Origin of the sequence: Paraburkholderia sp. J8-2 (assembly GCF_905220195.1) — a bacterium.
GTDB lineage: Bacteria > Pseudomonadota > Gammaproteobacteria > Burkholderiales > Burkholderiaceae > Paraburkholderia.
Window position 1 is genome coordinate 1 of sequence record NZ_CAJMZA010000004.1, and the last position, 461,373, is coordinate 461,373.

394 protein-coding genes, 12 tRNA genes, 1 pseudogene and 1 riboswitch (1 of these 408 only partly in view) are annotated in these 461,373 nt (G+C 65.0%); of the genes and pseudogenes, 150 read left to right on the plus strand and 257 right to left on the minus strand.

Annotated elements, in window-relative coordinates:
- The 4 genes and pseudogenes from U5A52_RS11310 to U5A52_RS11325 form a co-directional block, all read left to right on the plus strand.
- Positions 1-278: pseudogene (locus U5A52_RS11310) on the plus strand (hypothetical protein); the annotation flags it as partial.
- A 329-nt stretch (positions 279-607) separates the two neighbouring features.
- Positions 608-2,032, plus strand: coding sequence for an MFS transporter (locus U5A52_RS11315; RefSeq protein WP_321934990.1), 1,425 nt, complete (start codon positions 608-610; stop codon positions 2,030-2,032).
- A 21-nt stretch (positions 2,033-2,053) separates the two neighbouring features.
- Entirely contained in the window at positions 2,054-3,253 is a 1,200-nt protein-coding gene (locus U5A52_RS11320; protein WP_321934991.1) for a CoA transferase, read from the plus strand.
- Positions 3,254-3,256: 3 nt separating this feature from the next.
- Positions 3,257-4,099, plus strand: a complete 843-nt coding sequence (locus U5A52_RS11325; RefSeq protein WP_321934810.1) for a citryl-CoA lyase — start codon at positions 3,257-3,259, stop codon at positions 4,097-4,099.
- A gap of 73 nt (positions 4,100-4,172) precedes the next feature.
- Here U5A52_RS11325 and U5A52_RS11330 read toward each other — a convergent pair whose 3' ends face one another.
- From U5A52_RS11330 to U5A52_RS11425, 20 genes are all read right to left on the minus strand, one after another.
- A complete protein-coding gene (locus U5A52_RS11330; protein ID WP_321908599.1) occupies positions 4,173-4,943 on the minus strand; it encodes an IclR family transcriptional regulator in 771 nt (256 codons plus the stop codon).
- Between the two features lie 122 nt (positions 4,944-5,065).
- Positions 5,066-6,073 carry a substrate-binding domain-containing protein gene (locus U5A52_RS11335; protein ID WP_199272081.1) on the minus strand — a complete coding sequence of 336 codons (1,008 nt, stop codon included), beginning with the start codon at positions 6,071-6,073 and terminating at the stop codon, positions 5,066-5,068.
- A gap of 35 nt (positions 6,074-6,108) precedes the next feature.
- Entirely contained in the window at positions 6,109-7,206 is a 1,098-nt protein-coding gene (locus U5A52_RS11340) for an ABC transporter ATP-binding protein (protein WP_321934811.1), read from the minus strand.
- 9 nt (positions 7,207-7,215) lie between these two features.
- The gene (locus U5A52_RS11345) at positions 7,216-8,145 is read right to left on the minus strand and encodes a carbohydrate ABC transporter permease (RefSeq protein WP_321908604.1); all 930 of its coding nucleotides are present in this window, start codon (positions 8,143-8,145) and stop codon (positions 7,216-7,218) included.
- Positions 8,142-9,086: a sugar ABC transporter permease gene (locus tag U5A52_RS11350; RefSeq protein WP_321908605.1), complete on the minus strand. Its 945-nt coding sequence runs from the start codon at positions 9,084-9,086 to the stop codon at positions 8,142-8,144. Before U5A52_RS11350 ends, U5A52_RS11345 begins: the two co-directional genes overlap by 4 nt.
- An 8-nt stretch (positions 9,087-9,094) precedes the next feature.
- Entirely contained in the window at positions 9,095-10,333 is a 1,239-nt protein-coding gene (locus U5A52_RS11355; RefSeq protein WP_321908606.1) for an ABC transporter substrate-binding protein, read from the minus strand.
- 214 nt (positions 10,334-10,547) lie between these two features.
- Positions 10,548-11,951, minus strand: a complete 1,404-nt coding sequence (locus U5A52_RS11360) for a GH1 family beta-glucosidase (RefSeq protein WP_321934812.1) — start codon at positions 11,949-11,951, stop codon at positions 10,548-10,550.
- A gap of 208 nt (positions 11,952-12,159) precedes the next feature.
- A complete protein-coding gene (locus tag U5A52_RS11365; protein WP_321934813.1) occupies positions 12,160-13,836 on the minus strand; it encodes a SulP family inorganic anion transporter in 1,677 nt (558 codons plus the stop codon).
- A 194-nt stretch (positions 13,837-14,030) separates the two neighbouring features.
- Complete coding sequence (locus U5A52_RS11370; protein ID WP_321934814.1) at positions 14,031-15,755, minus strand: SpoVR family protein; 1,725 nt, start codon at positions 15,753-15,755, stop codon at positions 14,031-14,033.
- Complete coding sequence (locus tag U5A52_RS11375) at positions 15,752-17,020, minus strand: YeaH/YhbH family protein (protein ID WP_321908613.1); 1,269 nt, start codon at positions 17,018-17,020, stop codon at positions 15,752-15,754. The genes U5A52_RS11370 and U5A52_RS11375 overlap by 4 nt, the downstream gene beginning before the upstream one ends.
- A 175-nt stretch (positions 17,021-17,195) precedes the next feature.
- The gene (locus U5A52_RS11380) at positions 17,196-19,118 is read right to left on the minus strand and encodes a PrkA family serine protein kinase (protein WP_069265701.1); all 1,923 of its coding nucleotides are present in this window, start codon (positions 19,116-19,118) and stop codon (positions 17,196-17,198) included.
- Positions 19,119-19,891: 773 nt separating this feature from the next.
- Complete coding sequence (locus U5A52_RS11385) at positions 19,892-20,653, minus strand: hydratase (protein WP_321908614.1); 762 nt, start codon at positions 20,651-20,653, stop codon at positions 19,892-19,894.
- Between the two features lie 359 nt (positions 20,654-21,012).
- On the minus strand, positions 21,013-22,791 hold the full coding sequence (locus U5A52_RS11390) for a methyl-accepting chemotaxis protein (RefSeq protein ID WP_321934815.1): 1,779 nt from the start codon (positions 22,789-22,791) through the stop codon (positions 21,013-21,015).
- Positions 22,792-22,984: 193 nt separating this feature from the next.
- Positions 22,985-23,926, minus strand: coding sequence for a ribokinase (gene rbsK, locus U5A52_RS11395; RefSeq protein WP_321934816.1), 942 nt, complete (start codon positions 23,924-23,926; stop codon positions 22,985-22,987).
- Between the two features lie 49 nt (positions 23,927-23,975).
- On the minus strand, positions 23,976-25,013 hold the full coding sequence (locus U5A52_RS11400; protein WP_321908617.1) for a LacI family DNA-binding transcriptional regulator: 1,038 nt from the start codon (positions 25,011-25,013) through the stop codon (positions 23,976-23,978).
- A 138-nt stretch (positions 25,014-25,151) separates the two neighbouring features.
- Positions 25,152-26,237 (minus strand): ABC transporter permease, encoded by a 1,086-nt coding sequence (locus tag U5A52_RS11405; protein WP_321934817.1) that lies wholly within the window; start codon positions 26,235-26,237, stop codon positions 25,152-25,154.
- Positions 26,234-27,955 (minus strand): sugar ABC transporter ATP-binding protein, encoded by a 1,722-nt coding sequence (locus U5A52_RS11410; protein ID WP_321934818.1) that lies wholly within the window; start codon positions 27,953-27,955, stop codon positions 26,234-26,236. Before U5A52_RS11410 ends, U5A52_RS11405 begins: the two co-directional genes overlap by 4 nt.
- A gap of 282 nt (positions 27,956-28,237) precedes the next feature.
- Positions 28,238-29,200: a sugar ABC transporter substrate-binding protein gene (locus U5A52_RS11415; RefSeq protein ID WP_321908620.1), complete on the minus strand. Its 963-nt coding sequence runs from the start codon at positions 29,198-29,200 to the stop codon at positions 28,238-28,240.
- Positions 29,201-29,392: 192 nt separating this feature from the next.
- Complete coding sequence (gene corA / locus U5A52_RS11420; RefSeq protein WP_321908622.1) at positions 29,393-30,370, minus strand: magnesium/cobalt transporter CorA; 978 nt, start codon at positions 30,368-30,370, stop codon at positions 29,393-29,395.
- A 215-nt stretch (positions 30,371-30,585) separates the two neighbouring features.
- Positions 30,586-31,068 carry a hypothetical protein gene (locus U5A52_RS11425; RefSeq protein WP_321934819.1) on the minus strand — a complete coding sequence of 161 codons (483 nt, stop codon included), beginning with the start codon at positions 31,066-31,068 and terminating at the stop codon, positions 30,586-30,588.
- Between the two features lie 144 nt (positions 31,069-31,212).
- Here U5A52_RS11425 and cydX point away from each other — a divergent pair, with 144 nt between their 5' ends.
- Complete coding sequence (gene cydX / locus U5A52_RS11430) at positions 31,213-31,392, plus strand: cytochrome bd-I oxidase subunit CydX (protein WP_321934820.1); 180 nt, start codon at positions 31,213-31,215, stop codon at positions 31,390-31,392.
- The gene (locus U5A52_RS11435) at positions 31,389-31,982 is read left to right on the plus strand and encodes an ATP-binding protein (protein WP_321934821.1); all 594 of its coding nucleotides are present in this window, start codon (positions 31,389-31,391) and stop codon (positions 31,980-31,982) included. The genes cydX and U5A52_RS11435 overlap by 4 nt, the downstream gene beginning before the upstream one ends.
- Before the next feature lie 4 nt (positions 31,983-31,986).
- Here the strand turns inward: U5A52_RS11435 and U5A52_RS11440 are convergent, their stop codons facing one another.
- Together U5A52_RS11440 and U5A52_RS11445 are read right to left on the minus strand one after the other, a co-directional pair.
- Entirely contained in the window at positions 31,987-33,090 is a 1,104-nt protein-coding gene (locus U5A52_RS11440) for a saccharopine dehydrogenase family protein (protein ID WP_321908627.1), read from the minus strand.
- 220 nt (positions 33,091-33,310) lie between these two features.
- On the minus strand, positions 33,311-33,775 hold the full coding sequence (locus U5A52_RS11445) for an Lrp/AsnC family transcriptional regulator (protein ID WP_042265707.1): 465 nt from the start codon (positions 33,773-33,775) through the stop codon (positions 33,311-33,313).
- A gap of 225 nt (positions 33,776-34,000) precedes the next feature.
- Between U5A52_RS11445 and U5A52_RS11450 the strand changes: the two genes are divergently transcribed.
- Entirely contained in the window at positions 34,001-34,546 is a 546-nt protein-coding gene (locus U5A52_RS11450) for a Spy/CpxP family protein refolding chaperone (protein ID WP_321908628.1), read from the plus strand.
- Between the two features lie 176 nt (positions 34,547-34,722).
- Entirely contained in the window at positions 34,723-35,157 is a 435-nt protein-coding gene (locus tag U5A52_RS11455) for a PGDYG domain-containing protein (RefSeq protein ID WP_321934822.1), read from the plus strand.
- A gap of 80 nt (positions 35,158-35,237) precedes the next feature.
- Here U5A52_RS11455 and U5A52_RS11460 read toward each other — a convergent pair whose 3' ends face one another.
- The 8 genes from U5A52_RS11460 to U5A52_RS11495 all read right to left on the minus strand — a co-directional run bounded on the left by U5A52_RS11460 (position 35,238) and on the right by U5A52_RS11495 (position 43,040).
- Positions 35,238-35,603, minus strand: a complete 366-nt coding sequence (locus tag U5A52_RS11460) for a DUF3022 domain-containing protein (RefSeq protein ID WP_321934823.1) — start codon at positions 35,601-35,603, stop codon at positions 35,238-35,240.
- A gap of 34 nt (positions 35,604-35,637) precedes the next feature.
- Positions 35,638-36,447, minus strand: coding sequence for a YhfC family intramembrane metalloprotease (locus U5A52_RS11465; protein ID WP_321934824.1), 810 nt, complete (start codon positions 36,445-36,447; stop codon positions 35,638-35,640).
- 161 nt (positions 36,448-36,608) lie between these two features.
- On the minus strand, positions 36,609-37,706 hold the full coding sequence (locus U5A52_RS11470; RefSeq protein WP_321934825.1) for a substrate-binding domain-containing protein: 1,098 nt from the start codon (positions 37,704-37,706) through the stop codon (positions 36,609-36,611).
- Positions 37,703-38,668, minus strand: coding sequence for a D-glycerate dehydrogenase (locus U5A52_RS11475; protein ID WP_321934826.1), 966 nt, complete (start codon positions 38,666-38,668; stop codon positions 37,703-37,705). The genes U5A52_RS11470 and U5A52_RS11475 overlap by 4 nt, the downstream gene beginning before the upstream one ends.
- A 21-nt stretch (positions 38,669-38,689) precedes the next feature.
- The gene (locus tag U5A52_RS11480; protein ID WP_321934827.1) at positions 38,690-39,973 is read right to left on the minus strand and encodes an MFS transporter; all 1,284 of its coding nucleotides are present in this window, start codon (positions 39,971-39,973) and stop codon (positions 38,690-38,692) included.
- A gap of 133 nt (positions 39,974-40,106) precedes the next feature.
- Positions 40,107-41,093 (minus strand): sugar kinase, encoded by a 987-nt coding sequence (locus tag U5A52_RS11485; RefSeq protein WP_321908636.1) that lies wholly within the window; start codon positions 41,091-41,093, stop codon positions 40,107-40,109.
- 53 nt (positions 41,094-41,146) lie between these two features.
- A complete protein-coding gene (locus U5A52_RS11490) occupies positions 41,147-41,953 on the minus strand; it encodes a TIM barrel protein (protein ID WP_321934828.1) in 807 nt (268 codons plus the stop codon).
- Between the two features lie 166 nt (positions 41,954-42,119).
- Positions 42,120-43,040: a LysR family transcriptional regulator gene (locus tag U5A52_RS11495; RefSeq protein WP_321908639.1), complete on the minus strand. Its 921-nt coding sequence runs from the start codon at positions 43,038-43,040 to the stop codon at positions 42,120-42,122.
- A gap of 145 nt (positions 43,041-43,185) precedes the next feature.
- On the opposite strand from U5A52_RS11495, the gene U5A52_RS11500 reads away from it, so the two are divergent.
- The 6 genes from U5A52_RS11500 (at position 43,186) to U5A52_RS11525 (ending at position 49,625) form a co-directional block, all read left to right on the plus strand.
- Complete coding sequence (locus U5A52_RS11500; protein WP_321934829.1) at positions 43,186-44,259, plus strand: YeiH family protein; 1,074 nt, start codon at positions 43,186-43,188, stop codon at positions 44,257-44,259.
- A gap of 246 nt (positions 44,260-44,505) precedes the next feature.
- Positions 44,506-45,240, plus strand: a complete 735-nt coding sequence (locus U5A52_RS11505) for a glutathione S-transferase (RefSeq protein ID WP_321934830.1) — start codon at positions 44,506-44,508, stop codon at positions 45,238-45,240.
- A 148-nt stretch (positions 45,241-45,388) separates the two neighbouring features.
- Positions 45,389-47,134 carry a ClcB-like voltage-gated chloride channel protein gene (locus U5A52_RS11510; RefSeq protein ID WP_321908642.1) on the plus strand — a complete coding sequence of 582 codons (1,746 nt, stop codon included), beginning with the start codon at positions 45,389-45,391 and terminating at the stop codon, positions 47,132-47,134.
- Between the two features lie 162 nt (positions 47,135-47,296).
- On the plus strand, positions 47,297-48,655 hold the full coding sequence (locus tag U5A52_RS11515; RefSeq protein WP_321934831.1) for a C45 family peptidase: 1,359 nt from the start codon (positions 47,297-47,299) through the stop codon (positions 48,653-48,655).
- A 247-nt stretch (positions 48,656-48,902) separates the two neighbouring features.
- Entirely contained in the window at positions 48,903-49,175 is a 273-nt protein-coding gene (locus tag U5A52_RS11520; RefSeq protein ID WP_321934832.1) for a hypothetical protein, read from the plus strand.
- A 219-nt stretch (positions 49,176-49,394) separates the two neighbouring features.
- Positions 49,395-49,625: a DUF2795 domain-containing protein gene (locus tag U5A52_RS11525; RefSeq protein WP_321908647.1), complete on the plus strand. Its 231-nt coding sequence runs from the start codon at positions 49,395-49,397 to the stop codon at positions 49,623-49,625.
- 34 nt (positions 49,626-49,659) lie between these two features.
- Here U5A52_RS11525 and U5A52_RS11530 read toward each other — a convergent pair whose 3' ends face one another.
- The gene (locus tag U5A52_RS11530) at positions 49,660-50,277 is read right to left on the minus strand and encodes a TetR/AcrR family transcriptional regulator (protein WP_321908648.1); all 618 of its coding nucleotides are present in this window, start codon (positions 50,275-50,277) and stop codon (positions 49,660-49,662) included.
- Positions 50,278-50,541: 264 nt separating this feature from the next.
- Between U5A52_RS11530 and U5A52_RS11535 the strand changes: the two genes are divergently transcribed.
- The 5 genes from U5A52_RS11535 to U5A52_RS11555 all read left to right on the plus strand — a co-directional run bounded on the left by U5A52_RS11535 (position 50,542) and on the right by U5A52_RS11555 (position 57,778).
- Positions 50,542-51,678 carry an efflux RND transporter periplasmic adaptor subunit gene (locus U5A52_RS11535; RefSeq protein WP_321934833.1) on the plus strand — a complete coding sequence of 379 codons (1,137 nt, stop codon included), beginning with the start codon at positions 50,542-50,544 and terminating at the stop codon, positions 51,676-51,678.
- On the plus strand, positions 51,675-54,830 hold the full coding sequence (locus U5A52_RS11540; RefSeq protein WP_321934834.1) for an efflux RND transporter permease subunit: 3,156 nt from the start codon (positions 51,675-51,677) through the stop codon (positions 54,828-54,830). Before U5A52_RS11535 ends, U5A52_RS11540 begins: the two co-directional genes overlap by 4 nt.
- The gene (locus tag U5A52_RS11545) at positions 54,827-56,410 is read left to right on the plus strand and encodes an efflux transporter outer membrane subunit (RefSeq protein ID WP_321934835.1); all 1,584 of its coding nucleotides are present in this window, start codon (positions 54,827-54,829) and stop codon (positions 56,408-56,410) included. The genes U5A52_RS11540 and U5A52_RS11545 overlap by 4 nt, the downstream gene beginning before the upstream one ends.
- An 86-nt stretch (positions 56,411-56,496) precedes the next feature.
- On the plus strand, positions 56,497-57,117 hold the full coding sequence (locus tag U5A52_RS11550; RefSeq protein WP_321908656.1) for a 2-hydroxychromene-2-carboxylate isomerase: 621 nt from the start codon (positions 56,497-56,499) through the stop codon (positions 57,115-57,117).
- A gap of 238 nt (positions 57,118-57,355) precedes the next feature.
- Positions 57,356-57,778, plus strand: a complete 423-nt coding sequence (locus U5A52_RS11555) for a hypothetical protein (protein WP_321908658.1) — start codon at positions 57,356-57,358, stop codon at positions 57,776-57,778.
- A gap of 272 nt (positions 57,779-58,050) precedes the next feature.
- On the opposite strand, the gene U5A52_RS11560 is transcribed toward U5A52_RS11555, so the two are convergent.
- Positions 58,051-60,591: a penicillin-binding protein 1A gene (locus U5A52_RS11560; RefSeq protein ID WP_321908660.1), complete on the minus strand. Its 2,541-nt coding sequence runs from the start codon at positions 60,589-60,591 to the stop codon at positions 58,051-58,053.
- A gap of 600 nt (positions 60,592-61,191) precedes the next feature.
- Here U5A52_RS11560 and U5A52_RS11565 point away from each other — a divergent pair.
- The 4 genes from U5A52_RS11565 to U5A52_RS11580 all read left to right on the plus strand — a co-directional run bounded on the left by U5A52_RS11565 (position 61,192) and on the right by U5A52_RS11580 (position 65,834).
- Positions 61,192-61,869: a hypothetical protein gene (locus tag U5A52_RS11565; protein ID WP_321934836.1), complete on the plus strand. Its 678-nt coding sequence runs from the start codon at positions 61,192-61,194 to the stop codon at positions 61,867-61,869.
- A 398-nt stretch (positions 61,870-62,267) separates the two neighbouring features.
- Entirely contained in the window at positions 62,268-62,948 is a 681-nt protein-coding gene (locus tag U5A52_RS11570; protein WP_042265728.1) for a PspA/IM30 family protein, read from the plus strand.
- 110 nt (positions 62,949-63,058) lie between these two features.
- Positions 63,059-64,228 (plus strand): tetratricopeptide repeat protein, encoded by a 1,170-nt coding sequence (locus U5A52_RS11575; RefSeq protein ID WP_321934837.1) that lies wholly within the window; start codon positions 63,059-63,061, stop codon positions 64,226-64,228.
- Positions 64,229-64,352: 124 nt separating this feature from the next.
- Entirely contained in the window at positions 64,353-65,834 is a 1,482-nt protein-coding gene (locus U5A52_RS11580) for an NAD(P)/FAD-dependent oxidoreductase (RefSeq protein WP_321934838.1), read from the plus strand.
- Here the strand turns inward: U5A52_RS11580 and U5A52_RS11585 are convergent.
- Entirely contained in the window at positions 65,831-66,601 is a 771-nt protein-coding gene (locus tag U5A52_RS11585; protein WP_321908666.1) for a class I SAM-dependent methyltransferase, read from the minus strand. The genes U5A52_RS11580 and U5A52_RS11585 overlap by 4 nt on opposite strands.
- A 19-nt stretch (positions 66,602-66,620) precedes the next feature.
- Positions 66,621-66,752 carry a hypothetical protein gene (locus tag U5A52_RS11590; RefSeq protein WP_267904745.1) on the minus strand — a complete coding sequence of 44 codons (132 nt, stop codon included), beginning with the start codon at positions 66,750-66,752 and terminating at the stop codon, positions 66,621-66,623.
- A gap of 216 nt (positions 66,753-66,968) precedes the next feature.
- Between U5A52_RS11590 and U5A52_RS11595 the strand changes: the two genes are divergently transcribed.
- On the plus strand, positions 66,969-68,390 hold the full coding sequence (locus U5A52_RS11595) for a methyl-accepting chemotaxis protein (protein ID WP_321934839.1): 1,422 nt from the start codon (positions 66,969-66,971) through the stop codon (positions 68,388-68,390).
- 83 nt (positions 68,391-68,473) lie between these two features.
- Here the strand turns inward: U5A52_RS11595 and U5A52_RS11600 are convergent, their stop codons facing one another.
- The 4 genes from U5A52_RS11600 to U5A52_RS11615 form a co-directional block, all read right to left on the minus strand.
- Positions 68,474-69,292, minus strand: a complete 819-nt coding sequence (locus U5A52_RS11600) for an ABC transporter permease subunit (RefSeq protein ID WP_158757721.1) — start codon at positions 69,290-69,292, stop codon at positions 68,474-68,476.
- Positions 69,289-70,224 carry an ABC transporter permease subunit gene (locus U5A52_RS11605; RefSeq protein ID WP_321908669.1) on the minus strand — a complete coding sequence of 312 codons (936 nt, stop codon included), beginning with the start codon at positions 70,222-70,224 and terminating at the stop codon, positions 69,289-69,291. Before U5A52_RS11605 ends, U5A52_RS11600 begins: the two co-directional genes overlap by 4 nt.
- Positions 70,221-71,381, minus strand: coding sequence for an ABC transporter ATP-binding protein (locus U5A52_RS11610; protein ID WP_415765183.1), 1,161 nt, complete (start codon positions 71,379-71,381; stop codon positions 70,221-70,223). Before U5A52_RS11610 ends, U5A52_RS11605 begins: the two co-directional genes overlap by 4 nt.
- 111 nt (positions 71,382-71,492) lie before the next feature.
- The gene (locus tag U5A52_RS11615; protein ID WP_321934840.1) at positions 71,493-72,593 is read right to left on the minus strand and encodes a polyamine ABC transporter substrate-binding protein; all 1,101 of its coding nucleotides are present in this window, start codon (positions 72,591-72,593) and stop codon (positions 71,493-71,495) included.
- Between the two features lie 466 nt (positions 72,594-73,059).
- Between U5A52_RS11615 and U5A52_RS11620 the strand changes: the two genes are divergently transcribed.
- Positions 73,060-73,263 carry a DUF1289 domain-containing protein gene (locus U5A52_RS11620; protein WP_321934841.1) on the plus strand — a complete coding sequence of 68 codons (204 nt, stop codon included), beginning with the start codon at positions 73,060-73,062 and terminating at the stop codon, positions 73,261-73,263.
- Between the two features lie 53 nt (positions 73,264-73,316).
- Here U5A52_RS11620 and U5A52_RS11625 read toward each other — a convergent pair whose 3' ends face one another.
- The 5 genes from U5A52_RS11625 to U5A52_RS11645 all read right to left on the minus strand — a co-directional run bounded on the left by U5A52_RS11625 (position 73,317) and on the right by U5A52_RS11645 (position 79,731).
- Complete coding sequence (locus tag U5A52_RS11625; protein ID WP_321908674.1) at positions 73,317-73,961, minus strand: OmpW/AlkL family protein; 645 nt, start codon at positions 73,959-73,961, stop codon at positions 73,317-73,319.
- Positions 73,962-74,043: 82 nt separating this feature from the next.
- Positions 74,044-75,234, minus strand: a complete 1,191-nt coding sequence (locus tag U5A52_RS11630; protein ID WP_321934842.1) for a nitronate monooxygenase family protein — start codon at positions 75,232-75,234, stop codon at positions 74,044-74,046.
- A gap of 165 nt (positions 75,235-75,399) precedes the next feature.
- Positions 75,400-76,833, minus strand: coding sequence for an aldehyde dehydrogenase family protein (locus tag U5A52_RS11635; protein ID WP_321934843.1), 1,434 nt, complete (start codon positions 76,831-76,833; stop codon positions 75,400-75,402).
- A gap of 192 nt (positions 76,834-77,025) precedes the next feature.
- Positions 77,026-78,618 carry an ABC-F family ATPase gene (locus U5A52_RS11640; protein WP_321908680.1) on the minus strand — a complete coding sequence of 531 codons (1,593 nt, stop codon included), beginning with the start codon at positions 78,616-78,618 and terminating at the stop codon, positions 77,026-77,028.
- Between the two features lie 213 nt (positions 78,619-78,831).
- Entirely contained in the window at positions 78,832-79,731 is a 900-nt protein-coding gene (locus U5A52_RS11645) for an NAD(P)-dependent oxidoreductase (RefSeq protein WP_321934844.1), read from the minus strand.
- Between the two features lie 188 nt (positions 79,732-79,919).
- Between U5A52_RS11645 and U5A52_RS11650 the strand changes: the two genes are divergently transcribed.
- Positions 79,920-80,129, plus strand: coding sequence for a dodecin (locus U5A52_RS11650; RefSeq protein ID WP_158757712.1), 210 nt, complete (start codon positions 79,920-79,922; stop codon positions 80,127-80,129).
- A 169-nt stretch (positions 80,130-80,298) separates the two neighbouring features.
- Here the strand turns inward: U5A52_RS11650 and U5A52_RS11655 are convergent, their stop codons facing one another.
- The 4 genes from U5A52_RS11655 to U5A52_RS11670 all read right to left on the minus strand — a co-directional run bounded on the left by U5A52_RS11655 (position 80,299) and on the right by U5A52_RS11670 (position 85,301).
- Positions 80,299-81,384 (minus strand): BMP family ABC transporter substrate-binding protein, encoded by a 1,086-nt coding sequence (locus U5A52_RS11655; protein WP_321908682.1) that lies wholly within the window; start codon positions 81,382-81,384, stop codon positions 80,299-80,301.
- Between the two features lie 149 nt (positions 81,385-81,533).
- Entirely contained in the window at positions 81,534-82,463 is a 930-nt protein-coding gene (locus U5A52_RS11660; protein WP_321908684.1) for an ABC transporter permease, read from the minus strand.
- Between the two features lie 39 nt (positions 82,464-82,502).
- Positions 82,503-83,609 carry an ABC transporter permease gene (locus U5A52_RS11665; RefSeq protein ID WP_321934845.1) on the minus strand — a complete coding sequence of 369 codons (1,107 nt, stop codon included), beginning with the start codon at positions 83,607-83,609 and terminating at the stop codon, positions 82,503-82,505.
- 66 nt (positions 83,610-83,675) lie between these two features.
- The gene (locus tag U5A52_RS11670) at positions 83,676-85,301 is read right to left on the minus strand and encodes an ABC transporter ATP-binding protein (RefSeq protein ID WP_321934846.1); all 1,626 of its coding nucleotides are present in this window, start codon (positions 85,299-85,301) and stop codon (positions 83,676-83,678) included.
- Positions 85,302-85,568: 267 nt separating this feature from the next.
- On the opposite strand from U5A52_RS11670, the gene U5A52_RS11675 reads away from it, so the two are divergent.
- On the plus strand, positions 85,569-86,501 hold the full coding sequence (locus U5A52_RS11675) for a LysR substrate-binding domain-containing protein (protein WP_158757707.1): 933 nt from the start codon (positions 85,569-85,571) through the stop codon (positions 86,499-86,501).
- A 71-nt stretch (positions 86,502-86,572) separates the two neighbouring features.
- Here U5A52_RS11675 and U5A52_RS11680 read toward each other — a convergent pair whose 3' ends face one another.
- The gene (locus U5A52_RS11680; protein WP_321908689.1) at positions 86,573-87,973 is read right to left on the minus strand and encodes an 8-oxoguanine deaminase; all 1,401 of its coding nucleotides are present in this window, start codon (positions 87,971-87,973) and stop codon (positions 86,573-86,575) included.
- 598 nt (positions 87,974-88,571) lie between these two features.
- Between U5A52_RS11680 and uraH the strand changes: the two genes are divergently transcribed.
- The 3 genes from uraH to U5A52_RS11695 all read left to right on the plus strand — a co-directional run bounded on the left by uraH (position 88,572) and on the right by U5A52_RS11695 (position 90,977).
- Positions 88,572-88,925, plus strand: a complete 354-nt coding sequence (gene uraH / locus U5A52_RS11685) for a hydroxyisourate hydrolase (RefSeq protein WP_321908690.1) — start codon at positions 88,572-88,574, stop codon at positions 88,923-88,925.
- Positions 88,926-89,139: 214 nt separating this feature from the next.
- Positions 89,140-90,333 (plus strand): urate hydroxylase PuuD, encoded by a 1,194-nt coding sequence (locus U5A52_RS11690; protein WP_321908692.1) that lies wholly within the window; start codon positions 89,140-89,142, stop codon positions 90,331-90,333.
- A 107-nt stretch (positions 90,334-90,440) separates the two neighbouring features.
- Complete coding sequence (locus U5A52_RS11695; RefSeq protein WP_321934847.1) at positions 90,441-90,977, plus strand: hypothetical protein; 537 nt, start codon at positions 90,441-90,443, stop codon at positions 90,975-90,977.
- Here U5A52_RS11695 and U5A52_RS11700 read toward each other — a convergent pair.
- From U5A52_RS11700 to U5A52_RS11755, 12 genes are all read right to left on the minus strand, one after another.
- On the minus strand, positions 90,910-91,434 hold the full coding sequence (locus U5A52_RS11700; RefSeq protein ID WP_321934848.1) for an ureidoglycolate lyase: 525 nt from the start codon (positions 91,432-91,434) through the stop codon (positions 90,910-90,912). The two genes, U5A52_RS11695 and U5A52_RS11700, sit on opposite strands and share 68 nt — an antisense overlap.
- Positions 91,435-91,452: 18 nt before the next feature.
- Positions 91,453-92,463 (minus strand): allantoicase, encoded by a 1,011-nt coding sequence (gene alc / locus U5A52_RS11705; RefSeq protein WP_321908696.1) that lies wholly within the window; start codon positions 92,461-92,463, stop codon positions 91,453-91,455.
- 81 nt (positions 92,464-92,544) lie between these two features.
- Positions 92,545-93,066 (minus strand): 2-oxo-4-hydroxy-4-carboxy-5-ureidoimidazoline decarboxylase, encoded by a 522-nt coding sequence (gene uraD, locus U5A52_RS11710; RefSeq protein WP_321908698.1) that lies wholly within the window; start codon positions 93,064-93,066, stop codon positions 92,545-92,547.
- The gene (gene puuE / locus U5A52_RS11715; RefSeq protein WP_321934849.1) at positions 93,063-94,022 is read right to left on the minus strand and encodes an allantoinase PuuE; all 960 of its coding nucleotides are present in this window, start codon (positions 94,020-94,022) and stop codon (positions 93,063-93,065) included. The genes uraD and puuE overlap by 4 nt, the downstream gene beginning before the upstream one ends.
- Before the next feature lie 259 nt (positions 94,023-94,281).
- A complete protein-coding gene (locus tag U5A52_RS11720) occupies positions 94,282-95,070 on the minus strand; it encodes an aspartate/glutamate racemase family protein (protein WP_321934850.1) in 789 nt (262 codons plus the stop codon).
- A gap of 37 nt (positions 95,071-95,107) precedes the next feature.
- Complete coding sequence (locus U5A52_RS11725; protein ID WP_321908702.1) at positions 95,108-96,622, minus strand: NCS1 family nucleobase:cation symporter-1; 1,515 nt, start codon at positions 96,620-96,622, stop codon at positions 95,108-95,110.
- A 311-nt stretch (positions 96,623-96,933) separates the two neighbouring features.
- Complete coding sequence (locus U5A52_RS11730) at positions 96,934-97,656, minus strand: GntR family transcriptional regulator (RefSeq protein ID WP_321908703.1); 723 nt, start codon at positions 97,654-97,656, stop codon at positions 96,934-96,936.
- A 309-nt stretch (positions 97,657-97,965) separates the two neighbouring features.
- Positions 97,966-98,892: a muramoyltetrapeptide carboxypeptidase gene (gene ldcA / locus U5A52_RS11735; RefSeq protein ID WP_321908705.1), complete on the minus strand. Its 927-nt coding sequence runs from the start codon at positions 98,890-98,892 to the stop codon at positions 97,966-97,968.
- Positions 98,893-98,917: 25 nt separating this feature from the next.
- Positions 98,918-99,523 carry a tRNA adenosine(34) deaminase TadA gene (tadA, locus tag U5A52_RS11740; RefSeq protein ID WP_321909193.1) on the minus strand — a complete coding sequence of 202 codons (606 nt, stop codon included), beginning with the start codon at positions 99,521-99,523 and terminating at the stop codon, positions 98,918-98,920.
- 98 nt (positions 99,524-99,621) lie between these two features.
- Positions 99,622-100,032, minus strand: a complete 411-nt coding sequence (locus U5A52_RS11745; RefSeq protein ID WP_321908707.1) for a DnaJ family domain-containing protein — start codon at positions 100,030-100,032, stop codon at positions 99,622-99,624.
- Positions 100,033-100,516: 484 nt separating this feature from the next.
- The gene (locus U5A52_RS11750) at positions 100,517-101,713 is read right to left on the minus strand and encodes an amino acid aminotransferase (protein ID WP_321934851.1); all 1,197 of its coding nucleotides are present in this window, start codon (positions 101,711-101,713) and stop codon (positions 100,517-100,519) included.
- Positions 101,714-101,756: 43 nt separating this feature from the next.
- Entirely contained in the window at positions 101,757-103,136 is a 1,380-nt protein-coding gene (locus tag U5A52_RS11755) for an amino acid permease (protein ID WP_415765211.1), read from the minus strand.
- A 269-nt stretch (positions 103,137-103,405) separates the two neighbouring features.
- On the opposite strand from U5A52_RS11755, the gene U5A52_RS11760 reads away from it, so the two are divergent.
- From U5A52_RS11760 to U5A52_RS11775, 4 genes are all read left to right on the plus strand, one after another.
- Positions 103,406-103,879, plus strand: coding sequence for an Lrp/AsnC family transcriptional regulator (locus U5A52_RS11760; RefSeq protein WP_158757692.1), 474 nt, complete (start codon positions 103,406-103,408; stop codon positions 103,877-103,879).
- A 211-nt stretch (positions 103,880-104,090) separates the two neighbouring features.
- Positions 104,091-104,831, plus strand: a complete 741-nt coding sequence (locus tag U5A52_RS11765) for an ATP-binding cassette domain-containing protein (protein ID WP_321934852.1) — start codon at positions 104,091-104,093, stop codon at positions 104,829-104,831.
- Positions 104,832-104,938: 107 nt separating this feature from the next.
- Complete coding sequence (locus U5A52_RS11770; RefSeq protein WP_321934853.1) at positions 104,939-105,934, plus strand: ABC transporter permease; 996 nt, start codon at positions 104,939-104,941, stop codon at positions 105,932-105,934.
- A 173-nt stretch (positions 105,935-106,107) separates the two neighbouring features.
- Positions 106,108-107,100, plus strand: coding sequence for a sugar-binding protein (locus tag U5A52_RS11775; protein WP_321934854.1), 993 nt, complete (start codon positions 106,108-106,110; stop codon positions 107,098-107,100).
- A gap of 236 nt (positions 107,101-107,336) precedes the next feature.
- On the opposite strand, the gene guaA is transcribed toward U5A52_RS11775, so the two are convergent.
- The 3 genes from guaA to guaB form a co-directional block, all read right to left on the minus strand.
- Positions 107,337-108,920 carry a glutamine-hydrolyzing GMP synthase gene (guaA, locus tag U5A52_RS11780; protein ID WP_321908764.1) on the minus strand — a complete coding sequence of 528 codons (1,584 nt, stop codon included), beginning with the start codon at positions 108,918-108,920 and terminating at the stop codon, positions 107,337-107,339.
- A gap of 192 nt (positions 108,921-109,112) precedes the next feature.
- Positions 109,113-109,844, minus strand: coding sequence for a hypothetical protein (locus tag U5A52_RS11785; protein ID WP_321934855.1), 732 nt, complete (start codon positions 109,842-109,844; stop codon positions 109,113-109,115).
- Between the two features lie 6 nt (positions 109,845-109,850).
- Positions 109,851-111,311 carry an IMP dehydrogenase gene (guaB, locus tag U5A52_RS11790; protein WP_321908767.1) on the minus strand — a complete coding sequence of 487 codons (1,461 nt, stop codon included), beginning with the start codon at positions 111,309-111,311 and terminating at the stop codon, positions 109,851-109,853.
- A 268-nt stretch (positions 111,312-111,579) separates the two neighbouring features.
- On the opposite strand from guaB, the gene U5A52_RS11795 reads away from it, so the two are divergent.
- A complete protein-coding gene (locus tag U5A52_RS11795) occupies positions 111,580-112,632 on the plus strand; it encodes a DMT family transporter (protein ID WP_321934856.1) in 1,053 nt (350 codons plus the stop codon).
- A 94-nt stretch (positions 112,633-112,726) separates the two neighbouring features.
- Here U5A52_RS11795 and U5A52_RS11800 read toward each other — a convergent pair whose 3' ends face one another.
- Entirely contained in the window at positions 112,727-113,059 is a 333-nt protein-coding gene (locus tag U5A52_RS11800; RefSeq protein ID WP_321908769.1) for an RnfH family protein, read from the minus strand.
- Complete coding sequence (locus U5A52_RS11805; protein WP_042265786.1) at positions 113,056-113,493, minus strand: type II toxin-antitoxin system RatA family toxin; 438 nt, start codon at positions 113,491-113,493, stop codon at positions 113,056-113,058. The genes U5A52_RS11800 and U5A52_RS11805 overlap by 4 nt, the downstream gene beginning before the upstream one ends.
- Positions 113,494-113,595: 102 nt before the next feature.
- Here U5A52_RS11805 and smpB point away from each other — a divergent pair, with 102 nt between their 5' ends.
- Positions 113,596-114,042, plus strand: a complete 447-nt coding sequence (gene smpB / locus U5A52_RS11810) for an SsrA-binding protein SmpB (protein ID WP_028204044.1) — start codon at positions 113,596-113,598, stop codon at positions 114,040-114,042.
- A 72-nt stretch (positions 114,043-114,114) separates the two neighbouring features.
- Here smpB and U5A52_RS11815 read toward each other — a convergent pair whose 3' ends face one another.
- The 3 genes from U5A52_RS11815 to ppsA form a co-directional block, all read right to left on the minus strand.
- A complete protein-coding gene (locus tag U5A52_RS11815) occupies positions 114,115-115,074 on the minus strand; it encodes a stomatin-like protein (protein ID WP_321934857.1) in 960 nt (319 codons plus the stop codon).
- A gap of 56 nt (positions 115,075-115,130) precedes the next feature.
- Positions 115,131-115,616, minus strand: coding sequence for an NfeD family protein (locus U5A52_RS11820; RefSeq protein ID WP_321934858.1), 486 nt, complete (start codon positions 115,614-115,616; stop codon positions 115,131-115,133).
- Positions 115,617-115,753: 137 nt separating this feature from the next.
- A complete protein-coding gene (gene ppsA / locus U5A52_RS11825) occupies positions 115,754-118,153 on the minus strand; it encodes a phosphoenolpyruvate synthase (protein WP_321908774.1) in 2,400 nt (799 codons plus the stop codon).
- Positions 118,154-118,552: 399 nt separating this feature from the next.
- Between ppsA and U5A52_RS11830 the strand changes: the two genes are divergently transcribed.
- Positions 118,553-119,368, plus strand: coding sequence for a pyruvate, water dikinase regulatory protein (locus U5A52_RS11830; RefSeq protein WP_321908775.1), 816 nt, complete (start codon positions 118,553-118,555; stop codon positions 119,366-119,368).
- 69 nt (positions 119,369-119,437) lie between these two features.
- On the opposite strand, the gene U5A52_RS11835 is transcribed toward U5A52_RS11830, so the two are convergent.
- The 16 genes from U5A52_RS11835 to rpsB all read right to left on the minus strand — a co-directional run bounded on the left by U5A52_RS11835 (position 119,438) and on the right by rpsB (position 135,791).
- Positions 119,438-120,223 (minus strand): RNA methyltransferase, encoded by a 786-nt coding sequence (locus U5A52_RS11835; RefSeq protein WP_321934859.1) that lies wholly within the window; start codon positions 120,221-120,223, stop codon positions 119,438-119,440.
- A gap of 100 nt (positions 120,224-120,323) precedes the next feature.
- Complete coding sequence (rnhB, locus tag U5A52_RS11840) at positions 120,324-121,094, minus strand: ribonuclease HII (RefSeq protein ID WP_321934860.1); 771 nt, start codon at positions 121,092-121,094, stop codon at positions 120,324-120,326.
- Positions 121,091-122,260, minus strand: a complete 1,170-nt coding sequence (lpxB, locus tag U5A52_RS11845) for a lipid-A-disaccharide synthase (protein ID WP_321934861.1) — start codon at positions 122,258-122,260, stop codon at positions 121,091-121,093. Before lpxB ends, rnhB begins: the two co-directional genes overlap by 4 nt.
- Positions 122,261-122,263: 3 nt before the next feature.
- Positions 122,264-123,052: an acyl-ACP--UDP-N-acetylglucosamine O-acyltransferase gene (gene lpxA / locus U5A52_RS11850; protein ID WP_321934862.1), complete on the minus strand. Its 789-nt coding sequence runs from the start codon at positions 123,050-123,052 to the stop codon at positions 122,264-122,266.
- 78 nt (positions 123,053-123,130) lie between these two features.
- Complete coding sequence (gene fabZ, locus U5A52_RS11855) at positions 123,131-123,595, minus strand: 3-hydroxyacyl-ACP dehydratase FabZ (protein ID WP_112172932.1); 465 nt, start codon at positions 123,593-123,595, stop codon at positions 123,131-123,133.
- A gap of 239 nt (positions 123,596-123,834) precedes the next feature.
- On the minus strand, positions 123,835-124,908 hold the full coding sequence (gene lpxD, locus U5A52_RS11860; RefSeq protein WP_321934863.1) for a UDP-3-O-(3-hydroxymyristoyl)glucosamine N-acyltransferase: 1,074 nt from the start codon (positions 124,906-124,908) through the stop codon (positions 123,835-123,837).
- Positions 124,909-124,955: 47 nt separating this feature from the next.
- Positions 124,956-125,507, minus strand: a complete 552-nt coding sequence (locus U5A52_RS11865) for an OmpH family outer membrane protein (protein ID WP_321909194.1) — start codon at positions 125,505-125,507, stop codon at positions 124,956-124,958.
- A gap of 68 nt (positions 125,508-125,575) precedes the next feature.
- The gene (gene bamA / locus U5A52_RS11870) at positions 125,576-127,882 is read right to left on the minus strand and encodes an outer membrane protein assembly factor BamA (RefSeq protein ID WP_321908786.1); all 2,307 of its coding nucleotides are present in this window, start codon (positions 127,880-127,882) and stop codon (positions 125,576-125,578) included.
- Positions 127,883-127,950: 68 nt separating this feature from the next.
- Positions 127,951-129,339, minus strand: coding sequence for an RIP metalloprotease RseP (gene rseP / locus U5A52_RS11875; RefSeq protein ID WP_321934864.1), 1,389 nt, complete (start codon positions 129,337-129,339; stop codon positions 127,951-127,953).
- Positions 129,340-129,448: 109 nt separating this feature from the next.
- Positions 129,449-130,630, minus strand: a complete 1,182-nt coding sequence (locus tag U5A52_RS11880) for a 1-deoxy-D-xylulose-5-phosphate reductoisomerase (protein WP_321934865.1) — start codon at positions 130,628-130,630, stop codon at positions 129,449-129,451.
- Between the two features lie 38 nt (positions 130,631-130,668).
- Entirely contained in the window at positions 130,669-131,478 is an 810-nt protein-coding gene (locus tag U5A52_RS11885) for a phosphatidate cytidylyltransferase (RefSeq protein WP_321908791.1), read from the minus strand.
- The gene (locus tag U5A52_RS11890; RefSeq protein ID WP_321908793.1) at positions 131,472-132,248 is read right to left on the minus strand and encodes an isoprenyl transferase; all 777 of its coding nucleotides are present in this window, start codon (positions 132,246-132,248) and stop codon (positions 131,472-131,474) included. The genes U5A52_RS11885 and U5A52_RS11890 overlap by 7 nt, the downstream gene beginning before the upstream one ends.
- A 72-nt stretch (positions 132,249-132,320) precedes the next feature.
- On the minus strand, positions 132,321-132,881 hold the full coding sequence (gene frr / locus U5A52_RS11895) for a ribosome recycling factor (RefSeq protein ID WP_028204060.1): 561 nt from the start codon (positions 132,879-132,881) through the stop codon (positions 132,321-132,323).
- A 92-nt stretch (positions 132,882-132,973) separates the two neighbouring features.
- Positions 132,974-133,690: a UMP kinase gene (gene pyrH / locus U5A52_RS11900; RefSeq protein ID WP_028204061.1), complete on the minus strand. Its 717-nt coding sequence runs from the start codon at positions 133,688-133,690 to the stop codon at positions 132,974-132,976.
- Between the two features lie 252 nt (positions 133,691-133,942).
- On the minus strand, positions 133,943-134,824 hold the full coding sequence (gene tsf, locus U5A52_RS11905; RefSeq protein WP_158757668.1) for a translation elongation factor Ts: 882 nt from the start codon (positions 134,822-134,824) through the stop codon (positions 133,943-133,945).
- A 211-nt stretch (positions 134,825-135,035) separates the two neighbouring features.
- Positions 135,036-135,791 (minus strand): 30S ribosomal protein S2, encoded by a 756-nt coding sequence (gene rpsB, locus U5A52_RS11910; protein ID WP_112172807.1) that lies wholly within the window; start codon positions 135,789-135,791, stop codon positions 135,036-135,038.
- A 421-nt stretch (positions 135,792-136,212) separates the two neighbouring features.
- Here rpsB and map point away from each other — a divergent pair, with 421 nt between their 5' ends.
- From map to U5A52_RS11930, 4 genes are all read left to right on the plus strand, one after another.
- Positions 136,213-137,034: a type I methionyl aminopeptidase gene (gene map / locus U5A52_RS11915; RefSeq protein ID WP_321908801.1), complete on the plus strand. Its 822-nt coding sequence runs from the start codon at positions 136,213-136,215 to the stop codon at positions 137,032-137,034.
- A 293-nt stretch (positions 137,035-137,327) separates the two neighbouring features.
- Positions 137,328-139,907, plus strand: coding sequence for a [protein-PII] uridylyltransferase (locus tag U5A52_RS11920; RefSeq protein ID WP_321908803.1), 2,580 nt, complete (start codon positions 137,328-137,330; stop codon positions 139,905-139,907).
- A gap of 258 nt (positions 139,908-140,165) precedes the next feature.
- Positions 140,166-141,113: a hypothetical protein gene (locus tag U5A52_RS11925; protein WP_321934866.1), complete on the plus strand. Its 948-nt coding sequence runs from the start codon at positions 140,166-140,168 to the stop codon at positions 141,111-141,113.
- Positions 141,110-142,048 carry a pseudouridine synthase gene (locus U5A52_RS11930; RefSeq protein ID WP_321934867.1) on the plus strand — a complete coding sequence of 313 codons (939 nt, stop codon included), beginning with the start codon at positions 141,110-141,112 and terminating at the stop codon, positions 142,046-142,048. Before U5A52_RS11925 ends, U5A52_RS11930 begins: the two co-directional genes overlap by 4 nt.
- Before the next feature lie 78 nt (positions 142,049-142,126).
- Here the strand turns inward: U5A52_RS11930 and def are convergent, their stop codons facing one another.
- From def to U5A52_RS11955, 5 genes are all read right to left on the minus strand, one after another.
- The gene (gene def, locus U5A52_RS11935; protein ID WP_321934868.1) at positions 142,127-142,660 is read right to left on the minus strand and encodes a peptide deformylase; all 534 of its coding nucleotides are present in this window, start codon (positions 142,658-142,660) and stop codon (positions 142,127-142,129) included.
- Positions 142,657-144,726, minus strand: coding sequence for an NAD-dependent DNA ligase LigA (ligA, locus tag U5A52_RS11940; RefSeq protein ID WP_321934869.1), 2,070 nt, complete (start codon positions 144,724-144,726; stop codon positions 142,657-142,659). The genes def and ligA overlap by 4 nt, the downstream gene beginning before the upstream one ends.
- A gap of 353 nt (positions 144,727-145,079) precedes the next feature.
- On the minus strand, positions 145,080-146,363 hold the full coding sequence (locus tag U5A52_RS11945) for a cell division protein ZipA C-terminal FtsZ-binding domain-containing protein (protein WP_321908810.1): 1,284 nt from the start codon (positions 146,361-146,363) through the stop codon (positions 145,080-145,082).
- Between the two features lie 144 nt (positions 146,364-146,507).
- Positions 146,508-150,026 carry a chromosome segregation protein SMC gene (gene smc, locus U5A52_RS11950; RefSeq protein WP_321934992.1) on the minus strand — a complete coding sequence of 1,173 codons (3,519 nt, stop codon included), beginning with the start codon at positions 150,024-150,026 and terminating at the stop codon, positions 146,508-146,510.
- Positions 150,027-150,195: 169 nt separating this feature from the next.
- A complete protein-coding gene (locus U5A52_RS11955; RefSeq protein ID WP_321934870.1) occupies positions 150,196-151,287 on the minus strand; it encodes a DMT family transporter in 1,092 nt (363 codons plus the stop codon).
- Positions 151,288-151,603: 316 nt separating this feature from the next.
- On the opposite strand from U5A52_RS11955, the gene dapC reads away from it, so the two are divergent.
- The 6 genes from dapC to cls all read left to right on the plus strand — a co-directional run bounded on the left by dapC (position 151,604) and on the right by cls (position 157,927).
- Complete coding sequence (gene dapC / locus U5A52_RS11960; protein WP_415773799.1) at positions 151,604-152,827, plus strand: succinyldiaminopimelate transaminase; 1,224 nt, start codon at positions 151,604-151,606, stop codon at positions 152,825-152,827.
- A 79-nt stretch (positions 152,828-152,906) separates the two neighbouring features.
- Positions 152,907-153,734, plus strand: a complete 828-nt coding sequence (gene dapD / locus U5A52_RS11965) for a 2,3,4,5-tetrahydropyridine-2,6-dicarboxylate N-succinyltransferase (protein ID WP_028204072.1) — start codon at positions 152,907-152,909, stop codon at positions 153,732-153,734.
- Positions 153,734-154,099, plus strand: coding sequence for an ArsC family reductase (locus U5A52_RS11970; RefSeq protein ID WP_028204073.1), 366 nt, complete (start codon positions 153,734-153,736; stop codon positions 154,097-154,099). Before dapD ends, U5A52_RS11970 begins: the two co-directional genes overlap by 1 nt.
- Positions 154,100-154,224: 125 nt before the next feature.
- Positions 154,225-155,364, plus strand: a complete 1,140-nt coding sequence (dapE, locus tag U5A52_RS11975) for a succinyl-diaminopimelate desuccinylase (RefSeq protein ID WP_321908815.1) — start codon at positions 154,225-154,227, stop codon at positions 155,362-155,364.
- Positions 155,365-155,396: 32 nt separating this feature from the next.
- A complete protein-coding gene (gene prmB / locus U5A52_RS11980) occupies positions 155,397-156,293 on the plus strand; it encodes a 50S ribosomal protein L3 N(5)-glutamine methyltransferase (protein ID WP_321934871.1) in 897 nt (298 codons plus the stop codon).
- A 191-nt stretch (positions 156,294-156,484) separates the two neighbouring features.
- A complete protein-coding gene (gene cls, locus U5A52_RS11985) occupies positions 156,485-157,927 on the plus strand; it encodes a cardiolipin synthase (RefSeq protein ID WP_321908820.1) in 1,443 nt (480 codons plus the stop codon).
- A 26-nt stretch (positions 157,928-157,953) separates the two neighbouring features.
- On the opposite strand, the gene U5A52_RS11990 is transcribed toward cls, so the two are convergent.
- Complete coding sequence (locus U5A52_RS11990; protein ID WP_321908822.1) at positions 157,954-158,436, minus strand: glutathione peroxidase; 483 nt, start codon at positions 158,434-158,436, stop codon at positions 157,954-157,956.
- Positions 158,437-158,586: 150 nt separating this feature from the next.
- Here U5A52_RS11990 and U5A52_RS11995 point away from each other — a divergent pair, with 150 nt between their 5' ends.
- Together U5A52_RS11995 and U5A52_RS12000 are read left to right on the plus strand one after the other, a co-directional pair.
- A complete protein-coding gene (locus U5A52_RS11995; protein ID WP_321934872.1) occupies positions 158,587-160,536 on the plus strand; it encodes an ATP-binding cassette domain-containing protein in 1,950 nt (649 codons plus the stop codon).
- A gap of 104 nt (positions 160,537-160,640) precedes the next feature.
- Positions 160,641-161,861 (plus strand): CaiB/BaiF CoA-transferase family protein, encoded by a 1,221-nt coding sequence (locus U5A52_RS12000; protein ID WP_321908826.1) that lies wholly within the window; start codon positions 160,641-160,643, stop codon positions 161,859-161,861.
- Between the two features lie 72 nt (positions 161,862-161,933).
- Here the strand turns inward: U5A52_RS12000 and U5A52_RS12005 are convergent, their stop codons facing one another.
- The 3 genes from U5A52_RS12005 to alr form a co-directional block, all read right to left on the minus strand.
- Positions 161,934-162,197: a DUF2866 domain-containing protein gene (locus U5A52_RS12005; protein ID WP_042265827.1), complete on the minus strand. Its 264-nt coding sequence runs from the start codon at positions 162,195-162,197 to the stop codon at positions 161,934-161,936.
- Between the two features lie 141 nt (positions 162,198-162,338).
- On the minus strand, positions 162,339-163,715 hold the full coding sequence (gene radA / locus U5A52_RS12010; protein ID WP_321909199.1) for a DNA repair protein RadA: 1,377 nt from the start codon (positions 163,713-163,715) through the stop codon (positions 162,339-162,341).
- Positions 163,716-163,731: 16 nt separating this feature from the next.
- Positions 163,732-164,802, minus strand: coding sequence for an alanine racemase (gene alr, locus U5A52_RS12015; RefSeq protein WP_321908828.1), 1,071 nt, complete (start codon positions 164,800-164,802; stop codon positions 163,732-163,734).
- Positions 164,803-165,022: 220 nt separating this feature from the next.
- Between alr and lplT (U5A52_RS12020) the strand changes: the two genes are divergently transcribed.
- Together lplT (U5A52_RS12020) and thiD are read left to right on the plus strand one after the other, a co-directional pair.
- Positions 165,023-166,333 carry a lysophospholipid transporter LplT gene (lplT, locus tag U5A52_RS12020; protein ID WP_321908830.1) on the plus strand — a complete coding sequence of 437 codons (1,311 nt, stop codon included), beginning with the start codon at positions 165,023-165,025 and terminating at the stop codon, positions 166,331-166,333.
- A 106-nt stretch (positions 166,334-166,439) separates the two neighbouring features.
- The gene (gene thiD, locus U5A52_RS12025) at positions 166,440-167,246 is read left to right on the plus strand and encodes a bifunctional hydroxymethylpyrimidine kinase/phosphomethylpyrimidine kinase (RefSeq protein ID WP_321934873.1); all 807 of its coding nucleotides are present in this window, start codon (positions 166,440-166,442) and stop codon (positions 167,244-167,246) included.
- A gap of 31 nt (positions 167,247-167,277) precedes the next feature.
- Here thiD and U5A52_RS12030 read toward each other — a convergent pair whose 3' ends face one another.
- The 4 genes from U5A52_RS12030 to tsaB form a co-directional block, all read right to left on the minus strand.
- Positions 167,278-168,270, minus strand: a complete 993-nt coding sequence (locus tag U5A52_RS12030) for a DUF1853 family protein (RefSeq protein ID WP_321934994.1) — start codon at positions 168,268-168,270, stop codon at positions 167,278-167,280.
- An 83-nt stretch (positions 168,271-168,353) separates the two neighbouring features.
- Positions 168,354-169,331 (minus strand): uracil-DNA glycosylase, encoded by a 978-nt coding sequence (locus tag U5A52_RS12035; RefSeq protein WP_321908832.1) that lies wholly within the window; start codon positions 169,329-169,331, stop codon positions 168,354-168,356.
- The gene (rimI, locus tag U5A52_RS12040) at positions 169,318-169,812 is read right to left on the minus strand and encodes a ribosomal protein S18-alanine N-acetyltransferase (RefSeq protein WP_321908834.1); all 495 of its coding nucleotides are present in this window, start codon (positions 169,810-169,812) and stop codon (positions 169,318-169,320) included. Before rimI ends, U5A52_RS12035 begins: the two co-directional genes overlap by 14 nt.
- The gene (tsaB, locus tag U5A52_RS12045; RefSeq protein ID WP_415773845.1) at positions 169,809-170,651 is read right to left on the minus strand and encodes a tRNA (adenosine(37)-N6)-threonylcarbamoyltransferase complex dimerization subunit type 1 TsaB; all 843 of its coding nucleotides are present in this window, start codon (positions 170,649-170,651) and stop codon (positions 169,809-169,811) included. The genes rimI and tsaB overlap by 4 nt, the downstream gene beginning before the upstream one ends.
- Positions 170,652-170,830: 179 nt before the next feature.
- Between tsaB and U5A52_RS12050 the strand changes: the two genes are divergently transcribed.
- The 3 genes from U5A52_RS12050 to aceA all read left to right on the plus strand — a co-directional run bounded on the left by U5A52_RS12050 (position 170,831) and on the right by aceA (position 174,978).
- Positions 170,831-171,100: an acyl-CoA-binding protein gene (locus tag U5A52_RS12050; RefSeq protein WP_321908836.1), complete on the plus strand. Its 270-nt coding sequence runs from the start codon at positions 170,831-170,833 to the stop codon at positions 171,098-171,100.
- A gap of 437 nt (positions 171,101-171,537) precedes the next feature.
- On the plus strand, positions 171,538-173,250 hold the full coding sequence (locus tag U5A52_RS12055) for a DEAD/DEAH box helicase (protein WP_321908838.1): 1,713 nt from the start codon (positions 171,538-171,540) through the stop codon (positions 173,248-173,250).
- 420 nt (positions 173,251-173,670) lie between these two features.
- A complete protein-coding gene (gene aceA, locus U5A52_RS12060; protein ID WP_321934875.1) occupies positions 173,671-174,978 on the plus strand; it encodes an isocitrate lyase in 1,308 nt (435 codons plus the stop codon).
- Between the two features lie 287 nt (positions 174,979-175,265).
- On the opposite strand, the gene U5A52_RS12065 is transcribed toward aceA, so the two are convergent.
- Both U5A52_RS12065 and U5A52_RS12070 read right to left on the minus strand, forming a co-directional pair.
- Positions 175,266-175,700 carry a universal stress protein gene (locus tag U5A52_RS12065; RefSeq protein ID WP_321908842.1) on the minus strand — a complete coding sequence of 145 codons (435 nt, stop codon included), beginning with the start codon at positions 175,698-175,700 and terminating at the stop codon, positions 175,266-175,268.
- 202 nt (positions 175,701-175,902) lie between these two features.
- Positions 175,903-176,805: a LysR family transcriptional regulator gene (locus U5A52_RS12070; RefSeq protein WP_321908844.1), complete on the minus strand. Its 903-nt coding sequence runs from the start codon at positions 176,803-176,805 to the stop codon at positions 175,903-175,905.
- A 165-nt stretch (positions 176,806-176,970) separates the two neighbouring features.
- Between U5A52_RS12070 and U5A52_RS12075 the strand changes: the two genes are divergently transcribed.
- Together U5A52_RS12075 and aceB are read left to right on the plus strand one after the other, a co-directional pair.
- The gene (locus U5A52_RS12075; RefSeq protein WP_321908845.1) at positions 176,971-177,753 is read left to right on the plus strand and encodes a haloacid dehalogenase type II; all 783 of its coding nucleotides are present in this window, start codon (positions 176,971-176,973) and stop codon (positions 177,751-177,753) included.
- A gap of 69 nt (positions 177,754-177,822) precedes the next feature.
- Positions 177,823-179,415 (plus strand): malate synthase A, encoded by a 1,593-nt coding sequence (gene aceB, locus U5A52_RS12080; RefSeq protein WP_321934876.1) that lies wholly within the window; start codon positions 177,823-177,825, stop codon positions 179,413-179,415.
- Between the two features lie 111 nt (positions 179,416-179,526).
- On the opposite strand, the gene U5A52_RS12085 is transcribed toward aceB, so the two are convergent.
- On the minus strand, positions 179,527-179,934 hold the full coding sequence (locus tag U5A52_RS12085; RefSeq protein ID WP_321934877.1) for a gamma-glutamylcyclotransferase family protein: 408 nt from the start codon (positions 179,932-179,934) through the stop codon (positions 179,527-179,529).
- Positions 179,935-180,104: 170 nt separating this feature from the next.
- On the opposite strand from U5A52_RS12085, the gene U5A52_RS12090 reads away from it, so the two are divergent.
- Positions 180,105-181,022: a helix-turn-helix transcriptional regulator gene (locus U5A52_RS12090; RefSeq protein ID WP_321934878.1), complete on the plus strand. Its 918-nt coding sequence runs from the start codon at positions 180,105-180,107 to the stop codon at positions 181,020-181,022.
- Between the two features lie 18 nt (positions 181,023-181,040).
- Here the strand turns inward: U5A52_RS12090 and U5A52_RS12095 are convergent, their stop codons facing one another.
- The 9 genes from U5A52_RS12095 to gltX form a co-directional block, all read right to left on the minus strand.
- A complete protein-coding gene (locus U5A52_RS12095) occupies positions 181,041-181,505 on the minus strand; it encodes a GNAT family N-acetyltransferase (protein WP_133181337.1) in 465 nt (154 codons plus the stop codon).
- Positions 181,506-181,681: 176 nt separating this feature from the next.
- Positions 181,682-181,758, minus strand: a tRNA-Asp gene (locus tag U5A52_RS12100).
- 81 nt (positions 181,759-181,839) lie between these two features.
- Positions 181,840-181,915, minus strand: a tRNA-Glu gene (locus tag U5A52_RS12105).
- Positions 181,916-181,975: 60 nt separating this feature from the next.
- Positions 181,976-182,052 (minus strand) — tRNA-Asp (locus U5A52_RS12110).
- 94 nt (positions 182,053-182,146) lie between these two features.
- Positions 182,147-182,222: transfer RNA gene (locus U5A52_RS12115), tRNA-Glu, on the minus strand.
- A gap of 71 nt (positions 182,223-182,293) precedes the next feature.
- Positions 182,294-182,370, minus strand: a tRNA-Asp gene (locus tag U5A52_RS12120).
- Between the two features lie 75 nt (positions 182,371-182,445).
- Positions 182,446-182,521: transfer RNA gene (locus tag U5A52_RS12125), tRNA-Glu, on the minus strand.
- A gap of 55 nt (positions 182,522-182,576) precedes the next feature.
- A tRNA-Ala gene (locus tag U5A52_RS12130) sits at positions 182,577-182,652 on the minus strand.
- A 235-nt stretch (positions 182,653-182,887) separates the two neighbouring features.
- A complete protein-coding gene (gene gltX / locus U5A52_RS12135) occupies positions 182,888-184,309 on the minus strand; it encodes a glutamate--tRNA ligase (protein WP_321934879.1) in 1,422 nt (473 codons plus the stop codon).
- A 487-nt stretch (positions 184,310-184,796) separates the two neighbouring features.
- Here gltX and U5A52_RS12140 point away from each other — a divergent pair, with 487 nt between their 5' ends.
- Positions 184,797-185,741, plus strand: a complete 945-nt coding sequence (locus tag U5A52_RS12140; RefSeq protein ID WP_321934880.1) for a patatin-like phospholipase family protein — start codon at positions 184,797-184,799, stop codon at positions 185,739-185,741.
- Positions 185,742-185,842: 101 nt separating this feature from the next.
- On the opposite strand, the gene U5A52_RS12145 is transcribed toward U5A52_RS12140, so the two are convergent.
- From U5A52_RS12145 to U5A52_RS12165, 5 genes are all read right to left on the minus strand, one after another.
- Entirely contained in the window at positions 185,843-186,553 is a 711-nt protein-coding gene (locus U5A52_RS12145; protein WP_321908858.1) for a C40 family peptidase, read from the minus strand.
- Between the two features lie 160 nt (positions 186,554-186,713).
- A complete protein-coding gene (locus U5A52_RS12150) occupies positions 186,714-188,333 on the minus strand; it encodes a dipeptide ABC transporter ATP-binding protein (protein ID WP_321934881.1) in 1,620 nt (539 codons plus the stop codon).
- The gene (locus U5A52_RS12155) at positions 188,330-189,436 is read right to left on the minus strand and encodes an ABC transporter permease (protein WP_158757636.1); all 1,107 of its coding nucleotides are present in this window, start codon (positions 189,434-189,436) and stop codon (positions 188,330-188,332) included. Before U5A52_RS12155 ends, U5A52_RS12150 begins: the two co-directional genes overlap by 4 nt.
- Before the next feature lies 1 nt (position 189,437).
- Positions 189,438-190,475, minus strand: coding sequence for a microcin C ABC transporter permease YejB (locus tag U5A52_RS12160; protein ID WP_321908863.1), 1,038 nt, complete (start codon positions 190,473-190,475; stop codon positions 189,438-189,440).
- A gap of 27 nt (positions 190,476-190,502) precedes the next feature.
- Positions 190,503-192,437: an extracellular solute-binding protein gene (locus tag U5A52_RS12165; RefSeq protein ID WP_415765151.1), complete on the minus strand. Its 1,935-nt coding sequence runs from the start codon at positions 192,435-192,437 to the stop codon at positions 190,503-190,505.
- 109 nt (positions 192,438-192,546) lie between these two features.
- Between U5A52_RS12165 and fabI the strand changes: the two genes are divergently transcribed.
- Complete coding sequence (fabI, locus tag U5A52_RS12170) at positions 192,547-193,335, plus strand: enoyl-ACP reductase FabI (protein WP_321908866.1); 789 nt, start codon at positions 192,547-192,549, stop codon at positions 193,333-193,335.
- 143 nt (positions 193,336-193,478) lie between these two features.
- On the opposite strand, the gene U5A52_RS12175 is transcribed toward fabI, so the two are convergent.
- The 7 genes from U5A52_RS12175 to cysS form a co-directional block, all read right to left on the minus strand.
- Complete coding sequence (locus U5A52_RS12175; RefSeq protein WP_321908868.1) at positions 193,479-193,829, minus strand: hypothetical protein; 351 nt, start codon at positions 193,827-193,829, stop codon at positions 193,479-193,481.
- Between the two features lie 596 nt (positions 193,830-194,425).
- A tRNA-Ser gene (locus U5A52_RS12180) sits at positions 194,426-194,519 on the minus strand.
- Positions 194,520-194,742: 223 nt separating this feature from the next.
- On the minus strand, positions 194,743-195,993 hold the full coding sequence (locus U5A52_RS12185) for an aspartate kinase (protein WP_321908870.1): 1,251 nt from the start codon (positions 195,991-195,993) through the stop codon (positions 194,743-194,745).
- Between the two features lie 495 nt (positions 195,994-196,488).
- A complete protein-coding gene (gene tilS / locus U5A52_RS12190) occupies positions 196,489-197,919 on the minus strand; it encodes a tRNA lysidine(34) synthetase TilS (RefSeq protein WP_321934882.1) in 1,431 nt (476 codons plus the stop codon).
- A gap of 41 nt (positions 197,920-197,960) precedes the next feature.
- Positions 197,961-198,932 (minus strand): acetyl-CoA carboxylase carboxyltransferase subunit alpha, encoded by a 972-nt coding sequence (locus tag U5A52_RS12195; protein ID WP_158757629.1) that lies wholly within the window; start codon positions 198,930-198,932, stop codon positions 197,961-197,963.
- A gap of 128 nt (positions 198,933-199,060) precedes the next feature.
- Positions 199,061-199,945 carry a DNA-3-methyladenine glycosylase gene (locus tag U5A52_RS12200; protein ID WP_321908874.1) on the minus strand — a complete coding sequence of 295 codons (885 nt, stop codon included), beginning with the start codon at positions 199,943-199,945 and terminating at the stop codon, positions 199,061-199,063.
- A 47-nt stretch (positions 199,946-199,992) separates the two neighbouring features.
- Complete coding sequence (cysS, locus tag U5A52_RS12205; protein ID WP_321934883.1) at positions 199,993-201,390, minus strand: cysteine--tRNA ligase; 1,398 nt, start codon at positions 201,388-201,390, stop codon at positions 199,993-199,995.
- Positions 201,391-201,675: 285 nt separating this feature from the next.
- Between cysS and U5A52_RS12210 the strand changes: the two genes are divergently transcribed.
- The 4 genes from U5A52_RS12210 (at position 201,676) to U5A52_RS12225 (ending at position 204,523) form a co-directional block, all read left to right on the plus strand.
- Positions 201,676-202,392, plus strand: a complete 717-nt coding sequence (locus U5A52_RS12210) for a tetratricopeptide repeat protein (RefSeq protein ID WP_321934884.1) — start codon at positions 201,676-201,678, stop codon at positions 202,390-202,392.
- A 61-nt stretch (positions 202,393-202,453) separates the two neighbouring features.
- On the plus strand, positions 202,454-203,038 hold the full coding sequence (locus U5A52_RS12215) for a peptidylprolyl isomerase (RefSeq protein WP_321934885.1): 585 nt from the start codon (positions 202,454-202,456) through the stop codon (positions 203,036-203,038).
- Positions 203,039-203,197: 159 nt separating this feature from the next.
- Entirely contained in the window at positions 203,198-203,692 is a 495-nt protein-coding gene (locus U5A52_RS12220; protein WP_321934886.1) for a peptidylprolyl isomerase, read from the plus strand.
- 33 nt (positions 203,693-203,725) lie between these two features.
- Positions 203,726-204,523 (plus strand): UDP-2,3-diacylglucosamine diphosphatase, encoded by a 798-nt coding sequence (locus tag U5A52_RS12225; protein ID WP_321908880.1) that lies wholly within the window; start codon positions 203,726-203,728, stop codon positions 204,521-204,523.
- A gap of 42 nt (positions 204,524-204,565) precedes the next feature.
- On the opposite strand, the gene cysE is transcribed toward U5A52_RS12225, so the two are convergent.
- Both cysE and U5A52_RS12235 read right to left on the minus strand, forming a co-directional pair.
- Positions 204,566-205,390, minus strand: a complete 825-nt coding sequence (gene cysE / locus U5A52_RS12230) for a serine O-acetyltransferase (RefSeq protein WP_321908881.1) — start codon at positions 205,388-205,390, stop codon at positions 204,566-204,568.
- Positions 205,391-205,612: 222 nt separating this feature from the next.
- Positions 205,613-206,407, minus strand: coding sequence for an RNA methyltransferase (locus U5A52_RS12235; protein WP_321909203.1), 795 nt, complete (start codon positions 206,405-206,407; stop codon positions 205,613-205,615).
- A gap of 525 nt (positions 206,408-206,932) precedes the next feature.
- Here U5A52_RS12235 and U5A52_RS12240 point away from each other — a divergent pair.
- The 4 genes from U5A52_RS12240 (at position 206,933) to U5A52_RS12255 (ending at position 213,369) form a co-directional block, all read left to right on the plus strand.
- Positions 206,933-207,733, plus strand: coding sequence for an inositol monophosphatase family protein (locus U5A52_RS12240; RefSeq protein WP_321934887.1), 801 nt, complete (start codon positions 206,933-206,935; stop codon positions 207,731-207,733).
- 155 nt (positions 207,734-207,888) lie between these two features.
- Complete coding sequence (gene lplT / locus U5A52_RS12245; RefSeq protein WP_321908883.1) at positions 207,889-209,187, plus strand: lysophospholipid transporter LplT; 1,299 nt, start codon at positions 207,889-207,891, stop codon at positions 209,185-209,187.
- 86 nt (positions 209,188-209,273) lie between these two features.
- On the plus strand, positions 209,274-211,961 hold the full coding sequence (gene mutS / locus U5A52_RS12250; RefSeq protein ID WP_321934888.1) for a DNA mismatch repair protein MutS: 2,688 nt from the start codon (positions 209,274-209,276) through the stop codon (positions 211,959-211,961).
- A 100-nt stretch (positions 211,962-212,061) separates the two neighbouring features.
- A complete protein-coding gene (locus tag U5A52_RS12255) occupies positions 212,062-213,369 on the plus strand; it encodes a hypothetical protein (RefSeq protein ID WP_321934889.1) in 1,308 nt (435 codons plus the stop codon).
- 7 nt (positions 213,370-213,376) lie between these two features.
- Here the strand turns inward: U5A52_RS12255 and U5A52_RS12260 are convergent, their stop codons facing one another.
- Positions 213,377-213,922 carry a peptidylprolyl isomerase gene (locus U5A52_RS12260; protein ID WP_321908888.1) on the minus strand — a complete coding sequence of 182 codons (546 nt, stop codon included), beginning with the start codon at positions 213,920-213,922 and terminating at the stop codon, positions 213,377-213,379.
- Between the two features lie 32 nt (positions 213,923-213,954).
- On the opposite strand from U5A52_RS12260, the gene U5A52_RS12265 reads away from it, so the two are divergent.
- Together U5A52_RS12265 and U5A52_RS12270 are read left to right on the plus strand one after the other, a co-directional pair.
- Positions 213,955-215,187, plus strand: a complete 1,233-nt coding sequence (locus tag U5A52_RS12265) for a cupin domain-containing protein (RefSeq protein WP_321934890.1) — start codon at positions 213,955-213,957, stop codon at positions 215,185-215,187.
- A gap of 232 nt (positions 215,188-215,419) precedes the next feature.
- Positions 215,420-215,695 carry a hypothetical protein gene (locus U5A52_RS12270; protein WP_112172866.1) on the plus strand — a complete coding sequence of 92 codons (276 nt, stop codon included), beginning with the start codon at positions 215,420-215,422 and terminating at the stop codon, positions 215,693-215,695.
- Between the two features lie 167 nt (positions 215,696-215,862).
- On the opposite strand, the gene U5A52_RS12275 is transcribed toward U5A52_RS12270, so the two are convergent.
- The 3 genes from U5A52_RS12275 to U5A52_RS12285 all read right to left on the minus strand — a co-directional run bounded on the left by U5A52_RS12275 (position 215,863) and on the right by U5A52_RS12285 (position 219,538).
- The gene (locus U5A52_RS12275) at positions 215,863-218,133 is read right to left on the minus strand and encodes an ATP-dependent DNA helicase (protein ID WP_321934891.1); all 2,271 of its coding nucleotides are present in this window, start codon (positions 218,131-218,133) and stop codon (positions 215,863-215,865) included.
- Positions 218,134-218,209: 76 nt separating this feature from the next.
- A complete protein-coding gene (locus U5A52_RS12280; RefSeq protein ID WP_028204122.1) occupies positions 218,210-218,443 on the minus strand; it encodes a DUF465 domain-containing protein in 234 nt (77 codons plus the stop codon).
- An 87-nt stretch (positions 218,444-218,530) separates the two neighbouring features.
- Positions 218,531-219,538 carry a colicin transporter gene (locus U5A52_RS12285; protein ID WP_415773847.1) on the minus strand — a complete coding sequence of 336 codons (1,008 nt, stop codon included), beginning with the start codon at positions 219,536-219,538 and terminating at the stop codon, positions 218,531-218,533.
- A 191-nt stretch (positions 219,539-219,729) separates the two neighbouring features.
- Between U5A52_RS12285 and U5A52_RS12290 the strand changes: the two genes are divergently transcribed.
- Complete coding sequence (locus U5A52_RS12290; RefSeq protein WP_321934893.1) at positions 219,730-222,081, plus strand: Tex family protein; 2,352 nt, start codon at positions 219,730-219,732, stop codon at positions 222,079-222,081.
- Positions 222,082-222,178: 97 nt separating this feature from the next.
- Here U5A52_RS12290 and U5A52_RS12295 read toward each other — a convergent pair whose 3' ends face one another.
- The 17 genes from U5A52_RS12295 to ndk all read right to left on the minus strand — a co-directional run bounded on the left by U5A52_RS12295 (position 222,179) and on the right by ndk (position 241,872).
- The gene (locus tag U5A52_RS12295; RefSeq protein WP_321908896.1) at positions 222,179-224,065 is read right to left on the minus strand and encodes a potassium transporter Kup; all 1,887 of its coding nucleotides are present in this window, start codon (positions 224,063-224,065) and stop codon (positions 222,179-222,181) included.
- 258 nt (positions 224,066-224,323) lie between these two features.
- A complete protein-coding gene (locus U5A52_RS12300) occupies positions 224,324-224,893 on the minus strand; it encodes a phosphoribosyltransferase (protein ID WP_321908898.1) in 570 nt (189 codons plus the stop codon).
- Positions 224,894-224,916: 23 nt separating this feature from the next.
- Positions 224,917-226,263: an adenylosuccinate synthase gene (locus tag U5A52_RS12305; RefSeq protein ID WP_321908899.1), complete on the minus strand. Its 1,347-nt coding sequence runs from the start codon at positions 226,261-226,263 to the stop codon at positions 224,917-224,919.
- Between the two features lie 179 nt (positions 226,264-226,442).
- Positions 226,443-227,594: an ATP phosphoribosyltransferase regulatory subunit gene (locus tag U5A52_RS12310; RefSeq protein ID WP_321934894.1), complete on the minus strand. Its 1,152-nt coding sequence runs from the start codon at positions 227,592-227,594 to the stop codon at positions 226,443-226,445.
- A gap of 122 nt (positions 227,595-227,716) precedes the next feature.
- Complete coding sequence (locus tag U5A52_RS12315; RefSeq protein ID WP_028210024.1) at positions 227,717-227,908, minus strand: DUF2065 domain-containing protein; 192 nt, start codon at positions 227,906-227,908, stop codon at positions 227,717-227,719.
- Between the two features lie 47 nt (positions 227,909-227,955).
- Complete coding sequence (locus U5A52_RS12320) at positions 227,956-228,870, minus strand: protease modulator HflC (protein WP_321934895.1); 915 nt, start codon at positions 228,868-228,870, stop codon at positions 227,956-227,958.
- A 13-nt stretch (positions 228,871-228,883) separates the two neighbouring features.
- Positions 228,884-230,365 (minus strand): FtsH protease activity modulator HflK, encoded by a 1,482-nt coding sequence (hflK, locus tag U5A52_RS12325; protein ID WP_321934896.1) that lies wholly within the window; start codon positions 230,363-230,365, stop codon positions 228,884-228,886.
- Between the two features lie 98 nt (positions 230,366-230,463).
- Positions 230,464-231,633: a GTPase HflX gene (gene hflX / locus U5A52_RS12330; RefSeq protein ID WP_321908906.1), complete on the minus strand. Its 1,170-nt coding sequence runs from the start codon at positions 231,631-231,633 to the stop codon at positions 230,464-230,466.
- 74 nt (positions 231,634-231,707) lie between these two features.
- Positions 231,708-231,944 (minus strand): RNA chaperone Hfq, encoded by a 237-nt coding sequence (hfq, locus tag U5A52_RS12335; protein WP_027793540.1) that lies wholly within the window; start codon positions 231,942-231,944, stop codon positions 231,708-231,710.
- Positions 231,945-232,106: 162 nt separating this feature from the next.
- Positions 232,107-233,444, minus strand: coding sequence for a ribosome biogenesis GTPase Der (der, locus tag U5A52_RS12340; RefSeq protein WP_321908907.1), 1,338 nt, complete (start codon positions 233,442-233,444; stop codon positions 232,107-232,109).
- A 467-nt stretch (positions 233,445-233,911) separates the two neighbouring features.
- On the minus strand, positions 233,912-235,057 hold the full coding sequence (gene bamB, locus U5A52_RS12345; protein ID WP_321908909.1) for an outer membrane protein assembly factor BamB: 1,146 nt from the start codon (positions 235,055-235,057) through the stop codon (positions 233,912-233,914).
- An 87-nt stretch (positions 235,058-235,144) separates the two neighbouring features.
- Complete coding sequence (locus U5A52_RS12350) at positions 235,145-235,774, minus strand: tetratricopeptide repeat protein (RefSeq protein WP_321934897.1); 630 nt, start codon at positions 235,772-235,774, stop codon at positions 235,145-235,147.
- A 78-nt stretch (positions 235,775-235,852) separates the two neighbouring features.
- Positions 235,853-237,190 (minus strand): histidine--tRNA ligase, encoded by a 1,338-nt coding sequence (hisS, locus tag U5A52_RS12355; protein ID WP_321908911.1) that lies wholly within the window; start codon positions 237,188-237,190, stop codon positions 235,853-235,855.
- An 85-nt stretch (positions 237,191-237,275) separates the two neighbouring features.
- Positions 237,276-238,583, minus strand: coding sequence for a flavodoxin-dependent (E)-4-hydroxy-3-methylbut-2-enyl-diphosphate synthase (gene ispG, locus U5A52_RS12360; protein ID WP_321909204.1), 1,308 nt, complete (start codon positions 238,581-238,583; stop codon positions 237,276-237,278).
- A gap of 125 nt (positions 238,584-238,708) precedes the next feature.
- Positions 238,709-239,923 (minus strand): RodZ domain-containing protein, encoded by a 1,215-nt coding sequence (locus U5A52_RS12365; protein WP_321908912.1) that lies wholly within the window; start codon positions 239,921-239,923, stop codon positions 238,709-238,711.
- A 212-nt stretch (positions 239,924-240,135) separates the two neighbouring features.
- Positions 240,136-241,299 carry a 23S rRNA (adenine(2503)-C(2))-methyltransferase RlmN gene (rlmN, locus tag U5A52_RS12370; RefSeq protein ID WP_321934898.1) on the minus strand — a complete coding sequence of 388 codons (1,164 nt, stop codon included), beginning with the start codon at positions 241,297-241,299 and terminating at the stop codon, positions 240,136-240,138.
- Positions 241,300-241,446: 147 nt separating this feature from the next.
- The gene (gene ndk, locus U5A52_RS12375; RefSeq protein WP_321908916.1) at positions 241,447-241,872 is read right to left on the minus strand and encodes a nucleoside-diphosphate kinase; all 426 of its coding nucleotides are present in this window, start codon (positions 241,870-241,872) and stop codon (positions 241,447-241,449) included.
- A 316-nt stretch (positions 241,873-242,188) separates the two neighbouring features.
- On the opposite strand from ndk, the gene U5A52_RS12380 reads away from it, so the two are divergent.
- Entirely contained in the window at positions 242,189-242,887 is a 699-nt protein-coding gene (locus U5A52_RS12380) for a Bax inhibitor-1/YccA family protein (RefSeq protein WP_158757600.1), read from the plus strand.
- Positions 242,888-243,010: 123 nt separating this feature from the next.
- On the opposite strand, the gene U5A52_RS12385 is transcribed toward U5A52_RS12380, so the two are convergent.
- The 10 genes from U5A52_RS12385 to U5A52_RS12430 all read right to left on the minus strand — a co-directional run bounded on the left by U5A52_RS12385 (position 243,011) and on the right by U5A52_RS12430 (position 252,236).
- Complete coding sequence (locus U5A52_RS12385; protein WP_321934899.1) at positions 243,011-243,787, minus strand: MBL fold metallo-hydrolase; 777 nt, start codon at positions 243,785-243,787, stop codon at positions 243,011-243,013.
- Between the two features lie 11 nt (positions 243,788-243,798).
- Entirely contained in the window at positions 243,799-244,938 is a 1,140-nt protein-coding gene (bamC, locus tag U5A52_RS12390) for an outer membrane protein assembly factor BamC (protein WP_321908919.1), read from the minus strand.
- Between the two features lie 138 nt (positions 244,939-245,076).
- A complete protein-coding gene (gene dapA, locus U5A52_RS12395; protein ID WP_321908921.1) occupies positions 245,077-245,982 on the minus strand; it encodes a 4-hydroxy-tetrahydrodipicolinate synthase in 906 nt (301 codons plus the stop codon).
- A gap of 44 nt (positions 245,983-246,026) precedes the next feature.
- On the minus strand, positions 246,027-246,659 hold the full coding sequence (locus tag U5A52_RS12400; protein WP_321934900.1) for a class I SAM-dependent methyltransferase: 633 nt from the start codon (positions 246,657-246,659) through the stop codon (positions 246,027-246,029).
- Positions 246,660-246,667: 8 nt separating this feature from the next.
- Positions 246,668-247,870, minus strand: a complete 1,203-nt coding sequence (locus U5A52_RS12405; RefSeq protein WP_321908926.1) for a tryptophan--tRNA ligase — start codon at positions 247,868-247,870, stop codon at positions 246,668-246,670.
- Positions 247,871-247,874: 4 nt separating this feature from the next.
- Positions 247,875-248,540, minus strand: a complete 666-nt coding sequence (locus U5A52_RS12410; protein ID WP_321908927.1) for a site-2 protease family protein — start codon at positions 248,538-248,540, stop codon at positions 247,875-247,877.
- Between the two features lie 61 nt (positions 248,541-248,601).
- Positions 248,602-249,240, minus strand: coding sequence for an L-threonylcarbamoyladenylate synthase (locus U5A52_RS12415; RefSeq protein ID WP_321908928.1), 639 nt, complete (start codon positions 249,238-249,240; stop codon positions 248,602-248,604).
- 179 nt (positions 249,241-249,419) lie between these two features.
- Complete coding sequence (locus U5A52_RS12420; RefSeq protein ID WP_321908930.1) at positions 249,420-250,250, minus strand: 3',5'-nucleoside bisphosphate phosphatase; 831 nt, start codon at positions 250,248-250,250, stop codon at positions 249,420-249,422.
- A gap of 108 nt (positions 250,251-250,358) precedes the next feature.
- Positions 250,359-251,252 carry an alpha/beta hydrolase gene (locus U5A52_RS12425; protein WP_321934901.1) on the minus strand — a complete coding sequence of 298 codons (894 nt, stop codon included), beginning with the start codon at positions 251,250-251,252 and terminating at the stop codon, positions 250,359-250,361.
- 63 nt (positions 251,253-251,315) lie between these two features.
- Positions 251,316-252,236 (minus strand): ferritin-like domain-containing protein, encoded by a 921-nt coding sequence (locus U5A52_RS12430; RefSeq protein ID WP_321934902.1) that lies wholly within the window; start codon positions 252,234-252,236, stop codon positions 251,316-251,318.
- 188 nt (positions 252,237-252,424) lie between these two features.
- Between U5A52_RS12430 and U5A52_RS12435 the strand changes: the two genes are divergently transcribed.
- The 3 genes from U5A52_RS12435 to U5A52_RS12445 all read left to right on the plus strand — a co-directional run bounded on the left by U5A52_RS12435 (position 252,425) and on the right by U5A52_RS12445 (position 254,558).
- The gene (locus U5A52_RS12435; protein WP_321908935.1) at positions 252,425-252,949 is read left to right on the plus strand and encodes a gamma carbonic anhydrase family protein; all 525 of its coding nucleotides are present in this window, start codon (positions 252,425-252,427) and stop codon (positions 252,947-252,949) included.
- Positions 252,950-253,026: 77 nt separating this feature from the next.
- A complete protein-coding gene (gene hslO / locus U5A52_RS12440) occupies positions 253,027-253,992 on the plus strand; it encodes an Hsp33 family molecular chaperone HslO (protein ID WP_321908936.1) in 966 nt (321 codons plus the stop codon).
- Between the two features lie 164 nt (positions 253,993-254,156).
- The gene (locus tag U5A52_RS12445) at positions 254,157-254,558 is read left to right on the plus strand and encodes a hypothetical protein (RefSeq protein ID WP_321934903.1); all 402 of its coding nucleotides are present in this window, start codon (positions 254,157-254,159) and stop codon (positions 254,556-254,558) included.
- A gap of 96 nt (positions 254,559-254,654) precedes the next feature.
- On the opposite strand, the gene ftsB is transcribed toward U5A52_RS12445, so the two are convergent.
- From ftsB to U5A52_RS12490, 9 genes are all read right to left on the minus strand, one after another.
- Positions 254,655-255,077: a cell division protein FtsB gene (ftsB, locus tag U5A52_RS12450; RefSeq protein WP_321934904.1), complete on the minus strand. Its 423-nt coding sequence runs from the start codon at positions 255,075-255,077 to the stop codon at positions 254,655-254,657.
- Between the two features lie 101 nt (positions 255,078-255,178).
- Positions 255,179-256,462 (minus strand): phosphopyruvate hydratase, encoded by a 1,284-nt coding sequence (gene eno, locus U5A52_RS12455; RefSeq protein ID WP_103703989.1) that lies wholly within the window; start codon positions 256,460-256,462, stop codon positions 255,179-255,181.
- 335 nt (positions 256,463-256,797) lie between these two features.
- Entirely contained in the window at positions 256,798-257,652 is an 855-nt protein-coding gene (gene kdsA / locus U5A52_RS12460; protein ID WP_321934905.1) for a 3-deoxy-8-phosphooctulonate synthase, read from the minus strand.
- Complete coding sequence (locus U5A52_RS12465; RefSeq protein WP_321908940.1) at positions 257,649-259,310, minus strand: CTP synthase; 1,662 nt, start codon at positions 259,308-259,310, stop codon at positions 257,649-257,651. Before U5A52_RS12465 ends, kdsA begins: the two co-directional genes overlap by 4 nt.
- Positions 259,311-259,461: 151 nt before the next feature.
- Positions 259,462-260,265 carry an alpha/beta hydrolase gene (locus tag U5A52_RS12470; protein WP_321908941.1) on the minus strand — a complete coding sequence of 268 codons (804 nt, stop codon included), beginning with the start codon at positions 260,263-260,265 and terminating at the stop codon, positions 259,462-259,464.
- Positions 260,266-260,342: 77 nt separating this feature from the next.
- Positions 260,343-262,976: a ComEC/Rec2 family competence protein gene (locus U5A52_RS12475; protein WP_321934906.1), complete on the minus strand. Its 2,634-nt coding sequence runs from the start codon at positions 262,974-262,976 to the stop codon at positions 260,343-260,345.
- A 90-nt stretch (positions 262,977-263,066) separates the two neighbouring features.
- The gene (locus U5A52_RS12480; protein ID WP_321908944.1) at positions 263,067-263,855 is read right to left on the minus strand and encodes a TatD family hydrolase; all 789 of its coding nucleotides are present in this window, start codon (positions 263,853-263,855) and stop codon (positions 263,067-263,069) included.
- A 21-nt stretch (positions 263,856-263,876) separates the two neighbouring features.
- The gene (lolD, locus tag U5A52_RS12485; RefSeq protein WP_321908945.1) at positions 263,877-264,608 is read right to left on the minus strand and encodes a lipoprotein-releasing ABC transporter ATP-binding protein LolD; all 732 of its coding nucleotides are present in this window, start codon (positions 264,606-264,608) and stop codon (positions 263,877-263,879) included.
- A complete protein-coding gene (locus U5A52_RS12490) occupies positions 264,601-265,854 on the minus strand; it encodes a lipoprotein-releasing ABC transporter permease subunit (RefSeq protein WP_321908947.1) in 1,254 nt (417 codons plus the stop codon). Before U5A52_RS12490 ends, lolD begins: the two co-directional genes overlap by 8 nt.
- A gap of 341 nt (positions 265,855-266,195) precedes the next feature.
- Between U5A52_RS12490 and U5A52_RS12495 the strand changes: the two genes are divergently transcribed.
- The 5 genes from U5A52_RS12495 (at position 266,196) to U5A52_RS12515 (ending at position 273,074) form a co-directional block, all read left to right on the plus strand.
- Positions 266,196-267,323: a regulator gene (locus U5A52_RS12495; protein ID WP_321908949.1), complete on the plus strand. Its 1,128-nt coding sequence runs from the start codon at positions 266,196-266,198 to the stop codon at positions 267,321-267,323.
- A gap of 33 nt (positions 267,324-267,356) precedes the next feature.
- Positions 267,357-269,063: a single-stranded-DNA-specific exonuclease RecJ gene (gene recJ, locus U5A52_RS12500; protein ID WP_321934907.1), complete on the plus strand. Its 1,707-nt coding sequence runs from the start codon at positions 267,357-267,359 to the stop codon at positions 269,061-269,063.
- Positions 269,064-269,169: 106 nt separating this feature from the next.
- A protein-coding gene (gene prfB, locus U5A52_RS12505) for a peptide chain release factor 2 (protein WP_321908951.1) occupies positions 269,170-270,274 on the plus strand; the annotation gives its coding sequence in 2 pieces (ribosomal slippage) (positions 269,170-269,250 and positions 269,252-270,274; 1,104 coding nt in all).
- A 211-nt stretch (positions 270,275-270,485) separates the two neighbouring features.
- Complete coding sequence (lysS, locus tag U5A52_RS12510) at positions 270,486-272,021, plus strand: lysine--tRNA ligase (protein ID WP_321908954.1); 1,536 nt, start codon at positions 270,486-270,488, stop codon at positions 272,019-272,021.
- A 315-nt stretch (positions 272,022-272,336) separates the two neighbouring features.
- Positions 272,337-273,074 carry a glycine zipper 2TM domain-containing protein gene (locus tag U5A52_RS12515; RefSeq protein WP_321908955.1) on the plus strand — a complete coding sequence of 246 codons (738 nt, stop codon included), beginning with the start codon at positions 272,337-272,339 and terminating at the stop codon, positions 273,072-273,074.
- Positions 273,075-273,180: 106 nt separating this feature from the next.
- Here U5A52_RS12515 and iscX read toward each other — a convergent pair whose 3' ends face one another.
- The 12 genes from iscX to U5A52_RS12575 all read right to left on the minus strand — a co-directional run bounded on the left by iscX (position 273,181) and on the right by U5A52_RS12575 (position 282,710).
- Positions 273,181-273,378 carry a Fe-S cluster assembly protein IscX gene (gene iscX / locus U5A52_RS12520; RefSeq protein ID WP_028204168.1) on the minus strand — a complete coding sequence of 66 codons (198 nt, stop codon included), beginning with the start codon at positions 273,376-273,378 and terminating at the stop codon, positions 273,181-273,183.
- A 30-nt stretch (positions 273,379-273,408) separates the two neighbouring features.
- A complete protein-coding gene (gene fdx, locus U5A52_RS12525) occupies positions 273,409-273,750 on the minus strand; it encodes an ISC system 2Fe-2S type ferredoxin (protein WP_158757575.1) in 342 nt (113 codons plus the stop codon).
- A 184-nt stretch (positions 273,751-273,934) separates the two neighbouring features.
- Positions 273,935-275,806, minus strand: a complete 1,872-nt coding sequence (gene hscA / locus U5A52_RS12530; RefSeq protein WP_321908957.1) for a Fe-S protein assembly chaperone HscA — start codon at positions 275,804-275,806, stop codon at positions 273,935-273,937.
- A gap of 61 nt (positions 275,807-275,867) precedes the next feature.
- Complete coding sequence (gene hscB / locus U5A52_RS12535) at positions 275,868-276,416, minus strand: Fe-S protein assembly co-chaperone HscB (RefSeq protein ID WP_321908959.1); 549 nt, start codon at positions 276,414-276,416, stop codon at positions 275,868-275,870.
- 84 nt (positions 276,417-276,500) lie between these two features.
- The gene (gene iscA / locus U5A52_RS12540; RefSeq protein WP_028210067.1) at positions 276,501-276,824 is read right to left on the minus strand and encodes an iron-sulfur cluster assembly protein IscA; all 324 of its coding nucleotides are present in this window, start codon (positions 276,822-276,824) and stop codon (positions 276,501-276,503) included.
- A 143-nt stretch (positions 276,825-276,967) separates the two neighbouring features.
- Positions 276,968-277,372: a Fe-S cluster assembly scaffold IscU gene (gene iscU / locus U5A52_RS12545; RefSeq protein ID WP_028216879.1), complete on the minus strand. Its 405-nt coding sequence runs from the start codon at positions 277,370-277,372 to the stop codon at positions 276,968-276,970.
- Between the two features lie 111 nt (positions 277,373-277,483).
- Complete coding sequence (locus U5A52_RS12550; RefSeq protein WP_321934908.1) at positions 277,484-278,707, minus strand: IscS subfamily cysteine desulfurase; 1,224 nt, start codon at positions 278,705-278,707, stop codon at positions 277,484-277,486.
- Between the two features lie 90 nt (positions 278,708-278,797).
- On the minus strand, positions 278,798-279,331 hold the full coding sequence (iscR, locus tag U5A52_RS12555) for a Fe-S cluster assembly transcriptional regulator IscR (protein WP_321908964.1): 534 nt from the start codon (positions 279,329-279,331) through the stop codon (positions 278,798-278,800).
- Positions 279,332-279,485: 154 nt separating this feature from the next.
- A complete protein-coding gene (locus tag U5A52_RS12560) occupies positions 279,486-279,968 on the minus strand; it encodes a low molecular weight protein-tyrosine-phosphatase (protein ID WP_321908966.1) in 483 nt (160 codons plus the stop codon).
- 103 nt (positions 279,969-280,071) lie between these two features.
- Positions 280,072-280,302, minus strand: coding sequence for a hypothetical protein (locus U5A52_RS12565; RefSeq protein ID WP_321908968.1), 231 nt, complete (start codon positions 280,300-280,302; stop codon positions 280,072-280,074).
- Between the two features lie 159 nt (positions 280,303-280,461).
- The gene (locus U5A52_RS12570) at positions 280,462-281,898 is read right to left on the minus strand and encodes a lactate utilization protein B (protein ID WP_321908970.1); all 1,437 of its coding nucleotides are present in this window, start codon (positions 281,896-281,898) and stop codon (positions 280,462-280,464) included.
- An 89-nt stretch (positions 281,899-281,987) separates the two neighbouring features.
- A complete protein-coding gene (locus tag U5A52_RS12575) occupies positions 281,988-282,710 on the minus strand; it encodes a (Fe-S)-binding protein (RefSeq protein ID WP_321908971.1) in 723 nt (240 codons plus the stop codon).
- A 181-nt stretch (positions 282,711-282,891) separates the two neighbouring features.
- Between U5A52_RS12575 and U5A52_RS12580 the strand changes: the two genes are divergently transcribed.
- On the plus strand, positions 282,892-283,692 hold the full coding sequence (locus U5A52_RS12580; protein ID WP_321908974.1) for an IclR family transcriptional regulator: 801 nt from the start codon (positions 282,892-282,894) through the stop codon (positions 283,690-283,692).
- Between the two features lie 69 nt (positions 283,693-283,761).
- On the opposite strand, the gene U5A52_RS12585 is transcribed toward U5A52_RS12580, so the two are convergent.
- The 3 genes from U5A52_RS12585 to pbpG all read right to left on the minus strand — a co-directional run bounded on the left by U5A52_RS12585 (position 283,762) and on the right by pbpG (position 285,999).
- Positions 283,762-284,286 (minus strand): DNA-binding protein, encoded by a 525-nt coding sequence (locus tag U5A52_RS12585; RefSeq protein WP_321934909.1) that lies wholly within the window; start codon positions 284,284-284,286, stop codon positions 283,762-283,764.
- A 3-nt stretch (positions 284,287-284,289) separates the two neighbouring features.
- Complete coding sequence (locus U5A52_RS12590; RefSeq protein WP_321934910.1) at positions 284,290-284,577, minus strand: hypothetical protein; 288 nt, start codon at positions 284,575-284,577, stop codon at positions 284,290-284,292.
- A 237-nt stretch (positions 284,578-284,814) separates the two neighbouring features.
- Complete coding sequence (gene pbpG, locus U5A52_RS12595) at positions 284,815-285,999, minus strand: D-alanyl-D-alanine endopeptidase (protein ID WP_321934911.1); 1,185 nt, start codon at positions 285,997-285,999, stop codon at positions 284,815-284,817.
- A 716-nt stretch (positions 286,000-286,715) separates the two neighbouring features.
- Between pbpG and U5A52_RS12600 the strand changes: the two genes are divergently transcribed.
- Positions 286,716-287,288 (plus strand): phasin family protein, encoded by a 573-nt coding sequence (locus U5A52_RS12600; protein ID WP_042264853.1) that lies wholly within the window; start codon positions 286,716-286,718, stop codon positions 287,286-287,288.
- Between the two features lie 241 nt (positions 287,289-287,529).
- On the opposite strand, the gene lpdA is transcribed toward U5A52_RS12600, so the two are convergent.
- The 3 genes from lpdA to aceE form a co-directional block, all read right to left on the minus strand.
- Positions 287,530-289,299, minus strand: a complete 1,770-nt coding sequence (gene lpdA, locus U5A52_RS12605) for a dihydrolipoyl dehydrogenase (RefSeq protein WP_321934912.1) — start codon at positions 289,297-289,299, stop codon at positions 287,530-287,532.
- Positions 289,300-289,394: 95 nt separating this feature from the next.
- Positions 289,395-291,059: a dihydrolipoyllysine-residue acetyltransferase gene (gene aceF / locus U5A52_RS12610; protein ID WP_321934913.1), complete on the minus strand. Its 1,665-nt coding sequence runs from the start codon at positions 291,057-291,059 to the stop codon at positions 289,395-289,397.
- Positions 291,060-291,137: 78 nt separating this feature from the next.
- Positions 291,138-293,834 (minus strand): pyruvate dehydrogenase (acetyl-transferring), homodimeric type, encoded by a 2,697-nt coding sequence (gene aceE / locus U5A52_RS12615; RefSeq protein WP_321908985.1) that lies wholly within the window; start codon positions 293,832-293,834, stop codon positions 291,138-291,140.
- Between the two features lie 295 nt (positions 293,835-294,129).
- Between aceE and fixL the strand changes: the two genes are divergently transcribed.
- The 4 genes from fixL (at position 294,130) to U5A52_RS12635 (ending at position 300,728) form a co-directional block, all read left to right on the plus strand.
- Positions 294,130-296,643 (plus strand): oxygen sensor histidine kinase FixL, encoded by a 2,514-nt coding sequence (fixL, locus tag U5A52_RS12620; RefSeq protein ID WP_321908987.1) that lies wholly within the window; start codon positions 294,130-294,132, stop codon positions 296,641-296,643.
- On the plus strand, positions 296,640-297,287 hold the full coding sequence (gene fixJ / locus U5A52_RS12625) for an oxygen response regulator transcription factor FixJ (protein ID WP_158757559.1): 648 nt from the start codon (positions 296,640-296,642) through the stop codon (positions 297,285-297,287). Before fixL ends, fixJ begins: the two co-directional genes overlap by 4 nt.
- 236 nt (positions 297,288-297,523) lie before the next feature.
- Positions 297,524-298,378, plus strand: a complete 855-nt coding sequence (gene folD / locus U5A52_RS12630; protein ID WP_321934914.1) for a bifunctional methylenetetrahydrofolate dehydrogenase/methenyltetrahydrofolate cyclohydrolase FolD — start codon at positions 297,524-297,526, stop codon at positions 298,376-298,378.
- A gap of 250 nt (positions 298,379-298,628) precedes the next feature.
- Complete coding sequence (locus U5A52_RS12635) at positions 298,629-300,728, plus strand: M3 family metallopeptidase (RefSeq protein ID WP_321908991.1); 2,100 nt, start codon at positions 298,629-298,631, stop codon at positions 300,726-300,728.
- Positions 300,729-300,812: 84 nt separating this feature from the next.
- Here U5A52_RS12635 and U5A52_RS12640 read toward each other — a convergent pair whose 3' ends face one another.
- Complete coding sequence (locus tag U5A52_RS12640) at positions 300,813-302,099, minus strand: amidohydrolase family protein (protein WP_321934915.1); 1,287 nt, start codon at positions 302,097-302,099, stop codon at positions 300,813-300,815.
- Between the two features lie 271 nt (positions 302,100-302,370).
- On the opposite strand from U5A52_RS12640, the gene U5A52_RS12645 reads away from it, so the two are divergent.
- Positions 302,371-303,066 (plus strand): aspartate/glutamate racemase family protein, encoded by a 696-nt coding sequence (locus U5A52_RS12645; RefSeq protein WP_321908995.1) that lies wholly within the window; start codon positions 302,371-302,373, stop codon positions 303,064-303,066.
- On the opposite strand, the gene U5A52_RS12650 is transcribed toward U5A52_RS12645, so the two are convergent.
- From U5A52_RS12650 to U5A52_RS12660, 3 genes are all read right to left on the minus strand, one after another.
- Positions 303,063-305,141, minus strand: a complete 2,079-nt coding sequence (locus U5A52_RS12650; protein ID WP_321908997.1) for a site-specific recombinase — start codon at positions 305,139-305,141, stop codon at positions 303,063-303,065. The two genes, U5A52_RS12645 and U5A52_RS12650, sit on opposite strands and share 4 nt — an antisense overlap.
- A 489-nt stretch (positions 305,142-305,630) precedes the next feature.
- Positions 305,631-305,707: transfer RNA gene (locus tag U5A52_RS12655), tRNA-Met, on the minus strand.
- A gap of 54 nt (positions 305,708-305,761) precedes the next feature.
- On the minus strand, positions 305,762-306,388 hold the full coding sequence (locus tag U5A52_RS12660) for a PadR family transcriptional regulator (protein ID WP_321934916.1): 627 nt from the start codon (positions 306,386-306,388) through the stop codon (positions 305,762-305,764).
- Positions 306,389-306,588: 200 nt separating this feature from the next.
- On the opposite strand from U5A52_RS12660, the gene U5A52_RS12665 reads away from it, so the two are divergent.
- Complete coding sequence (locus U5A52_RS12665) at positions 306,589-307,578, plus strand: nitronate monooxygenase family protein (protein WP_321934917.1); 990 nt, start codon at positions 306,589-306,591, stop codon at positions 307,576-307,578.
- A 64-nt stretch (positions 307,579-307,642) separates the two neighbouring features.
- On the opposite strand, the gene U5A52_RS12670 is transcribed toward U5A52_RS12665, so the two are convergent.
- Positions 307,643-308,263: a 2-hydroxychromene-2-carboxylate isomerase gene (locus U5A52_RS12670; RefSeq protein WP_321909002.1), complete on the minus strand. Its 621-nt coding sequence runs from the start codon at positions 308,261-308,263 to the stop codon at positions 307,643-307,645.
- A 191-nt stretch (positions 308,264-308,454) separates the two neighbouring features.
- On the opposite strand from U5A52_RS12670, the gene xth reads away from it, so the two are divergent.
- Positions 308,455-309,240 carry an exodeoxyribonuclease III gene (gene xth / locus U5A52_RS12675; protein WP_321934918.1) on the plus strand — a complete coding sequence of 262 codons (786 nt, stop codon included), beginning with the start codon at positions 308,455-308,457 and terminating at the stop codon, positions 309,238-309,240.
- Between the two features lie 9 nt (positions 309,241-309,249).
- On the opposite strand, the gene U5A52_RS12680 is transcribed toward xth, so the two are convergent.
- From U5A52_RS12680 to glnA, 4 genes are all read right to left on the minus strand, one after another.
- Positions 309,250-311,343, minus strand: coding sequence for a prolyl oligopeptidase family serine peptidase (locus tag U5A52_RS12680; protein WP_321934919.1), 2,094 nt, complete (start codon positions 311,341-311,343; stop codon positions 309,250-309,252).
- A 117-nt stretch (positions 311,344-311,460) separates the two neighbouring features.
- Positions 311,461-313,038: a nitrogen regulation protein NR(I) gene (ntrC, locus tag U5A52_RS12685; RefSeq protein WP_321909008.1), complete on the minus strand. Its 1,578-nt coding sequence runs from the start codon at positions 313,036-313,038 to the stop codon at positions 311,461-311,463.
- A gap of 69 nt (positions 313,039-313,107) precedes the next feature.
- On the minus strand, positions 313,108-314,250 hold the full coding sequence (glnL, locus tag U5A52_RS12690) for a nitrogen regulation protein NR(II) (protein ID WP_321909009.1): 1,143 nt from the start codon (positions 314,248-314,250) through the stop codon (positions 313,108-313,110).
- A 203-nt stretch (positions 314,251-314,453) separates the two neighbouring features.
- Positions 314,454-315,869: a type I glutamate--ammonia ligase gene (gene glnA / locus U5A52_RS12695; RefSeq protein WP_042264808.1), complete on the minus strand. Its 1,416-nt coding sequence runs from the start codon at positions 315,867-315,869 to the stop codon at positions 314,454-314,456.
- A gap of 464 nt (positions 315,870-316,333) precedes the next feature.
- On the opposite strand from glnA, the gene U5A52_RS12700 reads away from it, so the two are divergent.
- Entirely contained in the window at positions 316,334-316,798 is a 465-nt protein-coding gene (locus U5A52_RS12700; protein WP_321909010.1) for a rhodanese-like domain-containing protein, read from the plus strand.
- A gap of 114 nt (positions 316,799-316,912) precedes the next feature.
- On the opposite strand, the gene U5A52_RS12705 is transcribed toward U5A52_RS12700, so the two are convergent.
- From U5A52_RS12705 to hrpA, 5 genes are all read right to left on the minus strand, one after another.
- Positions 316,913-317,770: a competence/damage-inducible protein A gene (locus tag U5A52_RS12705; protein WP_321934920.1), complete on the minus strand. Its 858-nt coding sequence runs from the start codon at positions 317,768-317,770 to the stop codon at positions 316,913-316,915.
- Positions 317,771-317,807: 37 nt separating this feature from the next.
- Positions 317,808-318,641: an EI24 domain-containing protein gene (locus tag U5A52_RS12710; RefSeq protein ID WP_321909013.1), complete on the minus strand. Its 834-nt coding sequence runs from the start codon at positions 318,639-318,641 to the stop codon at positions 317,808-317,810.
- Between the two features lie 138 nt (positions 318,642-318,779).
- Entirely contained in the window at positions 318,780-319,832 is a 1,053-nt protein-coding gene (locus U5A52_RS12715) for a sterol desaturase family protein (protein WP_321934921.1), read from the minus strand.
- A 21-nt stretch (positions 319,833-319,853) separates the two neighbouring features.
- A complete protein-coding gene (locus U5A52_RS12720) occupies positions 319,854-320,891 on the minus strand; it encodes a beta-propeller fold lactonase family protein (RefSeq protein WP_321934922.1) in 1,038 nt (345 codons plus the stop codon).
- A gap of 166 nt (positions 320,892-321,057) precedes the next feature.
- A complete protein-coding gene (gene hrpA / locus U5A52_RS12725) occupies positions 321,058-325,707 on the minus strand; it encodes an ATP-dependent RNA helicase HrpA (RefSeq protein WP_321934923.1) in 4,650 nt (1,549 codons plus the stop codon).
- A 23-nt stretch (positions 325,708-325,730) separates the two neighbouring features.
- Here hrpA and argA point away from each other — a divergent pair, with 23 nt between their 5' ends.
- From argA to proP, 3 genes are all read left to right on the plus strand, one after another.
- On the plus strand, positions 325,731-327,122 hold the full coding sequence (gene argA, locus U5A52_RS12730; protein ID WP_321909020.1) for an amino-acid N-acetyltransferase: 1,392 nt from the start codon (positions 325,731-325,733) through the stop codon (positions 327,120-327,122).
- A gap of 72 nt (positions 327,123-327,194) precedes the next feature.
- Positions 327,195-327,470, plus strand: coding sequence for an oxidative damage protection protein (locus U5A52_RS12735; RefSeq protein WP_069268157.1), 276 nt, complete (start codon positions 327,195-327,197; stop codon positions 327,468-327,470).
- A 648-nt stretch (positions 327,471-328,118) separates the two neighbouring features.
- The gene (gene proP, locus U5A52_RS12740) at positions 328,119-329,576 is read left to right on the plus strand and encodes a glycine betaine/L-proline transporter ProP (RefSeq protein ID WP_321909022.1); all 1,458 of its coding nucleotides are present in this window, start codon (positions 328,119-328,121) and stop codon (positions 329,574-329,576) included.
- A gap of 67 nt (positions 329,577-329,643) precedes the next feature.
- On the opposite strand, the gene U5A52_RS12745 is transcribed toward proP, so the two are convergent.
- From U5A52_RS12745 to U5A52_RS12765, 5 genes are all read right to left on the minus strand, one after another.
- The gene (locus U5A52_RS12745; RefSeq protein WP_321909023.1) at positions 329,644-330,123 is read right to left on the minus strand and encodes a metallophosphoesterase family protein; all 480 of its coding nucleotides are present in this window, start codon (positions 330,121-330,123) and stop codon (positions 329,644-329,646) included.
- 41 nt (positions 330,124-330,164) lie between these two features.
- Complete coding sequence (locus U5A52_RS12750) at positions 330,165-330,539, minus strand: cupin domain-containing protein (RefSeq protein WP_321934924.1); 375 nt, start codon at positions 330,537-330,539, stop codon at positions 330,165-330,167.
- A 10-nt stretch (positions 330,540-330,549) separates the two neighbouring features.
- Positions 330,550-331,953 carry an FAD-containing oxidoreductase gene (locus U5A52_RS12755; protein ID WP_321934925.1) on the minus strand — a complete coding sequence of 468 codons (1,404 nt, stop codon included), beginning with the start codon at positions 331,951-331,953 and terminating at the stop codon, positions 330,550-330,552.
- Positions 331,954-332,326: 373 nt separating this feature from the next.
- Entirely contained in the window at positions 332,327-332,536 is a 210-nt protein-coding gene (locus tag U5A52_RS12760; protein WP_321909207.1) for a hypothetical protein, read from the minus strand.
- Between the two features lie 216 nt (positions 332,537-332,752).
- A complete protein-coding gene (locus U5A52_RS12765; protein WP_321934926.1) occupies positions 332,753-333,367 on the minus strand; it encodes a glutathione S-transferase in 615 nt (204 codons plus the stop codon).
- A gap of 506 nt (positions 333,368-333,873) precedes the next feature.
- On the opposite strand from U5A52_RS12765, the gene U5A52_RS12770 reads away from it, so the two are divergent.
- The 3 genes from U5A52_RS12770 to U5A52_RS12780 all read left to right on the plus strand — a co-directional run bounded on the left by U5A52_RS12770 (position 333,874) and on the right by U5A52_RS12780 (position 335,377).
- Positions 333,874-334,122, plus strand: a complete 249-nt coding sequence (locus U5A52_RS12770) for a hypothetical protein (protein ID WP_321909028.1) — start codon at positions 333,874-333,876, stop codon at positions 334,120-334,122.
- A 109-nt stretch (positions 334,123-334,231) separates the two neighbouring features.
- Entirely contained in the window at positions 334,232-335,017 is a 786-nt protein-coding gene (locus U5A52_RS12775; RefSeq protein WP_321934927.1) for a class I SAM-dependent methyltransferase, read from the plus strand.
- A gap of 87 nt (positions 335,018-335,104) precedes the next feature.
- On the plus strand, positions 335,105-335,377 hold the full coding sequence (locus tag U5A52_RS12780) for a hypothetical protein (RefSeq protein WP_321909031.1): 273 nt from the start codon (positions 335,105-335,107) through the stop codon (positions 335,375-335,377).
- A 23-nt stretch (positions 335,378-335,400) separates the two neighbouring features.
- On the opposite strand, the gene U5A52_RS12785 is transcribed toward U5A52_RS12780, so the two are convergent.
- Positions 335,401-335,757, minus strand: a complete 357-nt coding sequence (locus tag U5A52_RS12785; protein WP_321909032.1) for a hypothetical protein — start codon at positions 335,755-335,757, stop codon at positions 335,401-335,403.
- Positions 335,758-336,388: 631 nt separating this feature from the next.
- Here U5A52_RS12785 and U5A52_RS12790 point away from each other — a divergent pair.
- The 7 genes from U5A52_RS12790 (at position 336,389) to U5A52_RS12820 (ending at position 343,738) form a co-directional block, all read left to right on the plus strand.
- Positions 336,389-337,456, plus strand: coding sequence for a LacI family DNA-binding transcriptional regulator (locus U5A52_RS12790; RefSeq protein WP_321909033.1), 1,068 nt, complete (start codon positions 336,389-336,391; stop codon positions 337,454-337,456).
- 201 nt (positions 337,457-337,657) lie between these two features.
- On the plus strand, positions 337,658-338,692 hold the full coding sequence (locus tag U5A52_RS12795; protein WP_415765204.1) for an ABC transporter substrate-binding protein: 1,035 nt from the start codon (positions 337,658-337,660) through the stop codon (positions 338,690-338,692).
- Positions 338,693-338,712: 20 nt separating this feature from the next.
- Positions 338,713-339,537 carry an ABC transporter permease gene (locus U5A52_RS12800; RefSeq protein ID WP_321909035.1) on the plus strand — a complete coding sequence of 275 codons (825 nt, stop codon included), beginning with the start codon at positions 338,713-338,715 and terminating at the stop codon, positions 339,535-339,537.
- 28 nt (positions 339,538-339,565) lie between these two features.
- Positions 339,566-340,510: an ABC transporter permease gene (locus U5A52_RS12805; protein WP_415773820.1), complete on the plus strand. Its 945-nt coding sequence runs from the start codon at positions 339,566-339,568 to the stop codon at positions 340,508-340,510.
- Positions 340,507-341,547, plus strand: coding sequence for an ABC transporter ATP-binding protein (locus U5A52_RS12810; protein WP_321934928.1), 1,041 nt, complete (start codon positions 340,507-340,509; stop codon positions 341,545-341,547). The genes U5A52_RS12805 and U5A52_RS12810 overlap by 4 nt, the downstream gene beginning before the upstream one ends.
- Before the next feature lie 22 nt (positions 341,548-341,569).
- Positions 341,570-342,397, plus strand: coding sequence for a phosphodiesterase (locus tag U5A52_RS12815; RefSeq protein ID WP_321934929.1), 828 nt, complete (start codon positions 341,570-341,572; stop codon positions 342,395-342,397).
- Positions 342,398-342,523: 126 nt separating this feature from the next.
- A complete protein-coding gene (locus U5A52_RS12820) occupies positions 342,524-343,738 on the plus strand; it encodes an MFS transporter (RefSeq protein ID WP_321934930.1) in 1,215 nt (404 codons plus the stop codon).
- 15 nt (positions 343,739-343,753) lie between these two features.
- Here the strand turns inward: U5A52_RS12820 and U5A52_RS12825 are convergent, their stop codons facing one another.
- Positions 343,754-344,296: a ferritin-like domain-containing protein gene (locus U5A52_RS12825; RefSeq protein ID WP_321934931.1), complete on the minus strand. Its 543-nt coding sequence runs from the start codon at positions 344,294-344,296 to the stop codon at positions 343,754-343,756.
- A gap of 73 nt (positions 344,297-344,369) precedes the next feature.
- A complete protein-coding gene (locus tag U5A52_RS12830; RefSeq protein WP_321934932.1) occupies positions 344,370-344,531 on the minus strand; it encodes a DUF1328 family protein in 162 nt (53 codons plus the stop codon).
- Between the two features lie 170 nt (positions 344,532-344,701).
- Here U5A52_RS12830 and U5A52_RS12835 point away from each other — a divergent pair, with 170 nt between their 5' ends.
- Positions 344,702-344,839, plus strand: a complete 138-nt coding sequence (locus U5A52_RS12835) for an entericidin A/B family lipoprotein (RefSeq protein ID WP_042264962.1) — start codon at positions 344,702-344,704, stop codon at positions 344,837-344,839.
- Positions 344,840-344,960: 121 nt separating this feature from the next.
- On the opposite strand, the gene U5A52_RS12840 is transcribed toward U5A52_RS12835, so the two are convergent.
- The gene (locus U5A52_RS12840) at positions 344,961-345,944 is read right to left on the minus strand and encodes an EamA family transporter (protein WP_321934933.1); all 984 of its coding nucleotides are present in this window, start codon (positions 345,942-345,944) and stop codon (positions 344,961-344,963) included.
- 691 nt (positions 345,945-346,635) lie between these two features.
- Between U5A52_RS12840 and U5A52_RS12845 the strand changes: the two genes are divergently transcribed.
- The 5 genes from U5A52_RS12845 (at position 346,636) to U5A52_RS12865 (ending at position 352,280) form a co-directional block, all read left to right on the plus strand.
- Entirely contained in the window at positions 346,636-347,043 is a 408-nt protein-coding gene (locus U5A52_RS12845) for a GreA/GreB family elongation factor (RefSeq protein ID WP_321934934.1), read from the plus strand.
- A 73-nt stretch (positions 347,044-347,116) separates the two neighbouring features.
- Positions 347,117-347,246, plus strand: a riboswitch (TPP riboswitch).
- 103 nt (positions 347,247-347,349) lie between these two features.
- The gene (thiC, locus tag U5A52_RS12850) at positions 347,350-349,281 is read left to right on the plus strand and encodes a phosphomethylpyrimidine synthase ThiC (protein ID WP_321934935.1); all 1,932 of its coding nucleotides are present in this window, start codon (positions 347,350-347,352) and stop codon (positions 349,279-349,281) included.
- 190 nt (positions 349,282-349,471) lie between these two features.
- Positions 349,472-349,693 (plus strand): glycine zipper 2TM domain-containing protein, encoded by a 222-nt coding sequence (locus tag U5A52_RS12855; protein ID WP_321934936.1) that lies wholly within the window; start codon positions 349,472-349,474, stop codon positions 349,691-349,693.
- Positions 349,694-350,050: 357 nt separating this feature from the next.
- Positions 350,051-350,440, plus strand: a complete 390-nt coding sequence (locus U5A52_RS12860; protein WP_321934937.1) for a hypothetical protein — start codon at positions 350,051-350,053, stop codon at positions 350,438-350,440.
- Positions 350,441-350,681: 241 nt separating this feature from the next.
- Positions 350,682-352,280, plus strand: coding sequence for an L-lactate permease (locus U5A52_RS12865; protein WP_321934938.1), 1,599 nt, complete (start codon positions 350,682-350,684; stop codon positions 352,278-352,280).
- Positions 352,281-352,381: 101 nt separating this feature from the next.
- Here the strand turns inward: U5A52_RS12865 and bamC (U5A52_RS12870) are convergent, their stop codons facing one another.
- Positions 352,382-353,623 (minus strand): outer membrane protein assembly factor BamC, encoded by a 1,242-nt coding sequence (bamC, locus tag U5A52_RS12870; protein ID WP_321934939.1) that lies wholly within the window; start codon positions 353,621-353,623, stop codon positions 352,382-352,384.
- Positions 353,624-354,012: 389 nt separating this feature from the next.
- On the opposite strand from bamC (U5A52_RS12870), the gene U5A52_RS12875 reads away from it, so the two are divergent.
- Complete coding sequence (locus U5A52_RS12875; protein ID WP_321934940.1) at positions 354,013-354,486, plus strand: DUF2844 domain-containing protein; 474 nt, start codon at positions 354,013-354,015, stop codon at positions 354,484-354,486.
- A complete protein-coding gene (locus tag U5A52_RS12880; protein WP_321934941.1) occupies positions 354,483-355,796 on the plus strand; it encodes a DUF3443 domain-containing protein in 1,314 nt (437 codons plus the stop codon). Before U5A52_RS12875 ends, U5A52_RS12880 begins: the two co-directional genes overlap by 4 nt.
- A gap of 112 nt (positions 355,797-355,908) precedes the next feature.
- On the opposite strand, the gene U5A52_RS12885 is transcribed toward U5A52_RS12880, so the two are convergent.
- Positions 355,909-356,481, minus strand: coding sequence for a hypothetical protein (locus U5A52_RS12885; protein ID WP_321934942.1), 573 nt, complete (start codon positions 356,479-356,481; stop codon positions 355,909-355,911).
- A gap of 120 nt (positions 356,482-356,601) precedes the next feature.
- Here U5A52_RS12885 and U5A52_RS12890 point away from each other — a divergent pair, with 120 nt between their 5' ends.
- Positions 356,602-358,335, plus strand: a complete 1,734-nt coding sequence (locus U5A52_RS12890; protein ID WP_321934943.1) for a VRR-NUC domain-containing protein — start codon at positions 356,602-356,604, stop codon at positions 358,333-358,335.
- Positions 358,332-360,623 (plus strand): ATP-dependent DNA helicase, encoded by a 2,292-nt coding sequence (locus U5A52_RS12895; RefSeq protein ID WP_321934944.1) that lies wholly within the window; start codon positions 358,332-358,334, stop codon positions 360,621-360,623. The genes U5A52_RS12890 and U5A52_RS12895 overlap by 4 nt, the downstream gene beginning before the upstream one ends.
- 75 nt (positions 360,624-360,698) lie before the next feature.
- Here U5A52_RS12895 and U5A52_RS12900 read toward each other — a convergent pair whose 3' ends face one another.
- From U5A52_RS12900 to xylA, 7 genes are all read right to left on the minus strand, one after another.
- Positions 360,699-363,548 carry an ATP-dependent Clp protease ATP-binding subunit gene (locus U5A52_RS12900; RefSeq protein ID WP_321934945.1) on the minus strand — a complete coding sequence of 950 codons (2,850 nt, stop codon included), beginning with the start codon at positions 363,546-363,548 and terminating at the stop codon, positions 360,699-360,701.
- Positions 363,523-363,834 (minus strand): hypothetical protein, encoded by a 312-nt coding sequence (locus tag U5A52_RS12905; protein ID WP_321934946.1) that lies wholly within the window; start codon positions 363,832-363,834, stop codon positions 363,523-363,525. Before U5A52_RS12905 ends, U5A52_RS12900 begins: the two co-directional genes overlap by 26 nt.
- Before the next feature lie 207 nt (positions 363,835-364,041).
- The gene (locus tag U5A52_RS12910; RefSeq protein ID WP_321934947.1) at positions 364,042-365,241 is read right to left on the minus strand and encodes a sugar ABC transporter permease; all 1,200 of its coding nucleotides are present in this window, start codon (positions 365,239-365,241) and stop codon (positions 364,042-364,044) included.
- On the minus strand, positions 365,238-366,791 hold the full coding sequence (xylG, locus tag U5A52_RS12915) for a D-xylose ABC transporter ATP-binding protein (protein ID WP_321934948.1): 1,554 nt from the start codon (positions 366,789-366,791) through the stop codon (positions 365,238-365,240). Before xylG ends, U5A52_RS12910 begins: the two co-directional genes overlap by 4 nt.
- Before the next feature lie 79 nt (positions 366,792-366,870).
- Positions 366,871-367,899 carry a D-xylose ABC transporter substrate-binding protein gene (gene xylF / locus U5A52_RS12920; RefSeq protein ID WP_321934949.1) on the minus strand — a complete coding sequence of 343 codons (1,029 nt, stop codon included), beginning with the start codon at positions 367,897-367,899 and terminating at the stop codon, positions 366,871-366,873.
- Between the two features lie 195 nt (positions 367,900-368,094).
- Positions 368,095-369,585, minus strand: coding sequence for a xylulokinase (gene xylB / locus U5A52_RS12925; protein ID WP_321934950.1), 1,491 nt, complete (start codon positions 369,583-369,585; stop codon positions 368,095-368,097).
- A 117-nt stretch (positions 369,586-369,702) separates the two neighbouring features.
- Entirely contained in the window at positions 369,703-371,025 is a 1,323-nt protein-coding gene (gene xylA / locus U5A52_RS12930; protein WP_321934951.1) for a xylose isomerase, read from the minus strand.
- A gap of 316 nt (positions 371,026-371,341) precedes the next feature.
- Here xylA and U5A52_RS12935 point away from each other — a divergent pair, with 316 nt between their 5' ends.
- Both U5A52_RS12935 and U5A52_RS12940 read left to right on the plus strand, forming a co-directional pair.
- Complete coding sequence (locus tag U5A52_RS12935) at positions 371,342-372,553, plus strand: DNA-binding transcriptional regulator (RefSeq protein ID WP_321909077.1); 1,212 nt, start codon at positions 371,342-371,344, stop codon at positions 372,551-372,553.
- Positions 372,554-372,611: 58 nt separating this feature from the next.
- Positions 372,612-373,712 carry an aldose epimerase family protein gene (locus U5A52_RS12940; protein ID WP_321909078.1) on the plus strand — a complete coding sequence of 367 codons (1,101 nt, stop codon included), beginning with the start codon at positions 372,612-372,614 and terminating at the stop codon, positions 373,710-373,712.
- A 20-nt stretch (positions 373,713-373,732) separates the two neighbouring features.
- Here the strand turns inward: U5A52_RS12940 and U5A52_RS12945 are convergent, their stop codons facing one another.
- The gene (locus U5A52_RS12945; protein WP_321909080.1) at positions 373,733-374,593 is read right to left on the minus strand and encodes a 3-hydroxybutyryl-CoA dehydrogenase; all 861 of its coding nucleotides are present in this window, start codon (positions 374,591-374,593) and stop codon (positions 373,733-373,735) included.
- Between the two features lie 186 nt (positions 374,594-374,779).
- The gene (locus tag U5A52_RS12950) at positions 374,780-375,100 is read right to left on the minus strand and encodes a DUF190 domain-containing protein (protein ID WP_321909081.1); all 321 of its coding nucleotides are present in this window, start codon (positions 375,098-375,100) and stop codon (positions 374,780-374,782) included.
- A 352-nt stretch (positions 375,101-375,452) separates the two neighbouring features.
- Between U5A52_RS12950 and U5A52_RS12955 the strand changes: the two genes are divergently transcribed.
- Positions 375,453-376,850 (plus strand): MFS transporter, encoded by a 1,398-nt coding sequence (locus tag U5A52_RS12955; protein WP_321934952.1) that lies wholly within the window; start codon positions 375,453-375,455, stop codon positions 376,848-376,850.
- A gap of 121 nt (positions 376,851-376,971) precedes the next feature.
- Here the strand turns inward: U5A52_RS12955 and U5A52_RS12960 are convergent, their stop codons facing one another.
- The 16 genes from U5A52_RS12960 to U5A52_RS13035 form a co-directional block, all read right to left on the minus strand.
- Complete coding sequence (locus U5A52_RS12960) at positions 376,972-377,910, minus strand: DMT family transporter (RefSeq protein ID WP_321909085.1); 939 nt, start codon at positions 377,908-377,910, stop codon at positions 376,972-376,974.
- A gap of 227 nt (positions 377,911-378,137) precedes the next feature.
- Positions 378,138-378,214: transfer RNA gene (locus U5A52_RS12965), tRNA-Pro, on the minus strand.
- 93 nt (positions 378,215-378,307) lie between these two features.
- Positions 378,308-378,706, minus strand: a complete 399-nt coding sequence (locus U5A52_RS12970) for a MerR family transcriptional regulator (RefSeq protein WP_321909087.1) — start codon at positions 378,704-378,706, stop codon at positions 378,308-378,310.
- 127 nt (positions 378,707-378,833) lie between these two features.
- Positions 378,834-379,244 (minus strand): integration host factor subunit alpha, encoded by a 411-nt coding sequence (locus U5A52_RS12975; RefSeq protein ID WP_028204248.1) that lies wholly within the window; start codon positions 379,242-379,244, stop codon positions 378,834-378,836.
- Positions 379,245-379,335: 91 nt separating this feature from the next.
- Positions 379,336-381,792, minus strand: a complete 2,457-nt coding sequence (gene pheT, locus U5A52_RS12980; RefSeq protein ID WP_321934953.1) for a phenylalanine--tRNA ligase subunit beta — start codon at positions 381,790-381,792, stop codon at positions 379,336-379,338.
- A gap of 108 nt (positions 381,793-381,900) precedes the next feature.
- Positions 381,901-382,914 carry a phenylalanine--tRNA ligase subunit alpha gene (gene pheS / locus U5A52_RS12985; protein WP_321934954.1) on the minus strand — a complete coding sequence of 338 codons (1,014 nt, stop codon included), beginning with the start codon at positions 382,912-382,914 and terminating at the stop codon, positions 381,901-381,903.
- Positions 382,915-383,137: 223 nt separating this feature from the next.
- The gene (gene rplT, locus U5A52_RS12990) at positions 383,138-383,497 is read right to left on the minus strand and encodes a 50S ribosomal protein L20 (protein ID WP_004192938.1); all 360 of its coding nucleotides are present in this window, start codon (positions 383,495-383,497) and stop codon (positions 383,138-383,140) included.
- 30 nt (positions 383,498-383,527) lie between these two features.
- Positions 383,528-383,725, minus strand: coding sequence for a 50S ribosomal protein L35 (rpmI, locus tag U5A52_RS12995; RefSeq protein ID WP_004191477.1), 198 nt, complete (start codon positions 383,723-383,725; stop codon positions 383,528-383,530).
- A gap of 293 nt (positions 383,726-384,018) precedes the next feature.
- On the minus strand, positions 384,019-384,540 hold the full coding sequence (gene infC / locus U5A52_RS13000) for a translation initiation factor IF-3 (RefSeq protein ID WP_158759059.1): 522 nt from the start codon (positions 384,538-384,540) through the stop codon (positions 384,019-384,021).
- Between the two features lie 50 nt (positions 384,541-384,590).
- Entirely contained in the window at positions 384,591-386,498 is a 1,908-nt protein-coding gene (gene thrS, locus U5A52_RS13005; RefSeq protein WP_321934955.1) for a threonine--tRNA ligase, read from the minus strand.
- Positions 386,499-386,773: 275 nt separating this feature from the next.
- A tRNA-Val gene (locus U5A52_RS13010) sits at positions 386,774-386,850 on the minus strand.
- A gap of 72 nt (positions 386,851-386,922) precedes the next feature.
- Positions 386,923-389,172 carry a bifunctional (p)ppGpp synthetase/guanosine-3',5'-bis(diphosphate) 3'-pyrophosphohydrolase gene (locus U5A52_RS13015; RefSeq protein WP_321934956.1) on the minus strand — a complete coding sequence of 750 codons (2,250 nt, stop codon included), beginning with the start codon at positions 389,170-389,172 and terminating at the stop codon, positions 386,923-386,925.
- Positions 389,173-389,260: 88 nt separating this feature from the next.
- The gene (locus tag U5A52_RS13020) at positions 389,261-389,614 is read right to left on the minus strand and encodes a RidA family protein (RefSeq protein WP_158757491.1); all 354 of its coding nucleotides are present in this window, start codon (positions 389,612-389,614) and stop codon (positions 389,261-389,263) included.
- A 96-nt stretch (positions 389,615-389,710) separates the two neighbouring features.
- The gene (locus U5A52_RS13025; protein ID WP_321909095.1) at positions 389,711-390,604 is read right to left on the minus strand and encodes an alpha/beta hydrolase; all 894 of its coding nucleotides are present in this window, start codon (positions 390,602-390,604) and stop codon (positions 389,711-389,713) included.
- A gap of 170 nt (positions 390,605-390,774) precedes the next feature.
- Positions 390,775-391,416 (minus strand): CoA transferase subunit B, encoded by a 642-nt coding sequence (locus tag U5A52_RS13030; RefSeq protein ID WP_321909097.1) that lies wholly within the window; start codon positions 391,414-391,416, stop codon positions 390,775-390,777.
- A gap of 15 nt (positions 391,417-391,431) precedes the next feature.
- Positions 391,432-392,151 carry a CoA transferase subunit A gene (locus U5A52_RS13035; RefSeq protein WP_321909099.1) on the minus strand — a complete coding sequence of 240 codons (720 nt, stop codon included), beginning with the start codon at positions 392,149-392,151 and terminating at the stop codon, positions 391,432-391,434.
- A 257-nt stretch (positions 392,152-392,408) separates the two neighbouring features.
- On the opposite strand from U5A52_RS13035, the gene U5A52_RS13040 reads away from it, so the two are divergent.
- Complete coding sequence (locus U5A52_RS13040; protein WP_321934957.1) at positions 392,409-392,981, plus strand: LuxR C-terminal-related transcriptional regulator; 573 nt, start codon at positions 392,409-392,411, stop codon at positions 392,979-392,981.
- A gap of 24 nt (positions 392,982-393,005) precedes the next feature.
- Here the strand turns inward: U5A52_RS13040 and U5A52_RS13045 are convergent, their stop codons facing one another.
- Positions 393,006-393,446, minus strand: a complete 441-nt coding sequence (locus tag U5A52_RS13045; protein WP_321909102.1) for an acyl-CoA thioesterase — start codon at positions 393,444-393,446, stop codon at positions 393,006-393,008.
- A gap of 65 nt (positions 393,447-393,511) precedes the next feature.
- Positions 393,512-394,288: an SDR family oxidoreductase gene (locus U5A52_RS13050; RefSeq protein ID WP_321909103.1), complete on the minus strand. Its 777-nt coding sequence runs from the start codon at positions 394,286-394,288 to the stop codon at positions 393,512-393,514.
- Positions 394,289-394,464: 176 nt separating this feature from the next.
- On the opposite strand from U5A52_RS13050, the gene U5A52_RS13055 reads away from it, so the two are divergent.
- Entirely contained in the window at positions 394,465-396,138 is a 1,674-nt protein-coding gene (locus U5A52_RS13055; RefSeq protein ID WP_321934958.1) for an electron transfer flavoprotein-ubiquinone oxidoreductase, read from the plus strand.
- Between the two features lie 96 nt (positions 396,139-396,234).
- Here U5A52_RS13055 and aroC read toward each other — a convergent pair whose 3' ends face one another.
- The 3 genes from aroC to U5A52_RS13070 all read right to left on the minus strand — a co-directional run bounded on the left by aroC (position 396,235) and on the right by U5A52_RS13070 (position 400,036).
- Positions 396,235-397,335: a chorismate synthase gene (gene aroC, locus U5A52_RS13060; protein ID WP_321909107.1), complete on the minus strand. Its 1,101-nt coding sequence runs from the start codon at positions 397,333-397,335 to the stop codon at positions 396,235-396,237.
- Positions 397,336-397,482: 147 nt separating this feature from the next.
- Entirely contained in the window at positions 397,483-399,468 is a 1,986-nt protein-coding gene (locus U5A52_RS13065) for an MFS transporter (protein ID WP_321909109.1), read from the minus strand.
- A gap of 112 nt (positions 399,469-399,580) precedes the next feature.
- The gene (locus tag U5A52_RS13070; protein WP_028214657.1) at positions 399,581-400,036 is read right to left on the minus strand and encodes a CBS domain-containing protein; all 456 of its coding nucleotides are present in this window, start codon (positions 400,034-400,036) and stop codon (positions 399,581-399,583) included.
- Between the two features lie 319 nt (positions 400,037-400,355).
- Here U5A52_RS13070 and U5A52_RS13075 point away from each other — a divergent pair, with 319 nt between their 5' ends.
- From U5A52_RS13075 to U5A52_RS13085, 3 genes are all read left to right on the plus strand, one after another.
- A complete protein-coding gene (locus U5A52_RS13075; RefSeq protein ID WP_321934997.1) occupies positions 400,356-401,690 on the plus strand; it encodes an O-acetylhomoserine aminocarboxypropyltransferase in 1,335 nt (444 codons plus the stop codon).
- A complete protein-coding gene (locus U5A52_RS13080) occupies positions 401,687-402,526 on the plus strand; it encodes an alpha/beta hydrolase (protein WP_321934959.1) in 840 nt (279 codons plus the stop codon). Before U5A52_RS13075 ends, U5A52_RS13080 begins: the two co-directional genes overlap by 4 nt.
- A 95-nt stretch (positions 402,527-402,621) precedes the next feature.
- Positions 402,622-402,942 (plus strand): Mpo1-like protein, encoded by a 321-nt coding sequence (locus tag U5A52_RS13085; protein WP_158757479.1) that lies wholly within the window; start codon positions 402,622-402,624, stop codon positions 402,940-402,942.
- Between the two features lie 46 nt (positions 402,943-402,988).
- Here the strand turns inward: U5A52_RS13085 and U5A52_RS13090 are convergent, their stop codons facing one another.
- A complete protein-coding gene (locus U5A52_RS13090; protein WP_321934960.1) occupies positions 402,989-404,290 on the minus strand; it encodes a YihY family inner membrane protein in 1,302 nt (433 codons plus the stop codon).
- 93 nt (positions 404,291-404,383) lie between these two features.
- Here U5A52_RS13090 and wrbA point away from each other — a divergent pair, with 93 nt between their 5' ends.
- The 4 genes from wrbA to U5A52_RS13110 all read left to right on the plus strand — a co-directional run bounded on the left by wrbA (position 404,384) and on the right by U5A52_RS13110 (position 407,854).
- On the plus strand, positions 404,384-405,001 hold the full coding sequence (gene wrbA / locus U5A52_RS13095) for an NAD(P)H:quinone oxidoreductase (RefSeq protein ID WP_321909115.1): 618 nt from the start codon (positions 404,384-404,386) through the stop codon (positions 404,999-405,001).
- 68 nt (positions 405,002-405,069) lie between these two features.
- Positions 405,070-405,426: a DUF2069 domain-containing protein gene (locus U5A52_RS13100; protein ID WP_321909214.1), complete on the plus strand. Its 357-nt coding sequence runs from the start codon at positions 405,070-405,072 to the stop codon at positions 405,424-405,426.
- A 119-nt stretch (positions 405,427-405,545) separates the two neighbouring features.
- Positions 405,546-406,982: an FAD-binding oxidoreductase gene (locus tag U5A52_RS13105; RefSeq protein ID WP_321909117.1), complete on the plus strand. Its 1,437-nt coding sequence runs from the start codon at positions 405,546-405,548 to the stop codon at positions 406,980-406,982.
- A gap of 65 nt (positions 406,983-407,047) precedes the next feature.
- On the plus strand, positions 407,048-407,854 hold the full coding sequence (locus tag U5A52_RS13110; protein WP_321934998.1) for a metallophosphoesterase: 807 nt from the start codon (positions 407,048-407,050) through the stop codon (positions 407,852-407,854).
- 22 nt (positions 407,855-407,876) lie between these two features.
- On the opposite strand, the gene U5A52_RS13115 is transcribed toward U5A52_RS13110, so the two are convergent.
- Complete coding sequence (locus tag U5A52_RS13115) at positions 407,877-408,020, minus strand: hypothetical protein (protein ID WP_199272076.1); 144 nt, start codon at positions 408,018-408,020, stop codon at positions 407,877-407,879.
- Between the two features lie 162 nt (positions 408,021-408,182).
- Complete coding sequence (locus U5A52_RS13120; RefSeq protein ID WP_321909118.1) at positions 408,183-409,121, minus strand: LysR family transcriptional regulator; 939 nt, start codon at positions 409,119-409,121, stop codon at positions 408,183-408,185.
- Between the two features lie 156 nt (positions 409,122-409,277).
- Between U5A52_RS13120 and U5A52_RS13125 the strand changes: the two genes are divergently transcribed.
- The 6 genes from U5A52_RS13125 (at position 409,278) to U5A52_RS13150 (ending at position 417,264) form a co-directional block, all read left to right on the plus strand.
- Entirely contained in the window at positions 409,278-410,888 is a 1,611-nt protein-coding gene (locus U5A52_RS13125) for an efflux transporter outer membrane subunit (RefSeq protein WP_321909119.1), read from the plus strand.
- An 11-nt stretch (positions 410,889-410,899) separates the two neighbouring features.
- Positions 410,900-413,158, plus strand: a complete 2,259-nt coding sequence (locus tag U5A52_RS13130) for an FUSC family protein (RefSeq protein WP_321934961.1) — start codon at positions 410,900-410,902, stop codon at positions 413,156-413,158.
- Positions 413,145-413,348, plus strand: a complete 204-nt coding sequence (locus U5A52_RS13135; RefSeq protein ID WP_321909219.1) for a DUF1656 domain-containing protein — start codon at positions 413,145-413,147, stop codon at positions 413,346-413,348. Before U5A52_RS13130 ends, U5A52_RS13135 begins: the two co-directional genes overlap by 14 nt.
- A 40-nt stretch (positions 413,349-413,388) precedes the next feature.
- On the plus strand, positions 413,389-414,252 hold the full coding sequence (locus tag U5A52_RS13140) for an HlyD family secretion protein (RefSeq protein WP_069268663.1): 864 nt from the start codon (positions 413,389-413,391) through the stop codon (positions 414,250-414,252).
- A gap of 281 nt (positions 414,253-414,533) precedes the next feature.
- Positions 414,534-415,169, plus strand: a complete 636-nt coding sequence (locus U5A52_RS13145) for a hydrogenase maturation protease (RefSeq protein WP_321934962.1) — start codon at positions 414,534-414,536, stop codon at positions 415,167-415,169.
- A gap of 193 nt (positions 415,170-415,362) precedes the next feature.
- Positions 415,363-417,264 carry a propionate--CoA ligase gene (locus U5A52_RS13150; RefSeq protein ID WP_321934963.1) on the plus strand — a complete coding sequence of 634 codons (1,902 nt, stop codon included), beginning with the start codon at positions 415,363-415,365 and terminating at the stop codon, positions 417,262-417,264.
- A gap of 4 nt (positions 417,265-417,268) precedes the next feature.
- On the opposite strand, the gene U5A52_RS13155 is transcribed toward U5A52_RS13150, so the two are convergent.
- Positions 417,269-418,087 (minus strand): 5'-methylthioadenosine/adenosylhomocysteine nucleosidase, encoded by an 819-nt coding sequence (locus tag U5A52_RS13155; RefSeq protein WP_321934964.1) that lies wholly within the window; start codon positions 418,085-418,087, stop codon positions 417,269-417,271.
- 42 nt (positions 418,088-418,129) lie between these two features.
- Positions 418,130-420,511 carry a UvrD-helicase domain-containing protein gene (locus U5A52_RS13160; protein WP_321934965.1) on the minus strand — a complete coding sequence of 794 codons (2,382 nt, stop codon included), beginning with the start codon at positions 420,509-420,511 and terminating at the stop codon, positions 418,130-418,132.
- A gap of 260 nt (positions 420,512-420,771) precedes the next feature.
- Between U5A52_RS13160 and U5A52_RS13165 the strand changes: the two genes are divergently transcribed.
- Both U5A52_RS13165 and galU read left to right on the plus strand, forming a co-directional pair.
- Positions 420,772-423,639: a valine--tRNA ligase gene (locus tag U5A52_RS13165; RefSeq protein ID WP_321934966.1), complete on the plus strand. Its 2,868-nt coding sequence runs from the start codon at positions 420,772-420,774 to the stop codon at positions 423,637-423,639.
- A gap of 79 nt (positions 423,640-423,718) precedes the next feature.
- On the plus strand, positions 423,719-424,600 hold the full coding sequence (galU, locus tag U5A52_RS13170) for a UTP--glucose-1-phosphate uridylyltransferase GalU (RefSeq protein ID WP_028208043.1): 882 nt from the start codon (positions 423,719-423,721) through the stop codon (positions 424,598-424,600).
- Between the two features lie 109 nt (positions 424,601-424,709).
- Here galU and U5A52_RS13175 read toward each other — a convergent pair whose 3' ends face one another.
- The 4 genes from U5A52_RS13175 to U5A52_RS13190 all read right to left on the minus strand — a co-directional run bounded on the left by U5A52_RS13175 (position 424,710) and on the right by U5A52_RS13190 (position 428,051).
- On the minus strand, positions 424,710-424,937 hold the full coding sequence (locus U5A52_RS13175; protein ID WP_321934999.1) for a sulfurtransferase TusA family protein: 228 nt from the start codon (positions 424,935-424,937) through the stop codon (positions 424,710-424,712).
- A gap of 116 nt (positions 424,938-425,053) precedes the next feature.
- The gene (locus U5A52_RS13180; protein ID WP_321934967.1) at positions 425,054-426,109 is read right to left on the minus strand and encodes a Gfo/Idh/MocA family oxidoreductase; all 1,056 of its coding nucleotides are present in this window, start codon (positions 426,107-426,109) and stop codon (positions 425,054-425,056) included.
- A 36-nt stretch (positions 426,110-426,145) separates the two neighbouring features.
- A complete protein-coding gene (gene iolG, locus U5A52_RS13185; protein WP_321934968.1) occupies positions 426,146-427,168 on the minus strand; it encodes an inositol 2-dehydrogenase in 1,023 nt (340 codons plus the stop codon).
- The gene (locus U5A52_RS13190; protein WP_158757465.1) at positions 427,161-428,051 is read right to left on the minus strand and encodes a MurR/RpiR family transcriptional regulator; all 891 of its coding nucleotides are present in this window, start codon (positions 428,049-428,051) and stop codon (positions 427,161-427,163) included. The genes iolG and U5A52_RS13190 overlap by 8 nt, the downstream gene beginning before the upstream one ends.
- A 284-nt stretch (positions 428,052-428,335) precedes the next feature.
- Here U5A52_RS13190 and U5A52_RS13195 point away from each other — a divergent pair, with 284 nt between their 5' ends.
- From U5A52_RS13195 to iolB, 7 genes are all read left to right on the plus strand, one after another.
- A complete protein-coding gene (locus U5A52_RS13195) occupies positions 428,336-429,397 on the plus strand; it encodes a sugar ABC transporter substrate-binding protein (RefSeq protein WP_321909138.1) in 1,062 nt (353 codons plus the stop codon).
- 237 nt (positions 429,398-429,634) lie between these two features.
- Positions 429,635-430,798 carry an ABC transporter permease gene (locus U5A52_RS13200; RefSeq protein ID WP_321934969.1) on the plus strand — a complete coding sequence of 388 codons (1,164 nt, stop codon included), beginning with the start codon at positions 429,635-429,637 and terminating at the stop codon, positions 430,796-430,798.
- 13 nt (positions 430,799-430,811) lie between these two features.
- Positions 430,812-431,621, plus strand: coding sequence for an ATP-binding cassette domain-containing protein (locus U5A52_RS13205; protein WP_321934970.1), 810 nt, complete (start codon positions 430,812-430,814; stop codon positions 431,619-431,621).
- A gap of 37 nt (positions 431,622-431,658) precedes the next feature.
- On the plus strand, positions 431,659-433,674 hold the full coding sequence (locus U5A52_RS13210) for a bifunctional 5-dehydro-2-deoxygluconokinase/5-dehydro-2-deoxyphosphogluconate aldolase (RefSeq protein WP_321934971.1): 2,016 nt from the start codon (positions 431,659-431,661) through the stop codon (positions 433,672-433,674).
- Entirely contained in the window at positions 433,671-435,671 is a 2,001-nt protein-coding gene (iolD, locus tag U5A52_RS13215) for a 3D-(3,5/4)-trihydroxycyclohexane-1,2-dione acylhydrolase (decyclizing) (protein WP_321934972.1), read from the plus strand. Before U5A52_RS13210 ends, iolD begins: the two co-directional genes overlap by 4 nt.
- 33 nt (positions 435,672-435,704) lie before the next feature.
- Positions 435,705-436,619, plus strand: a complete 915-nt coding sequence (iolE, locus tag U5A52_RS13220; RefSeq protein ID WP_321934973.1) for a myo-inosose-2 dehydratase — start codon at positions 435,705-435,707, stop codon at positions 436,617-436,619.
- A complete protein-coding gene (gene iolB / locus U5A52_RS13225) occupies positions 436,616-437,419 on the plus strand; it encodes a 5-deoxy-glucuronate isomerase (protein ID WP_321909147.1) in 804 nt (267 codons plus the stop codon). Before iolE ends, iolB begins: the two co-directional genes overlap by 4 nt.
- A 72-nt stretch (positions 437,420-437,491) precedes the next feature.
- Here the strand turns inward: iolB and U5A52_RS13230 are convergent, their stop codons facing one another.
- Positions 437,492-439,174 carry a methyl-accepting chemotaxis protein gene (locus U5A52_RS13230; RefSeq protein WP_321934974.1) on the minus strand — a complete coding sequence of 561 codons (1,683 nt, stop codon included), beginning with the start codon at positions 439,172-439,174 and terminating at the stop codon, positions 437,492-437,494.
- Positions 439,175-439,603: 429 nt separating this feature from the next.
- Here U5A52_RS13230 and U5A52_RS13235 point away from each other — a divergent pair, with 429 nt between their 5' ends.
- From U5A52_RS13235 to U5A52_RS13245, 3 genes are all read left to right on the plus strand, one after another.
- The gene (locus U5A52_RS13235; protein WP_321934975.1) at positions 439,604-440,860 is read left to right on the plus strand and encodes an MFS transporter; all 1,257 of its coding nucleotides are present in this window, start codon (positions 439,604-439,606) and stop codon (positions 440,858-440,860) included.
- Positions 440,861-441,043: 183 nt separating this feature from the next.
- Positions 441,044-441,529 (plus strand): adenosine-specific kinase, encoded by a 486-nt coding sequence (locus U5A52_RS13240; RefSeq protein ID WP_321934976.1) that lies wholly within the window; start codon positions 441,044-441,046, stop codon positions 441,527-441,529.
- 6 nt (positions 441,530-441,535) lie between these two features.
- Positions 441,536-442,453 carry an ATP adenylyltransferase family protein gene (locus U5A52_RS13245; protein WP_321934977.1) on the plus strand — a complete coding sequence of 306 codons (918 nt, stop codon included), beginning with the start codon at positions 441,536-441,538 and terminating at the stop codon, positions 442,451-442,453.
- A 67-nt stretch (positions 442,454-442,520) separates the two neighbouring features.
- Here the strand turns inward: U5A52_RS13245 and U5A52_RS13250 are convergent, their stop codons facing one another.
- The 3 genes from U5A52_RS13250 to U5A52_RS13260 all read right to left on the minus strand — a co-directional run bounded on the left by U5A52_RS13250 (position 442,521) and on the right by U5A52_RS13260 (position 444,949).
- Complete coding sequence (locus U5A52_RS13250) at positions 442,521-442,964, minus strand: thioesterase family protein (protein ID WP_321909155.1); 444 nt, start codon at positions 442,962-442,964, stop codon at positions 442,521-442,523.
- 52 nt (positions 442,965-443,016) lie between these two features.
- Entirely contained in the window at positions 443,017-443,547 is a 531-nt protein-coding gene (locus U5A52_RS13255; RefSeq protein WP_321934978.1) for an NUDIX domain-containing protein, read from the minus strand.
- Between the two features lie 181 nt (positions 443,548-443,728).
- Entirely contained in the window at positions 443,729-444,949 is a 1,221-nt protein-coding gene (locus U5A52_RS13260; RefSeq protein ID WP_321946885.1) for a YbfB/YjiJ family MFS transporter, read from the minus strand.
- Positions 444,950-445,046: 97 nt separating this feature from the next.
- Between U5A52_RS13260 and U5A52_RS13265 the strand changes: the two genes are divergently transcribed.
- Entirely contained in the window at positions 445,047-445,988 is a 942-nt protein-coding gene (locus U5A52_RS13265) for a LysR substrate-binding domain-containing protein (RefSeq protein ID WP_321934980.1), read from the plus strand.
- Positions 445,989-446,071: 83 nt separating this feature from the next.
- Here U5A52_RS13265 and alaS read toward each other — a convergent pair whose 3' ends face one another.
- Positions 446,072-448,699, minus strand: a complete 2,628-nt coding sequence (alaS, locus tag U5A52_RS13270; protein ID WP_321934981.1) for an alanine--tRNA ligase — start codon at positions 448,697-448,699, stop codon at positions 446,072-446,074.
- 319 nt (positions 448,700-449,018) lie between these two features.
- Here alaS and U5A52_RS13275 point away from each other — a divergent pair, with 319 nt between their 5' ends.
- Complete coding sequence (locus U5A52_RS13275; protein ID WP_321909164.1) at positions 449,019-450,239, plus strand: CaiB/BaiF CoA-transferase family protein; 1,221 nt, start codon at positions 449,019-449,021, stop codon at positions 450,237-450,239.
- An 18-nt stretch (positions 450,240-450,257) separates the two neighbouring features.
- Here U5A52_RS13275 and U5A52_RS13280 read toward each other — a convergent pair whose 3' ends face one another.
- A complete protein-coding gene (locus U5A52_RS13280) occupies positions 450,258-450,812 on the minus strand; it encodes an RBBP9/YdeN family alpha/beta hydrolase (RefSeq protein ID WP_321934982.1) in 555 nt (184 codons plus the stop codon).
- Between the two features lie 156 nt (positions 450,813-450,968).
- On the opposite strand from U5A52_RS13280, the gene U5A52_RS13285 reads away from it, so the two are divergent.
- A complete protein-coding gene (locus U5A52_RS13285; RefSeq protein ID WP_321934983.1) occupies positions 450,969-452,687 on the plus strand; it encodes a glutamine--tRNA ligase/YqeY domain fusion protein in 1,719 nt (572 codons plus the stop codon).
- 81 nt (positions 452,688-452,768) lie between these two features.
- Here the strand turns inward: U5A52_RS13285 and U5A52_RS13290 are convergent, their stop codons facing one another.
- Together U5A52_RS13290 and U5A52_RS13295 are read right to left on the minus strand one after the other, a co-directional pair.
- A complete protein-coding gene (locus tag U5A52_RS13290; protein WP_321934984.1) occupies positions 452,769-453,218 on the minus strand; it encodes an NUDIX hydrolase in 450 nt (149 codons plus the stop codon).
- 7 nt (positions 453,219-453,225) lie between these two features.
- Positions 453,226-453,624 (minus strand): RT0821/Lpp0805 family surface protein, encoded by a 399-nt coding sequence (locus U5A52_RS13295; RefSeq protein WP_321909169.1) that lies wholly within the window; start codon positions 453,622-453,624, stop codon positions 453,226-453,228.
- Positions 453,625-453,808: 184 nt separating this feature from the next.
- Between U5A52_RS13295 and U5A52_RS13300 the strand changes: the two genes are divergently transcribed.
- Positions 453,809-454,069, plus strand: coding sequence for a hypothetical protein (locus U5A52_RS13300; RefSeq protein ID WP_321934985.1), 261 nt, complete (start codon positions 453,809-453,811; stop codon positions 454,067-454,069).
- Positions 454,070-454,090: 21 nt separating this feature from the next.
- Here U5A52_RS13300 and U5A52_RS13305 read toward each other — a convergent pair whose 3' ends face one another.
- Positions 454,091-455,509, minus strand: coding sequence for a cytochrome-c peroxidase (locus U5A52_RS13305; protein ID WP_321934986.1), 1,419 nt, complete (start codon positions 455,507-455,509; stop codon positions 454,091-454,093).
- A gap of 289 nt (positions 455,510-455,798) precedes the next feature.
- Here U5A52_RS13305 and U5A52_RS13310 point away from each other — a divergent pair, with 289 nt between their 5' ends.
- Both U5A52_RS13310 and U5A52_RS13315 read left to right on the plus strand, forming a co-directional pair.
- Complete coding sequence (locus tag U5A52_RS13310; RefSeq protein WP_321934987.1) at positions 455,799-457,382, plus strand: acid phosphatase; 1,584 nt, start codon at positions 455,799-455,801, stop codon at positions 457,380-457,382.
- Between the two features lie 187 nt (positions 457,383-457,569).
- On the plus strand, positions 457,570-458,055 hold the full coding sequence (locus U5A52_RS13315) for a PH domain-containing protein (RefSeq protein WP_321934988.1): 486 nt from the start codon (positions 457,570-457,572) through the stop codon (positions 458,053-458,055).
- Between the two features lie 83 nt (positions 458,056-458,138).
- On the opposite strand, the gene U5A52_RS13320 is transcribed toward U5A52_RS13315, so the two are convergent.
- From U5A52_RS13320 to U5A52_RS13330, 3 genes are all read right to left on the minus strand, one after another.
- Positions 458,139-458,215 (minus strand) — tRNA-Arg (locus tag U5A52_RS13320).
- A 116-nt stretch (positions 458,216-458,331) separates the two neighbouring features.
- Positions 458,332-459,162 carry an undecaprenyl-diphosphate phosphatase gene (locus tag U5A52_RS13325; protein ID WP_321909176.1) on the minus strand — a complete coding sequence of 277 codons (831 nt, stop codon included), beginning with the start codon at positions 459,160-459,162 and terminating at the stop codon, positions 458,332-458,334.
- Between the two features lie 225 nt (positions 459,163-459,387).
- Positions 459,388-459,618, minus strand: a complete 231-nt coding sequence (locus tag U5A52_RS13330; protein ID WP_321909177.1) for a hypothetical protein — start codon at positions 459,616-459,618, stop codon at positions 459,388-459,390.
- 37 nt (positions 459,619-459,655) lie between these two features.
- Here U5A52_RS13330 and U5A52_RS13335 point away from each other — a divergent pair, with 37 nt between their 5' ends.
- Both U5A52_RS13335 and U5A52_RS13340 read left to right on the plus strand, forming a co-directional pair.
- Entirely contained in the window at positions 459,656-460,570 is a 915-nt protein-coding gene (locus U5A52_RS13335) for an aldose epimerase (protein ID WP_321909179.1), read from the plus strand.
- 165 nt (positions 460,571-460,735) lie between these two features.
- Positions 460,736-461,373: the 5' portion of a peptidoglycan DD-metalloendopeptidase family protein gene (locus U5A52_RS13340; protein WP_321909181.1), read on the plus strand. It continues 91 nt past the right edge of the window; only the first 638 of its 729 coding nucleotides appear in the window; it begins with the start codon at positions 460,736-460,738; its stop codon lies off the right edge, out of view.

Here is a 461,373-nt window from a genome sequence, read left to right on the forward strand (position 1 = left end):
CTTCGAGTGCGGCGTGCTCAACGGCCGAGTCGAACCCGGCAGCACGGTCGCCATCGTCGGGTCAGGACCGATCGGGCTGGCCGCGCTTTTGACCGCGCAGTTCTATACGCCCGCGCAGATCATCATGATCGACATGGACGCCAACGGTGTGCGCCGGACGGATCGATCCGAACCGGCTGATCACGCATCGCTTCGCGTTCGACGACATGCTCAAGGCCTATGAGACGTTTTCGCAGGCGGCCAGCACGCACGCGTTGAAGGTCATTGTCGAGATGTGATGTGGAGTTTTCGATGTTTGCGAACATCTTAAAAAAGTTGATAATTTATCTTATGTAAACTTATATAATCCACGTGTGGCACTGCTTGTCAGCAGTTCCCGCACCCCCTGTCACTGAGCCTCCTCAATGTGGCCCCATGTGACGCCTGCAGGCTAACCTCTCCCTGAGCGCTCGCGCCGCGGCCCCCTTAGTAAAAGCCCTGGTCGGTTGGCTCGACGCCGCGCAGTATTATCGAGTCACATTTTCAGAACGTAGTTCTATCAGATAGAACGAAGACGCGTAATACACGTAACCGAAGAGTTCAGGAGAGTTCAATGTCCAGCCTGCCAATCGGAGCGACGCGCGCGTCGCTCCGGGACGATGCCGCCGCGCCCGCCACCGCGGCCGAGATCAACGCGCGCATTGACCGCCTGCCGGCCACGCGCGCCATCTGGACGCTCGTGTTCCTGCTTTCGATGGGCGGCTGGTTCGAGTTCTACGACCTGTTCTTCACGGCCTACGTCGGCCCAGGCCTCGTGAAAAGCGGTCTCTACTCGACCACCACGGCTTCGTTCTTTGGGTTCTCGGGGCTCGGTGCCTTCGTGGCGGCCTCGTTCGCGGGGCTTTTCATCGGCACGTTCTGCCTGACGAGGCTTGCCGACCGCTATGGCCGCCGCACGCTGTTTACGGCGTCGCTGCTGTGGTACTCGGTGGCGACCTGCATCATGGCGCTGCAGACGAGCGCACCCGGCATCAACCTGTGGCGACTCATCGCCGGCATTGGCGTGGGGGTCGAGCTCGTCACCATCGACACCTATGTGAGCGAACTCGTGCCCAAGCACATGCGTGGCCGCGCGTTCGCGTTTGTGCATCTCGTGCAGTACACCGCGGTGCCAGCCGTCGCTTTGCTCGCGTGGTGGTTCGTGCCGCGCGCGCCGCTCGGTTTCGATGGCTGGCGCTGGGTCGTGATGTTCGGGGCGTTCGGTGCGCTCATCGCCTGGGCGATCCGCCGCCGCGTGCCCGAGAGTGCACGCTGGCTCGCGCAGCGCGGCCGAACCGAGGAAGCCGCGCGCATTCTCGCCAGGCTCGAAGCGAAGATCGAGGCGCAGTCCGGGCGCCCGCTGCCCGCGCCTGTCGTGGAACTGGCCGGCGCGCAAACCGTCAGTCAGGCGCGTTTCGCCGAAATCTGGCAACCGCCGTATCGCCGCCGCACCATCACGCTGCTCGTGTTCAATCTGTTTCAGGCGATCGGCTTCTATGGCTTTGCGTCGTGGGTGCCGACCCTGCTCGTTTCCAAAGGCATCACGGTCACACACAGCCTGCTCTACTCGTTCGTGATCGCCGCCTCGAATCCGTTCGGCCCGCTGCTCGGCATGGCGATTGCCGACCGCATCGAGCGCAAGACGCTTGTCGTGCTTTCGGCGCTCGCGATCGCCGTGTGCGGCACGCTATTCGCCATGCAGACTTCCGCCGGCATGCTCATGTTCCTCGGCGTCCTGATCACGCTCGGCGGCACGCTGCTTTCCGTCGGCTATCACGCGTACCAGGTCGAGCTGTTCCCCACTCGCATGCGCGCCACGGCCGTTGGCTTCGTGTATTCGATGTCGCGCCTTTCCGCGATGTTCTCCGGCTTCATGATCGCGTTCGCGCTACGTCACTTCGGTGTGCCAGGCGTATTCGCGCTCATCACCGGCGCAATGATCGTGGTGATGGCGGCTATCGGCATCTTCGGGCCGCGCACGAAGAATCGCGCGCTCGACGACATCTCCCGCTAATCTTTTGAATACGAGACTTCAATCATGCTTCCGTTAGCCGGCGTGCGCGTCCTGGATCTGTCGAATGTGCTCGCGGGTCCGTTCTGCGCCTATCAACTCGCGCTCTTCGGCGCCGAAGTCACCAAGGTGGAACATCCTGAAGGCGGCGACCTCGCCCGGCGTCTGGGTGCCGACAAGGACGCTGCGGCGCGCAATATGGGCGCGTCGTTCGTGGCCGTGAACGCGGGCAAACGCTCGATCACGCTGAACCTGAAAGACCCGCGCGGTAAAGCCATCTTGCTCGATCTGGTGCGCCACGCCGATGTGCTCGTCGAGAACTTCCGGCCCGGCGTAATGGACCGCCTCGAACTTGGATACGATCAGTTATCCAAAGTGAATCCGGCGCTGGTCTACTGTGCCATTTCTGGTTTCGGCGACGAAGGCGAGCTGTCGCGCCGCCCTGCTTACGACCAGATCATTCAGGGCATGTCTGGCGTGATGAGCGTAACCGGCGACGCGCAGAGCGCGCCGCTGCGCGTGGGCTATCCCGTGTCCGATACGGTGGGCGGCCTCACCGCTGCGTTCGGCATCTGCGCGGCACTCGTCGATGCGCGCGCGAGTGGCCGCGGGCGGCGCCTCGATGTTTCGATGCTCGAAGCCACGCTCGCGACCATGGGCTGGGTCGTGTCGAACTACCTGAACGCAGGCGTGGAGCCCGCGCCGATGGGTAACGAGAATTTTACGGCCGCGCCCTCGGGCACGTTCCGCACCGGCGCGGGTCTGCTCAATATCGCTGCGAATGAAACGCGCCAGTTCGAGAGCCTGTGCGAAGTCATTGGCCGCCCCGACCTGCCGCACGATGAGCGATTTTCCGCGCGCCATACGCGCAAGCAGTATCGCGAAGCGCTCAAGGCCGAGATCGAAGCCGCACTCGCGGCAGACAGCGCGGCCAACTGGGAAACGCGTCTGCTCGAGCGCGGCGTGCCGGTGGGGCGCGTGCTCTCGGTGCCCGAAATCCTCGCGCATCCGCATCTGGCCGAACGGCGCTTCATACGCGAGTTCGAGGCAGTTCAGGGCGAAGCGGCACAGCGCGTGACACGCGCGGGCCTGCGGCTCGCCGATGCCGACGCTGCACCCGCCACGCCCGCACCAACGCTTGGCGCTCACACGCGCGAAACGCTTGCACAACTCGGCTACGAGGCCGCCCAAATCGACGCCCTGCACCACGACGGAGTGATCTGAACCATGTCGACGACGAACACCACCCCACCCGATCTCGCCGCCCTCTGCGCCGACTACTGGAGCACCTCGATCACCGACATCCATCCGGGCTCGATCAAGGTGCGCGGCTATCCGATCCAGGAACTGATCGGCAACGTGAGCTTCCCGCAGATGATCTGGCTGATGCTGCGCGGCGAACTGCCCGGCGACGAGGAGGCCACGCTGCTCGAAGCCGCGCTCGTGGCCTCGGTCGATCACGGGCCGCACGCACCGTCGATCGCGATCTCGCGCATGGCCACGAGCTGTGGCCTGCCGATCAATGGCGCCATGGCATCGGCGCTCAACGCACTCGACGACGTGCACGGCGGCGCAGGCCAGCAGGCGGTCGAACTCTATGCCGACATCGCCGCGCGTATCGTGGCAGGCAGTCCGTTCGATGCAGCGGTCGAGGCAGGCGTGGACGAGTTCATCGCCGTTCACGGCAAATATCTGCCGGGCTTCGGCCATCGCTTTCATCCTGTCGATCCGCGCGCCGGGCGCTTGCTCGCGCTCGTCGATGCGCGCGCGGCGTCCGGCACGATCAAGGGCCGCTATGCGGCGATAGCACGCGGCATCGAGGCTTTGCTGAAAAGACGCAAGGACCGGCCCGTGCCGATGAATATCGATGGCGTCACGGCGGTGATCTACGCGGAGCTGGGGTTCGCGCCGGAACTGGCGCGCGGCGTATTCTGCCTCTCGCGCGCGGTGGGCATTCTCGCGCATGCGTGGGAGCAACGCGGACGCGGCGAGCGTAACAAAGGACCCATGCCGCGCCAGATTGCCTATGCCTACACCGGCGCGCCGGAGCGGCATCTGGAGCAGTCCTGATCAATACACAGTGAAGGAGACCGCATGCAAGCTGCGGCCAAGCCCGCGGTGCTCCCGCTAGCTCGGTGCGGACTCAGGCGTCCTGGCGCGCACGCGCCGCGTGCGCGCTTCGGGCGGCGCGCAGCACGCGCGAGTCGCCGCCGAGCGCGTCGGTAGCGCGTATCGCGCAATCGAACAACGCATCGAGATGGCGCTCGATGAATGCCCCGTCGATGCGCGAACTCGGTCCGGCGAGCGTGAGCACGCCACGCAACGTCTCGTGAATGCCGAACACGGGCATGGACACGCCCGCGGTCTCGCGGTCGCGCTCACCGATCGATATGCAGTAGAAGTCGCGCCGAATGCTTTCGAACGGCTCGCCCGGCTCGCCGCCGAACGCGAGCAGTGCGTGCCCGCCTGAGCCGCTCTCCAGCGGCAGGACGTCCCCTTCGCGCACGTGGTGGCGCACCACATGGTGTGAATCGACGCGATGCAGGCACACGCGCACCGCGTTGTCGCGCACGTAGAACGACACGCTCTCCCCGCTCGCCGCGGCCAGCTCGCGCATGAGCGGCAGCAGAATGTCGCCCATGTTGAGACTGCGCTGATAGAGGGCGCCCAGCGCGAACGTGGCGGGGCCGAGCTGATAGCGTCCGTCGTCGAGGCGCAGCAGCAGGCGATGTTGAATCAGCGCGCCGGCCAGCCGCAGCAGCGTGCTTTTATAGAGACCCGTGCGCGCCGCGAGTTCGGCGAGCGTGAGCGCGCTATCTCCGGGGCGAAACGCGAACAGGATGGCACACGCGCGGTCGATGACAGCGACGCCTTCTTCTTTCTTGACCGTACCAGCCGGATCTTGCGCGGGCATGAATGGCAAACGTGGGGATGGGGAACGCGTTCGATTTTACGCGACTTGCTACTACCCTGGGGAGGCTCCCCATCCTCATCTTCACCGCTGTCGCCCGACGCATGCGCCCCGGCCGGCTGGCGTCACTTCACCCGCGCCACCGAGTCGCGCAATGTCACGCTAACCGGGAAGGTGCGCTCGATCGGCCACTGCGTGCCGTAGCACTGGTTGATAAGCCAGCGCACCGCGTTGCGCGTGAGTTCGGCGGTGGGAATGTGCACCGAGGTCAGCGCCGGCGCCATATAGGCGGCTGAATAGTCGTCGTCGTAGCCGATCACAGAGACGTCGTGGGGCACGCGCAACCCGGCCTGCTGCAGGCGCGCGAGCGCACTCATGGCCATCGTGTCGTTCGCGCAGAAGAGCCCGGTGAAGCGGTGTTTGCGCTCGAGGAGCGTGCCGGCCGCCACGTAGCCGCCTTCGGGCGAGAAGTCCGACACGATATGCGGCACGGTTCTGCGCTCGATGCCGTGGCGCGCCAGTTCGGCGAAAAAACCGTGCAAACGCGCCGCATTGTCCGACGAGGTGGACGGGCCGCCGATGACCGCAAGCTCGCGATGGCCGTGTTCGATGAGCGTGCGCGCAGCCATCTCGCCGCCGTGAAAGTGATCGGCGCAGAACGATGCTTCGGGCAACTGATCGAATGCTCGATTCAGGAACGCCATGCGCGGGTGCATGGCGTGCAGCATCTGCAGGTCGTCGTCGTACAGATCGTGGCTGATGACCACCACGCCGTCGCAGTCGCGCCCGATCAGGAAGCGCACGGCCTCGATCGCCTGCTCGCGCGGCGAGGCTTCGCCGCAGCCCGTGGCCACCACCACGTGGCGCCGCACGGCGCGCAACTGCGTATCGGTTTCCTTCAGGATGGTGCCGTAGTACGAGCCGAAAAAAGTCGGCACGAAAATGCCGATGATGCCGAGCGACTTCGTGGCCATCGCCCGGCCGATGGACGAAGGCCGGAAATTGAGCTGCTCGATCGCGGCCTGCACGCGCGCGGCCGCCTCCGCCGACACCGGACCGTTGCCCGATATCGCCCGCGAAGCTGTTGAAAGGCCCACGCCGGCCAGCGCCGCCACGTCTTTCAGGGTCGCCACGTTCCTGGTCTCTCTCTTGTTGTCGGTAATGTCCATCAAATTCGTGCGCCGGTTTCTTCGTCAAACAGCGAAACGTGCGCCCCGTCGATGGAGAACGGCACTGCCGCCCCACTTGCGAGTGGCGTCTTGTCCTGATCGATCGATGCGATCTGCCCCCCTTGATGCTCGATCCACAGTACACGATGATTGCCCATTGGCTCCACGAGCGTCAAGCGCCCTTCCCACGCGGCCTCGTGCGGGCGCACCGCGCCCCCCGCGCGCACGTCCTCGGGGCGCACGCCGAGCACGCAGGCGCGCGTTGGATCGGGTGCGCCCTTGAACGCGTAAGCCGAAACGTCCACGTCGAGGCCCTGCCCGCGGAAGCACAGCCGGCCTTCGTCGGCTTCGAGCCTGCCTCGCAGCAGGTTCATCGGCGGCGCGCCGAGAAAGGTCGCGACGAACAGGTTCTCGGGGCGAGCGTAGACTTCCGCCGGTGTGCCGAACTGCTGGATCGCCCCGCCCTTCATCACCGCCATGCGTGTGGCGAGCGTCATCGCCTCGACCTGGTCGTGCGTCACGTAGATCATCGTCGCCCCGAGTTGCTGGTGCAACTGCTTGAGCTCGCGGCGCAACTCGGTGCGCAACTTGGCGTCGAGGTTCGAGAGCGGCTCGTCAAACAGGAACACGTCTGCCTCGCGCACGAGCGCGCGCCCGATTGCCACGCGCTGGCGCTGGCCGCCCGAGAGCTGCGCGGGCTTGCGCGAAAGCAGCGGTCCGAGCTGCAGCATGTCGGCGGCGCGCTTCACACGGCGGTCAATCTCCGCCTTGGGCGTGCCGTTGATACGGAGTGCGAACGAGAGATTGCGCTCCACGTTCATGGTCGGATAGAGCGCGTACGACTGGAACACGAGCGCCACGCCCCGATCCTTCGGGTCGGCCCATGTCATGTCCTCCCCGCCGATCTCGATGCTGCCGTCGGTCACGTCGACGAGGCCCGCGATGCTGTGCAGCAGCGTGGACTTGCCGCAGCCCGACGGCCCGAGCAGCACGACGAACTCACCTGCGCGCACGTCGAGATCGAGTTCGTCGATCACCGTGTTCGCGCCGAGGTCGATGCGCAGATTGCGTACGGAAACGTTCGTGAGATTGCCCATGCCCTGCTCCTAGCCTTTCACCGCGCCCGAGGCGATGCCGCGGACGAACCAGCGCCCGGAAATGAAATAGATTGCGAGCGGCACGGCCGACGTGAGAATCGTCGCGGCCATGTTGACGTTGTAGATACGCTCGCCGGTCGTCGTGTTGATGATGTTGTTCAGTTGAACCGTCATCGGCAGATTCTTCGTGCCCGCGAACACGAGGCCGAGAATGTAGTCGTTCCAGATGCCGGTGACCTGCATGATGATCGCCACGACGATAATGGGCACCGACATGGGCAGCATGAGCTGCAGGAAAATGCGCCAGAACCCGCCGCCGTCGATGCGCGCGGCCTTGAACAGTTCCTGCGGCAAGGACGCATAGTAGTTGCGGAACAGGAGGGTCATGACCGGCATGCCGAAGATCGTGTGAATCAGCACGATGCCCGGCAGCGAGCTGAAAAGATGCACGAAGGCCAGCACGCGCACGAGCGGGTACACCATCACCTGCACGGGAATGAAGGCGCCCGCGAGCAGAATGCCGAACAGCACGCCCGCGCCGCGGGGCCGCCAGAACGACAGCGCATAGCCGTTCACCGCTCCCACGGCGATCGAGAGCACAGTGCTCGGCACGACGATGCGCACCGAATTCCAGAAACCCACCTGAATGCCGTCGCAGTCGAGGCCCGTACAGGCGGAGGACCACGCATCACGCCACGGCGCGAGCGTAAATTGCGCCGGCAGTGCGAGCAGATGACCAAGACGGATCTCACTCATCGGCTTCACCGAGGTCACGACCATCACGTACAGCGGCAGCAGGAAAAAGAGCGCCGCCGTTAGCAGAAACACGTAGACGCCGAGCCGCGCGGGCGTGAAATGCTTGCGGGGCTTGCGCCTCGATTGCGCCGCACGCGCTTGGGTGGGCGCGGGACGCAGCGAGTCGGCCACAGGCGTGCTCATGCGCGGTCTCCTTTGAGCGCTGCGCGGCTGCGCGCGTAGAAGAACGGCGCAAGAATCGCGAGCACGGTGGCAAGCAGCACGATCGATGCTGCCGAAGCCAGCCCGATGTTCGCGCGGTTGAACAGGTAATCCATGATGAATTTCGCGGGCACTTCGCTCGCGGTGCCGGGGCCGCCCTGGGTCATCGCGACCACGGCGTCGTAGAGCTTCACCACCATCACGAAGAGCAGCACGAACGCGGTGGAGAGCGAGGTTTTGAGCATTGGCACGACAATGCTCGCGTACACGCGCCAGCGCGGAATGCCGTCGAGGCGCGCGGCCTTCCAGATCTCCTCGTCGATGCCGCGCAGCCCCGCGAGCAGGAGCGCCATCACGAGGCCCGACGCTTGCCACACCGTGGCGATCACGAGCGTGTAGATCGCAAAGCGCTGCGTGACGATCCAGTCGAAGCGCGCATGCTCGAAGCCCATCTGCCGCAATACGGCCTGCACGCCGAGTTCCGGATTGAGGATCCACTGCCATACCAGACCCGTTGCGACGAACGACATCGCGTAGGGGTAAAGAAACACCGTGCGTAGCGCACCTTCCGCGACGACGCGCTGGTCGATGAAGATCGCGAGCAGAAGCCCGATCACGAGGCACGCCACGATAAAGCACGCGCCATAGATCACGAGATTCTGCAGCGACAGGATCCAGCGGTCGTTCTGGAAGAGCCGCACATACTGCGTCACGCCCGCGAACGTGTTGGTCGGCAGCGAGCGCGAGAAGCTGAGCGAGACGCGCGCTGTGAACAACATGGTGCCCAGATACGCGAACAGGACCGTCGCCGCCATGGGCGCGAGCGCGATCCAGGCGGCGAGCGAGAGCCGCCGTCGCACGGGGCGCACGCTACGCGCTTGCCCCGCTTGACGTTTGGCCGGATGCAGCTTGGCGGCGTACATGATGGCGCTCAGCTCTTGATTGCGGACGCGAAAGCCTTCTGCGCGTCTTCGGCCGACTGGTTCTTGTTCCAGAAGTTCGTGATGACGTCCTGGAGCGCGCCCTGGACATCAGGCGGAATCAGCATTTCCGGATTCGGCAGTTGCCGCGACTTGTCCTTCATGATCGCCATGCCCTCCTTCGCGCAGATGTCGAAGCCCGAGGTGTCCACGTCCGGGCGGATCGGGATCGAGCCCTTGCGCTGGTTGAACGCTGCCTGCGGTCCCGGCGACGTCATGACCGTCGCCAGCAGTTGCTGTGCCTTGACCTGCTCGGCGTTGTCGGTCTTCGGGAACACGAACACGTCGCCCGCGATCATGTACGGCGAATTCTTGAAACCGGGAAAGCATCCGAAGTCCTTGCCCGCCACCTGGTTCGCCGCCGAGAACTCGCCCTTGGCCCAGTCGCCCATGATCTGCATGCCCGCCTTGCCGGAAATGACGAGCGCCGTGGCGTCGTTCCAGTTGCGGCCCGGCGAGCCGGGGTCGACATAATTATGCAACCGCTTGAAGGTCGTGAGCACGTTGCGGAACGCAGGCGAATTCACGGCGTTCGCGTCGCGGTCGCGGTAGACCTTCATGTAGAGATCGCGGTCCATGTCGGCGAAGATCGCGTCGAAGGTGATCTTCTCCTGCCACGCCTGGCCGCCCAGTGCGAGCGGAATCAGGCCTGCCGCCTTGAGCTTGTCGAGATCGGCGAAAAGCTCGTCGAAATTCTGCGGTTCACCCTTGATGCCGGCCTTCGCGAAAGCGGGCTTCGAATAGAAGAACCAGTCCTGCATGTGGATGTTCACGGGCGTTGCGTAGTAATGCCCGTTGATGCGGATCGCATTGACGATCGACTCGGGGAAAGTTCCGCCCCAGTTCTCCTTCGTCGCGACCGCATCGACATTGTTCAGGAGTCCCTGGTCGATGAGATCGTGAAACTGCTTGGACGTGTTGAACTGCGCGGCGGTGGGCGGATCGCCGCCCACGATGCGGTTGATTGCCGTTGCACGCGCCTGATCCGCACCGGCGATCGCATTGTCCACCCACTTGCCACCCGCCTGATCGTAGGCAAGCGCGAACTGCTTGATCGCGGCCGACTCGCCGCCCGAAGTCCACCAGTGAATCACGTTGGCTTTGAGCGGCTCCGCGGCGTTGGCCGCGAGCGCGCCGGCCAGCGCGAGAGCGGCCACGATGCCGCGCAGAACGGGTGCGTTATGCTTCATTGCGTCTCCTGTCGATCCGGAGCGGGCGCGCCGCGCTTGAACCGGTCCCGCGCAGGGCTCCGGTTGCTCCGGGTTGGTCTGCAAAAGCTTATGGTTGGAAGTTTCGCGGCCACGGCGCGTCTTGCGGCATGCCCGAGCGTCGCATGCCATGCCGTGGTTGTCACACTAGTTGTTGCCCTTGCCCGGGAACCCTGTCGAACACCCTGAAGCGTTTTCAAGCACCTTCGAGCGCGCGCCGCTGCGCGATGAAATGCGCGATGAGTTCCGCGCTGCGCTTGGGCGTGCGAACCTGCGTGTCGTAGTCGACATGCACGACGCCAAAGCGGCGCTCATAGCCGAACGCCCATTCGAAGTTGTCGAGCAGCGACCACACGAAATAGCCGCGCACGTCCACACCGGCCTTGATTGCGGCGTCCACGGCGGCCAGATGGCGCTTGAGGAACGAGATGCGTTGCGTGTCGTTCACTTCGCCGTCGCTCACGCGGTCGTCCGACGCCATGCCGTTCTCGGTGATATAGATGGGCGGCAGGTTCTCATAGTTGCGCCCGAAACCGATCAGCAGGTCGCGCAGACCGTCGGGGTGAACCTCCCACCCCATTTGCGTGCGCTCGACGTCCTTCAGCGGCACTTCGACAAAGCCGTGCGCGCCGTCGCTCTTCACGTTGGTGCGGAAGTAATAGTTGATGCCGAGGAAATCGAGCGGCGCCGAGATCGTCTTCATGTCGCCTTCGAGCACGAGCGGCTCGGTGCCCGGCCACAACTCGAACAACTCTTCCGGGTACGCGCCCTTGAGCAGCGGATCGAGAATCCACGCGTTGTGCTGCACTTCGAAGCGGCGCGCGGCGCGCACGTCTTCCGGCGACGAGGAGTCGGGCGTGCCGCGCCCCACGTTCGCGACGATCCCCTTGGTCGAGCCCGGGTCGTTCGCGCGCAGCACGTTGGTGGCAAGTCCATGGCCGAGCAGCAGGTGATGCATGGCCTGCGTGGCGTAGCGGCCGTTCGCGAGGCCCGGCGCGTGATGGCCGTTGCCGTAGCCGAGGTACGCCGAGCACCACGGCTCGTTGAGCGTCATCCAGGCGTCGACGAGGCCGGAGAGTTCGCGGCTCATGAGGTCCGCGTAGTCGGCGAAGCGGTACGCCGTGTCACGGTTGAGCCAGCCACCGCGATCTTCCAGGTGCTGCGGCAGGTCCCAGTGGTAGAGCGTGGCGAAGGTGCGCACGCCCTTCTCCTTCAGGCGCTCCAGCAAACGCTTGTAGAACGCGATGCCTTTGGCATTGGGCCGTCCCGCCTCGTCCATCACGCGCGGCCATGCGATCGAAAAGCGATACGCCTCGAAGTTCAGGCTTTCGAGCAGGTCGAGGTCGGCTTCCCAGCGGTGATAGTGGTCGCAGGCCACGGCGCCCGTGTCGCCCGCGAGCACTTTGCCGGGCGTTGCGCTGAACGTGTCCCAGATCGACGGCAGGCGGCCGTCCTCGTGGATCGCGCCTTCGATCTGATACGAAGCCGTGGCCGCGCCCAAAAGGAAGTCGCTGCGCCACAGTGCGGAGCTGGCGGGCGGAGTGAACGGATCGTCGGCGACTGCGGCGTCGGCATGCGGCAATGCGGTGTCCTGATTCACGAAATCTCCTGCGCGGGAATCACCGGCGTATGCATTCTGGGCAGCCGGATCGGGTTGGAGTGGAAGCGCTTCCACAGCGCTTGAGGCGCACAATAACAGTGGCCAAATCCAACGGACAATCGGGGTTTTTCTGTACCTTTTTATGTAGCTGCTTCACATGTTTTTCGCACTACAGCGCTTTTCGGCTTGTAGCATGGCTACACGAGCGCTACGCATTCGAGCGCGACTCCAGATCGGGCCGCACCGCTGCCAGTGCCTCGTGCAGCGTCGGGAAGATATTCGCACGCCCGACCACAGGCGTGATGCCGTGCCGGTCCATATCCGAAAGCAAATAGCGGTTCACGCGCCCGAAAATCACCTTCACGCCGCGCTCTCCGAGCTCCGCGCAAAGGTCGATTACGGCACGCCCCGCGGAATAGTCGAGATCGGTAATCGCACCCGCATCCACGACCACGCAATGCACCGGTGTCGGCGCCCGATCGATCAGCGCGCGCAGTTCGTCGACGAACAGGTGGTCGTTCGCATAGAACAGGTCCGCACCGAAGCGATAGACGATCAACCCAGGCGCCGTAAGCTGACCGGCTTGCGCGGGTTCGGGCAGCCAGTGCCCCTCTTCGTTTGGCACGAGCACCATGGTGTGCGGCCGGTAGCTATGGCGCACGTGGCGCAGCAATGAAAGGCCGATCGCGATGAGGATGCCGTTCTCCACGCCGATCACGACAACGCCAAGCGCCGTGATCACCGCAAGCCGGAATTCGCCGGGGCTTTCGCGGCGGATATCGATCAGCTGGCGAATGTTCACAAGCCCCACGGCAATCGTGAAGACGATCGCAGCCAGCACGCAGTGCGGCAGGTACTGCAGCAGGCGGCTGAAGAACAGCAGCACGACGAGCACGACGCCTGCAAACACGAGCTGCGCGAACTGGCTGCGCGCGCCCGCCTGATCGGCCATGGCGGTCTGCGTGAGGCTGCCGTTCACGACGAAAGCGCCGCTGAACGAAGCCGCCGCATTGGCCGCCGCGAGGCCGAGGAGATTGGCGTCCTCGTCGGTGCGCTCGCCGTAGCGTTCGGCAAACGCGCGGCTCGTGGCGGCGCTCTGCGCAACGATGATGACGAAGCACGACGCGGCCACCTGCAGCAGGTCGATCATCTGGAACCAGCCCACGGCGGGAAAGCTGATGTGCGGCAAGCCACCCTGCACCGGGCCGATCACGGAAATGCCATGGCCCGCGAAGTTCAGTACGGCGCTCGCCGCGATGCTTCCCACCACCGCGACGAGCGGCACGGGCCAGCGCGGGCGCAGCTTCTTGAAAACCAGGATCGCGGCCACGACGGCCACGGCGATGGCGAGCGTCGCCCAGTGAATCGTGCCCAATTGCGTCACGATCTGCTTGATCTGCAGGACCGTGCGGCGCGAATTGACAGTAATGCCAAGCATGTCGCCGAGCATGGCCACACCGACCTGCACGCCCACACCCGTGAGAAAGCCGGCGAGCACGGTGCGGGACAAAAAGTCCGCGAGAAAGCCGAGACGGAACACACGTGCGATCAACAACAGCACGGCCGTGAGCAAGGCGGTCATGCCCGCGAGTGCGACGTATTCATCGCTCGAAGGCGCCGCCATGGTCGTGAGACGGCTCGCGAAAATGGTGGCCGTGGCGGAGTCGGCGGCGACGACGAGGTGACGCGACGCGCCAAAGAGCGCGAATGCAACGAGCGGTAAAAAGCCCGTGTACAAACCGGTGACGGCAGGCATGCCCGCGATGCGCGCGTAGCCAAGCAGTTGCGGCACGTTCATCGAGGCGAGCTGCACACCGGCAAGCGCGTCGCGCAATGCCGACGCGCGAGAAAGCGGCCGTACGCCGCGAAACAGTTCAAACGCCATACGCCATCCTTTCGAAATCCGCCTCTACGTGCGGTGTTTTTTTGCTGCGGGTTCACTGGCGCAGTATGTTAGCGCGCGTGGACGTTCCGGGACGTGTTCGATTGCAACGTCGTTGCACGCGCATCAATGAAAGAGGCCAGCCCGCAGGCTGGCCTCATGACTTATACGCTCAATCGCGTAACGCAGCGAGATGGCTATACCCGAATCGGCGGCGGCATATAGCGGCATTCATAGCGTTTTCGGACCGTGCCGTTTTCGTCCACGCTTTCGAGGAACACGTCGAACTGCCAGAGGCGCGCCATGTGGCGCAGCACTTCGTCGGTGTCGCCCGAAAGATGGCGGTTATCGCTCATGAAGTGACGCAGCGTGAGGCTGCGATCGCCGCGCGTGTTGACCGACCACACCTGGATATTCGGCTCGCGGTGATGCATGTCGTACTGACGCGAAAGCGCCTGGCGCACGTACTGATAGCCACTGTCGTCGTGGATGGCCGAGACTTCGAGCGCGTCGCGCATGTCGTCGTCGAGCACCGAGAAGAGCCGCATTTCACGGATCAGATGCGGCGACAGATACTGCGCCACGAAACTCTCGTCCTTGAAGTTGCGCATGGCATAGTGCAGCGCCTTGAGCCACGGACTGCCGGCCAGTTCCGGAAACCACTTGCGGTCCTCCTCCGTGGGGTTCTCGCAGATGCGGCGAATGTCGCTCATCATCGAAAATCCGAGCGCATATGGGTTGATGCCGCTGTAATACGGCTTCGTCACGGGCGGCTGATAGATCACGTTGCTGTGCGAATGGAGGAACTCCATCATGAAGCCGTCTTCGAGCTTACCCTGCGTATAGAGCGTGTTGAGCAGCGTGTAATGCCAGAACGTGGCCCAGCCTTCGTTCATGACCTGGGTTTGCCGCTGCGGGTAGAAGTACTGCCCGATCTTGCGCACGATGCGGATGACTTCCCGCTCCCACGGCTCGAGCAGCGGCGCGTTCTTTTCGGCGAAGTACAGCAGGTTTTCCTGCGGCTCCGGCGGAAAGCGTTCGTCGAATTCCTCGGCAACGGGCATTTGCTGCTTGGGCAACGTGCGCCACAGCTCATTGACCTGGGACTGCAGATAAGCCTCGCGTTCCCGACGCAGTGCTGCCTCGCGTTCGAGAGAAAGCTTCTGCGGCCGTTTATAGCGATCTACGCCGTAGTTCATCAGCGCGTGGCACGAGTCGAGCAACTCTTCCACGCGGTCCAGACCAAAACGCTCCTCGCACTCGGCGATGTAATTCTTCGCGTAGACGAGGTAGTCGATGATGGCGTGCGCATCTGTCCATAACCGGAACAGATAGTTGCCCTTGAAGAACGAGTTGTGCCCATACGCGGCGTGCGCGATCACGAGCGCCTGCATCGTCATGGTGTTTTCTTCCATGAGATACGCAATGCAGGGATTGGAGTTGATGACGATCTCGTACGCGAGACCCATCTGGCCGCGGCGATAACTCTTTTCGGTGGAGAGAAAGTGCTTGCCGAACGACCAGTGGCGATAGTTCACCGGCATGCCGACGGACGCATAGGCGTCCATCATCTGCTCGGCGCTGATCAATTCGAGCTGGATGGGATAGACGTCCAGTTCATATTGCTCTGCAACATGAGAGATATGTGTGTCGTACTCCTCGATAAGTTCGAAGGTCCAGTCGGAGGGGCACGGCAACGGCCGTTTGTCGGCTACGTTCATTTGCACTTCCCTTTGCTGGGCGAGCCCATGCTCCTTGTGGCGAGCAGCCCCGGCGGCAGTTCCGGGCGCTTCGGCGTCTTCGCGGTAATCGGGCTTGTGCTCGTCACCTTGTTCGCCATGATGCCCTTTTTCGTGGCCGCTCGTCTTCCGGCGCTCCGGCTGGTAGCCGCGCGCCTCATTGTGCAGGTGGCGTGTCGTCATGAGTGCTCCACCTGCTTTTCGAAAAGCTCCCGGAACACCGGGTAGATGTCCGCCGCGGTGTCGACTTTCTTCATCGCCAGATGCGGTTCGGTGAGTGCGAGCTGCGCGTATTCAAGCCAGAGGTTCTGCTCCTCGGGCGTCACCTGAATATACGCAAAATAGCGCACCTGAGGCAGTATGTCATCCGCAAGAATCTTGCGGCATTTGGGTGAATCGTCAGTCCAATTGTCGCCGTCCGAAGCCTGTGCGCCATAGATATTCCAGTCGCTGGGCGAATAACGGTCCTCGATCACTTTTTTCATCAGCTCCAGCGCGCTCGACACAACCGTGCCGCCGCTTTCGGTGGAATGAAAGAAGGTGTCCTCGTCCACTTCCTCGGCGCGCGTGTGGTGACGAATGAAGACCACCTCGATCTTTTCGTAATTGCGCTTGAGGAACAGGTACAGGAGGATGAAGAAGCGCTTGGACAGGTCCTTGCGCTGCTCGTCCATCGAGCCTGACACGTCCATCAGGCAGAACATCACAGCCTGGCTCGACGGTTGCGGCTGCTTCACGCGATTCACGTAACGCAGATCGAACGGGTCGATGAACGGAATGCGCCAGATGCGCCCGCGCAGGTGATGAATCTGCTCTTCGAGCAACGCGATCTCTTCGCGCCGGTCGGCCGGGTCGGCCTTGAGCGCTTCGAGCTGTTCTTCGAGGTCGTGCAGTTCGTTCACGAGCGGCGCGCCGAGCGCAATGCGCCGGCCGAGCGCACTGCGCAGCGAACGGACGACGTCGATGTTGTTCGGCGTGCCCTCGGCGGCCCACCCCGCGCGGATGCTCTTCCACGTAGGCACGGCCATGAGATGGGTTTTGACGAGGCGCGGCAGTTCGAGGTCGTCGAAGAAGTACTGCATGAATTCTTCGCGCGAGAGTTCGAACACGAAGTCGTCCTGACCTTCGCCCTCGTTGCTCGCCTGGCTGCCGCCACCGCCTCCGCCGCCCTGTGGGCGCGGAATGCGGTCGCCGCGAATGTAGTCCTCGTTGCCTGGGTGAACCATTTCACGCTTGCCGCCCGGGCCGTGCCGGAACGACGGCTCCGCAATGTCCTTGCGCGGAATGGTGATGCTCTGGTTACTCTGTATGTCCTTGATGCTGCGGTCACGCACCGCTTCCGAAACGGCGTGACGAATATAGTTCTTCACACGGCGCAAAAAGCGCTCGCGATTGGCAATACTCTTGTTCTTTCCGGCCAGCCTGCGGTCGATGATTTGATGAAGCACATCTAGTCTCCCGCTCCAGTTTCGAATGGGCGAGGTGCGCAGTGTTCATTGCCGCGTCTGCCATCGTGCGTGCCGCGTTCACCCGCTCATGGCCACGCCGCCTGCGCCCCGCCGGTAGTCCTTTTGCGCCGCCGCAAAACCGCGGCGGCGCGCTCGGACGGTAAAGCCTCTTCGATCACGACGACTTGCGCACCCGCAGATACCAGTCGCAGAGCAACCGGACCTGCTTCGGCGTATAGCCCTTCGCCACCATGCGGTTGACGAAGTCCTCGTGCTTGCGCTGCTCTTCCGCCGATCCTTTCGCATTGAAGGAGATGACCGGCAAAAGTTCTTCCGTGTTCGAGAACATTTTCTTTTCGATCACCACGCGCAGCTTCTCGTAGCTGATCCACGCCGGGTTCTTGCCGGCATTGGCCGCACGCGCACGCAGCACGAAGTTCACGATCTCGTTGCGGAAATCCTTCGGATTGCTGATACCCGCGGGCTTCTCGATCTTCTCGAGCTCGGCGTTCAATGCCGCACGGTCGAAGCTCTCGCCCGTGTCGTGGTCGCGGAACTCCTGATCCTGAATCCAGAAGTCGGCGTACGTGACATAGCGGTCGAAGATGTTCTGCCCGTACTCGGAATACGACTCGAGGTAAGCGGTCTGAATCTCCTTGCCGATGAACTCCGCGTAACGCGAGGCCAGCACGTCCTTCACGAACGACAGGTACTTCTGCTCGGTTTCCGGCGGGAACTGCTCGCGCTCGATCTGCTGTTCGAGCACGTACATGAGATGCACCGGATTCGCAGCCACTTCGGTTGAGTCGAAGTTGAACACGCGCGAGAGGATCTTGAACGCGAAGCGCGTGGAGACCCCGTTCATGCCTTCGTCGACACCCGCAAAATCGCGGTACTCCTGATACGACTTCGCTTTTGGATCGGTGTCCTTGAGATTTTCGCCGTCGTACACCTGCATCTTCGAGAAGAGGCTGGAATTCTCCGGCTCCTGCAAGCGCGTGAGCACCGACATCTGCGCCATCATCTTCAGCGTGCCCGGCGCGCACACGGCCTCGGCCAGCGACGAATTGCGCAGCAGCTTCTCGTAGATCTTCATCTCTTCCGAGTAGCGCAGGCAGTACGGCACCTTCACCACGAAGATACGATCGAGCAGTGCCTCGTTGTTGCGGTTGTTGCGGAACGCCTTCCACTCCGACTCGTTCGAGTGCGCGAGGATGATGCCGTTGAACGGGATCGCGCCGAATCCTTCGGTGCCCTTGAAGTTGCCTTCCTGGGTGGCCGTGAGCAGCGGGTGCAGCACCTTGATCGGCGCCTTGAACATTTCGACGAATTCGAGCAAGCCCTGATTCGCAAGACACAGGCCGCCGGAGTAGCTGTACGCGTCTGCGTCATCCTGTGCATATTGCTCGAGCTTGCGAATGTCCACCTTGCCGACGAGTGACGAGATGTCCTGATTGTTCTCGTCGCCAGGCTCGGTCTTCGCGATGCCGATTTGCCGCAGGATGGAGGGGAAGCGGCGCACCACGCGGAACTTGCGGATGTCGCCGTTATATTCGTGCAGGCGCTTGACCGCCCATGGGCTCAGAATGCTCCTCAGGTAACGGCGTGGTATGCCGTATTGCTCTTCGAGTATTGGACCGTCTTCGTCGTAGTCGAAAAGCCCTAGCGGAGATTCGTTCACGGGCGAGCCCTTGATCGAATAGAACGGCACGCGCTCCATGAGCTGCTTCAGACGCTCGGCGATGGAGGACTTGCCCCCCCCAACCGGGCCGAGCAGATAGAGAATCTGCTTCTTCTCTTCGAGTCCTTGCGCCGCATGGCGGAAGTACGCGACGACCTGCTCGATCACGTCTTCCATGCCATAGAACTCGCGGAATGCGGGATACACCTTGATGACCTTGTTCGCAAAGATGCGCGACAGGCGCGGATCGTTGCGGGTGTCGATCTGTTCGGGTTCGCCGATTGCCGTCAGCATGCGTTCGCCAGCCGTGGCGTACGCATTGGGATCTTCCTTGCAGAGCGCGAGATACTCCTCGAGCGAGAACTCCTCCTCTCGCGTTTTTTCGAAGCGGGTCGCGAAGCTGCTGTAGATATCCATGCTACCTCCTCGCCGAGATCTGCGACCGATGTCGTGCGCGGCGCGCTATTCGGAAACGACATCGCTCAAATTCATCCTAAACCCTTTTGAAATTTTTCGCACCGTTAAATCGCGCCGGATGTGCCCTCGAAAGCTAAGCATTTTTGAGCGCTTGGAGGGCGCCAGACAACGACTTACAATGATCTTCCCCATTGGTGCAAATTTCAGACCGGGGTCACGCTCCATCTCACATGCTGTGCCCGCGTGTCGCCCAAATCTCTCGCGCTGAGCGGTCGCAGCAACCCGTCCTCTTACCTGACATTCGACCGGTTTTCGCCTTGTTTCCCGGCCGGTCCGGCGTTACGGCATACGCAGCGCCTCTTCATCAAACGCACCAGCGAAGCGCCGGTGCACAGCCACTCGTTACGATTTGTTCGCGTGCCCACATGGCGCGCTCGTATTGCGCGCTGCCGCGCCATTGTTGTGAGCACGCGTCAATGCGATTTTTTTCCCGTTTTACGCGTCGATTTCGCCAGCGTCGGTGACCTGCCGCGCATTCTTGCGCGTATGCGAGCCGGCGTTGACAAGCCCTGTTGACAGTAGTGGTTTTCCCCGCTGCGTTCGAACGACGCGCGCGCACAATGATGGTGACGCGCGTGACAGGTTGCCAGGTTTACACCCATGAGGCGCGCAATGCGCACAAAAAAATAAAGCCGCCGCGCAATGCGCGCGGCGGCTGTTCATTAGAGCCAATATGACAGGTACGATTGTTACAGCGTGCGCACCTGCGCGACCTAGACAAATTCGACTTCGACTTCCCCTAACCCGTCGATGTGGCCGTGCAGAAGGCCGGGCTTGTCGATGCGGTGCGCACCAACATAGGTACCGGTCGTAATCGTCCATTCGGGCTCGATCGTGATGCCCATCGCAGCGCAATGATTGACGAACCAGACGAGCAATTCGCGCGGATCGCCGGCAGGGTTGCCTGGCGCCTCCGGCACGAGCGAGGCGCCGTCGAATGTCAGTTCGAGCTCGGGAGCGACGAAATCGAGCGCGCGGGCAAGTGCGGCATACGGCAGCGCGTGCCCGGTCACGAGTGCGCCATTGTTCTGCGCATCGGCGAGCTGGGCGAGCGGCGCGACGTTGGGCCACTGCGCGAAGCGGCTATCGACGATCTCGATGGCCGGGAGAATCTGCCCCACACGCGCAAGCACTTCGTCGCGCGCATAGGCTTCGGCGCGCGGGACGATCGGTTCCGAAAAACGAAACGCGATCTCCAGTTCCACGAGCACGCGGAAGAAGTGGCGGCGCTCGAAGCGCGCCGGCGAGGCGTGCACGAGCGGCGCCGGGATCGGGGCGCCGGAAGCGGGGCCGCCCGGCGCGCGCGCGCCGACCTTCCAGCCGCCCGTGGTCGTTTCGAGCCCGGCGAGCACCGCCTGCTGGATCGCGTAGGCCGTGGCCGCGTCCGGCGGCACGCGCTCGGGTTCCAGGGTTTCGATCAGATGATGATGCCGGCGCGCATTCACGAGGCGTTGCGCGAGATCGTCATGCGTCATGTCGGGTTCCTTGTTTGTGCTGTCATGCGGCGCCGGCGCTCGATGCCGGCGCAATCCGTGCTGCGTGGCGCGATGCGCCCTCCCTTGCCCTGCGGCGCCACCCCGTGCGGTCCGCGCGTGAGCGTGTGCGCGGGCTGAGCCGTCCAGCGCGACGCCATGCCACTCGCGGGCACCGCTGGGCGCCGCAGTGTAGCGCGCCGACCGGGCCGCGCAGATGACACGGCTGACAATGTACCGTAACGGCGCGCGCATGGCGCATGGCGGAGCCGCACATCGGGGCCAAAGGCGAAAAAAAAGCCGCTGCGGCGCAGCGGCTGGCTCTCAGGCACAGGGACGGTCCGCCCCTGACAAAAATGGCTTCAGAAGGTCTCCCAATCGCCGTTCGCGCCCGCGCCCGCTGCCTGCGCGTTCACGGGTGCGCTCGCGGCGGCAGCCGGCCGCGCGGTCGGCTGGGCGGCGGCGGGGGCGCCACGCGGCGAGCGCTTTGGCGCGGCGGCAGACGCTGCGGCGGCCGGTGCCGGGCGCGCAACAGAACGGGCCGCAGAAGGTGACCGGGCAGCTGCCCGCGCCGTCTGCGCCGGGGCCGCGCCGAGCGCCGCTTCGTCGAGGCTGAACACCGCTACGGCTTCGCGCAGGCGTCCCGCCTGGTCCTCGAGCGACTGCGCCGCGGCCGCCGCCTCCTCGACGAGCGCCGCGTTCTGCTGGGTCACCTCGTCCATCTGCGTGACCGCGCGCGCGACCTGGTCGATGCCGCCCGACTGCTCCTGGGAAGCTGCCGCAATCTCGCCCATGATGTCGGTTACGCGCTGCACTGCGGCGATGATCTCGGTCATCGTGCGCCCTGCTTCGTCAACGAGCGCCGACCCCGCCTGCACGCGCTCGACCGAAGTGTCGATGAGCCCCTTGATCTCCTTGGCCGCCGCCGACGAGCGCTGTGCAAGGCTGCGCACTTCGCCCGCCACCACGGCGAAACCGCGGCCCTCCTCGCCCGCGCGCGCCGCTTCGACGGCCGCGTTGAGCGCCAGGATGTTGGTCTGGAACGCGATGCCTTCGATGATCGTGATGATGTCGGCGATCTTCGCGGAGCTGTCGTTGATGTCGCCCATCGTGCCGACCACCTGATTGACGACCGAACTGCCCTTGTTGGCGATTTCCGAGGCGTTGGCGGCGAGCGCGCTGGCCTGGCGGGCGTTGTCGGCGTTCTGTTTCACGGTGCCGGTGAGCTGTTCCATGCTCGAGGCCGTCTCCTGGAGCGCCGAGGCCTGCTCTTCGGTGCGCGACGACAGGTCGAGATTGCCCGCGGCAATCTCGCGCGTGGCCGTGGCGATCGATTCGGTGCCCGAGCGCACCGAGCGCACCGTTTCGGTGAGGCTGCGCTGCATCTGCGCGACGCCGCCGAGCAGTTCGCCCATTTCGTCGTTGCGGCGCACGACCACGGGCCGGCGCAGGTCGCCCGCGGCGATCGCATGGAAGGCGCCGAGCGCTTCGCCGAGCGGCTCGGCAATGGCGCGGCGCAGCGAGAAGAATGAATAAGCGGCAGCGCCGATGCCCACCAGCAGCGCGGCAATGCACGCAATGCGCAGTTGCGAGAACGCGGCCTGGGCGTCGTCGAAACCCAGTTGCGCCTGCGTCATCTGGAACTTGTCGAGCACGGCGTCGGCCTTCGAGAGCCCGTCGTAGGCTTCCTTGAGCGCTTTGGCGCCCGCCGTGACTTTCGCCTGGTCACCCGACTGGACCGTGGTCGAGAACTGGTCCGCAATCTGGTGCAGGGCTTCGCGCCGGGCGGCGACGTCCTGAGCGAGGCGCGCTTCCTCGCCGACGCGCGGCAAGGCCATGTACTTCTTCCAGTAGTCGTCCGACATGCCGCGCAGCATACGCGCCCGCTCGATCGTCGCGGCGGCGTCCGGCGTACCCAGTTCGAAGGCGGCCCGGTCGAGTGCGAGCCGCTCGCGCGCCGCATAGATCTCAGCCAGGTTGACCGCATGCGAACTGGGCATCTGGTCGGTGAAGGTCTCGCGATACGCGTCGTTCGAACGCGTGAGACCGAGCAATCCGACCGCGCTGATCACGACGATCAACGTCGCCAGAAAACCCATTGTGATGCCAATGCGCGCCTTGATACTGATGCCCTTGCCCATGACTCCCCCAATGCTTGTAGTGTGATCGGGCCCAGCGCCCGACATAGAGTTGCTCCTCTAACAAGCGTTTACGGCACGGGATTTCATGGTCTTGAAATCTGTATATCGTATGAAGTATTAGTGAAAACCATTCATGCGCAGCGCGAATAGCCGGCGCTAGGTCCGGCCAGGTCTGCCAGACGCGCAAACTCGCTCAGCCGGCGAGTTCGGCGAGCGTCGGAATGGAGGGTTGTGCGCCCGCGCGCGTGACGGAAACCGACGCCGCGCGCAATGCGAACGCAACGGCTTCGAGCGCAGCTTCGCCTGCGGCGAGGCGCGCGGCCAATGCACCGATGAAGGTGTCGCCGGCCGCCGTCGTATCGACGGCATCTACGCGCGGCGCGGGCAGATGAACTGGCGCCGCGCCTTCTAGCAGCGCGCATACGCCCTGCGCCCCGAGCGTCACCAGCACGTTGCGCGCGCCCGCCTCGTGCAGCGCCGACGCCGCGCGCGCGGCGGCTTCGGGGGTGCTCGCGGGCAAGCCGGTGAGCGCCGTGGCCTCCAGTTCGTTCGGCACGAGGTAGTCGATGAGCGCAAGCCACTGCGCGGGCAGCGGCCCCGTAGCGGGCGCTGGATTGAGGATGGTGATCTTGCCGAGCCGACGTGCGGCGGCGAGCGCGGCCGCCACGGCGTCCGGGGGCGTTTCGAGCTGGCAGACCACGACGTCGGCCTGCGCGAGCACGGCCTCGTGTCGCGCGATCGTCTCTGGCGTGACTTCGCCGTTGCTGCCCGCCACGATGACGATGGCGTTCTGGCTCGCGTCGTCGACCGTGATCAGCGCCACGCCGGTTGGCGCACCAGGCGACGTTTCGAGCGCGCCGCAGTCGATCCCCTCCGCCGCCAGGCCCGCGCGCAGGACTTCGCCGTTGCTGTCGGCGCCTACGCGCCCGACCATGGCCACCTGGGCGCCGAGGCGCGCCGCGGCCACCGCCTGATTGCCGCCCTTGCCGCCCGCGACCTGCGCAAACGCACTGCCCGCGAGCGTCTCGCCGGGAGCCGGCAGACGCGGCGCACGCGCGACGAGATCCATGTTCAGGCTGCCGACCACGGCCACGCGAGCGCGCGCGCCGGCCGGCTTTGCTGCGTCAGTCGTCACGATGCCTCCTTGATGGCGGCTTGCGCGCCTTGGGTGCGGCTGCCCTGCCTCAGGCCGCGAGCGGCGCGTATTCCTCTGCGCCGACCCAGGGCCCCGTCGATTCGCGGGCGAAGAGCGTGGGCGGCATCACGCGGCGGCGCGCCGTCGCGCCTTCCTCGCGCGTGCTCGCAATGCGCTCGATCAGCGTGAGCGCCGCCATGTCGCCGAGCGCGCGCGCCGGCTGTCCGACGGTCGAAAGCGCGGGCCACGTGAAGTTGCCAAGCTCGATATCGTCGAAGCCGATGATCGAACAGTCGCCCGGCACGCGCAACCCGCGCTCGGCGGCCGCGCGCAGGGCGCCGATGCCCATCATGTCGTTGCCGGCGAAGATCGCGGTCGGCCGCACGCTGTCGAACAGTTGTGCCGCCGCGCGGTAGCCGCCCGCACCGGAAAAGTCAGCTTCGACGATCGCACCGGGCGCGATCTCCACGCCGCGCTCCGACATGGCGCGCAAGAAGCCGTGCATGCGCATCGCGCTTACCGCAGTCGTGACCGGCCCGGTGATGCAGCCGATGCGCGAGTGCCCGAGTTCGAGCAGATGGCGCGTGGCGATCCAGGCGCCGCGCTCGTGGTCGATCTGCACGAGATCGGCGTCGAGCCCCTCGATGTTGCGGTCGATGACGACGATTGGCTCGCGGGTGTCGGCGAGCGTCGAAGCGAGCACGGCGTCGTCACCGGCCGAGGCGACGATGAGGCCGTCGATGCGCTTTTCCTGCAGCACGCGCAGATAGCTGCGCTGCTTGTCCGGGTCGTCGTCGGAGTTGCAGAAGAACACGCAGTAGCCCTTGCGCGCGCAGGCGTCCTCAACGCCGCGCGCTAGCTCGGCGAAGTATGGGTTCGTGCCGTTCGGCACGAGCAGCCCCACGGTCGCCGTGGCGCGCGCCTTGAGCGAGCGAGCCACCGCCGACGGCACGTAGTTCAGGTCGCGGATCGCGCGCTCGACCTTGGCCCGCACGTCCGCCGACACCGGACGCGAATTGTTCACCACATGCGACACCGTCGTGAAAGATACCCCCGCCACGGCGGCCACATCCTTGATCGTCGCCATCTTTATGTTGCTCCTGCTTTTTCGCTGCCTGTTGCTGCCGGCTCTCTGCGCGCCCGTTGTTGGTATGGTCTGGCGACGCTTGCCCGGTCATTCCCGACGGCCCGCGCTGCGTTGCGGACCGCGCCCTCGAAAAATTTGTTATGTCCTGCTTCTACGACTTCGCCTGCTGCGGTACGTGTCGAGCACGACCGCCACCACGATCACCGCGCCGGTGATGATGCGCTTGGTGGGCTCGTTCGCGCCGATCTGCGCGAGCCCCGCGGCCAGCACCGAGATGATCAGCACGCCGAAGAACGTGCTTATGACCGAGCCGCGCCCGCCCATCAGACTCGTCCCGCCGATCACCACCGCCGCGATCACCTGCAGCTCCAGCCCGACACCCGCGTTCGGATCGGCGGCTTCGAGGCGCGAGATCTGAAAGAGCGCCGCGAGGCCCGAAAGCGCGCCCATCAACGCGAACACGATCACCTTGTACGGCCGCGGATCGACACCCGCGAGGCGCACCGCTTCCTCGTTGGTACCGATACCAATCAGATAGCGTCCGAACACCGTGCGCGTCAGCGTCAGTTGCGCGATCACCATCACCGCCACCGCGATCAGGAACGCCGGCGAAATGCCGAATGCGATCGGGTTCGAGAGAAAGTCGAACGCGTCGCCGATATACGCCGTGCGCGAATTCGTCATCTGATACGCCAGCCCGCGCGCCGCCTCGAGCACGCCGAGCGAGACGATGAACGACGGGATGCGCCAGCCCACCGTCACCGCGCCGGTGAGCGTGCCCGTAGCCGCCGCGGCGACCAGCCCGAGCAGCGCCGCCGGCAGCGCGCCCCAACCCCACTTGAGCGACGCCACGCTCACCACCGAAGCGCCGAGCGCGAGCACCGAGCCCACCGAAAGATCGATGCCCGCGATGATCAGCACGAAGGTCATGCCCACGGCCATCACCACGAGATCGGGAATCTGGTTCGCGATCGTGCTGAACGTATCGTACGTGAGGAAGTGCGAACTCAACAGCGAGAACAATACGACCATCGCGATCAGCGCGAGCGCGAGGCCCAGGTAGTTCGAAAAGCCAAAGCGCGTACCCGCGGGCTTGCCGCTCGCCTGCACCGCATGCGGCGCCGACTCAGGCGCGGCGGCCGGCGCGATTTTGGCCGAACGGGTTCCCCCGACGTTTTCGTCGCGCTGAGGCGACGGTTGCCCGCGCAACGGGTCGTTCGTCATGAAGCGCTCCCTCGTGGGTCGTCGTTTCGTTCCTGCAGCTTGCGCGTTCCTGCGTGTGGCGGCACATCACCCATGTCGGGCAGATCCGCCGCGTCGGCAACGAGCGCATCCTCGGCGCGCAGTCCCGCGAAGGCGGCGGCCAGCAACTTGTCCTGACTCCATTCATCGCGGCCGTAGATCGCCGTCATCTTCCCCGCCGACATCACGCCGATGCGGTCGCAGATCAGCATCAGCTCGCGCAGGTCGCTCGACACCACCACGAGCGCGCGGCCTTCGCGCGCGAGCGCGCCCATCAGCGCGTAGATGTCGAACTTCGCACCGACGTCGATCCCGCGCGTAGGCTCGTCGAACAGCACGACGCGCATCGACTGCGTGATGTCGCGCGCGAGCCAGCGGCCGATCACGACCTTCTGCTGGTTGCCGCCCGAAAGCTCGCCCACCGGCTGTGCCGGCCCGGACGTGCGGATGCGTAGCGCGTCGATCTGTGTGCGCGCGAGCGTGTTCTCGCGCGCCGCGTCCACGACGCCGTAGCGCGACACGGCGCCCACGTTGCCAAGCGTCACGTTCGCGGCGAGCGGCTGCGGCAACAGCAGCCCTTCGCCCTTGCGGTCCTCGGTGATGAGCGCGATGCCAAGCCGTACCGCGTCGGCGGGCGAAGCGATCTGCACCGGAGCGGGCGTCGCGCCCGGCGTGGGCGCCAGCGCCACCGTGCCGCGCTCCATGCGGTCAGCGCCGTAGATGAGCCGCATCAGCTCCGTCCTGCCAGCGCCGATCAACCCCGAAACGCCGAAAATCTCGCCTGCGCGCACCTCGAACGATACGTCGCGCACAGCCTTCGCACGCGTGAGCCCTTCAACCTTCAAAAGCGGCGCACCGATGCGCCGCTGCCCCAGATCGATGCGCTCGCCAAGCTCGCGGCCCACCATCAGCGCGACGATGCGCTCCGGCGTGAGGTTCGCCATGGCGTCCACGCGCACGAGCTTGCCGTCGCGCAGTACCGCGACGCGCTGTGCAATGCGCTCGAGTTCTTCGAGCCGGTGCGAGATGTAGACCAGCGCCACGCCGCGCGCCTTCAGCCGTGCGATCTGCTCGAACAGCAGCTCGACTTCGCGAGCCGTGAGCATGGCCGTGGGCTCGTCGAGGATCAGCACGCGCATGTCGCTGCGATGAGCACCATCGGCACCACTGGCACCATCGGCGCTGCCGATCAGGTTGCGCGCGATCTCCACGAGCTGCTGATGCCCGATGCCAAGCTCCCCCACCGGCGTGTCGGGATCGATCGCCTCGAGCCCGACCTGCGCCATCGCGGCCCGCGCATCGTCACGCAGCCGCTTGCGGTCGATCCAGCCGAACCGCAGCGGCCCCGACTGCGGCAGGCGGTCCAGAAAAAGATTCTCCGCGACGGTGAGCGTGGGCAGCAGGTTCAGCTCCTGCATGACCATGCGCACGCCGAGCGCCTCGGCTTCGCGGCGGCTCGCCGGGGCGTAGGGCCGGCCCATCAGCGTCATGCTGCCCGCACTCGGCGCCGTCAGTCCGCTCACGATCTTCGAGAGCGTGCTCTTGCCCGCGCCGTTTTCCCCCGTGAGCGCAAGCACTTCGCCGGCGTGCAGCGCGAGGCTGACGTCGGCGAGCACCGGCTGCTCGTAGGTCTTCCCGACGCCCGTGACCGAAAGCACGGCGGGCGCAGGTGACGCTACGTCGGGGACATTTGCATCCATCACGATCCTGTAGTCGCGAGCCGCGCCGCCGGGTTCAACCGGTAGGGAGCGCCGCCCGGATACTGCGGGTCCGCGCCGCCGTGGCGCTCCGGTAGAGCGTCATCGGACGGCGCGCCGGGCAGCGATTCGCGACCCGGCGGAAGACGGCCGCCCATGCGGCCATCCCGGTACAAATAACGGCCGCCCGGCGAGATTCTTGAGCGTTTATTGAGTTCGGTGAACAAATACCGCCGTGGCGGCGCACATCGGCGCCCTCGCCGGCCACGGCAGGCGTCGCGCAGCCTACTTCGTGACGAGCACCACGGGCGTTTCGACGATGCCCGACAGATCCGACTGCTTCTTGTGCTCCTTGAGCGCCTTCAAGGCGGTGTCGATGCCGAACACGGCCTGCTTGGCCGCGTACTGGTCGGCGGTGGCGAGCACGCGGCCGTCCTTGAGCATCGGCTTGATGGCGTCGATGTTGTCGTAGCCGACCACGTACACCTTGCCCTGCTTGCCCGCCGCGCGCACGGCCGACACGGCGCCGATGGCCATGTTGTCGTTGCCGCACAGCAGCGCCTTGATGTCAGGGTATTCGTTGAGCATGGCGGAGGCCACGGCGTTGCCCTTGTCGATCTCCCACTCGCCCGACTGCGTCGAGACGATCTTCGCGCCCACGGCGTCCATCGCGTCCTTGAAGCCCGCGGTGCGCTGCTGCGCGTTGGTCGTCGTGGAAACGCCTTCGACGATGCCCACCTGGTCGCCCGACTTCAGGCGCTTGGCGAGGTAGTCGCCCACGAGGCGCGCGCCCTTGCGGTTGTCCGGCCCGACGAACGGCACGTTCAGGTCCTTGGACTTGAGCACGTCGGCGTCGAGCTTGTTGTCGATGTTCACGACGATGATGCCCGCGTCCACGGCCTTCTTCACGACGGGCACGAGCGCCTTGGAGTCGGCGGGCGCAAGCACGATGGCGTCGACCTTCGAGACGATCATCTGCTCGACGATCTGGATTTGCGCGGCGGTGTCGGTCTCGTTCTTGATGCCGTTGGTGATGAGATCGAACTCGGAGGCGTTGTGCTTCTGGTACTCCTTCGCGCCGGTCTCCATGGTGAGGAAGAACTCGTTGGCGAGCGACTTCATGACGAGCGCGACCTTCGGCTTGTGAGGCGCCTGCGCGCGCGCGGCGAGCGGCAAGGCGCCTGTCACGGCGGTGGTGGCGAGCGCGCTGGCGGCGAGGAGGATGCGGCGGCGAATGCGGGAGTTCATTTCAGGGAGTCTCCGGTTTGTCGGGCCCGGCTGGGCCCTGCTTTCTGGTTATGCGCAAACGTTTTCTGCCGGCCCATTCTCGGCGCAGGCGCTGAACGATGTCAACTCAGGCGCCACTCGGGTGCCAAACTGAGGCACCCGCCCCGGGTATCGATGCGGCAGCGCAGCAACCCGAAGCTCACCCGCCCGACCTTAGAGCCAGTTAATGCGGCGAAACAGGAAAAACAGGAAGATGTCGAGCACGAGCATGGCGCCGAGACAGATCTGGTAGCCGAACCTGAAATGTAGCTCGGGAATATGCTCGAAGTTCATCCCATAGATACCCGCAATCATTGTCGGCACCGCGAACAGCGCGGCGAACGAGCCGAGCCGCTTCGTGACTTCGTTTTCCGCGAGCGAGATCATGCCGAGGTTCACCTGGATGGCCGTGACGATCATTTCGCGGCGCGCGTCGATCATGTTCGACACGCGCACGAGGTGGTCGTACACGTCGCGGTAATACGCTTGCATGCCCGCGCAGATTTGCGGGATGCGGCCGCCCACGAGCTTGCCGACGGCATCGACGAGCGGCGTGACGTGATGCGCGAGGATCACGAGGCGGCGCTTGAGCGAATAGAGATCTTCGATGATCGCCCGCGAGCCCGCGAGATCGTGCTTCTCGAAGATACGGTCCTCCAGTTCCTCGATTTCGGCAGCGAGCCTTTCGAGCACCGGCGCGTAGCGGTCGACCACGCTGTCCATGAGCGCGTAGAGCACGAAGCCCGAGCCTTCGCGCAGCAGGTCGGGCTCGCGCTCGCAGCGCGCGCGCACATCGGTGAAGCCCTGCTGCGCGCGGTGGCGCACCGAGAGCACGAAATTGGGGCCGGCGAATACGTTCACCTGGCCGGTGATGACTTCGCCGTCGTCGTCGAGCTCGAGCGTGTGGAGCACGCAAAAGAGCGTGTCGCCGTATTCCTCGATCTTTGGCCGCTGGTTGCCGTTCATCACGTCTTCGATGGCGAGCGCATGGAGGCCGAACTCCTCCTTCATCGCCGCCATTTCGCCCGCGTCGGGGTCCTTGAGCGCGACCCACACGAAACACTCGGGCTTCGCCAGATAGTCGCTGATGGCCTCGACGGAGACGTCGGCCAGTTTTTTGCCGCCTTGATACGCGACGCAGTTGATTAGCATGTTTCTTTTCTTCCGCGCGGCGGGTCGCGCCCGCGCCGCTTCGAGTTGCACCGGTTGCCAAGTGTAAGGCGTTCCGTTGACCGGCGGCGTCTGGACGAGGTTCCCGAGCGGCTCGTCTGTGGCTAGCGCCCGTTTCGCGCGCCGAACTGCCGCGTGACAGCACTGCCCGTGCCCGCGGTGCGGCGGCGGTGGCGAACTGGCGGGAGGCGCCCGGCCTACTGCGCGACGCGGCGGATGCCGATGCGGTCATTCTTGTCGAATGTGACGCTCGCGCGGTTGGTGTACCGCGGGTCCACGAGGAAGCGCAGCTCGATCACGGGATCGAACTGCGTCGTCACGGCAATGCGGTGCACGCCCGGTTTCAGGTAGAGCGTGACGTGCTCGCCGTCCATCAGGTCGGTGACGCGCTCGCCGTCGATGTAGACGGGCGCATCGCGGAATTTGACGATGACGTTGCGGGTGCGCTCGCGGCGCACGTCCACGGCCACGAGGCCCTCGCCGGGCTCGGTGTAGCCCGGCTTCAGAATGCGCTCGGCCGGCACGGGCTTGAATGGCACAGGCGGCGCCGGCTCCTCGGCGCAGCCGCCGAGCGCGAACACGGTTACTAACGCGGTTACTAACGCGGTTACCAAAGCGGTTACCAAAGCGCCGGTGGCGGCGATGCTCGCAATCGACCTGCGCGGCGGTATCAGCGGCATAGGCGCTTTCCCCTTGTTTTACGAGGCGAGGCTTCTGGTTCGCGCTCATCATATACGTACGGGCGCCAGATCGATCATCGATGTTATATGCTTCGGGGAATGCGCGGCAGCGCTCGCAACCTGCACAAAGAGGAGGCAGCGACCATGTGGTACTTCTCGTGGATCCTCGGCATTGGCGTTGCGCTCGGCTTTGGCATCATCAACGTGATGTGGCTCGACGCCAACGGTAGATTCCTGAACGGGCACGGCTCCGAACAGGACGGCCCGGAAAAGACCCCGCCGGCAGACGCCGGCACTACACGCGGCGAGGCACGCCGCCCGTGACAAGACTGGTGTTCTTCTGTGGCCACGCCGGCGCCGGCAAAACATCGCTCGCCAAACGGCTGTTCGCCCCGCTCGCTCGCGAGACTGGTGAACCCTTCTGCCTGCTGGACAAAGACACGCTCTACGGCGGCTATAGCGCCGCCGCGATGGGTGCGCTCACGCACGACCCGAACGATCGCGACAGCCCGCTCTTCCTGCAGCGTTTTCGCGAACCCGAGTACCGGGGGCTCATCGACACCGCCCGCGAAAACCTCGAGCTTGGCGTGAATGCGCTCCTGGTCGGCCCGCTGTCGCGCGAAGTGCGCGAGCGCAAGCTGTTCGACCGCGCGTGGCTTGGCGTCGGTCCGGATGTGGGGCTCACCGTGGTGTGGGTGCATACGAGCGAGGAAACGGCGCACGCGCGCATCGTCGCGCGCGCCCATCCCATCGATGCCTACAAGCTTGCTCATTGGGACGAATACCGGCAGCGGCGTTTCATGCCGTCGGGCGCGCAACTCGACGGCCTTCTCCTTTTCGACAACACCGCGCCCGCCGCGGCCGACTACGACGCGCTGCTCCAGCGCATCGTGTCGGCAACGGCATCGACCTGAAACGTCAGGCCGCCACCTTTGCGCGGCTGTCGAGCGTCGCGCCTTCGTACACCTGACCAAAGCGGTTCGCAAGGAACTGCTGAAGCGACACCTGCTCCTGGCGCACGAACCCGGCTTGCGGCAGACGCTGCTCGCGGAACAGGTCGAGCACCGCACACATGGCGCCGGCCGTGGTGATCTGGATCGCGCTCATGGGCACGCCGCACACCGTCTTCGCGAAGATCTTGCGCGTGAACACTTCCTGAACGAGCTTGCCGTCGCGCATGCCGGTCACGGTCATGAAGATGAGCACGACATCCTGCTCCGTGGCGGGCACCGAGCGCCGCATGATGGACTTGAGCGTGTCGCGGTCGCTCGAAAGACGCAGGTCTTCGAGCAGGAACTGCATGAGTGCGCGATGCCCCGGATAGCGTACCGACTTGTAGTCGAGCGATTCAACCTTGCCCGAAAGCGTTTCGCAAAGCGTGCCCAAACCGCCGGAGGTATTGAAGGCTTCGTATTCCACGCCGTCGAGCGAGAAATGCTCGAGGCCTTCGAGCGGCTGCACCCACTGCGTGCGGCTATCGCGGATCGCTTCGCACGGCTGGCAATACTCGTTGATGAGGCCGTCCACGCTCCAGGTGAGGTTGTACTTGAGCGCGTTGGTGGGGAACTGCGGCAGCGCGCCCACGCGCATCTTGACGTCGCGGATCTCGGTGAAGCGGCTCGCGAGCGCATGCGCCGCAATGCCGATGAAGCCGGGCGCGAGACCGCATTGCGGCATGAAGACATGATCCGAGCCCTCGGCCAGCGCGCGGATCGCGTGGGTCGCGCGCACGTCCTCGGTCAGATCGAAGTAATGGACGCCCGCGCCCTTGGCCGCCGAGGCGACGTTCACCGCCAGGTAATACGGCAGCGCGTTGATGAGCACGTCGTAGCCTTCGAGCGCGCCGCGCAGCGCGGCAGCGTCACCGGAATCGACACGCGCGGTGGGAATGCCCTGCGCCGCGAGCGGTTCGAGCGCCTTCGCATCGCGGTCGAAGGCAGCCACTTCGTAGTCGCCGCTCTCGCGCAGCATGTGGGCAATGGTGTGGCCGATCAGGCCGGCGCCTGCAATCGCAACTTTCATGTGTCATCTCCTTTGGTTTTCTATGCTTGGGGATGGGCAGCGCCCGCTCAAACACAGTCTAGGGAGAGACAAAAACGGTTCATAGACACAAAACGATGCGTTTAGACCGTGGTTTTCGTCATTATGACGATACATTTCGTCGAAATGACGAAAACGGTCAATTTCGATGCGGCAAACCCCGTCGTCCAGCCTCCCGTTTGGTCCGCATTTCGCCCGTCACTCAGCCCGTCACGGAGCCGCGATCGACCTTGCGTGCGAGCACGATGGAGGTGGTCGTGCGCTCCACGCCCGGGATGCCGCCGATCTGATCGAGCAAGTCGTTGAGGCGGTCGGGCGAATCGGCGCGCAGCCACGCCACGTAGTCGTACTCGCCGCTCACGGCGCACAGCAACTGCACTTCGGGCATCTTGCCGAGGCGCTTTTGCACATCGGGCCCGTGGCGCGGCGCGATGATGAGCCCGACCCACGCCTGCAAGCTCGCGTCGAGCACGTCCTGGCCGAGACGCACGCCGTAGCCGGCGATCACCTGCGTGCGCTCGAGACGCTCGATGCGTGCAAGCACCGTGGTGCGCGCGACGCCCAGGCGCCGTGCGAGATTCGCGACGCTTTCGCGCGCGTTTTCCTGCAGCAGCGCAACGAGGCTGCGGTCTAGGTCGTCGAGTTGATCGAGGCGCGGAGGTCTCATCGGGCGGTGGTCTCTTCGAGAGGTCTGAACGGCGTCATTATCGCGCGCGGCTCGCCGGCCGAGCGGCGGTCGCGGCGTGCAAGCCATGCGCGACGGGTATTTCCACGCGTTTCGTTTGTAAGCAAGTGTCGCAGCCGGGCCGTCGTGTAGCGAGAACGTGGTACTAATAACGGCTGCAGCCGATCTGGCCGTGCTACCCGCTACGAAATGATTCAAGGAGTCACAATGAAGAAAGCTTTCGTCATCCTTGCCGCCACGCTCTCGATGAGCGGCGCATTTGCACAAAGCGCCGCTCCGGCCGCCGCAGCCTCGGCCGCATCGAGCGCCGACGTGCGCGCCGCGCAGCATCAGCAGCGTGTCGAGGAGCGCATCACGTGGCTGCATACGCAGCTCAAGATCACGCCCGAGCAAGAGCCGCAATGGAAGACGTTCGCCGATGTCATGCGCAGCAACGGCCAGACCATGGCCGGCCTCTACAAGCAGCGCATGGAGGGCGAGAGCACGCGCAACGCGCTAGATGACATGAAGCAGTACGCGCAAATCTCGCAGGCCCACGCCGACGACATGCAAAAGCTCGTCACGGCGTTCGAGCCGCTTTACACGAGCCTCTCGCCCGAGCAAAAGAAGCTCGCCGACCAGACCTTCCGCCACGGCAGCGAGCATGGCCCGTCGGGCAAGCCGATGAAGCCGAAGCACAAGGGTAAGGCGAAGCCGTCCGCGGAAGCAGCGCCAGGCGAGGGCGAAGCGGCCAGCACGCCGGCCGCGCAGTAACGCCGCGTCCCGCAAAAAGGCACAGTAAGGGCACCCGTCGAACGGGCCACGCTCCAAGGCGTGCGCGGCGGCGCGATCCAGGGTACCCTTGCGGACCGCGCGACGGCCGGGCAGTTTCGCCCGGCCGTCGTTTCTTTGGAACCCGATTCTTGTGAAGCAGGTCCGCTGCTGCCGCCATGATTGAACTGACCCAACTCGACCTGCGCGTCGACCCTGCCGCACAGCGCGTAGTCAAGGACGAAACCGTGAGCGTCGAGTTCGCAGCCGCTGCCGGCGAACTGATGAGCCTGGAAGGCCCGAACCGTTATGCCCCGGGCGACGCCATCATCACCGGTTCGACCGGCGATCGCTGGGTCGTATCTCGCGACCGGTTCGATGCGAAGTACCTGCCGGCGAGCGACACCCTCGCCCACGGCGAAGCCGGCGCGTATCGCAACCACCAGGTCGTGGTGCTCGCCAGGCGTATGGACGAGCCGTTTACGCTCGTGCGTTCGGCCGGCGGCGATCGCCTGAGCGGCGTGGCTGGCGACTGGGTCATGCAATACGCGCCCGGCGACTATGGCGTTGTGCAGGCCGCGCGTTTCGCCAAGGTCTACAAGCTCGCCAGCTGAGCTTCAGGACAACGCTGAACGGGGCGCAGTGCGCCCCGCGCTTCGCCGCCAAGTCGTCGCGTCTTCGTCCTCTTCATCCTTTACGCAAACTCTTCGTCCAGCGCGATCGTTACCTCGTGCGGCACCTCTTCGCCCTTCGCGTGCTGTTCCTCGAGCGATTCGATCGTCGCCTCCACATAGGCTCGCAATACCGCGAAGCTACGCCCGCGCAGCCGCGGCGGCAACGCGCGATAGCGCGCGAGCGCTGCAGGCGCGATCGCGACCGTAAGCGCCATGCGGCGCGCCTTCGAGCCAAAGCGCATCGCCACCCAGTGCACGACCAGTTGCGGCACGCCGTTCTCGTTCGGCTCTTCGGCAAATCGCGTCTGCTCGGGAAAGATGTCGGCGATCACGCGGGCGAGTTCGTCGAAATCGGGGCTCGCGCATTCAAACAAATAGGCTTCCATTGACGCCAGAAAAATGAGAGTGAAACGCGCGGCCTCAAGCCGCGCGCGCGACGCGCCGCTCAGCGCGGCACGTTCTGAAAAGCACGACGGCGACCACGAGAGCCGCCACCGCATACACAGCATCCACGACGACGAGCGGCGCGAGACGCGCCTGATACATCGCCGCAGGCACGTCGATGAGCGCGTGCGCCAAGATCGCGAGCGGCAGAATCCCCCGCCATCCCGCGCGCACGCCGCGCCACATCAGCACCGACAACCCAATCTGAAATACGAATGCGGCCGTACGCTCGAGCGCGAACACGCCCGCGAAAAGCGGAGAGAGGCTCGCGAGAATCAGATGCACGCGCAAGACCGAGTCCATCGTGAGGTTGGAGAGATGCTCGTCGAGATCGCCACGATTGGCGAGCACCGAAAACACGATCCACTGCAGTTGCACGAGCACGCCGACGAACCACGCCTCCGCGCCCGCATGGCCGATGCCGTAGCCGAACGCCGCGCCGTCCGCGGGGGTATTGGGCTTGCGCGCGCCGCGGCGCGCGATGATGCGCATGGCGATATAGCGGCCGACCTCCTCGCACACGCCCGCGATGAGCGCGCCGTACAGCACGAAGAACGCGGGATTGGCGAGCACCTGCGCGGCGGCGGCGTTCTCGTGCAGCATGTAGTCGTTAATGGCGCGCTCGATCACGGTCGCGAAGAACGCGAAGACGGCGACGCCCGCGATCGTATCGCGCCAGTCGAGCGCGAATGGCGCGCGCAGCCGGCGATAGAGCGATACGGGCAAGGCGGCGACGAACAGCGTCGCGAGCGAAAGGCAGACGAGCGTGATCGGGGCTACGGACATGGGCTTCCTTATGACGTTCGGCACGCACGTACGCGTGCCGCAGCCCGAATGATCGCAGATATTGGCGCCTGCGCGCAGGCCCGGCTGCGCGCAGGCCTGGGAATCGTGCCGTGGAAGCGCTCATTCAACCCGCAAAACGTGCTGGGGGGATAGCGCCGCAGTCACCCGAGCGTCGAAGCCCTCACCACCAGCTCGCCCTCGAACGCCGCCGCGCGGGCCTTGGGCGCCGCGCCTTCGATGCGCTCGTGCAGAAACTCCACGGCGCGATAGCCGATTTCGCGCGTGGGCTGGCGGATCGTGGTGATGCCGGCAAGCTCGGCCCACTCCGGATCGTCGATGGAGACTAGCGCCACGCGCTGCTGCCACTGCGCACCAAGCGCCGCCTTCAGATGCAAGGCCAGGCGCAGCGCGACCGGCGCGTTGGCTGCGAACAGCGCGCAGCGCGCCCCGCGCGCGAGCGCCTCGGCCACATGGGCGTCGAGCGCCGCGAGCGCGGCTTGCACGGCCGCTTCGTCGTGCAGATCGAGCACGTGCGTGAGGCCACGCGCCGCGCCCTTCGTCGCCTGCATCGACTCGCGAAACGCCGCTTCACGCTCGCGCCGCGAACTCACCTGCTCGAACGGCTGCACGACGAACACGATGTCGTCGTAGCCGCGCGCTAGCAGATGCTCCGTGCCAAGGCGCACGGCTGCCGCATTGTCGAGGCCGACCATATCCGCATCGAGACCGTCGACGGTACGGTCGATCAGCACGGCCGGAATGCCGCCGCTCGCCACGGGCTTCAGCATCGATTCACGCACGCCGAGTGCATTGACGATCACGCCTTCCACGCGATACGTGGTCAGCAGTTGCAGATAGCGCCGCTCCATGTCGATTTCGTTCGCCGCGTGGCAAATAAGCGGCATGTAGCCGAGCGCGTGACACGCCTCCTCCACGCCCTGCAGGATCTCCACCGAATACGGATTGGCGAGATCGGCGAGCAAGAGGCCCAGCAGACGGTTGCGGCCGCGCTTGAGGCCACGCGCCATCTGGTTGGGGCGATAGTCGAGCCGCTCGATCGCCGCTTCGATGCGCGCGCGCAGGTCGGGCGACAGCACGCTCAGCTCGCCGTTCAGATAGCGCGAAATGCTGGTCTTGCCCGTGCCCGCTTCACGCGCCACGTCGCTGATGGTCGCGCGGCGCGGCGCCGTGGCCGCGGCGTCCTTTTCCGCGTCATCGCCGTTGTGCGAACGCGTCGCGCCGCCCGCAGCCATATTCATCGCGCGAGCACTTCGCGGTTGACGACGTTCACGTCGAGCGTGCCGGCGAGCGCCGCGACGAGGTTCTGCGCCGCGCAGCGCGCCATTGCGTGACGCGTCTCGTGCGTGGCCGAGCCGATGTGCGGCAGCGCCACGACGTTCGGCATACGCAGCAGAGGCGACGCGGGATCGATCGGCTCGCGCTCGAACACGTCGAGGCCCGCGCCGTGAATCGTGCCCGCTTCGAGCGCCGCGATCAGCGCTGGCTCGTCCACCGTCGCACCGCGCGACGCGTTGATCAGAATCGCGCTCTTCTTCATCTTCTGCAGTTGCTCCGCGCCGATCAGGTGTCGCGTGGCGTCGGTGAGCGGCACCTGGAGACAGACGAAATCCGAGCTTGCGAGCAATTCGTCGAGTTCGACACGGCGGGCGCCATAGTTGCGCTCGGCCGCCTCGTTCGGACTGCGGTTCGTGTAGAGCACCTTCATGTTGAAGCCGAGCGCCGCGCGCCGCGCAACGGCGCCGCCAATGCGCCCGAGCCCCACGATACCGAGCGTTTTGCCCTGCACTTCCACGCCGAATTGCGGCGCGCCGATGCTGCCCTTCCAGTGGCCCGCCTTCACCCAGTCGGCCAGTTCGACCACGCGGCGCGCGCTCGCGAGGATGAGCGAGAACACGGTATCGGCCGTCGATTCAGTCAGCACGTCGGGCGTATGGGCCAGCACGATGCCGCGCTTCGTGAGATCGGGCACGTCGAACTGATCGTAGCCCACGGAGATCGTGGAGAGCGCCTTCACGCGCGAGCCTTCCAGCATCGCAGGCGTGATCTTCACACTCGCGCCGATCGCGCCGTCGGCGTCTTTTAGCGCGGCGGCGAGTGCACCGGGCTGGTCGGCGTCGACTTCGATCAGGTCGGCGTGCTCGCGCAGGTAGTTGGCGACATCGGCGGGCACGGCTTTGTAGACAACGATTTTCGGCTTCATAAGTGCGCTGGACAAGAAGGGTTATTTACCGTGAGCCGGCGATACATAAGCACGGGCGGCGACGCGCTGCGGCTTCACGGCGAGCGTGAGGCCCACCGAAACGAGGAGCGCCACGCTCATGAACGCATAGGATGCCGCAGGCGAGCCCGTCGCGCCATTCAGATAGCCGACCACGTACGAGCCGACGAACGAGCCGAGCGCGCCCATGCTGTTGATGAGCGCCATCGCGCCGCCGGCCACGTTCTTCGGCAGCAGTTCCGGCACGATCGCGAAGAACGGGCCATACGGCGCGTACATCGCCGCGCCGGCTACGACGAGCAGCGAGTAGGAAATCCAGAAGTGCGTCGAGCCGAGCGCGTAAGAGCCGGCAAAAGCGAGCGCGCCGACCAGCAGGAACGGCCACACGAAGGCGCGGCGATTGTCGAGCTTGTCCGAGGCCCACGAGGCGGCGAGCATCGCGATGGTCGCCGCAAGATACGGCACCGCGGAGAGCCAGCCCGTTTCGACCATGCCGAGCGCCGAGCCATTTTTCACGATCGAAGGCAGCCACAGCACGAAGCCATACACGCCGATGCTCCAGCAGAAGTACTGCGCGGATAGCAGCATCACGGCGGGCGTACGAAACGCCTCGGCGTAGTTGCGCACCGGTTTGATGGCGGCCTGCTCGGCGCGCATCGCGGCGTCGAGCGCGCGCTTTTCATCGTCGGAGAGCCAGGTCACCTGTGCGGGCTTGTCGCGCACGAGGAACCACCAGCAAACGGCCCACAAAACAGCCGGCGCGCCTTCGGCGATGAACATGTGACGCCAGCCGAACGCATGCACGAGATAGCCCGAGACGACCGACATCCACAGCACCGTGACCGGGTTGCCGAGAATCAGGAACGTGTTGGCGCGCGAGCGCTCGGACTTCGTAAACCAGTTGCTGATGAAGATGAGCATGGCGGGCATCACGGCCGCTTCGACCACGCCAAGCACGAAGCGGATCGCCATGAGCGACGGGATGTTCGTGACGACGCCCGTGAGCGCCGCGCAGCCGCCCCACAGCACGAGGCTCGCGAACACGAGCGTGCGCACGCTGCGCCGCTCGGCATACATGGCGCCCGGCAGCTGGAAGAAGAAATAGCCGAGGAAGAACAGCGCGCCGATCAGCGACGAGAGCCCCGGGCTGATACCGAGATCGCGGTTGATGCCCGCCGCCGAGGCGAAGCCGTAGTTGGCGCGGTCAAGGTAGGCCAGGCTGTACGTGATGAACACGATCGGCATGATTGCCCACCAGCGGCGCGGTGCGAGCGAGGTTGAGGTCATCGGTGTCTCCAGTTGAACGGGGGGGCTTGGTACCGGGTGGTGCCGCCCTCTGGTCTCATGTCATTTGGCGCGGCGCCTGCGAATTCGCTTTGCGTTGCGCTGCGGGGTTCGTACTTGTGCCGCGCTAATTCCGCTATACAGCCGTCGGGGCAGCGGCGCCCGCCTGCTCTCGTGCACCTTCTAGCGCGTCGAGCTGCGCGCGCGTCGGCAAGCCTTCCGAGTCGCCGATCACCTGCACGGCCAGCGCGCCGATGCGGTTGCCGCGAGCGACCGCGGCAGCAAGCGCACGCCCTTCGAGCAGCGCGCTTACCACCCCCACGGCGAAGCCGTCGCCGGCGCCCACGGTATCGACCACCCGCTCCACGCGCTGCGCCGCGACGCGGCCCTGCTCGCCTTCGGCCGTGGCGTAGTACGCGCCCTCTGCACCAAGCTTCACGATCACGCCGCGCGCGCCGCGCGAAAGATAGAACTGCGCGATGGCTTCAGGATCGTCCGAGCCCGTCAGCACGCGGCCTTCGCCCACGCCTGGCAGCACCCAGTCGGCAAAACTCGCGAGTTCGTTGAGCGTGCCGACCATCTCGGCTTGCGAGCCCCAGAGCGTCGGGCGCAGGTTCGGATCGAACGAGATCGTGCGGCCCGCGGCCCGCATTTCGTGTGCAAGCTTGAAAGCCAGTTCGCGCGACGACGAGGAGATCGCAGGCGCCACGCCGCTCAGGTGCAGATGACGCGCGCCGAGCACATAGTCGGACTGATAGTCACAAGCCGAGAGCTTGCTTGCAGCCGATCCGCGGCGGAAATACTCGACCGCCGGATCGCTGCCGTCGTCGTTCTTCGACTTGAGCTGGAAGCCGGTCGGAAAGCGCGTGTCGGTGCTCACGCAGCGCGCGTCGATGCCTTCGTGCGCGAGCACGTCGCGCACGAACTGGCCGAACGAATCGGCGCCCACGCGGCTGATCCAGCCCACCTTGAAGCCGAGGCGCGCGAGGCCGGTCGCGACATTGAGCTCCGCGCCCGCCGCGCGCTTCGTAAAATGCGCGACCTCGGCGAGCGGCCCCGGGTCGGTAGCGACGAACATCGCCATTGCTTCGCCGTAGGTGATGACATCGAGTGCTGCGGTCATGAGATGCGTTCCTGATGAATCGTATGGGGTGTCTGCGGCCCGGCTGCGTGTGCTCAAGCGGCTGCGAGCCATTCGACGTAATGCGCGGCGTCGTCTTCCACGCGAGCCGGGTCGAACGGAAACTCGATGCCGCGTGGCACGTGTGTCGGCAGCAATGCAAGCGCGGCGCGGCACACCGCGTCGTCGTCGCCCGGCGCCGCGGCGAAGCGGCGTGCGCCCTCGCCCACCACGGCCTTGCAATGGATGTATTCGACGTACGGCGCGAGCGCGGCGGCGGCAAGCAGAGGCGGCTCGCCCGGCCATTGCCAGTTGCCGATGTCGAAGGTCATGCCGATCACGCCCGGTGCACCGCCGTCGCGCAACGCATTGAAAAGGCTGATGAACTGGTCGAGCTTGCCGCCCTGCTCGAGCTGACCGTTCTCGACGACGACGCGAGGACCGTGGCCCGCTTGCGCCCGGTCGTCAGTTCCGCCAGTGCACGCCCCCAATTCTTCGAGCAGACTCGCGAGGCGCGCCGCGCAAGCCTCGCCCGCGAAACCGCCGAGCTGCAGCTTCACGAAGCGTGCGCCAAGCGCACGGCCCGCTGCGAGCGCGGAGGAAAGCGCGGCCTCGTCGAGCGCGCCATCGTCGCCATAGAGTGCGTCCGGCGTGGACCAGACGCGCCACAAACCTTCGTTCGCAAGTGCAGTTCCGAGCGCGCGCAGCGCATCGGGCTGCACGTCGGCATCGTGCATCAGTTCGCGCCGCACCTCGAACGCCTGAGCGCCTGCGCGCCGCGCCGGCCTGCTCCACGCCGCATGCCCGTCACGCCTGATTGCCTGCGCGCCGAACGCGCTCGCCACGATTGCTACTTCCGCCATTGCCTTCTTCCTGTTGCCTGCCACCGCGCACTTCGCTTTTCTTGGAACCGGTTCCAAATCCAGCCCGAAAAAAAGCGCCTGCGCGCCGGTTGATTAGGGCGGATAGTGCGCGCTAGCCGCTCAGGCCGCCATTCTGGATTGCCCTGGGTCGGGTGCGTCTGGTGAATTACGCGCCGGGAACGTCCGCGAGACACAGTTCCAGAAAGCGCTGTGCGACGCGCGAAGCCGCGCCCGCGTGCGGCACCAGAATCGAGAAGCGCCGCGCAAGCGGTTCGGGGCCGAGGCTGATCTGCCGCAGCGCGCCGTTCTCGTGGCGCATCGACATGGCCGAAACGAAGCCGATGCCCATGCCCGCCCGCACCGCTTCCTTCACGCCCTCCACGCCCGCGATCTCGAGCGCCACGCGCATGGGCACGCCCGCGCGCGCGAACGCCCGTTCGACCACCTGGCGCACGCCCGAGCCATCCTCGCGCAAAACGAGCGGCCACTGCGCGAGCGTTTCCACCGTAATGGCCGGCATCGGCGCGGCCGACTCCCCTTGCGTGTCGGACTGCGACGCCAGCGCGTGAGCGCGCGGCACGATGGCGACGATTTCGTCCTCGAGCCACGGATGCACGGCCGTATCCGGCGGCAACTGCTCGCCCACCGGCCCTTCGATCAGCGCGATGTCGACTGCCCCGAGCATGCCCACGACGTCTGTCGTATTCCCGCTCGACGTTTCGAGCTTGACCTGCGGATAGCGCCCATGAAATTGGGCCACCAGATACGGCAGCCGGTAGCTCGCGGGCGTGGTGGTCGCGCCGATGCGCAGCGTGCCGCGCTCGAGCCCGCGCAACGCGTCGCGGTAGGTCAGTGCGTCGCGCCAGGTGTCGCGCAAGCGGGCCGCGTAGCCCGCGAGTTGCTCGCCCGTAGGCGTGAGGCGCACGCCCCGGCCGTCGCGCTGATAAAGCGGCTCGCCAATCTCCTCCTGCAGCAGCCGCAGCTGGCCCGAAACGGCCGGCTGCGACAAATGCAGCGCCAGCGCAGCTCGGCTGATGTTGAGATGCTCGGCGACTGCCGCGAAAGTTATCAGTTGTTCCGGGGTCATCGTGGAAAACCATCGTGTTGTCCTATATATTACTTCACAAATCACGATTTTTCATATCGATATATCTAATTTAGGATTAGGCCATTCGATAGCGACCTGTTCGCTACCCCATTTTTCGACCGGTGCATCCGGTAGAGAGGCCGTCATGTCTACTCCCAGTCTTGCGCACGCGTTGCCGTCCACCCGCGGGCAGCTCAACGGCGTGCTGTTCGTCGCGCTGTTCGCGGCGGCCGTCACCAGCATCGCTTCGCTGCCCGCCATCGCCGGGCTCGGCATGAGCCCGCTGATCGTCGGCATCGTCGCGGGCGCAATCTACGGCAATGCGCTGCGCGACGGCATGCCCGAAAGCTGGGCCGCCGGCGTGAACTTCTCCGCGCGCAAACTGCTGCGCATTGCCGTTGCGTTCTTCGGGCTGCGCGTGAGCCTGCAGGAGATCGCCCAGGTCGGTGTGCCGGGGCTCGTCGAGTCGGTCGTGATCGTCGTGAGCACGCTGGTGATCGGCACCTGGGTCGGCATGAAGCTGCTCAAGCTCGACCGCGACACCGCCATTCTCACGGCGGCCGGCAGCGCGATCTGCGGCGCGGCCGCCGTGCTCGCGTTCGAATCCACGCTGCAGTCGAAGCCGCACAAGAGCGCCATGGCAGTGGGCAGCGTCGTGCTGTTCGGCACGCTTTCGATGTTCCTCTACCCGGTGATCTACAAGGCAGGCTGGCTGCATCTGGACACGCTCGGCGCCGGGCTTTTCTTCGGCGGCACGATTCACGAAGTCGCCCAGGTGGTGGGCGCGGCGAGCAACGTGAGCCCGGAGGCCACGCATATCGCCACCATCGTCAAGATGACGCGCGTGATGCTGCTCGTACCCGTGCTGCTCGTGCTCGGCGTGTGGTTGAACCGTGCGGCGCGCAGCAAGGCGCTGGCCGACGGCCATGCCAGCCACGGCGGCGCACGCAAGCTCGCGGTGCCCTGGTTCGCGCTCGGCTTCCTCGCGCTCGTGATCGTGAATTCGCTTCACGTACTGCCCGAAACGGCCACCCATGCGGTCAACACGCTCGACACCTTCGCGCTGACCATGGCGATGACGGCGCTCGGCATCGAGACACGTGTCTCGCAAATCCGCCAGGCCGGCCCGCGGGCGTTGACAGCCGGCTTCATCATCTACCTGTGGCTGGTTGGCGGCGGTCTTGCGATCACCTGGGGCGTGGAGCGCCTGTTCGGATGATCCGGCGCCCAGGGGCCGCGCGCCCCGCCCCGTTCCCCTGTGTGCCGGCGCGCCCGGCCACCGGCCCCGCTTACAGCGGGGCTTTTTGCGTTTCTGCGCGCGGCCGTTTTGCGCCATCTCGCGAGTGCGCGCCACGCGCGAACCAGGCGCGACGGTTGCGAGCGATACTGTGCGTTGCTGCCCGTTGCGTGGGCAGCCGCCGCGCGCGCCGAGGCGAGCACGGCAACGAACGCAAGGGGACGACCGATGGCATACGAGCTCTATTACTGGGACGGCTTGCAGGGCCGGGGCGAATTCGTGCGGCTCGCGCTGGAAGAAGCGCAAGCGCCCTACGTGGATGTCGCGCGCGGCGAGAAGAAAGAAGGCCTCGGCATCGGCGCGATGATGAGCGAGCTGGAAAGCGCGCAGCCGTATCCGCCATTCGCGCCGCCCTTCCTCAAGGACGGCGACCTCATCGTGTCGCAAACCGCCAACATCCTTTTCTATCTCGGCCCGAAGCTCAAGCTCGCGCCGCGCGACGAAGGCCTGCGCATCGTCGCGAACGGCCTGCAGCTCACGATCGCGGACCTCGTGACCGAGGCGCACGACACGCATCACCCCATCGCGAGCGCGCTTTACTACGAGGACCAGAAGGACGCCGCGAAGGCGCGCTCGGCGGATTTCATCGCGCATCGCATTCCGAAATTCATGCGCTATTTCGAGCGCGTGCTCGCGCAGAATCCGGACGGCCCGCGCCACATGGTGGGCACCGCGCTCACCTATGTCGATCTTTCGCTGTTTCAGATCGTCGAGGGCCTGCGCTACGCGTTTCCAAAAGCGACGAAGCATTTCGCGGATCACTATCCGCATGTCGTCGCGCTGCACGACGCCGTCGCGAAGCGACCGAATATCGCCGCCTATCTTGCCTCGGAGCGGCGGTTGCCGTTCAACGAAACGGGCATCTTCCGGCACTACCCCGAACTCGACCGGGCCGTGCGCTGATTGCGCGCGCGCCGAGGGACGTGACCGCAGCCGCCCTGTTTCGCGCACGCGGTGCGCAGTTGCCGCCGCGCACCCGTTATGCTTCCTGCCGCACGTCGCGCTCTGCGCACGCGCGGCTTTCTTTCACCCGTAACCCGACCCGCTCGCCGTGCTGTCATTCCTGCTGAAACTGCGCACTCGCGCCCGCGATCTCTTTCGCCTGTCCGACGCCCACACGATGCTGATCTGGTCGGTCATCGTGGGCGTTGCGGGCGCGTTTGCGACCGTGATCTTTCGCGAAGGCATCGCGCACGTGCAATTGTTTTTCACGGGCAGCGAAGGCAGCCTCGTCGAGATGGCGCGCCATCTGCCGTGGCACCGGCGCATCTGGATGCCAACCGTCGGCGGCTTTATCGCGGGCTGCCTGCTGCTGCTCGCGCGGCGCAAGGCACCGAGCAACGGCAGCAAGGCGATCCACGCCGACTACATCGAGGCGGTGGCGATCGGCGACGGCGTCATGCCCATCGGCACGAGCATCTGGCGCAGTCTCTCGTCGCTCTTTACGATCGCGAGCGGCGGCTCGATCGGCCGCGAGGGCCCGATGGTGCAACTCGCCGCCCTCGCCGCCTCGCTGATCGGCCGCTGGGTGCACTTCGATCCGTCGCGCCTGCGCCTGCTCGTCGCGTGCGGCGCGGCGGCCGGTATCACCTCGGCGTACAACGCGCCTATCGCGGGCGCGTTCTTCGTGACCGAGATCGTGCTCGGCTCCATCGTCATGGAGAGCTTTGGGCCGATCGTCGTCTCCTCCGTGGTCGCCAACATCACGATGCGTGAGTTCGCGGGCTACAAGCCGCCGTATGAAATGCCGGTGTTTCCGGCGGTAACGGGCGTCGAGGTGCTGCTGTTCGTGGCGCTCGGCCTCTTGTGCGGCGCGCTCGCGCCGCAGTTCCTCATGATGATGGATACCGCGAAAAAGGGCTTCGGCCGGCTCAACGCGCCGCTGCCCGTGAGGCTCGCGCTCGGCGGCCTCGTGGTCGGTATCCTTTCCGTCTGGACGCCCGAGGTGTGGGGCAACGGCTATAGCGTCGTGAACTCCATCCTGCATTCGCCGTGGACCTGGACCGCGCTCGCCACGGTGCTCGTTTTCAAGCTCATCGCGACGGCTGCGACGGTCGGCTCCGGCGCGGTGGGCGGCGTGTTCACGCCAACGCTGTTCATGGGTGCCGTGCTCGGCTGCCTGTTCGGCCAGGGCATGCACGCGCTCTGGCCCGACGGCACGTCCGCCTCGTACGCCTACGCGATGGTCGGCATGGGCGCGTTCCTCGCGGGCGCGACCCAGGCGCCGCTCATGGCGATCCTGATGATCTTCGAAATGACGCTGAGCTACCAGGTGGTGCTGCCGCTCATGCTTTCGTGCGTGGTCGCGTACTTCGTCGCGCGCGCGATCGGCAAGGCATCGATGTACGAAATCACGCTGCATCGCAACCGCGAGGAAGCCGAGCGCATGCGCCTGCGCATGACGCAGATGCGCGAGCTGGTGCGCCCCGCGCAGACCGTCGTGCTGGAGAGCGCGACGGTGCAGGAAATGACGCGCGTGTTCCTCGAATATCCGGTGAAGTACCTCTACGTGACGGACGAGACGGGGCGCTTTCTCGGCGCAGTCGCGCTGGCCGATATCACTTCGGATCTGCTGCAAAATCGCGACACCTCGAACAAGCACGCCCGCGACTACCTGAAGCCGACGTTCGACGTGCTCACGCCCGACATGCCGCTCGCCGTTGGCCTGCAGCACTTCATGTCGTTCCAGGGCGAGCGCCTGCCCGTGGTCGAAAGCACGCGTGAGCCGACGCTCGCGGGCGTGGTGTACAAGACCTCGCTTCTCGACGCCTATCAGCGCATGAACGCCGAGCGCTAAGTCTCGCGCGTGGCGTGTCGCGTGTGGCAAAGCGCGGCGGATTTTCTAGAATTCAGAGGGCAGTTTCAGAAAGCAGGCGCTACGCGGCCCGTGCTGTGCGCCCGCGCACCGACGCGCGTGCGCAAGGCCGCGAGAATCGACGCGGGGATCACCGGAGCGAAGATGAGCGAACCCTCACTCGAAGCCGTACGCCGCGACCACGCGGGCTGGATATTCGTGCACTTGCAGGGCGAGCCATACGACCGGGGCGAGCAGCACGGCAAGTTGCTCGCCAACGAAATCCGCAACGCGATCCACACCGCGCGCTACCTCGCGAAATGGGACACGGGCGAGGACTTCGACACCTTCATCAACGCCGCGATTGCGCAGTTCACGCCGCGCCTCGACACCGAGTTCGCCGACGAAATCCAGGGCATCGCCGACGGCGCGGGCCTCAAGTTCGCCGAAGTGCTCGCCTGGAATGGCTACATGGACCTGCTGCAGAGCTGGTGGCCGGTTCATGCGGCGGCGCAGCAAGCGCCCCAGGGGCAACCGGCGGTGCGCCCGTGGCGCGGGCGGCGCGGCCACCACTGCAGCGCCTTCATTGCCACGGGCAGCGCGACGCGCGACGGCCGTATCGTCATGGCGCACAACTCGTGGGACCGCTACGCGGCCGGCGACGCCTTCAATATCGTGTTCGACATCGTGCCCGACTCGGGGCACCGCATCCTCATGCAGGGCTTGCCCGGCTGCATCTCGAGCCTCACCGACTTCTGGATCAACGGCGCGGGCCTCATGGTGACGGAGACGACCATCTCGAACTTCGTCGGCTATCGCGCGAACGGCGCCCCCGAGTTCTATCGCTCGCGCCGGGCGACGCAGTATGCGTCGAGCATTGCGCAATGGTGCGAGATGTTCGCGCAGGCGAACAACGCAGGCTATGTGAACAGCTGGCTCCTCGGCGACACCAAGACCGGCGAAATCGCGCGCTACGAACTGGGCCTGCAGCACGCGGGTTTCGAGAGCACGAAAGACGGCTTCTACAGCGGCTTCAACGCGGCCACCGACCTCAGGATCCGCAACCAGGAATGCACCGGCGAGGCCGACGACTACACCGACGTGCGCCACAACGGCGCGCGCCGCCTGCGCTTCATGCAGCTCGCCCAGGAGCACCACGGCGCGATCGACGCCGAACTCGCCAAGGCGATGATCGCCGACCATCACGACGTCTATCTCGAGCGCAGCGACAACCCCTGCTCTCGCACGATCTGCGGGCACCTCGAACTCGACGATGCGCGCTTCGGCGGCTCGGACCACGGGCCGTTCAACCCATGGGGCGCGAACGACGGCAAGGTGGTCGACGGCGAAATGGCGCGCGATCTGTCGTTCTGGGCGCGTTGGGGTCACCCGTGCGGCCGCCCGTTCGACGCCCAGGCGTTCATGCAGCGCCACCCGCAGTGGAACTGGCTCAACGGCTATATGCGCGACCGTCCCTCATGGCCCTGGGCGCGCTTCGAGGCGCTGCGTCGGCCCACGCTTTAATCCCGCGTAACGCCATCGCCCACAAAAAAGCACACGCGTTCGAGACGCGCCGGTGCATTTCCTGCCATTATGGTATTTCCGTATGCGCCTCGCGCACATGAGCCGTTGATCGACTCGTTGTGCCCTTCGCGTAGCGGCGCGCCTGGCCGCCCCGGCTGGCGCGGCCGCCTGCCCCGCCACCACACCTGGCGGACGCGGTACGGCGCTTGCTGCGACCGATGGGCCGCATGAGAAAGGAGGTCGAGCGATGAAAACCTCGACACTGATGACCACCGTGCTGTTGTCGGCGTCTTGCTTCGCCGCTCCGGTACGCACTGCGCAGGAATCACCGGTCGCCCAGGCCAGCGCGCACATCCCGCTCGCAAGTGGACAGTCCCACGCCTACGACGCCCCCGTGGCGCCGCCCGCTCCCAACGTGCCCGTGACCGCGAACGGCCCGCAACACTGGGAATACCTCACGCTGCCCAAATCGCACCGCCTCGACAAAACGCTAAGCCCGGACCTGCACGAACAGACCTGAGCCCGACCGGCCCCCCGGTTGCGAACATGCGGCGAGTGAGCAGCGCCTGCGCACGCTGCGAAGGCGTGCGAGGCCGATTGTGTATGCTTGAGGCGCCGCGCTAGCGTTGCCCGCTGCAACGCAAACCCGAAGCGGACATCATCTGAACAAATTCCGCATAACGAACGAGACGACGACGCGGACCGCCCACGCTGGCCGCCCGCGCAAAGGACGCCACGCATGCCTGCCTCTCGCATTCCCGACGAACCCATCGATCTGCAATTCGCCGACGTACTGCGCGAAGTGCGCTGGCCCGCCAACAAGGACGAACTCGTGAACGCCGCGCGCGAGGCCGGCGCGAGCAACGAGGTGCTGGCCATCCTCGACGGCATGCCCGAGCAGGATTATCAGGACGTCGCGTCCGTTACGCGGCTGATCGGCAGCAACTACGGCCCTGGCCTCGGCGCCTGAATCGCGCGCGTCGCGGGCTTCGTGCGCGCCGGGCTCACGCGCTTCGGCCGAAGACGACTCGCGCGAAAAAGGTCCCCAACACGGTTTCGACGACCGGCGGCGTGACATGCTGCGGATCGGCCGTGGCGAGAAACTGCACCCCGTCGCACAGCCCGATCAGGCCAACCGCGAGCAGCTCGGGATCGAGCGGCACCGGCGTACCCACGCGCGCCGCGAATTCCTCGATATAGACGGCCAGACTCTCGCGCTTCTCCTTCATGAAAGCGTTAAAGCGCGTGCGAAAGCGTGCGTCGCGCGCGGCCAGCAACTTGGCTTCCACCCACAGCAGGAAAACTTTGTTGTCTTGGGGCATGCGGCTGTAATAGGCGAGCACGCGCGCCTCCATCTGCTCACGCGAGAGCTCGGTCTCGAAGATGGCGCGCAAGTCGGTCTGCATGGCTTCGTGATCGCGCCGCAGCAATTCCACAAGCAGGTCCGACTTGCCCGAAAAGTTCGAGTAAAACGCGCCGCGCGTGTATCCCGCCGCGTGCGCAATGTCCTCGACGCTCGCGCCTACGAACCCTTTTTTCATGAACGTGGCCTGCGCGGCGTCGAGCAAGCGCTCGCGCGTCTGATCGCGGCTCTGCTCGCGGGTGAGTCGAATGCGCTTCATGGCTGGGGGCATCGTGATGTGTCGTGGATTGACGCGAGTCTAGCACTGAAACATTCCTCGGATTCAGTTTCGCACTCGGATACAAGGTTGTATTAGAATCCGACTCATCATCCCAAGTCCGGGTCGGGGCGCGAGCCGCGCCGCGCCCGCGACTCAACGGCGGCGCAACCGGCCAGGTGGTTTTGGGGTTTGCGTGCGTACAAGGCATGTTGTGGTCCAAGCGAGGTCCAAGTGAATCGTCGCGGTCGTGGCGCATCGAGCAGGATGCGCAGTGGTACCGGTAAATTCAGTGCGCTGTGGCGGCATGGCGCACGCGTGCTTTTCGTGCTCGGCGTTGCCGCGCTGGCTGCGTGCGGCAAGCAAAACGAGGCGGCGCCGCAGCCGCGCCCGGTCGTCTCAATGGTCGTGCACCCCGACGGCGGCGGCGTGAGCCCCGTCTACCCCGGCGAGATCGAGGCGCGCAACGCCACGCCGCTCTCGTTTCGCGTGAACGGCAAGATCATCGAGCGTAGCGTGCGGCTTGGCGACAGCGTCAAACCCGGCCAGACGCTTGCGCAACTCGATCCCGCTGACTTCGAGAAAAACGCGGCAAGCGCGCAGGCACAGTTCGACGCTGCGCAGCATCGCCTCGTCTTCGCGAAGCAACAGCTCGATCGCGACACGGCCCAGTCGGCGGCCAATCTCATCGCCCGCGCGCAGCTCGAACAGACGCAGGATGCCTACGCATCGGCCGCGGCCCAGCGCGACCAGGCGCAGCAGCAGCTCGCACTGGCAAAGAACCAGTTGCGCTACACGCAGATCGTCGCGGACCACGCCGGCGTCATCACCGCCGAAAACGCCGATACCGGCCAGAACGTGCAGGCCGGCCAGGCCGTCTACCAGCTCGCGTGGACGGGCGACATCGACGTGGTGTGCGACCTGCCCGAGCGCGCCGTGGCCGCGCTGCATACCGGCGACACCGCGCAGGTCACGCTCGGCGCCCTGCCCGGCCGCCACTACACGGCCCGCCTGCGCGAACTCGCCGCCGCGGCGGACCCGCAAAGCCGCACGTGGCGCGCGAAGCTCACGCTCGAACACGCCGACGCCGACGTGCGTCTGGGCATGACCGCCAACGTGGCGTTCGCGGCCCCGAGCGAGGCCAGCGCGAGCGCGGTGTTCACGGTGCCGGCCACGGCACTCTTTCACGACGGCGAAGCGCCTGCGATCTGGGTCGTCCACGCGCCCGACAACGTGCTGCAGCTGCGGCGCGTGAGCGTCGCGCGCTACGACGCGCGCACCATCAGCGTGACGGGCGGGCTGCACGACGGCGAGCGCATCGTGCTGCAAGGCGTACACACGGTCCACGCAGGCGAACAGGTGCGCCCGGTCGCGCCGCTGCATCCCGAGGACTTCGCGTCATGAGCCAGGTGACAGGCTCGGGTCCAGGCGCCGATCACGAAGAGGGCCGCTTCAACCTTTCAGCGTGGGCGCTTCGGCATCGGGCGCTCGTGACTTTTCTCGTTGCACTGGCAACGATCTTCGGCGCGCTCGCCTATACGCGGCTTGCGCAGTCGGAAGATCCGCCCTTCACGTTCCGCGTGATGGTGATCCAGACCTTCTGGCCAGGCGCCACCGCGCGCCAGGTCGAGGACCAGGTGACGACGCGCATCGGCCGCAAGCTGCAGGAAACGCCTTATATCGACTTCCTGCGCAGCTACTCTCGCCCAGGCGAATCGCTCGTGTTCTTCACGATGAAGGACTCCGCGCCCGTGAGCGAAGTGCGCGAGACATGGTACCAGGTGCGCAAGAAAGTGGGCGACATCGCCTACACGCTGCCGCAGGGCGTGCAAGGGCCGTTCTTCAACGACGAGTTCGGCGACGTCTACACCAACATCTACGCGCTGGAAGGCGACGGCTTCTCGCCCGCGCAACTGCACGACTACGCAGACAAATTGCGCGAGCAACTGCTGCGCGTGCCCGATGTGGGCAAGGTCGATTATTTCGGCGATCCCCAGCAGCGCATCTACATCGAGATTCCGAACACGCAATTGACGCGCCTCGGCATCTCGCCCACGCAGCTCGGCCAGGTGATTGGCGCGCAGAACAGCGTTTCGGCCGCGGGCACGCTCACGACCGCCGACGACCGCGTGTTCGTGCGCCCGAGCGGCCAGTATGAGGATCTGGGCGCGATCGCCGATACGCTGATTCGCGTGAACGACCGCACCTTTCGCCTGGGCGACATCGCGACGATCCGGCGCGGCTACGACGAGCCGCTCGCCACGCAGATGCGCATTCAGAACCAGGCCGTGCTCGGCATCGGCCTCACGATGCAGCCAGGCGGCGACGTCATTCGCCTCGGCAAGGCGCTCGATGCGCGCGTCGAGCAGTTGCGCGCGCAACTTCCAGCGGGCCTGAAGCTCGTCGAAGTCTCGAGCATGCCCGATGCCGTCTCGCGCTCGGTGGACGACTTCGTCGAAGCCGTGGCCGAAGCCGTGGGCATCGTGCTGCTCGTGAGCCTCGTCTCGCTCGGCGTGCGCACGGGCATGGTGGTCGTGATCACCATTCCGATCGTGCTCGCCGTCACCTCGCTCGCGATGTACCTCTTCGGCATCGGCCTGCACAAAGTCTCGCTCGGCACGCTCGTGCTCGCGCTCGGCCTGCTCGTGGACGACGCCATCATTTCCGTCGAGATGATGGCCGTGAAACTCGCGCAGGGCTGGAACCGCACGCGCGCCGCCGCGTTCGCGTACACCAGCACGGCGTTCCCGATGCTCACCGGCACGCTCGTCACCGTTGCGGGCTTCTTGCCCATCGTGCTCGCGAGGTCGAGCACCGGCGAGTACACGCGCTCGATCTTCCAGGTGTCCGCCATCGCGCTGATCGCCTCATGGTTCGCGGCCGTGGTGCTGATTCCGCTGCTGGGCTACCGGCTGTTGCCCGAGCGCAAGCCCGATCCGAACGCGACGAATGCCGCCCATGGCGATGACCACGAGCACGAGATCTACGACACGCGTTTCTATCGGCGCCTGCGCGGCTGGATCGGCTGGTGCATCGAACGCCATGCGATCGTGCTCATCCTGACCATCGCGCTTTTCGTGGCCGCGCTCGCGTGCTTCAAGCTCGTGCCGCAACAGTTCTTTCCGAGTTCCGATCGCCCCGAGCTGCTCGTGGACGTGCGCCTGCCGGAAAGCGCCTCGATCGATGCGACGCTGCGGCAAACGAAGCGCCTCGAAGCGGCGCTCAAGGGCCGCCCCGAGATCGACCATTTCATCGACTTCGTCGGCACCGGCGCGCCGCGGTTTTATCTGCCGCTCGACCAGCAGTTGCAGCAGCCCAATTTTGCGCAGTTCGTGATCACGACGAAGTCGGTCGAAGACCGCGAGAAGCTCGCAAGCTGGCTCGAACCGATGCTGCGCGAGCAGTTCCCGGCTATCCGCACCCGCCTCTCGCGCCTCGAAAACGGGCCGCCCGTCGGCTACCCCGTGCAGTTCCGCGTGAGCGGTGACGATATCCCGACGGTGCGCGACATCGCCAACAAGGTGGCGGCGACGCTGCGCGCCGATCCGCGCACCGACAACGTGAATTTCGACTGGGACGAGCCCGCGGGCCGCTCGCTGCACTTCCAGATCGACCAGCAAAAGGCGCGCGCGCTCAATGTCTCGTCGCAGGACATCGCCAACTTCCTGCAGATGACCTACTCGGGCTACACCGTGACTCAGTATCGCGAGCGCGACAAGCTCATCAGCGTCGATCTGCGCTCGCCCGCAGCCGAACGCGTCGACCCCGCGCGCCTCCTCACGCTTGCCATGCCCACTCCCAACGGCCCGGTGCCGCTCGGCGCGCTCGGGCATCTCGCCAACGATCTGGAGTACGGCGTGATCTGGTCGCGCGACCGGCAGCCCACCATCACCGTGCAGTCGGATGTGCGCGCGGGCGCGCAAGGCATCGATGTCACGCATGCGCTCGACCGGCAGCTGGAGTCGGTCAAAACGGCGCTGCCACCCGGCTACCACATCGAGGTGGGCGGCTCCGTCGAGGAAAGCGCGAAGGGCCAGGCGTCGATCTTCGCGCAGTTGCCGGTGCTCGCCATTGCCGTGCTCACGCTGCTGATGATCCAGCTGCAAAGCCTCTCGCGCGTGCTGATGGTCGTGCTGACCGCACCGCTCGGTCTGATCGGCGTGGTGATCGCCCTGCTCGTGTTCCGGCAGCCGTTCGGCTTCGTGGCCATGCTCGGCGTGATCGCCATGTTCGGGATCATCATGCGCAACTCGGTGATTCTCGTCGATCAGATCGAGACGGACATTCGCGCCGGACACAAACGCTTCGACGCCGTGGTGGGCGCAACGGTGCGCCGCTTCCGGCCGATCATGCTGACCGCCGCGGCCGCCGTGCTCGCGCTCATTCCGCTGTTGCGCTCGAACTTCTTCGGGCCGATGGCCACGGCGCTGATGGGCGGCATCACGATTGCGACCGTGCTTACGCTGTTCTTCCTGCCCGCGGCTTACGCGGCCGCGTTCCGCGTGCGCAGCAGCGAGACTGACGAGACCGGCAGCGCGCCGGAACAGGCATCATGAAGAAGGCTTCTTTGACTTCGGCGTCGGGCGCGCACAACTCGGCGCGTTCGCACGCAACAGGTTCCGTGCTTGCGCTGCGATCGCTCGCCGCATGCGTCGCGCTCGCGCTCGCAGGCTGCGCGATGGGGCCGACCGGCGAGCCGCCGGCCATGCCTCAGCCCGAGCACTACGGCACCGAGGCGCAACGGGCGCAGACTGTCGCCGCCCAGGGCGTCGCCCAGCAGTTCGTCACGGGCGCGCAACCGGTACCGCAATGGTGGACGCTCTACGGCTCCGACGCGCTCGATGCGCTCGTGAACGAGGGTCTTGCCCACAGCCCGAATCTCGCCGCCGCCGACCACAACCTGCAAGCGGCGCGCGAGCAGTTGCGCGGCCAGATCGGCAGCTCGCTCCTGCCGACCGTCGACGCCATCGGCATCGCGCAACGCCAGCAGCAGCCCGCGATCCCGCAGTTCGGCATCGACCAGTTGCAGTACGGGATTTTCGCGGGCCTGATCGACGTTCGCTATACCTTCGACGTGTTCGGCGCGACCCGCCTGAACAACGCGGCGCTCGCCTCGCGCGTGAACGTGCAGGCGTTCCAGTTCGAGGCTGCGCAGCGCGCGCTTGCCGCGAACATCGTGGCGAGCGCGCTCGGCGCGGCGACGCTGCATGCGCAGATCGACACGACCGAACAACTGATTGCGCTCGCCAACGCGCAGGCCGACGACGTGCAAAAGCGTTACGCGCTCGGCTCCGCTTCGCACACCGATCTATTAAGCGCGCAGCAAAGCGCGGCGTCGCTCGCGGCGAGTCTGCCGGGGCTGCGCCAGCAATGGGTCGCGCAGCGCCATGCGCTGGCCGTGCTGGTCGGCCGCACGCCCGACCAGGCGCCACCAGACCTCGATCTCTCCAGCCTGACCTTGCCTGCGCAGGTGCCCGTGGTCATCCCTTCAGAACTCCTGAGAACCCGTCCTGACATCGAAGCCGCCGAAGCCACGCTCAAGGCTGCCGCAGCCGGTGTCGGCGCCGCGACCGCGCAGATGTACCCGAGCATCACCCTTTCGGCGGCGCTCGGCCAGGGCGGCTTCAGTTGGCCCGTCGTCACGTCTGGCGCGGGCGCGCTATGGGCAATCGGCGCTTCGCTTTCGCAGCCGATCTTTCATGGCGGTGCGCTCCTCGCACAACGGCGCGCGGCGTTGCAGTCGTACGAGGCGGCCAACGACACGTACAAGCAAACGGTACTGACGGCGTTCCAGGATGTCGCCGACCGTCTCGCCGCGCTCGAGCACGACGCCCAGGCCCTCGACGCGGCGAGCACGTCGGCGCGCACGGCCCAGGGCGTTTATGAGAACACCAACGCGCGCTACAAGCTGGGTGCCGTGCCGTGGTACGCGGTGCGCCAAAGCGAGCAGCAATGGCGTAACGCGCGGCTCGACGAAATCCGCTATCGCGGCACGCGGCTTTCCGATACGGCCGCGCTCTTCCAGGCAATGGGCAATCCGCCGGTGAATCCGGCGACGCTCGGCGGCGAGCACGCCGCGAGCACAGCGGCGACAGCGCCGGCTGCGAACGTTGGCGCTGCCGCGCAGGACAAGTAACACCCGCGTTTTTCCGTGCGTCTCGCGATACCATGATCGGCAGCGCGCCGTTTGCGACGGCGCAACTGCATCACGGAGACGACATCATGCCCAGCCCTTCGCTCGACTTCTGGTTCGACCTGGCCAGCAACTACAGCTATTTGAGCGTGATGCGCATCGAAGCGCTCGCCGGGCGGGCGGGCGTAGCGGTGCGCTGGCGCCCCTTCCTGCTCGGCCCCATTCTCGACGCGCTCGGCTGGGAAGGCCCGCCCTTCGTCGTGCAGAAGGAAAAAGGCGCGTATGTGTGGCAGGACATGCGTCGGCAGTGCCGCAAATACGCGCTGCCGTGGCAACAGCCCACCGAGTTTCCCCGCCGCACCGTGCTCGCCACGCGCGTCGCCGTGCTCGCCGCCGACGAACCGTGGCTGCCCGGCTGGTGCCGCGCCGTCATGACGCGCAACTATGGCGACGACCGTGAGGTCGATTCGCCCGAAGCGGTCGCACACATGCTCACCGCGTTGGGGCTCCCGGCGCAGCCGCTCATCGAGGAAGCCGGCAGCGATGCGAACCGGCAGCGGCTGCGTGAGCGGACCCAGGCGGCGCGCGACCTGGGCATCTTCGGCGCGCCGACGTTTTTCGTCGGCAAGGACATGTTCTGGGGTAACGACCGGCTGGAAGACGCTATCGAAGCGGCGCTCTGTGCGACGCAGAATCAGGACAGCGTGTAGCCCTCTTCCCTGCGTCCTCCGTCGTTGCTCTGTCAGGATTTTCTGACCCTTATTTTCGGGATAGAACTGTTACACTGCGCCGTAACGTGAGTCAGGTTTTCCTGACTTTATCTCCACATAACTATTCGCATTCCTACATATGTAGAGGCACCCTCATCGGAGAGGGAGTCGTTTCTTCTTTCGATCGGCATGAGCAGTGAGAAAGAAGCGACGCACGACAACCGGGGAGATCACGACCATGGGACATCAAGTGAAGCGTAGCATTTGCTTCGCAGTATTAATTATCTCCAGCGCCGCTGCCCATGCTGGCCTCGACTGCGAAGGCTCGCGCGGCGGCTTCCGCTTCCAGACCGACGATAGCTGGACCGGCACCGACAAGCTCGAGCACTTCGCGGTGTCCGCGCCGTTCGGCGCGCTCGGAGGCTGGCTCACGCGCGACACGGACCACCCGGTCGTGTATGGCACGCTGATCGGCACGGTCCCGGGACTCCTGAAGGAAACGCTCGACGGGACATGCCGTACCAACGGCTTCTCCTTTAAGGACCTGTTTGCCGATACGCTCGGCGCCCTCACGGGTGCGTGGCTCGCACACTGGGCCCTCACGTATTCGCGCGGTTCGCACAGCCAAACCTTCGGACTGCGTTACGACAATGTGTTTTGACGCTCGATGCCTCATGCGGCTCGCCTGCGCACAAAGCCTTTGGCGTCAGTCAGTTAGCTTCGATATCCCAGGGTTATGAACAGGGGCTTCAACAAAAACTGTGGAAAAGTCAGCGCGGAAGTTACCCACAGTTTTTGTTGGCAGCCCTGTGGAAAAGCCCTGGAAAGCTCAGCCAACTCCTTGGCCCACAAGGAAATTCCGTTCATCAAACAAAACACGGCGCGTCGTTGCCGACGCGCCGTGTTTATCCTGCATACCTCACTAAACCCGAATCAAGGTTTGTTCGTTTCGAACAGATCCATGATTTGCTTCTTTTCCGTCGTGGTGACGCTCGGAGGCGTCATCCCGCCAGGGCCCATGCTGCCGGTCGCCCCGCTCGCATCGCTCGCCGCCCCCGCCGGGTTCGCCGAGTCCAGACCGATGCTCGCGACGAAGCCGTTACCCGGCGTCATGTCCGAGAAGAACAGTTCATCATTGATCGTCGTGAGGCCCTCGGGCATCGCCGGCTCTTCCTGCGGCACGCCGCGCAGCGCGCGCTGCATGTACTCCACCCAAATCGGCAACGCGAGCTGCGCGCCGAATTCGCGGCTGCCGAGGCTCTTCGGCTGGTCGTAGCCCATCCACGCCACGGCAACGAGCGTGCGCTGATAGCCCGCGAACCAGCCGTCCTTGGCGTCGTTGGTCGTACCGGTCTTGCCTTGCAGGTCGTTGCGATGGAGCACGTTGGTGCCCGCACCCGTACCCGCCGTCGCCACCGAATGCAGCAGGCTGTTCATCACGAACGCGTTGCGCGGCGAGAGCGTTTGCGGCGCATTCTGACCCGCCACGAGCGGCTGCGCGCGCAGGATCGGCTGGCCGTGCGCATCGTCGACTTCGGCGATCAGATACGGGTTGATGCGATAGCCGCCGTTCGCGAACACGCTGTACGCGCCCGCCGACTGCAGCGGCGTGACGAGGCCCGCGCCGAGCGCCATCGGCAGGTACGGCGGGGTCTTGTCCGCGTCGAAGCCGAAGCGCTGCGTCACGTAGTCCTGCGCGTACTTCGTGCCGATGTACGAAAGGATGCGGATCGACACGAGGTTCTTCGACTTCTGCAGCGCGAGCCGCATCGTCATCGGGCCTTCGGGCTGGTCGTCGTCCTTCGGCTCCCATGCGTCGCCGCCCGGCGTGCTGGGCGGGAAATAGAGCGGCGCGTCATTGATGATCGTCGCCGGTCCAAGGCCCTTTTCAAGCGAAGCCGAGTAGATGAACGGCTTGAAGCTCGAGCCCGGCTGACGCCACGCCTGCGTGATGTGATTGAACTTGTTCTTGTTGAAGTCGAAGCCGCCGATCAGCGCACGGATCGCGCCGTCCTGCGGCGTGAGCGAGACGAGTGCGCCTTCCACCTGCGGCAATTGCGTGATCTGCCAGTTGCCCTTCGCATCTTGCATCAGGCGCACGATGGAGCCCGGGCGAATGTGCAGCGCCTGCGAGGCGCGCGGCGAGAGCGCGGCCGCCACGAAGCGCAGGCCCTCGCCCGTCACCGTCACCGAGGTGCCGTCGAGTTGTTGTGCCGTCACCGACTTCGGACCCGCGTCGATCACGACCGCCGAGACGAGGTCGCCGTTGTCCGGGTGGTCGGTCAGCGCGTCTTCGATAGCCTGCTCGCGGTCGTCGCCGTCGGCAGGCAATTGCACGAAACCTTCCGGCCCGCGATAGCCATGGCGGCGCTCGTAGTCCATCACACCCTTGCGCACGGCCGCGTAGGCGGCGTCCTGGTCGGCGGAATCGATCGTCGTCGTGACGGTGAGCCCGCGCGTATAGGTCTCGTCCTTGTACTGCGCGTACATCATCTGACGCACCATTTCCGCGACGTATTCGGCGTGCACGTTGTACTCGGTGCCGGCGGTCTTCGTCTGCAGCGGTTCCTTCATCGCTTCGTCGTATTGAGCCTGCGTGATGTAGCCGAGATCGAGCATGCGCTTGAGGATGTACTCCTGGCGAATCTTCGCGCGGTGCGGATTGACGATCGGGTTATACGCCGAAGGTGCTTTCGGCAGACCTGCGAGCATCGCGGCCTGGGCGACCGTAATGTCCTTCAGGTCCTTGCCGAAGTACACGCGCGCCGCCGCCGAAAAACCGTAGGCGCGCTGACCCAGATAGATCTGGTTCATGTACAACTCGAGAATCTGGTCCTTGGTGAGCGCGCGCTCGATCTTGTAGGCGAGCAGCATCTCGTAGACCTTACGCGTGTAGGTCTTCTCGCTCGAAAGGAAGAAGTTGCGCGCAACCTGCATCGTGATCGTGCTCGCGCCTTGCGAGGCGCCACCGTGCATGAGGTCCGCCACGCCCGCGCGCAGGATGCCGACGAAGTCCACACCGCCGTGCTCGTAGAACCGGTAGTCCTCGATCGCGAGCACAGCCTTCTTCTGGATATCAGGAATATCCTGGAAGCGGACGAGCTGACGACGCTCTTCGCCGAACTCGCCGATCAGCACGTGATCGGCGGTATAGATGCGCAGCGGCACCTTGGGCTGATAGTTGGTGAGCGCGTCGAGCGATGGCAGCTGCGGCTCCATCACGACGAGCCCGTAACCCACGAGCAGCGCACCCACCACGCAGAGCGTACCGATCAGGCCGACGAACCAGAGCGCGAGCGTCGTTCCAATGGAGCGCCGCTTCGGGCTGCCATCGCGCGGCCCGTTGCCGCCGGAACCGCCACCTGAGCCGCCACCCGATTCAGGACGGCGAGGCGGCTGGCGCCCGTTGTTGAAGGAGGGTTCCCGATCTTCGTTCGGGTACTGCGGTGAAGGCGGTCGTTTGATGATAGGCATGACTGGAATGATGGGCGCGTCTCGCGCGCGCCGGCTGCGCGCAACTCGCACGCATGGATCTCGACCACGGCGTCATGGCGCCAATGCGGCATACGACGTCGCCGGCTCAAACCCGGCGACGCGGCGCGACCGGCAACGCCCCCGTCCGGCCGCGCGGCGCGCACTACGGCACGCCACAGGCGAATACACGCCCGTTCAGGCGCCATTCGCGAAATGTAACAGCGCATTCTAAAGAAATCGCGGGCGGCGGGTCGCGCTTTTTTTGTAAGAGTTTCTTGGGAAATGATTCCCGCCCGATTTTTTGCGAGCGAGGCGATCGCTTGCACCGATCGCGCCTTTATGCGCGAAAAGTTTCGTTATTTGCCCTTATATCAGGCGACAAATTACACAAATCTGTACAAAGAGCGGCAAATTCTTGCAGGCAGGGTTGTTCCCATCCGAGCACCTTCCGATTGCGCATCGGCGCACTCGTCTTATGATGAAAGATCTGCTACACGCCCCTGTTCGCGCCCGGGCAAGCCCGCACTTATTCTTACAAATCGCTGTGGCGCAGGCAGGAAAACGGACGTCATACGAAGCCGACCCAACGGCCCGCCGATTATGAACAAGCCTAGCGAACGCATCGTCGTCTTCGTCACGCCCGCGCAAAAGCGCGCGATCTCCGCTACCGCCGGTGAGCTTGGCATCAGTATTAGCGAGCTCATGCGCCGCGCCGTGATTGCGTTCAGCGCCACGAGCGATCAGGTGAAAGCCGCGAGCATTGTCGACCGGCTCAACGCGCCGCGTCAGCCCGACGCGCTCGCCCAGGTGCTGCAAAAGGCAGCGAAGCCGCTGCGCGCTGGCCGCGCAGGCGCGATCCGGCCATCCGATGGCGCGGCGGCGGCCACCGGTGCAAACGGCGCGAACCCGGACGCGCAGCAAAATGCTGCGCACGCGGATCGCGAGACAACTGCGCCCCTTCACGGCGCCGCCGCCCACGAGCCAGCGCCTCATGCGTCAGACGCTCCCCTGCCCGCCGCGCACACCGACGAACCAGACGTGAGCCATGCCGCACGCGAAATCGCGCAGGCGGTGGCTCGACTCAGCGCCGAAGCGGCTGCCGCAGACGAAAGCGCCGCGCTCGATGCAGCCGCCGCGCATTCGCTCGACGTCGAGCCGCTGCAACCGCTAAGCTCGGCGCCCTTCGCACGTTCGCGGCGCAACGCAAGCGACGCGGGCAACACAGGCGACGAAGCCCACAGCGACGACGGCGCGCCCGAAGGCGGAAAATTCGCCTGACACGGGCCGCATTCGCGCAGCCATACGCCTGTGTCACAGTCGGCGCTTGACACCTGCTTACCCGTTCGTGCGAGGGCTGTGCGCGGCCTGTTCCTTTAAGTCCCTTTTAAGACAGGCCGTGGTGTAATATCCGCGATCGATGGCGGCGCCCGGCCTCCAGCGGTACTCCCAGCCGCGCAGCCAGGCCTCGCTCTGACGAACATACGCGTGCAAGAAAACGCCGTCACGCTATTGCAATTGCCGCATTTGCCCCGATTTGCGCGGTGCATGTGCGCCAGGCGCAAAGCGGCGTAAGCTGGCAGATGGATCAGCCGTCGCCAGCCGGCCGGCGTGTGAGCCCAACCCGCATGCACGCACCTCGGCTCATCATGGCCGATCTCATTTCACTGGAGGAATTCATGTCGCTTTTCGACTCCATCTCCCGCACCGTCAAGGGCCTGCTCAACGACGCGGCTGACTCGGTGCAGGATCCGTCGCGCGACGCGCGCCAGATCGTGCGTGAGCTCGACGACAGCATCGCCCGCGCGGAGAACTCGCTCGTCGAGATCCAGGCGCAGGTCGCGACGCAGCAAAGCAAGCGCGACGTGGCCGCCGACAAGGCGAAGAAGTACGAAGACGGCGCAAAGCGCGCGCTGCAATCGGGCGACGAAGCGCTCGCACGCGAAGCACTCGGCGCGCAGCAAACCGCCGAAGCCGAGCGCGACGCGCTCGCGGGCGAACTGGCCAAGCTCGAACCGTCGGTCGATCAACTCAAGCAGCAGATCGACGACATGCGCCAGCGCCGCAACGACCTGAACGCACGCTCGAACATCCTGCAAGCGAAGCAACAGATCGCTCAGGCGAAGGACGTCGCAGCCACGGCGCTGGGCGGCATCGGCGGCAAGAATCTCGATGGCGACTTCCAGAAGCTGGAAGAGAAGGTCGCGCTGTCGAACGCGCGCTCGGACGCGCGGCTGAATTCGTCCGACCAGTCGAGCGGCAAGGCGCTCGACGACAAGCTCGCGGCGCTCAACAAGGGGCCGTCGGTAGACGAGCGCCTCGAGGCACTCAAGAAGCAGATGAACACGCCGGCGCAGTAAAGCGCGCCAGCGTGCTGGATGCGGCGCGGCATGGGCCGCGCTGCCGGCATAGCGCCGCATCCCCGTATCGAATGCCATGGAGACGGGCGTCAAGCCGCCCGGCCAGCAACATGAAAAAGTTTCTTGCCGCTGCCAGCATCGCTGTCGCATCGCTCGCCTTCACGGGCGGCGTGGCGTTCGCCGTGCCGAGCGTGCAGCAGATCGAATCTGCGATGTCCCAGGGCGACTGGCAGCGCGCCGACTCGGGCCTCACCGAAGTCCTGCAGGCGCATCCGGACAACGCGCGTGCCCACTACCTCTACGCGCAGGTGCTCAACCGCGAAGGCCGTTACGCCGACGCGCTCACCCAAGTCCAGCAGGCGAAGACGCTCGATCCGCAAATCCGCTTTACCCAGCCGCAGCGTTTCGCGCAGGTCGAAGCGAAGATCCGCGCTGACGCCACGCGCGCCGGCGCGGCGACGACGAGCAGATCGAACAACCCGTTCACGCAGCAAGCAGCGGCCGCTCCCACGCCGCAAAGGCAGGGTCCTGGTATGGGCATGTGGATTGGTATCGCCATTCTGTTGGTCGGCATTGCGCTCGTGCTGCGCTGGACGCTGCGCCGCGCGAAGTCCACCGAAGACGCCAAGGCCGGCGACGACCGCCGCGACCAGCTCAAGCGCGCCACCGAACTGCTCAACGGCGTGCGCTCGCTCAAGCTCGACGTGAAGCTCTCGACCGCACCGGGCCACGAAGCGCTCGAAAAGGAAGTCGAAGGACTCGAAGCGCAGTTGCGCGGCCTCGTCGAAACGCTCTCGAACAGCGCGAATCCGCGGCCGCCGTACGAGATCGAGGACCTCGAACGCCAGTTCGCGAGCCTCAAGGCGCGCGCCGAAGGCCGCCCCGATCCGAACGCGCAGCCTGCCGCGCCGGACTACGGCAGCAACTCGAGCTACGCGCGTGAAGCCGATGCCGCGTTCGGGCGTCAGCCGCAGTATCCGCCGGCGCCGCCGCAGCAACAGCCGCAGGTGATCGTGCAGCAAGGCGGCGGTGGCATGGGCGGCATGGGCGGACTGCTCACGGGCGTCCTGCTCGGTGAAGCGCTGAACCATGGCCGCGACCGCGTGATCGAGCGCGACGTGTTCGTCGACGAGGATGGGCGCCGTGTTCAGCGCGACGGCAGCGGCAATGGCGGCGGCCTCGACTTCGGCCAGGGATCGAACGACTGGGACGACGGCTCGGGCGGCGGCGGTGTCGACATGGGCAGCAACGACAGCTCGGACGACTGGAACAACTCCTGAGGCTTCTCCAGCGCACACCGCTTACGCAAACGACGGGCTCCTTCACGGAGCCCGTTTTGCATCGGCGCGAATCACGCCATATCGCACACTACATCGCACATCACACGTAACGGCGGACGCACACATGGGCACCAGCAACGGGGCGGCACTGCGCATCGCCATCATCGGCAGCGGCTTTTCCGGCATCGGCATGGCGATCCGCCTGCGCCGTATGGGCGTAGACTCGTTCACCATCTATGAAGCCGCCGCAAGCCTCGGAGGCACCTGGCGCGACAATGCGTATCCAGGCGCCGCCTGCGATATTCCTTCGCACCTCTACTCGTTTTCGTTCGAGCTGAATCCGGCGTGGACGCGCACCTACGCGCCGCAGCACGAAATTCTCGACTACCTGCGCCATTGCGCGCACAAGTATGACGTCGAGCGCTTCATCGAATATCGTTCGCGCGTGCACGCGGCGCGCTTCGTGCAGGCCCGCGGCGTCTGGGAAGTGGAGATCGAACGCGACGGCGCGATCAGGACGATCGAAGCCGATATCGTGATCGCTGCGAACGGCCCGCTCTCGCGCCCAGCGATGCCGCAGATTCCGGGCATCGAGCACTTCGAGGGCAAGCTCTTCCACTCGGCGCGCTGGGACCATGACTATGCACTCGAAGGCAAGCGCATCGCCGTGATCGGCACTGGGGCAAGCGCGATTCAGTTCGTACCGCATATCCAGCCGCGCGCGGCCCAGCTCACGGTGTTTCAGCGCACGCCGCCGTGGATCATGCCGCGGCGCGATCGCGCCATCAGCGAACGTTGGCGCTGGATTTACCGGCACATGCCCTTCGCGCAACGCGTGGCGCGTGCCGCCATATACTGGCAGCACGAATCGCGTGCGCTTGGCTTCGCGGTGGACCCGCGCCTGCTCAAGGCGCCGACGAAGTTCGCGCTAAGCTATCTCGCGCATAAGGTCAAAGAGCCCGAACTGCGCGCGCGGCTCACGCCGGACTACGTGCTGGGCTGCAAGCGCGTGCTGCTCTCGAGCGACTACTACCCTGCCCTCGCGCAGCCGAACGCGGAGCTGGTCACCGACGCGATCCGCGAGGTCGTTGCCGATGGCATCGTCACCGCCGACGGCAAGCACCGGCGTTACGACGCGATCGTCTGCGGCACGGGTTTTCAGGTCAACGGCGTCGACGCGCCTTTCCACGTGACGGGCGTAGACGGTCAGGACCTCGGCGAAACGTGGCGGCGCGACGGCCCCGAGGCGTACCTGGGCGCGAGCGTCGCGGGCTTCCCGAATCTCTTCTTCATGGTCGGGCCGAACACGGCGCTCGGGCACAACTCGATGATCTACATGATCGAGTCGCATATCGCCTATATCGCCCACTGCATCCGCGCGCTGCAGCGCTCGGGCGCGCGCACGATGGAGGTTCGCGCCGAGGCGCAGCGAAGCTGGAACGCACACCTGCAGGCGCGTTTCGCGGGCACCGTGTGGCAGTCGGGGTGCCGCAGCTTCTACCTTACGCAGGCGGGCAAGAACACCGCGCTGTGGCCTGGCTTCACGTTCATGTTTCGCCGCAAAACGCGCCGCGTGCGCAGCGCCGACTACGCGTTCGAGCGTTAGACGCGCTGCGGATGCCCCGCGTACACGCGCGTCTCGTAGGCGAAGTTCACCGTACCGTTTTTTTGCGTCGCCTCGAACAACTCGCGTAGTGCCGCGAGCATCGGCTCGTGGCGCTCATCGCCGGCCCTTGGCGCATACGACGACGACATCAGCCGCCCGCGCAGGCTATCGAAGTCGAGCAACTGCGCATTCGGGAACACAGTCTGATGCTCGAAGCCGTCGCCGAACCAGTCGGCCATCGCGGCCGAGTCGGGATAGGTTTCGGCCACTTGCGCGTAGTCGGGGCAAAAACGCTGCAGCAGCGCCTCGTAGCCCGCCAGGAACGCCGAACCTTCGAGCAAGCGGCTGTTCCAGAACAGCACGATCTTGCCGCGCGGTTTCAGGATGCGCGCGAACTCGCGCTGCGAATCGGTCTTGTGGAACCAGTGGAACGCCTGCGCGGCGCTCACGAGGTCCACGCTTGCGGCGTCGAGCGTCGTCGCCTCCGCCGTGCCCGCGACACTGCGATAGCCTTTGTAGCCGCCTAGCATTTCGTCCGCCGCGGCGCGCATGGCCGCGTTCGGCTCGACGGCCGTGACGGGGTGGCCCGCGTCGAGGAAAAGCCTGGTTGAGAGGCCCGTACCCGCGCCGATGTCGGCCACGGGCGCACCCGGCGCAATGCCGCACTCCACGTGCACGAAGGTCGCCACTTCGCGCGGATAGGTCGGCCGGTATTTCACGTAGTCTGCGACCCGGTCGGTGAAACGCCGGGTGGAATCGTCGATCATCGTTCTGCCCTTTTGTCGTTCAACCGCCGCCGCCCAGGAGCTTCACCAGCTCCCAGAGGAAGCGCAATACCATCAGGATCAGCTCCCAGAGCTGGATCAGTTGCTGCCAGAGCGCGAGCGGCGCGCTCCCGCCGAAAATCGCTTCGATCATCTTGCTCCCATCGCGACGCCCCTGTGCTCCTCATTTCAGGCTTGCGGAGCGCCCGAGTTCCCGATCATAGCGCCAGGCGCCCCCCTGCGCTCAAGTCTGCGTATTACGCGCCGTAAACAAGTTCAGAAAGCCCGGCGATCGGACCTGCTGACGACTGGGCACGCCGCTTTTCACAGCGTTGCGCTTTTCATTGCGCACCGGGCAAGGAGACACCCGATGACACGTTTGCGTTTGCTGGGCCTGCGCGGTCGCCGCCGCGCGGGAAAATCCGCCGGCGTCGTTGGCGACATTGCTGCGCACGCCGGCAGGCTCGGAATCGAGATCTGCGACGTGGCGGGCCACGTCGACGAAGTCGCCGCGCGCGTGCAGCGTCAGACCGACGTGTGCCACGCCCTGCGCGAGTCGGCAGCGCACACGCTCGCCGGCAACCACCAGATCGCCGCGGCAGCGCGCGCCATGCGCGAGCTGAGCACGGGCACCGCCGCCACGGTGCAGCAATCGCAGCAGACCATCGAGGAATCACTCGCCGACATTCACGGGCTGGTCGAGAGCGTCACCGTCATCGAGACGCAGATCCGCTCGCTCAAGAGCGCGCTTGCGCATGTCTCGAAGGTCTCCGAGGAAATCTCGCTGATCGCGCGGCAAACCCAGCTTCTCGCGCTGAACGCGGCCATCGAAGCAGCGCGCGCGGGCGAGTCGGGCAAGAGCTTCGCCGTGGTCGCGAGCGAAGTGAAGAACCTCTCTGCGAAAACCGCGCAGGCTACCGGCCAGATCGAGCAAACGCTCGGGCAGCTCACGCAGCAGACCGAGCAGCTCATCGCCGAAGGCACCGCCAACACTGAACGCGCGCATCGCGTGCGCGAAGGCACGCACACCATCGGCGCGGCCGTGCTCAGCACCGGCCAGGCGATCATGCAGCTCGACGAGCACGCCGGACAGATCGCCCAGCTCACGGGCGAGATCGAGACGAAATGCGACGGGCTCGAAAGCCAGGTGGGCGAGATGGTCGCCGGCGTCGAAGATTCGGGGCGCAACTTCGTGCAGGCGAAGGATCAGCTCGGCAAGTTGCTCGAGGTCTCGGAAACGCTCATCGAACTTTCCGCCGCCACGGGCGTGGAAACCGACGACACGCGTTTCATCGAGACCGTACAGCGCGCCGCCGCCCAGGTCAGCAAGCAGTTCGAAGGCGCGCTCGCGCGTGGCGAGATCGGCGAAGCGGATCTGTTCGACAGCGTCTACGCGCCGGTGCTGAACACGAACCCGCAGCAGCATATGACGCGCTTCACCGCCTTCACCGACCGCGTGCTGCCTGCGATCCTCGAACCGCTGCTCGCGTTCGACGAGCGCGTCGCCTTCTGCGTGGCGATCGATCCGCGCGGCTACATTCCCACGCACAATCGCAAGTTCTCGCATCCGCAAGGCGCCGACCCGGTGTGGAATGCCGCGAACTGCCGCAATCACCGCATCTTCAACGACCGTGCGGGGCGCGCCGCCGGCTCGCACACCAAGCCCTTCCTGCTGCAAACGTACCGTCGTGACATGGGCGGCGGCACGTTCGTGATGATGAAGGACGCCTCCGCGCCGATCTTCGTGAACGGGCGGCACTGGGGCGGGTTTCGCATGGGATACCGTCTGTAACGATCGATCGCCCAAAAGCAAACGGCGCGCGGACATGGCTGTCCGCGCGCCGTTTTTGCATGCGCCTCGAAGCGCGTTGGCGATCAAACGGCCATCGCCATCCGCTTGCGCTCCGCGCGCTGCATGAAATAGTTGCCGGCGATCACCCCCACGGTCACGACCGCAATGAACAGCGTAGCGAGCGCGTTCATCTCCGGGTTCAGGCCGAGGCGCACACGCGAGAACACCACGAGCGGCAGCGTGGTCGAGCCCGGCCCCGAAAGGAACGCCGAGAGCACCAGGTCGTCGATCGAGAGCGTGAACGAGAGCAGCCAGCCGGCCGCAAGCGCCTGCGAAATGAGCGGCAGCGTGATCTGGAAGAACACCTTGAACGGCGTCGCGCCCAGGTCGAGCGCAGCCTCTTCGAGCGACGGATTCAACTCGCGCACGCGCGACTGCACGATGATGGCGACGTACGAAATACACAGCATGACGTGGCCGATCCAGATCGTGAACACGCCGCGCCCCGCGGGCCAGCCGATCAACTTGCCCATTTCCACGAAGAGCAGCAAGAGCGAAATGCCCTGGATCACTTCGGGAATCACGAGCGGTGCGTTGATCATGCCCGAGAAGAGCGTAAAGCCGCGAAAGCGCCCCATGCGCGCGAGCACGAAGCCCGCCCACGTGCCGATGAATACCGACGCGAACGCCGTCATCAGCGCGATGCGCAGCGAGAGCCAGGCGGCGGTGATCAGCTCGTCGTCGGTGATGAGCGCCTGATACCAGCGCGTGGAAAAGCGCGTCCACACCGTCACGAGCTGCGACTCGTTGAACGAATAGACAATCAGGCTCAGGATCGGGATATAGAGGAACGCGAAGCCGAGGCCGAGCGCGATAAACATCAGTACGCGATTCGGTTTCATTTGCCGCGGCCCTCCAGTTCCTTCGCCTGGTAGTGCTGGAACAGCGCCATAGGCACGAGCAGCAGGAGCACCATCGCGCAGGTCACGGCGGAGGCCATCGGCCAGTCGGCATTGTCGAAGAACTCGTTCCACATGACGCGGCCGATCATCAGCGTGTTCGCGCCGCCAAGCAACTCAGGAATGACGTACTCGCCCACCGCCGGAATGAACACCAGCAGGCAGCCCGCGATAATGCCGTTCTTCGAGAGCGGCAGCGTGATCTCCACGAACGCGCGCCACGGCTTCGCGCCGAGGTCGTACGCGGCTTCGAGCAGCGTGAGGTCCATCTTCACGAGGTGCGCGTAGAGCGGCATCACGAGAAACGGCAGATACGAATACACCATGCCGATATAAACGGCCGTGTTCGTGTGATAAAGCTCGAGGGGCGAATGAATGATGCCGATCGACATCAGGAAATTGTTCAGCAGTCCGTTGTTCTTCAGAATGCCGATCCACGCGTACACGCGGATCAGGAACGACGTCCAGAACGGCAGCATCACGGCCATCATGAGGATGTTGCGCGAGGCCGGATTCGAGCGCGCGATGTAATACGCCATCGGATAGCCGATGATGAGGCACAGCAGCGTCGAAATCGCCGCCACGACCACCGAATTCACGTAGGTCGCGAAGTACAGGCTGTCCTGGAACAGGAACGCGTAGTGCGAGAAGTCGAGCGCGATGTGCCATACACCGTCCGCGAACGACGCCAGCTCCGTGTACGGCGGAATGCCGAGCTGCTGGTCGGCGAAGCTGATCTTCACCACCAGGATGAACGGCACGAGGAAGAACAGCAGCAGCCAGATGAACGGACCCGCCACGACGGCCGTGCGGCCCGTCAGGTTGAAGCGTTTCGCGGGCCAGTTCAGGAAGTTGCGGAAAGTCGTCGTGCTCATGACGTCAGCACCACACCGGCCGAGGCGCTCCAGCGCACGTAGACTTCGTCTTCCCACGTGGGCGAGTCGATCTCGGAGAGCGCGAGGCTCGACATGTTCGCGATCACCGTCTTGCCCGAGTCGAGCTTGACGTGATAGAGCGAGTAGCCGCCCATATAGGCGATGTTCTTGACCACGCCCTTGCCCCAGTTGAACACGCCTTCGGGCGGTTTGCGCGTGAGCGAGATGCGCTCGGGGCGCACCGAGATCGTCACGGGCATGCCGAGCGGCCCGGTGATGCCGTGATTCACGTAAAGGCGCACCGGCAGTTCCGGGCACTCGACGAACACGTGATCGGGCTCGTCCTCGACCACGTTGCCGTCGAAGAGATTGGTCGAACCGATGAACTCCGCCGAGAAGCGGCTGTTCGGGAATTCATAGACCTGGTTCGGCGTGCCGAGCTGGACGATCTCGCCTTCGCTCATCACCGCGAGGCGCCCCGCCATCGTCATGGCCTCTTCCTGGTCGTGCGTGACCATGATGCAGGTGACGCCGACCTTGTCGAGAATGTTGACGAGTTCGATTTGCGTGCGCTGGCGAATCTGCTTGTCGAGGGCGGACATCGGCTCGTCGAGCAGAAGCAGCTTGGGGCGCTTCACGAGCGAGCGCGCGAGCGCCACGCGCTGCTGCTGGCCGCCCGAAAGCTGGTGCGGCTTGCGCTTGGCGAAGCGCGTCATCTGCACGAGTTCGAGCGCGTTCGCCACGCGGTCCTTGAGTTCGTCCTTTTTCACGCCTTCCTGGCGCAGTCCGAAGCCCACGTTCGACTCCACCGTCATGTGCGGAAAAAGCGCGTACGACTGGAACATCATGTTGACCGGCCGGCGGTACGGCGGCATGGAGGCCAGGTCCTCGCCGTCGATCAGGATCTTGCCTGACGTCACGGTTTCGAGACCCGCGAGCATGCGCAGCAAGGTGGACTTGCCGCAGCCCGAGCTGCCGAGCAGCGCGAACAGCTCGCCCTTCTTCACCGACAGGTTGACGCCCTTGACTGCCGCCGTTTCGCCGAACTTCTTGACGACATCGACGATCTGCACGAAGTTGTCCGCGGCCGAATCTGCCGCGGTGAAGCCCGAAGGCAGCGAACCGGCGGTTGCCGGCGCGCTCGACTGGTCACTCATGATTCTCTCTGCCCTGCCTGTTTCTGCGTGAATCTTGGACGGGGTTGACGAACAAAGCCCCCGGCATCGTGCCGAGGGCTCGGGGTAAAACGGGATTGGATTTCAACCGCGTCAGCGGCCCGACTTGAACTCGGTCCACAGACGCGTCTGCAGGCGCTGGATCTCAGGCGGCAGCGGCTTGAGCAGGAACAACGTCTTCAGGACTTCGGGCGACGGGTACACGGCCGGGTCGTTGGCGATGTCCTTGTCCACGTACTTGCGCGCTTCCGCGTTCGCGCTCGGGTAGTAGACCGCGTTCGTGATCGCTGCGTGAACCTGCGGCGTCTCGATGTAGTTGATCCACTCGAGCGCGGCCTCCTTGTGCTGCGCATCCTTCGGGATGGTCATCACGTCAAACCAGATCGGCGCGCCGCCCTTCGGAATGTAGTACTCGATCTTGTACGGCTTCTTCGCGTCGATGGCGCGGTGCTTGGCGATCACGACGTCGCCCGACCAGCCGTACGCGAAGCAGATGTCGCCGCCCACGAGGTCGTTGATATAGCCCGACGAGTTGAACTGCGTGATGTACGGGCGGATCTTTTTCATCATCGCGAGCGCGGCGCGATAATCGTCCGGGTTCGTCGAGAGCGGGTCACGGCCGATGTAGTGCAGCGCGGCCGCGAACATCTGGTCCGGCGCGTCGAGCACGGACACGCCGCAGGCCTTCAGCTTCGAGATGTTCTCGGGCTTGAAGAGGATGTCCCAGTTGTCGAGCGGCACGTTCTTGCCGAGGATCTGCTGTGCCTTCGTGACGTTATAGGCGAGACCAGTCGTACCGTACGCCCAGGGCACTGCGAACTTGTTGCCCGGATCCGCGCCGGCGACCAGCGCCATCAGCTGCGGATCGAGATACTTGAGGTTGGGGATCTTCGACTTGTCGAGCGGCGCGAAAATGCCGGCGGCGATCTGCTTGCCCGCGTAGTTGCTGGTCGGCACGACGATGTCGTAGCCCGAATTGCCCGCGAGCAGCTTGGCCTGGAGCGTGTCGTCGCTGTCGTAGTTGTCGTACTTGACCTGAATGCCGGTCTGCTTCGTGAAGTTCGGAATCGTGTCCTTGGCGATGTAATCGGACCAGTTGTACACGTTCAGCTGCGTGTCCTTCGCTACCGACGTCATCCACGGCGCCGCGCACAGTGCGAGCGCGACCAGTTGCGCCACAACCCCTTTCTTCATCCCGTTCTCCGATCCTGACCGGCTCCGGCCGGCCGCCTGCCTCGCTTCGTGCCGCGCCACGTGTCACCCGTGCACGGCTCCCCTGACTTTCCTAAAACCTACCATCAAACCCGCCCGGCAAGTAATAAAACGCGGGCGTGTCGCGCAAACGGAACATGGGCCATGGGAGTACGGCCAGCCGCGCGCGGACGGTAAATCGCGCGCAATTTTAGCCGTTTCACGGGCCATGTCCACAAAAAACCGCTCTAGTGGCGCATGCGCGCGACGGCCCGCTGCCCGCAGGGCGCGGCGCCTCGCTCCACCTTGCTATCGGCTTGCAGTCGCTTTGCCGATTCATCGCGCATCGCATGCCGCCGCGGCGCGAGCACGGGCGCGGGCGGCCGCCGCGCCCGGTATCGGTTAACATAGCGGCGTTTCGTTCCCAAGCCGGCGCGCGCGACGCCCGGCCACGCCCCAAGGCTCTTCAATGGCATCCAATCTCCACGACCTCCCCGACAGCCCATGCATTGGCGTGTGCTCGACCCTTTTCGACGACGTCTGCAAAGGTTGCGGGCGCACCGCCGTGGAAGTCTCCAACTGGGTCTTCCTGAGCGACGAGGAAAAGCGCGCCGTGTGGGAGCGCATCGAGCGCGAAGGCACGGCCATGCGCTTCCAGGAAGACCGCGCCTGAAGCAAAAAACGCCGGACAAGCCGGCGTTCGAAAGTCGGTGGAGGGGCGATCGCTCAGAACTTCATGCCGACGCCCAGCCCCACCACGAGCGGATCGATATGCAGCGTGCCGAGCGACGTGCCGCCCATTGACGCGTCGGTGTGCATCCAGATCTTCTTGATATCCGCGTTCACGAAAATCCGCTTCGTCACCTGGAAGTCGATGCCGAACTGCAGCGCCGGACCAAAGCTGTGGTTGTCGATCGAAACCGGCTGGCCGCCTGCGTGCAGACCGTTGTTGTAGAACAGCGTGTAGTTGATGCCCGCGCCCACGTACGGCCGCACCTTACCCGCGTTGTTGAAGTGATACTGCAGCAGCAGCGTAGGCGGCAGCACGCCCACGCCACCGAGTGCACCGATGTTCGACGTGACCTGGTTGCGCGACGTGCCGAGAATCAGCTCCACGCCGATGTTGTTGGTCGCCATGTAGGTGAAGTCGAGCTCGGGCACGATGGCGTTGTTCACGTCCGCGCCAATCGCACCGAGCGTACCGTTGCCGCGCGCGTCCGGCGCGATCTCGATCGCGCGCAGGCGCACCAGCCAGTCTCCCGCGTAGATGCCCGAGTCGGGCGAGCTGGCTGCGTTGGCGGGGGCCGCCAGGAGGGCCGCGCCCATGGTGAGCGCGGCGGTTGCCGCTATCTTTTTAATTGCTTGGTACATCGATAAACCCCGTGTCTGTTATGTAGCCGTAGGAAGGCCTACAAATTGTCAGAGACGGGGTCCGGTGCCGTTTTGATAAGTGTCAAGCCAGTGCGAACGCTGCGCGCTGTGCGACCGCGGGTCGCGCAGCGCCGGTCAGCAGCAGTTCCAGCAGGTCGCGAACGCTGCGGATGGCATTGCCAAACGGCAGCGCTTCGCGGCCGCGGAAGAACAAGCCGTTCGCGACGTCGCCACGCAACGCCGCCGCGAGGCGCGTGTCGATGCAAAAGTGGCCGAACTTCTCGATGCCATCGCGCAGCCCGCAGGCCGAAAGACATTCAAGCCCGGTTGGGCAAGCGAGCTTGAGCGAGCCGATCTTGGTGCGAATACGCGACTCGTTGCGCAGATAACGTTCGAGCCACGGCGTTTTCACCGCGCGTGCCGGCAAGCCCGTCACACTCACGAACTCGACGATGTCTTCAGGCTTTGCGTCGGCAAGCACGCGCTTGAAGTCGGGGTGCGCGTCGCCCTCCTCGGTCACCGCGAACGGCGTGCCGACCTGCACGCCGTTGGCGCCCGCTTCGAGCCATTTGCGCACAGCCTCATGGCTGTTGATGCCGCCGGCCACGACGAGCGGCACGTCGCGCCGCGAAATGCCGAGCGTGGCATAGACGCCTTCGAGTTCCTCGAAAATCTGGGTGAATGCGAAGCGCTCGTTGCCCATGTCGGCGATGTCGGTCACGCCCAGGTGACCGCCCGCGTATGCCGGATGCTCGATCACGATGGCGTCGGGCAGGCGGCCCTTCTTCATCCACTTCTTGAGCACGAGCGCGACGCCGCGTGCGTCGGACAGGATCGGTACGAGCGCGATATCCACGCCCGCCGTGAGGTCGGGCAGATCGAGCGGCAGGCCAGCGCCCATGACGATGGCGTCGGCGCCGTGCTCACAGGCGGCGCGCACATAGTCGGCGTGGGCGTTGACCGCCTTCATGACGTTCACGGCGATCATGCCGTTGCCGCCTGCCAGCTTGCGAGCCGCCGCAATTTCACGGCCAAGCGCGATGAGGTTCGCGCGCGCGAGCGTTTCGTGCTGCGGGTCGGCGCGGCACATGTCCATGAGATCGCTGTGGTGATGGCGCAGGTCGATGCTCGCGATCGTGCCGAGCGCGCCTTCACGCGCGACACTGCCAGCCAGCCGGTGTGCCGAAATGCCGACACCCATGCCGCCCTGCACGACGGGCAGGAGTTGACGACCGCGAATCTGGAGCGGAGCGAAGGAGTGGCCAAGAACCATGTTGTGCTCTGTCGATGACAAAGCGCCTATGGTCGCGCGTACCCCACATATGACATTGACATGCATCAAACAAAAACGCGGACATCTGTGAAGAAGTCCGCGATCATGATTTACATCAACACGTCGCACTAAAAGATTTGCGATAGCGCGCGACGAGATGCCTCATCAGCCCTTCGGGAGCTTGAACTGCATCGATTTGTATTCGAGGTACTCCTCGAGGCCGTACGCGCCGTTTTCGCGGCCGTGTCCGGACTGCTTGAAGCCGCCGAACGGCGCGGCCATGTTCCATGTGCCGCCGTTAATGTCGATCTGGCCAGTACGAATGCGGCGCGCAACGCGCATCGCGCGCTCGTCGCTGCCGGCCCAAACCGCGCCGCCAAGGCCATACAGCGAGTCGTTGGCGATCGCCACGGCGTCGTCCTCATCCTTCGCCGTGAGAATCGTGAGCACCGGCCCGAAGATCTCCTCCTGCGCGATGGCCGCGTCGCGCGGCACGCGGCCAAACACGGTCGGCTTCACGAAGAAACCCTGTGTCACGCCTTCCGGCATGCCGGGACCGCCGCTCACGAGCTCGGCGCCGTCGGCCATGCCTCGCTCGATGTAGTGCAGCACGCGCTCCTGCTGCACCTTCGAGGCGAGCGGACCGAGCTTCGCTTTCTCGTCGCGCGGGTCGCCCACGGTAAACGCCTCTGCGGCCTGCTTCGCCAGGTCTCGCGCTTCTTCGTAGCGCGATTCCGGCACGATCATGCGCGTGTGCGCCGAGCAGGTCTGCCCCGAATTCAGGAAGCATGCGCCCACCGTGCCCTTCACGGCGGCCGCAAAGTCGGCGTCGTCGAGCACCACGGAGGCCGACTTGCCGCCCAGTTCCAGCGCAACGCGCTTGACCGTGGCCGATGCGACTTCCGACACACGCTTGCCCGCGCGCGTCGAGCCGGTAAACGACACCATGTCGACGTCCGGATGGCGCGCGAGCACCTCGCCCACCACCGGGCCGTAGCCCGTCACGAGGTTGAACACACCCGCGGGCAGGCCTGCCTCATGGATGGCCTCGGCAAGCACGAATGCGTTGAGCGGCGCGACCTCGGAAGGCTTGAGCACGACAGTGCAGCCCGCGGCGAGCGCGGCGGCGACCTTGAGCGTGATCTGGTTGAGCGGATAGTTCCACGGCGTGATGGCCGCGACGACGCCCACCGGTTCGCGCACGACGAGCGAGTTGCCCACGCGCTCTTCGTACTGGAAGTCGCTTGCGAGCTTCGCGTAAGCGCCCCAGTTGTAGACCGGGCCGCCCACCTGGATGGCGCGCGCGAGCTTGAGCGGCATGCCCACTTCGCCAGCGATCAATTGCGCGAGTTCGTCAGTGCGGGCCTTGAGGTTGTCGGCGATTTTCTGCAGATATGCACCGCGCTCGGCGGCCGGCGTTGCGGCCCAGCCCTCGAAAGCGGCGCGCGCGGCGGCGACGGCAGCTTCGGCGTCCGCTTCGATACCTTCGGGAATGCGGCCCATCACCGCTTCGGTGCCCGAGTCGATCACGTCGATCGTGCCCTTGCCTTGCGGGGCGACCCACTGGCCGTTGATGTAGAACTGCGCGTAGTTGTTCATGGGCGGTGCTCCTGTCTCCGTGTTCGTTTGCGATTTCATCGCGGCGCTCGCCGCGGCGACAGTGCATTCTAGCCTGCTTGACGCATACGTAAAGCCGGTGTGCAGAAAGCGCATTACGACGCCGGAAAAACAAAACGGGCGACGCTCACGCGCCGCCCGTTTTCATTTCATGCCTCGATCAGCGACCGAGCCTCAATGCAGCCCCTGGCTCGCCAGGAAGTCTTCGTAGTTGCCGCTATAGTCCTTGACCGTGCCGTCGGTCTTCACCTCGATGATGCGGTTGGCGAGGCCATTCACGAACTCGCGGTCGTGCGACACGAAAACCAGCGTGCCTTCGAACTTTTCGAGCGCGATCTGCAGCGACTCGATCGACTCCATGTCCATGTGGTTCGTGGGCTCGTCCATGAGCAGCACGTTGTGGCGGCCGAGCATCAGCTTGCCCCAGATCATGCGGCCCTTCTCCCCGCCCGACAGCACCTTCACCGACTTCCTGATGTCGTCGGCGTTGAACAGCAGGCGGCCGAGCGTGCCGCGCACCGACTGCTCGTCGTCGCCTTCCTGGCGGTACTGGTCGATCCAGTCCATGAGCGTGACGTCGGCCGGGAACTCTTCGTACGTGTCCTGCGGCATGTAGCCCACGCTCGCGTTCTCCGCCCACTTCACCGAGCCGTTGTCGACAGCCAGGTTGCCCAGCAGCGAGCGCAGCAGCGTGGTCTTGCCCGCGCCGTTCTCGCCGATGATCGCGATGCGCTCGCCCGGCTGCACGCTGATGCTGAGCTTATTGAAGATGCGGCGCTCGTACGTCTTCGTGATCTCTTCCGCGACCACGACGATGTTGTGCAGCTTCTTCTCGAACTCGAAGCGGATGAACGGGTTCTGACGCGAAGAGGGCTTGAATTCCTCGATCTTGATCTTGTCGATCATCTTCAGACGGCTGGTGGCCTGGCGCGCCTTCGACTTGTTCGCCGAGAAGCGGCGCACGAAGTCCTGCAGGTCGGCCACGCGCTCCTTCGCCTTCTGGTTCGCGGCCTGCTGACGCTCGCGCGCCTGTGCGGAAGCGAGCATGTAGTCGTCGTAGTTGCCCGGCCAGACCTTCAGCGTGCCGTAGTCCATGTCCGCCATGTGCGTGCAGACCTGGTTCAGGAAGTGTCGATCGTGGGAGATGATGATCATCGTCGAGTTGTACTCGTTCAGAACGTCTTCCAGCCAGCGGATCGAGTTGATGTCGAGGTTGTTGGTCGGTTCGTCGAGCAGCAGAACATCGGGCTTCGAGAACAGCGCCTGCGCGAGCAGCACGCGCAGCTTCCAGCCCGGCGCCACGCCGCTCATCGGGCCGTTGTGGAAATCCGTGCCGATGCCGATGCCGAGCAGCAGTTCGCCCGCGCGCGCTTCGGCCGTGTAGCCGTCGTACTCGGCGAACTTCGCTTCGAGTTCGGCGGCGTGCATGTAGTCGTCGTCGGTAGCTTCGGGGTTTGCGTAGATCGCGTCGCGCTCGGTCATCGCGGCCCACATTTCCGTGTGGCCCATCATGACGACGTCGAGCACGCGCACGTCTTCATATGCGAACTGGTCCTGGCGCAGCTTGCCCAGACGCACGTTCGGCTCCAGGATGACGTTGCCCGAGCTCTGCTCGAGGTCGCCACCGAGGATCTTCATGAACGTGGATTTGCCGCAACCGTTCGCGCCGATCAGGCCATAGCGGTTGCCTTCGCCGAATTTGACCGAGATGTTCTCGAACAAGGGCTTCGGCCCGAATTGCATGGTGATGTTGGCGGTAGAGAGCACAGCGCGTCCCGGTAAGTAGATCGACGAAAAACCTGTAATTTTAGCAGGTTATGCCACTTCGCGCGCGAGTTCCAGCCGCACGGACAGCTCTGGGTTGGGCCTGCCCCGCGCAGCATGACACGGCTGGATGTGAGGAATGTGAAGCCCGCCCTGCGCGCCGGTTACAACGGGGCCACAACGCTTGCGGGCAGCACCTGCAGGCGCCCGCGCGACTCAGGATTCGCCGGTGCGCGGCGTCTGCAGCACGTCGATGAATCCCGAAAAATCGGCCTGCGCGAGGCCCATGGCCGCGGCCAGACGCAGCAATTGCTGGACCGTGCCCGAAACGGGCATGGGCGTGCCGGTCTGCGAGGCCGCAGCGGCGATCGTGTCCACGTCTTTCTGGAACGTCTTGAGCGCGCCGATAGGTTCGAGCCCGTCCTGCGTCATGCGCGGCACGAACGTGCGCAGCAACGTCGAATCGGCCCAGCCGCCGGCGAGCGCCTCGGGCAGCTTGGCCGCTTCGATGCCGCTGCGCCGCGCGAGGCTCACCGCTTCGGCAATCGCGGCGACGGTGGCTGTGACGATCGCCTGGTTGCACAGCTTGGTGGTCTGGCCCGCGCCCGCGCCGCCCATATGGGTCACGCGCGCCGAGTAGGCAGCGAGGATAGGCGCAACGGCGGCGACGTCGGCCGCCGCGCCGCCCGCCATGATCGCCAGCGTGCCGTTCTGCGCGCCCGCCACGCCGCCCGAAACCGGTGCGTCGACCCAACCCACGCCGAACGCCGCCGCGCGCTCTGCGAGCCTTTGCGTTGCGTCCGGAGGGATGCTCGAGTGATCGACGATGCAGCGTACGCGCACGCTTTCGCCCGACGCAACGGCCAAAAGGCCGTGCTCGCCGAACACCACCTGCTCGACCGCCGCCGCATCGGCGACGCACAGCAGCACCACATCGACCTCGCGCGCCAGTTCGCCGGGCGTCGCGGCCACTTGCGCACCGTCGGCGATCAACGCCTCGGCCTTCGCGGGCGTCCGGTTCCATACTCGCACCGCGTGCCCGGCACGCAGCAAATGACGGATCATCGGTGCGCCCATCAGCCCTGGTCCGCAAAAACCCAGTACCTGCTCGTCCATGTCTTTCGTCTCCTGCGTCCTCTGTTGCCACCGTGTTGCGCCCGTCCCTGCCGGGTACGCCCGATGCCCGGTTTCATGCGAGGCGCCATCATAACCGGCGCTGGACCCGTTCATGTTTGCGCTGGCGGTCCGTTGCCTATACTCGATTGACGCGCCCACGCCGCGCGCGCTCCCGAGGAGACACTGCCATGAGCGACCACGTCTACAAGCAGATCGAACTGACCGGCTCGTCGAAGGTATCCAGCGACGACGCCATTCGCTGCGCGATTGCACGAGCGTCGAAGACGCTTCGTTATCTACACTGGTTCGAGGTCGTGGAGACACGCGGACTGATCGAGAACGATCAGATCTCGCACTGGCAGGTCACGATCAAGGTGGGCATCCGCATCGACGACTGACACGGCGCGGTTTCGCGCCGCGTCGGCACATCGTCTTTTGGGCGGCCATCAAGGCAAAACGGCTGCGCGAGCCTCGCGGGCTACACGCAGCCGTTACGCGTACGCACGTTGAAATCGTACGAAGAAAGCGCTCGCGCCGTATAAGGCGGCGCGAGCGCCTGGCTCATCCTTATTTCGGCAGCGAGCCGTCCACGCCTTCGACGTACCAGTTCAGGCGTTGCAGTTCCGGATCGGTCAGCGATTTGCCGGCCGGAATCTTGACTGCGCCCGCCTGATCCTTGATCGGGCCCGTGAAGACGTCCCACTTGCCGCTCGCGATCTGATCGCGCTTCGTGGCAACGGCCTTTTGCGCGTCAGCCGACAGTTCGGACGTGTTGACGTCGCCGAGATCGACGGCCTTCTGCGGGATGCCCCACCACACGGGGTCGTTCTTCCACTTGCCGTCGAGCACCTGCTGGATCACGGCGACGTAGTACACACCCCAGTTTGCCTCGACCGAGCCGAGGTGCGCGTTCGGGCCGAACTTCTTCATGTTCGAATCCCAGCCGAATGCGTGGACGTGCTTCTCTTCGGCCGTCGCGAGCGTGGCGCTCGAGTCGGTGTTCTGGAGCAGCACGTCGGCGCCCTGGCCGATCAGCGTTTCAGCCGCTTGCTTCTCCTTGCCCGGATCGAACCAGCTGTTGATCCAGATGACCTTGGTGTGCACCTTCGGATTCACCGAACGCGCGCCGAGCGTGTACGCGTTGATATTGCGTACGACCTCGGGAATCGGCACGGAGGCGACGAAGCCGAGCGTGTTCGTCTTCGTCGCGTAGCCTGCCGCGACGCCCGCGAGATACGCGCCCTGATACATGCGCACGTCATAGGTGCCGAAGTTCGGCGCCTTCTTGTAGCCCGTTGCGTGGAGGAACACGGTGTCCGGGAAATCCTTCGCTACCTTGAGCTGGAAGTCCTGATAACCGAAGCTCGTACCGAAGATGATCTTGTTGCCCTTGTTGGCGAGATCGCGAAACACGCGCTCCGAGTCCGCCGATTCCGGCACGTTTTCCACGCGCGTGATCTTGATCTTGTTGCCGAACTTCTGCTCGGCGGCCTTCGAGCCCTGATCGTGCGCGAACGTCCAGCCGGCATCGCCCGGATTGCCGAGGTAGACGAACGCGACGCCCGGCGCATCGGCGGCGTGGGCCGCGGGCGCGAGCGCCGCCGTGCCGCACGTGGCGGCGACGGCGAAAGCGGTCAGGATGGTTTTTTTCATCGTGGATCTCCTGTCGTGGATTGGAAAACGGCGAGCATTTAATGCGTGTTGTTTAGTATTCCGTACTGCCACTACATGCTTTGCGGCTACCTGCCAGGCGACCGCACCAAGGCGGCCGCACCTAGGTGGCCCCACCTAGGCGGCCCCACCTAGGCGGCGCCAAAGAACGGTTTGCCAAGCGAAGCCGGCGCGTTCAGGCGGATCGTGTTCGGGTTGCGCGAAATGAGCACGAGCACGACGATCGTCGCGACGTACGGCAGCATGGCGAGGAACTGCGTGGGCACCGGCACGCCCACGGCCTGCGCGTAAAACTGCGCGCCCGTGACCGCGCCAAAGAGCAGCGCGCCGATCAGGAGACGCCCCGGGCGCCACGTCGCGAACACAACGAGCGCAAGCGCAATCCAGCCGCGCCCTGCCGTGATTTGCTCCTGCCACAAATGCAGCTGCACCACGGAGTAATAGCTGCCTGCGAGCCCGGCCATGGCGCCACCGAACGCCGTCGCGCCATAGCGCACGCCAATCACGGGAAAGCCCACCGAATGCGCGACCTGCGGCGACTCGCCCACCGAGCGCAGCACGAGTCCGGCGCGCGTGCGATAGAGGAACCAGCCGACCACGGCGAACATGATGAACGCGAGGTAATCGACGGGCGTGAGGCTGAAGAACGCCTGCCCGACCACCGGCAGTTGCGAGAGGCCCGGAATCGGCCAGGTTGCGATGGTCGCCGACGTGGCGGCCGACGTGTACGGTTTGCCGACATATGCCGAAAGCCCGACGCCGAAGATCGTGAGCGAGAGCCCTGTCGCGACCTGGTTGGCGAGCATGGTGAGCACGAGAAAGCCGAACAGTAACGACATCACAATGCCAGCGGCCATGCCCGCTACGAGGCCAAGCCATGGGCTGCCGGTAATGGTCGTGACCGCGTAGCCCGTCACGGCGCCCATCAGCATCATCCCTTCCACGCCTAGGTTTAGGACCCCCGACTTCTCGGTGACGAGTTCGCCCACGCCCGCAAACATGAGCGGGATGGCGGCGGTGACGGCGCTCGATGCGAGCGAGCTGGCTTGCTGGATATCCATATCGTGTGGCCTGTTTCGTTGTTCTCAGGATTGCGCTGATCAGTTCGCGGCCGTGACAGAATGATGGCGGCGCACGCGATAGTTCACGAACAGGTCTGCGCCAAGCAGGCAGAAGAGCAGCAGCCCCTGAAAGACGCCGGAAAGCGCCTGCGGCAATTGCAGCGACGTCTGCACTGCTTCGCCGCCCAGATAGAGCAGCGCCATCAAGAGGCTCGCGAGCACGATGCCGACCGGATGCAGCCGCCCGACGAACACGACGATGATCGCCGTGAAGCCATAGCCCGGCGACCACGTCGCCTGCAGTTGACCAATGGGGCCGGCAATTTCGCCCATGCCCGCGAGCCCCGCGAGGCCGCCGGAAAGCAGCAGCGACGTCCAGATCGTCTTTTTCTCCGAGAAGCCAGCATATCGCGCGGCGAGCGGCGCGAGCCCGCCCACGCTCATGCGGTAGCCCGCGAAGCTGCGGCGCATGAAGAGCCAGACGAGCGGAATGGCCGCGAGCGTGAGGAAGATCGACGCGTTCAGGCGCGTGCCGCGCAGCCAGTGGATGCGCCAGTCGCCGCCGAAAGTCGGATAGAGCGCGTCGCCGCTGAACATTTCGGAGAGCGGAAAGTTCATGCCTTGCGGGTCACGCCAGGGGCCGCTCACGAGCCAGATCAGCAGTTGCGTGGCGACGTAGGTGAGCATGAGGCTCGTGAGAATTTCGTTGGTGTTGAAGCGGCTCTTGAGCCACGCGGGAATCGCCGCCCACGCCATGCCGCCGAGCACGCCCGCGAACATCATCAGGAAGAGAATCCACCAGCCCGAGGATTGATCGAAGTAGATCGCCACGCCGCTCGCCGCGATGCCGCCCAGCACCATCTGCCCTTCCGCACCGATGTTCCACACGTTGGCGCGATAACCCGCCGCGAGACCGAGCGCGATCAGGCAGAGCGGCGAGGCTTTGAGCAAGAGTTCGGACCAGCCGTTGACGCTCGAAAGCGGTTCGATGAAGAACGCGTGCATGGCCTGCAAGGGATCGCGGCCCACAAGGCCGAAGATCAGGAAGCCAATCGCGAGCGTGAGCAGCGCCGCAATGACCGGCACGGCGATGCGCACCGTGCGCGAGGGCGTCGTGCGGGCTTCGAGTCGGTACGGAAAGATCATGGTCGTGAAATCGGTGGTCGGTCTCGAGTGGTTTATCGGCGTGCGCGTGTCGTTATGCGCCGCTTATCAGGCGTTCGCCATGGTCTGCGTGGGCGGCTCGCCGTTCGGCCGGCCGCCGCCTCCATGTTCGGTGCGCTCGCCAAAGAGCCCCGCCATCCAGCGGCCGATTTCCTCGGCGTTCGTCTCGCCAGTCAAACGCGCGGGGGAAAGGCGTCCGCCTGCGAGCACGGCAATGCGGTCGCAGATGTCGAACAGTTCTTCCAGTTCTTCCGAGATCACGAGTATCGCCACGCCGCGCGCCGAAAGGTCGAGCAACTGCTGACGGATGAACGCCGCCGCGCCCACGTCCACGCCCCAGGTGGGCTGTGCGACCACGAGCACCTTCGGCGCCTGGAGAATCTCGCGCCCGACGATGTACTTCTGCAGATTGCCGCCCGAGAGGCTCTGCGCGAGCGCGTCCGGGCCGCCGCAGCGCACATCGAACGCATCGATGCAGCGCTCGGCGAACGCGCGCATTGCGCCGGTCTTGAGCCACCCCGTGCGCACCATGCCTTCGCGGTGCGCCGTGAGCAAGGCGTTTTCGGCAAGCGACATGGCCGGCACCGCGCCGCGCCCCAGCCGCTCCTCCGGCACGAACGCGAAGCCGAGCTTGCGGCGCGCCCCGGCGGAAAGCCGTCCTGCAGGCTTGCCGCAAATCTTGACCGCATCGGCGCTCACGCCGTGGCGTGCCGCTTGCGCCTCGCCCGAGAGCGCCGCGAGCAATTCCGCCTGGCCGTTGCCCGAGACGCCGGCAATGCCGAGAATCTCGCCTGCATGCACGCTGAACGATACGTCGTTGAGCGACGTGCCGAATGGGTCGTCGCTCGGCATCGACAGATGCTTTGCCTCGAGTAGCACGTCACCAGGCGTGTGCGCGCGCCGCGTGTAGTCGGGCAACTCGCGCCCCACCATCAACCGCGCGAGGGAGGCGTGCGTTTCTTCGCGCGGAATAACGTGGCCCGTGACCTTGCCGCCGCGCAGCACGGTGGCCGTGTCGCAAAGCTCCTGGATTTCGTCGAGTTTGTGGCTGATATAGAGAATGCTGCAGCCTTCGGAGGCCAGCCGCCGCAGTGTGCCGAACAGCTTGCGCACGGCTTGCGGCGTGAGCACCGAAGTCGGCTCGTCCATGATCAGAAGACGCGGGTTCTGCAGCAGGCAGCGCACGATTTCCACGCGCTGCCGCTCGCCCACCGTGAGGCTATGCACGTGGCGCTGCGGATCGACATCGAGGCCGTATTGCGCCGACACCTCGCGAATGCGTTTGCCGAGCGTTTTCAGGTCGAACGGTTCGTCGAGCGAAAGCGCGATGTTCTCGCCAACGGTCAGCGTTTCGAACAACGAAAAATGCTGGAACACCATGCCGATGCCGAGCTTGCGCGCCGCAGCCGGATTGGCGATTTCGACCACCTGGCCTTCCCAGCGAATCTCGCCGGCGTCCGGGCGCACCGCGCCGTAGACGATCTTCATGAGCGTGCTCTTGCCCGCGCCGTTCTCGCCGAGCAAGGCGTGTATTTCGCCCGGCGCGACCGAGAGCGTGACGTCGTCGTTCGCGCGCACCGCCGGGTACTGCTTGGTGATGCCGGCAAGCGCGAGGCGCGGCACGCCGCTGCCGTCCTGCGCAAGCGTTGCCTGACGTGAAGAAGAATCACCCATGGAGGTTCCGCCGTTGTACGTTATTGCTGTCCGAAAACCGTTTGATGCTTACCGCTTTGCCCAGGCGCCGTGCGCCGCCGTGCGGGGGTGACGATACCTGTTAGCCCCCCGCAGGTCGAGCCGCCAAAAATCGCTGTTGCCTCGCTGCACGGGCCGCCCGGCCTATGTCTCGGGGTAAGCCTCGCTTGACGTCACTTTTTGTCCATATTAAAAACGATATACCCCCAAGCCCTATCGATCAGCCAGAACATATAATTCGGAGAATTCATGAGTCAGCAACGCGAGGCGATCGACACGTACCTCTTGCGCGTCTTGCACACGCTTCTGATGGAGCGCAGCGTGACACGCGCGGCCGTCAAGCTCAATCAGTCCCAGCCCGCAATCAGCGCGGCGCTGCGGCGTCTGCGCGACATCACCGGCGACCCGCTGCTCGTGCGCGGCAAGTCCGGCATGGTGCCGACCGAGTACGGCCTGCGCCTGCTCGAGCCCGTTCAGAACGCGCTGCGCGAGATCGAGCGCATCCGCTTCCAGCAACACAATTTCGACCCCGCCACTTCCATCCGCTGTTACCGGATTGGCTGTCCTGACTATCTGAACGTCCTGTTCGTGCCGACCGTGGTCGAGCGCTTTCGTCAGGCCGCGCCCAACGCCACGCTCGAGTTCCACTCGCTCGGGCCCGCGTTCGACTACGAGCTCGCGCTCGAGGAAGGCAAGCTCGATATCGTCATCGGCAACTGGCCCGAACCGCCCGAACAGCTGCACCTCTCGAACCTGTTCGTCGACCAGATCGTTTGCCTGATGAGCAACACGCACCCGTTCGCCAAGCGCGGCGGGCTCACACTCGACCAGTACCTGAACGCGCCGCATCTCGCGCCCACGCCCTATTCCGTGGGCCAGCGCGGCGCCATCGACGTGCACCTCGCCCGCGAGCGCCTCAAGCGCCACGTGGTCGTTACGCTCCCGTACTTCAATCTCGCGCCCTACGTGCTCGTCAAGTCGGACCTGGTCTTCACGACCACGCGCCTTTTCGCCGACCACTACGCGCGCTTCCTGCCGCTCACGGTCGTGCCCGCGCCGCTCGACTTCCCGCCGATGCAGTACTACCAGTTGTGGCACGAACGCTGTCATTACTCGGACGAAGTACGCTGGTTGCGCAGCCTCATCGCCGAAGCGACGAAGACGCTGATCGACAAGCCTTGAGTATCACGGCCGCAGGTTGCTGCGGCCGCCTGACTGCTTCTACACCCTTGTGCGTTGCGCGCTGACCTGACTTAGCGCGCCATCTCCACGAGCTGCGCCGCGAGTCGGTTGTGCCGCTCGATGACCGGCCCGAGCTCCACCGTCTGCAACACGCCCTCCTTCACGACCACGCGCCCGCCGATCACGCTCAGCGCGACCTGCGAGGGCGCGCAAAACACCAGCGCCGCGACCGGATCGTGCAGCGCCCCGGCGAAAAGCGGCTGGCGCAAGTCGAACGCCACGAAGTCGGCCGCCATGCCGGGTGCGAGCGCGCCAATGTCGTCGCGGCCCAGCACCTGCGCGCCGCCCAGCGTCGCGATTTCGAGCGCTTCGCGCGCCGTCATGGCGTCCGGGCCGAAACCCACGCGCGCAAGGAGCATGGCCTGACGCGCTTCGGCCACCATCTGCGCGCCGTCGTTCGACGCCGAGCCATCCACGCCAAGTCCAACCGGCACGCCCGCGAGCCGCATCTTTTTCACGGGCGCGATGCCCGAGGCGAGCCGCATGTTCGAGCATGGGCAATGCGCGACGCCCGTGCCGGTGCGGCCGAATAGGCCGATACCGTGGTCGTCGAGCTGTACGCAGTGCGCATGCCATACGTCGCGGCCCACCCAGCCGAGATCCTCGGCGTATTCGGCAGGCGTCATGCCGAACTTTTCGCGGCTGTAAGCAATGTCGTTGACGTTCTCGGCGAGATGCGTGTGCATCGACACGCCGTAGTGCCGCGCGAGCACCGCCGATTCGCGCATCAGATCGCGGCTCACCGAGAACGGCGAGCATGGCGCCACCACGACGCGCAGCATCGCGTACCGGCCCTCGTCGTGATACGTCTCGATGAGGCGCTGCGTGTCGGCAAGAATCGCGTCTTCGCGCTCGACCACGGAATCGGGCGGCAAGCCGCCGTCCTTCTGCCCGACGCTCATGCTGCCGCGGCTCGCATGAAAACGCATGCCGATGCGTTGCGCGGCGCGAATGCTGTCGTCCAGACGACTGCCGTTCGGGTAGATGTACAGATGATCGCTCGACGTTGTGCAGCCCGAGAGCAGCAGTTCCGACATTGCCGTGAGCGTGGAGACCTCGATCATCTCGGGCGTGAGGTTCGCCCATACCTTGTACAGATTCGTGAGCCAGCCGAACAGTTCGGCGTCCTGCGCGGCCGGCACGGCCCGCGTGAGGCTCTGGTACATGTGGTGATGCGTATTGATGAGTCCCGGCGTCACGAGGTGGCCGCTCGCGTCGATCACCTCGTCGGCCGTGGCGGGCAACTCCGCCGTCGTGCCGACCGCGACGATGCGGTTGCCTTCGATATAGAGACCGCCGCCGCGAATTTCGCGGCGTGCGCCGTCCATCGTCACCAGCATGTCGGCGTTTTTCACCAGCAAGGTCTTGCCGGCCTTTTGCGGGTCCTGGCCCTGTGCGAGTGTGCGTTCCATCGTCCTTGTTCGCTCCGTTGTCGTGCCGCCGCGAGCCCTTAGCCCATCTCGCTCGCGCGGCGTGTGAACCAGACGCCCTCGCCTCACCCGCCTGCCTCGCCGGTCGCCCAGGCGCCCGGTGCCGACGCGTCCCGACGAGGACGCCGCTGGCCCGGTTACCCGGCGTCCACCGCCGTCTTCGGGACGCGCAGCACGCGCTGCGCATGGCCTCTACGATCCGCAACCAAAATAGTCATGGCAATTCGCGCCACTGCGATACCCACATTTACGCCACGCATATAAAGGTCGATTTTTGGCGTCGCTACGATGCAAACAAGGGGCGCGGCGTCGATCCGGGGCGCAATCGACGATTGGACCCATGTGGCACCCACGCGGCACCCAGGGCGTACCCTCATGCTCGCGGATTTATCTTTCCTATCGCTCGCGCTCGCCGGGGGCGATCGTTCTTAAAATGCGTTCACGGCGCTCGCTTCGATCCGCCGACGGGTATGTAGCCACTGACGTGGAGCCTCGATCCGCCGCAATGCATCATGCATGGGATCGAGAGCTGCCGCTGAAACCTCGCAATCGCACCAGGCACTCACAAGGAAAACTGCGAATGGGCAAGCTGACTACCCACGTGCTCGACACCGCGAACGGCCGTCCCGGCGCGGGCATCAAGGTCGAGCTCTTTGCGCTCTCGGGCGACGCGCGCCGCGCGCTCAAGACCGTGACCACCAATGACGACGGCCGCTGCGACGCGCCGCTGCTCGAAGGCGAGGCGCTCGCCAAAGGCGAATACGAACTCGTGTTCCACGCTGGCGACTACTTCGCCGCCTTAGGCGCGAACGTGCCCGAGCCGCGTTTCGTCGACCGCGTCGTGCTGCGCTTCGGCATCGCCGACGCCGGCTCGCACTACCACGTGCCGCTACTCGTGTCGCCGTGGTCGTACAGCACGTATCGGGGCAGCTGAGCGGCAACGGAACGACCACCGCAGCACATTCTCAGAGGGCATTGCGGGCGATATTCAAGCCCGATTCAACGAGCCCAAGGTCATACGAACAACAACGGCGGCACGGCAGCGCGAGGGTCGGCGAACGGCCCGGGAACTGCACGGCGCGCTCATACCCCGCAGTTAGCGTGTGCGAACCAACGCGCGCGCCTTGCATCAGGACTGGAGACGTTTCATGGAAGGCTTTATTACCGACTGGCTGAACCTCGCACTGCGCTGGTTCCACGTCATCGCGGCGATCGCCTGGATTGGCGAGTCGTTCTATTTCGTCGCGCTCGACAACAGCCTCAAACCGCCCACGGACCCGAACCAGCGCCGCCGCGGCGTGTTCGGCGAGCTGTGGCACGTGCACGGCGGCGGCTTCTACAACATGCAGAAGTACACCGTGGCGCCGCCTGAAATGCCCGACGACCTGCACTGGTCGAAGTGGCCGTCGTACACCACGTGGCTCTCGGGCGCGTCGCTTTTCACCGTGCTGTATCTGATGGCGCCGAACACGTATCTCATCGACAAGAACGTGCTCGACATGGGTCCGGTCGTCGCGGTCTTCTCGGCGCTCGGCTTCCTCGCCGCGGGCTGGATCGTCTACGACTCGCTGTGCCGCGTGCTCGGTACGAAAGACAAACTGCTCGGCGTGTGCGTGGGCATCTACGTGGTGATCGCCGCTTACCTCGCCTGCCATATCTTCTCCGGCCGCGCTGCGTATCTCATCATGGGTGCGATGCTCGCGACGATCATGTCGGCCAACGTGTTCTTCGTCATCATCCCCGGCCAGCGCAAGATGGTCGCCGCGATGCTCAAGGGCGAAGTGCCGAACCCGATCTACGGCAAGCGCGGCAAGCAGCGTTCGGTGCACAACACCTATTTCACGCTGCCCGTGGTGTTCGCGATGCTCTCGAACCACTACGCCATGACCTATGCCCACGCCTATAACTGGGCCGTGCTCGTGGTGATCATGCTGGCCGGCGCGCTGATTCGCCAGTTCTTCGTGATGCGTCATCGCGGCCAGCAGCTGTGGTATCTGCCGATCGGCGGCGTGGCGCTGATGTTCGTCGCACTCGTGTGGACGCTGCCGCGTCCGGTCGTGCCGCAGGCCGAAGCCGCAAATGCGCCGGCGCTCAAGGTCTCGGACATCCAGCCGATCCTGCAGCAGCGCTGCGCGTCCTGCCACTCGGCTCACCCGACGATGATGGGCGCGGCGCCCGCCGGCGTGATGTTCGATACGCCCGATGAAATCTCGCAGAATGCGCAGCGGCTGTATCAGCAGGCTGTGACGCTCAAGGCGATGCCGCTTGGCAACGTCACGCATATGACCGACGACGAGCGGCAGAAGATTGCGATGTGGTTCCAGGGGGGCGCGAAGCAGTAACGTAGCCGGCAGCGCGTATCGAATGATTCGCGCGCTGCCAACCAGGAAAGGAAGGACCCGAAGTGCGATACGCTTCGGGTCCTTTTGCTTTTGGGGGCGCGTTTCGAATGGCCTGCGTTTCGGGCAAGCCTGACGAGGACGAACTGCTCCAGCTCGTTGTCACAGCGCGCTATAAGCTGAACGCAGCCGGATACCCGATCGACGCCGTGCGTGCGCACAGCCCCAAAAGAAGCGTTCACCAAAGGTCGCTGCGCTTTGCGCACACATCAGATGGCGGGCAAGTTCCGCGCTTGCGTGACTGTTACGCGCGGCTGCGCCTGCGCGTGGGCGCATCGAAGCGTGTCGAGATTGAACCGGCGCTCGCGCTCGGCGGCCAAATCGATCCACGTATGCGCCTTCCTGAACCAACCGCGGCCTTCTTCTCGTCGGCGCCGCCCTATCCCCGCGAAAGTGAAACCGTTGCGCAGACGCACAAGAATCTGGCGCAACGGCTCATCGAGCGAAGCGAACCGCGCAAACATAAAAAAAGCCACGACGTCGGTCGTGGCTTTTTGAACTGCTCGGGAATGCAGATGATCAGCGTATCGCCGCGTTCATCGCCTCTTGCGTCAACCAAAGCGACTCAGGCAAATTCTGCTCGTTGAGATTGAGCCCATCGCCGCCGCGATCGACGACGATGAAATCGGTTACCTCGCCCAAAGCGATCAGCGGATGGTGCCAAACGCCCTTCGCATAGTTCACGCCCTGCCAACCGCGTGATACGAAAGCGCGAATCTGCGTGACATCCAGATCGCCAGCCGGCGCGACCACCACGAGATACGGCTTCTCGTTGAGCGGCACGAACGCCTGGCTGCCAAGCGGATGCCGCTCGAGCATCTTCACTTCGAACGGCAGTTCGCGAGGCTGCCCGCGAAACAGATTCACGAGCGTGCGGCCGCCTTCGTCGGTGACATCCACTTTCGCGAGGTCGTGATAGCGGATTGTGGTACCGAGATTAATCGGAATCTGCTTTGCGCCTGCCAGCTCAATCACGTCGCCGAATGGCGCGAACGCCTCGCGCGTGAGCGGCTCGATGGTCAGCGTCGTCCTTGTTTCACTCATGATGGCCTCGTCACCCGATCACGCGAGCGTGCCCCACAGACGCACGCGCGAAACGCCGCCATCGGGGAAAATGTTGAAGCGTACGTGCGTAACCGGGCCGAGCGCGGCCAGCTCACTCTCAAAGTAGTGCTGCTTGTCCATTTGCAGCTTTTGCTCGCCGAGCAGCACCGGCCAGAACATGGCCTGGGTCACGAGCGAGCTGTCCGTGCCACCGACCACGCGCGCGGCCTGGAACGAGCAGCGGTCGGGGTAGTTGCCCTTGAAGTGCGCCGTATCGACTTCGATCTTCTTGATGATGCCCGGTTGCGCGAGCGCGATGATCGCCCAGTCGTTGCCAGGCTCGCGGCGGCGGCGCGTTTCCCAGCCGTCGCCCATGTTCACGCCGCGACCCGGCATGAGCAGCGTGGAGGCCATGCCAAAGTGCTGGTTGTTCGCGCCAACGAGGTACGCGCCGTTTTCCATCGCGGCCAGGTCAAACAGTTCGGTGCGGCTCGCGCCCGCCCAGTCCACTTGCGGCTGGCCATACACGCGCAAACGCGCAATGCCGCCATCGGGATAGATGTTCACGCGCAAGTGCGTGTACGGCTTCTCGCTCGATACTTCCACGTAGTGGTGGCTATTGCCGTTCAACGAGGTCGAGGGGACGATTTCCGTCCATTGCGTCGTCGCAGTGGGTGCGCCGTCCGCCACATACGCGCCTTCAACCGACGCCGCCGGCGGATAGTTGCCCGTAAAGTGGCTCGTATCGATATCGAGGCCCTTGATGACGCCCGGGCGCGCGAGCTTCACGATGCACCAGTCGTAGCCGGTCGTGCGCTTGCGGCGCGTTTCCCAGCCGTCCATCCACTTGCCGTGTTCGTCGTACTTGCCCGGAATGAAGACGGCAGCCTCCGGATTGAGCATGCGATCCTTCGGTGCGAAGAAGTCGTCGCTCGCCTCGAGCGCCTGCGCACCCAGGCGCGGGTCCGCGAGATTCACGAAGCGGCGCGTGAAATCAGGGGCGTTGGGGTCGAGAGTCGGGAGTGCCATCGTTGTCTTCCTTCGTGTCTTTTCTGTAGATCAAAACGGCGCTGCGCCCTCTCGCGAAAAACCGGAGGGCGCATCGCCACGTTACGCGTCGATCAGTTCATCCAACCTGAAGCGCGCAATGCGGTAAATCTGGTCGAGGCTCGCGCGCATTTCATCGGCGCGGCTGTTGTTCACGCGCGCCTCGAAGTTCGCGATGATGCCGTGGCGGTCATAGCCGCGCACAGCCAGAATGAATGGGAATCCGAACTTCTCTCGATACGCGCCGTTGAGCGCGAGGAGCTTGTCGAACTCTTCCTGCGTGCACTGATTCAGGCCCGCGCCGCTTTGCTCGCGTGTGGACTCGGCAGTCAGCTCGCCGCGCACGGCAGCCTTGCCCGCAAGCTCCGGGTGGGCGTTAATGAGCGCAAGCTGCTTGACCTCGCCCGAGGCTTCCACGGCCTGCGACATGGTGCGATGCAGCGCGTCGATGCTTGCAAACGGGCGCTGCTGCGCGGCCGCTTCGGCCACCCAGGGCGAGTGCTCGAAGATGCCCGAAAGCGCCGCCACGAAGGCGTCGGCCGAAGCTTGATTCAGCTGTTCGAGGGTGTAGTGCATTGCCTTCATGCGGCGGCCCCGCGGTGGTCGTTCTGCTGCGGTTGATAGGGATGATGCTCGCGCCAGTGACGCGCGATGTCCACGCGGCGCGTGACCCACACGCGCTCATGTTTTTCGATGTGATCGAGAAAGCGCTGCAGCGCACGAAAACGCCCTGGGCGCCCGAGCAGCCGGCAGTGCATGCCGATCGACAGCATCTTCGGCGCCTCGTTGCCTTCTTCGTAGAGCACGTCAAACGCGTCGCGCAAGTACGTGAAGAAGTGGTCCGCCGTGTTGAAGCCCTGGGGCGACGCGAAGCGCATGTCGTTCGTGTCGAGCGTGTAAGGCACGATCAGTTGCGGCACCGTCTTGCCGCCCGTGACTTCCACGTCCATCCAGAAAGGCAGGTCGTCGCCGTAGTAATCGGAGTCGTAGAGGAAGCCGCCATACTCGGCCACCAGACGATGTGTATTCGGGCTGTCGCGGCCCGTGTACCAGCCGAGCGGGCGCACACCTGTCACGCGCTCGATCGCTTCCATGCCGAGCTTCATGTGCTCGGCTTCTTTGGCCGGCGAAACGTCCTGGTAATGAATCCAGCGGTAGCCGTGGCACGCGATCTCGTGGCCCAGCTCGACGAATGCGCGCGCGACTTCGGGATGACGCTCGATCGCCATGCCCACGCCGAACACGGTAAGCGGCAAACCGCGCTTTTCGAATTCGCTCAGGATGCGCCACACGCCCGCACGCGAACCATATTCGTAGATCGACTCCATGCTCATGTGGCGCGCGGGATACGCAGCCGCGCCCACGATTTCGGAGAGGAACTGTTCGGAGCCGGGGTCGCCGTGCAGCACGCAGTTTTCGCCGCCTTCTTCGTAGTTGAGCACGAACTGCACCGCGACGCGCGCCTGGCCGGGCCAGTTGGCCTGCACCGGATACCGGCCATAACCGATCAGATCGCGGGGATATTGGGGATCGAGTGGCATGCTGGTCGAATCAATCGAATAGAGAGGATGAGACGAAATATCCGCGCAACGGCAAGGCGCCGTGAAGCGGCCGCCGGCGCTGTCTGGCCAGGCGTGGCGGACGGTCCGCGCAACCTGCTTACAGGACCGGTTCAGTGTAGCGAAATCACCCGTACGCGCCCATACGCACGCTCAGATAGTACGGGTCAAGCGAGGTGTATGTGGCCCCCCGGTTTGCCGGACAGATGGGCGGCCACATCGGCTCACAGTCGTTACACGTTTACCCGTAGCGCAGCGGGCGCACGGGCGGCGGCGTCTCCGTGACCGGCGCGGGGTTGGTCGGGCTGAAGCGCGCGAAATCGCCGTCGTAACGCTTGGCCAGCGGCCGCGCGAAGTCACCCCGCTTGGCGGTCGTCAGGCGCAGTGCGACGAGCGCCTCCACCCATTTCACGGCGGCCGTCACACCGTCCACCACGGGCACGCCCAGCGCGTCCTCCACTTGCGCGCACAAACTCGTCATGCCCGCGCAACCCAGCACAATGGCGTCCGCGCCATCTTCCTCGAGCGCACGGCGGCACTCTTCGACGATCGCGCGGCGCGCGGCCGATCCCGGCTCATCGAGTTCGAGCACGGCCACGTCGATCGCACGCACGTTGCGGCAAAAGCGCGTCATGCCATAGCGCTCGGCGAGATGCCAGGCCATTGCGCGGGTGCGCGAGAGCGTCGTGACGACCGAGAAGCCGGGCGCGAGCACGCTCGCCGCATGCATCGCGGCTTCCGCGATGCCCACGACGGGCCCGCGAGCCAACTCGCGCGCCGCGTAGAGGCCTGGGTCGCCAAAACACGCGATCACGTAGCCGTCGAAGCCTTCGCGCTCGCCCGCCTCCACTTCGGCGAGCAGACCAGGTGTGGCGAGCGCCTCGTCGTAATAGCCTTCGATCGACGGCGGGCCCATCGTCGGGCTCACCGCCACCACCTCCGTGCCCGGTGCGATCACGGCACGCGCGCACTGCTCCATCGCCGCGGTCATACGCTGCGTGGTGTTCGGATTGATCAGTTTGATGCGCATTTCGATTCCTTCGTCGATGCCTGGTTTTGCGTGCCGCTCATGCCTTTGCGCGAGCGCGTTCGCCCATCGTGAGCGCGCGATAGAACAGCGCGCCGAGCGCTGCGCCAATGAACCACGAGAAGTTCGCGGCACCTCCGAGCGACGGCACCATCACGCAGAGAATCGCGATCACCGCTGCGGGCAACAAGGCCGACACCGCACGCCAGTTCACGCCGTTGCGATACCAGTACGCTCCCTTCGGCGACACCGAATAGAGATCATCCACGGCGAGACGTCCACGCTTCACGAGATAGAAGTCGATAATCAGGACGCCATACAGAGGCCCGATGAAAGCACCGAGTATGTCGAGCGTGTAGTGGATCACAGCCGGGTTGTTGAAGAGATTCCACGGCGTGATGAAGATCGAGGCGACGGCAGCGAGCATGCCCCCCGCACGCCAGCTGATGAGCCGCGGCGCGACATTGGAAAAGTCGAACGCGGGCGAAACGAAGTTCGCGACGATGTTGATGCCGATGGTCGCGATCGTGAACGTGAGTGCACCGAGAATCACAGCGGTGGGGTGGTCGATGCGGCCGACCGTTTCGACGGGATCGGTAATCAGTTCTCCGAACACAGGAAGCGTGGCCGACGTCGTGATAACCGTGACGAGCGAGAATGCGAGGAAGTTGACCGGCAGACCCCAGAAGTTGCCCTTGTGAACGCTTTTGAGCGACTTGCCGTAGCGCGAGAAGTCGCCGAAGTTGAGCATCGGCCCCGAGAAGTACGACACCACGAGCGAGATCGCCGTGATCATCACGGGAATCACTTCTGCACCGTGATACTTCACACCGCCGAGATTCAGACCAATGTTGTGCCAGCCCGCGCGATACACCATGTAGCCCGCAAGCGCGAACATCACGACATAAACCGCCGGGCCCGCGAAGTCGATGAACTTCTTGATGGTCTCCATGCCGTTCCAGAACACCAGGGCTTGAAGCACCCAGAGCGTCATGAAACCGGCCCAGCCGACAGCCGACAGCCCAAGCAGGCCGTGCTTGTGCACATCGGCATAAGGCATGAGTTGAGGAACGAATTTGAGCACGACGATCACGAGCGCGCTCGAAGCAAGATAGGTCTGGATGCCGTACCACGCCACGGCGATAAGGCCGCGAATCACAGCGGGGATATTGGCCCCGAGCACGCCGAAGGTACCGCGACAGGCCACCGGGTACGGCACGCCGTGACGCTGGCTGGGCCGCGCGATCAGGTTGCAAAGCACGTTGACGATGGAGATGCCGACGATCAGCGCTACGAGCACTTGCCAGCTCGTGAGGCCAAGCGCGAAGAGGCTCCCCGCGAACACGTAGCCACCGACGCTATGCACGTCGGACATCCAGAACGCGAAGATGTTGTACGCGCCCCAGGTCTGCTCCTTGAGCGGCGCGAGGTCGTGGTTGTAGAGCCGCTCGCTGTAGCCGGCCGGCAAGCGCAGGTTTTCTGCTGACTCGCTGCTTTCGCCGGATTCGAAATTGGGCACTGCCGGACTGCCAGGTGACGCGCTGAACTGAGCCATGATCCGCTCCTTGGATGGATTTGCCGACGGAAAAAAGACGCCTGAACGCCTCGAAACGCGTGCGTACCGCCGCTGGACGCGGCCGCCGCGATATCCCCGAATGGTTTGGCCCTTGCAGGCACCGCACCGGTCGCCGCTTGCGGGCGCCCTGTAACGCTGTGCCTGTGTGAGCCGTACGCATGCACGGCATGCGCCCCACTCCATCCTTTTCAGCCGCGGCGGCCACCGTACGTCGTGAGCCGCCGCGCATTACTGCAATCCTTTACCGCAATCCGCTTCAAGTCCCGCTTCAGTGCCGCCTCAGAAGCCGCTCAGCGTCCGTGCGCAGCCGCCTCGCGAGCGCCGAACACTTCCTGTAAATCGACCGAAGCGCCTGCCGGCCGGTCAAGCATCCGAAGCTCGACACCCTGCAAATGGCGCACCATGAGCTCGACTGCCTCTTTCTCGTTTCCGGCCTCGAGCGCCGCGAGAATCGCCTCGTGGTCGTCGAACGAACACGGGCTGCGGCCCGGCGATTCGTAGAGCGCCGAAATCAATGTCGAACGCGCCACGAGTCCATTGAGGCAATCGCACAGCACCGTATTGCCGGTGAGCGTGGCGAGCGACGTATGGAATTCGCCCGAAAGCCGGATCCACGTCGGAAAGTCGCGCCCTTCAAAAGCCTTGCGCTCGCGCCGGATCGTCTCGCCGATGCTTTTCAAACGACGGTTGCCATGCTGCGCGCTGCAAATTCGCCCCACCACGGCCAACTCGATGATCCGCCGCATTTCAAACACCTCGTGCACTTCCTGCAGCGTCGGGCTTGCGACGAACGCGCCACGATTGGGCTCCAGATCCACGAGATGGTCCTTCGCAAGCAGCGCGAGCGCCTGGCGGATCGGGCCGCGCTTCACGCCGAATACTTCGCACAACTGTGCTTCCGTCAACTTCGCGCCTGGCGGCAGCCGGTGCTCGAGAATCGCCGCGCGGATTCGCGCGGCGATCGCTTCGGGCTTCATGCCGGTTGCTTCGGCGTCGATATCGGTCTTTGCCATGGCTCGGGTCTCTATGTTGGGTATCCTAGGTTGGACATAAATATTGTCAACAATTTTTTGGGCAAACCTGGGGAAGATCCCCACGCACGCACCTGCTGCCACATGCTTCTTATCGGTGAAAGGCGCTTTATTTCGGGGAATTCAGCACCTGCATGGTGATTCTCTGCCCCAACTCGGTCGCATTTTTTGTCAACAATTTACGGAAGAAGCGTTGCAATGAACATGGTCGGACGCCGCTCGGATCTGGCCGTTAGTTGCGTAATAACCCATAAAAAAAGCGCCCGAAAGCGCTTCTCTGGCAGTGCGGAATCAGCTCAAATACGGATAATCGCTCACGGTCAACTCGAAGCCATGAGCCGTGCTGCTCAGTTGTGCCGGCGCGCCCATCGGCAACGTGACCATATCCGGAATATGGCCGAACGGCAGGCCCGTCACCACCGGAATGCCAACCAAAGCGCGCACCTGCTCCACCATTTCACGCAGATCGTAGCCGTTGTCGTAATCGAACTGCTTGTGGCCCGAAAAGTCGCCCAGCACCAGCGCTTGCTGACGCGCGAGAATGCCGGCCAGGTGCAACTGGTAAATCATGCGCTCGATGCGAAACGGCTGCTCGTTCACATCTTCCACGAACAGGATACCGCCCTCGACAGGCGGTAGATAAGGCGTGCCGATCAACGAAGTCAGCACCGCCAGATTGCCGCCCCAGAGCGTGCCCGAAACATTCGTCGATTGAGCCTGGGGCGCATTCACCTTGAGCGTGTAGCTCGGTTTCGAGAGCGCGTCCCAGAAGTGATGCATCGTGAAACTACTCAGGCTTTCAGCGCCGAAGTCGCTGCACAGCATCGGACCGCCGAACGTCGTGAGCCCGGCGCGCGCGAGCAGCGCGAGCTGAACGGCGGTGAAGTCGCTATGCCCCACAAACGCAATGGGCTGGTCCTTCAAGCGCCGCTGCAGTCCGTCGTAGTCGAGGCCGTGGAGGATGCGCACTGCGCCGTAGCCCCCGCGCACGGCGAGCACGATGTCCGGCAAATCGCGCGACGGGTCGGCCAGGCGATTCAGTTCGGCCGCGCGCTGGCCATCCGTGCCGGCAAAACGCTGATAGCGCCGCTCGGTCGCCTGCACGCCGTCGACGTGATGGCCCTGCGCGCGCAACCGTGCGAGCCCGCGGTGCACCGCTTCCGGGTCGTGCGGATAACCAGACGGTGCGATCAGTTCGATGGTGCGATGAATGGTCATGTCGAATTCGATTCAACCGTGAGATTCAACCCGCGGGTTCGTTCGGACCGGCTATGCCGGTTCCTCCCTGCGCTTCCTCGGCCTGTGTGCGAGCCGCACGGCGCGCTTCCCGGCTCGCACGGCGCCGGTCGGCGAAGAACGATCGCAACGCCTCGCCGCACTCGTCCGCCAGCACACCGCCTGACACGCTCGTATGGTGATTCAACTGCTCGTTGGCAAAGGCATCGACCACGCTGCCGCATGCGCCGGTTTTCGGATCATGGGCGCCGAACACCACACGTGCGATACGCGCGTGCATGATCGCGCCGGCGCACATCAGGCACGGTTCAAGGGTCACATAGAGTTCGCAGCCGGGCAAGCGGTAGTTACCCAGCGCGTGAGCGCCCGCGCGCAACGCCGCCATTTCCGCGTGTGCAGACGGATCGTGCGCGCCGATCGGGTGATTGAAGCCCGAAGCAATGACTTCGTCACCGCGCACGAGCACCGCGCCCACGGGTACTTCGCCGGCAGCGCGCGCCTCTTCGGCTGCGGCCTGCGCGAGGCGCATGAAATGCTGGTCGCGCTCGGAGACGGGACCGGGTTGGGAGGCAGGTTGTGGGGCGGATTGTGAATCGTCCCCGGACGCCGGCACGAGCGAATCGGCGGGAGCCGGGCCAGCCTTCAGACTGGCAGCCGGGTGCGCCTCTTCACGCTCGCCGCCAGGGGCCTGTGGCTGAACGGGAGAGCCTGTCACGCCGCCCCCGCCGAGAGCGCCAGCTGGCCGGACTCGCCGGCGGCACGTTCGGACAGGCGCTCCGCAATGCGGCGGCGATATTCGTGCGGCACGACCATCGGGCCGCCGCGCAAGGATTCGAGCGCCATGTCGAGCGCGAGCATGCGCGCGCGCAGGCGGCATTGCGCGGCCTTGTCGCCCACGGCGGCGAGGTCGTCTTCGAGGTCGCGCAAGGCTCGCAGCTGTTCGACTGCGGGCGGCACGAACCCCGCATTCTTCAGGATGCGGTGGGCTATGCGCACTTCTTCGGGCACGAGCAGGTCGTCGTCGAGCGCCTGCGGCGCACCGGCGCCGGGCAGGTCGTCGAGGTCACCGCGCGCGGCTGCGGCGGCAATCCGTTGTTCGACGAGGGCATCAAGCAATTTCATCAGCAATCCACTACGTTGCGGCCCACGCATTCTATCAGGGTAAGACCTGGAAGACCGTGCGCCGCTGGCATGTGTGTCATCGACTTCTTACGGCTTGACAGGCTTGGGGTTTGATGCGGGATGAATGGCCGCAGACGACGAAACCTGGAATTGTCTGATGGCACGAGGCTGCGGCCGAGGCGTATTGTTAAGCGGTTAGACCCGCCACGCCCTCTTCACCCTCGATGATGAAACAACACATCCGCCTCAAACGGCCCGCTACGCGGCGACTTCGCCTCGTCACCCTCTGCCTCCTGCTCACCGCCAGTCTTTCGGGCTGCGGCGTGTTCTGCGGAGCGGCAGGCGGCAGCGGCGGCGGCGTTGCCGGTGGTTGCGGCGCCGGCATGCGATTCTGACCACCAGACGCAAAAACGCCGCTGGCGCGTCCGGTTTGTACCGGCACCCCAGCGGCGCTAGAAAGATTGACGGGCTCTCAGCCCTGCCCTCAGTCCTTCATCACCTTGCCGACCGCGTCGACCACAACGCTCACGTTCTTCTCATTCAGCCCGGCCACGCACATGCGGCCCGAGCGCAGGATATACACGCCGAACTCTTCCTTCAGGCGCTCGACCTGCTTCTCGCTCAAGCCCGTATACGTGAACATGCCGCGCTGCTTCACGTAGCGCGCGAGCGCCGCTTCGCTCGCATGCGCGCGCAGGCCGTCGTGAATCGCCACGCGCATGCGCGCAATGCGCTCGCACATCGCCGCCAGCTCCTGCTCCCACGACGCCTTCAGTTCCGGCGTGCTCAGCACACGCGTGACGATCTTCGCGCCGTGAGTCGGCGGATTGCTGTAGTTCGAGCGCACCGAGCCCGTGAGCTGGCCGAGCACACGGTCGGCCGCCGCCGCGTCCTCGCAGATCACGTGCAGGCCGCCGCAACGCTCGCCGTAGAGCGAGAAGTTCTTCGAGAACGAATTCGCCACCAACGCCGGCACACCGCGGCGCGAGAGCTCGCGCACCGCGAACGCGTCGTCCTCGAGGCCCGCGCCGAAGCCCTGATACGCCATATCGACGAACGGCAGCAGATCGCGCTTTTGCAGCACGTCGATCAGTTGCTCCCACTGCCCGCGGTCCAGATCAACGCCCGTCGGGTTGTGGCAGCACGCGTGGAGCAGCACGACGCTCTTCGCCGGCAGCGCGTCGATGGACGAGAGCATCGCCTCGAACTTCAGGCCGCCCGTCACCTCGTCGTAGTACGGGTACGTGTTCACCGTGAACCCCGCACGCTCGAAGATAAAGCGGTGGTTCTCCCACGTCGGATCGCTCACCCATACCTGGCTGGTCGCGAAATAGCGCTTGATGAAATCGGCGCCGACCTTGAGCGCGCCCGAACCGCCCAGCGTCTGCACGGTCGCGATGCGGCCGGCCGCGCGCGACGGGCACTCAGCGCCGAACACCAGTGCCTGCACGGCGTCGCGGTACTGCGCGAAACCCGCCATCGGCAGATACGGCTTCGGACCCGGCTCTTCGAGAATCGCCGCCTCGGCCTTGTGAACGGCCTTCATGACGGGCAGACGGCCTTCGTCGTCGAAGTAAATGCCAATGCTCAGATTGACCTTGTTCTGACGCGGGTCCTTCTGGAAGTTCTCGTTGAGCGAGAGGATCGGGTCGCCGGGGTAGGCATCGATGTGTTCGAACATGCTGTTTAACTCTCTGGACGAAATTCGGGACGAATATCAGCGCTTATGGAGCCGGCACGCCACGCTGCAGCGCCGGCGCCGACTTGCGGCACCACAGACGGTAGGCGAGCCCAAGCACGCCCAGCCAGACCGGAATCAGGTACACGGAAATCCGCAGATCCGGAATCAGATACATTACAACGAGAATCCCGCCGAGGAACACGAGACACACGTAATTCGTCAGCGGATAGCCGAGGCTGCGGAACGTGGTCGTTTGGCCGGTACGCGCCTTCTCGCGGCGGAATTTCAGGTGAATCAGGCTGATCATCGCCCAGTTGATGATGAGCGCGGACACGACGAGCCCCATCAGCAGTTCGAACGCCTTGCCCGGCATGAAGTAGTTGATGATCACGCAGGCAGCCGTGACGAACGCCGATACACCGAGCGCCGTGAGCGGAATGCCGCGCCGGCTCACCTTGAGCAGCGCCTTCGGTGCATTGCCCTGCTGCGCGAGGCCGAACAGCATGCGGCTGTTGCAGTACACACCGCTGTTGTAGACCGAGAGCGCGGCCGTCAGCACGACGACATTGAGCACGTTGGCCACGAGGTCGCTGTTCATCGCGTGGAAGATCAGCACGAACGGGCTGCCGCCGGCCACGACCTTCTGCCACGGGTAAAGCGAAAGCAGGACGCCGAGCGCGCCGATGTAGAAAATCAGGATGCGGTAGATCACCTGATTCGTCGCGCGCGGAATGCTATGCGAAGGATCGTCAGCCTCTGCTGCGGTGATGCCGACAAGCTCCAGCCCGCCAAACGAGAACATCACGACGGCCATGGCCATGACGAGACCCGAAACGCCGTGCGGGAAGAAACCGCCGTTGCGCCAGAGGTTCGAGACGCTCGCCTCGGGACCGGCCGAGCCCGAAAACAGCAGCCAGCCGCCGAAGGCGATCATGCCGACGATCGCCAGCACCTTGATGATCGCGAACCAGAATTCGAGTTCGCCGTACGACTTCACGCTCGTGAGGTTGATGCCGTTGATCAGGACAAAGAACACGAGCGCCGAGACCCACGTGGGCAGCGTCGGCCACCAGTAGTGCATGTAGATGCCGACCGCCGAAAGCTCGGCCATGCTCACGAGCACGTAGAGCACCCAGTAGTTCCAGCCGGAGAGAAAGCCCGCGAAGGGGCCGAAATACTTGTCGGCGAAATAGCTGAACGAACCGGCGACGGGCTCGTCCACGACCATCTCGCCCAGTTGGCGCATGATGAAGAACGCGATGATCCCAGCAACGCCGTAGCCGAGCAGCACCGAAGGGCCGGCGGTCTGGATCGTCTGCGCAATGCCGAGGAACAGGCCCGTGCCGATCGCCCCGCCCAGCGCAATGAGCTGGATGTGGCGATTCTTGAGGCCGCGTTTTAGCTGGCCGCGATTTTCACGCATGTCGTTTGAAACCATGTCTCTTCCTGTCTCCGACTTATCGGCGCGAGGCCCAGGCATCCGGATAGGACGCCGGCTCCGCTCCACGAAATAAAATTGCACACGCAACGTTCTGCGTTGCCGTGCTGCCAGGCTTGGCGGTATGGGCCGCCAGCCCGATCGGGTGCGCCCAGTGTATAGTTGGCGCGGAAAAATATGATTTCATCTCGTACGCAGGCAAACCCTGATTGATACAATTCCCTCTCGCCTTAAACCCATCTCACGCAAGATAAATGCAAAATCTCGCGCTCGATACGATCGACATGCGGCTGCTCGCCGCACTGCAGGAACACGGCCGCGCCTCGAACCTCGAACTCGCGGCCGCGATCAAGCTCTCGCCCGCGCAGACGCTGCGCCGTCACCGGCGCCTCGAAGAACTCGGCGTGATCCGGCGCTATGAGACGCGTCTCGACGCGCAGGCGCTCGGCTTCGGCGTGGTCGCCTTCATTCAGGTAACGATGGAACGCGGGCACATGCGCGAGCTCATGAAGTTCAAGGAGCTCGTCGCAACGTTGCCGCAAGTGCAGGAGTGCTACTCCGTGACTGGCGATATCGACTACGTGCTGAAGGTGGTGGCGCGCGATCTGAAGGCGCTATCCGAATTCCTGCTCGATACGCTGATGCGCGCGCCCGGCGTGAACAGCGTGCAGTCGATCGTCTGTCTCGACGAACTCAAGGGGACGAGTGCGATGCCGCTGGAAGCCTGAGACTAACGCGCGCCAGGTCCGTCTGGCGGAGTTTTTCGGCGAAAACGCAATTTTATCTCATCGGCGCCCTTTTAGAGGCGCCGCAGGACCGGCTGATGAAATAGTCTTGCTAAAAGCCCCATCGTGCTCTAAAAAACAGGCTAGTCAGCATGTCTCCCGGCCGCCCTGGACACTGCAGCGAGCGGCTTCACAAGCGCGAGCGCGACAGTCCATGAGTCTTCTTGAACTCAGAGGCGTTTCCAGGCACTTCGGCGCCATTCAAGCGCTGACCGACGTGACGCTGAGCCTGGAACCCGGCCAGGTGGTCGGACTGATGGGCGACAACGGGGCCGGAAAATCGACGCTGGTGAAAGTCATCGCCGGCAACTTCCCGCCCTCCCATGGCGAAGTGTTCATCGACGGCAAGCCCGTTCATTTCAGCCGGCCTGTGGACGCCCGCGCGAAAGGCATCGAGGTCGTGTATCAGGACCTCGCCCTCTGCGACAACCTCACGGCGGCGGCCAATGTCTTTCTCGGCCGCGAGCCGCGCATCGGCATATGGCCCTTTCGCGTGCTCGATCACGCGGCCATGTACCGGCGCGCCGCCGAGCTTTTCAAGGAACTGAAGTCCGAAACGCGCCCGCGCGATCTCGTCCGGCAGATGTCGGGCGGTCAGCGGCAGGCCGTCGCGATTGCGCGCACGCGCCTGTCCGATGCGCGGCTCGTGCTCATGGACGAACCCACCGCTGCGATCAGCGTGCGCCAGGTGGCGCAGGTGCTCGACCTCATCAAACGCCTGTCCGAGCACGGCATTGCCGTCATTCTCATCAGTCACCGCATGCCCGACGTTTTCGAGGTCGCCCACCGCGTGGTTGTCATGCGGCGCGGGCGCAAGGTGGCGGATAAACAGACCGCTGCGTCTTCGCCGGAGGAAGTCACCGGCCTGATTACCGGAGCCATCGCCGCCGCCTGAAGCCGACCCCGCGACTGCGTTGCATGGGGCCGCACCAAGCGCTGAAGCGCCAGGTGCGACCGACAGGAGACCTGAAATTGAACGATGCGCCGCAAAGGCCAAATGCGATGCCAACAGTGCTTGACGATCCCCAATCCGCGAAGACCCACACACGCTGGAGTGGACTGATCGCGAGCCAGGTGTTCTGGGTCGTGCTGGCTACGCTGATCGCCTGTGTCCTGCTCTCGTTCGTCACTTCGACGTTCGCCACGCAGCAGAATCTCTTCAACGTCACGCGCAACTTCGCCTTCGTCGCCATCGTCGCGCTCGGGATGATGGCCATCATCATCACGGGCGGCATCGATATTTCGGTCGGCTCGACGATTGGCCTGAGCGGCATCGTGCTTTCGGTCACCATGAACGCGGGCTATCCGATCTGGGCCGGCATTGGCCTCGGCCTGCTCACCGCAGGCGTGGTGGGTCTCGTGAACGGCCTGCTGATCGCGTATCTCAACATGCAGCCTTTTGTCGTGACGCTGGGGATGCTCAGCGTGGGCCGCAGTCTTGCGCTCGTGATCTCCGGCAGCCGCACCATCTTCGAATTCGGACCCGACGGCCACAAGCTCCTCGTGCTCGGCGGCGGCAAGACACTCGGCGTGGCCAATCCCGTGTGGTTCCTGATCGTCCTCGGCGTGCTGTTCTGGTTCGCCTTCGCCTTCACGCGCTGGGGCCGCTATGTGTTCGCGGTCGGCGGCAATCGTCATGCGGCGAATCTCACCGGCGTGCCGGTGCGGCGCGTGATCTGTTCGGTCTATGTGCTCGGCGGCCTGATGGCGGGCGTCGCGGCCATTCTGGAAGTGGGCTGGCTCGGCGCGGTCACCACCGGCCTTGGCACCGGCGACGAACTGCGCGTGATCGCCGCTACGGTGATTGGCGGCACCAATCTCGCGGGGGGCGTGGGCAGCGCCTTCGGCACGATCGTCGGCGCCGCGCTCATCGAAGTGATCCGCAACAGTCTGATCCTGCTCGGCGTCGACTCGTTCTGGCAAGGAACGGTGGTAGGCGGATTCATCATCATCGCCGTGCTGTTCAACCGGCTCGGCGGCGAGCGGCAAGGAGAGTGAACGGATTTCAGGGAGGCGCGGCCGGACTGCACGCGGAACCGCCGGACGACAGCCATCACACATAACGCATGGTTCCGCAGGAAGCCCAAAGCACGGGCGCGGGCTTTCCTTCCGATGACGAAGACTGTACGAGACACGCGCGCCGTCCAGGCGGCGCCGAACAGGAGGAAACCATGAAGAAAGCGTGGAAGTATTTCGCTGCGATCGGAGGGCTCGCCATGCTGGCCTCTTCCGCCTACGCAGCCGACAAGACCCTCGCGCTGGTCGTGAAGGGCCTCGACAATCCTTACTTCGACCTCATGCACCAGGGCTGCGACCGGGCGAACAAGGAGCTCAGCAAACAGGGCTACAACTGCTACTACACCGGGCCCGCGACTGCAGCGGACGAAAGCGCGGAAGTGCAGATCGTCGACGACCTGCTGACCAAGGGTGTGGCCGCGATTGCGATTTCACCGTCGAATGCGCCGGCCATTGCCGAAGTGATCCGCCGCCGCAACGCGAAGATCCCGATCATCACCGCCGACGCCGATCTGCTGCCGAAGGACCAGTCGCTGCGCAAGGCGTATGTGGGCACCGACAACTACGAGCTGGGCGTGAAGCTCGGCGAGCAGTTGAAGATGCTCATGCCCAAGGGCGGCAACATCTGCCTCGTGATGGGCAACCCGGCGGCCGAGAATATCAACCAGCGCGCTCAGGGCACGCGCGATGTGCTTTCTGGCAAGAAGGGCATCAAGAAGCTTGCTGGCGAGAACAACTGGCATGAGATCAGCGCCTGCCCGCTTTACGTGAACGACGACGCCGCGAAAGCGAACCAGATGATGCAGGACACGCTCACGGCGAACGCCACCAGTCTCCAGGCGTTCGTGCTCGAGGGCGGCTGGCCGCTCTTTGCGCCTGAAGCGTATTCGCAGGTCGTCGCGCCGATCATGGACAAAATCAACAGCGGCCAGTTCGTGATCGTTTCAGCCGATACGCTTGGGCCTGAGTTGCAGGCGCTCAAAGAACACAAGGTCAATGTGCTGGTTGGGCAGCGGCCTGAGGAAATGGGCTATCAAGCAGCGATGGTGATGCGTGATCTGGCGGAAGGGAAGATGGTGAAGCCGATTATTCACACTGGGCTGGATACGTGTACGTGGAAGAATGCGGATACGTGCCTCAAGCATTGAGGGCGTGACCGTGCGCGGGCCGAGGCTTGGATAGCTCGGTTATCTGCCGGAAAACCCGTGCGATCGAGGGCAGAACCGCTTCGACGCACCAGTCGGCGTGTCCTGCGTGCCGAACCTGGGTTGTGAGGCGCACGACCTACATGGGGCTAGACGCAAAAAAGCCCGCAACATCGCGGGCTTTTTCATTTTTCTACCAGTATCTGCCTCGCCTGGCCAGACTACAGCTCAGATTGGTGTCACTCCCACTCAATCGTCGCAGGCGGCTTGCCCGAGATGTCGTACACGACACGATTAATCCCACGCACCTCGTTGATAATGCGATTCGACACATGCCCAAGCAGCTCATGCGGCAGATGTGCCCAATGCGCCGTCATAAAGTCGAGCGTCTGCACCGCGCGCAGCGCAACGACATACTCATAAGTCCGCCCATCGCCCATCACGCCCACGCTCTTCACCGGCAGGAACACAGCGAACGCCTGGCTCGTGAGCTCGTACCACGATTTGCCGGTTTCCTTGTCGATCGTGTTACGCAGCGTCTCGATGAAAATCGCATCCGCACGGCGCAGCAGATCCGCAAAATCGCGCTTCACTTCGCCGAGAATCCGCACGCCAAGGCCCGGGCCCGGGAACGGATGGCGATAGACCATTTCGTGCGGCAGGCCGAGCTTCACGCCCAGTTCGCGCACTTCGTCCTTGAAGAGTTCGCGCAGCGGTTCGAGCAGCTTGAGGTTGAGCGTTTCCGGCAGGCCGCCCACGTTGTGGTGGCTCTTGATCGTGTGCGCGGCCTTCTTGCCCTTGCCAGCCGACTCGATGACGTCCGGATAGATCGTGCCTTGCGCAAGCCACTTCGCGTCGCTGAGCTTGCCCGCTTCGGTCTGGAACACCTCGACGAACTCTGCGCCGATGATCTTGCGCTTCGCTTCCGGGTCGGTCACGCCCGCGAGCTTCGACATGAACGCTTCGCTTGCGTCGACGTGGATGACCTTCACGCCGAGGTTGTCGGCGAACATCGTCATCACCTGCTCGGCTTCGTTCAGACGCAGCAGGCCGTGATCGACGAACACGCAGGTCAGCTGGTCGCCAATCGCGCGGTGCAGCAGCGCCGCGGCCACCGACGAGTCCACGCCGCCCGAGAGGCCGAGAATCACGTGCTCGTTGCCCACCTGCTTGCGGATCGTTTCGACGGCCTCGTCGATGTAGTGGCCCATCTCCCAGTCGGCCTTGGCGCCGCAGATGCCGAGCACGAAGCGCTCGAGCATCGCGCGACCCTGCACCGTGTGCGTGACTTCCGGGTGCCATTGCAGGCCGTAGAAGTGGCGCGCTTCGTCGGCCATCGCCGCGATCGGGCACGATTCCGTCGAGGCCATCAGCTTGAAGCCCTGCGGCATTTCCGTGACCTTGTCGCCGTGGCTCATCCACACCTTGAGCATGCCGTGGCCTTCGCTCGTGCGGAAGTCTTCGATGCCTTCGAGGAAGCTCGTGTGGTTGCGCGCGCGCACTTCGGCGTAGCCGAATTCGCGCAGGTGGCCACCGTCGACCTTGCCGCCGAGCTGTTCGGCCATCGTCTGCATGCCGTAGCAAATGCCGAGCACCGGCACGCCCAGTTCGAACACGGCTTGCGGCGCGCGCGGGGTATCGGTGTCGGTGACCGAGTTCGGGCCGCCCGAGAGGATGATGCCCTTCGGTGCGAATTCGCGAATGAACGCGTCGTCCACATCGTACGGATGGATTTCCGAATAGACGTGGGCTTCGCGCACGCGGCGCGCGATGAGCTGGGTGACTTGCGAGCCGAAGTCGAGGATCAGGATTTTGTCGTGCATGGCTGCGGACGAGACCTAAAAAAAGAACGGATACGGAAAGCCGCGCGACAATAAAAACGCGCGCAGCGTGAATTCATCGGGACCAGGGCAGCGCACTACGGCGGAACCGGGTAGCGCAAATTCGGGTGAGCTTTGGACGCTGCTGTGGACGCATTAAGTCTGGTGTTTCGGAGGCCGGGTCTGAGCGCGGCCTCAGCCACGCAGCGGGGGCCTCGGTGCGTCGGCCGCTTCGTCGCGAGCCGCCTGGCGCGCCTCTTGAGCTTGCACCGCACTGGCGGCCGGCGGCGCAACCGTCGCTGGACGCGGCGTAACCGGCGGAACCGGCGGAACCGCTGCGGGCGTCACGGTCGGCACTTCCACGACCGGTTCGACCGGCGCCGCCGGCCGTTTCGCCTCGCGCGCACCGCCCCACGCCATCGTTTTCAGAAAGCCCGGCTTCGCGTACGTTACCGGCTCGTCACGGCGTTCCGGCTGCGCCTTCGCCGCCTTACGCTGCTGCACGGCGTTGCCGCTCGCCTGCCCCTTCTGGCGCTTGCGCACCGCGCCCGCGAGCCGGACGCCGCCGAGGCCGAGGAGGATCAGCCACACGCCAACCGCGCCAGCCACCAGTTGGCCCAACCCGGTGAGCTGCGGCGCACGCAACCCGATCAGCCAGACCAACATCAGCACGCCGGCAATCCAGTTGACGTGCCCCACGGTGCGGCCCACAGGCACTGTCATCTCCCCGTGGAAGGCCGCACGCAGCGCAAGCCACGCGAAGCCCAACAGCACCACACCAAACGCCTGCCCAACGAGTGCCGGCTGCGTTTGCACCAGTTGCAACGCGTTGTAGACCAGGGTCGAGGGCGTGAGAACGAACAGCACGCCAAACCCCAGCAACGTCAACGCATCGACAATCAGCAGCACGCGCAGCAGCGGCTTCATCGGGGCTTAGTCCACGTGGTAGTTGGGCGCTTCCTTCGTGATCTGCACATCGTGCACGTGCGATTCGTTCAGGCCGGCGCCAGTGATCTGCACAAACTCTGCCTTCGCATGCAGGTCGTCGATCGTGCGGCAACCGCAGTAACCCATCGAGGCGCGCACCCCGCCGATCAGCTGGAACAGGATTGCGTTGATGGGCCCCTTGTAGGCAACACGGCCTTCGATGCCTTCCGGCACGAGCTTGTCGATATTGGCCGAGTTGTCCTGGAAGTAGCGGTCCGCGGCGCCGTCCTTCATCGCGCCGACCGAGCCCATGCCGCGGTACGACTTGTACTGGCGGCCCTGATACAGGAACACGTCGCCCGGCGACTCTTCGGTGCCCGCGAACATGCTGCCCATCATCACAGCGTTCGCGCCGGCTGCGAGCGCCTTCGAAACGTCACCCGAGTAGCGCACGCCGCCGTCGGCGATGCACGGCACGCCGGTGCCCTTGAGCGCTTCCGAGACATTGGAAATCGCGCTGATCTGCGGCACGCCCACGCCTGCCACGATACGCGTCGTGCAGATCGAACCCGGGCCGATGCCGACCTTCACGCCGTCCGCTCCGTACTCGACGAGCGCGCGCGCCGCATCAGCCGTTGCGATGTTGCCGCCGATCACTTCGACGTGCGGGAAATTCTTCTTGACCCAGCGAACGCGCTCGAGCACGCCCTTGCTGTGGCCGTGCGCCGTGTCGACCACGATCACGTCCACGCCGGCCTGCACCAGCAGCTCGACGCGCTCTTCGTTGTCCGGACCCACGCCGACGGCCGCGCCTGCGCGCAGCTTGCCGTGCTCGTCCTTGCAGGCGGCCGGGTGCTCGGTCTGCTTCGTGATGTCCTTGACGGTCATGAGACCGCGCAGTTCGAACGCGTCGTTCACGACCAGCACGCGCTCGAGGCGGTGGCTGTGCATGAGCGCCTTGGCTTCGGTCAGCGGCGTGCCTTCCTTGACGGTCACGAGGCGCTCGCGCGGCGTCATGATCGAGCGCACCGGCTCGTCCAGACGCGTTTCGAAACGCAGGTCGCGGTTCGTGACGATACCGACGAGCTGCGCGCCTTCCACGACCGGGAAGCCCGAAATGCCATGCTGCTGCGAAAGCGCGATGACGTCGGCGACCTTCATTTGCGGCGGAATCGTGATCGGATCGCGCACCACACCCGACTCGAAGCGCTTCACCTTCGCGACCTCGCGCGCCTGCTCGGCCGGCGTGAGGTTCTTGTGAATGATGCCGACGCCGCCCTGCTGCGCCATGGCAATTGCCAGACGGCCTTCCGTGACGGTATCCATAGCGGCCGACACGAGCGGAATGTTCAGGGAGATATTGCGGGTCAGCCGGGTCTTCAGGCTGGTGTCGCGCGGGAGAACGTCGGAGAAGGCGGGAACGAGGAGCACGTCATCGAACGTGAGTGCTTTCTGGATCAGACGCATGGCAAATCCTATAGGCGCAAAAGCAGATTATACGCGATAGCGCCCTGGAAATCATCAGCGCTAACAGTAGCTTAGCGCCGTTTTCGGGATTATTTCCACGCTCGGGCCCGGCCGGCGCAAGGCGTGCGGGTGCGCCACGCCTCCGACCCGAATATCGGGCACGCGGTGCAGGATTGAACAAGACGGCCACGCACGCCTCCAGTTAAGCTTCGGCCGTTCTGTTAAAACGGCCCGATTGGGCCACCCGAAGTTTCTGGAGGCAATACAAATGCAGCGTGGTGTGTTGTACGGCGTGCTCGCCGGCGCGTTATGGGGAACGGTGTTCGTCGTGCCCCGGCAACTGGCGGAATTCTCGCCATTGCTCCTGAGCGCGGGCCGCTACGTCATGTATGGGCTTGTCTCGCTCGCCGCGCTCCTGCCCATGCTGCGCCGGGTCTGGCCACGCTTGACCCGCGCCGATCTCGTCGCGCTCGTGAAACTGGCGCTCGTGGGCAACGTGCTCTATTACCTCTTTCTCGCGAGTGCCATTCATCTGGTTGGCATTGCGCCGGCCTCGCTGATCGTCGGCGTGCTGCCCGTCACGGTCACGCTGCTCGGCCGCCGCGACCACGGCGCCGTGCCGCTTTCACGTCTGATCTGGCCGCTCGCGATGATCGCGGCCGGTATCGTCTGCATCAACGTGGACGTCTTCACCGCGGCTGGCGACGCGGGCGGCGCGAGCATCCTCACGCGCATTGCCGGCATTGGCTGCGCCGTCGGCGCGCTCGTGTGCTGGACCTGGTTCGCCGTCGAGAACGCCCGCTATCTGCAGCGCAATGCGCACTTCGGCGGCAACGAATGGTCGGTGCTTTGGGGCGTGGTGACGGGCGGGCTAGGCGGGCTGCTCTGGCTCGGCATTCTCGTCGTGCCGTCGCACTGGGTCCAGGAAACCGTCGCCGCCGGCCGCTGGACCACGTTCTGGCAGTTGAATCTGGTGCTCGCGATCGGCGCCTCGTGGCTCGGCAACGGCCTGTGGAACGCCGCCGCCAAGCGCCTGCCGCTCACGCTCTCGGGTCAGATGATCGCCTTCGAAACGCTGTTCGCCCTGCTCTACGGCTTTATTTATGATCACCGGCTGCCGCGCGGCCTGGAAGTCGTGGCCGTCGTGCTGCTGGTGGCGGGCGTAAGTTGGTCGGTACGCCAGCATTCGGGCGGCCCCGCAGAGACCGCGCACGGCGACGGCATCGTGCCGGACGGCGATCTACCAGGAATCGGCAACGACAGCCGCCTCACGCACTCCCATACCGACGCGAAGCGAAGCGGTCGGACTACCACCGCCTGAGCGCGATGCCCCAAAAGGCCAAATGGGCGAGACAGCACATGCTGTCTCGCCCATTACATTTGTGCGGCCGCCCGTGGGCAACCCGCTTCGAGCCCTAGCGCGAGTCCTTGGGCAACCACTTGCGCCCTTCGATCGAACCTTCCTTGCGGGTCTTGTCGACGCGGCGCTGGCGCGCCATCTTCGGGTCGACGATCAGCGGCCGGTAGATTTCCACGCGGTCATGGTCGGCGAGCACGGTGTCTAGCGGCTTGAGCTTGCCGTACACGCCCACCTTGAGCTTCGCCAGATCGATCTCGGGATGGCGCGCGAGGATGCCGCTCGCGTCGATGGCCTGCTGGACGGTCGCGCCGGGCGGCAGCTCGATGCTGATGAGCGTTTGCGCGTCCGGCAGCGCATAGCAGACGTCAACAGAAAGGTTCGCGCTCATGGCTTGCCGTAGCGCTGGTCGGCGCGCTTCACGAAAGAGTCGACGAAGGTGTTCGCGATGTGATGGAACACCGGCCCGATGAGTTTTTCGAGAATGATGTTTGAAAACTCGTAATGCAGCGCAAACTCGATCTTGCAGGCGTCGGCGCGCAGCGGCGTGAAGCGCCAGTAGCCCGTGAACTTGCGGAACGGGCCGTCGGCGAATTCCATGTCGATGCGTTCGGGCCGCTTTTGCGAGTTGCGCGTGGCGAAGTGCTGCTTGATGCCCTTGAAGTTGATGTCGATTTTCGCCTCCATGCCGCTTTCGTCCTGACGGCGAATCTCGACGCCGCCGCACCACGGCAGGAAGTTGGGGTAGTCGGCGACGTCGGTGACGAGGTCGAACATCTGCTCCGCCGAATGGCGAATCAACACGGTTTTCTGGACATCCGCCATAAATTGCGCAATGCGTGGCTAGAGTGAAAGCGCCACGGGCTTTCGGGAGCCCGCTTTGCTAAAATCGTAATTTTAAACGAGTTGGGCCGATCCCATTTTCCTATGAGCATCATCGACAACAGAAAAGCGTTCTTCGATTACTTCATCGAAGAGCGTCACGAGGCCGGGCTCGTGCTGGAAGGATGGGAAGTCAAGGCCATGCGCGCCGGGCGAGCCAACATCAAGGAAAGCTACGTCATGATCAAGGATGGCGAGCTGTATCTGATCGGCACGCACATCAGCCCGCTGCCCGAGGCCTCGACGCACATCCAGCCCGACCCCACGCGCATCCGCAAGCTGCTGCTGAAACGCGAAGAAATCGACAAACTGATCGGCAAGGTCGAGCAGCGCGGCTTCACGCTCGTGCCGCTGAATTTCCATTACAAGGGTGGCCGCGTGAAGTGCGAGATCGGCCTTGCCAAGGGCAAGAAGCTGCACGACAAGCGTGAAACCGAGAAGAAGCGCGACTGGGAGCGCGAAAAAGCGCGCCTGATGCGCTCGCCCACCTGATTCTTCCGGAATCGTTCAGACGAAAAACGGGCCGCTCATGCGGCCCGTTGTCATTTTCGGCGGTCTCGGCGCCTATGCGCCCTTTGTCGCACCGGCACCGCTGATCTGCCCCTCGCGCAAACCCGCCCGGTTCACGATCGTGAGTGCCGAAGCGATCATCGTGCTCAGATCGCCCATATTGCCCGGCACGATCAGCGTATTGCCCTGCTTCGCGAGATTGGCGAAAGCATTCACGTATTGCTCGGCCACCTTCAGGTTGACGGCATCCATACCGCCCTGCGCCTGGATCGAGTTGCCGATCTTCTGGATGGCCTGCGCGTTCGCCTCGGCCACGGCTAGAATGGCGGCCGCTTGACCTTGTGCCTGGTTGATCGCCGCCTGGCGCTCGCCTTCGGACTTCTGGATCGCCGCCTCGCGCGCCCCAGCCGCCAGGTTGATCTGCTCCTGCTTGCGACCTTCGGAGGCTGCGATGAGCGCGCGCTTTTCCCGCTCGGCGGTGATCTGCGCCTGCATGGCGTGCAGGATTTCCTTTGGCGGCGTCAAATCCTTGATCTCATAGCGCAGTACTTTCACACCCCAGTTCGAGGCGGCTTCGTCGAGCGCCGACACAACGCTATGGTTGATGAAGTCGCGTTCCTCGAAGGTCTTGTCGAGTTCGAGCTTACCGATGACCGAACGCAGCGTGGTCTGCGAAAGCTGTGTAATCGCGAAGACGAAATTGCTCGACCCGTACGACGCTTTCATTGGATCGGTCACCTGGAAGTACAGCACGCCATCCACCTGAAGCTGCGTGTTGTCGCGCGTGATGCAAACCTGGCTCGGCACGTCGAGCGGAATCTCCTTCAGCACGTGCTTGTAGGCCACCCGATCGACGAACGGCAACACGATCGTCAAGCCTGGCGTGAGCGTGGCATGGTAACGCCCAAGCCGTTCGAGCACCCAGGCATGCTGCTGCGGCACGATCTTGATGGTCTGCGCGATCAGCACGATGACGATCACGAGCAGAATCAGGCCGACGACTGGGACTTGCATACGGGACCTCCGTTCGCTTCTGTGTAGTTTGCTGGTGTGAGTTCGAATGCGACCCGCTACGCGTGGCGTGCGCCGTCTTGAGCGGTGCCGGACGCCTTGGCTTCGCGGCGCTCGCGCTTCGCCGCAACGATCAGGCAACTGCCGCGCACCGCCTTGATTTCATAGAGCGGCGCATCTTCGGGCTCGCCAGGTGCGAGTTCGACATCCCATTCGGCGCCGCGATACCTCGTGCGCGCGCGGCCGTCGCGCCAGGCGGCGACGGCGAGTGTTGCGCCAATATCGAGATTCACGCCCGGATCGGTCGAGGCATCGGTCATGCGCCGGCGGCGGCCGAAACGAGAGCGCCGCAGCGTGACCACAGCTGCGAGCCCAACCACCGCCGCGACAATCAACTGGACGTCGAGCGGCGCGCCAAGCTCATAGCTGAGCGCGCCTGCGAGCAAGCCTAGCGCGATCATCAAGAGGTAAAAGGTGCCGGTCATCAGCTCGGCGACGATGAGCACGCCGGCGGCAATCCACCAGAACAAACCATGCGGACCCACGGCGACCTCCCAAAGTAAAACACCCCGGATAGACCGGGGTGTTATAGCACGAAGCTGACACTTTTTTCCGCAGCGTGTAACGCCGCTCAGGAAGCCGCGTCAAGCTCCCCCGAGGATTCGCACCCTCGGCAATACGCTTACTTCGACTGCGACTTCGCCAGCTGCTGCCACGTCTCGACAACCGAGTCCGGGTTCAGCGAGATCGAAGCGATGCCTTCTTCCGCGAGCCACTGGGCGAAATCCGGGTGGTCGGACGGGCCCTGACCGCAGATGCCGACGTACTTGTTCAGGCGGCGGCAAGTTTCGATCGCGCGCTTGAGCATGAACTTCACGGCCGGATCGCGCTCGTCGAAGTCGACGGCCAGCAGTTCCATGCCCGAGTCCCGGTCGAGGCCGAGCGTGAGCTGCGTGAGGTCGTTCGAACCGATCGAGAAACCATCGAAGTACTGCAGGAACTCTTCGGCGAGAATCGCGTTCGACGGCACTTCGCACATCATGATGAGCTTGAGATCGTTCACGCCGCGCTTGAGGCCAAACTTCTCGAGCAGGCCCACCACGCGCTCAGCCTGCTTGAGCGTGCGCACGAATGGCACCATGATCTCGACGTTCGTGAGACCCATCTCTTCACGCACGCGCTTGAGCGCCAGGCACTCCATTTCGAACGCTTGCGCGAAGTCCTCGGCGATGTAACGCGACGCGCCGCGGAAACCGAGCATCGGGTTCTCTTCGTCCGGCTCGTAGCGCGAACCGCCGATCAGCTTCTTGTACTCATTCGACTTGAAGTCGGACAGACGCACGATGACGGGCTTCGGATAGAACGCCGCCGCGATCGTGGCGATGCCTTCCGTCAGCTTGTCGACGTAGAACGCGCGCGGCGACGCATGGCCGCGCGCAACGCTTTCCACGGCCTTCTTCAGGTCCGCGTCGATGTTCGGGTACTCGAGAATCGCCTTCGGGTGAACGCCGATGTTGTTGTTGATGATGAACTCGAGACGCGCGAGGCCAACACCTGCGTTCGGCAGTTGCGAGAAGTCGAACGCGAGCTGCGGATTGCCGACGTTCATCATGATCTTGACCGGAATGGCCGGCAGCTCGCCACGTTGGACTTCGCTGACTTCGGTTTCGAGCAGACCGTCGTAAATGCGGCCTTCGTCGCCTTCCGCGCATGACACCGTCACGAGCGCACCGTCCTTCAGCACGTCGGTCGCGTCGCCGCAGCCAACGACTGCCGGCACGCCCAGCTCACGCGCGATGATCGCCGCGTGGCAGGTACGCCCGCCACGGTTCGTGACGATCGCCGCCGCACGCTTCATTACCGGCTCCCAGTTCGGGTCGGTCATGTCGGCGACCAGCACGTCGCCCGGCTGCACGCGTTCCATTTCGGACGGATCGTGAATCACCTTCACGCGGCCCGCGCCGATCTTCTGGCCGATTGCGCGGCCCGTTGCCAGAACCTGCGACTGGCCCTTGAGCTTGAAGCGCTGCTCGACCTTGCCCGCGGCCTGGCTCTTCACCGTCTCCGGACGCGCCTGGAGAATGAAGATCTTGCCGTCGAGGCCGTCCTTGCCCCACTCGATGTCCATCGGACGCTGGTAGTGCTGCTCGATGATGACGGCGTACCTGGCCAGCTCGATCACGTCTTCGTCGGTGATCGAGAAGCGGTTGCGCTGTTCGTGCGTAACGTCGACCGTCTTCACGCGGCCCGGTTCGCCCGGCTGCGTGAATTCCATCTTGATGAGCTTCGAGCCGATCGAGCGGCGGATGATCGGGGCCTTGCCCTGCGCGAGCGTGGTCTTGAAGACGTAGAACTCGTCCGGATTCACGGCGCCCTGCACAACCGTTTCACCAAGGCCGTAGCTCGACGTGATGAAGACGGCGTCCTTGAAGCCCGATTCCGTGTCGAGCGTGAACATCACACCTGCGGCGCCGCGGTCCGAACGGACCATGCGCTGCACGCCAGCCGACAGTGCGACTTCGGCGTGGGTGAAGCCCTTGTGGACGCGATAGGAAATAGCGCGGTCGTTGTAGAGCGACGCGAACACGTGCTTGAGGCGATCGAGCACGTCTTCGATGCCTACCACGTTGAGGTAGCTTTCCTGTTGACCGGCAAACGATGCGTCGGGCAAGTCTTCCGCCGTTGCCGACGAACGCACGGCAAACGACAGCTCCGACGGCGAACCGGCCTGCAGCGTTTCGAAGCCGGCGCGGATGTCCGCTTCGAGCTTCGGCTGCAGCGGCGCGTCGATGATCCATTGACGGATCTCCTTGCCAGCTTCGGCCAGCGCCTTCACGTCGTCGACGTCGAACGTCTCCAGACGAGCGGCGATCCGTTCGGTCAGGTTGTTATGTTTCAGGAAGTCGCGGAAGGCGAGCGCAGTCGTCGCGAAGCCCGTGGGCACACGCACGCCTGCTTCAGCCAGCTGGCTGATCATTTCGCCGAGCGAGGCGTTTTTGCCGCCCACGATCTCGACATCGGTCATCCGCAACTGCTCGAAAGGCACTACATAAGCCTGATCCTTGGCAACGGTGTTAGTCATACAAGCCCCTAAGTGTGAAAAAAATTCACGATTGCGCAAGTGGGCTCGAACGCGGTCCGCCCATTGGAAGCGGATTCGCGTCTTGCGCAACCTGTTGGAGAAGCAATCGCTCAGGCGCCGAGCGAATTTCCGTTCAATGGAAAAGCACGAAGATGCGCGCGATTACATGGAGTTAGATGGAATCGCTGCAAATTGACACCAGAATGCGCCGCGATAGGCGGCTGTTTGGCGCGGTTGCACTGCAATTGCTTATCCAACAGGTTGCCGCTATTCTACCGTGCCGACTCTGGAATTTGTGCCAGTCGGCGAGAATTGCCCCTCGGTCCCGCCGGACGGGGCTTTCCGGGCGCCCAAGCCTGTCCCGAGCGGCCCTGCAGCTCACGTACCCAGCCTCAACCGATGCCGCCAACCGTATTCATCGTCTCCGACGGTACCGGGATCACTGCCGAAACCTTCGCGCATTCGATCCTGTCGCAGTTCGACCAGAAATTCCGCCTCGTGCGCGTGCCGTTTGTCGATTCGACCGACAAGGCCTACTCGACCGCCGAGAAGATCAACGAAGCCGCCGTGCAGGAAGGCCGCCGGCCGATCGTGTTCACAACGCTCGTGGACAGCAATTCGAACGAAATCGTCAAGCGCGCGAATGCGCTCGTGATGGACATGTTCCAGACCTTCGTGGAGCCGCTCGAGCAAGAGCTGGAACTGAAGTCGAGCCACGCGATGGGTCGCGGCCACCAGAACGCCGACACCGACGAATACAAGAACCGTATCGAGGCGATCAACTTCTCGCTCGCGCACGACGACGGCCAGTCCGACCGCAACCTCGCCGACGCCGATGTGATCCTCGTGGGCGTGTCACGCAGCGGCAAAACGCCTACCAGCCTCTACCTCGCCATGCAGTACGGCGTGAAGGCCGCGAACTATCCGCTGATTCCCGACGATTTCGAGCGCGGCAAGCTGCCGAATTCGCTGCTGCCGCATCGCACGAAGATTTTCGGCCTTTCAATTGACCCGCAGCGTCTCACTGAGATCCGCAACGAGCGGCGTCCGGGCAGCAAGTACGCCGCGCTGGAAAACTGCCGCTATGAAGTGAACGAAGCCGAGGCGATGATGCGCCGCGAAGGCATCAAGTGGCTCTCGTCAACGCACAAGTCGATCGAGGAAATCGCCACCACGATCCTGCAGGAAATTCGCATCGACAAGCCGTCGTATTGAAACGGCCTGCCTGAAATAAAAAAGCCCGCGTCACGACGCGGGCTTTTTTATTACTGACTGCTGCGAGCGTCAACGCGCATGCCGTTGCTGCCGGCATTGCTCGAACACGCACACGGCCGCCGCCGCCGCGACGTTGAGCGACTCCATGCCGCCCGGCTGCGGAATCGTCACGCGCAGCGCCGCCGCGTCGCGCCAGACCTGCGACACGCCCGCCCCTTCGTTGCCGAACACCCATGCGACCTGGCCCGTGAGATCGGCCTCGTCGATCGCCTGCGCCCCGTGCGAATCGGTGATGACGACCGGCACGCCAAGCATCTCGACGAGCGCTTCGGCCTCCACGTTCTCGAACACCTGCAGGAGAAAGTGCGCGCCCATTGCCGAGCGCAGCACCTTTGACGACCACACATAGGCCGTGCCCGGCGTGCAAAAAACCTTGTCGATGCCGGCGGCGGCCGCGCTGCGCAGGATCGAGCCGACGTTGCCAGCATCCTGCAAGCCGTCGAGCACGAGGCAAGTCGAGCCGACGCGTTCGGGCAGTTGTGCCTCCGGCATGTCGACGAGCAGCAGCAACCCTACGCCATGCACGACGTTCGAGAGTTGCCCGAAGAGCGCGTCGGGCAGCGTGATCACGCGGCGCTCGTCCACGCGGGCGACGATGGCCTGAGCCTCCTCATGCGTGAGCGCGCCTTCGGTCACCACGCAGAATTCGGGCTGCGAACCACCATCGAGCCAGGCGCTCGCGAGGTGGAAGCCTTCGAGCAAAGCCTGGTGGCTGCGCCGCTGTTGATGCGTCGAGCCGGCCAACGCCTTCAGGCGTTTGTAGAGCGGATTGTCGCGCGAGGTAATGGCTTTCACGGGCGGGCCTGGCGTGTCTAATGAGGATCGAGAGAAAGAAGAACAGCGGCGCCTGCACTACGCACTATGGCGCCCGCTAGCGCGGGACGCCATTAGCGGCTCAAGACAGTGGCGCGAAGGCGTCGCCTTCTTCCGGGCCGGCAGTGACCACCGTCGAAGCACCGGCGAGGACGATGCCGTGCAATGCGTACGCGTCGCGCACGGGCGCGAACGAGCGCCGGTGATGCTCGCACGGACCATGCACGCGCAACGCTTCGAGATGCTGCGGCGTGCCGTAGCCCGCGTGGGCGTCGAAACCGTAATGCGGATGCGCCTGGTGCAGATCGACGAGCATGCGGTCGCGCGTGACTTTCGCGATGATCGACGCCGCCGAAATGCTCGGCACGAGCGCGTCGCCGCCGATCACCGCCTCGCTGCGCACCGGCATCACCGGGCAGCGATTGCCGTCGATCTTCGCGAGCGTCGGCACGATGCTCAAGCCTTCGACCGCACGCCGCATCGCCAGCATCGTTGCGTGCAGGATGTTGAGCGTGTCGATTTCCTCGACGCTCGCGGAGGCAACGCACCACGCGAGCGAGCGTTCGACGATGCGCTCGTAGAGCGCTTCGCGAGCCTGCGCCGTCAGCACCTTCGAGTCGTCGAGCCCGCGAATCGGCCGGGCCGGATCGAGGATCACGGCGGCCGCGACCACGGGCCCGGCCAGCGGCCCGCGCCCCGCCTCGTCCACGCCGCAAATGACATCGTCTGGCGACTCGAACAGCAGCCCGGCTTGCCGCGCTGCCTTGCGGCGCGCAGCAAGCTTGAGTGCTGCCTGCGACGGCGGCTTTTTCACGGCCGGCGCTTTTGCGCGCTTGATCGTACCCTCGCTCATGCCCGCCCCTTGCGGCGTTCGACGATGCTCGCGACCACTTCGGCCGCACGCTCCGCCGTGTTCTGGCGCAGGGTCAGATGCATCTGCGTGAACACCTCGGTCAGCGTGCGCCGGTTTGCCTCGTCCTGCAACTGCGTGAGCGTCGCGTCGGCAAGCGCCTCCGGCGTCGCGAAATGCTGCAGGATTTCCGGCACGACGAAGCGGCCCGCGAGAATGTTCGGCAAACCCACGTAAGGCAGATAGGCCTGGCGGCGCATGATCTGCCCCGTGAGCCAGGGCACCTTGTAGGAGATGACCATCGGCTTCTTGAGCAGCGCCGCTTCGAGCGTGACCGTGCCGCTTTTCACGAGGATCGCGTCGGCGGCCGTCATGGCGAGTTGCGACTGGCCATCGATGATCGTGAGCGCGAGACCCTGGTGCGCGTTGGCGAGTTCCTGCAACTGCGCGTGGATAGCGGGCGTCGCCGCCGGCATGACGAAGCGCAGCGCCGGCTCGCGCCGCTGCATGATCTGCATCGCGTCGAAGAAGGTCGGCCCGATCAGATTGATTTCCGAGCGGCGGCTGCCCGGCAGCACCGCGATCACCGGGCCGCTTTCCGGCAGGCCAAGCGCACGGCGCGCACCCGCCATGTCCGGTTCGAGCGGAATCTCGTCGGCGAGCGGATGACCCACATATGACGAGGCCACCCCAGCCTTCTCGAGGAGCGCCGTTTCGAACGGGAACACGCACAGCATGTGATCCACAGCCTTCTGGATCTTCTTGATGCGGCCGCCGCGCCATGCCCAGATCGACGGGCAAACAAAGTGGATCGTCGGAATGCCCGCGTCGCGCAGCGCGTGCTCCAGACCGAAGTTGAAGTCAGGCGCATCCACGCCGATGAAGGCGTCAGGCGGATCGGCCAGCAACTGGTGCTTGAGTTCGCTGCGGATGCGCAGAATCTCGGGAATGTGCCGCAGCGCCTCGACGTAGCCACGCACCGAGAGCTTTTCCATGGGCCAGTGCGCGTCGAAACCGGCGGCCGTCATGCGCGGACCGCCGATTCCGTAGTACTGCGTAGTGTCGGGCAAGCGGGCTTTGAGACCCGCGAGCAGCGATGCCGCAAGCAGGTCGCCGGACGGCTCGCCGGCGACCATCGCAAGGCGTAGCGGACGAGTTTGCAGCGCCATCGATCAGCGAATGATGCCGCGTTGCGACTGCTCGACGAAGTCAAGCAGCGCCTTCACGTGCACGTCGCCATCGCCGCCCGCCTGCGCGAGATCGGCGAGCTGCACCTTCGCCTCTTCGAGCGAGAGCCCGTTCTTGTAGAGCGTGCGATATGCCGAGCGCAGCGCGGAAATCGCGTCGGGCGAAAAGCCGCGACGGCGCAAACCTTCGACGTTGATGCCGTGCGGCACCGCCTTGTTCCCGGCGGCGATCACGAACGGCGGCACGTCCTGCACGAGCGCCGAGGCGCCGCCGACCATCGAGTGCGTACCAATGCGCACGAACTGGTGCACACCGGTCATGCCGCCGATGATCGCGTGGTCGTCGACGATCACGTGCCCCGCGAGCTGCGCGTTGCTCGACATGATGATGTTGTTGCCGAGACGGCAATCGTGGCCAACGTGCACGTAGGCCATGATCCAGCAGTCGTCGCCGATGATCGTGACGCCAGTGTCCTGCACCGTGCCCGTATGCAGGGTCGTGAACTCGCGGATCGTGTTGCGGTTGCCAATTACGAGCTTCGTGGGCTCGCCCTTGTACTTCATGTCCTGCGGACGGCCGCCGATCGACGCGTAGTGGCCGATCGAGTTGTCTTCGCCAATCGTCGTGTGGCCTTCCAGCACGCTATGCGAGCCGACCGTCGTGCGGGCGCCGATGGTGACGTTTGCACCGATGACCGCGAACGGCCCGATTTCGACCGATTCGTCGATCTGCGCGCCCGACTCGACGACCGCAGTGGGATGGATCCTGCTCATTGGTCCTCGCTCTCCGATTCTGTTTCCGTGCTGCGGCGCCTCGAGGTCAAGGCGCGCTGCGGCATGCGGCGGCGCTTCTTATTGCGCCGCGTCCATTTTCTTGACGGTGCACATGAGTTCCGCCTCGCAGGCCACGGAGCCTTCGACTTCGGCTACCGCCTTGAACTTCCAGATGCCGCGCATGTAGCGCTCGAACGTCACGTTGAGGATGAGCTGGTCGCCCGGCTCGACTACGCGCTTGAAGCGCGCACCGTCGATGCCCACGAAGTAGTACAGCGTATTCTCGAAGTCCTGCTCTTCCTCCGAGAACGTGAGCAGCGCGGCGGTTTGCGCCAGCGCCTCGAGAATCATCACGCCAGGCATCACCGGACGCTGCGGGAAGTGCCCCGTGAAAAAGGGCTCGTTGACCGTCACGTTCTTCAACGCCTTGATGCTCTTGTGCGGCTCCAGCTCGAGAACCCGGTCCACCATCAGGAACGGATAGCGGTGCGGCAACAGCGTGAGGATCTTGTGGATGTCGAAGTTGAGTTTTTCGATGTTCATGGTGGTTCTGCTCACGCAGGAATTGCGCGTGTGACTTTCGATTTCGATATTCGAGGCGCTTGACCAAACACGCCCGCGCTGACGCGAAGTATGCGCCACGCCCGGGCTCCCGTGCATGAGGATTGCCCCGGGCGGGTAGCCCCGGGCGGGCAGCCCCGGGCGGGCAACTTTGGTCGTTCGCTAGGCAAAGCGGCGCGCCGCTTGCGCGGCACGCCGCCCGCCACCTCGATACTGCTTTCTTATTCGCCCTGCGGCTTCTGGGCAACCGCCGCCTCGAGCGCCTTGATACGGTCGCGCAGCTTGTCGATGTTACGCAACAGCGCGGCGCTCTTGTTCCAGTCGGCGTGATCGACCGCCGGGAAGGCGCTCGTGTAGATGCCGGCCTTCGGCAACGACTTCGAGACGCCCGACTTTGCCGTAACGATCACGTAGTCGGCCAGCGTGACGTGCCCCGCAATGCCCACCGCGCCGCCGATCATGCAATGGCGCCCGATCGTCGTGCTGCCCGCAATGCCGGCACAGCCCGCGATGACCGTGTACGCACCGATCTTGCAGTTGTGGCCGATCTGCACGAGGTTATCGATCTTCACGCATTCTTCGATGATCGTATCGGCCATCGCGCCGCGGTCGATCGTGGTGTTCGCGCCGATCTCGACGTCGGGCCCGATGGCCACGCCGCCCACCTGCGGAATCTTGACCCAGCTACCCGTGCGTGCGTCGCCCTCGCCCGTGAAATCGGGGGCAAAACCAAAACCGTCCGAGCCGATCACGGCGCCGGCATGCACGATGGCACGCGCGCCGAGCTTGCAGCTGTGGTAGACGGTCACGCCCGGATACAGGTGCGAGCCCTCGCCCACCTGGGTGCCGCGGCCAATGAAGACGTTCGCGTCAAGCCTGACGTTTTCGCCGATCACGGCGCCCGCTTCAATCGTGACGTTCGGGCCGATCACCGCGCTCGCGGCAACCTGCGCCTTCGCGTCGACGTGGGCACTGGCGTGGATGCCGGGCTGCGCCTTCGGCGCGGCAAGGTCGATATACGCCTGCGCGACACGCGCGAAGTAAGCATACGGATTCGGTGTGACGATGAAGTTGCGTCCCTCGCGCGATGCGAGCTTCTCGAGGTCGCCGGGGCTGATGAGCACAGCGCCCGCGCGGGTCGTCTCCACCTGGGCGAGATACTTCGGATTCGCGAGGAACGCGAGCTGTTGCGGACCCGCCTGGTCGAGCGGCGCCAGCGAACTGACGCGTTGCGTCGCATCGCCCACCACCTCGCCGCCGAACCGCCCGACAATGTCCTCAAGCGTAAATGCCATGCGCGTGCTGCTCCTGCCTTAGTTGCCTGTAGTGACTTTTCGTTGCTTTAGTTGCTGCTGCTACCACTGCCGGCGCTGTTCGCCGCGAGCGCCTTCAGCACCTGATCGGTGATGTCGATGCGCGGGCTCACGTACACCGCTTCCTGCACGATCAGGTCGTAGTGCTGCTGCTCGGCGATCTGCTTGATCACCTTGTTCGCGCGGTCGAGCACTGCCGCCAGTTCTTCATTGCGGCGCTGGTTCAGGTCTTCGCGGAATTCGCGCTGCTTGCGCTGGAAGTCGCTGTCGAGCGCGGAAAGGTCGCGCTGCTTCTGCGCGCGATCGGTCGGCGACATCGACGGGCCGTTCTTGTCGAGCGAATCGGACATCGACTTCAGGCGTTGCGCCATGTCCTGCAGATCCTTGTCGCGCTTGGCGAACTCGGCTTCGAGCTTGGTCTGCGCGGCCTTCGCGGGAGCGGATTCGCGCAGGATGCGATCGGAATTGACCGCCGCGATCCTGGCTTCCTGCGCCTGCGCCACACCCATGCCAACACCGAGGAGCGCCAGCGACACGGCAATCGCCCCGATCGTCCGTCTGGAAAACATACCCGTTAGCAAAGTCATCCTCTCGTTTCCTGGATTCCGGCGCTGCGCGCGGTGCGCGCAACAGCCGGGCAAAACATACGTCAGAACGCCGTCCCGATCTGGAACTGGAACTTCTGGTACTGGTCGCCTTCGTGCTTGACGAGCGGGAAGCCAAGGCTCAGCTTGAGCGGGCCGATCGGCGAAATCCACGCGAGACCGAAACCGTAGCTGTAACGCAGGCCGTTCGCGCCAGTGCTGTTGCCTTCCGTGCCCCAGACGTTACCACCATCGACGAACGTAAAGACGCGCAGCGTGCGGTCATAGCCCGTGCCCGGCAGCGGGAAGGTCAACTCGACGTTACCGACGATCATCTTCGAACCGCCGATCGGGTCATTCGTGGTCTTGTCGCGCGGACCGAGCGAACTTGGCTCGTAGCCACGCACCGAACCAATACCGCCCGCGTAGTAGTTCTTGAAGATCGGGTACGGCTTGCCGCTCAGGCCGTTACCGTAGCCGCCCTGGAAGTTCAGGCCCAGCACGAAGCCGCGCGCGAACGAGTAGTAGTACTGGGCCTGCACGTCGGCCTTGTAGTACTGCGTACCGCCAACCGGCGTGCCGTACTCGGCATTCGCCTGCGTGAAGTAGCCCTTGCTCGGCACGAGCGCGCTGTCACGCGCGTCGCGCGACCAGCCCACCGTGAGCGGCACGTTGTTCGACACGCGGCCGAACTCGTTCACGTAGTCGATGTAGCTCTGCGGCGTGTTCGAGTCGACGTCGAGCGTGTCCTGCTCGAAGCCCGCGCCGAAGTAGACCGTGTCGACTTCCGAGAACGGGATGCCGAACTTCAGGTCGCCGCCCATCGTGATGATGCGGAAGCTCGAATCGGTCGAGTAGTACAGCGGCTGGTACGTACGGTAGTAGACGTCGGTAATGCGCTTGATGCCGTCCACCGTGAAGTACGGGTCCACCTGCGTGAGGGCCAGCGTGCGGTACGTCTTCGCGGTGTTCACGTTCAGCGAGAGCGACGTGCCCGAACCGAACACGTTGTCCTGCGACACGCCCGCCGACAGCACCACCTTGTCGGTTGACGAGAAGCCCGCGCCCAGTGTGATCGCGCCGGTCGGCTTTTCGGCAACCTTCACGTTCACGTCGACCTGGTCGGCCGTGCCTTCCACGGGCACCGTGGTCACGTCGACGTCGGTGAAGTAGCCCAGACGGTTGATGCGGTCCTTCGAGAGCGCGAGGCGGTTCGAATCGAACCACGAGCTTTCAAGCTGGCGCATTTCGCGGCGCACGACTTCGTCGCGGGTACGCGTGTTGCCCACCACGTTGATGCGGCGCACGTACACGCGGCGGCTCGGATCGACCTGCAGCGTGAGGTTGACCGTGTGATTCGCCTGGTCGATCTGCGGCAGCGCATTGACGGTCGCGAACGCGTAGCCGTATTCGCCGAGCTTGTCGACGATGGCCTTGGTCGTGGCTTGCAGCTTCTCGGCCGAGAAGGTATCGCCCGGCTTGATCTTGATGAGCTTCCTGAGTTCGGCCTCGCGGTCGAGCAGGTTGCCCGACAGCTGGACACCCGACACCTTGTACGGCTCACCTTCGTGAATGCCGATGGTGAGGTACATGTCCTTCTTGTCGGGCGAGATCGAGACCTGCGTCGAGTCGATGTTGAACTCGAGGTAGCCGTGATTCAGGTAGTACGAGCGCACGTTCTCGAGGTCGCCCGTGAGCTTTTCCTTCGAGTAGAGGTCGTTCTTCGTGTACCACGAGAACCAGTTCGGCGTGGACAGCTGCATCTCCGAGAGGAGCGTGCCGCTGCTGTACGTCTTGTTGCCGATGAAGTTGATCTGGCGGATCTTCGCGCTCGGACCTTCGACCACCGAGAACAGCAGACCGACGCGATTGCGGTCGATCGGCGTGACCGTGGTCGTGACCTCGGCGGCGTAGAAGCCGCGCGTGAGGTACTGGCGCTTGAGCTCCTGCTCGGCCTTGTCCACGAGCGCCTTGTCGTAGTAGCGGCCTTGCGAGAGACCGACCGCGCGCAGCGCCTTGGTCAGGTTGTCCTTGTCGAATTCCTTGATGCCCGCAAAGTCGATCGTGCCGATGGCCGGGCGTTCCTGCACCTGCACCACCACCACGCCGCCTTCAGCGGCGATCTTCACGTCGTTGAAGAAGCCCGTCGCATAGAGTGCGCGGATGGCCTCGGACGCCTTGTCGTCGGTGAAGGTGTCGCCCTGCTTGATCGGCAGGTAGGCGAACACCGTGCCCGGCTCGACGCGTTGCAGCCCTTCGATGCGAATGTCCTGAACCACGAAAGGCGTCGTTGCTGCGTGCGCAACGAGTCCATGTGCGGCGATCGCCGCGGCCGCAACCGTTTTTGGAACCAAGCGATGAGGTCTAAACAACGTGCTTCCCCAATTATGTATAGCTGCATCAGGTCAGGCGGCCCGCCCTCGGACGCCGCCAGACATCTTTAAAAATGGATTAACCGAGCCAGATCGTTGAACAACGCGATCGCCGACAGTGCGACGATGCAGGCAAGTCCCGCGCGCTGCAGCACGAGCTGCCAGCGGTCCGAGACGGCTTTGCCCGTTACGGCTTCAACCGCATAATATAACAGATGCCCCCCGTCCAATACCGGAATTGGGAGCAGATTCAATACGCCGAGGCTGATGCTCACGAGGGCGAGGAACGACAGGAACGCGGAGGGGCCCAGTCGCGCGCTCTTGCCGGCATAGTCAGCAATCGTCACCGGCCCCGACAGATTCTTCAGCGACGCTTCGCCCGTGATCATGCGGCCGAACATCCGCAGCGAATACACTGCGATGTCCCACGTGCGATACGCACCGAGCCGCACGCTCTCGAGCGGCCCGTAACGCACGTCCACGGAAGGCGCCTGTGCCGCGAGCGCGGCGCCGATTCGACCCACTTCTTCGCCGGTCTGCGCGTCGCGCTGCAACGTCGGCGTAACCGTGAGCGTGAGCGTCTGCAGGGTGTTCTGGGCAGCGTCGCCGCGGGCGACCGTGAGCCGCACGGGCTTGCCCGCGTGAGCCTTCACGTAGGCGATGAAAGTGCTTGCGCTGTCCACGGTCCGGCCATCGACGGCGCGCAGTTGATCCCCCGCTTGCAGCCCGGCATGTTGCGCCGCACTACCCGCTTCCACTGCCGCTACCTTGAGCGTGTTGCCGCCGGCCTCGAGGCCGAGCTTCGCCATGAAGTCGTCGTCGAGATCCTTGCTGGTCAGTTGCGAGAGATCGAGCGGGAAATCGTAGGTGCCCTCGCCGTCACGCGCGGCAAGCACGACATGGCCCTGATCGAACGCCGTGCTGAGCAGTTTCCAGCGCAGGTCGGACCACGAACGCACGGGCTCGGTGCGACTGCCGTTTGCATCGCTCACCGAAAGAATGGTTTCCCCGCCCTGGAAGCCGGCCCGCGCCGCCGCCGATTGCGCGGGCGGCGCCGCGACGATGGCCTTCTGTTCGGTCACACCGCTCGCGTAGACCACCGCAAAGAGCACGATAGCCAGCACGAAATTGGCGATCGGCCCGGCCGCGACGATCGCAATGCGCTTGCCGACCGACTGGCGGTTGAACGCGTGGGGCAAATCGCTCGCGGGAATCTGGTCGGGCGACTCGCGCTCGTCGAGCATCTTCACGTAGCCGCCGAGCGGCAGCGCCGCGATGGTCCATTCGGTGCCGCTCTTCTTGCTGACCCACTGGACGAGCGGCCGCCCAAAACCGATCGAGAAACGCAGCACCTTCACGCCGCACAAGCGCGCGACGCTGTAGTGCCCGTATTCGTGCACAACGACCAGCACGCCGATCGCCACGACGAATGCGACCAGTTCGGTAAGCAGGTTCATGAGCGCCTCCTGGGCTGGAAGCAGCGCACCGGTGCGGGAGCGGCCCCGAGGTCGGGCTCGCGTGCCTGAGGGGCCACAAGGGCCCTTCCGCAAGCCCCTCGCTGACCTGTCAGGCCGGCACCGGCAGGCTGTCGATGATGGTGTGAGCCGCGCGGCGGGCGGCCGCGTCGGCTTCGAGCACGACTTCGAGACTCGACGCGTTGCGGTTCTCGAGCGCGTTGAGTACGGCATCTACCGTCTGGGCGATGGCCATGAAGCCGATGCGCCGGTTCAAAAAGGCTTCCACGGCGACTTCGTTCGCCGCATTGAGCGCCGCACTCGCCACGCCGCCGGCGGACAGTGCCTGCATGGCGAGCGCGAGACACGGAAAGCGCGCGTAGTCGGGCTTTTCGAACGTGAGCGTCGCGATTTGCGCGAGATCCAGTTGCGCCACGCCGGAATCGACACGATCCGGGTACGCGAGCGCGTGCGCGATCGGCGTGCGCATATCGGGGTTGCCTAGTTGCGCGAGCACCGAACCGTCGGCGTACGAGACCATCGAATGGATCACGCTCTGCGGGTGAATCAGCACGTCGATGCGCTCGCCCGGCAGATCGAACAGGTAGTGCGCCTCGATCACTTCGAGGCCCTTGTTCATCATCGTGGCCGAGTCGACGGAAATCTTGCGGCCCATGGACCAGTTCGGGTGCTTGCAGGCCTCGTCGGGCGTGACGTTCACGAGCGTCGAGGGCTCGCGCGTGCGGAACGGGCCGCCCGAAGCGGTCAGGATGATCTTCGTGACGCCGTCACGCTGCGCGCTCTCGTGCGGAAAGCACTGGAACACGGCATTGTGCTCGCTGTCGAGCGGCAGCAGCACGGCGCCGCTGTCGGACACGGCGTTCATGAAGATGTCGCCCGACATCACGAGCGCTTCCTTGTTGGCGAGCAGGATCTGCTTGCCAGCCTTCGCCGCTGCCAGCGTGGGCGCAAGACCCGCCGCGCCGACGATGGCCGCGACCACCGTGTCGCAGCCGTCGCTCTTCGAAACTTCGACGAGCGCCTGCGGCCCGTAGGTCACGACGGTCTTCGAACCGGCCTCGCGCAGCTTGCGCTCGACCTGTGCGGCGGTATCGGCGTCGCCGACCACGGCCACTTCGGGCGCAAAACGCAGGCATTGTTCGACGAGCTTTTCGCCGTTACGGTGCGCGGTGAGCGCATAGACCGAGAAGCGTTGCGAATGACGCGCGACGACGTCGAGCGTGCTGTCGCCAATGGAGCCCGTGGAACCGAGCAGTGTGAGTCGTTTTTGCATATTCAAATCTCTAACCGAGCGTCTCTAGCCAGGCGCCTTTAGCCGAGCAGCAGCATGGCAAGCGGCAGCACGGGCAGCAGCGCGTCGATGCGGTCGAGGACTCCGCCGTGGCCCGGCAGGAGGCCGCTCGAATCCTTCACGCCAGCCTGGCGCTTCAGCATCGACTCGAACAGATCGCCGATCACGCTGAACGCGACCAGCACGGTAAGTACGAAAAGCGCGCGCCCAAACCCGTTCTGGGCGGCGAGCGCGGAATACAGCGTGGGTTCGAACGCGTGCAGCGCGATCGCCGCGCCGGACACCACCATCACGGCGGCCCAGCCGCCCACGGCGCCCTCCCAGGTTTTGCCGGGGCTGATCGAAGGAGCGAGCTTATGCTTTCCGAATGCCTTACCTGCAAAGTATGCGCCGATATCGGCCAGCCACACCACGAGCAGCAGGGACAAAACAAACGCCACGCCCGCCGCGCGCGCCGCTACGAGCGCGTGCCAGCAGGCCGCGAAGATAACGAGCCCCGCGGCCAGCAGGAAAGCGCGCCAGGCGCCTGCGGCTAGCACGGGCTTGCGCAGCAGGACGTACGGGCCGGCGATCACCCAGAACACGCCCGCCGCCTGAAAGAGCGGCCGGGGCGCCGGCAGCCGCGTACTGAGCGCGACAACGGCCGCCGCGATCACGGCATAGACGATCGAGCCGGCCGCGCCCGCCTTCAGGAGGCGCGCCCACTCCCACGCGGCGAACACGACCACGACCCCGATCAGCGCGCCGAACGCCGCCACGGGCGCGAACAACGTGATGGGCAGGAAGACTGCCAGCAGGACGAGCGCCGTAATGACGCGGGTCTTTAGCATGAAAGGGAATCGGCGTTCTGGGAGACGACCTGCGCGCTCGTGCGGCCAAAGCGGCGCTCGCGCTCGGCATACGACGCAATGGCGCGGCTGAGCGCTTCGGCGTCGAAATCCGGCCAGAACGTGTCGGTGAAATAGAACTCGGCGTAGGCGAGTTGCCAGAGCAGGAAGTTGCTCACCCGCTGCTCGCCGCCCGTGCGGATGAAGAGATCGGGTTCGGGCGCATACGCCATTGCCAGATGCTGGGACAACGTGTCTTCGGTGACCGCCACTGGCTGACCCGTGGTCGCGGCCTCCTCGACGAGCTTGCGCGTGGCCTGGAGGATGTCCCAGCGGCCGCCGTAGTTCGCGGCGATCGTGAGCGTGAGACGGGTGTTGCGCGCGGTCTTGGTTTCCGCGCGGCGAATCAGGTCCTGGATGCGCTCGTTGAACATCGACAGGTCGCCGACCACGCGCAGGCGGATGCCGTTCGCGTGCAGGCGCGCCACTTCGCGCTCGAGCGCGGTGACGAAAAGACGCATGAGGAACGACACTTCGTCGGTCGGACGGCGCCAGTTCTCGGAGCTGAAGGCGAACAGCGTGACGTATTCGACGCCGCGCTCCACGCACGATTCGACAACCGAGCGCACAGCGTCGACGCCGCGCGTGTGGCCTGCGACGCGCGGCAGGCGGCGCTGGGTTGCCCAACGGCCATTGCCGTCCATGATGATCGCGATGTGGCGCGGCACGGCCGCCACCTCGGGCACGCGAACGGTTGAGCTGGTATAGGTCATGGCCGTCGGACTGTAACTGCGGTGAAAAAGGGAAAGCGCCGGAAATCTGGCGAATCTGGAAGCCCTAAGGCTTCAGACCGTCATGATCTCGGCTTCCTTCGTCTGGACGAGCTTGTCGATCTCGGTCACGAAGCGGTCAGTCAGCTTCTGGACTTCGTCGCCGCCACGGCGCTCGTCGTCTTCGGAAATTTCCTTGTCCTTCACGAGCTTCTTGAGCTGTTCGTTCGCGTCGCGACGCAGGTTACGCACGGCCACCTTCGCCGTTTCACCTTCGTTCTTGACGACCTTCGTGAGCTCCTTGCGGCGCTCTTCGGTCAGTGCGGGCATCGGCACGCGGATCAGGTCGCCGTGCGTGGCCGGGTTCAGGCCGAGATCCGACTCGCGGATCGCCTTTTCGATCACCGGCACCATCTTCTTTTCCCACGCCTGAACGCCGATCGTACGTGCGTCGACGAGCGTGAGGTTGGCGACTTGCGAGATGGGCACGGGCGAGCCGTAGTAGTCGACCTGGATGTGATCGAGCAGACCGGTATGGGCGCGGCCCGTGCGGATTTTCGCCAGATCGCTCTTGAACGCGTCGATCGAGCGCTGCATTTTCTGCTCGGCGCCCTTCTTGATGTCAGCCACAGCCATTTTGATACCTCCGAACCTTCATAACGGAACGGGCCCGCCAGCGCGCTGATGGGCGGCGCGGCCCGTGTTCGAACCTCTCGTAAGACGAGAGTTTACACGTGGACGAGCGTACCTTCGTCTTCGCCCAGAACGATGCGCTTGAGCGCACCCGGCTTGACGATGGAAAAAACCCGGATCGGCAGCTTCTGGTCGCGGCACAGTGCGAACGCGGTGGCGTCCATGACCTGCAGGTTGCGGCCAATTGCCTCATCGAAGCTGATCGTCGAGTAACGCGTTGCGGTCGGGTCCTTCTTCGGGTCGGCCGAGTAGACGCCGTCGACCTTGGTGGCCTTCAGCACGACTTCGGCGCCGACTTCCGAGCCGCGCAGCGCAGCAGCCGTGTCGGTGGTGAAGAACGGGTTGCCCGTGCCCGCGGCGAAAATCACGACCTTGCCTTCTTCGAGCTGGCGGATCGCACGGGGGCGGATGTACGGCTCGACGACCTGGTCCATGCGCAGCGCCGACTGCACGCGCGCCTCGATACCCGCGTGACGCATGGCGTCCTGCAGCGCGAGCGCGTTCATCATCGTGGCGAGCATGCCCATGTAGTCGGCCGTTGCGCGGTCCATACCGGCTGCGCCGCCCGCGACGCCGCGGAAAATGTTGCCGCCGCCGATCACGACTGCGAGTTGGGTGCCGAGACGCACCACCTCGGCCACGTCTGCCACCATACGTTCGATCGTGGCGCGATTGATGCCAAAAGCATCATCGCCCATCAGGGCTTCGCCGGAAAGTTTGAGCAGGACGCGTTTATAGGCGGGTGTGGGCATGGAGGTATCCAGGATCGCGCGCAAAGGGCAATAACTTGAAACTGTAGGGGTGAAATACGGCTTCGGGCAAGCGCCGCCAGAAATAGCGAAGATTTCCGACGCCGCGCACGGCGGGGGACTACCATGCGCGTCGTCGCTACGCTGCCCGCCATGGCAAATTGCTTCGCCACGGCTTACAACTCAACCAACTGCGATGCTGCAACAACTGCGGCGCCACCTGCCGCGTAACACACGGCAGGCGGACTTTCCGTCTTATTGCTGCTTTGCAGCAGCGACTTGCGCGGCCACTTCGGCAGCGAAGTCATCCTGGCGCTTCTCGATGCCTTCGCCCACCACGAAGAGGGCGAACTTCTGCACCGTCGTGCCAGCAGCCTTGAGCATCTGCTCGATCGTCTGCTTGTCGTTCTTAACGAACGGCTGGTTCAGGAGCGAGACTTCCTTCAGGTACTTCTGGACCGAACCTTCAACCATCTTCGCGACGATCTCAGCCGGCTTGCCCGATTCGGCTGCCTTCTGCTCGGCGATGCTGCGCTCCTTGGCGATCAGGTCGGCCGGAACGTCGTCCGACGACAGCGAGACCGGCTTCATCGCGGCGATGTGCATCGCGACGTCCTTGCCCACTTGCTCGTCTGCGCCCGTGTACTCGACCAGCACGCCGATACGCGTGCCGTGCAGGTAGGCAGCCAGCTTGTTGGCGGTTTCGAAACGCGCGAAGCGGCGGATCGAGAGGTTTTCGCCGATCTTGCCGACGAGCGCGAGACGCACTGCGTCGACCGTCGAGCCGTCCAGCGGCAGTGCCGAGAGAGCCGCGACGTCAGCCGGGTTTTGCGTGGCGATCAGTTCGGCGATCTTCTTCGAGAAGTCGATGAAGTCGTCGTTCTTCGAGACGAAGTCGGTTTCGCAGTTCAGTTCGACGATCGCACCAGCGTTGGCACCGATGAACGAAGCGATCACGCCTTCAGCCGTCACGCGCGAAGCGGCCTTGCTGGCCTTGTTGCCGAGCTTCACGCGCAGCAGTTCTTCAGCACGCGCCAGGTCGCCGTCGGCTTCCGTCAGCGCCTTCTTGCATTCCATCATCGGCGCGTCGGTCTTCGCGCGCAGTTCTGCCACCATGCTTGCGGTAATTGCCGCCATCATTCGCTCCTTGAGTCTGTCTGGTACACGCCGCCCGCCTTTCGACGCGGCCGGCAGAAATTCGTTTCCGTTTCCGCCTGCGGTGAAACGCTTTTTTACAGCTGCTTCTACAGGGCTACGGTGCCGCGCATATGACGCGGCGACGAAAGTCGTGGCTTAAAAAAAAGGGGCCTATGGAAAGCCCCCTTTTCTTGCCGGACACGGGGGCAGCTTACGCCTCCGGGTTGACCTCGACGAACTCGTCGTCGCCGTCGTTGCCGCGCACAGCTGCAACCACTTCGTTCACCGAGTTTGCACGGCCTTCGAGGATCGCGTCAGCCACGCCTTGCGTGTACAGCGCGACAGCCTTGCTGGCGTCGTCGTTACCCGGGATGACGTAATCGATGCCTTCCGGCGAGTGGTTCGTATCGACCACGGCGATCACGGGGATGCCCAGCTTGTTCGCTTCCGTCACGGCAATCTTGTGATAGCCGACGTCGACCACGAAAATTGCGTCCGGAATGCCGCCCATGTCCTTCACGCCGCCGATCGACTTTTGCAGCTTGGCGATTTCGCGTTCGAACAGGAGGGCTTCCTTCTTGCTCATCTTCTCGAGCTCGCCCGCTTCCACAGCTGCTTCCATGTCCTTCAGGCGCTTGATCGAAACCTTCAGCGTCTTGAAGTTGGTCAGCATGCCGCCGAGCCAGCGCGCGTTCACGAACGGCATACCAGCGCGGTTTGCCTCTTCAGCGATCGTGTCACGCGATTGACGCTTCGTGCCGACGAACAGGATCGTGCCGCGGTTCGCTGCCAGTTGACGCACGTACTTCAGCGCGTCGTTGTACATCGGCAGCGTCTTTTCGAGGTTGATGATGTGAATCTTGTTGCGATGGCCGAAAATGAAGGGGGCCATCTTCGGGTTCCAGAAGCGCGTTTGGTGACCGAAGTGGACACCGGCTTCCAGCATCTGGCGCATGGTAACTGCCATGTTTCAATTCTCCGCAAGGGTTTGGGTCTGAAGCCGGCTGCCGTATCGGTGCGCCCTCCCTTTTCCGGAGATCGACGCGCCCGACACCCTGGGTGCGCCGGCTTGCGAGTGTGCTGCCTGAAGAAGATGCTTCCGAATGTTCTTCGCGCACCCGCCAGGATTCACTCCCGGCAAAGCACTCCGCGGCAACGGCGGATTCAGCCACTCTCCCGCACAAATCCCGAAGATGAATTCGAAAGACATGGGAAGCGACTTAGCCGAAGAGTATAGCACGCAAACTGCCCCTTACTCAAGACAGCTATTACCCGCGGAATATGGCACGAAAGCGCGTGGCGGATCGCGCCCCGCCTTTGCGAAAGTCAGCGACCACCCGCATTAGGTGCGATAATTCAATATTCGACTGCATTTTCGGGCGCATACCATGGCCATTTCGATCAAGAACGAACAAGACATCGCGCAAATGCGCGTCGCCTGCCGCCTGGCGAGCGAGGTGCTCGACTACATCACGCCGTTCGTCACCGCTGGCGTGACGACAGGTGAACTCGACCGCCTGTGCCACGAATACATGACCAATGTGCAGGGCACGGTGCCCGCGCCGCTGAACTATCAGCCGCCCGGCTATCCGCCCTACCCGAAGGCGATCTGCACCTCCGTGAACGACGTGATCTGTCACGGTATTCCGGGCGACAAGGCGCTGAAGAACGGCGACGCGCTCAATATCGACATCACCGTCATCAAGGACGGCTATTTCGGCGACACGAGCCGCATGTTCATCGTCGGCGAAGGCTCGATCCTCGCCAAACGCCTCGTGCAGACCACGTATGAATGCATGTGGCTCGGCATCGACCAGGTGCGTCCCGGCGGCCATCTGGGCGACATCGGCCATGCCATCCAGCGCTACGCCGAAAGCCAGGGCTACAGCGTGGTGCGCGAATACTGCGGCCACGGCATCGGCACGGTGTTCCACGAAGACCCGCAGGTGCTGCACTACGGCCGCCCCGGCACGGGCATCGAGCTCGTGCCCGGCATGATCTTCACCGTCGAGCCGATGATCAACGCCGGCCGCCGCGACATCCGCACCATGCCGGACCAATGGACCGTCAAGACGAAAGACCGCAGTCTCTCGGCGCAGTGGGAGCACACGGTGCTCGTGACCGAAACGGGCTACGAGGTCCTGACTGTCTCGGCGGGCACGCCCGCCAAGCCGGCTATCGTCGCGCAGATGGCGGGCACGGCGGCCTGATTGCCCTAAAAAGTGCCGGGAAGCGCTTCGTGGCGCGATCCGGCGCACAATGGACGTGCTCGTAGAAAACGTCCTGCACTTCGGGCGAGTACGCCCAACGCGAGCGAGGCACCGCACGCGAAAGCCTCCCGGCCCAGCAGCACGCCAGGGCAGCCTGCCGAGCCGCCAGGAAAGCAGCCTGTAAAGCACCCGACGCACTAACAGACGAACCCACGCGGCCATCCGCCAAACGCGAGACCCGTCGCGCGCACGACCGGCCGCCTGCCCAACCACGCCAGACACGATCCGAGCCCATGAGCGTTCCCGCTGTCGCCGTTCCTGATACGTCGTCGCTGAAGTCCGACTACAAGGCCGCCAAGGCCCAGTTGCTCGAGCGCTTCAAGACCGCGACCAATGTCGATTCGTTGATGCGCGCCCTCGCCCGCACCACCGACGACACCTTGCGCAGCGCCTGGAATCTCTGCGAGCTGCCGGACACGCTCGCGCTCGTGGCGGTGGGCGGTTTCGGGCGCGGCGAACTTGCGCCCTGGTCAGACGTCGACATCCTCGTCCTGCTGCCGGACGACGAGCCGCTCGCGCTGCTCGAAGACCGCATCGAGCGATTCATCGGCCTTGCGTGGGATCTCGGACTCGATATCGGCAGCAGCGTGCGCAGCGTCTCGCAATGCCTCGAAGAAGCCGCCAACGACGTCACCGTGCGCACGTCGCTCCTCGAGGCGCGCCGCATCACGGGCAGCGCAGCGCTCTTCGGCGACTTCGCGCAGCGCTATCGCGACGCCATGGACCCGCGCGCGTTCTTCCAGGCGAAAGTGCTCGAAATGCGCCAGCGCCACGCGCGCTTCCAGGACACGCCCTACTCGCTCGAACCCAACGTCAAGGAAAGCCCCGGCGGCCTGCGCGACCTGCAGCTGATCCTCTGGATCACCGAGGCCGCGGCCTTCGGCAGCAGCTGGAAGGAACTGGACCAGCGCGGCCTCATCACCGGGCGCGAGGCGCGCGAACTCCGCCGCAACGAGGCGTTTCTCAAGGCGCTGCGCGCGCGCCTGCACGTGATCGCGGGCCGCCGCCAGGACATCCTCGTGTTCGACCTGCAAACGGCAGTGGCCGAGAGCTTCGGCTACAAGGCAAGCGGCGCGCGGCGCGCGAGCGAGCAGCTCATGCGCCGCTACTACTGGGCAGCGAAGGCAGTCACGCAGCTTTCCACGATCCTGATCCAGAACATCGAGGCGCAGCTCTTCCCGAGCACGAGCGGCATCACGCGCACGCTCTCCGAGCACTTTGTCGAAAAGCAGGGGATGCTGGAAATCGTTAGCGACGACGTGTTCGAACGCGAGCCGCACGCGATTCTCGAAGCCTTCCTGCTCTACGAGCAGGTGCCCGGCGTGAAGGGCCTGTCGGCGCGCACGCTGCGCGCGCTCTACAACGCGCGCGAGACCATGGACCAGAACTGGCGCCGCGACCCGGAGAACCGCCGGCTCTTCATGGAGATCCTCAAGCAACCGGCTGGCATCACGCACGCCATGCGGCTCATGAACCAGACGAGCGTGCTCGGCCGCTATCTGCTGAACTTCCGCCGTATCGTCGGGCAGATGCAGCATGACCTCTATCACGTCTACACGGTCGATCAGCACATCCTGATGGTGCTGCGCAACATGCGCCGCTTCGCCGTGGCCGAGCATGCGCACGAGTATCCGTTCTGCAGCCAGCTCATCGCCAATTTCGAACGCCCGTGGGTGCTCTATGTCGCAGCGCTGTTCCACGACATTGCCAAGGGCCGGGGCGGCGACCACTCCGAACTCGGCATGGCCGACGCGCGGCGCTTTTGCCGCGAGCACGACATCACGGGCGACGACGCCGACCTGATCGTCTGGCTCGTCCAGCAGCACTTGACGATGAGCCAGGTTGCGCAGAAGCAGGACATCACCGACCCCGAGGTCGTGAAGCGCTTCGCCGACCTGGTGGGCACGGAGCGGCGCCTTTCGGCGCTCTACCTGTTGACGGTCGCCGACATTCGCGGCACGAGCCCGAAGGTCTGGAACAACTGGAAGGGCAAGCTGCTCGAAGACCTCTACCGCTCGACGCTTGCCGTGCTCGGCGGCGCCAAGCCCGACGCGCACTCGGAGCTCAAGACGCGTCAGGAACTGGCGCTCGCGCTGCTGCGTCTCGAGACCGTGCCGGAGCACGCGCACCGCGCGCTTTGGGACAAGCTCGACGTGGGTTATTTCCTGCGCCACGACGCCGCCGACATTGCCTGGCAAACGCGCGTGCTTTATCGCCACGTCGAAGCACCCGAGCCGGTCGTACGCGCGCGCCCGTCGCCCATCGGCGAGGCGCTGCAGGTGCTCGTCTACGCGCAGGACCGACCCGACCTCTTCGCGACGATGTGCGCGTACTTCGACCGCAGTGGACTTTCCGTGCTCGACGCGCGCGTGAGCACCACGCGCCACGGCTATGCGCTCGATAATTTCATCGTCGCCCACACCGAGGGCGACGTGCACTACCGCGATATCGCGAACCTCGTCGAACAGGAACTCGCGGCGCGCCTGAAAGCGACGGACAATACCTTGCCCGAACCGTCAAAGGGCCGGCTCTCACGCCTGTCGCGCACCTTCCCGGTGACGCCGCGCGTCGACCTGCGGGCGGACGAGCGCGGCCAGTACTACATCCTGTCCGTGTCGGCGAACGACCGGCCGGGCCTCCTCTATTCCATCGCGCGCGTACTCGCGGAGCATCATGTCGGCGTCCATGCGGCGCGGATCAATACGCTCGGCGAACGTGTGGAAGACGTGTTTCTGCTCGACGGATCGGGACTTTCCGACAACCGCCGGCAGATTCACGTCGAAACCGAACTGCTGCGCGCGATCGCAGTGTGAATGACCCAAGCGAAATACCCAGATCCATGCGAGCCAAACTGACAGCCAAACATCCGCGCCCGACCACTCCGGAACGCGCCCCCGTCCGCCGCGGCAGCACGACCGCGCGTAAGCCGGTGCGGCCGGCTGAGGCGCGGCCGGCGGACGCTCGGCCGGCGTCGGCTGCGAAGACATCGGCGGGCAAGCCTGCGCGCCCCTCGGGCGAGCGCACCGCGCCTCGCGCCGGCGACACGCGCCCGGCACGGCCAACCACGGCGCGTGAACGCGACGGTTCGAGCCGTCCAGCGCGGCCTGCTCGCGAAGGCGGCTACGGCGACGAGCGCCGCCCCGCCCGTCGCACCGGCGACGAAGCGCGTGGATTTGCGCGCGGCCGTGACGAGGGTGGAGACCGGCGCCCGCCGCGTGCTCGTGAGGAAGGCGGTGAGCGTCGTTTCGCTCCCCGCGCTCAAGGCGACGATCGCCGTCCGCCGCGTAGCCGCGAAGAAGGTAGCGCACGCCCCTACGCGCGCCGTGCCGAAGGCGAAGATCGTCGTCCGCCGCGTGGTCGTGAGGAAAGTGGTGCACGTCCGTTCACGCGCCGTGACGAAGGCGACGACCGCCGTCCCCCGCGCAGCCGCGATGAAGGTGGCGCACGCCCCTACGCACGGCGTACTGAAGGCGACGACCGCCGCCCCCCGCGCGGCCGCGATGAAGATAGCGCACGGCCTTACGCACGGCGCACTGAAGGCGACGACCGCCGTCCCCCGCGTAGCCGCGAAGAAGGTGGCGCACGGCCCTACGCACGGCGCACCGAAGGCGACGACCGCCGCCCCCCGCGTAGCCGCGAAGAAGGTAGCGCACGGCCTTACGCACGGCGCACTGAAGGCGACGACCCCCGTCCCCCGCGTAGCCGCGAAGAAGGTAGCGCACGGCCCTACGCACGGCGCACTGAAGGCGACGATCGCCGTCCCCCGCGCAGCCGCGATGAAGGTAGCGCACGGCCCTACGCACGGCGCACCGAAGGTGACGATCGCCGTCCCCCGCGTAGCCGCGAAGAAGGTGACGCACGGCCCTACGCACGGCGCACCGAAGGTGACGACCGCCGCCCCCCGCGCGGCCGCGAAGAAAGTGGTGAGCGTCGCTTCGAACGACGTACCGAAGGTGACGACCGCCGCCCAGCACGCGCCCGCGACGAGGGAACGGAGCGACGCTTCGCGCGCCCGGTGAAATCCGTCCGAAGCGATGACCGTGAGGGCGGCGCGACGCGCACACGCCGCAGCGCCGAAGAAAGCGGCGGCGCACGCCAGACTCCCCGTCCCGTGACGTCGGCCGGGAAGCCCCCGCGACGTACCGACAACGCCGAATCCGCACCGCGCCGCACGCCGCGAGAGGAAGTCGACGGCGACAACACCCTGCGCCTGTCCAAGCGCATGTCCGAACTGGGCCTGTGCTCGCGCCGTGAAGCCGACGAGTGGATCGAAAAAGGCTGGGTGTATGTCGACGGCGAAGTCGTCGACACGCTCGGGGCCAAGGTCACGCCGAATCAGCGCATCGAGGTCGATCCGTCAGCGCTCGCCGCGCAGGCGCGCCAGGTGACGATCCTGCTGCACAAGCCCGTGGGCTATGTGTCGGGCCAGGCCGAGGACGGCTACGAGCCCGCCGCCGTACTGATCACCGGCGAGAATCATTGGGACGGCGATCACTCGGGCATTCGTTTTTCGGCCAAACATCTGCGCACGCTCGCACCGGCTGGCCGGCTCGACATCGACTCGACCGGTCTGCTCGTGCTGACCCAGGACGGCCGTGTGGCCAAGCAGTTGATCGGCGAGAGCTCGGACATCGACAAGGAATATCTCGTACGCGTCACCTACAACGACATCGAGACCGAAATCGATCAGCACTTCCCGGCCGAGTTGCTCGCGCAACTGCGCCACGGCCTGTCGCTCGACGACGTGCCGCTCAAGCCCGCGCAGGTGAGCTGGCAAAACGGCGAGCAGTTGCGTTTCGTGCTGCGCGAAGGCAAGAAGCGCCAGATCCGCCGCATGTGCGAACTGGTCGGCCTCAAGGTCGTGGGCCTCAAGCGCGTGCGCATGGGCCGCGTGCTGCTCGGCGCGCTGCCGCAAGGCCAATGGCGCTATCTGGCCGCTGACGAGGCGTTCTAACGCCGCATCGGCGCCAAACGCCGCGTTGCATGAAAAACGGGAGCCAGATGGCTCCCGTTTTTCATGATGCTTCGATCTTCAGTCGTCGCTGTTCGGATCGAGTTCCGGAAACAGAACCTCGGTAAAGCCGAACTTCGAGAAGTCGGTAATACGCATGGGGTACAGCTTGCCGATCAGATGGTCGCATTCGTGCTGAACGACCCGCGCGTGAAAACCCTCCGCCACACGCTCGATGGGCTGGCCGTACTGATCGAAGCCGTCATAGCGAATCATCGAATAGCGGCTCACGGCACCACGCATGCCCGGCACCGAAAGACACCCCTCCCAGCCCTCTTCCATGTCGTGCGACAGAGGATGGATGACCGGGTTGATGAGCACCGTTTGCGGCACGGCCGGCGCTTCGGGATAGCGCTCGTTCTGTTCGAAACCGAAGATCACCACCTGCAGGTCGACGCCGATCTGCGGGGCGGCGAGGCCTGCGCCGTTCGCCGCGTGCATCGTGTCGAACATATCGGCAATGAGTTCGTGCAGTTCGGGCGTATCGAAGTGATCGACCGGCCGGGCAATGCTGAGCAGGCGCGGATCGCCCATTCTGAGAATTTCGCGAATCATGTCGTTTGCCCCTCCAGGAGCTTGCGCATTGCTTCTTCGTCGAGCACCGGCACGCCGAGTTCCTCGGCTTTTGCGAGCTTGCTGCCCGCGTCGGCGCCCGCCACCACGTAATCGGTCTTCTTCGACACCGAGCCGGCCACCTTTGCGCCGGCCGCCTCCAGCATTTCCTTCGCCTCGTCGCGCGAGAGCGTGGGCAGCGTGCCGGTGAGCACAACCGTCTTGCCGGCCAGCACGCCCACTGGCGCCTTCGGCGCGGGCGGACCTTCCGCCCATGTTACTTTGCCCGGCGCGCGCAGTTGCTCGATCACCGTGCGGTTATGCTCTTCCGCAAAAAACTCGTGAATGGCGAGCGCGACGATCGGCCCCACATCGTTGACTTCGAGCAGTTCCTCGACCGAAGCGCTCATGATCGGATCGAGCGAGCCAAAGTGTTTGGCGAGATCCTTTGCCGTCGACTCACCCACGTGCCGGATGCCGAGCGCGTAGATAAAACGCGCAAGCGTCGTGGACTTGGCCTTTTCAAGCGAGTCGAGCAGGTTTTGCGCCGATTTGTCGGCCATGCGATCGAGCTGCGCGAGCGTGCCGAAGCCGAGATTGAAAAGATCGGCGGGCGTGCGCACGAGGTTCTGGTCAACCAGCTGGTCGATGATCTTCTCGCCCAGGCCGTCGATATCGAGCGCGCGGCGCTGGGCGAAGTGCCAGAGCGCCTGCTTGCGTTGCGCCGGACAGAAGAGACCGCCTGTACAGCGAGCGATCGCCTCGTCGGGCAGACGCTCGATACGCGATCCACAGACCGGGCATTCGGTCGGCATCACGAACTCCTGGGCGTCGGCCGGTCGGCGGTCCATGAGCGCGCTGACCACCTCGGGAATCACGTCGCCGGCGCGCCGCACGATCACCGTGTCGCCGATGCGGATGTCCTTGCGGCGCACTTCGTCTTCGTTGTGCAGCGTGGCGTTCGTCACCGTCGCGCCGCCGACGAACACCGGCTCGAGCCGCGCAACCGGCGTAATCGCGCCAGTGCGGCCCACCTGCACGTCGATGGCCAGCAGCTTCGTGAGCGCTTCCTGCGCCGGGAACTTGTGCGCGAGCGCGAAGCGCGGCGCGCGCGAAACGAAGCCGAGCGCGTCCTGCTCGTCGCGGCGATTCACCTTGTAGACCACGCCGTCGATGTCGTACGGCAGGCCATCGCGCTTCTCGCCCACGGCGCGGAAGAATTCCAGCAGACCTTGCGCGCCTTTCACGACCGCACGCTCGGAATTGACCGGCAAGCCCATTTCCGCGTACCAGTCGAGCAGTTCGCTATGGGTGGCCGGCATCGGCTCGCCCTCGAGAACGCCGATGCCGTAAGCGAAGAACGAGAGCGGCCGCTGCGCGGTGATCTTCGGATCAAGCTGACGCAGGCTGCCCGCCGCCGCGTTGCGCGGGTTCGCAAATTCCTTGTGGCCGGCGTCGCGCTGACGCTGGTTCATGCGCTCGAAGTCGCGGCGGAACATCAGCACCTCGCCACGCACGTCGAGCACCTTCGGCACGCGCTTGCCCTTCAGGCGCAGCGGCAGCGAGCGGATCGTGCGCACGTTCTCCGTGACGTTCTCGCCGGTCGCGCCGTCGCCGCGCGTGGACGCCTGGACGAACACGCCGTCGACATAGCGCAGCGAGATGGCGAGGCCGTCGAACTTGAGTTCAGCGGCGTATTCGACTGCGCCGACTTCGGCGCCCTCGATCTTGCCGAGCGCATCGGCCACGCGCTTGTCGAACGCGACAATGTCCTCATCCGCAAAGCCGTTGTTCAGCGAAAGCATCGGCACGTCGTGCACCACGGGCTCGAAGCCCCCGGCGACTTCGCCGCCCACGCGCTGAGTGGGCGAATCGGGCGTGATGAGATCGGGATGCGCGGCCTCGATTTGCTGAAGCTCGCCGAACAGCTTGTCGTATTCCGCGTCGGGCAGCTCCGGCCGGTCGAGCACGTAGTAGGCGTGATTCGCACGCTCGAGTTCGGCGCGCAACCACACCGCGCGCTGCGCAGCGGTGGCTTCTTCGGGAGGACGGGCGGGATGACGGACCATGCCTTGGGCGACTCGCAGATGGAAATGATTTCGGACGTCAGATTATCTCAGGAAGCGGCGCGTGTCGCATCGGCCGAAAGGCTAACTTCGGGCATTCTTCGTGCGCCGCCGAACGGGCCTCCCCCAAGGTCCTGGCCGAATGGCTAACGCTGCATTGGCAGCATTGACGCCGGGGTCCGGCAGTGCGAGCTTGAACGCACTACATCACTTGTGCCAGTAACGGCGCTCGCCCCTCCATGACCGATCACCCCTATCCGCCCGTGCCAAGCGCGCCGCGCCACGCGCACGCAAAAAAGGCGCGGCGCCTTTACGGCACCGCGCCTTGTCTGCCGGCCGGCTACAGGCCTGCGGCGTTACTGGCTGAACAGCCGCCGCGTGGCCGGCGAGCCGGCCGGAATGCCGGCCTGCTCCAGCTTCGCGTAAAGCGTCATGAGCTGTTTGTCGATCGACTGCAGCACGGACTCCGGCAGCGGCCGGCGCTGGTCGTCGACCACGCGCCCGCCAATGCGCTCCGCAAGCGACTTCGCGTAGTCGCACATGAGGCGGAACGGCAGGATGTCTTCATCGGCCACGGGCACGTCGAGGATCAGCGTAATCAACTCGCCGCCCTTGTACGTGAGGTCGTCGCGCAGGAAGTTGGTGTCGCCGAACTGCAGCATGAACACGGGACTCTGCTTCGCGTCGAGCTTCACGAAGCGGGTGCCGTCGCGCGAAAGCAGCAGGCCGTCCTGCGCGGCCACGGCCTGCACGTAGTTTGCCGACCAAGGCGCGCCGTCCGACATCACGTTGATGGAAAGTTGCGCGTCGCATTGCGCCGCGAAGCCGTCCAGTTCGCGCGCCATCGCAACTGTTTCCATCATGTCCGGAAACTCGGGCGCGGCATCGAGCGCGTCGGCAAACTGCTGCACGCCGGTCACGAATTCGGAAAACTCGAGTTCGTTGAGCGGGCCGTTGCGGTTCGCGAGTTGCGCAGCAGCGCGCAGCTCCTCGTAGCGCACGCCGCTTTGCAGCAGCTCCCAGCCGTCGCCCCCTTCGGGTTTGCCTTCGATGTGCACCGGCTTGCTGCCCGCGCGGCGCAAGCGCTGCGCAAACGGAATCACGCGCTCGCCCGGCACAGAAGCACCAAGCCGGATCGGCACAATACAGTCGATACGTCGGTCGACCACGGCCGGCGGCGCCGAAGAGATCGTCGTGGCGGCCGGCATGACGGGTTCGATGCGCTCGGCTTCGTCGGCGTCGTCCTTCACGGATTCGGGAACAGCCGCGCTTGCGGCTGGCGCCGTTTCACCGCTCTCCTCGGTAGCCGCTGCTTCCGCAGGAAAGCCGTTAGGGGTCGTCGTTTCCGCCTGGATGTCGGCCGGAGTGTCGAGCGGCGCCACAGTCCCAAAGCCCGGCTCCACGCGCTCGGCCTCCGCTGCGCCGGCGAGCGATGGCTCGCGACGCGACGGTGCATGCGCCGGCTCGATGAACGGGCTTTGCTCCTGGAACTCGTCGCGCTGCGGCGCCTCGACCGCCTCTTCGGGCATTGGGCGCGGCATGCGTCGGCGCACCCTCGCGCCTTGCCACGCGTTGTACACCACCACGCCCCCGACTACCACGGCGCCCGCGCCGATCAACCCGAGAGTCAACTCATCCATGCATGCTCCATCAGCAATTCTTATTCGACAGCGCGCTCGTTGTGCGCGCCGTTTCTGTGGCAAGCGCATTGCGCGCGGCGGCTGCCTCACCGATGGCGCCGCCGGCCGCGCAACGCGCGCCGTCCGTTAGACCGTGTAAATCGATTAGACCGTATTCTGGGCGAAACCCGCCGCTGTTTCCATGTCGACCGCGACGATGCGCGACACGCCCTGCTCCTGCATCGTCACGCCAATAAGCTGCTGCGCCATCTCCATGGCAATCTTGTTGTGCGAAATGAACAGGAACTGTGTTTTGTCCGACATCGCGCGAACGAGGTTCGCAAAACGTTCGGTGTTCGCGTCGTCGAGCGGCGCGTCCACTTCGTCGAGCAGACAGAAAGGCGCCGGGTTGAGCTGGAACATCGCGAACACGAGGGCCGTGGCCGTGAGCGCCTTCTCGCCGCCCGAAAGCAGGTGAATCGTCGAATTCTTCTTGCCGGGCGGCTGCGCCATCACCTGTACGCCCGCGTCGAGAATCTCGTCGCCGGTCATGATGAGCTTCGCCTGGCCGCCACCGAAGAGGCGCGGGAACAATTCGCCGAAATGACGGTTCACTTCGTCGAAGGTGCCTTGCAGCAGCGTGCGCGTTTCCTGGTCGATCTTGCGGATCGCGTCCTCGAGCGTCTCGATCGCGCTCGTGAGGTCGGCCGACTGGGCGTCGAGGAAAGTTTTGCGCTCCTTGGCCGCGGCCAGCTCGTCGAGCGCCGCCATATTGACCGGCCCGAGCGCGGCAATCGCATTGTTGATGCGTGTGACTTCGCCTTGCAGGTACGACGGCTTCATGTCGGCCGTGAGCTTTTCCTGCAGCGCGGCCTCGTCTACGCCAGCCGCCTGAAGCTGCTCGACAAACTGCTCGCCATTGAGGCGGGCCGCCTGTTCCTTCAACTGAAGCTCGGTGATACGGTCGCGCAGCGGCTGCAGCGCGCGCTCCGCCGCGAGACGCGTTTCGTCGGCGGCGCGCAGCTTTGCGGTCAAGTCGTCGAGTTCGGCGCGCGCAGCGCGCAGCGTGTCTTCCTTCTGCGCACGAATTTCCAGCGCATCCTGCAGGCCCGTGTGTGCGGTCTGCTCGTTGATCGTTTCCAGCTCGGCGCGCGCGTCTTCGAGCGAAGCGGCCACGCGTTCGCTCTGATCGTGCGCGACCTGGATGTTGCGCCTGAGCTCTTCGATGCGGTTCGCCATGTTGCGCGCCGCAAAGCGCGCGTCCGCTGCCGCGCGTTCGAGATCGCGCGCCTCGTTGCGCGCCGCGCCGAGTTCCTCGTCGAGCGCTTCGAACGCGAGCTGGTTGTCCTCGAAACGGGCTTGCAGTTCGGCGAGTTCGACGTCGTGGCGTTCGAAGTTCGCTTCCGACTCCGCCCGCAGCGCGCGCTGCTCTTCGATCTGCGTGCGAATCTCGTCCAGCTCTTCGCGGATCTGCGTGCTGCGCGCCGTGTAGCGCTCATGCGCCTGCGTGAGCTTGAGCACATCCATCTGCAGGGCGTGCACGCGCTGGGTCGCACGTTCGGCCTGCTGGCGCACTTCCGTGAGCACCTGCGCGGCTTGCGTGTGCGCGGCTTCCGCGCGCACGACAGCGGTGCGTGCCTCATCGGCGAGCAATGCTTGAGCGCGCACCTGGCGATCGAGATTCTCGATCTCCTGCTGACGCGCGAGCATGCCGGCCTGCTCGGTGTCGGCGGCGTACAGTTGCACGCCCACGCGCGTCACCACGTGACCGGCCTTTACGACGAACGCGCCGCTAGCCGGCAGTTGCGCGCGCTGACCAAGCGCCTCGGCGAGATCGTTGGCAACGTAAGTCGAGCCGAGCCATTCGGTGAGCACGGCACGCAGGCCCGCGTCGTCGATACGCACGAGCGAAAGCAACGGCGTGAGGCCCGCAGGCGCGGCGCTTGCCGGCCCCGCGGCAGGCGGCGAATAGAACGCGAGCTTCGCGGGCGGCGCGTCGCTCGCGAATGCCTTCACCCAGTCGAGGTTCGACACTTCGAGCGCGGCGAGCCGCTCGCGCAGCACGGCTTCGAGCGCCGTTTCCCAGCCCGCTTCCACGTGCAGCTTCTTCCACAGCCGCGGCAACGCGCCCAGTTCGTGACGCTCGAGCCACGGCTGGATCTTGCCCTCCGTCTGTACGTTTTCCTGCAACTGCTTGAGTGCGGCCAGACGCGCTTCGAACTGGTGGATCTGCGCGTTTTCAGCCTGCACGCGCTCGTGCGCGGCGCGGCGCTCCGCGTCGAGGCGCGGCACCGTTTCCTGCGCATCCGCAAGACGCGCTTGCGCTTCGTGCAGCACTTCTTCCTGCTCGGCCAATTGCATGCGCAGCTCTTCGAGCTGGGCTTCGTCCGGCGCGTCGAGCCCGCCTTCCTCCGACTTCAGCCGCTCATGGCGTTGCTGAAGCTGCTGAAGCATCTGGTCGGCGTTGCGCTGGTGCGCGGCTTCGAGCTTGATGGCCTGCTCGGTGCGCGCGATGCCCGCGCGCTCGTCGTTCAGTTGCGCCTGGGCGTCGCGCCAGCGGTTTTCGAGCGCGGGCAAGGCTTCCTGCTTTGCCGCTGCGTCTTCCTCCGCGAGCGCCGCCTTTTCCTCGGCGATCGCCAGTTGCTCTTCGGCGTCTTCGATATCGTCCTGCGCCTTCTGCGCCTGGACTTGCCATTGCTCGCGCTGCGCGGTGAGCGCGGCGATCTGCGCCTGCACGCGGTTGCGCGACTCGACGATGAACTTGATCTCGGCTTCGAGACGGCTCACCTCGGCGTTCGCTTCATAGAGCGAGCCCTGTGCGCCCTGCATGGCGTCGCTTGCGGAGTAGTGCGCCACGCGCAGTGTTTCGAGCTGCGCTTCCACTTCGCGCAGCTGCGCGGTATGCCGCTCGAGGTCGATCTGCGCCTGCTCGATCGCGCGCTGCTGGCGTTGCTGCTCGCCCGCCGCCTCGTTCTTGCGCAAGAGCCACAGAAGGCGCTGCTTTTCCTCGCCCTCGGACTGCAGCTCGCGGAATTTCGTGGCGACGACTGCCTGACCCTCGAGCTTTTCGAGGTTGTTGGACAGTTCGCGCACGATGTCCTCGACACGCGTGAGGTTTTCACGCGTGTCGTGCAGACGGTTTTCGGTCTCGCGGCGGCGTTCCTTGTACTTCGAAACACCCGCGGCCTCTTCGAGGAACACGCGCAGCTCTTCGGGCTTCGCCTCGATGATCCGCGCAATCATGCCCTGCCCGATGATCGCGTAGGCGCGCGGGCCGAGGCCCGTGCCGAGGAAGATGTCCTGGATATCGCGCCGGCGCGCCGGCAGGTTGTTGATGTAGTAGCTCGATGTGCCGTCACGCGTGAGCACGCGCTTCACGGCAATCTCGGCATACTGGCCCCACTGCCCGGCGGCGCGGCCGTCCGCGTTGTCGAACACCAGTTCGACGCTCGCGCGGCTGCCCGGCTTGCGCGCGGTGGAACCGTTGAAGATGACGTCCTGCATCGACTCGCCACGCAGCTCGGACGCCCGGGATTCACCCAGCACCCAGCGCACCGCGTCGATGATGTTGGATTTCCCGCAGCCATTCGGCCCGACCACTCCGACGAGTTGGCCCGGAACCTGGAAATGCGTGGGATCGACGAATGATTTGAAGCCAGCGAGTTTAATCGAGGTCAGACGCACGGCGATATCGCTGTTTGAATAGTGGTGAACGGGACCGCCCGTGCCGTACGTCGCTTGCCGCCGCGAATCCGGTATCGATCGCACGGCGGCGCAGTGCGCACAAGGCAGGCGCCACGGCTCGCCGCACGAACGCGCATGCGCGCGAGCGGTCGGCGGGAATCAGCGGCAATCATACCATCGCACGCGCGCCATTCCGCGCGCGGGAAGGCCCTGGACCCGAGCCGCCGCCTGGGTTGCCATCGCCGTTGCCATCGTCGCCGCCGGGGCCGTTACCGTCGGCGACGTCCGCGTCATCGGTGCGGCTTGCGTCGGCATGGGTCATGACGCTCGCGTCGGCGCTCACGTGTGCGCCGCGCTTGCGCGCGTCCTGCGCGCGGTGCACCCAGCTCGACAGCAAGGAAGCGAGCACGATACACGCGCCGCCCGCCCATTCGCGCGGGCCCGGCGTCTCGCCCGCGAAGAGCCACGACGTGAGCGCCGTGACGACGATCTCGAACAGCATGATGATCGACGCGCGGTTAGCCGGCACGCGGGCAAGCCCGTACTGAACCAGCATGTTGTTGGTGCCGAGCACGATGCCGAGCGCGAGCACCAGCAGCACGACGCGCGCGAGATGCTCGCCAGCCGGAGCGGCCGACATCGGCTCGAAGCACGAAGTCAGCGCGCCGAACAGCGCCGCGCCCGCGAAGATCACGGCGGTGCGCATCTCCGGCTTCATATGCGGCAGCACGCGGCTCGTCTTCACCACGAGCACATTGCTCATCGCGAAGCCCATGCCGCCGATCAAACCCGCCCATTCGGCGGCGTTGGCGGGCAGCGGCACGCCGAGTTTCGGCGACCAGAGCATCAGGATCGCACCCAGCAGCGAAAGCGTCGCGAGCGCGCCTCCCGCCCAGTTCAGGCGTTCGTGCAGGATGAAGTGCGCGAAGATCGCCGTCCACGCCGGGGTCAGATAAAAGAGCAGCAGCACGCGCATCACTTCGCCGTGAATCGCGCCCCACACGAAACCCACATTGGTCACGCCCGCAGCAAGCCCGAGCATCGGCAGGACCCAGTGCCAGCGCACGGTCGCGAGCGAGCGCCAGCGCAGCACCAGCACGAAGAGGCAGCCGGCTGCGCTCGTCGCGGCGCTCGATGCCGTGCCGGTGAGCCCGGCGGCCGCCAGCATGCGCAGCGGATACCAGACGAAACCCCATACGGACGCGCCAATCATGATGGCGAGCGTCGGCCATGCGGCGCGCAAGCTGGTGCTCTGGCTCATTGCTCGCGTTTCCCTTGGCCCGGCCGCGCGTTCACAGCGCTGGCGCCGCTGTTCGGAACGTGATTCGAAAATTCCATGCTTTTCCTTTGTCTCGTCGTCCGGCGAGCACCGGCTGCGCCAGGGCGGGTTCCGGCTGGCGCCCGCAGCAGCAACGACGCCACGCTATAATCGAGCGCTTGCAGTTCCAAGGCCGCGCCTCTGTGTTTTTCGCCGAGCCAAGCCGAGCGCAGCGCAACTGGCTCGCCGGCCCGCACCGGCCGCTCCCATCCTGCGCGCCACGCCATCCGTCTTTCGCCCACGCCTGTCCGACGCCCAAGTGAATCCGCTACTCGACACCCTTCAGTCCTATCCCTTCGAAAAGCTGCGCGTACTCTTCAAGGACGTCACGCCGAAAGCCGGCCTGCGCCATATCAGCTTCGGGATCGGCGAGCCGAAACACCCCACGCCTGCGCTGATCCGCGACGCCATCGTGGCATCGCTCGATGGCCTCTCGTCGTACCCAGCCACGGCGGGCACCCCGGCGCTGCGCGAGTCGATTGCGAACTGGGTGAAGGCGCGCTACGGACTGCCGGCCATCGACGCGAACACGGAAATCCTGCCCGTTTCGGGCTCGCGCGAGGCGCTTTTCGCACTGGCGCAGGCCGTGGTCGACCCGACAGCGGGCGTGAAAGATCCGGCAAAGCGGGCGATCGTACTCTGCCCGAACCCTTTCTACCAGATCTACGAAGGCGCCGCGCTGCTGGGCGGCGGCGAGCCGTACTTCGTGAACAGCGATCCGGCCCGCAACTTCGCCTGCGACTATTCGCAGGTTCCTGAAGAAGTCTGGGCGCGCACGCAGCTGCTGTACGTGTGCTCGCCGGGCAACCCCACGGGCGCCGTGATCACGCTCGACGACTGGCGCGAGTTGTTCGCGCTCTCCGACCGCTATGGCTTCGTCATCGCCTCGGACGAGTGTTACTCGGAAATCTATTTCGACGAAGCGAATCCGCCGCTCGGCGGTCTCGAAGCGGCGCACAAGCTGGGCCGCGGCTTCGAGCGTCTCGTCATGCTGTCGAGCCTTTCCAAGCGCTCGAACGCGCCCGGCATGCGCTCGGGCTTCGTGGCCGGGGACGCCGCCATCCTCAAGCAGTTCCTGCTGTACCGCACCTACCACGGCTCGGCCATGTCGCCGGTCTGGCAGTCCGCCAGCATCGCGGCCTGGGGCGACGAGGCGCACGTGCGCGAAAACCGCGCGAAATACCTGAAGAAGTTCTCGACCGTCACGCCCATGCTCGCCGACGTGCTCGACGTGAAATTGCCCGACGCCGCGTTCTACCTCTGGGCCAACGTCGCGCGCACCGGCCTCTCGGACACCGCGTTCGCCCAGCGTCTCTACGCCGACTATAATGTGACGGTTCTGCCCGGCTCGTTCCTCGCGCGCGAGGCGCATGGCACGAATCCGGGTAAAGACTTCGTCCGCATGGCGCTCGTCGCCGACGTCGAGGAGTGCATCGAGGGCGCGCAGCGCATCGTCGAGTTCTGCCGCTCGCTCAAACCGTAAAGCTTTTGCCTGCGCGCCGGGGTCCTGCCTCGCTGCGCGCAACACCGCTTTCAACCATTACTCTCACGAAATCACCACCATGTCGCAACAACTTCAGCAGATCATCGACACCGCCTGGGAAAACCGCGCCGACTTTTCGCCCAAGTCGGCCCCGAACGACGTGCGCGAAGCCGTCGCCCACGTCATCGCCGAACTGGACAAAGGCGCGCTGCGCTGCGCCGAGAAGAAGGACGGCGACTGGGTCGTCAACCAGTGGGTGAAGAAGGCCGTGCTGCTGTCGTTCCGCCTGGAAGACAACGCGCCGATGCCCGCGGGCGGCTACAGCCAGTTCTACGACAAGGTGCCCTCGAAGTTCGCCAACTACACGGCCGAAGACTTCGCCGCGGGCGGCTTCCGCGTGGTGCCGCCGGCTATCGCGCGCCGCGGCTCGTTCATCGCGAAGAACGTCGTGCTGATGCCGTCGTACACCAACATCGGCGCGTACGTCGATGAAGGCACGATGGTCGACACGTGGGCGACGGTCGGTTCGTGCGCGCAGATCGGCAAGAACGTGCACCTCTCGGGCGGCGTGGGCATCGGCGGCGTGCTGGAGCCGCTGCAGGCCAATCCGGTCATCATCGAAGACAACTGCTTCATCGGCGCGCGCTCGGAAGTCGTGGAAGGCGTGATCGTCGAAGAGAACTCGGTCATCTCGATGGGCGTGTACCTCGGCCAGTCGACCAAGATTTACGACCGCGAAACCGGCGAAGTCTCGTATGGCCGTATTCCGGCGGGCTCGGTCGTGGTCGCGGGCAACCTGCCCTCGAAGGACGGCTCGCACAGCCTGTACTGCGCCGTGATCGTCAAGAAGGTCGACGCGAAGACGCGCGCCAAGGTCGGCCTGAACGAGCTGCTGCGAGGCGACTGATGGCGAAGTCCGCCAAAACCGTTGTCTACGGCATTCCGAACTGCGACACCGTGAAGAAGGCCCGCGTATGGCTCGAAGAGCACGGCGTCGAGTTCGAGTTTCACGACTTCAAGAAGGCGGGCGTTTCGAACGCACTCGTCCAGGACTGGCTCAAGGACGTGTCGCTCGATCAGCTCATCAACAAGCGCGGCACGACGTGGCGCGGCCTGTCGGACGTGCACAAGGCCGAAGCCGACACGACCGCCGGCGCGATTGCGCTGATGATCCACAAGCCGTCGATCATCAAGCGGCCCGTAGTCGTGGTGAACGGCCGCGTGAAGACGCTTGGCTTTTCCGCCGACCAGTATGCGGAGCTGTTCGCCTGAGCGCCGCATGAGACCGGTGCGCCCGATCTGCTCCATGGAAGATCGAGCGCATACGGTCATGACAAGTTGTTGCCGGCCCCTGCTCCGTCAGCTGTGCCGGCATTTTTATTGAAAGTGGTCTTTTTATGTCCGCCACCCTCGCCCTTACCGAAGCCCTGATCGCGCGCGCGTCCGTCACGCCCGACGACCAGCACTGCCAGCGCATCATGACCGAACGCCTTGGCGCGCTCGGCTTCGCGTGCGAAACGATCGAATCCAACGGCGTGACGAACCTGTGGGCCGTCAAGCGCGGCACCGCGGGCGCGCAAGGCCCGCTGCTTGCCTTCGCGGGCCATACCGACGTCGTGCCGACCGGCCCCATCGAACAATGGAGTTCGCCGCCGTTCCAGCCGTCGCACCGCGACGGCGTGCTCTACGGCCGTGGCGCCGCCGACATGAAGACCTCGCTTGCGGCCTTCGTGGTGGCAAGCGAAGAGTTCGTGGCGGCGCATCCGCAACATCGTGGCGCGATCGCCTTCCTCATCACGAGCGACGAGGAAGGCCCGGCGACCGACGGCACCGTGAAGGTCGTCGAGGCGCTGCAGGCGCGCGGCGAGAAGATGGATTACTGCATCGTCGGTGAGCCGACCTCGACCAACACGCTCGGTGACTGCGTGAAGAACGGCCGCCGCGGCTCGATGTCGGGCAAGCTCGTCGTGAAGGGCGTGCAGGGGCATATTGCCTATCCGCATCTCGCGAAAAACCCGGTGCATCTGCTGGCTCCCGCGCTTGCCGAACTCGTCGCTGAAAAGTGGGACGACGGCAACGAATACTTCCCGCCCACCACGTGGCAGGTCTCGAACATGCACAGCGGCACCGGCGCGAGCAACGTGATCCCGGGCCATGCCGACGTGATGTTCAACTTCCGCTTCTCGACCGCCAGCACCGTGGAAGGCCTGCAAAAGCGCGTGCACGCCATCCTCGACAAGCACGGCCTCGAATACGACCTGCACTGGAGCGTGAGCGGCCTGCCCTTCCTTACGCCGCGCGGCGCGCTCTCGAGCGCACTCGAAAAAGCGATCCACGACGAAACCGGCGTCACCACCGAACTCTCGACCACGGGCGGCACGTCCGACGGCCGCTTCATCGCGCGCATGTGCGAGCAGGTGGTCGAATTCGGGCCGCCCAACGCCAGCATCCACAAGATCGATGAGCACATCGAAGTGAAATTCATCGATCCGCTCAAGAACATCTATCGCCGCGTGCTCGAACAGCTGATCGCCTGACGGCCAACCGAACACGCTCCGGAGTCCAGAACATGACCCATCCGCTAGCCGCTACTTTTGCCACTGTGCGCGACCTGCTGCGCTACGGCGTCTCGCGCTTTTCGGCCGCACAGCTCGCCTTCGGCCACGGCTCGAACAACGCCTACGACGAAGCGGCGTACCTGATCCTGCACACGCTGCATTTGCCGCTCGACCTGCTCGACCCGTTTCTCGACGCGCGCCTCACGCCCGAGGAAATCGACAAGGTGCTCGGCGTGATCGAGCGCCGCGCGACCGAGCGCGTGCCCGCCGCCTACATCACGCAGGAAGCGTGGATGCACGGCCTGCGCTTCTACGTGGACGAGCGCGTCATCGTGCCGCGCTCGTTCATCGGCGAGCTGCTCGCAGACGGCCTGCAGCCCTACGTGGAAGATCCCGAGCAGGTCACCGCGGTGCTGGAACTGTGCACCGGCTCGGCCAGCCTCGCGATTCTCGCGGCGCACGCGTTCCCGAACGCCGATATCGACGCCGTCGACCTCTCCGCGCCCGCGCTCGAAGTGGCCAGGCGCAATGTGCACGAACACGATCTCGACGAACGCATCGCCCTCTTCGAAGGCGACCTGTACGCACCGCTGCCCGAGCGCCGCTACGACGTGATCATCACGAACCCGCCGTACGTGAACGCCGATTCGATGCAGGCGCTGCCGCCCGAGTACCGCCACGAGCCGGAAATGGCGCTTGCGGGCGGCGCGGACGGCATGGACATCGTGCGCCGCATCATCAAGGACGCACGCAACTGGCTCACCGACGACGGCGTGCTGGTGGTCGAAATCGGCAACGAGCGCGAGCACGTGGAAGCGGCGTTCGGCGGCCTCGAGCTCGTCTGGCTCTCGACGAGCGCCGGCGACGATCAGGTTTTCCTGATCCAGGCCTGTGACTTGCCGGTCTGAGGATCTTAGGGTCTAACGGTCTGAGCGCAATGCGCGAACACGACGCGGCGCCTGTGCGCCGCGTCTCGCTGTGTGCAGGACTGGGCCGATAGCCGTCGTCGCAACGGGTTCGGTAAGATTGAGCCCTCCGGCCGTGCGCTTCCCGGCGCGGGCCGGCCCTGCGTTCGGCTGAAGGAGCGTCCCACGCATCTATGCGATTCGACTGGTTACACCTCGGCACGCTGCTCGCGATCATCCATCTGTTTGGGCTGATCGCGGCGTGCCACGCAATCCTCAACACGCGCACCTCGCAGGGCGCGATCGCCTGGGCCGTCTCGCTCGCGACGATGCCCTACCTCACGCTCGTCCCGTATCTCTTTCTCGGCCGCAGCAAGTTCGCGGGCTATGCCGACGCACGGCGCCTGCGCAACGAAACGTTGCGCTCACGCGCTCCCGCGCCCGACTGGGACAAGCTAGTCTCCGCGGGCGAATGGCCAGCCGACGAACTGGGCGTGCGCGTGATCCGCACGTTCGCGCGCCTCGGCGGCATGCCGCTCGTGCCGGGCAATGCCGTGCGCACACTCGTGAATGGTGATGCGACCTTCTCCGCCATCTTCGATGCCATCGAACGCGCCCGGCACTACGTGATCGTGCAATTCTTCATCGTGCGCGCCGACGCGCTCGGCGACATGCTCAAGGACGTGCTGCTCGACTGCGCGAAACGCGGCGTGCGCGCGTACTTGCTGTATGACAGCATCGGCTCGTTCGACCTGCCCGCCAGCTACGTGCACGAGTTGCAGGACGGCGGCGTGGAAGTGCACCCGTTCTCCACGAAACGCCACTTCGTCAACCGCTTCCAGCTCAACTTCCGTAACCACCGCAAGATCGTCGTGGTGGACGGCCAGCACGCGTTCGTGGGCGGCCACAACGTGGGCATCGAATACCTCGGCGCGAATGCACGCCTCTCACCCTGGCGCGATACACATATCGAACTGCGCGGACCAGCGGTCGCCAACGTGCAGTTCGCCTTCACCGAAGACTGGTACTGGGCCACCCAGCAACTCCCCGGCTGCGAACCGCCCCCCGTTGTGCCGCGCGACGGCGACGACATGTACTGCCTCGTCCTGCCCACGGGTCCGGCCGACCGCCAGGAGACCTGCTCGCTCTTTTTCGTCGAGGCGATCAATGCCGCGAAAAAACGCCTGTGGATCACCACGCCCTACCTCGTGCCCGACGAAGCCGTGTTCTCGGCGCTGCGCCTCGCGGCGCTGCGCGGCGTGGACGTGCGCATCATGATCCCGAGCCGGCGCGACCATTACGTGGTGTTCGAAGCGTCCATGCTGTACGCCTTCGATGCGGTGCGCGCAGGCATCCGCATCTTCCGCTACAAGCCGGGCTTCCTGCACCAGAAGGTTGTGCTGATCGATGACGTGGCCGCGGCCATCGGCAGCGCGAATCTCGACAACCGGTCGTTTCGCCTGAACTTCGAGATCATGGTGCTGACGGTGCATCGCGGCTTCGCGGCCGAAGTCGAAGCGATGCTGCTGCGCGACTTCGAAGAGACGTTCGAGATCGACCGCAGCGAGTACCGCGACGCGCCGGCGTGGCGCAAGATCACGATGCACCTCGCGCGGCTCTTCGCGCCGATTCTATAACGCGCGCCTTTGCCGCCAGCCGCCGCTCAGAGCTGCTTTTCGATGTCCGCTGCAATGGCCTCGGGCTTCGTCATGGGCGCGTAGCGCTTCACCACGCTGCCGCTACGGTCGACCAGAAATTTCGTGAAGTTCCACTTGATGCCTTCGAGCCCGAGGAGCCCCGGTGCCTCGCCCGTGAGCCAGCGATACAGCGGGTGCGCGTTCGCCCCGTTCACGTCGATCTTCTCGAACATCGGAAACGTGACGCCGTAGTTCTTCTCACAGAAGCTGCCGATCTGCGCGGCGTCGCCGGGCTCCTGCTTGCCGAACTGGTTGCATGGAAAGCCGAGCACCGCGAGCCCGCGCGCGGTGTACTGGTCGTGGAGCTTTTGCAGGCCCGCGTACTGCGGCGTGAACCCGCACTCGCTCGCGGTGTTGACGATCAGGAGCACCTTGCCCGTATAGCGCTCGAGGCTCACCGGCTCGCCGCCGCCGAGCGGTTGCGCCGAAAACGAATAGATCGAAGTCATCTCTGGCTCTCCCGTGGAAAAGCGCCAGTCTACGTGAGAAAGCGTGGAATTAGCACTCGACCAAACGGCTAGCCGTTCGGCCAATGCCGGCCGGAGCCCCACACAGTCTAAAATAGCGCTTTCCTTCGTTTTCTTCCCGCCGGCGCCGTCGTGATCCGCTTCAACCAATTCAGTCTTGCCCGCGGCACCAAGCCGCTTTTCGAACAGACCTCGTTCACGCTGAACCCCGGCGAAAAGGTCGGTCTCATCGGCGCGAACGGCGCGGGCAAATCGACCCTGTTCGCCGTGCTGCGCGGCGAACTGCACGCGGACGCCGGCGACTTCTCGCTGCCGCCGTCCTGGCGCATCGCGCACGTCGCGCAGGAAACCCCGGCGGTGGACCGCACCGCGCTCGACTACGCGCTCGACGGCGACGCCGCACTGCGCGAAATCGAGGCCCGCATCGCCGCTGCGTCGGCCGCACACGACGGCGCGGCCGAAGCCGATGCGCACGGCGCGTTCGCCGACGCCGACGGCTACACGGCCCCCGCGCGCGCCGAAGCGCTGCTGCTCGGCCTCGGTTTCACGCTCGAGCAAACGCGCCAGCCCGTGGCGAGCTTCTCGGGCGGCTGGCGCATGCGCCTGAACCTCGCGCAGGCGCTCATGTGCCGCTCCGACCTGCTGCTGCTCGACGAACCCACGAACCACCTGGACCTGGACGCGATCGTCTGGCTCGAAGACTGGCTGCACCGCTATCCCGGCACGCTCGTCGTGATTTCGCACGACCGCGAATTCCTCGATTCGATCTGCAATGTCACGCTGCACCTGGAAAACCAGCAGATCAAGCGTTACGGCGGCAATTACTCGCAGTTCGAGATCTTGCGCGCGCAACAACTGGCGCTCCAGCAAAGCGCGTACGAAAAGCAGCAGCGCACCGTCGCGCATCTGCAAAGCTTCATCGACCGCTTCAAGGCCAAGGCCACCAAGGCGCGCCAGGCGCAAAGCCGCGTGAAGGCACTGGAAAAGATGGAGCTGATCGCGCCCGCGCATGCAAGCTCGCCGTTCACATTCGAGTTCCGCACGCCCGACTCCGCACCCAACCCCATGCTCGTGATGGAGGACGTGCGCTGTGGCTACCGGGCCGAGGACGGCGGCGAAACGCCCATCGTCGAACGCGTCACGCTCTCGATCCAGAACGGCCAGCGCATCGGCCTGCTCGGCGCGAACGGCCAGGGCAAGTCCACGCTGATCAAGACGCTCGCCGGCACGCTCGCCGCGCTTAGCGGCGAACTGCGCACCGGCAAGGGCCTGCAGATCGGCTACTTCGCGCAACATCAGCTCGAAACGCTGCGCCCCGACGACTCGCCGCTCCAGCATCTCGCGCGCCTCGCGCCCGACACGCGCGAGCAGGAACTGCGCGACTTCCTCGGCGGCTTCAACTTCCCCGGCGAGATGGCCACGGCTCCCATCGCGCCATTCTCGGGCGGCGAGAAGGCGCGCCTCGCGCTCGCGCTCATCATCTGGCAAAAGCCCAACCTGCTGCTGCTCGACGAGCCGACCAACCACCTCGACCTCGAAACGCGCCACGCGCTCACCATGGCGCTCGCCCAGTTCGAAGGCACGCTGATCCTCGTGTCGCACGACCGGCATCTGCTGCGCGCGACGACCGATCAATTCATGCTGGTGGCGAAGCATCGTCTGCAACCGTTCGACGGCGACCTCGACGACTACCGCGACTGGCTGCTCCAGCATGCGGCCGAGCAACGTGCGGCGCTCAAGGAAGCCGCTTCTGGCACGGCGGATGCGGCAAACGGCGCCAATAGCGCCGACAACGTCAATCGCAAGGAACAGCGGCGCCAGGAAGCGGAGCAGCGCCAGAAGGTTGCGCACCTGAAGAAGCCGTTACAGGCGAAAATCGGCAAGATCGAAAAGGAAATGGATGCGCTCAACGGCGAAAAGAGCACGCTCGACGCGTTCGTCGTCGACCCGGCGAGCTACGAGCCGGAGCAGAAGAGCCGCCTGACCGAAGCGATTCGCCGCCAGGCCGAGGTTGCCTCGCGCCTCGAAACGCTCGAAGCCGCATGGCTCGACGCGCACGAGGAACTCGAGCAGATCGGCTAGTGCAGCTTATAGTGGCCACTGTGGTTGCCACTGAGGTCGTCACTGCACCACCATCGCGCCGCTAGCCGCGCTTTTCGCCAAGAATCTTCGCCAGGGAGCCACGAGTGTCGTCACCCGCCGCATTGCAGGGCCTTCGCGTACTGGATCTGACCCGTCTTCTGCCCGGGCCCGTGGCCACCTTGCGGCTCGCAGAAATGGGCGCCGACGTCCTGAAAATCGAACCGCCTGGCGCGGGCGACGCGGCGCGCGTGATGATGCAAAGCGCAGTGGACGAAGTGGCCGCACGCCCTGGTGCGTTCTATCGCCTCGTCAATCGCGGCAAGCGCGAAACCCGCGTCGATCTGAAGACCGAGAGCGGCCGGTCGGTGTTGTTCGCGCTCGCCCGCGACGCCGACGTGTTGGTCGAAAGTTTCCGGCCCGGCGTGATGGACCGCCTCGGCGTAGGCTACGAGACATTGCGCAAGGTCAATCCGAAGCTCGTCTACTGCGCGATCACGGGCTATGGCACGACCGGCCCGTTCGCCGGCCATCCGGGCCATGACATCAACTATGTGGCCTATTCTGGCGTGCTCGACCAACTGGCTTCGCGCGACGGCACGCCGGTGCTGCCCAATTTCCAGATCGCCGACTTGCTCGGCGGCGCGCTCAGCGCGGTCACGCAGATTCTCGCAGCGCTCTGGCATGTGGCGCGTGGCGGCGAGGGCCGTTTCGTCGACGTTTCGATGGCGCACGCGAGCTATGCGCACAATGTGGTCGCCCAGGTCGCGTTGGCCAACGACGACGCCGCGGCGCTGCAGCCTGGCGGCGGCCTGCTCAACGGCGGCGTGCCCTGCTACAACCTCTATCGCACGCAAGACGGCCGGTGGCTCGCCGTCGGCGCGCTCGAACTGAAATTCTGGCAGACGCTGTGCCAGGCCATTGGCCGCGACGACTGGGCCGAGCGCCACTGGAGCCTCGGTCAGGCGATCGGCGGTGCGGACGCCGCCGCGCTCACGCGGGAGCTGGCGGCCATCATCGAGTCGGAGTCGCTGCAGACATGGATCGATCGTCTGGAGGCGATCGACACCTGTGTTTCGCCGGTCCTCACACCTGGCGAGGCTTCGCGCCATCCCCTATTCAATGCCGAAGTCCTGCAAGCCATGATGGACGAGATGTCCGCCCGGCAAGCGCAGCAGACCGCGCCCGGTATGCAGGCGGCAGCTTTTCAGCCAGCCGGCCAGCCGCAAGGCGCGCACTCCGTCCAGTCAGCCCAGCCGGTCCACGGCGCCGAAACGTCGGGCGCACCTGGCGGGAAAAAACCCTTCTCCTACGGTCCGTGGGGCTAGTTCACGCGGCGCACGCCGCGCCGAGCGTCAGCACAAAGCAAAATGGGCGCCTTGCAGCGCCCATTTTTTCGTTTAGCGTCGCGGCAGCGTTTGCCGCGGCGAGCGCTCGTCGTCGTACATCACGTACTTGCGGCCCTCAACGTGGTGCGCAATGGTGCTGCGCACCTCAGCCGCCGTCACGTCTTCCGCCACGACGCGGCGCGAAATGCGCCCGTCGCCATCGATCCACTCGACGATCCGGCAGGTGCTGCCCCAAGGCTGCATGAGCGGCTCGGATACCCGGCAGCCGCGCACGACGATCGAACGACCGCCGAAGGACGTATCAGTCTGTTTCAAGTCGCTATCCTTTCCGCTCGACACGGGTTGAACATCGCGCCAAGGATAGGGAAATCGCAGTCTGAAATGGTTACAGCCGGAACCAGGGTTGTTACTAATCATTACGCGACAGTACACGGCTTCCGCACCCGCGCGCCACGCTCATTCCAGCTCGCGTACCCGGTCGATTGCTTCCTCGAGACGCTCCACGGCAATCACCTGTAAACCTTCGATTGGCTGTTTCGGTGCATTGGCGCGGGGAATCAGCGCGCATGAAAAACCGAGCTTCGCAGCCTCCTTCAGACGATCCTGGCCGCGCGGCGAGGGTCGGATCTCGCCCGCCAGACCGACTTCGCCAAAAACGATCAGACCCTTGGGCAACGCCTTGTTACGCATCGAAGAGTGGATGGCGAGCAGCACGGCGAGATCCGCGGCCGGCTCCGTTATTTTCACGCCGCCCACCGCATTGAGGAAAACGTCCTGATCGAAGCACGCAATGCCGGCATGGCGATGCAGCACCGCCAGCAGCATCGCCAGCCGGTTTTGTTCGAGGCCGACGGCCAGACGCCGCGGATTCGGCACGTGCGCTGTGTCGACGAGCGCCTGCACCTCGACGAGCAGCGGCCGGGACCCTTCCTGGGTCACGAGCACGCATGAGCCCGGCACGCTCTGCTCGTGCTGCGAGAGAAAGAGCGCCGAGGGATTCGCCACACCGCGCAAGCCTTTCTCGGTCATTGCGAACACACCCAGTTCGTTGACCGCGCCGAAGCGGTTCTTGAATGCGCGCACGAGACGGAACGACGAATGCGTGTCGCCTTCGAAATACAGCACGGTGTCGACGATATGCTCGAGCACGCGCGGCCCAGCGAGATTGCCCTCCTTCGTCACGTGGCCGACCATGATGATCGCCGTGCCCGACTGCTTCGCGATACGGGTGAGCTGCGCCGCGCACTCGCGCACCTGCGCGACGGAGCCCGGCGCGGAAGTCAGCGCTTCGGAATAGATCGTCTGGATCGAGTCGATGACCGCGACATCGGGCCTCTCGGCCTCGATCGTCGCCTGGATCTTTTCGAGCTGAATCTCGGCGAGCAGTTGCAGTTCGCTCGCCATGGAGCCGGGATCGAGCAGCGCCAGTCGTTGCGCGCGCAACGCGATCTGCGCAGCCGACTCTTCGCCGCTCACATAGAGCGCGCGACGCTCCGCCGCGATCTGCGCGAGTGACTGCAACAACAGCGTCGACTTGCCGATGCCCGGATCGCCGCCGATCAGCACCACGCCACCCGCGACGAGACCGCCGCCCAGCACGCGGTCGAACTCGCCCACGCCGGTCGTGAAGCGCGGCACGTCGGACGCCTCGATATCGGCGAGACGCCGCACCGGCGCGCTCTTCGCGAGCGACTGAAAGCGGTGGCTGCTCGCCGATTCGGCAACGCCTTCCACCAGCGTGTTCCACGCGCCGCACGCGGGGCACTGGCCTTGCCACTTGGGCGCCTGGCCGCCGCATTCGGTACATGTATACAGTGTCTTGACCTTCGCCATGCTCTTTGCCATGGCGTTATTCGGCCCGCACCGGTACGCGCGGTGCAACGGCGCACATCAGCTCGTAGCCGATCGTGCCACAGGCTTTCGCGACGTCGTCGATCGGCAGGTTGTTGCCCCACAGTTCCACACGGGCGCCTACGCCCGCGGTGTGCACGGGCGTGAGATCGACGGTGAGCATGTCCATGGAGACGCGGCCCACGACATGCGTGAGCACGCCGTCGACGATCACTGGCGTGCCTTCGGGCGCGACGCGCGGATAGCCGTCCGCATAACCGCACGCCACCACGCCGATGCGCATAGGCTTGCGCGCCGTGAAAATCGACCCGTAGCCGACGGTCTGCCCTTCGGCGACGTGCTGCGTGGCGATGAGTTCGGACGCGAGCGTCATGGCCGGCTGCAGGCCCGTGCCTTCGAGCGCCGAGGAGAAGCCCGAAGGCGAAGCGCCATAAAGAATGATGCCGGGGCGCACCCAGTCGAAGTGCGTCGAGGGATGCCAGAGCGTGGCGGCCGAATTGGCGAGGCTGCGTGTACCCGCAATGCCTTGCGCGCCGCGCTCGAACGCGGCCATCTGCTCGCTCACGCCGCGCGGCGTGTCGGCGTCGGCGAAGTGCGTCATCAGCGTGATCTGGCCGATGCCGGCACAGGCACGCGCGCGCTCCCACGCGGCGCGGTACTTCTCGGGCGTATAGCCGAGCCGGTTCATGCCGCTATTCATCTTGAGCTGAACGTTGACCGGCTTCGAGAGACGCGCCATTTCGAGCATGCGCATCTGCTCGTCGCTGTGCACGACGGTCGTGAGGCTGTAGCGGTCGATCACATCGATGTCGGTCGGCCGGAAAAAGCCTTCGAGCAGGAGGATCGGACCTGCCCAGCCGAGCTCGCGCAGCTTGACGGCTTCCTCGAGGTCGAGCAGGCCGAAACCGTCGGTTGCGCGCAGACCGGGGAATGCGCGCGCAAGCCCGTGCCCGTAGGCGTTGGCCTTCACCACGGCCCAGATTTTCGACTTTGGCGCGTACTTGCGGACGACGGCGAGGTTATTGGCGAGAGCGGCGGTGTGAATCGTTGCTGAGAGGGGGCGCGGCATGGGAGATTTTTTCGCAAAGACGCTTTCGAATCAGGAGCTTACAGGGTGTTTTCAGCGCCCCGCAGGCCCGCCTGACGGGCGCTCAAGGATTGTGCTAGTCCGAATACGCCTATTTTCGTGATATAAAGCCCTGCGCACAACCCATTTCGAACGTAATAAGCCCGGATGCCTCCCACCCGTCCGGGGCGGACGGACCGCAGCGAGGAAAGCATCGCATCAGATGAAAAAAGGCTTTTACACCATCATGGCCGCGCAGTTTTTTTCGTCGTTGGCCGACAATGCGCTCCTGATCGCTGCGATTGCACTGCTGAAAGATCTCCACGCCCCGAACTGGATGACGCCGCTGCTCAAGCTGTTCTTCGTCCTCTCCTACGTCGTTCTTGCCGCCTTCGTCGGCGCCTTCGCAGATTCCCGCCCCAAGGGCCGCGTGATGTTCATCACGAACACGATCAAGGTCGTCGGCTGCGCCATGATGCTGGCGGGCACGCATCCTTTGATCGCCTATGGTGTAGTGGGTTTCGGCGCGGCGGCGTATTCGCCCGCCAAGTACGGCATCTTGACCGAGTTGCTGCCGCCTGAGCGCCTCGTCGCCGCCAATGGCTGGATCGAGGGCACGACAGTCGGCTCGATCATTCTCGGCACCGTGCTCGGCGGCGCGTTGATCAGCCCCCACATCGCCTCGCATGTGCTGCGCCATACGCCCGCCGCGATCAGCACGCCGGCCGAGGCCGCGATGGTCGTGATCATGGTGATCTACGTGATCGCCGCCCTCTTCAATCTGCGTATTCCCGACACCGGCGCGCGCTATCCGCGCCAGCAGCACGGTGTCATCCGCCTCATCACCGATTTCGCCGACTGCTTCAACATCCTCTGGCGCGACAAGCTCGGCCAGATCTCGCTCGCGGTCACGACGCTCTTCTGGGGCGCAGGCGCGACGCTGCAATTCATCGTCCTCAAGTGGGCCGAAGTCTCGCTCGGCATGTCGCTCTCCGAAGGCGCGGTGCTGCAGGCCGTGGTGGCCGTGGGCGTGGCGGCCGGCGCCATGATCGCGGCCGCGCGCATACCGCTCAAGAAGTCGCTCTCGGTGCTGCCGGTCGGCATCATCATGGGGCTTGCCGTCATGCTCATGGCGTTCTACACGCGCCATCTCTTTCCGCCGCATTGGGGCCTGCATGTCGGCCATTTGCGCGTTCCCGGCTACCTGATTTTCGCGTACATCTTCCTCATGATCGTGGGCGGCCTCTCGGGCTTCTTCGTCGTGCCGATGAACGCGCTGCTCCAGCATCGCGGCCACGTGCTGCTCTCCGCCGGCCACTCCATCGCCGTGCAGAACTTCAACGAGAATCTTTCGGTGCTCGTGATGCTGTGCCTCTATGCCGTGCTCGTGTGGCTCGACGTGCCGGTGACCATCGTGATCGTGCTGTTCGGCACGTTCGTCTGCCTGATGATGTGGCTCGTGATGCGCCGCCACCAGGCGAATCAGCGCTCGTTCGACTCGGTCGCCCTGATCGGCGAAAATCACAGGCATTGATGGGCGTGCGTGGTCCGACGTAATCGGGCCGCCGCCTCCGCCGAACCGAATTTTCCCTGCGCACGCGCGGCGACACGCCGCGCGCGACGCGCATCATGACGCTGCCATGACTTCATCGATTTCCAACGTTCTCACGATCGCCGGCTCCGACTCGGGCGGCGGCGCGGGCATTCAGGCCGACCTCAAGGCGTTCTCCGCGCTCGGCGCGTACGGCGCGAGCGTCGTTACGGCGCTCACCGCGCAGAACACGCGCGGCGTCACCGCGATCCACGCGCCCGACGCGGGGTTCGTCACCGCGCAGCTCGACGCCGTGTTCGACGACATCCGCATTGATGCCGTGAAGATCGGCATGCTCGCCAATGCCGACATCGTGCGCGCCGTCGCCGATGCGCTGCGGCGGTACAAGCCAGCGCGTGTCGTGCTCGACACCGTCATGATCTCGAAGAGCAATCACGCGCTGCTCGCGCCCGAAGCGGTCGCCGCGCTGCGCGAGGTGCTTCTGCCACTGGCTGGCGTCGTCACGCCGAATCTGCCGGAAGCCGCTGCGCTGCTCGGTGTGGCGCCTGCCGCCGACGAAGCCGCGATGGTCGAGCAAGGCGAAGCGCTGCGCGCGCTAGGTGCGCAGGCGGTGCTGATGAAAGGCGGCCATCTGGGCAGTGCGGACAGCCCCGACTGGCTCATCGAAGCCGCTGGCACGCTGCGTCTTGCCGGACCACGCGTGCCGGTCACGAATACGCACGGCACCGGCTGTACGCTCTCTTCCGCGATTGCCGCACTCTGGCCGCAGCGCGGCGCGCTCGCACCGGCCGTTGGGGAAGCCAAGCAGTATTTGACGGCGGCGCTAGAGGCCAGCGAGCGGCTCGACGTCGGTCATGGCGTCGGGCCGGTGCATCACTTCTGGCGCTGGTGGTAAGCGCGCTTTCACGCGCTTGTTGACCGGCAGCTCACTGACGCGAAAATGCCGCGGCGCGCGCGGGCCAATCGTCGGGAACGATGAAACCGCGCGACATTTCGCGGTAGCCGCCCGCGCCGTCGGTCGCGAATGCCGCAACCAGGACCGGGTCATCCGGCCGGGCTAGCGCGGTGACCAACGCGTTGGGGTCGATGGGCGACGCTGTGCTTGCGGTTGCTTGCGCTGCGCCCGGCGCGGCCGCCAGCCTGCGTGGCGCGAGCCACGCGAGCCTCGGCAACACGCTCCAGCCGTCGGCCGCCTGTTGCCGCGCGAACGCCGGCCAATCCGAACGCGTGACCCACCAGCCGCGCCCATGATCTGCGGCCAGCTCGGGAGCGTCCTCCACGCGTGACGGCGCCGCTTCTCCCGCCCGGTAAAAAAGCCAGCCCTTCACGAACATCTGTGCAAGCCACTGGCCTTCGTAACCAAGCGAGGCGAATTCTTCGCGTGCGCTCATACGCAGCTGATGGTCGCGCAGATGCGTCAGCTTCAGATCGAAGCGATCGCGCAAGTTCGGTCCGACGAATTCGGCAAGCGATGCGCGTGCGGCATCGCCGGGTCCTGCGTGCAGGTAACACTTCACCGCCAGTTCCCAATGCAGGCGCGCACCCGCACGCGTCTGCACAAGGAAATCGCACTCGCCGAGCGTGATGCCTGCACGCCGCAACGGCACATTTTGCGCGACGAGTTGGGCCGCAGGTCCATTCGCGAGAAACCATCCCAGCAAATTTTCGGCATAGCGTCCAAGGCGATGCGTCGGCGCGGCCATGAGCGCTTCGTGCAGATGCGCCGGGTCGCGATCGAGTTGCGCGAGCCAGTCGCACGTGGCGCGAGCTTCGTGCGCATTGGCGCACCATTGCGCAAGCGGTGCGAGCGGTGGTTGCGCACGCAACAGATCGGGGCTGAAGAGCAGCCACGCGAGATCGCGCACAGCTGGATCGGCGAGGCGATCGATTAGCGCCTGGTCCGCGCAAGCGCCGGGCATGCGCTGCGACCCGGCATCGTCTCGCGGCCCGCCTTCGCCCGGGGCACTGCTCGCACCGGATAAGTCGTCGGGCCGCGCAGCGTTCATTGCTCGCCGCCGGAGGCCGCTCGCCAGGTGTCGCGCGCGAGGCAAAGGTCGGTCCAGGCCTTCGCCTTGTCGTGCAGGCTGCGCAGCAGATACGCGGGGTGATAGGTGACGATGACGGGCACGCCCTCGTACTCGTGAACGCGTCCGCGCAGCGACGCAATGCTGCCGTCGGTCTTGAGCAAGCTCTGCGCGGCGAAACGCCCGAGCGCGACGATGATCTTCGGCTTCACGAGCGCCACCTGACGCTGCAGATACGGCTCGCAGCGCGCGACCTCGTCGGGCTCCGGATTGCGGTTGCCAGGCGGGCGGCACTTGATCACGTTCGCGATATAGACGTTCTCGCCGCGCGCGAGCGAGAGCGCACGCAGCATGTTGTCGAGCAGCTTGCCCGCCTGACCGACAAAGGGCTCGCCCTGACGGTCCTCGTTCTCGCCGGGCGCCTCGCCGATCAACATCCAGTCGGCCTTGCGATCGCCCACGCCGAACACGGTGTTGGTGCGTTTCTCGCACAGACGGCAGCGGGTGCACGAGGCGACGCGCTCGGCGAGCGCGTCCCAGTCGAGCGTCGCGACGTCGTTGCGGGGTGCGCCGCTCGTTTGCGCAGGCTCGGCCTCGTGCGGCAGAACCGGCTGGGCCACCGAGTCGAACCACGCGAAATCTTCGTCCGTGAGCGGCGGCGGTTCATCGGATGAATGCGGCGCGGGCTGCGAGGGCGCGGCGGCGCGCGCAACGGATTGGGGTGGCTGGGGGGCGGTCGGTTGTGCTTCGGCGGGCTGCACCGCGGCGGCCGGACGCGCCGCTTGCAACACTGGCGCTTCGATTTCGACTTCGACTTCGGCGCGCGTCACCGCGGGCGACGGTGCGACGGCCGCGTCATCAGGAGACGCTTCGAGCGACGCGCCACCCTGCGCTCCCTTACGCACCCAGCGTGGCGCGAGCCCAAGCTCCTCCAGCGCGATTTCATCGAGCGGCATCCGCGCCCTCCCCTGCAAAAGAAAAACGCATCACGAGTGCGTCCTCGCGGCTGTGGTGCTTCGCCGGATAGTAGTTCTTGCGACGGCCGATCGTGACGAAGCCGAATTGTTCGTACAGCCGGATTGCCCGATGATTCGAAGGCCGGACTTCGAGCAGCAGGCCTTCGAGACCTTGTGAGCGCGCAATGCGCACCGCCTCGCGCAGCATCGCGAGCCCGGCGCCAGCACCCTGCGCCTGAGGCGCGACGCAAAGATTCAGCAGATGCATCTCGTCGACCACGGGCATCAGCACGCAATAGCCGACCAGCATGCCAGTGACATGACGCATGCACAGACCGTAATAGCCATTGCGCAGCGAGTCTTCGAAATTGCCGCGCGACCACGGAAACTCGTACGCCGAGCGCTCGACGATCGCGACTTCGTCCAGGTCGCTTTCGGTCATCGGCGACAAATAGCGGTCGGTCATGAGCACGCCGCTCATTGCGCGCCCTCGCCGCCCACGCCACCTTCCCCCGCTCCGCCCGCACCACGTTGCGCCGCGGCCTTCGCGGCGAGGCGTTCGGCCGTGGTTTGCGCGACCTTGTTGCGCACGTATTCAGGCGCGGCCTGGTCTGCGGGTTGCGTGCGGCCCGCGCGATACGCACGCAACGCCGCGTGCGCCAGCGGCAACGCGTGCGGCAGCGCCTCGGCGTCGATCGTGCGCGCGGCGGCAGCGGCTGTCAGGCGCGCGCCGAACGCGGCGGCGGCGTTGCCCGCCAGCGTGAACGGCGCGTCGGGCGCGGCGATGTGCTCCGGCGAATCGAGCGACGCCGGCTGCAACGTGCGCCAGTCGCCAACCGCGGCGTCCCATTCGAAATCGGCCCAGTAGGCTTCGTCCATGCGCGCGTCGAGCGCGGCCAGCACGCGGGTCGCGGCGCAATCGCGCAGCCGTGCGCTCTCCGCACAGACGAGCAACGTGCCCACCGGCACCACCGGGATATCGAGACCGAACGCGAGCCCTTGCGCCACGCCCGTCGCCGTGCGCAACCCCGTGAAGGAGCCCGGACCCGCGCCGAACGCAATCGCGTCGCAGTCGGCGAGCGTGAGGCCGGCTTCGTCGAACAATTCAGCGATGGCGGGCAGCAGCCGCGTGCTGGAGACGGCGCCCGTGGCTTCGTGGCGCACCCAGACGCTGACTTCCGACAGCGATCCGGAGGCGGTCTCGCCGCCGGTGGAGGGGGAACGATCTGCGCCGCCGGGGGCGACGCGAAGCAGCGCGACCGAGCAATATTCGGTCGAAGTATCGAGGGCAAGCAGCACGGTTTCGGTCATGAGCGCTATTGTAATGCCCCGCCCCCCGCGCGGGCCCCCGGCTCTCGCCATCTGGCGGTTGCGCGGGCGCCCTGCCGCCCCTTGGCTCATTCGGGCCAGCCATCAGTGGAGGAATCGCTCCAGCTTTTTCGGGATTTGCGCTGCTACCATCGGCGCGCTGACCTGAACCACCAAGCGGAGGAAACAACATGAGCGACGTGAACACGCAGTTCGCCCAAGCCCAGCAAGACGTGCAGCAACTGCCGGAGCGCCCCGGCAATCTGACGCTGCTGCGCCTCTACGCACTCTTCAAGCAGGCGACCGAAGGCGACGTGCACGGCGACAAGCCCGGCTTCACCGACATCGTCGGCAAGTACAAGTATGAAGCGTGGGCCGCCCTGCAAGGCACGACGCAGGAAACCGCGAAGCAGCAATACGTCGAACTCGTCGAATCGCTCAAGAGCGGCGCCACGAGCTGATCTGGCCCTTTCCTGAGAACCGCCTGGCGCACGCCAGGTAAAAGCGGTGCGTGACGACACGGGCGACCCTCCCCGCTGCGTCATGCCGCCGCGCCCGTACCCTCGCGGTGCGTCGCTCTGGCGCGCCGCAACAAAACGAGATATACTGCGTGCTGCGTTGCGCTCCGGTCGCTCGTTCGATCAGCACAACGCCTCGTAGCGTTAAGCTCCAATCCAGTTTAGAACCTGTCCCCCCCTGCTTGGCCCTGTTTTCGGGCCGTCAAGTATCAGGCTGGCGACTGGCCAATCCCGGCCGAAGTCGCACCCAAAACAGCTTCTAACGAAAAATCCGCCATTGCGCGCGGGTTGCCCCCGTTTTTCGATTTGTTCGCAAAATCCGACGACTTGGGTATGCCGATTGGCGCCGACGTTCTATTTCCTGTGTAACAAGGATTTTCATGACTTCGAGCAATACCCAAAGCCCCCTGGACGCAATCGCCGATCAGGCCCTCGGTCTTCCCGCCGCCGCCGACGCTTCCGCTGAAGCCCCCGCGCAGGCCGCAGATGCAACCGACGGTTCGGAATTCGCGTCGCTCGGTCTGTCGCCGGAGATCGTCTCCGCGCTGATCGCAGCGGGCTACAAGGCCCCGACGCCCGTGCAGGAACGCGCCATTCCTGCCGCCATCGCCGGCCGCGACCTGCTGGTCTCGAGCCCGACCGGTTCGGGCAAGACCGCAGCATTCATGCTGCCCGCCATCGAGCGCTTCGCGCAGATCCAGAAGGCCCAGGCCGCCCAGCCGCGCGAACCGCGTCCGCAAGGCCAGAACGGCCAGCAAGCCGATCGCCGCCAGCGCCGCCCGCAACCGGTCGCGCGCCCCGGCCTCCTCGTCCTCACGCCCACGCGTGAGCTCGCGATGCAGGTGACCACGGCCGCTTCGACGTACGGCAAGCACCTGCGCCGTCTGCGCACCGTGAGCATTCTCGGCGGCGTGGCATACGGCCAGCAGCTCATGCTGCTCGCGAAGAACCCCGAGATTCTCGTGGCGACGCCTGGCCGTCTGCTCGATCACCTCGAGCGCGGCCGCATCGACCTGTCCGAACTGAAGATGCTCGTGCTCGACGAAGCCGACCGCATGCTCGACATGGGCTTCATCGACGACATCGACACGATCGTCGCCGCGACGCCCGAAACGCGTCAGACGATGCTGTTCTCGGCCACGCTCGACGGCAAGATCGCTTCGATCACCGGCCGCCTGCTGAAGGACCCGGAGCGTATCGAGATCGTGCGCAAGGTCGAAGCGAACTCGAACATCGCGCAAACCGTGCACTACGTGGACGACCGCGATCACAAGGATCGTCTGCTCGACCACCTGCTCCGTGACGAAAGCCTCGACCAGGCCGTGGTGTTCACCGCCACGAAGATGGACGCCGACCAGCTCGCCGGCAAGCTTGCCGACGCTGGCTTCGAAAGCGCCGCACTGCACGGCGACCTGCCGCAAGGCGCGCGTAACCGCACGATCCGTGCGCTGCGCGAGCGCCGCGTGCGCGTGCTCGTCGCGACCGACGTCGCGGCGCGTGGTATCGACATTCCCGGCATCACGCACGTGTTCAACTACGACCTGCCGAAGTTCGCCGAAGACTACGTGCACCGTATCGGCCGTACCGGCCGTGCAGGCCGCTCGGGTGTGGCGGTGAGCCTCGTGCATCACGCCGAACAAGGCGCGCTCAAGCGCATCGAGCGTTTCGTGCGCTCGCCGCTGCCCGTGAACGTCGTGGAAGGCTTCGAGCCGCGCAAGGCGCCGCCGGCTAACCGCGGCTTCGGCGGCCGCGGCCGTCCGGGTGGTGGCAATGGCGGTGGCCGTCGCTTCGGTAACGGCAACGGCAAGCCGGGTGGCTACGGCGCCCGTGGCGGCAATGGCGGCAACGGTGGCGGCGATCGCAACGGCAACAGCTGGGGCAACAAGCCGGAAGGCTCGCGCGGCGGCTACGGCGCTCGCGAAGGCGGCTACGGTTCGCGGGAAGGCGGCTTTGGCGGCGGCTCGCGCGGCGGTGAAGGCAACCGCGGCGGCTACGGCCAGCAACGCGAAGGCTATGGCCGCTCGCGCGAAGGCGGTGGCGGTTACGGCGCGCGCCGTAACGACGGCCCGCGTGGCGCACGTCGCGACAGCTAAATCGTCGACAAGCGGCGCACGGCGCGGCCTTTGAGCCTCCCCGCCGCCGCAGCAACAGGCTCAGGACCGGTGCTTAGGCACCGGTCTTTTTTTATCTCCGCCCGGATTTCACGATATGAAAAAATTTTTTGCCTCGTAAAAAATCGTGCTGCGTGGCACAAAGCGCTCGATTGCAAGATGGAAAATTGCCTTTCACATTGCAAAAATAATTTTTTAACTCGTTGATTTTACTTAAATAAAAAAGCATAAAAAAGCCCAATTGCCGTCTGTTGCTGGTCGATCGATTTGCCTAGACTCTTATATAAGAGTTCACGAAACGAAACGCTCAAATCCAGAAGCTGGCGCCTTCGTTTCGCGAGATTCAGCGGTTCAGCAGTTTCGTTTCAGCGATCCACTATCAGGCAAACGAAGGAGCACATCATGTCGACTCGTCAACAGCAAGCCCGGCAACTCCAGCAGCAATGGGAAACCGATCCGCGCTGGAGCGGCATCAAACGCAACTACAGCGCTGACGACGTGGTGCGCCTGCGCGGTTCGATCCAGCCTGAGCATACGCTCGCGAAAAACGGCGCCGAAAAGCTCTGGCAAGGCGTGAACACCGAGCCGTTCATCAACGCATTGGGCGCGCTCACGGGCAATCAGGCCATGCAGCAAGTGAAGGCCGGCCTGAAGGCAATCTATCTGTCAGGCTGGCAGGTCGCGGGCGACGCCAACCTCGCCGGCGAAATGTACCCGGACCAGTCGCTCTACCCTGCAAATTCGGTGCCGCAGGTCGTCAAGCGCATCAACAATACGCTCACGCGCGCCGACCAGATCCAGTGGTCCGAAGGCAAGAATCCCGGCGACGAAGGCTACACCGACTTCTTCCAGCCGATCGTGGCCGACGCTGAAGCCGGCTTCGGCGGCGTGCTGAACGCGTTCGAACTGATGAAGGCGATGATCGAGGCGGGCGCGGCGGGCGTGCACTTCGAAGACCAGCTTGCCTCGGTGAAGAAGTGCGGGCACATGGGCGGCAAGGTGCTCGTGCCGACGCGCGAGAATATCGCCAAACTCACGGCCGCGCGTCTGGCCGCCGACGTCTGCGGCGTGCCGACCGTGCTGCTCGCCCGCACCGACGCGGAAGCCGCCGACCTCGTGACGTCCGACATCGACGACAACGACAAGCCGTTCCTCACCGGCGAGCGCACCGTGGAAGGCTTCTTCCGCACGAAGAACGGCCTCGAGCAGGCCATCTCGCGCGGTCTCGCCTACGCGCCGTACGCCGACATGATCTGGTGCGAAACGGGCAAGCCGGATCTGGAGTTCGCGAAGCAGTTCGCCGAAGCGATCCACAAGCAGTTCCCGGGCAAGCTGCTCTCGTACAACTGCTCGCCGTCGTTCAACTGGAAAAAGAACCTCGACGACGCGACGATCGCCAGATTCCAGCGCGAACTGGGCGCAATGGGCTACAAGTTCCAGTTCATCACGCTTGCGGGCTTCCACTCGCTCAACTACTCGATGTTCAACCTTGCGCACGGCTACGCGCGCCAGAACATGAGCGCGTTCGTCGAACTCCAGCAGGCCGAGTTCGCCGCCGCCGAAAAGGGCTTCACCGCTGTGAAGCACCAGCGCGAAGTGGGCACGGGTTACTTCGACGCCGTGACGCAAACGGTCGAGCGCGACGCCTCGACTACGGCGCTGCACGGTTCGACGGAGGACGAGCAGTTCTTCGACAAGAAGGTGGCGTAAGACCACCGGCGGTAACGGCAGTAACGGCGGCGCAAGCCGCCGCGCACGAACAGGCAGCCGGCACGCGTACCTTGGCGGGGCGCGCCGGACGCTTACCGGCGCGGCCCGGGCGCATGCCGCAAGGCGTTTCAGGGAGGAAGCGATAAGAGACACAGGCCGCGCGTGCCGGACAGAATCCGGCTCGCGGCTCGCCCAGCCAACGCACCGGGCGAGCGTGGCCTCGTGCTTCATCGCGAATCCGCGAAGAAGCGCCCGCTCGGGACGACGCCGGCAGCCCACCAAAAAAACTAGCGATACACGATCACCGGAATCTTCGTATGGGTGAGCACGCGCTGCGTCTCGCTGCCGATCAGCAGGCTGCCGAGCCCGCGACGCCCGTGCGAAGCCATGAATATCACGTCGCAGCCACCGGATTCGGCGGCTTCGATGATGCCGAGATACGGTGCGGGATGCACGCTCGTGAGGCTGTCGCAGATCACGCCCGCATTGCGCGCCGCCGCCTCGATTTCGTCCAGATGCACTCGCGCCTCTCGCTCACTGCGCGTCTGGAAGTCCCCGGGCGGCTCGATCACCACGTCGGCGTATGGCGAGTACGGATATTGCGGCAGGCACGCGTAGGCCGTGACGCGCGCGCCCACAGTGCGTGCGAGGTCGATCGCGCCGTCGATCGCCTTCTTCGACAGCTCCGAACCGTCAGTCGGTACGAGAATGTGCTTGAACATGGCGCCCTCCGTGGCCTGGCGGATTACGGGCAAGACAAGGGTCAAACGCGGTCAAACGCGGGATTCGAAACGCAGGCAAGCAGTCAGCCAGCGTCTCGCGCAGGCGGGCGCCTTGGCCCACAGGTCGATTGTAGTGCGCGAAAAATCGGCGCAAGCCGTGCGTGCGGGTCAATCCGGATATCGGAAACACGCACGGCGGCCCCTATCCCCAGTAACCGGGTTGACCGTAGGTATGCTTGAGAAAGTCGAGAAAGAGGCGCACGCGCAGCGGCAAATGGCGGCGCTGCGGAAACACGGCGTGGATGCCGATGGGCGGCGCGGCGAACGCGTCGAGCACCGTCACGAGGCGGCCCGCCGCAATATCCTCGCCGACTTCCCACCACGAGCGCCACGCCAGACCGTGGCCAGCGAGACACCACTCGTGCAGCACCGCGCCGTCCGAGCATTCCATCGTCCCCGCCACGCGGATCGACACCACTTTGCCCTCCTGCTGAAACGCCCAGCCGCGCTGCTGGTTCAGGCTCGCGCCGAAAGCGAGGCAGTTGTGACGCGCGAGATCGGCGGGCGCTTCGGGCTCGCCGCGGCGCGACAGATACGCGGGCGCCGCCACGCACACGCGCCGGTTTTCGCCGAGCTTGAGCGACACGAGGGACGAATCGGGCAATTCGCCCAGCCGCACGGCGCAGTCGAAGCCCTCGTTCACGAGATCGACGAGCCGGTCCGAGAGATCGAGCGCGATGCTCACGTCCGGATGCGCGACCGTGAAATCGGGCACGAGCGGCGCGACGTGCCGCCGCCCAAAGCCTGCCGGCGCGGACACGCGCAGGTGCCCGCTCGCCTTCACGCCGCCCTCGGACACGCTCGCCTCCGCGTTCTGCATGTCGTGAATGATGCGCTGGCAGTCCTCGAGGAACGCCGAGCCTTCGAACGTGAGCGTGATGCGCCGCGTGGTACGCACGAGCAGCTTCACGCCGAGCCGCTCCTCGAGCGCATCGATGCGCCGGCCGATGATGGCAGGGGCCACGCCCTCGGCCTGGGCGGCGGCGGAAAGGCTGCCCTTGGCGGCCACGGTAACGAAGGTTTCAATCTGTTTGAAGCGGTCCATCAGCGGTCATGGCGCGCACTGGGCGACAGAAACAGTGGAAAAGAGAGATCAGGCCGACAGATTAGGTGGGTAAAAGTAAAAGATCAAGTGATCAATCCCGCCTTTTTCAGTGATACGACTCATGAATACAATCGACCTCGACCTCTGAAGACGGAGTGCAAGGCTATGTCGGCCACAACGACACTATCGACAACACGATTTCCGAAGGCAGTGATCTTCGACGCGTACGGCACGCTCTTCGACGTGCATTCGGTCGTCGCTGCCGCCGAACAGATGTTCCCCGGCCAGGGCGAGGCGCTCTCGCAGCTCTGGCGCCTCAAGCAGATCGAGTACACGCAGCTGCGCACGCTCTCCGACCCGGCCGGCGCGCGCTACCGCCCGTTCTGGGACATCACGCTCGACGCGCTGCGTTACGCCGCGCGCCGCCTGAACCTGTCGCTCACGGGCGCGGGCGAAAAGCGTCTCATGGACGAATATGCCTGCCTCTCGGCCTTCCCCGACGTGCTGCCCGCGCTGCGCCGCCTGCGTCAGATGCACGAAGGGCGCGAAGACGGCACGCGCATGGGCCTTGCGATCCTATCGAACGGCAACCCGCAAATGCTCGACATCGCGGTGAAGAGCGCCGGCATGAGCGGCCTTTTCGACCACGTGCTGTCGGTCGATGCCGTGCGTGCCTACAAGCCGGCCGCCGCCGCATATTCGCTCGGCACCGATGCGTTCGACGCCGCGCCGCGCGACATCGTGTTCGTGTCGTCGAACGGCTGGGACGCCGCGGGCGCCGGCTGGTTCGGCTACACCACGTTCTGGATCAACCGCCAGCGACTGCCCGCCGAAGAGCTCGGCGTGGCGCCGCATGGCACGGGCGGCGGCATGGCAGAACTCGCCGCTTTTCTCGAAACCGCTGCGCCCGAAAGGCAAAGCCGCCCTCGCCCCAGCCCGGGCGCGTGACGGACAAGCCGCTCGACGCGAGCCACAACAACCACACATTCACAGTCTGACCGACCAAGGAGCAAGCAAATGGCGAACACGTTGCAACTGCCGCAAGGCATGCAGATCACGGCTGAAATCCAGCCCGGCTTCGAAACGATCCTCACGCCCGAAGCGCTCGAACTCGTTGCGAAGCTGCATCGCGCGTTCGAGCCGCGCCGCCAGGAACTGCTGAAGGCACGCGTCGAGCGCACGAAGCGCCTCGACGCCGGCGAGCGCCCCGACTTTCTTGCCGAAACGAAATCGATCCGCGAAGGCGACTGGAAGATCGCGGCGCTGCCGAAGGATCTCGAATGCCGCCGCGTGGAAATCACGGGCCCGGTCGAGCGCAAGATGATCATCAACGCGCTGAACTCGGGCGCGGACGCGTACATGACCGACTTCGAGGACTCGAACTCGCCGAACTGGGAAAACCAGATCGTCGGCCAGCTCAACTTGAAGGACGCCGTGCGCCGCACGATCTCGCTGGAACAGAACGGCAAGACCTACCAGCTCAACGACAAGACCGCCACGCTGATCGTGCGACCGCGCGGCTGGCACCTCGACGAGAAGCACGTGACGGTGGACGGTCAGCGTGTGTCGGGCGGCGTCTTCGACTTCGCGCTCTACCTCTTCCACAACGCGAAGGAACTGATTTCGCGCGGCAGCGGCCCCTACTTCTATCTGCCGAAGATGGAAAGCCATCTCGAAGCGCGCCTGTGGAACGACATCTTCGTCGCGGCGCAGGAAGGCGTGGGCATCCCGCGCGGCACGATCCGCGCGACGGTACTGGTGGAGACGATCCTCGCCGCGTTCGAGATGGACGAAATCCTCTATGAACTGCGTGAGCACAGCTCGGGCCTCAACGCGGGCCGTTGGGACTACATCTTCTCGGCAATCAAGAAGTTCAAGAACGACAAGGACTTCTGCCTCGCCGACCGCTCGCAGATCACGATGACGGTGCCGTTCATGCGCGCTTACGCGCTCGAATTGCTCAAGACCTGCCACAAGCGCAACGCACCGGCTATCGGCGGCATGAGCGCGCTGATCCCGATCAAGAACGACGCGGCCGCCAACGACAAGGCCATGGGCGGCGTGCGCTCGGACAAGGCGCGCGACGCAACGGACGGCTACGACGGCGGTTGGGTCGCGCACCCGGGCCTCGTGCCCATCGCGATGGAAGAGTTCGTGAAGGTGCTCGGCGACAAGCCGAACCAGATCGGCAAGCAGCGCCCGGACGTGAACGTTGCGGGCAAGGATCTGCTCGACTTCCGTCCGGAAGCGCCGATCACCGAAGCCGGCCTGCGCAACAACATCAACGTGGGCATCCACTACCTCGGTTCGTGGCTCGCAGGCAATGGCTGCGTGCCGATCCACAACCTGATGGAAGACGCGGCGACCGCCGAAATCTCGCGCTCGCAGGTGTGGCAGTGGATCCGCTCGCCCAAGGGCAAGCTCGAGGACGGCCGCAAGGTCACGGCCGAGTTCGTGCGTGATCTGATCCCGCAGGAGCTGGACAAGGTGAAGGCGTCGGTGGGCGGCGACACCAAGCCGTACGAGCGCGCCGCGCAGATCTTCGAGCAGATGTCGACGTCGGAAAACTTCGTCGAGTTCCTGACGCTGCCGCTGTACGAAGAGATCTGATTCATCGGTATTGCTAACGAATAGCCGATGCAAAAGGCCCGACGGATGAGAATCCGTCGGGCCTTCGTGTTTTCATGCGCCGCGCTCACGGGAGCGCCGCGCGTCTTCGGGTCAGCGCGCGCGCCGATGCGTGACCCAGTCGCCGCCCGCAATCTCGGGGCGTCCTGCAATGGCGGCAGACGCAACCGGATAGTAGAGGCAAGCAATGCGTTCGCCCTGCACCTCGATATCCACTTCCTTCGACACGAAGAGACCATCGACGCCCGGATAAACCTGCTCGATTTCGTCGAGTACGGCGAGGAGCGCGTCGTCGATTTCGTAGACGTCGCCGACGACCGTCGATTGCGCATCCGGCGCTTCGGCCACCATCCCCGGATAGCTGCCGAAATCGAAGAGCCGACCGGCAAGCGTGGTGAGACCGAGATGACGCGGGCGCGCAATCGCGTTGCGATCCGCCGCGAGGTTGATGTCGTTGATCTCGCCCGCGCGCAGCGTGCCGTAGACGAACACATATTTCATGGCTTTTTTTCTCCTTCAGGGTGGCTCGCGCCACACGAGCACGCTATCGATCCGTCCACATTATGCCCGGCCATTAATGCATGCGGCCCAGGCCGCCGCGCGCGAGACGTCTACAATGGGTGCGCCAGACTTGGCGACCCCGTCGCCCAACCCGCCGCACCGTGCCCGTCATGCCCGAGGATTCGCCCAACGCTACGGTTAAAACCGCGGCCAGCACCGCAAGCCACCTTGCGCCGCCGCGCGCCGAACTCATCGATATCCCGCCCGAGTTCGCGCCTACGCCCACGCATCCTATCCGTGTGCGCTCGCGGCCCATGCCGGCCGGGGTATGCATCGCGCAACACACGCACGCGTGGGCCCAGCTCGCCTACTCGTCGCGCGGCGTGCTGCGCATGGCGACGCCCGGCACGACGTGGATGGTGCCGCCCTCGCGCGCCATCTGGGTGCCGCCTCACATCACGCACGAAGTGGCGATCGTCGAGGACGCGTTCCTGCGCACGCTCTACGTAGACGAATCGGTGATTCCGCCCGGCCTCGACGCGTGCCGCGTGGTCGAGGTCTCAGGTCTGTTGCGCGAGACGATCGCCGCGCTCGACGAGCGTGGCATTCCTACGGCGCGCGAGCGCCTGCTCGGCGCGCTGGCGCTTGACGAGATCACGCGCTCGGCGCCGCTGCCGCTCGCCGTGCCGATGCCTGAGGAAAAACGCCTGCGCGCGCTGTGCGAGGCGCTGATCGCCGATCCGGCGGGGCCCGGCTCGCTCGAATACTGGGCCGCACACGTCGGCGCGAGTACCCGCACGATTGCGCGGCTCTTTCGCCAGGAACTCGGCGTGAGCTTTTCACAGTGGCGCCAGCAGGCGATCCTCGCCCGCGCCATTCCGCTCCTCAATCAGGGACGCCCGATGGCCGTCGTGGCGCAGGAACTCGGCTACCAGAGCCAGAGCGCGTTTTCAGCGATGTTTCGCCGCGCATTCGGCGAGAGCCCGCGCGCCTTCATCGCGCGCGGCTCGGGCGATCGCGACGAGGACGAACCCGAAGATTCCGTGACCGCCAGTCGCAACGATCATCGTGACGATAGTGCGCATTGAACAAGGTACCGGCTGCGTTCAGACCAGCCGTGTCATGTGGCGAATCGAGCCAAGCCGCGCAAGCCTCGGACCCGCCACGCGGTACCCCATGCGCAGATAAAGACGCGCGGCCGGGTTATCGACGAACACGCGCAGTTGCAGTTCGCGCAAGCCCCGCTCGCGGGCCCATTGGTGCGAGATGTCGAGCAGGAACGTGCCGGCGCCGTTGCCGCGATAGCCTTGGGCGATCTGCACATCGCGAATGTGCAGCGAGTCGCCCTCCTGCGTCACGCGCAGCACGCCGATCGCCTCGCCGTCGAGTTCGAGAATGAAATTCTCCGACTCGCGATAGCTCGCCAGAAAGAGATCGCCGCGCCAGACGAGGTGATGCCGCAAATAGTAGCCACCCATGTTGTTGCGCGTGAGCGTCTCCGCGAACTCGAAATCGTCCATGGTGGCGCGGCGCAGCTGAAACGGCGACGCAATGTCGTTGGGTGCGAACATGTCGGCAAGCGGGGAAACGAGATTTCGACAACGCTACGATAACGCGCGACCGTCGGCAATCGCAGATTGTCCGTACGGAAAAATGAAATGGCGCGTAGGGAAAGGATGAGGAGAGAAGGAAGAAACGTCTGCGGAAAAAGAAAAAGCCCGTTGGACGTATCCAACGGGCTTCATTCTGGCGGAGCGGACGGGACTCGAACCCGCGACCCCCGGCGTGACAGGCCGGTATTCTAACCGACTGAACTACCGCTCCAGCTTGCTGCTCACCGGCGGGCGTCGGTCGATTCCCGCTGGCGGCGTCGCCACACTACTTTTTTGGCGCCGCATTTTCATTTGGCGTCCCCTAGGGGATTCGAACCCCTGTACTCACCGTGAAAGGGTGATGTCCTAGGCCTCTAGACGAAGGGGACAACACAGGCTTACGCCTTTTGAACTGCATTCCGCTCGCTACTACCGAACGGCTTTGAATCTGGCGGAGCGGACGGGACTCGAACCCGCGACCCCCGGCGTGACAGGCCGGTATTCTAACCGACTGAACTACCGCTCCAGCTTGCTGCTCAACCTGCGGGCGTCGGTCGATTCCCGCTGGCGGCGTCGCCACACTGCTCGCAGTGTTACTTCTTTGGCGCCGCATTTTGATTTGGCGTCCCCTAGGGGATTCGAACCCCTGTACTCACCGTGAAAGGGTGATGTCCTAGGCCTCTAGACGAAGGGGACAACACGGGCTTGCGCCTGTAATCGTCACTTTAACTAAAAAGCCCGCTCACAGTTTCTGAACGGGCTGGATCTGGCGGAGCGGACGGGACTCGAACCCGCGACCCCCGGCGTGACAGGCCGGTATTCTAACCAACTGAACTACCGCTCCAGTTCGACACAGTCAGATGGATATCAGTTGATTTCCATCTGATGCCTCGCCAATCTCATTGACGACGCTCATGTCTGGCGTCCCCTAGGGGATTCGAACCCCTGTACTCACCGTGAAAGGGTGATGTCCTAGGCCTCTAGACGAAGGGGACATGATCTTTTCAGATAATGCCGTTACCACACTCTACTGCGTACTACACGTTCTGTTGGTGGAGGTAAGCGGGATCGAACCGCTGACCTCTTGCATGCCATGCAAGCGCTCTCCCAGCTGAGCTATACCCCCTTGCAGAACAGAAGCGAGATTTTAAACATCAATTTCGCTTTCGTCAAGAGCTTTTGAATCGTTTTTTGAAGCGCTTCGAGGTTTCTTTGAAACATCGTTGCCCGATTCTGCGGCTCTTTGCGTGAGATTTGCTGCTAATTCGCGGCTATCTCGCGCTCCGTATTCAACGGAGCCCGAATACTACAAGAACTGCCGCCCGGGCGCTAGGGTCCGGGCGAAAAATTCTTCAAAAAATTTACTTTGCAGCCGAAATGCCCTTCTCGATACGGCTCACCACCGCATCGCGGCCGAACAGCACGAGCACCGCATCGACCGACGGCGTATGCGTCGTACCGGCCACGAGCAAACGGGCGGGCATCGCGAGCTGCGGCATTTTCAGCTTGTGCGCGGCGAGCGTGGCCTTGAGCGCGGCCGAGACGCCCTCCTTCGTCCACTCAGCGCCCTTGAGCGCGGCGGCGAGGTCGGCGAGCGCAGGACGCACCGCTTCCGTGATGTGCTGCGCGAGCGCTTCGGCTTCCGGCTGCGGTTCGCGGTAGAACATCATCGCGCTCTCGGCGATCTCCTTAATCGTGTTCGCGCGGTCCTTGAAGAGCGAGACCACGCCTTCGAGCGACGGGCCCTTGGCAAGCGCGGCCTCGTCCACGCCGAGCGCAGCGAAGAACGGCCTGGAGAGCTCGGCGAGCCGCGCGTTGTCCACTTCCTTCAGGTAGTGGTTGTTGAGCCAGTTGAGCTTGTTGTGGTCGTACTGCGCGGGCGACTTGCCCAGATGCTCGAGGTCGAACCACTCGACGAACTGCTCGCACGTGAACACTTCGGCGTCGCCGTGCGACCAGCCCAGACGCGCGAGATAGTTGAGCACCGCTTCGGGCAGATAGCCGGCGTCGCGATAGCCCATTACGCTCATCGCGCCGTGGCGCTTGCTCATCTTCTCGCCCTGCTCGTTGAGCACGGTGGGCAGGTGCGCATAGACCGGTGGCTCGCCGCCGAGCGCGCGCAGGATGTTGATCTGGCGCGGCGTGTTGTTCACGTGGTCGTCGCCTCGAATCACGTGGGTGATCTTCATGTCGAGGTCGTCCACGACCACGCAGAAGTTGTAGGTCGGCGTGCCGTCCGGGCGTGCGATCACGAGGTCGTCGAGCTCCTCGTTCGAGATCTCCACGCGGCCCTTGACGGCGTCGTCCCATGCCACCACGCCCGTGAGCGGGTTACGGAAGCGCAGCACCGGCTGCACGCCCTCCGGCGGCGTGGGCAGCACCTTGCCCGGCTCCGGGCGCCACGTGCCGTCGTAGCGCGGCTTTTCGCCGGCGGCGCGCTGGCGCTCGCGCAGTGCGTCGAGTTCTTCGGTCGACATGTAGCACGGGTACACGAGACCCTGCTCCTGCATCTCTTTGAGCACTTCGCGGTACCGGTCCATGCGCTGCATCTGGTAGAACGGGCCTTCGTCGAAATTCAGGCCGAGCCACTCCATGCCTTCGAGGATCGCGTCGACCGATTCCGATGTCGAACGCTCGAGGTCGGTGTCTTCGATCCGCAAGACGAAGACGCCCTTGTTGTGGCGCGCAAACGCCCACGGGTACAGCGCGGAACGGATGTTGCCGAGGTGGATGAAGCCAGTCGGGCTCGGCGCGAAGCGGGTACGGACGACAGAGGTAGTCATGGGCGATTACTCGAGGACGATGCCATCCGCGGCGCGGCGCTGGCGATAGAAGCAGCCACGGCGGCGGACGGCCGGGGTTCGCGGCGCATTCGGCCCGCGCGGCAGCGCCGGGGCGCACAAGCTCGCGCGCGAACGGGAATCCGGAAAATTAGAGACGGGATTATACCCGCCAGGCACGGCTTCGGCCTGGGGGCGCGGTCCGGCGCACGCCTGTCGGTGCTGCGCTTGTCTCATGCGAGTCTTACTCAAATCTCGCGCGGACGCCCGCGCGCTCGCAAACCGGCAGGCGCTTTGTCATCTTCCGACACATCGCGTTACATGCACGCTCGCTAAACCGGCCGCGCTTTGCCTTATGATGTCGGCGCGCCGCCACCACGCTGCGGCGTCGCGCGCGCAAACACAGATACTCAGCCGCCCGCGCGAGCAGACCGGGGTACCGCATCGCGTTCCTGACCGAACACGAACGCGGACCGCATGGAGAACCTTCTTGAAGCAGTCATCGCCTTCGTTGAGCCGCCGCCACTTTTCGCTTGCGGCCGCCTCCACCGTCCTTGCCGCCTGCACGACCGCGGGCACGCAGACCGCCAGCGTCCCGCCGCCCGTCACCACTGCGCCCTCGCCGCCGGTCGGCAAGCCGACGCGCCCGATTCGCGTGGGCCTCGCGCTCGGCGGCGGCGCCGCGCGCGGCTTCGCGCATATCGGCGTGATCAAGGCGCTCGAGGCGCGCAATGTGCAAGTCGACTTCGTGGTCGGCACGAGCGCGGGCTCGGTCGTCGCGGCGCTGTACGCCTCGGGCATGAACGGTTTCGCGCTCAACAAGCTCGCGCTGTCGATGGACGAAGCTTCGATCAGCGACTGGGCGATGCCCTTCCGCACGCGCGGCCTCCTGCAGGGTGTGGCGCTGCAGAACTATCTGAACACCACGCTGCGCGAGCGCCCCATCGAAAAAATGGCGAAGCCGCTCGGCGTTGTCGCGACTGACCTGCGCACGGGGCAGCCCATCCTGTTCCAGCGCGGTAACACGGGTATTGCCGTGCGTGCGTCGTGCAGCATCCCGTCGATTTTCGAGCCGGTGAAGATCGCGGGCCACGAATACGTGGACGGCGGCCTCGTGAGCCCTGTGCCGGCCTCGTTCGCACGCAAGATGGGTGCCGATTTCGTGATCGCCGTGGACATTTCGTCGCGCCCGGAAACGGCCTCGACGCTCAGCCAGTTCGACGTGCTGATGCAGACCTTCACGATCATGGGCCAGACGATCAAGACCTACGAACTCGACAAGTACGCCGACGTCGTGATCCGCCCGAACCTCAACGCGATGTCGAGCAGCGACTTCACGCAGCGCAACGCGGCGATTCTCGCGGGCGAGGAAGCGGCGGCGCGCATCATGCAGGAACTCGAGCGCAAGCTTGCAGCGGCGCGCCTGACGGCCTGACCGCTAGACCCCAAGCGCCCCTTGGGCGGGCGTGCAAACACAAAAAGCCTGCTTCGCGAGAAGCAGGCTTTTTAGCTACCGGGTGCGCTACAAAGCCCCGATCAGTTGCCGCCGTTGGGGTCGAACTGTGCGCTCACGCGCTTGAGGCTTTGCTGCTGGTCCGGCGTGAACGACGTCTCGACACGGCGTGCGCCCGTGAAGCGCTTTTCCCAATAGCCGTCGTCGAGGTCGTCAACACGGATCGTGCTGCCGGTGGACGGCGAATGCACGAACTTGTTGTCGCCGATGTAGATACCGACGTGCGAGAACGTGCGGCGCATCGTGTTGAAGAACACGAGGTCGCCCGGCTTCAGGTTGCTCATGCTGACCTTCTCGCCCACGCGGCTCATTTCTTCGGCGCGGCGCGGCAGCGACATGCCGAGCGTGTCCTGGAACACGTAGCGCACGAAGCCGCTGCAATCGAGGCCGGAGTCAGGCGAGTTGCCGCCCCAGCGGTAACGCACGCCAATCATATTGAGTGCGCCGACAACGACGTCGCCGGCTTTGCCGGCCATGCCGGAGAGGAACGCCTTGGCGCCGCCTTCGGTCGGGGCCGGAGCCGCCGCCGGGGTCGCCTGGTTGGCATTCTGGAGTGCGTTCTGAACTGCAGGGATGGACTGCGGATTCGCCGAGCTGCTCGGCGAAAATGAGGCATTCTGGTTAAAGCTGCTTACTTCGTCGGCGAACGCGCCGGGAGCTGCGGCCATCAGTACGCCGATGAACATCCCGGCGACGACGCGCGTGCAAGCCTGGGTCAGGTATCGGTGCTGCATTGGTCGGTAGAAATTGCCCGTAAATCAGGGAGTTAGTAGAAAAGTTTGGACGATACTAGCCAGTAAGTATTTGTGTGTCAAAACAAATAGAAAAATTCAATCGCGACATTCACCTCATTGGTGAATTTCACCGAAATTCACCCTAAAGTTCCGCCAAAGCCTAGCGATCGAATGCGGCTTTCAATAATTTTCGGGTGTAAGGATGCGCCGGTCTATCGAAGATATTCGAGACCTCTCCCGACTCGACGATTGCCCCGTTCTGCATCACTGCGATCCGGTGCGCCATCGCGCCGATCACCTCCAGGTCGTGGCTGATGAACACGTAGCCCAGGTTGTACTTGCGTTGCAAATCCGTCAACAATCTCAACACCTGTTGCTGGATCGACACGTCGAGCGCACTGGTCGGTTCGTCGAGCACAATGACGCGCGGCTCCAGTACCAGCGTGCGCGCAATGGCAATCCGCTGGCGCTGGCCGCCCGAAAACTCGTGCGGGTATCGTTGCAAAGCGGTGCGATCGAGGCCCACTTCGCGCAGCACGCCGACCACGCGCTTGCGCCGCTCCTCGGTGGAGAGATCGGGCCGATGCAGCGCGAGCCCCTCCCCCACGATGCGCTCGATGGTCTGGCGCGGAGAAAGCGAACTGAACGGATCCTGAAAGACAACCTGCAGATGCGAGCGCAACGAAAGCCGCTCGCGCCCCTGATAGCTCGCGATCGGCCGCCCCTGGAACTCGACGACACCGCCCGCCGTTCGTTGCAACCCCAACATCGCCATCGCAAGCGTCGTCTTGCCCGAGCCGGACTCGCCGACGATGCCGAGCGTCTCGCCCTGGCGCACCGCGATGTTCGCGTCGTTCACGGCGCGATAGCGCCCCTTCTGCCACCAGCCGCGAAAACCCGGCAGCTTTGTTGAAAAGTCGACGATCACGTCCTTCGTCTGCAGCAGAACCGGCGCGATCGGCAGCACGGGGAGCACGTGGCGCTCCGGCCGGCTCGCGATGAGCCGCTGCGTGTACGGGTGCTGCGGCGCCTCGAAGATTTGCTCGACGCTGCCCGACTCCACGAGCCTGCCCTTCTCCATCACGGCCACGCGCTGCGCGAAGCGGCGCACGAGGTTCAGGTCGTGCGTGATGAGCAGCACCGACATACCGCGCCGCGCTGCCTCCTCGCGCTGCAGTTCGAGCAGCAGATCGACGATCTGCCCGCGGATCGTCACGTCGAGCGCGGTGGTCGGCTCGTCAGCGAGCAACAGGCGCGGACGGCACGCGAGCGCCATGGCGATCATCACGCGCTGTCGCTGGCCGCCCGAGAGCTGATGCGGATAGCTCGACACGCGCCGCCGCGCCTCGGCAATGCCCGTGCGCTCGAGCAGCCCCACCGCCTGCTCGTAGGCCGCTTTCTTCGACACGCCGTCGTGCAGCACGATGGTTTCCGCGATCTGCTCGCCGATCGTGTAGAGCGGATTGAGCGCCGTCATCGGCTCCTGGAAGATCATCGCGATGTCGCTGCCGCGCAGGCCGCGCATCGCGCGCTCACTTTTCGCGAGCAGATCCTCGCCGTCGAGCCGGATCGTTCCGCTGATCTGCGCGTCCTGCAAGAGCCGCAGAACCGCCAGCGCAGTCACAGTCTTGCCCGAGCCGGATTCGCCGACGAGCGCCACGCGCTCGCCGCGCCCGATCGCGAGCGTGATGTCGTCGACGGCAAGTGTCTCGTCAAAGCGCACGCTCAAATGCTCGATCGAAAGCAGCGGCGCGGCGATGTTTTCCGGCTGGGCGCTCACTGGTTGCCTCCGGCCTTCATGGCGTCGGAAATGCGCGTATCGAGCGCGTTGCGTAGCGCGTCGCCCATGAACGTGAGCAACAGCAGCGTGATGACGAGCACGCCGAATGTCGACATCGAGATCCACCATGCGTCGAGATTGCCCTTGCCCTGCGCGAGCAATTCGCCGAGGCTCGGTGTGGGCGGAGGCACGCCAAGGCCGAGGAAATCGAGGCTCGTGAGCGCGAGAATCGCTCCGCTCATACGGAACGGCAGAAACGTAATGACCGGCGTGAGACTGTTGGGCAGCACGTGGCGCCAGATGATCTGCCAGTTCGAAAGACCCATTGCGCGCGCGGCGAGCACGTAGTCCTGGTTGCGGTTGCGCAGGAACTCGGCGCGCACATAGCTCGCGAGCCCGATCCAGCCGAATAGCGACAACAGGACAATGAGCAGGATGAACCCCGGCTCGAAGATCGCCGCGAAGATGATGAGCAGGTAGAGCTCCGGCATCGAGTTCCAGATTTCGATCAGCCGTTGCCCGACGATATCGACCTTGCCGCCGAAATATCCCTGCACCGCCCCCGCCAGAATGCCGATAACCGTACCGATCGCCGTCAGCACGAGCCCGAACTCCACGGACACGCGAAAGCCATAGAGCAACCGCGCGAACAGGTCGCGTCCGCTCGCGTCGGTGCCGAGCCAGTTCTGCCGCGACGGTGGCGCGGGATTCGGCACCTTCGAAAAGTAGTTGAGCGTGTCGTAGTAGTACGGATTAGGCGGATAGATCGCGAAGTTGCCGGGCGCGTCGAACCGGTGGCGGATATACGGATCGAGGTAGTCGGCAGGCGTCGGGAAGTCGCCGCCGAACGTCGTCTCCGGGTACGCCTTGAAGAGCGGAAAGTACAAGTGACCGTCGTAGCGCACGACGAGCGGCTTGTCGTTGCACCAGAGCGGCGCCGCGAGGCTCGCCGCGAAGGCCACGACAAAGATGATGAGGCTCCAGTAGCCGAGCCGTTGCTGCTTGAAGCGCAGCCACACCCGCCGCGCGGGCGTGGGCGACTTGAAGGCGCGCACGGACTCGGTGCGCAGCTCGGACTCGGCGCCGGCACGGACTCGGTTCAACTCAGCGCTCCAGTTGTTCGAATTGAATGCGGGGATCGACCCACACGTAGCAAAGATCGGAGATCAGATTCGTCAGGAGTCCGATCAACGTGAAGAGATACAGCGTGCCGAGCACGACTGGATAGTCGCGCCGCACGACGGACTCGTATGAAAGCAGCCCGAGCCCGTCGAGCGAGAAAAGCGTTTCGATCAGCAGGCTGCCCGTGAAGAACGCGCCGATGAACGCGGACGGGAAGCCCACCACGAGCGGCAGCAACGCGTTGCGAAACACGTGCTTCCAGAGCACGGTGCGCTCCGAGAGGCCCTTGGCGCGCGCCGTCAGCACGTATTGGCGGCGGATCTCTTCGAGAAAGGCGTTCTTGGTCAGCATGGTCGTGACGGCAAAGCTGCCCACCACCGAGGCTGTAACCGGCAGCGCGATGTGCCAGAGATAGTCGAGAATCTTGCCGCCGAGCGAAAGCGTGTCCCAGTTATCGGAGGTGAGATTGCGCAGCGGAAAGAGCTGCAGGAACGAGCCGCCGCCAAACAGCACAAGCAGCAGCACGCCCAGCACGAAGCCCGGAATCGCGTAACCGACGAGCACGACGAGGCTCGTCACGAGATCGAAGCGCGAGCCGTTGCGCACCGCCTTCGCGATGCCCAACGGCACCGATATCAGATAGGTGAGGAAGAAGGTCCAGAGACCAATGCTGATCGAAACCGGCAGCTTCGAAATGATGAGCGACCAGACGCTCTGGTGATGGAAATAGCTCTGCCCGAGATCGAAGCGCGCGAAGCGCCCGAGCATCAGGAAATAGCGCTGCAGCGGCGGCTTGTCGAAGCCGTAGAGCTGCTTGAGCTGCGCGATCTGCTGCGCGTCCACGCCCGAATGCGCGCGCATGCCGAACGGCATGCCCTGCTCCGCCCCGCGTCGCAACTCTCGCACTGCCTGCTCGACGGGGCCGCCCGGCACGAACTGGATCACGCCGAAGGTCAGCGTGAGCACGCCGAACAGCGTCGGGATCATCAGCAGCAGGCGTTTGACGATGTAGCTCCACATGATTCGTTGCTTCCGTCGTGTCCGTTGTTAATGACCAGCGGCTTGCTGCCCGGGTTGCGGCCGGGGTGGTGACTTCAGCCACCACGTCGAGATGATCCAGTCATTCGCGCCATAGTACAGCGGCAATTTCGCCGGATATGCCAGCGTGTTCTTGAACGCCACACGGTGCGTCGCGCTGAACCACTGCGGCACCACATAGTAGCCGTGCATCAGCACCCGGTCGAGCGCATGCGTGGCGTCGAGCAGTTGCTCGAGCGTTTGCGCCTGCGTAAGCGCCTTGAGAATCGCATCGACGGCGGGCGACTTCAGGCCCAGCAAGTTGCCCGAGCCCGGCTCGTCGGCGGCCTTGCTGCCGAAGCGGTCGACCTGTTCCGCGCCGGGCACCTGAACGTCGGGGAACTTGATGGTCGTCATGTCGAAGTCGAACGCGTCGAGCCGCTTCTGGTAGAGCGCAAAGTCGACCGAACGATAGTTCACCTGGATCCCCAGCCGCTTGAGCGCCTGCGTGTACTGCGCCATGATCGGCGCCCACTGCGCCGAAGCGCTCGTGTCGTCGAGCACTTCGAACGTGAACGGCTCGCCCTTCGCGTTGCGCAGCGCGCCATCGCGGTAGGTCCAGCCGGCGTCGGCCAGAAGCGCGCGCGCCTTGAGCAGATTCGCGCGCAGCGAGCCCGGCGGCGTCGTATCGGGCTGCAAGGGCGGCGGCCCGAACACGGCGGGGTCGAGCGACTTGCGCCACGGCTCGAGCAAGGCAAGCTCGCCAGGCGACGGCAGGCCCTTGGCCTGCAGTTGCGTGTTCGCGAACCAGCTGTCGATGCGACGGTACTGGCTATAGAACAGCATGCGGTTGAGCCACTGGAAATCGAGCGCGAGGTCGAGCGCGCGGCGCACGCGCACATCCTGGAACACGGGCTTGCGCAGATTCATGACGAAGCCCTGCATGCCCGTGCCATTGTGCTGCGGGAATTCGCGCTTGATGAGCTCACCGCTGTCGAAGCGCTTGCCGACATCGCGCCGCACCCAGTTGCGCGCGACGTATTCGACGAGCGCGTCGTACTCGCCCGCCTTGAAGGCTTCGAGGCGCGCCACGTCATCCGAATAGAGCTTGTAGGTAATGCGCTCGAAATTGTTGGTGCCCACACGCACCGGCAGGTCCCTGCCCCAGTAGTTGGCGTCGATTTTGTAGGTGATCGTGCGGCCGTTCGAGTAGCGGTCGATCACATACGGGCCGCTGCCGATCGGCTGCTCGAACGCCAGCTGATCGAAGGCGATGCGGCTGCCGTCCGGGCGCAAACCCCACTTGTGCGAGAACACGGGCATGCCGCCCGCAATGAGCGGCAGCTCGCGGTTACGGCTGCGGAACTCGAAGCGGATCGTCGCGGGATCGACCACGACCGCGCGCGTGATCTCGCTGAAATACGCCTGCATGGAGGGCGCGGCCTGGCGGCTCTTCAGGGTATCGAGCGAAAACTTCACGTCTTCGGCTGTCACCGGGTCGCCGTTCGAAAAGCGCGCCTTCGGGTTGATGTGAAACGTCACCGAAAGCGCGTCGGGCGCGATGCGGATATCGTCGGCGAGCAGACCGTAAGCGGAGGCCACTTCGTCGAGACTTCCCGTCGTGAGGCTCTCGAACAGCATGCCAAGGCCCGGCGCCGGATTGCCGCGTAGCGTGAACGGGTTGAACTTGTCGAAGCTCGTGAGGCGGTCGGGGTTGGCGAGGACGAGCGTGCCGCCCTTGGGCGCATCGGGATTCACATAGTCGAAGTGCGCGAATCCTTGCGGATATTTGGGCTCGCCATACTGTGCGATGGCGTAGACCGCGTGCGCGGACGGCATGGCCATCAGCCAGAATGCGAGCGCCAGACACGCGGCCGCCAGCCTTTTCCCAGGCGCGAACCATGCCGCAGGAACGGTTGCCCCAAGCGCGCCGCGCGCCGTCCTGCCTCGCGTTCCTGTCGTCATAGATCGGTAATTGTCCGGGCTGCCTTGTCAGTTGTGAGAGAATTCTACCCAAACCACGCGGCGCCGCCCTTACAGGCGCCGGGCGCAATGACCTGATTTAGGAGAATTCATGGGCTTCCTCGCTGGCAAACGCATTCTGTTGACCGGCCTGCTGTCGAACCGTTCGATCGCATACGGCATCGCGCAGGCATGCAAGCGCGAAGGCGCGGAACTGGCGTTCACGTACGTCGGCGACCGCTTCAAGGACCGCATTACCGAGTTCGCGCGCGAATTCGAAAGCGACCTCGTGTTCCCCTGCGATGTGGCCGACGACGCGCAAATCGAAGCGCTCTTCACCGACCTCAAGCAGCATTGGGACACGCTCGACGGCCTCGTCCACTCGATCGGCTTCGCACCGCGCGAAGCGATCGCGGGTGACTTTCTCGACGGCATGACCCGCGAGAACTTCCGTATTGCGCACGATATTTCGGCGTACAGCTTCCCGGCGCTCGCCAAGGCCGCCAAGCCGATGCTCGCCCAGAATGCTTCGCTGCTGACGCTGACCTATCTCGGCGCCGAACGCGCCATCCCGAACTACAACACCATGGGCGTCGCGAAGGCCGCACTCGAAGCGAGCGTGCGTTATCTCGCGGTGGCGCTCGGCGGGCAAGGCGTGCGCGTGAACGGCATTTCCGCTGGCCCGATCAAGACGCTTGCGGCAAGCGGCATCAAGGGCTTTGGCAAGATTCTCGACTTCGTCGAGCAAAACGCCCCGCTGCAACGTAACGTGACCATCGAGCAAGTCGGCAATTCTGCCGCGTTCCTGCTCTCCGACCTGGCAGCCGGCGTGACCGCCGAAATCATGCACGTCGACTCGGGCTTCAACGCCGTGGTTGGCGGAATGGCCGGACTCGAGTAAGCCTGCCTTCGCGTCTACCCGTTATGCGCGCCTCGTTGCGCGTGCAACGACAGACAAGCAAAAGCCGCCCGATGGGCGGCTTTTCTTTTGGCGCAACGCGTTACCCGTGTCACACGCGTTACGCCAGCGACCAGCCTCGCGGCTTAGTGCCAGTGTCCCGGAGGACCACCGTGGTCGCGGTCATAGTGACCACGGCCCGGGCCGTCGTAGCCGCCGTGGTGACGATACCAGTCGTCGCGCCCCCAGTAGCGGCGGCCGTCCCAGTAACGGTCGCCATGCCAGCCGATCACGATGGCCGGCGGCGCCGCGTAGACAGGAGCCGGTTGATAAACGACCGGCGGCGGGGGCGGCGGTGCGTAGACCGGCTGCGGAGCGACATAAACCGGGGCCGGAATACCGATGTTGACACCAACGCTCACGCCAGCCATAGCAACGCTCGATGCGCCGATAGCCACGCCCCCGAGCAGCATTGCAACAACACGTGGGAACTTCATGGACTCACCTTTCGGGTTTGATGTTTTGTTGAAACCAATATAACGCACGGTCTTGGCCGGCGTATTTCAAACTTGTAATAACTGATGCACAAACCTGCCCTGCGTTCGATGTCGTTACGTCTCGTTACACCCACGCGAAGGCTGGCGGCGCGCAGCGCAGTGCGAATGCGCACATCGCTCGCGTGCTTTTCGCGACCCAGTGTTGCCGTGAGCATGGGCAACGCGGCGAACGACGGCGCAGCGGAGGATATCACCGCTGGCGCCAAAGCGTGCGGGCGCCAGCAGGACCTTGGGTCATGAGTGCGGCATGCACGTGAAAACGCCGTTTCATTCGCATGACGAACGACTTTGCGCACACCCCGCTCTTCCACCACGCGTTGCGCACGACTCGATGTGGGACCCCATATCGCTTCCCTGACATACATCCATCGCAGTCCTGATTAAATGAATCCTGGAAAGCGGGAATCGACAACGGAGCCGCCTCGACGGCGGCAAGAAGCAATAAGCGGCCGATCAAACACCGACTTCACGCACAACGTGGGCCAAAAAAACAAAAACCCCGCAAGCCGAGACTTGCGGGGTTTCGCCGCCATTACTGGCGGAGACGGAGGGATTCGAACCCTCGATCCAGGTTTTGGCCCAGATGCTCCCTTAGCAGGGGAGTGCCTTCGACCTCTCGGCCACGTCTCCCGAAAACTTCGTTCGCGCCAGGGAGGCAGCGCAACGAAGCCAAGATAATAGCGGGTTAGCGCCTTCCGGTCAATTCATACGACGCTTTTTTGCAAAGTTTTTTCTGCAAGCGCACAACGAACGTCGCGCGCGGCATCTCAAATCAGAATCAAGCGGAAAACTGCGTCACATCCGCGTCATACAACCCAGACCCAACGCCAATACAACGCCAACCCAGCGCGATTTACGCGTGCTCGAGGTCGAATGCCTTGTGCAACGCGCGGACCGCCAGCTCCATGTACTTCTCGTCGATCAGCACCGAGATCTTGATTTCCGAAGTCGAGATCATCTGGATGTTGATGCCCTCTTCCGAGAGCGTGCGGAACATCTTGCTCGCCACGCCCACGTGCGAGCGCATGCCCACGCCGACCACCGAGACCTTCGACACCTTCGGATCGCCCAGCACCTGCTCGGCGTTCACGTGACCCTTCACCTGGTTGTTCAGGACATCCATGGCGCGCTGATAGTCGCCGCGCGGCACCGTGAACGTGAAGTCGGTCTTGCCGGCCACGCTCTGGTTCTGGATGATCATGTCGACGTCGATATTCGCGTCCGCCACCGGGCCGAGGATCTGATACGCGATGCCCGGCTTGTCGGGCACGCCCATCACGGCAATGCGGGCCTCGTCGCGCTGGAACGCGATACCCGAGATGACTGCTTTTTCCATGGTCTCGTCTTCTTCAAAAGTAATCAGGGTGCCCGAGGTCATTTCCTCGTCGAGGTTCATCATCGGGTCGGTCAGGCTGGAGAGCACACGCGTCTTCACCTGATACTTGCCCGCGAATTCCACCGAGCGGATCTGCAGCACTTTCGAGCCGAGGCTGGCCATTTCCAGCATCTCTTCGAACGTAATGCGATCGAGACGGCGTGCGTCGTCGACCACACGCGGGTCGGTCGTGTACACGCCGTCCACGTCCGTATAGATCAGGCATTCGTCGGCCTTCAGCGCGGCTGCGACTGCAACCGCCGAAGTGTCCGAGCCGCCGCGGCCGAGCGTGGTGATATGGCCTTCCGGGTCGATGCCCTGGAAGCCCGTGATCACGACCACCTTGCCTTCGTCGAGGTCGGCCAGCACGCGCTCGCCGTCGATGTCGTTGATGCGGGCCTTGGTGAACGAGCTGTCGGTTTTGACCGGCACTTGCCAGCCGGTGTAGCTGATGGCGTCGACGCCTGCATCCTGCAGCGCGATCGAGAGGAGACCAACGCTCACCTGCTCACCGGTCGACGCAATCATGTCGAGCTCGCGCGGGCTGGGCTGCGGCGAAATTTCTTTCGCGAGACCGAGCAGACGATTGGTTTCGCCGGACATCGCCGAGGGCACGACGACCATCTTGTGGCCGGCCTTGTGCCATTTGGCGACGCGCTTGGCGACGTTCTTGATGCGCTCGACCGAGCCCATCGAGGTGCCGCCGTATTTGTGTACGATGAGTGCCATTGTCGTTCTGAACTGGAGATGTTACCGCGCTGGCGCACCGAAGGACCGGGCCGCCCGGACGCTTATGGCCATGGCGGCGGCTTCAGCGCGTGCAGCACGCGCGGGTTTTGCCCTCAGGGGCGCGAAGGCCGGCGCATCGTGTCGATTGGTGATGCGCGCTTGTACCTTCTCGTGCCTTCTTGTGGCTTGCACTTGCGCCCTGCCCGCATGCCGCTACGACGTCCCTGCAACCGTCGGATACCGCTCGAAGGAAAAATCGCGCCTTCATGGCACACGCCGCTTTTGACGGCGTCCGTGAACGCGAAAAAGCGGGCTGGACAAACGACTTACACTACCCGATTGACGTCAAAATTACAAGACGAAACAGGCTTGCGGAGGGCGAAAAAGGCTTGCGGGGCAAGGATTTGCGGGGGAACGATCACGCTTGCGCCGATCGGTTCAGCCACGGCCGTGCGGCAACTGTGCGCCAACTGCGCGGTGACCGCGCGCGTGAATTCAGGCGATCAGTAAATCTTCGCGCCATTCGATGCGACGCCAGGCCACGCCCGGCTCGCCTGGCGCCGCACCGAACGCCGACCGGTTGACGCCGATACGGGGCACGAACAGCAGCGTCTCTCCCGTGAAGAGCAGCGGCACGTCGCGCTCCCATGCGGGCACGCCACGCGTCTGGAACAGATTCTTGAGCGTGCGGCTCACGTTCGCAGCCTCGTCGCGCAAACGCTCGCCGCCGCTACGCTCGCGCGCGACGAGCGGAGCGCTCGCGAGCACATGCTCTGGGACGGCGTCGGGGTCGTCGGGCGCGGCAGGCGCAAAAACGTAGGTGCCGCGCCACGATGGCAGACGCCAGATTTCCTCGCCGCGCCACTTCAACGACACAGGCGCACGCGAATGCGTGGCGCCCTCGCCTGCGCGTTCTTCGCGTACGGCTGCGGCTTGCCACGTGACGATGCCGCGATACGCGCGCAAGCGGTGTCCGGCGTGATCGACGCGCAATGCGTGAGCGTTCAGGTCGTCGCGCGCAACCTCGCGCAACTGCCGCAACATGTCGGCCAGCCGCGCCGCCGATGCCGCCGGCAGGCCAAGCGAGCGCATCCAGTAGCGCAGCACATTGAGCGCGCGCGGGTCGTCGAGCGCGACCAGCGCGGTGTGTGAAAGCGCACTTGCATCATCGAGTCCAACGTCGCGCAAATCGATCCGCGCCAGATCGTCGAGCAGACGCTGCGAAGCAGCCGCATGCGCCGCCGTGCGCGCGAGCGCGTCGCGATAGCCGGGGAAATGGGCCGAGAGCGCCGGCATCACGTCGTGGCGCAAGGCGTTGCGTGCGTAACGCGTGTCGTCGTTCGACTCGTCCTCGATCCACTGCACGCCATGCGCGCGCGCATAGCGCTCCAGTTGCGTGCGCAACAGAGCGAGCAGTGGCCGCATGCGCACCGCGCCATTGCCGCTCGCGCGCGCAGGCGCCATCGCCGCGAGCCCCGCGAGTCCCGCGCCGCGCAGCAATTGCAGCAGCACGGTTTCCGCCTGATCGTCCGCATGCTGCGCGAGCCAGAGCACCTCGACACCATGCACCGCGCACATCGCGTCGAGCGCGCGATAGCGGGCATCGCGGGCGGCCGCCTCGACGCCGCCCGCGTCGTCGCGCGCCAGCTCCACACGCCGTGCGTCGAACGCCACGCCGTGGCCGCGCGCGCTCGCCTCGCAATGGGCGAGCCATGCGTCGGCGTTCGGGCTCAGTCCGTGATGCACATGCAGCGCAATCAGACGCGCAGCGCCGGCCGCGCGCACGGCGGCATCGAGCAGCACCGACGAGTCGAGCCCGCCGCTATACGCGATCGCGATGCGTGCGTCGTTGGGAAGCGCGGAAAGCACAACGCCGAGCGCATCGAGAATGATGCGCCCGGCGTCGGATTCGGGATGGTCGGTCACAGCACGACCGCAGACGTAGTAGAGCGTTGACGTCGCGCGCCTTACGCGCCCGGCGTCGTTTCCTTGTACTTGCCGTAGGCCATCAGGCGCTCGAAACGGCGCTCTTTCAGGTCGGCGATGCTCATGCCCTGGAACTGGCGCAGTGAGTCGGCAAGCGCGCGGCGCAGCAGCGCAGCCATGCCCTTCGGGTCGCGATGCGCGCCGCCGAGCGGCTCGTTCACGATCTTGTCGATGAGGCCCAGCGCCTTCAGGCGGTGCGCCGTGAGGCCCAGCGCTTCCGCGGCTTCCGGCGCCTTCGCAGCGCTCTTCCAGAGAATCGATGCGCAGCCTTCCGGCGAGATCACCGAGTAGGTCGAGAATTGCAGCATCATGACCGTGTCGGCAACCGCGACGGCGAGCGCGCCGCCCGAACCGCCTTCACCGATGATCGTCGTGATGATCGGCGTCTTGAGTTCGGCCATCACGTAGAGATTGCGGCCGATCGCTTCCGACTGGCCACGCTCTTCCGCGCCGATGCCCGGGTATGCGCCCGGCGTGTCGACGAACGTGAAGATGGGCAGACCGAACTTCTCGGCGAGGCGCATGAGACGCTCGGCCTTGCGATAGCCTTCCGGGCGCGGCATGCCGAAGTTGCGCGCGGCACGCTCCTTCGTGTCACGGCCCTTCTGATGACCGATCACCATGCAGGCCTGACCATTGAAGCGCGCGAGGCCGCCAACGACAGAAAGGTCGTCCGCGAACGAGCGGTCGCCATGGAGTTCGTGAAAATCGGTGAACAGCTCGTGCACGTAATCGAGCGTGTACGGACGCTGCGGATGACGCGCGATCTGCGAAACCTGCCACGGGCTCAGGTTCGCATAGAGGTCCTTCGTGAGCTGCTGGCTCTTCTTCGACAGCCGCTCGATTTCTTCCGAAATATCGACGGCCGAATCGTCCTGAACGAAGCGCAGTTCTTCGATCTTCGCTTCCAGTTCAGCGATCGGCTGTTCGAAATCCAGAAACGTGGTCTTCATGTGTGGGAATCCTTCACTTTGCGGCAGCGCGTATTCTAACCGCGCCAGCCCGCGCCGAAATCGGCTCAGAACTATCGATTTCTTCGATCGATAGGATTTTTCTTAATAATTTACGGCTGACTCAAGCCTCACGACGGCTCGAGGCTGCGCCACATGTACCACGTCGCGACAGTACGCCACGGCTCCCAGTTGGCCGCGACTTCGCGCGCTTCGCTGCGCGTGACCGGCTCGCCACTGAAATAGTTGACGCTGATCGCGCGGATCAGACCGAGATCGTCGAGCGGCAGCACGTTCGGGCGCGCGAGATTGAAGATCAGGAACATCTCGGCGGTCCAGCGGCCAATGCCGCGAATTGCCGTGAGCTCCGCGATCACGTCCTCGTCGTCCATCGACGTCCACTTGCCGACATGCAGCGCGCCCGAGACGAAATGCTGCGCGAGATCGAGAATGTATTCCGTCTTGCGTTTCGAGAGCCCGCACGCGGCGAGCTTTTCGTGACCGAGTTTCAGGAACTGTTGCGGCACGAGCTTCGGACACGCGGCTTCCACACGCTGCCAGAGCGCTTGCGCCGCCGCCGTCGAAATCTGCTGGCCGACCACCGAACGCGCGAGCGTGACGAACGGATCGTCGCGGCTCAGCAAATGCACGGGGCCGAACTTCGGAATCAGCTTCTTGAGAATACGGTCGCGCTTGACGAGGTCCGCGCAGGCCTTGTCCCAATAGTCGGGACGCTGCACTTCGAATTCGAGATCGCCGAGCGCATTCGCCGCCGGCTCCACGGCTTCGAGCACCGCCGGACCATTGGAGAGCGCGGCTTCGATCGCCGCGCCGTCGAGCGCTTCGTGCGATGTGGACGCGCCGTTTGCCTTACCACGCGCCGCCTTGGTAGCCGGCTTTGTCGCTGCCTTGCCGCCCGCGCCATTGAGCGCGCGCTTTGCACCTGCGGGTGCGCCCGCAGTTCCGCCCGTTAGCGACGCAGACCGCCTGGTCTGCGTCTTCGTGGCCGTTGCCATCCTGCCTCCTGCCTCGCGAATCGATCAGTGGAAACTGGACAGCCCGCTTACACGCGGCGCCACTCGGTCAATCCGCCCGGTTTGTCTTCGAGCGCGACACCGGCTTCGAGCAGTTCGGCCCGAATCCGGTCCGCCTCCGCATACTGCTTCGCCTGCTTGGCCGCCGTGCGCGCCGCGATCTTCGCTTCGACCGCTGCCACGTCGAGCGCGCCCGCCTCTTCTGCGCCCGCAGCCTGTTGCAGATACACGCGCGGCTCGCGCACGAGCAGCCCGATCACGCGTGCGAGGCGCTGCAGCTGACGCGCGAGCACGGCGTCGCGCGTACGATTCACCTCGCTCGCGAGTTCGAACAGCACGGCGATCGCCACCGGCGTGTTGAAGTCGTCGTTCATTGCCGCACGAAAACGCTGTGCGTACGGCTCATTCCAGTCGAGCTCACCGGCGTCGGGCGTCACGTCCTTCAACGCCGTGTAAAGACGCGTGAGCGCGTTGCGCGCGTCGTCGAGATGCACGTCGCTGTAATTCAGCGGCGAGCGGTAATGCGCGCGCGCCATGAAGAAGCGCACCACTTCTGCATCGTACTTCGCCAGCACTTCGCGGATCGTGAAGAAGTTGCCGAGCGACTTCGACATCTTCTCGTTGTCGATATTCACGAAGCCGTTATGCATCCACGTATTGACGAACGTCTTGCCGGTCGCGCCTTCGCTCTGTGCAATCTCGTTCTCGTGGTGCGGAAACTGCAGGTCCTGGCCACCGCCATGAATGTCAAAGTGCTCGCCAAGCAGCGTGCAGCCCATGGCCGAGCATTCGATATGCCAGCCCGGACGGCCGCGCCCGTACTTCGAGTCCCAGCTCGTGTCGGCCGGCTCTTGCGGTTTTGCCTGTTTCCACAGGACGAAGTCAAGCGGATCCTGCTTGGCATCGTTCGTCGCCACACGTTCGCCCGCGCGCAGGTCCTCGATCGACTTGCCCGAGAGCGCGCCATAGTTCGCGAACTTGCGCACGGCGTAGTTCACGTCGCCGTCCGCACCCTGGTACGCGTAACCGTTGCGCTCGAGCTTGCCGATCATGTCGAGCATCTGCGGGATGTACTGCGTCGCGCGCGGCTCATGGTCGGGACGCTCGATGCCGAGCGCGTCCGCGTCTTCGTGAAGCGCTGCGATGAAACGGTCGGTGAGCTGCTTGATCGTCTCGCCGTTTTCCACCGCGCGACGAATGATCTTGTCATCGATATCGGTAATGTTGCGCACGTAGGTCACGTTGTAACCGAGCGCGCGCAACCAGCGCTGTACGATATCGAACACCACCATCACGCGCGCATGCCCGATGTGACAATAGTCGTACACCGTCATCCCGCAGACGTACATACGCACGACGCCGGGCTCGAGTGGCACGAAAATTTGCTTGTCACGCGCGAGCGTGTTGTAGATGCGCAGTGATTCCATAAAGGCGATGGATACGTGGGTCGAAAGAAATCCGCGGCGGCGCCGACCGCAGCCAGCGGGTGATGCCCGCATGACTCAGGCTGCTGTCTGTCGGCGTCCGGACTGCAAACAGGTTGCTATGCTCAGCGGAGACGACCACGAGTGGCGTTGGAAAGCCCGGCGACTCGCGCAAGCGCCCGTAATGCAAACATAACGCGAACAAACGGGCGAGGGACAAAGCGCGCGACGAAAACGCACAGACCTTTTGTTAGAATGGCTCGGAGTATAACACCGCGACCTCACCCTATGAAACCTTCCAGCGGCCGCGCGCCCCGCGCTGCGAACCTTGCCGCGTCGGCTCTCTCGAGCGTCGCGATCGTGCTGTGCAGCGTGAGCATCGCGCATGCCGCGCCCCCCGCGACGTCCGACGCCACACCAGGCGCCGACGCAGCGATCAGCCAGCAGGACTGGGCTGGCGCGCTGCGCCAGCTCGACGAACGCATCAAGACGAACCCGCGCGACGTGCAGGCGAAGTTCAAGCGCGCGACCATTCTCGCGCGCCTGAACCGCGACGACGACGCGATCGAGGCGTTCACCGAACTTACGCAGCTCTACCCCGAACTGCCCGAGCCTTACAACAATCTCGCGGCGCTTTATGCCAAGCATGGCCGCTACGAGGAGGCGCGCGTCGCACTCGAAACGGCGGTGAAGGCGAACCCTTCGTACAGTCTCGCGTGGGAAAATCTCGGCGACCTGTACCTGCGTCTGGCCGATGCGTCATACCGACGCGCGCAAACGCTCGGTCACACGAGCGGCGCGACGTCGCAACGCCTCGCCGACATCGCGAAGATCATCTCGCCGCCGCCCGCTGCGAAGAAAGCGAACGCCGCTGCGGCAGCGCCAGAAGCCGCGTCGGGCGCAAGCCCGACGGCGCTCGTGCCCGCGTTCACCAATCCCGCGTACCAGTTCGGCGGCTCGACGGGGTCGCTGGCGATGCCGCCTTTCGTGGCGCCGTCGAACTAACACGTGGCGCGCAGCACCTCGCGCGCCGCAACACGTTTTTCCCGCACTTCCGAGGATACTCATGAAATGGTTGATGTTGGCGCTCGGCAGCGCCGCCCTGATCGCGAACGCACCCGCCTTTGCGCAAAACGGCCAGCCGGTCGCCGCGCATCCGCAAGTGCTCTTCAAGACCAGTGAAGGCGACATTCGCGTCGAACTCTATCCGGAGAAAGCGCCGAAGACCGTCGACAATTTCCTGCAGTACGTGAAGGCTGGCCAGTACAACGGCACGATCTTTCATCGCGTGATTCGCGGCTTCATGATCCAGGGCGGCGGCTACACGCAAAGCTTCGTCGAGAAGCCCACGCGCGCGCCGGTCGCGCTCGAAAGCAAGAACGGCCTGAAGAACCTCACGGGCACGATCGCGATGGCGCGCACGAGCGACCCGAATTCGGCCACCGCGCAGTTCTTCATCAACACGGTCGACAACGCCGGCCTCGACTATCCGAACCCGGACGGCAACGGCTATGCCGTGTTCGGCAAGGTCACGCAGGGCATGGACGTCGTGAAGAAGATCGAAGCGGCGCCCACCACCTCGCGCGGGCCGATGGCCGACGTGCCGCAAAAGGAAATCGTGATCGAATCGGCGACCGTCGTCGGCAAGTAAAGCGCCGGCAACACGCCAGGTCATCATCGACTAACCGGGCGGCAATGCCGCCCTCACCCGTCGCACGTCGCGGCGCCGGCACACGCGTTGGGCAACACGCCCCGCCTCTTGCCGATGCAGCGACGTTCACTCCCCCAGCCACAGGCAAAGGATCCCATCATGGTCGAACTGCACACGAACCACGGCGTCATCAAGCTCGAACTGAACGCCGAGAAGGCCCCGAAGACGGTCGCCAACTTCCTCAACTACGTGAAGAACGGCCACTATGACGGCACGGTGTTCCACCGCGTCATCGACGGGTTCATGATCCAGGGCGGCGGCTTCGACGCCAGCATGAAGCAAAAGCCGACCGAAGCGCCGATCGAAAACGAAGCGAACAACGGCCTGAAGAACGAACGCGGCTCGATCGCGATGGCGCGCACCAACGACCCGCACTCGGCATCGGCACAGTTCTTCATCAACGTGGCCGACAACGACTTCCTGAACCACTCGTCGCCGACGCCGCAAGGCTGGGGCTACGCCGTGTTCGGCAAGGTCGTGGAAGGCCTCGAAGTGGTCGACAAGATCAAGAAGGTCAAGACGGGCTCGAAGGGCTTCCATCAGGACGTGCCGGTCGACGACGTCGTGATCGAAAAGGCTGTCGTCGTCGAATAAGCTTCAACCCACTCTCACGCACACCCTTCATCGATGCTGCAGGAAAAGGCTTTACGACACGCTGCCGCGGGCGTGCCCGGCGAGGGCAAGCGCCCGCACGCGGCTCGCCCGTTCCTGTTCATTTCCGATGTCCATCTGAATGAAGGGATTCCGCGTACGGTCGCCGCGTTCGAGCGCTTTATCCGGGTCACGGCCGATCAGGCCGACTCGGTGTTCATACTCGGCGACCTCTTCGAATACTGGATCGGTGACGACATGCTCAGCGATCCGTTCCCCGCGCGCATGGCTGCGCTCATGCATACGCTCTCCGAGCGCGGCATCGCGCTCTACATCATGCACGGCAACCGCGACTTTCTGATGGGCAAGCGCTTCATGAAAGCCGCGGGCGCGATCTGGCTGCCCGACCCCATCGCGATCACCGCGTTCGGCACGCGTCTCGCACTCGCGCACGGCGACGCGATGTGCACCGACGATCACGGCTATCAGATCTTTCGCAAGCTCGCGCGCAACCGGCTCGTGCAACTGCTGTTTCTCGCATGGCCGTTTCGCTGGCGGCGTGCGATTGCCGAGCGCGCGCGCTACGCGAGCGAAAGCAAGCGCAGCGGGCCGCGCCTGCCGAAGTACGACGTCACGGCAAAAGGCGTGGCGGCGCTCTTCAAGCGCGCGCGTGCGAACACCATCGTGCACGGTCACACGCACAGGCCGGCGCGCCACCAGGAGCCCGGCGGCACGCGTTGGGTCTTGCCCGACTGGGATCTCGATCACGGCAAGCCACGCGGCGGCTATCTGCGCGTGGACGCCGAAGGGTTCAGGGTCTTGCCGCTGGACTGAAACCGAGGTGTGCCGCTTCTAGCACCCTGGTCGCGCCGCGCGTCAAACGCGCACGGGCGCTTTCTCTTCTTCGCTGGCCGCCGCAACGGCCTGCGGACCGCCACATTCCAGCCCCTCCGACAGACGCCGCAATTCGGCGAGCGCCGCATCGGCGCCGTGCAGCGCCTCGAGACGCGTGCCGAGACGCTCGAGCGCAACGACGATGGCATCGACACGCTGCGCCTGCGTGGCTGCGTGGTCGATCAGGCCGTGGATCGCGAGCGAAACCGGGTCGTCTGCATTGGGCGTGATGCCGTAAGCGCAGAAGCCCTCGCGCGCCGAAGCCGGCTTGGCCTGCACCGGCGCAGTCTTCGCCGGCGCGACGACGCGCGCGGGGTTGCCCACCGCCGTCGCGCCGTCCGGCACCGGCTTCACGACGACGGCGTTCGAGCCGATCTTCGCCCCGGCGCCCACCGTGAAGCCGCCGAGCACCTTCGCGCCCGCACCGACGATCACGCCCGCACCCAATGTCGGATGGCGCTTGGCGCCACGCGTGAGCGACGTGCCGCCGAGCGTCACGCCCTGATAGATCGTGCAGTCGTCGCCGACCTCGGCCGTCTCGCCGATCACGACGCCCATGCCGTGGTCGATGAACACACGCCTGCCGATGGTCGCGCCCGGATGGATTTCGATGCCGGTAAGAAAACGTGCGATCTGCGAAACGTAACGCGCGAGCCAGCGGCGCTGCGCGCGCCAGCACGCATGCGCGAAGCGATGGAGCACGAGCGCATGCAGACCCGGATAACAGGTCAGGACCTCCCACGCACTGCGCGCGGCGGGATCGCGCTCGCGGATCGTGGCAATGTCTTCGCGAAGTCTCTTGAACATGGCAGTCACGCAAAAAAAACGTGTGAAACAGGGGGAATGGCGGCCGCACGCCACCGCAGCGTGCGCGCGAAGCGGCGCAGCGGCTATTGCAGCCACGCGCATTTGCTTATGAATTCTTCGCCGGTTTTCAGCCGATTGTAGGCGCAAAGCCGATTTGCGGTCGGAAGTCCCCGACAGCGGCAAGGTCGGACGCCGGCGCGCACGTCGCGCCGGCCCGGCGCATCAACGGTTCTCGCCTTTGCCCTTGAGCATGAGAATGTGCTTGGCGATGCCGCGCACGATATTGACCTCCTCGCGCTCGAGCCCCGAGCGGGCAAAGAGCCGCCGTAGTCGCGACATCAGCTTCTTCGGATTGGCGGGGTCGAGAAAGTCGAGCGCGATGAGCGCGTTCTCGAGGTGCACATACATGCGCTCGATGTCGTCGCTCGTCGCAAGCGGCGATCCAGCCGAAAGCTGGGAAGTCCCGCCCGCTCCGCCAGCCGCCGGCAACGCCGCGGCAGGCGCGCTCTCGCCGAGATACGCGAGGCGCAGTTCGTAGGAGAGCACCTGGACCGCCTGGGCAAGATTGAGCGAGCTATAGGCGGGGTTGGCCGGGATGTGCGCAAGCGCGCTGCAGCGCTCGACATCGTCGTTCGAGAGGCCCGTGCGCTCATTGCCGAACACGAGCGCGATGTCGCCGCCGTGCGCCACCTGACGGCAAGCGTCCTGCACCGCCCGGCGCGGCGCGGCGGGCGGCGGCCCGTACTCGCGCGTGCGCGCAGTGAGCGCGAGCGACCATTGCACGCCCGCCAGCGCGTCGGCGAGCGTCGGCACGATGTGGGCGGCCGCGAGCACGTCGTCGGCCCCGCTCGCCATCGCGACGGCTTCCGGGTCACAGTGGACCTGCGGCACGCGCGGCGCCACCAGCACGAGGCGCGAGAATCCCATGGTCTTCAGCGCGCGCGCCGCCGCGCCGACATTGCCGGGATGGCTCGGCTCGACGAGCACGAAGCGGGTGGACGTGAAGCCGCCGCGCAGCGGCTCGTGGGTGTCGCCGAAAGCCGGCGCCGGTGCGTGGGAATCAGGTGAATCGGGGTGCGCCAAGATGGTTCTCTAACTGCGAAAGGGAGATTGAAATATCTATGTTAGCGCGCCTCGCGCCGCGGCGAGGCCGCTCACGCGGATCGTGGCGCGCCAGGCCGCCCGCCATCGCGTTTGCGCCGGCGCGCAGACCGGCCGAACGTCATATCCATAGAAATCCCGATATCCTGCCCGGGAGAAGCCATAGAAATGCCGATACTCGGGTAAAATGGAGGTTTCGCGCGCGTCGGGCGAATCGTGCAGCCGTGTGGTTGCCCGCCAGACGCTCGGCACATTGCTGGCCACTTTCTGGCAAACCGCCTCGCGCACCGCTCTTATCCAATTCGTCTCCGTTGACGGGACAGGTTCCGCAGGTCCGATTCGTGACCCGCGCCCTGTCCAATCGTTAGACGCTTTTATCTTTTGCACCACCGGCACGCAGCGAGCTTTCGCGCGAGCGCCGGACAACAAGGATCCTGGCTCATGCATCCCATGCTCAACATCGCTGTCAAGGCCGCGCGCCGCGCCGGACAGATCATCAACCGCGCGTCGCTCGACCTCGACCTCGTGCAGGTCGCGAAGAAGCAGCATAACGATTTCGTCACGGAAGTCGACAAGGCCGCCGAAGCCGCCATCATCGAAACGCTCAAGACGGCCTACCCCGACCACGCCATCCTGGCCGAGGAATCGGGCGAATCGGACAATGAGTCCGAGTACCAGTGGATCATCGATCCGCTCGACGGCACCACCAACTTCATCCACGGCTTCCAGTACTACTGCGTCTCGATCGCGCTCGCGCACAAGGGCATTGTCACGCAGGCCGTGGTCTATGACCCGACGCGCAACGATCTCTTCACCGCCTCGCGTGGCCGCGGCGCGTTCCTGAACGACCGCCGCATCCGCGTGGGCCGCCGCGACCGTCTCGCCGACGGCCTGATCGGCACCGGCTTCCCGTTCCGCGAAAAGGACGGCCTCGACAGCTACTGCGAACTGTTCGCCGAAATGACCAACGCGTGCGCGGGCCTGCGCCGCCCGGGCGCGGCCGCGCTCGATCTGGCCAACGTCGCCGCCGGCCGCATGGACGGCTTCTTCGAGCAGGGTCTCAATCCGTGGGACGTCGCCGCGGGCGGCCTGCTCGTGACGGAAGCCGGCGGTCTGATCGGCAACTACACGGGCGACTCGGACTTCCTGCACGTGGGCGAAGTCGTCGCGGGCAACCCGAAGATCTACGCGCAAATGGTGCCGATCCTCTCGAAGTACACGCGCGTCACGAAGGCGGCCTGATCGTCCATGCGCGTCGCGGTGCACGCCTTGTTCCACCGCGACGCGTGCAACGCGCGCGCCAGGTCAGCCCTGGCCCACCCATGCGCAGCGAGCGGCTTCGGCCGCTTTTTTGTTTCGCCGGTCGCCCTGCCGCAAGAGGGCCACGCACGCATCCGATGAAAAAAGGCTTCTACACGATCATCGCCGCGCAGTTCGTGTCGTCGCTCGCCGACAACGCACTCCTCATCGCGGCGATCGCGCTGCTCACAGTGATTGCTTCGCCCGCCTGGGTGACGCCGCTCCTGCAGATCTTCTTCACGATCTCTTACGTGCTGCTCGCGCCTTTCGTCGGCGCGTTCGCCGACGCCCTGCAAAAGCGCCACGTGATGTTCGTCTCGAACGCGCTCAAGGCGGGCGGTTGCCTGCTGATGATCGCGGGCGTGCATCCCATGCTCGCGTATGGCGTGGTCGGCTTCGGCGCCGCCGCGTACTCGCCAGCAAAGTACGGAATCCTGACGGAATTGCTGCCGGCCGAAAAACTCATCGCCGCCAATGCATGGCTCGAATCGGCCACGGTGCTATCCACCATCGTCGGCACGATGATGGGCGGCGCGCTCGTTTCGACGTACGCCGATCGTTTCGTCACGCGCCATCCGCTACCGCTCATCCATTCGGCCGCCCACCTCGCGATGCTCGCCGTGATGATCACGTATGTGTGCGCCGCGATCATCAACATCGGCATTCCCGACACGCTTGCCCGCTATGAAAACCGGCTCAGGGAGCCGGCGCGGCTCATGGGCGATTTCACGCATAGTTTCAATGTGCTCTGGACCGACAAGCTCGCGCAAATCGCACTCTGGGTCACGACCCTGATGTGGGGCGCGGCGGTCACGCTGCAATTGCTCGTGCTCAAATGGGCCGACGCGAATCTCGGACTCTCGCTCTCGAAAGCCGCCGTGATGCAGGGCGTGACGGGACTCGGCATTGCGCTGGGCGCGGGCGCGGCAGCCGCATGGGTGTCGCTGCGCGCCTCGTTGCGCGTGCTGCCCGTGGGCGTGCTGTGCGGCGCAGTGGCGATCGGCATGGCGTTCTACAGCAAGGGCCTGTTTCCGCAAGGCGTGGGCGTGCGCTTCGGCACGTTCATCGTGCCCTTCTATCTGCTTTTCGCGTATCCGCTGATGGTGCTGCTCGGCGTGCTCGCCGGTTTTTTCATCGTGCCGATGAACGCCCTGCTCCAGCATCGCGGCGCGACCCTGCTTTCGGCGGGCCACTCGATCGCGGTGCAGAATTTCAACCAGAATCTCGCGGTGCTGCTCATGCTCGGCGCGTATGCGCTGCTGCTCACCGCGAAGGTACCCGTGCAGTGGATCATCGTCGTGTTCGGCGTGTTCGTTTCCACGATGATCTGGCTCGCCATGCGGCACAGTGCGGCAAACGCGCGCACCGTGGACCTGCAGGCGCTGGTCGACGAATGATCGGATGGCGTTAGCCGAAAGGCTGGCTTTACATGCAATCGGCGCGCGTTAAACTCACGCCCTGAACCCCTAGCAAGACACCGAGGATGGCTACACACACCGCAGGCGCAGCCGACACCGCGCAACACACACCCATGATGCAGCAGTACCTGCGCATCAAGGCCGATCATCCGGGTACGCTCGTGTTCTACCGCATGGGCGACTTCTACGAGCTCTTCTTCGAAGACGCCGAGAAAGTCGCGCGCCTGCTCGACCTCACGCTCACGCAGCGCGGCGCGTCGGCGGGCAATCCGATCAAGATGGCGGGCGTGCCGCATCACGCGGTCGAGCAATATCTCGCAAAGCTCGTGAAGCTGGGCGAGTCGGTAGCGATCTGCGAGCAGATCGGCGACCCGGCCACGTCGAAGGGCCCGGTCGAGCGCAAGGTCGTGCGCGTGGTGACGCCCGGCACGCTGACAGACGCAGCGCTCCTTTCCGACAAGAACGACGTCTACCTGATGGCCGTTTGCCCCGGCCACAACCGCCGCGGCGTGACCGTCAATGTCGGGCTCGCGTGGCTCAATCTCGCCAGCGGCGCGCTGCGCCTCGCGGAAGTCGCGCCGGAACAGGTCGCCACGGCGTTCGAGCGTATTCGGCCGGCGGAAATCCTCGTCGCGGAAATGCCGGCGGAAACGTCCGCCTGGGCGCCGCCCGCCGGATCGGGCGCGCTCACGCGCGTACCCGCCTGGCACTTCGACGTCGGCTCGGGCAAGCAGCGCCTGTGCGACCAGCTCGACGTGGCGAGCCTCGACGGCTTCGGCGCGCAAACGCTCACGAGCGCGTGCGGCGCGGCGGGCGCGCTGCTGCTCTATGCGGCGGCCACGCAGGGCCAGCAACTGCGCCACGTGCGCAGCCTGAAAGTCGAAGCCGAATCGGAATACATCGGGCTCGATCCGGCCACGCGCCGCAACCTCGAACTCACTGAAACGTTGCGCGGCACCGAATCGCCCACGCTCTGCTCGCTGCTCGACACGTGCAGCACGGCCATGGGCAGCCGCTTGCTGCGTCACTGGCTCCATCACCCGCCGCGCCAGGCTGCGATTGCGCAAATGCGCCAGCAGGCCATCGGCGCGCTGCTGGAGGCGCCACCGCAAGCGAGCGTCGATACGCTGCGCGGCGCGCTGCGCCAGATCGCCGACGTCGAGCGCATCACGGGGCGGCTCGCGCTGCTTTCCGCGCGCCCCCGCGACCTGTCGAGCCTGCGCGACACCTTCGCGGCGTTGCCCGCGCTGCGCGAACAGGTTGCAGCCGCAAGCGGCGCGGCCACGTCGCTTGCGCACATCGCCGAGGCGCTCGAACCGCCAGCAGAATGCGCGGCGCTGCTGCTGCGCGCAGTCGCGCCCGAGCCGGCCGCCATGGTGCGCGACGGCGGCGTGATCGCGCGCGGCTACGACGCGGACCTCGACGAACTGCGCGACATCTCCGAGAACTGCGGCCAGTTCCTGCTCGACCTCGAAACGCGCGAGCGCACGCGCACCGGCATCGGCAATCTGCGCGTCGAGTACAACAAGGTGCATGGCTTCTATATCGAAGTCACGCGCGGCCAGACCGACAAGGTTCCCGACGACTATCGCCGGCGTCAAACGCTCAAGAACGCCGAGCGCTACATCACGCCTGAACTCAAGACGTTCGAGGATAAGGCGCTCTCGGCGCAGGAACGCGCGCTTTCGCGCGAGAAGGCGCTCTACGACGCGCTGCTGCAATCGCTGCTGCCGTGCATTCCCGATTGCCAGCGCGTGGCCGCCGCGCTCGCCGAACTCGACCTGCTCGCCGCCTTCGCCGAACGCGCCCGCGCGCTCGACTGGAATGCGCCCACGTTCACGGAAGCCCCCGGCATCGAGATCGAGCAAGGCCGGCATCCCGTGGTCGAAGCACAGGTCGAACAGTTCATCGCCAACGACTGCCTGCTTTCTGCCGAACGCAAGCTGCTGCTCATCACCGGCCCGAACATGGGCGGTAAATCGACCTTCATGCGGCAGACCGCGCTTATCGCCCTGCTCGCCTACGTGGGCAGCTACGTGCCGGCGAAGCGCGCAAGCTTCGGGCCGATCGACCGCATCTTCACGCGCATCGGCGCCGCCGACGACCTCGCGGGCGGCCGCTCGACCTTCATGGTCGAAATGACCGAAGCCGCCGCCATTCTCAACGACGCCACGCCGCAAAGCCTCGTGCTGATGGACGAGATCGGGCGCGGCACGTCGACGTTCGACGGCCTCGCACTCGCGTGGGCCATTGCGCGGCATCTGCTCGCGCACAACGGTTGCCACACGCTCTTCGCCACGCACTACTTCGAGCTCACGCAACTGCCGACGGAATTTGCTCAAGCGGCGAACGTGCATCTTTCAGCCGTCGAACACGGTCACGGCATCGTCTTCCTGCATGCGGTGCAGGAAGGGCCGGCGAACCAGAGCTACGGCCTGCAGGTCGCGCAGCTCGCGGGTGTGCCCGCCGCCGTGATCCGCGCGGCGCGCAAACATCTCGTGCATCTGGAGCAGCAATCGGCAGGACAGCCCACGCCGCAACTCGACCTGTTCGCCGCGCCCGCCGCCGACTACGACGACGAAGCACCGTTCGTGGAAGATCGCGCTGCGCCGGCCGCAGAGGAAGATCTGGGCGCGTCGCTCGTCGCACAGCGGCTGCGCGCACTCGATCCGAACGAATTGCGCCCGCGCGACGCGCTCGACCTGTTGTACGAACTGCATGAGCTGGCCACGGCGCCGGACACGAAGCGCTGAGCGTCGCCTCGCGACGCCGCCGCGGCCACCGCAACCGGCGGGCCGCGGCAGCCCCCGTTCGCGCTATCTGAAAATTATGCGCCGTGTGTCATGCGCGTTGATGCTGGCGTCGTTGCTGGGTTCGCCGCTCGCGGCGCTCGCACAAGCGCCGCGCTATGCCTTCGCGGTCGTGGCGAACGCACTCACCTCGCAGTCCGAGGAAGCGTCGGCGCAGCGACTCATCGACGCCATCGGGCGCGATCCGGGAATCACCTTCACCGTCTACGACGGCAATCTCAAAGGTGCACACGAAACCTGTGCCGACCATCTTTATGAGCGTCGTCACGACATTCTCGATGCGTCACGCGCGCCGCTCGTGTTCGTGCCCGGCGAACGCGACTGGGTGACCTGCGGCATGAACGGCTCGGGTGCCTACGATCCCGCAGAGCGACTCGATTTCCTGCGTCAGAACTTCTTCTCCGACCCTAACGCGCTCGGTCAGACTCCCTTGACGCTCACGCGCGAGAGCGAAGTTTCGCGCTTCCGGCCGTATCGGGAAAACGTGCGCTGGCAACTTGGCGATACCGTGTTCATCGGGCTGAATGTGCCCGACGGGAACAATCACTATCTCAATGCAGGCGGGCGCAATGGCGAGTTCGAAGACCGCGTGATCGCCAACAGCTTCTGGCTCGAACATGCGGCCGAATATGCGAAGCGCCGCAACGCGCGCGCAATTGTCATCTTCATGCAGGGCAACGCGATGCCCGAGCATTACGAGCGGCCGGATCGCTTCGCGTGGCTGCGCTTTCACCGTGCGCCGCGCGACGGCTATCTCGAGTTGCGCCGCAGCCTCGTGAAGCTCGCCGAAACGTTCCGCGGCCAGATCATCATCGTGAATGCAGACGACTCGAAGCTCGCACGCGGCTTCACGATCGATCAGCCGCTGCGTAACGACAAAGGCGCCAGGATAGAAAACGTCACGCGCATCGCGTTCTCGCTGCGCGACCCACTTACGCAGTGGCTGCAGGTAGACGCCGACATGGCGCGCCGTACGCCTCTGCGCGTGAGCGTGCGCGACGTACCGAAACATCTGCCAGTGCTTCCCACACCACCGTCGTTGAATCTGCCAGGCGTAGCGTCGCCCGCGATGCCGGAAATGCCCGAAGTGTCGTCGATGCCGGATGTGACCGAGATTCCGGGGATGCCGCAGTCGCCCGACGTGGCGCCCGTGACGCCGGGCGCATCCGGAACCGCCGTGCCGCAAGGCTTGCCGGCGCCTGAAAACGGCGTGCCGAAGCCGGTATGGCCCGCGCAGGGTGGCCAGAATGGACTAGATGGTACAAGTGGGCAGAACAGCCCGGAAGGTGGGAATAGCGGCGGCCAGTTGCAGCCACCCGGCGCACCGGCGTCGGGCGGCTTCGCGCATTGATCGGCGATTAGTGCAGGGTGGGTTTCGAGGCGCCTTCGTCGCCGTCGTCTTCTTCGTCTTCGTCGACGATTTCGAGGCCATCCGCGCCGTGCGCGTGCTCATGTTCGATTTCGTCTTCGGTGGCGACACGCACCTCCTTGACCGTCAGGGCGAAGCGCAGCGCCATGCCCGCCAGGGGATGATTGCCGTCGAGCACGACCTTGTCTTCGGCGACGTCCGTGACCGTATAGATGAGCGCGTCGAGGTCTTCGTCGCCTTCTTCGGGCGTGCCTTCGAACTGCATGCCCACTTCGAGCGGCTCCGGAAAGCGGTTGCGCGGCTCGATCTTCACGAGCTCGGGATCGTATTCGCCGAAGGCGTCCTGCGGCTCAAGCTGGATCTGGGTCTCGAAGCCCGGCTCCTGCCCGTCCAGCACTTCCTCGATCTTGGGGAACGTGCCATCATAGCCGCCGTGCAGATAGACCATCGGCTCGTCGCTTTCCTCAATCAGATTGCCCTGCGCATCCGATAGCTTGTAAGCGACCGACACGACGGTGTCCTTTGCAATTTTCATTCGTTCCTCCAGATTACAGACCACATTATACGATGCCGAAGCGGTCCCCAGACCACCCGGTGGACGCGCGCAAGCAGCGCGCCTCCCTCCCCCTGGCATGCCTCGCGCCCGATGTTGCCACGCCGCTCCTGGGCGGCCTGACTCCGGCGCAGTTCATGCGCAAATACTGGCAGAAAAAGCCCCTCTTGATCCGCCAGGCGATTCCCGGGATCGAAGCGCCACTCTCGCGCGACGAACTCTTCGCGCTTGCGGACAGCGACGACGTCGAGTCGCGGCTCATCACCCATTTTCGCCGCCGCTGGGCGCTCGAACACGGTCCGTTCTCGCCGGACGAACTGCCCACGCCGAAGACTCGCCAATGGTCGCTGCTCGTGCAAGGTGCCGACCTGCACGACGACCGCGCGCGCGCCCTGCTCGAGCGCTTTCGTTTCGCGCCCGACGCGCGGCTCGACGACCTCATGATCTCTTATGCGTCGGACGGCGGCGGTGTGGGCCCGCACTTCGATTCGTATGATGTCTTCCTGCTGCAGGTGCATGGCAAGCGCCGCTGGCGCATTGGCGCGCAGCGCGACCTCTCTCTTCAGGAAGGTTTGCCGCTCAAGATTCTCGCGAATTTCGAACCTGAAGAAGAGTGGCTGCTGGAGCCAGGCGACATGCTGTACCTGCCGCCGCATATCGCGCACGACGGCGTCGCCGAGGGCGAATGCATGACGTGCTCGATCGGCTTTCGTTCTCCTTCCACGAGTGAATTGACAAGCCAGTTTCTATACTGGCTCGCCGAGCGCGGCGCGAACGACGACAACGGCAAGCCCACGCTCTATCGCGACCCCGACCAGCCGGCCGTTGCGCACCCCGCGCAGCTGCCCCCGGCACTCGTAGAGCGTGTTGGAGGCGTGCTTGCTAAAGTGCGCTGGAGCAACGCCGATGTCTCCTCGTTCGTAGGCTCCTGGCTGTCCGAACCGAAAGCCAATGTCGTATTCGACGCCCCCGAAAAGCCGCTCGACGAAGCCCGTTTCGTTGCGCAAGCGGCAAAAAATGGGATAACACTCGACCGCAGGACAATCCTGCTTTACGATTCGCGGTCGTATTACCTGAACGGGGAACAGTACTTGCTCAAAGAGGCAAGAAAGTGGCTGCCGGCACTGGCCGACAGGCGCTCTATGGACGGGAAACGCTTTGTAACACTCTCACACGATTCGTGTGTGACAGCGTTGCTACACGAGTGGTATCGTGCGGGCTGGATTCGGACCGGGGTGCTTGCCTAAGCGCTTCGGACTGTTATACCGTACTAAAATAGTGCTTGTATGAGAAAGACAACGTATTGTCCCCGGATTTGTCGACGGTCGATACGAAAGTGCCTATAATTTCCGGCCAGGCCGTAGGGAAGATTCACGCTCTTGCAGTGCATCTCCACCAGCGGCTCAGGTCGGTGTTGGGGCACATTTACCGGTATTATTTTGCGCTGTTGCTTACCTTTAACCATAAAAGGACGTGATCATGAAGAAATCCCTCCTCGTAGCATCCCTGCTGGCAGCTGTTGCACTCGCTGCGTGCAACAAGAGCAGCGACCAAGCTGCTGCGCCGGCTAGCGACGCTGCTGCTGCTTCGGCACCGGCTGCTGCTGCTTCGGACGCTGCTGCTGCTGCTTCGGGCGCTGCTGCTGCTGCGAGCGACGCTGCTGCTTCGGCTACCGCCGCTGCTTCGGACGCTGGCGCTGCTGCTTCGGACGCAGGCGCTTCGGCTCCGGCTGCTGCTTCGGGCGCAAGCCAGTAAGTTGCGTTCGCGCGACGCTCGCTGGAGACCACGGTCCCGGCGGGCATCGCAGCGAACCGTCGTACGGTCTGCTGCCTGCGTCAAACGCGCTTCAGACATACGGCGGGCAAGCGAAAAAGCCACGAACTCACGTTCGTGGCTTTTTTGTTATGCGGTGCGCATGAGGCTTAACGTGCCTCGCCCTGCTCCCCTGCCTCCTCGTTCTTCTCTTCGAAGAACGCCTGCACCACCTCAATTTCCCGCGTCCGCTTGAACGGCGGCAGGCTTTGCCAGATACGTCGACCGTACGGCTTGTCGACGAGACGGGTGTCGCAAATCATCAACACGCCGCGGTCGGTTTCCGCTCGAATCAGCCGCCCCGCGCCCTGCTTGAGCGTGATCACCGCCTGCGGGAGCTGGTGGACCGCAAACGGGCTCAGGCCTTTCTTCGCCAGCGCGTCGAGCCGTGCCGCCAATACCGGATCGTCGGGCGGCGCGAACGGCAGCTTGTCGATGACCACGAGCGAAAGCGCATCGCCGCGCACGTCCACGCCTTCCCAGAAACTTTGGCTGCCCACGAGAATTGCATTGCCGTAGGCGCGGAAACGCTCGAGCAACTCCGTGCGGCTCGCGTCGCCCTGTACGAGCAGCGGCGTGTTCCAGCCGCGCGCCTCGATCGTGTCGCGCAGCTTCTGCGCGATGCGGTCGACGGCGCGCAACGTCGTGCAAAGCATGAAGACACCGCCGCCCGACGCCTCGATCGCCGGCAACGCCGCATCGAACACGGCGTCGGTGAACTGCGGCGACGACGGCTGCGGCATATTGCGCGGCACGTAAAGCAGACCTTGCGCGGGATAGTCGAACGGGCTTGGCAGCGTCATCGAGCGGCGCGAGCTCAAACCCATTTGCGCCGCGTAGTGCGTGAAGTCGCCGCGCACCGAAAGTGTGGCCGATGTGAAGACCCACGTGCGCGGCACGCCCGCGCGTTGCTTCGCGAAAATCGGCGCCACGGAAAGCGGGGTTTCGTGCAACTGCACCGTGTGCGAGAACACCTCGACCCAGCGGACTTTCTCGTCCGCGTCGTCCGCAGCGTGAGCGTTTTCGTCTTGGCCGTTTGCATCGGTCTTGCGTGTTTCGTGCGCTGGGGCGTCGCTCTGCGGTACGGTCCAGCCCGAAAGGATGCCTTGCAGTTCGCGCGCGCGGCGCAAGCAGGCTCCGATCGATTCGGCGCGTTCGGCCTGACCCGCGAGCGCCGTGGCAAGCGCGCCCAGTTCGGTCTGCAGCGCATCGAGCGCGTCGAAGAGCGGATGGTCTTCGGGCAACTGCGTGATCGACAGCCGCAGCGAATCTTCCTTGAACGCAAGCCGCACGTCGCGCGCCGCGCGCTCCAACGCAGCGCCGAGCTTGACCCACTCGACGGCGTCGCGCGCATGACTCAGACCCTCGGCCACGCAATCGCGCGCGAGTTCGAGGAACTGCGCAGTCGAGAGGGTTTCGCCGAAAAAGAGCGTTGCCGTTTCGGGCAGTTGATGCGCTTCGTCGAAGATGATCGTATTCGCGCTCGGCAGCAGTTCGGCCATGCCGGTGTCGCGCAGCATGATGTCGGCGAAGAACAGATGGTGGTTCACCACCACGATATCGGCCTGCTGCGCCTCGCGGCGCGCCTGCATTACGAAGCAGTCCTTGTAATGCGGACACTCCTGGCCAAGACAGTTGTCGCGCGTCGATGTGACCATCGACCACACGGCAGCCGTCTCGGGCACGCTCGCGAGTTCGGCCTTGTCGCCCGAGCGCGTGATCTTCGCGAAACGCACGATTTCCTGCAGATACGCGGTTTCCTGGCGCGACGGGAGCCGGCCGTTGTCGGCCGTGCGCTGCAGGTAGTAATGGCACAGATAGTTGGCGCGGCCCTTGAGCATTGCGACGCTCACAGGCACCGCTAGCGCGTCGCGCACCGTGGGGATGTCGCGCGCGAAGAGCTGATCCTGCAAGTGCTTCGTGCCCGTCGAGACGACCACCTTGCCGCCCCACAGCATGGCCGGCACGAGGTACGCGTAGGTCTTGCCGGTGCCGGTGCCCGCTTCGACGATGAGCGTATTGTCACCGTTCTCGGCGGCGGCGCTCGCCGCTTCCCCGGCGCCCGGCTGTGCCGGCGCCCCACGCTCGAGCCGCCGCGCCGGGCGCGACTGGAGTTCGAACATTGCGGGGTCCGGCTGGGATTGCGCGGCGGCTTCCATTGCGGCCGCAACTGCGCGCGCCATTTCGATCTGCGCCGCGCGCGGGCGATAGCCGTCGATCTCACGCGCAAGCAAGCCGTCGGCCGCGAAGAGCTGCTCGAGCTCGGCGGCACGGCGTGCGCTCAACACGGGGGCTGCGGCTGTTTGCGTCGCACGCGCGTCGGCCTCCGGCGCGCCGCCTTCGCGCGCGGGCCGGGAACGAGAAACGGTCGTTGAATTCAAGGCAAGCGGTTCCTGCTCGGTCCGGAAGGGCGCAACTCGCCGACTGCCGCGCCCCGGCGCCTGCCAGGACCCGGGATCAGGCGTGCCCGTCCGAAGTCTTCGTTGAATCGGGGTCCAGCTGCAGTTGCAGCAGGAGGATGTTGTCCTTGACCTTGAGCTTGCGCTTCTTCAGCCTCTGCAGTTCGAGATCGTCATAGTCCGGGGTATCGGACATCCTGTCTATCAGGCGGTCCAGATCGCCATGTTCCGATTCCAGCTGCAGAATGCGGTCACGAAGGACCTCGGTCTTGACTTCACGATGCTCGCGCATGCTCGCCTCCTCGACATATGCGGCGCGCGCTTGCGAAGGACAACGCGCCTGAGGTTGCAGTCCGGCTGAAAAAGCGTGCTACTCGTGCTACTGGTCCTGCTGTTCTTCCTGCTGCTGCTTTTGTTGTTGCTGCTGCTGTTGTTCTTGTTGCTGCTTTTGCTGCGCCTTCTCGGCCGCCTGTTTTTGACGCTCTTCGACATCGGCCTTATGCTTCGCCGCGTCTTCCTGCTTCTGCTGGTAGCGCTGGGCCTTTTCCGCACGCTCCTGGCCCTTCTGCTCGCCCTGGCGGCGCGCTTCGTCCAGTTGGTTCTGGTACTGCTTCTGATCGTACGCCGCCTGGTTCGCGTCGCGCTGCGATTGCTCGCCCTGGCGTTGCGCCTGAGCCAACGCATGTTGGCGCTGCTTTTCCTGATACGCCTGCTCGTTCGCCGCACGCTGCGGCGCTTCGGCCTGGCGCTGCGCCTGATCGAGCGCGTGTTGCTGCTGCTTCTGTTCGTACGCCTGTGCACTCGCCGCTTCGTTGGCGGCGCGCTGCGGCGCGTTGGCTTCGTCTTGCGCGCGCTTCAATGCGGCCTGCTGGTCGCGCTGCTGCGCATGCGCGGCGCGTTTTTCGTCGTCGAGCGCCAGTTGCTCGCGGCGGATATCGGCCTGCACGACACGCATCTTGTCGCGCGCCTTGCCGATGCAATGATTCACGAAGAACGTGCTGTAGCAGTTGTGCTGCGCGACGGCAAACTGATAGTCGTTCTCCGCACTCCGCCGGTCCAGCACCTGTTGCCGCTGATCGAAATCGCTCTGCTGCGATGCCGACGTGCCAGCGCCCTCTCCCGCATCAGACGCTGCAAGCGGCGCGTTGCCCAAAGCCGCTGGCTTCATGACCGGTGCTGCTGCCGCACCTTGCTGCTGTAGCGGCCCCGATACCCCGACCGCCTGCGCGAGGGCCGGAACGCTCGCACCAATGCTCAACGCGACGGCACAAATTGCCCCAAGAGCGGGGAACCGCCGAGTGACGCCAACAGGCGTGCGAAACCGGGCAAGGGGCAAATCGGGGGAGAAGCGGGAGGTCGTCAACGTCTTCTGTGGGCAGCGGAACATGGCTGAAATTCTAACACCCCCCGGGTTGAGCGCTCGGCCATTTATGGCAAAATGCCCCGCTCCACCGGCCGGCGGCGCACCCGCCAAGGTGCCTTTTTGCACAGCGGGCGCTGCGGGCGCTCGAGCTCGCACCGGCCGCCGGAGCGCAAACCCGGACCGCAAACCGATCCTCGCAGGAATATCCAGACCCTATGACGGAAACCGTAGCACTCAAGATCGTCCAGCGTATCGCCACTGAACTGAGCGTGCAGCCGCGCCAGGTCGCAGCCGCCGTGCAGCTTCTCGACGAAGGCTCGACCGTTCCGTTCATCGCCCGTTATCGCAAGGAAGTCACGGGCAATCTCGACGATACGCAACTGCGTACGCTCGAAGAGCGCCTGCTCTATCTGCGCGAACTCGAAGACCGCCGTGCGGCGATCCTCGCGAGCATCGAGGAACAAGGCAAGCTCACCGATGAGCTGCGTACCGCCATCGAAGCCGCCGACAGCAAGCAGGTCCTCGAAGACCTCTATCTGCCCTACAAGCCCAAGCGCCGCACGCGCGCGCAAATCGCACGCGAAGCCGGCCTGCAGCCGCTCGCCGACGCGCTGCTCGCGAACCCGCTGCTCGACCCGCAAACGGAAGCCGCGCAGTACGTGGACGCCGAGAAGGGCGTCGCGGACGTGAAGGCCGCGCTCGACGGCGCACGCGACATCCTCTCCGAGCAGTTCGGCGAAACGGCCGAACTGCTGGGCAAACTGCGCGACTGGCTGTTCAACCAGGGCGTGGTGATGTCGAGCGTGGTCGAGGGCAAGGAAAGCGAGGAAGGCGAGAAGTTCCGCGACTACTACGACTACTCCGAGACTATCAAGACCGTGCCGTCGCACCGTGCGCTCGCGCTGTTCCGTGGCCGCAACGCCGGTGTGCTGATGGTCAAGCTCGGCCTTGGCGGCGAACTGGACGCACAGGTGCCGCATCCGGGCGAAGCGATGATCGCGCGCCACTTCGGCATTGCGAACCAGAACCGTCCAGCCGATAAATGGCTCTCCGACGTGTGCCGCTGGTGCTGGCGCGTGAAGGTGCAGCCGCATATCGAAAACGAGTTGCTCACGAATCTGCGTGAGCAGGCCGAAAACGAAGCGATCCGCGTGTTCGCGCGCAATCTGAAGGATCTGCTGCTTGCCGCGCCGGCCGGCCCCAAGGCCGTGATCGGCCTCGATCCGGGCCTGCGCACGGGCGTGAAGGTCGCTGTGGTCGACCGCACCGGCAAACTGCTCGCCACCGACACGATCTACCCGCACGAGCCGCGCCGCGACTGGGATGGCTCGCTCGCGAAGCTCGCGCGCATTGCCGCGCAAACGCAAGCGGAACTCATCAGCATCGGCAACGGCACGGCTTCGCGTGAAACCGACAAGCTCGCGAGCGAGCTGATCTCGAAGCATCCCGAACTGAAGCTGCAGAAGATCGTGGTCTCCGAAGCCGGGGCGTCGGTTTATTCGGCGTCCGAACTGGCTGCGAAGGAATTCCCCGAGCTCGACGTTTCGCTGCGCGGCGCGGTCTCCATTGCGCGCCGCCTGCAGGACCCGCTCGCCGAACTCGTGAAGATCGAGCCGAAGGCGATTGGCGTGGGCCAGTACCAGCACGATGTGAACCAGCGCGAACTTGCGCGCTCGCTCGACGCTGTCGTCGAGGACTGCGTGAACGCCGTGGGCGTCGATGCGAACACGGCTTCGGTCGCCCTGCTCGCCCGCGTGTCGGGCCTGAACTCCACGCTCGCGCGCAATATCGTCGATTACCGCGACGCGAACGGCCCCTTCCCGTCCCGCGAGCATCTGAAGAAGGTGCCGCGTCTGGGCGACAAGACGTTCGAGCAAGCCGCAGGCTTCCTGCGCATCAACGGCGGCGACAATCCGCTCGATCGCTCGTCGGTGCACCCGGAAGCGTACCCCGTCGTCGAGCGCATGCTTGCGAAGATCAAGCGCACGATCGGCGACGTGCTCGGCAGCCGCGAAGCGCTGTCGGGCCTCGCGCCCACCGAGTTCGTGGACGAACGTTTCGGCCTGCCGACGGTGCGCGACATCCTGAGCGAGCTGGAAAAGCCGGGCCGCGATCCGCGCCCCGAGTTCAAGACAGCAACGTTCCGCGATGGCGTCGAGAAGGTGTCCGACCTCGTGCCGGGCATGCTGCTCGAAGGCGTCGTGACGAACGTGGCGGCGTTCGGCGCGTTCATCGACGTGGGCGTGCATCAGGACGGACTCGTGCACGTCTCCGCCATGTCGACGAAGTTCATCAAGGACCCGCACGAAGTCGTGAAGGCCGGCCAGGTCGTGAAGGTGAAGGTGCTCGAGGTCGACGTGAAGCGTCAGCGCATTGCGCTCACGATGCGTCTGGACGACGACCCCATGAGCGCGGGCGGCTCACGCAGTGGCGGTAACGCGGGCCAGTCCGGCAATCGTGACAACCGCGGCAGCGGCAATCGCGACAATCGCGGCGGCCAGCGTTCGCGCGATGCGGAACCGGCAGGCGCAATGGCGGCGGCATTCGCGAAGCTCAAGCAACGCTGATGTCCGCATGACGCCACGTGGGCCGCAACGGCTTACGTTGTATGCGCAACAAAAAAGGCACCCTCGGGTGCCTTTTTTGTTGATCGAAACGCCGTGATCAGATCTCGATCTTCGTCCCGAGTTCGACTACGCGGTTCGCAGGAATGCTGAAGAAGTCGGTGGGCTTCGCGGCGTTCTGATGCATCCACGCGAATATGCGTTCGCGGAAGATCGACATGCCCGGCAGTTGCGTCGGCACGACCGTCTCGCGCGCGAGGAAGAACGACGTGTCCATCATCTCGAACGTCATGTTGTGCGTGCGCGAAATGTCATCGAGCACCGCTTGCACGTCGGGGGTTTCGTTAAAGCCGTAATCGGCCTTCACGAGATAGAGCCCACCGCCGATATCCTTGACCGACACGCGTTCGGCGTCAGCCACATACGGAATATCGCGGATCACGAACGTGAGGAAGATCGTGCGCTCGTGCAGCACCTTGTTGTGCTTGAGGTTGTGCAGCAGGCTGACCGGCACGAGCGATTCGCTGCCCGTGAGGTAGATGGCCGTGCCCGAAACGCGATGCGGCGGGTGCGCGAGCAGCCCTTGCAGGAAAGGCATGAGCGGAATACCGTCGGCGGCCGTGCGGTCCTTCACGATCATGCGGCCCTTGAACCAGGTCATCAGCAGGAAGAACAGCAGCGCGCCGATGCCAAGCGGCAGCCAGCCACCCTCTTCGACCTTAAGCAGGTTCGCGCCGAAAAAACCCAGGTCGACGGCCAGCAACACCGAGATGATGCAGGCGACGAGCGCCTTGTTCCACTTCCATACCTTCGTCATCACGACGGCGACGAGCACCGTGGTGATCACCATCGTCGCGGTCACGGCGATACCGTAGGCGGCGGCCAGATTGTCCGAACTCTTGAAGGCGACCACGATGCACAGAATGATGAAGAGCAGCATCCAGTTCACGACCGGCACGTAGATCTGACCGATGGCGAGATCCGACGTGTGCAGCACCTTCATGCGCGGCACGTAGCCAAGCAGAATGGCCTGACTCGTGAGCGAGTATGCACCCGAGATCACGGCCTGCGAGGCGATCACGGTGGCGACCGTCGAGAGCACGACGAGCGGCAGCAAGGCCCAGTCAGGCGCGAGCAGGAAGAACGGATTTTCGATCGCGCGATGGTCCTGCATCAAGAGCGCACCCTGGCCGAAGTAGTTCAGCACGAGCGAGGGCATCACGAGCGTGTACCAGGCGCAGCGAATCGGCTTCGCGCCGAAGTGGCCCATGTCGGCATAGAGCGCTTCCGCGCCGGTCAGCACCAGCACGACCGAACCGAGCACCACGTAAGCCTGCAGCATGTGCGCGCCCATGAAGCTGACCGCGTAGTACGGACTGAGCGCCGCGATAACGCCAGGCGCCTGCACGATGCGCGAGACGCCGAGCACGCCGATGGTGATGAACCAGAGCACCATGATCGGGCCGAACAGACGGCCGACCAGCGCGGTGCCGTGCCGCTGGATCCAGAACAGCAGGATCAGGATCACCATCGTGAACGGCAGCACCAGATGCGAGAGTTTGGGCGCAGCAATTTCGAGGCCTTCCACTGCCGACATGACCGAGATCGCCGGCGTGATCACGGCATCGCCGTAGAACATGCACGCGCCGAAGATGCCCAATGCCGTGAGCAACGCCGCCGACTTGCTCTTGCGGTTGAACGAGCGCATGGCGAGCGCCATGAGCGCGAGTACGCCGCCCTCGCCGTTGTTGTCGGCGCGCATCACAAAAAGGACATACTTGACGCTGACGACGATCACGATCGCCCAGAACAGCAATGAAATGACGCCGAGAATGGAGGTGTCGTTGAGCGGAATGCCGTGCGAAGGGCTGAACGCCTCTTTCAGCGAATACAGCGGGCTCGTGCCGATGTCGCCGAACACCACGCCGATGGCCGCTACGGCGAGAGTAGGTAGCGGCTGCTTGGCCACGTGTGTGCTAGTTGTCATATACGCGGTAATCCGTTGCGAGGCGGAAAAAACGAGCGCTATTCTAAACCGGGCTGTGGCCAAAACCGAGCGGCCGTCGCGGCACTGCGACATCCCCTTGTCCCCGCGCAGTTTAGCACCGGCCCCAGATGACGTCTGCCCGCCTGCGCTGCCACCAGGGAACGTGGGCGATACGCAAAAAAAACGGAGCCATAAAGGCTCCGTCTCTGGATCAGCCCGCCACGGGTCCGAAAACCCTGGCGGCGGCATAACCCCTGCTTACTTCTGCGCCGCTTGCGCCTGCTGCAGACCACGCTTGATCCACGCACCGAGATTGTGCGGGCGCACCGTGTCCCACTCCTCGAACGGCTGGTGAATCCACGGATTGGTCGGCAGATGCTGGACGAAATAGTCCGGTGTCACCTTCGAGCAGCCCTTGTACCAGAGCACCGCCGAGCGCACGCCGGTCACGGCCGGGTAACGCTCCTTGAGGTGCTCCTGCACGCGGGCAAGCGTGACGCCCGAATCGACGAGGTCGTCGACTAGCAGCACGTTGCCTTCCAGGTGACCGCGCGTCATCGTGATGTACTGCGCGATGTCGAGATCGCCCTGCTCCGTACCTGCGGCTTCGCGGTACGAGCTGGTTGCGAGGATCGCCAGCGGCAGATCGTAGATGCGCGAGAGCTGGTCGCCCACGCGCAAGCCCCCGCGCGCGAGACACAGGATCTGGTCGAACTTCCAGCGCGACTCGTGCACCTTGAGCGCGAGCAGTTCGATCAGCCGGTGATACTCATCCCAGCCGACCCACAGGTTCTTGTCGTCGTTGCGCGGGTCCATCATTTGAATCATTTTTGCTTCTGCCTTCTTGCTACTTAGACCTTGAACGGATGACGCAGCAGGATCGTTTCGTCGCGATCCGGGCCCGTCGAAACCATGTCGATCGGCACACCGGCGACTTCCTGCACGCGCGTGAGATACGCCTGCGCGCTCTTGGGCAGCGCGTCGAACTGCGTGATGCCGATGGTGCTTTCGTTCCAGCCTTCGAACGTCTCGTAGACCGGCTCGCATGCGGCCACTTGCGAGGCGCCGCGCGGCAGAATGTCCACGTCCTTGCCATCGACCTTGTAGCCGACGCAGAGCTTCACTTCGTCGAGACCGTCGAGCACGTCGAGCTTCGTGATGCACAGACCCGTCACGCCGTTGATCTGGATCGAGCGGCGCAGTGCAGCAGCGTCGAGCCAGCCGGTGCGGCGCGGACGGCCCGTGACCGAACCGAATTCCTTGCCGACCTTCGCGAGCGTGAGGCCCACTTCTTCCTGGCGATCGGCGTTGTCGGCGTCGTACAGTTCGCTCGGGAACGGGCCCGAACCGACGCGCGTGCAATACGCCTTGGTGATGCCGAGCACGTAATTCAGCTTTTGCGGACCGACGCCCGCACCGGCCGAAGCTGCACCCGCGACGCAGTTGCTCGATGTGACGAACGGATAGGTGCCGTGGTCGATGTCGAGCAGCGTGCCCTGTGCACCTTCGAACAGCAGGTTGCCGCCTTCGTTGTTCACGTCGTACAGACGTCGCGAAACGTCCGTGACCATCGGCTTCAGACGCTCGGCGTACGAGAGCATCGTGTCGAGCGTTTGCTGATAGTCCACGGCCGGCGCGCCCAGGTACTGCGTGAGCACGAAGTTGTGGTAGTCGAGGTTCTCGCGCAGGCGAGCGGCGAAGTTTTCCGGCTCGAACAGGTCCTGCACACGCAGACCGCGGCGCGCCACCTTGTCTTCGTAGGCCGGACCGATGCCGCGGCCCGTCGTACCGATCTTCGCGGCGCCGCGCTTGGCTTCGCGCGCCTGGTCGATGGCGATGTGGTACGGCAGGATGAGGGTGGTGGCTTCGGAGATGAACAGGCGCTTCTGGACGTCGATGCCCGCTTCTTCGAGCTCGCCGATTTCCTTGAAAAGCGCTTCGGGCGAGAGCACCACGCCGTTGCCGATGTAGCAGGCGACGCCGGCACGCATGATGCCCGACGGGATCAGCCGGAGAATGGTCTTCTTGCCGCCGATGATGAGTGTGTGGCCGGCGTTGTGACCGCCCTGGAAACGCACCACGCCTTGCGCGTGGTCCGTCAGCCAGTCGACGATCTTGCCCTTGCCTTCATCGCCCCATTGGGTGCCCACGACGACGACATTGCGTCCCGGGGTTACATTCACTGCGCTGGCAGACATGGTGTTTCGTTAGCTGGTTAAAAACGTATTTTACCTGGGTTCAGCGGCAAGGCCGCCTTTTTTTCCCGAAATTCGCGGAATTTCCTTTTGCACTCAACGGCATGCGCGAAGCGAAGCGTGCTTTGGCACGGCTGCGCGGCCGCTTCGCGGGCGGCGCGAATGGCCGCCCCGGTGCAGTATCAGGCGTGTTTTTCGACGACCCAGACGCCGTCGCGCTCGATGAGCACGCGGTCGCAGGCGAACTCGTCCATGTCGTGCTCGTGGCCCGGCAGCGCCTGGATCACGACCTCGCCCGCATCGCGCAGCGCGGCGACGGCGGCGCGCAGCGCCTCGTCATGGCGCCACGGCGCGAGGATCGCGCTGCTGCGCGCTTCGACCGGGGAAATGCGCGCCACTTCGCGCAAATCAAGCGAAAAACCCGTTGCCGCGCGGGCGCGGCCATAGGCCTCACCCACCTTGTCGTAGCGGCCGCCACGGGCCACGGCGTTCGGCACGCCGTCCACGTAGGCGGAGAACATCACGCCGCTGTGGTACGCGTAGCCACCGAGATCGGCGAGGTCGAGCATCAGCTCCGCACCCTCGATCTCGCGCACGAGGAACGCGAGGTCGTCGAGCGCTCGCGCAATGCCCGGCAGCGCCGGCAGACGCGCGCGCGCCTCGTCGATCACGCTCGCGTCGCCGTAGAGCGAGGGCAGCGCGCGCAAAGCGTCGCGCGTGGCGGCTTCGAGGTTCTGCGTGAGTTCCGCGAGGCGCGGCACGTCCTTGCCAGCGAGTGCTTCATACAAGGCATCGCCGAGTGCAGCCGCAGCCGGGTCCGCTTCGAAGATCGCCGCGAGCACGCCCGCGTGCGAGAGGTCGAGGCGCACCTTCGCGAGGCCCGCGAGGCGCAGCGCATCGAGCATCAGCTGCTGGATTTCGAGGTCGGCTTCGAGGCCCGCGTGACCGTAGATTTCGGCGCCGGTCTGGATCTGTTCGCGCGTGGCGTGCAAGCCGCGCGGGCGCGTGTGCAGCACGTTGCCCGCATAGCACAGGCGCGTCACGCCCTGGCGGTTCAACAGGTGCGCGTCGATGCGCGCGACCTGCGGCGTCATGTCGGCGCGCAGGCCGAGCGTGCGGCCCGAGAGCTGGTCGACGAGCTTGAACGTGCGCAGGTTCAGGTCGCGCCCGCTGCCCACGAGCAGCGACTCGAGATACTCGAGCAACGGCGGCATGACCATTTCGTAGCCATAGGCGCGGAAACGATCGAGCAGGCGGCGGCGCAGCTCTTCGATCTTGCGCGCTTCGGACGGCAGCACGTCCGCAATATTCTCGGGGAGTAACCAGGTCGACATCGGTTGAGTCCTACCACAATGAGGGCCACGCGCGGCGAAACGCCACGCCGCCCGGTAATTCGGAATCCGTCAAAAAACGCCCATCGCACACCGCATCTGAAGAACGCGGCGGCATGATGCTGTCAGGTCGCCAGCATCAGCAGGACGAGGCCGAGCCCCATCACGATGAGCCCGCCAATCCTGATGTGATGCGGCGGCCGTTCCGCGATTTTACGGAATGTGTCACGCCACGCCGTCGGAAAAACGAACGGGAACATGCCCTCGATAATCAGCATCAATGCGATCGCGAGCAAGAGGGAGCCAGCTATGTCCATGCGAAGAAAGACGCCGCGCAGTGCGCGGCGCATGTGTCTCGTTTTGTCTAGTGTTTGCGCGGGGTGGCGGAAGCCGATGCGTTGTCTCCGCCATTTACGCCGCCGTTCGGGCCGCGCATGAAGCGGAAGAAGTCGCTCGATGAGTCGACCACGATGACGTCGCCGGGCCGGAAGCTCTCGCGGTAAGCGAGCATGCTTTGATAGAACCGGTAGAAGTCCGGGTCGCGCCCGAACGCCTCGGCGGCAATCGCGGCGGCCTTGCCGTCACCCTCGCCCTTGATCGCTTGCGCCTGCGCATAGGCGTCGGCCAGCACGCCCTGCTGCTTGCGCTGCGCGTCGTCCTTGATCTGCTGCGCCTCGGCCGCGCCCTTCTCGCGAATCTCGGCAGCGGCCTGCTCGCGTGCGGCGCTCATGCGCTTGAAGATCGTTTGCGCCAGCTCCGGCGGGTAATCGACGCGCGTGAGTTCGATCGCGATCACGTCGATGCCGAGCGGCGCCGCGCTTTGTCTGAGCGCGTCGCGCGCGCCGTTGGCGATGGCTTCCTGCTGCGCCAGCGCCTCGGTGAGCGTGACTTTCGAGATCGCGTCGCCGAGCGCGTCGCGCGACAGTGACGCGAGGCGGTCGGAAAGCGTCTGTGCATCGCCCTTCGTGGCCGCGAACAGCTTGAGCGGATCGGAAATGCGATAACGCACGACCGGGTTCACGAGCAGTTCGGTCTTGTCCGACGTCGTGTAACGGTCGGCATCGGGCGCATCGAACGCCTGAATGCGCGTGTCGATGAACGTGGCGGTCTGGAACGGCGGCGGCAGCTTCACGTGCAGCCCAGGACCTGCGAGCGTGGCGTTGGCCCCGCCCGACGAGGAAATGATGGCGACGTGGCGCGGATCGACCATGAAGACGGCCGACGACGCAACCAGCACGACAACCACGACGGCAACGACGAGCGCAATGATCTTGTTCATAGTGACGCTCCCCTTATTGCACGTCGCTTTCGCGGCCGCGCGAGCGGAACGCATCGCGCGAACGGAAGGCGTCGCTCGCGGCGGCTGCCGCGTCGCTGGCCGTGGTTGCGGGAGCTGCGCCCTGCTGCTGGGCGCCCTGCTGTGCACCTTGCTGCTGTGCACCTTGCTGCTGTGCGCCTTGCTGTGAGTCGCTGCCGGCTGCCGGAGCGGAGGCCGCGTTGGCGTCCGAAGCCGCGCCGGCCGTTGCCGCACCGGCACCGGCGCTCGAAGCCGAGGCCGCAGCCGCGCCTGTTGCGCCCGCAGCCACGGCGGCGCGCTGACGTGTCATGTCGACGAGCTTGTCGAGCGGCAGATTAATCACGTTGTTGCCCGACTTGCTGTCGACGAACACCTTCGTCGCATTCGAATAGATGTGCTGCATCGTCTCGAGATACATGCGCTCGCGAATCACAGCCGGCGCCTTCGCATATTGTTCGTAGACCTGCGTGAATCGTTGCGCATCGCCCTGTGCCTGCGACACCACACGTTCGCTGTAAGCCTTGGCTTCGTCGATGAGACGCGCCGCGTCGGCCTGCGCGCGCGGCAACAGCTGGTCGGCATAGGCCTGGGCGTCGCGCTTCGCGCGGTCGCGGTCCTGGCGCGCCTTGGCTTCGTCGTCGAGTGCCGCCTGCACCTGATCGGGCGCCGAGACGCTCTGGATCGCCACGCCGGTCACGCCGAGGCCCGTCTTGTACTCGTCGAGCGCGTGCTGGATCGTGTCGGCAAGCTGGGCGCGAATTGGCTCGCGGTCGGCGTAGAGCATGTCGTTCGTGCTGCGCGCGCCCACCACGGTGCGCACCGCCGCCTGCGCGGCCTGCGTGACGGTGAGGTCGGGATCGACGCTGCGGAACAGATAGTCGGTCGGCTGCTTGACCTGGTACTGCACGGTAAAGCGCACGTTGAGGATGTCGCCGTCGTGCGTGATGACCGCGGCGTCCTTCACGTTTGCCGGGCGCACGAGGTTGTTGCGGCCGATCTCGACGGTGCGGATCTGGCCGACATTGACGATTTCATGCGTCTGGAACGGATACGGCATGCGCCAGTGCACGCCCTGACCCACCGTGTGGCGATACTGGCCGAACTGCAGCACGACGCCGGCCTGCCCTTCCTGGACGACGAACACGCCACTCCCCACGTAGATCGCAATGAGCACGCCGATTACGATGCCCACGCCGATGCGCGCGCCGTGGCCGTTGTCCGGGCGCGGCCCGAAGCCACCCGGCCCCTTGCCCTTGCGGCCGAAGAATGCGGACACGCGGCGGTTGAAGTCGCGCCACATTTCGTCGAGATCCGGCGGACCGTCTCCCTTGTCGCCGTTGTCACCCTTGTTGCCCGGCGGGCGACGCCCGTCGTCAGAACGCTGGCCATTGCCGTCGCCTCGACCCCAACGCGGGTCGTTCAACGAGAAAATGGCGCGCGCGCGCTGCCAGCCAGTCCGCTTGTTGTAATCGTTCACCTGTGTTCGTTCACCAGAGTAGACAGCGGGTCAATTGCGTGCGGATTCCATCGGAGCCGCGGGGCCGGCCTTGCTTGCGAGGCAATGCCGGGCGCGCTTCAGCGCTCGTGTTCGGGTTCCCAGCGAGGTTCTTCCTGCACCGCGCTCCAGTCTGCGGCCAGGGACTGCGGCGCGTCGGCAAGCGGCTCGGCAGTCGCGATTTCGGCGATGGCGGAGCGCAGCGCATCCAGTCCGACGCCCGTGCGCGCGCTCAAAAAGACGCGCGAAATATTACCATATTCATCACGCTCGACCGTTCCGCCACGGGCCGCCAGTTCCGGCACCGCGTCAATCTTGTTGAAGACCAGCACCTGACGGATCGTGTCCGCGCCGATATCGCGCAGCACCTTGTTCACCTCGTCGATCTGGTCGAGACGCACGGCGCTCGACGCATCCACCACGTGCAGCAGCAAGTCGGCCTGAACCGTTTCCTGCAGCGTCGCGCGGAATGCGGCGACTAACTGGTGAGGCAGCTCGCGGATGAACCCGACGGTATCGGACAGCACGATCTGGCCCACTTCGTCCCCGAGCCAGAGGCGTCGCGAGGTCGTGTCGAGCGTCGCGAACAGCTGGTCGGCGGCGTAGGCCTGCGCCTTCGTGAGCGCATTGAAGAGCGTGGACTTGCCCGCGTTCGTATAGCCCACGAGCGACACCGACATCGTGCGGGTGCGCTCGCGCTGACGCCGCTGCGTGCCGTGCTGGCGACGCAGCTTCGCAAGCTTGCCCTGCAGCATCTTGATGCGCTCGCCGATCAGCCGGCGGTCGGTTTCGAGCTGCGTTTCACCCGGGCCGCGCAGGCCGATACCGCCCTTCTGGCGCTCAAGGTGAGTCCAGGCGCGCACGAGGCGCGTGGCGAGGTATTGCAGCTGCGCGAGTTCGACCTGCAGCTTGCCTTCATGGCTGCGGGCGCGCTGGGCAAAGATGTCGAGAATGAGGCTCGTGCGGTCGACCACGCGACGATTGAGCGCGCGCTCCAGATTGCGTTGCTGGGCGGGCGACAGCGCGTGATTGAAGATGACGATTTCGATGTCGTTCGCTTCGCAGGCGAGACGCAGTTCCTCGGCCTTGCCGCTACCAATGAACATGGCGGCGTCGGGGCTGGAGCGTCGCCCGGTGAGCGTGACAGCAGGAGTGGCGCCCGCGCTTTTAGCGAGCAGGCTGAGTTCTTCGAGACTGGCTTCGAAGTCGGTCTTGCCGAAGTCGATGCCGACGAGTGCGGCGTTGATCAAATTAGAGGATGTCAAAATGAAAGCGGCCGGACCAGAGCAGCCTGCGAGGCGCCCCGGTCCGGCCGCGTCATGGGTCAGGACGCTTCCGTATCCGGGTGGAAATTCACCGGACGGGCCGGAACCACCGTGGAGATGGCGTGCTTGTAAACCATTTGCGTAACCGTATTACGGAGCAACACGACGTACTGGTCGAACGATTCGATGTTCCCTTGAAGCTTGATGCCGTTGACCAGATAGATCGAAACAGGCACGTGCTCCTTGCGCAGCGCGTTCAGAAACGGGTCTTGTAACAATTGCCCTTTGTTGCTCATAGCAAACTCCGTATTTTTTTGCAGGTTTAACTTATATTGGGATGAAGAAAAAGAAATCCACCACCAATCGCTACACTATAGCCGATTCTCGTTCCCCCGCGCGGTTCCTGGCGGTTCGGCCAGGCGGCCTTTGCGGGGTAGCGAACGCTATTCAGCAACAGCCTAGTTTTTCTCGGTATAGGGATTCGTCGAGGAGCGAAACTCTATGCGCAATGGAGTGCCGGTGAGCGAGAAAGTTTCCCGGAAACGATTCTCCAGATAGCGCTTGTAGGTTTCCGTCACGGCGTCGAGTGCGTTGCCGTGAATGACGATAATCGGAGGGTTCTGTCCCCCCTGGTGCGCGTAGCGCAACTTCGGACGCACCGGGCCGCGGCGACGCGGCTGCTGGAACTCCACGGCTTCGATGAGCGCGCGCGTGAGCTTCGGCGTGGGCAGCTTCGCCATGGCGGCGGCATAGGCGTCGTCCACCGAACGCATGAGCGGGCCGATGCCGAACTTCTCCGTCGCCGAGATGAAGCGCATTTCCGCGAAATCGAGGAACTTGAGCTTGCGCTGCAGGTGGTGCTTGGTGCGCTCGCGCGCGTGGTCGTCCATGCCGTCCCACTTGTTCACGCCCACCACGAGCGCGCGGCCCTGTTCCACCACGAAGCCCGCGATATGCGCGTCCTGGTCCGAGATTTCCTGCTGCGCATCGAGCAGCAGAATCACCACGTTGGCGTCGGCGATCGACTGCAGCGTCTTCACCACCGAGAACTTCTCGATCGCTTCGAACACCTTGCCGCGGCGGCGCAGGCCTGCCGTGTCGATCAGCGTGTACTTCTTGCCGCCGCGCTCGAAATCCACATAGATCGAATCGCGCGTCGTGCCCGGCATGTCGAATGCGATCACGCGGTCTTCGCCAATCAGCGTATTGACGAGCGTCGACTTGCCCACGTTAGGGCGACCGACGATCGCGATCTTGATCCCGTGTTTGGCGGCGTCCTCTTCGCTTTCCTCGGGCTGATCGGCGTACGCCTGTTCGAGCGCCTCGTTGATCATTTCCGTCACGCCGTCGCCGTGCGCCGCGGAAATCGCGCGCGGGTCGCCGAGACCGAGTTCATAGAAGTCGGCAGCCACGGCGCTGTACTTCATGCCCTCTGCCTTGTTCACCACAAGGAAGATCGGCCGGCCGGTCTTGCGCAGGTAATCGGCGATGTGCTTGTCCTGGGGCGCGAGTCCATTACGGCCGTCGCAAATGAACACGACGATATCGGCCTCTTCCACAGCCTGGCGCGTCTGGCGCGCCATTTCGTGCAGGATGCCGTCCTTCGCGACCGGCTCGAAGCCACCGGTGTCGACCACGAGATACGGGCGCTCGCCCACGCGCCCTTCACCGTAGTGACGGTCGCGCGTGAGGCCAGGCAGGTCGGCCACCAGCGCATCGCGCGAACGCGTGAGCCGGTTGAACAGCGTGGATTTCCCCACATTGGGGCGCCCGACGAGGGCGATTACGGGTTTCATCTGATCTTTTCTACAGTAAGGCGCAGCGCCGGAGAGTCCGGCGCGCTGCGCGGCAAGCCCTGCGCCTGCGGGGCTGCATCAGTTGCAAATTATCACGAAATTCACGAGCAGGGCCGCGTCCCCGAGCCGAAAGCGCAACGCGACCGGGGCTGGACGCCGCGCAACCGCCTGGGGCGGTAACGGTGAACAGCGGGTGAACAGCGGATGAACGGCGAGGTCGTGCGCGCCGCCGTCCCAAAATGCGCATGGCCGGCTTGAGCCGGCCAGCGGGTGAGGCATCGGAACCTGCCGGCTCCGGTACCTCGAGCATCTGCATGCATCGGAGCGCCGCTCGTGAGGCGCTGCCAACTGCGTATGCGTGCAGTGCGCGGGTCGATGCGCGTTTCTTGCCTTGCACGCCGGCCGCGCAAGCCGGCGTCATGTGTCTCTGCGGCGCGCCCCGAAGGCGCTACCGCAGCCAACGCCACTTAGTGCGGACGCAGACCGTACAGGTCGCCGTCCTTCGTCTGCACGACCAGCGTGTTGCCGGCGAGTACCGGAGCCGCCGTGATCGGGCTGCCGTCGGTCTTCACGCGCGAGACGAAGCTGCCGTCGTCGAGCGAGAGGAAGTGGACATAACCCTCAAAGTCACCCAGCACGACCGCATGGCCCAGCAATGCGGGCACGCTGACGTCGCGGCTCTTGAGCTTCTCGTTCGTCCAGGTCGGCTCGCCCGTCGACACGCTGAACGCTTTCACGACCGACCAGTCGTCGCCACCGACCACCGTGCCTTCATCCTGAGCGATGCCGCTCGTGCTCGAGAACGCCTTTTGCCACATCGGACGGCCCGAATTGGCGTCGAAGCAGCCAAGCTGACCCTGGAACGTCACCGCGCAGGTGGTGGCACCCACCAGCGTGGGCGGACCGCTCACGTCATTGATACGCTCGACTTCCGTCACGCCCTTCGGGTAAGAGACCGGCGTTTCCCAGAACGCGTCGCCGCTTTGCAGGTTGATCGCTGCGAACGAGCCGCCCGGGAAGCCGGCCAGCACGGCCTGGTCACCCGCGAACGTCATGCCCGCCGACACGCGCAGATTCAGCGGCACGGCGCGGTTGCGGTAGAGCCACTTCTGCTCGCCCGTCTGGCCGTTGAAGGCGACGATCTGCCCGTCGATCGTGCGCACGATCACGAGGCCGTTGCCGACGAGCGGCGGCGAGATGACTTCGCCCGGGGCCTTGGCCTGCCACGAGAGCTTGCCGTTCGAGTCGAGCACGTAGACATCGCCCTTCAGGCCGCCCACCGCCGTAAGATTGCCGTCGCTGCCCACGCCCGCCGAGAGGTCGTCCTTGAGCTTGGTGCGCCAGATGTCCTTGCCCGACGCGGCGTCGATCTTCGCGACCGAGCCGTTCTCGCCCGCTGCGTAGATCGCGTCGCCCACCGCGACCGGCGCGAACAGATAGCGGCCGGCCTTGCCGACGCTCGACTTCCACACCTGCTGGACATCCAGCGCCTGCTTGAAATCGGTCAGCGGCACCGGCACGCGACGCACGTCTTTCGTCGATGAGCAGGCTGCGAGAGCCAGGACGGTCATCGCGAGAGCGACGGGCACAACGGTTCGTTTCAGCAGATTCATCGGTGAACGACGCATGAATGAAGTTGGTTTGAATAGTTTCGCAATGCTGCGCGCACCCACGGCGCGCTTCGCAACTTAGCCGTCGAATTAGCCGCCGAGCGCATCCAGCTTGAACTGGATCAGCTGACGCTCGGAAGCGTCGCTCTTCGGCAGGCTGTCGAGGGCCAGCTTGTAGGACGCGCGCGCGTCGTCGCGCTTTCCGGCCGCAGCCAGCAAATCGCCACGGCCGTCGGCCACGATGCCCTTGAACGGACCCGAATCCGGTTGCGGAATCAGCGCGAGGCCCTGATCGTAGGCCTTTTCGTCGAGCAGAAGCGAAGCGAGACGCAGCTTCGCGATCTGGCGGAATTCGTCGTCCTTCGCGTGATCGGTGGCCCATTGCAGCTGCGCCTTCGCGCCGGCCGTGTCGCCCGCCATATAGAGCGCCTTGGCCACGCCAAGCGCAGTCATCTGCGCGTACGCCGTGCCGCCGAAGCGATCTTCCATGTCGGTCGCCACGCGCGTGAGCATGGCCTTGTCGCTGCTGTTCGCGGCCTGTTGCACCTGGTCGTACAGCACGGCGGCCTCGGCCGCCTGGCGGCGCTGCCAGAAGTTCCAGCCATTCCACGCAGCGAGCGCGAGCAGAACGATCAGCACGACCCACGTAGCGGCGTTACCCCACTGCCCCCACCATGCCTTGAAGCTCTCGATCGATTCCTGTTCGTCGTGGTAACTCATCGCGTAGCGATTCCTCGTTTATTCTGAAGCCTGTTTTCGAATGCGCAGCGAACCGGGCAGCCCCTTGGGGCGGCCCTGTTAGTCGTCGCCGTCTTCGGCGGATGCAACCATCGCATTGATCAGATATTCGGTCAAGTCCTCAAGCGCTACCGTTTGTTGCTCGCTGCGGGCCTCCGCGGCCGTGCCGCGCAGCGCCTTCACACCGGCCTCGCCCTTGGCCACTTCGTCCTCGCCGAGCACCACGGCAAACGCCGCGCCGCTCGCATCTGCGCGCTTCATCTGCGACTTGAAGCTCGCGCTCTGACCGTCGGCACTGCAATGCAAAATAACGTCGAGGCCCGTGTCGCGCAGACGCTCCGCCACGATGAACGCCTTCTCGCGCGCGGCGTCGCCCTGGTGGACAACGTAGACATCGCAACCTTCTTCTTCCGGCACGAGGTCTTCTTCCTTGAGCAATTCGAGAATGCGCTCGATGCCCATGGCCCAGCCGCACGCCGCCGTCGGCTTGCCGCCCAGTTGCTCGATCAGCGGATCGTAGCGGCCGCCCGCTGCGACCGTGCCTTGCGCGCCGAGCTTGTCGGTCACCCATTCGAACACGGTCAGATTGTAGTAATCGAGACCACGCACCAGACGCGGGTTGATCTTGAACGGAATGTTGTTCGACTTGAGAATGCGCTGCAGCCCTTCGAAGTGCGCGAGCGAAGCCTCGCCGAGGAAGTCGATCAGCTTCGGCGCCTTGTCTGCGATCTCCTGCAGCGCGGGATTCTTCGTGTCGAGCACGCGCAGCGGGTTCGTGTAGAGGCGGCGCTTGCCGTCTTCGTCGAGCAGATCGACGTGCTGCTCAAGGTACTTGATGAGTTCGACACGATGCGCCGCACGCTCTTCGGCCACGCCGAGCGAGTTGATCTCGAGCTTGATGCCGGCGAGGCCGAGATCGTCCCAGAGGCGCTGGCACATCAGGATGATTTCCGCGTCCGCATCGGGACCCGCGAAACCGAGCGCCTCGACGCCCACCTGATGGAACTGACGATAACGGCCGCGCTGCGGACGCTCGTGACGGAACATCGGGCCGATGTACCACAAGCGCTTCGGACCGTCGTAGAGCATGTTGTGCTCGATCGACGCGCGCACGGCGGCAGCCGTGCCTTCCGGGCGCAGCGTGAGATTCTCGCCGTTGAGCGCGTCGGTGAAGCTGTACATCTCCTTCTCGACGATGTCGGTCACTTCGCCGATGCCGCGCGTAAAGAGCTGCGTATGCTCGACGATCGGCGTGCGGATATTTTGATAGCCGTACGAACGAAGCATGGACTTGACCGTGGTTTCGAAGAATTCCCACAGCCCTGCCTCCTGCGGCAGGATGTCGTTCATGCCCTTCACGCCCGTGAGCTTTTCGGGCTTGCGTTTCTGTTCAGTCATTGCGTTGCGTATTGGCTATATTCGGTTGTGCGTATCGTGACCACAAGCGGCCACAAGCGAACTACGAGCGGATCGACCGCCCTGCTCAGTTCGTCGCTTCGGCCTTGCCGTACTTGCGCGCGACGTAGTCGCTCACGATCTGCTGGAATTCTTCGGCGATGCGCTCGCCGCGCAGCGTCTTCACCTTTTCGCCGTCGATGAAGACCGGCGCCGCGGGGTTCTCGCCCGAACCCGGCAGGCTGATGCCGATGTTCGCGTGCTTCGACTCGCCCGGGCCGTTCACGATGCAGCCCATCACAGCGACATTCATCGTCTCGACGCCAGGATACTCGTCGCGCCAGATCGGCATCTGCGCACGCAGATAGCCCTGGATCTGCGAAGCCAGTTCCTGGAACAGCGTGCTGGTCGTGCGACCACAGCCGGGGCAAGCGATGACCATCGGCGTGAACGAGCGCAGGCCCATGGTCTGCAGGATTTCCTGACCGACCACGACTTCGCCCGTGCGCGCGCCGCCCGGTTCCGGCGTGAGCGAGATGCGGATCGTATCGCCAATGCCTTGCTGGAGTAGCACGGAAAGCGCCGCCGTCGAAGCGACGATGCCCTTCGAGCCCATGCCCGCTTCCGTGAGACCCAGGTGCAGCGCGAAGTCGCAGCGCTTTGCAAGTTCCTGGTAGACGGCGATCAGGTCCTGCACGCCGCTCACCTTGCACGACAGGATGATCTTGTCGCGGCCAAGGCCGAGTTCGACCGCGCGTTCCGCCGAGCCGATGGCCGACTGAATGAGCGCTTCGTACATCACGCTTTGCGCTTCCCACGGCTCCTTGCGAGCGCCGTTCTCGTCCATCATGCGCGCGAGCAGGTCCTGGTCGAGGCTGCCCCAGTTCACGCCGATACGCACCGGCTTGTCGTACTTGATGGCCGCTTCGATCATCTGCGCGTACTGCGTGTCGCGCTTCGCGCCCTGACCCACGTTGCCCGGGTTGATACGGTACTTCGAGAGCGACTCCGCGCAAGCGGGATAGTCGCGCAGCAGCAGATGGCCGTTGTAGTGGAAGTCGCCGACGAGCGGCACCATCACGCCCATGCGGTCAAGCTGCTCGCGGATGTACGGCACGGCCGCCGCGGCTTCCGGCGTGTTGACCGTGATACGCACGAGTTCCGAGCCCGCCTGCGCGAGTTCCTTGATCTGGATCGCGGTGCCGATGGGGTCCGCGGTGTCGGTGTTGGTCATCGACTGCACGCGCACCGGCGCGTCGCCGCCGATCGTCACCAGCTGGCCGCCCCAGCGCACATGCACGGCATGCGACTTGCGGCGCGGCGCGTGGCCGCCGAGGACCGGCTCGGTCGAGCAGATCTGACTGTTGCTGGTCGAGGATTGCGTTTCGCTTTGCATCGAAAAACCCATTTACGCCTCACGCGCGCTTATCGCCAGCTAGTTGGCGACGGCACTGCGTGAATTGAAAAAGCGTCGCGGCAGGCAAGAAGACTTGCCCGGCCGCGACGCGTGCCATGTCTTGATCAGGGCAGCACGAAGCGCGCAACGTTGCCGCGCGCCGACGCGTACTTCGACGTGTCGACCGGCTGGCCGTCGATGGTCATCGACTCGATGCCGGCCTTGTTGCCCACGGTGACCTTGAGCGGCTCGGTGCCGGTGATCTCACGCGCGTCGCTGCCGTGGATCATGCCCGAGAAAACTTCCTTGCCATCCTTCTGGCGCACGCTGACCCAGGTGTCCTGCGTCACGCGAATCGCGAACGTCGAAGTGTCCGCGCCGTTGTCGGCTGCCGGGTTCTGCGCTGCCGCTGCGGCCGCTGCACTCGCCGCCTGAGCGTGCGCTGCGCTTGCCGCGTTGGCAACGGCAGCCGCCGGCGCTGCGCTTGCAGCGGCGGGCTTCGCCGCCTGGGGCGCCGGCTGAGCCGCAGGTTGCGCCGGTTGCGTTGCCGGCTGCGTCGCCTGCGGCGCCGGTTGCGTAGCTTGCGGCGCCGCAAGCGGTGCGCTCGCGCCTGCGCCTTGATCGGGCGCGGCATTGGCGTTGTCGCCCGCATCGTTTGCGTCGCCGGCTTGCGGCGTAGCCGGCTGATCGGCGCCCTCGGCGGCCGAAGCGCCTTCGCTGCCGGTCGCAACGCCCTGCGTCACCGTGGGCGAGGACGCACCCGGCTGCACGCTCGCGCCATTTGCCATCGCCTTCAGGCGAGCAAACCACGCCGACGATTCGCCACTATTCGTGTGCCACATGGAAAGTGCGAGCACCGCGACCACGATGATCGCCACGCCCCACAGCCACGAGGCGCGACGGCGCGGCGCACGTGCGCCACCGCCGCCGAGCGAGAGGGAAACGCGGCCGCGCGGCAGATCGGAGCCAGCCGAAGCGGGCATCGACAGATCCGGCTGCGCAATGCCGCGCTCGCGGCGCAGCGCTTGCGTGAACGGCGCAGGATCGGTGCCGAGCAGCTTCGCGTAGGCGCGCACCACGCCCAGCGCGAACGTCGTGTCCGGCAGATGGCTGAGATCGCCCGCTTCGAGTTCGCGCAGCTTCGACACCGCCACTTTGAGGCGCGCCGAGACATCTTCGATCGCCCAACCCTTGGCCTCGCGCAGCTGTGCAAGACGCGCGCCGGCCGCAGCCAGTGTGTCGGGCACGGCCTGCACCGGCGAGGGCGACGCGCCCGGCGCCGAACGACCTGCGTTGCTGTCAGTTCCGTCTGTCCCGAAAGGGTGCTGCGGCTCGCTCATCCCAAAGTCCTTGCGTCGATTCTTTTCAATACTGGAACCGGTGGGGCACGTCCCGCCCCGCGTCTACCCGATTCGCAGACCGTTTATAACAAAATGCGCGGCCACGTTGTAAAACCTTTGGCCGCTTGCGATCGCTTCTGCAACGTTTCTTTACTACCGCCTACGGCCGCGCGTTTCCCCCGCACGCCGCCGTGGGCCCTCCTCATGCCGGCTCAGTGCCGAACCGGCCGTACTTCGATGACCTTGCCCGTGTCCCGGCTCATGCGCTCGGCAAGGCGCGTGCGGTCCTTCACCTCGCCGGCGAGCTGGCCGCAGGCCGCGTCGATGTCGTCGCCGCGGGTCTTGCGCACGGTCGTGACGACGCCCGCATCCATCAGAATCTGCGCAAAGCGCTTGATCTGGTCCAATTTCGAGCGCAGCAAGCCCGACTCGGGGAACGGATTGAACGGGATCAGATTGAACTTGCACGGCACGTCCCGCGTGACGGCGAGCAATTCGCGCGCGTGCTTTTCGGTGTCGTTGACGCCGTCGAGCATGCAGTACTCGAACGTGATGAAGTCGCGCGGCGCGACTTCCAGGTAGCGCTGGCAAGCCGCCATCAACTCGCGCAGCGGGTACTTGCGGTTGAGCGGCACCAGTTCATCGCGCAGCGCGTCGTTCGGTGCGTGCAAGGACACGGCGAGCGCCACGGGAAGTTCGGCCCCAAGGCGGTCCATCATCGGCACAACGCCCGAGGTGGAGAGCGTGACACGCCGGCGCGACAGCCCGTAGGCGTTGTCGTCGAGCATCAGGCGCATGGCCGGCACGACCGCGTCGTAGTTCAGAAGCGGCTCGCCCATGCCCATCATCACGACGTTCGTGATGACGCGTTCGCCCTTGCCGTCACCGCCGGTCGCGCGACCGCCCGCTTCACCCAGAAGGGAAGCACGCAGGGCGAATTCCGCCATGCGCAGCTGGCCGATGATTTCGGCCGTGGTGAGATTGCGTGAAAAACCTTGCTTGCCGGTCGAACAGAACCGGCAATTGACCGCGCATCCCGCCTGCGACGACACGCACAGCGTGCCGCGGTTGTCTTCGGGGATGAACACGGTTTCGACCGCGTTGCCGTTGCCGACGTCCACGAGCCATTTGCGCGTGCCGTCGGAGGAAACGTTGTCGCTAATGATGCCGGGCATGCCGATGGTGGCGCGCCCTTTGAGCTTCTCGCGCAGCGATTTGGCGAGATCCGTCATGCCGTCGAAGTCGGCGGCGTTGTACTGATGGATCCAGCGCTGAAGCTGTTTGGCGCGAAACGGCTTCTCGCCCAGGCTCTCGCAATAGGCGACGAGCCCTTGGGCGTCGAGATCGAGAAGGTTGACGGTGGAACTGCTCGTCATATCGAATCCTGCCATTTCAGTGCGAGAGCGCGCCCACCGCCCGCGTTGCCCAGCTGCCTGCGCACTTGCGCGGCACCGGGAACTGGACGGTGAGCGTCATCGCCGTTCGCGACCCTATGCTACTACTGCAATCTGCCCGCGCTGTGCTTAGCGCGAGTAGACGTTGACTTGCGGGAAGAAGAACGCGATTTCCACGGCAGCCGTTTCAGCGGCGTCCGAACCGTGCACGGCGTTCGCGTCGATGCTGTCGGCGAAATCAGCGCGGATCGTGCCCTTGTCAGCCTTCTTCGGGTCCGTTGCACCCATCAGATCGCGGTTCTTCAGGATGGCGTTCTCGCCTTCGAGCGCTTGAATCATCACCGGGCCCGAGACCATGAAGTCCACGAGGTCCTTGAAGAACGGGCGCGCTGCGTGAACAGCGTAGAACTTCTCGGCGTCAGCGCGCGAGAGGTGGACCATGCGGGCGGCAATGACCTTCAGACCAGCGTTTTCGAAGCGGCTGTAGATCTGGCCGATCACGTTCTTTGCCACTGCGTCCGGCTTGATAATCGACAGGGTGCGTTCGATCGCCATAAAAGCTCCAAAAAATTAAGAGGTTACAGATTCAAATGAATCCGCAATTGTAGCATGTTCCCATGTATGATTGCGATTGAACCCTCATAGTCCGGCAAACCGGCGCTATTGAGCGCAATCCAGACACGAGCTCCGCGCCGCCGCAGGTTTCAGAGAGGCTTAAGATTGGCGGCATAGTCTGTACGCAAGCGCTGTAGAAACATAACGGAAACTGTGTGGCAACCCGTTGAAACTCTGGGTCAGCACACTTATCTTATGGGGGAGCGGACCGCGCACCTGCGCACCCTCACCCACGCGTCTCACGCAAGGAGAAAGCATGAACGAGTATCCCTATAACTTCGGCCGCGGCGGCACCGTCACCTCGGCGGAGACCCGCAACCGCGTGCTGCGCAACACCTATTGGCTGCTCGCGCTGTCGATGGTGCCGACGGTGCTCGGCGCGTGGGTGGGCGTCGCGACCGGCTTCTCGCTTTTTGCTGCCACCAGCCCGGCCATGAGCCTGCTCGCGTTCTTTGCGATCGCTTTCGGCTTCATGTTCGCAATCGAGCGCACCAAGGACAGCTCGGTGGGCGTGTTCGTGCTGCTCGGCTTCACGTTCTTCATGGGCCTGATGCTTTCGCGCCTGCTGTCGTTCATCCTCGGCTTCTCGAACGGCCCGCAGCTCATCATGCTCGCATTCGGCGGCACCGGCATCATTTTCACCGCCATGGCCACCATCGCCACGGTCAGCAAGCGTGACTTCTCGGGCCTCGGCAAGTGGCTCTTCATGGGCGTAATCGTGATCCTGCTGGCCGGCGTCGCGAACATGTTCCTGCAGCTGCCCGCGCTGATGCTGACGGTTTCGGTGCTCGCCATCGCGATCTTCTCGGCCTACATGCTGTTCGACGTGCAGCGCGTCGTGAACGGTGGCGAGACGAACTACATCTCGGCGACGCTCGCGATCTATCTGGACCTCTATAACGTGTTCACGAACCTGCTCGCCATCCTCGGCATCTTCGGCGGCAATCGCAACTAAAGCGCAACCAAACCCTGGCGGGGCCGGATCGACAGATCGCCGGCCTCACCATGCAAAAAGCCCATGACTTTCGTCATGGGCTTTTTTTCGTCCACTCGTTTGGTTGCCAGGCGAGCGCAGGACTTAGAGCGCGATCCAGTCAAATCCCTCGGCTTGCGAGGCGACCCCGATTTCCGTTGCGGCGTTTCCGAGAACCGCGGCCATCGCCGCGCGCGCAAGCTCGGGAGTGTTGTTTTGCTGGCTCAGGTGCGCGGCGATCAAATGCCGCAACTTCGTACGATCGAGCCCCGCGAGGATGTCGCCGGCGGCCTCGTTGTTCAGGTGACCATGCGAACCGCCAATACGCGCCTTCAGCGATGCGGGATAGCGGCTCGCCGCGAGCATCTCGAGGTCGTGGTTGCATTCGAGCACGAGCGCATCGCAACCGCTCAGCACGCTGCTGATATGCAACGTCGATTCGCCGACGTCGGTCAGCACGCCAAGCCGGCTCGCCCCGTCGCTGAACACGAACTGCAGCGGCTCGCGGGCGTCGTGCGGCACCGTGTAGGGCAACACGCCAAGTTCGCCGATTTCGACTGCTTCATCGCCCCACAACACGTTGAGTTCGACGCCTGCGGCATCGTCGGCGCCGACGGCCTGCGCCGTGCCCCAGCTCATGTAAAGCGGAACCGACCAGCGGCGCGCCAGCGTGAGTGCGCTGCCGATGTGGTCGCTGTGTTCGTGGGTAATGAGAATCGCGGTGAGCGAGTCGGCGGCCAGCCCCGCGCGGGCGAGGCGCCGCTCGACTTCTTTCGCTGAGAATCCGCAGTCGAGCAGCACGCGCGTGGGCGTCGTGCCGCTGCCTGCTTCTACGACCAGTGCGTTGCCCTCGCTGCCGCTGCCGAGGCTCGCAAATCGCATATCAGCGCACGTCAGTTCAGCTGCGCATGGAGCGCGGAAACGATACGTTGCGCGTCCGACGACGTGTCGATGCGGCCGGTCTGGTCGACCACGGCAACCTGAGTCGAATTGCCCGTCGAGCGAACCGCCACGACGTATTCCGGACCCTGATCCTTCGCAGCCTTCTTCGGGTTGTAGAAAAGCTTGCCGAGCAGGCCGTCGCCCTTGAGCTCCTGCATCGAGTCGGCGTAGCGCACGTAGTAGAGGCCCTTCTCGCGGTCGCGGTTGTCGACCGTGAAGTTCGTGCGGTCGAGCGCGAGGCCCACGCGCAGCCACGCGGTGTCGAACGCTTCGGGCAGATCGAGCGTCGTGCCGTCAGGACCGGCGGCGACCTTGACGCCCGCCGTCGACGGACGCGCATCGGTCAAAAGTTGCTTGGACTGCGCGTCGGTCAGGCCAAACTTCTGCATGATCTTCGCGAGGAACGCGGCTTCGAGCGCCGGATCGCGCGGACGCTCCACCCACTTCGAGCCGGTCTTGTCCTGGCCCGTCAGCACTTCTTCCATCGCGTTATGCGTGACGGAAATATCCGTCTGACCGTCCGGGCCGCGCGAGACCAGCACGCGGAAGCGATCGCGCGTGCCCGACGAGTACGCGAAGTCGATCACGCGGCCAATCGTGCGGCGGAACCAGTCGTCCGGAATGTTGGCGCGGTTTTCCGCCCAATCGGTCGTCATGATGCCCGTGGACGGCGAGTCGGTCGTCAGCGTGAAGCCGTTTTCCGTCCAGAATTCCTGCAGCTGCGGCCAGACGTCGTCCGGCGAGCGGCCGTCCACCACGAGCCAGCGGCGGTCGCCGTCGCGCTCGACGTGCATGCCGAACGGATCCTGCGTACTCGGCACGCCGAGCGTGGCGTTGCCGGCCGGCGTGACCGTGCGCTGGGCAGCACCGCCAAGCGTGACCGTGGGCGGCGGCGCGACGTACTTCTGGTCGCTCGGCGCCGACGACAGATCCTGCGGCACGTTCAGCGGCGGCGCGGTCGGCGTGTCCTTGTAGTTCACGCGATCGGACGCGAACATGTCGTTCAGCGACTCGCAGCCTGCGAGCGAGCCAAGTGCAAGCGCCAGCACCGCCATGCGGGTTGCGTGGAGGGAAAAAGCGGAACGTTTCATGTGGGCCTTCGTGTGATACGGGAACGCTAAGCCTTGCTCTGCGAGACGGTCGGTCCGAGGTCGGTCCGAGGTCTTTCAGTGATTGGGCGGTTGGGCCGTGGCGGCGTCGGTTGAAAAATCGGCGACTGGCTGATCGGATCAGCCAGCCAGACCGGCTTCGCGCAGCGCGGCACGCACCACGTCGTGGTAGCGCGCGTCGAGCGGCGTGAGCGGCAGTCGGATGCCGCCTTCGATGCGGCCGAGTTCCTGCAGCGCCCACTTCACCGGAATCGGATTCGATTCGATGAACAGGTTCTTGTGAAGCGACAACAGCTTCATATGGATCGCACGCGCCGTCTTGACGTCGCCGGCGAGCGCGGCCTTGCACAGGTCGCTCATCTGGCGCGGCGCAACGTTCGCGGTTACCGAAATATTGCCGTGGCCGCCGAGCAGCATCAGCGCGATCGCCGTGGGATCATCGCCGCTGAAAATCTTGAAGCCGTTCGGCGCATGCTTGATGAGGTGCGCGGCGCGGTCGATGTTACCCGTCGCTTCCTTCACCGCGATGATGCCCGGCACTTCGGCCAGACGCAGGATGGTCTCGTTCGCCATGTCCGCGACCGTACGGCCCGGCACGTTGTAGAGGATGACCGGCAGGTCCACGTCCTCCGCGATCTTCGCGAAGTGGCGGTACATGCCTTCCTGGGTCGGCTTGTTGTAATAGGGCACGACCTGGAGCGACGCCTGCGCGCCGACTTCCTTTGCGTGCTTCGTGAGTTCGATGGCTTCGGCGGTGGAATTGCCGCCGGCGCCCGCGATGATCGGCATACGGCCGGCAGCGTGCTCGACCGCCGTCTTGATCATCAGAATGTGCTCTTCGACGTCAAGCGTGGCGGACTCCCCGCTCGTACCAACGACGACGAGGGCATCCGTCCCCTCTTCTACGTGCCAGTCGATCAGTTTGCGGAATGCCGGCAGGTCGAGACTGCCGTCTTCGTGCATGGGGGTGACGATCGCGGGAATGCTGCCTTGCAGCGTAATGCCGTCCTGAGTGCCGTTAGCCATGAAACGCCAGAAAAATGAGTCGGTTAAACCGCGATTGTAGCGGATTAGCCGGTCAGATCGTAACGCGTTACGGGTAGGACCTGGTTCTCGGGAACATTACCGGCTCTTTCGGGGGACGCTGAGGTCGTTTTTTCCCGTACCGCGCAGATGCGCTGAATATACGCCTCACGCGGCTGCGAAAGAAATCCGTCCTGATAGGCGATTACCCGCAGCGCGGGCGTGCAGACCGCCAGCAACTCGCCGGGAGCCAGCAGGAAAGCGGGGTTCGATGGCTTGCCGACCGTTTCGTTGCCCTGTGCGAAGGTTTCGTAGATCAGGACGCCGCCCGGCGCCAGCGCGTCAATGAGACGCGGCATGAGCGGGCGGTGCAGGTAGTTCGTGACGACCACGGCGGCAAAACGGGCATCCGCCGCGAGGGGCCAGGGCGCGCCTTCGAGGTCGCACTCTAATGTCGCAACGCCCGTCACATCATGCAGCGTGGCGAGCGCGGCGGCATCGCGGTCGAGCGCCGTGACCGGATGGCCCTTCCCCGCGAGCCAGCGGGTGTGCCGGCCCGCGCCGGAGGCCACGTCGAGCACCGTGCCGCCGGGTGCGATCAGGTGCGTCCAGCGGCGCACCCAGCGCGAAGGCTCGGAGAGCCCGTGGGCCAGCGAACCGGCGGCAGGCGTCGACGTCATCAGCGCGATCAGCTGTACGAGAGGCCCATGGCCTCGCGCACATCGCGCATCGTTTCGTTGGCGAACTTGCGCGCCTTGTCGCAGCCATCCGCAACGATTGCACGCAGCAGCGACGGGTCGTCCATGTACTTCTGCGCACGTTCGAGCATCGGCTGCTGCTCACGCAGGATGCCCTCGATCACCGGCTGCTTGCATTCCAGGCAACCGATTCCCGCCGTACGGCAGCCCTTCTGCACCCAGTCGTGCGTCTGCTCGTCCGTGTAGACCTGGTGCAGCTGCCACACCGGGCACTTGTCCGGATCGCCCGGATCGGTGCGGCGCACGCGTGCGGGGTCGGTCGGCATGGTGCGGACCTTCTTCGTGATCGACTCGGCGTCTTCGCGCAGGCCGATGGTGTTGCCGTACGACTTCGACATCTTCTGGCCGTCGAGGCCCGGCATGCGCGAAGCTTCCGTGAGCAGCACCTGCGGCTCCGGCAGGATGATCTTGCGCGAGCCTTCGAGGTAGCCGAAAAGACGCTCGCGATCGCTCATCGAGAGGCTTTGCGACTCCGAAAGCATCGCGCGGGCTTGTTCGAGCGCCTCTTCGTTGCCTTCCTGCTGATAGGCATTGCGCAGCTCGTGGTAGAGCTTCGAGCGCTTGCCGCCCAGCTTCTTCGCCGCTTCGTTGGCCTTCTCTTCGAAGCCCGGCTCACGACCGTACATGTAGTTGAAGCGGCGCGCCATCTCGCGGGCCATTTCGACGTGCGGCACCTGGTCCTCGCCCACCGGCACGAGCGACGCGCGGTACAGCAGGATGTCGGCGGCCATCAGCACCGGGTAGCCGAGGAAGCCGTAGGTACCGAGGTCCTTGTCGCGCAGCTTCTCGATCTGCTCCTTATAGGTCGGCACGCGCTCGAGCCAGGACAGCGGCGTGCTCATGCCGAGCAGCAGCGCAAGTTCGGCGTGCTCGGGCACGCGGCTCTGGATGAAGAGCGTGGCCTGGTTCGGGTCGATACCCGAGGCGAGCCAGTCGATCAGCACGTCCCAGACGTTCTTCTCGATGACATCCGGCGTTTCATAGTGCGTGGTGAGCGCATGCCAGTCGACCACGCAGAAGAAGCACGGATACTCGGACTGCAGGCGCACCCAGTTTTTCAGCACGCCGTGATAGTGGCCGAGGTGCAGCGACCCGGTGGGCCGCATGCCGGAGAAGATACGGTCTGGGAACATGATGTTATGAAAAGAGCGACACAAGAGGGGTAAGGATGGCGGTGACCGCGGCGTAACCTAGACTTACGAGCGGGCGCAGCCAGAATCGCGTGAAGATGCCACTCACGAGCAACCCCATCACGATGATGAAACCATAGGGCTCGATACGCGCGAGCGCAATGCTCGCACGCGTGGGCAACAGCGCCCCGAGCACGCGGCCGCCGTCGAGCGGCGGCAACGGAAAGAGATTGAGCACGCCAAGCACGAGATTCACGCCCACGCCGGCAGCGGCCATGCGCGTGAAGAACGGCTCGTCCACGCCGAGCACCGCGAGCGCCACGCCGAACACGCCCCATACGATGGCCTGCACGAAGTTGCACAGCGGCCCGGCTGCCGCGACCCACAGCGTGCCCCAGCGCGGATCGCGCAGATTGCTGAAGGCGATCGGCACGGGCTTCGCGTAACCGAACACGAACGCGCCATTCGTCAGGAAATACAGCACGAGCGGCATCGCGATGGTGCCGATCGGGTCGATGTGGCGCATCGGGTTGAACGAGACGCGACCGAGCACGTACGCGGTGTTGTCGCCGAGCATGCGCGCGACGTAGCCGTGCGCAGCTTCGTGCAGCGTGATCGCGAAGATGACCGGCAACGCGTAGACGACGATCGTCTGAATCAGATTGGCTTCCATGGCGGGCTATTGTATCAATGCGTCAATGCGCTCTGGCCGCGTTCATACCGTGCATGTTGCGTCATGCCTCTTCCTCTTCGATGCCGAAGGGCGCCAGCGCGCCCCGCCCCGGCCGCACGAGCACCGGTTCTTCACCGGTGAGATCGATTACGGTGGACGGCTCGCACGGGCACGCCCCGCCGTCGATCACGAGATCGAGCTGTTTTTCGAGGCGCTCGCGAATCTCCTCGGGGTCGTTGAGCGGCTCGGTGTCGGGCGGCAGGATCAGCGTGGAGGCAAGCAGCGGCTCGCCCAGTTCTTCGAGAATCGCCAGCGGAATCGGATGACCGGGCACGCGCAGGCCGATCGTCTTGCGCGACGGATGAGACAGACGCCGCGGCACTTCCTTCGTCGCCACCAGCACGAAGACGTACGGTCCCGGCGTCACCGACTTGATGAGCCGGTACTGGCGATTGTCCACCATGGCGAAGTTCGCGAGTTCCGACAGGTCCCGCACCATCAGCGAGAGCAGCGCCTTTTCGTCGAGCCCGCGGATGCGGCGCAAACGCTCGGCCGCGTGCTTGTCGTCGATGCGCGCGGCGAGCGCGTAGCTCGAGTCAGTGGGCAGCGCGATCACGCCGCCGTCGCGGATGATCTCCACCGCCTGCTTGACGAGGCGCGGCTGCGGGTTTTCTGGATGAAGCCGAAAGAACTGGGACATGGCAGTAATCAGCTAACGAATGGCGAAGAAAAACGGCGGTGGTGAAAAACTGCGATGCGCTGCGCGCAAACGGCAGGCAACTGCACGTAGTACCACAAAGTGACGACAAAGCGGGATTGACCGGCGCGAAGCGCCTTGCAGCAAAGGGACGGGTCAGTGGGCCACGCGCCATGCGCGGCCTACAGCCATCGCTCCCAAACAGGCTTGAGATCGGAAGGCAACGGCGGCAGCGTGCCCGGCTCGATCGCGTCGGGCCCGGGTGCATGGAAGTCCGAACCGCGCGACGCTTCGAAACCAAAGCGCCTCGCCACGGCCGCATACTCGCCGTACTGACTGGGCGTATGGCTGCCCGTGACCACTTCGATGGCCTTGCCGCCCAGATCGATGAACTCGCCGAAAAGCGTGTCGAATTCGAGCTGGGTGTACGCGTAGCGGCCCGGATGCGCGATGATCGCCTCGCCGCCGGCCGCCTTGATCCACGAGACGGCGTCGGCGAGCTTCGCCCAGCGGTGCGCGATGTAACCGGGCTTACCTTCCCCGAGCCAGCGAGAAAACGCGTCCTGGGTGTTCTGCGCCCGACCGCTTTCCACAAGAAAGCGCGCGAAGTGGGTACGTGAGATCAGGTCGGGATTCGAGACGTACTCGAGCGCGCCTTCGTACGCATCGGGAATGCCGAGTTCGCCGAGCCGCTCGCCAATCGCTTCGGCGCGCGCCGCGCGGCCGTCGCGCGTGCGCGCGAGTCCGTCGACGAGCGCGGCGCACTCGGTATCCACATGCAAGCCAACGATGTGCACCGTGCGCGACGCCCAGGTCACCGAAATCTCGACGCCGCACAAATAGCGCATGCCGAGCGCTTCAGCCGCCTCGCGCGCTTCGCGCTGGCCGCCGAGCACGTCATGATCGGTGAGCGCCCACAGGTTCACGCCGCCCGCTTTCGCCAGCTGCGCGACGGCAGCGGGGGCCAGTTGGCCGTCGGAGACAGTCGAGTGACAGTGGAGATCGGCGTTCATTGCGTGTGCGAAAAGGGTGAACGCTCATTTTACTGCAACGCAGTGAAGTCGTCGGGCGGCGCCTTGCGCGCCGACGTCGCCCGAATGAACGCTCGATGCGCCAGGCACTCAGGCGCAGAACGCCTCGATCAGGCGCGCGACCTCTTCGGGTTGGTCGTGGTGCACCATGTGACCCGCTCCGTCGACGATCCGCTCGCGCCAATCGGGAAACGCCTCGAAGCGCTTCTTGAATTCGTCGATGGGCACCGCCCCCGCGAGCCGCGCGAGCATTTCGGAGCCGGCCGCTTCGACGTGCAGCACGCGCGCACTCACCTTCGACCAGATCGCCATCACTTCGTCGAGCTGATACAGCAGCGGCCCGCGCATCTTGTGCGCCGGATCGCCTAGCAGCACGTAGCCGCCCTCGCCGTCCGGCTTCGACCAGTGTTCGGCAAGAAAGCGCGCGCGGGGCGCGATCAGACGCGGATTCGTCTTCACGAGCCGCGCGGCTACGTCGTCTAGCGACGCGTAGGTACGCAGTTGCGGCGGCGTACGGACCTCGTCGAGCCACTCGCGCACGCGGGCCGGCGCCTGTCTCGGTGACGTCGCCGGCAGGCCGAAACCCTCCAGATCGACCACGCGTCGCACGCGTTCGGGCCGCACGCCCGCGTACAGGCAAACGATGTTCGCCCCAAGGCTGTGTCCGACGAGATCGACCTGGCCCTCTGGCGCGTAGTGCGCGAGCAGGGCATCGAGATCGGCAAGGTAGTCGGGGAACCAGTAGTTGCTGCCCTGCCCCTGCGCGACGGGCCAGCCGGAGAGGCCGAAGCCGCGCAGGTCGGGCGCGATCACCTGCCAGTTGCCGCCGCGTGTGTCGAGCGCGTCGACGACGAACTGGAACGACGCCGCCACGTCCATCCAGCCGTGCAGCATGAAGAGCGCGGGTGCGCTCTCTTCACCCCAGCGGCGCACGTGCAGCCGGATGCCATTGACATCGACGAATTCGGAACGGGATTGATTCATTTGCGCCGCCGCAAAAAAAAGAATGATCGTTCGATTATATAGACGCTGAGCGTCTGCGCCAGGTCATTCGTTCGAGTAACGTTCCGTTGACTGCCGCGTGGCGGCCTGCTCCGCCGCATCCTGGGCCGCCAGCGAAGCCAGTTCGGCCTCGTCGAAGCCCGCCGAGCGGCGCGCTTCGAAGTTGAACGGCCCGCGCATGCGCGGCGCGTGGTACTGCTCGGCGAGCGCGAGCCACGCCGCGTGCGGGTCGAGACCGCGCGACTCGCACAGGTGGCGGAACCAATGGTTGCCGATGCGCACGTGCCCCACTTCGTCGCGCAGGATGATGTCGAGGATCGCAGCCGACTCGTCGTCGCGGGCCTGTTTCAGGCGCGCGCGAATGGGCGGCGAGGCGTCGAGCCCGCGCGCCTCCAGCACGCGCGGCACGAGCGCCATGCGTGCGAGCACGTCAGTGCTTGTGCGCTCGCACATCTCCCACAGGCCGTTGTGCGCGGGGAAGTCGCCGTACACGTGACCATAGTCGGCGAGGCGCGCGCGCAGCAGGGAGAAGTGATACGCCTCTTCCGCCGCGACCTTGAGCCAGTCGGCGTAGAAGGCGTCGGGCATGGCGGGGAAGCGCCACACGGCGTCGAGCGCGAGATTGATCGCGTTGAATTCGATGTGGGCCAGCGCGTGCAGCAGCACCACGCGGCCCTGCGGCGTGCTCATGCTGCGGCGTTGCAGTTCGCGCGGCTCGACGAGCGGCGGCTCGCTCGGGCGGCCAGGCAAGCCGGCCGGCGTCGCAATGTCGCGTTGCGGCTCCCAGTGCGGCGCCGCGGCCTGAGCCTGACTTTGCGCGTGCAGCGCGCGGACCGCGTCGGCCTTGGCGGCCGGGTCGCACTCGCGCAGCGCGGCGAGCGCGGCGAGGCGCCAGCAGGTGGACGCGTCACCCAGTGAAGTTGAGACGTCAGCGCTTGCGCTGGCAGCGGAGAAAACGGAATTCATCGGCAGAAGAAACAGGGACCGAAAAACGGGGAGCACCCAACCTTTGTGCGAAGCCGCCCAAACCTGCCCCAAGCGGACCGCGCACGCAACCGTTTACAATACGCGATTCACCTGCCTCGCGTCGTCCGCATCCATTGCGTGACGCCCGCGGACCGGCAGCAGCCCCCAATATCAGGAGACTCGACACCGTGGCCATCTACAAGCTTGGCGAAGCCGCACCGACCATTCACGAAAGCGTGTTCGTCGCGGACAACGCGACCGTCATCGGCAAGGTCGAACTGGCCGAAGACTCGAGCGTCTGGTTTGGCGCAACGCTGCGCGGCGACAACGAGCCGATTACCGTCGGCGCGCGCAGCAACGTTCAGGAAGGCGCGGTGCTCCACACGGACCCCGGCTACCCGCTCACGCTCGAAGCGAACGTGACGGTAGGCCATCAGGCCATGCTGCACGGCTGCACCGTGAAGGAAGGCGCGCTCATCGGTATTCAGGCCGTGGTCTTGAATGGCGCGGTAATCGGCCGCAACTGTCTGGTTGGCGCGGGTGCGGTGGTCACGGAAGGCAAGGTGTTCCCCGACAACTCGCTGATTCTCGGTGCGCCGGCCAAAGTCGTGCGTGAGCTGACCGAGGCCGACATCGCCGGCCTCAAGCGCAACGCGGATGTCTACGCGCAGCGTCGCGAATTTTTCAAGGCGCAGCTCGTGCGCATCGGCTGAGAGCCGCAGGTGAGAGTGACAAGCTCTCGCCGTGCGGCGCGGGCCGCGCCGCCCCGATTCAAACGAAGGAAAAGATTGTGAACGACCAGTTGCAAAAATTCATGTTCAGCGCCGCCCCGGTGCGCGGCGAGATCGTCTCGCTGGGCAACGCGTGGCAGGAAGTGCTCAAGCGCCGCCAGTATCCGACGCCGGTACGCACCGTACTCGGAGAAATGATGGCGGCGTGCGCGCTGCTCTCGGCGAATCTCAAGTTCGACGGCACGCTGATTATGCAGATCTTCGGCGACGGCCCCGTGAAGATGCTGGTCGTGCAGTGCGGCTCAGATCTGACAATGCGCGCCACCGCGCGGCTCGGAGAAGACTTCACGGGCGAAAACGCCCTGCCGCTCAGCGAAGAACTCACGTTCGCCGACCTCGTGAATCCGGACGGCCAGGGCCGCTGCGTGATCACGCTCGACCCGGCGAAAAAGCAGCCGGGCCAGCAGCCCTACCAGGGCATCGTGCCGCTGAACGGCGAAGACGGCAGCCCGCTCAAGTCGATCGCCGCCGTGCTCGAGCATTACATGCATCACTCGGAACAGCTCGACTCGCGCCTGTGGCTCGCCGCAAACGACGACCGCGCGGTCGGCATGCTGCTTCAGAAGCTGCCGGGCGACGGCGGCATCGTGCCGCATCAGGGCGAGCACGACCTCGATACCTGGGAGCGCGTCTGCACGCTCGGCGGCACGCTCACGCGTGACGAAATGCTCACGGAAGACGGCGAGACGTTGTTCCGCCGCCTCTTCTGGCAAGAAAATGTGCGTCACTTCGAGCCGCTTGCGCCGCGCTTCCAGTGCTCGTGCTCGCGCGAGAAGGTGGGCGCGATGCTCAAGATGCTGGGCCGCGACGAAGTCGATGGCGTGATCGAAGAACGCGGTCATGTCGAGATTCATTGCGACTATTGCAACCAGCGCTATGAGTTCGACCCGGTGGATGTCGCGCAACTTTTTGCCGTGACGGGGCTCTCAGAAAGCGTGAGCCCCGCTGCCGAGCGTCGCCACTGAGGCGCGCCGAAGCGCACCAGGGCACACTGAGCCGATAACGCCTATGTGGCGCAACGCGTGTTGCGCCGCCGCCCTGTACAGCAGCGCGTAGACGGATGTCCGAACCGAAATGCGGGCCAGCCGTCATCTCAAATTATTTAGGCGTCCGATAGATGGAGAGAAGCATGATCAAGAACAAACGCTTCGCACTTCCGTTGCGCGACCGCACGCCGCGCGTGGGCGCGCTACTCGTGTTGGCTGCACTCGGCCCGACCGTTGCATCGACGAGCGGCTGCATGATGGACCCGCCCGGCCCATCGCCGATCTATAGCCGGCTGCCCGCGGCGCAGTCCGGCCTTCCCGCCGCCGCGCCAGTGCTCACGCCCGACGAAAAAGCGCGCTACGACGCAATCGACCGCCAGGTGCTCGCGGAACAGGACAACACCATGGCAGCGGAAGCTGCCGCACAGGCGTGGTCGCGGGCCTACGCGCCGCCCGTCACGGTCTACGGCAGCTATTACAGCGGCGGTTGGGGGCACGGCTGGGGCACGGGTATTGGCTACGGCTATCCGGGTTGGGGCTGGTAATCACGCAGCTTTCCAGCGCGAACGCGTAAACGAAAAAAGGCGCGGCTCAATGCCGCGCCTTTTTGCTTGCCCGCGTGCTCAGAACAAGCGGCGCACTCAACCCGCCTTCTTCGCTTCCTTCCCGTGCCCGTGCCGCTTCTCAGGAACACGCGAAACGGGGTTCGGCACCACCCTCACCGGCGCTGCCGACATCTCGCCGCGCGTCGAGGTATTCGACGAACCGCTCGGCGTCACAGGTGGCGTCTGGTTCGGCGAGACGAACTGCACGAACACCTCGCTGTCCTTCACCATGCCCATTTCGTAGCGCGCACGCTCCTCGACAGCAGCGGTGCCGCTCTGCAGATCCTGCACTTCGCCCGCAATGCGCTCGTTGCGCAGTTTCTCGTCGTCGTTCTGCTTTTGCTGCTGGGCGAGCTGCTGCTGCAGTTCGTGCACACGCAGCCAGCCACCATGGCCCCACCAGAGCGGATACTGAATCAGCACAAGCAGGATGATCAGAACGACAGTGACAAGCCGCATGAAAGGTGCCGGATAAATACACGCCGCCCTGCGCTATACGCAGGGCGGCGGAGAGAGATGACGAAGGGTGACAGCAAGGCTGCTGCCGGCGCAGGTTCCGCTTAACGCAGGTTATAGAACGCCGACTTGCCCGGGTAGCTGGCGATATCACCGAGATCTTCCTCGATGCGCAGCAGCTGGTTGTACTTCGAGATGCGGTCCGAACGCGAGAGCGAACCGGTCTTGATCTGACCCGCGTTCAGGCCCACGGCGATATCAGCGATCGTCGAGTCTTCAGTTTCGCCCGAACGGTGCGAGATCACGGCCGTGTAGCCGGCGCGCTTGGCCATTTCGATTGCCGCGAAGGTTTCCGTCAGCGTGCCGATCTGGTTGATCTTGATGAGGATCGAGTTGGCGATGCCCTTGTCGATGCCTTCCTTCAGGATGCGCGTGTTGGTCACGAACAGGTCGTCGCCGACGAGCTGGACCTTCTTGCCGAGCTTGTCGGTCAGCAGCTTCCAGCCGGCCCAGTCGGACTCGTGCATGCCGTCTTCGATCGAGACGATCGGGAACTTGTCGGCGAGCGTTGCCAGGTAGTCGGCGAACTCGGCCGACGACAGCTGCAGGCCTTCGCCCGCGAGCTGGTACTTGCCGTCGTGGTAGAACTCGCTCGCGGCGCAGTCGAGCGCGAGCAGCACGTCTTCACCGGCGCGGTAGCCAGCCTTTTCGATCGCTTGCAGGATGGTCGAAAGGCATTCGTCGTTGCTGCCGAAGTTCGGTGCGAAGCCGCCTTCGTCGCCCACTGCCGTGCTCATGCCGCGATCCGAGAGGATCTTCTTGAGCGCATGGAACACTTCCGCGCCGCAACGCAGCGCTTCGCGGAAGGTCGGCTGGCTCACCGGCACGATCATGAATTCCTGAATGTCGAGGCTGTTGTTCGCGTGCGCGCCGCCGTTGACGATGTTCATCATCGGCACCGGCAGTTGCATTGCGCCCGAACCACCGAAATAGCGGTACAGCGGCAGGCCGGCTTCTTCAGCGGCGGCCTTCGCGACGGCCATCGACACGGCCAGCATGGCGTTGGCGCCGAGACGCGACTTGTTGTCGGTGCCGTCGAGCTCGAGCAGGGTCTTGTCGAGGAAGGCTTGTTCCGACGCGTCGAGGCCCATGATCGCCTCGGAGATTTCGGTGTTGATGTGCTCAACGGCCTTCAGCACGCCCTTGCCGTTGTAGCGGCCGGCTTCGCCGTCGCGCAGTTCGATCGCTTCGCGCGAACCGGTCGACGCGCCCGACGGCACCGCTGCGCGGCCCATCGTGCCCGATTCGAGCAGCACGTCGCATTCGACGGTGGGATTGCCGCGCGAATCCAGAATCTCGCGACCGATGATATCTACGATTGCACTCATGGTTTCCTCAGGAAATGACAGTAATTCTTGCGCGAGCTGCGCCGCCTGCTGCATCGGCCCGCGAGGCACAGTTTCTATGCTCGCTCGGGGCACACCGTCACATGGGACAGGCTGCGTGCTCGCCAGGTTCAACTTGCCGCAGCGCGTCGGTCACGCTCCAGTGACCGAGACGCTGCCACGCTGCCTTGTACATCGAACGCGGTGCGTTGGCGCCGCTGCGCACAGCATGATGTCGTTACGTGACATTTGCCATGCGCGCGGTCCTGCGCCGCGCTGCTCCTCCATCGCGCCGCTCATGCAATCGAAGCGGCGCGCCGTACTACGTAATTCCCAACTCAGCTGAAGTCGCTCTCGAGGAACGGCGTGCGCTTGACCGCCTGGTCGAGCGTCACGAGGGTTTCGAGCAGATCGGCCATGCGGTTCAGCGGCACGGCGTTCGGACCGTCGGACTTGGCCTGCGCAGGGTTCGGGTGCGTCTCCATGAAGAGACCCGCCACGCCCGTGGCAACGGCCGCGCGCGCAAGCACCGGCACGAATTCGCGCTGACCGCCCGAGCTCGTGCCCTGCCCGCCCGGCAACTGCACCGAGTGGGTCACGTCCATCACGACCGGTGCGCCGGTCTCGCGCATGATAGCGAGCGAACGCATGTCCGAGACGAGGTTGTTGTAACCGAACGAAACACCGCGTTCGCAGGCGAAGAAGCGGTCTTCGGAAAGACCCGCCTCACGCGCGGCTTCGCGCGCCTTGTCGATCACGTTCTTCATGTCGTGCGGCGCGAGGAACTGGCCTTTCTTGATGTTGACCGGCTTGCCCGAGCGCGCGCACGCGTGGATGAAGTCGGTCTGGCGGCACAGGAACGCAGGCGTTTGCAGCACGTCCACGACCGACGCCACGGGCCCGATCTCTTCTTCCGAGTGCACGTCGGTCAGCACGGGCAGACCGAGCTGGCGCTTCACTTCGGAGAGGATGCGCAGGCCCTCGTCCATCCCGAGGCCGCGAAACGACTTGCCGCTCGAACGATTGGCCTTGTCGTAGGACGACTTGTAGATGAACGGGATACCGAGCTTCGACGTGATTTCCTTCAGGCGGCCCGCCGTGTCGATCGTCATCTGTTCAGATTCGACGACACAGGTGCCTGCGATCAGGAAAAACGGCTTGTCGAGACCGACCTCGAAACCGCACAGATTCATGCTTTCTCCTCGGCGCGCGCCTCATGGTGCGCGACTGCCGCTTCGACATACGCCTTGAAGAGCGGATGGCCGTCACGCGGCGTGGACGTGAATTCCGGGTGGAACTGGACGCCGACGAACCACGGGTGCATGTCGCGCGGCAGTTCCATCATTTCCGGCAGATCTTCCGACGGCGTACGGGCGCTGATGATAAGGCCGTTCGCCTCGAGCTTGGGCACGTAGCCGTTATTGACTTCATAACGGTGACGGTGACGCTCGTTCACATCCTTGCCATAGATTTCCGCCGCGAGCGTGCCGGGCTTGATCGGGCAGCGCTGCGAGCCGAGGCGCATCGTGCCGCCGAGGTCGGAGTCTTCGGTGCGCTTCTCGACCTTGCCTTCGCGGTCGGCCCATTCGGTGATGAGCGCGACGACGCGGTCGGGCGTGTCCGGATCGAATTCCGTGCTGTTCGCGTGCTTCAGTCCCACCACGTCGCGCGCGAATTCGATCACGGCGAGCTGCATGCCTAGGCAGATGCCGAGGTACGGCACCTTCGCTTCGCGAGCGTACTGAATCGCCTTGATCTTGCCTTCGGTGCCACGACGGCCGAAACCGCCCGGCACGAGGATCGCGTCGAGATGCTTGAGGCTCTCGACACCCTCTTCGTCGATCTGCTCGGAGTCGATGTACTCGATGTTCACCTTCGCCGACGTCTTGATCGACGCGTGGCGCAGCGCTTCGATGAGCGACTTGTACGACTCGGTGAGGTCGACGTACTTGCCGACCATACCGATCGTGACTTCGTGCTTCGGATGCTCGAGCTTCTCGACCATTTCCGACCAGATCGACAGATCGGCGGGCTTGGCGGAAAGCTTCAGCTCGTCGCAGACGATCGAGTCGAGACCCTGGTCGTGCAGCATCTGCGGAATCTTGTAGATGCTGTCGGCGTCCCACACCGAGATCACGGCGTCTTCGGGCACGTTCGAGAACATCGAGATCTTCGCGCGTTCGTCGTCGGGAATACGGCGGTCGGCGCGGCACAGCAGCACGTTCGGATAGATACCGATTTCGCGCAGCTTCTGCACGCTGTGCTGCGTGGGCTTGGTCTTGAGCTCACCCGCCGTGGCGATGAACGGCACGAGCGTGAGGTGCACGAAGCACGCGCTGTTGCGGCCAAGGCGCAGGCTCATCTGACGCGCGGCCTCGAGGAACGGCAGCGATTCAATGTCGCCCACCGTGCCGCCCACTTCGACGATCGCGACGTCCGGCTCGCCACACGTCGCCGATGCGGCGCCGCGTTCGACGAACGCCTGGATTTCGTTCGTGATGTGCGGAATGACCTGCACGGTCTTGCCCAGATAGTCGCCGCGGCGTTCCTTGCGGATCACCGATTCGTAGATCTGGCCCGTGGTGAAGTTGTTGGCCTTGCGCATCTTCGTGGTGATGAAGCGCTCATAGTGGCCGAGGTCGAGGTCGGTTTCCGCTCCGTCTTCCGTCACGAACACTTCGCCGTGCTGAAACGGGCTCATCGTGCCGGGGTCGACGTTGATGTAGGGATCGAGCTTGAGGAGGGTGACTTTCAGACCGCGCGATTCGAGGATCGCGGCGAGGGAGGCGGCGGCAATACCCTTGCCAAGGGACGAAACTACGCCGCCGGTGACGAAAACATATTTGGTCATCGCTGAATGCTCGCGGGAAAAACGGATTATACCTGAAAGCAAGGGCTAACCCTGAATTTTGAGCGGGCCGAATGTGGGTCGAATGCGAGGCGTAGTGTGTCGCCCTGCGTGCTCCCCTGCCCCGCAAGCAACAGCGCCGGAAAGCCGGCGCTCAGGCTCCGTTTTCCATGGCGTAAAGCATGCGCTGCACCGCGCGCGCGGTCTCGATCGGACGCTCCATGGGGTACAGATGACTGCCCTCGATCCACTCAAAACGCTCGCCCGCAATGCGCCGGGTTGCCGCAAGCCCGACCTGGCGGACTTCGCGCGACTGCGTGCCCGCGACGAAGCTCACCGGCACGGGCGAGCCGTGCGCGAGCCGCGCGCCGAGCGTATGCGGCAGCGTGCGGTAGATCATGTATTCGGTCTGGCGGTCGAAGGCGAGCGTGCGGCCGCCGTCAACCGAGGTCTGAGGAATGCCGAAGTCGACATAGTCGGACAGCACACGCTCGTCCCAGCGCGCGAACGCCGCCTTCGAATGGAAATGCCGCCAGGCCTCGTCGCGGCTCGCCCAGTTCGTGCGGCGCGTGCGCGTGGCGGCGGCCGGTGAAAGCCGTTCGTCGAGGCCGGTCCACTGCGAAACCCGCAGCATGCTGCTGCGCCAGCCCGCGATCACCGGCGAATCGAGCATCACGACGCCTTTGACCCATTGCGGCTTTTTCAGCGCGGCCATAAGAGAGAGGTAGCCGCCGAGCGAATGGCCGACGAGCCATACGGGTTCCTCGTAGGTGCGGCCAATGTCGTCGAGCAGTTGTTCGACGAGATGCGGCCAGTCGCGCGTGACGGGAAAGCGCGCGTCGTGCCCGATGCGCTCGATGTAACGCAGTTCGTAGTTATCGCCCAGTTCGGCGAAGAACGTGCGATAGATCGAGGCCGGAAAGCCGTTTGCGTGCGAGAAATGGATGACGTTTTTCAAAGGCGGCTTGTCTCTCTATTTTGTTGATCTCTTTCGTCGATCGCGCGTGCGTCCCTGCCTCTGCCGGCCCGGGCGCGTCAGTCCTGCGTGGGCGGGTCCATCCAGTAGCGCCGCTGTGTATCGCGATAGCGCTCCACGGCGAGCGCGCCGGGTCCTGCCTCGACGCGCACGGCACCGTGGGCGTCGCTGCGCGCGAGCACGATGTGACGGGCCGCGTAGCGCGCGTAGACACCCGGATGCGGGTGATGAAAGCGGTTCAGATAGCCTACCTGAAATATCGCGACGAGCGGCCGGGCAGAGTCGAGGAACGGTTCAGTCGACGAGGTTCGGCTGCCGTGGTGCGGCACGACGAGCACCTGCGCGCGCAGCCGCGCAGGGTCGCGCGCAAGCAGCGTACGCTCGACCCCCGCTTCGATGTCGGTGGCGACCAGCGCGGAAACCGGGCCCGCCTGGGTTTCGCGCGCGGCGCTCGCCGCCGTTGTCACCCGCAGGACGCAGCAATGCGCATTGGGTTTGCCCGCGAGCGGCCCGGGATCGGGCCACAGCACCTCGAAGTCGACGCCGTCCCACCGCCAGCGCTGGCCGGCGGCGCACTGCACGGTCTGCGCGCCCTTTGCGCGCGCGCTCGCCCAGAGCGGATGCGCGGGCAGAATGCCTGCCACGAATTGCCCCACATCAACGGCATCGAGCACGGCTTGCGCGCCGCCGGAATGATCGGAATCGTCGTGGCTGATCATCAGCGCGTCGAGGTGCCCTATGCCATGCGCCTGCAGATACGGTACGACAATGCGCTCGCCCGCCTGCGTCGATTCGGGCCCTGGGCCCGCGTCGAAAAGCACGCGATGATGCGCGGTTTCGACCAGCACCGACGCACCCTGCCCGATGTCGAGCGCGGTGAGCCGGAAAGCGCCCGGCGGCGGCCCTGTGGGCGCGGGCACCAGTAACGGCAGCCACGTGAACGGCGCGAGCCAGCGCAGCGGCCAGCCGCGCGGCGCAAGACACCAGGCGACGCCCACGGCCGCGCAGGCGAGCGGCCACGCTCCGGGTTGCGGCAATCGCAGTACCGCCCACGGCAGGCCTTCGAGTGCGCCCAGCGTTGCGGCCAACCCGTCGAGGCAGCTATGCGCCACGCGTAGCGCGAACGCGTCGATTGGTGCGGGTAGCGCCGCGCTCCCGATGACCAGTGGCGTGACAAGCATGCTCACCCAGGGAATGGCAAACGCATTGGCGAACGGTCCGATTAGCGGGATCTGCGCGAACCAGTAAGCCGTGAGCGGCGCGAGCGCCAGGGTGACGGCCCATTGCACGCGAGCGCTATCGCCCACGCGCGAGGCAATGCGTCGCATCGCCTCACGCCAGCCGCCTCGCGGTAAGGCCATGGCGGCGAGACGCCGAAGCCAGCGGTCGCGCGCGGGTGGCTCTGCGGGTGGTTCGGCTCGGTCGCGCATCGGATCGATCTCGTCAGCCGATAAATCCTGTGGCGCTTCCCTGTACAAACGGGGCACGCCGCTCGCCGCGAACAGAATCGCCCCGACCGCGCAGAACGAGAGCCAGAAGCCGGCGGCCGTCACTGCCCATGGATCGCGCAGCAGGACAAGCCCAAGCGCCCACGCCAGCACGTGCGAGCGCGCGACTTCGCGCCCGGCGAATAGCGCGAGGGCCACGACCGCCAGCATCCAGAGCGCTCGCTGCACCGGCACGTTGAAGCCGGCGAGCGCCGCATAGATGCCCGCCGCGAGCAACGCGCCCGCAACGGCAACCTTCTGCGCGGGCACAAAGAGCGGCGCCTCGACGCCGCGCCAGCGCGCGCGCCGCCACATCGCACCGACGACCCACCCCGCGAGCCCCGCGACGAACGCAAGATGCAGCCCGGAAATCGCCACCAGATGGCTCGTGCCCGTATTGCGCATGAGACGCCAGTCCGCGTCGCTGACCGCGTCCTGCGCGCCTGTCGCGAGCGCGATAACGATGCCGCGATGCGGCGCATCGCCGAGCACCGCGTCGATGCGCGCACGCAGCGCCGCGCGCGCCCGTTCGATGCGCACGCCGACACCGGAGGCGTCGACGGGCAATCGCACAGCCCGCGCCGGATCGCTCACATAGCCGGTTGCGCGCACGCCGCGCGCGAGCAGTGTGGCCTCCGTGTCGCGCAGACCGAAGTTGCCATTGCCGTGCGGCCGTTTGAGCCGCACGGCAAGGCGCCAGCGCGCGCCGGGCACGAGCGGCGGCAGCGGCGCTTCGCGCGCCACCCAGGACAACTGGATCAATTGCGGCAGCCGTGACGTGGCTTTGTGTGTTTCTTCGTGCAGCCCCCAGGATTCAACGCGAAAGAGGAAGCTCGCGCCGTTTTCGCCGTAAGAAGGCAAGCTGGAGATAGAGCCAGTGACGTCGAGATTGCGCGTCTGCCAGGCGGCGGGAAGCGCCTGTGCAAGCCGCAGTTCGGCGCGCCAGGCCGCGTAGCCGAAGCCTGCGCATCCTGCTGCGAGCCACACCGCCGCCCAGCCGCTCGCCGTGCGCCAGCGTTGGTCGCCAAACGTGCCGAACATCCGTGGGTCATCTGCCTGCGCATGGGCGCCGAGCCCCCAAACCGCCCACCCGGTTGCAAGCACGATTGCCAGAACGAGCCCGACCCACGCGCCCCACCCCGGTAGCGCAGCCTGCCGCTGCAAGGCAATCACGCCCAGCGCAAACCCGCACCATATCGCCCGCATCCTGCCTCCTCGCAACGAGGGGGCAACATGCGCCGACCGCAACAATCACGCCGCGCACACCGCGCGCCGTACCCGCCACCCTGGAAACGATTATGCAGACGAAAGCGCGAGCCGCGGCAGCGCGGCCGCAGCGTTAGCCGTCGTGCCAAGTGCAAGTTCCGCGGGACTCAAGCCGCGCAAGCCCGCAAGCACGGCACCGATGCGCGGCACCTGGTCGGGTGTGTTGCGCTCGCGATAAAGCCAGGCTGGCGAGATATCGGGGGCGTCGGTTTCCATGACGATTGCCTCGAGCGGCAACTGCTGCGCGAGCCTGCGAATCTGCAGCGCGCGCTCGAACGTCAGATTGCCGCCGAAGCCCAGGTGCATGCCTTGATCGATGAACGCGCGCGCCTGCTGAAAACTGCCGTTGAACGCATGCGCGATCCCGCTTTTCACGCCGTTGCGGCGCAGCCCCTTGAGCACCTGATCCTGCGATTTGCGCACGTGGCAGATCGCCGGCAGGCCGAACTCGCGCGCGAGGCGCAGCTGCGCGTCGTAGAAGTGCTGCTGACGTGCGTCGTCGAGGCCCGGCACGAAGTAATCGAGCCCGATCTCGCCGATGCCAACGAAACGCGGATCGTCGAGACTCGCTTCGATCTCGCGGCGCAACGCCTCGAGGTCTTCGTCGCGCGCCTGCGGCGTATAGAGCGGATGGATGCCGAGCGCGTAGACCGCGCCCGCGGTGCGGTGCGCGAGCGCGCGAACCGTCGAGAAGTTCTCGCGCGCGACCGCCGGAATCACGATGCGCGACACGCCCACCGCTTGCGCCGCCGACGCGACCGCGTCGCGGTCAACGTCGAACTCGGCGGCATCGAGATGGCAGTGCGTGTCGATCCACATGGCGCTCGCTCGCGGGAAAGCTCAGACCGGGACGACCGGTTCCTCGTGCAGCATGCCGTCGCGCAAACGCACAATGCGGTCGCAGCGCGCCGCGAGGTCGGGATCGTGCGTGACGATCACGAAGCTCGTGTCGAACTGGTCGGAAAGTTCGAGCATCAGGTTGAAGACGGTATCGGCCGTCGTGCCGTCGAGGTTGCCCGTGGGCTCGTCGGCGAGCACGCACGCGGGCTTCGTCACGAGCGCACGTGCGATCGCCACGCGCTGGCGCTCACCGCCCGAAAGCTCGCCCGGCCGGTTGCGCGCACGATGCGAGAGGCCCACGCGCTCCAGGATCTGCATCGCCTCGGCGCGCGCGTCTTCCTGCGTCATGCGGCGAATGCGCAGCGGCATCGCCACGTTGTCGAGCGCCGAAAACTCGGGCAGCAGATGGTGGAACTGATAGACGAACCCGAGCGCGCGATTGCGCAACTCGTTGCGCTCGCGCTCGGAAAGCTCGGTGAACGGCTTGCCGAGCACCGAGACCTTGCCCGCGCCCGGCTCATCGAGCCCGCCCAGCACGTGCAGCAGCGTGCTCTTGCCCGAACCCGACGCGCCCACCACGGCGAGCTTTTCACCGCGCTTCACTTTGAGATCGGTGTCGTGCAGCACCTGCACGGCAAGCGCGCCCTGGCCGAACACCTTCGAGACGCCGTGCGCTTCGAGCACGTACGGATAGTCGCCGGCCGCGGCGATCAGCGATTGACGGTCATTCATAGCGCAGCGCCTCCGCAGGACGAACCTTGGCCGCACGCCAGCTCGGATAGAGCGTGGCGAGCGCGGACAGCACGAACGCAATCACGCCGATGCGGATCACGTCGGAAGCCACGAGTTCCGAAGGCAGCTCGCTGATGAAATACACCGAAGGCGGCAGGAACTGGATGCCGAGCAGATGCTCGATCGCCGGCACGCTCCATGGAATGCTCCATGCGATCAGGCAACCGAGCGCAATGCCGAGGCCGGTGCCCACGAAGCCGATCGTCACGCCCTGCACGACGAAGATTTTCATGATCGAGCCCGGCTGCGCGCCGAGCGTGCGCAGGATCGCGATATCGGCCTGCTTGTTGGTGACGGTCATGACGAGAGACGAAACGAGATTGAACGCCGCGACCGCGATGATGAGCGTGAGGATGATGAACATCATGCGTTTTTCGATCTGCACGGCCGAGAACCAGGTCTTGTTCTGCTGCGTCCAGTCGCGGATATAGAGGTCGCCCGAGAGCGTATGCACGAGCTGGCGCGCCACCGCCGGCGCGCGTTGCATGTCCTTCAGGCGCAGACGCACGCCGCTTGGCGCGCCAAGACGATACAGCACTTCCGCGTCGCGGATGTTGGTGAGCGCGAGCGTGCTGTCGTACTCGTAGTGGCCCGATTCGAACACGCCCACCACCGTGAACTGCTTCAGGCGCGGCAGCATGCCGGCCGGTGTGATCGAGCCCTCGGGCGCGACGAGTGTGACCTTGTCGCCCACAGTCACGCCAAGGTTCACGGCGAGATCGGCGCCGAGCACGATACCGAAGCTGCCGGGCGTGAGGTCGTTCAGGCTGCCCGCCTTCATCTCCTTGCCGATGTCCGACACCTGCGGCTCTTCGGAAGGCTCGATACCGCGCAGCGCGACGCCGTTCACGCTGTCACCGCGCGTGAGCAGCGCCTGGGCGTCCACGTAAGGCGCCGCGCCGATCACTTCCGGATTGGTCTTCGCTTCCTTCGCGGTGAGCTGCCAGTCTGGCATCGTGCCCGTGGGCGAAAAGATCTCGATGTGCGCGAGCACGGAGAGCATGCGGTCGCGCACGTCGCGCTGGAAGCCGTTCATCACCGAGAGCACGACGATCAGCGCCGCGACGCCGAGCGCGATGCCCGACATCGAGATGAGCGCGATGAACGAGATGAACCCGTTGCCGGTCGTGCGTTTGCCAGCGCGGGTGTAGCGCCAGCCTATCTGCCATTCGTAGGGAAGTTTCAAGCGAATCCTTTTTGCGTCTTCGTTGCGCTCCGGCGGCGCGTATTGACCCTGGGTGACCCTGGGGCCAGTGCGCCGGACGCCCGAACAATATCGTGCCGGGTCGGGCGGCGATCAACCGCGAAGTTTGCCATACTGGCGCCCCTCCACGGACATTCGACCGACTTTCGCCGGCGTTCGCACAAACTTGCGCGCCTGCGACACGCACGGCCCGCGGGCGTTTGCCCGCCCTCTCCTTCGAGCCGCATTTCGCCCACAAGTGCCGCAGCACAAGCATAGCGGAGCGATGCCGGCCCGTTGCGATACGCCAGAGGGCCGCCCGGCGTGCCAGGCGCCGAAGTACAATGCGCACCATCATGCCCGCCGACCGACTCCATCTCCTCGTCCCCTTTGCCTTGCCGTCCGCTGCGGCCGCGTCCACGGCGCTCGCGGGCCTCGAATATCCGGCGCTCGCGAAACTGGTTGCGCGCGCGACACTCGGCGAGCAGGTGATCGGCGAGGACTTCCAGCGCACGCTGCCGCACGAGCGCTGGGTTGCGCGCCAGTTCGGCGCGCTCGGTGCGGCGAACGCAAACGACGCAAGACCCGCGCCGGCCGCCGACGACGAAGCGCCCCTTGCGCCCTACATGCTGCTCGCCGATGGCGGCACGCCAGGCAACGCCACGTGGGCATGCGTGCAGCCCGTGCACGTGCGCATCGCGCATGACCACCTGGTGCTGATCGACCCCGCCTCGCTCGAACTCGCCGACGCCGACGCCGCCACGCTCTACACCGTCGCCCGCCCGCTGATCGAAGAGCTGGGCGTGCGCGTCGAGGCTCCGACGCCGCAGCGCTGGTACCTCTCCTCAGAAGCGTTCGGCACGCTCGCGGGCGCTTCGCCCTTGCGCGCGAGCGGCCGCAACATCGAGATCTGGCTGCCGCACGAGGCCCAGTCGGGCCAGCGTTCGCGCGCGTGGATGAAGGTGCAGAACGAAGTGCAGATGGCGTGGTTCGAGCATCCTGTGAACGAGGCGCGCGAGGCGCGCGGTCTGCCCGCCGTCAATTCGATCTGGTTCCACGCGCAAGGCGAGCTGCGCCCGGTCACGAGCCCTTATGCACGCGTGCGCTCCGACGCAGCCGCCACACGTGGCCTGGCACTCGCCGCGAAGTCGGAAGTCAGTGCCGCGCCTGCGACCTTCGCCGCGCTCGCAGCCTCGCTCAACAACGGTTCGGGCACGGGGGCGACGCTCGTCGAACTCGATCCGTTTTCAGCCGCCTTCATCCAGCAGGACTGGGGCCGCTGGAACGCCGCGTTCGCGCAACTGGAGCGCGACTGGTTCGCGCCCGCGCTCGCCGCGCTGCAAACGGGCGCGCTCGCCGCGCTCGACCTCACGCTGTGCGGCGACACCGGCTCGGTCACGCTCTCCATCACGCGCGGCGATCTGCGCAAGTTCTGGCGACGCCGTCTGTTCGCGTCGCTCTTTATCGAATGATCCCCGAATGACCTCTTTCTTCCGCACTCACGCATGACCCGAATCGTCACCCGCGCCTGCTCGCCCGCCGACACCGAAGCGCTCGTGCGCCACGGCCTGCATCCGGTGCTCGCACGCCTTTACGCCTCGCGCGGCGTCTGCCAGCCCGACGAGATCGAAACCGGACTCGCGCGCCTGATTCCGCCCACGGGCATGAAGGGCATCGACGAGGCCGCCACGCTGCTCGCCGACGCGCTTGAAGCCGATTGCCGCATGCTCGTGGTCGCCGACTACGACTGCGACGGCGCAACCGCCTGCGCCGTGGCCGTACGCGGCCTGCGCATGTTCGGCGCGCAGATCGACTATCTGGTGCCGAACCGCTTCGAGTATGGCTACGGCCTCACACCCGAGATCGTCGCGCTCGCCGCCCAACGCAAAGGCGGGCCACCCGACGTCCTGATCACGGTGGACAACGGCATCGCCAGTGTGGAAGGCGTCGAAGCCGCCAACGAGCTCGGCATCGAAGTGCTCGTGACCGATCACCACCTGCCGGGCGACACGCTCCCCGACGCGCGCGCCATCGTCAATCCGAACCAGCCGGGTTGCGAGTTTCCGAGCAAGTGCATCGCGGGCGTGGGCGTCATGTTCTACACGCTGCTCGCGCTGCGCGCGGAATTGCGCAAGCGCGGCGCGTTCAGCGATGGCAAGCCCGAGCCGCGCCTCGACGGCCTGCTCGATCTCGTCGCGCTCGGCACCGTGGCCGACGTCGTGAAGCTCGACTGCAACAACCGCGTGCTAGTCGCGCAGGGCTTGCAGCGCGTGCGCAACGGCCGCATGCAGCCGGGCATCGCAGCGCTCTTTCGCGCTGCGGGGCGCGACGCGAAAAGCGCGTCGGGCTTTGACTTCGGTTTCGCGCTCGGGCCCCGTCTGAACGCAGCCGGCCGGCTTTCGGACATGTCGCTCGGCATCGAATGCCTGACCACCGACGACGTGGGCCGCGCGTGGGAACTCGCCCAGCAGCTCGACTCGATGAACCGCGAGCGCCGCGAGATCGAGGCGGGCATGCAGCAGCAGGCGCTTGCCGATCTCGCCGATGTCGACCCGCAAGGCAAGGCGACGCTCACGCTGTTCAACGAAGGCTGGCACCAGGGCGTGATCGGCATCGTCGCGGGGCGCCTGAAGGAGCGCTTTCACCGCCCTTCGTTCACCTTCGCCCCGGCCGACGACGACGGCGAACTCGTGAAAGGCTCGGGCCGTTCGATCCCCGGTTTCCATCTGCGCGACGCCGTCGATCTCATCAGCAAACGCGAGCCGGGCCTGATCCAGAAGTTCGGCGGCCACGCCATGGCCGCGGGCATGACGATCGCCGCCGCCGATGTGCCGCGATTCGCCGCCGCGTTCGAACGCGTGGGCCGCGAATGGCTCACCGAAGAAGCGCTCGCCCGCACCGTCGAGACCGACGGCGATCTCGAAGACGCCTACTTCACGCCCGATTTCGTGGAGATGCTCGATGCCGCCGTGTGGGGCCAGGGCTTTCCGGCGCCCGTGTTTTCGGGAGAATTCGAAGTGGCTTCGCAGGCGCTCGTGAAAGACAAGCACCTCAAGCTGCAATTGCTGCGCGGGCGCCAGCGCTTCAACGCGATCTGGTTCAATCACACCGAGTCGCTGCCGCAGCACACCACGGTCGCTTACCGGCTCGTGCGCGACACCTGGAACGGCGTCTCGCGCGTGCAACTCGTCGTGGAGCACGCGGCGCTCTGAGTCCGCCATGAGCGCGTGGGCGCGGGCCCTCAGATGGTCCGCGCCGTCCTTGATCCGGGTCCAATCGGCTATAATTCAATGTTTTACACGCCGGATCACGACACAAATGGAAGCGGAACGTCTCAACGCGATCGAAGCCCTTTTGGCGGACCTGCGCATGCGCGCGGGCGAGCTACGGGGGTATCTTTGACTACGACGTAAAAGCCCGACGGCTCGTCGAAGTCAACAGCGAACTCGAAGACCCCAACGTCTGGAACGACGCCAAGCACGCCCAGGGTCTCGGCAAGGAAAAGAAGCTGCTCGAGGGCGTCGTGCACGTGCTCGACGGCATCGAGAACGACACGCGCGACACGCAGGATCTCTTCGAGATGGCCCGCGAGGAAGGCGATGAGGACACGCTCGTCGCCATCGAAACCGACACTCACGCGATCGAAGCACGCGTCGCCGACGTCGAGTTCCGCCGCATGTTCGCGAATCCGGCCGACCCGAACAACGCGTTCATCGACATCCAGGCCGGCGCCGGCGGCACCGAGGCGTGCGACTGGGCTTCCATGCTGCTGCGCCAGTACGTGCGCTACTGCGAACGCAAGGGCTTCAAGACCGAAGTGCTCGAAGAGTCCGAAGGCGACGTGGCCGGCATCAAGAGCGCGACGATCAAGGTCGAAGGCGAATACGCCTACGGGTTCCTGCGCACCGAAACCGGCATTCACCGCCTCGTGCGCAAGTCGCCGTTCGACTCGTCGGGCGGGCGTCATACGTCGTTCTCGTCGGTGTTCGTGTATCCGGAAATCGACGATTCGTTCGAGATCGAAGTCAATCCGGCCGATCTGCGCATCGACACGTACCGCGCTTCGGGCGCGGGCGGTCAGCACATCAACAAGACCGACTCCGCCGTGCGTATCACGCACGTTCCGTCGGGCATCGTCGTGCAGTGCCAGAACGACCGCTCGCAGCACCGCAACCGCGCCGAAGCCATGGCCATGCTCAAATCGCGCCTGTACGAAGCCGAAATGCGCAAGCGCCAGTCGGAACAGGACAAGCTCGAAGCGGGCAAGTCGGACGTGGGCTGGGGCCACCAGATCCGCTCTTACGTGCTCGACAACAGCCGTATCAAGGACCTGCGCACCAACGTCGAAATCAGCAACACCAAGGCCGTGCTCGACGGCGATCTCGACGCCTTCATCAGCGCGAGCCTGAAACAGGGCGTGTAAGCTTGCCGCACGCCACGGGCGCTGCAGAACACCGCATGCCGCCCTCTCCTGCTGCGCCGCCCGCCTCGACTGCGAGGCATGCGGCGCGCAGCAGGAACCGAAGTCCGCTTATCTGCGCGCCGTGCGCGCCGTGTCCCGCGAAGGACCACACCGGGGCCGCCGCCCCGAAAACTCGCCGAAACACCTGCGAATCAAAGAACTCCGAGCCATCATGACCGAACCGACCCAGCAGAACGCGCCCAGCGCCGCGCCCGAACTCGACGACAACCAGATCATCGCCGAGCGTCGCGAGAAACTGCGCGCACTGCGCGAGGCAGGCGTCGCCTATCCGAACGACTTCCGCCCCACCCACCACGCCGCCGACCTGCAGCGCGACTACGCCGACACCGACAAGGACGCGCTCGAAGCGAATCCGCTCGAAGTCGCCATTGCCGGCCGCATGATGCTCAAGCGCGTGATGGGCAAGGCGAGCTTCGCCACGGTGCGCGACGGCTCGGGCCAGATCCAGTTCTTCATCACGCCCGCCGACGTGGGCGAAGCCACCTACGAAGCGTTCAAGAAGTGGGACCTGGGCGACATCGTCGCGGCCAAGGGCGTGCTGTTTCGCACCAACAAGGGCGAGCTTTCGGTCCGCTGCACGGAACTGCGCCTGCTCTCGAAGGCACTGCGCCCGCTGCCGGACAAGTTCCACGGCCTCTCCGACCAGGAAATGCGCTATCGCCAGCGCTATGTCGACCTGATCGTCACGCCCGAAGCGCGTCAGACGTTCCAGGCGCGCACCAAGGCAATCTCGTCGGTGCGCAACTTCATGGCGAACGCAGACTTCATGGAAGTCGAAACGCCGATGCTGCACCCGATCCCGGGCGGCGCGGCCGCCAAGCCGTTCGTCACGCATCACAACGCGCTCGACATGCAGATGTTCATGCGCATCGCGCCCGAGCTGTATCTGAAGCGTCTGATCGTGGGCGGCTTCGAGCGCGTGTTCGAAATCAACCGGAATTTCCGTAACGAAGGCGTTTCGCCGCGTCACAATCCGGAATTCACGATGATGGAGTTCTACGCGGCGTACACCGACTACGCGTGGCTCATGGACTTCACCGAGCAGCTGATCCGCCAGGCCGCCATCGACGCGAGCGGCACCGCCGTGCTGACGTATCAGGGCCGCGAACTCGACCTCTCGAAGCCGTTCCATCGCTTGACGATCGTCCAGGCGATCCAGAAGTACGCGCCGCAGTACACGAACGAGCAACTCGCCGACGCCGCCTTCCTGCGCTCGGAACTGAAGAAGTTCGGCGTGGACGCAAACCAGCCGCAGTTCCTGAATGCGGGCGTGGGTTCGCTGCAACTGGCGCTGTTCGAAGAGACCGCCGAGTCGCAGCTGTGGGAGCCGACCTACATCATCGACTACCCTGTCGAAGTTTCGCCGCTTGCTCGCGCCTCGGACACGCTGCCGGGCATTACCGAGCGCTTCGAGCTGTTCATCACGGGCCGCGAGATCGCCAACGGTTTCTCGGAGCTGAACGATCCGGAAGACCAGGCCGCCCGCTTCAAGAAGCAGGTCGAGCAGAAAGACGCCGGCGACGAAGAAGCGATGTTCTACGACGCCGACTACATCCGCGCGCTCGAGTACGGCATGCCCCCGACGGGCGGCTGCGGCATCGGCATCGACCGCCTGATCATGCTGCTCACGGACAGCGCGAGCATCCGTGACGTGATCCTCTTCCCGCACCTGCGCCGCGAAGACTAAGCGCAAGCTCTGCCTGACATGACGGGGCGCATGCGGTTCACACCGCATGCGCCCCGTTTCTTTATGGCATCTCAACGCCCAGGTTTGTAACCATCGGTAAGATCTGCCGGCTAGCGCAACGGCTGAAACGGGCACATCCATTGCGCCAGCGTGGAAAACCGCGCTGTGCAACGCTGCGCGACGATTGCGCACTGTTCGTCACAATGCCGCCGATGCGCCGGGTTACAAATTGAAACGCTCACAGAATTGGATTGGCTCACACTGGGTCTCACAAGTCTCACAAGCGAGCCAACTCTGCCAAAGACGGAGCCTGTCATGAACACAACTGATCCAATCACACCGAAACGCCGCCTCCACCCATTGATCGCAACCGCGGCGGCGGCCGTCATCGTCGCAAGCCTCGCGGCCACCGCAGCCATCACCGGCGTTTTCCCGAAAGCCTCCAGCACCACCGAGCAAAGCGCTCAGGTGCAGACGGGCCAGACGTCGATGATGGCTTCACAGCCGGCTGTCGTTGACTCGACGAGGCCGGTGCAGGCTTCGCAATACGCGCAGAACGACCAGAATGCGCCCACCGAGACGCAACCGGCGCCGGTACAGGCTCAACAGCCAGCGGCCGTGCCCGTCGCGCCTGCGCAGCAATATGGTCAACAGCCTGGCCAGCCGCCGCAGCCTTCGCAACAGCAGTACGCACAGGAAGCGCCGCCCGCCCAGCCCGCGTGTTCGACGTGCGGCACGGTCGTCGCGATTTCCGAGGCAAAGCAAGAAGGCCACGGTACCGGTATCGGCGCAGTGGGCGGCGCGGTGGCCGGCGGCGTGGTCGGCAACCAGTTCGGCTCGGGTAACGGCCGCACGGCCATGACGTTGCTAGGTGCACTCGGTGGCGGCTTCGCGGGCAACTCGGTCGAAAAGCACCTGCGCAGCACGACAACCTATTCGGTGCGCGTGCGCATGGAGAACGGCAAGACGCGCTACTTCACGTATCACGAAGCGCCGCCGTTCCAGCAGGGCGAGCGCGTGCGCGTGGAGAACGGCACGCTGGTCGCGGGTTGATTGCGCTGACGCCGGGAAGCTAGTTGCGCAATAAAAAAGGCGATTTGCCGTAAGGGCAAATCGCCTTTTTCTCGTCTTTTCGTCTGCTTCGCGGGCGTGCCGGGAATCAGTAGTCCGCGTCTTCGATCCACGCCGCCTGGATCGCCTCGAGAATCTTCTCGTTCGAGCGCTCGGGGTCGTCGTCGAAGCCGTCGAGCTGCGTGATCCAGCGGTGCAGATCGGTGAAGCGCACGTACTGCGGGTCCACTTCTGGATGGGTGTCCGTCAAGGCCATCGCGATGTCCTGCGTATCGGTCCATTTCATGGCTGCGCGCTCCTCCTGATGTTCAGTGGCTCAGTGGTTTTCCTTCGCGTGGTTGATCGAGTAACGCGGAATCTCGACCACCAGATCGTCGTTCGCAGGCACGATGGCCTGGCACGACAGCCGCGATGTCGGCTCGAGTCCCCACGCCTTGTCGAGGAGATCGTCTTCGTCTTCCTCGGACGGCACGAGCGCATCGAAACCTTCGCGCACGATCACGTGACAGGTCGTGCAGGCGCACGACTTCTCGCATGCGTGCTCGATTTCGATACCGTGTTCGAGCAGCGCGTCGCACACGCTCTCGCCCGGCTTGGCGTCGATGACCGCACCCTCAGGGCACAGTTCGACATGGGGCAGCACCACGATTTGAGGCATTGTGATTTCCGTATCCAATAACTTTCATATCGGGCGCATGCCCCGCCTCCGACGGCGGCATGTGCCCATTCTACTGTCGGTGCGTGCTCCGCCACATCGGGAAAGCACGCACGCGCGCGCCGTTTGCTAACGACGCGTTCACCTTTAAGCTGTTGAGGTTTCAGCCACGCTTTTAACCGCGGCTTCAGCCGATCTCGTCGAGCTTCTTGCCCGCCAGCGCGCGCTTGATGCCCTTGTTCATCCGGCGCGCGGCAAACTCGTCGGTGCCTTCGGAAAGCGCCTTCGTCGCCGCTTCGATCGTGCCGGCGTCGTCGCCCTGCGCGACTTGCGCGAGCGCGGCGATCAGCGCGTCGACTTGCGCACGCTCGGCTTCGTCGAGCAGTTCGCCATCGGCGCCCAAAGCGGCGTTCGTCGCTTCGATGATGCGTTGCGCCTCGACCTGTGCCTCGCGCAGCGCGCGGGCGCGCATGTCGACTTCGGCGGTCTTGAAGCTGTCTTCGAGCATGCGGGCCACGTCGTCATCGGCGAGACCGTAGGACGGCTTCACCACCACCGACGCTTCCACGCCCGAGAGCTGCTCGCGCGCGAACACGGACAAGAGGCCGTCCGCATCCACCTGGTAAGTCACGCGAATGCGCGCCGCGCCCGCCGCCATCGGCGGAATGCCGCGCAGTTCGAAACGCGCGAGCGAGCGGCAGTCGGCAACGAGTTCGCGCTCGCCTTGCACGACGTGAATCGCCATGGCCGTCTGGCCGTCCTTGAAGGTCGTGAAGTCCTGCGCTCGCGCGACCGGGATGGTCGAATTGCGCGGGATGATCTTCTCGACGAGGCCCCCCATCGTCTCCACACCGAGCGACAGCGGAATGACGTCGAGCAGCAGCCAGTCGTCCTCGCCGCCGCGGTTGCCCGCGAGCAGGTCGGCCTGGATCGCCGCGCCGAGCGCGACGACCTGGTCCGGGTCGAGATTCGTAAGCGGCGCCTGGCCGAAGTGCTGCTCCACGGCGCGGCGGATCACCGGCATACGCGTCGCACCGCCCACCAGCACCACGCCCTTCACGTCTTTCGCAGCCACCTTTGCGTCGCGCAGCGCCTTCTTTGTCGGCGTGAGCGTGCGCTGCACGAGCGCTTGCGTGAGCGCTTCGAAGCGCGGCTCGTCGATCGTCAGCGCGATCTGCTTGCCGTTCGACAGGCTCGCCTCGATGCGCGCCTCGGGCGCGGACGAGAGCGCCTCCTTCGCATCGCGCACGCGGTCGAGCAACAGGCGCACGTCTTCGGGTGCGAGGCTCGCGCGCTCGATGCCGGACTGCTCCAGCGCATACGCAAAGAGCGCGTGGTCGAAATCGTCGCCGCCGAGCGCCGAATCGCCGCCGGCCGCCAGCACTTCGAACACGCCCTTCGTGAGCTTGAGAATCGACAGGTCGAACGTGCCGCCGCCGAGGTCATAGACCGCGTAGAGACCTTCGGCGCCGTTGTCGAGCCCGTAGGCAATCGCCGCCGCGGTCGGCTCGTTGAGCAGACGCAGCACGTTCAGGCCCGCGAGACGCGCGGCGTCCTTGGTCGCCTGGCGCTGCGCTTCGTCGAAGTACGCAGGCACCGTGATGACGGCGCCGACGAGCTCGTCGCCGAGCGTGTCTTCGGCGCGCTGGCGCAGCGTCGCGAGAATCTCCGCCGAAACTTCGACGGGGCTCTTCACGCCGTCCACGGTCTGGATCTGCACCATCCCCGGCGCGTCGACGAAATCGTACGGCGCGTTGGCCGCGCCTTCGACTTCGGACTTGCCGCGGCCCATGAAGCGCTTGACCGACACGATCGTGTTGCGCGGATCGGTGGCGGCTTCAGCCTTCGCCGTGCGGCCGATCCGACGGCCGCCATTCGCGAGATAGCGCACGACCGAAGGCAGCAGCACGTGGCCGTCTTCGTCGGGCAACACGTCGGGCACGCCGCTGCGCACCGCTGCGACCAGCGAGTTCGTCGTGCCGAGGTCGATGCCGACGGCGAGTCGCCGCTGATGCGGCGCCGGCGCCATGCCGGGTTCGGAGATTTGCAGTAATGCCATCTGTGTAATCTGCTTTTTAACCTGCTTTAAACCTGATGAGCGCGAGCGCCCGATATCCGCTTCAGCCTTCGAGACGCTCGATCTGCGAGTCGATCTCGCCCGCCACGCGCTCAATGAACATGAGCTGGCGCACCGCCTCGGCGGCCGGCTGGTTCGAGCCGCTGTCGAGCAGCGCCGCGAGCTTCGTGAAGCGCACGCGTTCGTCGTCGCGCAGCTCGCCCGCGAGCGCATCGAGCGCATCGACGTTCTTCGCGCCGACCGCGTCTTCGATCGCCTCACGCCACTCCATCTGCTGCATGAGGAACGCGGGCTCCATCGCGGTGTTGTTCTCTGCGCCCACGTCGATACCGCGCAAATGCAGCAGATACTTCGCGCGCTTGAGCGGATCGCGCAGCGTCTGGTACGCCTCGTTCGTGCGCGTCGCCCATTGCATGGCGATGCGCTTTTGCGCCTCGCCGGCCGCAGCGAAACGGTCGGGATGCACCTGTGCCTGCACCGTGCGGTAGGCGTGGTCGAGCGCGTTCGCATCGATCGCGAACTGCTCGGGCAGGCCGAACAGCACGAAGTGGCTGTCGGAGAGCGATCGGGTAGACGTGGAAGGCGTGCTCATCGGCTGGAACGTTCGGGTGGGTCTATCAGGGCCATCAAAATCAAAAAGGCGGCACAGGCCGCCTTTTCACCGCTCGACGCGGGCTCAAACGCGGAAGGACTCGCCGCAGCCGCACTCGTCCTTCACATTCGGGTTGTTGAACCGGAAGCCCTCGTTCAGGCCTTCGCGCACGAAGTCGAGTTGCGTGCCGTCGATATAGGCAAGGCTCTTCGGGTCGACGATGACCTTCACGCCGTGGCTCTCGAAGACGTTGTCCTCGGGCGCGAGCTCGTCGACGTACTCGAGCTTGTACGCGAGGCCCGAGCAGCCCGTCGTGCGCACGCCAAGACGCAGGCCCACGCCCTTGCCGCGACGGGTCAGGTACTTTTGCACGTGCTGTGCCGCTTTTTCAGTCAACGTAATTGCCATAGCATCTTCGCCGCGCCTCGCGCCGCCGGGTTCGGCTTTCGCCTTCCCTTGCGTCGCGACGCAACCCTGCTGCATCCAAAATCGTTAGTCCCAGAGCGCCGCACCCCATGGTCCGGCGCCGTCCTGCATCGACGCTGCTGCGCTTAAGCCGCGTCGGCCTTCGCTTCAGTCGTGTGACGCTGGCGATAATCAGCGACCGCTGCCTTGATCGCGTCTTCCGCGAGAATCGAGCAGTGGATCTTCACCGGCGGCAGCGCCAGTTCTTCGGCGATCTGCGTGTTCTTGATGTCGAGGGCCTGGTCGAGCGTCTTGCCCTTCACCCACTCGGTCACGAGCGAGCTCGAAGCGATCGCCGAGCCGCAGCCGTAGGTCTTGAACTTTGCGTCTTCAATCACGCCGTCCGCGCCCACGCGAATCTGCAGCTTCATCACGTCGCCGCACGCCGGCGCGCCGACCATGCCGGTGCCGACCGCGTCGTCGTCCTTGGCGAACGAGCCGACGTTGCGCGGGTTTTCGTAGTGGTCCAGAACCTTGTCGCTATATGCCATGATCACACTCCTTCAATTCGTTGGCCGCGCTGCATGCAGTGCTCTGCTCATTGCGCTGCGGCCGGTTCGTTTTCGATGCAACTACGCGATGCTGACTGCGCCGCGAAAGCCTTAGTGCGCCGCCCACTGAATGGTCGACAGATCGATGCCGTCCTGGTGCATTTCCCACAGCGGCGACAACTCGCGCAGCTTGGCGATCTTCGTCTTCAGCAGGTTGATGACGTAATCGACGTCCTGTTCCGTCGTGAAACGGCCCACCGTGAAGCGGATCGAGCTGTGCGCCAGTTCGTCGTTGCGGCCGAGCGCGCGCAGCACATACGACGGCTCGAGCGACGCAGACGTGCAAGCCGAACCCGACGACACCGCCACGTCCTTGACCGCCATGATCAGCGACTCGCCTTCGACGAAGTTGAAGCTGATGTTCAGGTTGTGCGGGACACGCTGTTCCATGTCGCCGTTCACATACGTTTCTTCGATTTCCTTCAGGCCGCGCAGGAGCTTGTCGCGCAGCATGCGCACGCGCTCGTTTTCCGTGGCCATCTCTTCACGCGCGATGCGGAACGCTTCGCCCATGCCGACGATCTGGTGCGTAGCCAGCGTGCCCGAGCGCATGCCGCGCTCGTGACCGCCGCCGTGCATCTGCGCTTCGATGCGCACGCGCGGCTTGCGACGCACATACAGCGCGCCGATGCCCTTCGGGCCGTAGGTCTTGTGCGCCGAGAACGACATCAGGTCGACCTTGAGCTTTTGCAGGTCGATGGGCGCCTTGCCCGTGGACTGCGCGGCATCGACGTGGAAAATGATGCCCTTCTCGCGGCAGATCTCACCGATCGTCTCGATGTCCTGGATCACGCCGATCTCGTTGTTCACGTGCATGACGGAAACGAGGATCGTGTCGGGACGCAGCGCGGCCTTGAACACGTCGAGGTCGATCAGGCCGTCGTCCTTGACGTCCAGATAGGTGACTTCGTAGCCTTCGCGCTCGAGTTCACGGCAGGTGTCGAGCACGGCCTTGTGCTCGGTCTTGACCGTGATGATGTGCTTACCCTTGCTCTTGTAGAAGTGCGCGGCGCCCTTGATTGCGAGGTTGTCCGATTCGGTCGCGCCAGAGGTCCAGATGATTTCGCGCGGGTCGGCGTTGACGAGCGCGGCGACCTGCTCGCGCGCTTCCTCGACAGCATGCTCCGCGTCCCAGCCATAAGCGTGGCTGCGCGACGCCGGATTGCCGAACTGCTCACGCAGATACGGAATCATCTTGTCCACCACGCGCGGGTCGACGGGGGTCGTCGCGCTGTAGTCCATGTAAATGGGCAGGTGGGGAATGTCGTTATTCATCTATCGCTCCGGGGAATCTTGTGTGCTGCGCTGTACTGTCTGTATTGTCAACTGCGGCCAACTACGGCGTTCTGGCGGCGCTCGAAGGGGCTACGAACCCGCCATGTTGAAGATCGAGTTCGGACCTAGCGGCACCGCCCTGACCGGCTCCACCGGCGGCGCCTCGGCGCGGCGGTCGCGCAGGACGGCGGGCGCGGCGCCTTCGCGGGCGCGCTGCTTGTCCACCAGATCCTTGAGCGACACCGAATCGAGGTACTCGACCATTTTCTGGTTCAGCGTCGACCAGAGTTCGTGCGTCATGCAGTGGCCGTCGTGCTGCTTGGTGCCCTCGCAGGCGCCCTTGCCGCCGCACTGCGTGGCGTCGAGCGGCTCGTCCACGGCAATGATGATGTCCGCGACCGTGACATCCTCCGCGCGACGCGCGAGGTTGTACCCGCCGCCCGGCCCGCGGACCGATTCGACGATTTCATGACGGCGCAGCTTGCCGAACAGCTGTTCGAGGTACGACAGCGAGATATGCTGCCGCTGGCTGATACCCGCAAGCGTCACCGGGCCCTGCTCCTGGCGCAGGGCCAGGTCAATCATCGCCGTGACGGCGAAACGGCCTTTGGTGGTGAGTCTCATGATGTAGGGGAACCGCAATTCTCGACAATTTTCGTCAAGTATAAATACATGACTAGTTTAGTCAAGTATCAACGTCGCGATCTGGGTTATTAGGTGCGCTGCGAATCGCAAAAATGGCGCGATTTCTGCATCCGGCAGATCCACGCCGCTCATCTCAGTCCGCCAGTTGCCCACGCAATGCGGCGAGCAGACCCGCGCAGGCAGCCTCGCACTGATCGAGCACCATTTCGAAGCCTGCGTCGCCGCCGAAATAGGGATCGACTACCACCCGCGCTTGCGCCTGCGGTGCGAACTCCATCAACAAACGGATCTTGTCGCGCTCGCTCGCCGGGCAGACATCCTGAAGCGCGCTGACGTTCGCGTCGTCCATCGCCACGATCAGGTCGAAGCGGCCGAAGTCCTCGGCAGCGATCTGGCGGGCGCGCAACGGCGCGAGATCGTAGCCGCGCTGGCCGCCTGCCCGCTGCGCGCGCGCGTCGGGCGCCTCGCCGATGTGCCAGTCACCCGTGCCCGCCGAATCGACCTCGACGTGCCCCGCCAACCCCGCTTCATCCACGAGGCGCAACATCACGGCCTCGGCCGTGGGCGAGCGGCAGATGTTGCCAAGACAAACGAAGCAGACGGAAACCTTTTTCATTCGTGGGGGCTGAAACAGCGGTCGGCGTTCAGTGCGCGCAGGCGAATCTTGAATTATACAAAGCGCACGAAGTGCGCGCTGCGCGTTGACGCCAGCGGGATCGTCAGATCGCGCTGGCTCGCGGCAGCGGCGCAATACTGTTCATTGCCTTCACCGGCGTCTTGCCTTCGCTGCCCACGAGGCCATACGAGACCGCGCGCGCAAGTTCCGCCGTGACCTGATCGGCTGCGAGCGGCATTTGCTGCTCGGCGGTTTTCCATGCATGGACCCATGCGATCACCGCGAGCGGCACGATCAGCGCCAGCGGCCAGTACACCGTTATTTTCTTTCTCATGATGCGACTCTCTATCGACTGTGAAGCGACAGGTGCGGACGCACTATCGCCAGTCGAGATGATATAGAGAGTCGCAATCAGGAAAAACCCGGTCCGGACGAACACACTGTTGCGCCAGCTTAAATAGTCGGCGACCTGAGCTTGACCGATGGGCGCGCGTCAGGCCTGTTCGGGGCGCTTTGTCGTGTCCAGATGCGTGTGCCGCGCCGCGTACAGTTCGCGGAACGTGCGGCCGACCGGCGCGGGCATGTCGCGCCCGTTGGTCCAGCCACGCGCAAATGGCAGCTTGCGAATGAGCCGGGCCTGGCCGCCCATGCGCTCCAGGATCCGCACGCCGAGTTTGGTGAGCAATGCGTAGGCCGTTGGATGCAGCGCGAGCCAGCCCCACGCGGCGAGCGCCGCACGCTCGCGCCACGGGCGCAGATGCCGCTCCGCTTGCTTCTCGCGCAGTTTGCGCAGCAAATCCGACAGCGGAATGCCCACCGGGCAGACGCTATTGCATTCGCCGCAGAGCGTAGCGGCCTGAGGAAGATCGAGTGTCTTTTCGAGACCGACGTAGCTTGGCGTGAGCACGGAGCCCATCGGTCCCGGGTAGACCCAGCCGTACGCATGGCCGCCCACCTTCTGATAGACAGGGCAGTGGTTCATGCACGCCCCGCAACGGATGCAGCGCAGCATCTCCTGGAATTCCCCGCCAATCAGGCCAGTGCGGCCGCCGTCCACGAGTACGACGTACATATGCTCCGGGCCGTCCTGGTCTTCGGGTCCGCGCGGGCCCGTCAAAACCGAGAAATAGTTCGACGTGGCCTGCCCCGTTGCCGAGCGCGGCAACAGACGCATGGCCGTCGCGAGGTCTTCAAGCGTAGGCAGCACCTTCTCGATGCCCGTCACCGCCACATGCACGCGCGGCATCACCGTGCACATGCCCTCGTTGCCTTCGTTGGTCACGAGCACGACCGAGCCGGTTTCCGCGACGAGGAAGTTGCCACCCGTCACGCCCATATCCGCCGAGAGAAAATGCGGACGCAGGACTTCACGCGCCTCACGCGTCATATCGGGGATTTCGGTCAGACGCGGTTTGTCGTGCGTTTTCGCGAAGAGATCGGCGATCTCATCCTTGTCCTTGTGGACGACGGGCGCAATGATGTGGCTCGGCGGCTCGTTGTCGTTGATCTGCAGGATGTACTCGCCCAGATCGGTCTCGATAGACTGCACGCCCATTTCCGCGAGCACCGTATTGAGCCGCATTTCCTCCGAAACCATCGACTTGGTCTTGATGACCTTGTGCACGTCGTGGCGCCGCGCGATGTCCGCGACGAGCTTCGCCGCATCCTGCGCCGTTTCCGCGTAGAGCACGGTCACGCCGCGCCGCGTTGCCTCGGTTTCGAACTGTTCGAGCCAGACATCGAGATTCTCGAGCGCGCGGTTGCGGCGCGCCTTGAGCGCGGCGCGCGTGGCGGGGAAATCGATCGCGGTGATCGCCTCGGCGCGCGCCGAGACGAACTTCGTCGAGAGCTTCTTGAGGTTGTGCTGCAGGCGCTCATCGGCCAGCTTCTGGCCGGCGCGCGCCTTGAACTGCATCGATTGGACTTGCATGGCGTGTGGGCGATGTTGTGCGGTGTTCGGCAGGATCTGGGGCTATTCGTGCACTGCGCGCAAAAGGCGCGATGGCAACCAGCGGCGCATCACACGTCGCCTGCCAGCACCTGGGCAACGTGCAGCACGCGCGTGGCGGTGTCGCCGGTGCGGCGCAGGCGGCCTTCGATATTCAGCATGCAGCCGAGGTCGCCGAGCACCACGGCGCCCGTGCCGCTCGCCTGAACATTTGCGCATTTTTCGTCGGCAATGGCCGTCGAAATGTCACCGTACTTCACGGCAAAGGTGCCGCCGAAACCACAGCAGTGCTCGCAATCCTTCATCTCATGCACTTCGACGCCGCGCTGGGCGAGCAATGTGCGCGGCTGTGCCTTCACGCCAAGTTCGCGCAGGCCCGAGCACGAGTCGTGGTAGGTCACCGGCCCGCTGAACTCCCCTTGCGGCAGCGTGACCTTCGCGACGTTGACGAGGAAATCCGTGAGTTCGTAGACGCGCTCACGCAACTTGCCGTAGCGCCCCATCAGTTCCGGATCGTCCCGGAACAGGTCGCCGTAGTGCACGCGGATCATGCCGCCGCAGGAGCCCGATGGGACGACGACATAGTCGAACTGCTCGAATTCGCGCAGCGTCTTTTCCGCGAGATCACGCGCGAGCGCGCGCTCGCCTGAGTTGTAGGCCGGCTGGCCGCAGCAGGTCTGCGCAGGCGGCACGACGACTTCATAGCCTGCCTCTTCGAGCAATTTGAGCGCCGAAAAGCCAATTTCCGGACGCATCGTGTCGATGAGGCACGTGACGAACAAACCGACTCGCATGGGGACTCCTCGTTAAAACCGTCCCCGATTATCCGCTGTTTCGTCGCCACGACCAACGCGGGTCTGCATCACCCTCGCCGGCCCGCCGCAGCGCAGCACAAGCCTCCGCCCTACCGCTTACTTTTTTCACAATACGAGATACAATGCATTTCCGCCTCAAGCGTCAAACGAATCTGAACTCATGAGCGACACCCATCCAGATCCGAAGACCTCGATTCAGGTGATCGAGCGCATGATGCGCCTGCTCGACGCGCTGGCCGCGCACAGCGACCCGGTCAGCCTGAAGGAACTCGCGCAGCGCACCGAACTGCACCCTTCGACTGCGCACCGCATCCTGAACGATATGGTGAGCTGCCGGCTCGTCGACCGCTCCGACCCGGGCACCTACCGGCTTGGCATGCGGCTGCTCGAACTCGGCAACCTGGTGAAGGCACGCCTTTCCGTGCGCGACGCGGCGCTCACACCGATGCGCGAACTGCACCGCCTCACGGGTCAGACCGTCAACCTCTCTGTGCGCCAGGGCGACGAAATCGTCTATATCGAACGCGCCTACTCGGAGCGCTCGGGCATGCAGGTGGTGCGCGCCATTGGCGGGCGGGCCCCGCTGCACCTCACTTCGGTCGGCAAGCTCTTTCTCGCCGCCGACGAAGCGAACCGCGTACGCGCCTACGCCACGCGCACCGGCCTTTCGGGCCATACGCGCAACAGCATTACCGACCTTGGGCGCCTCGAGCGCGAACTCGCCCACGTACGGCAGCAGTTCTGCGCACGTGACAACGAGGAGCTCGAACTCGGCGTACGGTGCATCGCCGCTGGCATCTACGACGATACCGGCAAGCTCGTAGCAGGCCTTTCGCTCTCCGCGCCCGCGGATCGGTTGCAAGATTCGTGGCTCGGTCAATTGAGCAAGACGGCGCTCACGATTTCGGAGTCGCTGGGCTATCACGCGGAGCCCGCTGAAGGCAACGCGCAGCCCGCGTGAAGTCAGCGCGAGGCAGAATCGAGAAGAGCGGAGGCGTGCCCTCCGCTTTTTTTTGGCTCGCCGCCGTCCTCACACCACCAGTTCATCGAGCTTGCGATTCAGCTTCGTATCGAGATGGCGCGCTTCTTTTGCGAGATTCACCTGCTTCGCCATGCGCGCCGTTTCGAGCAGCGCCGAGTCGATGCTGTATCCGTCGCGACCCGTCAGCCAGGCCAGGATGTCGCTCAAATGCCATAGCGACGGATTGCCCTCGTGCACGGGCTGGGGAAATTCCGCCGCGTGCCCGAGCATCAGCTTGCGCAAGTTCTGGCGCGACATGCCGGTCAAGTCGGCGGCATCGGTCAAGCCGACGAAATCTGGCGCGGCTTCTACGAGGCGCGCGGCAGGCACCCCCTTTTTGACGTCTTGCAGCGCCGAATAGATTGCCGACCATGCATTCGCACTGTCGCGCATGAACGTCAGCGCGATTCGACCTGGCAACCCAACGCCGATTGTCGCGTCGTCGCAGCCTGCGACGGCGAGGCGCTCCACGAGCGCCTCGTGATCGCTGTCTTCGGCCGGCAGTTGGTACTTGAGAGTGAACAGATAATCCATGCGTTACTCCGGCGCAACGGCCGCCGCACATGCGGCTGCCGCGTTGTTACGATGGGTCGTGCAATTGTCGACCACTCGTTTGAGCACATAGGCATGATTGCCCGCGTTACGCAGCGTGGTCCAGATGCTCGTGATGCAGAATTCCCCGCAACGACAGGCGGCATGGTTGTATGGGCAGTACATGCGACCCCACGCGTGCCCGTGGCCTTTACCTGGCTGAACTAACCAGCCTTGTTTCTCGGCGTAAGCAAGCACGGCTTCGATCTCTTTCTTTGGGTGCGAACGTCTCATCGACAAACTCAGTGTATGCATCGTCTGATTGGTTGTCAATTGACAACCATCAAAACCCCGTATCACCGGGCACAAAAGCCAGGCGGGAATGGGCGCCAGGTACTTACCGGGCAATGTTGCCGACGAACCAAACGACGAGACAGTCTGCCGATCGTCATAGTACGACCACCACGCATCAGAAAGCAAAACGCCCCGCAGTTGCGGGGCGTTTGTCGGGTAAATCGGAAACGACTGGGATCAGGTGCCAGGACCGCCTGCGTCGGCGCTCGTAATGCGCGGCTGCTGGTCGGCGCCGCCATTGTCGAGCCACGTGCGTACGCGCGTTGCATCCGCGAAGCGCGAATACTTTCCGCTCGAATCGAGCAGGACCATGATCACCGGACGATTATGAACCGTCGTCTGCATGACGAGGCATTCACCCGCTTCGTTGATGAAGCCCGTCTTCTGCAAGCCGATGTCCCACGACGCATTGCGGACCAACGCGTTCGTGCTGTTGTAGGCGAGGTTGCGCTTGCCCGTGAACACGTCGTAGCTGCGGTCGGTCGAGAACTGGCGAATCATCGGGTACTGGTAGGCCGCATTCACCATCTTCACAAGGTCACGCGCGGTCGAGACGTTGTGGCTCGTGAGCCCCGTGGAATTCTCGAAGTGCGTATCGGTCATGCCGAGTTGCTTTGCCTTCGCGTTCATCGCCGCGATGAACGCCGGACGGCCACCCGGGTAATAGCGCGAGAGCGCTGCCGCCGCACGGTTTTCCGAGGCCATCAACGCGATGTGCAGCATGTCTTCGCGCGAGAGCACCGAGCCCACGGAAAGACGCGAGCCCGTGTTCTTTTCGTAGTCGCGGTCTTCGTCCGTGACTTCGATTTGCTCCGAGAGCGACTCCTTCGAGTCGAGCACGACCATCGCCGTCATGAGCTTCGAGATCGAGGCGATCGGCACGACGGCGTGCGAGTTCTTGTCGAACAGCGGCTCGAGCGTGTTCTGGTCGACCACGTACGCAACGCCCGAGCGCAGCATCAGCGAGTCAGGCGTCTCGTGCAGACCGAACGCCTGACCGACGGTCGGCTGGCGCGGTTCGAACGCGACACGGCGCACCGCCGAATGATGGCGGCCGTTCATCGTATAAGTGACGCGGCGCTTTTTCGCCACCGGACGCGCATCGTCGTCTTTCGCGGCGACGGTACGGGTTGCGCCCGCCTTTTTGGTGGCCTTTGCCGATTCCGGCTCAGCCTTCGCAACCTTCTTGGTGGCCTTTTTCGCCTTGGCCGTTTTGGCCGGTGCAGCGTCTTGCGACGCAGCAAAGGCGCCCTCAGGCGCCACGAGCGTCGCACTGATCGCGACGGATACAGCAACCGACAACGCGGTGCTGATAACCGACGACGGCATCAGTGAGAACGACAGGAGCTTGTCGGATTTCATTGGTGTTCTTGATGGAGCGGCGGGATCGTTCGCCAAGTGTAGTAAAACCACGAAAAATTCGCAAATTGAAGCACTTATCGGCGCTCATTAAACCGAAGTATGACCTTCGATTGAGCTGGCCAATGCACTTCCCGCATTCGATGGAGTCAGACAATTGCCCAAGCCGCTCCTCTCGCCACGGCGCCGCCTGCTGATAACGTTTGCGGCGCACGCACAGTGCGCTTGCTGCGTTAACGGCGTTCGTCGTACGGAACTTGAACTGAGGAAAATACGGGTGAGATTGCCTGACCACCAGTGCCGCCGTGCCGCGCGACGCGCGTTCGACAGCAATGGATCATTAACGTTCCATGTAGGAATTTGGTGTACGCACCCAGGACAAATCCCATAGGCGCGTTCATGTGATCCATGCCGCATCTTGCCAGAAGCCGCGTTTCCGCGCTTGCCCCACCCTGCCCGCCGCCGCCCGCAACCCGCCGTGGGGCTAGCGCCTTGGGGCGTCGGCGCCGTTGTCGCACCTGCGCCATGCGCGAGGCATAAGTGACTGTTTAATAATAAATTATCGACATTGTGCGACGCACCAAAAAGCCTTGACTTTCTTCCGGAGCATCCTAAAATCGAGTCAATGTTGCGACGCACAAAGCGAGTGACAGAGCACCAGCGCCGTGCCACTTACTTCAGGCGACCCACGAAGGCCGCCGACATACAGGAGCGTAAACATGAGTCTGCTGACCCCTGAGCAATTCGCCGCTGCCCAGAAAGCCAACCTCGAAACCCTGTTCGGCCTCACCGGCAAGGCATTCGAAGGCGTGGAAAAGCTCGTCGAATTGAACCTTCAGGCTGTCCGCTCGAATCTGGCGGAATCGCAGGAACACGCCCAGCGCGCACTGTCGGTGAAGGACGCGCAGGAATTCCTGGCCCTGCAAACGAGCTATGCCCAGCCGCTGACCGAAAAGCTGCTGTCGTACGGCCGTCATGTGTATGAAATCGCCTCGGCCACCCAGGCTGAGTTTGCGAAGGTCGCCGAAGCCCACTACGAAGAGCAGAACCGCAAGGTTCAATCGCTCGTCGACAACGTCGCGAAGAACGCACCGGCTGGCTCGGAAACCGCAGTTGCCGTGATCAAGTCGGCCATCAACGCCGCGAACACGACCTACGAAACGGTCCACAAGGCTACGAAGCAAGCCGTGGAAATGGCGGAAAGCAACTTCAACGCCGCCACCGCTGCTGCGAGCAAGGCTGCCGCCCAGGCGTCGCGCTCGGCTGCCGCTTCGGCCAAGAAGACGGTCTGAACGTTGCACATTGAACCGGTGCGCGCGCAGCAGCAGCGGCGCACCGTGCGTCGGACCTGAACGCTCCGGCATGCCGCCCGGCATGTCACTTGCCCGGTCGCCGACCGGGAATCTTTTTTACGCTCCGGCGCCTCTCGCAACATCACGCAGCACTGAGCGTTACCCCAAAATGCAAACGGCGCACTCCTCACGGAGTGCGCCGTTTCTTCGTGCGCGCCGCTACGAGCGGCGCGACACGAACTTACTTCTTCTTCTGCGGCGGGAGGTCTGTACAGACACCCTCGTACAACTCGGCCGCCATGCCGATCGACTCGCCCAGCGTCGGGTGCGGGTGGATCGTCTTGCCGATGTCCGTCGCATCCGCGCCCATTTCCACGGCGAGGCACACTTCGCTGATGAGGTCACCCGCGTTCAGGCCGACGATACCGCCGCCGATCACGCGATGCGTCTCTTCGTCGAAGATCAGCTTGGTAAAGCCCTCGTCGCGGCCGTTAGCGATCGCGCGGCCCGAAGCGGCCCACGGGAACACCGCCTTGCCGTACTTGATGCCTTCGGCCTTGCACTGCTCTTCGGTCTTGCCGGCCCACGCCACTTCCGGATCGGTGTAGGCCACCGACGGAATCTGCAGCGCGTCGAAGTACGCCTTCTCGCCATGCGCCGCTTCCGCCGCCACGTGGCCTTCGTGCACGGCCTTGTGCGCGAGCATCGGCTGGCCGACCACATCGCCGATCGCGAAGATGTGCGGCACGTTGGTGCGCATCTGCTTGTCGACGTCGATGAAGCCGCGATCCGTCACCGCCACGCCGGCCTTGTCCGCGCCGATCTTCTTGCCGTTGGGCGAGCGGCCCACGGCGACCAGCACGAGGTCGTAGCGCTGCGGCTCGGCCGGCGCCTTCTCACCCTCGAACGACACGTAAATGCCGTCGTCCTTCGCCTCGGCCTTCGTGGTCCTGGTCTTGAGCATGACGTTCGCGAAGCGCTTCGCGTTGTACTTTTCCCAGACCTTCACGAGATCGCGGTCCGCGCCCGCCATCAGGCCGTCGAGCATTTCCACGACGTCGATCTGCGCACCAAGCGTCGCGTAGACAGTCGCCATTTCGAGACCAATGATGCCGCCGCCGATCACGAGCATCTTCTGCGGAATCTGACGCAGTTCCAGCGCGCCGGTCGAATCGACCACGCGCGGGTCTTCCGGCATGAACGGCAGCTTCACGGCTTGCGAGCCGGCAGCGATGATCGCCTGCTTGAACTTGACGATCTTCTTGCCGCTCTCGCCCACCACTTCCATGTGGTTCGGGTCGAGGAACGCGCCCACGCCCGTCACGACTTCGACCTTGCGCGCCTTCGCCATGCCGGCGAGGCCGCCCGTGAGCTTCTTGACGACGCCCGACTTGAAGTCGCGCAGCTTGTCCAGATCGATCTGCGGCTTGCCGAACGTGATGCCGTGCGAGCCGAGCGCTTCGGCTTCGTCGATCACGAGCGCCGTATGCAGCAGCGCCTTCGACGGAATGCAGCCCACGTTCAGGCACACGCCGCCGAGCGTCGAATAACGCTCGACCAGCACGGTCTTCATACCAAGGTCGGCGGAGCGGAACGCTGCCGAGTAGCCGCCGGGGCCGGCGCCAAGCACGAGCATGTCGCATTCGACGTCGGCGCTGCCGCTGAAGCTGCCGGCTTGCGGTGCCGGCGCTGCGGCCTTCGGTGCTTCGGCAGCCTTGGGCGCTTCAGCGGCCTTGGGCGCTTCGGCCTTCGGCGCGGGCGCGGCCGCGCCAACGGCGGCTTCGACCAGCGCGATCACCGTGCCTTGCGAAGCCTTGTCGCCAGCCTTGATCTTCACTTCCTTGACCGTGCCCGCGACGTCGCTGGGCACTTCCATCGTGGCCTTGTCCGACTCGAGCGAGAGCAGCGTCTGCTCTTTCTCGATGACGTCGCCCGCCTTGATGTTGACTTCGATGACGTCGATGTCCTTGAAGTCGCCGATATCCGGCACTTTCACTTCGACGAGACTCATGGTGTCCCCTACCCCTAAAGGATGACCGGCCGCGCCTGCCGCTGCGCGCACGTCATGAACGTGCGGCGCGGCAGCGCGAGCCGGTCAGATCGGTTTTACAGAATCACGCGGCGGAAATCGCCGAGGATCGAAGCGAGGTACGCGTTGAAGCGCGCGGCAGCTGCACCGTCGATCACGCGGTGATCGTACGAGAGCGACAGCGGCAGCGTGAGGCGCGGCACGAACTGCTTGCCGTCCCACACCGGCTTCATCGCGCTCTTCGACAGGCCGAGGATCGCCACTTCCGGCGCGTTGATGATCGGCGTGAAATGCGTGCCGCCGATGCCGCCGAGCGACGAGATCGAGAAGCAGCCGCCTTGCATCTGGTCCGGCTTGAGCTTGCCTTCGCGCGCGAGCTTCGAGAGCTCGGCCATTTCCTTGGCGATGTCGACAAGACCCTTCTTGTCCGCGTCGCGGATCACCGGCACGACGAGGCCATTCGGCGTGTCGGCGGCGAAACCGATGTGGTAGTACTGCTTGAAGACGAGGTTGTCGCCGTCGAGGCTCGCGTTGAACGCCGGGAACTTCTTGAGCGCGGCGACGCAGGCCTTGATGACGAACGCGAGCATCGTGAACTTCACGCCCGCCTTCTCGTTTTCCTTGTTCAGCTGCACACGCAGCGCTTCGAGGTCGGTGATGTCCGCTTCGTCGTTGTTCGTGACGTGCGGGATCATGACCCAGTTGCGGTGCAGGTTCGCGCCCGAGATCTTCTTGATGCGCGAGAGCGGTTGCGTGTCGATCGGGCCGAACTTCGTGAAGTCGACCTTCGGCCACGGCAGCAGGTTCAGGCCCGCGCCGCCGCCCGCCGGAGCGGCAGCAGCCGCAGCCGGTGCCGCCAGCGCGCCCGTCATCACGCCCTTCACGAACGCGGTGACGTCGTCCTGCGTGATGCGGCCCTTGGGGCCCGTGCCCGCCACGCGGCCAACGTCCACGCCGAGTTCGCGCGCGAACTTGCGCACGGAAGGCGAAGCGTGGCTCGGACGGCGCGCGCCGCCTTCGCCTGCCGGAATGATCGGCGCCTGTGCGAGTGCCGACGGTGCGGCCGGCGCGGGCTTGGCCGGTGCGGCTTGCGGCGCGTCGGACGGTTGTTCGACCGGCGCTTTCTGCGCGGGTGCGGCGGCCGCAGCCGAAGCGCCTTCGGCTTCGACGATGACGATCTCGGTGCCTTCCGACACGTTGTCGCCGACCTTGACCTTGATTTCCTTGACGACGCCAGCCACCGGGCTCGGCACGTCCATCGTCGCCTTGTCCGATTCGAGCGTGACGAGCGACTGCTCCTTCTCGACGCGGTCGCCAACCTTCACGCCAATCTCGATGACCGGTACGTCCTTGTAGTCGCCGATGTCGGGGACCTTGACGGACTGCACGCCGCCGCTCGCGGCAGCGGCGGGTGCGGCGGCCGGTGCGGGTGCAGCGGCGGGAGCCGGTGCAGCGGCAGCCGGTGCCGGGGCAGGCGCGGCAGCAGGAGCCGCAGCGGCGCCAGCGCCGTCGAGGACCAGCACGAGCGAGCCTTCCGACACGTTGTCGCCGACCTTGACCTTCACTTCCTTGACCGTGCCCGACGCCGGGCTCGGCACATCCATGGTCGCCTTGTCCGACTCGAGCGTAACGAGGGACTGCTCTTTTTCGACGGTATCGCCCGCCTTCACCAGCACCTCGATTACAGGAATGTCCTTGTAATCGCCGATGTCCGGCACCTTGACTTCGATCGCTTGACTCATTGTTAGTGTCTCCGGGGCCGCATACAACACGCCTCCCCGCTTCGGGGAGGCGCACATGCCATGCACAGGGGTGATGGGTTAGACGGTCATCGGGTTGGGTTTGGACGGATCGAGGTTGTACTTGGCGATGGCTTCGCCAACGACCTTGCGCTCGATCTTGCCTTCGTCCGCGAGCGCGTTGAGCGCCGCAACCGTGGTCCAGTAACGATCGACTTCGAAGAAGTGACGCAGCTTTTCACGCGTGTCCGAGCGGCCGAAGCCGTCGGTGCCGAGCACCACGAACTTGCGCGGCACGAGACCGCGGATCTGGTCGACCAGCGCACGCACGTAGTCAGTCGAAGCGATGACCGGACCTTGCGTGTCCTTGAGCAGCTTCTCGACGTGCGATTCGCGGCGCGGCTCGCTCGGGTGCAGCAGGTTCCAGCGCTCGACTTCGTGACCTTCACGCGCGAGTTCGGTGAAGCTCGGCACGCTCCAGAGGTCGGCTTCGACGCCCCAGTCGTTCTTCAGCAGGTCGGCCGCGGCGATCACTTCGTTGAAGATCGTGCCCGCGCCCATGAGCTGCACGCGCGGCGCCTTGGCGTTGTCGGCGCCCTTGCGGAACGCATACATGCCCTTGATGATGTCGGCCGCCACGTGCTCGCCCTGCGGAATCGCCGGGTGCTCGTAGTTCTCGTTCATCACGGTGATGTAATAGAACACGTCTTCCTGCTCCTGCACCATGCGGCGCAGACCGTCCTGCATGATGACCGCGAGTTCATAGCCGAACGTCGGGTCGTAGTTCACGCAGTTCGGGACCGAAGCGGCCCACAGGAGCGAGTGGCCGTCTTCGTGCTGCAGACCTTCGCCGTTGAGCGTCGTGCGGCCAGCCGTGCCGCCCAGCAGGAAGCCGCGCGAACGCATGTCGCCCGCCGCCCACACCAGGTCGCCGATGCGCTGGAGGCCGAACATCGAATAGAAGATGTAGAACGGCACCATGATCTCGCCGTGCGTCGAGTACGACGTCGCGGCTGCGATCCAGTCACACATGCCGCCGGCTTCGTTGATGCCTTCCTGGAGAATCTGGCCCGTCTGCGATTCCTTGTAGAACATCAGCTGGTCGGAATCTTCCGGCACGTACTTCTGGCCTTCCTGGTTCCAGATACCGATCTGGCGGAACAGGCCTTCCATACCGAAGGTACGCGACTCGTCCGGCACGATCGGCACGACGCGCTTGCCGAGCGCCTTGTCCTTCAAGAGGATGTTCAGGATCCGCACGAACGCCATCGTCGTGGAGATCTCGCGGCCTTCGCCCGTGCCCTTGAGCAGCGGCTCGAACGCGTCGAGCGCCGGCACCGGCAGCGACTCGGCCTTCTGGCGGCGCGCCGGCAGGTAACCGCCGAGATCCATGCGCTTCTGGCGCATGTAGTCCAGTTCCTTCGAACCTTCCTCGAACGTGAGGTACGGCACGTCGACGATCTGCTCGTCCGTGATCGGCAGGCGGAACTGGTCGCGGAACTTCTTGAGCTGATCCACCTGCATCTTCTTCTGCTGGTGGGTGATGTTCATGGCCTGGCCAGCTTCGCCCATGCCATAGCCCTTGATCGTCTTCGCGAGGATGAGGGTCGGCTGACCCTTCGCGTGCTGGGCTTGATGGAACGCCGCGTAGATCTTGTGCGGGTCGTGGCCGCCGCGGTTCAGGTTCCAGATGTCGTCGTCGGACCAGTCGGCGACGAGTGCCTTCAGTTCAGGCGTATTGAAGAAGTGTTCGCGAACAAACGCGCCCGACTCCGACTTGTACGTCTGGTATTCGCCGTCGACGACTTCCATCATGCGCCGCATCAGTGCGCCCGTCTTGTCGCGTGCGAAGAGGGCGTCCCAGCGGCTGCCCCAGATGACCTTGATGACGTTCCAGCCGGCGCCGCGGAACTCACTTTCGAGTTCCTGGATGATCTTGCCGTTGCCGCGCACCGGGCCGTCCAGACGCTGCAGGTTGCAGTTGATGACGAACACGAGGTTGTCCAGGTGCTCGCGGCCGGCCATGCCGATCGCGCCGAGCGATTCCGGCTCGTCCGTCTCGCCGTCGCCGAGGAAGGCCCAGACCTTGCGGCCGTCGGTCTTCGCAATGCCGCGCGCCTGCAGGTACTTCATGAAGCGCGCCTGGTAGATCGCCATGATCGGGCCGAGACCCATCGAGACGGTCGGGAACTGCCAGAAGTCCGGCATCAGCCACGGGTGCGGGTACGACGAAATGCCGCCGCCGTCCACTTCCTGACGGAAGTTGTCGAGCTGGTTCGCGCTCAGGCGGCCCAGCAGGAACGCGCGCGAGTAGACGCCAGGCGACGAGTGGCCCTGCACGAACACGAGGTCGCCGCCATGCTCAGCCGAGGGCGCGCGCCAGAAGTGGTTGTAGCCGACGTCGTAAAGCGTGGCCGCCGAGGCGAACGACGCGATGTGGCCGCCCACGTTCGTGTGCTTGCCCGCACGCAGCACCATGGCCATGGCGTTCCAGCGCGTGTACGAGCGAATGCGGTGTTCGATGTCCTGGTCGCCCGGGTTCTGCACCTGGTTGGCGACGGGGATCGTGTTGATGTACGGCGTGTTCGCCGAGAACGGCAGATGCTCGCCGTGCACGCGGGCGAATTCGATCTGCTTTTCGATCAGGTAGTGGGCGCGATCAGGGCCGACCGTCGAAATCACGCCATCCAGCGCTTCGAGCCATTCGGCGGTTTCCTGGGGATCCTCGTCCTTGTCGGCGGCAACGTACTTGAGGACTTCGTCGGGTACAGCGGACATGCTCGTCTCCTGGATGTAGGGGAACGCTGTTGATCGGACCATGCGGGCGGCGACGCTTAAGACGTGACCGGGCCAACCGCAGCAGCTTCGGGGCGATTGTAATGACCCCCCTGACCATCGCGCAACAAAATTTTCGAATTGCGAGATGCAATTTTATAATGTGAAAAATTGCTGCAGCGCACGCTTAATCGTTCGTGCCCCTGTGCCGATAACGGCCAGTTTGCACCCGTTTATCGGCGATTTACGGCTTTTTTCACGGCATTTCGGCGTCTTACGCTGAGCTACAATCCTTGCCATGTTGACCGAACGGCTTTTCGCACGCTCGGCGCGGCCGCCCGGAACGCCCGGCGAGTCGTCGCCATCTCGCTGGCACCACGGACCCTGGTGGTCGAATTCCTATTTGCTGACGCCGCTCCTGTCGATCCTCGTGTTTTTGATCGTCATGAGCCTGATCTTGTGGAGCCTGAACCGCCGCGAGCAACAGCAACAGGAAGACACGCTCTACCGCAACGTGGCGTGGGCCCAGCAGCAGATCCGGCTTTCCATGACAGGCGCGCAGGAGCAGCTGCAGGCGCTGGCTCGCGACCTGGCCGCGGGGCATAGCGACCCGCAGTATTTCCAGACGTCCACCACGGACATCATGCAGGGCCATCCCGAGATCCTCTATCTCAACTGGTACACGAGCCAGGAGGAGCCGCGCTGGCCCAACACGGCGATGCCGGTATTCGGCCAGCGCCTCGCGAAGCCGAACGACGCGCAAATGGACGAGGCCGTGAAGGCCGCATTCGCCGAGGCGCGCGCCACGCGCCGCCAGGTGTATTCGCCGCTCATTTACGACGACGTCGGTAACGGTTACATCACGCTGCAAACGCCGGTATACCGCGATCGGGAATTCCTTGGTTCGATCGCGGCCGTGTTCTCGGTCGAAGGCATCCTGAAGCACGACATCCCGCCCGAGCTGTCGGCCAAGTACAAGATCTCGATTCTCGACGCGAACAACCGCGAGCTCGCCACCACCTCGACGCGTCCGCGCCTGCCGCGCGACGTCTACTACGACCTGCCGCTCGACCCGCCGGGCCAGGGCGTTTCGGTGCGCGTGTACTCGTACCCGCAGATGACCAACTTCACGAACAACACGCTCGTGTGGCTGGTTGCCGGTCTGTCGTGTTTCGTGCTGTGGAGTCTCTGGAGCCTGTGGAAGCACACGCGCCAGCGCTTCGAGGCGCAGCAGGCGCTCTACGCGGAAGCGTTCTTCCGCCGCGCCATGGAAAATTCGGTGCTGATCGGCATGCGTGTGCTCGACATGCATGGGCGCATCACGCACGTGAACCCGGCGTTCTGCCGCATGACCGGCTGGGACGAAAGCGACCTCGTGGGCAAGAACGCACCGTTCCCCTACTGGCCGCGCGACGCCTACCCCGAAATGCAGCGCCAGCTCGACATGACGCTGCGCGGCAAGGCGCCCTCCTCAGGCTTCGAGTTGCGCGTGCGCCGCAAGGACGGCTCGCAATTCCACGCGCGGCTTTATGTCTCGCCGCTCATCGATAGCTCAGGCCGCCAGACCGGCTGGATGTCGTCGATGACCGACATCACGGAACCCAAGCGCGCACGCGAAGAACTCGCCGCCGCGCACGAGCGCTTCACCACGGTGCTGGAAAGCCTCGACGCCGCCGTCTCGGTGCTCGCCGCCGACGAAGCCGAACTGTTGTTTGCGAACCGCTACTACCGCCACCTGTTCGGCATCCGCCCGGACGGCCATCTGGAACTCGCGGGCGGTGGCGGCTTCGATTCGGCCAGCGCTTCCTCGGACTCGATCGACATGGTCGACGCGTTCGCCGGCCTGCCCGCCACCGCGCTCACCGAAAGCACGGCGGATGCCCAGGAGGTGTACGTCGAGAGCATCCAGAAGTGGTTCGAAGTGCGCCGCCAGTACATCCAGTGGGTCGACGGCCACCTCGCGCAGATGCAGATCGCGACCGACATCACCACGCGCAAGCAGGCGCAGGAACTGGCCCGCCAGCAGGACGAAAAGCTCCAGTTCACGAGCCGCCTGATGACGATGGGCGAAATGGCCTCGTCGCTCGCGCACGAACTGAATCAGCCGCTCGCCGCCATCAACAACTATGCCTCGGGCACCGTCGCGCTCGTGAAGTCGGGCCGCGGCGCGCCCGAGAACCTGTTGCCCGCGCTCGAAAAAACGGCGCAGCAGGCCGTGCGCGCCGGCATGATCATCAAGCGCATCCGCGAATTCGTGAAGCGCTCCGAACCGAAGCGGCAGGCCGCGCGTGTGGCCGACATCGTCGCCGACGCGGTGGGTCTTGCCGAGATCGAGGCGCGCAAGCGCCGCATCCGCATCGTGACCGACATGCGCTCGCGCATGCCCGTGATCTACGTCGATCCGGTGCTGATCGAGCAGGTGCTCGTCAATCTGCTGAAGAACGCAGCAGAAGCCATGGCCGATGCGCGCCCGAATGCGATCGACCCGGTGATCCGCGTGATCGTGAAGCGCGAAGGCGGCAACGTGTGCATCAGCGTCGTCGATCAGGGCCCGGGCGTGGACGAAGCCACGGCCGAGCGCCTCTTCGAACCCTTCTACAGCACCAAATCGGACGGCATGGGCATGGGCCTGAACATCTGCCGTTCCATCATTGAATCGCACCGCGGGCGTCTCTGGGTGGTCAACAACGTCGAATCCGACGGCCACATCAGCGGCGCAACGTTCCATTGCAGTCTGCCCATCGGCGAATCGGACACCCCCTCGCGGAACACCGACGAACCGACTCCACAAACCGTTACGGGAGAGCCATGAACAGCCCAGTCACCACCCAGGAAACCGTCTTTGTTGTCGATGACGACGAGGCCGTACGAGACTCCCTGCGATGGCTCCTCGAAGCGAACGGCTACCGCGTCCAGTGCTTCAATAGCGCGGAGGAGTTCCTCGAGGCCTACCAGCCGGCACAACAGGCCGGCCAGATCGCCTGCCTGATTCTCGACGTGCGTATGTCGGGCATGAGCGGTCTCGAATTGCAGGAACGTCTGATCGCAGAAAACGCCGCGCTGCCGACCATCTTCGTGACGGGCCACGGCGACGTGCCGATGGCCGTTTCGACCATGAAGAAGGGCGCGATGGACTTCATCGAGAAGCCCTTCGACGAAGCCGAACTGCGCAAGCTCGTGGAGCGCATGCTCGACAAGGCGCGCAACGAAAGCACGAACGTGCAGCAACAGCGCGCGGCCGCCGAACGCCTCGGCAAGCTCACGGCGCGCGAGCACCAGGTGCTCGAGCGCATCATCGCGGGCCGCCTGAACAAGCAAATCGCCGACGACCTTGGCATCAGCATCAAAACGGTGGAGGCGCACCGCGCCAACATCATGGAGAAGCTCAACGTCAACACGGTCGCCGACCTGCTGCGTCTCGCGCTCTCCAACAAGCCGCAACAGGCGCAGCAGTAAGCGCACCCTTCCCGGGCTGCATTGGCGCGCGCCTCAGCGCGCCAATGCAGCCCGCGGCGTCTCGCCGCGACCCTCCTTCTTCGCCCTTCGTCCGTTCAGGTCAGAGCCCGCCCTGCGCGCGGGTATAATGTCGGCCTTCGAATGGCGCCCGCCCTATGCCGCTCGCCCGCACCCCACGCGCGCCAGCGCTCGCGCCCCCACGAGCCCGCATTGCCCACTCTCGACCCCGACCGACCATGACTGCCACTATCATCGACGGCAACGCCCTCTCCAAGAAACTGCGCGCCGACGTCGCCATGCGCGCCGCCGCCCTCACCGCCCGCGGCCATCAGCCGGGACTCGCCGTCGTGCTGGTCGGCGACAATCCGGCGAGCGAAGTCTACGTGCGCAACAAGGTCAAAGCCTGCGAAGACAACGGCCTCTACTCGTCGTACGACCGCTATCCCGAGTCGCTTTCCGAAGGCGACCTGCTCAAGCGCATCGACGAACTGAACCGCGACCCGAAGATCAACGGCATTCTCGTGCAGTTGCCGCTGCCCAAGCACATCGACAGCCACAAGGTCATCGAGGCGATCGCGCCCGAGAAGGACGTTGACGGCTTTCACGTCGCCAACGCGGGCGCGCTCATGACGGGCCAACCGCTCTTTCGCCCGTGCACGCCCTATGGCGTGATGAAGATGTTCGAGGAATACAAGATCCCGCTCGAAGGCGCGAACGCCGTGGTGATCGGCCGCTCGAACATCGTCGGCAAGCCCATGGCGCTGCTGCTGCTCGAAAAGGGCGCGACGGTCACGATCTGCCACAGCAAGACGCGCGACCTCGCGAAGCACACGCGCGACGCCGATGTCGTGGTCGCCGCGGTGGGCAAACGCAACGTGCTGACCGCCGACATGATCAAGCCCGGCGCCACCGTGATCGACGTGGGCATGAACCGCGACGACAACGGCAAGCTCTGCGGCGACGTCGATTTCGCTGGCCTGAAGGACGTGGCCGGCTTCATCACGCCGGTGCCGGGCGGCGTCGGCCCGATGACCATCACCATGCTGCTCGTGAACACGATCGAAGCGGCGGAGCGCGCGGCCGCAGCATAAGCATTGTGCGAGCGCGCGTTACAGCATGACGTTCTTATAGCGGCCCATTACGGGCCGCTTTCTTTTTGCGGCGCCGGCCGCGCTTGCCACGCACAGGCAGGGATTTCGCCGCCCTTGCGCCACATCTGTTAATTTGCTCGGATAACCCGGTTGGAAAGTGCACTTGGCGCCCCAATAACCGAAGTATCGGGCACGCGCGCATGCCGCGCCCCGGTCCCCTAACCCGCGACAGACAGGAACAGGAAGCATCATGGCTACTACCCCCTCCGACAATCCGCTCCTCGATTTCACCGGCCTGCCGCGCTTTGGCGAAATCCGCCCCGAGCATGTGACGCCCGCGCTCGACGTGCTGCTCGCGAACGCAAAGGCCGCGGTGGAGCGCGCCGCGCAGCCCATGACGCCCTCGCAATGGAGCGACGTGGTCGAGCCGGTCGAGCGAGCGAGCGAGCCGCTTTCGCGCGCCTGGGGCGTGGTCGGTCACCTGAACGCCGTCGCCGACACACCCGAACTGCGCGCCGCCCACGGCGAGAACCTGCCGCGTGTGACCGAATTCTGGTCGAGCGTCGGCCAGAATCTCGAACTGTTCAAGAAGTACAAGGCCATCACGAATCACAACTCGTTCGAACTGCTTTCGGGCGAGCGCAAGAAGATCCTCGACAACTCGCTGCGCGACTTCCGCCTCTCGGGCGCGGAGCTGCCCGAAGACCAGAAGCCGCGTTTCGCCGAACTGCAGGAGCGCCAGGCCGCGCTCGCCAAAGCCTTCTCCGACCACGTGCTCGACGCGACCAATGGCTACGCGTTCTACGCGACGAGCGAAGCCGATCTCGTGGGCCTGCCCGAAGACGTGATCGCCGCCGCGCGTGAAGCCGCCGAGCGCGAGAACAAGGAAGGCTGGAAATTCACGCTGCACTTCCCCTCGTACTTCCCGGTGCTGCAGTACTCGGAAAACCGCGCGATGCGCGAAACGATGTACCGCGCCTACGTCACGCGCGCATCGGAACTCGGTCCCGTCTACGGCGGCGGCAAGGCCGAATGGGACAACACGGCGATCATCGAGGAGCAACTGAAGCTGCGCGCCGAAGAAGCGAAGATGCTCGGCTACAACAACTTCGCTGAAGTCTCGCTCACGCCGAAGATGGCGGAAACGCCGGCCCAGGTCATGAGCTTCCTCGAGGACCTCGCCACGCGCGCGCGCCCGCACGCCGAAAAGGACTGGGAAGAGCTGCGCGAATTTGCCGCGAGCGAACTGGGCCTCGCGCAGATCGAACCGTGGGACATGGCGTTCGCCGCCGAGCGCCTGCGCCAGAAGCGCTACTCGTTTTCCGAGAACGAGGTAAAGCAATATTTCCCCGAAGACTTCGTGCTGCAGGGCCTGTTCAAGGTCACGGAAACGCTGTTCGGCGTGCGTATCCGCGCAGACAGCGCGCCGGTGTGGAATCCCGATGTGCGTTTCTTCCGCGTGGAAAATGCGGACGGCACGCTCGTCGCGCAGTTCTATCTCGATCTCTACGCGCGTGAAGGCAAGCGCGGCGGCGCATGGATGGACGACGCACGCTCGCGCCGCAAGCTCGAAGGCAACGGCGTGCAAACGCCCGTCGCGTATCTCACGTGCAACTTCTCGGCGCCGGTGGGCGGCCGTCCCGCGTGCTTCACGCACGACGAAGTCATCACGCTCTTCCACGAGTTCGGCCACGGCCTGCACCACATGCTCACGCGTGTGGACGAACTGGGCGTATCGGGCATCAACGGCGTGGAGTGGGACGCCGTCGAACTGCCCTCGCAGTTCATGGAGAACTTCTGCTGGGAATGGGACGTGGTGCGCGAGATGAGTTCGCACGTTGAAACCGCCAAGCCGCTGCCGCGCGAACTCTTCGACAAGATGCTCGCCGCGAAGAACTTCCAGAGCGGTCTCGGCACGCTGCGCCAGATCGTGTTTTCGATGTTCGACATGGCGCTGCACGTCGACTTCGACGCTTCGAAGGGCAAGAGCGCGAACGACCTGGCGCGCGAGATCAACGAGCGCTATCACGTCATTCCGCAGACTTCGTTCTCGCGTTGGCCGAACACGTTCAGCCATATCTTCGCGGGCGGCTATGCGGCCGGCTACTACAGCTACAAGTGGGCCGAAGTGCTTTCCGCCGACGCCTACGCAGCCTTCGAGGAAGCCGCGCAGGCCGCGAAGTCGAGCGTGCTCGACGAAGCGACCGGCACGCGCTACCGCAAGGAAATTCTCGAAGTGGGCGGCAGCCGCCCGGCGATGGAGTCGTTCAAGGCCTTCCGCGGCCGCGAGCCGAACATCGACGCGCTGCTGCGTCACAACGGCATGGAGCAGCCGCCGGCACAGTCATGATCACGTGACTCGCTCGTAAGCGATCCGAACTAAAACCGCGCATGGGTGTGCAACCCATGCGCGGTTTTTTGTTGCCTTTGCGTTTTATCGATGCAGCCTGAAATCGACGCTTTCCGGCCGCCCCTCGAGCGAAAGCGCCGCGCGCTGTGCAGGTTGCCGGCTCACCACCCTGCCCCGGCTCACGACTGCGAGCCGCGCTGCGCGCAACCGGATCGCCTCGATGGGATCGCGCGCGTCGAGCACGACGAGGTTCGCCGCGCACCCGGGCGCCACGCCATAGCCTTCAAGGCCAAGGATCGTCGCGGCATTCACGGTCACCGCATCGAAGCAGGCGCGCGAGGCGTCGGTGCCCGTCATCTGCGCGACGTGCAGACCCATATGCGCGACTTCGAGCATGTCGCCCGAGCCGAAGCTGTACCACGGGTCCATGACGCAATCGTGGCCGAATGCAACAGTCACGCCTGCCGCCATCAACTCAGGCACGCGCGTCATGCCGCGGCGCTTCGGGTAGGTATCGGAGCGCCCCTGCAGCGTGATGTTGATGAGCGGATTCGCAATCGCCGCGACACCGGATTCGCACATGAGCGGAATCAGCTTGCTCACGTAGTAGTTGTCCATCGAATGCATCGACGTGAGATGCGAGCCGGTCACGCGCCCGTGCAGGCCCAGGCGATGCGTTTGCGCCGCGAGCGTTTCGATGTGGCGCGAAAGCGGGTCGTCGGATTCGTCGCAATGCATGTCCACGCGCAGGCCCTTATCGGCGGCGAACTCGCAGAGCAGGCGCACCGATTCGGCGCCCTCCGCCATCGTGCGCTCGAAGTGGGGAATGCCGCCTACCACGTCCACGCCCATCGCGATCGCGCGCTTGAGATTGTCGAAAGCGCCGGGGCTGCGCAAGACGCCATCCTGCGGAAACGCCACAAGCTGGAGATCGAGATACGGCGCGACACGGCGCTTCACTTCGAGCAGCGCTTCGACCGCGAGCAGCCGCGCGTCGCACACATCGACGTGCGAGCGGATGGCGAGCAGCCCGCGCGCGACGGCCCAGTCGCAGTACTGAAGCGCGCGCTCGACGAGCGCCTCCTGCGTGAGATGCGGCTTGAGCTCGCCCCACAGCGCAATGCCCTCCAGCAGCGTGCCCGACGCATTCACGCGCGGCAGGCCATATGAGAGCGTGGCGTCCATGTGGAAATGCGCGTCGACGAACGGTGCGCTCACGAGCGCACCCGCCGCATCGATCTCCTCGCGTGCCGCCGCCGCGAGATGCGGTTCCACGGCGGCAATGCGCCCGCCGTCGATGCCGATATCCACCGTGGGATACCCGGCGGGATGGGCATGCGCGAGCACCGCGCGGCGAATGATCAGGTCCATCTGCGGCTCCTTGTTCTGGTCGGGCGGCGAGTGCCTTTCGCTTCGATTCTAGCGACGCCAGAATAGCGCCGCCATCACCGTAACCGGCATAACCGGCGGCGCGAGGTCGCAAGCATGCGCTTTCACGGTCCGGGTACTTAACAAACGGACTGTATGCGGGCCGCGCCCATGACCGTACTGCGTCGGATCGGCCCGAGCGTACCTGTACCGCGCGCCGGACACGCCTATACTCGTGCGGACTGACTAGTCCAAGAGCGTGAGAGGGAAATCGATGAAGACGATCGGCGTGATCGGAGGAATGAGCTGGGAATCGTCGGCCGAGTACTACCGGCTGCTGAACCGCCATGCGAAAGCGCGTCTGGGCGGGCATCACAACGCACGCAGCCTGATGGTGACCGTGGACTTCGCGCAAGTCGAGGAACGCCAGCGCGCGGGCGACTGGGACGCGCTCGGCGTGCAGATGGCCGACGCCGCCCGCCAGCTCGAACGCGGCGGCGCGGACATCGTGCTGCTCGCGACGAACACCATGCACCGCGTATGCGCGGCGATCGAGGCGACAATCTCCATTCCCTTCCTGCATATCGCGGACCCGACCGGCCAGGCATTGCGCGCCGCCGGCGTCACGCGCGCGGCGCTGCTCGGCACGCGCTACACGATGGAGCAGGACTTTTATGTGGGACGGCTGCGCGAAGCACACGGTATCGAAGCGATCGTACCGAACGAACACGATCGCGCGGATGTGCATCGCATCATCTATGACGAGTTGTGTCACGGCAATGTGAATGCGCAATCGCGCCGTGTCTACCAGCGCGTCATAGAAGACCTCGCCGCGCGCGGCGCGCAGGCCGTCATTCTCGGCTGTACGGAAATCACGCTGCTGATTGGCCCGAAAGATTCGACCCTGCCGGTATTCGACACCACCGCGTTACATGCGCAGGCCGCGGTGGATTGGTCATTGGGGGGCTAACCGCCTGTCTCGCCTGGCACATCATGACCCGCTGCGAGATGTGTGCGCGGCGGGAAAAAGAAGTCCCTGGGATGACGGCGCAGGCGACTCAACACGTCGCCGAACAGCCGGCGCGTCTCGCCAAAGGTGACGTTGCGCGCGCGCAGCGCGACCCACATCGCAAGACTGAAGCTCACGAACAGGTTAATCGTGCCGATCGCCCAGGTTCCCGCCATGGCGCCCAGGAGCAAGGTCTGGGGTACCGCAAAATCGAGCGAAACGCTCGCGAAACCGGAGTACGTGGACGCGAATGCGACGTGCCGGATGTCGAGCGGCAGCCCGAGCAGCATGCCGGCCACCCATACCGCGCTCAACATGAAACCGAATACGAGGTTGCCGATCAACGCACCGAGGTTACCTCTGACATAGTTGGCAATGCGTTGCAGATTGCGCTCGCCGAACACACGCCTCGCCCAGCGGATGTGTGTAATCCGCTCGGGAATGCGCTCGTAGATGCACAGGTTGTCGCAGTAGCCGTTGATCTGACCGGCAAGGAAAAGACAGACGCCCGCAAGTGCTGCGTAGACCAGCGTGGACGGTTTGAACGCCACCTCGTTGAGCAGTCCCGTGGCCCTGGCGGCGCTGATCAGCGGATGCCCTGTCGCCCACCGGTACGCAAGCCCGATCAACATCGCGACCGGCACGGCCAGCGCCACGTTGCCGAAGATCGCCGCGGTCTGGCTGCGCATGGTTCGCACAACCAGCGTCACGAGGTGCTCGAGGTCGCGCCCGCCCTTGCGGCTGCTGTCCTTGATTGCCGCGGCCAGTACATGGGCCGTCATCGCGGGCTGCTTGGTGGCTACGGTGCCGCGCAGGATGTGAATCAGCACGAAGCCGAGCCCGTAGTTGAGCCCGAAGGCGAACGATTCGTTGAGCGGCGTCCAGCCATACCCGGCAATGATGAACTTGAGCGCCGACATGAAACCGATGATGGAACCGCCGAGCAGCGCCGAACGTAGCAGCGCAAAGTAATCCTTGCGGCTTGCCGCAATATAGTGCTCGCCCGCATGGCCGGCATTTTCGGTCACGCGCAGTGCGATCAACTCGACATTCTGGCGGAAGTAATCGCGCAAATTGTTGCGGCAGCATTCCGCCTGAATGAGCCCGGATGCGAGGTCGGCGATCATCGGCAGCACGATATCGGCCTCGAGCGACTCGCGCAGCGCCGCCACCAGGTCGATCAGCGTTTCGGCACGGGAGAGATGCTGGTTCAAGCGCAGCAGATGCAATGTCAGCGAGACGCTGGTGCCAGCGCGCGCCGCGCGTTTGCGAATCCGGTCACCGACGGCGCGGCACTGATCCAGCAGCACCGCAACGTGTTGCGAGTCGATGCCGGCGGTGCGGGCGGGCGACGTCTCGAAGCTCGCAATGTAGGCCAGTATTTCCTGATTTTGCGCGATGAACGGCGAGCGTTCCGATTCGAGCATCGGGTCGTGCCGCAGCATTTCGGGCTCGAGGCCAATGGCGGCAATCCGGTAGGACAGCACGCGCAACGCTTCGAGCACTTGATGCAGAGGCTGCACCGCGCCCGGCGCGTCGCGTGCGCATTCTTCCTCTGCGTCTTCGTCGAATCGCAGCGCGCGCAGCAGGTCGGTCCACGCGTCGACACCCACCTCGCGCACCCACAGATGATCGCTTGCGCGCCCGAAGACCTTGGCGATCACATCGCGCAACTGGCCCAGATCGAGCAAATCGGGCAGCAGCGTGCTGCGAACGAGCCGGTGCGTCACTTCGGTGAAAAAACCGTTGTTCGGGAAAATGCCAACGTCCGTATACAGTGCCACCTGCTTGCGCTCGGTCAGCAGGCGCCGCAGCGCGCCGCGCAGCGCGGCTCGATAGTCGCTGCGGTGCTCGAGCAGAAAGCAAAGCGTGTAGACCGCATGTCTGGCCGCCTCGCCATGGAAGGCGCGGCGTGGGCGGATCCTGCTGACGAGATCGCTCAGAAGCACAATGTCTGACTCGCTCGCATCGACGAAGCCATCCAGAACGCGCTCGAGCGCCGACTGATGGGTATCGGAAGTGACGGGTTTCTTCATGGGGTTGCGGGCAAAACGGTACGCACGTTCGGGGGGCGACAAGAGACGAAAAGGCTGCCGCCTGCCGGTCGGCTGGTCAGCAAGCGCCGGCAGGCAGAGAAGGTTAAGGGCTGCTGGACATCGGACAAAGTCGGAAGTCGCCTCGACTTGTCAGCGGTCAAGTCGGCCCGGACACGCCGGAAACGTCGAATGAATCCACCCTGTGAGCGCTGACGTCACGCGAGCGATGGTGGTCACTATGCGCGAGTCGGCCGTCTTGATGAGCGGGATGCGTAAGGTAGAAAAAACCGCTCGCGGCGGTTTCATGGATCGGCACAAAGGCTTGCCGCAACGGGTTACGGAGGAAGCTTCGCGCCTGCGATACGAGGAAGATGTGTGAGTGGCGACGACTGTGGAGCCGTTCGTACCGGATTTCGCTGGACAACAAAAAACCCGCTCAAGAGCGGGTTCATTTGCGTGACGGTTTGTACGAAAAGCCTGATTAGGCTTTGGTTGCGGGGGTAGGATTTGAACCTACGACCTTCGGGTTATGAGCCCGACGAGCTGCCAGACTGCTCCACCCCGCGTCCGTCAGAGAAAAGAAGTATAAGGTATCGAAGGCCTTCCGTCAAACATCTTTTTCATTCAGGTGACACATCACGCCTTCGACCATCATCGAGCGAGCGCTCGTCACACCGCGATTGCTTCGGACACCCTGGCAAATTGGACTCCGCCTGCGCAGGCTCCACCAGCGGCCACACCTCTTCCGCCCAGGCCAGCCACATCTCCTGCGTGTGAATGCCCGCCTTGAGGATCGCATACTGCAACTGCTGCCCGCGCGTGAGCGAAGACGATCCAAAATCGCGTTGCTCGATCTCCCGATAAGTCGCAAGCCGTGCGCGATTTTCGGCGATGAGCCGCGCGAGTTCCTCGGCGAGGCCGAGCGGCCCGATCACGGCATCGGCACGCAGCTTGAGCAGGAACACGTTGCGCGAGTCGAGGTCGAGCACCGTCTCGCGCGCCCAGCGCGCCACCTCATCGCGCCCCACCGGCAACACGCAATACACCTTCTTGCGCGACGCGGCAGCCGTCTCGTCCTCGACGACCGACACCCACCCCGCCTCGACCATGCGGCCCAGTTCGCGATAGATCTGTTGATGCGTGGCATGCCAGAAGTAGCCGATCGCGCGATCGAAGCGGCGCGCGAGGTCATAGCCCGACGAAGGCTTCTCCAGCAAGGCGATGAGGATGGCGTGCGGCGTCGACATGCGGCGATTCTAAACCACGCCCCACCCAATGCCGGATCTGTTGCGGATCGAATTTTTCCACTATGCAACTGGTTGCATAGTTTCGACGGCTTTGCTATGTTTAAGCCTGCCAGCCGGCGCCCACGCCGGCGCAACGCGTCACGCAACAAATCACGCGACGGCAGCCGCACCCGGCCGCCGCCCCAGTCAAGGAGATATGGATGTCCCTGCCCGCCGTGCTGCGCCGCGGCCTGTCGATTCCGGTCGTCGGCTCGCCGCTCTTCATCATTTCGAATCCCGATCTCGTGATCGCCCAGTGCAAGGCGGGCGTGGTCGGCTCGTTCCCTGCGCTCAATGCGCGGCCCGAGCCCGTGCTGGGTGAATGGCTGGACCGCATTACCACCGAACTCGCCGAATACAACGCGAAGCACCCGGACGCGCCGGCTGCGCCTTTCGCCGTGAACCAGATCGTGCACAAGTCGAACGACCGCCTCGAGCACGACCTCGGCGTCTGCGCGCAATACAAGGTGCCGATCGTCATTACGTCGCTCGGCGCGCGTGAAGAAGTCAACCATGCGATCCACGCATGGGGCGGCATCGTGCTGCACGACGTCATCAACAACACGTTCGCGAAGAAGGCAATCGAAAAAGGCGCGGACGGACTGATCGCCGTGGCCGCCGGTGCCGGCGGCCATGCGGGTGTGCTCTCGCCGTTCGCGCTGATCCACGAGATTCGCGAATGGTTCGACGGCCCCCTGCTGCTTTCGGGCGCGATCGGCAACGGCAACGCGATTCTCGCGGCGCAGGCAGCAGGCGCAGACCTCGCCTATATCGGCTCGGCGTTCATCGCCACGCATGAAGCGAATGCCGTCGACGCGTACAAGCAGATGATCGTCGACGGCGCCGCGGGCGACATCGTCTACTCGAATCTCTTCACGGGCGTGCACGGCAACTATCTGCGCCAGAGCATCGTCGCGAGCGGCCTCGATCCGGAAGCGTTGCCGCAGTCGGATCCCTCGGCGATGAATTTCGGCTCGACGCGCGTGAAGCCGTGGAAGGATATCTGGGGCTCGGGCCAGGGCATTGGCGCGGTGAAGAGCGTCGTGCCGGCCGCCGAACTCATCGAGCGTTTGAAGCGCGAATATCAGGCAGCGCGCGTGCGTCTGGGCGTGGCCACCGCACCGCAAGCCGAGGAGCAAGCCGCGCTTTGATGCGCGGCGCGAGGCGGGGGCGATCATGCCGCGCCCGCCTCGCTTCATCATGAAGCAGCGCGCGTTATGTGCGTAGTTTCACGCGCGCGATTTCCTCTTCGACATCGCGCAACTGATCCTTGCCGAAGTACATTTCGTCACCGACAAAGAACGTCGGCGAACCGAATGCGCCGCGCTCGAACGCCAACTGCGTATTCGCCAGCAACGCGGCTTTCACGTCGGCGTCCTGAATCGCCGTTTCAAACGCGGTGGCGTCGAGACCATCTGCCTGGAGCGCTGTGCGGATCACCGCAGCGTCGTCCATCTTGAGCCCCTCTTCCCACATGTGCGCGAACATACGGTCGACGTAGCGTTCGAACGTGCCGTTACGCTGCGCGGCAATCGCGCCGCGCATGATTTGCAGCGTATTCACCGGAAAGTGCGGATTGCGCCGATAAGCCGTGAGTCCATGCCGCTCGACGAAGCGCCGCATCTCCAGCATCATGAACTTCTGCTTGTTTTCGACACCCGCGAACGCCTCGCCCGGCGAGCGGTTGCCGCTTAGCTTGAAGAGGCCGCCAAGCAGTATCGGCACATAGTCGAAACGCACCTGCTGGCGCGCCTCAATGTCGCCGATCACCTTATGGCACAGATACGCGTTAGGACTGCCGAAGTCGAACAGAAACTGCACGTTGACGTCACCCATTGTGTCTCCCCTATGTAAATTTGCGCAGCTTTGCCCACGCACGCCGACATCCTAAGATACCGGAAACCGGGCTGCCATCAACGAGCGCGAGACAAGCACCATGATGCAAAGAAAGCCGTACCGGTCATCGGCGCAGGCGATAATGGCGCCGAAGTGCACAGAAAGCACACCGTCACCCTATCGAGCCTCACATGAAAATCGCAACGTGGAACGTCAATTCCCTCAAGGTCCGTCTGCAGCACGTCATCGACTGGCTCAACGAGAGCAAGACCGACGTGCTCTGCCTCCAGGAACTGAAGCTCACCGACGACAAGTTCCCCCGCGCCGACCTCGAGGCGCACGGCTATCGCAGCTGGTTCGCGGGCCAGAAGACCTATAACGGCGTGGGCATTCTCGTGCGCGAAGGCCTCTTCGTCGACGAAGCCACGGTCGTGCGCAACATTCCTGGCTTCGAAGATCCGCAACAGCGCGTGATCGCGACGACCATCGGCGATGTGCGCGTGGTGAGCGCCTATTTCCCGAACGGCCAGGCGCCGGGCACCGAGAAGTTCGCGTACAAGCTGCAATGGCTCGACGCCATGCACGACTGGCTCGCGCAGGAAATGCAGCGCTACCCGAAGCTCGCGCTGCTCGGCGACTACAACATCGCGCCCGAAGACCGCGACGTGCACGATCCGAAGGCCTGGGAAGGCCAGAACCTCGTCTCGCCCGAAGAACGTACGCAGTTCCGCCGGCTGATCGAACTGGGCTTCGTCGACGCGTTCCGCCAGTTCGAGCAGCCCGACAAGATCTTCACGTGGTGGGATTACCGCATGTTCGCGTTTCGCCGCAACGCGGGCTTGCGCATCGATCACATTCTGCTTTCGCCCGCGCTCGCGGGGCACCTCACCGCATGTGAAGTCGACAAGGTGCCGCGCAAGTGGGAACAGCCTTCGGATCACACGCCGGTCATCGCCACGCTCGATGTCGCCGGCTAAACGCCCGCCTTACCAGCCTCCCGCGAGCGTGGTCCACAGAAAGCGATAGACGAGCGCGTCATATTCTGCGCGCTCGAGCGAATCGCTGCCGGGGCCGTGGCCGCCTTCGGTGTTCTCCAGATACCAGACGTTCGCGTGCCCCTGCTTCTCCATGCGCGCGACCATCTTGCGCGCGTGCGAGGGGTGGACGCGGTCGTCGCTCGTCGACGTGGTAAACAGCGACGGCGGATACGCAACACCGGGCTTAACATGGTGGTAAGGCGAGTAAGCGGCGAGTGCGCGCGATTCTTCGGCATCCTCAGGATCGCCATATTCGTCGATCCATGACGCGCCCGCATGCAGCAGCGGGTAACGCTGCATGTCGAGCAACGGCACCTCGCACACCACCGCGCCAAACAGCTCGGGACGCTGCACCATGCACGCACCCACGAGCAGTCCGCCGTTGCTGCCGCCCTTGATACCCAGTTGCGCAGCGCTCGTATAGCCATCGGCGATCAACTGTTCGGCCACGGCGATGAAGTCGTCGAACGAGCGCTGGCGATGCTCGCGCTGCGCCTCGACGTGCCAGGCCGTGCCGTACTCGCCGCCGCCGCGAATGTGCGCGATCGCCACGACACCGCCCTGCTCCAGCCAGCCGATGCCCGAGCCCACCAGATATTGCGGCGTGAGCGCGATCGCGAAGCCGCCGTAGCCCGTGAGCAGGCACGGCGACGCCTGGCGGGAACCGGCGTCCAATACGGCCTTCGGACCAATCACGGTGAACGGTACGCTCGTGCCGTCGGCCGAGCGCGCGTGCGAGCGAATGACCGTGAGCGGTCCGGCATCGAACTGCGTGGGCCAGCGGTCGAGCAATTCCCACTGCTGGAGATCGGTTTGCGCGAGATCGGCCAACCAGTATTCGGGCGGCAGCAGGTAATCGTCGACGTCGACGAATACCTCGTCGTTGAGCGTGTCTTCAATGGGCGAGACGTCCACCTGCGAACTCGCACGTGCGGGAAACACGCGAGACTCCCAGCGCCACGCGCCATCCTCCTGCCGCGGCTGCCAGAGCATCGTGCGGCTCTCCACGTCGTCGAGCCAGGAGACGATCAGGACGTTTAGCGTATTGGTCCAGTCGCATGCCGACGTAACGGGAGTCGGCGTGAAGAGCGCCGTGAAGGCGCGGTCACCTGCGAGGAAAGCGTCCTCGCGAATCACGAGCAACGCGCCGCCCTTGTACGTCACGCCCGCAACGGTCCAGTCGAGGCGCGGTTCGAGCAGCAGCCAGCCATGCCACGCGCCCACCGAGACATGCGTGGGCACGTCGTACACTTGCCAGTCGCCACGCTCATCCAGGCGATAGGTATAGGAATCGAAGAAGTCGACGCTGCGCACCACGTCGTGGCGCTTTTCAACCGGGTCGTAGTCGCCCTCGACGCTGATGTCGTCGAACTCGCCGCTGAATACCACCGGCGCGTCCGCGAGCGCCGTGCCGCGCGTCCAGCGGCGCACCTCGCGCGGGTAGCCCGAGCGCGTGAGCATCTTCTTGCCGGCTTTGCCGCCCGCATCCCAGCCCAGGTACACGGTATCGCGATCGATCCACGAAATGATGTGCTTGCCTTCCTTCGCAATCGCGAAGCCATCGCTCACGAATTCGCGCTTCACGATATCGAACTCGCGCACGATGACTGCGTCGGAACCGCCATCGGAGAGCTGGATCAGCGCACGGTCGCCGTCCGGGTAAAGGACGTCGATACCCGCACACACCCATGGCTTCCCTTCTTTCGCACCGAGCGCGTCGAAGTCGATGAGCGTTTGCCACTGCGGCTTGTGAGCGCGCCAGTCGGCCCAGAGCGCGCGGCGCCACAGGCCCTTGGGATTGTCCTCGTCCTCCCAGAGGTCGTAGGCCCACTGCTGCCAGCGGCTCGGGATCACGGGCCGTTCGCGAGGCAGGTAGGCCTGCGCGAGGCGCTTTTCCAGCGCCTCGAAACGCGCACCGCCCTGCCACGCGGCGCGCGTGCGCGCATTCTGCGACTCGACCCAGGCCATGACGGCGGGGTCGTCGAGCGATTCGAGCGAAAGGAAGGGGTCGGCCTCGGCGGGCCAGGGAGAAGTCACGGGCATGATCGGTCGTCGACAGGAAAACAGCGTCGATTATGCCCTGTGTGCGCACCGGCGCACTGCGCAACGGGCCGGCTCGCATTGCGCGAGGCCGGCCCGTTGTCACATGCTAACGCACGCTCATTCCAGATTGAGTTCCTGGATCTTGCGCGTAATGGTGTTGCGTCCAATGCCAAGACGCTCGGCGGCCTCGACCTTGCGACCGCGCGTGAAATCCAGCGCCTCGCGGATCACGGCGGCTTCGAAGCGCCGCGAGAGTTCGTCCATCACGTCGGCGCTGTTCTCGCGCAAGAGACGCGCGACTTCCGTGCGCAAACCGCTCTCCCACACGCTCAGCGTCGCGACGGCAGCCGCGGCACCGTTAGACGCGCCGAACGCAGGCGTGCCGAACACCACGCCGCCCGAGACGCCGCCCATGGCGCCAGGCAAGCCCGCGCCCGCCAAAGCACCCGCAACGGGCGATGCAGCGCTCGCGCCATTGGCCGCCGCACTGGCTTCGGCCGCGGCATCGCCGAGATGCGCCGCCGCACTCGCAGAGCCGTGCGCAGGCACGAGGTCAGGCGGCAGATCCTTGATCTCGATGGTCTGCGCGGGCGCCATCACCGTGAGCCAGTTCGCGAGATTCTCGAGCTGGCGCACGTTGCCCGGAAACGGCAGCGCGGACATCCAGGCAAGCGCCTCGTCGGAGACGCGCTTGGGCTCCACGCCCAGTTCGCGCGCGCTCTTCTGGAGGAAGTGGCGCGTGAGCAACGGAATGTCCTCGCTGCGTTCGCGCAGCGCGGGCAAACGCAGGCGAATCACGTTGAGCCGGTGATACAAGTCCTCGCGGAAGAGGCCCTGGCGCACACGCGTTTCGAGATTCTGGTGCGTCGCGGCGATCACGCGCACGTTCGCGCGCAGCGGATTGTGTCCGCCCACGCGGTAGAACTGCCCGTCCGAGAGCACACGCAAGAGGCGCGTTTGCAGATCGAACGGCATGTCGCCGATTTCGTCGAGGAACAACGTGCCGTTCTCGGCCTGTTCGAAGCGGCCCTGGCGCATGGCCTGCGCGCCCGTGAACGCACCGCGCTCGTGGCCAAACAGTTCGGATTCCAGAAGATCCTTCGGAATGGCGGCAGTGTTCAGCGCAATGAACGGACCGTTCGCGCGTGGGCTATGTCGGTGCAAGGCGCGCGCGACAAGCTCCTTTCCGGTGCCAGACTCGCCCGTGATGAGCACGGTGGCCGCCGAATGCGAAAGCCGTCCGATGGCGCGGAACATGTCCTGCATGGCCGGCGCCTGGCCGAGCATCTCGGGCGCCTCAGCGGGACGCTCGTCCCACTGCTGCTCGCCGCGCATGCTTTCGTCCACGGCGCGGCGAATCAGCTCGACGGCCTTGTCGACGTCAAAAGGCTTGGCGAGATACTCGAACGCGCCGCCCTGAAACGCGGCGACCGCGCTGTCGAGGTCCGAGAACGCCGTCATGATGATGACGGGCAACCCCGGCACACGCTCGCGCACCGTTTGCAGCAGCTCGAGGCCCGAGCCGCCCGGCATGCGGATGTCGGAGACGAGCACCTGCGGGCTGTCGTGATCGAGCGCGCTCGCGGCTTCGCGCACGTTCGAAAAGCTGCGGGTCGCGAAGTTCTCGCGGGCAAGGGCCTTTTCGAGCACCCAGCGTATCGATTGGTCGTCGTCTACTATCCAGATCGGCTTCATAAGATCGGTCAGAAGTCCTGGTGGCGTGCGGTATCGGTAAATCCGTTAACAACTTGAGTCGTTGTTTGTTCAACTATCAAGCGGCAGCAATATCTGAAACTCAGTGTGGCCCGGCCGGCTATCCACTTCGATAAGTCCGTCGTGCTGCTGGACGAACGTCTGCGCGAGCGTGAGGCCGAGACCGCTGCCATCCTCGCGTCCGGAAACGAGCGGATAGAAGATGCGGTCGCGAATATCTTCGGGAATGCCGGGTCCGTTGTCAGTGATATGCAAGTCCAATGCCAGCTTGCACAGGCGTTTCGAAATCGTGATCTTGCGCGCAACACGCGTGCGCAATTCGATGCGCGCGTCGCCCTGCGAGATACGCTCGCGCAGCGCCTGCGCCGCGTTGCGCACGATGTTCAGCAGTGCCTGGATCAGCTGCTCCTTGTCGCCGCGCAGGTCGGGCACGCTCACGTCGTAGTCGCGCTCGATCGTGAGGCCGCGCGGGAATTCCGCGAGGATCACGGCGCGCACGCGCTCGCACACTTCGTGAATATTCACGTCGCCCACGATATGCGGATGACGGTGCGGCTCCAGCAGCCGGTCGACGAGCGTTTGCAGGCGGTCCGACTCCTTGATGATCACCTGCGTGTACTCGCGCAATTCGTCGCGCTCCAGCGCGCCAAGCTCGAATTCGAGCAGTTGCGCGGCGCCGCGAATGCCGCCGAGCGGGTTCTTGATCTCGTGCGCGAGATTGCGAATCAAATGCTTGTTCACGGCCGTGAGGTCGTGAATGCGCTCCTCGCGATCGCTGCGCAGATGCCGCTCGTTCTCGAACAGTTCGAGCAACACATAGTCGGGCGCGCTTTCGAGAAAGCCCACCACCACATGCACGTTCAGCGGCTCGCGGCCAAGGCGTTCGAGCGAAGCGTCGAGCCGCGTTGCGTGAAAGCGATGCTCGGCGATCGACGCGATCGTCGAAAGCAGCTCGTCCGCGTTCGAGAAGAGATCGGACCACGCCATCTGCGCGAGCTGACGGCGCGAGAGATCGAGCATCGCCTCCGCCGAAGGATTCGCGAAGGCGACACGCAGCGTGCGCTTGTCGAGCACGAGCACGACCGTGGGCAGCGCCTCGAAGCCGGGCAACAGGCCCGACTCGATGAGCGGCGCGTCGCCGGAGAGCGGTTCGGCGTGGCCCTTTCTTGCCTTGATCAGATTCTTGAGCACCATGTTTCAGGCCGGCCGCCACGCGGCGCACCGGCTACGGTCCTGGTCGTTAGTACTGTTCAATGAGCGGGTCGGCGTGCATCAAGCGCCCAACGAAAAAGGGACGGCACCGCCGTCCCTTGGAGACCAACGCCTAAGCGTCCTGCGAGTCGTACAAACTGAACCGGCGCTTCGCTGTACAGCGTGCAGCGAAGCGCCATCGCCAATTACAGCGAGTAGTACAGTTCGAACTCGACCGGGTGCGTGGTCATACGCACGCGTTGCAGTTCGCTTTCCTTCAGCGCGAGGTACGCGTCGATCATGCCGTCGGTGAACACACCACCGCGCGTCAGGAACTCGCGATCCTTGTCGAGCGCTTCGAGCGCCTGGTCGAGGCCGGCGCAAACGGTCGGGATCTTTGCATCCTCTTCCGGCGGCAGGTCGTACAGGTTCTTGTCGGCGGCTTCGCCCGGGTGGATCTTGTTCTGCACGCCGTCCAGACCTGCCATCATCAGTGCCGAGAAGCACAGGTACGGGTTGGCGAGCGGATCCGGGAAGCGCGTTTCGATACGGCGGCCCTTCGGGTTCGACACGTGCGGAATACGAATCGACGCCGAACGGTTGCGTGCCGAGTAAGCGAGCTTGACCGGCGCTTCGAAGTGCGGAACGAGACGCTTGTACGAGTTCGTGCCCGGGTTCGTGATGGCGTTCAGCGCGCGAGCGTGCTTGATGATGCCGCCGATGTAGAACAGCGCGAATTCCGACAGGCCTGCGTAGCCGTTGCCCGCGAACAGGTTCTGGCCGTCCTTCCAGATCGACTGGTGAACGTGCATGCCCGAACCGTTGTCGCCAACGACCGGCTTCGGCATGAACGTCGCCGTCTTGCCGTACGTGTGCGCCACGTTGTGGACGATGTACTTCAGTTGCTGCGTCCAGTCCGCGCGCTGAACCAGCGTCGAGAACTTCGTGCCGATTTCGTTCTGGCCCTGGCCCGCCACTTCGTGGTGGTGCACTTCGACCGGAATGCCGATCTGCTCGAGCAGCAGACACATTTCCGAACGGATGTCCTGGAACGTGTCGACCGGCGCGACCGGGAAGTAGCCGCCCTTCGTGCCCGGACGGTGACCCGTGTTGCCGCCTTCGATTTCGCGACCCGACGACCACGGTGCTTCATCCGAGCCGATCTTCACGAAGCAGCCCGACTGATCCGTGTTCCACTGGACCGAATCGAAAATGAAGAATTCCGGCTCCGGACCGAAGAAGGCGGTGTCGCCGAGACCCGTGCTCTTCAGATAGGCTTCAGCGCGCTTTGCCAGCGAGCGCGGGTCGCGCTCGTAGCCCTTGCCGTCGGCCGGCTCAACCACGTCGCAGGTCAGGACCAGCGTCGATTCTTCGTAGAACGGGTCGATGAAGGCCGTGTTCGGGTCCGGCACGAGCAGCATGTCCGAGGCTTCGATGCCCTTCCAGCCGGCGATCGACGAACCGTCAAACGCATGACCCGACTCGAACTTGTCTTCGTCGAATGCCGACAGCGGAACCGAAACGTGCTGCTCCTTGCCGCGCGTGTCCGTGAAGCGGAAGTCGACAAACTTGACGTCTTCGTCCTTGACGAGTTGCATGACGTCGGCCACGGATTTACTCATAACCTATTCTCCTGATTAACGATTTCGGCGAACGCTGCCGCCGTCCCAATCTTGTTGATCCTCGCCGGCCGCCTCCTTCCCAGGTCCGTCCTGCTGACCTCGACTGGCCGGCTGCGAATCGATCGAGACATATAAAGCAGCTTCCGTGCCATGCATGCGCCAACGTGGCGCAAATCCCTTTCGCGACACACACTTGCAATCAAAAATCGTGCGCCGCGCTTTTGTGGAGCCACCAAGGTGGCGACTCATCGGCACCAAATTCGTGCAATCCCGAATTTGGCGCGCGAATCTCTCTTTATTATGGTGCAAAACGCCTCGAATGCACCAACTTAATGCATTCCGCCCTTTATGTTGGTCAAGCACCGCGCGGTTGCGGTTTTGCGTTGCCCGAACCGGCCTCCTCGCTCCGTCCCCACGCGCTAGAATGGTTTTTTGGTCCAACGCGAAACAGGAGATCCGTTGTCATGAGTACGCTCGAACAGTTGTACGCCCAGGCCGAGAAGCGCCGCGTCGAGAACCAGCTGCCCTACGCGGGCGCGGTATCGCCCGCAGAGGCATTCGAGCTTCTGCAGCTCGACCCGCGTGCGCGCCTCGTTGACGTGCGCACGCGCGCTGAACTCGACTGGGTCGGCCGTCCCGTCGTGGGCGACGGCCAATACTCGCACGTCGAATGGACCCGCTATCCGGGCGGCGTGCCCAACGCCGAGTTCCTCACCCAGCTCAAGAGCGCCGTGGAAACCGACGCACCCGTGCTGTTCCTGTGCCGCAGCGCCGCACGCTCCAAGCTCGCCGCCATCGAAGCCGCAAAGGCCGGCTTCACGAAAGCCTATGACCTGCTCGAAGGTTTCGAAGGCGACAAAGACGGCCAGGGACATCGCAAAACCGTCACAGGCTGGTGCTTCCGCGGCTTGCCGTGGATCGGCGCATAAAGCCCTGAAACTGGCCCGCTGCAACCCAACGGGCCACTCTGAGCGCCCCGTGTGACACGCCGATGATGCGCCGCCAGCCCTACCGCGCTACGCGGCGCACCTTGACTCGCTAACTCAAAAACCGGCGCGCGGCCCGCTGCGGCGCTCGCGATCAGGCGCGCCCTCGCCCGGCGCCGGCGGCTCGACCACATCGCCGCCCAGTTCGTGCACGCCTTCGCGCAGCTTCACGAAGGCGGCCGCCACGGCCTCGGGCTCGCCCTTCACGCCCAGATCGATATGCCGGCGCGCGTAAATGCCGCCGCGCTCCGTATCGCCGACGCTCGGCAGGCTGAACACCCGCACGCCCGGAAAATCGCGCTCGATGCGCTCCATGAGCGGCGTGAGCGTCGACTCCGGCAACTCGAACACGAGCAGCGACTTCTCGGCGTGCGGCGTCTGGTGATGCAGGTGCGCGTACTTCGTGTCGAGCACCCACTCGATCATCGGCCAGGCCATCACTGGGAAACCGGGCACGAAGTGATGATCGCGGATCGAAAAGCCCGGAATCTTGTTGTAGCCGTTCGGGATGATCTCGCAGCCCTGCGGGAACGTGCCCATCTGGAAGCGATGCAGATTCTCGGGCGACTGAAAGTTCACGGGATCGGCGCCCGTGTGCATGTCGCGAATCCGCTCGCGGATCGCCGCCTCGGCATCCGGATGCAGCGCGAGCGGCACGCCCAGCGCCGCGGCCGCGCACTGGCGCGTGTGGTCGTCCGGCGTCGCGCCGATGCCGCCCGTCGAAAATACGATGTCGCCCGAAGCGAACGAGCGCCGCAGCGTCTCGGTAATGCGCACGGGGTCGTCGCCCACGTACTGGGCCCACTCGAGCGAGAGGCCGCGCGCGCCGAGCAATTCGATGACCTTCGGCAGATGCTTGTCGGAGCGGCGCCCCGAGAGAATCTCGTCGCCGATGATGATGACGCCAAATGCCATGTGTCGCCTCGCTGAATTGTCTTGAGTGTGGAGCGTGTTAGTGCACGATCGTCACGTCACCGGATGCCTGCTGCACTTCATGCGCGCGCATGCGCTGAAGCGCGCGCAGACAGTAGTGCCCGAACCAGAGTGCCGTGAACACCAGAATGAACGCGTAAATCCAGATGGTCACCGCCGCGAGCACCGGAAAGAACAGCAGCAGCCACGCGGAGACGGCCCAGATCGCCGTGGGCAACGAGCCGAGCAACCCGCTCACCACGCCGATCACGAGCAGCGGCAGGCGGTGGCTGCGCACCAGCGCGCGGCGCTCCTCGACGGTTGCGTGCAGCGCCAGCGCGTCGTAGGTCATCACACGATACGTGAGCCAGCCCCACAAGAGCGGCGGAATGAGCGCGAAGAACGGCGGGATGAGCCAGAGCGGCAGCGTCACGATCATGACGATCAGGCAGACGAGGGTCGTGACGAGCGAATAGAACAGACTGCCGTACCAGCTGCCGCCGCGCCGCATCTCGAGCATCGGATACTGGCGCTTCGAAAGATGGCCGATCACGCGCGGCATCGAAATCGCGACGATCAGCAGCAACACCGAAATCACGATGAGCGGAATCGTCAGGATGATGACCAGAAACGGCGCGATCGTCGCGCGAAGCCAGCCAAAGCCGAGTGCGTCGAAGAGATGGTAGAGGTAGGCCGTGGACGACCAGTTCGCGAGCGCGCCGCGCATGAGGTCGAGCAGTGGCTGCCAGAACACATAGAGCACGGCGCCCCACACCGCCGCCGCCACGAGAAACGGCACGAAGGTGAGGAGCAGCATGGCGGGATGGAACACGCTCGCGAGCGCGCGTCCGAACGAGCGCAACAGATCATTCATGCGAGCGGAATAAGGCGAAAAGGACGGGTGGAGAACACAGTGTCGGCGAAATCGGTGCGACCAAGCCGACAGCATAAACCACCGCGCGTACGGCGGGTAAGACGGCTGCGATGAAGGGGAAAGACGCCGCGCCGGCGTTCAGGTCACGGTGGCGTCGTCGCGTGCCTCGGCCCGCGCGGCAGTGGCCGCATGGGAACCCGAGCGCAGGCGCCGCGCGATGCGGTTGAACGCATAACCCTGCTGCGCCCAGAAGCCTTCGCCATAGCGCGCGCCTTCGAGCTGGTCGCGAATACCCGTGGGCTCGATCTCGCGATTGAACGACGCGCTGCCGAACATCATGTCCCACCAGGGGAACAGCACGCCGAAGTTGCAGCCGTAGTGGGTGCCTTCATGGCCATAGCCAATGGCGTGATGGCGGCGGTGAAAACGCGGGCTCACGACCAGCCGCTCGCCGAGCCAGCCGAAATGCACGCGAATATTGGCGTGCTGCACGCTCTGCATGAAGTTCGTGAGCGCCACGAGCACCACGAATTGCGCGGGCGGCACGCCAATCACGAGCGCGACGACGGCGAACATGCACGATTGACCGACCACGTCGAGCAGATGGTTGCGGTCATCGCACCAGAGCGACATCTTGCGCTGGCTGTGATGCACGGCATGCAGTTCCCACCAGATGCCGTAGCGATGCGAAAGCCGGTGATACCAGTAGCTGAAGAAGTCGAGCACCACGAGGTAGATGGCGAATGCCACGAGCGGCTGCGTGGTCACGCCCTGCCAAAGGTTGTCGAGATCCACCGTCTTCACGCCCATGAGCCGCAGCGCGCTCTGCGCGCGGTCGAAGAACGGCTGCATCGTGAAGAAAAACAGCAGGTTCAGAATGCCGAGGCGCGTGATCCAGGTGTAGAGCGCATCCACCCCTACCCCCTTGCGGTCACGCCACTTCTCCGCGGGCAGGAGCGCTTCGAGCGGGCGCAGCAACGCGTACATCAGGCCCACTTCGAGCACGCCCACGATCACCCAGTAGAGCGCGTCGTAGGTGTCTTCGTCCACGTCCATCATGCCGACGTGGAAAAGCAGCGGCTGAATCGCATTGACATAGAGAAGCGTCTGGAGCCACGACACGAGGTCGTCCGCACCCGCAACCACGGCCTGCCCCGCGTGCGCGATCACCGCCAGCCCAGACGCCACCATGTCCACACGTCCTCCCGTTCTTCAGGCCCCGTTCGGCGCCGTCACGGGCGCGCGATCGTAGAAGTAGATGCCATGCGGCGAGCGGCCCACGGCGATGGTCTTGATGAGCTTCTTCGACTGCATGTCGATGAGGCCGATGTGCTTCGCGAAACGGAACGTCACCCAAAGATAACGCTTGTCGGCGGTAAGTTCCATGTCGTCCGGACCGGGCATCAGACCGCTGATCTCACCGGTCTTTTCGAGCGTTTCCTCGTCGATGATGCTAATGACATTCGCCACGCGGCTCGACACCAGCACGTGGCGGCCGTCCACGAGCGAGCGGAAGTTGTGCGCGGCCTTGCCCACCTGGATCGTCTTGACGATTTTCTGGTTGCGCCAGTCTACGACCGCCACATAGTCGGCGCCCGTCATGCCGACGAGCAGGTACTTGTCGCCGGGCGTGAGCCACAGGCCGGCCGGTGCGGAACCGACCTTCATTTTCCAGAGCACCTTCTGCGTGGGCAGATCGACCGCTGCGATTTCGCCCGACACCTGCAGCGAAACGAACACGGTGCGGCTGTCGTTGGTGAACGCCAGGTGACTCGGCATGGCCGAGAGCGGCAGGCGCTTCGCGAGCGTGATATTGCTGCCGCCCGCGTAGTTGTAGATGTCGAGACGGTCGAGGCGCAGCCCCGTGGTGACGAACCACTTGCGGTCGGGCGAGAAGCCGAGCTGATACGGGTCTTCGACGTTTTCGACCCAGCGCTGCGGCTTGCCGGTTTTCGGATCGACGAACAGCAGGTTGTTCGACACCGAGTTCGCGACGATCAGCGACGTGTTGTCCGGCGTGGGAAAGAGGTGATGCGGTTCCTTGCCTGTGGGCACGGTGCCGACGACTTCGTGCGTCTTGTCGTCGATGAGGCTCAGCGTGGCTTCGCCCGAATTGAGGACGATGATGTTGTTCGCATGCGCGGCCGTTGAAACCAGCGCGGCACAGGCGAGTGCGGCGGCAGCGGTCTTGGTGGCAAAGCGGCCAAATGAGCGGCCAAATGAGCGGCTAAATGTGTTGTGGTTCGGCATGAAGAATCGTTCCCGGGCAGATTCGTGATTGTAGAACGTCTACCTGCACGCAAGGTTGACGTAGGGCCCTTGAAATATGAAAGGGGCGCAATAAAGCGCCCCATTTCGAACAAGTGTTATGGCCCGCAATGCCGAAAATACGCCGGCAGTGGCGGGCAGGTGCGGCTTATCGCTGCATCGATTCCCAAACCTTGTACAGACGCTTCACGGAAACCGGCATCGGCGTGCGCAACTCCTGGGCGAAGAGCGAGATGCGCAGCTCCTCGAGCAGCCAGCGGAACTCCGAGAGACGCGGATCGAAAACGCCGCCGCGCTGCGAGAGCGCGCGCTGATACTGCTGCGCGAGCGGCTGAAACTCGGCGGCCTGGCGCGCGTCGCGTGCGGGGTCGGCACGCAGCTTGTCGATGCGCAGCGCGACGCCCTTCAAGTAGCGCGGGAAATGCACGAGCTGCGCATAGGGCGTTTCCAGAATGAAGCGCTTGCTGATGAGCGCGTCGACCTGCGCCTGCATGTCCGCTGCGGGCGCACCGAACGCCTTGGCCTGCACGAGCTTCTTCGCGAGCGACGCATACTCGGCGAGGATCTGGCCCACGAGCCGGGCAATTTCCTGCGCGAGCAGCGACAGACGTCCGCGGCCTTCGTCCTTGCGCGCGTGGAAACTCGCGTCGTCGTCGGGCAGCGGATCTTGCAGGCAGGCGCGGTCGAGCGCGAGTTCGACCAACTGGTCGCGCAGCTCCTCCTGCGTGGCGCGCGCCATGAACTGCATCGCCATCTCGCGCAGGCCCGGCAGATTTTTCTCCAGGTAGCGGATCGGCTCACGCAGCTGCAGCGCGAACAATCGACGCAGCCCCGCGCGATGAATCCGCGCGGCCTCCTCCGGCGAATCGAACACTTCGACATCGCAATGCGTGCCACGATCGACGAGCGCCGGATAGCCGAACAGCGTCTGTCCGCCGCGGCGGATTTCCAGCAGCTCGGGCAGCTTGCCGAAATTCCACGTCGTGAGGTTTTCGTAGAGCGCGGTGGCGGGCGCGGCATCTCCCGGCGCGCTCGTGTGCGGCACGTTGCTCTTTTGCGGCGCGTTGGCGCTCGCCCCGCGTTCGGCCTGGGCGATCTGCGCGACATCCCCGCCCTGCGCGTGCGTTTCCAGCGCAGCCAGCGCCGTTGCGCTCGCGAGCTTCTGGAATTGCTGCTGTGCCTGCGCACCAAGTTCAGCGCGCAGTTGCGCGAGGTTGCGGCCCATCGCGAGCTGGCGACCGTGCTCGTCGATCACCTTAAAGTTCATGAAAAGGTGGGCGGCCAGCGTTTCCAGCTTGAAGTCGGCGGATTTCAGCGCGACCTGCTTCTGCTCGCGCACGTCGGCGATCAGCGCCTCCAGCAGACCGCCCGCGCCGAAGCGCTCGCCGCCCACACGCTCGGCAAAGCCAGCCGCGTACTCGGGCAACGGCACGCAATGCCGGCGCAGCTTCTGCGGCAGCGACTTCAGCAGCAGTTGCGCCTTCTCCTTGAGCATGCCCGGCACGAGCCATTCGCAGCGGCGCGCATCGACCTGGTTGAGCGCGTAGAGCGGCACCGCGAGCGTCACGCCGTCGCGCGGCGAGCCCGGCTCGAAGTGATACGTGAGCGCCATCGCCACGCCCGACATCGTCATGCGCTTCGGGAACAGATCGGTCGTCACGCCGGCCGCTTCGTGACGCATCAGGTCGTCGCGAGAGAGGTACAACAGACGCAGCTTGTCCTCGGGCTGGCCGCCCTTCCTCACCTCGTCGCGATACCAGCGCTCGAACGCCGCGCCCGAGTAAATGCCCTCAGGTATCGCCTGATCGTAGAAGCCGTAGATCAATTCGTCGTCGACGAGCACGTCCTGGCGGCGCGACTTGTGTTCCAGCTGCTCGATATCGGCAAGCAGCTTGCGGTTATGCGCGAAGAACGCGAGTTTCGTGTCGAATTCGCCTTCCACCAGCGCGCCGCGAATGAAGAGTTCACGCGCACGCGCCGGGTCCTGCTTGCCGAACGCCACGCGCCGGCGCTGGTACACCGGCAGGCCATACAGCACCCCGCGCTCGAACGCGCTCACCTGCGCCGCGCGTTTTTCCCAATGCGGCTCGGAAAGCGACTTCTTCAGCAAATGCGCGCCCACCTTCTCGAGCCACTCGGGCTCGATCTTCGCGATGCAGCGCGCGTAGAGGCGGCTCGTTTCGACGAGTTCCGCCGCCACCACCCAGCGCCCCGCCTTCTTCACGAGCGCAGAGCCCGGCCACAAGTGGAACTTGATGCTACGCGCACCGAGGTAGTGCGGCTCGTCGTCGGCCTTCAGGCCGATGTTGCCGAGCAGGCCCGTGAGCAGCGCGTGATGGATCTGCTCGTAGGTCGCGTCGGCTTCGTTGATCCGCCAGCCATGCTCGCGCACCACCGTCAGCAATTGTGAATGCACATCGCGCCATTCGCGCAGACGCAAGTGCGAAAGGAAGTTCGCGCGGCACGCATCCAGCAATTGCCGGTTGGACTTCTTGTGCGCGACGGCCTCTTCGAACCAGGCCCAGATCTTGAGCCACTGGAGAAACTCGGAGCGCTCGTCGGCGAAACGGCGATGCGCCTGATCGGCTTGCTCTTGCGCCTCGATCGGCCGGTCGCGCGGGTCCTGCACCGAAAGCGCGCTCGCGATGATGAGCACCTCGCGCAGCGCCTGCTCGTCGCGCGCGCCGAGAATCATGCGGCCCACGCGCGGGTCGAGCGGCAGGCGCGCGAGTTCGCGGCCAAGCGGCGTGAGCGCGTTGTCGTCGTCGACTGCGCCCAGCTCGTTGAGCAACTGATAGCCGTCGGCGATCGCGCGGCCCGGCGGCGGCTCGATGAACGGGAACGTCTCGATCGCCGTGAGATGCAGCGACTTCATGCGCAGAATCACGGCGGCAAGCGACGAGCGCAGGATTTCCGGATCGGAGAATCGCGGCCGCGCGATGAAATCCGATTCCTCGTAAAGCCGGATGCAGATGCCGTCGGCTACGCGACCGCAACGGCCCGCGCGCTGGTTCGCGGCCGCCTGCGAGATCGATTCGATCTGCAGTTGCTCGACCTTGTTGCGGTACGAATAACGTTTCACGCGCGCGAGGCCGGTATCGACCACGTAGCGGATACCTGGCACCGTGAGCGAGGTTTCGGCCACGTTGGTCGCAAGCACGATGCGGCGCGCGTTCGAAGGCTTGAACACGCGCTCCTGCTCCTGCGCGGAAAGGCGTGCGAAAAGCGGCAAGATTTCCGTGTGCGGCGGATGGTGCTTGCGCAGCGCTTCCGCTGCGTCGCGAATTTCGCGCTCGCCGGGCAGGAATACGAGCACGTCGCCCGAGCCTTCGCGGCAGAGTTCATCGACGGCGTCGACGATCGCTTCCATGAGGTCGCGATCGCTGTCTCGCTGCGACTTCGCGCCCTTTTCACTGCGCTCGCGGCCCGTCGTGCCCTGCGCATTCTTCACCGCCGGGCTGTCCTCCTGCACCGGCCGGTAGCGCACCTCGACGGGGTACAGCCGCCCGCTCACCTCGATCACCGGCGCAGGCTTTTCCTCGCTGCCGAAGTGGCGCGCGAAGCGATCGGCGTCGATCGTCGCCGAGGTCACGATCAGCTTGAGGTCGGGCCGGCGCGGCAGGATCTCCTTCAGATAGCCGAGCAGAAAGTCGATGTTGAGACTGCGCTCGTGCGCCTCGTCGATGATGATCGTGTCGTAGGCCTTGAGCAGCGGATCGGTTTGCGTCTCCGCGAGCAGAATGCCGTCGGTCATGAGCTTGACCGAGGCGCCCGGCGAGAGATTGTCGGTGAAGCGCACCTTGTAGCCGACCACCTCGCCGAATGGCGTATTGAGTTCGTCGGCAATACGGCGCGCCGTGGCCGAAGCCGCGATCCGCCGCGGCTGCGTATGGCCGATCAGACCCGTGCCGCCCGCGCCGAGGCCGCGGCCCAAAGCGAGCGCGATTTTCGGCAACTGCGTGGTCTTGCCTGAGCCCGTTTCACCGCTCACGATCACGACCTGATTCTGCGCAATCGCACGCGCGATTTCCTCGCGACGGCCTGAAACCGGCAGCGCTTCGGGGAACGTGATGGGCGGGACCTTGTTCGGCTCGACGTTGGCGCGCGGAGCACGCGCCGGGCGCTCGCTGCGCGGCTTGCGTTCGTTCGCTGCGGCCGCTTCGGCCGTTTCATTCGTTACGGCCGTTTCGTTGCCAGTGCGCGCGGCGCGCTGCTGCGCGGAGGGATCGCGTTCGCGTACAGCTTGCGGCCGTGGCGCGCGGTGCGGTTGATGTTGCGTCGGCTTTTGCTGCTGGGAAGGATCACGCGGGGCATTGCGCGACGGCTTCTGCGATGCGTTATCCGTAGCGTCGCGCGGTGCGCGTTGCGTTTGCGCCCGGGCATCACGCTGCGCGTCTGGCTTGCGCGGCGCGCGTGCCTCACCCTGCTGCACGCGTTGTTCGCTTTGCGCTGCGCGATTTGGCTCCCTGCGCGCCGGCTGCGCCGCCGCTGGCTGAGAAACATTTCGCGCTTCGCGAGGTTGCTCGGGCTTGCGTGTTTCGCCATGCCCGCCTGGCGCGTCCTTGGGACTCGCGGACTGCGTCGGCGCGGGCGGTGCCGCACGCTTGTCCTGCACGCGTGCGCCGCCCAGCACGCCGCCGCCCATGAGCGTGGCAAGCTTGTCCGACGACGCGAGCTTTTCCCCGTCGCCATACTTCTGCGACGCGCTTTTCGCTTTCGCGCCGTCCTGCGCCGTTTCCTGCCCGGCCGGGGTGTTGCTGCCCTGCGCCGAGGCAGGTCTTTTGGGTACATTCGACATGGGGGCGCATTATAATCCCGGGCATGAATTCCCAAACCGACCTCGTCCCCGCCACCGCCAGCGCGCCGGCCTCCGCCGCCGCTGCGGATTCCGACTCGCAGATCATGGCGCAGCACGCGCAATTCGTGGATTGGATGCGATCGGTCGCACCCTACATCCACGCGTTCCAGGGCAAGACATTCGTCGTCGGTTTCGGCGGCGAGGTCGTGCACCAGAATCTGCTCAACGCGCTCGTTGCCGACATCGCTCTCCTGCAGGCCATGGGCATCCAGATCGTGCTCGTGCACGGTTCGCGCCCGCAGGTCGAAGAGCAGATGAGCCTGCACGGCGTCGAGTCCGAGTTCTCGCACGGCATGCGCATCACCAATGCCCGCGCGCTCGAATCGGCGAAGGAAGCGGCCGGTGAAGTGCGTCTCGACATCGAGGCCGCGATCAGCCAGGGTCTGCCGAATACGCCCATGGCGCACGCGCACATCAGCGTGGTGTCGGGCAACTTCGTGACGGCGCGTCCGGTCGGCATTCTCGACGGCGTGGACTTCCAGCACACGGGTGTCGTGCGCAAGATCGACGCCGATTCGATCCGCCACTCGCTCGCGAGCCGCAAGCTCGTGCTGCTCTCGCCGCTCGGCTTTTCGCCCACGGGCGAGGCGTTCAACCTGTCGATGGAAGACGTCGCCTCGGCGGCGGCCATCGCGTTGCGCGCCGACAAGATCATTTTCCTCACGGAGACGCAGGGCCTGATCAACGAGGAAGGCGAGCTGATCCGCGAAATGTCGCTCGACGACGCCTACAAGCTGCAGGAAGGCGGCACCGTGCTCGGCGACGAGGGCTTCTATCTGAAGCACTCCATTCGCGCCTGCCGCGGCGGCGTGGGCCGCGCGCACATCATTCCCTACGTGCTCGACGGCGGCTTGCTGCTCGAACTGTTCCTGCACGACGGCGTGGGCACCATGATCTCGTACGAGAACCTGGAAAGCCTGCGCGAAGCGACCCCCGACGACGTCGGCGGCATTCTCACGCTGATCGAGCCGCTCGAAACCGACGGCACGCTCGTGCGTCGCGGGCGTCACCAGATCGAGCGCGACATCGACCATTTCTCGGTGATCGAGCACGACGGCGTGCTCTTTGGCTGCGCGGCGCTGTACGCGTATTCGCAGGAGCGCATCGGCGAGATGGCGTGCCTCACGGTCTCGCCCGAAGCCCAGGGCTCCGGCGATGGCGAGCGACTCCTGCGCCGTATCGAGCAACGCGCGCGGGCACGCGGCCTCACGCGCATTTTCGTGCTCACGACGCGCACCGAACACTGGTTCCTGAAGCGCGGCTTCGTCAAGGCCACGGTGGACGACCTGCCCGAAGACCGCCGCCGCCTCTATAACTGGCAGCGCAAGTCGCTCGTGCTGATGAAACAGCTCTGAACGTTCCCGTCTGCACCGTCCGCAGACAGGGCGCGCCGCCACCCCACACATACGACTAAGGAGAAGCACAGCATGGCCCGTATGATCCAATGCGCGAAGCTCGGCAAGGAAGCCGAGGGACTCGACTTTCCCCCGCTGCCGGGCGAACTCGGCAAACGCATCTACGAAAGCGTCTCGAAGGAGGCGTGGCAGCAATGGCTCAAGCAGCAGACCATGCTGATCAACGAAAACCGCCTGAACATGGCCGATCCGCGTGCGCGTCAGTACCTGATGAAGCAGACGGAGAAGTTCTTCTTCGGCGAAGGCGCCGACCAGGCGTCGGGCTACGTGCCGCCGACCGAAGGCTAAACACCCTTCCGTTGCACGGTGAGATCTGTCCCTGACAGACGAAAAACGCCGCGCCAATCCCCGTAAAAACCGCGCCCCCGGCGCGGTTTTTTTATGCGCTTCATGCGCTTTCCAGACGGCGGAAACGGTTCCATCGAATCGCGCCCAATCCCCCGCCACACGGGGCTTCCAGCCCGCGCCCCAATCCCCGCAGTTGCGGGCGTTTGCGCGATCTTCCGTTATCGTGCTATCATAACGCTTCGTTCAACAGGCATTAGCCATCAATTGCATTCTGGAAGGCGCCCAAAAACGCCGTTAATCCGAATGCGCAGATGACAAAAGGAACGCTCCGCCACGCGGGCTTCTTTTTCGTTTCAGCGGCGCTTTACCGTGCACCTCATGCCGGTCCAGCGTCCTCATGCGCCCTGCCCCCCTTCCACGGCCACGCAGGCGCTACGTTAAACACAATTCGTCCGAGTGTCGTTTCGCGACACCTCAGCATTGCTTTCGTGCGCCGCTCGCCTTGTGCGATGCGTCATCGGCCCGCCCTCGTCCCTGACGACATGCGGCGCGCCGTGCGCGAAATGTCGCCGCTATCGCGAAACGGCACTCTCCGGCAACCGTGGCGGGCTCGCGTGGGGCTCGTCGCAGTCATTGGAGATGCAGACCTTGACCGCTTCCACTTCCGGCTCGTCGGCCCAGACCGACCTTACCCTCGACGACATCACGATCGTCGACAAAAGCCTCCTCAAACGCGCCGTCGGCGCCATGGCGCTCGGCAACGCCATGGAATGGTTCGACTTCGGCGTGTACAGCTACATCGCCGTCACGCTCGGCCAGGTGTTCTTCCCGTCGAGCAGCCCCTCGGCACAGCTCATCGCCACGTTCGGCACGTTCGCGGCCGCGTTCCTCGTGCGCCCGATCGGCGGCATGGTGTTCGGGCCGCTCGGCGACCGCATCGGCCGCCAGCGCGTGCTCGCGATGACGATGATCATGATGGCCTGCGGCACCTTTGCCATCGGCCTGATTCCCTCGTATCACTCGATCGGCATTGCAGCGCCCGCGCTGCTGCTGGTGGCGCGCCTCGTGCAGGGCTTCTCGACCGGCGGCGAATACGGGGGCGCTGCGACCTTCATCGCCGAATTCGCCACCGACAAGCGCCGTGGCTTCATGGGCAGCTTCCTCGAATTCGGCACGCTGATCGGCTATGTGTTCGGCGCGGGCACGGTTGCGGTGCTGACCGCCATGCTCTCGCACCAGCAACTGCTCGACTGGGGCTGGCGCGTGCCGTTCATGATCGCGGGTCCGCTCGGCCTCGTGGGTCTGTATATCCGCACGAAGCTCGAAGAAACGCCCGCGTTCAAGCGCGAAGCGGAACTGCGCGAAGCCGAAGAGCACGCGCGCCCGAAGCTCACGCTGCACTCGCTGCTCACGCAGCATCTGCGCCCCTTCCTGCTGTGCGTGGGTCTCGTGCTGATCTTCAACGTGACCGACTACATGGCGCTGTCGTATCTGCCGAGCTATCTTTCGGCCACGCTGCACTTCAACGAAACGCACGGCCTGTTCCTCGTGCTGATCGTGATGGTCCTCATGATGCCGATGACGCTCGCGTTCGGCCGCCTCTCCGACGCCGTGGGCCGCAAGCCGGTCATGCTCGCGGGCTGCGTGGGCCTGATCCTGCTGTCGATCCCGTCGCTCACGCTGATCCAGACGGGCGAGCTCGTGCCGGTGTTCTTCGGCCTCCTGATTCTCGGCGCGCTGCTCTCGTGCTTCACGGGCGTGATGCCCTCGGCACTGCCGGCGCTGTTCCCGACCGCGATCCGTTACGGCGCGCTCGCCATCGGCTTCAACGTGTCGGTGTCGCTGTTCGGCGGGACGACGCCGCTCGTGGCAGCCTGGCTCGTCGAGCACACGCAGAACCTCATGATGCCCGCCTACTACCTGATGGGCGCGGCGGTGATCGGCATCATCTCGGTGCTGGCGCTGCATGAAACGGCGCGCCGACCGCTGCCGGGCTCGGCGCCGAGCGTGAGCACCAAGGCAGAAGCGCATGCCGTACTGCGCGGCGTGCGTCTCGCACGCGAACTCGACGAGGAGTACGCTGTCGGCAACGCCGTGCGCGCCTGATACGGCACCGCTGAAACGCAAAAAAGGCCAGCCTCGCGCTGGCCTTTTTTCTTGCGCGCTCGTTTCGTTATTCCACGAGATTGACGTGTTCGACGTGCAACGCGCCGTCCTTCCCGATCGTCAGCATCGCCGCCGAGATGGGCAGCTTGAAGCGGCGCGGCCCCGCGCTGCCGGGATTCACGTACAGCACGCCCTCGCGCGTTTCCAGCGCAGGCTTGTGCGAATGCCCGCTCACCACAACGGCAATCCCTTCGCCGGCAGGATCGCCGTGCAGATCCGGCAGTTCGTGGACCACCGCAAGTCGAACACCGCCAAGCTCGACGACGATCTGCACGGGTAACGCCTCGGCCCACGCGCCATGATCGTTGTTGCCGCGCACGACAGTGAGCGGCGCGATGGCCGCGAGCGTGTCGAGCACGCGCTGATCGCAGATGTCGCCCGCGTGCACGATGGCATCCGCGCCCTCGACGAAGGCGAGCAACTCGGGACGCACGAGATTGTGCGTGTCGGAAACCAGAGCGACGCGCAGGGGATAGTTCGTGGGCATGACATTGCGTATCGGTTCAATAGTGCCGATTATCGCCGCGCTCACGCCTCGCTGTCGCCTTCACCTTGCGCCGCGCCGATATACACCGCGAGCCATACGCTCGGCACGCTCGGATCGGTCCACGACACGCGATGGCGGCAGTGCGCCGGAATATGCACGTAGTCGCCGGGCAGCAGGCGTCGCGGCGGCTGCGCCGCATCTTCGAATTCCAGCGTCGCCGCGCCGACGAGGAGCGCCACCCACTCTTCGCGCGCATCGTCGTACCAAAATCCTGGCGGGCTCGCCTGGCCTGTGGAGACGATGCGTTCGATCAGCACCCCGTCGCGCGAAACGAGCGTATCGAAGCGCTCTTCAGTGGCGTCCGGGTTGATGCCTGCAAAGAGGTTGCCAAACGCGGCGCTGTTCGGTTCGTTCATGCAGAAGCGCTCATTCAAGCGGTTTCAGGCCGTCGAGCAACGTGGGCACCAGTTCGCTCACAGTCGGGTGCACGTGCATCGCGTATTGCAGCGTCGTGTAGGGCGCGTCGGCCGTCATCGTGTCGACGAACGTGTGGATTGCCTCGTCGCCCTCGATGCCGAATATCGCCGCGCCGAGAATGCGTTGCGTTTGCGGATCCACCAGCGCCTTCATGAAGCCGTCGGTCTCGCCGCGTTCGCGCGCGCGGCCCACGCGCGACATCGGCATCGTCGCGATCAGCGCGGGTTTGCCGCGCTCGCGCACGTCGCGCTCGCTCATGCCAACGCGCGCAAGCGGCGGATCGACGTACACGGCGTAAGCGGAAATGCGTGTGTCGGCGCTGCGCGATTTGCCGTCCAGCAGATTCGCCGCGACGATCTGGAAATCGTCGTATGACGTGTGCGTGAACGCGCCACGACCGTTCACGTCCCCCAATGCCCAGATGCCCTCAACGCGCGTACGCAATTGACCATCCACGGCGATGAGCCCGTGCGCGTCGCGCTCGATGCCAGCGGCGTCGAGCCCCAGATCGTCGGTATTCGGCAGGCGCCCGGTCGCAAAGAGCAGATGCGAAACGTCGAGCGGGCCGCTGTCGAGCGCGATGCGCACGCCCGCCTCGCCTTCGAGCGGCGAGACGCTGCGCGGTTCGGCGCCGAAGCGAAATTCCACGCCTTCGCGCGCAAGCACGTCCTGTACGGCGCGCGAGAAATCGTCGTCCTCGCGAGCGAGCACGCGTTGCCCGCGCACGAGCACCGTCACGAGGCTGCCGAAGCGGCGAAACATCTGCGCGAATTCAAGCGCCACGTAGCTGCCGCCGCAGATCGCCAGATGCGCGGGCAGTTGCTCGAGCGCGAGCAGCGTCGAATTGGTTTCGTAGCGGATCGTCTCGAGGCCGGGAATGGCGGGAATTTGCGCGCGCGTGCCCGTGTTGATGAAGATCTCGGGCGCTTCGAGATCGATCTGCGTACCGTCGCGCGCAGCGACGCGCACCGCATGCGCGCCCGCGAAGCGCGCGTGCCCCGTAAACACGGTGACGTTCGGCGTATGGCGCAGCCAGCTTTCGACGCCATCGCGCGACGCCGCGATGATGCGCTCCTTGCGCGCCTTCACGAACGCGAGATCGACGCGAACGTCGCCCGGCTGCGCGCCCTTTCCGGGTTGCACACCGAAATCTGCCGCATGGCGCACCACGTGCGCGGCACGCGCGCAAGCGACATACGCCTTGGTCGGCGTGCAGCCCACGTTCACGCAGGTCCCGCCGAACGACGCGCGCTCGATCACCGCCGTCTTGCGGCCGCTTTTGCCAAGCCGCACGGCGAGCGGCGGCCCGCTCTGCCCCGTGCCGATCACGATCGCATCGAAACGCTGTGCCATGCCGCCCTCCTTTGCCGTTGACCCGAGTTGAGCCGCAAGTTGAACCGCGAATTGCGCCTGAGCCGACTGGCCGCGCGCCGTGAACGCGCGGCAGATCGCGCCATCTTACGCGCGACGAACGGCCACCGCCGCCAGTGTGATTCAGCAAATCGGGTCGGTATCGGCGCGCATCGCGAAGGACGACGATCGCGCAAAAAAAGAGCCGCCTCACACGTCGAGGCGGCTCACAGGGTGACGTCACAACAGCAAACGGGCGAAGCCGCTGCGCGTCAGGGGGATCGGCGAACGTCAGTGCGCGTTTGCGTCAGGCGTTCGATGAATAGGCGATTGGAGATTCCGTCGTTAAAGTCAGGCAAATTCAGTGCACGTGCGATCAGTGCACGCAATCGGCGGGCGCACCTTCCCCATGACCCGCGCTCCACAGTTCGCGCGAGCGCTGGAACGCGGCGCGCGCGCCGCGCGTTGCCACCATCAGCCCGACTTGCCCCAAGTTGAAGTCGACCGACACCATCAGCTGCATCAGGTCCACCATCGGTAGAACCAACGCTGGCTGATACAACTGTCGTTCGATAAAGGATTTCATGACCGCTCCCGCTGCATGCCCCGCGTCCTCCTGACGCAGGGTCATTCGATGGTTGTCATTCTAGGAATGCAGCGTGCGCTGATAAATGGGCCGTCCGCGAAGTCACTTGTCGAAAATCGCAAACAATCGAAAGACTGGCGGAGGCATCGGGTGCGGTGTTGCTCCTCGCCCCGCCACACGGTGCTTTGCGCGAGGCCCGGCTGGCGCGGGCGTGCTTCAGTCGAGGGGGGTGGCCACGAACGCCGGCAACGTCTCAGCGCGCGCGGAAAGCGCGGCAATCGCCGGATATCGGGCGGGATCGGCGCAGCCAGGCAGGATGTACTGGTTGAAACGCCACGCAACGGCCGCGGTGATGTCGGCTTGCGTGATACGGCCCGCGCACAGCCAGCCGTCGCGGCCCGCAACGAGCTGGTCGAGCACGGCCCACGCCGCATGCATCTGGGCGTTCACGCGCTCGAACCAAGGCTCGTGCTGGCGCTCGGCGGGACGCAATTCGCGCTCGTAGACCTGCTGCACCGTCTTTTCCATGGCCGCGAGCGCGAAACCGTTCACGCGCAGTGCAAAAGTCCGCTCCTGGGTCTCCTCCGGCATGAGCCGCTGCGCGGCGGGCACCTTGTGGTCCAGGTAGTCGAGGATCAGCGTCGAGTCGATCAGCTGCGAGCCGTCGTCGTCGATAAAGGTGGGGGCCTTCACGACGGGATTGATCTGGGCAAATTCGTCGTACTGCCTAAAAACCGAAATGCTGCGGTGCTCGAACGGCAGGCCGAGCACATGAAGCGAAATCGCGACGCGACGCACATAGGGGGAGTCCATCATGCCGATCAACTGCATGGGTTCACCTCGCACAGGAAAAAAGGGATCGGGCGTCGATCTTGCAGGAAGCCCCGCCGTATTTCAAGACAGCCGGGCGTAGCGGGGTCGGGCGTCATGCCGCGGCCCGTGCATGGTGTTTCCGCCTTTCCACGCTTGCAGCGGGCGGAAAAACAGTGCCGCATGGTGGTTTTCCGGCGGCGCGTTGTGCAAAAACACACCGTGTCGATGTGCCACGTCCAGCTCTGCGCACAACGGAGCTACATTTGTTAGCAGACGTCGAATCTGACGCGTCGCGACATTGTTGCGACGCAGCGCCCGGCCCTGCGTTTGAGCGCTTTTTTGCCGTGCCACGCTACTCAAGGCGCAGCGGCTCGAAAGCGCCAAGCGAAGGAGGCCGAAGCATTACGCAGACCGCATGAAAGCGCGTTTTTATGCGCCACATGTGCTGCAGTGCATCGCCGGGAAACTCCTGGATTCGGACGCCGAACGGCTGAGATAGTCTGAATGCACAAGGAGACGAAATCATGAGACAAGCATTCAATGTTGGTGTTGTCATCGTCCTCGCACTCCTCCTCGCGAATCGGGCCATGACACGTGTGCAGGCTCACGAGGCTGGCTCGCTGACCTGCGCCCAGGGCTCCGCACTCGTCAAGGCCGAAGCGCTCGTGCGCGGATTCGGCGAGCGCGGCGCGAACAGCCAGAGCGAAAACTTCCTCTCTTCCTGTCTCGTGTCGGGCCAGGGTCAAGTCGGCGACCTGATCGCCCACGACTGATTGCCTTGCGCCGCGCGCCCATCCGGGCGCGTTGCGCGGCGCGGGCGCCGTTCGACGGCGCCGCACACAGTGCTATGCTCGCTCGCGGACCCACCGCCGGAGCGCGCTCATGAGCAACCCGCCCAACGCCGTACACCACTCGGCTGAACAGGGCTACACGCCCGCCGCAGCTGACCACTACGTGCGCGGCCGCCCCGATTACCCGCCCGAAGTCAACGCCTGGTTGCGCGACACGCTCAGCCTTGGCCCCGGCGCGACAGTCGTCGATCTGGGCGCCGGCACTGGCAAATTCACTCGACGCTTGCTGGAAACCGGCTCCCACGTGATCGCCGTCGAGCCCGTAGCCGCCATGCGGGCGAAGCTTGCCGCCGCGTTACCCGCAGTCGACACCCGTGCGGGTACGGCAGCCTCGCTCCCGCTCGGTGACGCCAGCGTCGACGCGATCGTGTGTGCGCAGGCTTTCCACTGGTTCGCCAACGCGGCCTCGCTCGCCGAAATGCTGCGTGTGCTCAAACCCGGCGGCCGCCTCGGCCTGATCTGGAACCTGCGCGACGCGAGCGTCGAATGGGTCGCGCGGCTCGACGCCATCGTCAACCGCGCCGAAGACGACACGCCGCGCTACTACACGGGCCAGTGGCGCAACGCCTTCCCGTTTGCCGGATTCGGGCCGCTGCACGAGCAGCGCTTCGTGCAAGGCCACACTGGTTCGCCAGAGGACGTGATCGTCGCGCGGGTGAAGTCCACGAGTTTCATTGCGGCCTTGCCGCCCGAAGAGCAGGCCCGCATCGAAGCCGAACTGCGCGCACTGATCGATTCGGAGCCCGAGTTGCGCGGCCAAGCTGTCGTGACAGTGCCCTACGGCACGGCAGCGTTCCACTGCATCAAGCAACCCTAACGAGCCGAAGCGGAGCCGAAGCGCATTGCTTTGGGTTGCCAATGCCCCGGGTTGGCGGCGAGAATGCTCGCGGACCACGGAGAATCTATGAAAGGTTACGTCCTGTTGTTTGTAATCAGCATGCTGACGGCGTGCACATCGGTGACTGCCGTCAATTCGAGACAGGATGGCCATCTCACCGTCACGAGCCGCGCGCGCTGGGATCTGGTTTCGTGGAATCACGTGCGCGCCGTCGGGCTCAGCGAAGCCGAGGACTACTGCGAAAAGCAGAAGAAGCAGCTACACACGGTCGAGATCCATAGCGAAGGCTTGCGCGGTGTGACGTCACAGACAGTAGAGGTAATCTTCGACTGCATCTGATGCGATCCGCACAGTCTTTTCGCCTACCCGCGCCAGACGGGCGTTACAGCCCGTTTCCCCCAGCGTTGAGGACTCAATTCCTTGCGATAGCGCAATAGTTTGTTGTCGTTCACCCTGATACCCAAACCGCATGACCGGGCTAAACTGACGATACATTTTGTTACGTTTAGGGCCGAGTCATGTTGACCGCATTCTTCGTCGCCTGCCCCTTCGGCATTGCGGCATTGTTCGGGTTCGCAAGGTTGATCAATCCCATCACCGGGAAGATCGGCAATCGTTGAGTGCGCAAGGGCCTTGTTGCGGCGCAGCGCCCGACTGATTCTCGCGCCGCCATCTTGCGCGGCTGCAGTGAGCTTTTTGCCCGCCTCCCTTCTGTTCATCCCTTCGCCGTAACCACTCCCCTTTGTGCGTCCGCACGGATTGAGCCGTGCAAATAAAAAACCCGCGAAGGCTGACGCTATCGCGGGTTTCCGGATTCCAGCGGATTGCGCTGGAACAACATCTGGTGCCGGGGACCGGACTCGAACCGGCAAGCCGTTAGGCGGCGGATTTTCGTCACACCACGTCTTTCGACGCCACGCGTGCCTGTACGGACGCGCGTTCGTGCGCTGGACTATGCCTTCGCCGTCGCGAAGCGCCGCGTGTGTCACGCCGCGCGCGCCTTAGGCGCCCCCCGTCTAGTCTCTACACCTTCCTGACCGCCGCTTTGCGCAGCAGCCGGCTTGGCTCGGCGTTGCCTCGGCGCCTCGCGCGCAACGCGCTTGATGGCCCAGGGGGTTCGCCGAATTTGAGGGGTTCTGCACCGGCCGTTTCCGGTCGGGCACTCAATCGTTTTTTAAGTCCGCTATGTTTACCAATTTCATCACCCCGGCAGGGCGGACGCGATTCTACCATTGTGCGGCGCATGCCCCAAAGCCACGACCGGCTAGCACGTCCGTCATCTGCCGGTCATACGCATTTTTCATAATCGGCCCCATCGAAAACGTTTACAACGACGCCGGGGCCGCTCGCATGACACCAACCATCAAGGATGTCGCCGCACACGCCGGATTCTCGATCGCCACGGTGTCGCGTGCGATCAATGCACCGCACACCGTCAACCCCATCACGCTCGCGCGGGTGCGCGAAGCCATCGACGCGCTGAAGTTCCGCCCGAACCCGCTCGGCCGCCAGTTGCGCGGCGAGCGCACGCGGCTCATCGGCGTGGTGCTGCCCACGCTCGCCAATCCGGTGTTCGCGGAGTGCCTGCAAGGCATCGACGAGCTTGCCTGCGCGCAGGGCTTTCGCCTCATGCTGATGACCACGCAGTACGACGCCGATCGCGAGCGCCACGCGATCGAGACGTTGCGCGCGCAACGTGTCGAAGGCCTGATCCTGACCGTCGCCGACGCCGACACGCACCCGTTGCTCGACGAACTCGACGCCGACGGCCCACTTTACGTGCTGATGCACAACGACACGAAGCGCCGCCCCTCGGTATCGGTCGACAATCACCAGGCCGCCTGCGACGGCGTGCGCATGCTCATCGCGCACGGCCATCGCCGCATCCTCATGCTGGCCGGCACGCTGGCCGCCTCCGACCGCGCGCGCCAGCGTCATGCCGGCTATGCCCTCGCGATGCAGCAAGCCGGCCTCACGCCTGCGCCGGCCCTTGAAATCGATTTCAATGCGCAAGAGCTCGCGCCTTCGGTGCTCGCACATTTGACGAGCGGGCCCGCGCGCCCCACGGCCCTCTTCTGCAGCAACGACCTGCTCGCCATGGTCGTCATGCGCGGGCTGCGCCGCGCACGCCTGCGCGTGCCACAGGACATGTCGATTCTCGGCTTCGACGGCCTCGCGATGAGCGAACTGCTCGCGCCGCCGCTCGCGAGCATCGGCACGCCGAACCGCGACATTGGCCGCGAAGCGTGGCAATGCCTGATGGCGCGCATCGGCGGCCAGTACGCGGGAGCGCTCGCCAATACGCTGCCGCACACGTTGCGCGCGGGCGGCACCATCGCGGCGATCGCCCACGCGCCGCTCGGCGCGCGCGGGGTTGCGATCGATCGCAACCTCGAACTCGGCGGCGCGCTTTCGTGAGGCGCTTTTGCAGAACCATCAGCAGGCCTTAGTAACACACCGAACAACCTGAACAATCCGGGCCGTGCACGCACGCGGCCCTCATCCACCAGTACGCTCTCGCAACCGACCTGGAGACCTGCCGTGACCCGCCGACTCGCCTTTGCCGGCCCGCTTTCGCTTGTACCCGTGCGCGCTGCCCTACGCACGCTAGCTGCGCCGTTGCGGCGCTTGACTCACCTCTCGCATGCGCTGCCCCTCGCCGCATCCGCCGCCGCCCTCGTAGCCGGTCTTGCCGCGCCGCTCACGGCACAGGCCGATGAAACCGCGATCTGCTACAACTGCCCGCCCGAATGGGCCGACTGGGCAAGCCAGATCCAGGCGATCCAGAAAGAGACCGGCATTCGCGTGCCGTTCGACAACAAGAACTCCGGACAATCCATCGCACAACTGATGGCCGAGCAGAAAAGCCCGGTCGCCGATGTCGTCTACCTCGGCGTGTCGTCGGCATTCCAGGCGAAGGACAAGGGCGTGATCACGCCGTACAAGCCCGCGCACTGGAGCGACATTCCTGCTGACCTGAAGGACCCGCAAGGTTACTGGTTCGCCATCCACTCGGGCACGCTCGGCTTCTTCGTCAACAAGGATGCGCTTGAAGGCAAGCCGGTCCCGCGCTCGTGGGCCGATCTCCTCAAGCCCGAGTACAAGGGCATGGTCGGCTACCTCGATCCGTCGAGCGCCTTCGTGGGCTATGCGGGCGCAGTGGCCGTGAATCTCGCGCTGGGCGGCACGCTCGACAACTTCCAGCCCGCCTTCGAATGGTTCGGCAAGCTCAAGGCCAACCAGCCGATCGTGCCGAAGCAGACCGCGTACGCACGCGTGCTCTCGGGTGAAATTCCCATCCTGCTCGACTACGACTTCGACGCCTACCGCGCGAAATACAAGGACCACGCGAACGTCGAATTCGTCATCCCGAAGGAAGGCACGATTTCGGTGCCCTACGTGATGAGCCTCGTGAAGAACGGGCCGCACGAAGCGAACGGCAAGAAGGTGCTCGACTTCGTGCTCTCCGACGAAGGCCAGAAGCTCTGGGCGAATGCCTACCTGCGCCCGGTGCGCGCGAGCGCGCTCTCGCCGGAAGCAGCTTCGAAGTTCCTGCCAGCGAGCGACTACGCGCGTGCAAAGCCAGTGGACTTCGCGAAGATGGCGGCGCAGCAGCAGACGTTTGGCGAGCGCTATCTGCAGATCATGCACTGAGACTCCGGCCAATCACTTCCATGCATGACCTCACCTTTCCGTTGCGCTGGCGCGTGGCGCTCGTCGCGCCCGCGCTCGCGGTGTTCCTCGCCTTCTGGCTGCTGCCGATGATCGCGCTCGTGCAGGTGAGCGCCGACGGACACTTCATCGAGACTTATCGCGCGCTGCTCACGAATGGCCGCTACATGAGAAGCCTCGCCGCGACCATCGCGCTCTCGGCCGCCGTCACCGCGGCCACGCTCGTGATCTCCACGATCTGCGGCCTTCTGCTCGCAAGGCGCACGTTCGCGGGACGCCGTGCGCTCGTCGCGCTGCTCACGTTTCCGCTGGCGTTTCCGGGCGTGGTGGTCGGCTTCATGGTCATCATGCTCGCAGGCCGCCAGGGACTCATCGGCGCGCTTTCGCTGCGGCTCACCGGCGAGCGCTGGGTCTTCGCCTACTCGATGGCGGGACTCTTCGCGGGCTACCTGTACTTTTCGATTCCGCGCGTGATCGTGACCGTGATGGCCTGCGCAAGCCAGCTCGACGGCTCGCTCGAAGAAGCCGCGCGCTCGCTTGGCGCGTCGTCGTGGCGCGTGCTGTGCGACGTGATCCTGCCTGCGCTCGCGCCTGGCCTCGTCGCTGCAGGGGCGATCTGTTTCGCGACCGCGATGGGTGCGTTTGGCACCGCGTTCACGCTCGCCACCGACATCGACGTTCTGCCGATGACCATCTACACCGAGTTCACGCTCAACGCCAACATGGTGACGGCGGCGGGCCTGTCCATCGTGCTCGGTCTCGTCACGTGGGCGGTGCTCACGCTCGCGCGCAGCGTGACGGGTGCCGCCGTGGCGGCCACGGCATGAGCACGCTGTGGTTTTCGAGGACTCCAGAATGAATTCGGTGGTCAATTCCGCAGCTTCGGCGGCGCAAGACATGCACGAAGCGCCGGGCCAGCCGCCTGCCGCGCGGCGGCGCGTCGCGCTGCCCCCGGCGCGCACGTGGATTGCGTGCGCGCAATGGCTCGTCACGCTCGCCACGTGCGCGTTTCTCATCGTGCCCGTGGTGATGTCGATCGTCGCGGGGCTCACCGTCAACTATTTTCGCGGCGTGGCGAGCGGCCTCACGCTGCGCTGGCTCGATCAGGTCTGGACGCAGTATCACGCGAGCGTATTCCTCTCGCTCGAAGTGGCGGCCGCCACGCTCGCCATCACGCTCGTGACCGGCGTGCCCGCGGGCTATGCGCTCGCGCGCAGCCGCACGCGCCTCTCGCGTTTCATCGAGGAGTTGCTCGTGCTGCCCGTGGCCCTGCCCGGCCTCGCTTCGGCGCTTGCGCTGCTCGTGGTGTACGGCGGCTTCAGCACGTTTCGCATGAGTGCGGCGTTCATCGTGGTTGGCCACGTCGTGTTCACGCTGCCGTTCATGGTGCGGCCCGTGGCGGCCGTGTGCGCGTCGGCTGACCTGCGCACGCTCGAAGAAGGCGCCGCGAGCCTCGGCGCGTGCTTCTGGCAGCGCTTCACGACCATCGTGCTGCCCAATGCGCGGCCCGGCATCGTGGCCGGTGCGCTCGCGGTGCTTACGCTCTCGATCGGCGAATTCAACCTCACGTGGATGCTGCACACGCCCGACACCAAAACGCTGCCAGTGGGCCTCGCGGACACCTACGCGTCGCTGCGCATCGAAGTCGGCAGTGCCTACACGATCCTCTTCTTCCTCATGACGATGCCGCTGCTCGTGGCGATGCAATGGCTCGGCGTGGACGTACCTGGCTCCTCGGGGAAGCCAACTGGCAAGCAGCGTCTCGCGGGCCAGAACAAGAACGACAAGGATTCCGTATGAAACTCGAACCGATCCCGATTACGCTCACGCGCTGCGCGAAAACGTTTCGCGGCACGCGCGTGCTCGAACCGCTCGACCTCGCGATTGGCGCGGGCGAAACGCTGGTGCTGCTCGGCCCTTCGGGCTGCGGCAAGACCACCACGCTGCGCATGATCGCGGGTCTGGAAACGCCCGACGCCGGCGGCCATGTCGCCTTCGGCGACGAGGACGTGACCGCGCAGCCTATCGAGCAGCGCAAGGTCGGCATGGTGTTCCAGAACTACGCGCTCTTTCCGAACCTCGATGTGCGCGGCAACATCGGCTATGGCTTGAAGATCCAGCGCGTCCCCGCCGCCGACGCGCGCGCACGCGTCGACGAACTGCTCGCGATGATGCGTCTCGAAGCGCACGCGGCCAAGCCCATCAGCCAGCTTTCGGGCGGCCAGCGCCAGCGCGTGGCGCTCGCGCGCGCGCTGGCGCCGCGCCCGCGTGTGCTGCTGCTGGACGAGCCGCTCACCGCGCTCGATGCGCGGCTGCGCGACACCCTGCGCAGTGAGATGAACGCGCTCTTGCGCGAGCTGGGCGTGACGACGGTCTACGTCACGCACGATCAGGCCGAGGCGATGGAGCTGGGCGACCGCATCGTCGTGATGAGCGCGGGCCGCATCGAGCAGATCGGCACGCCGCGCGAGATCTACTTCCAGCCTGCGAGCCGTGCCGTCGCGCAGTTCGTCGGCACGCTGAACCGGATCGCCGGAGAATGGCAAGGCGGCATGCTGCGCACGAGCGGCGGCGCCGTGCCGGCCAACGCGTCCCAAACGACCGGCGCCGCCGAACTGTATTTCCGCCCCGAAGACGCCACGCTCGCCGACCCCGTTGGCGCACAACTGCGCGGCGTCATCGAACAGGCGACCTTTCTCGGCGAGCGCACGCGCCTGACCATCGGCGGCGCCGCGCCCGATGCCCTGCTCGTCGACGTGGCGGGCCGCATCGAGCTGGCACGCGGCACGCCGGTTGGCATCTCGATCGCCCCTGAAGCACTCATTGCGCTTGCGTAAATCTTACAAAACGAGGACTACCATGCTGCTCGCCCAGATCAGCGACCTGCACATCAAGCCACCGGGCGCGCTCGCCTATCGCCGCGTCGATACGGCAGCGAGCCTTGCACGCACCATCGCGCGGTTGAACGCGCTCACGCCGCGCCCGGACGCGGTGCTCATGACCGGCGACCTCGTCGATCAGGGCTCGGTCGAAGAATACCGGCACCTCAAAACGCTGCTCGACACGCTCGAGATTCCGTACTGGCTCCTGATCGGCAACCACGACGCGCGCGAAGCGCTGCGCGAAGTGTTTCCCGATCGGCCCGAACTGCGCGAGGGCGGCGAGTTCGTCCAGTACGCGGTGGACCTCGGCGCGCTGCGCGTGATCGCACTCGACTCCATGCAGCCTGGGCAAAGCGCGGGCACGCTCTGCGAAGCGCGCCTTGCGTGGCTCGCGCAGCAGCTCGAGGCGGCGCGCGGCAAGCCCGTGGTGGTCGCGCTCCATCACCCGCCGTTCGACTGCGGCATTGGTCACATGGATGCGATTCGCCTCGACGACCGCGCCGCGCAGGCGCTCGAAGCGCTCGTCGCGCGGCACCCCAACGTCGAGCGCGTGCTGTGCGGTCACGTGCACCGGCCCATGTTCGTGCGCTTCGGCGGCACGATCGCCTCGGCCGTGCCCGCGCCCGCTCACCAGGTCACGCTCGACCTCGCGCCCGGTGCGCCCTCCACCTTCACGCTCGAGCCGCCCGCCTTTGCGCTGCATCGTTACGACCCGAACGGCGGGATCGTGACGCACCACGAGTACGTCGAGACGTTCGACGGCCCGTATCCGTTCTACGAGCCCTCGGGCGAGCTGATCGGCTGAATGCGCCGCCAGGCGCACGCCTGGCGGCGCGCTCCCGCGCCGTCAGCGCGATTGCGCGCGCTCCGGTATGATCGGCACGCTCGAAGCTTGTCTTCCGTCTGACCGGGCGCCACCCGCATTTCGCTCATGTCCACACCTGATTCCGCAACCGCTGGCGAAGGCCAGTCGCTGCGCGGCCTGCTGCTCCTGCTCGCGACCATCGCGGGCGTCACGGTCGCGAACATCTACTTCAACCAGCCGCTGCTCGACGACTTCCGGCAGAGCTTTCCGGCCGGCGCGGCGTGGATCGGCGCCGTGCCGGCGGGCACCCAGCTCGGCTACGCAGCCGGCATGCTGCTGCTCGCGCCGCTCGGCGACCGCTACGACCGCCGCCGCATCATCCTGCTGCAAACGGCCGGCTTGTGCGTCGCCCTGCTCGTCGCGGCCACCGCGCCGTCGCTTGCCGTTCTGGTCGGCGCGAGCCTCGCGATCGGCATCCTCGCCACCATCGCGCAGCAGGCCGTGCCGTTTTCCGCCGAACTCGCGCCGCCCGAGGCGCGCGGCCACGCGGTCGGCACCGTGATGAGCGGGCTCTTGCTCGGCATTCTGCTCGCGCGTACGGCGGCCGGCTTCGTCGGACAGTACTTCGGCTGGCGTGCGGTGTTCGGGGCGTCGATCGTCGCGCTGCTCGTGCTTGCGGTCGTGATCGTGAAAAAACTGCCAAAGAGCCAGCCCACCTCGCAGCTCGGCTACGGCAAGCTGCTCGGCTCGATGTGGCATCTCGTGCTGGAGCTGCCCGGCCTGCGCGAAGCGTCGGCAACGGGTGCTTGCCTCTTCGCCGCGTTCAGCCTCTTCTGGCCCGTGCTCACGCTGCTGCTCGCGGGCGAGCCGTTCCATCTCGGGCCGCAGGTGGCGGGGCTTTTCGGCATCGTCGGCGCGGCGGGCGCGCTGGCCGCGCCCATGGCGGGCCGCTCGGCCGACAAGCGCGGGCCGCGCGCGGTCATCACGATGTCGATCGTGCTGATGGCGCTCGCGTTCGTTATCTTCGCGTTCTCGGGCAAGAGCCTGATCGGCCTCGTGATCGGCGTGATCGTGCTCGACGTCGGCGTGCAGGCCGCGCAGATCTCGAATCAGTCGCGCATCTACGCGCTGCGCCCCGAGGCGCGCAGCCGCGTGAATACGGTGTTCATGGTCTGCTACTTCATCGGCGGCGCGACCGGGTCCGCCGTCGGCGTGACGGCCTGGCACGCGTTCGGCTGGATCGGCGTGTGCGTGGCCGGCATCGCGTTCACGGCTCTCGCGGGCTGGATTCACCACGCAACGCGCCCGCGCGCGGGCACGGGCGCAGAGGCTTCTTCCTGAGGGCTAGTCTGCGCGCTATTTGCGCGCGTACAGCAAGTCGGTCATGTCGTCGGCGTGTTCTTCTTCCGTCGCGAGGATTTGCTCGAAGATGCGCCGCGTGGTCGTGTCGTCGTGGCCGAGATAGTTGATGATCGCGCGATAGCTTTCGATCGCGATGCGCTCCGCGATCAGATTCTCGCGAATCATGTCCTTCAGGCCGGCCCCTTCCTTGTATTCCGAGTGCGAGCGCCCGACTAGCGTCGACGGCGAAAAGTCGGGCTCGCCGCCGAGTTGCACGATGCGCGCCGCGAGCATGTCGGCGTGCTGCTGCTCCTCGTTCGCGTGCTGAAGAAACTCGGCCGCCACCGACTCGGACTCGATACCCTTCGCCATGAAATGGTGCCGCTTGTAGCGCAGCACGCACACGAGTTCCGTGGCGAGCGAATCGTTGAGCAGCTTGAGCACGGTCTGGCGATTTGCCGGGTAGTCCGGCGTGACCGATCCCTGGTCGAGATTGCGGCGCGCTTCATCGCGCACGCGTTTGAGATCGAACTCGAACGAAGCGTGTGTCTTCGACATCTGACTCTCCTTCAAACATGGCATATGAACGGGGGTGCGCGCAGCGGATTGCATTGCATGTGCATTGCATGCGTCATCCGCGCATCACGCCTAGCAGCAGCGTGACCACGAAGACCACGAGGAAGATGTAGAACAGGATCTTGGCGATCTCGGCCGCGCCCGTGGCAATGCCGGTGAAGCCGAACACAGCGGCGATGATCGCGATGATGAAAAACACGATGGCGTAGTGAAGCATGGCGTAGTCCTCCTTGTGGGCGGATATGCTGCGCTATGTCGCGCCTGCATCGGTGCTAGCGCAAGCAGCGGACCTGACGTGGGCATACATGGAGGCACATGGCGGCACAAAGGACCAGGCACGCGACGTGCTGGACAGTCGGCTCCTTTGACACCGTGGAGGACTTCCTCATGAAACGCCTGATTGCCCTCTTTCTCGTTACCGCTTCGCTGGCAGCGCTCTCGGCCTGCAACACGATGGCGGGTGCCGGCGAGGACGTTTCCGCAGGCGGCCACGCCCTCACGAACTCCGCGGAAAAGGCGAAGTAATAGCGTCTGGCATCGATTGGTGAGAGATGAAGACACGGCCGCTCCGCACCTCACATGCGGTGCGGCCGCGCGCGCAAATGTGGCGCGACGACACGAGGCGAATCGCCGGAAAAGGATGAACTCAGGAGGTCCGGCGACGGTCGTCGAAGAGAAACGACAAACCCACGCTGCCGAGAATCAGCACGGTCGCGACGACGGTGCTGCTCGTGACCGGCTCGCCGAGCAGCAGCGCGCCGAGCGCGACAGCAACAACGGGATTCACGTACATGCAACTGCTCGCAACGAGCGGGCTGGTATTGCGGATCAGATAGCCATACGCGACATAGGCCGCCATCGTGCCGATGAACATCAGGTAGAAGAACGCCACGAGCGGCAGAGCGTGCAACTCGCCCATGCGCTCGCCGCTAATCCACGCGACCGAGGTCGAAATGGCGCCGCCGAGGCCGATTTGCAGCGCCGTCGCGATGAACAGATCGGTAGGCAACCTGAGCTTGCCCGCCAGATGCGCGCCGATCGCCCAAAAAAGCGCGCCACACAGAATCGCGAGGCTGCCGCCCGCCGAACCCGAAGCAGCGCCGCCATGACTCAGTATCGCGATCCCGACGAGGCCGAGCGCGACCGCGGCCCATTCGGCCTTCGCCACGCGCCGCCCGGTCACCGCCGAGATCACGGTGGCGAAGAGCGGCACTGTGGCGACCATCACGGCCGCCGTGCCGGTGCCCACGGTCCGCATGCCGTAGGCGAGCATGCCGCTCGACAGGCCCACGAGCAGCGTGCCCACCACGCCCGCGTTGCGCACTTCGAGGAGCGTTGGCATGACGGGTCGCCGGCGCATGGCAAAGACGAACAAGCCGATCCCGGCGAGCAGATTGCGCAAGCCCGAGAGCAGCAGCGGCGGAAACGATTCGAGCGCAACCTTCACGCCCAGATACGTCGAGCCCCAAACGAAGTAGACGACCGCGAGCGAGAGCGCGACGCGCCCGGCGCGCGATTGCGGCAACCGCACGCCGCGCACGAAACGCCATAGCGCGGCGGCGGCCTGCAGGGCCGTGGCGATGAAGAATTGGGGGCTCACGCGGGAAGGCAAACGGGGAGGCATCGTCATTTTGCCGCGGCACGTGAAGGGCAGAACCGCGGGCGCCCCGGCGGCAAGGCGGCGGGACGGGTGAAGCTCGACGGCATGGTGCAGGTGCGCAAGAACGCGAAAAAGGACGGAGTGCGAAGGACACCCGGGACGGGCGAACCGCATTATGCAACAACGCCGGTCGTCGCGGATGCTTTCAGGATGCTTTATGCGCGATGTGTCGTTGCGTTCGCGTCACAATGCGACGCGCGAGCCGGAATGGCCGATCGCGCACCCTGGCGCGGTGCTGCGGCAGCATCGCGCCAGGTTTGCGAGATCGTGCTAGCATGGCCAAATCTTTCGTTTTACTTTCATTCACTCGACTTCAGACACGCCGTTCGCCATGCTTTCGCTCGTCTCGCGTCCCGTCCCCGTCTTGCCGCCGCGCAGTTCGCGCAGCGCGCCGGCGCGTGCGCGAGCCGGCCGCGAGCGAACGGCGGCGCGGCCGCTGTCCACTCGAGCGCGCGCCCTGCCTGCCCTGCATCACCTGTCGGTCCCGCTCTCCGCCGCCCGGCGTCCGCACTGAACCTGCCTCCCCAACCCATCGGAGCCGTTCGGTCGGGCTCCGGGCCGATCCGTTGCGCCCCGCTGCGGCCCGCGCCCCATTGCGCCATTTCGCCCGCCAGCCCTCGCCCTTACCTCGACTTTCATCTGGATCGCAAGGAGAACCATCATGTCGCAAAAAATCCGCTACCTCACCGAACTCGACGTCGCCCGCCTCGAGAAATGCGCCGCTGAACCCGGCGCCGCACCCGCCCGTCAAACCATGCTCGACGAACTGCTCGAACACGCCGTTATCGTGGAGCCGCGCGACGTCGCCGCCAATGTCGTGACGATGAACTCGCAGGTGACGCTCGTGGACGAGCGCAACGGCGACGCCCTCACGTACACCGTCGTCTATCCGCATGAGGCGAACGTCGACGCCGGGCGCCTGAACGTGTTCTCGCCAGCCGGCCTCGCGCTGCTCGGCGCCAAACGGGGCAACGCCGTGCGCTTCACGACGCCGGGCGGCGCGGTCGAAACACTGAAGATCGAACGCATCCTGTTTCAGCCCGAAGCCTCGAAGGATTTCACGCTGTAAGCTCCGCGCGCGTGACACATCTCGCGCGCAAAGGCACTTGCCAGATCGTCGCAGCGCGGTGTATCGTTTGGCCTTGCTTACGCGGGGGTCCTGTGTCATGCGCCGCATCGAACGAAAGTCGTGCAGCGTATTTCGCGGGTGAGAAATACCCTTTGAACCTGATCTGGATAATGCCAGCGCAGGGAAGCGTCCGGACTTCGCAACATCGCTCAACGCCTCATCCATCACAGCGAAGTCCGTCCACGTTCCGTCTCGTCTCCTGCTAAGCCGCTGTTCCCACTTTGCATTGCATGGAGAGAGAGACGCATGAACGCGAATCCGAAGTTCATTTCCGCCAACGCGCACGTCGACGAAGCCGCGATCGCGCCGCTGCCCAATTCCCGCAAGATCTACGTGACCGGCTCGCAGCCCGATATCCGCGTGCCGATGCGCGAAATCGCGCAGGCGGATACGCCCACGGGCTTCGGCGGCGAGAAGAACCCGCCGATCTACGTCTACGACACCTCGGGTCCGTACACCGATCCGGAAGCGAAGATCGACATTCGTGCGGGCCTGCCCGCGCTGCGCCAGAGCTGGATCGAAAAGCGCGGCGACACCGAAGCGCTGCCGGGCCTCTCCTCCGAATACGGCCGCGAGCGCGCCGCCGACCCCGCGACTGCCGAGCTGCGTTTCCCGGGCCTGCATCGCACGCCGCGCCGCGCGAAGGCCGGCAAGAACGTCACGCAGATGCACTACGCGCGTCAAGGCATCATCACGCCGGAAATGGAGTACATCGCGATTCGCGAGAACCAGCGCCGCGCCGAGTATCTGGAAAGCCTCAAGGCCAGCGGCCCGAACGGTGCGAAGCTCGCCGCGATGATGGGCCGCCAGCATCCGGGCCAGGCGTTCGGCGCTGCGGCTTTCGGCGCGAATGCCCTTCAGGCGATCACGCCCGAGTTCGTGCGCGAGGAAATCGCTCGCGGCCGCGCGATCATCCCGGCGAACATCAACCACCCGGAAAGCGAGCCGATGATCATCGGCCGCAACTTCCTAGTGAAGATCAACGCCAACATCGGCAATTCGGCGGTCACGTCGTCGATTGGCGAGGAAGTCGACAAGATGACGTGGGCGATCCGCTGGGGCGGCGACACGGTCATGGATCTGTCGACCGGCAAGCACATTCACGAAACGCGCGAGTGGATCATCCGCAACTCGCCGGTGCCGATCGGCACGGTGCCGATTTACCAGGCGCTCGAAAAGGTCAACGGCAAGGCCGAAGACCTCACGTGGGAGATGTTCCGCGACACGCTCATCGAACAGGCCGAACAAGGCGTGGACTACTTCACGATCCACGCGGGCGTGCGCCTGCAATACGTGCCGCTCACCGCGAACCGCATGACGGGCATCGTCTCGCGCGGCGGATCGATCATGGCCAAGTGGTGCCTCGCGCATCACAAGGAGTCCTTCATTTATGAGCATTTCGAAGAGATCTGCGAAATCATGAAGGAATACGATGTGAGCTTCTCGCTCGGCGACGGTCTGCGTCCCGGCTCGATCTACGACGCCAACGACGAAGCGCAGCTCGGCGAACTGAAGACGCTCGGCGAACTCACGCAGATCGCGTGGAAGCACGACGTGCAGGTGATGATCGAAGGCCCGGGCCACGTGCCGATGCAGCTCATCAAGGAGAACATGGATCTCCAGCTCGACTGGTGCGACGAAGCGCCCTTCTACACGCTCGGGCCGCTCACCACCGACATCGCGCCGGGCTACGACCACATCACTTCGGGCATCGGCGCTGCGATGATCGGCTGGTTCGGCACGGCCATGCTTTGCTACGTCACGCCGAAGGAACACCTGGGCTTGCCGAACAAGGACGACGTGAAGGAAGGCATCATCACGTACAAGCTCGCGGCGCATGCGGCCGATCTTGCGAAGGGTCATCCGGGCGCGCAGGTGCGCGACAACGCGTTGTCGAAGGCGCGCTTCGAGTTCCGCTGGGAAGACCAGTTCAACCTCGGTCTCGATCCAGACAAGGCGCGCGAGTTCCACGACGAAACGCTGCCGAAGGACTCGGCCAAGGTGGCGCATTTCTGCTCGATGTGCGGCCCGCACTTCTGCTCGATGAAGATCACCCAGGACGTGCGCGACTTCGCCGCGAAGCAAGGCGTGAGCGACGACGAAGCCCTGAAAAAAGGCATGGAAGTGAAGGCGGTCGAGTTCATCAAGCAAGGCGCCGAGATTTATCAGCGCCAGTAAGCTCACCGTGTCCCAGGCGGGCCCTTGCGGCCCGCCGATACATTTTCTAACGACTCCCACAACTCTCTGACAAGCGCACACACCCGGATACGGGTTGGCTGCCTAGGATGAGGGTATTGAAGGCGCGGCGTGCGCGCAAAGCGCATGTCGCACCTCACACTCAAACGCACTATGCGTAGGGAGTCGACCCATGAAAACACTCAAACGCGCAGGCATGCTGCTCACGGTAACGACACTCGTCGCTGTGCTGGGCAGCCTGACTGCATGCGACAACATGTCGAGACGCGACCGCGATACGGTCATCGGCGCGGGTGTGGGCGGCGTGGCCGGCGCTGCGATTGGCGGCAATGCGCTCTCCACCGTGGGCGGCGCGGCAGTCGGCGGCTTGATCGGCAATCAGGTTGGCAAATAAGCATCAAGGCAAGCACTAAGGCCTAAGGCCGGACGAACCGACGATGCGGCTACGCGTTTAGCCTCACGATCGATGCGACGGCACGCAACCGTAACGACACGACAGGCAACACGCCATTCAAGGCGTGCATCAGGGAAGGATGCGCGGCGCAGACCCACACGGGCTGCGCCGCGTTTGCGTGGGTCAAGCGTCAACGCACGCGCGACGTGAAACATGCGCTTGAACGATTCGCTTGAAACATTCCGTTCACGAGCCGCAACGCAAAACGCCCCGGTCCGGCGTAAGCTCGAACGATCAAACGGCCCGAGCCCGAACGCGATAACCCTGCGCGGCCGTTCGCCATTCGCGGAGCCCGCCATGAAACGTCCGTTAGTGCTTGTGATCGCCGCCGCGACCCTGCTCCCCGCGCTTTCCGGCTGCTATTACTACGCCCCCTACGGCTACCCGCCCTACTACTACGGCACCGTGCCCGTAGCCGCCACCCAGCAGGAAACCGCAGTCGTACAAACCGCGCCGAACCCCGCGCCGGTTGCCGTGCCCGACGCACAGTATCCCGGTCCGCTCTATTCCACGCAGCCCGTTGCGATTGCCGTGCCTGCGTGGCCCGCTTATCCGGCTTATCCGGCTTATCCCGCCGCCTACCCAGCGTATTACCCTTACCCCGCGTACGGCTGGGGCTGGGGCGCGCCCGCCATCTCATTCGGTTTCGGCTACTGGAGCGGCGGCCGCGGACACTGGCATCACTGAGGCTCACATAGGCTCACACGCGAAACGACGACGCGAGGCTCACCGTAAAACGGTGCCGGACCGTACTTTCCCTCCTTGACGCTCCCGTTTCGTTCTCTATCCTCCAAGTGGGCTAGCGGGGATTGAAGCACTGCCTTAACTCGGCCGCCTGGCCGGGCACCGAACTCCACAGCCGACGACGCGCCCCGGCGCACGCTGCCGCATTGCTGCGCCGATAACGAACCAGCATAAAGGAGACGTGATGTTCCACCAGCTGCTGACCCCTATCGGCAATTCGCTGCTGTTTTCGTTTCTCATCGCCGTGCTGCCCATTGTCACCGTGCTGGCCCTGCTGGGCTGGGCGCGGCGGCCCGCATGGCAAGCCTCGCTCGCAGGACTCGTAGTCGGCCTGATCGTCGCGATCGCCGGCTGGCAGTTTCCGGTCAATCTCGCGATCAGCTCGGTGCTCGCGGGCGTGGTGTTCGCGCTTTGGCCGGTGATGTGGATCGTCGTCACGGCGATCCTGCTCTACAACATCGCGCTGCGCTCGGGCCGCTTCGCGGCGTTTCGCATGTGGCTGCTCGACAATCTGCCCAACGACCGGCGCATCGTGCTCGTCGTGGTCGGCTTCTCGTTCGGCGCGCTGTTCGAAGGGATTTCCGGCTTCGGCACGCCGGTCGCCATTACGAGTTCGCTGCTCATCATGCTCGGCTTCCCGGCGCTCGAAGCCCTGACCTTCACGCTCATCTTCAACACGGCGCCTGTGGCGTTCGGCGCGCTCGGCGTGCCGATCACCGTGCTCGGCGCCGTGACGCACCTGCCCGCCGATCTGCTCGGCCAGATGGTCGGCCGCCAGCTGCCGTTCTTCGCGTTGCTGCTGCCGTTCTACGTGATCGCGATCTATGCGGGCGTGAGCAGCATGCTGCGCATCTGGCCGGTGCTGCTCGTCGCGGGCGGCAGCTTCGCCCTCACGCAGTTCGTCACCGCCAACTTCATCAACTACAGCCTCACCGACGTGCTCTCGTCGCTCGTCTCGCTGATCCTCACCATCCTGTTCCTGCGCGTATGGAAGCCTGTGCCCGATCCGCGCTTCGCCATCAAGGTCGATCGCGCGAAGGAAACGCGCGGCGCCGTGACGGGTGCGCAGGGCTGGTATCCGTGGATCATCGTCGCGGCCGTGGTGATCATCTGGACCGTCGCGAAGATCTTTACGATCGGCGACGTGAAAGTGCCGTGGCCGGGCCTCGACAAGGCCGTGTTCATCACGCTCTACAACACGCCCTATGGCGCGATCTGGGACTTCCAGCCGCTCGCCACCGGCACGGCGATCCTCGTTGCGGCCATCATCACCGCGTTCGTCGTGCGCCTGAAGCCCGCCGATTTCGGCAGCGCGATCGTCGATACCTGGGGGCAGACGCGCATCGCCATCCTCACGGTCGCGACCATCGTCGGGCTCGCGTTCCTCATGAACTACTCGGGGCTCACCTATACGCTCGGTCTCGGCGTGGCTTCGGTCGGCGCGTTCTTCCCGCTGGTTTCAGCCTTTCTCGGCTGGGTCGCGGTGTTCCTCTCGGGCAGCGACACGTCGGGCAATGCGCTGTTCGGCAACCTGCAGGTGGTGGCCGCGAAACAGCTCAACCTCAATCCCATCCTGATGGCGGCGACGAACTCGTCGGGCGGCGTGATGGGCAAGATGATCTCGCCGCAAAACATCTCGACCGGCGTCGCCACCACGGACCTCAAGGGTCAGGAAGGCCATGTGTTCGCGAAGACCTTCAAGCACTCGATCCTGTTGACGGTGCTGCTCGGCATCCTCGTGTGGCTGCAGCAGAACGTATTCACCTGGATGATTCCGCACTGAGCCGAACTGCGCACGCATGAAAAAACCCGCCTGCGCGGCGAAGCGCAGGCGGGTTTTTCTTTTGCCACACAAGCCAGCGCTTGCTGGCTTGAGCGCAAGGCTTAATGCAGTTCGTCGACCACGAGGCTCATGATCTCCTGCGCCGGGCGCGACGAGTCGATCTGGCCGCTGTCGTCGACGATCGCAATGCGCGTCTGGTTGTCCGTCACGGCGCGCACGTTGAGCTTGTACTGCTTCGCGATCTTTTCCTTGCGGCCGTGGAAGATCTGGTTCCAGAAGCCCTGCTCGTCCGAGCTCAGATCCTTCGGATCGACATAGCGCACGTAGTAGATGCCCTTCGTGCGATCGCGGTCGTCCACCGTGAAGTTGGCGCGATCAAGCGCAATGCCCACGCGCACCCAGGCGCGGTCGTACGGCTCGCCGAGCGTGAGTTCGGTCGAAGTGTACTGACCCGACGTGCCCTGGGCGCCCGCCTTCGAGCCGCTGCCCGATTGCTGGCCGACGGCGGCGACGTTTTGCGCGGCCACGGCGGCCGCGGCGGCATCCGGAGCCTTCGACTTCGCGTCGGTGCCCTTGCTGTTGGCCTTGGCGTCGGCTTCGGCTGCGACCTGCGCGTCGGGCACGCCCGGTTTCGCGTTCGCGAGCGTCATCATGAGGCGCTTGAGGTATTCGGCTTCGAGCGCCGGATCATTGGGCTTCGGCACCCACTTGCTGGTGTCGTTATTGGTGCCTGAAAGCTGTTCGCTCAGACCCTTCTGGCTGATGAACACGTAGGTGCCGCCCGTAGGCGACGTTTCGAGGCGCGTGCGGTACTTGTTGCGCTCGGCCGTCACGTACGAGTTGCCCGTGGCCCACGACAGCGTGTTGCGGATCAGACCGTCGCTGATCTTCGGATGGGTCTCGTTCCAGTCCGTTTCCATCACGCCCTTGTCGCGCTGGTCGACGACGAGCAGGAAGCCTTGTTCCTGCCAGAAGCGGCGCACCTGCGCCCAGACCTGGTCGGGCGTGCGGCTGTCGATGACGAGCCAGCTTTCCGTGCCGTCACGCTGGATACGCATGCCCGGCACTTGCGGGACCACCTGGCTCTGGTCGGACGCCGGCGCCGCGGCCTGGGTCTCCTTGAGCGAGGACAGCGAAGTTTCGCCGCCCTGCGGCGCGAGCGAGCGCTGGTCGGACGCTTCGTCGAGCATGTTCGGCGGCACAGCGAGCGAGGACTGCTTCGCCTTGGCGTCACTGCGGTAATCGATCTTGCCTGGCGTCGGCGAGCTGCAGCCGGCGACCAGCCCGCCCGCCATCAGAAGCGCAAGCGCGCGTGCGGCAAGACGTTGATGAAAATCACTCATGTTCGGGTAATCCCTTCGGCTACGCCACGGCCAGTTTCCGTGGATCAACCAAACATTTTACCGGTCCGGCGGCCCGATGTGCAAAAACCACGGAGTCGCACTGAATCGGGGTCCAGCTTCTGCCGAGGCGAAGCACGCGCGACCGTGCGCGTGACGCCCCAAATCCACCTATCCGTAACATTCACCCACATTCGATTCGAAACTACGCGACTGCTGAATCTCCAGCAAATCCCTTTTGGATCAATGCTCTAACTCGAAACCACGTCAGGGCGCCATTTTGCGTTACGTCGCTCTGCCGTTCTGGGAGGCTTGCGAGAACGACCCCGGTGCTAATTTCACAGCGAAATCTCAAAAAAAGAGATTCATAAAAAGCAGGACCGGAGAGCGTCATGAAAACTTGCAGCCTCACCCAGGCGGGCCGCGCCGCGGCCCTCGCCTGCGCGCTCAGTTGCCTGAGCTTCGCCGCCACGCCGGCTCGCGCCGCGCTCGGCGAAATTGCAGCGGTGCCGGCCGGCGCCACGCAGCGCGTTATCGGCGGCGGCGCGGCGCGCGTCGTCAGCTATGTCGACGACGGTGGCACGACCATCAACGAATATGTGGGGAACGCCACCGGCACGGTCTTCGCGTACACGTGGCAGGGGCCGGCTCAGCCCAACGTGGAAACGCTGCTGGGCCGTTACGCAGCGGACTGGCGCAGCGCCGCCACGGCGCTTCACGCCGCCGGCCGCGACGGCCTGCACGCCGGGCGCGTGGACGGCGCGCAGGTCGTGGTGGAGACGGCCGGCCACATGCGCGCCTACGTGGGACGCGCGTGGCTGCCCGCCGCGCTGCCCGCGGGCGTAGGCGTTGGGGACCTGCAATGAAGGCCCGCACCCAGCGCCGATCGCGCGCGCCCGGCATCGGGCAGAACGCCGTCGTCATCATGCTGTGCATCTTGCTGACGGCTTGTGGCGGTGGCGCAAGCAGTGGCACCGCCGCCGCGAGCACAGGCGCCAGCGCACCCGCTAGCGCCCCGTCGTCAGCAAGCGCGGCAAGCCCCGCGAGCGCGCCGTCGACCACGAGCACGAGCGGCACGGTGCCGCAATCGACCACGCCCAACGTCGTGGCCGTCACCGTCGGCCCCACGCCCACTTCGACGCGCAACATGCTGATGGCGAGCGTCACGGTTTGCGTGCCGGGCACCACGAACTGCGCGAGCGTCGCCAACGTGCAGGTCGATACTGGCTCGCAGGGCCTGCGCCTGCTGGCTTCCGCTTTGCCGGCGGGATTCGCGTTGCCCGCCGTGCCGGCCGGCGCGGGCGCCGACATCGCGGGTGAATGCGCCGTGTTCGGTACGGGCTACACGTGGGGCGCGGTGCGCAGCGCCGACGTGAAACTCGCGGGCGAAGTGGCCGCCGCCCTGCCGATCCAGTTGATCGCCGACCCGGCCGTGCCCGCCTCCGCACCGGCCGGCTGCGCCGGCAGCGGTCTCGCCATGAACAGCGCCACCACGCTGCGCTCGAACGGCATCCTCGGCGTGGGACCGTTCAGCGCCGACTGCGGCGCGACCTGCGTGAGGGCGGCAGCCACGCCGTGGTACTACGCGTGCCCGGCGAGCGGCTGCACGGCGAGCGCGCAACCGCTCGCGCAGCAGGTCAGCAACCCGGTGGCGGCCTTTGCCACCGACAACAACGGCGTGGTCATCGACCTGCCTGCCGTGGCGGACAGCGGCGCGTCCGAGGTGAGCGGGTCGATGATTTTCGGCATCGGCTCGCAGGCGAACAATGCGCTCGGCAGCGCGAGCGTACTGCGCGCGAATTCGGGCACGGGGTATGTGAAGACGACGACATCGGACGGCACCGTCTACTCGCTGAGCTATCTCGACACCGGCTCGAACGCGCTCTACTTCAACAGCTCGACGATGACGCGCTGCGGCTTCTGGTATTGCCCGAGCTCGCCCGCAAGCTTCGGCGCGACGATAGCCGGCATCGACGGCGTGGGCGCTTCGGTGACCTTCTCCGTGACGAGTTCGACCACACTGTTCGCCACCGGCAACTGGGCATTCGGCAATCTGGCCGGCTACAACGCGAGCGCGTTCGGCTGGGGGCTGCCGTTCTTCTTCGGGCGGCGCGTGTTCACGGCGATCGCCTCGCAGGTCACGCCTGCCGGCAACGGTCCGTTCTTCGCGTTCTGAGCGCGACGGCAACGGCAACGGCCGTCACAAACGACGAAGGCCTCTCGCGAGGCCTTCATGCGCGCAGATTGCGCGGACGGCGAAACGGCACGGCCAACAGCGTGAATTCGCCTTAGTCGTTCGCGGCGTTCGGGTCGGGCGTGGTCTTTGCGAGCGGCGCCGGCGCGAGCCAGCGGAACGTCGCGAGGCCAGATTCGTTGAAGGTGCACTCCGCTGCCGTCGGTGTGACCACGGCCTTCTTGATGCCGAGCTTCGCAGCCAGCGCCGCAACCGGCGTGGTCGGCTTGCCCCCCGCGGCGCCGTCCTGAGCGACGGGAGCCGTGGGAACCGAAATCGTGCCGGGCAACGCCCCCGCCTGCACCGATGGCGCCGTGATCGACGGCCCCGCCTGGGCGCTCTGCCCGGTCGCCGACACGGCTGCCGATGCAGCCGAAGCTGCAGATGGCGCCGACGCAGCAGCAGCGGCCGACGCCGCGCCGTTCTCGAGCTGTCCTTCGATCACCACGCGCGCGCCACGATACGTCGTCGCGCTGTGCGTGACTTTCAGGTCGCCGAGCGTCGTATCGGCAAGGCGGTTACGCATCTCCTCTTCGCAGGTGCTCATGTTGCGGTACTGCGCCGCGCATCCCGCGAGCAGGGTGACGGCGGCCGCGAGGCCGGCGAAGCATGCGTTACGTTTGTTCATTGCTCATCCGTTTTTCAGGCTGCGGCAATTGTAGCGTACGGGGCGGGGAATCCCTTACGGCGCTCGCCCTCGCGCGCGACCCTGCTATCATCGCTGCTGTATATCCGTACAGTGCCGCGCGTGCTTCCCGACTCTCCCGATCCGTTTTACTACCTCGCGAACTTCGAGCGCGCGCTAGCGTGGCTCGAGGCACGCTGCGCCGATCTGTTCGACGCCGCCGAGCGCCGCTTCGCCGACGATTTCGCGCGCATGCCCCAAGCGTCGCGCGCGCTCTTCGTGCGCATGCTGATGCGCAAGGGGCCTCATTTCCGCGCCAGCCGTCTCGCGTACGACGAAATCGGCTGCCCGCGCGCGGCGGCGGCCCCGCTCGTTGCGGCGGGTTGGCTCGACGCAGCGCCCGTGCTCGATCTCGACTCGCTCGCCGCGCTCGTGACGAAAGCCGAACTGCAGACGCTCGCCGCGCACCTCGGTGTCGCGCTGGAACCGCGCGCCACGCGCACGGCCGCGCTCGAAGCGCTCGAGGCGCACTACGCCGCCGCACCCGGCCCGCGCGACTGGCAGGGGTGGTTTCCGTCCTCGCCCGACACCGTGCTGCTGTTCGCGAGCGCCCCGCTCTGCGAGCGCCTGCGCCTCATGTTTTTCGGCAACCTGCATCAGGACTGGTCGGAGTTCGTGCTTGCCGACCTCGGCGTCTATCGCTACGAAAGCGTGCCCTTCGATCGCGACTCGCGCGCGTTCCAGCGACGCGAGGACATCGACACGTATCTCGCGCTACGCGATTGCCGCGACGGCCTCGACAGCGCCACCCAGACCGGGGACTTCGACGCTGCCACTGCCATTGCCACGACGCTCGATGCGCTCGACGCACTGGCCCCGCGCACGCATGCCAACGTGTGGCTGCGCGCTCGCCACGACAAGCTGCGTCACGCCACAGGGCTCGCGGCCGAGCGCGCGGGCGAACCCGAACTCGCGTGGCGCGCCTATCTGGACTGCGGCCATCCTGAGTCGCGCTACCGCCGCGTGCGCGTGCTCGAACAGTTGAGCCGCCGCGAAGAGGCGCTCGCGCTCGCGCAGACCATTGCCGATGCGCCGGAAAACGAAGAGGAAGCGCAGCGCGCGGCGCGCACGCTCGGGCGTCTCGCGCGCACGCGGGCGAAGTCGAAAACGGGCACCGATTCGGGCTTCGTGCAGCTTGAACTCACGCTGCCGGCCGCGCCCGGGGAGCTTCGTGTGGAGGAAGCCGCGCGCCTCTCGCTCGCTACGCCGCAGGCGCCGGTGTTTTACGTCGAGAACACGCTGATCAACGCCCTCTTCGGTCTGCTCTGCTGGCCCGCGCTGTTCGCGCCGCTGCCCGGCGCGTTCTTCCATCCGTTCCAGCGCGGGCCCGCCGACCTGCACGCCGCCGACTTCGTCGCGCGCCGTGCTTCGCAGTTCGAAACATGTCTCGCCGAACTCGAAACGCACGCGTATCGCGACTCGATCCAGCGGCGCTATGCACAAAAGGCCGGCATCCAGTCGCCCTTCGTCGCCTGGCCCGCACTGAGCGACGAACTGCTCGCGCTCGCGCTCGATTGCTTTCCCGCCGCGCATCTGCGCTTGTGGTTCGAGCGGCTGCTGCGTGAACCCGTTGCCAACCGTTCGGGCCTGCCCGATCTCGTGCGCTTCTGGCCGCACGAACGGCGCTATGAACTGATCGAGGTGAAAGGCCCCGGCGACCGCCTGCAGGACAACCAGCGTCGCTGGCTTGCGTATTGCGCACAGCACGGCATGCCGGTTTCCGTGTTGCAGGTGCGCTGGCCCGATCTGGCTGACGAGACCGACGAAAACGCTGCATCGGCGCTGCGCGCGTCATGAGCTACACCGTCGCCGTGCGCACGCTGTGCGAGTTCACTGCAAAGCGCGGCGACCTCGACTTGCGCTTCACGCCCTCGCCCGATGCAAGCGACGGTCGCGCCGGCCACGCGGCCATCGCCGCCAGGCGCGCGCCCGGCTACGAAACCGAGATCGCGCTTTCCGGCACGTTCGAATCGCTCACCGTGCGCGGCCGCGCCGACGGCTACGACCCCGCGCGCCGCAGGCTCGAAGAATTCAAGACCTATCGCGGCGACCTCGAAGCGATGCGTGAAAATCAGCGCGCGCTTCACTGGGCGCAGTTGCGCGTCTACGGCGCGCTCCTGTGCGACACGCTCGGCCTCGATGGACTCGAACTCGCTTTGGTGTACTACGACATCGGTTCGGGCCGCGAAACGGCGCTGGTCGAGCAGGCAAGCGCGTCGGAACTGCGCGCCGCGTTCGAAACGCAATGCCGCCGCTTCGTCGCATGGGCCGAGCAGGAAAGCGCGCACCGCACTGCGCGCGACGCCGCGCTGGCCGCGCTGTGCCTACCGCACCCGCAATTTCGCGCCGGCCAGCGCGATCTCGCCGAAGCCGTCTGGCGCGCGGCCACGCAGGGGCGCTGCCTGCTCGCGCAAGCACCCACCGGCATCGGCAAGACCATCGGCACGCTCTTTCCGCAGTTGAAGGCTTGCCCGCGCGCGGCCATCGACAAGGTCGTGTTTCTGAGCGCGAAAAGCTCAGGGCGCCAGTTGGCGCTCGACGCGCTCGCCACGCTGACCATCGCACAAAAGGAAGCCACCGCCGACTCGCAGCGAACGACCATTCCCTTGCGAGTGCTCGAACTCGTTGCGCGCGAGAAGGCTTGCGAGCATCCCGAAGCGGCATGTCATGGCGAATCCTGCCCGCTCGCGCGCGGCTTTTACGACCGACTGCCGGCCGCGCGCGCGGCGGCGCTCGAACGCGTGCGGCTCGATCGCACAGCACTGCGCGAGGTGGCGAGCGAGCACGCCGTCTGCCCTTACTATCTTGGCCAGGAACTGGCGCGCTGGAGCGACGTGATCGTCGGCGACTACAACTACTGGTTCGACGCGAGCGCCATGCTGTTCATGCTCGCCGCGCACAACCAGTGGCGCGCGAGCGTGCTCGTGGACGAGGCGCACAATCTCCCCGAGCGCGCTCGCGCGATGTACTCGGCGGAACTCATGCAAACGCGCATCGACACCGTGCGCCGCGCCGCGAGCGCGCCGCTCAAGCGCGCGCTCGCGCGGCTGCAAAAGCTTTGGAATGCGCAAAACGCAGTACAGCCCGGCGCCTGGCGAGCGAGCGACACCTTGCCCGAAGGCCTCGTCGCCGCGCTCGGCGAAGTGATCGGCGCGATTGGCGATCAGTTCGCCGAGCCCGCGCTCGTGCGCGACCCCGAGCTCGAACGCTTCTATTTCGATGCCCTGCACTTCACGCGTATCGCCGAACGCTTCGATACGCATTCGCTCTTCGACGTCACGCCGCTTGCGCAGCAGAGCGCGCGCCGCCCGCGCTCGACGATCGCGATCCGCAATATCGTGCCCGCGAATGCGCTGCGCCCACGCATCGCCACCGCGCACAGCATGACGCTCTTTTCGGCGACGCTCTCGCCCACGCACTACTACAGCGACATGCTCGGCCTGCCCGCCAACACGGTGAGCATCGACATCGACACGCCGTTTCGCGCCGAGCAACTCGACGTCCACATTGCCCGCCATATCTCGACGCGTTTCAAGGACCGCGAGCGTTCGCTCGAAGCGCTGGTCGCGCGCGTATCGGCGCAATACGCCGAGCGCCCCGGCAACTATCTATGCTTTTTCAGCAGCTACGACTACTTGCAGCAAGCCGCCGATGGGTTCATGGCTCGCCATCCGCAAGTGGACGTGTGGCTTCAGTCGCGCACGATGGACGAAGCGGGCCAGCAGGCCTTCGTCGCGCGCTTCGTGGAAGGCGGCTGCGGCATTGGCTTCGCGGTGCTGGGCGGCGCGTTCGGCGAGGGCATCGATCTGCCGGGCACGCGCCTCATCGGCACATTCATCGCCACGCTCGGCATGCCCCAGGTGAACGCCCTGAACGAGGCGATGCGCGCACGCATGGATACGCTTTACGGCGATGGCTTCGATTACACGTACCTGATTCCGGGCTTGCGCAAGGTCGTGCAAGCCGCGGGCCGTGTGATCCGTACCGAACACGATCGTGGCGTCGTGCACCTGCTGGACGACCGCTTTGCTCAGCCAGGGGTGCGTGCGCTGCTGCCAGCGTGGTGGCGCATCGCCTCCAGTTGATCTGGATTCCTTATCGCCTGCGTACGAAGAGAACTGGCGCACCTCCTCTCGGTGCGCCAGCGGTCTTTCACACGGTCAGGCAGGCTTCGCCTTTCCTCCTCCCTTCCCGCTCTTCTTCGGAGGCGGCGGTGGCGGATCGCCTTCCATGTCGTCGGCAGCGATCTCGTTCGCGACTTCGTCAACCGGCGGTGACTCCGCTTTCTTCGCCTTCTTCGCGGACTTGTTTTCCTTCACGTCGGGCGGCACGGCGAGCTTGCTGATCGTGACTTCGTCGTTCGTCTTGTCGTAACCGATCTCGACGGTATCCCCCGTCTGCAGCGCGTCGCCGAGTATCTCCTTGGCAAGGCGCGTTTCCACTTCCTGGCGAATCTGCCGCTTGAGCTCGCGCGCACCGAACTCCGGCTGATAGCCCGCCTCCACGAGGTGATCAATGAGCGTCTGCCCCATAATCAACGTGATGCCCTGTGCAGCCGCCGTGCGTATGACGCGTTCGAGCTGGATCTGCACGATCGCGCGGATGTTGTCGCGCGAGAGCGCATGAAACACGATGATCTCGTCGATGCGATTGAGGAACTCGGGCCGGAAATGGCCCTTGAGCACTTTCATGAGTTCCGCGCGGATCGTCTTGTCGTCGAGGCGCGACTTCTCGGGGCGCTCGAGGTTGTCCATGATGATCGACGCGCCGAGGTTGCTCGTGGCGATCAGAATCGTGTTGCTGAAGTCGACCACGCGGCCTTTACCATCGGTCAAGCGCCCGTCGTCGAACACCTGCAGCAGCACGTTGTAAACGTCGGCGTGCGCCTTTTCGATCTCGTCGAGCAGAATCACGCTGTACGGGCGCCGCCGCACGCGCTCGGTGAGCTGGCCGCCCTCGTCGTAGCCCACGTAGCCCGGCGGCGCGCCGATGAGCCGCGCCACCGCGTGACGCTCCATGTACTCGCTCATGTCGATGCGGATGATGGCCTGCTCGTCGCCGAACACGGTTTCCGCCAGCGCCTTCGCAAGCTCGGTCTTGCCCACGCCAGTCGGCCCGAGGAACAGGAAAGTCGCAATCGGCCGGTTCGACTGACCGAGGCCCGCGCGCGAGAGACGCACGGCGTCGCTCACCGCGACCACGGCGTCTTCCTGGCCCACCACGCGTTCGCGCAGTGTGGCTTCCATCTTGAGCAGCTTCTGGCGCTCTTCCTGAGTGAGATCCGCAACCGGTATGCCGGTGAGCCGCGAGACGACCTCGGCAATCGACGCCACCGTGACTTCGAGCGTTTCCGAGCCCGTCTTGCGCTGCCACGCTTCGGTGAGTTCGTCGAGCTTCGCCTGCTTGTCGTTGATGCGCTCCTCGAACCCCTTTGCTTCGTCGAAGCGCTTGCGCGAAGCCGCGTAATCCTGCTCGCGCTTGAGCTGCGCGATCTCCGCTTCAAGCTCCTGCATGTCGGCGGGGCGCGAGGTCGCGCCGATGCGCACGCGCGCCGCTGCCTGATCGATCAGATCGATCGCCTTGTCCGGCAAAAAGCGCGAGGTGATGTAGCGATCCGACAATTCGGCTGCGGCCACGAAGGCGTCGTCGGCGAACGTGACCTGGTGGTGCGCTTCGAGTTTGTCGCGCAGGCCGCGCAGGATCACGATGGTTTGCTCGACCGTGGGCTCGGGCACGAGCACGGGCTGAAAGCGCCGTTCGAGCGCCGCGTCTTTCTCGATGTACTTCTGATACTCGTTCAGCGTCGTCGCGCCTATCAGGCTCAACTCGCCGCGCGCGAGCGCGGGTTTCAACACATTGGCAATGTCGAGGCCGCCTTCGCCGCCGCCCTGCCCCGCACCGACGATCGTGTGCAATTCGTCGATGAAGAGAATCAGCTCGTCGTGCTTGGCGGTCACTTCGTCGATCAGCTGCTTTGCGCGTTCCTCGAACTCGCCGCGGTATTTCGCGCCCGCGACCATCGAGTTGATGTTCACTTCCACGAGCCGCTTGCCGCGCAGCACCTCGGGCACGTCGCCGTTGACGATGCGCTGCGCGAGGCCTTCGACAATGGCGGTCTTGCCGACGCCCGGCTCCCCGATCAGCACCGGGTTGTTCTTCTTGCGCCGCGCGAGCACCTCGATGGTGTTCTCGATTTCCAGCGCGCGCCCCAGCACCGGATCGAGCTTGCCCTGCCGCGCCATGGCCGTGAGGTCGCGGCCGAACTTGTCGAGCGTGGGCGTGCCCGTGGGCGCATCCACGCGGCCATCTTCCGCGCCCTTGCCCACGACCTTCACGACCTTCTGGCGCAGCGCCTCGGGCGTGACGCCGTATTTCTTGAGCAGCGCGCCCGCAATGCTGTCGGGCACCGCAGCGAGACCGATCAACAGATGCTCGGGACCGACGTACGAGTGGCCGAGATCGCGCGACGCCTGAAACGCGAACTGAAACGCTTTCTTCAGGCGTGGCGAAATCGTCATCTTGTCGATGGGCGCGTCGGGCGCGGCCGTGCCCTTTTGCGCATGCTGATCGATATAGCCCTGGATGTCCTGCGGCGAAAGCTTCAACTCCTTCAGGAGTGCCGCGCAAACATCGGTGTCGGCAAGCACGTACAGCAGATGTTCGGTGTCGAGTTCATTACGCTGCAATTCATGGGCTTTTTCCGCGGCGCGCTGCAGGATTTCGAGCGTCTGCTCGCTGAACGCATCGGTCGCGTCCACGGATTCGCGCGGCACCTCGGCGGCGAGATCGTGCTCGTCGTCATGTTCGTCCTCGCCGCCTTGTCCGCCGAAAAAGCGCGACAGGCCGCTGCCGCCCAGCAGCGAGTCGAACGGGTTGAGCATGCTTTGGTGACGCATCAGTTGGCGGTAGTCGTAGTCGCAGATCGACATGGACTTGCGCTGCCCGTTTTGCACGACAGTCACGCGCGCGACTGCGGGCCGGGCATTACAGATTTCGCAAAGAGTGGGCATGGTCGGCTTGTCTCCGGAGGATCGGAATCGCGCCGCCGAAGTTGGCGAAACCCTGCCACCACCTCGCGGCGCGATTCGGTGCAACGCGGCCGCTCACGCAGCGGGTGCACCAGCAAAGCGACAAATCGGCGAGCACGCGCAGCAACACCATTGCGGCGCAGTGCTGTGGCTGACGATGACCTTGCGGGCGCAATGCGTGACGCGCTTTGCGCGCGTTACGTGAGTCTGCCGCCCGACACAGGTGCGATTGATTGTGGCAGGAAACGATTGCCAACGCGTCGAACATGCGCCGCTCGGTGTGCGGTTGACGGTCGACTACATGAAAGAAAAAGGGCGGGACATCAGTCCCGCCCTGAGAACGCGCTCGGGGCGCGTGAGGAGAGCAACTGCGCGTGACGTCATCCGGTGCGTTGCGATGTCACGCGCGGTGCAAGAACACTGTCATCAAACTCACTGCGCAAGCAGGTTTGCAATCGTGTTCGCCGTCTGTTGCTCAGCGGCGGTTCGACCCCGACACGACATCGATCCACACGGCGAGCACGAGAATGCCGCCCTTCACAATCATCTGCCAATACGCGTCCACGTCGAGCATCGACATGCCGTTATCGAGGCTCGCCATCACGAGCGCGCCGATCAGCGCGCCATACACGGTGCCGGAACCGCCACGCATCGACGTGCCGCCGATAAAGCAGGCCGCGATCGCGTCGAGTTCGCCCATCGTGCCAGCCGAGGGTGACCCTGCCGCGAGACGCGCCGTATTGACGATGCCCGCAAACGCGCACATCAGGCCCATGAGCGCGAAGATCGCGAGCTTCACGCGGTTCGTGTTGACGCCGGAAAGACGCGTGGCTTCGAGGTTCGAGCCCACCGCGTAGATGCGGCGGCCGAACACGGTTTGCGTGGCGATCCATGTGAAGATACCGAGCAGCGCGAGCAGCAGCAGCACGGGCACCGGAATGCCGCCATAGCTGTCGAGCATCAGCACGAACGCAAGCAGGATCGCGCCCGCGCCGACGATCTTCACGCCGTCCTGCCAGAGCGGCACGACGCTGAGCTGATAGCGCCTGCGGTTCGCACGCTGGCGCACCGTGAGCACGGCAAGCAGCACGAAAAGTGCTAGCGCGAGCACGTCGCCCGCCGCGCGCGGCAAATAGCCCTGACCGAGAAACACGAAGTGATCGGACACCGGCGCAATGGTCGAACCACCCGTGATGCCGAGCAGCACGCCGCGAAACGCGAGCATGCCGCCGAGACCCACGATGAACGACGGCACACGGCGGTACGTCGACCACCAGCCGTTGAACAGGCCCACCAGCACGCCGAGCGCGAGCACCACCGGCACGGTCACGCCAATCGGCCAGCCGCGGTTCACGTCGAGAATCGCGGCCACGCCGCCGAGCAGGCCCAGCAGCGAGCCCACCGAGAGATCGATCTCGCCCGCGATGATGACGAACACCATGCCGCACGCGAGCATCCCCGTGATCGACATCTGCCGCAGCAGGTTCGACACGTTGCGCGGCGTGACGAACGCGCCATGCGTGAGCAGCGAAAAGAACAGCCAGATCACCGCCACTGCGAGCAGCAGCGCGAGGATCTTGTAGCGTGCGAAGAGTTGCTGAAAACGCATGGCGAAACCATTGCCGCCTGGCTGCTGGTCTTCGCGCGCGTTTTGGGTTGTGACGTCGGGGGTCATACTGCACTCGCTGTATCGGGTTGGGCGCGCACGCTCTGGATCGCCGCGCCAAGAATGTCTTCCTGCGTGAGGTCGTCATTGACGAAGTCGCCGCGCAACTCGCCTTCGCCGATCACGAGCACGCGGTCGCTGATGCCCAGCACCTCGGGCAGTTCGGACGACACCATCACGATCGCCACACCGCGTTTGGCGAGCTGGAAGATCAGCTTGTAGATCTCGTACTTCGCGCCGACGTCCACGCCACGAGTGGGCTCGTCGAGGATCAGCACCTTGGGGTCGGTAAGCAGCATCTTGGTGAGCACGGCCTTCTGCTGATTGCCGCCGGAAAGGCTCGCAATCGACAGCATGGGGTTCGCCGCGCGCACCGAAAGACGCTGCATCTCCGTGCGGATCGTGTCGAGTTCGGCGGCCGTGTCGATGCGTCCGTGCTTCGAGAAACGCTGCAGCACCGAGAGCGTGATGTTGTGGCCCACGCCCAGTTGCGGCACGATGCCGTGGCGCTTGCGGTCCTCGGGCACCATGGCGATGCCCGCATCGATCGCGTCGAGCGGCGAGCGGATTTTCAGCGGCTTGCCTTCGAGCAGCACCGTCGCCGTGCATGCGCCAGCATAGGCGCCGAAGATCGCCTGCATGGTCTCCGTGCGGCCCGCGCCCACGAGCCCGGCCACACCCACGATCTCGCCGCGCCGCACCGCGAACGACACGTCGTCCACGCGCTTGCGGCGCGGATTCGTCACGTCGTAGCAGGTCACGTTGCGCGCTTCGAACACGACCTCGCCAATGTCATGCGGCTCGCGCGGAAAGAGATTGCGGATCTCGCGCCCCACCATCATCGCGATGATGCGGTCGGTGGTGAGCGTCGCCATGGGCTCGGTCGCCACGTGGCGGCCGTCGCGGATCACGCTCACCGTATCGCACACGGCCTCGACCTCGTCGAGCTTGTGCGAGATGTAGACGCATGCCACGCCGCGGCGCTTCAGGTCGCGCACGATATCGAGCAGGATCTTCGTTTCGGCCGCGGTGAGCGAAGACGAAGGCTCGTCGAGGATCAGCAGCTTTGCGCGCTTGTTCAGCGCCTTCGCGATCTCGATGAGCTGCTGATGGCCGCCGCCATAGTTCATCACCGGCTGCGCCACGTTGATGGCGTCGATATTCAGCTCGCGCAGCAATTCGTCGGCGCGCTGATACATCGCCGCGTAATTCATGCGGCCGCCCGGCAGCGTGATTTCGTTGCCGAGAAAGATGTTTTCGGCCACCGAAAGCTCGGGCACGAGCATCAGTTCCTGGTGGATGATGACGATGCCCGCACGTTCGGTGTCGCGCACGCTGTGGGCTTCAAGCGGCGCGCCTTCCCAACGGATTTCGCCGCTCCAGGTGCCGTGCGGGTACACGCCCGAAAGCACTTTCATGAGCGTGGATTTACCGGCGCCGTTCTCGCCGCACAGGCCCACGCATTCGCCGGGCTGCACCGTGAGGTCGATGCCGTCGAGCGCTTTCACGCCCGCAAAGGACTTGACGATGCCGCGCATCGTCAGCAAGGGTTCGGTCATACGCTGGTCACTCGCTGCGAAGGCCCGCGCGACGCCATCGCTATACACGCGGCGCGCGCGGGCCGTCAGGCCATAGACGTTACTGGCTTGCCAGTTGCGCCTGCGTGTAGAAGCCGTCCTTCACGACGACGTCCACGTTGGTCTTCGTGAGCAGCGTAGGCTGCAGCAGCACCGTATCGACCTTCTTCTTGCCGTTGTCGTACTGCGCGTTGTATGCCGGCTTCTGGCCCTTCGCGAGATCGACGGCGAGCTTCGCGGCTTCGCCCGCGATGAGCTTGAGCGGCTTGTAGACCGTCATGGTCTGCGTGCCGGCCACCACGCGCTTGACTGCCGCGAGGTCCGCGTCCTGGCCCGACACCGGCACCTTGCCCGCGAGATGCTGCGCGGCGAGCGCCTGGATCGCGCCGCCTGCCGTGCCGTCATTCGAGGCGACCACTGCGTCGATCTTGTTGTTGTTCGCGGTAAGCGCGTCTTCCATGATGCGCAGCGCCGTCGAAGCGCTCCACTCCGGCACCCACTGCTGGCCGACTACCTTGATGTCGCCACGGTCGATAGCGGGCTTGAGGACCTTCAGTTGTCCTTCACGCAGCATCTTCGCGTTGTTGTCGGTAGGCGCGCCGCCCAGCAGGAAGTAATTGCCCTTCGGCTGCGCATCGTAGACACCCTTCGCCTGAAGCTCGCCCACCTTCTCGTTGTCGAACGAGATGTAGCCATCGATATCGGCGTCGAGAATCAGGCGGTCATACGAAACGACCTTGATGCCCGCCTTCTTCGCTTCGGCGACGACGTTGCCAAGCGTTTTCGAGTTGAACGGCACGATCACGATGACGTCGACGCCACGCGAAATGAGGTTTTCGATCTGCGAGATCTGGCGTTCCTCGCTGGCATCGGCCGACTGCACCGACACTTTCGCGCCGAGCTTTTCCGCGGCGGCGACGAAGTAGTCGCGATCGCGCGACCAGCGCTCGACACGCAGGTCGTCGATACAGAAGCCGATCTCGGGGTGATCCTTGCTCGCGTGTGCGAGCGGTGCGGCGAGCGACAGGCTCGCGAGCACGGCCCCGCATACGAGCGAACTCAGAACCGAACGACGTTTAGCGAAATTCATGTCTCCATACTCCTCTTGATGCCGATGCGCAGGCGCGCGCGTACGCGTCGCCGCCGCGGCGATGGTTATCGGGCGGTTGCCGATGTCATTGCGGAACACACGCGAAAAGGCAAGGCGTGCGGTATAACCGTAGGACTACCAATCGACTGCACGACTACACTGGTCGTGCAGCTTTTTCTGCATCGGCGCCCTCTCTCAGGCGCCGGTTGCGAAAACCGGTTCGAGCGCGCGATACAGCGCGCTAAAGGTTGGACGGCGTGCCTCGCGATACCACGCGTGGCGTGCGGCGTCAGGCTCGCGTATTGCGAGCACAGGTGGCTGCGGGCACACCTGGTCGAGCGTCGCGCCCGGTTCGAGCGCGAGATGCGCGAGGCGCGCCGCGCCCAGCGCCGGACCGACCTCGCCGCCGGCGCGCAGCGTAAGCGCGCGGCCGCTGATATCGGCGAGCATTTGCGTCCACCAGGCGCTGCGCGAGCCGCCGCCAATGACCGTAATAGTCTCCGGCACGAGCCCCGCCGCGTGCAGCGCATCCATACCGTCGAGCAGCGCGAAGCCTACGCCTTCCAGTGTCGCGTTGGCCAGATCGGCGCGCGCGGTCTGCGGCGTCATGCCATAAAACACGCCCTTCGCGTTGACGTTGTTGTGCGGCGTGCGCTCGCCGCAGAGGTATGGCAAGAACCACGGCCGGCGCGCGTCGCGCGCGGCGTTCGAGTTCGCTTCGGCGTCGGCGAGCAATGCGGCAACGCTTTCGTAGCCCGTCAGCTGCGCGGTGAAGTCGAGGCAACTGGCCGCGTTCAGCATCACGGACATCAAGTGCCACGTGTGCGGCAACGCATGGCAGAAGCTGTGCACGGCGGAGTCGGGATTGGCGAGAAAACCGTCCGAGACCGCGAAATAAACACCCGAGGTGCCGAGCGAAAGCATGGCGTCGCCGGGCCGCACGATGCCCACGCCCACGGCGCCCGCCGCATTGTCGCCACCGCCCGCCACGACCGGAATTTCGCGCAGGCCGAATTGCCGCGCGAGTTCGGGCCGAAGCAGGCCCGTTACCTGGTTGCCTTCGAATACGTCCGGCATCTGCGCACGCGTGAGGCCGCACGCCTCGAGCAGGGTCTCGCTATAGTCGCGCTTCGAAATGTCGAGCCACAGCGTGCCGGCGGCGTCGGACGGGTCGGTCGCGAACACGCCCGTGAGCAGCCAGCGCAAATAGTCCTTCGGCAACAGCACATGCGCAATGCGCGCGAAGATCTCCGGCTCGTGCTTGCGCACCCACAGCAGCTTCGGCGCCGTGAAGCCCGGCATCGCAAGATTGCCGGCAATGGCATGCAACTGCGGTACGGCGCGCTCCAGCTCGATACATTCGGCGTCCGAACGACCATCGTTCCACAAGATAGCGGGACGCAGCACCTGCCCACTCGCGTCGAGCAGCGTCGCGCCGTGCATCTGGCCGGTCAGACCGAGGGCTTCAATACGCGCCGGGTCGATGCCGCGCCCACGCGCTTCGTCGATCAGTGCGCGCAAGGCATCCTGCGTGGCGAGCCACCAGTCTTGCGGTGCCTGCTCGGACCAACGCGGCTGCGGCCGGCTCACGGTGAGCGGCGCGCTCGCGCTGCCGAGCACGTCGCCCGCGCGATCGAGCAGCACGGCCTTCACGCCCGACGTGCCGAGGTCGATACCGATGAACATGTCTCCGTCCTTCTTTTTTGCGCCAGTTTGCCTTGTATCGGAAGCTGCGCAATTACGAATTTGACGGCGCGCGCTAATGTTTTTTCAGGCGTCTTTTTTTCGCGCGCCGTGGCAGGGCTAACGCTGGCCGTAGATGGCCTGATTCACGACATTCTCGAGCCGCTCCTGCTGGCCGCTCGCGTGCTGCGGATTCATGCCGTGCGCAAGCGCGTCGGCGGCGAGCGACGAAAGCGAATAGCCGCCCGCGAGAATCTTGCGGCCGAACTCGCTGTCCCAGCCCGCGTAGCGCTGGCTGCGGAACTGCTCGAGCCGGTCGTTTTCCACGAGCGCCGCTCCGCGCTCGAGCGCGAGCGCGAGCACGTCGATCGCGCCCACGTGGCCGTAGAACATGTCCTCCGGATCGGCGCTGGCGCGGCGCACCTTCGCGTCGAAGTTCATGCCGCCCGTCGTAAAGCCGCCGTGGCGCAGGATTTCGTAGAACGCGAGCGTGAGTTCTTCGACGCTATTCGGGAACTGGTCGGTGTCCCAGCCGTTTTGCGGGTCGCCGCGATTCGCGTCGACGCTGCCGAACACGCCCAGCGCGAACGCCGTCGCGATTTCGTGATGGAACGAGTGGCCCGCGAGCGTCGCGTGATTCGCCTCGATATTCACGCGGATTTCGTTTTGCAACCCGTATTGCGTGAGGAAGCCATGCACCGTGGCGACGTCGTAGTCGTACTGATGCTTGGTCGGCTCCTGCGGCTTCGGCTCGATCAGCAGCGTGCCGGTGAAACCGGTGCGGTGCTTGTGCTCGACCACCATCGAAAGGAAACGCGCAAACTGTTCGCGCTCGCGCTTGAGGTCGGTATTGAGCAGCGTGTCGTAGCCTTCGCGGCCGCCCCACAGCACGTAGTTCTCACCGCCGAGCTTGCGCGTCGCGTCGAGCGCATGACACACCTGCGCGGCCGCATACGCGAAGACTTCCGGGTTGGGGTTCGTGGCGGCGCCGCCCGCATAGCGCGGATTCGAAAACAGGTTTGCGGTGCCCCACAGCAGCTTCACGCCGCTTGCCTGCTGGCGCTCGCCGAGGTAGTCGACCATGCGCTTGAAGTTTTCCGTGTAGTCCTTCAGGTCCTTGCCTTCCGGAGCCACATCGGTGTCGTGGAACGTGTAATAAGGTGTGCCGAGCTTCGAGAAAAATTCGAACGCGGCATCGGCCTTCTGGTGCGCGCGCTCCATGGCGTCGCCGGGCTGCTGCCACGGGCGGTGAAACGCCCCTTGCCCGAAAATATCGTTGCCGGGCCACACGAACGAATGCCAGTAGCACACCGCAATGCGCAGATGCTCTTCGAGCGTCTTGCCGAGCACCTTTTTGGTCCGGTCGTAGTGATGGTACGCAAGCGGGTTGTCCGACTGCGGGCCTTCGTATCGAATAGCGGGGATATGTTCGAAATACGACATGATGTCTCCAATGTTGTTGCAGCGCAGCGCAGCGGCGCGGCGTGCATCCCTCTGTGTGACGCCATACTGCCCGCGACGCGCAAAGCGCGGCAATTGCGAAATTGCGTGAGACCTGTAATGTTTCCTGCCGACTGGCGCGGCCGGCGCGCCCGCGCCCGCGAATGTGGGCCTAAAATAGCCGCACGCTTAAAACGACGCGCCAGAGGCGCGAAAGACATCGTAGCGCGGCGCTCATTTGCGCGCACCGCGCCCGAAATGGAGACATGGCGGTTGTTTCGCAGGCGTTGCGCGCCGGGCGACCAGCCGCCGACACGACATGACCCGTGCCCCCGCTTCCCAGACGCCCCACCGCATCGCGCTGCTCTTCAACGCGAACAAGGTGTACGACCGCGAGATCATTGCGGGGATTGGCCACTATCTGCGCTCCACACGCGTGGCGTGGGACCTCTTTCTCGAAGAAGACTTCCGCTGCCGGCTCGCGGGCATCGAGCGCTTCGATGGGGACGGCATCATTGCCGACTTCGACGACCCCGCCGTGGCCGACGCGCTGCGCGGCTGCCCCCTGCCGGTGGTCGCCGTGGGCTCGTCGTTCGAAGACGCCAGCCAGTACCCGGCCGACATACCCTATATCGCAACCGACAACCGCAAACTGGTCTCGCTCGCGTGGACGCACCTGATCGGCGCAGGCTTGCCGAATCTCGCGATGTACAGCCTGCCTGTCGCGCAGGAAAACCGCTGGGCACAGGAGCGCGAACTGGCGTTCCAGGCGCTCGCCCGCGAAGAAGGCCTGCAGGCGCCGATCTATCGGGGCCAGGCCACCAGCGCCAGCGCCTGGAACCAGCACATCGAACAGTTGAGCGCGTGGCTGCACAGCCTGCCCAAGCCCGTGGGCGTGATCGCCGTGACCGATGCGCGGGCGAGGCATTTGCTTCAGGCATGCCTGATTCACGGTATTGCAGTGCCCGAGCAGGTGGCGATCATCGGCATCGACAACGACCCGCTCACCCGCACGCTCACGCGTATTCCGCTCTCGTCGGTCATTCAGGGCACGGAGGAAATGGGCAAGACGGCCGCCCACTTGCTGCACCAGATGCTGCGCGGCGCGCGTTTTCCGGGACAACGCATCCTGGTTCCGCCCGTCGGCATCAATGTGCTCGAATCGACCCGGCATGAACCGTTGTCGAGCCCGCACGTCATGCGCGCGCGCCATTTCATCCGGCAGTACGCGTGCCAGGGCATCAAGACCGAGCAGGTGGCCGACTATGTGGGCGTATCGCGCTCGTCGCTGGAAGAATATTTCCGGCGTGAACTCCGCTGCACGGTCCACCAGGAAATCTTGCGCCACAAGCTCGATGCCGCGAAGGCAATGCTCGCGAGCCGCGACGCCTCGAGCGCGGAGGTGGCGATCCGCTGCGGATTCACGTCGCTGCAGTACATGTACGCCGTATTTCGCCGTGAGTTGGGCTGCACCCCGCGTGAATATCAGGACAGTGTCGCGAACGCTTCAGGCCCACGCCTGTCCACTTGATAAAGCGGCTTCGGCCACCCCGGACAATCACGCTTTCTTCATACGTTATCTGCACCTCATGAACACTCTTGCTGCCCATCCGACTTCCGAACCGTGGGGCGCCCTGCCCGGCGGCGACGCCGTGCGGCTCTACACGCTGCGCAACGCGCAGGGCATGAAGGTGACGGTCAGCGATCTTGGCGCGACGCTCGTCTCGTGGCTCGCCCCCGATCGCGCCGGCCGCCTCGCAGACATCCTGCTCGGCCACGACACGCCCGCCGACTATCTCGCGGCCACCACGTACATGGGCGCGCTGGTCGGGCGCTGGGCCAACCGCATCAGGAGTGCGCACTTCACGCTGGACGGAATCGACTATCCGCTCGATCGCAACGAGAACGGCAATCTTCTGCATGGTGGCGTGAACGGCTTTCACCGGCAGATATGGCAGGTGGAAGAAGATCGGGGCGCGCTGGTGCTGCGGCTCGATTCGCCGGAAGGCGATGGCGGCTTTCCGGGCAACGTGAGCGTGCAGGTGCGCTATACGCTCGACGACGACGGCACGCTCACGATCGAATACGAGGGCGTGGCCGATGCGCCCACGCCGCTCAATCTCACGAGCCACGGCTACTTCAACCTCTCCGGCGAAACGAGCCCGGACATTCGCGGCCACGTGCTGACGATCGACGCCGACGCGTTCCTCGAAGTCGATCCTCAATTGATTCCCGAGCGCATTGCCGACGTCTCGGGCAGCGCGTTCGACTTCCGCCACGGTGCGCCGCTGGGCGCGCGGCTCGACTGGCCGAACGACCAGCTCGAACGCGCGCGCGGTTTCGACCACTGCTATGTGCTACGCGCGCCCGAGAGCACGGCGGGCACGCTGCACGCCGCGCCGGGCCGCTGGCCCGTGCGGCCGGTCGCACGCGTGTACGAGCCGGGCAGCGGGCGCGAGCTCGCCGTCTCGACCGACCAGCGCGGGCTGCAGCTTTATACAGGGAATTATCTGGAAGGTCAGCCTGGACGCCGCGGCGCGACGTGCGCGCGCTACGCGGGGCTGTGCCTCGAAGCGGGCGGCTTCCCGAACCAGATCAACATGGAAGCGCCCGCGTGCGACGAAGTGGTGCTACGGCCCGGCAAGACGTATCAACAGGTCACGCAATACCGCGTTAGCGTGCTCGACTGAAGCCAGCCGGGCGCAATCGGTCAGGCGGCCTTGTCGTACTGATAGACACCGCGGCCGGTCTTGCGGCCGAGCTGGCCCGCCGCGACCATCTCGCGCAGCAGCGGGCACGCGCGATACTTCGAGTCGCCGAAGTCCTTCAGGAACACGTCCATCACCGAGAGGCACACGTCGAGGCCGATCAGGTCCGCCAGCGCGAGCGGGCCGATCGGGTGACTGGCGCCGAGCTTCATGCCGGCATCGATTTCCTCGGCGCTCGCAGTGCCTTCCGCTAGCACGAAGAACGCCTCGTTGATCATCGGCACCAGAATGCGGTTCACGACGAAGCCGGGCGCGTTCTTCACGGCGATCGGCGTCTTGTCGAGACGCTGCGCCATTTCGCGCACAGACTCGGCCACCTCCGCGCGCGTTTGCAGGCCGCTGATCACCTCGACGAGCGGCATCATCGGCACCGGGTTGAAGAAGTGCATGCCGATGAAGCGCGACGGATCGGCGAGCGTGCTCGCGAGCGCCGTGATCGAGATCGACGAGGTGTTCGACGCGATGATCGCGTCGGGGCGGGCTGCGGCCTCGATCTGCTTGAGAATGCGCGTTTTCAGCTCGGCGTTCTCGGTCGCCGCCTCGATCACGAGATCGACGCCCGCGAGACGCTGGTAGTCGGTGGTCGTTTCGATTCGGGCGAGCGCGGCGTCGCGCACGCCCGCATCGAGCTTCCCCTTCGAGACGAGCCGCTCCAGGCTGTGCGTGAGCGTCGCGACGCCCTTGGCGAGCGCCGCGTCGGTGACGTCGATCATCACCGCCTTGAGCCCCGCCACCGCCACCGCCTGGGCGATGCCGTTGCCCATCGTGCCTGCGCCCACGATCCCTACCGTTTCGATTGCCATGCCTCGTCCTCACTCCTTGTCTGCGACCCCGGCGAGTCGCTATGGGAAATGCCGGTCATGCGGCGCTACGCGTGGTGCACCGCACCAATACCCACAGTGTAACGGGTAGTGGGAATTGGCCGGAACTCGCGTGACGGGGGGCCCCCAGCCGAATGCCTGCGCAGCGGCGCGAAAAGACGCTGGCCGTCAGACACCGCCGAGACGGCCGTAGTCGATTGGCGTGCGCGTATAGAAGAGTTCGACGCCACCCGCTTCCAGCGTGACGAGGAGCGCGTCGATGGAGGGCTCGTCGGCGACGATCAGCACCACAGCGGGCTCGTCGGCCAGATCGAAGAAGTGAGCGGCATGCATCTTTCCGTGGGCGTCGAGGCCCTCGTAGCCTTCCAGCACGGTCACGCCGAAGACACCCTGCGCACGCGCGGCGTCAATGATCCAGGAGACCGCGGACTTGTGGCCCTTCTTGTGTTTGCGGCTCGTGTAGAGCGTCAGTTGACTGCCTGCGGGCATGGGGCCCTCCATGCGCTCGGAAGTACGTCGAATGGTCGGATGAGCGCCGCGCGACGGGCGGCATGCAAAAAAATTCTAGCACGCGTCCTTTCGGGTGCCGGTGCGCCGACGGTTATGGTCTGACTCCGAACTGCAACGACGTCGACGTCGCGCGCTCGGGCGTTTGCCGTACAGGCGAGAGAAAGAGAAAGCCCACGCCCGCCGCGATGAAGGGCTTAAAGCTCGGCTGTACCCAAATTGAGGACAGACGGCGCGCGCGCCCCTCGCATAATCCGCGTGAATTGTGATCCGCGGCAAACAACAACGCCATAAGCCTTGCCACGCTCACGTCCCGGTGCTTAGGAGGAGACACATGAGCCCAATCCCGCAAGGGCATGCTTCGCGCGTGCCGCACACGTCCGCGCAAACGCAGTCAAACTGCGCAGCCGCCACCGAACAGGTCACCCGCAAGGTCTCGCGCCATTTGCTCGGTTTCCTGTTCCTGCTGTTCGTCGTGTCGTTTCTCGACCGCATCAACATCGGCTTCGCAGGCCTGACGATGATGAAAGACCTCGGCCTGACGAGCACGCAGTTCGGCTTCGCCACCACCCTCTTCTACGTCGCCTATATCGCATGCGGCATTCCGGGCAATCTCATGCTCGCGCGCATCGGCGCGCGCCGCTGGATTAGCTTCATCATGATTGCGTGGGGCCTCGCCTCCACCGCGACGATGTTCGCCACCAACGCCACCACGCTCTACTGGCTGCGTATGCTGGTTGGCGTGACCGAGGCAGGCTTCTTGCCCGGCATGCTGCTCTATTTGACCTGCTGGTTCCCGAGCGCGTGGCGCGCGCGGGCGAATGCCCTCTTCATGATCGCCATGCCCGTGACGGCTGCACTCGGCTCTGCAGTCTCGGGCTATATCCTCAAGCTCGACGGCCATGCAGGACTGGCCGGCTGGCAATGGCTCTTCGTGCTCGAAGGCATGCCGGCTGCACTGCTCGGCTGCGTGGCGTTCCTCTACCTGGACGACACGCCACGCGCCGCGCGCTGGCTCAGCGTGGAGGAAAAACGCACGCTCGAAGCCGCGCTCGCCGAGCCGGCCGACGACGCGCTCGCTTCGACCACGGCGCACGCAGCGAACGAACGCAGCCTTTGGCAGCAACTGCGCTCGCCGGTGGTTCTGCGCTTCGCGGCGGCGTACTTCTGCCTCGTCAACACACTCGCCATGGTCGCCGTGTGGGCGCCGCTGATCGTGAAGGGTTTCAGCGCAGGGGCGAGCAACGTCACCGTGGGCCTCGTCGCGACGATTCCGCAGCTCGTCACGATCGTCGCGATGATCGCGTGGGGCCGCCGCTCGGACCGGCGCCAGGAACGCAAATGGCACCTTGCCGCGCCGATGCTGCTCTCGGGGATTGGCTGCGTGTTGACGGCGCAAGGCGGCGCACCGCTCGTGCAGCTGCTCGGCGTGTGCCTCGCATCGGCGGGGTCGTACACGGCGATGTCGATCTTCTGGACCACGCCCGATCAGGCGTTCACGCCGCAAGCGCGCGCGGTGGGCATCGCGGTGATCAATGCGATCGGCAATATCAGTTCGGCGGCCAATCCGCTCGTCGTGGGCTGGCTCAAGGATGCGACGCACAGCTATGCGGCGGGGCTCATCTATTCCGCGGTGCTGCTCGTGCTGGGAGCGATGATTGTGGCAACGTTGCCGATTGGGCGCAGCGGTCGTGAGAAGGAAGTCAAAGCCGCGCCGCGTGCGGTGGCTTGAGCAAGCTGGAAGGTGTGAAAAACGCGCGACGCCAGTCGCCGCGCGATTTCGTGGATCCTGCGCGCAAGGCAGTGTGCCGCGCGGCGCGCACAGCGCACGCAACGCACTATGCGCTGTCTTGCTAGCGCTCCGCGCCTGCTCCGCTGCGACGCGCGGTGAAGCCCGGCAAGCGCTTCACGAAGCCAGTCGCGAGCGCCGTGCCCACCAGAATCGCCGCGCACGCTTCGACCATGCCCATCGACACGCGCTCGCCGAGAAAGAGCGCGCCCCACAGAATGCCGAAGATAGGGATCACGAACGTCACCGTGATTGCGCGCGCCGGGCCCACGGCTGCGATCAGCCTGAAGAACAACAGATAGGCGACACCCGTACACGCTACGCCCAGGCCGAGCACCGCGCCCCACGCATGCAGTGAGACGGGCGCTGCGGGCCAGGTGACCAAAGCGATAGGCGCGAGCACGAGAGTCGCGCCCGTCATCGTCCCGGCAGCGACCGTGAGCGGATCGGCGCCCGTGAGATGACGCTTCGTGTAGCTCGCAGCCACGCCGTACAGCGCCGCTGCGACCAGCGCAGCAAGGGCGGCGAGTACGGCGCTCGTGGAGGACGCGCCGTCGCCGGCGTGCGTCACGACCTGATCCCAGACGAGCGCGAGCACACCCGCGAATCCGATTGCCAGCCCGACCACACGCAACCCGCTCAGACGATCCTTGAGCCAGACATACGCAACGACTGCGCCCCACAGCGGCGTGGTCGCGTTGATCACAGACGTAACGCCCGCGGAGAGCGTAAGCTCGGCCCACGCGAAAAGGCAGAACGGTGCGGCCGAATTGAGGATGCCGACGACGAAGAGCGGCCATGCGCGTTCGCGCAGCGTGCCGAGCGCTTCGCGTGCAGGGCGCCGCGAGAACAGCACGAGCAGAAGGAACAACGCGCCGATGCCAACGCGCAGCGCCATGAGCGGCGCGACGCCGAAATCGGTCACGCCGACACGGATGAACAGAAACGACCCGCCCCATAGGGCGGCGAGGATGACCAGCTGCACGAGTTCGATCGGGTTCATGTGAAGTGACGCTGTATGGGGTTGCGCGCGGGCGCGCGATGCGACGTATCACGGGCGCGAAGTACGCGTATCGTAAGGCGAGCGGCACGCGCCGTATAACGAAGGATTCTCACCGATATGTGAGAAAAATTGACAGCCGGATCTTGCGGTGTCATCGCGCCACCTGTTTTGCAGCGCGCCAAAAGACAAAGCCCGCGTAATCTTTCGATTACGCGGGCTCTATTTTCTGGTCGGGGCGAGAGGATTTGAACCTCCGACCACCTGCACCCCATGCAGGTACGCTACCAGGCTGCGCTACGCCCCGAGAGCTAGAAAGTATAACAGAGAGTTTCTCTAATTAGAACCGCTTCGCACGTAATTCGTGAACGACTCACATGCATGCGTTCTGAGAGGTGTATCAACGCCCGAGCGCATCGAGCACGTGCAGCAATTCCTTGCGCAACTGGTCGACGTCGACGAGCGCTGTCGTGCCTTCAGAAGCTTGCGCACCCACCGCTTCCGACTGCCCCGCTTCATCGGCCGCCGCCCCATGGGAATCGAGCCGATTGCGCGCGCCGTTGATCGTGAAGCCCTGCTCGTAAAGCAGTTCGCGAATGCGACGGATCAGCAATACCTCGTGATGCTGGTAATAGCGGCGATTGCCGCGCCGCTTCACCGGCTTCAACTGCGTGAACTCCTGCTCCCAATACCGAAGTACGTGTGGCTTCACGCCGCACAGCTCGCTCACCTCGCCAATGGTGAAGTAGCGCTTGGCGGGTATGGGAGGCAAGACGACCTTTTCGCTTGTCGATGTCATCGCCGGTTTGCCGTCGTGGTGGTTGCGCAATGAGGCGTCGCCGCCTGGGTCCTTGAAGTCCGCTCTTTCTACTTATTCGTTCACGCCCGCCATATTGCCACCGCCGCGGGCAGACAAGCTCAACGCATCAACGCGGGAAGCTTGCCTCGGCGCCGCTCTCCACGAGCGCCTTGAGCTTCTGGCTCGCATGGAACGTCACCACGCGACGCGCCGCGATGGGGATCGCCTCACCCGTTTTCGGATTACGGCCGGGGCGTTGCGGCTTGTCGCGCAACTGGAAATTGCCGAAGCCGGACAGCTTCACGCTGTCGCCGCTTTCCAGCGCGTCGCGAATCACTTCGAAGAAGGCTTCGACCATGTCTTTCGCTTCGCGCTTGTTGAGCCCAACATTGTCGAACAGCAGCTCTGCGAGTTCGGCTTTGGTCAGCGTGGGCGTGTCGTTCGTGGCGCTTGCCGACGAGGCAGGAATGTCGCGAATCATGGCGCTACGCTGTGCCGCAAGAAGGGCTTCGAAATCACTCGAGTTCATTTCGTTCATCTATCTATGAAATGGCGCGCTTCCGGTTGCGAAGTTGATCTGCAACCTCGCAAACCAGAAAGCGATGTCGGTACGTGATGAGCCGAGGAGCTTATCCGCGCAACCGGGCGCCATACACTCGAGCCAGGCGATCCACCAGGGACTTGATGGCCGCATCGACCGTTTCGTCCTGAAGGGTTCCGCCAGTATCTTGCAGGGTCACCCGGAAGGCAAGGCTTTTCTCGTCCGCGCCAAGTCCGGAAGTATTTGATTTTGCACGAAATTCATCGAAAAGCGCAACCCTCTGCACAATCCGGCAAGCCTCGTCTTGCATGCCTTTCTGGAACTCGTCGAGCAGTGCTTGCACCTCGATCTTTTGATCGACAACAAGTGCGATGTCGCGACGGACCGGCGGGAATTTCGAGACTTCGGTAGGCGTGGGCAGCTCGCGCGCCATCAGTGCGTCGGCCTCGACCTCGAAGAGCATCGGTGCGTGCGGCAGGTCGTACTTCTGCATCCAGCGCGGATGCAGCTCGCCAATCCAACCCACCGACTTGCCATCGACTTCGATGCGCGCGCTACGTCCCGGATGCAGCGCCGGGTGCTCGGCCTTCACGAAACGCGGCGCCTTGGCCGCGCCAAGCGATGCGAACAGCGCTTCGAGATCGCCCTTCACGTCGAAAAAGTCGACGCCGCGCGTCTGCGCGCCCCACTGCTCTTCGAGCGCGGAACCGTAGGCGAGTGCGCCAATCATCTTCGGTTGTGCGAAACCTTCCACCGCCATCTCGCCGGCCTTGATCGACGGATCGTTCAGGAACACGCGGCCTGCTTCGAACACGCGCACGCGGTCGGCGCGGCGGTTCAGGTTATGGCGCAGCACGTTGATGAGGCTGCCGAACAGCGTCGTGCGCATGACCGAGAGCTGGCTCGCGATCGGGTTCAGCAGCTTCACGGGATTCGCGTTGCCCGCGAAGTCCTGCTCCCACTCGGCGTCGACGAAGCTGAAGTTGATCGTTTCAGCGTAATCGCGCGCGGCAAGCGCGTGACGAATGGCGTGAATCGAGCGGCGCGTTTCGTTGGTCGCGCGCATTTCGCTGCGCGCCACCGGCGGCAGCGCGGGAATCTTTTCGACGCCGTAGATACGCGCGACTTCTTCGATCAAGTCTTCTTCGATCTCGATGTCGAAACGGTACGGCGGCGGCGTCACGCTGAAGCGCTCGTCGCCCGCATTGTCCACGCTGCGCGTGAACGTGAGACCAAGGCGCGTGAAGATTTGCGCGATCTCGTCGGCACTGATCTTCACGCCGATGATGCGGTTCGCACGCGCGACGCACATCGTCACCGGCTCGCGCTTGGGCACGTTCACGGTTTGATCGTCGATCGGGCCGGCTGCGCCGCCGCAGATGTCGAGGATCAGTTGCGTGATGCGCTCGATGTGCTCGACCGTCGTCGACCAGTCCACGCCGCGCTCGAAACGATGGCCTGCATCGGTCGAGAAGTTGTAGCGGCGCGAGCGGCCACGAATGCTGTCCGGCCACCAGAATGCGGCTTCGAGATAGATGTTCGTGGTGTCGAGCGTGACGGCCGTGCTGTCGCCGCCCATGATGCCTGCAAGGCTTTCGATCTCGCGGTTGTCGGCGATCACGCCGACCGTTTCATCGACTTCGACCGTATTGCCGTTGAGCAGCTTGAGCGTTTCGCCCTTCTTGCCCCAGCGCACGTCCATCGAACCGTGGATCTTGTCGAGATCGAACACGTGCGAAGGACGGCCCAGTTCGAGCATCACATAGTTCGAGATGTCGACGAGCGCCGAGATGCTGCGCTGGCCCGAGCGCTCGAGACGCTCGACCATCCACAGCGGCGTTTTCGCGTGCGCGTTCACGCCGCGGATCACGCGGCCCGAGAAGCGGCCGCATAGGTCCGGCGCCGAGATCGTCACGGGCAGCTTTTCATCGAGCTTCACTTCGACCTTCGGATACACGGGCGCCTGCAGCGGCGCGCCGGTGATCGCAGCCGTTTCGCGCGCGATGCCGTACACCGAAAGGCAATCGGCCTTGTTCGGCGTGAGCTTGATTTCGAAGATGGTGTCGTCGAGGTTCAGCGCTTCGCGGATGTCCTGGCCGATCGGCGTGTCTTCCGGCAGGATCATCAGGCCGCTGTGGTCTTCCGAGAGCTTCAGTTCGCGCGCCGAGCACAGCATGCCCTGGCTTTCCACGCCACGCAGCTTCGAGAGCTTGATCGCGAAAGGCTTGCCGCCCTCTTCCGCGGGCGGCAGTTCGGCGCCCACGAGCGCCACGGGCACCTTGATGCCCGGAGCGACATTGGGCGCGCCGCACACGATCTGCAGCGTCGCGCCGGTGCCGGCATCGACCTGCGTGACGTTGAGCTTGTCCGCGTCCGGGTGCTTCACGACTTCGAGCACGCGGCCCACGACGATCTTCGTGGTGGGCGGCGCGGCCGGGCTCAGGCCTTCGACTTCGAGGCCGGCCATCGTGAGCGCGTGGGCCAGTTCATCGGTCGTGAGCTTCGGATCGACAAAGCTTCTCAGCCAGGATTCGGGGAATAGCATTTGGTTTTACGTTCCAGACAGATTGTGACCGTCGCGAAGCGGGTTCTCGCGCACCTTCATCCAGTGCTGCGTCCGCCTCGCGCTCTGCAAGCGAGTGCGTCGCTCCGTTCAGGCGAACTGACGCAAGAAGCGCAGATCGCCTTCGAAGAACAGGCGCAAATCCTGCACGCCATAACGCAGCATCGTCAGGCGTTCGAGGCCGCTGCCGAACGCAAAGCCGATGTAGCGCTCCGGGTCGAGGCCCATGTTGCGGATCACGCTCGGATGCACCTGGCCCGAACCCGAGATCTCGAGCCACTTGCCGGCGTTCTTGCCTTGCTCGAACATCATGTCGATTTCGGCCGAGGGCTCCGTGAATGGGAAGTACGACGGACGGAAGCGCACCTTGATGTCGTCACGTTCGAAGAATTTCTTGAGGAAGTCGGTGTAGACACCCTTCAGGTCAGCGAAGCTGATGTTCTCTTCGATCCACAGGCCTTCGACCTGGTTGAACATCGGCGAGTGCGTGGCGTCGCTGTCAACGCGATACGTGCGGCCCGGCACGATCACCTTGATAGGCGGCGTGTGCGTGCGCGCATAGCGCACCTGCATCGGACTCGTGTGCGTGCGCAACAAAAGCTGACGGCCATCCGCGTCCTTGCCGTCCACGTAGAACGTGTCCTGCATCGAGCGCGCCGGATGGTTTTCCGGGCTGTTGAGCGAGGTGAAGTTGTACCAGTCGGTTTCGATCTCGGGACCGTCGGCCACGTCGAAGCCGATCGAGCCGAAGATGCGCTCGACGCGTTCCCACGTCTGCATCACGGGGTGCAGGCTGCCCGTACCCGTGCCGCGACCCGGCAGCGTGACGTCGATCGCCTCGGCGGCGAGACGCTGGTTCAGGAGCGCGTCGGCGAGCGCCTGGCGGCGCGCGTTGAGTGCGGCTTCCACCTGCTGCTTGACGGCGTTGATGCGCGCGCCTTCGGTCTTGCGCGTTTCCGGGTCGAGCTTGCCGAGACCCTTGAGCAGTTCGGTCAGCGCACCGGACTTGCCGAGAAAACGGGCCTTTTCGTTTTCAAGCGTGTTGACGTCGGGGGCGCAAGCGAACGCGCCTTGCGCGTCGGCGACAATCTGGTCCAGATCCATTGATCCCATCTTTTCAGCGTCAGAGTTTGAGACTTAGCGCAGCGATGCGCCATCACGACCCGCGATGATCGAGCGTGGCAATGACGGCGCGAAGGCACTGCATGAAGCGGCGCAAGAAGCGTAATTACCAACAAAAACGGGGCTCGGTGAGGAGCCCCGTTTTTGTTGCAGCATCACCGAAACAACCGGACGCTGCTGCAACGAACCTGCGCAATACCTGCTATCAGGCAGCGACGGCGGCCTTCACCTGCTTGACGATCGCAGCAAATGCAGCCTTGTCGAACACAGCCATGTCAGCCAGAACCTTACGGTCGAGTTCGATCGAAGCCTTCTTCAGGCCGTTGATGAACACGCTGTAGGTCATGTCGTGCTGACGCACCGCCGCGTTGATACGCGTGATCCACAGTGCGCGGAACACACGCTTCTTGTTGCGGCGATCGCGGTAGGCGTATTGGCCAGCGCGCATGACCGCCTGCTTGGCGATGCGGTAGACGTTATTGCGACGGCCGCGGTAACCCTTGGCCAGGTTGATGATCTTCTTGTGGCGGGCCCGTGCGGTAACCCCACGTTTGACTCGAGGCATGTTTCGCTCCTATGAGTTATCGGTTGAGGATTACGCGAACGGCAGCATTGCGCGCACGGAGTTCAGATCGGAATCATGAACGGCCGTTGCACCACGCAGATGACGCTTGTTCTTGGTGGTCTTCTTCGTCAGGATGTGACGCTTGAAGGCTTGACCGCGCTTGACGGTACCGCCCGGACGAACCACGAAGCGCTTTGCAGCGCTCTTCTTGGTCTTCATCTTCGGCATGACAGACTACTCCATTATTTGATGGACATGGGTGTGCGGTTGGCGCGGTGTTCACACACCTTGCCGGGACTTCCGCCCTTCGAAACCCACTCCACTTGTTTTGGCGACTGGCTGGCTTTTTGAAAAACAAGCTCGCCGCCGCTTTCAGGAAAAACGCCCGTTTGCCGCACTTCACGTGCAGCGCGCGGGCGCCGTTCCGGAACCTGCTTGCCGCCTTCGACGCAATAGCGTCGAAGACGTCATTGAAAACTGCTTTCGGCCGCCGCGCATCGAACACCCGCGCAGCCCGCCAATTACTTCTTCTTCTTCGGCGAGAGCACCATGATCATCTGGCGCCCTTCCATCTTCGGCATTTGCTCGACCTGACCGACTTCATCGAGGTCGGTGCGCAGGCGCTCGAGCATACGCATACCGATTTCCTGGTGAGCCATTTCGCGGCCCCGGAAACGCAACGTGATCTTCGTCTTGTCGCCATCTTCGAGGAAGCGGACGAGATTACGCAGCTTGACGTTGTAATCGCCGTCATCGGTACCCGGGCGGAATTTGACTTCCTTGACCTGGATGACCTTCTGCTTGAGCTTGGCCTCGTGCTGCTTCTTCGATTCCTGGTACTTGAACTTGCCGTAGTCCATCAAGCGGCATACAGGAGGCACCGCCTGAGGAGCAATTTCAACCAGATCGACGTCCTGCTGTTCCGACATGCGGAACGCATCGGCCAGCTTTACGATGCCGAGCGGCTCGTTCTCGATTCCGACGAGACGCACCTCGGGTGCAGTGATTTCACCGTTGATGCGATGCGACTTATCCGTAGCGATGTTACGTTTCCTCTAAAAATTAAAAAAACGAGCCGCGCTGCCGCAGTGGCTTACCTGAACGTCTTGACGTCTTCCGCAAGACGCGCTGTAAAGGCATCGACAGGCATGACACCCAGATCGACGCCGCCACGGGCACGCACGGCTACCGTTTGTGCTTCACGCTCCTTGTCGCCGACGACAAGCAGGTACGGGACCTTCTCAAGCGTGTGCTCGCGTATTTTATAGCTAATTTTCTCGTTGCGCAAATCGCCTACCACTCTAAGCCCTTGTTTTTGCAACGATTGGACCAGATTCGCGGCATATTCGGCCTGACTTTCCGCGATATTCATCACAACGGCCTGCACCGGAGCGAGCCACGGCGGCATCGCGCCGGCATGGTGCTCGATCAGAATGCCGAGGAAACGCTCCATCGAACCAAGAATGGCGCGGTGCAGCATGATCGGGCGGCGGCGGCTGTTGTCTTCGGCCACGTACTCGGCGCCGAGGCGCTCCGGCAGCACCATGTCGAGCTGCAGCGTGCCGCACTGCCACGAGCGGCCGAGCGCGTCCTTGATGTGGTACTCGACCTTCGGACCGTAGAACGCGCCCTCGCCCGGCAGCTCTTCCCACTGCAGGCCGCAGGCCGTGAGCGCCTCGCGCAGGCCCTGCTCGGCGCGATCCCACGTCTCATCCGTCCCCGCGCGCGAATCCGGGCGCAGCGACAACTTGATGTCGATGTGATCGAACCCGAAATCCTTGTAGATGCTCATCGCCAGCGTGTTGAAGGCGATCGACTCGCTGATGATCTGGTCTTCCGTACAGAAGATGTGCGCATCGTCCTGGACGAAGCCGCGCACGCGCATCAGGCCGTGCAGCGCGCCCGACGCCTCGTTGCGGTGGCACGAGCCGAACTCGGCGTAACGCAGGGGCAGATCGCGATACGAGCGCAGGCCGTGATTGAACACCTGGACGTGGCCCGGGCAGTTCATCGGCTTGATCGCGTAATCGCGCTTTTCCGACTCCGTCGTGAACATGTTTTCACGATAGTTCTGCCAGTGACCCGACGCTTCCCAGAGCGAACGGTCCATGATCATCGGGGTCTTGATCTCGTCGTAGCCAGCCACGCGCAGGCGGCCGCGCATGTACTGCTCGACCTGCTGCCACAGCGTCCAGCCCTTCGGGTGCCAGAACACCATGCCCGGCGACTCGTCCTGCATGTGGAACAGATCGAGCTGCTTGCCGAGCTTGCGGTGATCGCGCTTCTCGGCTTCTTCGAGCATATGGAGGTACTGGTCCTGGTCTTCCTTCTTCGTCCAGGCCGTGCCGTAGATGCGCTGCAGCTGCTCGTTCTTCGAGTCGCCGCGCCAGTACGCGCCTGCGACCTTCATGAGCTTGAAGACCTTGAGCTTGCCCGTGGACGGCACGTGCGGGCCGCGGCACAGGTCCGTGAAGCCGCCGTGCGAGTACAGCTTGATCTCTTCCGCACCCGGAATCGACTCGATGATCTCGGCCTTGTACTTCTCGCCAATGCTCTTGAAGTAGTCCACGGCTTCGCCGCGCGTGACAACGCGGCGCGACACCGGCTCATCCTTCTTCGAGAGCTCCTGCATGCGCTTTTCGATCTTTTCAAGATCTTCGGGCGTGAAGGGACGGTTGTACGCGAAGTCGTAGTAGAAACCGTTGTCGATGACCGGCCCGATCGTGACCTGGGCTTCCGGATACAGCTCCTTCACCGCGTAGGCGAGCAAGTGGGCCGTGGAGTGACGGATGATGTCGAGGCCGTCGGCATCCTTGTCCGTGACGATGGCGAGCGATGCGTCGCGATCGATCAGCGTCGACGTATCGACCAGTTCGCCGTCGAGCTTGCCGCCGAGCGCCGCCTTGGCGAGGCCGGGGCCAATCGAAGCCGCCACTTCGGCGACCGTGACGGGATGATCGTACTGTCGAACCGAACCGTCGGGCAGACGTATCGCAACCATGTTTTTCTCCAGAAGTGCCGCGAAGGCACATCGTATTGTTCGTGGGAACAGACCGCGGAAAACTTCGCAGCGAAAAAAAATGCGGCCCCGCTTTCGAGGGGCCGCATTCACTTTTCAAACCAGACTGCAGAGGCGAAAGAGGTCCTCGACTAGCGTCGCTCCGAAGTAGTTTCGGTAAACGTTCGCGGTGTCATAACCGTAGTCGCCTTGAGCGCAGAGCGCTTTTTACTGCATGTGAAGCCTCGGCAAAACCACCGCCGCGACCTCGATTTCGTTGGTAGGCTCGATTGGACTCGAACCAACGACCCCCACCATGTCAAGGTGGTGCTCTAACCAGCTGAGCTACGAGCCTGAAGAAGAAAGATTATATGAAGTACCCGCAGACTTGGCAAGCTTTTTTTGCAGCGCGCCAATTCTGGCCGCCTCAGCCCTTGCGCGACGCCCGCTGCACCCCGCCCACCTCGCCCAGCAGCACGCAGGCGCGCTGGATCTGCGCGGAATTCGACACTTCCACCGTGAACTGCATGTACGCCGCATTGCGGCGCGACTGCGTCTTCACGCCGATCACGTTCATCTTCTCGCGCGCGAACACTTCGGAGATGTCGCGCAGCAAACCCTGGCGGTCAGTGGCCTCGATCGAAATATCGACCGGGTAGACCGACTGGCCGCGCCCGCCCATCACGTCGGCGGACCAGGTGGTATGCAGCACGCGCTCGGGCGCACGGTCGGCCATGCGCAGGAACGTCGGGCAATCGCTGCGATGAATCGACATGCCCTTGCCGCGCGTGACGAAACCGCTGATCGCGTCGGGCGGCGCGGGCCGGCAACAGCGCGCGAGCTGGGTCAGCAGCGCATCCACGCCGACCACCAGCACGCCCGACGACCCGCCATGCGCGACGTTCGCGCCGCTCGCGCGCTTGGTGAGCTGTTCGGGCGTTTCCTCCTCGGGCTCGGCCGCGGGCGCGTCGTGCAATGCGTGCTCGACATTGCGCAGGCTGAACTCTTCCTTGCCGACCACGCTGAAGAGATCGTCGGGCGACTTGAAGCCGAGCTTGGCCGCGAGCTGATCGAGATTGACCGACGTGCGGCCCTCGCGCTGCAGCGTCTTTTCCACCATCGCGCGGCCGTTGGCGATGTTTTCCTGCGCTTCGATCGCGTTGAACCACGCGCGCACCTTCTGGCGCGCACGCGGGCTATGCAGATAGCCGAGCTGCGGATTGAGCCAGTCGCGCGACGGCCCGCCCTCCTTCACCGAAACGATCTCGACCGTCTGGCCGTTGCGAAGCTGGGTGTTCAGCGGCACCATCGCGCCGTCCACGCGCGCGCCACGGCAGCGATGGCCCAGTTCGCTGTGCAGGTGATACGCGAAGTCGAGCGGCGTCGCGCCTTGCGGCAGCGCGATCACGCGCGCCTGGGGCGTGAGAACATAGATGTGGTCGTCGTCGAGCGTGGCCTGGCGCAACTGCTCCCACGGCTGGCGAGCGTCCGAGACATCGTCCTTCCAGGCAAGCAACTGGCGCAGCCACGCGATCTTCTCGTCGTAGCTGCTGCTTGCGCTGAACTGGCCGCCGTAGCCCTTCGCACCGGCCTCCTTGTAGCGCCAGTGCGCGGCCACGCCGTACTCGGCGAACTGATGCATCTCCTGCGTGCGGATCTGCACCTCGAACGCGCGGCCGTCGTCGCCGATCACGACGGTGTGCAGCGAGCGATATCCATTGGGCTTGGGCCGCGAGATGTAGTCGTCGAACTCCTTCGGCACCGGCTGCCAGAGGTTGTGCACGATGCCGAGCACCGTGTAGCAATCCTTGATGTCGGGCACGATCACGCGGAACGCGCGCACATCGTAAAGCTCGGAGAAGTCGATCTCCTTGCCGCGCATCTTCTTCCAGATGCTGTAGATGTGCTTGGGCCGCCCGCTCACTTCGGCGGGGATATGCGCGGCGGCAAGCTCACTCTGCAGCCGCGCGATCGCCTCGGCCACGTAGCTCTCGCGTTCCACGCGCTTTTCGTCGAGCAGCTTCGCGATGCGCTTGTAGGTAGCGGGCTCCTGAAAGCGGAACGCGAGATCTTCGAGTTCCCACTTGAGTTGCCAGATGCCCAGCCGGTTGGCGAGCGGCGCGTAGATTTCGAGCGACTCGTGCGCGATCTCGGGCGCGGGCGTGATCTTGGCCGCCGCATAAAAGCGCAGCGACTGCAGGCGCGACGCGAGCCGGATCAGCACGACGCGGATGTCCTGCGCGAACGCGAGCAGCATCTTGCGCAACGACTCGACCTGCGCGCGCCGCGCCGCCTGGGCGTCGCGCCCTTCGCGGCCGGCTTCGGGCACGGCCTGCTGCGCCGCCCGCAGGCTCACGCTGCCAAGCCGCAACAGCTTGCGCACGTCGAACACCAGCTTGGCGACTTCCGCGCCGAAGCGCGCTTCGAGCGTGGCTTCCGGATCGTCGAGATGCGGCGCGAGATTGAAGAGCGCCGCGGCGAGCACGGCAGGCGGATCGACGTTGAGCCGGCTCATGATGGACGCCGTGCCCTGCGCGTGCTCGATGAGCGGCTCGCCGGTGGAAAGACGTGCGTCGCCGGCGTGCTCGCGCACGAACGCAAGCGCGTCGTCGAGCGACGGCAGCGCGCCGGTATCGGCGGAAACCGCGGGGGCGGGAGGAACGGTGTCGCTACTCATGAGGCGATGCCCGCCGGCATGCCGGACGGGCGACAACGAAAAGGATCAAACACACTCGGTGAAACTACGCCGACTGAACGACTTGCACTCAATCGCGCTGCGCAGCCACCACGACGATCTCGACGAGGCATTCCGGATTCGCGAGCTTCGCTTCGACCGTCGCGCGCGGCGGCGTCGCGCCTTGCGCAACCCACTTGTCCCACTCGGCGTTCATGCCGGGGAAATCCTTCATGTCGGCGATATAGATCTGCACCGAGAGAAGCAGCGACTTGTCGCTGTTCGCCTCGCCCAGCAGGCGGTCGATGTGGCCGAGCACTTCACGCATCTGGCCGGCGATGTCCTCTTTCGTGTCCTCGGCGATCTGGCCAGCCAGGTAGACGGTGCCATTGTGGATGGCGGTTTCCGAAAGACGCGGGCCAACGTGGTGACGAATGACTGCCATGAAAATTCCTGTTGAGAAGTGAAAAACGATCGACTTCCGGGCCGGCGCGAGCCAGCGCGCATGCAAGCGCACCGGAATATGCCGGCGAATCTCATATTATGACGCGCGAAGGCCCTCGCCGTCGAAAAAACGGCGCGCGATCGCGATCTGGTCGGGCGCGAGGAACGCGGGCGCATGCCCGACGCCCTCGATTTCGACGCTCGATACGTTGCGCCCGGTCTCGACCATCTTCGTGACCGTTTCGCGCGAAAGCAGGTCCGAAAGCGCTCCGCGCACGACAAGCACGGGCCCCTCGAACGCAGCGAGCGAGCGCCACAGAAACTTCTCGCCCTCTTCGTTCTGCTCCGGCGTGGTCGACTTGAAGGGTTCGGCAATGCGCGGGTCGTAGCGGTAGCGCCACTGGCCGTCCACTTCGTGCAGCAACGGCGTATTGATCTCGCGCCACTCCCCGGCGCTGAGCGGGCCGAACGAAGCCGCGAGAAGCGCCGCGTTGTCGATGCCTTCCTGAAGCGTAGCGAAAGACCCGCCTTGCCCGACGTACTCGCCGATGCGAGCAAGCGACGCGGGTTCGATATGCGGCCCGATGTCGTTGAGCAGCATGCGGCCAATGGGCGAGCCCGGCAGCCCCGCGAGCGCCATGCCGATCAGGCCGCCCATCGAGGTGCCAAACCAGTCGACTTTCTCCACGCCGGTGCGCGCGATCAACGTAACCATGTCCGCGAGGTACTGCGCGACGCCGTAGCCGCGCGGGTCGAGCAGCCACGATGAGAGACCGCGCCCGGCCACGTCGGGGCAGACAACACGGTATTCGTCGGCCATGGCAGCGGCAAAGCGGTCGAAGTCGCGTCCCGAGCGCGTGAGTCCGTGCACGCATACGAGCACGCGCGGATTGGCGGGGTCGCCCCACTCGGTGTACGCGATGCGGTGCAGGCCCGCGGGACTCAGGCACTGCACATATTGCTGGCGCGGCACAGCGGTCGATTCGGTCATCGCGGGATCCTCGCTCGAAGGCGCATCAAGACTTTCGGCCGATTGTAAACGGCTTTGCCGCGCGGCATCGGTGGCAAAGCCGCACGCAACCCGCACCGAAAAGCACGGCCAAAACGAAACGGGCGAGACCGAAGTCTCGCCCGCCGCCAATCGTGCTAACGCTACGACTTTCAGCTCACAGCGCTCACATCGAGCGGCGCGCCAGTCTTGGCCTTGATCTCGTCCACCGTCACGCCCGGCGCCAGCTCGGTCACCTTCAGACCTGCATCGCTCACTTCCATCACGCCGAGATCGGTGATGATGAGGTCGACCACGCCCACGCCCGTCAGCGGCAGCGTGCAGGCGTCGAGAATCTTGTGCTGGTCGCCCTTTGCCACGTGCTCCATCAGCACGACCACACGGCCAACGCCCGCCACGAGGTCCATCGCGCCGCCCATGCCCTTGATCATCTTGCCGGGGATCATCCAGTTGGCCAGGTCGCCCTTCTCGCTCACCTGCATGGCGCCGAGGATCGCCAGGTTGATGTGGCCGCCGCGAATCATCGCGAACGAGTCCGCCGACGAGAAAATCGACGAACCCGGCAGCGTCGTCACGGTCTGCTTGCCGGCGTTGATCATGTCGGCGTCCACTTCCTCTTCGGTCGGGAACGGGCCGATGCCGAGCAGGCCGTTTTCCGACTGCAGCCACACCTCCATGCCCGCGGGCACGTGGTTGGCCACGAGCGTCGGCAGGCCGATGCCGAGGTTCACGTAGAAGCCGTCCTGCAGTTCCTTCGCCGCGCGCGCGGCCATTTCGTCACGATTCCATGCCATGGTCGGTCTCCTTGCTCAGTTGCTCGCGGCGTTGCCGGCTGCGGCGCGCACGGTGCGTTGTTCGATGCGCTTTTCCGGGTGCGCGTTGAGCACGATGCGCTGCACGAAGATGCCCGGCGTATGGATGGCGTCCGGATCGAGCGCGCCGTTCTCGACGATCTCCTCCACTTCCGCCACGGTGATCTTGCCGGCCATCGCGCACATCGGGTTGAAGTTGCGCGCCGTGCGGCGGAAGACCAGGTTGCCCGACTTGTCGGCCTTCCACGCCTTCACGAGCGCGACATCGGCCGTGAGCGAATGCTCGAGCACGTAGTGCTTGTCGCCGAACTGGCGCGTTTCCTTGCCCTCGGCGATCAGCGTGCCGAAGCCGGTATTCGTGAAGAACGCCGGAATGCCGGCGCCGCCCGCGCGCAGCTTTTCAGCCAGCGTGCCTTGCGGCGTGAATTCGAGTTCGAGTTCGCCCGACAGATACTGGCGCTCGAATTCCTTGTTCTCGCCCACGTAAGACGAGATCATTTTCTTGATTTGGCGCGTCTCCAGCAGCAAGCCGAGGCCGAAGCCGTCCACACCCGCGTTGTTGCTGATGCAGGTGATGCCCTTCACGCCCGTATCGCGCAGTGCGCCGATCAGCGCTTCGGGAATGCCGCAGAGGCCAAAGCCGCCAACCGCGAATGTCTGCCCGTCCTTGACGATGCCTTCGAGCGCGGCAGCCGCGCTTTTATAGACCTTGTTCATCAGTGTGTCCCTTCCTCGAATGGAAATCCGCCAATCCGGTTTGTCGCGCGGACGTCGAGCGCGTCCGGATGCTCAATTCTAGTCATGCCCCGGTGGCGTTGCCGTGAAGCCGGCAGCCCGGCCGGGCGGCTCGCACGGGCTCTAACGAGCTGCGCGAGCCTTGAAATCTGCCCCTCCGATGGGTGCAAAGCGTACGCTGGCCCCCTGTTGCGGCACAATACGCAAAACTACATAAAGCAATACCCGCACCGTCCGCCATGGCCGCTCCAATCCAATCCGCCGAACGCTCCGCTCTCGACTACCAGACCGCGTTCCATCTCGCGCCCATCGGCCTCGTGCTTGCGCGCGAGCGCACCATCGTCGATTGCAACGACCAGGTCGCCGCGATCTTCGGCTGCGCACGCGAGACGCTGATCGGCCAGTCGTTCCAGGTGCTCTACCCTTCTGCGGACGAGTTCGAGCGCATTGGCGCACGCATCCCGCCGATCATGACGGCGCAAGGCAGCTACGCCGACGACCGCATCATGAAGCGCGCCAACGGTGAGCTCTTCTGGTGTCACGTTACGGGGCGCTCGCTCGACCGCGCCGAGCCGCACGCGGCGGGCGTCTGGACGTTTGAAGACCTTAGCGCGACGCGACGCGTGGCCATCGAGCTCACGCCGCGCGAGCGCGAAATCGCCGCGCAGCTCGTGACCGGCAAGACCAGCAAGCAGATCGGGCGGATTCTCGATATCAGCCCGCGCACCGTGGATGTGTATCGTGCGCGCCTCATGCGCAAGTACGACACCGGCAACGCCACCGAGCTGCTGCAGCGGCTGCTCGGCCAGTAAAGGCGCGCGCCTGCGACGTAAGGCTCAGCCTACCCGGTCGGACTTGACGAGGCCCGCATGCTCGATGGTCGAGCGCAGCATGTCGGGAATCGGCACCGACTTGCCCGCCGCGTAATCGATCCACACGCAGCGCGCGTTTCCGCGTGCGTAGAGCGTGTCGGGCTCGTCGGCGCGGCGCAGCTCGAAACCGGTGTCGAAGCTGCTGCGGCCAGGCTGGCCGACCGTCATCGTGCAGACGATGTCGCCAGGGTAATGCAACTGCTTGAGGAATTCCATCGAAGCATTGACGATCACGGGCCCCTGGCCGTCGCCGCTCTCCGCGGCCACGCCCAGATGCTCGAACCAGGAAATCCGCACCTGCTCCATGTAGCGGAAGTAGACCGTGTTGTTCACATGGCCAAACGCGTCCATGTCGCCCCAACGGATCGGCATGGTCATCTCAAAAACGGGGTGGTAGTCACTCATTGCACTTCAACTTCTTGCTGTTGCGAAAAAACGGAATGCCGGCCGGCGGCCGGACTCGCCTGCACTCAGGTGAGCCCGAAGCCGTCGTCGGCGGTAATGATCGAACCGTTGATGAACGACGACTCGTCGGCGGCGAGCAGCAGCAGCAGGCCATCCAGGTCTTCGGGCATGCCGACGCGGTGGCGCGGCAGCATCGCGACGAGCTTTTGCCCCTGCTCCGTCGACCAGTGGTGATGGTTGATCTCCGTGTCGATGTAGCCCGGGCAGATCGCGTTCACGTTGATGCCGTGACGCCCCCATTCGAGCGCCATCGCCTTCGTCATATGGACGACCGCGGCCTTGCTGATCGCGTACAGGCCGATTTGCGGCAGCGCGCGCAGACCCGCCACCGAAGCAATATTGATGATGCGGTATGCCGGTTTCGGGCCGCCGCTGCCGCGCATGATCATGCGCTTGGCGACCTCCTGGGCCACGAAAAAGGCGCCGCGCGTGTTGGTGTCGAATACGTATTCAAAGTCGGCGGGCGTGACGTCGGCGAGCTTTTGCGTCGTGGACACGCCCGAGTTGTTGACGAGGATGTCGATGGTCCCCGCCTCGGTTTCCGCATGCGCGACTGCCGAGCGAATGCTCTGGTAGTCGGTCACGTCGAGCGACACGACGTGGGCGGCGCCCCCGCTCGCCTCGATTTCGGCGCGCAGTTCCTTGAGCCGCTCCACGCGGCGGCTTGCCAGCACGACCTTTGCGCCCGCCTGCGAGAGCACCTGGGCGAAGCGCTTGCCGAGCCCGCTGGAGGCCCCCGTGATCATCGCGACCTTGCCTTCCAGATTGATCGAACGGCCCATTTCCGGTTCCTGTTCAGAGGTGAATAAGCGCCAGAACGCGGCCTGACCGGCACACCAAATCTGACGCCATAGAATAGAACGGTCGTGCTAATGTTAGCCTCTTGGGTTGCGGCACGGGGAACGTTACCCGACAATACGAACCCGAAAAAAGCATTCTAATGGCAAGAGGAGCATTGATGACCCCCGCAAGTCTTTTAGAGCAATACGGTCCACGCGAGTCGATGGAATACGACGTCGTGATCGTCGGCGGTGGCCCCGCCGGGCTGTCCGCTGCGATCCGCCTGAAGCAGCTGGCCGCGGAAAAAGGCGCTGAAATCGGCGTTTGCGTGCTGGAAAAGGGCTCGGAAATCGGGGCGCATATCCTCTCGGGCGCGGTCATGGATCCGCGTGCCCTGAACGAGCTGATGCCGGACTGGAAGGAACAGGGCGCGCCGCTGAACGTGCCCGTGACCGAGGACAAGTTCCTTTTTCTTTCCGAAACGGGGGCTAAATCTGTGCCGAACTGGGCACTGCCCGACAACTTCAAGAACCACGGCAATTACGTCATCAGCCTTGCCAACGTCACGCGCTGGCTGGGCCAGCAGGCCGAGGCGCTGGGCGTGGAAATCTTCCCCGGTTTTCCGGCTGCGGAAGTGCTCTACAACGACGATGGCTCGGTCAAGGGCGTCGCCACCGGCAACATGGGCGTCGGCAAGGACGGCGAGCCCACCGAGAACTTCCAGCTCGGCATGGAGCTGCACGCCAAGTACACGCTGTTCTGCGAAGGCTGCCGCGGACACCTGGGCCGCCAGCTCAACGAGAAGTTCAAGCTGGGCAAGGATTCGGACCCGCAGGTCTACGGTATCGGCATCAAGGAACTGTGGGAAATCGATCCGGCGAAGCACCAGCCGGGTCTCGTGATCCACACGGCGGGCTGGCCGCTCGAATCCGATACGTATGGCGGCTCGTTCCTCTACCACACCGACAACAACCAGGTGATGGTGGGCTTCGTTGTCGGTCTCGCATACCAGAACCCGTACCTTTCGCCGTTTGAAGAGTTCCAGCGTTACAAGACGCATCCGGAAATCCGCAAGTACCTCGAAGGCGGCAAGCGCGTGTCGTATGGCGCACGCGCGATCACCGCAGGCGGCCTGATGTCGCTGCCCAAGCTCGTGTTCCCGGGCGGTGCGCTCGTGGGCGACGACGCGGGCTTCCTGAACGCCTCGCGCATCAAGGGCAGCCACGCGGCGATCAAGACCGGCATGCTGGCCGCCGATGCGGCGTTCGAAGCCGTGCAGGCCGGCCGCCAGAGCGATGAACTCGCGGCCTACCCCGAAGCGTTCAAGCAGTCGTGGCTCTACACGGAGCTGTACAAGGCGCGCAACTTCAAGCAGTGGATGAGCAAGGGCCTGTATCTCGGCACGCTGATGGTGGGCATCGAGCAGAAGCTGCTGGGCGGCAACGTGCCGTGGACGCTGCATCACCAGCACCGCGATCACGAGATGCTGAAACCGGCTTCGCAATGCAAGCCGATCGAGTATCCGAAACCTGATGGCAAGCTCACGTTCGACCGGCTCTCCTCGGTGTTCATCTCGAACACGAACCACGAAGAGAATCAGCCCGCGCACTTGACGCTCAAGGATGCGAGCGTGCCCGTGAACGTGAACCTGCGCACCTACGCGGGCCCCGAAGCGCGCTTCTGCCCGGCCGCGGTGTACGAGTTCATGAAGAACGACGACGGCAGCGACCGTCTGCAGATCAACGCGCAGAACTGCGTGCACTGCAAGACCTGCGACATCAAGGACCCGACGCAGAACATCGTGTGGGTCACGCCGGAAGGCGGCGGCGGTCCGAACTATCCGAACATGTAAGTTCGGCAAGCGAAAAAAAGCCGCTTCAGGTGTCAGCCTGAAGCGGCTTTTTTGTTGCCCGCGCAACGAGTGCGGCTCGCGCCGCACCGGCGAACATCACTCGTCGCTGGCCGCGATCTTCGGCGTCGTCACGACGACGTCGGCATTCTGCGCGCGGTGGCGCAGCGCGTGATCGATCAGCACGAGCGCGAGCATGGCCTCGGCGATCGGCGTCGCGCGAATGCCCACGCACGGGTCGTGGCGGCCAAAGGTCTCGACCGTCGCGGGGTCGCCCGCCTTGTCGATCGAGCGGCGCGGCGTGCGAATGCTCGAGGTCGGCTTGATGGCGATCGACACGGTGATGTCCTGCCCCGTCGAAATGCCGCCGAGCACGCCGCCAGCGTGGTTGCCGTGAAAGCCGTTCGGCGTGAGCTCGTCGCCGTGCACCGAGCCGCGCTGCGCGACGCTCGCGAAGCCCGCGCCGATCTCCACGCCCTTCACCGCGTTGATGCCCATCATGGCGTGCGCGATGTCGGCGTCGAGCCGGTCGAACAGCGGTTCGCCCCAACCCACCGGCACGCCGCTCGCCACCACGTTCACGCGCGCACCGATCGAGTCGCCGTCCTTGCGCAGCGCGTCCATGTAGTCCTCGAGCTGCGGCACGACGTCGGCGTTCGGCACGAAGAACGGGTTCTCGTGCACGTGCTCCCAGCTCACGAACGGCACGTCGATCTCGCCGAGCGCGCGCATGTAGCCGCGCACTTCCACGCCAAAGCGCTCGCGCAGCCACTTCTTCGCCACGGCGCCCGCCGCGACCGTGGGCGCGGTGAGGCGTGCCGACGAACGGCCGCCGCCGCGATAGTCGCGAATGCCGTACTTCTGCCAATAGGTGTAGTCGGCGTGACCGGGACGGAAGGTCTCGACGATGTTGCCGTAGTCCTTGCTGCGCTGGTCGGTATTGCGGATAAGCAGAGCGATGGGCGTGCCCGTGGTGCGCCCTTCGAACACGCCCGAGAGAATCTCGACCTTGTCCTCTTCCTGGCGCTGCGTCACGTGACGCGACGTGCCAGGGCGGCGGCGGTCCAGGTCGATCTGGATATCGGCTTCGGTGAGCGCCAGGCCGGGCGGGCAGCCGTCGATGACGCAGCCAATGGCCGGACCGTGGGATTCGCCGAAGGTGGTGACGGTGAAAAGCGTACCGAGCGTGTTGCCGGACATGGCGGTCGTCCAAAGTGAATCGGGGAATCCAGCATTATGCCAGCCCGCGCGCGGCGACGCCCGACCGCTCGGTTGGGCGAAAAGGCGGCGCGACGCCGGTTTGGGCGGCACAGCCTGCCGCCCCGCGTGCCCCGCATGCCGCTTGCGTCAGCGCCGCGCGCCGCGCAGCTCCGCCACCGTCTCCTGCAAGCGCTCGAGCGTGGCGTCCGCCGCCGCGATCGGCTCGCCCACCGCGAGCGTCAAACGGCTCGTCAAACCCCGTCGTAGCGGCCGGTCCTGCCCGGATGCCGGAAAGCGCGAGAACGCGCTGCCCCACAGCCCGCGCAACGCCAACGGCACGACGGGCACCGGCGTGCGCCGCAAGATCTCGGTCACGCCGTGGCGGAACGGGTTCATGTCGCCCGTGCGCGTGAGCTTGCCTTCCGGAAAAATGCAGACAAGATCGCCCTCGGCCAGCGCAGCCGCGCACGCGTCATAGGCAGCGGCAAGCGCAGCCGGATCTTCGTGAGCGGGCGCAATCGGAATGGCCTTGGCGTGACGGAACACCCAGCCGAAGAACGGCGAACGGAAGATCTGCTGATCCATGACGAAGCGGATCGGCCGCGGGCTCTCGGCCATGATCACGATCGCATCGACATAACTCACGTGATTGCAGACGAGCACCGCCGCGCCCTCTGCCGGTATGCGCTCGGTGTGCACGAGCCGCACGCGGTAGACCGTGTGCACGAGCACCCACGCCACGAAACGCAGCAGGAACTCGGGCACGAGCGTGTAGATATACGCCGCCACGACGATATTGAGCAGCGCCGTGGTGAGGAAAATGCCCGGAATACCGACGCCTGCGGACGTGAGCGCCATCGCCATGAGCGCCGAGACGATCATGAAGAGCGAATTGAGGATGTTGTTCGCGGCGATGATGCGGGCGCGGTGGCTGGGCGCGCTGCGGCTCTGGATCAGCGCGTAGAGCGGCACGCTGTAGAAGCCGCCGAACATGGCGAGCAGAAACAGGTCGGCGAGCACGCGCCAGTGCGCGGCGGTACGCAGGAATTCACCCACCGAAAGCAGATGCGAAGCGGCCGGCAACGCATGGCTCGCAAAGAAGAGATCGATGCCGAACACGCTGATCCCGATCGAGCCAAGCGGCACGAGGCCCACCTCGATGCGCCGCCGCGAGAGCCGCTCACACAGCAGCGACCCCGAGCCGATGCCAAGCGAGAACATCGCGAGCAGCACGGTCACGACGTCGGGATCGGCCGACATCACATCTTTGGCGAAATTGAAGAAGGACGCCAGAAACGTCGCGCCGACGAACCAGAGCCACGAGATGCCGAGCAGGCTCAGAAACACGGTGCGGTTGCCGTGGGCGAGGCGCAGGTTGCGCCAGGTTTCGGAAAACGGGTTCCAGTTGATGCGCAGATCCGGCTGCGACGGCTCGCACGGCGGCACGAAAGCCGAGGCCACACGCCCCACGAGCGCGATGACGATGCACATGCCGCCGAGCCACCATGCGCCAAGCGGCGGCCCAGCGTCGGCATGCGCGGACGCGGGATCCATCGCCCCGATACCCGCCGCCACGCCGCCCACGATCGTGCCAAGCAGAATCGCGACGAACGTGCCCATCTCGACGAGCCCGTTGCCGCCAACCAGTTCTTCGGGCGTGAGCCGCTGCGGGAGGTACGCGTACTTGACCGGCCCGAACACCGTGGAATGCACGCCCATCAGGAACGTGCACGCATACAGCAGCGGCGCGCTGTGCATCCAGAAACCGGCCGCGCCGATCAGCATGACCGCGATCTCGAAGGTCTTGACCCAGCGCGTGAGCATCGCCTTGTCGTACTTGTCGGCGACCTGGCCCGAGGTCGCGGAAAACAGCACGAACGGCAAAATGAAAATGGCCGAGATCAGAAACGCGACCGTCTTCGGATCGACGCCGGAAAACCGCGCAGCCTGATACGTGACGAGCGACGTAAAGCCGATCTTGAACACGTTGTCGTTCATCGCCCCAAGGAACTGTGTCCAGAAAAACGGCGCGAAACGGCGCTGGCGCAGCAGCGTGAATTGCGATGCGTGATCACCCTCATGGTGCGCTTTGCGCTTGTCGCGCTGCGCCGCGGGCATCGGTCTATCGTTCATCGAGTAGGAGTCGCACTGACGGAATTCGTGAGGCCCAGACGCGAAAAAGCGCGCCTGACGCGCGCTTTTTCATGCTGACCAACCCAGGCGTTGGACGGAAGGACGGCTGCGCTCAGCGCGCCGGCTGGCGTTCCTCTTCCGGCCAGTCGCGAATATAGGCCTTGAGCAGCTTGTTTTCGAAGCCCTGCGCTTCCACCACGGCCTTCGCCACGTCGTAGAACGAGATCACGCCCATGAGCGAGCGGCTTTCCATGACCGGCAGATAGCGCACGTGATGCTCGAGCATCATGCGGCGCACTTCGTCGACCTCGGTTTCCGGCGTGCAGGTGATCGGATGATCGTCCATGACCTTGCGGATCGTCGTGGTGCCGACGCTGCCGCCGTTCGCGCGCAGCGTAAGGATGATCTCGCGGAACGTGAGCATGCCGACCAGATCGCCGTACTCCATGACGACGAGCGAGCCGATATCGTGCTCGGCCATGGTGTTGACTGCCTCGTGCAGCGCAGTATCGGGCGTGACGGTGAAGAGCGTATTGCCCTTCACCTTGAGGATGTCGCTGACACGCATGATGTGTCTCCAGGAATGCCGCTAGTAATGGGGGAAATGCTGAAAAGATGCCTACCTCATTCGATCCTAGCGGAAAGATTGTTAAAAGGAAAGCCGCGCGGCGGGCGGTCCACGGCGCTCCGAAACGTCTGCCGAAACCCGTGGCGAAAGGTTTTCCGGCGCAAGACTGGCCGCCCGCGCGGCCTCGCGGGCAGACACGCGGGCGGCCCTCCATCGGGCCCGAAAAACGCCTGGCCGGGCGTCCCTGCGCCCCGCCGCCGGTGTTACGATGCCCTTCACCTTCGACACCAGGCCGGTTCGCGCCGGCCGCGCCGCCACGATGTCATCGAATCCCGATAGCCGTTTCGACACGCTCGCGCTGCATGCCGGCGCGGCGCCCGACCCCGCCACCGGCGCCCGCGCGACGCCGATCTACCTCACCACCTCGTTCTCGTTTCGCGACACCGACCACGCCGCCGCGCTCTTCAACATGGAGCGGGCGGGCCACGTGTATTCGCGCATCTCGAACCCGACCGTCGCTGTGTTCGAAGAGCGCGTGGCCGCGCTCGAAGGCGGCGCGGGCGCGATCGGCACCGCGAGCGGCCAGGCGGCGCTGCATCTCGCGATCGCCACGCTGATGGGCGCGGGCTCGCACATCGTCGCCTCGGCGGCGCTTTACGGCGGCTCGCACAACCTGCTGCACTACACGCTCAAGCGCTTCGGCATCGAGACGACCTTCGTGAAGCCCGGCGACCTCGACGCCTGGCGCGCGGCGCTGCGGCCCAACACGCGCCTGCTGTTCGGCGAAACGCTCGGCAATCCGGGCCTGGACGTACTCGACATCGAAGCCGTCGCGCACATCGCGCACGAGCACGGCGTGCCGCTCCTCGTCGATTCGACGTTCACCACGCCTTACCTGCTGCGCCCCTTCGAGCATGGCGCGGATTTCGTCTATCACTCGGCCACCAAGTTCCTTGGGGGCCATGGCACGACGATCGGCGGCGTGCTCGTGGATGGCGGCACGTTCGACTTTGAAGCGTCGGGCCGCTTTCCCGAACTCACCGAGCCCTACGCGGGCTTTCACGACATGGTGTTCAGCGAGGAAAGCACGGTCGCGCCGTTCCTGCTGCGCGCGCGCCGCGAGGGCCTGCGCGACTTCGGCGCGTGCCTGCATCCGCAGGCCGCCTGGCAGTTGTTGCAAGGCATCGAAACGCTGCCGCTGCGCATGGAACGGCATGTGGCGAACGCGCGGCGCATCGTCGAATTTCTCGCTGCGCACGAGGCGGTCGAATCGGTTGCGTGGCCCGAACTGCCGAGCCATCCCGATTACACGCTGGCCAAACGTCTGCTGCCGCGCGGCGCGGGCGCCGTGTTCAGCTTCAACTTGCGCGGGGCACGCGAGGCAGGCAAGCGCTTCATCGAATCGCTCACGCTGTTCTCGCATCTGGCCAACGTCGGCGACGCGCGCTCGCTCGTGATCCACCCTGCCTCGACCACGCATTTCCGCATGGACGCCGCGGCGCTGGCCGCCGCCGGCATCGCAGAAGGCACGATCCGGCTCTCGATCGGACTCGAAGACCCCGCCGACCTGGTCGACGACCTCAAGCGCGCGCTGAAGGCGTCGCAGAAAGCGGACGCGTCGAAGGCCAAGGCCGCCGGCAGGGAGGCGTCATGATCGTCGATGTCGCCGGCAAGCCGGTCTATGCCTACACGGCCTCGCGCGCGATCGACCCCGCGCTGCCGTTCGCGGTATTCGTCCACGGCGCGCAGCACGACCATAGCGTCTGGGGGCTGCAGTCGCGCTATTTCGCGAACCACGGCTTCAATGCGCTGGCCGTCGATCTGCCCGGCCACCTGCGCAGCGCGGGCCCGGCGCTCACGAGCATCGGCGCGCTCGCCGACTGGGTGGCTGCGCTGCTCGACGCGGTGAACGCGCCGCAGGCCTTCGTCGCCGGCCACAGCATGGGCTCGCTCATCGCGCTCGAATTCGCGGCCCGCCATCCTGAGCGCGCGCAGCGCATCGCCCTGCTCGCCACCGCGTTTCCGATGACGGTCGCGCCCAGCTTGCTCGAAGCCGCGCGAGAGCGCGAACCGGAGGCGATCGCGCTCGTCAACGCGTGGTCGCACTCGACGCTCGCCGCCAAGCCGTCGAGCCCCGGGCCCGGTTTCTGGCTGCGCGGCATGAACCAGCGGCTGATGGAGCGTGTCGCCGCACGCGGCGAGCCGCAGCTTTTCCATACGGATTTCGCGGCGTGCAACGCTTACGTGGATGGCCTCGCTAGTGCAGCGAAGGTGCGCTGCCCGGTGCGCCTGATCGTCGGCAAACGCGACGCGATGACGCCCCCACGCGCGGCGCGCGCCCTCGCCGACGCCTTCGCGCAAGCCGGCACGCCGGTGGACACCGTCACGCTGGACGCGGGCCACGCGCTGATGACCGAGCAGCCCGATGCAACGCTCGACGCGCTCTACGCTTTTGCAACGCAGCAGGTGCCGCGCGTGGGCAACGGCTGAGATTTAGACGCCTGCCCTGGTTGCACGGTCGTTCGGAACGCCGGAAACTGGCCGAATCAACCATCCCCTGCGGCCCACGCAGAAAGGAGGAGACAATGCAACCCACCACGCATACCGAGCATTTTTCGAGCTTCGCGGAGTTCTATCCGTTCTACCTGAGCGAGCATAGCCATCCCGTTTCGCGGCGGCTGCATTTCATCGGGTCGCTCGGCGTGATCGGCTTCGTCTGCATGGCGATCGCCACGGGCAACTGGCTCTGGCTGCCGCTTGCCATCGTGTGCGGCTACGGCTTCGCGTGGGTCGGACATTTCAAGTTCGAGAAGAACCGCCCGGCCACCTTCCGTCACCCCATCTACAGCCTGATGGGCGACTGGGTCATGTTCGCGGATATCTGCCGCGGCAAGATCTCTCTCTGATCGCGATCGGACGCGGTGGCGCGCCTCTCGCAGGCGCGCCGTACCGTCACGCCGCCGGGTGCGGGAGCACCGGCGCGTGCTCTTCCGTTAGCGCCGGGAAACGCCGCGTCGCAATCAGCGACGCGAGTGAAATTGACAGCCTGTCGTTGTCGAGCGCGCCTAGCAGCATGGGCGCGTCGATGCTGCTCGACTTGAGCTGATACGCCAGTTCCTCGCGATCGATCGCGAAGCGGTCGAAGATGCGCGCCACCGTGATGCGCGCGGGATTGCCGATCAGCAGGAACAGCGTTTTCGCGCGGTCGTCCTGTTCGAGACGCCCCACGAGTTCATCTTCTTCGAGACCGTTGATCAGGCGTGTGACCGTGGCCAGGTCGCGCCGCAGCAGTTGCGCGAGTTGCTCGGTCGTGCGGCCCGGCTCGCCCGCTTCCCGCGCTTCGGCGAGGCCCGCCAGCAGTTCGAGCGCATCGAGCAGATCGCTGCCCGGAAAGCGCGGCCGGTCGAAGCGCCCGGTGCGGATTTCGGGCAACGCCGAGGTGATCATCGCGCCCACGAGCGTGATGAACCAGCTCAGGTACATCCACAGCAGGAACATCGGCGCGGCCGCGAACGCGCCGTAAACGGCCGTATAGGTCGGAATGCGCCGCACGTAGTAGCCAAAGCCGCGCTTGGCCGCCTCGAACGCAATTGCGGCGGCAATGCCGCCCACCAGCGCGTCGCGCCACTGCACGCGGCAGTTCGGCAGGTACACGTAGAGCATCGCGAACGCGAGCGCCGTGAGCGGCAGCGAAGCGCCGAAAAGCATCCAGTCGAGAATGACCGAAACGTGCTGCTCGGTCGCGATCACAGCGGAACGCGTGAACACGTAGGAAGAGATCGACAGGCTCACGCCGATCAGGATCGGCCCGAGCGTGAGGATGGCCCAGTAGACGAGCACGCGCTGCGCGAACGGCCGCGCCTTGCGCACACGCCAGATCAGGTTGAAGGCCGACTCCACGGTCATCATGGTCATGACCGACGTGACGAACAGCACGATCATGCCCATTGTCGTGAGGCCCTTGGCCTTCGAGGCGAACTGGTTCAGGTACTTGAAGATCTGGCTGTTGATCTGCGCCGGCATGAGGTGATCGGCGAGAAAAGCCTGCAGCGAGTTCTGGAACGACGCGAAGATCGGGAATGCAGTGAAGAGCGCGAACGCAACCGTGGCGAGCGGCACGAGCGAGAGCAGCGTGGTGAACGTGAGGCTGCCCGCGACCTGCGGAATGCGATCTTCGCGGCTGCGCCGCGCCGCGAAGCGAGCGAGCCGCTTCACGATGTCCAGATCGATCCTCACTGTCGACAGCACATCCATTGGCCCGTCTTCCTCGCCACCGTGAACACTTTGACTGCCGCGCGGCGGCGGCAAACCCAACCCCTATAATATCCCGTCCACCGACGAGGCCCGATGAAACCGATTCTTGTGCTCTACTACAGTCGACATGGCGCAACCCGCGAGCTCGCGCGCGCAATTGCCCAGGGTATCGACAGTGTTCCCGGCGCCGAGGCGCGCGTGCGCACGGTGCCACCCGTCTCGACGGTCTGCGAGGCCACCGCGCCCGATATCCCCTCCGACGGGCCGCCCTACGTCGAACTGCGCGACCTCGAAGAATGCGCGGGCCTCGCACTCGGCTCGCCCACGCGCTTTGGCAATATGGCCGCGCCGCTCAAGTACTTTCTCGACGGCACGACGCCCCAGTGGCTTTCGGGCGCGCTCGCGGGCAAGCCCGCGTGCGTGTTCACGTCGACGGGCAGCCTGCACGGCGGCCAGGAAAGCACGCTGCTCTCGATGATGTTGCCGCTGCTCCATCACGGCATGCTGCTCGTGGGCATCCCTTACACCGAAAGCGCGCTCACGACTACGCAGGGCGGCGGCACGCCCTACGGCGCCTCGCATCACGCGCGCCACGACGCGCGCGGCCACGGCTTGAGCCCCGAAGAGAAGACGCTCGCGAGCGCGCTGGGCGTACGGTTGGCGCGCGCGGCGCTCGCGCTCGCGCCCAGCGAGCGAGGCCAGCGGCTGTGAATGCCAGCGTGGAGAGCGTCACCGAGCCCATCGCCCAGCGTCGCGGCGCCGCGCTCGGCGCCTTTGCGATGCTCGCCGCGCTCACGCTGCTGTGCATCGCGTGGGAATGGCGGCTCGCGCCACTGCGCCCGGGTGGCAGCGCGCTCGTGCTCAAAGCGGTGCCGCTCGCCATTGCGCTGCCCGGCGTGCTGCGACGCAGGCTCTACACGCTGCAATGGGCGGCGATGCTCGTGCTGCTCTACTTCGCGGAGGGCATCGTGCGCGGCATGACCGATCCCGCGCCCGGCAACCGGCTCGGCTGGGTGGAAGTCGCACTTTCGCTCGGCTTCTTCGCGTGCGCGCTTGCCTATGTCGCGCCGTACAAGCGTGCCGCGAAACGTGCTGCAAAACCTGCCGCAAAGTCCGCGAAGCGCGAGTCGGCCTGAGCGGCTCTCTCCACCGCGCACGCTGCGTGAAGGCTATCGCCGTGTCACACTAGGCGTTTGAGCTTCACGACAATCGTGCCGCGCGCCAGCCCAGCGCAGGCGCGACACTCCGAGACACCATGACCGACTCCACCCCGACCGCCAGCCCAGCCTTTCTCGACGCCTGCGCCGCCGCCATCGGCGCGCAAAACGTGCTGACCGACGCGCACGACACCGCGCCCTACCTCGCCGACTGGCGCCGCCGCTACCAGGGCGCGGCCTTCGCCGTGCTGTGCCCGGCCAACGCGCAGGAAGTGGCCGCTGTCGTGAAGCTCGCGCACGCGCATCGCGTCGCGCTCGTGCCGCAAGGCGGCAACACGGGCCTCGCGGGCGGCGCAACGCCCGACGCGAGCGGCAGCCAGGCCGTGCTGAGCCTGCGCCGTCTGAACCGCGTGCGGGAAATCGATGCGCACAACAACACGATCACCGTCGAAGCCGGCGTGATCCTCGCCGAAGTCCAGGCGCGCGCCAAGGATGCGGGCCGCCTCTTCCCGCTGTCGCTCGCTGCCGAAGGCAGCTGCACGATCGGCGGCAATCTGTCGACCAACGCCGGCGGCACCGGCGTGCTGCGCTATGGCAACACGCGCGAGCTGTGTCTCGGCCTCGAAGTCGTCACGCCACAAGGCGAGATCTGGGACGGCCTGCGCGGGCTGCGCAAGGACAACACCGGCTACGATCTGCGCGATCTCTTCATTGGCGCGGAGGGCACGCTCGGCATCATCACCGCCGCCGTGATGAAGCTGCATCCGCTGCCGGCCGCGCGCGTCACCGCGCTCGCCGCGCTCGGCTCGGCGCACGCGGCGCTCGACTTCCTCGCGCTCGCGCAGCGCTACGCCGGACCGCTGCTCACGGGCTTCGAGCTGATGTCGGACTTCTGCATGCAGCTCGTCGGCCGTCATTTCCCGCAAATGCGTTATCCGTTCGCGGAGCATCACGCACAGGTCGTGCTGCTCGAACTCTCGGATAACGAAAGCGAAGAACACGCACGCGCACTCTTCGAGCGGCTCATGGAAGACGCGCTCGAACAAGGTCTCGTGGAAGACGCCGTAGTCGCCGAAAGCCTCGCGCAATCGCAGGCGTTCTGGAATATCCGCGAGCACATTCCGCTCGCGCAGGCGCAGGAAGGGTTGAACATCAAGCACGATATCGGCGTGCCGATCTCGCGTATCGGCCATTTCATCGAGGAAACCGACGCCGAGATCGCCCGCACGGTGCCCGGCGCGCGCATGGTCACGTTCGGCCATCTCGGCGACGGCAATCTGCATTACAACGTGCAGGCGCCCGAAGGCGGCGACCCGAAGCGTTTCCTCGCCGAAAACGAAAAGACGCTGAACCGTATCGTCTACGACAGCGTGGACCGCCATCGCGGCACGATCAGCGCCGAACACGGGCTCGGGCAGTTGAAGATCGACGAGAACATGCACTACAAGAGCGAGGTCGAAATTGCGCTCATGCGTGCGATCAAGACCGCGCTCGATCCGTTGAACCTGATGAATCCGGGGAAAGTGCTGCCCTGATCGAAGGAGCGAGAATCGTGGAAGACCCGGTGAAAGACTCGGTGAAAGACCCGGTGAAAACCCCGCTGAAGATCCGCGTGCTGTCCGACCTGCATCTCGAGCAGGACGAGCCCGTCACGATCCCGCATGCGCAGGCCGATCTCGTCGTGCTTGCGGGCGACATCCACAATCACGGACTCGGTTTGCGTTGGGCGGCGGAGACGTTCGATCCGCAGGTGCCGGTGGTGTACGTGCCCGGCAATCACGAGTACTACGACGGCGATCTCGGCGCCCTGGAAACGGCGATGCGCGACGCCGCCGCCACGCTCGACAACGTGCATTTCCTCAACGACGGCGTGTATGTCGATCCGGCGGGCCGCTTCCGCGTGCTCGGCACGACGCTGTGGGCGGACTTCGCGCTCTTTGGCGCCGACGACGCCGCGCGCGAAGCCGCCATTGCGGCCGCGATGCGCGTGATGCTCGACTTTCGCGGATTGATCCAGGTGTCCTGGCCCGATAGCCCGCAAGCGCTGGCGCGCGACTTCACCCCAGCCGACTCGCTCGCGCTCCATGCGCGTTCGCGCGCGTGGCTCGAAGCGGAACTCGCGAAGCCCTTCGCGGGCGAGACGATCGTGGTGACGCACCACGCGCCGCACAGGCAAAGCCTTGCGCCGCGCTATGCGGAAGATCAGGTGTCGGCGGGATTCGTGAGCGATCTCGACGCGCTCGTGCGCGCGCCTGTCGCGCTATGGATACATGGCCATACGCATACGTGCTTCGACTACACGGTCAACGGCACGCGCGTGGTGTGCAATCCGCGCGGCTATCGCGACCGCCGCACGGGGCAGCCGGAGAATCCGGCCTTTGCATGGGACAAGGTGGTGGACATCTAGCGAGGCGAATGCGCCTGCGGGTTTAGTGCATGCGCGCGTCGTCGCGGCGCACGCGCAGCGTCACGGGCTGCAGCTGCGCGCGGCGCATGCGCAGCAGATCGCGCGATGCCGCGATGCCGATCAGGCCCATCATCACGGCGATGCCGATCATCAGATGCGTATCCATGTCAATTCCCGGTGTTGGCAGAAAGTAGGTTGCGTGAAACAGTCCCGCTACCTTACCAAGCCGCCGCGCCGCCGGGCGTAAGCAAGTGTTGCCATCTGCGCAAGCTGTAACAGGCTGTCACAGCCCGCGCACGCCTCTTGATCAAGCGCAGGCGCAGCCGCCTCAGGTGCGCGCGAACTGGCGCAACTCGTTCTGATCGCGTGCGAGCGTCGACGGCATGCTCTCGCGCAGCAGTTCGACCCATGTGCGGATCTTCGCGTCGAGATACTGGCGCGACGGGTACACCGCAAAGACGTTCATCTCCTGCGACTTGTACTCCGGCAGGATCCACTGCAGCTCGCCGCTGCGCAGACCGCTGATCGCCGAATAGATCGGCAGCAGGCCCACGCCCATGCCCTCGCGCACGGCCACCGCCATCGCCTCCGCCACGTTCACCTGGAAAGTCGCCGCGCCGAGGTCGACCGTGGCCTCGCCTTCGGGGCCCGTAAAGTGCCACTGGGCGGTCGGGAACACGGGCGTCACCATCTGCAGGCAGGTGTGCTGCGCGAGATCGGCGGGTTTTTGCGGCACGCCGCGCTTCTCCAGATACGCCGGCGACGCCACCGCGATGCTGAACGCGCTCGCGAGCCGCTGCGACACGAAACCCGAATCCGGCAGATCGGTCGCGACCACGAGGGCCACGTCATATCCCTCGTCGAGCAGGTCCGGCATGCGCTGCGCAAGCGTCAGCTCCACGTGCACGTCGGGATAGCGCTGCTGATACTGCCCCACCGCCGGCACCACATAGTGCTGGCCGAAGCTCGTCATGGCATGGACCTTGAGCTTGCCCGAGGGGCGCGCATGCGCGTCGCCGGCTTCCGCTTCCGCCTGATCGACGTAGGCGAGGATCTGCTCGCAGCGCTGCAGGTAGCGCTCGCCCGCCTCGGTGAGCGCGATGCGGCGCGTCGTGCGGTTCAAGAGGCGCGTGCGCAGATGCGCCTCCAGATCGGACACCGCGCGCGAGGCGTAAGCCGTGGTCGTGTTCAGGTATTGCGCCGCGCCCGTGAAGCTGCCCGCCTCCACCACCCGGACGAATACACGCATGTTTTGAAGCGTATCCATACCAATCCTCTATCTGACTCACGAATTGTTTCATATTTCGTAAGATCGATTGTCTCATGTTTCGTAAAAATGCCTTGCATCCTTACCGGTTATTCACCAATCGCGCAAAAAATATAATGACGCACAGTGATTCATAGTCAAGATAAGGAGTAAATCGTGCAGTCTCCGGTACCGAAAGGACTAGCCGCACTCACGGTTCTTACGTTCTCGTTGATAATCGCGGGCTGCGCCAGTACCGGGGGCATCGCACCGCAAGCGAAGCAGGCCGAAGCCGCGCAACTCGACGCCGGATCGGCGATCCGCGCGGCCAACACCGACGCGAGCTGGCCCGCCAGCGACTGGTGGCGCGGCTATAACGACCCTCAACTGAACGCCTGGATCGAGGCCTCCGTGGCCGGCAACCCCTCGCTTGCCGCCGCCCAGGCGCGCGTGCGCGAAGCCCGCTCGATGGTGGGCGTGGCCCAGGCCGGGCTCCTGCCGCAAATCAACGGCAGCATGTCCATCCAGCGCCAGCAATGGTCCGACAACATCTACTACGGACCGGGGTCGCTCGCGGGCTCGAACACGTGGAACAACACGGCCACGCTCGGCCTCTCGTATCACCTCGACCTCTGGGGCCAGGACAAGAACAACGCCGAGCGCGCGCTCGACGTGGCGCACGCCACCGCTGCGGACGCGCGCGCGGCGCAGCTCGAACTCGAAGTCAATGTCACGCGCACCTACATCGAGATGTCGATGAACTACGCGCTGCTCGACATTGCGAAGCAAACGCTCGGCCAGCAGCAGCGCATTCTCGCGCTCGCGCAAAAGCGTCTCGCGGGCGGCATCGGCACCCAGCTCGAAGTGAGCCAGGCGCAAACGCCGCTGCCCGAGTACGAGCGCCAGATCGACGCGCTCGAAGAATCCATCGCGCTCGGCAAGAACCAGCTCGCGGCGCTCGCGGGCAAGGGCCCGGGCGCCGGCGAATCGATTGAGCGCCCGGCGCTCTCGCTCGCCGCACCCGCAGGCCTGCCGTCGGCGCTACCCGCGCAGTTGATCGGCTATCGCCCCGACGTGGTCGCGGCGCGCTGGCTCGTCGCCGCGCAAGCGCGCGGCATCGACGTCGCGAAGGCCGACTTCTATCCGAACGTGAACCTGCTCGTTTCGATGGGCGGCTACGCGGCGGCCGGCCCGCTGTTCCAGTTCCTCAAGTCGATGAGCGGCAGTTACGCGGCTGGCCCCGCGTTCTCGCTGCCGATCTTCGACGGCGGACGCCTGCGCGCGCAGCTCGGCGCGCAGTCCGCCGCGTACGACATCGCCGTCGATCAGTACAACCAGACGATCGTCACCGCGCTCAAGGAAATCGCCGATCAGGTCGTGCGCATGCGCTCGCTCGCGACGCAGGAAGACGATGCGCACCGCTCGGTCTCAGCCGCGCAGCGCAACTACGATCTCGCGCAGGAAGGCTTCCGCCGTGGCCTGACCGACTATGTGAACGTGCTGATTGCGCAAACGCAGCTGCTGCGCGCGCAGGAAGGCGTGGCGCACATCCAGGCCGAGCGCCTCGCCGCACACGCCACGCTCGTCGCGGCGCTGGGCGGCGGCATGATCGACGCATCGAGCGATGCCGCCGCGAAAGGCCCGACCGACGCCGAGCAACTGCCCGCGCACGGCAAGAAGACGCGCGACGTGCCGCTGATGCCCGCGGCGCTGCTCGCGCCGCACGGCTCGCATGCTTCGTCCGGTCCCGACGCCGCCGATGCCAGCGCATCGGGCGCGGCGCACTAAGGCAGCCGAAGATGCAGGCGTCCACCTCCTCACCTTCGCAGCCGGGCGGCCAAAGCCTCTATGCGGCGCTCGCCGACTGGGCGCGCACCGACGGCCTCGTCTGGATCTATCTCTTCAAGGCGATCGCAGCCGCCCTGCTCGCGCTCGGCATCGCCATGAAGCTCGACCTGCCGCAGCCGCGCACGGCCATGACGACCGTGTTCATCGTGATGCAGCCGCAAAGCGGCCCGGTGTTCGCAAAGAGCTTCTACCGGCTGTGCGGCACGCTCGTGGGCCTCGTCGTGATGCTCGCGCTGATCGGCCTCTTCGCGCAACAGCCGGAACTCTTCATCGTCTCGACGGCGCTGTGGGTCGGGCTGTGCACCGCGGGCGCGGCGCGCAACCGCAACTTCCGCTCGTACGGCTTCGTGCTCGCGGGCTATACGGCGGCGCTCATCGGCATTCCGGCCTCGCAGCATCCCGACGGCGCGTTCATGTCGGCCATGACGCGCGTGGGCGAGATCTCGATCGGCATTCTCTGCTCGGGCTTCGTCAGCGCCGTGGTGTTTCCGCAGTTTACGGGCGAGCTGCTGCGCTCGAACGTGCGGCGCCGTTTCTCGTCGTTCGTCGACTACGTGTCCGCAGCGCTCGCCGGCCGTATCGATCGTTCGCATATCGAAGCGAGCAATGCACGCTTCGTCGCCGACGTCGTGGGCCTCGAAGCGAACCGCAGCATGGCCGTGTTCGAGTCCCCCGACGCGCGCATGCGCTCGGGGCGCCTCGCGCGTCTGAACACCGAGTTCATGACGGTCTCCACGCGCTTTCACGCGCTGCATCAGTTGATGAACCGTCTGCGCGCGGACGGCTCCGTGGTCACCGTCGATGCGCTCGAACCGTACTTCCGCGAGATCGCGCCGCTGTTCGCGAAAGCGGGCGAGCCGGTGCTCACAGCCGCGGATGCAACGCACGTCTCGAAGCAACTCGAAGACTACCGCTCGGCGCTGCCGAAGCGCGTGCGCGCCACGCGCGCCGAACTCGAAGCGCAAGGCAATGCGCGCCTGCTCGACTTCGACACCGCCACGGAACTGTTCTACCGCTTCGTACACGAGATGACCGAGTACACGGCCACCTACGCCTCGCTCGCCGTCGACACGCACTCGCGCGAAAAATGGATTGCGCGTTACGTGCCGAAGACGAACCTGATCGCAGCAGGCGTCTCGGGCGTGCGCGCCGCGATCGTGATGACGCTGCTCGGCGCGTTCTGGATCGCCACCGCATGGCCGAGCGGCTCGACCCTCGTGCTCAATGCCGCCGCGACCTGCGCGCTTGCCTCGGCGGCACCGCAGCCCTCGCGCATGGCGACGCAGATGGCGCTCGGCACCGTGCTCGCGTCGCTCGTCGGCATGGTTCTCACGTTCGGCGTATTTCCGCATATCGACGGCTTCGCCATGCTGTGCGTCGCGCTCACGCCCGCGCTTGCGCTCGGCGTGTTCCTCACGACGCGCCCGAAGTACGCGGGCTACGGCGTGGGCTACTGCATCTTCCTGTGCTTTCTCGCGGGCCCGGACAACGTCGTGCAGTACAACCCGAGCAGCTATATGAACGATGCGCTCGCGCTGATCGCGTCGATGGCTGTCTCGGCGCTCGCGTTCGCCGTGCTGCTGCCGCCTTCCACGCCGTGGCTGCGTCGGCGACTGCTCGCCGACCTGCGCGGCGGCGCCGTGCAGGCCTGCCGCGCGCGCCTGAAGGGACTGCGCAACCGCTTCGAGAGCGGCGCGCGCGACCTGATGTTCCAGCTCTCGGCGATCGCCGGCAACGACGACGCGCAACGCCGCGACACGCTGCGCTGGCTCTTTTCGACGCTCGAAGTGGGCAACGCCGCGCTCGATCTGCGCCACGAACTGGCCACGCTGCCCGCGCATCCGCAGTACGCACGGGGAACGGCTTGGCGCGTGGCGATCGACGCGACGCTCAAGGCCGTGGGCGCGCTCTTCGAGCGCCCAAGCGAGGCACGTTATCGCGCCGCGCTTGCGGCAACCGTGCACGCCATCGACGCAAGCCAGAGCGTGCTGCAAGGCATGTGGAAGCCCGATGCAGCGAGCGCGGCCGAGCGTGGCGACACGCCGCCGCGCGAAGAGCGCCACCAGCTGCAGCGCATCCAGAGCCATCTGCATTTCATCCGCACCGCGCTCATCGACCCGCAATCGCCGCTCGCGGCCTATGCGGGCAGCGAGGGCGAGAGTGCCCGTCAACCTCATGAAGACAATCGGGGAGCCAATCATGCCTCGTGACGTCGCGTTTCTCGACGCCTATATCCCGGCGATCGTGCTGCTCTTCATTCTGGGCGCGGCGGTCACCTGGGTGCTCGATTCCGTGCTGGCCAGAACCGGCCTGTATCGGGTCGTGTGGCACCCATCCCTCTTTCGCGTGAGCCTGCTCGTGGTCGTGTGCTGCGTGCTCGGCCTCGCGGTTTATCACTAATTGCGCCGCTGAATGCATCGCTGAACGAATCAACCGAATCATGACAATCCGCAACCTCATTGGCTTTATCGCGACGGCCATCATCTTCGTCGTCGCCATTCTGGTCGGGCGCGTCCTGTGGGTTCACTACATGGACGAACCGTGGACCCGCGACGGCCGCGTGCGCGCCGAAGTGGTGAATATCGCCCCCGACGTCTCGGGCGCCGTGGTCGAGCTGCCCGTGAAGGACAACCAGTTCGTGCACAAGGGCGACTTGCTCATGCAGATCGACCCGTCGCACTATCAGATCGCCGTCGAGCAGGCCGAAGCCGCCGTGGCCGCGCGCAAGGCCGAGCTGACCATGCGCCAGGACGACGCGCGCCGCCGCGCTGACATGGACAGCGAAGTGGTCTCGGCGGAAAACCGCGAGAACGCTTCGCACACGGCAAACTCGGCTCAGGCGCAATATCAGCAGGCCATCGCCGCGCTCGACGCCGCCAAGCTGAACCTCGAACGCACGCGCGTGGTCTCGCCGGTGGACGGCTACATCACGAACCTGCAAGTGTTCCAGGGCGACTACGCGATCTCGGGCCAGGCCAAGCTCGCCGTGGTGGACAGCCATTCGTTCTGGGTCTACGGCTACTTCGAGGAAACCAAGCTGCCTCACGTGAAGGTGGGCAACAAGGCCGATATCAAGCTGATGAGCGGTGGCACGCTCCAAGGTCACGTGGAAAGCATCTCGCGCGGCATCTACGACCGCGACAATCCGCAAAGCCGCGAACTGCTCGCCGATGTGAATCCGACCTTCAACTGGGTGCGGCTCGCGCAACGCGTGCCGGTGCGCATCCATATCGACAAGGTGCCGGACGACATGGTGCTCGCGGCCGGCACGACCTGCACGGTGGTGGTGAAGCCGGGGACGTGATGGAACGGCGACGGAACCGGCTGACCGCGCACGCGCCGCCAGCCGGACGACGCAAAAGCGCACGCAAAAGGGGAACGCCAGTTTGGCGTTCCCCTTTTTTGTTGCTGCGCGCAGACGGAGTGTTAGCGGCTGCCGCACGTTGTTCTGACGGCCAATCGATGAGTATTGCAAAACATTGTCCTTATCACGATAAAACCTATCTCGATTGATACGCATCAACAGAGATTTCCCGAATTACTCGGATTATTCCTATTCGCAAACTCTCCCTACCCACCCTCAACGTGATCCCTCGCCTACATCGCCCCCCAGAGATCGGCAACATCCCGCAGGCAACGCGCGAGCCTGGCGCGGTGCGCGCCTTCGCGCACCGCGCGCTGGCCGGGCTCGCGAACCGCCGGGCCAGCGCGCCGCAGCGCGTGGTCGTGCTCGGCCTCGGCAACGTTCAATGGGGCGATGCTGGCGTGGGCGTTCTGGCGCTAGAGCAGTTGAAGACGAATTGGCAATGCCCCGCCCAGGTCGAACTCGTGGAAGGCGGCACGCGCGGCCGTGCGCTCTTGCCCGTCGTCGAATCCACGCAGCGTTTGATCGTGCTCACGGCAATCGATTTCGGGCTCGCGCCGGGCGCGCTTCGCGTGCTCACCGGCGACGCGGCGGCTGAACGTCTCTACATGTGTCGTCCGAGCCGCCCAGGCATGGGTTTCGCCGATGCGCTCGCCTGCGCGCAGTTGAGCGGCCGCTCGCCGCGCGAGTTCGTGCTGATCGGCGTGCAGCCGCAGGCCAGCGACTGTTACGGCGCGAGCTTGTCGAGCCTGGTGCGCGCGCAACTCGATGCCACGGTCGAAGCCGCGCGCGGCTGGCTGCACCGCTGGCGCGCCGCACCACTGCCGCGTCTCGCGCATCCGGACCTGCGCGGCTGAAGGCCGCGTACAGCCGTCATTGAGAATCTGCGGCAGAACCCGCGGGAGAACCCGCGTTGCCCGCACGCATTGCACTGCACTATCCTGAAAAACTGCGCCAGATCCGGACGACTGCGCCGGACCACTGCGCCGGACCACTGTGCCGGGTCCCCGCGCCGGCCGCCTGCACCATCAGCACGGGAGGAAGGTAGTCATGCGTTACCGCGATTTTCACCGCGAGTCGATCGCGAACCCCGACGACTTCTGGCGCCGCGAAGCCGCGCGCATCCATTGGGAGACGCCCTTCGACCAGGTGCTCGACCGCTCGAACCCGCCGTTTGCGCGCTGGTTCTGCGGCGGCCGCACGAACCTGTGCTTCAACGCCGTGGACCGCCACCTCACGTCGCGCGCGCACCAGAACGCGCTCGTCTATGTCTCGACCGAAACCGGCATCGAGCGCCGCTACACCTACGCCGACCTGCACGCCGAGGTGAACCGCATGGCCGCCGTGATGCGCTCGCTCGGCGTGACGCGCGGCGAGCGCGTGTTGATCTATCTGCCGATGATTCCCGAGGCCGTGTTCGCCGTGCTCGCCTGCGCGCGCCTCGGCGCGATCCACTCGGTGGTGTTCGGCGGCTTCGCCGCGCCGAGCCTTGCCGCGCGCATCGACGATGCGAAGCCTGTGCTGCTCGTCGCCGCCGACGCCGGCGCGCGCGGCGGCAAGGTGATCGACTACACGCCGCTCGTGGACGAAGCGATGGCGCGCGCCGAATTCGCGCCGCCCAAGGTGCTGCTGATCGATCGCCAGCTCGCGCCCGAGCGGCTGAACGCGCCGTATCTCGTCGATTACGAGCCGCTGCGCGAGCAACACTACGACGTCCAGATTCCGTGCGAATGGCTCGAATCGAACGAGCCTTCGTACATCCTCTACACCTCGGGCACGACGGGCAAACCCAAGGGCGTGCAGCGCGACGTGGGCGGCTACGCCGTGGCGCTCGCCGCTTCGATGGAATACATCTTCGAGGGGCGCGCGGGCGACACGATGTTCACGGCGTCGGACATCGGCTGGGTGGTGGGTCATAGCTACATCATCTACGCGCCGCTGCTCGCGGGCATGACGACCGTGATGTACGAAGGCACGCCGATCCGCCCCGACGGCGGCATCTGGTGGCGGCTCGTCGAGCAGCACCGCATCAACCTGATGTTCACTGCGCCCACGGCCATTCGCGTACTCAAGAAGCAGGACCCGGCGCTCCTGCACTGCGCCGATCTTTCGAGCCTACGCACGCTCTTTCTCGCGGGCGAACCGCTCGACGAGCCCACGGCGCAATGGATCTCGGACGCGCTCGGCAAGCCCGTCGTCGACAACTACTGGCAAACGGAAACCGGCTGGCCGATGCTCGCGATCCAGCGCGGCGTCGACCCCATGCCGCAAAAGCTCGGCTCGCCGGGCGTGCCCTGCTACGGCTACGACCTCGTGCTGCGCAACGAGCACACGGGCGAGCCCTGCGCGCAAGGCGAGAAAGGCGTGATCACGCTCGGCTACCCGCTGCCGCCCGGCTGCATGCAAACGGTGTGGGGCGACGACGCGCGCTTCGTGAAGACGTACTGGGAAAGCGTGCCCGGCCAGCCGGTGTATTCGACCTTCGACTGGGGTGTGCAGGATAGCGACGGCTACGTGACGATCCTCGGCCGCACCGACGACGTGATCAACGTGGCGGGCCACCGTCTCGGCACGCGCGAGATCGAAGAGGCGATCTCGTCGCACGCGGCGGTCGCGGAAGTGGCCGTGGTGGGTGTGAACGACGCGGTGAAGGGTCAGGCCGCGCTGGCGTTCGTCGTGCTGCGTGACGCGAACGCGGCCGCCCATCCCGCCGATGCGGAAAAGCTCGCGCACGCGCTAGCCGTGACGGTGGACCGCCAGCTCGGCGCGATCGGCCGCCCCGCGCGCGTGCACTTCGTGCCGATGCTGCCGAAAACCCGCTCCGGCAAGCTGCTGCGCCGCGCGATTGCGGCGCTCGCCGAAGGCCGCGATCCGGGCGAGCTGCCGACCATCGAGGACGCCTCCGCGCTGCAGTCGATTCGCGAGGCGGTCAGCGCGGGCAACAACGGTTGATCGCTTAACGCGCGAGCGGGCGGTACCCGGCGAGAAAACGCTTGAGTATGCCTGTCGAATACGTGCCCGCGATATCGGTGAGGAAGCTCGAGAACGAGGTGCTCGCGTGTTCGTCGGCGGTATCGGAGATCGTGCGCACGACCGCGCAGGGCACGTCGTACTCGTGACAGACCTGAGCGATCGCCGCGCCTTCCATCTCGACGGCGAGCGCGTCGGGCAACTGCGCGCGCAGCGCGCCCACGGCGGCCGCGCTCGCCACGAACTGATCGCCGCTGATCACGAGCCCGCGGTGCACCTGCGGCGCGACACTCGCGAGACGCGGCAACGCTGCGCCGAAATGCGCGGCGAGCGACGCGCCTTCCTCCGCGATGAAGCGCTCGCAGGCAGCGGCAAGCGCGTCGGCGAGCGCGCGGTCGGCGTCGAAGCGCGAACGCGCGAGCAGCGGAATCTCGTGGCGCGGAAAGAGCGGCTCGGCGTTCATGTCATGCTGGAGCAGCGTTTCGCCCACGACCACGTCGCCCACGTGGACGTTCTCGCCCACGCCGCCGGCCACGCCCGTAAAGACGATCGCTTCCACATCGAACGCATGGATCAGCGCGCTCGCCGTCGCGGCGGCGGCCACCTTGCCCACGCGTGCGAGCGTCACGACGCAGGGCGCGCCATGCACGGTGCCGAGGTGATAGTCGCGCCGGCCGAACGTGCGGGTCACGACACCCGATTCAGCCTGCATCGCCGCGATCAGATCGCCGAGTTCCTGGGGCAGCGCGGCGAGCACGCCGAGCGGACGGGCGGCCGTGCCGCCCGCCTGGGTCGAAGAGTTCATCGTTGAATGGTGTCCGTCTGGTTCGTCAAATACTGAGCGCACTCACTCCACCGGCTGCAGCTTCGCCACCGCCAGCGCGAGCCACTTCTCGCCGTGACGCTTGAAGCGCACCTGCGCCTTGGCGTCGGTGCCGCTGCCTTCGAGCGCGGTGATCGTGCCTTCGCCGAACTTCGTGTGGAACACGCCCTGGCCCACCCGGAAACCCGTTTCGGCGGCGCGCTGCTCGTTCGCGAATGCGGGCGCCGGGCTCTTGTCCGCGATATACGCGTCGCGCTCGCGGCGGCCACCGCCGCTCTCACCATTGCCACCACCGCCCGGCTTCGAGAACCAGTCGCGGCCCCAGCCTGCGTTGTCGGAACGCCCGCCCCAGCGCGCGCCCGCCTCGACCTTGGGCGTGAGCCACTTGAGCGACTCCTGCGGCAGTTCGTCGAAAAAGCGCGAGCGCACGTTGTAGCGCGTCTGGCCATGCAGCAAGCGGCTCTGCGCGAACGAGATGTAAAGCCGCTCTTTCGCGCGCGTGATCGCCACGTACATCAGGCGGCGCTCTTCCTCAAGGCCGTCGGCTTCCATCGCGCTGTTCTCGTGCGGGAACAAGCCTTCCTCGAGACCGGTGATGAAGACCGCCGTAAATTCGAGGCCCTTCGCGGCGTGCACCGTCATCAGCTGCACGGCGTCCTGGCCCGCCTGCGCCTGGTTGTCGCCGGCTTCGAGCGAGGCGTGCGAGAGAAAGCCCGCGAGCGGCGTCATGACGTCGGGGTTCTGCGCGGGGTCGGTGATCGTGGGCGCGTCGAGCACTTCGATTTCGCCGTCCTGCGAGATGAGCTCGGGCACCGCGCTCGCACCGGGACGCAGCGGAATCGAGCGCGCGGGCGTGTCGAGGCCATAGCCCGCTTCGCTCACGAACGCCGTGGCCGCGGTCACGAGTTCCTGCAAGTTCTCCAGCCGATCCTGACCTTCGCGCTCGGTCTGATAGAACTCGGCGAGGCCGCTCATGCGCACCGTGTATTCAACGGTTTCCGGCAGGCTCATCTGCGCCGTCTCGGCGCGCATCTTCGCGACCAGATTGGCGAACGAACCGAGGCTCGTGCCCGCCTTGCCCGTGACATACGGAATGGCCGCCGCCATCGAGCAGTTGTAGAGGCGCGCGGCATCCGCCAGCTGCTCGATCGAGCGCGCGCCAATGCCGCGCGTGGGGAAGTTCACGACACGCGCGAACGCCGTGTCGTCGTTCGGATTGTCGATCAGGCGCAGATATGCGAGCGCATCCTTCACTTCCTTGCGCTCGAAGAAGCGCTGGCCGCCGTACACCTTGTACGGCACGCCCGCGTTCACGAGCGTGTGCTCGATCGTGCGCGACTGCGCGTTGCTGCGGTAGAGAATGGCGATTTCGTGGCGCGCGAGCCCCTGATTGATGAGCGCGCGAATCTCCTCGACGATCCAGCCCGCTTCCTGCGAGTCGGTCGCCGCCTCGTACACGCGCACCGGCTCGCCGTGGCCCGCATCGGTGCGCAGGTTCTTGCCCAGACGCCGCGAGTTATGCGCGATCAGGTAGTTGGCCGCATCGAGAATATGGCCGTGCGAACGGTAGTTCTGCTCCAGCTTGATCATGTGCTTCACGCGGAACTCGTTCTCGAAGTCGCGCATGTTGCCGACGTTCGCGCCGCGGAACGCGTAGATCGACTGGTCGTCGTCGCCCACCGCGAAGATCGCGTTGCCCGGCCCGGCGAGCAGCTTGAGCCACGCATACTGGAGCTTGTTGGTGTCCTGGAACTCGTCCACCAGAATGTCGCGAAAGCGCCCCTGATAGTGCGCGCGCAGCGGCGGGTTGTAGGCAAGCAGTTCGTAACAGCGCAGCAGCAGCTCGGCGAAGTCGACCACGCCTTCGCGCTGGCACTGCTGGTCGTAGGCTTCGTAGAGTTCGACGAACTTGCGGTTGAAGTCGTCGCTCACGTCCACGTCCTTCGGACGCAGGCCCTGCTCCTTCGCGTTGTTGATGAAGTACTGCAGGTTCTTCGGCGGGTACTTCTCGTCGTCGACGTTCAGGCCCTTCATCAACCGCTTGATGGCCGAGAGCTGGTCGGCGGTGTCGAGAATCTGGAAGGTCTGCGGCAGGCCGGCGTCGCGGAAATGCGCGCGCAGCATGCGGTTGCACAGACCGTGGAACGTGCCGATCCACATGCCGCGCGTGTCGATGGGCATCATCGCCTGAAGGCGGCTCATCATTTCGCGCGCGGCCTTGTTCGTGAAGGTCACGGCCAGAATGGTGGACGGCGAAGCCATGCCCTGCTGGATCAGCCACGCAATGCGCGTGATCAGCACGCGCGTCTTGCCGCTGCCGGCCCCGGCCAGAATGAGCGCCGGTTCGTTGGGCAACGTGACGGCGGCGAGTTGTTCGGGGTTCAGGTTCGCGAGCAGTTCGGGCATGGGCTGAAAAGGAGCATGCCCCTGGGGACATAACCGCAGGGGCGTGGCGCGCGGCAAAGGCGCGCCGTTGAATGGCAGAGCGCCATTATAAGTGCGCGCGCACGCGGCGGCTTGGGCAACCCGGGCGCGTCGCGCGCCGGCCTGCGCCTGGTCCACGCTCGGACCCAAGCTTGGCCCGGCCTCGGCTGGCACGTCGGCTCCGGCGGGACTTCCCCTTATAATCGAACGTTTCCGCATCCTTTTTTCGGCAGATTCCACCCATGAGCGACAGCACGCTAGCGAAAAGCTTCGAGCCCCAGACCATCGAGGCCCATTGGGGCCCCGAATGGGAGCGTCGAGGCTACGCCGCCGCGACCTTCGAGCCCGGCCACAAGAACTTCTCGATCCAGTTGCCGCCGCCCAACGTCACCGGCACGCTGCACATGGGGCACGCGTTCAACCAGACGATCATGGACGGCCTCGCGCGCTACCACCGCATGCTCGGCGAGAACACGCTGTGGGTGCCGGGCACGGACCACGCGGGCATCGCCACGCAAATCGTGGTCGAGCGCCAGCTCGACGCGCAGAAGATCTCGCGTCACGACCTGGGCCGCGAGAAGTTTGTCGAGCGCGTGTGGGAATGGAAGCAGCAGTCGGGCTCGACCATTACGGGCCAGGTGCGGCGTCTGGGCGCCTCGATCGACTGGTCGCGCGAATACTTCACGATGGACGACAAGATGTCGGCCGCCGTGCGCGACGTGTTCGTGCGCCTTTATGAACAGGGCCTGATCTACCGCGGCAAGCGCCTCGTGAACTGGGACCCGGTGCTGCTCACCGCCGTCTCGGACCTCGAAGTGGCGAGCGAAGAGGAAAACGGCAACCTGTGGCACCTGCGCTACCCGCTCGCGGACGGCTCGGCCACGCTGACCGTCGCTACGACGCGCCCCGAAACCATGCTCGGCGACACGGCCGTGATGGTGCACCCGGAAGACGAGCGCTATGCGCACCTGATCGGCAAAATGGTCAAGCTGCCGCTCACCGACCGCGAAATCCCGGTGATCGCCGACGAATACGTGGACCGCGAGTTCGGCACGGGCGTCGTGAAGGTCACGCCCGCGCACGACTTCAACGACTACCAGGTGGGTCTGCGCCACGGCCTGCCGATGATCGAGATCCTGACGCTCGACGCGAAGATCAACGACAACGCCCCTGAAAAATACCGCGGCCTCGACCGCTTCGAGGCGCGCAAGCAGGTGGTGGCCGACTTCGAGGCGCTGGGCCTGCTCGACTCGGTCCAGCCGCACAAGCTCATGGTGCCGCGCGGCGACCGCACGGGCGTGGTGATCGAGCCGATGCTCACGGACCAGTGGTTCGTGGCGATGACGAAGCCGGCGCCCGAGGGCACCTTCAACCCCGGCAAGTCGATCACCGAGACTTCGCTCGACGTGGTGCGCAGCGGCCAGATCAAGTTCGTGCCGGAAAACTGGACGACCACCTACTACCAGTGGCTCGAGAACATCCAGGACTGGTGCATCTCGCGCCAGCTCTGGTGGGGCCACCAGATCCCGGCGTGGTACGGCGAGAACGGCGAGATCTTCGTCGCGAAGAACGAGGAAGAAGCGCGCGCGCAGGCCGACGCCAAGGGCTACAAGGGCGCATTGAAGCGCGACGAAGACGTGCTCGACACGTGGTTCTCGTCGGCGCTCGTGCCGTTCTCGTCGCTCGGCTGGCCGCAAGAAACGCCCGAACTGAAGGCCTTCCTGCCCTCTTCCGTGCTCGTCACGGGCTTCGACATCATCTTCTTCTGGGTGGCGCGCATGGTCATGATGACCACGCACTTCACCGGCAAGGTGCCGTTCGACACGGTGTACGTGCACGGCCTCGTGCGCGACGCCGAAGGCCAGAAGATGTCCAAGAGCAAGGGCAACACGCTCGACCCGATCGATATCGTCGACGGCATCGACCTCGAAGCGCTGGTCGCCAAGCGCACGACCGGCCTCATGAATCCCAAGCAGGCCGCGACCATCGAGAAGAAGACGCGCAAGGAGTTCCCGGACGGCATTGCCGCGTTCGGCACCGACGCGCTGCGCTTCACGATGGCTTCCATGGCCACGCTCGGCCGCAACGTGAACTTCGACCTCGCGCGCTGCGAGGGCTATCGCAACTTCTGCAACAAGCTCTGGAACGCCACGCGCTTCGTGCTGATGAACTGCGAAGGCCACGACTGCGGTTTCAGCAAGCCGGGCGATTGCCAGCCCGGCGATTGCGGCCCCGGCGGCTACACGGACTTCTCGCAGGCCGACCGCTGGATCGTCTCGCTGCTGCAGCGCGTGGAAGCCGAAGTCGCGAAGGGCTTCGCGGACTATCGCTTCGACAACGTGGCCAACGCCATATACAAGTTCGTCTGGGACGAATACTGTGACTGGTATCTGGAACTGGCGAAAGTGCAGATCCAGACGGGTACGCCCGAGCAGCAGCGCGCCACGCGCCGCACGCTGCTGCGCGTGCTGGAAACGGTGCTGCGCCTGGCTCACCCGGTGATTCCGTTCATCACCGAAGCGCTGTGGCAGAAGGTGGCGCCGCTCACCGACGCGTACCCGCAAGGCGCGGCCGAAGGCGAAGCATCGATCATGATGCAGCGTTACCCGGTGGCCGAAGCGAAGAAGATCGACGAAGCCGCTGAACAGTGGGCCGCCGACCTGAAGGCCGTGATTGACGCATGCCGCAACCTGCGTGGCGAGATGGGCCTCTCGCCCGCCACCAAGGTGCCGCTGCTCGCCACGGGCAACGCCGGGCGCCTCGCGACGTTCGCGCCTTATGCGCAGGCGCTGGCGAAGCTTTCGGAGGTTCAGATCATCGCCGACGAAGCCGCGCTCGACGCCGCCTCGGCAGGCGCGCCAGTTGCTATCGTAGGAACGGACAAGCTCGTGCTGAAGGTGGAGATCGATGTCGCCGCCGAACGCGAACGCCTGTCGAAGGAAATCGCCCGCCTCGGCAATGAGGTGACGAAGTGCAAGGCCAAGCTAGGAAATGACAGTTTTGTAGCAAAAGCACCGCCCGCAGTCGTTGAGCAGGAGCAGAAAAGACTGGCAGAATACCAGGCAACGCTGGACAAGCTGACCGCGCAACTCACGCGGTTGCCGGCCTGAGCGCCATACCGGCCAAAGGCTGTACCGTGTGACGTCGCACCCGCGGCGTCACACGAGCACCAGGACAGGGACTAAAGACATGCTGAAAGTGACAAAAGCGGTATTCCCGGTAGCGGGCCTAGGCACGCGCTTCCTTCCGGCCACGAAAGCCAGCCCGAAGGAAATGCTGCCCGTGGTCGACAAGCCGCTCATTCAGTACGCGGTCGAAGAAGCCGTGGCTGCGGGCATCACCGAAATGATCTTCGTGACTGGGCGCAGCAAGCGCGCGATCGAGGACCATTTCGACAAGTCGTATGAGATCGAGGCCGAACTCGAAGCGCGCGGCAAGGCCAAGCTGCTCGAACTGGTGCGCAACATCAAGCCGAACAACGTCGACTGCTTCTACGTGCGTCAGCCGGAGGCGCTCGGCCTGGGCCACGCCGTGCTGTGCGCGGAAAAGCTCGTGGGCGACAACCCGTTCGCCGTGATTCTCGCCGACGACTTGCTCTACGGCACGCCGCCTGTCATGCAGCAGATGGTCGAGGTGTTCGACCACTACCATAGCTCGGTGCTCGGCGTGGAAGAGATCCCGCCCTCGGAAACGCGCTCGTACGGCATTGTCGACGGCAAGGAGTGGGAAGACTCGATCGTCAAGCTTTCGGGCATCGTCGAGAAGCCGGCGCCTGAAGTCGCGCCGTCGAACCTCGGCGTGGTGGGCCGCTACGTACTCAAGCCGCGCATTTTCGAGCATCTGAAGTCGATCAAGCCCGGCGCGGGCGGCGAACTGCAGCTCACCGACGCGATCCAGTCGCTGCTCGCCGACGAACAAGTGCTCGCGTACAAGTACCACGGCACGCGCTTCGACTGCGGCAGCAAGCTCGGCTATCTGAAGGCGACGGTGGAGTTCGCGCTGCGCCACCCGGAAGTCGGCGCCGATTTCGACGAGTATCTGCGTACGCGCAAGCCGGTGCTGGAAGGCTAGGCGCCCCCGGACAGACGCCCCCGGCTAGGCGCCCGTCCCGTCCGGCGCGAAGAAAAATGGCCCGCATTCTCATGCGGGCCATTTTTTTATCTGCTTCGGCGTTCGGTGTTTAGCGCCGGCGCATCAGAAACACGAAGGTGTCTTCCTGCTTCGAGCTTTCCACGATCTCGTTGCCGGTTTGCTTCGCAAACGCGGCGAAATCGCGCTGCGAGCCGGGGTCAGTCGCGAGGACCTTGAGGATCTGGCCGCTCTCCATGTCGGCGAGCGCCTTCTTGGCGCGCAGGATCGGCAGCGGGCAGTTCAGCCCGCGTGCATCCACTTCCTTGTGAACCTGAATCTGCATCGGGGTTGGATCCTTCGGTGGCGCACCGTCGCGGCGTGAGACGGTGCTGGCAATAGCGTCGATTTTACCGCAGCCACGCCAGCCGCCGCTTGCCCCGATCGCGGCACGGCTTACAGCGTGACCGCCGCCCCCGTATGCAGCGATTCGCGCAGCGCCTGGCCGATGCGCGTGGCCTCCAGCGCGTCTTCGAGCGTCGCGCCAAGGCTGTCGTGCTCCGCCCCACCCGCCTTGCGCGCCGCGACCTCCGCGACGAACGCCTGCGCTTCGATCAGGAACGCCTCTTCGAAGCGGTCGAAGAACGTGGGCGTGCAAACACTGCGCACGCCCGTCGCGTCGTAGACATCCACGCGATTCGCGCGCGGAATACGCCCGATCGCAAGCGCCCCCGCCGTGCCGATCACCTCGCTCGACGTGTCGTTGCCGTGCGCCATCGTGCGCGAGGCATAGAACATCGCGAGACGCCCGTCCTCGAACTCGCAGATCGCCACGCCGTTGTCGACGTCGCCCGTTTCGCGCAGGCCCTCGTGCAGCGCAATCGCACCAGCGGCATAGACACGCGTGGCGCGCGGCTTGCCGAGCAGCCAGCGCGCGACGTCGATGTCGTGCACCGTGCAGTCGAGGAAAATTCCACCGGAGGTCGGAGCGAAGCGCACGAAGAAGCCTTCGGGATCGTTGAGATCGCAGGTTTGCGAGCGCACGAGAAACGGCCTGCCGATCGCACCCGCCTGCAATTTTGCGTAGGCATCCTGATAACTTGGATCGAAGCGGCGCATGAAGCCGATCGTGACCTGCCGGTCAGCATGGCGGCGCGACACGTTCACCACCCGCTCGCATTCGGCCACATCGAGCGAAAGCGGTTTCTCGCAGAACACATGCTTGCCTGCTTCGAGCGCCTGCACGATCTGCTCGGCGTGCAAAGCCGAAGGCGTGACGAGCCACACCGCATCGACCGATTGATCCGCCAGCAGGTCTGCGTATTCGCCATACAGCCGCGCGGCGGGCAACGCCTCGCGCGCCCACGCCAGATCCGCTTCGAGCGGACTGCACGCGGCCGCAAGCGTCGCGCCCGGCACGCGATATGCCAGGTTCTGCGCATGCCACCGCCCCAACCTCCCCAGTCCCGCCACACCCACGCGCAACGGCTGGGCACGATCGATTGCCTGCATTCCTCGTCTCCTCGCTTGATCCACGTTAGATCGGTTTCAGTCGCCCAGCGTCACCACACGGCCCTCGCGCCACGACAGCGAGGCCGCTTCGGCCAGCTCCAGTGCCTTCAGGCCGTCGGCAACCGACGTGCGCACCGGCACACCCTGCGTCACCGCTTCGTGAAAATGCGCCATTTCGCGCGCGTAGGCCGCTCGATAGCGTTCGAGGAAGAAGGCTTCGGGCACGTCCTGCGCCACGGCGGTCTTCGACCACGCCACCACTTCGGTCGGCTTCATGTTGCCGGCTTGCAGCATGCCCTCGCTGCCGAGCACCTCGAAGCGCTGGTCGTAGCCGTAAGCCGCGCGCCGCGCCGTGTTGATCTGGCAAAGGCGCCCGCGCTTCGTGCGGATCGTCACCGCCGTCGAGTCGATGTCGCCCGCATCGGCAATCGCCGGATCGGACAGGCAGCTGCCCGTGGCATGCACGCTCAGCGCTTCGTCGTCGAGAATCCAGCGGAAGATGTCGAAGTCGTGGATCAGCATGTCCTTGAAGATGCCGCCCGAATGCTTGATGTATTCCACCGGCGGCGCACCCGGATCGCGGCTCGTGACGATCAGCATTTCCGGCGTGCCGATCTCGCCTGCGTCGAGGCGCGTCTTGAGCGCGGCGAACGTGGGATCGTAGCGGCGCTGGAAGCCGATCATGGCCACGACGCCCGCACGCTGAACCGCTTCCGCACAGGCGCGGGCGCGCTCGATGGTCAGATCGACGGGTTTTTCGCAGAAGATATGCTTGCCCGCCGCTGCCGACTTCAGGATCAGTTCGGAGTGCGTATCGGTGCTCGAGCAGATCACCGCGGCGCCGATCGAGGCGTCGCCGAACGCGGCGTCCACGTCGACCACCTGTGCGCCGTGCTGCGCGGCGAGCGCGGCGGCGGCTTCGCGGTTCACGTCGATCACGTATTTCAGACGCACCCCGGGCTGGCGCGCGAGATTGCCCGCGTGAATGCGGCCAATGCGCCCCGCGCCGAATACCGCCACATCCAACGTTTTCGCGGCTCCGCTTGCTGCACTAGTCATCGTATCCTCCGGTGTCGGTCGATTCTTCCACGTTGAGTTCGAGCCGGTACGCAAGCGCAATGAAGAGCGCCTGGCACAGGCAGAAGGTGCTGGTGAGCGAGCGGAACGCGAACGCGCTCCCCTCCTTCACATAGAGTTGCGCGTTCGCGTGGCGCGCGAGCGGCGAAAGCTGGCTGTCGGTGATGACGAGCGTTTTGGCGTGATGCTGCTGCGCCACGCGCAGGCAGTACTGTGTCTCTTTGCCATAAGGCGCGAAGCTGATCGCGATCACCACGTCGCCCTTCTTCACGCTGCGGATCTGCTCGTGATACATGCCGCCGAGCCCCGAGACCAGGTGCACGCGCTTGCGCGTGTGCTGCAAGGCATAAACGATATAGCTCGCCACCGGAAACGAGCGGCGCACGCCGATCACGTAGATGTTGTCCGCCTGCTCGAGCATCTTCACGGCTTCGTCGAACTGTGCGCCGTCGAGGCCCGCTTCGAGTTCGTCGAGCCCGCTGCGGCATGCGCCGATGAATTCGCGCGCCACGGCGCCGCCCATGTCGGGGCTCGTCTCGCCCTCCTTGGCGTCGATCAGCTGGCGTATGCGCTGCTGATAGCTCGTGGCCGAGGCACCCTGCCCCGCATACGCCTGGCGGAACACCGCCTGCAGATCGGAGAAGCCCGAGAATCCGAAGCGCTGCGCGAAGCGCACCACCGCCGAGGGATGCACGCCGCAGCTCGCCGCAATGTCGCTCGTGCGGTCCATCATCACGCTCGCGCGGTGCTGTTCGATGTAGGTCGCGATGCTTTTCAGCTGACGCGGCAGCGCCTCGTAATCCTGCGCGATGCGCTGCATCAATTCGTCTACGCCCGCTACGGCGTCGGTTGTGTCATCCGCCATGATCGTTTTCCTTCGCTGATTGCCGCATTGCCGCAAAGCCTTATCCGGCTTGCATTTCACGGCATGCCGACGGAGCCGATTATAGGCAGCGTGTCACACGAATGGAACAGATTTTCCATTTTTATTTGCAATGAAATTTTCGTTGCAAGTCGCGAGGCGATGTCCTAATCTTGTCGATGAGCGCGGCAGTTGGTCCATTCGGTCCATGTAGCAAGCGGCAGGTAAAAAGCGCGGCTGCGACGCTCACCCCAAGAACGAACGACAGACCGAGAAAGGTGGAGACAATGACTCAACGCAAGGGCAAGACCATGCTCCGAAAGTTGGCCGCAGTGCTCGCGCTGGCAGCGGGACTGACCGGTGCCAGCGTGCTCAGCGCGCAAACCGCACAAGCCGCCGACGCGCATTTCGTGCTGATCAGCCACGCGCCCGATTCCGACTCGTGGTGGAACACGATCAAGAACGCCATCAAGCAGGCCGACGACGACTGGAACGTCGAAACCGACTACCGCAATCCGCCGAACGGCGATATCGCTGACATGTCGCGCCTGATCGAACAGGCCGCCGCGCGCAACTACGACGGCGTGATCGTCACCATTGCCGACTACGACGTGCTCAAGAGTGCCATCGGCAAGGTCACGCAAAAGAAGATCCCGCTCGTGACGATCAACTCGGGCACCGAGGAACAGAGCGAGAAACTCGGCGCGATCATGCACGTGGGTCAGCCTGAATATGTGGCGGGGAAAGCCGCCGGCGAAAAAGCCAAGGCCGCGGGCGTGAAGTCGTTCCTGTGCGTGAACCACTTCGCCACCAACGCCGTGTCGTTCGAACGCTGCCGCGGCTTTGCCGATGCGCTCGGCGTGGACTACAAGACCTCGACGATCGACTCCGGCCAGGACCCGACCGAAATCCAGTCGAAGGTGAGCGCGTATCTGCGCAACCATCCGAACACGGGCGCGATCCTCACGCTCGGCCCGGTGCCGGCCGCCGCCACGCTCAAGGCCGTCGACCAGATGGGCCTCGCCGGCAAGATCTACTTCTGCACGTTCGACTTCTCGGATGACATTGCCAAAGCGATCCGCGCGGGCACCATCCAGTTCGCGATCGACCAGCAGCCGTACCTGCAGGGCTATATCCCGGTGGCCGTGCTCGCGATCGTGAAGAAGGAACACACCACCGACCCGCAGAAGATCCGCCAGATTCTCGAAGCGAATCCGAAGTTCAAGCAGCGCCTTGAAACCTATGGCCTGCAGCCCTCGTACGGCCCGAAGAATATCCGCTCGGGTCCGGGTTTCATCACCAAGGAGAATGTGGACAAGGTTGTGAAATACGCAGGTCAGTACCGCTAAGCTTTTTTCGTCAGCCACGCGCGGCGGCGGCTAGCATCTTCCGATGCCCATCGCCTCTCGCCAGCCTCGCCGCGCGCCATTCACCGTGTTGCTTCTTCTGCAAGGCTGTTGCTTGTGGGGAATGCGCTCGGGCATTTGAGCCAACGCAGGTGCGAATGCGCCTCACACGGCCGTAAGCCGTGCATAGGACCGGAGTCACGCGCTAAAGCGCCCACTCGGGTCGATACAGGAGACATCATGGGTGTAGCCGGCAAACACTTCCCCTCGCACGCTCCGGAAGGCGGTGCGCAAGACGCGCCCACGCCGCAGCCGGGCGCCGGCGACGAACGCGTGCGCCGCGAATCGTGGTTCGGCCATCTGCTCGGCCGCCCCGAATTCGCCGCGATTTCCGGCACCGTGCTGGTCTTCGCCGTCTTTGCGATCGGCGCGGGCGGCTCGGGCATGTTCGATCTCGACGGCGTGATGAACTGGTCGCAGGTCGCGGCTTACCTCGGTATCCTGAGCGTCGGCGCCTGCCTGCTCATGATCGCCGGCGAGTTCGACCTCTCGATCGGCTCGATGATCGGCTTCGCCGGCATGATGGTGGCGATCCCCACGATGTACTTCCACTGGCCCATCGCGCTTTCCATTCTGTTCGCGTTCGTGGGCTGCACCGCGCTCGGCGCGCTGAACGGCTACCTCGTGATGCGCACGCGGCTGCCCTCGTTCATCGTCACGCTCGCGTTTCTGTTCATCCTGCGCGGCCTGACCCTCGCGCTCTCGATCATGTTCGCCGACCGCACGATCGTCTCGGGCGTGGGCGACGTGGCCAAAGCCGACTTCATCACCAACCTGCTCTTTCACGGCACGGCGTTCAAGAGCCTGTTCGTCGCGCTCGCGCATATCGGCATCGGCAAGATGCTCGACAACGGCCAGCCGCTCGTGCCGGGCGTGCCCAAAGTGATTCTCTGGTGGTTCGCGCTCGTGGCCATCGGCGCATTCGTGCTCGCCAAGACGCGCTACGGCAACTGGATTCTCGCCGTGGGCGGCGACTCCAACGCCGCCAAGAACGTGGGCGTGCCCGTGAAGCGTGTGAAGATCTCGCTCTTCATGCTCACCGCGTTCTGCTCGTGCCTCTTCGCCGTGCTGCAAGTATGCGACATCGGTTCGGCCGCCGCCGACCGCGGTCTTCAGAAGGAGTTCGAAGCGATCATTGCCGCGGTGATCGGCGGCACGCTGCTCACGGGCGGCTATGGCTCGGTGATCGGTGCGGCGTTCGGCGCGCTCATCTTCGGCGTCGTGCAGATCGGCATCACTTACACGAACATCGATTCGGACTGGTTCCGCGTGTTCCTCGGCGTGATGCTGCTCATTGCCGTGCTCTTCAATCACTATGTGCGCCGCCGCGTCGCGCAATCGTAAGCCGGAGACTCAAATGTCCGATACCACCCATACCGCGAACGGCGACACGATTCTCGCGCTCGAGAACGTCAGCAAGTACTTCGGCAAGGTCATTGCGCTCAACGGCGTCACGCTGCGCCTCAAACGCGGCGAGGTGCACTGCCTGCTCGGCGACAACGGCGCAGGCAAGTCCACGCTCATCAAGACGCTCGCGGGCGTGCATCAGCCCACTTCCGGCCAGTATTTCGTCGACGGCAAGCCCGTGGCGTTCGATTCGCCCAAAGACGCACTCGATCTCGGCATCGCCACCGTCTACCAGGATCTCGCGCTCGTGCCGCTGCTCTCGGTCGCGCGCAACTTTTTCATGGGCCGCGAGCCGCAGAAGAAGCTGTTCGGCTTTATCAACGTGATGGATCTCGATGCGAGCGCAACGATCGCGAAGGAGCGTCTTGCCGGCATGGGCATCAACGTGCGCGACCCGCATCAGGCCATCGGCACGATGTCGGGCGGCGAGAAGCAGTGTCTGGCCATCGCGCGCGCCATTCACTTCGGTGCGCGCGTGCTGATTCTCGACGAGCCGACCGCCGCGCTCGGCGTGAAGCAGAGCTTCAATGTGCTCAAGCTCATTCATGCGGCGCGCGCGAAGGGCATTTCGGTGATCTTCATCACCCACAACGTGCACCACGCCTACCCGATCGGCGACTCGTTCACGCTGCTCAATCGCGGCCGCTCGCTCGGCACCTACACGAAGGACACGATCAGCAAGAACGAAGTGCTCGACATGATGGCAGGCGGCGCGGAGATGCAGAAGATGATCGCCGAACTCGACGGCGCGACCATCTGATCACGCGCGCACGGCACAGCACTCAACAGGAATACTCATGGCCCTGACTCAATCCACCCCGCCCCGTTCCACGCCAGGCCGCTTCGCCGCCGGGCGCAGCCGCGACATCGTCTGCCTTGGCCGCCTGGGTGTCGATCTCTACGCGCAGCAAGTGGGCGCGCGGCTCGAAGACGTTTCCACGTTCGCGAAGTATCTGGGCGGCTCCTCCGCGAACATCGCCTTCGGCTGCGCGCGTCTTGGCCTGAAGTCGGCCATGCTCACACGCGTGGGCGACGACCACATGGGGCGCTTTCTCGTCGAAACGCTCACGAAGGAAGGTTGCGATACGAGCCATGTGCGCGTGGACCACGAGCGCCTCACGGCGCTCGTGCTGCTCGGCCTGAAAGACCGCGACACGTTCCCGCTTATTTTCTATCGCGAGAACTGCGCCGACATGGCCGTCGATTCGAGCGACTTCGACGAAGCGTTCATCGCTTCATCGAAAGCGCTGCTGATCACCGGCACGCACTTCTCGACCGAGCAGGTGAACCGCGCGAGTCTCACCGCGCTCGACTACGCGCGCCGCAACAACGTGCGCACTGTGCTCGATATCGACTACCGGCCCGTGCTGTGGGGTCTCGCGGGCAAGGCCGACGGCGAGACGCGCTTCGTCGCGAGCGAAGGCGTGAGCGCGCATTTGCAGCGCATCTTGCCGCATTTCGATCTCGTGATCGGCACCGAAGAAGAGTTCCGCATCGCGGGCGGCAAGGACACGCTCGTCGACGCGCTCAAGCGCGTGCGCGAAGTGACGGGCGCAACGCTGCTCGTCAAGCGTGGGCCGCTCGGCTGCCAGATCGTGGAAGGCGCCGTGCCCGCCTCGATGGACGATTTGCCGATGCAGCGCGGCGTGGAAGTCGAAGTGCTCAACGTGCTCGGCGCGGGCGACGCGTTCGCCTCCGGCTTCCTCTCGGGCTGGCTGCGCGACGCCTCGCTCGAAGACTGCGCGCGCGCGGCCAACGCATGCGGCGCGCTCGTCGTCTCGCGACACGGCTGCGCGCCCGCCATGCCTACGCCGGTGGAACTCGATTACTTCTTGCGCGAAGCCGCCGCCGACCCCGTGCGCATGCGCCGCCCCGATCGCGACGCGACGCTCGCGCGCCTGCATCGCGTGACCCCCGCGCGCAAGCGGCACGACGAAGTGCTCGGCTTCGCGTTCGATCATCGCAACCAGTTCTTCGATCTGGCGCAGCAGACCGGCGTGAGCGAAGCGCGCATTGCGTATCTGAAGAATCTCTTCGTCGAGGCGGTGGCGCAGACCGAACGCACGCTCGGCCTGCAAGGACGCATCGGTGTCCTGATTGACGATCGCTACGGCCAGGACGCGCTCAACGCCGCGACCGGCCGCGGCTGGTGGATCGGCCGCCCGGTCGAGCTGCCGGGGTCCGTGCCGCTCGTGTTCGACCACGGCCGCTCGATCGGCACGACACTCGCCTCGTGGCCTATCGACCACACGGTGAAGTGCCTCGTGCAGTTCCATCCCGACGAGCCGATCGAACAACGTCTCGAACAGGAAGCGCAATTGCGCGCGCTTTACGACGCAACGCAGGCGAGCGGCCACGAACTGCTGCTCGAAGTGATTCCGCCAAAGCTCGGTGGCAAACCGAATGCGCCCGATACGGTCTATCGCGCGCTCAAGCGGCTCTACAACATCGGCCTCTATCCGGAGTGGTGGAAGCTCGAGCCGACGAGCGCGGCGCAATGGCGCGACATCGACGCGCTGATCGCCGAGCGCGACCCGTATTGCCGCGGCGTCGTGCTGCTCGGGCTCTCCGCGCCGATCGACCAGCTCGTGGAAGGCTTCCGCGCCGCGGCCGCCTCGAACACCTGCCGAGGCTTTACGGTGGGCCGCTCGATCTTCTACGAACCGAGCCTCGCCTGGCTCGCCGGCGAGATCGGCGACGACGAAGTGATCGCCCGCGCTCGCCGCGCCTTCGAAACGCTGATCGGCGCATGGCGCGCCGCGCGCGCCGAAGCAGACGGCACGCACGCCAACCATGAGGAGAAGGCGGCATGAACCAACGCATTGCTCCGGGCGACTACGCCTCGCAGGAAAGCGCGCCGCACGCATCGTCCGGCGCGCACGCGAGCACCGTGCGGCTCACCGCGGCGCAGGCGCTCGTGCGCTATCTCGCTGCCCAGCGCGTGGCAAGCGAGGACGGCTCGGGCCGCACCGAGCCGCTGTTCGGCGGCGTGTTCGCGATCTTCGGTCACGGCAATGTGGCTGGCATCGGCGAGGCGCTCTATCAGCATCGGCACGAGTTGCCCACGCTGCGCGCGCACAACGAACAGGCCATGGCGCATAGCGCGATCGCTTATGCCAAAGCGCACTTCCGGCGCCGCATGATGGCGGTCACGACCTCGATCGGCCCGGGCGCGACGAATCTCGTCACCGCGGCGGCGCTCGCGCATGTGAACCGCCTGCCCGTGCTGCTGCTGCCCGGTGATATCTTCGTGTCGCGCGAACCCGATCCGGTGCTGCAACAGATCGAGGACCTGCACGATGGCGGCCTTTCGGCCAATGACGCGCTCAAGCCCGTATCGCGCTACTTCGACCGCATCGTGCATCCCGCGCAGTTGCTCACGGCGCTGCCGCGCGCGCTGCGCGTGCTCACCGACGCTGCGCTCTGCGGCCCGGTCACGCTCGCGTTGCCGCAGGACGTACAGGCCATGGCATGGGACTATCCGGCGAGCTTCTTCACGCCGCGCCTCGTGACGTTCCACGCGCCCGCGCCCATTCAGACCGAGATCGACGCGGCGCTCACGCAACTGCATCGCGCGAAACGCCCGCTGATTGTGGCCGGGGGCGGCGTGCTCTATTCGCGCGCCTCGCACGCCTTGCAGACGCTCGCCGCCTCGCGCGGCATTCCCGTGGCGGAAACCCAGGCGGGCAAAGGCTCGCTCGCGTGGGACGATCCGCTCAACGTCGGCGCGCTCGGCGTGACGGGCTCGCCCGCCGCCAACGAACTGGCCCGCGACGCCGACTGCGTGCTCGCCGTGGGCACGCGCCTGCAGGACTTCACGACCGGCTCGAACTCGCTCTTCGCCAATGCGCATGTGATCGGCGTGAACGCCAATGCCTTCGACGCGCTCAAGCACGACGGCCTCGCCGTGCAGGCGGACGCACGCCAGGCGCTCGGCGCGCTCAACGACGAGCTGATCAACTGGCGCGCCGACGCGAACTGGACCGCCCATGCACAGCGCCTGGCCAACGAGTGGCGTGCAACCGTCGAGCGCCTGACGCATGCGCCACAGGAACGCAACTGCCTGCCCTACGATGCCGATGTGATCGGCGCGGTGCAGCGCTCGTCGAGCCGTTCGTACACCGAAGATATCGTCGTCTGCGCGGCCGGCACGCTGCCCGCCGAATTGCACAAATTGTGGCGCGCGGGCCAGCCCGGTGCGTATCACGTGGAGTACGGCTATTCGTGCATGGGCTACGAGATCGCGGGCGGCCTCGGCGCGAAGCTCGCGCGGCCCGATCGCGAAGTCATCGTCATGGTGGGCGACGGCAGCTATTTGATGATGAACAGCGAGATCGCCACCTCGGTCATGCTGGGCGCGAAGCTCATCATCGTCGTGCTCGACAACCGCGGCTATGGCTGTATCAACCGGTTGCAGCAGGCTTGCGGCGGCGCGCCGTTCAACAACCTGTTCGACGACTGCGCGCAAGGGCCGCTCGGCGCGCCGCGCATCGATTTCGCCTCGCACGCGCGCTCGCTCGGCGCACAGGCCGAACATGTGGCGAACGTCGCGGAACTCGAAGCGGCGCTGCAACGCGCGCGTGCTTCGACGCGCACTTACGTGGTTTGCATCGACACCGACCCCGCGCGCACGACCGAGGAAGGCGGCTGGTGGTGGGAAGTCGCCGTGCCCGAGGTATCCGCGCGCGCTGCCGTGCGCGAGGCGCGCGAGCGCTATGAAGAACATGTCGCCGAACGCGGCGGTCGCGCGCAACCGGCCGAATCCAGCGAAAACGAGCCCACCGGCGACGACGAACCCGGCCACGCATAACGCGTCTGACGACACAGACATCGAGGAGCGCATATGAGCGCATTTGAAGTACGCATCGGCATCAACCCGCTGTCGTGGATGAACGACGACCTGCCCTCGCTCGGCGGCGAGACGCCGCTCTCCCAGGCGCTGACCGAGGGCCGCGAGATCGGCTATGAGGGCTTCGAGTTAGGCAACAAGTTTCCGCGCGAGCCGCAGGCGCTCAAGGCGCTCCTCGCGCAATACGATCTTTCGCTCGTCTCCGGCTGGTACTCGGGCATGCTCGCGCGGCGCAGCGTCGAGGAAGAGATTGCCGCTGTCGACAAGCATCTGGACCTGCTCGCGCAGAACGGCGCAACGGTGATGGTCTACGGCGAGGTCGCCGATTCGATCCAGGGCGCGCCGCGCCCGCTTTATCAACGGCCGCGCTTTTTCAGCGACAAGCAGTGGGACGAATACGCCGCGCGCGTGGACGCCTTCGCGCGCCACACGCTCTCGCGCGGCGTGCGGCTCGCGTACCACCATCACATGGGCGCCTACGTCGAAACACCCGCCGACGTGGACAAGCTCATGGCGCGCACGAGCGACGCCGTGGGCCTGCTGTTCGACGCAGGCCACATGACGTTTGCCGGCGGCGACCCGGTTGCCGAACTCGACAAGCACATTGCGCGCGTATGCCATGTGCACTGCAAGGACGTGCGCCCCGCCGTCATGAAGCTGGCGCGCAACCGCAACTGGAGCTTTCTCGACGCCGTGCTGGCCGGCGCGTTCACCGTACCCGGCGACGGCGCCGTCGATTTCCCCGCGATCATCGCGCGCCTGAAACGCCACGGCTATCGCGGCTGGCTCGTCGTCGAAGCCGAGCAGGACCCGGTGATCGCTCCGTCCTACGAGTACGCGCAAAAGGGTTATCGTACGCTGCGCTCGCTCGTCGATGCTACGGACACCCAATCGAAGGAGGCAGCATGACACTGCTGGTCAAGGCCGCGCGCGAGGGCCAGACGATCGCGCGCGTCACGCCCGACACCGCGGGCTGGCGCTATGTCGGCTTCGCCGCCTATCGGCTCGAGGCGGATGAAGTGGTCTACGTATCCGAACCCGATCGCGAAAGCTGCATCGTCGTGCTTTCGGGCGCGGTCGATATCGAAGCTGGAGGCGAGCGCTGGTCGAGCCTCGGCTCGCGCGATAGCGTGTTCGAAGACGCCGCGCCATATGCGCTCTACGTGCCGCCCGGCGTCAAAGCGACCGTGCGCGCGAAACGCAATGCCGAAGTGGGCGTTGCGAGCGCGCCCGCGAAGGGCACGCTGCCCGTTCGCCTCATCGAGCCCGCGCAGATGAAGCGCTCCACGCGCGGCAAGGGCGCGAATACGCGCTACGTGTGCGATATCCTGCCGCAAGACGCGCCCGCGGAATCGCTGCTCGTGGTCGAGGTGCGCACGCCTTCGGGCCACTCGTCGAGCTACCCGCCGCACAAGCACGACGCCGACCGCTTGCCGCAGGAAAGCGCGCTCGAGGAAACCTACTATCACCGGCTCAATCCGCCGCAGGGTTTCGCGTTCCAGCGCGTGTACACCGACGCGCGCGATCTGGACGAAACGATGGCCGTGGAAAACCACGATGTCGTGATGGTGCCGCGCGGCTATCACCCGGTCGTCGTCCCGTATGGCTACGACTCGTATTACCTGAACGTGATGGCGGGCCCAACGCGCGAATGGCACTTCCACAACGACCCGGCGCACGAGTGGATCATCGAGCGCGACGCGAAATAGCGCGTCCATAAAAAACACCGCGTGTTGGACCACGCGGCGTTTTCCGTTGTACCCGCAACGACCTAAGGAGCCTCAAGCCAGCCGGAATTTCCCCACGAGACGCTTGAGCACCTTCGCCTGATCGTCGAGCGATTGCGCCGCTGCGGTCGCCTCTTCCACGAGCGCCGCATTCTGCTGCGTGCCGGCGTCCATCTGCGTGACCGCGCGGCTGATCTCCTCGATGCCCGAGCGCTGCTCGCGCGAAGCCGCCGAAATTTCGCCGATGATGTCGTTCACGCGCCTCACGGCCTTCACGACTTCATCCATCGTCGAGCCCGCGTCCTGCGCCAGCGTCGAGCCATTGGACACGCGCTCGACCGATGCGCCGATCAGCGCCTTGATCTCCTTGGCCGCCGCCGCGCTGCGCTGCGCGAGGCTGCGCACCTCGCCCGCCACCACGGCGAAGCCGCGCCCGTCCTCGCCCGCGCGCGCCGCTTCCACGGCCGCGTTGAGCGCGAGAATGTTGGTCTGGAACGCAATGCCCTCGATCACGCCGATGATGTCGGCGATGCTCTTCGCGCTGTCGTTGATCTCCTGCATGGTTGCGACCACGCGGCCCACCACCGAGCCGCCCTTCTCCGCGATTGCCGAGGCGTTGCCCGCGAGCGTGCTGGCCTGCTCCGCGTTCTCGGCGTTCAGGCGCACCGTGGACGTGAGCTGCTCCATGCTGCTCGCCGTGCGCTCGAGCGCCATGGCCTGCTCTTCGGTGCGGCGCGAGAGATCGAGATTGCCGGTCGAGATTTCGCCCGAGGCGGAGGCAATCGCCTCGGCGCTCGCGGCGATCTCCGCCACCGTGTTCGAGAGGCCTTTTTGCATGTCGCGCAGCGCGCCCAGCATGCTTGCCGCGTCGCGCGCATGAACCGAGACGGGCTGGGCGAGATCGCCAGCCGCGATACGAGCCGCGATGGCCTTGGCGTGCGCCGGTTCGCCGCCCAGTTGCCGCGCAATGCGGCGCACGACCCATTCGCTCACGAAGAACGCGAGCACGAACATGGCCACGGTCGCCACGGCCATCATCACGAACGACGACTTGAAGATGAACTCCGCCTTCTCGATCGTGGCTTTCGCAGCTGTGCCGCGCTGCGCGACGAGGTCGTTCACGAGCGTTTCGAGCTTGCCGGTCTCCACGAGCAGCGACACGTCCTGCGTGCCGACCTGCCAGCTCATCTGCGAGAGATCGAGCGGCTGCTGCTTCACGAGCGTCACGAAGTCGCGCAGATGGCCGCTCCACGTCGTGGTCGCGTCCGCGAGCTTCTTTTGCAATGCGAGCGCGTCGCCGCCCTGCTCTTGAGCGTACTGCTGCAGCTGGCTCATGCCGCGCTCCAGCGCGCCAAGATCCTTGTCGATGTCCTGACCCAGTTCTTCGCGCTCGCGCGCCGTGGTCGCCGTGAGCAGCATCTTCTGGGCGCGGCTCGCGCGCAGCACGTGACCGCGCGCTTCCTCGGCGGCGCGGCTCGCGACGTAGCCCTGTTCGTAGATCGATTGCGTCGAGCCGTTGAGACGGCTGATTTGCGCGAGCGAAACGGCACCGATCGCAAGCGTGCCGATCAGCACCAGCGCGAAGGCGAGGCGCAGTGTGGCCTTCACGGAAAGCCGGGAACTGCGCGTTGCAGCGCCGGTGCGTCCACCCTTGTGCAATTGCGCGTTCGCCGCGCTGCCTGCCGGATCCAGCGGCACGAAGCCCGCGTGCCTGCCGCCTTGCGGTACTGCTTTCATTTTGGTCTCCAGCATTGTTGTTCGGCCCAACGCCACCGTTCTTGATTTGCGTTACGCCTCAACTCCGGTCTACGGCACGCCGTCGCGCAATCTTTAACCCCGCCTTTTACCCCTGCGGCGCGCGGCGAGGCTCGTATTCCGGCCCCGTATTGCGCACCTCGTGGGCGCGCACATCGCCGGTTTATACATGGCCAAAATGAAACGCCAAAAATCCCGGCTCAATTTCGAGTATTGGCTCCATCCCATTGCGGCATTGCGCCGCAGGGCAACCGTGCACCGCCCGTGTCCGATTCTCGACAAATCTTGTCCGTACAGTTCGAGCAAGACACATTACACTGCGCTCATAACTCTTATACATGTCCTTTCATGCCGTCGCCGCTGCCCGCCTGGAGTGGTTCCCGCTGAAAACTCTCTGCTGCTACCGAAAACATGGAAACCAGTCTCGACAAGGGCGCTCTGCCGGGCGCCGCCGCGGGTTCGTCCGCGGCCGCTTCCGCCCCCGCCGCGGTGCAACGCACCGTCTATTCGGTGCTCGGTGCGATCAGTTTCTCGCACCTGCTCAACGACATGATCCAGTCGCTGATCCTCGCCATCTACCCGATGCTCAAGGACAACTTCTCGCTGTCGTTCACGCAGATCGGGCTCATCACGCTCACCTACCAGATCACGGCATCGATGCTGCAGCCGCTGGTGGGCGTGTATACCGACAAGCGGCCGCTGCCGTATTCGCTGCCCGTCGGCATGGGCTTCACGCTGTGCGGCCTGCTGCTGATGTCGGTCGCGCCAAGTTTCGGCGTGCTGCTCGTGGCAGCGGCGCTGGTGGGCTGCGGCTCGTCCGTGTTCCATCCGGAATCGTCGCGCGTCGCCCGCATGGCTTCGGGCGGCCAGCATGGTCTGGCGCAGTCGCTCTTCCAGGTGGGCGGCAACGCGGGCTCGTCGCTCGGGCCGCTGCTCGCCGCCGCGATCGTCATTCCGCACGGCCAGCGCAGCATCGCGTGGTTCTCGGCGGCCGCGCTCGTCGGCATGGTCGTGCTCACGCAAATCGGCCGCTGGTACAAGGCACATCCCGCGCTGAAGAAAAAGCGCGCCGAGGTGCCGCACGTGGCGCTCTCGCGCGCACGCGTGGCGGGCGCCATCGGCGTTCTCGTGCTGCTCGTGTTCTCGAAGTACTTCTACCTCGCGAGCATTAACAGCTACTTCACGTTCTATCTGATCGACCGTTTCCACCTTTCCGTGCAGGCCGCGCAGATCCATCTGTTCGTGTTCCTCGCCGCCGTTGCCGCAGGCACGATCATCGGCGGTCCGGTGGGTGACCGCATCGGCCGCAAGTACGTGATCTGGGTCTCGATTCTCGGCGTGGCGCCCTTCACGCTGCTCCTGCCCTACGCCAACCTGTTCTGGACCGGCGTGCTCACGGTCATCATCGGCGTGGTGCTGGCCTCGGCGTTCTCGGCCATCCTCGTGTATGCCCAGGAACTGATTCCGGGCAAGGTGGGCATGGTCGCGGGTCTGTTCTTCGGCTTCGCGTTCGGTCTCGGCGGTATCGGCGCAGCGGTGCTCGGCCAGTTGGCCGATGCCACCAGCATCGCCTTCGTCTACAAGGTCTGCTCGTTCCTGCCGCTCATCGGCATCCTCACCGTGCTGCTGCCCAACGTGGAAGGCAAGCGCGCGAAGAAGGCCGCATAAGCGCTGCAGCACGCCTCATTGCCCAACACAACGGCCGGACGCCCCTCGGGGCTCCGGCCGTTGTGCTTTGTGCGCCTGCACGCGCTTTGCCTCGCCGCGACTTCGTACTAGGCTTGTTGTTGGCCGCCGCCAGCCGCCAGGCGAGATGCGGCGCTTCCGAGACGCCCGCCCACGAGGTCCGTCATGCAACTGTCCACGGTAGAGATCGAAAAGCCCGAAGCCACCAACTTCATCCTTGGCCAGACCCACTTCATCAAATCCGTCGAGGACCTGCACGAGGCGCTCTACGGCACGGTGCCGGGCATCCAGTTCGGCCTCGCGTTCTGCGAGGCGTCGGGCAAGCGGCTCGTGCGGCGCTCGGGCACGCAGGACGCACTCATCGAGATGGCGACGCAAAACGCGCTGCGCATCGGCGCGGGTCACTGCTTCATCGTCTTTCTCGGCGACGGCTTTTTCCCCATCAACGTGCTCAACACGATCAAGGCCGTACCCGAGATCTGCCGCATCTTCTGCGCCACCGCGAACCCGACTCAGGTGCTGATCGCGGAAACCGATCAAGGGCGCGGCATCGTCGGCGTGGTGGACGGCATGCCGCCGCTCGGCGTCGAGGCCGAGGACGACGTGCGCTGGCGCAAGGACCTGTTGCGCGCGATCGGCTACAAGGCCTGAGCGCCCATGCCCATGGCGGCGCTGCGCGGGGCCATCGAGCGGCAGACGGCGCACGCGCTCGCGTGCGGCGCGCTCCACCCCATTGAGACCGCGCATACCTTCATCGACGATGGCGGTATGCGCTTCTATGTGCGCGTGGCCGGGAATCTTGCGCGCAAGGAAGCGGCGCGGCTCACGCCGCAGACTCCGGTTGCGTCCGGCCCGCAGCCGCCGCGCGATCCGTTCCTGCCTTACGAACCCGATCTGTTTGTCTGCGACCTGTCGCCCACGCACGTCGCGCTGCTCAACAAGTTCAATGTGATCGACCAGCACCTGCTGATCGTGACGCGCCGCTACGAGCCGCAGGAAGCGCTGCTTGACGCGGCCGATTTCACCGCACTGATCGCGGCGCTGCGCGAGATCGACGGTCTCGCGTTCTACAACGGCGGCGCGGCGGCAGGCGCGAGCCAGCCGCACAAGCATCTGCAGATGGTGCCGCTGCCGCTCGCAGGCGACGGGCCTCGCGCGACGCCCCTCGAAGCCCTGCTCGGCAGCGCGCAGGCGGTTCACGGCGCGCGTCCCATCGCGATCGTGCCAGGGCTCGCGTTTCGCCACGCCTTCGCGCGCCTCGACCTCGGCCCCGACAAGGCCACGCCGGACGCCGCCGCGCAGGTCGCACTCGACTGCTATCGCGCGCTGCTAGACGCGGCGGGCGTGAGCGCTATCGACGCGGGCGGCGTCGCGCATCAGAGTGCGCCGTACAACCTGCTCGTCACGCGCAAGTGGATGCTGGTCGTGCCGCGCACGGCGGAATGCGTCGAGGGAATCTCGGTGAACTCGCTCGGCTTTGCCGGTTCGTTCTTCGTGCGCAACGCAGCGCAGTTGCAGACGCTCACGCAACTCGGCCCGATGACGGCGCTAGAACGCGTGAGTGTGGCGCGCTGAGGTGCGCTGAGGTGCGCTGAGGTGCGCTGAGGTGCGCTGACGTGCGCTGACGTGCGCTGCGGTGCGTTCAGCGCTCGACAACGAGCGGCTCGAGCGCCGCGCGAAGCGCATCGGGCAACGCGCTCACGGGCCGGCGCGTGGCACGATCGACGTAGACGTGCACGAAATGCCCCTGCGCCGCGGGTGCGTCCTCGCCTTCGCGAAAGAGGCCTACCTCATAGCGCACGCTCGACGAACCGAGCCGCGCCACACGCAGCCCCGCCTCCACGCGCTCCGGAAACACGAGCGGCGCGAAGTAGTTGCACTGCGTTTCGACCACGAGCCCGATCGTCGTGCCGTGTTCGATGTCGAGCGCGCCCGCGCGTATCAGATACTCGTTCACGACGGTGTCGAAGTAGCTGTAGTAGACGACATTGTTCACGTGGCCGTAGACATCGTTGTCCATCCAGCGCGTGCCGATCGGCAGGAAATGGCGATACCCGGAGCGGGCGACGGTGACGGGTCGGTTCATCAGCGTGATCCAGGGAAGGCGTAGCGGGAAAGTGTCGAGCGTCTTGCGGCCATCACTGGCCCGGACGCTCGACGAACTCGAACGGCAGGCCGCGCCGGCGCATCCATTCTCCGAGCGCCTGCCCCGTGCCGGCGCGCCACGGCCGCAGCTTCGCGGGCTCGACGAGGCGGTATTCGAGCAGTTCCGGCGAGAGCGCGATCGTGCCCGACGCCTTCACGTGATACGCGATGATGAGTTCGTTCTTGCGGATGAATTCATACACGCCAACCAGTTCGACGCTCTCGGCGCGCAGCGCGGTCTCTTCACACACCTCGCGCGCGATGCCCTCTTCGGGCGTCTCGCCGTTTTCGAGAAAGCCGGTGATGAGCGCGAACATGCCTTCGGGCCACGCGGCGTTGCGGGCGAGCAGAATGCGGCCCTCGTACTCGACGATCGCCGCCACGACGGGCAGCGGGTTGTTCCAGTGGACGTAGCCGCAGGCGTAGTCCGGGCAGGCGAGACGCACGCGGCCGCCTTCGTGGTCGGGATCGGCGCGCTCGGTCAGGCGCGTGGCGCAGCGCGGGCAAAACTGGTAGTCGCTCATGGGGGAAAAGGCACGGGTCGATGGCGCTGCGAACCCGCTGCGCGGCCCGGCGGGCACGCTCGCGGCTCGCGCGAAAGCGTCCATTCTAGTGCGCTATCGACACGCGCGTGCGACCGCGCAAAACCGGTGCGATGCCGCGTGCCCGCCGTTTTCACGCCTCTGCACGACCTCACGGCTCACACTAGCGCGCCGCCTCGCGCGTGAGCCACACCCGCCACAGCAGTCCGAGCGCCCCGGCCACGAGCGCGCCCGCCGCGAGCCACAGCGACGGCGAGAACGAGCCCGTCGACGCCGCGAGCGGCGCGGCCACGAGCGGCCCCGCGATCTGCCCGACGCCATAGGCAGCCGTCGCATAGCCCATCAGCGCGGCCGCATGCTCGCCGCGCAGAAGGCGCGCCTCGCGCATCGCGAAGAGCGTGATCGCCGTGAACGGCAATCCGATCAACACGCTGCCGAACGAAAATCCCGCGGCGTTGGGCCAGACGATACCGAGCGCGATACCCACGGCCTGCAGCACGTACGCGCCCGCCAGCATCACGCGGTTGTCCCAATGCAGCGGGAAGCGCGCCGCCAGCAGCGCGCCGGTGATCAGCGCCGCGCCGAACATCGGCCAGAACAGGTCGGGCCACGCCGAGCCGGGCAGCGCGTGGCGCGCGATCACGGGCAGGAACGTCGCCGTGATGATGTAGCCGAAGCCGGGCACGCCATACAGCAGCACGAGCCAGAGAGCGTCCGCGCGGCGGTCTTCGCCGGTGTCGTGCGCGGTGCCGGCCGTCGTGCTCGCAGCGGGGCGCGGCGCCAGCGCGCGCATGTCCTCGCCAAACGCGGGCCAGACGAGCACGGCGAGCAGCGCGCTGATGAGCCCGAAGCCTAGCCAACCCGCGCGCGCGCCGAGACCGCCTGCCGCGCTCACGAACAGCCCGGTCGCGATAATGCCGACGCCCGGACCGGTGTAGATCACGCCGCCCCACTCGTTCGCGCCCAGTTGCGCAAGCCGCCGCAGGCCCCATTGCGAGGCGAATACGAACGTCCATGCGCTCACCGCGCCCGCCACGAAACGCACCGCCGCCCAGATCCAGAACTGCTCGGTGAGGCCCATCGCGAGCGTGAGGAGCACCGTGGCCACGAGGCCGGCGCGTACGATCTTTGCGGGCGCGATGCGCAGCGCCACACAACTGAGCGCGCCGACGAAGTAGCCCGCGTAGTTCAGCGATGCGAGCCAGCCACCGTGGCGCAGGTCGAGCGCGCCGCCGTGCAGCATCAGTGGCAAGAGCGGCGTGAACGCGAAGCGCCCGACACCCAGGGCGACGGCGAGGGTCACCATGCAGGCCAACGCCGCGCGGCGCCCGGCATGCGGGCGTGGCCCGGAAACGCAGGCGGCGCGGGGGACGTAATCGTTCATGAGTTCAGTGGGTTAAGCGATCGCCTACCATCGTAGGCAATTCTATCGTTCACGAAAAATGAATTATCATGAATCAATGCATCCCGAGGAGAGAACCATGGACCTCGCCGAACTGGCGATTTTCCGGGCGGTCGTCCGGGAAAACGGCGTAACGCGGGCCGCCGCCAAGCTCAACCGCGTGCAGTCGAACGTGACGACGCGCATCAAGCAACTCGAAGATCAGCTCGGCACGCCGCTCTTCACGCGCGAGGGCCGCCGCCTCATTCTCACGCCCGCGGGCGAAACCCTGCTGCCCTACGCCGAGCGTCTGCTCGCGCTTGCCGACGAAGCGCGCCATGCGCTGAAGGCCGGACGCCCGGCGGGACGCCTGAGGCTCGGCACCATGGAAAGCGCTGCGGCAAGCCGTCTGCCCGGCCTGCTTGCGCACTATCACCAGACGTGGCCCGAGGTCACGCTCGAACTGGAAACGGGCACGACGGGCACGCTGATCGAACGTCTGCGCGAATACGAAATCGATGCCGCGCTGATCGCCACGCCGCTCGACGGCCTGCCGGACCCCGAGGTGTTCGACGTCGTGCCGGTCTATCGCGAGGAACTCGTGATGCTCACGCCGCGCGGGCACCGGGCAATCCGTCAGCCTCGCGATATCGCGCTCTCCACGCTCGTCGCGTTCGAGCGCGGCTGCGCGTATCGCGCCTACGTCGAGCGGTGGTATCTGGAGCATGGCATCCGGCCGTCACGCGTGCTGGAACTGGGCTCGTATCACGCGATCGTCGCGTGCGTGGCGGCGGGCGCGGGTGTGGCCGTCGCGCCGCGCTCGGTGCTCGAACTGCAACGCAGCGCCGACGAGGTCACGGTGCATTCCCTTGGCAAGCTCGGCCAGATCGACACGCTGCTTGCCTGGCGGCGTGGCCACTTTTCGCCCGCGCTCGGCGCGTTGAAGGACGCGCTGATGGAGCATGCGCAACACACAGGCTGCGCGGCGTCACCGTTAGCGGGTGAAGCTGCAGCGACGGCGGCAGGCCTGCACGCCATTTAAGCCGCGCGGAAAACAAAAAGGGCTGCCCTCACGGACAGCCCTTTTTTCATTGCCAAGCGGCGATCAAGCCGCCGCGCGCGGCATTACAGCTTCGCTTCGACCCAGCCCTTCACGCCGGCAAGCGCGGCCGGCAGGTTGGCAGGCTCCGTGCCGCCCGCCTGCGCCATGTCGGGACGGCCGCCGCCCTTGCCGCCCACCTGCTGGGCGACGAAGTTCACGAGTTCGCCGGCCTTGACCTTCTTGCTCGCCTCGGCGGTCACGCCGGCGATCAGGCTGACCTTGCCGCCTTCCACCGCCGCCAGCACGATGGCCGCGCTCTTGAGCTTGTCCTTGAGCTTGTCCACGGTCTCGCGCAGCGTCTTCGAATCGGCGCCGTCGAGCGTCGCGGCGAGCACGTGCACGCCATTCACTTCGATCGCCTGGCCGACGAGCTCGTCGCCCTGGCTCGAAGCGAGCTTCGACTTGAGCGCGCCCAGTTCCTTTTCCAGCGACTTGACCTGGTCCTGCACCTGCGCGATGCGCTGCGTGAGCTCCGAAGGCTGCGCCTTCAGCGCCGCCGCTGCCGCGTTGATGCGGGCGTCGAGGTCCTGCACGAAGCGCACGGCGTTGTCGCCCGTGATCGCTTCCACGCGGCGGATGCCCGCGGCCACGCCGCCTTCCATCACGATCTTGAAGAGGCCGATATCGCCGCTGCGATGCACGTGCGTGCCGCCGCACAGCTCGCGCGAGAAGCCGAGGTCGAGCACGCGCACTTCGTCGCCGTACTTCTCGCCGAACAGCGCCATCGCGCCGCCCTTCACGGCATCGTCGTACGACATCACGCGCACGATGCCGGGCGCGTTCGCGATCACTTCCGCGTTGACGATCTGCTCGACACGGCGGATTTCGTCATCCGTCATCGGCGCGTTGTGCGCGAAGTCGAAGCGGGTTTTATCGGCGTCGACGAGCGAGCCCTTCTGCTGCACGTGCGCACCGAGCACTTCGCGCAGCGCCTTGTGCATCAAGTGCGTGGCCGAGTGGTTGCGCGCGGTGCGGGCGCGGCGAATGGCGTCGATTTCCGCCTTCACGACGTCGCCAACCTTGAGCGTGCCTTGCTCGAGCGTACCGTGGTGGCCGGCAACGTCGGCTTGAACCTTGAGCGTGTCGGCAACGGCGAAGCGGATGCTCGCGTTCGAGATCACACCCTGGTCGCCCACCTGGCCGCCCGATTCCGCGTAGAACGGCGTGTGGTCGAGCACGACCACGGCGTCCTGGCCCGTCTTCACTTCGTTGACCGAGGAGCCGTCCACGTAGAGCGCGACGACCTTCGCGTCGTCGAACACGATTTCTTCGTAGCCGTGGAACGTCGTCTTCGCGCCCGAGTATTCGAGGCCCTGCGTCAGCATCTTGAACTTGCCTGCCGCGCGCGCCTGCTCGCGCTGACGCGCCATCGCTTCGTCGAACGCCGGCTCGTCGACCGTCATGTTGCGCTCACGGCACACGTCGGCCGTGAGGTCGAGCGGGAAACCGTACGTGTCGTGCAGCTTGAACGCGAGTTCGCCGTCGAGCGTCTTACGGCCCTTGGCCTCGAGGTCTGCGAGTTCGGCTTCGAGGATCGACATGCCGTTCTCGATGGTCTCGAAGAAGCGCTCTTCTTCCTGGCGCAGAACGTCCGTCACGCGTTGCTGCGCTTCGGCGAGTTCCGGGTAAGCCGCGCCCATTTCGGCGACGAGATCCCCCACCAGCTTGTGGAAGAACGCGCCCTTCTTGCCGAGCTTGTAGCCGTGGCGGATCGCGCGGCGCACGATACGGCGCAGCACGTAGCCGCGGCCTTCGTTGCCCGGAATCACGCCGTCGACGATCAGGAACGAGCACGCGCGGATGTGGTCGGCGATGACCTTCAGCGAATTGTTCGTGAGATCGGGCGTGTTCGTTTCGCGCGAAGCCGCCTTGATGAGGTTCTGGAACAGGTCGATCTCATAGTTGCTGTGCACGTGCTGGAGCACGGCGGCAAGGCGCTCGAGACCCATGCCCGTATCGACGCACTGCTTGGGCAGCGGCGTCATGTTGCCCTGGGCGTCGCGGTTGAACTGCATGAACACGAGATTCCAGATCTCGATGAAGCGGTCGCCGTCTTCCTCAGGAGACCCCGGAGGGCCGCCCCAGATTTCCGGGCCGTGGTCGTAAAACACTTCCGAGCACGGACCGCACGGGCCGGTATCGGCCATCTGCCAGAAGTTGTCGGAAGCGTAGCGCGCGCCCTTGTTGTCGCCGATGCGGATGATGCGCTCGACCGGCACGCCGATTTCCTTCGCCCAGATGTCGAAGGCTTCGTCGTCTTCCTGGTAGACGGTCACCGTGAGCTTCTCTGCCGGCAGCGCGTAGACCTTGGTCAGCAGTTCCCAGCAGTAGTGGATCGCGTCGCGCTTGAAATAGTCGCCGAACGAGAAGTTGCCGAGCATCTCGAAGAACGTGTGGTGGCGCGCCGTGTAGCCGACGTTTTCGAGGTCGTTATGCTTGCCGCCGGCGCGCACGCTGCGCTGCGCCGTCGTGGCGCGCGAGTACGGGCGCTGGTCGGTGCCGAGGAACACGTCCTTGAACTGCACCATGCCCGAGTTGGTGAAGAGCAGTGTCGGGTCGTTGCCCGGCACGAGGCTCGACGAGCGCACGATCGTGTGGCCCTTCGATTCGAAGAACTTGAGGAATTTCTCGCGGATGTCGGCGGCTTTCATGGCGTGCGTTGGGTCCTTCCTGGGGCGTCCGGTGCTTCAATCTTGGTCGTGGTCGGGGCCCCGGCCGGTGGCGAAAACCCCGATGCTGAATCGAACGATTATACGGGATCGCCGCCCGCTCGCGGCGGCGCCCCCCGCGTGGTTTGCATGGGCGCGACACGGCGTGCGGCGGCGACGGGCCGCTCGGCTTTGTTCCGCAGTGCGGAACTTTGTACCGAATATTGACGTGTACCCCGCCTTTTCGCTTACTATGGGCGGCATCGGCCTGCGCGCCATGTGCGCTCACGGCCTGCCTTAGAACGACATTGGAAGACACAGCATGGGCGCTCTCAGCCATATTCGCGTACTCGATCTCACCCGCGTCCTCGCCGGACCGTGGTGCGCACAGACCCTCGCCGACTTCGGCGCCGACGTGATCAAGGTCGAGCGCCCCGGCGCCGGCGACGACACGCGCCACTGGGGGCCTCCGTACCTGAAAACGCCCGACGGCGCGGACACCGCGGAAGCGGCCTACTACCTCGCCGCGAACCGCAACAAGCGCTCGGTGACGGTGGACATCGCCACGCCCGAGGGGCAGCGCATCGTGCGCGAGCTGGCCGCGCAAAGCGATGTCGTGCTGGAGAACTACAAGGCGGGCCAGTTGAAGAAGTACGGGCTCGACTACGAGTCGCTGCGCGAAGTGAAGCCCGACCTCATCTACTGCTCGGTCACCGGCTTCGGCCAAACGGGGCCCTACGCCTCGCGCGCAGGCTACGACTTCATCGTGCAGGGCATGGGCGGCTTCATGAGCATTACCGGCGAGCGCGACGCGCTGCCGGGCGGCGGCCCGCAAAAGGCGGGCGTCGCGATCGCCGACCTGATGACCGGCATGTATTCGACCATTGCCGTGCTCACGGCGCTCGCCCACCGCGACCGCACGGGCGTGGGCCAGTACATCGACATGGCGCTGCTCGACGTGCAGGTCGCCATGCTCGCGAACATGAACTCGAACTACCTCGCAAGCGGCAATCCGCCTGCGCGCTGGGGCAACGCGCATCCGAACATCGTGCCCTATCAGGCATTCCAGACGAGCGACAGCTGGATCATCCTCGCGGTGGGCAACGACGGACAGTTCCGCAAGTTCGTCGAAGTGGCGGGCCAGCCCGAGCTTGCCGACGACGAGCGCTTCGCGACCAATCCGGCGCGCGTGCGCCATCGCGACACGCTCGTGCCGATCGTCGCCGGGTTGATTCGCGGGCGCACGAAAGCCGACTGGATCGGCGCGCTCGAAGCCGCGGGCGTGCCGTGCGGGCCGATCAACAACCTCGCGGAAGTGTTCGATAACGAGCAGGTGATCGCGCGCGGGCTGCAGGTCGATGTGCCGCATCCTTCGGGCGGCACGGCGCGGCTCGTGGGCAACCCCATCCGCATGAGCGAGACCCCGCCGCGCGTGACGAGCCATCCGCCCACGCTCGGCGAGCATACCGATACGGTACTGCGCGAGGTGCTCGGCTACGGCGACGAGCAGGTAGCGGCGTTGCGCGGCAAGGGCGTGGTGTAACCACGACGCCCAGGGCGGCTAGCCGCGGTTCCCCGCCGACATCAGCCACGCGAGCCCCTGCGGCCAGTCGGCGAGCCCGCTTTCCGCGTTGATATGGCCGCGCGCGCCGATCTCGAACCAGCGGCTGCCCCACGCCTGCGCGCAGCGTTCGGAGAACGCCGCGCCGCCATACGGATCGTCGCTGCTGGCGACCACGACGCTCGCAAACGGCAGCGCCGCCAGCGGCACCGGATCGAAGCCCCGTGCGTCGCGCGGAAATTCGGGACCGTGTGGATCGGGTAGCGCCACCAGCAGCGCGCCAGCCACCTTCGCGCGGGTCGCGGCGCTCGCGTGATGCGCGGCCCAGTGCGCCACGGTCAGGCAGCCCAGGCTGTGGGCGGCGAGGCGCACGCCAGCAGGCGCGCGTTGCACGGCGGCTTCGAGCGTCGTGCACCACGCCTCGCAGTCCGGGTGCATCCAGTCGGGCATCTGCACCCGTGTAAAGCCCGTGTGCGCGGCTTCCCAGCGCGTCTGCCAGTGCCCCGGCCCCGAATCCATATAGCCCGGCAGTACCAGCACAGACGTTTCATTCATCGTCACGTTTTTTCCTCGCTTGTTGTGGTCCGCGCGACGATCCGGCACCGGGACTGGCACGGCGGGTCGCGTCAGGTAGAATGGAAGACACCATCGGGTGCCCGGTTACGCGCTTTTATCCTTTTGACGGGTGCCCTCGAACGACTCCCTTTTCGCATGAATACCGAACGTAAAGACGCCGACCGCACGGACGCGCCTGCGGCATCCAATTTCATCCGCAACATCATCGACGACGACAACCAGTCGGGCAAGTGGGCGCAGCGCGTCGAAACGCGCTTCCCGCCGGAGCCGAACGGCTATCTGCACATCGGCCACGCGAAGAGCATCTGCCTGAACTTCGGCGTGGCGAAAAGCTACGGCGGCGTGTGCCACCTGCGCTTCGACGACACGAACCCGGAGAAGGAAGACGTCGAGTACGTCAACTCCATCATCGACGCTGTGGAGTGGCTTGGTTTCGAGTGGAAGAAGGACGACCAGGAATACCTCTTCTACGCGAGCGACTACTACGACAAGCTCTACGAGTTCGCCGAACTGCTGATCCAGCGCGGCAAGGCGTATGTGGACAGCCAGTCGCCGGAAGAGATGCGCGCGAACCGTGGCTCGGCCACGGAGGCCGGCAAGAACTCGCCGTTCCGCGAGCGCTCGGTCGAGGAAAACCTCGACCTGTTCCGCCGCATGAAGGCCGGTGAATTCGCCGAAGGCGCGCACGTGCTGCGCGCGAAGATCGACATGGCGTCGCCGAACTTCAACATGCGCGACCCGGTCATCTACCGCATCCGCTTCGCGCATCACTACCGCACCGGCGACAAGTGGTGCGTGTATCCGATGTACGACTACACGCACTGCATCTCGGACGCGCTGGAAAACATCACGCATTCGCTGTGCACGCTCGAGTTCGAAGACCACCGTCCGCTGTACGACTGGGTGCTCAGCGAACTGGCCGACGCCGGCGTGTTCGCGCGCCCGCTGCCGCAGCAAATCGAGTTTTCGCGTCTGAACCTCACGTACGCGATCACGAGCAAGCGCAAGCTGCTGCAACTCGTGACCGAAAACCACGTGGACGGCTGGGACGACCCGCGCATGCCGACCATCGTCGGCGTGCGCCGCCGCGGCTTCACGCCTGAAGCCATCCAGCTTTTCTGCGAGCGCATCGGCGTGACGAAGGTCGATTCGTGGATCGACATGAGCGTGTTCGAAGGCGCGCTGCGCGACGACCTCGACGACAAGGCGCCGCGTGCGACCGCCGTGCTCGACCCGCTCAAGCTCGTGATCGACAACTACCCCGAAGGCCAGTCCGAGGCATGTAGCGCGCCAGTGCATCCGCATCATCCGGAGCGCGGCAATCGCGCGTTCACGTTTTCGCGCGAACTGTGGATCGAGCGCGAGGACTTCCAGGAAACGCCGCCGAAGGGCTATTTCCGCCTGTTCCCGGGTAACAAGGTGCGGCTGAAGTACGGCTTCGTCGTTGAATGCACGGGCGCGGAGAAGGACGCCGACGGCAACATCATTGCCGTGCATTGCAACTACTTCCCCGACAGCAAATCGGGCACCGAAGGCGCGAGCAACTACAAGGTCAAGGGCACGATCCACTGGATCAGCGCCGACAACGCCGTGCCAGCCGAAGTGCGCCTCTATGACCGCCTGTTCCGCGAAGAGCAGCCCGATGCGGGCGGCCGCGACTTCCTCGAGGCGCTGAATCCGGACTCGAAGCGCGTTGTTCAGGCTTTTGTCGAACCGGGCGCACGCGACGCCGCGCCCGAAGACCGCTATCAGTTCGAACGCCATGGCTACTTCGTCGCCGACCGCTACGATTCGAAGCCGGGTGCGCCGGTGTTCAACCGCATCGTCGGTTTGCGCGACAGCTGGGGCAAGTAAGGCGCGCGCCCGCCATCAAGCAAAAAGCCCGCACAGATTTGTGCGGGCTTTTTCTTTTCGACAGCGGCTAGCGAGAACGCCTTAAAGTTTGCGATGCAATTCGGCGAGCGAAAGCGTCGTGTTGAAAAGGCGCGCGAGACTGCGGCTCGCGTAGCGATCGACTTCGCCTGGCGGGGTCCAGCGCCAGGCGTCCATTTCCGGGATCATCACGCCGTCCTCCCTGCGCGGAAAGAGCGACACGCAAACGCAACGCGAGAGATCGAGTTCATCGGCGCTCGCGCGCGCGGCGAAGAGATGCAGATCCTTGTCGCGCCGGTACAGATAGCGCCCAAGATCGACGAGCCGCGACGCCGCCACTTCGATGCCGGTCTCCTCGACCATCTCGCGGCGCGCGCTTTGCGATTCGGTCTCGCCGGACTCGCCCTGCCCCTTCGGAATGTCCCAGTGATTCGTGCCGGTTGCGTGCGCGAGCAGCACGCGGCCTTCAGGATCGAGCAGCACGATGCCGCACGAAACGATCTTGCCGTTCACCGCGCGCTCAGTGCTGCTTCTGGAAAACCCACGCGCCCTGGCCCGTGCGGCAGAAGTGCGGACGCAGCGTCATCGACTGGCCCTTCGCGTTGATGACGACCTCGGTGTCGCGGCAGGTCTTGTCGCCTTCCTTTTGCGTATTCGACGGCGTGATGGTCGAGGTGATGCGCGTGCCATTACGCGAGCCCTCGTTCGACCACGCCGTGGCCTCGCCATCAGCCTTGTGCTCGACGGCATCGCGCACAGCGTTCTGCAGCGAGCTGTAGTCCGCCTGGTTCATGAACGACATGGGCGTGTTGTTCAGAAAACCCAGGTTGGCGGCATGTGCGTTGCCCATGCCGACCGTGACAAAGAGCGCCGCGCCCAGGGCGCTCAGCGTATGCAGGGTTCGGGGCATTCTCGACATTTTGTGTTCTCCTCGACTGACTGAGCGATTCGGCGAAAAGCATAACACGCGCCCTTTTTTCGGCTCACCGAGCGAGGCCGCGCTCGCGCCCGGTTTCTTTTCAGATTGATTTGATGGTGAGGGCTAGCACCGATCACTACGATGGGTCCGTCGCCCACTTACATCTCCATCAGGAATATCTGACATGACCTACGCCATCGCCCTAAGGGTCTTTGCGGTCCTGCTGGCCCTCATCTGCATCGGCCTGATGTCGTTCGTCGCGCACTACACGCACGCGCCACAAACGCAAACACCTGGCCCGAACCTCGCAATACACCTTGAGCGCCCTGAGCGCACCGAGCACGCGCCGCGCTGGCCGGACGCCACGGTGCGCATCGGTACGGTCGCGTTGCTCGTCTCCTTCGTCGTGCTCGCCGGCGTCTGCCTGCTGATCGCGGGCGTCTGACGCAGCGCGCTCAGTCCACGCTCAATGCGCCCCCGGCTGCCAGCCGTCGGTGAGCGTGTCGAGAAACGCGATCACGTCCTTGATTTCGGCGTTACTGAACACTGGCGCGTCGCCCGGCTTGCGATCGAACGGCGGGTCCGTGTTCAGATTCACCCAGTAGCGGCGCGGTAGATCGTCGAACTTCTGCACGCGGCCCTTCACCACCGGATAGAACTCCTCCGGATTCGTATCGCGCCGCGCGTAGAAACGCAGCACATCTTCCAGCGAGTGATAAACGCCGTTGTGGAAGAACGACTTCTTGAGCGCGACGTTGCGCAGCGTCGGCGTGCGAAAGAGCCCGCAAAATTCCGCGCGATGATCGAGGTCCGTGCGTTCCGGGCCGCATGCCCCTAGATCAAAAAACTTGCGGTCGTGATTCACGGTAAGCGCACGGTTGCGCGGCACGCCCACAGCGATCAGACCGAAGTCGCTGAATTGCGGAGGCGAGCCGTCCTTTGCACGCTGGCTGATATGGCAGCTCGCGCAATTGCCCTTCTTCTCGTCGTTGAAGAGCTGCAGCCCGCGCAGCTCGGCGGCGCCGAGCGTGGCCTTGCCGGCGAGGTACGCGTCGTATTTACTCGTGTATGGATAAAACACCTCGGGCGATTGCTCGAATGTCTCCAGTGACTTCAGCACGGCCTTGAAGGTTGCATCGTCGTCAGCCAGGACGCGCGCGCCGAATGCCTCGCGAAACGCCTCAGCGTAAGGTGCCGCCCGCACCGCCTCGGCTACCTTCTTCGGCGAGCTCGCCATCTCGAACGTCGAGAGCAACGGAATGCGCGCCTGGTCCGAACCGCGATCGACGCGGCCGTCCCACGTGAGCCCGCCGGTCGGACCCGCATCGACGCTCTCATCGCCTTCGTCGTCGGAGTCGTGATAGTGCTCGGCGAACGCCGGCACCGCCTGCAGATACTTGAGCGTCGGCACGGCGCGCATGCCCTGGCGTCGCATGTCCGTGCCGCCGATCTGCACGTCGAGCGCGTTGGCCGGCGTGAACGCGTGGTCCGGGCTGTGACACGACGCGCACGCCATCTTGCCCGAGCCCGAGAGCGACGGGTCGAAGAACATCTGTTTGCCGAGCACCGTCATGCGGCGCACCTGCGCGTAGACCTCGGCACGCGTCTGTCCACCTTGCGCGGGCGCGGCGATTTTCATCAGCTTCACGCCCTGTGCGGCGCGCGCGTTCGCATTGGCGTCTTGCGCACGCGAGGCGCTGCCAGATGCGCCTGTCGTTGCATCGGCGGTCGCGGAACCGGACATGCTGCCGTCGCACGCCATCAGCAGCGACGACAGCGCCGCCGCCATCAGGAAGCGCCCCGCCTGGCGGCGCGCGCCGCCGTGCGATCGAGCGCGCGTCTCACTGTGTGTTCGCGCCGTACGACGCGCCAATCTACGCAACATGCCTGGTCCCCGAAGCTTGAGCGCGACGCGCGCTTGCCGCCGCGCCGCTGCAGTGCGAATGCCGATGCGCTCACCCGCACATCGAAGTCGCGAAAGCGTATGTCAGGGATGTGACGCTCAAATGACATGCAGTAAGACAGATGTCATGCAATCAAAGGGCACAAAAAAGCTAAATGTAATTTTTTACATATCGCTGTCAAAAACGATTGCGACACTGCGCCTCGCCCGAAGGCCGGTGTCATTCGCGCCGGCCCTCCATGCGGGCCCCCAACGCGAGAGAGAGAAAAAAATGATCAACAAAAAGTGGTTCTATGCCACGCCGATCGCGGTAGCGGCGGCGACCCTGGCCGTCGCCGCTTGCGGCGGCAACGACAACAGCAAGCCCGGCCTTTCGTCGGTGAAGAACATCGTCGTGATCTACGCGGAAAACCGCAGCTTCGACAACCTGTACGGCAGCTTCCCGGGCGCCAATGGCCTGCAGAACCTGAGCGCGCAAAGCACGCAGCAGCTCGATCGCGACGGCTCCGTGCTCGCCACGCTGCCGACCGTCTGGAACGGTCTCACGCAAACGGGCGTCACGCCCGTGGTGACCGCGGCGATGACCGAGAACATGCCGAATGCGCCGTTCGCCATCGACGACGCGAAAGGCTACAACGTGCCGCTCTCGGTCACGACGCGCGACCTGTACCACCGCTTCTACGAGAACCAGATGCAGATCCACGGCGGCAAGAACGACATGTTCGCGGCCTACGCCGACTCCGGCGGTCTCGTGATGGGGCACTACACGACGAGCGCAGAAAAGCTGCCGCTCTGGAAGATCGCCCAGCAATACACGCTCGCCGACAACTTCTTCATGGGCGCGTTCGGCGGCTCGTTCCTGAATCACCAGTGGCTGATCTGCGCGTGCACGCCGTTCTATGCGAACGCGGATACGAACCCGGCCAAGCCGACGATCTCGGCCGTGGACGCCGACGGCGTTTCGCTCACGCTCGCGTCGAACTCGCCGAAGTCGGCGCTCGTCGGCATTCCGAAGTTCGTGAAATCGGGCAATCTGACGCCGGACTTCTACGCGGTGAACACGATGCAGCCGCCGTATCAGCCGAGCGGCAACGCGCCGGCTTCGGGTGGCGACGCGAACCTGGCCGACCCGTCGAACGCCTCCACGATGCCCGCGCAAACGACGCAGAACATCGGCGACCTGCTTTCGAACGCGGGCGTGACGTGGGCGTGGTACGGCGGCGCGTGGGGCGCGGCCGTGAGCGCGGCGCAGAACAGCACCTCGGGCGTGATCTACGGTGCGAACATGACGGCGCCGAACTTCCAGCCCCACCATCAGCCGTTCAACTACTTCGCGAACTACGCGCCGGGCACCGACGCGCGCGCGAAGCATCTGCTCGACGGCGGCATGGACGGCACGGAGTTCCTCAAGGCGATCGACGCAGGCGCGCTGCCGGCAGTGGCGTTCTACAAGCCGCAGGGCAACCTGAACGAGCACGCGGGCTACACGGACGTGACGAGCGGCGACCAGCATATTGCCGACGTCATCGCGCATCTGCAGAAGAGCCCGCAGTGGAACAACATGGTCGTGGTCGTCACCTACGACGAAAACGGCGGCTTCTGGGATCACGCTGCGCCGCCCAAGGGCGACCGCTGGGGTCCGGGCTCGCGCATTCCGGCGCTCATCATCTCGCCGTATGCGAAGAAGGGTTACGTCGACCACACGCAGTACGACACGACCTCGATCCTGCGCCTCATCACGCGGCGCTTCTCGCTGCCGACGCTGCCGGGGCTCGCGAACCGCGACGCCGCGCTCAAGAGCAACGGCGCCCAGCCGATGGGCGATCTGACCAACGCGCTCGACGTGAAGCTCTAAGCGCGAGACACCAACCGACCATCGATGACCGGATGTTGCTCATCCGGTTTGACGGGCAGCCCTCGGGCTGCCCTTTTTTATTGCGCCGGCGCCAGGCGCTGAGCCGCGACGTTTGACCACGGATCCTTCTGCGCGAGATGCACTACCTTACAGATTGGTTACTGCACAAATCTTGACGGAGGTCATTGTGAAATACGTCGAATCGACTCTCCTGCCGGGCGAGAGGATCGTCTGCGAGGGACACCCCTGCTTCTGGGCGATGGGTCCGCGTATCACATTCAGCCTTTTGCTCATGGTTTGGGGCGTGCTCATCGGCACCATGGGCACGTCGCCGTTCGCTGCGGTGGGGTTTTTCGTCGCAGGTCTGGGACTGTTCGGCGCCTCGCTGCTCGCGTGGTGGACGACGGAATTCGCCGTGACAAATAAACGCGTGGTGGCGAAGTTCGGCGCGCTGCGTCGGCACACCGTGGAGCTGACGCTTGCGAAGATCGAGAGCGTGCGGGTCGAGCAAAGCCTGATTGGCCGGATATTCGACTACGGTTCGCTCGTTATTGGTGGTGGGGGCCTCATCGCGACGCCGATTCCCGGCATTTCGAATCCGCATGAGTTTCGCCGTATGGTGTTTCTCGCGCAAGCGGCCGAGGAGCCGGTGCCGTTGCGGCTCGTGGCGTGAGGGCGTTGATTCCGCGTCGATTCGTGGTGTGTGAAAAAGCAAAAAGCCCGGCGGTGAAGGCCGGGCTTTTTGTTTGTTTGATCTGGCGCGACAGGAGGGGCTCGAACCCCCGACCCTCGGCTTAGAAGGCCGATGCTCTATCCAGCTGAGCTACTGTCGCGTGGACGTGCGCAAGGCCGCAAGCGGGCCGCACGAAGACGGGGCTGGATTATACCGCGATCGTCCCATGCGGTCGCGCCCTGCTCATCACGCCTGCGAAGGGCCTTCGCGCCAGATTCAAACCGGCTGCTGATGGAGCGCAAACCAGCCAAGGCAGATCGCACCCGCGATCAGGCAGTACGCACCGAACGATGCGAGGCGCCCACGCCCCTCGAAATAGCTCATCAGGAACTTCACGCTCAGCCAGGCCGCGATGCCCGTGAGCACGCCGCCCACGACCGCAGTCATCAGCTGATCTCGCGCGTGAAAGAGCTTCGGCAGTTCGAGCACGCCAGCCGCAAAGATGATCGGCGTGCCGAGCAGGAACGAGAACTCCGCAGCCTTTTCTGCCGTGAGGCCTGCCGCATTGCCGGCGATCATCGTGAGACCGCTGCGCGAAAAACCGGGAATGAGCGCGCCGATCTGGGCGAGGCCGACGAGAAACGCCTGGCGGAACGTGAGCTTCTCGGGCGGACGATGTGCACGCGCGCGCTGGAGACGATCGCCGAACCACAGCAGCACGCCATTGACCATCAACGCGGCCGCGACAATGCGCAGATCGTGAAAGATGGCTTCGATGCGCTTTTCGAGCACGAGGCCAACGATGCCCGTCGGAATCGTCCCGATAATGAGCGCCCACATCATATGGCCGTCGTCGTTCTTGCGGCCGGCCAGCGAACTGAAGAAGCCGCTGATCAGCGCGACCCAGCGTTCACGGAAATACCAGAGGAGAGCGACCGCGGTTCCCAGATGCAATGCGACGAGGAACGGCAGCAATTGCGGTGCGTGCTTGTCGATGTGCATGCCGAACAGCGCGGGCACGAGCAGCGTATGGCCAAGACTGCTCACGGGGAACAGTTCGGTGACGCCTTGCAACACGCTCAGGAAGAATAGAAACCAGAGACTCACGCGCGGATCCTCGTAATGATGGTGTAAGGGGCCGGACCGTTGCGGAGCCGGTGCGGCAAAGCGCACCGATTATGCCTGGGCCGTATTGCAGCGCCAAGCCTGGAGAGGGATTTGTCGGAAAAGTTACTGCGTCGCAACAAAGTTGGCTGCGAAGACACGGATTCTGGCGCGAACGCGCGTGTCGCGCTTGCGAGAACCGGATGAGGGGGACGGAACGTCGCGCGATCAGCGCGCCATCTTGTAGAAGAAATACGCGCTGCTGCCGACAAAGAGGCTGAACAGCGCCATGCTCATTGCCATTGCGAGGTCCATGGGGGTCTCCTGCGAAAATGCTCTGTGCGCCAGCGCACGGTCATGCGGATTATGCTGACTCTCGTCCTTGAACAATACCCACGCTTTCCCGACAAGGGTTTTCACGCATGAGAAAGCAGCGCAAAATCCGCCTGCCCGGCGCATGTGCGCCGCCCTCCTTCCACCCACTCCAGGCCCGCCCATGAACGCTCATCCAGAAAAGGACATCCTCACCCTCACCCGCGGTGCCTCGACGTTGCGTTTCGCGCCGTGGGCCGGCGGCCGCTTGCTCTCGTGGCAAGTCGACGGCCGCCCGGTCATCGTGTGGCCGGAGAATGCAAACTGGGCCGAACCGGCACGTGTGCGCGGCGGCAATCCGCTGCTCTTCCCGTTCCTTGGGCGCCATCGTGTGGACGGCCAGATCGGCCGCTGGCGCGACGCCCAAGGCGTGGTTCGCGATCTGCCGATGCACGGCTTTGCGCGTGACCTGCCGTTCGCAGCGCTTGTCGACGACGATGGCCACGGCCTGAAGATGACGCTCGTCGACTCGGATGCAACGCGCACGGGCTACCCGTTCGCCTTTCGCTTCGAAGCGGCCTACCGGCTCGCCGACGCGCATACGCTCGAAGTCACGCTCGCCGCGACCAATACCGGCGCGCAGCCGCTCCCCTGGTACGCGGGCCATCACTTCTATTTCGCCCTGCCGCACGCCCAGCGCGCGCAAACGACGCTCGACTTGCCGCCTGCCCAGCGCCGTCATCAACTCGCGGACGGCTCGATCAGCGCGCCCGAGCCCGGCAAGGCGCAATACCGACTCGACGACGCCAGCATCATCGACCGTTTCCATGTGCTCGAACCCACGCCGCCCGCCACGCCGGTGCGCCTCGTCGCACCGGGACTCGGCCGCGCGGTGACGATCGATCTGAACCGGCCCGGCTCGCTCCCCTGGTACGCCGTGACGACGTGGACGGAAGCCGCGGACTCGGACTTCTACTGCGTCGAACCCTGGCTTGGCCTGCCTGATGCGATCCATAACGGGCTCGGCCTGCGCTGGCTCGCACCGGGTCAAACGGAGACGGCGACGCTGCGCATCGGCGTCGAGACGCTCGGTGGCTAATCGCGCCCGCAGGCCTCCTCTGGTGCCGGCACGGACATGGGCGCTGCCGCTTTCGTCAGTCATTCGTCAGGCAAAACCCCAGTTGCTTTGGCAAAACCGCTAAAATCGGGCGTTTTGCCAGCGCGGCGGACTTCGGTCCGTCGAGGCAAGGTCATGCGAGGTTCAATGTTGGCACCAGGAATCAGACGGATTGCGTGTGCGGCGCTCGTTGCGTTGCTCGCGGCGTGCGGATCGGCTCCAGTCGGCCCCGGCTTTTACCGCGTGGAACGCGGCGACACCGTGTACAAGATCGCGCGCAGCAATCGCCAGTCCGTACAGAACATCGTGCGCTGGAACAATCTGTCGAATCCCGACGCCATCGAAGTCGGCCAGGTCCTGCGCGTGGAGCCGCCTGCCGGTACAGCGAGCGCCCGTACCGGTGGCGCGCCACGTAGTGCAGCTGCGCCGCGCGAGAGTGCCAATGCAGCCGAGACGGCTGCTGCGCCGTCACCCGCGGAGTCGTCCGCACCGTCGACAGCGGCCGCGCCTTCGATTTCGCTCGTCTGGCCGACTAGCGGTCAGGTCATCCGCGGCTTCGATGGCCGCAATTCGAAGGGCATCGACATCGTCAATGCGGCCGGCACGCCAATCGTCGCTGCCGCGCCCGGCACCGTGGTCTATGCAGGCAATGGACTGCGGGGCTACGGTAACTTGCTAATCATCAAGCACAGCGGCGATTACCTGACAGCCTATGCACACAATCAGGCATTGTTCGTGAAGGAAGGTCAAAGCGTCACGCAAGGGCAAAAGATCGCGGAAATGGG

Coding starts and splice junctions, on each gene's coding strand:
- U5A52_RS12385 (WP_321934899.1), bottom strand. CDS start 243,787: ATGCGATTTGCGAGCCTCGGCAGCGGCAGCGAGGGCAACGCACTGGTC.
- U5A52_RS11440 (WP_321908627.1), bottom strand. CDS start 33,090: ATGAAAGTTGCGATTGCAGGCGCCGGCCTGATCGGCCACACCATTGCC.
- U5A52_RS11495 (WP_321908639.1), bottom strand. CDS start 43,040: ATGACCCCGGAACAACTGATAACTTTCGCGGCAGTCGCCGAGCATCTC.
- eno (WP_103703989.1), bottom strand. CDS start 256,462: ATGAGTGCAATCGTAGATATCATCGGTCGCGAGATTCTGGATTCGCGC.
- U5A52_RS12745 (WP_321909023.1), bottom strand. CDS start 330,123: ATGCCCACGAACTATCCCCTGCGCGTCGCTCTGGTTTCCGACACGCAC.
- dapA (WP_321908921.1), bottom strand. CDS start 245,982: ATGGCTAACGGCACTCAGGACGGCATTACGCTGCAAGGCAGCATTCCC.
- iscR (WP_321908964.1), bottom strand. CDS start 279,331: ATGAGACTCACCACCAAAGGCCGTTTCGCCGTCACGGCGATGATTGAC.
- U5A52_RS13040 (WP_321934957.1), top strand. CDS start 392,409: ATGGCCGCTCCAATCCAATCCGCCGAACGCTCCGCTCTCGACTACCAG.
- U5A52_RS11570 (WP_042265728.1), top strand. CDS start 62,268: ATGTCGCTTTTCGACTCCATCTCCCGCACCGTCAAGGGCCTGCTCAAC.
- U5A52_RS11470 (WP_321934825.1), bottom strand. CDS start 37,706: ATGAATATGGCTGCGGGCGGCGCGACGCGTTCGCACAACGGCGATGAC.
- U5A52_RS12755 (WP_321934925.1), bottom strand. CDS start 331,953: ATGGCACAGCGTTTCGATGCGATCGTGATCGGCACGGGGCAGAGCGGG.
- U5A52_RS12765 (WP_321934926.1), bottom strand. CDS start 333,367: ATGCAGTTGATCGGCATGATGGACTCCCCCTATGTGCGTCGCGTCGCG.
- U5A52_RS13245 (WP_321934977.1), top strand. CDS start 441,536: ATGCCCATGGCGGCGCTGCGCGGGGCCATCGAGCGGCAGACGGCGCAC.
- U5A52_RS11815 (WP_321934857.1), bottom strand. CDS start 115,074: ATGCAAGTCCCAGTCGTCGGCCTGATTCTGCTCGTGATCGTCATCGTG.
- iscA (WP_028210067.1), bottom strand. CDS start 276,824: ATGGCAATTACGTTGACTGAAAAAGCGGCACAGCACGTGCAAAAGTAC.
- U5A52_RS11565 (WP_321934836.1), top strand. CDS start 61,192: ATGAACAAGCCTAGCGAACGCATCGTCGTCTTCGTCACGCCCGCGCAA.
- U5A52_RS11645 (WP_321934844.1), bottom strand. CDS start 79,731: ATGGACGAGCAGGTACTGGGTTTTTGCGGACCAGGGCTGATGGGCGCA.
- U5A52_RS11330 (WP_321908599.1), bottom strand. CDS start 4,943: ATGCCCGCGCAAGATCCGGCTGGTACGGTCAAGAAAGAAGAAGGCGTC.
- recJ (WP_321934907.1), top strand. CDS start 267,357: ATGACCCGAATCGTCACCCGCGCCTGCTCGCCCGCCGACACCGAAGCG.
- U5A52_RS12305 (WP_321908899.1), bottom strand. CDS start 226,263: ATGTCTGCCAGCGCAGTGAATGTAACCCCGGGACGCAATGTCGTCGTC.
- U5A52_RS12220 (WP_321934886.1), top strand. CDS start 203,198: ATGGTCGAACTGCACACGAACCACGGCGTCATCAAGCTCGAACTGAAC.
- U5A52_RS12905 (WP_321934946.1), bottom strand. CDS start 363,834: ATGTTCGACGCGTTGGCAATCGTTTCCTGCCACAATCAATCGCACCTG.
- mutS (WP_321934888.1), top strand. CDS start 209,274: ATGGCTACACACACCGCAGGCGCAGCCGACACCGCGCAACACACACCC.
- pheS (WP_321934954.1), bottom strand. CDS start 382,914: ATGGATCTGGACCAGATTGTCGCCGACGCGCAAGGCGCGTTCGCTTGC.
- U5A52_RS13165 (WP_321934966.1), top strand. CDS start 420,772: ATGAGCGACAGCACGCTAGCGAAAAGCTTCGAGCCCCAGACCATCGAG.
- U5A52_RS12400 (WP_321934900.1), bottom strand. CDS start 246,659: ATGACGTCGACGCCTGCCGCCGGTTCGCTGGCCCACGGGCTCTCCGAG.
- U5A52_RS13050 (WP_321909103.1), bottom strand. CDS start 394,288: ATGGGCCGTTCGATCAATCTGGAAGGCAAGGTCGCGATGATCACGGGG.
- U5A52_RS11545 (WP_321934835.1), top strand. CDS start 54,827: ATGAAGAAGGCTTCTTTGACTTCGGCGTCGGGCGCGCACAACTCGGCG.
- U5A52_RS12710 (WP_321909013.1), bottom strand. CDS start 318,641: ATGAATGATCTGTTGCGCTCGTTCGGACGCGCGCTCGCGAGCGTGTTC.
- U5A52_RS13205 (WP_321934970.1), top strand. CDS start 430,812: ATGTCCGATACCACCCATACCGCGAACGGCGACACGATTCTCGCGCTC.
- U5A52_RS11415 (WP_321908620.1), bottom strand. CDS start 29,200: ATGAACTCCCGCATTCGCCGCCGCATCCTCCTCGCCGCCAGCGCGCTC.
- ispG (WP_321909204.1), bottom strand. CDS start 238,583: ATGCAAAGCGAAACGCAATCCTCGACCAGCAACAGTCAGATCTGCTCG.
- U5A52_RS11450 (WP_321908628.1), top strand. CDS start 34,001: ATGAAGAAAGCTTTCGTCATCCTTGCCGCCACGCTCTCGATGAGCGGC.
- U5A52_RS12910 (WP_321934947.1), bottom strand. CDS start 365,241: ATGACCCCCGACGTCACAACCCAAAACGCGCGCGAAGACCAGCAGCCA.
- iolG (WP_321934968.1), bottom strand. CDS start 427,168: ATGACTAGTGCAGCAAGCGGAGCCGCGAAAACGTTGGATGTGGCGGTA.
- glnA (WP_042264808.1), bottom strand. CDS start 315,869: ATGAGTAAATCCGTGGCCGACGTCATGCAACTCGTCAAGGACGAAGAC.
- U5A52_RS12365 (WP_321908912.1), bottom strand. CDS start 239,923: ATGAGCGAGCCGCAGCACCCTTTCGGGACAGACGGAACTGACAGCAAC.
- tsf (WP_158757668.1), bottom strand. CDS start 134,824: ATGGCGGCAATTACCGCAAGCATGGTGGCAGAACTGCGCGCGAAGACC.
- U5A52_RS13065 (WP_321909109.1), bottom strand. CDS start 399,468: ATGAACGATAGACCGATGCCCGCGGCGCAGCGCGACAAGCGCAAAGCG.
- U5A52_RS11635 (WP_321934843.1), bottom strand. CDS start 76,833: ATGAACAACTACGCGCAGTTCTACATCAACGGCCAGTGGGTCGCCCCG.
- U5A52_RS12320 (WP_321934895.1), bottom strand. CDS start 228,870: ATGAACAAGATCATTGCGCTCGTCGTTGCCGTCGTGGTTGTCGTGCTG.
- U5A52_RS13080 (WP_321934959.1), top strand. CDS start 401,687: ATGATCGTCGATGTCGCCGGCAAGCCGGTCTATGCCTACACGGCCTCG.
- U5A52_RS13250 (WP_321909155.1), bottom strand. CDS start 442,964: ATGAACCGACCCGTCACCGTCGCCCGCTCCGGGTATCGCCATTTCCTG.
- U5A52_RS11350 (WP_321908605.1), bottom strand. CDS start 9,086: ATGTACGCCGCCAAGCTGCATCCGGCCAAACGTCAAGCGGGGCAAGCG.
- U5A52_RS13105 (WP_321909117.1), top strand. CDS start 405,546: ATGACCGACTCCACCCCGACCGCCAGCCCAGCCTTTCTCGACGCCTGC.
- U5A52_RS12650 (WP_321908997.1), bottom strand. CDS start 305,141: ATGAAGAAACCCGTCACTTCCGATACCCATCAGTCGGCGCTCGAGCGC.
- xth (WP_321934918.1), top strand. CDS start 308,455: ATGAAAATCGCAACGTGGAACGTCAATTCCCTCAAGGTCCGTCTGCAG.
- radA (WP_321909199.1), bottom strand. CDS start 163,715: ATGGCGAAGGTCAAGACACTGTATACATGTACCGAATGCGGCGGCCAG.
- U5A52_RS11600 (WP_158757721.1), bottom strand. CDS start 69,292: ATGAAACCGAATCGCGTACTGATGTTTATCGCGCTCGGCCTCGGCTTC.
- aceA (WP_321934875.1), top strand. CDS start 173,671: ATGTCGACTCGTCAACAGCAAGCCCGGCAACTCCAGCAGCAATGGGAA.
- U5A52_RS12955 (WP_321934952.1), top strand. CDS start 375,453: ATGAGCCCAATCCCGCAAGGGCATGCTTCGCGCGTGCCGCACACGTCC.
- alaS (WP_321934981.1), bottom strand. CDS start 448,699: ATGAAAGCCGCCGACATCCGCGAGAAATTCCTCAAGTTCTTCGAATCG.
- prmB (WP_321934871.1), top strand. CDS start 155,397: ATGACCCATCCGCTAGCCGCTACTTTTGCCACTGTGCGCGACCTGCTG.
- U5A52_RS11680 (WP_321908689.1), bottom strand. CDS start 87,973: ATGGAACGCACACTCGCACAGGGCCAGGACCCGCAAAAGGCCGGCAAG.
- U5A52_RS12790 (WP_321909033.1), top strand. CDS start 336,389: ATGACACCAACCATCAAGGATGTCGCCGCACACGCCGGATTCTCGATC.
- U5A52_RS11725 (WP_321908702.1), bottom strand. CDS start 96,622: ATGGCTCAGTTCAGCGCGTCACCTGGCAGTCCGGCAGTGCCCAATTTC.
- U5A52_RS13180 (WP_321934967.1), bottom strand. CDS start 426,109: ATGCAGGCAATCGATCGTGCCCAGCCGTTGCGCGTGGGTGTGGCGGGA.
- U5A52_RS12565 (WP_321908968.1), bottom strand. CDS start 280,302: ATGAGAAAGAAAATAACGGTGTACTGGCCGCTGGCGCTGATCGTGCCG.
- U5A52_RS12225 (WP_321908880.1), top strand. CDS start 203,726: ATGCTGCAGGAAAAGGCTTTACGACACGCTGCCGCGGGCGTGCCCGGC.
- U5A52_RS12715 (WP_321934921.1), bottom strand. CDS start 319,832: ATGGTGGCGTCTGGGCTGGCGGTGATCGCGCACGCGGGGCAGGCCGTG.
- U5A52_RS11500 (WP_321934829.1), top strand. CDS start 43,186: ATGTCTACTCCCAGTCTTGCGCACGCGTTGCCGTCCACCCGCGGGCAG.
- U5A52_RS12420 (WP_321908930.1), bottom strand. CDS start 250,250: ATGAACGCCGATCTCCACTGTCACTCGACTGTCTCCGACGGCCAACTG.
- ppsA (WP_321908774.1), bottom strand. CDS start 118,153: ATGACTAACACCGTTGCCAAGGATCAGGCTTATGTAGTGCCTTTCGAG.
- U5A52_RS12830 (WP_321934932.1), bottom strand. CDS start 344,531: ATGCTTCACTACGCCATCGTGTTTTTCATCATCGCGATCATCGCCGCT.
- hscB (WP_321908959.1), bottom strand. CDS start 276,416: ATGAGCACGCCTTCCACGTCTACCCGATCGCTCTCCGACAGCCACTTC.
- U5A52_RS12805 (WP_415773820.1), top strand. CDS start 339,566: ATGAATTCGGTGGTCAATTCCGCAGCTTCGGCGGCGCAAGACATGCAC.
- U5A52_RS13150 (WP_321934963.1), top strand. CDS start 415,363: ATGCGTTACCGCGATTTTCACCGCGAGTCGATCGCGAACCCCGACGAC.
- U5A52_RS12165 (WP_415765151.1), bottom strand. CDS start 192,437: ATGACGACAGGAACGCGAGGCAGGACGGCGCGCGGCGCGCTTGGGGCA.
- U5A52_RS12425 (WP_321934901.1), bottom strand. CDS start 251,252: ATGAATCAATCCCGTTCCGAATTCGTCGATGTCAATGGCATCCGGCTG.
- lolD (WP_321908945.1), bottom strand. CDS start 264,608: ATGAATGACCGTCAATCGCTGATCGCCGCGGCCGGCGACTATCCGTAC.
- U5A52_RS11670 (WP_321934846.1), bottom strand. CDS start 85,301: ATGGGTGATTCTTCTTCACGTCAGGCAACGCTTGCGCAGGACGGCAGC.
- U5A52_RS11890 (WP_321908793.1), bottom strand. CDS start 132,248: ATGACCTATACCAGCTCAACCGTTCGCGTGCCCGAGGTGGCGGCCGTG.
- U5A52_RS11990 (WP_321908822.1), bottom strand. CDS start 158,436: ATGACTTCGATCTATTCGTTTTCGGCGCAACCGCTCGGCGGCGGCGAG.
- U5A52_RS12820 (WP_321934930.1), top strand. CDS start 342,524: ATGTCCACACCTGATTCCGCAACCGCTGGCGAAGGCCAGTCGCTGCGC.
- U5A52_RS12065 (WP_321908842.1), bottom strand. CDS start 175,700: ATGTTCAAGCACATTCTCGTACCGACTGACGGTTCGGAGCTGTCGAAG.
- U5A52_RS12550 (WP_321934908.1), bottom strand. CDS start 278,707: ATGAATAACGACATTCCCCACCTGCCCATTTACATGGACTACAGCGCG.
- U5A52_RS12580 (WP_321908974.1), top strand. CDS start 282,892: ATGAGCGACACCCATCCAGATCCGAAGACCTCGATTCAGGTGATCGAG.
- U5A52_RS11970 (WP_028204073.1), top strand. CDS start 153,734: ATGGCGAAGTCCGCCAAAACCGTTGTCTACGGCATTCCGAACTGCGAC.
- U5A52_RS12810 (WP_321934928.1), top strand. CDS start 340,507: ATGAAACTCGAACCGATCCCGATTACGCTCACGCGCTGCGCGAAAACG.
- U5A52_RS11750 (WP_321934851.1), bottom strand. CDS start 101,713: ATGTTCGAACACATCGATGCCTACCCCGGCGACCCGATCCTCTCGCTC.
- U5A52_RS12825 (WP_321934931.1), bottom strand. CDS start 344,296: ATGTCGAAGACACACGCTTCGTTCGAGTTCGATCTCAAACGCGTGCGC.
- U5A52_RS13030 (WP_321909097.1), bottom strand. CDS start 391,416: ATGGCATGGAATCGTGACGAAATGGCCGCGCGCGCGGCGAAGGAACTG.
- U5A52_RS13160 (WP_321934965.1), bottom strand. CDS start 420,511: ATGCCCGAACTGCTCGCGAACCTGAACCCCGAACAACTCGCCGCCGTC.
- U5A52_RS11575 (WP_321934837.1), top strand. CDS start 63,059: ATGAAAAAGTTTCTTGCCGCTGCCAGCATCGCTGTCGCATCGCTCGCC.
- U5A52_RS11745 (WP_321908707.1), bottom strand. CDS start 100,032: ATGAAATTGCTTGATGCCCTCGTCGAACAACGGATTGCCGCCGCAGCC.
- wrbA (WP_321909115.1), top strand. CDS start 404,384: ATGAAACCGATTCTTGTGCTCTACTACAGTCGACATGGCGCAACCCGC.
- alr (WP_321908828.1), bottom strand. CDS start 164,802: ATGCCGCGCCCCCTCTCAGCAACGATTCACACCGCCGCTCTCGCCAAT.
- U5A52_RS12160 (WP_321908863.1), bottom strand. CDS start 190,475: ATGTGGAGCTACATCGTCAAACGCCTGCTGCTGATGATCCCGACGCTG.
- iolD (WP_321934972.1), top strand. CDS start 433,671: ATGAACCAACGCATTGCTCCGGGCGACTACGCCTCGCAGGAAAGCGCG.
- U5A52_RS12310 (WP_321934894.1), bottom strand. CDS start 227,594: ATGTCGACCTGGTTACTCCCCGAGAATATTGCGGACGTGCTGCCGTCC.
- U5A52_RS11730 (WP_321908703.1), bottom strand. CDS start 97,656: ATGGCAAAGACCGATATCGACGCCGAAGCAACCGGCATGAAGCCCGAA.
- U5A52_RS13115 (WP_199272076.1), bottom strand. CDS start 408,020: ATGGATACGCATCTGATGATCGGCATCGCCGTGATGATGGGCCTGATC.
- U5A52_RS12660 (WP_321934916.1), bottom strand. CDS start 306,388: ATGTCGACGCCGCACGCCATCCTCATCGCCTTGCTGGAGAAGCCTTCG.
- U5A52_RS13055 (WP_321934958.1), top strand. CDS start 394,465: ATGACCCCCGCAAGTCTTTTAGAGCAATACGGTCCACGCGAGTCGATG.
- thrS (WP_321934955.1), bottom strand. CDS start 386,498: ATGGTTGCGATACGTCTGCCCGACGGTTCGGTTCGACAGTACGATCAT.
- guaA (WP_321908764.1), bottom strand. CDS start 108,920: ATGCACGACAAAATCCTGATCCTCGACTTCGGCTCGCAAGTCACCCAG.
- U5A52_RS11485 (WP_321908636.1), bottom strand. CDS start 41,093: ATGACCGCAGCACTCGATGTCATCACCTACGGCGAAGCAATGGCGATG.
- hrpA (WP_321934923.1), bottom strand. CDS start 325,707: ATGTCGAATGTACCCAAAAGACCTGCCTCGGCGCAGGGCAGCAACACC.
- hfq (WP_027793540.1), bottom strand. CDS start 231,944: ATGAGCAACAAAGGGCAATTGTTACAAGACCCGTTTCTGAACGCGCTG.
- hscA (WP_321908957.1), bottom strand. CDS start 275,806: ATGGCATTACTGCAAATCTCCGAACCCGGCATGGCGCCGGCGCCGCAT.
- lpxA (WP_321934862.1), bottom strand. CDS start 123,052: ATGAGCAGGATCCATCCCACTGCGGTCGTCGAGTCGGGCGCGCAGATC.
- der (WP_321908907.1), bottom strand. CDS start 233,444: ATGAAACCCGTAATCGCCCTCGTCGGGCGCCCCAATGTGGGGAAATCC.
- U5A52_RS12315 (WP_028210024.1), bottom strand. CDS start 227,908: ATGGACATAGCTGGCTCCCTCTTGCTCGCGATCGCATTGATGCTGATT.
- U5A52_RS13285 (WP_321934983.1), top strand. CDS start 450,969: ATGAATACCGAACGTAAAGACGCCGACCGCACGGACGCGCCTGCGGCA.
- bamC (WP_321934939.1), bottom strand. CDS start 353,623: ATGAGTGATTTTCATCAACGTCTTGCCGCACGCGCGCTTGCGCTTCTG.
- hisS (WP_321908911.1), bottom strand. CDS start 237,190: ATGACTGAACAGAAACGCAAGCCCGAAAAGCTCACGGGCGTGAAGGGC.
- U5A52_RS12300 (WP_321908898.1), bottom strand. CDS start 224,893: ATGATTCAAATGATGGACCCGCGCAACGACGACAAGAACCTGTGGGTC.
- U5A52_RS11615 (WP_321934840.1), bottom strand. CDS start 72,593: ATGAAGAAAGGGGTTGTGGCGCAACTGGTCGCGCTCGCACTGTGCGCG.
- U5A52_RS12145 (WP_321908858.1), bottom strand. CDS start 186,553: ATGCAGCACCGATACCTGACCCAGGCTTGCACGCGCGTCGTCGCCGGG.
- ndk (WP_321908916.1), bottom strand. CDS start 241,872: ATGGCGATCGAACGCACCCTGTCGATTATCAAGCCGGACGCAGTGGCA.
- U5A52_RS12900 (WP_321934945.1), bottom strand. CDS start 363,548: ATGCCCACTCTTTGCGAAATCTGTAATGCCCGGCCCGCAGTCGCGCGC.
- pyrH (WP_028204061.1), bottom strand. CDS start 133,690: ATGCCCACACCCGCCTATAAACGCGTCCTGCTCAAACTTTCCGGCGAA.
- xylA (WP_321934951.1), bottom strand. CDS start 371,025: ATGTCGTATTTCGAACATATCCCCGCTATTCGATACGAAGGCCCGCAG.
- U5A52_RS13085 (WP_158757479.1), top strand. CDS start 402,622: ATGCAACCCACCACGCATACCGAGCATTTTTCGAGCTTCGCGGAGTTC.
- glnL (WP_321909009.1), bottom strand. CDS start 314,250: ATGGTGCTCAAGAATCTGATCAAGGCAAGAAAGGGCCACGCCGAACCG.
- U5A52_RS11355 (WP_321908606.1), bottom strand. CDS start 10,333: ATGAAGCATAACGCACCCGTTCTGCGCGGCATCGTGGCCGCTCTCGCG.
- U5A52_RS11775 (WP_321934854.1), top strand. CDS start 106,108: ATGAAGAAAGCGTGGAAGTATTTCGCTGCGATCGGAGGGCTCGCCATG.
- U5A52_RS13155 (WP_321934964.1), bottom strand. CDS start 418,087: ATGAACTCTTCGACCCAGGCGGGCGGCACGGCCGCCCGTCCGCTCGGC.
- U5A52_RS12280 (WP_028204122.1), bottom strand. CDS start 218,443: ATGCGCGAGCATCGTGAAGTCAAGACCGAGGTCCTTCGTGACCGCATT.
- U5A52_RS13280 (WP_321934982.1), bottom strand. CDS start 450,812: ATGAATGAAACGTCTGTGCTGGTACTGCCGGGCTATATGGATTCGGGG.
- iscX (WP_028204168.1), bottom strand. CDS start 273,378: ATGAAATGGACCGATACGCAGGACATCGCGATGGCCTTGACGGACACC.
- U5A52_RS12035 (WP_321908832.1), bottom strand. CDS start 169,331: ATGCCGCTCGATGAAATCGCGCTGGAGGAGCTTGGGCTCGCGCCACGC.
- U5A52_RS12560 (WP_321908966.1), bottom strand. CDS start 279,968: ATGAAAAAGGTTTCCGTCTGCTTCGTTTGTCTTGGCAACATCTGCCGC.
- U5A52_RS12780 (WP_321909031.1), top strand. CDS start 335,105: ATGAAAGGTTACGTCCTGTTGTTTGTAATCAGCATGCTGACGGCGTGC.
- pheT (WP_321934953.1), bottom strand. CDS start 381,792: ATGCTATTCCCCGAATCCTGGCTGAGAAGCTTTGTCGATCCGAAGCTC.
- U5A52_RS12645 (WP_321908995.1), top strand. CDS start 302,371: ATGAAGACGATCGGCGTGATCGGAGGAATGAGCTGGGAATCGTCGGCC.
- U5A52_RS11380 (WP_069265701.1), bottom strand. CDS start 19,118: ATGGATATCTACAGCAGCTTCGCGACCCGCTTCGAAAAAACGCGAGAG.
- dapE (WP_321908815.1), top strand. CDS start 154,225: ATGTCCGCCACCCTCGCCCTTACCGAAGCCCTGATCGCGCGCGCGTCC.
- lpdA (WP_321934912.1), bottom strand. CDS start 289,299: ATGAGTCTCGTCGAAGTGAAAGTGCCGGATATCGGCGACTTCAAGGAC.
- U5A52_RS11345 (WP_321908604.1), bottom strand. CDS start 8,145: ATGAGCACGCCTGTGGCCGACTCGCTGCGTCCCGCGCCCACCCAAGCG.
- def (WP_321934868.1), bottom strand. CDS start 142,660: ATGATTCGCGAAATTCTCAGAATGGGCGATCCGCGCCTGCTCAGCATT.
- U5A52_RS12350 (WP_321934897.1), bottom strand. CDS start 235,774: ATGAGTTACCACGACGAACAGGAATCGATCGAGAGCTTCAAGGCATGG.
- U5A52_RS11580 (WP_321934838.1), top strand. CDS start 64,353: ATGGGCACCAGCAACGGGGCGGCACTGCGCATCGCCATCATCGGCAGC.
- U5A52_RS13100 (WP_321909214.1), top strand. CDS start 405,070: ATGCTCGCCGCGCTCACGCTGCTGTGCATCGCGTGGGAATGGCGGCTC.
- lpxB (WP_321934861.1), bottom strand. CDS start 122,260: ATGGCGCTGCAAACTCGTCCGCTACGCCTTGCGATGGTCGCCGGCGAG.
- U5A52_RS12885 (WP_321934942.1), bottom strand. CDS start 356,481: ATGAACAAACGTAACGCATGCTTCGCCGGCCTCGCGGCCGCCGTCACC.
- U5A52_RS12775 (WP_321934927.1), top strand. CDS start 334,232: ATGAGCAACCCGCCCAACGCCGTACACCACTCGGCTGAACAGGGCTAC.
- ntrC (WP_321909008.1), bottom strand. CDS start 313,038: ATGAAGCCGATCTGGATAGTAGACGACGACCAATCGATACGCTGGGTG.
- U5A52_RS12090 (WP_321934878.1), top strand. CDS start 180,105: ATGCCCGAGGATTCGCCCAACGCTACGGTTAAAACCGCGGCCAGCACC.
- U5A52_RS12590 (WP_321934910.1), bottom strand. CDS start 284,577: ATGAGACGTTCGCACCCAAAGAAAGAGATCGAAGCCGTGCTTGCTTAC.
- U5A52_RS11650 (WP_158757712.1), top strand. CDS start 79,920: ATGAGCGACCACGTCTACAAGCAGATCGAACTGACCGGCTCGTCGAAG.
- U5A52_RS12195 (WP_158757629.1), bottom strand. CDS start 198,932: ATGAAGACCACGTTTCTGGATTTCGAACAGCCGATCGCTGAACTGGAA.
- U5A52_RS13140 (WP_069268663.1), top strand. CDS start 413,389: ATGACAATCCGCAACCTCATTGGCTTTATCGCGACGGCCATCATCTTC.
- uraH (WP_321908690.1), top strand. CDS start 88,572: ATGGGCAAGCTGACTACCCACGTGCTCGACACCGCGAACGGCCGTCCC.
- U5A52_RS11690 (WP_321908692.1), top strand. CDS start 89,140: ATGGAAGGCTTTATTACCGACTGGCTGAACCTCGCACTGCGCTGGTTC.
- U5A52_RS12600 (WP_042264853.1), top strand. CDS start 286,716: ATGAGTCTGCTGACCCCTGAGCAATTCGCCGCTGCCCAGAAAGCCAAC.
- U5A52_RS11830 (WP_321908775.1), top strand. CDS start 118,553: ATGCCGCCAACCGTATTCATCGTCTCCGACGGTACCGGGATCACTGCC.
- U5A52_RS11920 (WP_321908803.1), top strand. CDS start 137,328: ATGAGCGTTCCCGCTGTCGCCGTTCCTGATACGTCGTCGCTGAAGTCC.
- fixJ (WP_158757559.1), top strand. CDS start 296,640: ATGAACAGCCCAGTCACCACCCAGGAAACCGTCTTTGTTGTCGATGAC.
- U5A52_RS11885 (WP_321908791.1), bottom strand. CDS start 131,478: ATGCTAAAGACCCGCGTCATTACGGCGCTCGTCCTGCTGGCAGTCTTC.
- U5A52_RS12800 (WP_321909035.1), top strand. CDS start 338,713: ATGCATGACCTCACCTTTCCGTTGCGCTGGCGCGTGGCGCTCGTCGCG.
- U5A52_RS13015 (WP_321934956.1), bottom strand. CDS start 389,172: ATGAGTAGCGACACCGTTCCTCCCGCCCCCGCGGTTTCCGCCGATACC.
- cysE (WP_321908881.1), bottom strand. CDS start 205,390: ATGTTCAAGAGACTTCGCGAAGACATTGCCACGATCCGCGAGCGCGAT.
- U5A52_RS12670 (WP_321909002.1), bottom strand. CDS start 308,263: ATGGGTGACGTCAACGTGCAGTTTCTGTTCGACTTCGGCAGTCCTAAC.
- U5A52_RS11800 (WP_321908769.1), bottom strand. CDS start 113,059: ATGAGCGCGAACCTTTCTGTTGACGTCTGCTATGCGCTGCCGGACGCG.
- U5A52_RS11475 (WP_321934826.1), bottom strand. CDS start 38,668: ATGAAGCCGAAAATCGTTGTCTACAAAGCCGTGCCCGCCGATGTCGCC.
- lplT (WP_321908883.1), top strand. CDS start 207,889: ATGAAAAAAGGCTTCTACACGATCATCGCCGCGCAGTTCGTGTCGTCG.
- U5A52_RS12770 (WP_321909028.1), top strand. CDS start 333,874: ATGAGACAAGCATTCAATGTTGGTGTTGTCATCGTCCTCGCACTCCTC.
- cydX (WP_321934820.1), top strand. CDS start 31,213: ATGTGGTACTTCTCGTGGATCCTCGGCATTGGCGTTGCGCTCGGCTTT.
- U5A52_RS12970 (WP_321909087.1), bottom strand. CDS start 378,706: ATGACATCGACAAGCGAAAAGGTCGTCTTGCCTCCCATACCCGCCAAG.
- U5A52_RS12445 (WP_321934903.1), top strand. CDS start 254,157: ATGATCAAGAACAAACGCTTCGCACTTCCGTTGCGCGACCGCACGCCG.
- U5A52_RS11540 (WP_321934834.1), top strand. CDS start 51,675: ATGAGCCAGGTGACAGGCTCGGGTCCAGGCGCCGATCACGAAGAGGGC.
- U5A52_RS11955 (WP_321934870.1), bottom strand. CDS start 151,287: ATGAGCCAGAGCACCAGCTTGCGCGCCGCATGGCCGACGCTCGCCATC.
- U5A52_RS11515 (WP_321934831.1), top strand. CDS start 47,297: ATGAGCGAACCCTCACTCGAAGCCGTACGCCGCGACCACGCGGGCTGG.
- U5A52_RS12760 (WP_321909207.1), bottom strand. CDS start 332,536: ATGAAATCCTTTATCGAACGACAGTTGTATCAGCCAGCGTTGGTTCTA.
- U5A52_RS11595 (WP_321934839.1), top strand. CDS start 66,969: ATGACACGTTTGCGTTTGCTGGGCCTGCGCGGTCGCCGCCGCGCGGGA.
- U5A52_RS12570 (WP_321908970.1), bottom strand. CDS start 281,898: ATGCAAGTCCAATCGATGCAGTTCAAGGCGCGCGCCGGCCAGAAGCTG.
- U5A52_RS11785 (WP_321934855.1), bottom strand. CDS start 109,844: ATGAAGCCGCTGCTGCGCGTGCTGCTGATTGTCGATGCGTTGACGTTG.
- U5A52_RS12515 (WP_321908955.1), top strand. CDS start 272,337: ATGAACACAACTGATCCAATCACACCGAAACGCCGCCTCCACCCATTG.
- U5A52_RS11405 (WP_321934817.1), bottom strand. CDS start 26,237: ATGACGAACGACCCGTTGCGCGGGCAACCGTCGCCTCAGCGCGACGAA.
- rimI (WP_321908834.1), bottom strand. CDS start 169,812: ATGAGCGGCGTGCTCATGACCGACCGCTATTTGTCGCCGATGACCGAA.
- U5A52_RS11665 (WP_321934845.1), bottom strand. CDS start 83,609: ATGATCTTTCCGTACCGACTCGAAGCCCGCACGACGCCCTCGCGCACG.
- U5A52_RS12290 (WP_321934893.1), top strand. CDS start 219,730: ATGACGGAAACCGTAGCACTCAAGATCGTCCAGCGTATCGCCACTGAA.
- U5A52_RS11505 (WP_321934830.1), top strand. CDS start 44,506: ATGGCATACGAGCTCTATTACTGGGACGGCTTGCAGGGCCGGGGCGAA.
- fixL (WP_321908987.1), top strand. CDS start 294,130: ATGTTGACCGAACGGCTTTTCGCACGCTCGGCGCGGCCGCCCGGAACG.
- U5A52_RS12880 (WP_321934941.1), top strand. CDS start 354,483: ATGAAGGCCCGCACCCAGCGCCGATCGCGCGCGCCCGGCATCGGGCAG.
- U5A52_RS13045 (WP_321909102.1), bottom strand. CDS start 393,446: ATGAGTGACTACCACCCCGTTTTTGAGATGACCATGCCGATCCGTTGG.
- kdsA (WP_321934905.1), bottom strand. CDS start 257,652: ATGAATCTGTGCGGTTTCGAGGTCGGTCTCGACAAGCCGTTTTTCCTG.
- U5A52_RS12895 (WP_321934944.1), top strand. CDS start 358,332: ATGAGCTACACCGTCGCCGTGCGCACGCTGTGCGAGTTCACTGCAAAG.
- alc (WP_321908696.1), bottom strand. CDS start 92,463: ATGGCACTCCCGACTCTCGACCCCAACGCCCCTGATTTCACGCGCCGC.
- aroC (WP_321909107.1), bottom strand. CDS start 397,335: ATGTCCGGCAACACGCTCGGTACGCTTTTCACCGTCACCACCTTCGGC.
- U5A52_RS12430 (WP_321934902.1), bottom strand. CDS start 252,236: ATGAATTCCGTTTTCTCCGCTGCCAGCGCAAGCGCTGACGTCTCAACT.
- U5A52_RS11390 (WP_321934815.1), bottom strand. CDS start 22,791: ATGGGCAAGGGCATCAGTATCAAGGCGCGCATTGGCATCACAATGGGT.
- U5A52_RS12095 (WP_133181337.1), bottom strand. CDS start 181,505: ATGTTCGCACCCAACGACATTGCGTCGCCGTTTCAGCTGCGCCGCGCC.
- U5A52_RS11720 (WP_321934850.1), bottom strand. CDS start 95,070: ATGCGCATCAAACTGATCAATCCGAACACCACGCAGCGTATGACCGCG.
- dapD (WP_028204072.1), top strand. CDS start 152,907: ATGTCGCAACAACTTCAGCAGATCATCGACACCGCCTGGGAAAACCGC.
- U5A52_RS12405 (WP_321908926.1), bottom strand. CDS start 247,870: ATGTTCCCAGACCGTATCTTCTCCGGCATGCGGCCCACCGGGTCGCTG.
- rseP (WP_321934864.1), bottom strand. CDS start 129,339: ATGAACCTGCTTACCGAACTGGTCGCATTCGTCGTGGCGATCGGCGTG.
- U5A52_RS12945 (WP_321909080.1), bottom strand. CDS start 374,593: ATGGCAATCGAAACGGTAGGGATCGTGGGCGCAGGCACGATGGGCAAC.
- cysS (WP_321934883.1), bottom strand. CDS start 201,390: ATGGAATCACTGCGCATCTACAACACGCTCGCGCGTGACAAGCAAATT.
- corA (WP_321908622.1), bottom strand. CDS start 30,370: ATGCTAATCAACTGCGTCGCGTATCAAGGCGGCAAAAAACTGGCCGAC.
- lysS (WP_321908954.1), top strand. CDS start 270,486: ATGACCGAACCGACCCAGCAGAACGCGCCCAGCGCCGCGCCCGAACTC.
- U5A52_RS12210 (WP_321934884.1), top strand. CDS start 201,676: ATGAAACCTTCCAGCGGCCGCGCGCCCCGCGCTGCGAACCTTGCCGCG.
- U5A52_RS13240 (WP_321934976.1), top strand. CDS start 441,044: ATGCAACTGTCCACGGTAGAGATCGAAAAGCCCGAAGCCACCAACTTC.
- U5A52_RS11695 (WP_321934847.1), top strand. CDS start 90,441: ATGGCCTGCGTTTCGGGCAAGCCTGACGAGGACGAACTGCTCCAGCTC.
- U5A52_RS12050 (WP_321908836.1), top strand. CDS start 170,831: ATGAGCGACGTGAACACGCAGTTCGCCCAAGCCCAGCAAGACGTGCAG.
- U5A52_RS12750 (WP_321934924.1), bottom strand. CDS start 330,539: ATGAACGAACCGAACAGCGCCGCGTTTGGCAACCTCTTTGCAGGCATC.
- smpB (WP_028204044.1), top strand. CDS start 113,596: ATGAGCATCATCGACAACAGAAAAGCGTTCTTCGATTACTTCATCGAA.
- aceB (WP_321934876.1), top strand. CDS start 177,823: ATGGCGAACACGTTGCAACTGCCGCAAGGCATGCAGATCACGGCTGAA.
- rlmN (WP_321934898.1), bottom strand. CDS start 241,299: ATGACGAGCAGTTCCACCGTCAACCTTCTCGATCTCGACGCCCAAGGG.
- fdx (WP_158757575.1), bottom strand. CDS start 273,750: ATGCCTCAAATCGTGGTGCTGCCCCATGTCGAACTGTGCCCTGAGGGT.
- U5A52_RS11480 (WP_321934827.1), bottom strand. CDS start 39,973: ATGACCTCAACCTCGCTCGCACCGCGCCGCTGGTGGGCAATCATGCCG.
- cls (WP_321908820.1), top strand. CDS start 156,485: ATGCGATTCGACTGGTTACACCTCGGCACGCTGCTCGCGATCATCCAT.
- U5A52_RS11590 (WP_267904745.1), bottom strand. CDS start 66,752: ATGATCGAAGCGATTTTCGGCGGGAGCGCGCCGCTCGCGCTCTGGCAG.
- U5A52_RS12865 (WP_321934938.1), top strand. CDS start 350,682: ATGTTCCACCAGCTGCTGACCCCTATCGGCAATTCGCTGCTGTTTTCG.
- rplT (WP_004192938.1), bottom strand. CDS start 383,497: ATGCCTCGAGTCAAACGTGGGGTTACCGCACGGGCCCGCCACAAGAAG.
- gltX (WP_321934879.1), bottom strand. CDS start 184,309: ATGACTACCTCTGTCGTCCGTACCCGCTTCGCGCCGAGCCCGACTGGC.
- U5A52_RS12070 (WP_321908844.1), bottom strand. CDS start 176,805: ATGGACCGCTTCAAACAGATTGAAACCTTCGTTACCGTGGCCGCCAAG.
- U5A52_RS11675 (WP_158757707.1), top strand. CDS start 85,569: ATGAGTCAGCAACGCGAGGCGATCGACACGTACCTCTTGCGCGTCTTG.
- map (WP_321908801.1), top strand. CDS start 136,213: ATGGCCATTTCGATCAAGAACGAACAAGACATCGCGCAAATGCGCGTC.
- U5A52_RS13330 (WP_321909177.1), bottom strand. CDS start 459,618: ATGCGCCGGGCAGGCGGATTTTGCGCTGCTTTCTCATGCGTGAAAACC.
- guaB (WP_321908767.1), bottom strand. CDS start 111,311: ATGCGTCTGATCCAGAAAGCACTCACGTTCGATGACGTGCTCCTCGTT.
- U5A52_RS11365 (WP_321934813.1), bottom strand. CDS start 13,836: ATGGCGTTTGAACTGTTTCGCGGCGTACGGCCGCTTTCTCGCGCGTCG.
- U5A52_RS13035 (WP_321909099.1), bottom strand. CDS start 392,151: ATGAACAAGGTCTATAAAAGCGCGGCTGCCGCGCTCGAAGGCATCGTC.
- iolE (WP_321934973.1), top strand. CDS start 435,705: ATGAGCGCATTTGAAGTACGCATCGGCATCAACCCGCTGTCGTGGATG.
- U5A52_RS11490 (WP_321934828.1), bottom strand. CDS start 41,953: ATGGCGGAAGTAGCAATCGTGGCGAGCGCGTTCGGCGCGCAGGCAATC.
- aceF (WP_321934913.1), bottom strand. CDS start 291,059: ATGAGTCAAGCGATCGAAGTCAAGGTGCCGGACATCGGCGATTACAAG.
- U5A52_RS12975 (WP_028204248.1), bottom strand. CDS start 379,244: ATGAACGAAATGAACTCGAGTGATTTCGAAGCCCTTCTTGCGGCACAG.
- U5A52_RS12735 (WP_069268157.1), top strand. CDS start 327,195: ATGGCCCGTATGATCCAATGCGCGAAGCTCGGCAAGGAAGCCGAGGGA.
- U5A52_RS12410 (WP_321908927.1), bottom strand. CDS start 248,540: ATGGAAGCCAATCTGATTCAGACGATCGTCGTCTACGCGTTGCCGGTC.
- U5A52_RS11560 (WP_321908660.1), bottom strand. CDS start 60,591: ATGCCTATCATCAAACGACCGCCTTCACCGCAGTACCCGAACGAAGAT.
- U5A52_RS11410 (WP_321934818.1), bottom strand. CDS start 27,955: ATGGATGCAAATGTCCCCGACGTAGCGTCACCTGCGCCCGCCGTGCTT.
- U5A52_RS11770 (WP_321934853.1), top strand. CDS start 104,939: ATGCCAACAGTGCTTGACGATCCCCAATCCGCGAAGACCCACACACGC.
- U5A52_RS11460 (WP_321934823.1), bottom strand. CDS start 35,603: ATGGAAGCCTATTTGTTTGAATGCGCGAGCCCCGATTTCGACGAACTC.
- U5A52_RS12055 (WP_321908838.1), top strand. CDS start 171,538: ATGACTTCGAGCAATACCCAAAGCCCCCTGGACGCAATCGCCGATCAG.
- U5A52_RS12640 (WP_321934915.1), bottom strand. CDS start 302,099: ATGGACCTGATCATTCGCCGCGCGGTGCTCGCGCATGCCCATCCCGCC.
- U5A52_RS12855 (WP_321934936.1), top strand. CDS start 349,472: ATGAAAACACTCAAACGCGCAGGCATGCTGCTCACGGTAACGACACTC.
- U5A52_RS13210 (WP_321934971.1), top strand. CDS start 431,659: ATGGCCCTGACTCAATCCACCCCGCCCCGTTCCACGCCAGGCCGCTTC.
- U5A52_RS13230 (WP_321934974.1), bottom strand. CDS start 439,174: ATGAAAGCAGTACCGCAAGGCGGCAGGCACGCGGGCTTCGTGCCGCTG.
- U5A52_RS13295 (WP_321909169.1), bottom strand. CDS start 453,624: ATGTCGAGAATGCCCCGAACCCTGCATACGCTGAGCGCCCTGGGCGCG.
- U5A52_RS12635 (WP_321908991.1), top strand. CDS start 298,629: ATGGCTACTACCCCCTCCGACAATCCGCTCCTCGATTTCACCGGCCTG.
- fabI (WP_321908866.1), top strand. CDS start 192,547: ATGGGCTTCCTCGCTGGCAAACGCATTCTGTTGACCGGCCTGCTGTCG.
- U5A52_RS12480 (WP_321908944.1), bottom strand. CDS start 263,855: ATGTGGATCGACACGCACTGCCATCTCGATGCCGCCGAGTTCGACGTT.
- iolB (WP_321909147.1), top strand. CDS start 436,616: ATGACACTGCTGGTCAAGGCCGCGCGCGAGGGCCAGACGATCGCGCGC.
- U5A52_RS11755 (WP_415765211.1), bottom strand. CDS start 103,136: ATGCGTGAAAATCGCGGCCAGCTAAAACGCGGCCTCAAGAATCGCCAC.
- U5A52_RS11620 (WP_321934841.1), top strand. CDS start 73,060: ATGGCATCCAATCTCCACGACCTCCCCGACAGCCCATGCATTGGCGTG.
- U5A52_RS12705 (WP_321934920.1), bottom strand. CDS start 317,770: ATGGCATTTGGCGTCATCATCATCGGCGACGAGATTCTCTCGGGGCGC.
- U5A52_RS12940 (WP_321909078.1), top strand. CDS start 372,612: ATGAACACTCTTGCTGCCCATCCGACTTCCGAACCGTGGGGCGCCCTG.
- U5A52_RS12700 (WP_321909010.1), top strand. CDS start 316,334: ATGAGTACGCTCGAACAGTTGTACGCCCAGGCCGAGAAGCGCCGCGTC.
- U5A52_RS11445 (WP_042265707.1), bottom strand. CDS start 33,775: ATGAGACCTCCGCGCCTCGATCAACTCGACGACCTAGACCGCAGCCTC.
- U5A52_RS12840 (WP_321934933.1), bottom strand. CDS start 345,944: ATGACGATGCCTCCCCGTTTGCCTTCCCGCGTGAGCCCCCAATTCTTC.
- U5A52_RS12495 (WP_321908949.1), top strand. CDS start 266,196: ATGCGCACCATCATGCCCGCCGACCGACTCCATCTCCTCGTCCCCTTT.
- U5A52_RS12815 (WP_321934929.1), top strand. CDS start 341,570: ATGCTGCTCGCCCAGATCAGCGACCTGCACATCAAGCCACCGGGCGCG.
- U5A52_RS11805 (WP_042265786.1), bottom strand. CDS start 113,493: ATGGCGGATGTCCAGAAAACCGTGTTGATTCGCCATTCGGCGGAGCAG.
- U5A52_RS12465 (WP_321908940.1), bottom strand. CDS start 259,310: ATGACCAAATATGTTTTCGTCACCGGCGGCGTAGTTTCGTCCCTTGGC.
- galU (WP_028208043.1), top strand. CDS start 423,719: ATGCTGAAAGTGACAAAAGCGGTATTCCCGGTAGCGGGCCTAGGCACG.
- U5A52_RS11465 (WP_321934824.1), bottom strand. CDS start 36,447: ATGTCCGTAGCCCCGATCACGCTCGTCTGCCTTTCGCTCGCGACGCTG.
- U5A52_RS13090 (WP_321934960.1), bottom strand. CDS start 404,290: ATGGATGTGCTGTCGACAGTGAGGATCGATCTGGACATCGTGAAGCGG.
- U5A52_RS12415 (WP_321908928.1), bottom strand. CDS start 249,240: ATGTCCCAGTTCTTTCGGCTTCATCCAGAAAACCCGCAGCCGCGCCTC.
- U5A52_RS13130 (WP_321934961.1), top strand. CDS start 410,900: ATGCAGGCGTCCACCTCCTCACCTTCGCAGCCGGGCGGCCAAAGCCTC.
- U5A52_RS11585 (WP_321908666.1), bottom strand. CDS start 66,601: ATGATCGACGATTCCACCCGGCGTTTCACCGACCGGGTCGCAGACTAC.
- U5A52_RS11765 (WP_321934852.1), top strand. CDS start 104,091: ATGAGTCTTCTTGAACTCAGAGGCGTTTCCAGGCACTTCGGCGCCATT.
- thiC (WP_321934935.1), top strand. CDS start 347,350: ATGAACGCGAATCCGAAGTTCATTTCCGCCAACGCGCACGTCGACGAA.
- U5A52_RS12260 (WP_321908888.1), bottom strand. CDS start 213,922: ATGAAAATTGCAAAGGACACCGTCGTGTCGGTCGCTTACAAGCTATCG.
- U5A52_RS12575 (WP_321908971.1), bottom strand. CDS start 282,710: ATGCGAGTCGGTTTGTTCGTCACGTGCCTCATCGACACGATGCGTCCG.
- U5A52_RS12835 (WP_042264962.1), top strand. CDS start 344,702: ATGAAACGCCTGATTGCCCTCTTTCTCGTTACCGCTTCGCTGGCAGCG.
- U5A52_RS12085 (WP_321934877.1), bottom strand. CDS start 179,934: ATGAAATATGTGTTCGTCTACGGCACGCTGCGCGCGGGCGAGATCAAC.
- U5A52_RS11425 (WP_321934819.1), bottom strand. CDS start 31,068: ATGCCGCTGATACCGCCGCGCAGGTCGATTGCGAGCATCGCCGCCACC.
- U5A52_RS12255 (WP_321934889.1), top strand. CDS start 212,062: ATGCTGGCGTCGTTGCTGGGTTCGCCGCTCGCGGCGCTCGCACAAGCG.
- xylG (WP_321934948.1), bottom strand. CDS start 366,791: ATGACCGAACCCTTGCTGACGATGCGCGGCATCGTCAAGTCCTTTGCG.
- U5A52_RS12785 (WP_321909032.1), bottom strand. CDS start 335,757: ATGAACAGAAGGGAGGCGGGCAAAAAGCTCACTGCAGCCGCGCAAGAT.
- lplT (WP_321908830.1), top strand. CDS start 165,023: ATGAAAAAAGGCTTTTACACCATCATGGCCGCGCAGTTTTTTTCGTCG.
- U5A52_RS13025 (WP_321909095.1), bottom strand. CDS start 390,604: ATGACCGAATCGACCGCTGTGCCGCGCCAGCAATATGTGCAGTGCCTG.
- U5A52_RS11700 (WP_321934848.1), bottom strand. CDS start 91,434: ATGAGTGAAACAAGGACGACGCTGACCATCGAGCCGCTCACGCGCGAG.
- aceE (WP_321908985.1), bottom strand. CDS start 293,834: ATGTCCGCTGTACCCGACGAAGTCCTCAAGTACGTTGCCGCCGACAAG.
- rpsB (WP_112172807.1), bottom strand. CDS start 135,791: ATGGCAGTTACCATGCGCCAGATGCTGGAAGCCGGTGTCCACTTCGGT.
- U5A52_RS12875 (WP_321934940.1), top strand. CDS start 354,013: ATGAAAACTTGCAGCCTCACCCAGGCGGGCCGCGCCGCGGCCCTCGCC.
- U5A52_RS13190 (WP_158757465.1), bottom strand. CDS start 428,051: ATGGCGGATGACACAACCGACGCCGTAGCGGGCGTAGACGAATTGATG.
- fabZ (WP_112172932.1), bottom strand. CDS start 123,595: ATGAACATCGAAAAACTCAACTTCGACATCCACAAGATCCTCACGCTG.
- bamB (WP_321908909.1), bottom strand. CDS start 235,057: ATGAATCTGCTGAAACGAACCGTTGTGCCCGTCGCTCTCGCGATGACC.
- U5A52_RS11605 (WP_321908669.1), bottom strand. CDS start 70,224: ATGAGCACGACGACTTTCCGCAACTTCCTGAACTGGCCCGCGAAACGC.
- U5A52_RS12265 (WP_321934890.1), top strand. CDS start 213,955: ATGCCGAAGCGGTCCCCAGACCACCCGGTGGACGCGCGCAAGCAGCGC.
- U5A52_RS12665 (WP_321934917.1), top strand. CDS start 306,589: ATGTCCCTGCCCGCCGTGCTGCGCCGCGGCCTGTCGATTCCGGTCGTC.
- U5A52_RS12960 (WP_321909085.1), bottom strand. CDS start 377,910: ATGAACCCGATCGAACTCGTGCAGCTGGTCATCCTCGCCGCCCTATGG.
- frr (WP_028204060.1), bottom strand. CDS start 132,881: ATGGCTGTGGCTGACATCAAGAAGGGCGCCGAGCAGAAAATGCAGCGC.
- U5A52_RS13195 (WP_321909138.1), top strand. CDS start 428,336: ATGACTCAACGCAAGGGCAAGACCATGCTCCGAAAGTTGGCCGCAGTG.
- U5A52_RS12860 (WP_321934937.1), top strand. CDS start 350,051: ATGAAACGTCCGTTAGTGCTTGTGATCGCCGCCGCGACCCTGCTCCCC.
- U5A52_RS11945 (WP_321908810.1), bottom strand. CDS start 146,363: ATGGATGAGTTGACTCTCGGGTTGATCGGCGCGGGCGCCGTGGTAGTC.
- U5A52_RS13260 (WP_321946885.1), bottom strand. CDS start 444,949: ATGAACGATTACGTCCCCCGCGCCGCCTGCGTTTCCGGGCCACGCCCG.
- U5A52_RS13070 (WP_028214657.1), bottom strand. CDS start 400,036: ATGCGTGTCAGCGACATCCTCAAGGTGAAGGGCAATACGCTCTTCACC.
- U5A52_RS11325 (WP_321934810.1), top strand. CDS start 3,257: ATGTCGACGACGAACACCACCCCACCCGATCTCGCCGCCCTCTGCGCC.
- uraD (WP_321908698.1), bottom strand. CDS start 93,066: ATGAAGGCAATGCACTACACCCTCGAACAGCTGAATCAAGCTTCGGCC.
- U5A52_RS11385 (WP_321908614.1), bottom strand. CDS start 20,653: ATGACGCATGACGATCTCGCGCAACGCCTCGTGAATGCGCGCCGGCAT.
- U5A52_RS13335 (WP_321909179.1), top strand. CDS start 459,656: ATGAACGCTCATCCAGAAAAGGACATCCTCACCCTCACCCGCGGTGCC.
- U5A52_RS11535 (WP_321934833.1), top strand. CDS start 50,542: ATGCGCAGTGGTACCGGTAAATTCAGTGCGCTGTGGCGGCATGGCGCA.
- U5A52_RS11660 (WP_321908684.1), bottom strand. CDS start 82,463: ATGGATATCCAGCAAGCCAGCTCGCTCGCATCGAGCGCCGTCACCGCC.
- xylB (WP_321934950.1), bottom strand. CDS start 369,585: ATGTTCATCGGTATCGACCTCGGCACGTCGGGCGTGAAGGCCGTGCTG.
- iscU (WP_028216879.1), bottom strand. CDS start 277,372: ATGGCATATAGCGACAAGGTTCTGGACCACTACGAAAACCCGCGCAAC.
- ftsB (WP_321934904.1), bottom strand. CDS start 255,077: ATGCGGCTTGTCACTGTCGTTCTGATCATCCTGCTTGTGCTGATTCAG.
- U5A52_RS12185 (WP_321908870.1), bottom strand. CDS start 195,993: ATGGCACTCATCGTACACAAATACGGCGGCACCTCGATGGGCTCGGTC.
- U5A52_RS13120 (WP_321909118.1), bottom strand. CDS start 409,121: ATGGATACGCTTCAAAACATGCGTGTATTCGTCCGGGTGGTGGAGGCG.
- U5A52_RS11520 (WP_321934832.1), top strand. CDS start 48,903: ATGAAAACCTCGACACTGATGACCACCGTGCTGTTGTCGGCGTCTTGC.
- U5A52_RS11880 (WP_321934865.1), bottom strand. CDS start 130,630: ATGCAAAAACGACTCACACTGCTCGGTTCCACGGGCTCCATTGGCGAC.
- U5A52_RS13200 (WP_321934969.1), top strand. CDS start 429,635: ATGGGTGTAGCCGGCAAACACTTCCCCTCGCACGCTCCGGAAGGCGGT.
- U5A52_RS13275 (WP_321909164.1), top strand. CDS start 449,019: ATGGGCGCTCTCAGCCATATTCGCGTACTCGATCTCACCCGCGTCCTC.
- U5A52_RS12845 (WP_321934934.1), top strand. CDS start 346,636: ATGTCGCAAAAAATCCGCTACCTCACCGAACTCGACGTCGCCCGCCTC.
- U5A52_RS13255 (WP_321934978.1), bottom strand. CDS start 443,547: ATGAGCGACTACCAGTTTTGCCCGCGCTGCGCCACGCGCCTGACCGAG.
- U5A52_RS11550 (WP_321908656.1), top strand. CDS start 56,497: ATGCCCAGCCCTTCGCTCGACTTCTGGTTCGACCTGGCCAGCAACTAC.
- U5A52_RS12295 (WP_321908896.1), bottom strand. CDS start 224,065: ATGACAACTAGCACACACGTGGCCAAGCAGCCGCTACCTACTCTCGCC.
- U5A52_RS11655 (WP_321908682.1), bottom strand. CDS start 81,384: ATGAAAAAAACCATCCTGACCGCTTTCGCCGTCGCCGCCACGTGCGGC.
- U5A52_RS13235 (WP_321934975.1), top strand. CDS start 439,604: ATGGAAACCAGTCTCGACAAGGGCGCTCTGCCGGGCGCCGCCGCGGGT.
- U5A52_RS11760 (WP_158757692.1), top strand. CDS start 103,406: ATGCAAAATCTCGCGCTCGATACGATCGACATGCGGCTGCTCGCCGCA.
- xylF (WP_321934949.1), bottom strand. CDS start 367,899: ATGAATTTCGCTAAACGTCGTTCGGTTCTGAGTTCGCTCGTATGCGGG.
- U5A52_RS12285 (WP_415773847.1), bottom strand. CDS start 219,538: ATGTTCCGCTGCCCACAGAAGACGTTGACGACCTCCCGCTTCTCCCCC.
- ldcA (WP_321908705.1), bottom strand. CDS start 98,892: ATGACCATTCATCGCACCATCGAACTGATCGCACCGTCTGGTTATCCG.
- U5A52_RS11630 (WP_321934842.1), bottom strand. CDS start 75,234: ATGGTTCTTGGCCACTCCTTCGCTCCGCTCCAGATTCGCGGTCGTCAA.
- rpmI (WP_004191477.1), bottom strand. CDS start 383,725: ATGCCGAAGATGAAGACCAAGAAGAGCGCTGCAAAGCGCTTCGTGGTT.
- U5A52_RS12950 (WP_321909081.1), bottom strand. CDS start 375,100: ATGCCCGCAGGCAGTCAACTGACGCTCTACACGAGCCGCAAACACAAG.
- U5A52_RS11525 (WP_321908647.1), top strand. CDS start 49,395: ATGCCTGCCTCTCGCATTCCCGACGAACCCATCGATCTGCAATTCGCC.
- U5A52_RS11555 (WP_321908658.1), top strand. CDS start 57,356: ATGGGACATCAAGTGAAGCGTAGCATTTGCTTCGCAGTATTAATTATC.
- U5A52_RS12215 (WP_321934885.1), top strand. CDS start 202,454: ATGAAATGGTTGATGTTGGCGCTCGGCAGCGCCGCCCTGATCGCGAAC.
- U5A52_RS12380 (WP_158757600.1), top strand. CDS start 242,189: ATGAACGAGTATCCCTATAACTTCGGCCGCGGCGGCACCGTCACCTCG.
- U5A52_RS12270 (WP_112172866.1), top strand. CDS start 215,420: ATGAAGAAATCCCTCCTCGTAGCATCCCTGCTGGCAGCTGTTGCACTC.
- U5A52_RS11610 (WP_415765183.1), bottom strand. CDS start 71,381: ATGAGTGACCAGTCGAGCGCGCCGGCAACCGCCGGTTCGCTGCCTTCG.
- U5A52_RS12720 (WP_321934922.1), bottom strand. CDS start 320,891: ATGCCGAACCACAACACATTTAGCCGCTCATTTGGCCGCTCATTTGGC.
- U5A52_RS11795 (WP_321934856.1), top strand. CDS start 111,580: ATGCAGCGTGGTGTGTTGTACGGCGTGCTCGCCGGCGCGTTATGGGGA.
- lpxD (WP_321934863.1), bottom strand. CDS start 124,908: ATGGCATTTACGCTTGAGGACATTGTCGGGCGGTTCGGCGGCGAGGTG.
- U5A52_RS12075 (WP_321908845.1), top strand. CDS start 176,971: ATGTCGGCCACAACGACACTATCGACAACACGATTTCCGAAGGCAGTG.
- folD (WP_321934914.1), top strand. CDS start 297,524: ATGACTGCCACTATCATCGACGGCAACGCCCTCTCCAAGAAACTGCGC.
- U5A52_RS12585 (WP_321934909.1), bottom strand. CDS start 284,286: ATGGATTATCTGTTCACTCTCAAGTACCAACTGCCGGCCGAAGACAGC.
- U5A52_RS11370 (WP_321934814.1), bottom strand. CDS start 15,755: ATGACGACACGCCACCTGCACAATGAGGCGCGCGGCTACCAGCCGGAG.
- U5A52_RS11530 (WP_321908648.1), bottom strand. CDS start 50,277: ATGAAGCGCATTCGACTCACCCGCGAGCAGAGCCGCGATCAGACGCGC.
- U5A52_RS11340 (WP_321934811.1), bottom strand. CDS start 7,206: ATGGGCAATCTCACGAACGTTTCCGTACGCAATCTGCGCATCGACCTC.
- ligA (WP_321934869.1), bottom strand. CDS start 144,726: ATGGTCCGTCATCCCGCCCGTCCTCCCGAAGAAGCCACCGCTGCGCAG.
- U5A52_RS13265 (WP_321934980.1), top strand. CDS start 445,047: ATGGACCTCGCCGAACTGGCGATTTTCCGGGCGGTCGTCCGGGAAAAC.
- U5A52_RS13310 (WP_321934987.1), top strand. CDS start 455,799: ATGATCAACAAAAAGTGGTTCTATGCCACGCCGATCGCGGTAGCGGCG.
- U5A52_RS12030 (WP_321934994.1), bottom strand. CDS start 168,270: ATGCCCGGCGCTTGCGCGGACCAGGCGCTAATCGATCGCCTCGCCGAT.
- rnhB (WP_321934860.1), bottom strand. CDS start 121,094: ATGAGCGAGGGTACGATCAAGCGCGCAAAAGCGCCGGCCGTGAAAAAG.
- U5A52_RS12175 (WP_321908868.1), bottom strand. CDS start 193,829: ATGAAGTTCCCACGTGTTGTTGCAATGCTGCTCGGGGGCGTGGCTATC.
- argA (WP_321909020.1), top strand. CDS start 325,731: ATGAATTCCCAAACCGACCTCGTCCCCGCCACCGCCAGCGCGCCGGCC.
- U5A52_RS12475 (WP_321934906.1), bottom strand. CDS start 262,976: ATGCGGGCGATATGGTGCGGGTTTGCGCTGGGCGTGATTGCCTTGCAG.
- bamC (WP_321908919.1), bottom strand. CDS start 244,938: ATGAAACGTTCCGCTTTTTCCCTCCACGCAACCCGCATGGCGGTGCTG.
- U5A52_RS11400 (WP_321908617.1), bottom strand. CDS start 25,013: ATGGCGACGATCAAGGATGTGGCCGCCGTGGCGGGGGTATCTTTCACG.
- puuE (WP_321934849.1), bottom strand. CDS start 94,022: ATGCCACTCGATCCCCAATATCCCCGCGATCTGATCGGTTATGGCCGG.
- U5A52_RS12240 (WP_321934887.1), top strand. CDS start 206,933: ATGCATCCCATGCTCAACATCGCTGTCAAGGCCGCGCGCCGCGCCGGA.
- thiD (WP_321934873.1), top strand. CDS start 166,440: ATGACTTCATCGATTTCCAACGTTCTCACGATCGCCGGCTCCGACTCG.
- U5A52_RS12680 (WP_321934919.1), bottom strand. CDS start 311,343: ATGCCCGTGACTTCTCCCTGGCCCGCCGAGGCCGACCCCTTCCTTTCG.
- U5A52_RS13305 (WP_321934986.1), bottom strand. CDS start 455,509: ATGTTGCGTAGATTGGCGCGTCGTACGGCGCGAACACACAGTGAGACG.
- U5A52_RS13300 (WP_321934985.1), top strand. CDS start 453,809: ATGACCTACGCCATCGCCCTAAGGGTCTTTGCGGTCCTGCTGGCCCTC.
- U5A52_RS12200 (WP_321908874.1), bottom strand. CDS start 199,945: ATGGCAACGGCCACGAAGACGCAGACCAGGCGGTCTGCGTCGCTAACG.
- U5A52_RS11455 (WP_321934822.1), top strand. CDS start 34,723: ATGATTGAACTGACCCAACTCGACCTGCGCGTCGACCCTGCCGCACAG.
- pbpG (WP_321934911.1), bottom strand. CDS start 285,999: ATGAAATCCGACAAGCTCCTGTCGTTCTCACTGATGCCGTCGTCGGTT.
- U5A52_RS11625 (WP_321908674.1), bottom strand. CDS start 73,961: ATGTACCAAGCAATTAAAAAGATAGCGGCAACCGCCGCGCTCACCATG.
- U5A52_RS13075 (WP_321934997.1), top strand. CDS start 400,356: ATGTCATCGAATCCCGATAGCCGTTTCGACACGCTCGCGCTGCATGCC.
- U5A52_RS12935 (WP_321909077.1), top strand. CDS start 371,342: ATGACCCGTGCCCCCGCTTCCCAGACGCCCCACCGCATCGCGCTGCTC.
- U5A52_RS13020 (WP_158757491.1), bottom strand. CDS start 389,614: ATGGCAGTCATTCGTCACCACGTTGGCCCGCGTCTTTCGGAAACCGCC.